The sequence below is a fragment of the Kosakonia sp. H02 genome (assembly GCA_030704225.1).
Lineage (GTDB): Bacteria > Pseudomonadota > Gammaproteobacteria > Enterobacterales > Enterobacteriaceae > Kosakonia.
Genome location: CP131915.1, coordinates 2,763,185 through 3,224,557 on the forward strand (window position 1 = coordinate 2,763,185; position 461,373 = coordinate 3,224,557).

Genomic DNA, 461,373 nt, shown 5'->3' on the forward strand with positions numbered 1-461,373 from the left:
CCATGCTCCCCGGCCTTGCAGCCGGGGACGTTTTATTAGCGAAACCCCTTCTGCTCGCGGATCAGCTCGTACGCTTTTTGAATTTCCTGCGCTTTTTGCTTCGCCATCTCCATCATTTCCGGCGGTAACCCTTTTGCCACCAGTTTGTCCGGGTGATGCTCGCCCATCAACTTACGATAAGCGCGTTTGATGGTGGTGGTGTCGTCCGTTGGTTTCACGCCCAGCACGTTACAGGCATCTTCCAGCGTCGGGCCGCGTTGCGCCTGCTGCCAGCCACCATTATTGCCCGACTGCTGCTGTGACGAGTGATAACCGCCGCCAAATTGCGCCCCGCCCTGCATCATGCGCAGAAACTGATCAAACTGGTTGCGCGAAATCCCCAGCTCTTCGGCAATGACGTACAACACGTCCCGCTCGCTCGGGTGCAAGGAACCATCGGCGAAGGCGGCCTGGATTTGAATTTCCAGAAACATCCTAATCAAATCAAAGCGCCCGAAACAGACGCTACGGAACTGACGCATCTTGTCGCGCAACGGGTAGTTATCCGTTTTGCCGACGCGAAACGCGTGCTGTGCCGCAGTGCGCGACTCGCCGTGCAGGTTCATGCGATCCATAAACAAGCTTGCGACCTGAATGTCGGCTTCGGTCACGCGGCCTTTCGATTTGGTCAGATGGCCCATCACCTCAAAGGTGGTGGCGAAAAAGAGCGTCTGACGTTCGCGCTGGTTCGCGAACCACGCCATTTTACGGCTGCGTGATTTATCGAAAATATGCCCAATGATTAGCCCAAGCACGGCACCCCAGAAGCCACCGCCCATGAAAAGGGCGATGACCACCCCAACCACTTTCCCCCAATACTGCATATACTCCCCAAATCGTCATGCCGTCGGCTAAAATTTGCTTTATCATACCCGTCATTCTATGCCATGCACAGGCGCAGGCTTCTCCTTCTGGCTCGAACGCGGGCAGGATTAAAACTAGCGTTGCAAAGGCGAGTAAGTTAGTCTCAGACCGTTTGCCAGCGTAATGCCACAGATGACGGAACAACAAATACAACGTATGAAAAAACGTATCCCCACCCTCCTGGCCACCATGATTGGCTACGCCCTTTACAGTCAGCAGGGAATGGCAGCCGATCTTGCCTCGCAATGTATGCTTGGCGTACCCAGCTACAACCGCCCGCTGATTAAAGGCGATACCAATGATTTACCGGTGACAATTAACGCCGATCACGCCAAGGGCAATTATCCCGACGACGCCGTTTTTACCGGCAATGTGGATATTAATCAGGGTAATAGCCGCCTACAGGCCGATGAGGTTCAGCTTCATCAGCAGCAACCGGAAGGTCAGACAGCCCCCGTTCGCACGGTGGATGCACTCGGTAATGTGCACTATGACGATAACCAGGTCATCCTGAAAGGTCCGAAAGGTTGGTCGAATCTGAACACCAAAGACACCAATATTTGGGAAGGTGATTATCAGATGGTCGACCGTCAGGGGCGCGGTCAAGCCGATCTGATGAAACAGCGTGGGCAGAACCGCTATACCATTCTGGACAACGGGTCATTTACCTCCTGTCTCCCCGGCTCAAACACCTGGAGCGTGGTGGGGAGCGAAGTGATTCAGGATCGCGAAGAACAAGTCGCTGAAATCTGGAATGCCCGTTTTAAACTCGGCCCGGTGCCGGTGTTCTACAGCCCCTATTTGCAGTTGCCGATTGGTGACAAACGTCGTTCCGGCTTCCTGATCCCGAATGCCAAATACAGCACCAGTAACTATTTTGAATTCTATCTGCCGTACTACTGGAACATCGCACCGAATATGGATGCGACCATCACGCCGCACTACATTCATAAGCGCGGCAATATCCAGTGGCAGAACGAGTTCCGTTATCTGACCCACGCCGGCCAGGGCTTGATTGAGTTTGACTATTTGCCGTCAGATAAAGTCTATGCCGATGAATACCCGACAGAGGGCGATCGCCATCGCTGGCTCTTCTTCTGGCAGCACTCCGGGGTGATGGACAAAGTATGGCGCTTTAACGCCAACTACACCAAAGTCAGCGACCCGCGCTATTTCAACAACTTCTCATCGAAATACGGTTCAAGTACCGACGGTTACGCCACGCAGATTTTGAGCGCTGGCTATGCCGTCGAAAACTTTAACGCCACGGTGTCGACGAAACAGTTCCAGGTGTTTAACCGCCAGAGCAGCAACTCCTATTCTGCGCAGCCGCAGGTGGATGTTAACTGGTATCACAATGACTTGGGGCCGTTTGACTTCCGCGTTTATGGTCAGGCGGTGAATTTTGTGAACACCAACTCGAACAACCCGGAATCCACCCGTCTGCATCTGGAGCCGACCTTAAGCTTGCCGGTATCCAATGAGTGGAGCAGCCTGAATACCGAAGTGAAAATGCTGGCGACCCATTACCAGCAAACCAATCTCGATACCTATAACGAGCGAAACAACACGGACTACCGCTCCTCCGTTAACCGTGTGATGCCGCAGTTTAAAACCGACGGCAGGCTGGTTTTCGAGCGCGATATGAACTGGGCGGAAGGCTATACCCAGACGCTGGAACCGCGCGCGCAGTACCTTTACGTGCCGTATCGCGATCAGAGCCATATCAATAACTATGACTCGTCGCTGTTGCAGTCTGACTACAGCGGTCTGTTCCGCGATCGGACTTATGGCGGTCTTGACCGCATCGCATCTGCAAACCAGGTCACGACCGGCGTCACAACCCGCATTTATGATGACGCGTCGGTTGAACGTTTTAACGTTTCTGTTGGTCAAATCTACTATTTCACCGAGTCCCGTACCGGTGATGACAACATTAACTGGGAGAAAGACAACAAAACGGGCTCGCTGGTGTGGGCGGGCGATACGTACTGGCGCATCTCCGATCGTTGGGGCCTGCGCGGCGGGGTACAGTACGATACGCGTCTGAACAATATTGCTAACAGCAGTTCGGCGCTGGAATACCGCCGCGATCAAGACCGTATGGTGCAATTGAGCTATCGCTACGCCAGCCCGGAATACATCCAGGCGACGCTGCCGAACTTTGCGACTGCCGAGCAGTATAAGAAAGGCATTTCGCAGGTGGGCACTGCGGCAAGCTGGCCGATTAACGATCGCTGGTCGCTTGTGGGCGCGTACTATCTCGATACCAACACCAATAAACCTGCCGACCAGATGGTCGGTCTGCAATACAACTCCTGCTGTTATGCGATTCGCTTCGGCTATGAACGCAAACTTAACGGCTGGGAAGATTCACAAAGCAAGTATGAAAAAGTTATCGGTTTCAACATTGAGCTTCGTGGCCTGAGTTCCAACTACGGTTTAGGAACGCAAGAAATGTTGCGTTCGAACATTCTGCCGTACCGTAGCTCTCTGTGATCTGTTTGATTTGCAACGTAATCCGCATTGCGGTTAATTGAAATGGAAAAGGTATGAAGAACTGGAAAACGCTGCTTCTCGGTATCGCTATGGTTGCGAATACCAGTTTCGCCGCGCCTCAGGTTGTCGATAAAGTCGCCGCCGTGGTTAACAACGGTGTCGTGCTTGAAAGTGATGTTGATGGTTTGATGCAATCCGTGAAGGCTAACGCAGGCCAGGCAGGCCAGCAGTTACCTGATGACGCAACCCTGCGCCATCAGATCCTGGAGCGCCTGATCATGGATCAGATCATTTTGCAGATGGGCACGAAAATGGGCGTCAAAGTGACTGACGAACAGCTCGATGCCGCCATCGCGGATATTGCGAAACAGAACAATATGACGATGGATCAGATGCGCAGCCGCCTGGCCTACGACGGGATGAACTTCAACACCTACCGTAACCAGATCCGCAAAGAGATGATCATCTCCGAAGTGCGCAATAACGAAGTGCGCCGCCGCGTCACCGTGCTGCCGCAGGAAGTGGAATCGCTGGCGCAGCAGGTGGGCAATCAGAACGATGCCAGCACCGAGCTGAACCTGAGCCACATCCTGATCGCGCTGCCGGAAAACCCAACGTCCGATCAGGTCAACGAAGCAGAAGCCCAGGCGCGTTCCATTATCGAGCAAGCCCGTAACGGCGCTGATTTTGGCAAACTGGCTATCACCTACTCTGCCGATCAGCAGGCGCTGAAAGGCGGCCAGATGGGCTGGGGCCGTATCCAGGAACTGCCGAGCGTCTTTGCTCAGGCGCTGAGCACCGCGAAAAAAGGCGATGTGCTTGGCCCGATCCGCTCCGGTGTCGGTTTCCACATTCTGAAAGTGAACGATCTGCGCGGTCAGTCGCAGAGCATCTCCGTCACGGAAGTGCACGCTCGCCACATTTTGCTGAAACCGTCGCCGATCATGAATGATGACCAGGCGCGCACCAAGCTGGAACAAATTGCTGCCGACATTAAGAGTGGTAAAACCACGTTTGCAAACGCCGCGAAAGAGTTCTCTCAGGATCCAGGTTCTGCAAACCAGGGCGGCGATCTGGGCTGGGCGGCGGCGGATATTTACGATCCGGCATTCCGCGATGCGCTGATGAAGCTGAAACGCGGCGAGATGAGCGGCCCGGTTCACTCCTCCTTCGGCTGGCACCTGATTGAAATGCTCGATAGCCGTAACGTCGATAAAACCGATGCCGCACAGAAAGACCGCGCCTACCGTATGTTGATGAACCGCAAGTTCTCTGAAGAGGCGGCAACCTGGATGCAGGAACAACGCGCCAGTGCTTACGTCAAAATTCTGAGCAACTAATGAAAACGCATCGTGTCGTCATCACGCCCGGCGAACCCGCCGGGATTGGCCCGGATCTGGTGGTGCAGCTCGCCCAGCGCGGCTGGCCGGTAGAACTGGTAGTTTGCGCCGATGCGACGCTGTTAACCGACCGGGCAGCCCTGCTCGGTCTGCCACTTCAACTGCGGGAATATGATCCCCTCAGCGAAGCTACCGCGCAGCAGGCCGGAACGCTCACCGTATTGCCCATTTCACTTAATGCGCCGGTTACGCCGGGTCGATTAAACCCACAGAACGGCGCGTACGTCGTTAACACCCTTGCCCGCGCCTGCGATGGCTGCCTGAATGGCGAATTTGCCGCGCTTATCACCGGGCCGGTGCACAAGGGCGTAATTAACGATGCGGGCACGCCGTTTACCGGGCATACGGAGTTTTTCGAGGAGCGCTCGCACGCCGCCAAAGTGGTAATGATGCTGGCAACGGAAGAACTGCGCGTGGCGCTCGCCACCACGCACCTGCCGCTCAAAGCCGTTGCGAACGCCATCACGCCGGCGTTATTGCGTGAGGTGATTAGCATCCTGCACAGCGATTTACAGCAGAAATTTGGTATTCGCCAGCCGCATATCCTCGTTTGCGGTTTGAACCCGCATGCGGGCGAAGGCGGTCATATGGGAACGGAAGAGATCGATACGATCATTCCGGTGCTGGAAGAGATGCGCAAAAAAGGCATGCATTTAAGCGGTCCGCTACCTGCCGATACGCTGTTTCAGCCCAAATATCTCGATAACGCCGACGCCGTACTGGCGATGTACCACGATCAAGGCCTGCCCGTGCTAAAATACCAGGGCTTTGGCCGCGGAGTGAATATCACCCTCGGTTTACCTTTTATTCGCACTTCCGTCGACCACGGTACCGCACTTGAACTTGCGGGCCAGGGCACAGCGGATGTCGGCAGTTTTATTACGGCGCTTAATCTCGCCATCAAAATGATTGTTAATACTCAATGAATACTCGCGTCCATCAGGGCCACTTAGCCCGCAAACGCTTCGGGCAAAACTTTCTCCACGACCAGTTCGTGATCGACAGCATTGTTTCCGCTATCAACCCGCAAAAGGGTCAGGCCATGGTCGAAATCGGCCCAGGGCTTGGCGCATTGACCGAACCGGTTGGCGAACGTCTGGATAAGATGACGGTTATTGAGCTTGACCGCGATCTGGCGGCTCGCCTGCAAACACACCCGTTCCTCGCGCCAAAGCTGACCATTTATCAGCAAGATGCGATGACCATGAACTTTGGCGAGCTGTCACAGACCCTCGGTCAGCCGCTGCGCGTGTTCGGCAATTTGCCTTATAACATCTCCACGCCGTTGATGTTCCATCTGTTTAGCTATACTGATGCCATTGCCGACATGCACTTTATGTTGCAAAAAGAGGTGGTAAACCGCCTGGTTGCAGGACCAAACAGTAAGGCGTATGGTCGATTAAGCGTGATGGCCCAGTACTATTGCCAGATTATCCCGGTGCTGGAAGTGCCGCCAACCGCCTTCGCACCGCCGCCGAAAGTGGATTCCGCTGTGGTTCGTCTGGTGCCGCATGCGACCATGCCGTATCCGGTGAAAGAGATTCGCACGCTGAGCCGCATCACGACCGAAGCGTTCAACCAGCGTCGTAAGACTATCCGTAACAGTCTTGGTAATGTCTTTACCGTTGAGGTACTGACATCGTTGGGTATCGATCCGACGATGCGTGCAGAAAATATCTCTGTCGCGCAATATTGTCAGTTAGCGAATTACCTGACGGATAATGCGCCGCCAAAGGAGAGTTAACTCATGATCAATTCGCCCCGAGTCTCTGTGCAGGTACAAAGCATCTATATCGAGTCCCAGTCGCTTCCCGACAATGAACGCTATGTTTTTGCTTATACCATTACTATCCGGAATCTGGGGCGAACCTCCGTCCAGTTGCTCAAACGCTACTGGCTGATCACCAATGGAAATGGCCGCGAAACGGAAGTTCAGGGTGAAGGGGTGGTCGGTGAACAACCTCATATCGAACCCGGCGGCGAATATCAATATACCAGCGGGGCGGTGATTGAAACGCCGCTGGGCACCATGCAAGGCCACTACGACATGGTCGACGCGCAAGGCAACGCGTTTCGCATCGCCATCCCGGTCTTCCGACTCGCCGTTCCAATAGTGATCCATTAATACAATGTCTACATACCTTATTGGCGATGTTCACGGTTGCTTTGATGAACTGATCGCGCTGTTAAAACAGGTCGAATTTTCGCCGGAACAAGACACTTTATGGCTGACAGGCGACCTCGTTGCCCGTGGGCCAGGCTCGCTGGATGTACTGCGTTACGTCAAATCCCTTGGCGATAGCGTGCGCATCGTGCTGGGCAACCATGACTTACACCTGCTGGCCGTGTTTGCGGGTATCAGCCGTAATAAACCTAAAGATCGCCTTAACCTGCTGCTTGAAGCGCCCGACGCCGATGAGCTGATCAACTGGCTACGCCGCCAGCCGCTGTTGCAAATCGACGAAGAGAAAAAGCTGGTGATGGCTCACGCCGGGATCACGCCGCAGTGGGATATCGACACCGCAAAAAGCTGCGCCCGCGATGCCGAAGCCGTGCTGGCGAGCGATTCGTATCCTTTATTTCTTGATGCGATGTATGGCGATCTGCCAAATCACTGGTCGCCGGAATTAAGCGGTCTTGCGCGCCTGCGTTTTATCACTAACGCGTTTACGCGCATGCGCTACTGCTTCCCGAACGGGCAGCTTGATATGTACTGCAAAGACATCCCGCAGAACGCCCCCGCGCCGCTCAAACCCTGGTTCGCGATCCCGGGGCCGGTGGCGCAGGAGTACAGCATCGTCTTTGGTCACTGGGCTTCGCTGGAAGGCACCGGGACGCCGGAAGGGATTTACGGGCTGGATACCGGATGCTGCTGGGGCGGCGATCTGACCTGCCTGCGCTGGGAAGATAAAAAATACTTCACGCAGCCGTCGAACCGCCAGATGGATTTGGGTGATGACGAGGCGATCGCCTCTTAGAACAGATTCCCCGACGCGGCGGCGTCGGGGAAAGGGATTATCTGCGATTCAGAATTTCGAAGCAGTAGCTGTGCGAGTTCTGCTCGTCAGCGTCGTGGAATTCGCTAAATACCGATTCCCACTCATCCGGATCGTAGTCCGGGAAATGGGTATCGCCTTCCACTTCCGCATCAATATGCGTCAGATAGAGACGCTGCGCTTTCGGCAGGAACTGCTCGTAAACGCGACCGCCGCCGATCACCATGATCTCTTCCGCGTCGCCGCATTGCGCGATGGCTTCATCCACGGATTTCACCCACTGCACGCGATCGTCACTGCCCGGCTGGCTACTGATGACGATATTTTTACGCCCCGGCAGCGGGCGACCGATGGATTCCCACGTCAGGCGGCCCATCACAACAGGTTTGTTTAAGGTGGAGCGCTTAAACCAGGCGAGATCGGCAGGGAGATGCCACGGCATGGCGTTTTCCATACCGATGACGCGATCCACTGCTAACGCCGCAATCAGACTGATCATTGATTCATTCCTGGATGCAAAAAAAATTGTCGCCACTATACGGAAAGCACATTCCTTCGTCGACGGTGAGTAGGGCAAAGAATGAGAAAAATTTCTATTCTGCTGGCGGCGGCGCAACCTGCACCTGCACCGCCAGCTTTCCACGCGCGTGGAATCAAACCGTTAGCCGTAAATTAGCCTGAACACAGCACACTCTCACGCCTGCGGTTTCGCCTCGGGTTCGTCTGCCGGGTCACCGGTATGCCGCCCCTCTTCTGTCCCCTGCCAGCCGTGACGCTGGGTAACCGACAGATGCGCCCGATCTTCGGAAATGATCTCCGTTAGCATCGCACTGGTACGTTTAAACACGGCGGCGCGCGCCTGAGCGTCGTTTTCGACCTGCGCCATCTCTTCAATCATCGTCGTATTAAAACGGCGGAAATGATCGGCACGCTCGCGCGCTTCATACGCGCCAAGCCCCAATCCTTCCAGCGCCAGACGCCCGGTTTTCAGCGCCGCTTCGAAGGTTTCACGCTCGGGTTGCTCCACGCCCGCCTGGCGCAGGCGAATGTAGTGATCGACATCGCGGGCGCGGGCAATAATGCGCAGGTGCGGGAAATGTTCTTTCGCCAGCTCTGTTAATTGTAGGCTAGCCTGCGGATCATCAATGGCATTAATCAACACTTCCGCGCGTCCGGCTCCGGCAGATTCCAGCAGATCGACACGGGTGGCGTCGCCGTAAAACACTTTCATGCCGAACTTGCGCAGGGTTTCAATATGATCGGGATCGTGGTCGAGCACCACCATCCTCACGCCGCTGGAGAGCAACAAACGCCCGGCGATCTGGCCGAAACGCCCAAAGCCCGCGACAATCACCCGCGCTTCTTCTTCATCGATCTCATCGGCTTCGCGTTCCTGCTGCGAGCCGGACGCTTCAAGGCGGGTCAGCAATACCAGCAACACCGGCGTGGCCGCCATCGACAGCGCCACCGTCAGCGTCAGCGCTTTCGCCCATTCGCCATCCAGCACCTGCGCGGTTTGCGCCGCGCCGAACACCACAAAGGCGAATTCACTTCCCTGCCCTAATAGCGCCGCAAACCACCACCGCTGCTTACCGGGGACGTTTAATGGCCGGGCGATCAGCCACAGCACCGCGCTTTTAATCACCAGGAAACCGACCAGCAGCAACAGAATGCGCAGCGGATGCGTCACCAGCGTGCCGAAGTCTATCGACATGCCGACGCCGATAAAAAACAGCCCCAACAGTAACCCTTTAAACGGTTCAATATCGCTTTCCAGCGCGTGACGGTATTCGGAGCTGGCAAGCAACACCCCGGCGAGAAACGCGCCCATCGCCATCGATAACCCGGCTTCTTCGAGCAGCAAACCAAAACCGAAGACGAGGAACAGCGCCACGGCGCAGAACACTTCCCGCAGGCCAGAGCGGGCCACGAACCGCAGCGCCGGACGGGCAACATACCGGCCAATCACAACGACCAGCGTCAGGGAGGCAATCACTTTCAGAGCCGACAGGGTAAAGGCGCTGAGCGTCATCGCGCCGCCGCTGGCGGCCAGCAGCGGGATCATCGCCACCAGCGGAATGGCGGCGATATCCTGAAACAGCAGCACGGAAAAGGCGCTGCGCCCCATTTGCGAGACGGTCAGGTTGCGCTCATTCATCGCCTGCATGGCAATCGCCGTCGACGAGAGCGCCAGCGTCAGACCAATCAGCAAGGCCACCGGCCAGGGCAGGCCGAGCAGCGCGCAAAACCCGCCGAGCAGCACACCGCAACTGATCATCTGTAACGCGCCGCCGCCAAACACCGAGGCGCGTAATTTCCATAGCCGCTGCGGATCCAGCTCAAGGCCGATGATAAACAGCATCAGCACCACGCCAATTTCCGCAAAATGAAGGATAGATTCCGCATCGGTGACCAGCCGCAATCCCCACGGGCCAATAATGCCACCAGCAATCAGATAGCCGAGCACCGATCCCAGCCCGAGGCGTACCGCAATCGGCACCACCAGCGCTGCCGATCCAAGGTAGATAAGCGCCTGAATTAATGAATGACTATCCACGCTGCGCCTCCTGCCACTCCAGCAAACGTTGTTTGTAATGGCGCGCCTGCGCCTGCAAGGTTTCGTCATCGCAGACAAAGGTGCAATGGGCAGCAATTGGCGGCAACCAGTTCAGGCCACAGTAGATTGCGGTGGCTTGTAACGGCTGGGCAAGCACATCAAAACCGGGGTGCGAACCAATATCAAAATGCTGATCGCCACCGCCAGTGGTCACTGCCCACATCACGCTTTTGCCACGCAGCGCCGTGCCGCCGTGGCCGTAAGCCCAGCCGTGCGCTAACACTTTATCGATCCAGAGTTTGAGCAAGGGCGTGATGCTGTACCACTGCATTGGGTGTTGCCAGATGATGAGATCGGCGCGGGAAACCGCGTCCTGCTCGGCAGCGACGTCAATATTGAAGTCAGGATAGAGTTCGTAAAGAGAGCGGATTTCCACCTCTTCCAGCGTCCTGGCCAGTTCAAGCATGCGCTTATTCGCATGCGAGTGCTGCGGATAAGGATGGGCGTAAATAATGAGGATCATCGATTAACCTGTTTTCACTGTATTTTCATGAGAGTGTAGACAGTTAATCGGTTGGCTAACAGCAGCAATCTGTAGGGGAATTCTGAAGAAAGTGCGGCGGCAGGCGCCACCGCATCGCACGCATGGATTAGTTATCCAGTTCGCTCATGTTCTTAACCTGGTCACGGTTAATCTGCTCGGTTTTACCGGTTTCGGCGTTTTTATAGGAAACCATACCGGTGTCATCGTCCACCTGCGGTTTGCCGTCGGTAACAATGGTGCGGCCATCAACGGTGCGTACAGCCTGGTTAGATGTACAACCTGCAACGGTAAACAGTGCAGCGGCAGTCAGAACAGACGTCATCAGAAGTTTGGTTCGCATGGTTATCTCCCTGCTTTTCAGTGAATTTTATACCTCTGTTGAATGATTGTAGGTTAACGCTCTGAGAGGTGGGGGAAATGCAGAACACTCTGAAGGCCTTGCAAGATGTGTGAGAAATTTGTAGGCCGGATAAGGCGTAGCCGCCATCAGGAAATCATGCCTGATGGCGCTTCGCTTATCAGGCCTACGAATCAGGCCTGGATACTGTTACTTACTGATTTGCGCGTGCATCTCCTGCACGGAAATCACTTTCTCGGTGGCATCGGCATTCAGCGCCATCGCGGTGGCAAAGCCGCCGTTCAGCGTGGTGTCGTAATGCACTTTGTATTGCAGGGCGCTGCGGCGAATCAGTTTGGAATCTTCAATCGCCTGGCGGCCAGCCGTGGTGTTGATGATGTAGGTGTACTCGCCATTCTTAATACGATCCTGAATGTGCGGACGCCCTTCATGCACCTTGTTCACCAGGCGCGGGTTGATGCCCGCTTCGCCCAGCACAATCGCCGTGCCGTGAGTGGCATCCAGCTCGAAGCCCTGCTTCAGCAGTTTCGCCGCCAGATCCACCACGCGCTCTTTATCCCCTTCACGCACCGACAGCAGCGCGCGACCACGTTTTTTCATGGTGGAGTTGCTGCCCAGTTGCGCTTTGGCAAAGGCTTCGGCGAAGGTACGACCGACCCCCATCACTTCACCGGTTGAGCGCATTTCCGGCCCTAACAGCGGGTCGACCCCCGGGAACTTGTTAAACGGCAGCACCACTTCTTTCACCGAGTAATACGGCGGAATGATCTCTTTGGTGTAACCCTGTTGAGCCAGCGTTTTGCCGGTCATCACGCGCGCAGCCACTTTCGCCAGTTGCACGCCCGTCGCTTTGGACACAAACGGCACCGTACGCGCCGCGCGTGGGTTAACCTCAATCAGATAGACGTCGTTATCTTTCACCGCAAACTGCACGTTCATCAGGCCGCGAACTTGCAGCTCAAACGCCAGTTTTTGCACCTGCTGGCGCATCACATCCTGAATTTCCTGACTCAGGGTGTAAGCAGGCAGGGAACAGGCCGAGTCGCCGGAGTGCACGCCCGCCTGTTCGATATGCTCCATGATGCCGCCAATCAACACGGTGTCACCGTCGCAAATCGCATCGACGTCCACTTCGACTGCGTCGTCGAGGAATTTATCCAGCAGCACCGGCGCATCGTTAGAAACGCTCACCGCCGTCATAAAGTAGCGGCGCAGATCCACTTCGTCGTAGACGATTTCCATCGCCCGGCCGCCCAGGACATAAGACGGACGCACCACCAGCGGATAGGTGATCTCTTTCGCTTTCTCGACCGCCTGCTCCAGTGCAGTTACCGTGGCGTTAGCCGGTTGCAGCAGCTTCAGGCGCTCAACCGCCTGCTGGAAGCGCTCACGGTCTTCCGCACGGTCAATGGCATCCGGGCTGGTGCCGATAACCGGCACACCCGCGGCTTCCAGCGCGCGCGCCAGTTTCAGCGGCGTCTGGCCACCGTACTGCACGATAACGCCTTTCGGTTTTTCGATGCGCACGATTTCCAGCACATCTTCAAACGTCACCGGCTCGAAGTAGAGACGATCGGAGGTGTCGTAATCTGTCGAGACGGTCTCCGGGTTACAGTTGACCATAATGGTCTCGTAACCATCTTCGCGCAGCGCCAGCGAGGCGTGAACGCAGCAGTAGTCAAACTCAATGCCCTGACCGATACGGTTTGGACCGCCGCCGAGCACCATGATTTTTTCGCGATCCGGGTTCGGGTTGGCTTCGCACTCTTCTTCATAGGTGGAGTACATATACGCGGTGTCGGTGGCGAACTCTGCCGCACAGGTGTCCACGCGTTTGTAAACCGGGTGCAAGTTGTACTGGTCGCGCAGCTTGCGGATTTCCGCTTCGCGCACGCCCACAAGCGTAGCCAGACGCGCATCGGCAAAACCTTTGCGTTTCAACTGGCGCAAGAAATCCGCATCCAGACCGTTGATACCCTGAGCGGCCACCTGCTCTTCCAGACGCACCAGTTCTTCGATTTGCACCAGGAACCAGCGGTCGATATTGGTCAGGTTGAACACGCCGTCAACAGACAAGCCCGCACGGAAAGCATCCGCGATGTACCAGATACGCTCCGCGCCCGCGTCTTTCAGTTCGCGACGGATTTTGGTCAGCGCCTCCGGGTCGTCCAGATGCACTTTCGGGTCGAAGCCGGTTGCGCCCACTTCCAGCCCGCGCAGCGCTTTCTGCATGGATTCCTGCTGGGTGCGGCCAATCGCCATCACTTCGCCGACAGATTTCATCTGCGTGGTCAGGCGATCATTGGAGCCGACAAATTTTTCGAAGTTAAAGCGTGGAATTTTGGTGACAACATAATCGATGGACGGTTCGAAGGAAGCCGGAGTACGCCCGCCGGTGATGTCGTTCATCAGTTCGTCCAGCGTGTAACCGACCGCCAGTTTCGCCGCCACTTTGGCAATCGGGAAACCGGTCGCTTTGGAGGCCAGCGCCGAGGAGCGGGAAACACGCGGGTTCATTTCGATAACAATCAGACGACCATTTTTCGGGTTCACCGCAAACTGCACGTTAGAGCCGCCAGTTTCCACGCCGATTTCACGCAGTACCGCCATCGAGGCGTTACGCATGATTTGGTACTCTTTATCGGTCAGGGTCTGCGCGGGTGCAACGGTGATGGAGTCGCCGGTGTGAATGCCCATCGCGTCGAAGTTTTCAATCGAGCAGACGATGATGCAGTTGTCGTTCTTATCACGCACCACTTCCATTTCATACTCTTTCCAGCCAATCAGCGACTCATCAATCAGCAGCTCATTGGTCGGCGAGAGATCAAGACCGCGGGCGCAAATCTCTTCAAACTCTTCGCGGTTATAGGCGATACCGCCGCCGGTGCCGCCCATGGTAAAGGAAGGACGGATAATGCACGGATAGCCGACGTCAGCCGCCACGGCCAGCGCTTCATCCATGGTGTGAGCAATGCCGGAACGTGCGGTATCAAGACCAATTTTCTTCATCGCGATATCGAAACGGCGGCGATCTTCGGCTTTATCAATCGCATCAGCGGTGGCACCAATCATGGTGACGCCAAACTCTTCCAGTACGCCCTGACGCTCCAGCTCCAGCGCACAGTTCAGTGCGGTCTGGCCGCCCATGGTTGGCAGTACCGCATCCGGGCGCTCTTTTTCGATAATTTTGCGCACCACTTCCCAGTGGATCGGCTCGATATAGGTTGCGTCCGCCATTTCCGGGTCGGTCATGATGGTCGCCGGGTTAGAGTTCACCAGAATAACGCGGTAACCCTCTTCACGTAGCGCTTTGCAGGCTTGCGCGCCGGAGTAGTCGAATTCACATGCCTGGCCGATAACAATCGGGCCAGCGCCAAGGATCAGGATGCTTTTTAGGTCTGTACGTTTTGGCATGGCTCTTTTTCTCCTGATTATTTGGCGGTATTGCGATACTGCTCAATCAATTCAATAAAGTGGTCAAACAGCGGTGCGGCATCGTGCGGGCCAGGGCTCGCTTCCGGGTGGCCCTGGAAGCTGAACGCCGGTTTGTCAGTGCGATGAATGCCCTGCAATGTGCCGTCAAACAGCGACTTATGGGTGACGCGCAGGTTTGCAGGCATGGAGGCTTCGTCCACTGCAAAGCCGTGGTTCTGCGCGGTAATCATCACCGTATTGTTGTCGATATCTTTTACCGGATGGTTGCCGCCGTGGTGACCGAACTTCATCTTCACGGTTTTCGCACCGCTTGCCAGCGCCAGTAACTGGTGCCCCAGGCAGATGCCGAACACCGGAATGTCGGTTTCAAGGAACGCTTTAATCGCCTCGATGGCGTAATCGCACGGGGCCGGGTCGCCAGGACCGTTAGAGAGGAACACGCCGTCCGGGTTGAGTTTCAGGACTTCTTGCGCCGGGGTTTTCGCCGGAACCACCGTCAGGCGGCAGCCGCGATCCACAAGCATTCGCAGAATGTTGCGTTTCGCGCCGTAGTCATACGCCACGACATGGTAAGGCAGCTCGCTCTCTGGCTTCGCCTGCGGCAGCTCACCGGCCAGCGTCCAGCTGCCTTGCGTCCAGCTATAGGTTTCTGCCGTGGTCACTTCTTTTGCCAGATCCATGCCGTTCAGGCCGGGGAAGGCTTTCGCTTTTTCCAGCGCCACGGCGGCGTCAACATTTTCACCCGCGATGATGCAGCCATTTTGCGCGCCTTTTTCACGCAGCAAGCGGGTTAATTTGCGGGTATCAATATCGGCAATCGCCACGATGTTATGGCGCTTGAGGTAAGAAGAGAGGTCTTCGGTGCTGCGGTAGTTACTGGCAATTAGTGGCAGGTCGCGAATGACCAGGCCTTGCGCGTGAACTTGAGAAGATTCTTCGTCAGCGGAGTTGGTGCCGACATTGCCGATATGAGGATAAGTAAGAGTGACGATTTGGCGGGAATAGGAAGGATCAGTGAGGATTTCTTGATAACCGGTCATTGAAGTATTGAAAACGACTTCCCCAACCGCCGTGCCTGTTGCCCCTATGGCCCGACCGTAAAACTGGGTTCCGTCTTCCAGAACCAATAGCGCTGACTTAATCAAAACACCCTCCAGAGAATATTCACTCACTTTATTTGCATATTAATTCATATTGAGATGATGAATCAATGCAAATTTGCTGGCCGTGGATTTTTGGCAAACGGCGGCATTCTGGAGAGATGTCGGCTAAAAGTCAACTTATCCGCCGTATTTTTCTTTGTCTTTTACGCCATTGCCTGGTTTTACTGGGTTTAACAGATAAAAAAGCAACGTTAACCCACCGGGAAAACGCTTGCGCCGCCCTAAAAATTGTTTCTCCAGCCTGATGAATGCTAAAAAGTAGACCAGATGGTCAAAATTTACATTTTTGAAACAGTAAAAGGCAGGATAAAGCAAGATTAGTCGTACTTAGCCGCAAAAACAGGCTGGAAAGGGGAAAATAAAAGGGCAATAAAATATTGCCCTTTGCAATCAATCGATTATGACTGCAACAACCACATCACGAAGGGTAAAAACTTTTACAAATTGTTGAGATCAAGCACATCGCGCATATCAAAAAGGCCTGTTTTCTTTTGCTTCAGCCATAAAGCGGAACGCACCGCGCCATTGGCAAAGGTCATACGGCTTGAAGCTTTATGCGTAATCTCAACGCGTTCGCCGATATCAGCGAACATCGCTGTATGTTCGCCGACAATATCCCCCGCACGAACCGTCGCAAAGCCGATTGTGCCGGGCACACGCTCGCCGGTATGGCCTTCACGTGCATAAACCGCGCACTCTTTTAACTCTTTATTCAATGACGAGGCGATAGCTTCCCCCATCGCCAGCGCAGTTCCCGAGGGCGCATCAACCTTGTAGCGATGGTGCGCTTCGATGATTTCGATATCGGTGTAATCGCCCATGACTTTTGCCGCTTTTTCCAGCAGTTTCAGCATGACGTTAACGCCGACGCTGAAGTTGGCCGCAAAGACAATGGCGATATCCTGTGCCGCATCGCTGATCGCCTGCTTACCCGCATCGTCAAACCCGGTGGTGCCAATCACCATGCCTTTGTGGTGCTGGCGGCAAAAAGCCAGATGATTTAGCGTGCCTTCCGGGCGGGTAAAATCGATAAACACATCGAAGTCGTCTTTTACGGCATCGAGGCTGCTCTGCACAGCGACACCGGTTTTCGCCACACCGGCCAGTTCGCCCGCATCGCTTCCCAATAAAGAGGAGCCTTCGCGCTCCAGCGCTGCGCCAAGCGCAACGCCCTCCATTGCCAGCGCTGCCTGAATCAGTTGACGGCCCATACGTCCGCCAGCGCCCGCGATGGCTACGCGGATTGGTGCATCATGCATAGTTGTGCTCTTTTGTTAATGAAATGCGTAAAAATCGTTTCCAGATTAACCAGCCCGTGTCTGAGCCACCAGCCGAAAACGCCGATAATAAGAAATTAATGATATACAGCCAGAAATATCAGTAAAAGGCATGATCGTCAGGGTGCCAGCGCCAGTACTTCTTCTACCCAGTGGCGGAAACCCTCGACATCGATATCCAGAGCCACCTGCGCGTTCGCGGCCAGACCCAGCTTGCCATCAATATCCACTACTGTGGTTCCGGCGGTAAATTGCCCCTGCGTTTCCACAGCGACAAAACAGGATTTGAGCGTAAATAATTCCGGGCGTACAAGCCAGGCGATGGCGCAAAGATCGTGCATGCGCAGCCCCGTAGACAGGCTGCCGCTGCGATAGTGGCTGAATAATGCATGCAGCATTTTGCCTGTGCGGTTGAGCGTAGGGAGCATCGCCAGAAACTCTGGTGTGAGTGTCGCGCGGTTGGTGACATCCAGGCCGCACATCACAATCTCCAGACCGCTGTTAAACACGCGGGCCGCCGCCTCCGGATCGATAGCGATATTAAATTCGGCATTCGGCGTGAAGTTACCGCGTCCGGCGGAACCGCCCATCATCACCAGCCGGCGGATATTGAACTGACATTCGGGATAGTGGGAGAGCAACAGCGCAATATTGGTCAGCGGGCCGATGGTCACCAGCGTTATCGGCTCCGGTGAAGCCAGCAGCACATCGCGGATCGCCTGAAATGCCGGGATCGCCAAAGGCTGGCACGAATGTTCGATAAAGTCATATCCATCCAGCCCGGATTCGCCGTGGACATCTGCGGCGCTATACAGCGAGCGCAGCAGTGGCGTGGCAGCCCCTTGTGCCAACGGAATATCGGCGCTCCAGAAGTTCAGCAGTTGCAGCGCATTGCGGGTGGTTTTTTCCAGCGAAACGTTGCCGGCAACGGTGGTGATAAGTTTGAGATCGCACTGCGGCGCAAACAGCGCGGCGGCAATCGCCACGGCATCATCAATGCCCGGATCGGTGTCGAGAATCATTGGCAGACGCATAGCTCCTCCACGAAAAATGCCCATAAAAAATGCCAGACTCGGTCTGGCATCTTCGCATAAAGCTTAGTGAAAAAGGTTATTCGACTTCGCGAACATCAACCCGCAGCTCTTTTGGCACTTCGAAGACGATGTTCTCCTCGCGTCCTTCCAGCGGAATGGCGTCGCCGCCGCCCAGCTCTTGCAGGCGGGTAATAACGTTTTGCACGAGGATATCCGGCGCGGATGCCCCGGCGGTCACGCCAACGCAGTTAATCTCTTTTACCCAGCTTTCCTGGATATCGGAAGCGTCATCAATCAGATACGCCGCTTTGCCCATGCGCTGCGCCAGTTCGGCCAGACGATTGGAGTTGGAGGAGTTTTTCGAACCGACCACCAGCACCACTTCTGCCTGTTCTGCCAGGGCACGTACCGCCTCCTGGCGGTTGGTCGTGGCGTAGCAGATGTCATCTTTGCGCGGGCCGACAATTTGCGGGAAACGCGCGCGCAGAGCGTCAATCACATCCGAGGTATCGTCCACGGAAAGCGTCGTCTGGGTCATAAACGATAATTTGTCTGCGTCTTTGATATTCAGCGTGCCGACATCCTCCGGTGATTCCACCAGATACATGCCCCCTTTCGGGTTGCTGTACTGGCCCATCGTGCCTTCCACTTCCGGGTGCCCGGCGTGACCAATCAGGATCGCCTCTTCGCCGCGGCGGCTGGCGCGCGCCACTTCCATATGCACTTTGGTCACCAGCGGACAGGTGGCGTCAAAGACCGTTAAATCACGGCTTTTTGCTTCGTTACGCACCGCCTGGGAGACGCCGTGGGCGGAGAAGATCAGGATCGCGCCGTCCGGCACTTCGCTAATCTGTTCGATGAAGATAGCGCCGCGCTCGCGCAGGCTGTCGACAACGTAACGGTTGTGCACCACTTCGTGACGCACGTAAATGGGTGCGCCGTACAGTTCCAGCGCGTTTTCAACAATGCTGATAGCGCGGTCAACCCCGGCGCAAAAGCCGCGCGGGTTAGCCAACAGGATCTGCATTTGTCTCCTCCAGTGCCGGATCGACTTCCAGCACATCAATATCAAAATGAACGGTTCTGCCCGCCAGCGGATGGTTGAAATCAACGGTGATGGAATCGCCGTTAACTTCGCGGATCACGCCCGGCATTTCGCTGCCATCCATTGCGGTAAAGAGCATTATCGCGCCGATTTCAGGCTCCCCGGCGTCCATAAATTCACGGCGCGAAAAGTACTGAATCAGGTCCGGGCTTGGTATGCCGAATGCGGCATCAGGCTCGAGCGAAAAGACTTTTTTCTCCCCGGCTTTCAGGCCAAGCAGATGTTGTTCCAGTCCTTCGGAGAGTGAACCGTCGCCCAGACGAAACAGCGCCGGTTTGCCGTTATTGCGGGTTGACTCGGCAAGAGAGCCATCTTCGAGCTTAAGCGTGAAGTGCACCAGCACCGCGCTGTCGCTCTGTACGGATTTAGACATGCAGGTTGCTCTTATGTTTTTAGCAAATGTATTGCCCGGTTGCGCATTGATTGCCGGATGGCGCTACGCGTATCCGGCCTACAAACCGGGCCTACAATGCTTTAATGGCTTACGCCTGTTTTTTCACTGCGGCGGAGGGCAAAAAACCTTCCAGCACAATCAGCGCCGCGCCGATACAGATTGCGGTATCAGCAAGGTTAAACGTAGCAAAATGCCAGTCGCCCAGATAAAAATCGATCATATCGACGACAAAGCCATGCCACAGACGGTCGAACAGGTTGCCAAGCGCACCGCCGATAATCAGCGCATAGGCGATGTTATTCAGCTTTTGTGTCGCCCGGCCACGGTACATCAACACCGCCAGCACGACGCAGATACCAATCGCGATACCCGCAAAGAACCAGCGCTGCCAGCCGCCGCTGTCTGCCAGGAAACTGAATGCCGCACCGTAGTTACGCGCGTAGTGCAGGTTAAGCGACGGGAACAGTGACACCGTATCCCCCAGAGCGAAGTTCTGGAGGATCAGGTACTTACTGCCCAGATCGATAATCAGCACCACCACCACCAGCCACAGCCAGCGCAGTCCTGTTGAAAAGATCGGTTTACTCATCAGGCAAACTTACGTTTTTCGCCGTCGCCGGCAACGTTGCTAACACAGCGTCCGCAGATATCTGCGTGTTCCGCCACCTTGCCGACATCGTTGGTGTAGTGCCAGCAGCGCGGGCACTTCTCACCTTCGGCTTTGCTCAGGGACACTTTCAGGCCTTTGAGCAGCTCGCTCTGCTGTGCATCCGCAGAAGCGCTGGCATAATCCGCAACTTTCGCCCCGGAGGTCAACAAGACAAATCGTAATTCGTCGCCCAGTGCGGTCAACTTCGCTGCCAGCTCCGGTTCGGCAAACAGCGTCACCGCCGCTTCCAGCGAGCCGCCCACTTTCTTGTCGGCGCGTGCCTGTTCGATAACCTTGTTCACTTCGCCGCGTACTTTCAGCAGCTCGTCCCAGAAGGCATCGTTCATGGCTTCGGTTTCCGCCAGACCAAACAGCCCTTCGTACCACTCACCGGTGAAGACGTATTTCTCGCGATCGCCCGGCAGATAGCCCCAGATTTCATCGGCGGTGAAGGACATAATCGGTGCCATCCAGCGAACCAGCGCTTCACAGATGTGATACAGCGCCGTCTGGCAGCTACGACGCGCCACGCTATCTGCTTTCGCGGTGTACTGGCGGTCTTTGATGATGTCGAGATAGAACGAGCCCATTTCGATGGAGCAGAAACGCATCAGACGCTGTACCACTTCGTGGAAGTCATAGGATTCGTAGGCTTTCAGGATATCGTCCTGCGCCGCTTTCGCGCAGCCCACCGCCCACCTGTCCAGCACCACCATCTCTTCCGGTTTCACCATGTCTTTTGCCGGATCGAAACCGTTAAGGTTAGCCAGCAGGAAGCGCGCGGTGTTACGGATACGACGATAGCTGTCGGCAGCACGTTTGAGGATCTCGTCAGAAACTGCCATTTCGCCGGTGTAATCGGTAGAAGCCACCCACAGACGCAGAATATCCGCGCCGAGTTTGTTCATTACATCCTGCGGGGAAACGGTGTTACCGATGGATTTGGACATTTTGCGTCCCTGACCATCAACGGTAAAACCGTGCGTCAGCACCTGACGGTACGGCGCTTTGCCTTTCATTGCCGTGGAGATCATCAGCGAGGACATAAACCAGCCGCGATGCTGATCCGAACCTTCCAGATACATATCCGCAGCGTGACCGGCGAATTCCGGGCGCACGTCCACAACGGAAGCGTGAGTTGAACCGGAGTCAAACCAGACGTCCAGCGTATCCGGCACTTTCGTATAATTGTCGGCATCGTCGCCCATGATGTCGCGCGGATCGAGATCCCACCACGCCTGAATACCATCAACTTCGACACGTTTGGCGACTTCTTCCATCAGCTCCAGCGTGCGCGGGTGCAGCTCTTCAGTATCTTTATGCACGAACAGCGACATCGGCACCCCCCACGTACGCTGACGCGAAATACACCAGTCAGGACGGTTAGCGACCATCGATTCGATACGCGCCTGACCCCAGTCCGGGATCCACTGCACGCCTTTGATCTCTTGCAGCGACTGCGCGCGCAGGCCTTTCTGATCCATGCTGACAAACCACTGCGGAGTGGCACGGAAGATGATCGGTGTTTTGTGGCGCCAGCAGCACGGGTAGCTGTGCTGGAGCTTCTCAACATGCAGCAGCGCGCCTTTTTCCGCCAGCAGCGCAACCACAATGTCGTTCGCTTTGAAGACGTTCACGCCATCCAGCGTCGGGTAAGTTCCCGGCAGATACGTACCGTCCGGGCCAACCGGGTTCGCCGTTTCCAGACCGTATTTTTGACCGATAACATAGTCATCCGGGCCGTGACCTGGTGCCGTATGCACCGCACCGGTACCCGCATCCAGCGTCACGTGATCGCCGAGGATCGCCGGTACGTCGAAATCGAGGAACGGATGTTTAAAGCGCGCCAGTTCCATCTCCGCACCATTTACCGTACCCAGCACCGTATAGCCGGTGATACCCGCGCGTTTCATGACGCTATCGACCAGATCTTTTGCCAGGATCAGCGCCTGGCCTTCAACCTGCACCAACGCATACTCGATTTCCGGCGACAGGGAGATCGCGCGGTTAGCAGGCAGTGTCCACGGCGTGGTGGTCCAGATAACCAGGGAGATCGGGCCATTAACGGACGAGACGCCGAATTTGGCTTTAACCGCGTCTTGATCAACGGCGTGGAACGCCACATCAATAGACGGAGAGGTTTTGTCGTAGTATTCAACTTCCGCTTCCGCCAGCGCGGAACGGCAGTCTACGCACCAGTGCACCGGTTTAGCCCCTTTAAGCAGGTGGCCGTTGCCGATGATTTTACCCAGTGCGCGGATGATATTGGCTTCGGTTTTGAAGTCCATGGTCAGATACGGGTGCGACCAGTCGCCCAGTACGCCAAGACGGATAAAGTCTTTGCGCTGCCCGTCAACCTGGGTGGCAGCATATTCACGGCATTTGGCACGGAACTCGGCGGCGGTGAATTTTTCGCCCGGCTTGCCGTACTCCTGCTCGACTTTCAGTTCGATCGGCAGACCGTGGCAATCCCAGCCCGGAACATAAGGCGAGTCAAACCCTGCGAGCCCTTTGGACTTCACAATAATGTCTTTCAGAATCTTGTTAACCGAGTGACCAATATGAATGCTGCCATTCGCATATGGAGGGCCATCATGCAGAATGAAGGTTTTTTTGCCTTTTTTCGCCGCACGGATGATGCCGTACAGGTCATCATCAGTCCAACGCGCCAGCATTCCCGGTTCGCGTTTGGCGAGATCGCCACGCATTGGGAACCCTGTTTCCGGCAAATTCAGGGTAGATTTGTAGTCACTCATTAGATTCTCGGTTCCGTATTTCGGTTTGATTAATACCACCAGGCCTTAAGAAGCCGGTTTAGATAGCCCAAAAAACGCGCGGGCAGCTACCTCATCGCGGGCGATTTGCGCCTTTAGCTCATCAAGGGAGGCAAATCGCTGTTCATTGCGTATTTTTTTACGCAGCACTACATCTATATGGCGACCGTAAAGGTCCATTACAACGTCAAGCAAATGCACTTCCAGTTGCTGACGTACACCAGCGACTGTTGGACGCGTGCCAATATTGGCAACACCGGGAAGCAGCGTATCGCCCAGCCCAGCCACTTCTACCGCATATACCCCTTTAACCGGGGAGACCAGACGACGCAGCGGTATATTCGCCGTCGGGAAACCTATGGTGCGCCCCAGTTCATCGCCGTGGACAACGCGCCCGGAGATACTGAACGGGTGGCCCAGTAAGTTTTCAGCAAGCTCAAGGTTGTCATCCGCAAGAGCCTGGCGAACCGCAGTGCTGCTGACGCGTACGCCACTTTCGCAGAAGGTTTGCGTACTGGTGACGTCAAAGCCATATTTCTGACCGGCCTTCTGTAATAACAAGAAATCCCCCTGGCGACCAGCGCCAAAACGGAAATCGTCACCGACTGCGAGAAATTTCACACCGAGGCGATCGACCAGCAGATCGCTGACAAACGTTTGTGCGGTCAAGGCCGCAAAACGGCGGTCGAAGCGCACGCAGAGCACATAATCAATGCCGCAACCTGCCAACAAGCGCAGCTTTTCGCGCAGGCGGGTCAGACGCGCGGACGCTTTTTCCCCAGCGAACAACTCCAGCGGCTGCGGTTCAAAAATCATTACCATCACCGGCAAGCCACGGGCGCGCCCTTCAGCGCCAAGCCCCTGTAGCAAAGCCTGGTGACCGCGATGCACGCCGTCAAAATTACCAATAGTCAGCACACACCCGTGCGGTGCCTGGCTGAGATTATGTATGCCGCGTATCAGCTTCATGTCTGGCTCAAAACAGTGAAAATCGTCGGATTATACCTTGTACAACGGGCAACGTTAACCGACGATTGCCTTAACACGCCAGAAAGGAGAGGGTTTTCATCAGGCTGCCTTTCGCTTGCATGAAAATCTGCCTCTGAGAGTGATTTTTCTGGTGGAAAAGCTGTATTCGCGGCACGCAAGCTGTTAGAATCCTGCGCCATCACTACGTAACGAGCGCTGTATATTAACGGCGCTTATTTGCACAAATCCATTGACAAAAGAAGGCTAAAAGGGCATATTCCCCGGCCTTTGAATTGTCCATAAAGATCATATTTGGGAGTTGGACCTTGGCTAATATCAAATCAGCTAAGAAGCGCGCCGTTCAGTCTGAAAAGGCTCGCAAGCACAACGCTAGCCGTCGCTCAATGATGCGTACTTTCATCAAGAAAGTATACGCAGCAATTGAAGCTGGCGACAAAGCCGCTGCGCAGAATGCATTTAACGAAATGCAACCGATCGTGGATCGTCAGGCCGCTAAAGGTCTGATCCACAAAAACAAAGCAGCGCGTCATAAAGCAAACCTGGTCGCGCAGATCAACAAACTGGCTTAATCGCTACGTTGTTGGCTTTGTGAAAAAACCCGCTTCGGCGGGTTTTTTTATTTCTGCTCCAGCGCAAACAGCGCCGAGTAATCCCGGTTGCAGATACGCTGCACCGCCGGATGCTGGATCATCCGCTCTGCAAATATCGCGTGATACTCCTCCAGCACATTTTCCACCCGACCGATTTCCACCACGCGATCATCTGCATAAAAATCATCAGCGTAGGATGTCGGTGCAACGAAAATGGCGTTATGCGCCGCGCCAAACGCTTTCATCAGCGCCGCGTCATCGAATTCCCCCAGAATTTCCACCTGCAAGTTTTGCACGTTAAACCAGTTCATCAGCTTACGACCGAGCATCGAACGGCGACCGGGGATTAATAAACGACGCTCTTCCAGGCACGCCGGAAACGGTTTCTGCGGCGGCGGGCTACAGCACCAGAAACTGACGCTGCATTCGCCGATTTTCACTGAAAACAACCCTTCCTGCTGCGCGGAATCAATGGGGCAATCGGAGATGATCATATCGAGTTTGTGCTGGCTTAACTGCTCCAGCAGTAGCTCATGAGTCGATTCGAAACAGCGCAGATGGATTGGCTCCCCTGGCTGCACTGCCGCATCCAGTATCCCACTGACCAGGCGCTTGGAGAGCGCGTCGGCAACACCGACATCAAACAGCAAATTCGCCTCTTTGCGATAGTTGATGATGTCTAGCATCTCCTGGCTCAAGGTGAACATTTTGTCCGCATAGCGAAAAACCAGTTCGCCCAGCTCTGTCGGCTCCAGCCCCCTGCCCTTACGTTTAAAGAGCTTGCCCTGCAACCGCTCTTCCAGCGCTTTGATCTGCCCGGTGATGGTTTGCGGTGTCAGGTAAAGCGCCTCCGCCGCGCCAACGACGGAGCCTTCACGATAGACATGCCAGAAATAATACAAGTGGTTGTAATTGATATACGACATGGCGCTTCGCCCTTTACTTACTGCTACGTGCGGATGATGCGGGTGCGTAACAGGCAGTAACCGGCGACGGCGGAAATAATCGAGCCCGTAAGAATACTCAATTTACTCCAGGCAACCATCTCCGCATGGGCATCGCCAAAGGCCAGCGACGAGATAAAGATAGACATCGTAAAGCCAATACCACACAGCACGCCCACCGCCATAATTTGTTTAAATACCGCGCCTTGTGGCAACCTCGCCAGTTTCAAACGCAGCGCCAGCCAGCAGAAAAGTGAAATGCCAAGCGGTTTACCGATAACCAGGCCAGCGATAATACCTAAAGGCAGCATATCGGCGAGACCTGCGAAGGACATGCCATGCAAAGAAACACCAGCGTTAGCAAAAGCAAAGAGCGGCAGGATCAGCCATGCCACCCACGGGTTAATCGCGTCGGCCAGTTGATGCAATGGTGATACGCCGTTCTTCTCACGTAGCGGGACAAAGAACCCCACAACGACACCTGCAAGCGTTGCATGCACGCCGGATTTCAGTACCGCCGTCCACAATACAACGCCGACCAGCATATAAAGGCCGATGCGTCGAACATTCAGGGCATTCATAATCGCAAGCACGACAATGGCCGCGGCGGCAACGCCCAGCGCCAGCGTGGAGAGATCGTGGGTATAAAACAGCGCGATGATAACAATCGCGCCCAGATCGTCGATGATCGCCAGCGCCATCAGGAACACTTTCAATACGGGCGGTACACGGTTACCCAACAGCGCCAGCACGCCCAGTGCAAAGGCGATATCGGTAGCCGTTGGGATCGCCCAACCGTGGCTCACCAGCGGATTATGGAAATTAAACAACAGGAAGATCAGTGCCGGAGCAACCATACCGCCAAGCGCCGCAATCACCGGGAATACCGCCTGCTGGCGGCTGGCAAGCGTGCCTTCTACCAGTTCATATTTCACTTCCAGGCCGACCATCAGGAAAAATATCGCCATCAACGCATCGTTGATCCACAGCAGCATATCTTTCTTGATCTCAAGCGAACCGACCTTCAGCTCAACGGGGGTTTGCAAAAAGGAATTGTATAAATCCTGCGTTACGCCGAGGTTGGCACACAGCATAGCCAGCGCAGCGGCGATAATAAGCACAACGCCGCCCGCGGCGTCACTGCTAAAAAAACGTTGCAACAACTTCATCTTGTTCTCCCGATCCCTGTTACGTCGTGGCGGCTATCATACGCTGGCCTACACTTCGTTAAAATCAGATTATTATTGCGGATATACTCTCTTTTTCCGAGGGATGGAAAAACGTAAAAAAGAGCCCGGCAAAAGCCGGGCCTGGGTGTGCGTGGTGATATGCGCTTAACGTGTCAAATCATCAAAGAACTTCTTTACACCGTCGAAGAAGCTTTTGGAGCGCGGGCTGTTGTTTTCACCCGTCGGACCACCAAAGCTGTCTTGCAGATCTTTTAGCAGTTGTTTCTGTTTCTCGTTCAGACCGACCGGCGTTTCCACTACAACACGACACAGCAGGTCGCCCTGCGCACCGCCGCGTACGGATTTCACGCCTTTACCGCGCATACGGAACAGTTTTCCGGTCTGGGTTTCGCTCGGCACTTTCAGCTTCACGCGACCGTCCAGCGTCGGGACTTCGATTTCACCGCCCAGCGCCGCCATAGCAAAGTTAATCGGCACTTCACAGTACAGGTTATTGCCTTCACGCTCGAAAATCGGGTGTTGTTTAACCTGCACCTGAACGTACAGATCGCCTGCCGGTGCGCCGTGTTCGCCCGCTTCACCTTCACCACTCAGGCGAATGCGATCGCCGGTATCCACGCCTGCCGGGATTTTAACGGACAGGGTTTTCGATTTCTCAACGCGACCGTGGCCGTGACATTTATTGCACGGATCTTTGATGATACTTCCGCGCCCCTGGCAGTGCGGACAGGTCTGCTGCACGGCAAAGAAGCCCTGGCGCATCTGAACCTGGCCGGAACCGTGACAGGTCGGGCAGGTCTGCGGCTGTGTGCCAGCCTTCGCACCGCTGCCGTGGCAGACATCACACTCTTCCAGCGTAGGAATGCGGATCTCTTTGGTGACGCCACGAACCGCTTCTTCCAGCGTCAATTCCATGTTGTAGCGCAAATCCGCACCGCGCGCCGCGCGCTGACGACCACGGCCACCGCCGAAGATATCGCCAAACACATCGCCGAAAATATCGCTGAAGTCTGCGCCGCCACCAAAGCCACCGCCGCCGAACCCGCCGCCACCCATGCCGCCTTGCTCAAATGCTGCATGACCGTACTGATCGTAAGCCGCACGTTTTTGGGCGTCGGTCAGGACTTCGTAGGCTTCTTTGATCTCTTTAAATTTGCCTTCGGCCTCTTTATCGCCCTGATTGCGGTCCGGGTGATATTTCATGGCCAGGCGTTTGTACGCCTTTTTGATTTCACGCTCTTCCGCTGTTTTCGGAACGCCTAAAATCTCGTAATAATCTTGCTTCGCCATCGGTTTATCTGCCCCTTAACATACGAGCACGGGCGTGGAGAAAACCCCGACGCCCGTGCTGGTTATCTACCCTGCATCAGGGCGATTATTTTTTGTCTTTGACTTCTTCGAACTCGGCGTCAACAACATCGTCGTCTTTCGCGTCGTTCGCAGAAGCATCAGCGCCCGCCTGCTGCTGTGCGTGCTGCTGCTGTGCTATTTCCAGCAGTTTCTGGGAAACCTGCGCCAGGGCCTGCATTTTCGCTTCGATTTCAGCTTTGTCTTCGCCTTTCAGCGCCGTTTCCAGCTCGCTCAGCGCAGACTCGATAGCGGTTTTGTCTTCTGCCGGCAGTTTATCGCCTGCTTCTTCAACCTGCTTACGAGTGCTGTGCAGCAGATGGTCACCCTGGTTACGGGTTTGCACCAGCTCTTCGAACTTACGGTCTGATTCCGCGTTCGCTTCTGCGTCGCGAACCATTTTCTGGATTTCATCCTCGTTCAGACCAGAAGACGCCTTGATGGTGATCTTCTGCTCGCGGTTGGTATTCTTGTCTTTTGCAGACACATGCAGAATACCGTCGGCGTCAATATCGAAGGTTACTTCGATTTGCGGCATACCGCGCGGAGCCGGGTTGATGCCATCCAGGTTGAACTGGCCCAACGATTTGTTATCAGATGCGCGTTTACGCTCACCTTGCAGCACATGGATGGTCACCGCAGACTGGTTGTCTTCCGCAGTAGAGAACACCTGGCTGTGCTTGGTCGGGATGGTGGTGTTTTTGTTGATAAGCGCAGTCATCACGCCACCCATGGTTTCGATACCCAGCGACAGCGGGGTAACGTCCAGCAGCAGAACGTCTTTCACTTCACCCGTCAGCACGCCGCCCTGAACCGCAGCACCGATAGCAACGGCTTCGTCCGGGTTAACGTCTTTACGCGGTTCTTTGCCGAAGAACTCAGCCACTTTTTTCTGCACCATCGGCATACGTGTCTGGCCACCGACCAGAATCACGTCGTTGATGTCAGAAACGGACAGACCCGCATCTTGTAGTGCAACTTTCAGCGGCTCGATAGAACGATTCACCAGGTCTTCTACCAGGCTTTCCAGTTTCGCGCGAGTCACTTTGATGTTCATGTGTTTCGGACCGGTCGCGTCTGCGGTGATGTACGGCAGGTTCACGTCGGTCTGCTGTGCAGAAGAGAGCTCGATTTTCGCTTTCTCTGCCGCTTCTTTCAGACGCTGCATGGCCAGCGGATCGTTACGCAGATCGATACCCTGATCTTTCTTAAACTCTTCCACCAGGTAGTTAATCAGACGGCTGTCGAAGTCTTCACCACCCAGGTGGGTATCACCGTTGGTTGCCAGCACTTCGAAGGTTTTTTCGCCATCAACTTCATCGATTTCGATGATGGAGATATCGAAGGTACCGCCACCCAGGTCGTATACCGCGATAGTGCGGTTGCCGGTTTCTTTATCCAGACCGTAAGCCAGCGCAGCCGCTGTCGGTTCGTTGATAATACGTTTGACTTCAAGACCCGCGATACGGCCCGCATCTTTGGTTGCCTGGCGCTGTGCATCGTTGAAGTAAGCCGGTACGGTAATAACCGCTTCAGTTACCGGTTCGCCCAGGTAATCTTCAGCCGTTTTCTTCATTTTTTTCAGCACTTCAGCAGAGATCTGCGGCGGTGCCATTTTGGTACCTTTTACATCAATCCATGCATCACCGTTGTCGGCAGCAATGATTTTGTAAGGCATGATAGATTCGTCACGCTGGACTTCTTCGTCCTGGAAGCGACGGCCAATCAGGCGTTTGATCGCAAACAGGGTGTTTTGCGGGTTCGTCACTGCCTGACGTTTAGCCGGCTGACCTACCAGAGTTTCGCCATCCTGTGTGTAAGCAATAATAGAAGGCGTGGTGCGGTCACCCTCAGCGTTCTCAAGCACGCGTGCCTGAGTTCCATCCATAATGGCTACACAAGAGTTGGTTGTCCCAAGGTCGATACCAATAATTTTACCCATCTAAACGTCTCCACTAAAAATTCGTCATCATGTGGTTGTGAACCTGTAATAAGGGCGAAACGTGCGGTTTCAACTACCCTGCATTGATTTTTTTCAGACTCACACACTGCGGTTGACTACAAGATGGGGTCGCAACGCGGCTCATCAAGGGGTAAGGATAAAAAATATTTTAAATTAACACCTGTTCAGATCATAGACAGGTTATTTAGCCCTATTTATGATGCCGCGCCCCGCCACTTCTACAGGGAGGCGGTCTTTTATTTATCCTTTTTCATATTGAATTATTTTGAGGAATTATGGGCAACACTAAGTTGGCTAATCCGGCTCCGCTGGGCTTAATGGGCTTCGGCATGACCACTATTTTGCTTAACCTGCACAATATTGGTTTATTCCCGATGGACGGCATTATCCTGGCAATGGGCATTTTTTATGGTGGTATTGCGCAAATTCTCGCAGGCCTGCTTGAGTACAAAAAGGGCAACACCTTTGGCTTAACCGCGTTCACTTCTTACGGTTCTTTCTGGTTGACGTTGGTTGCTATTCTGCTTTTTCCGAAAATGGGGCTTGCGGATGCGGCAAACGGCCATTTCCTCGGCGTTTACTTAGGCATTTGGGGCGTCTTCACACTGTTTATGTTCTTCGGCACCCTGAAAGGCGCGCGCGCTTTGCAGTTTGTGTTCCTGAGCCTGACCGTGCTGTTTGCGCTGCTGGCAGTCGGTCATCTGAATGATAATGAAAGCATTGTGCATATCGCGGGCTGGATTGGCCTGGTGTGTGGTGCCAGCGCCATTTATCTGGCGATGGGCGAAGTGTTGAACGAACAGTTCGCGCGGACCATTTTGCCAATCGGCGAAACGCACTAAGTTCGCTTTATGAATGAATAAAGCGGAGCCATCAGGCTCCGTTTTTTTATAACGATTGCAGCGGACTTTCTGCAATTTTATCGGCGTGATAAATATCCTGTCGCAACCAGATCCCCAACGCCAGACCAATCAGTGACAACGCCAGCACATACCAGGCTGGAGCCATTGGCGATACGCCCATCAACATGGTGACGGCAACAGGCGTCAGCCCACCGAAAATCGCATACGAAACGTTGTAAGAGAAGGAAATGCCGGTAAAGCGCACTTCCGCCGGAAACGCGCGCACCATGACGTACGGCACCGCGCCGACCACGCCGACACACAACCCCACCAGCCCATACAGCATAAACAGCTGTTCAGGATGGCTGCCTGCCAGGTGGTAAAAGAACCAACTGGAACAGGCGAGCAGAATGCTGCCAACAATAAAGGTGCGGCTCGCGCCAAAACGATCCACTAACAGCCCGGCGGCCAGACAACCGAAGCACAGCATAACGGTGGCGATACTATTGGCCTGCAACGTTAGCGCAGGCGCGAAATCGTACTGCTTTTGCAGCCAAACGGGCGACATCAGGATCACCACCACAATGCCTGCGGAGAGTAGCCAGGTTAGCAGCATCGACACCACAACGGCTTTTTTATGTTTCAGCACCACCGATTTGACCGGCAGTTCTTGCGCCAGCGCTTTCCGTTGCTGCATTTCGAGAAAAATCGGCGTCTCCTGCAACCAGCGGCGCAGATACATCGCCACCAGGCCAAAAACCCCGCCCAGCAGAAAAGGAATACGCCAGCCGCCATCGTGGATTCCCTGCGGGGTCATGCTGGTATTCACCAGCGTTGCGACCACGGAACCGAGCAAAATCCCAACCGTCAAACCAGCCGTCAGTGTCCCGCATGCAATGCCGATACGCCGCGCCGGAACGTGCTCGGCGACAAATACCCACGCGCCAGGGACTTCACCGCCAATTGCTGCACCTTGCAGGACGCGCATCAATAACAGCAATAGCGGGGCGACAATGCCCACTGAGGCGTAAGTGGGTAGCAGGCCCATTGCCAGCGTCGGCAACGCCATCAGTAAAATGCTCAGGGTGAACATTTTTTTGCGCCCCACCAGATCGCCAAAGTGCGCCATCACGATGCCACCCAGCGGGCGCGCCAGATAACCGGCGGCAAAGATGCCGAAAGTTTGCACCTGACGCAGCCATTCGGGAATATCGGCGGGGAAGAAAAGTTCACCAACCACGGCAGCGAAAAAAACGAAAATAATGAAGTCATAAAACTCCAGCGCCCCGCCCAGTGCGGCGAGAGTCAGCGTTTTATAATCTTGTCTGTTCAGAGGGCGAGTGCAATTTGACATAGCGAACCGTTTGTAAAGAGGCGTGGAGATTTTATTTTTACGCGACATGTAAAGTAAAAATGACTATACCGTAAAACAATCAACACGCCAGAGGCGGTTCTGCTTATATCAGAAAAGGGCTGCTTTCAGGATAAAGTTTCGCGTCTTGCACTTTTGGGGCGAAAAGATGCTACTACCTGCGGATCGGTTTCCACATAAGGTCCGTCAAGCAGCTGTACACAATACGGTACACTGGCAAAAATACCCGGTACTTTAACCTCGCCGCTGGCGGTTTTCACCCCTTCCAGCGTCTCTTTGATCGATTTAGGCTGGCCGGGAAGATTGAGGATCAGCGCTTGTTTGCGGATCACGCCCACCTGGCGCGAAAGGATCGCTGTAGGGACGAAATTAAGGCTGATCTGGCGCATCTGTTCACCGAAACCCGGCATTTCACGATCGCCAATCGCCAGCGTGGCATCCGGGGTCACATCACGGCGTGCAGGCCCGGTGCCGCCGGTGGTGAGCACCAGATGACAGCTCATTTCATCCACCAGCTCGCACAACGTCTGCTCGATGATGCTTTGCTCATCCGGGATTAATCGGGTTTCGATATGAAAAGGGGTCGTTAATGCGGTTGCCAGCCACTCTTCCAGCGCAGGCAAGCCCTTGTCCAGATAAACGCCGCTGGAAGCGCGATCGGAAACCGAAACCAAACCAATGCGTAGTGTGTCCATAATTATTCCGTTCAAAAAAACCATTTACGGAATGATACACGCTGAGGGGAAAGGCAAACAGAGTGGAGAGAAGAAGCGTGACCGGGAGCCCGGCCACGCCTGATGGTTACAGCAGATCGCCGATCATTTTTTCCAGTTTTTCCTGGTCAACGGCAAACTTGCGGATACCGTCCGCCAGTTTATCTACTGCCATCGGATCCTTGTTGTGCTGCCACAGGAATTCCGCTTCCGTGATGCGTTCCGGACGCGCTTTCACTTCACCGGTGTAAGTCAGTTTGCGCTCAAGAGCGCCTTCGCTTTCAGACAGCTCTTTCAGCAGCGCCGGGGCGATAGTCAGGCGGTCGCAGCCTGCCAGTTCAATGATTTCACCTGTGTTACGGAAGCTTGCGCCCATGACCACGGTTTCATAGCCGTGCTGTTTGTAGTACTGGTAGATTTCGGTCACAGAAACCACACCCGGATCTTCTGTCGGTGCGTACTCTTTCTTATCGGTATTGGCTTTGTACCAGTCGAGGATACGGCCAACAAACGGGGAGATCAGGTAAACGCCCGCTTCGGCACACGCACGCGCCTGCGCGAAGGAGAACAGCAGCGTCAGGTTACAGTTGATGCCCTCTTTTTCCAGCTGTTCAGCCGCGCGAATACCCTGCCAGGTGGAAGCCAGTTTGATCAGGATACGATCGTTGCTGATGCCCGCATCGTTGTACATTTTGATCAGGCGTTTTGCTTTGGCGATGGACGCTTCGGTGTCGTAAGAGAGACGCGCATCCACTTCTGTTGAGATACGGCCCGGGATCAGTTTGAGAATTTCCAGACCGATGTTTACCGCCAGACGGTCAGTTGCATCAACAACTTGCTGCGCGCGGTTGCTGCTCTGGCTGCGAGCCCAGGTCACAGCTTCATCAATCAGTTTACGGTATTCCGGGATTTGGGCAGCGCCAAGGATCAGAGAAGGGTTGGTTGTAGCATCCTGCGGCTGATAGAGCTTCATTGCCGCGATATCTCCGGTATCAGCCACGACTGTTGTGTACTGACGCAGGGAGGTCAATTTATCCGTCATGATAATGTTTCTCTTTAAACGATACCCTGAATAAATCACGCAAGGACCGATGACGCATTTGCGGCTAATCGAGCCCAAACGCTGCCAGCGCACCTGAACGAGAAGTATGACGAGTATACTTGTTAGGGGGATGTAACCGGTCTGCCAAGATGATAACACGACGCCCTGTCAGCGCAACCGCAGACAATGCTGCGAAGATTGTATGGTAAACTTCCTGATTAATTGCCTGCGAAGTGCTGTGCTCATCCCGAAAGCCATTTCTCAGGGTCTCTCTCCCGGCATCGACAAGAGGGTTGTTAATGCCAGAATTTTTTTCATTTATCAGTGAAATCTTATGGGGCTCACTGATGGTATACCTGCTGGCGGCGGCAGGAATCTGGTTCGCCTTTCGCAGCGGGTTTGTCCCTTTTCGTTTTATTGCCGACTTTGGTCAAAGTCTGAAAAGCAGCCGATCCGCACCGCGCGACGCGCTCTCCTCCTGGCAGGCGCTGTGTCTGGGACTTGCCACCCGTTTAGGTAGCGGCAATCTGGCGGGCGTCGCATTTGCCTTAACCACCGGCGGCCCCGGCGCGATTTTCTGGATGTGGATTGCCGCCCTTGTCGGCATGGCAACCAGCTTCGCTGAGTGTTCACTCGCGCAACTCTACAAAGAGCGCGACGGCGAAAACCAGCTGCGCGGCGGCCCGGCGTGGTATATGGAGCGCGGGCTGGGTATGCGCTGGATGGGTGTGCTGTTTTCCATTTTCCTGCTGCTGACTTACGGTCTGGTGTTTAACACCATCCAATCCAGCGTGGTCACACGTGCCGTACATTACGCATGGCAGGTGCCGGGTATCGTCACTGGCGTGGTGCTGGCAACATGTTGCTTTCTATTGATGATCAAAGGGTTGAAGAACGTTGCCCGGCTGCTGCAATGGCTGGTACCGGTTATCGCGTTCATCTGGATTGTGGTGAGTTTTGGCGTCAGCCTCTGGCATGCCAGCCTGCTACCGGATGTATTTGCCACGATTATTAAAAGCGCATTCGGTTGGCAGGAAGCCGCGACAGGCACCATGGCGTACACATTGAGCCAGGCAATGACCAGCGGTTTTCAGCGCAGCATGTTAACCAATGAAGCCGGAATGGGATCGTCCCCCAACGCCGCCGCAATGGCAGCATCATCACCACCGCATCCTGCCGCGCAAGGTATTGTGCAGATGATCGGCGTACTCACTGATACTTTTTTGGTTTGTACCGCCAGTGCGCTGGTACTGCTGCTGGCAGGAAATGCCCCGGCAAATAATGTCTATGTAGGAATTCAATTGATGCAGCAGTCGATGGTGTCACTCACCGGCAACTGGGGCGCAGGGTTTATCGCCTTTATAGTGGTGCTGTTTGCCTTTACGTCGATCGTCGCCAATTACTTGTATGCGGAAAATAACCTGATCTTTTTGCGTCGCAATAGCCCACGAAATGTCTGGCTGCTGCGCAGCGGTGTCCTTGTCATGGTGCTTTTCGGTTCGGTGCTCAGCGTGCCGCTGATTTGGCACATTGCGGATGTGGTGATGGCGCTGATGGCAATGATCAATTTGATCGCCATCCTGCTGCTAACGCCCGTGGTCAGCCTGCTGGCGCGGGACTACTTTCGCCAGCGGAAATTGGGCGTGATACCGGTATTTAACGCGCAGCGTTACCCGGAGATTAAGCGCCAATTGGCACCCGGCACGTGGGATGAGCTCCCCCCTTCATCGCGCTAATCGCAACTATCGATCAAGTCCGTTGCTTTTTTTGCTAAAGTCAGCGGAAATTTCTCGCACAGCAAGGACTGAGTATGCTGATTTTGATTTCACCTGCCAAAACACTCGATTACCAAAGCCCGCTGGCGACCACGCGTTTTACCCAGCCGGAACTGCTGGATTATTCACAGCAACTGATTAAAACCGCCCGCAAACTCTCTGCGCCGCAAATCAAAGCCTTGATGGGCATCAGCGACAAACTTGCCGATCTCAACGCCACCCGTTTTCACGACTGGCAGCCGGATTTCACGCCCGACAACGCGCGCCAGGCGCTTCTGGCTTTTAAAGGCGATGTCTATACCGGTTTGCAGGCAGAAACATTTAGCGAGGCGGATTTTGACTTCTCACAGCAGCATCTGCGCATGTTGTCCGGTCTGTATGGCGTGCTACGACCGCTCGATCTGATGCAGCCTTACCGCCTTGAAATGGGCATCCGTCTTGAGAATGCCAAAGGCAAAGATCTGTATCAGTTCTGGGGCGATACCATCACCAACAAACTCAATGAAGCGCTTGTCGCGCAAGGCGATGAGATCGTGGTGAACCTGGCATCCGATGAATATTTCCGCGCGGTAAAAGCCCAGAAGCTGAACGCGCGCATCATCAAACCGGTGTTCCTGGATGAGAAAAACGGCAAGTTTAAAGTGATCAGCTTCTACGCCAAGAAAGCGCGTGGCCTGATGAGTCGTTACATTATTGAGCAGCGCCTGACCAGGCCGGAGCAGTTAACCGGGTTTGATCGTGAAGGCTATTTCTTCGATGAAGAGACGTCCACGCCGGACGAACTGGTGTTTAAACGCCACGAGCAGTAAAAGTGACGTTCCCCCGCGAGGGCTGCGGGGGAAACTGGACATTATGCTTTGTTCATCATCAACTGGCGTAAAGCCGCAAAATCCGCAGGCAACGAGCGGGAGAGCAACGGCAGATCTGCGCGATCCGCCAGCTCTTTTGGCAGTGGCAGCGTTTCGCCCAAAATCTCTTCCACGCTCTCTTTAAACTTCGCCGGGTGCGCCGTGCCGAGGAACAGACCATATTCGCCCGGATGCAGTTGATCGCGCAGCGCACGGTAAGCAATAGCCGCATGCGGTTCGGAAACATACCCTTTGCCTTTTAGCTCGCGGATCGTCGCTTTCGTGGTTTCGTCGTCCACTGCGGCATAACCCAGCTCGTTCAGACGCCAGATTTTACGACGGAAGATTTCTTCGACGCGCGGCCAGTTATTCGGCTGGCTGACATCCATCGCATTCGACAGCGTGGCCTGAGTGGCTTTTGGTTTCCACTCGCCCTCTTTCAGAAAACGCGGCACGGTGTCGTTAGCGTTCGTCGCGGCGATAAAGCGTTTTACCGGCAGGCCGAGCGACTTCGCCAGCAGGCCGGCGGTCAAGTCACCGAAGTTACCGCTTGGCACCGAAACCACCAGTTGGTTGCGCGCTTCCTGCGGCAGTTGAGCGACGGCTTCGAAGTAGTAGCACACTTGCGCCAGCAGCCGGCTAATATTAATGGAGTTGGCCGAGTTCAGACCGAGCGCGGCTTTCAGTTCTTCATCATCAAAGGCCTGTTTTACCAGCGCCTGGCAGGCGTCAAAATCTGCGTCGATGGCCACGGTTTCGATATTGCCGCCCAGCGTGCAGAATAGTTTTTCCTGCAAGGGGCTGATTTTGCCCTGCGGGTAGAGGATCACCACACGGACGTTTTTCATGCCGTAAAACGCATGGGCCACCGCCGCACCGGTATCGCCAGATGTTGCCGTCAGGATAGTCACCGGTTTGTCGCCGCTGATGGCGCTCAGCATCTGCGCCATAAAGCGCCCGCCGAAGTCTTTAAACGCCAGTGTCGGCCCGTGGAACAGCTCCAGGCAGCCGATATCACTTTCAACCGACTGAACCGGGGCCGGGAAGGCAAAAGCCGCACGTACACGGGCTTCCAGCGCTTCTTGCGGGATCTCATCGCCAATAAAAGCCGCGAGGATCTTCGCACTGCGGGCGACGAAATCCTGATTCAGCATCGCGTCGATTTCGGTGAGGTTAAATTCCGGCAGATCGTGCGGGAAGAACAGCCCCTGATTTTTGCCAAGCCCTTGTGTTACGGCCTGCGCAAAGCTGACCTGCTCATTGTGATCTTTTAAGTTGTAGAGTTTCATTGGTTATCCCACTACGCGTGCGCCCGCCGTGTCCAGCCGGCAAATATGAACGAAGCCTTCCTGATTTTGCAGATAGTGTTTGCCGAGCCAGTCAGCGACCCGCTGCGCGGTATCCAGCTTGTCGCACAGGGCAAACAGCGTTGGCCCGGAACCGGAAATCCCGCAGGCCAGCGCGCCAATATCGGCCACCGCCTGACGCGCTTCACCGAAGCCCGGCAGCAATTTCATGCGATACGGTTCGGCAATCACATCTTTCATTAATTTCGCCGCCAGCGCGGGCTGGCGGGTATAACAGGCATGAATAAAACCTGCCAGATGACGCCCGTGCGCAATGCAGTCCTGGCGGCGATATTGCGCGGGTAAAATCGCGCGCGCTTCCGCCGTTGAGACTTTGATGCCCGGGTAGGCAAGCACCCACAGCCACTCATCAAAGCCTGGCACCTGCTGGCTGATAATGCCGCTTTCCCCGATCATCAATTGCATGCCGCCAAGGAAGCACGGCGCGACGTTATCGTAATGCACGCTGCCGGAAATACGCCCTTCCAGCTCGCCCATCAGCGCCAGCAACCGCGTATCGCCAAGCGGCTTGCCGCAGAACTCATTCATCGCCACCAGCGCAGCCACCACCGAACAGGCACTGGAGCCAAGGCCGGAGCCAATCGGCATGTTTTTTTCCAGCGTCATCGCCACCGGCACCTGTTTGCCAATCTCCTGGCAGAACAATTCCCAGCATTGATAAACAATATTTTCCCGCGGCTCTGTTGGCAATTTGCTGGCGAACCGACCAACGTTTTTCAGGCTGAAGCTCTCTGCGGCTTCCACCGAGACATTATCGCCGAGCAATGTGCCATCGACTGGCGTTACCGCCGCGCCGAGGACATCAAACCCTACGCTCATATTGGCGCTTGAAGCCGGAGCATACACTTTCACCATCTCAGACTCCTAACTTCCAGGACAGGGTACGCAGCAGGTCAGCAAACACGCCCGCTGCGGTTACGTCGTTACCCGCACCGTAACCGCGCAACACCAGCGGCAATGGCTGGTAATAATGGCTGTAAAACGCCAGCGCGTTCTCACCATTTTTTACTTTGAACAATGGATCATTGCCGTCTACTGCGGCGATCTTCACGCGACAGGTACCGTCATCTTCAATATTGCCGACGTAACGCAACACTTTGCCGTCATCACGAGCCTGCGCCACGCGGGAGGCAAACTCATCGTCGAGCGTAGGCAGACGCGCCATGAAACTATCAACATCACCGGAATCATCAAAACTTGCGGGCAGTACCGGTTCAATAACGATATCTGAGAGCTCCAGTTCACGACCGGTTTCACGTGCCAGAATCAGCAGTTTACGGGCAACGTCCATGCCGGAGAGATCGTCGCGTGGATCCGGCTCTGTGTACCCCATCTCACGCGCAACTTTCGTTGCTTCCGACAGGCTCATGCCCTCATCCAGCTTACCGAAAATAAACGATAAGGAGCCGGAAAGAATACCGGAGAAACGTTGTAACTCATCGCCTGCGTTAAGCAAGTTTTGCAGGTTCTCGATAACCGGCAGACCAGCGCCGACGTTGGTGTCATAGAGGAATTTACGGCGGGATTTCTCCGCAGCGCGACGCAGTTGATGGTAGTAATCCATCGACGAGGTGTTGGCTTTTTTGTTCGGCGTAACGACGTGGAAACCTTCGCGCAGGAAATCGGCGTACTGATCGGCCACCACCTGGCTGGAGGTGCAATCGACGATCACCGGGTTTAGCAAGTGATACTCTTTCACCAGACGAATCAGACGCCCTAAATTGAACGGTTCTTTTGCCTCTGCTAATTCCGTCTGCCAGTTATCCAGGTTCAGGCCATGCACGTTCGTCAGCAGCGCTCTGGAATTCGCCACTCCGCAAACGCGCAAATCGATATGCTTGTTCTTCAGCCACGCTTGCTGGCGCTTCAACTGCTCCAGCAATGCGCCGCCCACGCCGCCAACACCAATGACGAAAACTTCGATCACCTGGTCTGTGTTAAACAACATCTGGTGCGTCACGCGCACACCGGTGGTGGCATCGTCATTGCTGACCACGACAGAAATGGAACGTTCGGAGGAACCCTGGGCGATCGCCACGATATTGATATTGGCGCGGGCCAGCGCGGCAAAAAACTTCGCCGAGATACCGCGCAGCGTGCGCATGCCGTCGCCGACAACAGAGATGATTGCCAGACGCTCCATCACCGCCAGCGGCTCCAGCACCCCCTCTTTTAATTCGAGATAGAACTCCTCGCTCATGGCGCGCTGGGCACGGGCACAGTCGGACTGCGGCACACAGAAACTAATGCTGTATTCAGAAGAGGATTGGGTGATTAACACCACGGAAATTCCATTGCGTGACATGGCGGCGAAAACGCGGGCCGCCATGCCGATCATGCCTTTCATCCCCGGGCCTGAGACACTGAACATCGCCATATTATTCAGATTGGAAATGCCTTTTACCGGCAGGCCGTCTTCATCCGACGTCGCGCTAATTAGCGTGCCAGGTGCTTGCGGGTTTCCGGTGTTTTTGATGAGACAAGGAATTTGGAACTGAGCGATGGGGGTAATGGTGCGAGGATGAAGAACTTTAGCGCCGAAGTAGGAGAGCTCCATGGCTTCCTGATACGACATCGATTTCAGCAGCCTGGCGTCCGGTACCTGGCGCGGGTCACAGGTATAAACGCCGTCGACATCTGTCCAAATCTCACAACAGTCGGCGCGTAAACAGGCGGCAAGGACGGCAGCGGAATAGTCGGAACCATTGCGCCCGAGCACGACCAATTCACCTTTTTCATTACCGGCGGTGAAACCGGCCATCAATACCATATGATCCTGCGGAATACGGCTGGCTTCGATGCGGCGGGTGGATTCGGCGATATCGACCGTCGATTCCAGATAGTGGCCGATGGCAAGCAGTTTTTCGACCGGATCGATAACCGTCACTTTATGTCCGCGCGCTTCCAGCAGCCCCGCCATGATGGCAATAGATAACTTTTCACCACGGCAGATAAGCGCGGCGTTGATGCTGTCCGGGCATTGTCCCAGCAGGCTGATACCGTGCAGAACGTGTTTGATTTGTGCGAATTCAAGCTCAACAACGGTTTTTAATTGGGCGAGAGGAAAACCAGGCTGGGCATCAGCCAGGCCTTGCAGAAGCTCGGAGAAAATACGCTCGGCATCGCTGATATTGGGAATGGCATCCTGGCCGCCGATGGTTTTTTCAATCATCGCGACCAGATGGTTGGTAATTTTCGCTGGGGCAGAAAGTACGGTCGCTACCTGCCCCTGCCTGGCATTGCTTTCCAGAATGTCGGCAACGCGCAAAAAACGCTGCGCATTTGCCACTGATGTACCGCCGAACTTCAACACTCGCATGGTTTTACTCCTTGATTTTTGCTCGAAAAAAAAGCCCGCACTGTTCAGGTGCGGGCTTTTTTCTGTATTTCCTGTACGCGTCAGCCCGCACCATTACTTGTGGTAATGGTGGTGGTTGTAATCGTGGTAATGATGCTGATGCGTGTCATGGATGTTGTGTGCTCTGTATTATTATCTGTCTGTGCTGTATGCCTATATTGGTTAAAGTATCTGCCTGGCTAAGTCAATTTATTTTTCATTTCTGCTCTTTTTGTTTAATTCTCATCTGAGCTAAAAGAGGCGTGACATACAACCTGATCCGGATCATTAACATTACCAATCACAGCACGTTTGACTATCAATTAATCTTATCGCAGAGATTTACTCGACGAGTTTTTTTTCAATATCATGTAGCAAACGATGCAACATTGCCGTGTCGCGTTGCTCCAGCAAGCCCAGACGCTGATCTAACCAGTCGGCCATTTTGACATCATCCGCCACGCCTAATTTTTTCAGTAATTCACCTGCCCGCAAACGCAGTGCGCGCAGTTGGTTATCATCGACCTGCGTGACGTCTTTAGGTGCATTTTGCATTAAAGAGGCTAATTGATAGCAGAAAACCATTACCGCCTGACCCAAATTGAGCGAAGGATAATCCGCTGCCATCGGCACGCCGGTTAAAATATCGGCCAGCGCCAGTTCTTCATTGGTCAGGCCGGAGTCTTCGCGGCCAAACACCAGCGCCGCGCCACTCAGCCACGCACTTTTCTCTTGCAGCAGCGGCACCAATTGCGCGGGGGTTGCGTAGTAGTGGAATTTCGCCCGGCTGCGTGCGGTGGTCGCAATAGTAAAAGGGATATCGGCCAGCGCATCGGCAAGGGTTAAAAAAGTTTTGGCATTATCAAGAATATCGCCAGAGCCGTGCGCCACACGCCGTGCGCCTTCTTGCAAATGCGCGTCGCTATCGACAATGCGTAAATCATGAAAACCCATCGTTTTCATGGCTCGTGCGGCCGCGCCGACATTTTCCGCTCTTGCGGGGGAAACAAGGACAACTGCCAGTTGCATCTTAATCTTCTCTATTTCACTGCTCCGCAGAAAATGTGACTGACATCAACATACTACGCGGTGCGAATTTACAATTATGTAACATGAATCACTGATTTTACCCTCGAATACGCTTAAAAAAAGCTAAACTGTTTATCAGTGATATTACCTGCTAAGATGTTAACAAAAGGCGCTTATCCCTCTGTTTATTCATGGCATTTTAATACAGAATTTTCTTTATGTATTGGATTCATCCTTTTTATCAATTAGGGCGCGCAACTAATTGGTTTATTGAAAAATTGTAAGAAAAGCTAGCAGTTGGCTATCAGGATTTCGCCAAACTGTTAACGTGCTACAATTGAACTTGATATATGTCAACGAAGCGTAGTTTTATTGGGTGTCATTTACGTCTTAGCCTGTTATGTTGCTGTTAAAATGGTTAGGATGACAGCCGTTTTTGACACTGTCGGGTTCAGAGGGAAAGTGCCCACGACCAAGCTAATGATGTTGTTGACGTTGATGGAACGTGCATCAAGAACGCAATTACGTACTTTAGTCATGTTATGCCGTCATGTTAATTTTCGACATGCACCAGGCTGGTCAGGGACTTTTGTACTTCCTGTTTCGATTTAGTTGGCAATTTAGGTAGCAAACATGCAGACCCCGCACATTCTTATTGTTGAAGACGAGTTGGTAACACGCAACACGTTAAAAAGCATTTTCGAAGCAGAAGGCTACGATGTCTTTGAAGCGACTGATGGCGCTGAAATGCATCAGATCCTTTCTGAAAATGATGTCAACCTGGTGATCATGGATATCAACCTGCCGGGTAAAAACGGTTTATTACTGGCGCGGGAATTACGCGAACAGGCGAATGTCGCGCTAATGTTCCTGACTGGCCGTGATAATGAAGTTGATAAGATTCTGGGCCTCGAAATTGGCGCTGACGACTATATTACCAAACCGTTTAACCCGCGCGAGCTGACTATTCGCGCGCGTAACTTGCTGTCCCGTACCATGAATCTGGGTACCGTCAGCGAAGAACGCCGCAGCGTTGATAGCTACAAATTCAACGGCTGGGAACTGGACATCAATAGTCGTTCGTTGATTAGTCCGAACGGCGAGCAATATAAACTGCCGCGCAGTGAATTCCGCGCAATGCTGCATTTCTGCGAAAACCCAGGCAAAATTCAGTCTCGTGCAGAGTTGCTGAAAAAAATGACCGGGCGCGAACTGAAGCCGCATGACCGTACTGTGGACGTCACCATCCGTCGTATTCGTAAGCATTTTGAATCCACACCGGATACGCCAGAAATTATCGCCACCATTCACGGTGAAGGTTATCGCTTCTGCGGCGATCTCCAGGAATAAGCGAATCCAGACGAAAAGCGGCGCTCAGCGCCGCTTTTTTATTGCCCATCTCTCCCGATTTCAGAAGAAATAAATTACTTACCCCAGGGGATAATCGGCACCGCGCTCAGGGCGTTTTTCGGCGAACCCTCAACCACTTTGTCGGAATAGGCTAAATAGGCCAGCGTGTTACGTTTCGCGTCATAAAATCGCACGACTTGCAGTTTCTTGAACACCAGCGACGTGCGTTTCTGAAACACAACATCCCCCTGCGCTTTCCCGTTCTTGATCTTATCGCTCAGTTCTACCGGCCCCACCTGCTGGCAGGAAATTGCTGCGTCAGACGTATCCTCTGCTAAGCCCAGCCCGCCTTTGATACCACCGGTTTTTGCACGGCTGATATAACAGGTAACATTCTTCACATCGGGGTCATCAAAAGCCTCAACAACGATTTTGTGATCCGGTCCGAAAATTTTAAATACGGTATCGACCGAGCCTATCTGTTCCGCCTGCGCAGAACCCAGCGTGGCGAAAACCAGCGCAGAAAGGATTAACTTTGTATATTTCATATTGTTACCATTTTTGAATATTACGTTATGCAACTATTCACTTTTTAAATGAGAAACTGTTTGCAGATCACCGATTTACAAAATTCATGATGAAAATCAGGCACAATGCACACTTATGCACAAAAAAAACACTGCATGCTAAAGCCCTAAAAAACCGCTATTATCCCTCTCCTGGTATCAGGCGTTCATCGCTGCCGTTTTAAGGAAGAGGATATTGTATGGATCAGGCTGGGATCATTCGCGACTTACTTGCCTGGCTGGAAAGCCATCTTGATCAGCCGCTGTCGTTAGATAATGTGGCGGCGAAAGCGGGCTATTCCAAGTGGCATCTGCAACGGATGTTTAAGGACGTAACAGGCCACGCCATCGGCGCTTATATCCGTGCCCGTCGCTTGTCAAAATCCGCCGTTGCGCTGCGTCTTACCGCCCGTCCCATTCTGGATATTGCTCTACAGTATCGCTTCGATTCGCAACAAACCTTCACCCGCGCGTTCAAAAAACAGTTCGCTGTCACACCGGCACTTTATCGCCGTTCGCCGGACTGGAGCTCCTTCGGTATTCGCCCGCCGCTGCGGCTGGGTGAGTTTAGGCTACCGAAGCATGAATTTGTCTCGCTGCCGCCGATGCGGCTTATCGGCACGACGCAAAGTTATACCTGCTCTTTGGAAGAAATTTCTGATTTCCGCAATCAGATGCGCATTCAGTTCTGGCGTGAATTTTTAAGCAATGCGCCGACCATTCCGGCTGAGATGTACGGCTTGCACGAGCCGCGTCCGAGCCTGGAAAAAGATGATGAACAGGAAGTGTTTTACACCACTGCGCTGACACCAGAGCTGGCGAATGGCTATTTAAGCAACTCACAGCCAGTAATGCTTGAAGGCGGAGATTATGTTGCATTCTCCTACGACGGGTCGCCGGATGGGCTGCAAGAATTTATCCTGACCGTTTACGGCACCTGCATGCCCATGCTTGAACTGACGCGTCGTAAAGGCCAGGACATCGAGCACTTCTACCCGCAGCGTAACGCTGTAAACGATCGCGAACCGCCATTGCATATCCGCTGCGAGTATCTGATTCCTATCCGCCGCTAACGCTGCAACTCATCCAGCGCGGGAGCGTCAAGATGTGAAACGTCTCCTGCGGTTTCCACTACCCAGCCAGAAGCCAGCCATGGGCTGTGCTGATAATCAATGCGGGAAATGGAACAGTTACGCAGGCGCAGGCGGCGCTCTGCATAAGCGGGAAGACCAAGAATAGTGCTCACCAGGCAGCCCAGCGCCATGCCGTGGCTGACCAGCATCGGGCGGCTACCTTCTGGCAATTGCAGGCAGCTTGCCAGCGCCGCATGCATCCGGTCGCTTAACTCCTGCATCGATTCGCCATCGGGAATGCGGCCGTTGTCAGTACCATTCACCAACTGGCGACGCCAGCCCTCTTCTTCTTCAGTCAGGGAATCAATATGGCGGCGCTCCAGCACGCCCATGTCCAGCTCGCGCAGGCGCGGCTCAAGCATAATATCGCAGCCACATACGTCAGCGATGATCTCCGCTGTCCGCCGGGTACGCCCCAAATCACTGGCGATGATATGGGTGATGCCCAGTGCTTTCGCGCGGTCAGCGACCTGCCTGGCCTGCCTCTCTCCTTTGTCGGTTAACGGACTGTCTGACTGGCCTTGAATACGACGCTCGGCGTTCCACTGCGTTTCACCGTGGCGAACAAGGTATACCTGTAACATGCTTTTTTATCCATTATACTGCGATGAATTTATTATCTGAGGAAGGTCTCTGTCCGGGATCGACAACGCGTCTCATGCCGGACATGCCGTTATTGATTATGCACCATGTTGTCTCAGCTACCACAAATCCCGCCAAAATTCGGGCGATTCTGCACGCTTTTAACCAGATCTTCGGTGAAGGATCCTGCCATATTGACGCCGTTGCCGTCGAGAGTGGCGTACCGGAACAGCCGTTTGGCAGTGAGGAAACGCGGGCTGGCGCACGAAATCGTGTTAATAATGCCCGCAAAGAAAGGCCCAATGCCGATTTTTGGGTCGCTATCGAAGCGGGGATCGACGAAGGCAGCACCTTCAGTTGGGTAGTGATTGAGAGCAATCAGCTAAAAGGCGAAGCCCGTTCAGCAACGCTGCCGCTACCGGAAGTGATTTTGCAAAAAGTTCGCGCCGGAGAAGCGCTCGGCCCGGTGATGTCACGCTATACCGGCATTGACGAGATCGGCCGCAAAGAGGGCGCGATTGGCGTCTTCACCGCCGGGAAGCTGACGCGCGAAAGTGTTTACCACCAGGCCGTCATCCTGGCGCTAAGCCCTTTCCACAACGCCATTTACCGCTGATCGTTCAGTAGCGTTTGCTCCAGCCACAAGCGCAAATCCGCAGGCGCGGCTTTCAGGCTGTTTGATCCCCGCGTGATGGTGGCGATGCCAGCACCGAGCTCATTTTTCAGCTCACGCTGGCTCATTTCACCGCGCAGAAGCTCTTCAATAATCCGCACTCGTGTCCCCAGCGCTTCACGCTCATCCGGCGTAAGCATCAGGTTAAGCAACGGTATATGCAGATCTTTTTCGTAAGATTGCCTGACCAGCTCAACAAAGCGTTGCCACTCCTGTTGGCGCTGTTCGGCCATCGCTGCTGAATAAGGGGATTGCTGAGTCATAGTTTGCCGCCGTTTTGTGGGTTTCTGAGCTGCGTACTCATTCACGAGTACGCAGCATAGCATAAACCACATTAATCAGTAACGGCGCTGCCATTCAGCATTATTAAGCACGGTCGGTTTTTCACCGTTCAGGAAATAACGATAGTAGGCATCATACGCCAGCACGTTTTTCACATAGCCGCGCGTTTCCGAGAAGGGAATGCTCTCGATAAACGCCACCGCATCGAGCTTACCGGCGCTGTTATTCAGCCAGGTTCGCACCCTTCCCGGCCCGGCGTTATAGGCCGCCGATGAGAAAATACGGTTATTACCAAACTGCTGATAAACATATTGCAGGTAGCTGGTGCCGATAGTGATATTCGTTTCCGGGTCAAAAAGCTGGCTGGCGTTGCTATAGCCCGGAATGCCGAACATCTTCACCGTATGCGTGGCGGTCGCCGGCATAATTTGCATCAGGCCGCTCGCACCAACCGGCGATCGCGCCGTCGGGTTCCATGCGCTCTCCTGGCGGGAGATAGCCATCGCATAACTCTGCGAAATGTCTTTCCCATTGGTATAACGCGCATAAAGATCCCGATACGCTGGAGGGAAACGCTCTTCCAGTTGATCCCACAGCTTCCCGGTGATAGTCGCCTGCACACTTAAATCCCACCACTGCTGCTCAAAGGCATAACGCGCCAGTTGCGCCTGCTGCTGTTGGCTGCGGCTGGTCACCAGATTTGCCCATTCGCTACGCGCGGTGTTATCCATTTTCCAGTACATCAACTCGCGCACGCGGGCCATTTCGGCTCCCTGCACCAGCGCCGGATCGACGGTGCCGGAGGCTTTATCAATCTGCAATTGATAATCTTCCCCCAGACGTTGCGCAGCAGCCATCGGGTAGAAGCCTCGCTGCTGCATTAACGCATGCAGAATCTCTTTCGCTTCGTTTTCACGACCACGCTCCAGCAGCAAATCAGCCTGCCAGTAGCGCCATTCATCTTTATCTTTCGCCTCCATCGGCAAACGGGAAAGCCAGGTATTCAGACCACGGCGATCGCCCGTACCGATGGCCATACGCACACGCCGCTCGAGCAGCGAAACAGATTGCGTACGCATGATGGCATCGTCGCGCCAGCGCGCCTGTTCACTGGTCACGTCGTTGCCCATCAAGCGCCACGCAACGGTATCGCGCAGTTGCTGGGTTTGATCTTCATTGAGCTTCTGCGCTTGCGCCAGTGACGGGATCATCAGCCGGGCATTTTCCACATCCTGACGCGCCACACTTTCAAAGGCTTCTGCCGCCATCTGGCGCGTAAAATCCGTTGCGCCGGTTGTCGTGGCAAAGGTCATCACGCTCATCGGATTGTTGGCGAGCGTGATGATTGCCGAGGAGATGGTCTGGTAATCCGCTGGCATTTGCCCGGCCAGCAGTGTCACCAGGCGGGTGTTGCCCGCTTTCATCGCCAGACGGATGCGTTCGAGATACGCCAGTGGATCTTGCTGGCCCGAAGCGCGCCATGCGCCAAACAGTTGATCGCAGGCATTCGGCTGGCTTTTACCACTCAGCCAGAGCTCTTTTGCCCCGGCCCAGGCTTCATCAGCCTGTCCGGTGTTCCATTTCGCGAAGTAATAATTGCACTGCGCTTCCGTAGTGGTGGGTTTGTCCGGGCTGAACGCCAGCAGGCCGCGCCAGTCCTGACGCCGCGCCAGCTCGTTTACAAAGCGGGTTTTCAGCGTACGCGCAGCGGGCAACGTCGGGTATTGCTGCACAAATTGGGTGACGGTTATCGCGGGTTGATTCATCAAATCGTCATTGATCTGACGATATTGCAGGTACGGGTAAAGCGGATAGTTTTGCAACGTAGGCAGCAGTTGCTGCACAACATCCATCTGTTTGTTATCCCACGCATTTTTGATTTGCGCATAGCGGGTACGTTGTTCATCCAGTGAATCTGCTCGCGCCGCATTGCTGAGGGACAGCAAACAAACGCAGGCCGCTGCAAACCGCCAGGCGGCATGTTTAGCTCTCTGCACAGCTCTTTCCTCTTATTTGTCACGTTATTACAGCATCATGCCGCATACTGCGTTAATGCTAACCGGGCATCCCGTAACGCGCCACGTTGTGCACACTTTTTTACCATTCTGGCGTGATTTAACACTGTGAGCGTGGCTGGCTGGGATTAGCCCGCGAAAACGGCTACACTCCGCTGTTAAATACAATGCTCAAACCAAGAGGCGAAGTCCAACGTGGCTCAATTCGTATATACCATGCACCGTGTCGGCAAAGTTGTCCCGCCGAAACGTCATATTCTGAAAAATATCTCCCTCAGCTTCTTCCCTGGCGCAAAAATCGGCGTGCTCGGCCTTAACGGTGCCGGTAAGTCAACTCTGCTGCGCATCATGGCCGGTATTGATACCGACATCGAAGGGGAAGCGCGCGCGCAACCGGGTATCAAGATCGGTTACCTGCCGCAGGAACCGCAGCTCAACCCTGAGCAGACGGTTCGTGAATCCGTTGAAGAAGCCCTTTCTGAAGTGGTAAACGCGCTGAAACGTCTGGATGAAGTCTACGCGCTGTATGCCGATCCCGACGCGGATTTCGACAAACTCGCCGCTGAACAGGGCAAGCTGGAAGAGATTATCCAGGCGCACGACGGCCATAACCTGAACGTGCAGCTTGAGCGTGCAGCCGATGCGCTGCGCCTGCCGGACTGGGATGCGAAAATCGCCACTCTCTCCGGGGGCGAACGCCGCCGTGTCGCGCTGTGCCGTCTGCTGCTGGAAAAGCCGGACATGCTGCTGCTCGACGAACCGACCAACCACCTGGACGCCGAATCGGTCGCCTGGCTGGAACGCTTCCTGCACGACTTCGAAGGAACCGTTGTGGCAATTACCCATGACCGTTACTTCCTCGATAATGTTGCGGGCTGGATCCTCGAACTCGACCGCGGCGAAGGCATTCCGTGGGAAGGCAACTACTCTTCCTGGCTGGAGCAGAAAGATCAACGCCTGGCGCAGGAAGCGTCTCAGGAAGCGGCCCGCCGTAAATCCATCGAGAAAGAACTCGAATGGGTACGCCAGGGCGCTAAAGGCCGTCAATCCAAGGGCAAAGCCCGTCTGGCGCGCTTTGAAGAACTCAACAGCACCGAATACCAGAAACGTAACGAAACCAACGAACTGTTTATTCCACCGGGACCGCGCCTGGGCGACAAAGTGGTGGAAGTCAGCAGCATCAGTAAGTCTTACGGCGATCGCCAGCTGATCGAGAACCTCTCTTTCTCCGTACCGAAAGGGGCGATTGTCGGCATCATCGGCCCGAACGGCGCGGGTAAATCAACGCTGTTCCGCATGATGTCCGGTCAGGAACAGCCAGATGCTGGTACCATCACGCTGGGTGAAACAGTGAAACTGGCCTCCGTTGATCAGTTCCGCGACGCAATGGACAACAGCAAAACCGTGTGGGAAGAAGTTTCCGGCGGGCTGGATATCATGCGTATCGGCAACACAGAAATGCCAAGCCGCGCCTACGTTGGCCGCTTTAACTTTAAAGGGACCGATCAGGGCAAACGCGTGGGCGAACTCTCAGGTGGTGAGCGCGGTCGACTGCATCTGGCGAAGCTGTTGCAGGTTGGCGGCAATATGTTACTGCTCGATGAACCAACCAACGACCTGGATATCGAAACCCTGCGCGCGCTGGAAAACGCCCTGCTGGAATTCCCGGGCTGCGCAATGGTCATCTCGCATGACCGCTGGTTCCTTGACCGTATTGCCACCCACATTCTGGACTACCAGGACGAAGGCAAAGTGGAGTTCTTCGAAGGTAACTTTACCGAATACGAAGAGTACAAAAAACGCACGCTGGGCGCAGATGCGCTGGAGCCGAAGCGTATGAAGTACAAACGTATCACCAAGTAAAACATCAAAGCGGATGGGGCAACCCATTCGCTTTACCCTCCCCTCTCCGCAAACACTCAGTGAATTCCGCTCCTTACCCCCGCTAAAAAAGCGTTTTAGTTTGTATGTTATCTCCAGTGGATAAACAGACACCGTCATATTCGTCGTGGAAATAATATAAAAACAAACATCCTCACAAAGACAAATTTTTGACATAAAAATCTACTACAACCAAAAACAAAGCATGATTTTTTTAGCCTTTGCAAAATAAGCCTGATATTGAATAACGCTACGCCCAACCGTTACCATTCATCTCCCACGCGAGCAGAGCAATGAATGGACAGAGATCATGTATATCATCACGGAGGATCGATTCCTGAAGTGCGGATTAGAGGCGCTAATTGAGCAGCAAGATATTGAACTGGATGACAATGATGTCATTTTAGATTTCGATAACAATTTTATTATTATTACGACGTTATCAATCCTGAAAGAGATAATTACCAGCGACGCGCCGTTCGAGCGTTTTTTATTGCACTCGTTTTTCAAAATAAAAAAAGAGATGACATTAAAAGAGTTGCGGCTCAGGTTGAAATATAAATCATGGCGACATCGTAAGTCTGGCGAATATGCATTGCCGTTGACACGAAAAGAGCGAGCGCTGCTCACTTATGCCATTAACACCGGTAGCCAGAAAGATATTTTTAGCCGCGGCGAACTGGACAGTAAAACCTTAAGCACGCACAAATATAATATGCTACGCAAAATCAATTTGCAGTCTATTGCGACACTCGCTCAGGTTCACCTGCGCTGGAAAAGTTTTCCCCATCAGCTCGAATTCACCGGTTGCTGGCCGGACAGCGCTGGCGCATATCCAGCCAGAGAGCCAGGTCTATGGCCCTATCAACTGTTTCACCAGCTCAACACAGTGTAAAAAGCGCGAATCGTAATCCGCTTCTTCAACGTGAACATACTCAATATTATTTTCTTGCAGCATCGACACCAGTAAATCCTGGAATTCTTTGCGATCGACCGAACTGCCCAGGCTGCGTAAACCGTCATTGATCCACGGGGTATTGTTTTCCAGCAAAATCACCAGGTCGAAGCGATACTCATCAATCAATGCCTGCACAAACGGATGTTCCCGCCCTTCGTATTTCTTACAAAATGCCTGGGTGGTAACAAAATCCGTATCAATAAAGGCAATTTTATTGGCGTATTTCACCGCGAAGTCAATATATTGCGCATGACCGAGAGCAATCTTATCGTAGTCGGAATATTGCAGCGCCATCTCATCGCCACCGAGATGAGAAAAAACGTAATCCCGACCATATTCCCATGCGCTGGTGGTATTAAATATATTGGCGAGCTTATTCACCAGGGTGGATTTACCACTGGATTCACCGCCGAGGACTGCCACCGTGCGCACGAAAAAGGGTTTCACTTCGGTGGGAATATATTCCCAGTAGCGAAACGGGTTCGCGCGAATTTGCGACCCGCTAATATTCATAAACGTCCGCTTCGGATCCACCAGCACCGCTTCAATGCCGAGATGCTGCAAATATTGCGGCGCATCGGCCTCTTCCGAGGTGTAAATCCAGTTGGGCGTAATGCCCTTTTCGGTCATAAACGCTTTGATGCCTTCACTCCACACATCCCAGCCGTGCGGGTAGGGCTCCATGCCCTCTTCGTTAAAGGCATGAATACGAATGTTTTTCTGGTATTTAAACGTCTGCAACAGCCAGCGCAGACGATCGCTGACCGTTGGCTGCTGCGACATGGCGCTGTCTTCAAACAGCTCGCGGTCGCGCGTTTCATCATAGCCAAGAATGATATGCAGCTCGTCAACCTGGCTACAGGCCCGCTGGATCAGATAGATATGACCGGTATGCAACGGGTAAAACTTGCCAAACACCACGCCAATATTTTTCTCACGACGGGGAAACTCAAGGTCGAGGAAGCGGTGCAGCGCCTCCAGCTTTTGCGCGCTGGGGCTTTTAATTTTGGCATTCAACAGCTGGCTCAGATAGCCTTTGGTCATGCCGCTGGCATCCGCGACCTGCTGCAACGTACAGCCCTTCTGACGAATGGCGGTTTTTAAGTAGTCAAATGACGACATGCATGCCTCCTGCAAAAAACATTAGCCAATTATAAGTCGTCAAAGACGTTTAGCGCATCGGTAAGCTTTTTCACGCCAAAGATTTGCATGCCTTCCGGCACTTTCTTCGGCACATTTGCCGCCGGCACGATGGCGCGACGAAAACCGTGCTTCGCAGCTTCAGAAATACGCTCCTGACCACTCGGCACCGGACGGATTTCACCGGCCAGCCCCACTTCGCCGAAAACAACTAAATCCTGCGGTAGCGGGCGGTCACGCAGGCTGGAGACCATTGCCAGCAGCAGCGCGAGGTCGGCACTGGTTTCGGTCACTTTCACACCGCCAACCACATTGACGAATACGTCCTGGTCGGCCATTTGCAAGCCGCCGTGGCGATGCAGTACCGCCAGTAAAATCGCCAGACGGTTTTGCTCAAGCCCCACCGCCACGCGGCGCGGGTTCGCCATCATTGAGTGATCAACCAGCGCCTGAATCTCCACCAGCAGCGGACGCGTTCCTTCCCAGACCACCATCACCGAACTGCCGGAGGTGACTTCATCCCCGCGGCTAAGGAAAATTGCCGACGGGTTGCTGACTTCACGCAGGCCTTGTTCGGTCATGGCAAACACGCCCAGTTCATTGACCGCGCCGAAACGGTTTTTGTGGCTACGCAGAGTACGAAAACGGGAGTCGGCATCGCCGTCGAGCAATACAGAACAGTCAATACAGTGCTCCAGCACTTTTGGCCCCGCAAGCGATCCATCTTTGGTGACATGGCCAACCATGACAATCGCCACGCCGCGGGTTTTGGCGAACCGCGTGAGATAAGCAGCCGTTTCGCGCACCTGCGCAACGCTACCGGGCGACGACTGGATATCGGCCATATGCATCACCTGAATGGAGTCGATAACCATCAGCTTCGGCTGCTCTTCCTCTGCAATCATGCAGATTTGCTCGATGCTGGTTTCCGACAGCATATTCAAATTGCCAGTCGGCAAGCCTAAGCGATGCGCGCGCATTGCTACCTGCTGCAACGACTCTTCGCCGGTGACATACAGGGTTTTCATCTGTTCAGCGAGTTTGCACAGGGTTTGCAACAGCAGCGTGGATTTCCCTGCGCCAGGATTGCCGCCGATGAGAATCGCGCTGCCAGGCACAACGCCACCGCCTAGCACGCGGTCAAACTCTTTAAAACCGGTGGAGAAGCGCGGCAGCGCCTCAAGGCTAATATCGGCAAGCTTTTGCACTTTCGACACGCCCGCACTGCCTGCATAACCGGCCAGGCGTTCATTACGCGCCACAGTTGGCGAAGCGGCAACGCGCACTTCGGTAATGGTGTTCCAGGCATGACAGGCGCTGCATTGCCCCTGCCAGCGCGGATAATCAGCGCCGCACTCATTACAGACAAACGCACGTTTAGGAGCTTTCGCCACAATTACCTCTATTTCTTATTCAAGCTACCGGAAAGGATACAAAATACGCCCATCAGGTCGGCGTGGCGAATCGTCACTTCCGCTTTTTCATTTACCGTCGGTTTCGCGTGGTAGGCAATGCCCAGCCCGGCGGCTTTGATCATCGGTAAGTCGTTCGCACCATCGCCAATTGCCACGGTTTGCTCCGCAGCAATCTCATATTTTTCAGCCAGTTGGTTGAGCGTGTTGGCTTTGTACTGCGCATCAACGATATCGCCCAGCACCAGGCCGGTGAATTTCCCGTCCATGATTTCTAATTCGTTGGCGACCGCCGCCGTCAAATGCAGCTTGTCACGCAGATAATCGGCAAAGAACGTAAAACCACCAGAGGCGATAGCCACTTTCCAGCCAAGGGTTTGCAGTTTTAGCACCAGTTGCACAAGGCCCGGCATCAGCGGCAGTTTTTCACGCACATGCAGCAGGATATTGGCATCCGCACCTTTCAGTGTGGCAACGCGGCTGCGCAGGCTGGCGGTAAAATCGAGCTCGCCGCGCATGGCGCGCTCGGTTACTTCGGCGACCATATCGCCAGTACCCGCCAGTTTGGCGATTTCATCAATGCACTCAATCTGAATAGCGGTGGAGTCCATATCCATAACCAGCAGACCCGGCGAGCGAAGATGCGGGATTTTTCCCAGCGGCGCAACATCCAACCCTTCGTCGTGTGCCAGACGCGTGGCGCGTGGCGTTAACGAACCGGCCAGGCGAATCACCTGATAATCATCCACGCACCAGGCCGAAACGATGACCATCGCGGCACCCAGTTTGCGCTGGTAGGTTGTCAGACACTGCTTATCCAGGCTGCGACCATACAGAAGCCAGCCGCTACGACCAGCGTGATAATCCAGCGGCATGACCTCGTCACCACTTAAAGAGAGCGGCAACCCCGGCCACTGAGAAACATCACCGGGCAGATCGCACCAGGTCAGACTGTTAGGCATTAAAGCTCCTGTAAAAACGTTCGCGCCAGAAAGCATTGGAGGGGAAAATCACGCAAGAGGCTACCTTGTAACCGGCGCTTCTGGCAACATTAAGCCTCAAATTTTCAACAGGTGGAATATGACTCGCGCAAAACTTAAATTTCGGCTGCACCGCGCCGTGATAGTCCTTATCTGCCTGGCACTGCTGGTCGCGCTTATGCAGGGCGCATCCTGGTTCAGCCAGAACCATCAACGCCAGCGAAACCCACAGTTTGAAGAGCTGGCCAGAACGCTGGCGCGCCAGGTGACGCTTAACCTTACACCGCTGATGCGCACCGAAACGCCGGATGAAAAACGCATCAGTGTCGTGCTGCGCCAGCTTACCGAAGAGAGCCGGATTCTGGATGCGGGCGTTTACGATGCACAAGGCGATTTAGTGGCTCGCTCCGGCGAAAGCATTGACGTACGCGACCGGCTGGCGCTGGATGGCAAAAAAGCGGGCGGCTACTTTAACCAGCAAATTGTCGAACCGATCCAGGGGAAAAATGGCCCGCTGGGTTATTTGCGTTTGACGCTCGATACCCACACGCTGGCGACAGAAGCTAAACAGGTGGATAACACCACCAATATTCTGCGCTTGATGCTGCTGTTATCGCTGGCGATTGGCGTGGTGCTGACGCGCACGTTATTGCAGGGTAAACGCACCCGCTGGCAGCAGTCGCCCTTCCTGCTGACCGCCAATAAACCGGTACCGGAAGAAGAAGAACAGGAAAAGAAAGAGTAGCCGCTGCGGCTCCAGGTTCGCTAACTGAATGCTATAGAAAAGGAAATCTGTTATGTCGACGCTTCGCCTTCTTATCTCCGACTCTTACGATCCGTGGTTCAACCTGGCGGTAGAGGAGTGTATTTTCCGCCAGATGCCCGCCACGCAACGTGTCCTGTTTTTGTGGCGCAACGCCGATACGGTGGTGATTGGCCGGGCGCAGAACCCATGGAAAGAGTGCAATACCCGGCGCATGGAAGAAGATAACGTGCGGCTGGCAAGGCGCAGTAGCGGCGGCGGCGCGGTGTTCCACGATCTCGGTAATACCTGTTTTACCTTTATGGCGGGCAAACCGGAGTACGACAAAACCATCTCCACCTCTATTGTTCTCAATGCGCTGAATTCCCTTGGCGTGACCGCCGAAGCCTCCGGGCGTAACGATTTGGTGGTAAAAACGCCCGAGGGCTTCCGCAAAGTCTCGGGCTCGGCGTACCGCGAAACCAAAGATCGCGGCTTTCACCACGGCACTTTACTGCTCAATGCCGATCTCAGCCGCCTGGCGAACTATCTCAATCCGGACAAAAAGAAATTACAGGCCAAAGGCATCACCTCCGTGCGTGGTCGGGTGGCAAATCTGGTCGATCTGCTGCCGGGGATCACCCATGAGCAGGTCTGCAAGGCAGTGACGGAAGCCTTTTTTGCTCACTACGGCGAACGCGTTGAGGCAGAAATTATCTCGCCGGACAAAACACCGGACTTGCCGAATTTCGCCGAAACCTTCGCCCGACAAAGCAGTTGGGAATGGAACTTCGGCCAGGCTCCCGCCTTCAGCCATTTGCTGGATGAACGCTTTACCTGGGGCGGCGTGGAGCTGCATTTCGACGTGGAGAAAGGCCATATCACCCGCACGCAGGTGTTTACCGACAGCCTGAACCCGGCCCCGCTGGAAGCGCTGGCGGCTCGTTTGCAGGGCTGCCTGTACCGGGCAGATATGCTGTCGCAGGAGTGTGATGCTTTATTGGTGGATTTCCCGGAGCAGGAACAGGAACTGCGCGAGCTTTCTGCATGGATTGCTGGCGCGGTGCGTTGATTGATGCGTTGTTGTGCAGGCCGGGTAAGGCGAAGCCGCCACCCGGCACAACAACCAATTACGCGTTATCGCCCAACAGGACAGATTCCAGCGCGATTTTAATCATGTCGTTAAACGTCGTCTGACGTTCAGCAGACGAGGTCTGCTCATGAGTACGGATATGGTCGGAAACGGTACAAATGGTCAACGCTTTCGCGCCGAATTCCGCCGCGACGCCGTAAATACCGGCCGCTTCCATTTCCACGCCCAGAATGCCGTACTTCTCCATCACGTCGAACATTTCGCCGTCCGGAGAGTAGAACAGATCCGCAGAAAAGAGGTTGCCCACGCGCGCGTCTACGCCGAGGGTTTTCGCTGCGTCAACGGCATTACGCACCATGTCGAAATCCGCGATAGCCGCGAAATCATGATCTTTGAAACGCATGCGGTTCACTTTGGAATCCGTGCACGCGCCCATACCGATAACGATGTCACGCAGTTTCACATCCATGCGCACGGCGCCGCAGGAGCCCACGCGAATGATTTTTTTCACGCCGAAATCGGTGATCAGCTCTTTGGTATAGATGGAGCAGGACGGAATGCCCATGCCGTGGCCCATCACAGAAATTTTGCGGCCTTTGTAAGTACCGGTGTAGCCCAACATGCCGCGCACATTGTTCACTTCGCGGTAATCTTCAAGGAAGGTTTCGGCAATGTGTTTAGCGCGCAGCGGATCGCCCGGCATCAGCACTACGTCAGCGAAATCGCCCATTTCGGCATTAATATGTGGGGTAGCCATTGTTGTTAATTCCTTTATGTCGTTTGGACAGAAAGGGCAGGAAAAGCCCCGCCCAAAATCATCAGAACATGGCTTTGCCATAGTCCATATCAGACACGCCGAAGTATTTGGCGATTGTCTGACCAATATCCGCGAAGGTTTCACGGTGGCCCAGCGAGCCCGGTTTCACTTTCGGGCCGTAAACCAGCACCGGAATGTGCTCACGCGTATGATCGGTGCCTTTCCAGGTCGGATCGCAGCCGTGGTCGGCGGTAAGGATCAGAATATCGTCTTCACCTACCAGTTCCATTAGCTCCGGCAGGCGGCGGTCGAACAGCTCCAGCCCACCCGCGTAACCGGCGACATCGCGGCGATGGCCCCATGATGAGTCAAAATCGACGAAGTTGGTAAAGACGATTGTCTTATCACCGGCCTCTTTCATCTCTTTCACGGTCGCATCAAACAGCGCATCCAGGCCGGTGGCTTTCACTTTTTTGGTGATACCGCAGTTAGCGTAGATATCGGCGATTTTGCCAACGGAAACGACGTGACCGTCCTTCTCTTCAACCAGTTTTTGCAACACCGTCGCAGACGGCGGCTCAACGGCCAGGTCATGGCGGTTACCGGTGCGCTGGAAGTTACCGGCTTTGTCGCCAACAAACGGACGCGCAATCACGCGGCCAATGTTGTAGCCGCCTTCGGTCAGCTCTTCACGGGCGATTTCGCACAGTTCATACAGCTTATCCAGGCCAAACGTCTCTTCGTGGCAGGCAATCTGGAACACCGAATCCGCAGAGGTGTAGAAAATCGGCTTGCCGGTTTTCATATGCTCTTCGCCAAGCTGATCGAGGATAACCGTGCCGGAAGAGTGGCAGTTGCCGAGATATCCCGGCAGGTTTGCGCGTTTAACCAGCTTATCCAGCAGTTCCTGCGGGAAGCTGTTTTCTGTATCGCTGAAGTAGCCCCAGTCGAACAGCACGGGCACACCGGCGATTTCCCAGTGGCCAGACGGCGTATCTTTTCCGGAAGAGAGCTCATGCGCCCATGCATAAGCGCCGGTGATTTCAGCATTTGCATCCATTCCGGCAGGAATAAAACCGGTTGCGCCTTCATGGGCTTTTGCCAGACCCAGGCGGGTGAGATTGGGTAAATTCAGCGGGCCTTTACGCCCGGTATCTGCTTCACCTTTTGCACAGGCTTCAGCAATGTGGCCGAGGGTGTCGGAACCCGCGTCGCCAAAGCGCTCCGCGTCTTCAGCCGCGCCGATGCCGAAAGAGTCCAGCACCATAATAAATGCACGTTTCATATGTTCTCCGTACCTTGTGCTTTGAAAAAAAGCGATCAGATCAGTATACCGCTATTCAGTAATGCGGCGATAGACCGTCGGCGTCTCTTTTGGTGCGTTGTCGCTCACAGCACACGCGGCTTTCACCGCCTGCGCGGCGTCCTGCCAACTGGCTTCGTCTTTGGCGTGAATGATCGCCAGCGGACGTTGGCCGTCAACCCGTTCGCCCAGACGCACCATTTCGGTTAAACCGACGCTGTAATCAATGGGATCGGTTGCCTGGCGACGACCGCCGCCCAGCGCCACTACCGCCATCCCCAGCGCGCGGGTATCCATAGCGCTGATAAACCCTTCGTCCTCGGCATACACCGCTTTGCTCAGGGTCGCGGTCGGCAAGTATTTCGCGTAATTTTCGACAAAATCCTGCGGGCCTTTTTGCGCCGCCACCATGCGACCAAAAATCTCGGCCGCTTTGCCGTTATCCAGCACCGCTTGTAACTTCGCTCGCGCGTCGGCGTCATCTTTAGCCAGCTTGCCGGAGATGAGCATCTCCACGCACAGCGCCATCGTCACGTCAAACAGGCGTGGATTGCGGTATTCACCGGTCAGGAACTGCACCGCTTCACGCACTTCTACCGCGTTGCCGGCACTGGAGGCCAGCACCTGGTTCATGTCAGTCAGCAGCGCCGTGGTGCGCACGCCTGCGCCATTCGCCACGCCAACAATCGCTTGTGCCAGTTGTTCAGAGAGCGCGTAGGTTGGCATAAATGCGCCGCTACCGACTTTTACGTCCATCACCAGCGCATCAATGCCTTCTGCCAGTTTCTTGGCGAGGATCGAGGCAGTGATCAGCGGAATGGAGTCCACCGTCGCGGTGATATCGCGGGTGGCATAAAAACGTTTATCCGCCGGAGCCAGCGAGTTGGTCTGGCCGATAATCGCCACGCCAACGTCTTTGATAATCTCGCGAAAACGGTTGTCATCCGGGAAAATGTCAAAACCCGGGATCGCTTCCAGTTTGTCGAGCGTACCGCCCGTGTGACCAAGGCCGCGCCCGGAAATCATCGGAATATAGCCGCCGCAGGCCGCCACCATCGGGCCGAGCATCAGCGATGTCACATCACCGACGCCGCCGGTGGAGTGCTTATCGACGACCGGGCCGTTAAGGTTGAGGCTTTTCCAGTCGAGAACGGTTCCGGAATCCCGCATCGCCATGGTCAGCGACACGCGCTCGGGCATGGTCATATCATGGAAGAAAATGGTCATCGCAAGAGCGGCAATCTGCCCTTCAGAGACGGTGTTGTCGCGAATTCCATTGATAAAGAAGCGGATCTCTTCATCACTCAGCGCGATACCGTCGCGTTTTTTACGAATAATTTCTTGAGCGAGAAACAAGGTAACCCCCTGAGGAATAAAGTCGAAAGGCCGGGCACGCTTCGCGCCACCCGGTAATCACAAATCAGTAACCGCTGGCGCTTTTACCATCGCCATGACCAAGCGCTTTCAGCAAGCTCGCCAGCAGGCTGGACGCACCAAAACGGTAGTGACGGGCATCGGCCCAGTCCGCGCCAAACAGTTCATCGGCAACGGCCAGGTACTGCTGCGCATCTTCCGCCGTGCGCACGCCACCAGCCGGTTTGAAACCAACGGTTTTCTCAACGCCCATATCGCGGATCACTTCCAGCATAATGCGCGCGCTTTCCGGGGTCGCATTCACCGGCACTTTACCGGTAGAGGTTTTAATGAAATCCGCTCCGGCTTTAATGGAAATTTCAGACGCTTTGCGAATCAAGGCTTCTTCTTTCAACTCACCGGTTTCGATGATCACTTTCAGCAGCACGTTGGCCGCCGCGCACGCTTCTTTGCACGCTTTCACTAAATCAAAACCGACCTGCTCGTTACCGGCAATCAGCGCGCGGTACGGGAACACGACGTCCACTTCATCCGCGCCGTAGGCAATCGCTGCGCGAGTTTCTGCCAGCGCGATCTCAATATCATCGTTGCCATGCGGGAAGTTGGTGACGGTGGCAATACGGATTTCCGGCGTGCCCTGCGCTTTCAGCGTCTTGCGCGCAATCGGGATAAAACGCGGGTAAATGCAAATGGCGGCGGTGTTGCCGACCGGGGTTTTCGCCTGATGGCACAGGGTGATGACTTTTTCGTTGGTGTCATCGTCATTCAGGGTGGTCAGATCCATCAGTTTCAGCGCGCGCAGGCTGCTGGCAGTTAAATCAGTCATATTCTCTCCGACGGCGTAGTGCCGGTTTCTGTTCGGGTTTGTGAGTATTTTAACATTCACCCACAATTACACTTCGACACTCATCACAGTTAGCGAAAACTTAATTCACGCTTGCAATACCATAATGAGACCTTGATCAAATTTACTCGCCTGATAAAGGACGCAGTGACCTAAGAGGCTCAGGCACATTTGAATGTTAGAATTCTAACACAAGAGAACATCGCCAGCCGCTGAAAAAACCTTATGGGCGCGATACGGGCAGCGCGAAGAGATGATGGGTGTTGTTAAACAGCGCGTCAGCAATCACATCTGGCGCTTCCGGGCGTAACTCGCATAAGGTTTCAAACACGTTTGCCGCCTGCTCCGGGCGGTTGGGCTGGCCCTGAAAACCGTTGAGCGGCATATCCGGCGCGTCCGTTTCCAGCAACAGCGCGGAAAGCGGCAGACGTGCCATCACATCGCGGGTTTTGCTGGCGCGCGGATACGTAATCGTGCCGCCCACGCCAATGTAATACCCGAGATCGACAAAGCGCTGTGCCTGTTGCAGGCTGCCAGCGAAACCGTGCACCACGCCGGTACGTGGCAGGCTCTGTTTTTTCAAATGCATCGCCAGCTTATCGTGGGTACGGCGTGAATGGAGGATAACCGGCAGTTCAAAGCGCTTTGCCAGTTGCAATTGCGCATCAAGAAGCTGCTGCTGGCGTTCAAATTGCGGGTTATCACGGTAGAGATCGAGGCCAATTTCGCCGATTGCGATCACTTTGTCTGGCTTTGCCGCCAGACACTGTTCCAGGCGCTGAAGGCTCTGTTCGGTGTGCTCTTCCACCACAATGGGATGCAGCCCCAGCGCGGCATACAGCGCCGTGTGCTGGTGGGCTAAATTGCACACGCGTTCGAAATAGCGTGCAGCAATGGCCGGAACAATAATGCGCTCCACACCCGCGTCGGCTGCGCGAGCAATGCTGGCGGCTTCATTACCGGTAAAAGGGTCGAAATCAAAATGACAGTGGGTATCGATAAAGCGGAAATTCACGCCGTATCCTCTTTATTAATGGGGAGATCGTTAGCCTGCGGTGCAATAACCAGCGGCGTGTCCAGCGCATCGTTCGCCACTATGGCCGGCGGAACCACGCGCGTTGCCGGAGGAATAACCGGTGAATGGCGCAGCAGCGGCGGCGTTTCTGCCAGCAGTTTTCCCACCGTTGCCAGAAAATAGCGCCCGCACAAACGCCCGATTTTGTAATCTTCACGTAGCGCCGGTAACCGGCTGCCCAGCGCCATACTGTTAAGCAGCTTCGGCGGATAGATTTCAATAATGCGCAGTTTTCCCGGCGGCGTTTCGATAAAGCGCTGGGTCGCCAGGTAACTTTTCTCGTGATGCTGCACCAGATTCACCAACGGCTTCAGGCTGCTTTCCCCCAGCCAGCGTTCCATACGTTTGAACCACTGTGGCGTGTAATACATCTGCGAAGGCACCGTGCGGATCACGACAATAGTATCCGCCCCGCGTTTTGCCGCTTCCTGCACCGGAATGGCATCGCTCACGCCACCGTCCAGATAATTCACACCGCTTAGCGCCACGCCGGTGCGGTAAAAGCCGGGGATCGCGCTGGATGCGCGGATCAAATCCAGCCACGTCTGGTGCGTCGGTGCAAAATACTCTGCCGTGTAATCATCCTGGCGGCAGGCACACATATAAAAAGCTTTGCCGCCATCAAAGGCGCGCGCCGCATAATCCATCGCCAGCGGCATTTGTGTAGACGTTGATTCTACTAACCAGTCGAGATCGATAAGATTGCCGCCGCGCACAAAGCGCAGCGGATCAAAAAATTCGCGGGTGGTGGTGTAGCGCATAATCACTTTGCGGGCGTAACCCGGTTGGTTACAGACATACGCTGAAAGGTTTTGCGCACCGGCAGAGGTACCGAAATAGAGATCGAAGGGGTTGAATTGCGCGCGCATGAACTCATCCAGCACGCCCGCGGTAAAAATCCCACGTTGACCACCGCCCTCACATACCAGTGCGAGACGGCCTGGACGAAACGGTTTTAATGTCAGCGGCGCAATGTTGCCAAGCGTTATGGGAATATGCTGCCCCACCTTGCTTTCCTTTTAGTCAGTTGTAAAAACAAAGTAGCGCAATTTTTACCCGCCTGAAACAGCAAAGCCAGTCACGTGGACTGGCTTTAATGTAACCGAAGTTTAAGCGTGTTATACGCTATGGACGCCGACGACCCATGAACAGGCTTACCAGGAACAGGATGATACCAACGATGAAGACGATCTTCGCCGCACCTGCCGCTGTCCCCGCTAATCCACCAAAGCCCAGAGCGGCGGCAATTAACGCGATAACCAGAAATATGATGCCCCAACGAAACATAAGACTCTCCTTTACCATAGTTAATGTCGACCGCGTAAGGTGGGCGCTCAGGTTGCCCACCTGCGATATTTCCTGCTACAAATTTGCCGCGCCCGGTAGCTTCCGGGCGCTGGCTTTTTTAGGAACCGTTATTTGACTTTAAGATCGTTCTTCACGCTTTTAACGCCATCAACGGCTTTGGCGATGCTTTCAGCGCGCTCACTTTGAGCCTGTGATTCAACCGTACCGGATAACTGCACTACGCCATCGGTCGTTTCCACTTTCACCATACGGGAAGGGACGATATCGTCGGCCAGCAATTTCGCTTTGATTTCACTGGTTGTTGCGGTATCACCCGCGTAACCTTTCACCGAACCGGATTTCGCGTCGCGAACGTGCAGTTTGTCACTGACAGAAGCAACGCCTTCAACGCCTTTCGCTACGGAAACCGCCTGTTCAGCCTGCTCCTGGCTTTCAACGAAGCCGCTCAGCGTGACCACTTTTTTATCCGTTTTCACGGAAATATCGGTGCTTTTGATGTTTTCATGATCGACCAGCGCCGCTTTTACCTTCGCGGTGATGGTGCTGTCGTCCATGAACCCACCGACTTTATTCATTGAGCTATCAATTTTATCCCCTGTGCTTGATGCCGCGTTTTGCGTTTTGTCGGTGGTTGTTTCTGCCGCAAAGGCAGAACCGCTTACCAGAACAGAACCCAATGCAACAGCCAGCAGAGTTTTTGAAATATTCAGCTTTGTCATAGTCATCGATGTCATTCCTATTAGTTTGCCCACAATTTGGGCCATTGCAGCGACCAGGCTGCGCAACTGCTGTGGTGAAATTCACCAAATCAGCGTTATGGTCACAATCGCATTCCGGCGAATTGCTACGCTGACGCAGTTGTTAATATCATCCTGTGATGTGTTGAGTGGATAAAAGACCATTAAACACGCAATGAACAGGACTTTTAGCCACTCAACTTGTCGAATTGCTACGCTGACGCAGTTGTTAATATCATCCTGTGATGTGTTGAGTGGATAAAAGACCATTAAACACGCAATGAACAGGACTTTTAGCCACTCAACTTGTCATCACTTTGTTAAATATAGATCACTATCGACAAAGATCCTGGCGGAGTGGCTAAAAAGCGGGCAACAGGCAGAAAAATGCAGGGTTTTAAGAACTTTCCGCAAGGGGCTAATAAGACAAGGAAAGTGCAGGAGCGCGGCGGATACCGCGCTCCGTGGGGGATTAGTGTTCGCGGGTTTTATGGAAGGTCACTTCTGGGTAGCGTTCCTGAGTCAGGTTCAGGTTGACCATCGTTGGCGCGATATAGGTCAGATTATCGCCACCGTCGAGCGCCAGTTGCATTTCATTCTTACGCTTGAACTCTTCAAATTTCTTCACGTCGCTGCTTTCCACCCAACGCGCCGTCGCCACGTTGACCGATTCGTACACCGCTTCCACGTTGTACTCGCTTTTCAGACGCGACACGACCACATCAAATTGCAGCACCCCGACCGCGCCAACGATCAGATCGTTGTTGGCAATCGGACGGAACACCTGCACAGCGCCCTCTTCCGAAAGCTGGACCAGGCCTTTCAGTAGCTGCTTCTGTTTCAGCGGATCGCGCAGACGAATGCGGCGGAACAGTTCCGGGGCGAAGTTCGGGATACCGGTGAACTTCATCATTTCGCCCTGGGTGAAGGTATCACCGATCTGAATGGTGCCGTGGTTATGCAGGCCGATGATATCGCCCGGATAGGCTTCTTCAACGTGAGAACGGTCGCCCGCCATAAAGGTCAACGCGTCAGAAATGACCACATCTTTTCCGGTACGCACCTGGCGCAACTTCATGCCTTTTTCATAACGGCCGGAAACTACACGCATAAACGCCACGCGGTCACGGTGTTTCGGATCCATGTTGGCCTGGATCTTAAACACAAAGCCGGTGAACTTCTCATCGTCAGCTTTCACCTCGCGCACATCGGTTTTGCGCGGCATCGGTGCAGGAGCCCACGCCACCAGGCCATCAAGCATATGATCGACGCCAAAGTTCCCCAGCGCCGTGCCGAAGAAGACCGGGGTAAGATCGCCGCTCAGGAACAGCTCTTTGTCGAACTCGTTGGATGCGCCCTGCACCAGTTCCAGCTCATCACGCAACTGCTGCGCCAGATCGTCGCCAACGGCTTTATCGAGATCCGGGTTATTCAGCCCTTTAACAATGCGCACTTCCTGAATGGTGTGGCCCTGACCGGTCTGGTACAGATAAGTTTCATCTTTATAGAGGTGATAAACGCCTTTAAACAGTTTGCCGCAGCCAATCGGCCAGGTAATCGGTGCACAGGCGATTTTCAGCTCATTTTCCACTTCATCCAGCAGCTCCATCGGGTCGCGGATGTCACGGTCAAGTTTGTTCATAAAGGTCAGGATCGGCGTATCGCGCAGACGGGTGACTTCCATCAGCTTGCGGGTCCGGTCCTCAACGCCTTTTGCCGCATCGATAACCATCAGACAGCAGTCCACGGCGGTTAGCGTACGGTAAGTATCTTCGGAGAAGTCTTCGTGCCCTGGGGTATCAAGCAGGTTCACCAGGCTTTCGCGGTACGGGAACTGCATAACAGAGGTGGTGATTGAGATACCACGCTGCTTTTCCATCTCCATCCAGTCGGATTTCGCGTGCTGGTTGGAGCCACGGCCTTTCACCGTACCAGCGGTTTGAATGGCCTGTCCGAACAACAGCACCTTCTCAGTGATGGTGGTTTTACCGGCATCGGGGTGCGAGATGATAGCGAACGTACGGCGCTTCGCCACCTCTTGAAAATAAGGAGACAACGTCATAATAGAAATCTTCTGTGTCATTGCGCGGCCGCAGGCCACGCGAGGGAATACGAAAAATGCGGCTATTGTACTCAACGGCTGAATGCAGACAATCAATGTTTACACAGGAGTTGCTCCAGTTCGTTCAGGGACGTTACGGTCCAGGTCGGATTGATGCCCTCGGGCAATGTGCGGCCATGAGCATTGAGCCAGCATGTCGACAGCCCGGCGTTGATACCGCCTAAAATGTCCGATTCCGCCGTATCGCCCACCATCAGTACGCGCGAGCGATCCGGGTTACCCGCTTGCTGTAGCGCATAATCAAAAATCTTCGCATCGGGTTTGGCGACGCCCACTTCTTCGGAAATGACTAATAAATCAAAGTAGTCGCGAAGCCCGGTACGTTCCAGGCGGATTTGCTGCAACGCGGTGAAACCATTGGTGATAATGCCCAGCTTCGCTTTGCCTTTCAGGCTGTCGAGCAGCGATACGGCGCCCGGCAGCGGCGCGCAGATGGCGGCCATGGCATTCAAAAACGCGTCGTTAAGGGAGCCCGCGGGCACGTTCAGGCGCTCTGACCAGTTTTGAAAACGCTGGTGCTGCAATTGCAGCGCTGTGATGGCTCCGTTTTGGTAATCCACCCAAAGCGGCTTGTTAACAGACTGATATTCCAGAAAATCCTGGTCGGTGAATGTCACGCTATAGTCAAGAAACATCCGTTGTAAGCCGCCGAACGCATCAAAGGTGAACAGCGTTTCGTCAGCATCAAAGAGTATCCAGTCCCATTTCATTACATCACCTTTTATTCAATTACAGAGGGAGGGCCATGATTATCGCGTCCTCACGCCCGTTGGCCGTGGGGTAATAATTACGACGAATGGTCGCCTCGTTAAAACCTAAACTTTCATACAACGCGATAGCGCCGGTGTTAGATGCGCGAACTTCCAGCCACAACGTCAGAACGTCACGCTTTTCCAGCTCGCCAATCAAATGTTCCAGCAACTGTCGACCAAGACCTTTTCGTTGCCAGGCAGGGTCGACGGCGATATTGAACAGCGTGGCTTCATCCAGCACCACCTGCGTGATGGCGAAGGCCACCATGTCGTCTCCCACCATCAGTCGATAGTTGAGGTAGCGTTCTCCCTGATTGCTGGCGAGCGTTTTTTCGCTCCAGGGAAAGGTGTGCGCCCGGGTTTCAATGTGGTATGCGCGGGCTAAGTCAGTCGTGCTGAGGGAAGAAATCGTGTTCATGTTCGCAGATTTGTCGCCATAACGCGGCGCGCGCCGCAGGGTTTGCGCGTAACTCATCAACAGTGGGCGTCGAGACTTGCGCCCCCGGCAGTGCCAGCGGCTCTTCAACGCCGAGCAGCCAGCTATTGCACTGGCTATCCGCCGGTAGCATCGCGACGCGATCGGGCGTGAGTTGCAACACTTGATCCGCCGTCACGGTTAGCGTACGCAGCACATCCGTGATGAGCGGATCGCTCAATGCGGGCAGTGCCGGTGCAACCATCACCAGGCGAATATGCGCAGGCAGCGAAATGGCGATCTCACCCTGCAACGCCGCCGGGCGGCGCAGGGTCCACTGGGTAATGCCCAGTTGTTGTAATTGCCAGTCGCGTCGGGAAGTCATCGTGAAACACTCCTGTATCAGGCGCGCAAATATAACAAACTCGACGAAAATGCGCCATCGACACGCAGCCAACAAAGAGGCAATGCGAAAGCTAACGTGTTACACAAAATCATTCGTGCTGCGTCGAGGCGGCAAGACTGAGTATCCCCGGGAGCTTACACAAGTAAGTGACTGGGGTACGAAGGCGCAGCCAACAAAGAGGCAGCGCGAAGGATAACGTGTATAATCGCCGGCTAAGTTTAACGAGGAACCATCATCCATGTCTGCTTTTACCCCGGCAAGTGAAGTCTTGCTGCGCCACAGTGACGATTTCGAACCCAGCCGCACGCTTTTTGCTGGTGACTTGCAGGATGACCTGCCCGCACGCCTGGACACTGCCGAAAGCCGTGCCTGGACCCAACAGTTCCACCAGTGGCAAACCCTGAGCCAACAGATGGGCGATCGCGCAAGCTACAGCCTGGTTGCCGATAGCGCGACCGTTGGCGACAGTGACACGCTTATCTACTACTGGCCGAAAAACAAACCGGAAGCACTGTTTCAGCTGATGAATCTGCTGTCGCTGCTGCCAGTCGGTAGCGATATTTTTGTCGTGGGTGAAAACCGCAGTGGCGTGCGCAGTGCAGAGCAGATGCTGGCGGAATATTGCCCGCTTAATAAAGTCGACAGCGCCCGTCGCTGTGGCCTGTATCACGGGCGTCTGGAAAAAACGCCTGCCTTTGATGTGAACAGCTTCTGGGGCGAATACGCGCTGGACCCTCTGACCATCAAAACCCTGCCTGGCGTATTTAGCCGCGATGGGCTGGACGTCGGCAGCCATCTGTTGCTGACGACCCTGACGCCGCATACCAAAGGCAAAGTGCTGGATGTCGGCTGCGGCGCGGGCGTGCTCGCCGCTGTTCTGGCAAACCATTCACCGAAAGTGCGTTTGACGCTGTGTGACGTTTCGGCTCCGGCCGTCGAAGCCAGCCGCGCGACGCTTGCGGCCAATGGTTTTGAAGGCGAAGTCTTTGCCAGCAACGTGTTCTCGGAAGTGACCGGTCGTTTCGATATGATCATCTCCAACCCGCCGTTCCATGATGGCCTGCAAACCAGCCTTGAAGCCGCGCAGACATTGATTCGCGGCGCGGTTCGCCATCTCAATAGCGGCGGCGAGTTACGCATTGTTGCCAACGCCTTCCTGCCCTATCCGAAGGTGTTGGATGAAGTCTTTGGCTTCCACGAAGTCCTTGCGCAGACCGGGCGTTTCAAGGTTTACCGCACCGTAATGACGCGTCAGGCGCTGAAATAAGCGCCGTTCCCGGTGGGCATCGCTCACCGGGCCAATTTCCCTCTCGCCACACAGCGCCCGTTTTTGCAGCAATCAGCTTACGCCCATGTAATTAACTATTGACGAAATGTTGAAAACATCTAGAATGCGCCTCCGTGGTAACGATACTTCTTTTGTATCGATGGAATGCGAAGGTGGCGGAATTGGTAGACGCGCTAGCTTCAGGGGTTAGTGTTCTCACGGACGTGGGGGTTCAAGTCCCCCCCCTCGCACCATAAACCACGATTGATATCGCTCGCACTGTGCGAAGGTGGCGGAAGTGGTAGACGCGCTAGCTTCAGGTGTTAGTGTCCTTACGGACGTGGGGGTTCAAGTCCCCCCCCTCGCACCATAAACCACGATTGATATCGCTCGCACTGTGCGAAGGTGGCGGAATTGGTAGACGCGCTAGCTTCAGGGGGTAGTGTCCTTACGGACGTGGGGGTTCAAGTCCCCCCCCTCGCACCATAAACCTCGATTGATATCGCTCGCACTGTGCGAAGGTGGCGGACTTGGTAGACGCGCTAGCTTCAGGTGTTAGTGTCCTAACGGACGTGGGGGTTCAAGTCCCCCCCCTCGCACCATAAACCTCGATTGATATCGCTCGCACTGTGCGAAGGTGGCGGAATTGGTAGACGCGCTAGCTTCAGGTGTTAGTGTTCTCACGGACGTGGGGGTTCAAGTCCCCCCCCTCGCACCAACGAGGCGATATCTAAGTAAGATGTAAAAAGTAAGATGACTGTGCGAAGGTGGCGGAATTGGTAGACGCGCTAGCTTCAGGGGGTAGTGTCCTTACGGACGTGGGGGTTCAAGTCCCCCCCCTCGCACCATAAACCACGTTTGATAGCGCTCGCACTGTGCGAAGGTGGCGGAATTGGTAGACGCGCTAGCTTCAGGGGGTAGTGTCCTTACGGACGTGGGGGTTCAAGTCCCCCCCCTCGCACCAGATATCTTATATCCCTCTTATATGACTCCCCAGTTACACCATCGTCTTCAGATTCAGCAGCATTAGTATCATTCCTCCAACCAATGCAATGCCCGAGGGCAACAAGACAAAATGTCGCAGACGTTTGTGGTAAAGCATCGCTGGCGTTAAGAGTAGACCGAGAAAAATGACCACCCGCCAGGCACTTACCGATAAATCCGCCAGCACTAATGCGGCAACGATCGCGCCCGGTATCGCAAGCCCCCACCAACTTCCCAGCGCCCGCTGTAGCATGGTTTCATCTCTCCAGTTAAGAATGATAACCAATACGATATGATATATTTTCTCATTTGTCAGCAGGCAAGGCAGCATGAAGATTGCTCATCTTCTAATGACAGCCATTCAGTAAGGTGATAAATTAAGCGCTGCTTAAATTAAAATTCAAATCACTAATATTTCGCGATGATTGTTTCATTGCGCAACTTCTTTTTTCAGACTCGTACGCAGTGTTAACTTGCGGATAAAAAACGATTTATAGGTATGACATCACAAACATGGCAATCTCTTTGCAATAAGAGGTATCGGTTGTCCCTACGACTCTTTTTACTGCTTAACGCAATTTCAGCCCTGTTTTCCATGGCGTTGCCGCTCTACAACCAAAGTGCCTTTACGCTTCCGGTTGGTGCTATTTTTGCGCTCAGTATCATCTTACCGGCATGGCACAAATTTCACCCGAAGAGCAAAATTAATATCTCCTTGATTTCTCTACTGTTTGGCTGCCTGTGGGCGTGGCATGTCATCATAAAAGCAAGGCTATTAAGCGAAAATACCTCTGCTTATCTTCTCATCGCTCTGCTCAGCGTCTTATTCATCGGATCAATTGCTTTTTCAAACAACATCATCGCCTTCTTGCTGCATTCGTTACCGGTTTTTGCCGCCTGTCTGTGGCTTAACGCGTCGCATAATGAGATCCGCCTTATCTACAGTTTCGCCTTGCCGGTGATTGGGATTGCTATCCAGCATGCGATTCAAAAACGTAATGATAATTTTGCCCATGCGCTGATGCAGCGCCTGGTGCAGGAGCGAAAAACCCTTAACGACCTGAGCATGCTGGATCCCTTAACCGGTTTGTATAATCGCCGGGGTTTGCAACATAAACTTAATAACCTGCTGGCGCTGGATGACAGTTCCCGTTTTGTCTTACTGCTCGATATCGATCACTTCAAAGCTTATAACGACCATTACGGACATATGATGGGCGATCAGGCGCTGATCCGCGTCTCTGCGGCATTGCGCGATGCGGTACATTCCCGCGATATTGTGGCGCGTTTTGGCGGCGAAGAATTCATGATTTTGCTGAATAATATCGACCAGGAGCAGGCGCGACTGACCGCTGAGCAGATTCGGCAGAAAGTATACGACTTAGAAATTCCGCATATGTTTAATGAAAGCGTGGCGACCAACGTCACGGTGAGCATTGGTATCGCCCCGCTACAGGATCATGATATTGAGACTGCTCTCGCCCGCGCTGACAAAGCACTGTACGAAGCGAAGCATTTAGGCAGAAATAGCATTCTGGTCAGTGGGGACTTACAGCTCGCCTGAGGCGCGCCAGCGCTAACTTTACGATAAAAATCTTGCTATCGATTTTACCTCTGGCTAGGATTGGCAATCATTATCATTTAGATTCCTAATTCAGCTGGCGCTATGACTTACCGTACCGCATCGATCATGCAAGATGTTATCTGGCGAGGCAGCCTCATTGATGAGCGCGACTCGCTGGCGAATGCCATGCGGGAAACCATCACCAGCACTCGCGCGCATCTGCTCGATTTTATCCGCCTGAATGAACCTGCGCCTTACAGTACATTAACCCTGGCAGAGTGGTCACGCCCTGCGGCGCTGCAATCGCTTATCGCGACCTACTCCGATCATATTTACCGTAATCAGCCCATGCAGCCGCGTGAAAACAAACCGCTGCTTTCGCTATGGGCGCAGTGGTATCTCGGGTTGATGGTACCGCCGCTTTTGCTGACGCTATTAACGCAAAAAAGCGCGATTAACCTCGCGCCTGATAACTTCCACGTCGAGTTTCACGAGACGGGTCGTGCCGCCTGTTTCTGGATGGATGTGCACCAGGATCGCCACCTGACATTGCAAACGGACGTTGGGCGTATTGAAGCGCTGACCACTCAAGTCATGGCGCCGGTTGTTCAGGCGCTTGAAGCCACGGGCGATATTAACGGCAGGCTCATCTGGAGCAATACGGGCTATCTGATGAACTGGTACCTGGGCGAGATGATCCCGCTGCTCGGCGAGACGCGTGTTGCCGCCCTGCGTCAGATCTGCTTCTTTGAAAAACAGCTTTCCGACGGCAGTGATAACCCATTATGGCGTACCGTGGTCTTACGCGACGGCGCGCTGGTGCGCCGGACATGCTGCCAGCGCTATCGTCTGCCGGATGTTCAGCAGTGCGGTGACTGCACGCTGAAGTAAATAAGGGGCGATCACCGCCCCTTTTGTTTTATGCAACTTGTTGTTCATCCTCTGCGCGCCGCGCTTCTTCCGCTTCCTGTTCCAGCAGCTGTTTTTCATAGACTTTAAAAAATGGGTAGTAAATCACCGCCGAGATACAGGCCAGCAGCACGACCAGAATCGCCGCGCGGAAATCCCAACCCAGCGCCCAGGCGCCGCCAATTGGCGCGGGCGCAGTCCAGGGAACGACCGAAATAACCCGCCCGATAAGATCCAGTTTCATTGCCGCCCAGGCGATGATCGCATTGATCGTCGGCGCCAGCAGGAACGGAATAAAAAACACCGGATTCATCACGATTGGCGTACCGAAAATGACCGGTTCATTGATATTGAAAATGCTTGGCACAATGCTCAGACGCCCGATCGAACGTAAGTGCACAGAACGGCTGCGTAAGTAACAGAACACCAATCCCATGGTCGCACCTGATCCACCGACCACAATAAAGAACGTCCAGAACGCTTCCATAAAGATGTGCGGCAGCGGCGCGTTTTGCGCCAGGGCGCTCTGGTTAATGCCGAGATTGGTAAGCCAGAACATTTGCAGCATCCCGGAGACAATCGCAGCACCGTGGATGCCCGCAAACCACAGCAGATGACCGATAATCACCGCGAGCAAGATGGCAGGCAAGGAATCTGCCGCCGCGACAAGCGGTTTAAACAGCGCCATGATGGCCTGAGGGATCAACATATTAAATTGCGACTGGATCAACAGACTGAGCGGATAAAGCGTCAGGACGACCACCAGCACAGGGATCAGCAAGTCGAAGGAGTTTTTGATCATGGGTGGAACTTGATCCGGCAGGCGGATGCCAATGTTATGCGCCTTCAAAAAGCGCATCATTTCCACACAGTAAATGGCCACCAGAATCGCCGTGAAAATACCGGTTCCGCCGAGGCTATCGACGGGCAGCGTGCCGCTGGTTTTCGGTGCTGCGATCAATAAAAACGCCATCAGCGACAGCATCGCACACATAAACGGATCTAACTGGTGCGACTTCATATAGTGCTTACCAAGGTTGTAAGCGATCGCCGCGCAAATATAGATAGACATAACGCCCATCGTCATATCGAAAGGCGTAAGGATCCGCCCTTCGTACTGCTTCGCAAGATCCAACCAGCCACGGGCGAAACCCCAGGTTGTATCAGGCGAAAACGGCGGATAAGCAAAAACCAGCAGGAACGATCCAACAATCATAAAGGGCATCGCAGAAATAAAACCGTCGCGGATAGCCATGACATGACGTTGGGAAGAGATTCGCCCGGCAATCGGGCTAACGTAATTTTCGATGAACCGGAAAATGAGATTAAATGCAGCATGGTTGGCAGACATAGCAGATCTCCTATCAGGCTAAAGGGTAATAGCACCAGCAACTGTTCTGCCGCGCAGCGATCTTCTGATATCTGAAACCATGCTGATTGGCGAACCAGCATTACTGCAACGTAGGGTCGGTTTCATAGATGGCTCTTTTAATTTTAGGGGCAGAGGGAAATGACAAAATGAGTATTAACCCGGCTTGTTAGCTGTGCAACCGGTTACTGTAACCGGTTTCCGCGATTGTGAAGGGGATCGTGAAACTTAATGTCAGCGGTTTGTTATGTCGGGATATTTACACGGATAACTGGCTTGTGACAGATTAACGACGGTCTTTCGCTGGAGAACATCATGAGTTTGCAGTCCGTGCGGCAATTTTTTGCCGACAACGCCCCCGACATCGATATTATTGAATTGAATCAAAGCACAGCAACCGTGGCGCTGGCGGCGTCCGCCCACCATGTCGAACCGGGACAAATTGCCAAGACACTTTCGTTGAAAGTGAAAAACGAAGTGATTCTGGTCGTCGCTAAAGGCGATGCCCGCCTTGATAACAAAAAGCTCAAAAGCACTTTTGGAGCCAAAGCACGCATGTTGAGCTGCGATGAAGTCGTCACCATTACCGGACATCCGGTGGGCGGCGTCTGTCCATTTGGGCTGGAAACACCACTGGCTGTTTTTTGCGATGTGTCGTTAAAACAGTATCCGGAAGTGCTACCTGCGGCGGGCGCTATCCACAGCGCGGTGCGCATCTCCCCGGACAGAATGGCGGAGCTTACTCACGCAAAATGGATTGATGTGTGCCTGTAGCGCTGTTGCGCCAGGCGCGACACCTGGCGCTTACGCGTACTAAAGACAGGGGCTACATTAATTCAGACGCCACCCGAACACTGGGTGGGATCCACGTCAGTATATCTGCGGCATCAAGCAAGCCAACGTCGGACGTCACCCCCAGCTTCGTCATGGCATTAAATTTATGCGCGCGAATGGTTTTGACATTCCGGTGCAGCTGCGAGGCGATTTCAGCCACGGAAAAGCCCCGCGTCATATAATTCAGGATCTCCCGCTCTGTCGGACTAAGCATTCGATACTGGCGTACGTACCAATGATTAATCATGTTTTCATTAACGCGCCGGGTCTCTCCAAGCAGCGTCGCGAGCTGCTCCTGTAACACAGGCAACACATAGGATTTACTCAATATCCCATGTAACCGCGAGGGAGAAAGATGCCCCACTAGCCGCGCTTCCCGATCGTCTCCCGCTAACACAATGCGCTGTACGCCCGAATGAGAAAGGGAGAGCAGATGCAGACACATCAAACACTCCCGCCTCTCCTTACGTTGACCAAATAGCGAATAGATGACAGAAAAAAAAGATGTCTGTCTTAACGCCTGACGAAACGCTAAATGATCTTTAAAAAAATGAAAAGAATAGTTACTGAGAGTTGACTCATTGAATAAATTCTGTAGCCCCTCCCGACTCATCATACATTTTTCTATGATGGCAACGTTTCTTGTTTGGCTAATTTTTTCCATTCATTGTGGTCTCCATGTGCTGATCCGAGATTCAGCTCTTTCATTCCCTGGTGGCTATTAATCCATGTATACAAGTCTGCATTACTTCGCAGCGATAATCGTCTCATTGCACTATTTTTTTGTGCGCTGACGGTTTTATTACTTTTTTTAAGCAACATTGCGATTTGATTTATTCCCCATCCTTTTCCGAGTAGGCGTAACACTTTCCTCTCTGAAAAAGTCAGTATTTTGTGCGTTGAAAGTGTTTCTTCTTCCCTGTTCTGCGTTGCAAAAAGCAATGTTTCACTCACCTTTTCCACATCTTCATATCCCTCGCGGACGGCGTTAATCACACCCTCGACAGGCTCTATATGAGACAGCAGTATTGTTTGTGGCTGTAGCAAAAAATCCACCGCATCAGGATAAAGTTCTGGGGAAATAAAAAAGAGCCAGCGTGCTTTATCGTATTGAGAAATCAATGAATAATATTGCTCGCAACGCTTTTGCGCAAAACGCAGCTCGCCAGTTAAATCAATGATAATCAATCTGGCGCACGCTAACTGCGACAGCGCGATCTCCTCGACGGTAGAGTAATACGTTAATTCGTATTCAGGAAAATGACGCTCAAATATGCTGCCTATCCCGGCCCGAAGTACGGGTGCCTGGCTAATAATAATCCCGTGATTGCCGCCTGGTGATAGCATAAAAACCTCCGCTTCCATTTGCGTTTTCAACCAATCCTCGTTATGAGTATTTACTTAATCGGTACCAATAATACGTAGGTTAGCAATAATGTTCCGAAAAGGGTGCTGTAAGAATTGTTGGAATTTATGATTAGCAATTAAATATAACTCTCTAAAATCATAATATTGCCAACTTGCATGACAACATAGCACAACGCATCTTCAAATACTCAGTGCCTGATTAAAAATAAAATAAGAAAGCTCAAATAATCAGGATGCATATAATTGAGAGATAACCAATAACCTTAATAAATATTTAAGCCATCCTGTAAATTAAGAATATTAACGCTTTCAAGTAATATCCGTGGCATGCTTTCTGTATCTGTTTTTTTCCTGCCGATTAACATGCTGCATGGATACTGTGATGAGGTGATTTCATCAATAGTTGTCGCTGTGATTTATTGCACAATTCTTGATCTACTTTAGCGCCACGCTGCCTGTTTCCTGTGCTAAAAATAGTCATTCCGTTCCACCCTTTGCGAACGCCGTTGCAATACGACCAGGGTTAACATGCAAACAGACCAGTCACCACAGCGGGCTATTACGCGGCTGTGTATTCAGTGCGGCCTTTTTTTGTTACAGCACGGCGCAGAGAGTGCGCTGGTTGAGGAGTTATCAACACGCCTGGGGCTGGCGCTCGGCATGGACAGCGTTGAAAGCTTAATTTCCTCCAACGCCATTGTCTTAACCACTATCAAAGATGGGCATTGCCTGACGTCAACCCGCAAAAATAACGATCGCGGAATCAACATGCACGTCGTAACGGAAGTGCAGCACATTGTGATTCTCGCAGAGCATAAGCTGCTGGATCGTGAAGGTGTAGAAAAACGCTTTGCCCAGGTTAAGCCGCTGCGCTACCCGCGCTGGCTGGTCACGCTGATGGTTGGGCTTTCCTGCGCCTGTTTTTGCAAACTGAATAACGGCGGCTGGGATGGCGCACTGGTGACCTTTTGCGCCAGCAGTGTCGCCATGTATGTGCGGCTGGTGCTGGCAGGCAGACATATGCACCCGCAAATTAATTTTTGTATCACCGCCTTTGTTGCCACCACGGTATCGGGTTTGATGTTGACGCTGCCCGCCTTTCTGCACTCATCCACCGTTGCGATGGCCGCCAGTGTGCTGTTGCTGGTGCCGGGTTTTCCCTTAATCAATTCCGTTGCCGATATGTTTAAAGGCCATATCAATACCGGGCTGGCACGTTGGGCAATCGCCAGCTTATTAACGCTGGCCACCTGCATCGGTGTGGTCATGGCAATGACACTGTGGGGGTTACGCGGATGGATATAATCACCTTCATTCTGGCGCTGGCACAAGATATGGCACTGGCGGCAGTTCCGGCCATTGGATTTGCGATGGTCTTTAATGTTCCCCATCGTGCGTTGGGCTGGTGCGCGTTGCTCGGCGCAATCGGTCACGGCTTTCGCTTTGCCATGATGTACTGGGGTTTCAATATTGAATGGTCAACGTTTGTGGCCTCGATGCTGGTAGGGTGTATTGGCATCCGCTGGTCACGCTGGTACCTGGCGCACCCGAAAGTGTTTACCGTGGCGGCCGTCATTCCCATGTTTCCAGGGATTCCCGCCTACATGGCGATGATTTCAGCCGTCAAAATCGGCCATTTTGGCTACAACGAAGAGTTGATGATCCTGCTGCTGACCAACTTCCTGAAAGCGTCATCTATAGTTGGTGCGCTCTCCATCGGCTTGTCGATCCCGGGCCTCTGGATCTACCGCAAACGCCCACGCGTATGATCTGATAAAAATAACTTGCAATTAAATCGTGCGCTATCTATATTCAAAAACATGAAAACATCGACACCGACCGCGACAGAGCAGCTCGCGTTAGATAACCAGTTTTGTTTTGCGCTCTATTCAACAAACCTGGCGCTGCACAAGCTCTATCGGCAGCTACTGACGCCGATGAACCTGACCTATCCGCAATACCTGGTGATGTTGGTACTGTGGGAAAAAGACGATATTACCGTGTCGGAGATTGGCGAGCGCCTGTTTTTAGATTCCGCCACGCTGACACCGCTGTTAAAACGTCTGGAAAGCGCCGGGCTGATTAATCGCCAGCGTTCGCGCCAGGATGAACGCCAGGTGATTATCACCCTCAGCGAAAGCGGGCGCGGCTTGCAGCAGCAAGCGGAAGCTATTCCGCAAGCGATACGCTGTGCCATGGCCTGCGAAGATGCAACGCTGCGCGATCTCAAGCAGCAACTGGAGCAGCTTCGCCAACAGTTTCAACGCGCATAAACTCCCTCATTACGAGTTTATGCCCGAAAATAAGTAGCACGCGATTTTATAGCAAACACTCAAGATAATAAGGAACCTGCCATGTCTTTAGAAAAAGTTGTCTATACCGCCAAAGCCAAAGCAACCGGAGGCCGTGACGGCCGCGCTACCTCATCTGACGGCGTACTGGACGTCAAACTGGGCGTACCGAAAGAGATGGGCGGTGCAGGCGGTGAAGTCACCAACCCGGAGCAACTGTTCGCGGCGGGTTACTCTGCCTGCTTCCTGGGCGCGATGAAATTTGTCGCTGGTCGCGACAAAATCGCGATGCCGAAAGATGCCTTTATCGAAGGTGAAGTCGGTATCGGCCCGCTACCGACTGGTTTTGGTATTGAAGCCAAACTCAATATTCACCTGCCGGAGATGGACGCCGCGGAAGCCAAAAAACTGGTCGACGCCGCGCATATCGTTTGCCCTTATTCCAACGCCACGCGCGGCAATATCGACGTTACGCTCAATATCATCGCGTAACGCGCTCAATTTGCTGACGCTTTTGTGAAAATTAAAAGCCGGGGAAACCCGGCTTTTTGCATGTTCTGCTGCCCTTTTTCTGCACTGTGTTAGTATGTGTTTTTGTCATCGAAAACGCATGACACCCTATCCGTAGCAACCTGTTTGAGAACGCGTTATGTCTTCCAGAATCCTGACGTCGAATGTTATCGGCATTGATGAATTTATGCGCGATCACGCCAACGTACTGGCACGTGCGGAAGGCGGTGCCGTTGCTGTGTTTGCGAATAACAGCCCCGCGTTTTATGCCCTTTCACCGCAGCGCCTGGAGCAACTGCTGGCGCTGGAAGCCAGTCTGGCGCGACCGGCGAGCGATGTCGCCCTTGATGCCCAATTTTATGAAGAACCCACCGCTGCACCGGTCAATGTGCCGATGGGGAAATTTCCTATGTATGCAGGCTGGCAACCGGATGCCGATTTCCAGCGCCTGGCAGCCATGTGGGGCATTGCGCTCGCGCAGCCCGCCACGCCGGAAGAACTGGCGTCTTTTGTTGCGTACTGGCAGGCGGAAGGGAAAGTGTTCCACCACGTGCAATGGCAGCAAAAGCTGGCCCGCAGCCTGCAAATTGGGCGCAGCAACCAGAGCGGCACAGCGAAACGCGATATCAACACACTTTCCGAACCAGACAATCAAATCCCACCAGGCTTTAGAGGTTAACGATGAAAAACGTCGGCGAATTGATGAAGCGGCTGCAAAAGATGATCCCTGCCAACGTCGAGCCCGCGTTTAAAACGGGCGAAGAGTTGATGGCCTGGCAAAAACAACAGGGCGAGCTGCGCTCGGCGGCGCTGGAGCGTGAGAACCGCGCCATGAAAATGCAGCGCACGTTTAATCGCTCCGGCATTCGCCCCCTGCATCAAAACTGCTCCTTCGATAATTATCGCGTCGAGTCAGAAGGCCAAATGCGCGCCCTCAGCCAGGCACGGCAATATGTCGAAGAGTTCGACGGCAATATCGCCAGCTTTATCTTCTCGGGCAAGCCGGGAACCGGTAAGAATCACCTGGCGGCGGCCATTTGCAATGAGTTGCTGTTACGCGGTAAATCGGTGCTGATCATTACCGTTGCCGACATAATGTCGGCCATGAAAGAGACTTTTGGTAACCGGGAAAGCAGCGAAGAGCAGTTGCTGAATGATTTGAGCAGCGTCGATTTGCTGGTGATCGATGAAATCGGTATGCAAACCGAGTCCCGCTACGAAAAAGTGATTATTAATCAGATTGTTGACCGCCGCTCATCCTCTAAGCGTCCAACCGGCATGCTGACCAACAGTAACCTGGAAGAGATGAACAAATTGCTGGGTGAGCGCGTGATGGACAGGATGCGTCTCGGCAACAGTTTGTGGGTGATCTTCAACTGGGACAGTTACCGCAGCCGCGTCACCGGCAAAGAGTATTGAGAGTTTTCCCATCCGTGGCGCGCCCGCGCCCGGGTGTATACTGCCCGCTTTCGTACTCATTCAGGATTTACCCGATGAAATTCGCCCAACGGCTGCTTTTCAGCGCTGCCCTCGGCAGCGCGCTGCTTTCCGGTTTCACCAACGCTGCCTCCTGGCAGGACACCCTTTCCAGCGCCGCCAACCAGTTGAGCCAGAATCAGTCATCTTCTTCACAGCAAGGCGGCTTGTCGCTCTCTTCCTTGAGCGGGCTGCTGAACGGCGGTAATCAGGCGCTCAGCGCCGATACCATGAATAATGCCGCGGGCGTGATGAGCTGGTGCGCCAAAAATAAACTCTCAACCCTCACCAACACCGAGAACGTGAAAAACCAGGTGCTGGAGAAGTTAGGTCTGGGTGCAACGGAGCAAAAAGAGGACACCAACTATCTGGAAGGGATTCAGGGAATGCTGAACACCAAAAACGGTGAGCAGTTGAATCTGAGCAACATCGGCAGCACGCCGCTGGCAGAAAAAGTGAAATCGAAAGCCTGCGATATCGTTCTCAAACAAGGCGTCAACTTCCTCTCCTGATCCCGTGCCGCGTTGCTCCCAACGCGGCTTTTCCCTCAGATGCGACATTGATCACCAATACGCTTTTCTAAACCAATTCTGAATAAACCGCAGATAAGATGACACTACAATTGCAGGTATGTGACATCGCCATTAAATTGTATGCCCTGTTACAAATATTAATGGCCAGTAATATTTCTGGTGTTATTGAGGAATGACGGTTGTCCGAATTGCTCTCTCTTGCCCTGTTTATCGCCTCGGTGGTGATTTACGCCTTCAAAGCGGGTCGTAATACGTGGTGGTTTAGCGCCACGTTGTTCGTTTTGGGCTTATTTGTTCTGTTAAACATTACGCTTTACGCCAGCGACTATTTTACCGGTGATGGCATTAACGATGCGGTGTTATACACCCTCACCAATAGCCTCACAGGCGCGGGCGTCGGTAAATATGTGCTGCCCGGCGCGGGCTTAATTATGGCGCTGGTCGCGGTGTTTTGCGCACTCGGCTGGGTGCTGCGACGCCGCCGTCATTTACCGCATCATTTCGGCTACAGCCTGCTGGCGCTCGCCCTGGCGCTGGGTTCGGTGGACGCCAGCCCGGCGTTTCGCCAGATAACAGAGCTGGTGAAATCCCAGTCGCGCGACGGCGATCCGGATTTTGACGTCTATTACAAAGTGCCTGCCAAACAGATCCCGAATCCCAAACTGAACCTGGTCTATATCTACGGCGAAAGTCTGGAACGCACCTATTTCAACGACGACGCCTTTCCCGGCCTGACGCCGGAACTCGGTGCGCTGAAAGCCGAAAGCATCGATTTTAGCCATACGGAGCAGTTGCCCGGCACCGATTACACCATCGCCGGCATGGTCTCTTCGCAGTGCGGCATTCCGCTGTTCGCACCGTTTGAAGGTAACGCCTCGGCATCCGTTTCCAGCTTTTTCCCGCAGAACCTCTGCCTTGGCGACATTCTGAAAAACTCCGGCTACGAAAACCATTTTATTCAGGGAGCGAACCTGCGTTTTGCCGGTAAAGATGTGTTCCTGAAATCCCACGGTTTTGACCACTTAATCGGGGCTGAAGAACTCAAAACCCAGGTGGCCGATCCCCACTACCGCAATGACTGGGGGTTCTACGACGATACGGTACTGGATACGGTCTGGAAGCAGTACGAGGAACTCTCCCGTTCCGGCAAGCGTTTTTCCCTGTTTGCGCTAACGGTGGACACCCATCACCCGGATGGTTTTATCTCGCGCGGCTGTGAGCGCAAAAGCTACCGTTACGATGGCAAAGCGAACCAGTCTTTTAGCGCCGTCACCTGTAGCCAGCAAAATATTGCGCAGCTGATTAATAAGATCAAAGCCTCGCCGTGGTTTAAAGATACGGTGATTGTGGTGTCGTCGGATCACCTGGCGATGAACAACACCGCGTGGAAATACCTCAACAAACAGGATCGCAGCAATCTGTTCTTTGTCCTGCGTGGCGATGAACCACAACAGGATATTTCCGGTATTAAGCGCAGCACCATGGATAACGGCGCAACCGTGCTTGATATTCTCGGCGGTGATAACTTCCTCGGTCTCGGGCGTAGCAGCATTTCCGGCCAGTCGCTCTCCGGCGTCTTTCTGAACATGAAAGAAAAAGTGCTGGCGTGGAAGCCGGATATCATCCGCCTGTGGAACTTCCCGAAAGAGATGAAGGAATTCACCATCGACCGGGATAAACAGATGATCGCTTTTTCCGGTAGCCAGTTCCGCCTGCCGCTGTTGGTGCGCGTATCCAACAGAGTCGAGCCATTACCCGAAAGTGAATACTCCGCGCCGCTGCGTTTCCAGCTGGCAGATTTCGCCCCGCGCGACAACTTCGTGTGGGTCGATCAGTGCTACAAAATGGCGCGGCTGTGGTCGCCTGAACTGGCGCTTTCCACCGACTGGTGTGTTTCGCAGGGGCAACTGGGCGGCGAACAGCAGGTACAGCGCGTCGATAAAGCGCAGTGGAAAGGTAAAACAGCGTTTAAACAGACGGTTATCAGCACCGACCGCTACCATAAAAATGTCGATACCCTGAAGGTCGTCGACGATAATATCCGTTATAAGGCGGACAGCTTTGTCTTTAACATCGCGGGCGCGCCAGAAGAGGTGAAGCAGTTTAGCGGCATTTCCCGCTCGGAAAGCTGGGGTCGCTGGTCGAATGCGCAGCTGGGCGAGGAAGTCGCCATCGAATATAACCAGCCGCTACCGGAACATTTCGATCTGGTGATCACCGCCAAAGCCTTTGGCCCAAACGCTCATCGCCCGATCCCGGTTCGCGTGGGCAACGAGGAGCAAACGCTGACGCTGGGTAATGATTTGAGCACCACGACGCTGCGCTTTAATAATGCGTCGCGCAGTAACAAACTGGTGATTGTGCCGCCGGATCCGCAGTCAACCAACGAGGGCAATATCCTCGGTCATTCGCCGCGCAAGCTGGGGATTGGGCTGGTCGAGATAAAAGTGGTGAAAAGCGAAGGGTAAAAAAACGCGCCCTGCATCACAGGGCGCATCGGGCGATTAGAAGGTTTCCCAGTTATCGCCCGTATCAGCCGTAGCCACTTTGCGCGCCGTTGCCGGAGCCGCTTTACTTATGCCCGCCGTCTTCGCCGCGGCATTACGTTGCTCGTTCATAATGCGGAACACCGCCACAGCCTGCGTCAGGCGGCTGGCCTGCTCTTCCAGCGCCGCTGCCGCAGCGGCGGACTCTTCCACCAGCGAGGCGTTCTGCTGCGTAACGCGATCCATCTCCGCCACGGCCAGGCCAACCTGGTCAATGCCGCGGCTCTGCTCGTCGGAGGCAGAAGCGATCTCACCCATGATATCGGTGACGCGGGTGACCGCGTTCACGATCTCATCCATGGTCTCACCGGCGCTTTCCACCAGCGTTGAACCGAGTTCGACGCGCCCTACGGAATCTTCAATCAGGCTTTTGATTTCACGCGCTGCCTGGGCACTACGCTGTGCCAGGTTACGGACTTCCCCCGCCACCACGGCAAAACCACGGCCCTGCTCGCCCGCGCGGGCGGCTTCGACCGCCGCGTTCAGCGCCAGGATATTGGTCTGGAAAGCAATGCCGTCGATCACGCTGATAATGTCGGCGATTTTCTGCGAGCTGGCGGTGATGTCACGCATGGTCTGCACCACGTTATCCACCACTTTGCCGCCTTTCTGCGCCGTTTCTGACGCGCTCAGCGCCAGGTTGCTCGCCTGACGGGCGTTTTCGGCGTTCTGTTTCACGGTCGCCGTCAGCTCTTCCATGCTGGCTGCGGTCTCTTCCAGAGACGCCGCCTGCTGCTCAGTACGGGAAGAGAGATCGTTATTGCCGACAGAGATTTCGCTGGCACCGCTGTAAATTGCATTCGCGCCATTACGCACGTCGCTCACGGTACGCACCAGTTCACTCTGCATATGGCGCAGGCTATCGGCCAGCACGCCCATTTCATTGGAGCCCTGCACCTCAATACGCTGCCCCAGATCGCCACCGGCAATATGACGGATGTTATCGATCAGGTGATTAAGTGGCGCAATCAGCGCGCGTTTGATACCGACCCAAACGCAGATGATCACCAGCAGAACCACAATCAGCACGGTGATGATGATCCAGACGGCAGAGCCGTAAGAGCTTTCGCTGTCGGCTACCGCCTGGTCATACAGGCGATCGTTTTGCTGAAGGTAATTCACGTACTGCTTCTCAAAACCGTCCTGATAACCCTGCGTCGGCTGATCAAAGAACTCGTTGATCTTGCCCGCGCCGAGCAACTGGATCAGCTCCGCCAGTGCGTTGTGGTAAATATCATAGTTACGCTTAATTTCCGCCGCCGCGTCGTCGCTCTGACGCGGATCGCGCGGCAATGCCTGGTAAGCATTCCAGTTCACTTCCGCCTGTTTTAACGAGGTGCTGGCAATCTGCATCAGATCGGCAACGGTCGCGCCGCTGCCAATATTGTTCTGATCCATCATGTAGCGGATACCCGCGCGGTTCAGGGTGTTACGCGTTTGCAGCAGTGCGACCCAGCTACCGTTGAGGGTCGATTGCTGCTGACGAATGGTTTGTAAGACGGTGAAGTTTTCTTTGTCTTGTTTCAGCGAGTTGAAGAACAAGCCGCCGGAAGTGAGTTGTAAAAGGCCAAATAATCCGAGCACTAACAACAAGCTGGTAACGATTTTAATACGGGTTAACATGCTTTCTCTTCCCTTATAAATAGATGTTAGATTTTCGGCCTGGAAAGCGAAAACTTTATGGGAGAATGTGCTAATTTACAACGGCCAAAACAGAGCCATTTTCTTTCGCTTTTCCTCTTTTTACATTTCCCGTGGCAGTGATTTTGCGTGATCTCTTTCACATAATTCTTAGACCGCACAAGGCCTTAAAACCGCTTACTGCGCCTCCCTTACCACTCAACCGCTTTTTCTAACCACTCAGTGAAATCATCGCCGTTTCGCGCGCGTAATTTGCCATGATCGACGGCAGCATTCAGCCAGTTCAACACGACACATCCCATTCCCTATATTTTTGATAAAAACCAGGTCTGATATGGATACTAAAAAACTCTTTAAGCACGTACCGTGGGTGATCCTCGGGATTATCGGTGCTTTTTGTCTGTCGGTCGTCGCGTTACGCCGGGGTGAGCACGTCAGCGCCCTGTGGATCGTGGTCGCCTCCGTCTCTGTTTATCTTGTGGCTTACCGCTACTACAGCCTTTACATCGCCCAGAAGGTGATGAAACTCGATCCGACCCGCGCAACACCGGCGGTCATCAATAACGACGGCCTGAACTATGTGCCGACCAACCGCTACGTGCTGTTTGGTCACCACTTTGCCGCTATCGCCGGTGCCGGCCCGCTGGTTGGCCCGGTTCTGGCCGCACAAATGGGCTATTTACCCGGCACGCTGTGGCTGCTGGCGGGCGTGGTACTCGCCGGTGCGGTACAGGATTTTATGGTGCTGTTTATCTCTTCTCGCCGTAACGGCGCCTCTCTGGGTGAGATGGTGAAAGAGGAGATGGGCCGCGTACCGGGCACCATTGCGCTGTTCGGCTGCTTCCTGATCATGATAATTATCCTGGCGGTGCTGGCGCTGATTGTGGTGAAAGCGCTGGCGGAAAGCCCGTGGGGCGTCTTCACCGTTTGCTCCACCGTGCCGATCGCGCTGTTTATGGGTATCTATATGCGCTTCCTGCGCCCTGGCCGCGTCGGTGAAGTGTCGGTTATCGGTATTGTGCTGCTGGTCGCCTCCATCTGGTTTGGTGGCATTATCGCCCACGATCCGTACTGGGGCCCGGCGCTGACCTTTAAAGACACCACCATCACCTTCGCGCTGATTGGTTATGCCTTTGTTTCTGCGCTGCTGCCGGTCTGGCTGATCCTCGCCCCGCGCGACTACCTGGCGACTTTCCTGAAAATCGGCGTGATTGTCGGTCTGGCGCTGGGCATTGTGATCCTCAACCCGGAACTGAAAATGCCTGCGGTGACGCAGTACATTGACGGCACCGGCCCGCTGTGGAAAGGCGCGCTGTTCCCGTTCCTGTTTATCACCATCGCCTGTGGCGCAGTGTCTGGCTTCCATGCGTTGATCGCGTCCGGCACCACGCCGAAACTGCTGGCCAACGAAACCGACGCGCGTTTTATCGGTTACGGCGCAATGCTGATGGAGTCGTTCGTGGCGGTAATGGCTCTGGTTGCGGCGTCCATTATCGAACCGGGTCTTTATTTTGCGATGAACACCCCGCCGGCGGGCCTCGGCATTACCATGCCGAACCTGCATGAGCTGGGCGGCGATAACGCGCCGATGATCATGGCGCAATTGAAAGATGTGACCGCCCATGCGGCAGCCACCGTGAGTTCCTGGGGCTTTGTGATTTCGCCGGAGCAGATCCTGCAAACCGCGAAAGATATTGGTGAGCCGTCTGTCCTGAACCGCGCCGGTGGCGCACCGACGCTGGCTGTCGGTATCGCCCATGTGTTCCATAAAATCATTCCGATGGCGGATATGGGTTTCTGGTACCACTTCGGCATCCTGTTTGAAGCGCTGTTTATCCTCACTGCGCTGGATGCAGGTACCCGTGCGGGCCGCTTTATGTTGCAGGATCTGTTGGGTAACTTCGTGCCGTTCCTGAAGAAAACCGATTCGCTGGTTGCCGGTGTGATTGGTACTGCTGGCTGCGTCGGCCTGTGGGGATACCTGCTGTATCAGGGCGTGGTTGATCCGTTAGGCGGCGTGAAAAGCCTGTGGCCGCTGTTTGGTATCTCGAACCAGATGCTGGCCGCCGTCGCCCTGCTGCTCGGCACCGTGATCCTGGTGAAAATGCAGCGCACCAAATACATTTGGGTAACGGTGCTTCCGGCAATGTGGCTGCTGCTCTGCACCACCTGGGCGCTGGGCCTGAAACTGTTCAGCACCAATCCGCAGCTTGAAGGCTTCCTGTACATGGCTAACCAGTACAAAGAGAAGATTGCCGCCGGTGGTAGCGAACTGACCGCTCAGCAGATTGCCAACATGAATCATATTGTGGTGAATAACTACACTAACGCCGGTTTAAGCATTCTGTTCCTGGTGGTGGTGTACAGCATCATTTTCTACGGCATCAAAACCTGGCTTCAGGTACGTAACAATAAAGTACGTACCGATAAAGAAACCCCGTATGTGCCGGTACCGGAAGGCGGCGTGAAAACCTCCTCTCACCATTAATTCCTGAAAAATTGCCGGGTGGTGTCACCCGGCATTATCGATATCTGGATGAAACAATGTTTGGTAACTTAGGCGAAGCCAAAAAATACCTCGGTCAGGCGGCAAAGATGCTGATTGGTATTCCCGACTATGACAACTATGTTGAACATATGAAGGCCAACCATCCGGATAAACCGTACATGACTTACGAAGAGTTTTTCCGCGAACGCCAGCAAGCGCGTTACGGCGGCGATGGCAAAGGCGGTGTCCGCTGTTGCTAAAGGAGAATGTATGACCCCAATTGCAGTTACCCTGTTGACCGGCTTTCTTGGTGCGGGCAAAACCACCCTCTTACGCCATATCCTCAATGAACAACACGGCTACCAGATTGCGGTAATCGAAAACGAATTCGGCGAAGTCTCCGTGGACGATCAGCTAATTGGCGATCGCGCTACGCAAATCAAAACCCTGACCAACGGCTGTATCTGCTGTAGCCGCTCTAATGAACTGGAAGATGCGCTGCTGGATCTGCTCGACGGCCTTGATCGCGGCGATCTGGTTTTCGACCGGCTGGTTATTGAGTGCACCGGCATGGCGGATCCCGGCCCGATCATTCAAACCTTTTTCGCCCATGAGATCCTCTGCCAGCGCTACTTGCTGGACGGTGTGATCGCGTTAGTCGATGCGGTTCACGCCAATGATCAGATGAACCAGTTCACGCTGGCGCAGTCGCAGGTGGGTTATGCCGATCGGATTCTGCTGACCAAAACCGATGTCGCGCCGGACAATGAAAAACTGCGCGAGCGCTTAAGCCGCATCAATGCCCGCGCACCGATTTACCCCGTGACGCATGGTGATATCGACCTGGAACTGCTGTTTAAGACCAACGGTTTTATGCTCGAAGAGAACGTGGTAGTGGCAAAACCGCGCTTCCACTTTATGGCCGATAAGCAGAACGATATCAGCTCAATTGTGGTGGAACTCGATTACCCGGTCGATATCAGCGAGGTCTCGCGCGTGATGGAAAACCTGCTGCTGAGCTTTGCGGAAAAACTACTGCGTTACAAAGGAATGCTGTGGATCGACGGCGAACCAAACCGCCTGCTGTTCCAGGGTGTTCAGCGCCTCTACAGCGCCGACTGGGATCGCCCGTGGGGCAGTGAGACGCCGCACAGCACGCTGGTGTTTATCGGCGTTCAGTTGCCCGAGGAAGAGATCCGCGCGGCGTTTGCCGGATTACGAAAATAAACGCCGGATGGCGCTCCGCTTGTCTGACCTACAGGGTTCGTAGGCCTGACAAGGCACAGCCGCCATCCGGCGAACCATCTCTACTGACGCACTACCACCAGCTTCTGGTTCACAAACTCTTTAATGCCTAAATCAGAGAGTTCGCGGCCAAAGCCAGAGCGTTTCACCCCACCGAACGGCAGTTCTGCGGCGGTGTCAGTCAGCCAATTGATGTAGACCATACCGGTCTCGATACGTGACGCCAATTTTTTCGCACGCTGAATATTACGGCTGAAGATCGCCCCGCCGAGGCCATAATGCGAGTCGTTAGCCAGACGCACGGCTTCCTCGTCGTTATTGACCACATAAACCTGCGCCACCGGCCCGAAGAACTCTTCAAAGTACGCCGGGTTATCGCGGGTGATATGGGTCAGAATGGTCGGCTCAAAGAAGTTACCCTCGCTTTTCGCCGGTTTGCCGCCGAAATGCAGTTTCGCCCCTTTCTGCACCGCCTCGCTAACCTGCTGGCTCAGGGTTTCCAGCGCATCTTTTGAGGAGAGCGGGCCAAGCGTGGTGCCTTCATCAAGCGGATCGCCCATTTTCACCTGCTGGAATGCCTCGGTGAATTTGCGCAGGAACTGATCGGAAACGTCCTGATGCACAATAAAGCGTTTGGCCGCCGTACAAACCTGGCCTGCGTTCGCTAACCGCGCCTGCACGCCCACCTCGACCGCTTTCTCCAGATCGGCATCATCAAGCACGATAAACACGTCGTTACCGCCCAGTTCCAGCGTGGCTTTCTTGATATGTTTTGCCGCCTGCGCCGCGACCGCGCTACCCGCTTTTTCCGAACCGGTCAGCGCCGCGCCCTGCACACGTGGGTCAGCAATGATCGCCGAGACCTGATCGGACGAGATAAACAGGTTAGTCCACGCCCCTTCCGGCGCACCCGCTTCGCGCACCAGGTGAGCAAAGGATTCGGCGCATTGCGGCACGATACTGGCATGTTTACAAATCACTGGATTACCGGCTGCAAGGTTCGGGGCCAACACACGCATCAACTGGTAATAAGGGAAGTTCCACGGCTCCACCGCCATGATGACGCCGATGGGATGATGCTCAACCCAGGCCTCGCCCAAATCAGAGCCATACTTCACTGGGGCAAGAAATTGTTTTGCATTATCCGCATAGTAACGGGCGATTTGTGCGCAGAGTTTTACCTCACTGCGGCTTTGCTCAATCAATTTACCCATTTCGCGGGTGGCAATTTTCGCCAGCGCTTCCTGTTGACTCTCCAGCAGATCAGCCAGTTTATGCAGCACCGGAAGCCGCTGGTCGATATTGCCCTTTGACCACGACGAGTGGTAAAGCGCATCGGCCTGGCGCAGCGCTGCCTCAATATCGGCATCGCTGTGGTTTGGGTACTCTTTAATGAGCTGATTGTTAAAAGGATTCACTGTCTGGTAAGCCATTTTACGTCTCCTTAATTTACCGCTTAGGATATTAAGGGTAGTAAAAATAAAGAGAGCTGAAAGTAAAGTTGGGTATATGCAGACTGTTCTGATTTTATAAAAAACGTAATGAAACCACTGTATTAATATTATTTACTCGTCATAAAATCCCTGCAAAATAGATATAAAACAAATTAAAACCATAATCGCTTAAATAGTTTTACGAGATTCTTCGCATTTTTATTTGTTATTTTCACTCAATTTACATGTGGACTTAATTGTTATTTGCTGATTATATGTAGGCGTTTTAAGCGCGGTGCGAATGTGTTAGCGCACATCCGCACCGCTAATCACAATCACTATTTAGAAGGAATAGCCATCATGACTGCTGCCAATTCTATTGCAGATCGTTACGATTCTGAAGTGCCTTGTTTTACCACGCGGAATTTAACAGTTAGTTATGTGACCCGCCATCCAAATATGGTGCAATCTCCGGCAATTCGTTTGGCGGGTGACTGGCTGGAAAAATTCGGCTTTAAAATCGGTGCGAAGGTAGATATTAAAGTAATGAACGGCTGCATTATTATCGCGCCAATATAATGCGCCACCCGCCGAATAAAAATAGCGTACGTTGATTCTCTTTCCTTAAATAGATGAGTGATCTCCTTCCGCTGATGGCGACTGGCGGGTGGATAGCCTGGAGCAACCTGCGCAATGTGCTTATGATTTAGCCCGTTGCATGTAAGCGCCGTTGGGTTCTATGCTTAACGCATGGAAAAATTAGCCGAACTTAAGCGCGCCAAACGACTGGCGCTGTCGCTGCTGTTGATTGCCGCCGCGACGTTTGTCACCACGCTGTTCCTGCCGCCCAACTTTTGGGTCAGCGGGATCAAGGCCATTGCCGAAGCGGCGATGGTTGGCGCAATGGCCGACTGGTTCGCGGTGGTGGCGCTGTTCCACCGCGTGCCATTGCCGTTTATCTCCCGCCATACGGCGATTATTCCGCGTAATAAAGACAGGATTGGTGATAACCTTGGCCAGTTCGTGCAGGAAAAATTCCTCGATACCCAATCACTGGTGGCATTGATTCATCGCCATCAACCCGCGCAGATGATTGGCGTCTGGTTCAGCCAGCCCGAGAACGCCCGACGCGTTGGTGTGCATTTGTTGCAGGTAATGAGCGGTTTTCTGGAGATGACCGATGATAGCCGCATTCAGAGGTTAATCCGCCGCGCGGTGCATAAGGCTATCGATAAGGTAGATCTGACGGAAACCAGCGCGCTGATGCTGGAGAGCCTGACGCGTAATAATCGCCACCAGAAGCTGCTGGACACCCTTATTAATCAGTTAATTGCGCTATTGCAGCGGGAAAGCTCGCGCACCTTTATCGCCCGCCAGGTGGTGCACTGGATGGAAACCGACCATCCGATGAAAGCGAAAATCCTGCCGAAAGAATGGCTGGGGGAGCAGAGTGCGGCGCTGGTTTCCGATGCGGTCAATTCCTTGCTGGATGATATCAACGCCGACAGCACGCACCAGATCCGCCAGGCCTTTGATCGCGCCACGCTAAAATTGATCGCCAATCTGAAAAGCGATCCGGAGATGGCCGAACGCGCGGAAAACATCAAAGAGTATCTGAAAAATGATGAAACCTTTAACCGCTATGTCGGCGAAATGTGGGCCGATCTGCGCAACTGGATGAAAGAAGATATGCAGTCTGATGACTCGCGGATGCAAAAGCGCATCAGCGACGCGGGGCTGTGGTTTGGCGAAACGTTGCTGGCCGACGGCGCACTGCGCGCCTCGCTCAACGAACACCTGGAGCAGGCAGCGCATCGCGTGGCTCCTGATTTTGCCGCTTTCCTGACGCGCCATATCAGCGACACGGTAAAAAGCTGGGATGCGCGGGATATGTCGTACCAGGTGGAGCTGAATATCGGCAAAGATCTGCAATTTATTCGTATCAACGGCACACTGGTAGGCGGCACCATCGGTCTGATTTTGTATCTTTTATCGCAGATTCCGGTACTGCTGAATTTTTCCGCCTTCTGACCTGCCTGTTCATCCGGCAAACAAAAGACCTACTCAATCACAAACCGTGTCGCTTCGAAGCGGTTCAAAATCAGGTGTACAAGGTAAACCATCGTCAGCGTTGCCAGCAGGGAAACAGTGACCGAGACGATGCGGTACACATCGCTAAACACCAGATCAGTGTCCGGGTGCAGGTTCTGGCCGAACATAATGCCGATGGTAGTGACGCTGGCGAAACCGACACCCGCGCCGACTTTCTCCATCACATGCAGCCGCGCACTAAACGCCAGACCCAGGCCGATCAGCGGCATCATCAACAGCATATGGTTGCTGTGGTTATAAAGGATCAACTGCACCAGCAGGATATAGAGACAAGAGATCACCACGCCGACCACGCGCCACAGCGAGCTCAATACCGACCCGCGGTAATGCATCGGAAAGAGGATCAAGATCCCCGCCATCAACGCGGAGAGAGAATCACTCAGGTCGCTTATCTGGAAGACGACAAAAATCATTGTCGCCACTGTGCCGGAAAGCAGGGATTCATGGCGCACGCGCGCGGCGTTTTTCTCGATCATCGGCGGGCGGGTACGCGGTTCAACATCCGGGATCAGGTAGTTCATCAGCGCACTGAGGGCGACCGCCATAATGCTGGCTTCAATATTGGAAAACAGCAGCGTGTGCCAGTCGCCGGAGGGGTAACTCATAAAGTTGAGCATCGTGCTCTGACAGACCACACCCGTGGAGCCAAACAGAAACAGCGGGCCTTTGCTCATAAAGCGAAAACGCATCACGTACAGCCCAAAGACCACCAGCGTCATGATCACCGGCCATTGCATCAGATAGCCGATGATAAACACCATTTCGATGCAGTTAATCACCGCGCTGAACACAAACTGTTTGGCGACATGGCGATTAAATACCGGCACCAGCGACAACAGCATCACCGGATAGACCACATAAAATACGCCGTACTGGGTGTTGTAAAAACTCGAAATACTCAGCGCAATCATCCCGGCAAAGACAATGCGCAGCGTCTGGCGGAAGTCATTTGCCGTGTAAACGATATTGCCGTGCGGCGTAAAAACGCGGGCCAGTGTGTTAATAGACATAATGAAGCAGGCTCACCAGGCGAATTTGCAGCCCGGAGAAGACGCGGGCGAAAAAACCTTCGCTGTTATACAACTGCACCGTGGCGCGCGCGCCGGTCGGCAACTGTTTTGGCAGCGGCTCGTCGAGTGCCACGTGAATGCGCATACGCTGCGCATCGCGCACCCAGCGGTTGGACGTTTCCGGTGCGGACAACTCACCGTTGACCGCTTCCTGCCCGGCCAGAATACCCGCATCACTGCTGGTCACGTGTGCGCGAAATACCTGCCCCGGCAAGGCATCAAATACCACCGCCGCATCGGTTCCGGCGTGAGTATGGCGCAGGCTCTTTTCACGGAAATCCGCCACAATATCGGTTTTTTCATGCACCAGCGCCAGCGACGCGCTACCGGCAGAAGCGTAAAAACCGGGGCTTAATTGCAGGTTACTCACTGTGCCATCAATTTCAGCCCGCACCTGCGCCCAGCCAAGATTAAGCTGCGCCTGTTGCAGGGCGTTGCGGTATTTTTGCAGCGTCACGTTGCGGGCATCATCGCGCTCGCCGCGCTGAATGCGCAGTTCTTCAATGCTGGCGTTGAGGTTATTGACCGACTGCACGCTGCTTTGCCAGGTGGTGCGTACCTTATCCAGATCGGACTGCGAAACATTCTGCATTTTGCCGAGGCGCTGGTAGCGCTCAAAAGTGACGCGATCATTTTGCGCGGTAAGCTGCGCCGTCTTAAGACTCGCCTGCGCGGCAACGATCTGCGCATCAAGCTGTTGGTTGGTCAGCCGTGCCTGCGCCAGCGCGATCTCTGCGGCTTCAACCTGGTTTTGAAACGGTGTTGGATCCAGTTCAAACAGCAGATCGCCTTTTTTCACGCGGCTGTTGTTCTGGACATGAACCTGCGCAACATAGCCAGACACGCGCGCGGAAACCGGCGTCACCACGCGCATCACGGTGGAATCTGGCGTCAGCGGGATCCAGATATCTGCGACGATAAAATAGACAAACATCAGCAGGAAAGAGGCAATACTGACCCTTACCCAGCGGGCAAACTTTTGTTCAGGCGTCATCATTTTCTTATTCGGTTTTATTATCTTCTTCGCGCATCACGCGCAGATTACAGGCGAGTTGATTCAGGGTGGTGCTAAACCTTTGCAGATCGTCAGCCGGAATATTTTCTGAAGCCCGCAACTGGCAGGCTTCGATCACTTGCGTGATTTTCTCCAGCAGACGTGTTCCGTCATCGGTTAAGGCCAGCAGACGAATGCGTTTGTCGTACGGCGATGTTGTACGCGCAATCAGGCCGTGGTTTTCCAGCTGTGTAAGCGTTCGCATCAGCGGCGGCAGTTCAATCCCCTGCACTTCCGCCAGTTCGCTGACCGAAACATTGTCGCCAAGCTGGCGCAACTGCATCAGCACAGTCCAGCTCGATTGGGTGATCCCCGTGTCGCTCAGCGCATGATCGATAGTGGCTCGCCATTGACGCACCACCATCGCCATGCGCATTCCCAGCGGCCGACGGGCAAACAATTCATCTTCAGTCATGAAACACACCCCCCTCATTTCACAGGGGGTGCACGATAAAGGTTATCAAGATAAGTATCAAGAAACGGGAGGGCAAAGAGCATGGATTGTGAAAGCACGAATGAACACTACAGCTCCCAAATCTCTCAAAAAAGGAAACTACAGTGTCCAAAAATCACTTCACCTCTTTCACTTTGGCGACAAACTCGGGCAGATCCCAGGTGCCGCCGGCACGGACGTAGCGGCACATTCCGGTGGTGGATTCGCTGCTTTTGCGGAAGGTTTCGCCGTCCCAGACCCACTCGGCGGATGCCCAGCAGTCGCCGATGCCGCGACCGCGCTGACCAAGCGAAATAATGCCATCGCTATAGTCGGATGCGGAGTTGGTGATAAATTGCGGCGTGCCTTTCAGGGCTCTGTCGATAACCCAATAGCCATACCCTTCGTTATACGCCCCGCGCCAGCAAAGGGTGGAAATCAGCGCATGTTTCCTGTCGAGCGGCGTCAGGGTGATGTCGTTATCGCCTTCCATGACCGGTTCTTGCGGGGAAATCAGCCGGTCGCACTCATCATTATTGGTCAGCGTCGCCAGCAGACGTGGCGTGATGGCTTTCACTTCGGCTGCACGTAAAGTGCGATCTTCCCCACCTTCGACGGGCGCGGCCTGAATCACCGGCGCGGTAATCGCTGCGGCTACGGAAGTTTCTGCTTTATCGCCCTTTTTGCTCAGCGCACCCGGTGTGCCGACGCGCCCTTGCACATCATCGAACTTCAGCAGTACGGCAAATGCGCCATCGCCGGAGAGCACAAAAGATTTCGCGCCGCCTTTAAATTCCACTTTGCCGCTGCCTTTTACCGCATCAATCATGCGCTTAGCCTGTTCGTCCGATAAACGCCAGGTGTCGTTATCCTCCGTCGCCAGCGCGCCTTGTGATTTATCGTCAATCCATAGCGTGATTTGCACGTGAGGCACGGTTTCGTCGCCGTCCATTTCGGCCAGCACCACATCCACGGTGACCGGTGTATCCGGCCCCGCTTTTCGGGTGATCAACACCGAACCGCTGGCCTCCTCTTCAACGCTATAGCCCGCAGCGCGGCAGGTCAGGGTGTTATCACACACCACTTCCCAGTCTTTATGGTCGAACGAGACACCGTTTTGTTCCGCCAGCGCAGGCGCACTCAGCGTCGCTGCCATCATCAGCGCCGCGTGGATACAGCTTTTCATGCCATCACTCCGTAATGAGAAATGCGCACAGTGTGCAGAAATTATGGGTTGGGGAGAAGCGGGAAATGAGGCGAGCGTGATACTCGCCTCATGGCAGGCGAATTATTGCAGGTTCAGTTCGTCGTAGGATTTCACCACGCGGGAGACAATGCCGTAATCAATGGCTTCTTTGGTGTTCATCCAGAAATTGCGGTCGGTATCCTGCTTCACTTTTTCAACCGGCTGACCGGTCGCTTCAGCGATCATGCGGTTAACGCGCTCAAGAGTACGGATGATCTCTTTGGCTTCAATCTCAATATCGCTCGCCTGACCACGCACGCCGCCGAGCGGCTGGTGGATCATAAAGCGGGTGTTCGGCAGCGAGTAACGGTGCTCTTTTTTCGCCGCGAGGAAAATGGTGATCCCGGCGCTGGCAACCCAGCCGGTGCCAATAATATGTACTTCCGGGGTGATGAATTTAATCATGTCGTGAATGGTATCCGCCGCTTCGACATGACCACCCTGGCTGTTGAGGTAAATTTTAATCGGCGCATCGCTAATGCCCTGCAACAGCAGCAACTGCGTGACGACTTTTTCCGTCAGCGCCTGGTTGATCTCACCGGAGATGATGATCGAACGCGCATCCAGCAGTTTTTGCTGCATCAACTGCGTGGCCGAGCCGGCATCTTTCTCTTTTTTATCGTCATCATCATTGCTGTTAATAAAGTGCATGTGCTTTCTCCCTTCAGGTTATGGAGCTAAGCATAGCCCAACGCAGAAGGGGCGGGAACAACAAGATTTTCCCGCCCCTTCTGTATCTTCATAACAATTCATCGCGACGTAATCCTAAATCCTTTAATTGATGGTCACTCAGATTGAGCAACAGGAGCCGGGTTTTCCGATTCGCACGCCAGCGCTGCACTTTGCGCCACAGTAAAACGGCTGCGAAAAAGGGGCTGTTGGGTCGATTTTCAAAGACTTGCATGATGCTCTCCTCGTTTGAAAAGAGCCCTATCTTCGCCGTAATCAATCTTAACAATACAGACTCAGAAAACACTTTTATTTAACATACAAAGTGCGTAAAAAAGCATCTGGCTGACGTTTTTTCCCCACATTTGTACTGGTTTTCGGATCTGTATGGCGAACTTGAGGGATACAGCATGACGCGCTATCAACATCTCGCCACGCTGCTGGCGGAACGCATTCAACAAGGTTTATATCGTGAGGGCGAAAAACTGCCTTCAGTGCGTCACCTGAGCCAGGAACATGGCGTCAGTATCAGTACCGTACAGCAGGCGTATCAGGTCCTGGAAAATCAGCAATTAATCACGCCCCAGCCGCGCTCCGGTTATTTTGTCGCACAGCGTAAAGCAAAACCGCCGGTACCAGCGATGTCGCACCCGGTGCAACGCCCTGTAGAAGTCACGCAATGGGATGAAGTACTGACCCTGCTTGAAGCCCGTTCGGATACAGAAATGATCCTTTTTGGCGGCGGCGCACCGGATGTAGGGCAAGCCACGCTCAAGCCGCTATGGCGAGAGATGAGCCGCGTGGCGCAACACCAGATTGTGGAAGCATCGAATTACGACACGCTGCCAGGCCGACGCGAGTTGCGCGAGCAAATTGTCCGCCTGATGCTGGATGGCGGCACCGCGTTAAATCCCCAGGACATTGTTATCACCAACGGCTGCCGCCCGGCGCTGGCACTCGCGCTGCTGGCCGTTTGCCAGCCGGGCGATATCGTCGCCGTTGAATCGCCCTCCTATTACGGCACGATGCAACTGCTGCGCGGTTTTAATATCAAAGCCATTGAGATCCCGACGGATGCCGAAACGGGGATCAGTATTGAAGCGCTGGAACTGGCTCTCGAACAGTGGCCGATCAAAGGCGTGCTGCTGGTGCCTAACTGCAATAATCCGCTCGGATTTATTATGTCGGAAGCGCGCAAAAAGGCGGTGCTGGCGCTGGCACAGCGTCACGACATTGTGATTTTTGAAGATGATATCTACGGCGAACTGGCAGCGGACTACCCACGCCCGCGCACCATCAAATCGTACGATATTGATGGTCGCGTATTGCTCTGTAGCTCGTTTACCAAAACGGTGGCTCCCGGCCTGCGCATCGGCTGGATTGCGCCGGGACGCTATCTGGACAGGGTTATCCATAAAAAATATGCCACCATTGGCACCACGGTTCCCGGCACCCAGTTGGCGCTCGCGGCATTCATTCGCGACGGGCATTATCACCGCCACGTGCGACGCATGCGCCAGATTTATCAGCAGCGGCTGGAAATTTATACCTGCTGGGTGCGCCAGTATTTTCCTTATGACATCTGCCTGACTCGCCCACAAGGTAGCTATTTGCTGTGGGTGGAGTTACCGGAAACCGTGGATATGATCTGCGTGTCGCGCATCCTGGGACGGCTGAAAATCCAGATAGCGCCGGGTTCGCTGTTCTCGGCCTCCGGCAAATATCGCAACTGCCTGCGCCTGAACTGCGCCCTGCCGCCGACCGAAGCCAATCAGGAGATGATCAAACAGCTTGGCAAGGCGATTTACAACGCGCTGGACGCGTAACGTTACAGAATCGCATCTTTCGTCAGAATGCGGCGCGCGCCGAGGTAATGATCCTGCCAGTAATCGGCCATGAAATTACTGATACGGATGTTCAAACCGGTGCGCGGCGCTTCGATAAAGGTATTGTCGCCGAGATAAACGCCGACATGATCCGCTGGTCCCCGGGATTTGCTGCGAAAGAACACCAGATCGCCACGGCGCAGGTTTTCGATTTTTACCCGTTTTAGCCTCTTATCGCGGAACATCGCGCGGGTCGTGCGCGGCAGTTTGCGCTCCAGCACGTTGTTATAGGCGTAAAACACCAGGCCGCTGCAATCGAAGCCGCTTTCCGGTGATATACCGCCGCGAACATAGGGTTTCCCCAGTTGCTTCGTCAAGCGGTGTACCACCGTATGAAGCGAAGCCTTAACGCGGGATTTACCGTTGCTTGCCTGAGCGCGCGCGCTATCAGAAAGTGCGCTGTTTGTGGGCGGTTTTAATGCCTGCGAAGCAGTATCACGGGTTGTTTGCGCACACCCGGTGGCGAGCACAAGCATAAGAATGAGAAAAAAAGGCCCCAAAAACCCTCGGAGTAAACTCCGATTGGGGGCTACGATGGATGACAAAATCAAAACTTTCACGAGGGCAACACAACTAAAAATCGGTAAATTTAAGCGCCGGGGTTTACATCACCCCACGCGCCGGTGAAGACGTTCATTCACGCCAGAAGCATTCGATCTTTTGCGCTATCGCCTTGTTGAGTTGGCAAACGCGCGCTTCCGACACGCCAAGCACTAACGCTATCTCGCGCAAGCTCATTTCATGCTGGTAATAGAGCGTCAGGATCAGCTGCTCACGCTTATCGAGGCGTTCAACTGCGCTGCGCAGCGTATAAGCAGGCAGCAACTCCTCTTCCAGCGGGCGGCTAAAGAGCGCACTGGTGTGCACATCGCTCTCCAGCAAGTTATCGAGGCTCTCCAGCGCGCTGGCGGAATTGAGCAACAGATACTGTTGATAAGCCTCTGCCGTTACCGAAAGACGCTTGCTCAATTCCTCGAAACGCGGTTCATAGCCCAGTTCGCGCGTTATCTCGCGAATAGCATCCGTGAGTTTGTGCGTTTGCTGTCGCAGGCGGCGCGGACGCCAGTCTTGCTGGCGCAACTCGTCCAGTACTGCGCCACGAATACGCTGTACTGCATACCCCGCAAACTGCGCATCCGGAGGACCATACCGGCGCAAAGAACTCAGCAGCCCCATCAGGGCAATTTGCCGCATATCTTCTTTGTCCATCACGCTACTGGTCTGCCAGCCAAACTGTTTGATGACTTTATTTACCAGCGGTAAATAATCGCTGAGATAACGCGCTTCATCGGCGGGGGTTAGCGTTTTAGTGGCAATCAGATTCATCATTTACATTACGCATGAGGAACAGCGGATAAAACAATTAATAAAAAGATTCGGCAACACTTAATTAACATTAAGTATTTTAAAGAGCGCGATATCAACGAACAGCACATCTCACTGGGGTAAAACAATACACCACAACCGCTTTTTTTAATCCTTTGAAAAGCGGCAACAAATGAATTTCCGTGTAATTCACTTGCATGAATCCGTATTATTAAATTCGCAAAACGGCGAATTAATGATATTTAAATAGTTATTTATCTGATTTAAGAATGGTCATTATTTCTGCGGGATGGAGCCTGGCCGGATGAACATGGATCGTTAAATCGCAATGAATATACAACCTTGTGCCATTAATAAGTGGTTCATCGATCGCCCCTCAGGATCGATTCAACATATCGTCACCGGTGAACGAAGACGGTTGGGCGCTTATCAGCTCAAACTTTTCGACATTTTTCAGCAAAATCCGGGGAAAATTTTTACCCGTGAAGAGTTGACCAACCTAATCTGGCAACGACGAGTAGTCGGCAGCAACAGCCTGCCCAACATCATTCACACCCTGCGCGTCGCGCTTGAAGATGACGGCAAGCAACAGCGAATCATTCGCACCCTTCCTAAACAGGGTTATATGCTGGATGCAACATATTGCCAGCCCCTGCTGCAACCAGAGCCGCATGGCGAAGCAGACACCGCCGCATTTCCCCCACCTTCGTTGCCCATGCCGCAGGGGAAAGAGGGGTTGTCACCCGGCAAAATGGCGATGTTCGCCCTTGCTATGGTGTTCAGTATGGTCTGCACCTGGTATCTGGCGGTCAGTCGCAGCAACATTGCAGTGCCGAAAGAGATGGCGAAAAATGTTTACCGCCATCTGCGTATTTTCACCCTGCTTGAGCCGGGGGAAACCCTCAAAGAGCAGACTGCTATTGTCGACAGGCTTACAGAAAGTTATGGCCTTCTTAATCAGGAACTTCATAAAAAAAGCCTGCGTATGAGTATTTACTACCATAGTGAAAATCAAATTTTGAACTACACCTTGCGCTTGCATAATACCTGCGAGCAAAAAGTTCTGATCATGCAAATTGACCACTGGCGCGCTGACACAGCGTTATTGAATAAGCTTATCCTGAGTGAAACACGGAGGAAAATCGATGAAATGGCACCCTGCAATACCCAATAAACGTTCGTTTTTCCTGCTGCTTTCCGCCCTCATTGCGCTGGCTTTCGGCTATGTTTTGCATTCGGCGCAAGCAACGTTAAAACAGACGGGGGAAACCAGCCAGCAGTTCGGTTTTTATGATTTACTGCTGCAAAAAAACGAACTGTATGACTCACGCATGAGCACCGTGGGAAATATGATAGTCAGCACTATCAGCAACCCAGCCCATCCTGAATTTACATTGAAGAGTAATTTCATACAGTCGCGCCAGCAGCGCGGAAACACTATTTCGCCTACGCGCCGGTTTATTTTAACCCCACGCAAGATAGCCGCCTGATAACCGGCAGTGTTGATTTACTGGTGAATTCAGAACCCTGGATGGAACAAATTGAAGCCGATGGCGTTCCGCTGGTGCATATGCAAAACGGCATGATTTTTATCTATGCGCTGGAGAGTAAGCAAGCGGTGGCAGACGGATTTTAAGTTTGCTACGTTAGCGGTCGTTTTAGTTATAGCGATAACGCTAACAATGATAACAACACCACAGTGAGACGCACCCGATGAAAGCGCCGCCGACACCAGAAATGACGTCCTCTCTACTCAAACAAGCACAAGCCGCACTGGATGCGTTACCGGAAGTTGATCTGCAAAAGGTCGAGGCTATTCGCGCGGCGCTCAATAACGGTGAAATCACTGTTGATATTGATGCGCTTGTCCACGCCATGCGTACATTCCACCAGCGTTAACCGCTCCGCATAAATCCGCCTACCCACACCATGAGCAACATCACACTCTCGCCACTTGCTGCATGAAAGAATAAATTATTCTTATTTCAAATTTTGCGAATAATATATTATTCCTGAATGAACACAGCTAAGCGAGACGTTGATGAACATTGATCTATCCAGACTGACCACTGAAGGTCGCAACAGCGCCAGTGCCGATATCGACATGCTCGATACCGAAGCGATGCTGCGGGTGATTAACCGCGAAGACCAGAAAGTGGCGTTAGCGGTGGAAAAGGTCATCCCGGCGATTACCGAGGCGGTGGACGCCATTGTAAGCGCGTTCAAAAAAGGCGGCAGGTTGATTTACTGCGGTGCAGGCACCTCCGGCCGTTTGGGCATTCTTGATGCCAGCGAATGCCCGCCAACCTTCGGTACGCCGCGCGAACAGGTGGTCGGCCTGATTGCGGGCGGCCACCGCGCCATTTTGCAGGCGGTAGAAAACGCCGAAGACAGCCTGACGCTAGGCGTTGAGGATCTCAAGGCTCTCGATTTTAACGCCAGTGACGTGCTGGTGGGTATTGCCGCCAGCGGGCGCACACCGTATGTGATTGCCGCCATGCAGTACGCGAAAAGCGTGCATGCCACCACCGTGGCGCTGACCTGCAATGAAGGCAGCGAAATGACGCGCATTGCCGATATCGCCATTGTGCCGGTGGTCGGTGCGGAAGTGGTCACCGGCTCATCACGCATGAAAGCGGGCACTGCGCAAAAGCTGGTGCTGAATATGCTCACCACCGGGGCGATGATCCGCAGCGGCAAAGTCTACGGCAATTTGATGGTCGATGTGGAAGCCACTAACCAGAAGCTGGTGCAGCGGCAAATCAACATCGTCATGGAAGCCACTGACTGTGACAGCGCCACCGCTTCGCAAGCGCTTAACGCCTGCAACGGCCACTGCAAAACCGCCATCGTCATGGTGCTCGGCCAGATTAGCGCTGAACAGGCCGCGCGGTTGCTGGAAGATAACGGCGGGTTTATCCGCCAGGCGCTGGTCAACGCGGGAGTGCAGTGATGGCCAAAATCACCGGGCAACTTATCGCCGCGATCCTGCAAATGGTCGGCGGTGAGGAGAACATTAAAAGCTGCGGCAATTGCATGACGCGCCTGCGCCTGACGCTGCACAACGACGCGCTGGTTGATAGCGCAGGTATCAAAGCGCTGCCTGGCGTCCTTGGCGTGATCAACAGCGACGATCAGTTACAAATCATTGTCGGCCCCGGTAAAGCGCAAACGGCGGCAGAAATGATGAATGCATTGATCGGCGGCGGTAATGCGCCCTCACTGAAAAGTATCGCCAGCGATACCAAACAGCAGATGAAGGCGAAGCAGACCAGCGGCCTGCATCAGTTTCTGGCGAAATTCGCCACCATCTTCACGCCACTTATCCCCGGTTTTATCGCCGCCGGGATGCTGCTCGGCTTCGCCACGCTGATTGAGCAAAGCCTGCTTGCCGATGCCGCCACCAAAAACAGTGCGCTGGCGCATACCGTGGGTTATATGAAAGTATTCGGCAAAGGGCTGTTCACTTTCCTGCCGATACTCATCGGCTACAACGCGCAAAAAGCCTTTGGCGGTAGCGGTGTCAACGGCGCGATTATCGCCGCGCTGTTTGTCCTCGGTTACGATCCTGACGCCACCGTCGGTTATTTCTCTGGCATCAATAATTTCTTCGGCATGAATATCGATCCGCGCGGCAACATTATTGGCGTGCTGATCGCCACGATCCTCGGCGCGTGGATAGAGCGCCAGATCCGCAAATGGGTGCCGGACAACCTCGATATGATCCTGACCTCCCTGCTGACGCTGCTCATTACCGGCGCACTGACCTTTACGGTGATCATGCCCATCGGCGGCGAGTTATTTAAAGGCATGTCGTGGCTGTTTTTGCATCTTAACGGCAACCCGTTCGGCTGCGCGGTGCTGGCCGGTCTGTTCCTGATTGCGGTGGTGTTTGGCGTCCATCAGGGCTTTATTCCGGTCTACTTCGCACTAATGGATGCGCAGGGCTTTAACTCACTGTTCCCGATCCTGGCGATGGCAGGCGGTGGTCAGGTGGGTGCGGCGCTGGCGCTCTATTTCCGCGCGGCGCACGACTCGGTGATTCGTAATCAGATCCGCGGCGCGATTATTCCCGGCCTGCTGGGCGTCGGTGAACCGCTGATTTACGCCGTCACCCTGCCGCGCGTCAAACCTTTCGTCACCGCCTGTATCGGCGGTGCCTGCGGCGGGTTTTTCATTGGCGCTGTGGCGTGGTTCGGTTTACCGGTGGGTTTGAATACGGTATTTGGCCCGTCCGGGCTGGTCGCCCTGCCGCTAATGACCTCCGGCGAGGGGATTTATGCCGGAATGGCGGTGTACGCCGCCGGTGTGGTTGTCGCTTATCTTTGCGGCTTTATCGCCACCTGGTTCTTCGGCCACAAGAACATCGATCTCAGCTAGGCAGAAAAAACCCGGCGCGCACAGGCCGGGTGGTTGTTTATCAGAAGCGGTATGAAAGGCTGCCGACAATGCTGCGCTCCGCGCCAAAGTAGCAGTAAGAGAGCGAGTTACAGGCAGCGACATAGCGTTTGTCGGTCAGGTTGTTAACGTTCACCTGCGCGCTCAGCCCTGTCAAACCGACGTTGGTCAGGTCATAACCTACCGCCAGATCCACCAACGTGTAAGAGGGCAGCGTGTGCGTGTTTTGCCTGTCCGATGTGATGCCATTCACGTAACGCACGCCGGAGCCGACGGTCAGGCCATTTAGCGCACCGGCTTTCACGTCATAACTCAGCCAGGCGCTGGCCTGGTTACGCGGCGCGTAAACGGCGCGTTTCCCCTGCTCGTCCGCACTGCTTTTCTTGTAGCGGATATCGTTGTAGGTGTACGCGGCCTGCAAACGCAGGTTCTCCGTAAGCTGGCCGACCGCTTCCAGTTCCACCCCTTCTGATTCGATTTCACCGATAGAACGGTACGGATCAGTGGGTTCCACTTTGGTGGCGATATTTTCCTGGTTGATACGATAGACCGACGCGCTGTACATGGTCTGCGACCCTTCCGGCTGAAATTTCAGCCCCGCTTCCCACTGTTTGCCTTTCATCGGCTTGAGGATCTTACCCGCTTCATCGGTAAAGCTGGTCGGCGTAAAGGCGGTGGAGTAGCTGACATACGGCGCAAAACCACTGTCGAAGAGATACATCAGCGCCGCGCGGCTGCTGAAGTGGTTTTGCTCCAGCGTATCGTGGGTATCGCCAATCTTATTGTCGTTGGTGATTTTCACCTGATCGTGGCGACCGCCAAGTGTCAAACGCCAGCGATCCAGCGACATCTGATCCTGTAAGTAGATCCCAGTCTGCTCCAGCTTATGCTTTTCGCGGCTGTAGACCGAAATAGAGAGCGGATCGGCACCGTAAACCGGGTTAAACGCATCAATGGCCGGGAAGCTGCCGTAAGAGGCGGTCACATTGTTATTGCGGCGCTGGTAATCGACGCCAAACAGCAGGCGGTGGTTGACGATACCGGTATCGATGCTGCCATCAATCTGGTTATCGAGCGTTATCGCAGAAAGGGATTCATCAGAACCGGAGTAACCGCGGTTGAGTTCGGTGTCGTTCAGCCAGCCTGCGGCATACACCTGATTAAGATCGACTTTGGTGCGCAAGTAACGCACTTTCTGGCGCACCGACCAGCCGCTCTCGAACGCGTGTTCAAAATTATAGCCGACCATGTTTTCGCGGCGATCGTACTTGTCATACTGGTCTTCACCTTCAAAAAAGGTGTTGGAGATTTTGCCCCCGGCGTGCGGGATCACCGTGCCTTCATAAGGCAGGCCGGAATGGCTGCCGCCTTCGGGATCGCGGTGCAGATAGGCCATTAATTCAAGGCGCGTGCGATCGGTAATGCGCCAGGTGAGGCTCGGCGCAATGGCGTAACGCTGCTCTTTCAGGTGATCAAACTGGGAATCCGCATAGCGGGTCATGCCAGTTAAGCGCACCGCCACGCGATCGTTATCATCCACCGGGCCGGTGACATCAAACGCCGCGCCGCGCTGGTTATTGTTACCGGCGAACAGCTTCACTTCGCCACCGGGATCAAACGACGGTTTACGGGAATTAAGCGCCACAATGCCGCCCGGCGACGAGCGGCCATATAGCACTGAGGCCGGGCCGCGCACCACTTCGACGCTGTCTAAAAACCACGGATCGATAACCAGCGAGCTGTGGGAGTTGGTATCGCCCATCATTTTCAGGCCGTCGAGATAGACATTATCCAGGCTGCCGTCGGAAAACCCGCGCAGCACGATGTAATCAAAGCGGTTCGAGGCGCCAATCTGGTTGCTGTAAACACCCGGCGTATAGCTCACCGCCTGGCGTACGCTGGTCGCGCCCTGCTCCTCATACTGCTGGCGCGTCACAATCGATACCGCCTGCGGCGTTTCGATATCCGGCGTTTCCAGTTTGGTCGCGCCGCTCTGCATTTGCGAGGTGACGACGACCGTATCATTCGTACTTTCCTGAGCCAGCGCCGATACGCTTATCCCTGCGGTGATGCAGCTAATCATCAATGCCAGTCGCGTTTTTGCGAACATGAAAATCTCCAGAAGCGGTTATTATTGTAAATAAGAATTATTACCCTTTTGGATTCACCAATAGCTATGCGCAATGACGATTCGCATATGCGCGGTGACAAAACACTCTTCAGGCGGGGAACTTTGGTCTACAGGAGGAATTCAGGAAGCGCGCACTTCGCTGGGTGCCACGCCGTAACGGCGGCGAAAGGCGGTAGAAAAGTTGGTGGCGTGCTGGTAACCCGACATCCAGGCAGCCTGCTGAACGCTGTAACCCTGCGCCAGGTAACGCCGCGCCAGTTCGAGTCGGCAATCGCGCAGATAATCAAAAACCGAGTGGCCATAAGCCTGGCGAAACTTGACGCGCAGGCTGCTGGTGCTCATTGCCGCCAGTTGCGCCAGTGTTGTCAGTGTGTACTCTTTTTCCGGCTGCTGCTCCAGCATTCGGCGCACGGATTCCAGCCGGTGACGCTCGCCGCCGGGCGCGGACTGGCGTTTATCGTTTCCTGGGATGCGGTGCGACAGCGCATGGCCGAGCAGTTGCAGCATCACGCCTTCGACAATCAACTCACGCGAGAGCGCAGGCAGCGCCGTTTGTTGGGTTTGTTGTAGGCCAGAGAGCAGAAAAGCGGGCACCTGCCATAAAAACGTCGGCGCGCCGTGGGCTTCCCACTGTTGTAACAGCGCGGTGAGCAGCGGCGATTTCCAGCAATTTTCCGCATCAACACCCAGCGACAGCGTACGCAACTGGTGATCCGCCAGATGGCTGGCGTTCATCACCTGCTGCTCGCTCAGGCGCGAAGTAAACGCCATGCCGGCGCGCACGATAAACTCTTCGCCGTTCAGGCGCAGCATCACGCTGCCTTCCAGCACCACCAACATATAGAGCGGGCAACTGTGTAACGACGTGGTTTCATAAGGTTGCAGAACGCGAACATCGGAACAGGTCAGATTAAGGCCGGATGAAAGCGTCATTTCCTGCACATCGCCCTGAATCACAATGTTTTTCTCTTTGCTCAACGCGCGGCAGGACGCCAGCGCCGGAAAGCGATAATCAATGCCGTAGCGCTCGCCAAAACCGATAAAGTCTTCAACGCAGAAGTGTCTATTTTGCATAGCCGGCAGCCATTTCGTTATCTGTCGAACCCGCGCCCGGAGCCGGGCGAAACGGCTTACACCTTATCATTCGCGCCTGGCCGCTTCAATGGTATTGAGAACTATTCTCATAAAACACGCTTTAACCGGCATCTTGCACAAAATTCATTTTTATCTGTTTGCAACCTCTCACATTGCCTTCAAATTAATCCCTCATTCCCTCGCTATTATTTTCTCTGGCTTTTTCTTCATGCTTTTCCTTTATTTCTCCACATTATGAATTTTTGTAAAACGCACCGATTTACCAAGAAAATATTTACCCAAATCACATAATTTCAATTAATCTATTTTCACATGAGAACGGTCGTTCTCAATGATTATTTAACCGGGGAGTCGCTATGCCGCCAAAAATCTCGCAGGAACAACGCCACCAGCAGCGTAAAGACGAGATTATCGCGGCGGCGCGCCGACGTTTTCGCGTCAGCGGTTTTCATGCGGCGAGCATGTCGCAAATCGCCCTCGAAGCGCAGCTTAGCGTCGGGCAGATTTACCGCTACTTCACCAGTAAAGACGCGATCATCGAAGAGATGATCCGCCGCATTATCGACTACCGCATCGCCGAAATGGAGAGCAAAACCGAGACCACGCATCTGCCGGAAGTGCTGGCCTGGCGGCAAACCCTCAGCCCGGACGACGACGCGTTAATGCTGGAAATGGCCGCCGAAGCCACGCGCAACCCGCAGGTGCAAACGATGATGATCGACGCTGATGCCCGCATGTTCGACACCGCCTGTAATCACTTGCACAGCAGGCACCCTCACTTAACGGCCGAACGCGTACGCTGCTGCGTGGAATTATTGGCAGCGCTAATGGAAGGCACCACATTCCGCCGCCTCACGCCGCAAAAATGCGACCCGGCACAATTACAACAGCTGTATCAGGAAATCACCGCGATGTTATTTGCTGAGAAATAAATACCCGCTCACTAAAAAGACCAGGCTCTATTTTTGCCGCCGCAGAAATAAAGCAATTACACGCCTGCGCCAGGTTCCTGTTGATAAAAACGGGCAGGCTTCGCTCATGCCAGGAATACCGAAATGACGTTCATAAAAACAACTTTGATGGCCGCGCTCGCCCTTGTCGGCTGCGATAACGCCACACCACCTGCACAACAAGCTCCCCAGGAAGTGGGGATCGTCACCTTAAAAAGCCAGCCGCTGGAGGTGACCAGCCAGTTGACCGGGCGCATATCCGCCGCGCTGTCGGCAGAGGTTCGCCCGCAGGTTGGCGGCATCATTCAAAAACGCCTGTTTACGGAAGGCGATACGGTAAAGGCCGGGCAGGCGCTTTACCAGATCGACCCTTCCAGCTACCGCGCAGCGTTTGATGAAGCCGATGCGGCACTGAAACAAGCGCAGGCGCTGGTCGTTTCCGACTGCCAGAAAGCCACGCGCTATGCGCAGCTGGTGAAAGAAGACGGCGTCTCGCGCCAGGATGCGGAAGATGCGCAATCGACCTGCGCCCAGGACAAAGCCAGCGTTGCCTCGAAAAAAGCCGCGCTGGAAAGCGCGCGCATCAATCTGAACTGGACAACCATTACCGCGCCAATTGCCGGGCGCATTGGTATCTCTTCCGTCACGCCTGGCGCGCTGGTCACGGCAGAGCAAACCACGGCGCTCGCCACTATCCGCGGGCTGGACAGCATGTATGTCGATCTCACCCGCTCCAGCGTCGATCTCCTGCGCCTGCGTAAACAAGCGCTCGCCAGCGACAGCAATACGCTGGGGGTGACGTTAACCCTGGAAGATGGCAGCACCTACAGCGAAAAAGGTCGCCTGGCGCTGACCGAAGTCGCCGTTGATGAGTCCACCGGGTCTGTCACGCTGCGCGCAGTATTCCCGAACCCGCAGCACCAGTTGTTGCCGGGCATGTTTGTGCGCGCCCGCGTCGAGGAAGGGGTGATGTCTAACGCCATTCTAGCGCCGCAGCAGGGCATTACGCGCGATGCGAAAGGCGACGCCACGGCACTGGTGGTGAATGCGCAGAACAAAGTGGAGCAGCGCGCGGTTGAAACCAGCGACACCTACGGCGACAAATGGCTGGTGGTAAAAGGCCTCGCCAACGGCGATAAGCTGATCGTTGAAGGCACCGACAAAGTGAGCGCTGGCGCAACGGTGAAAGCCGTTGACGTGCAAGAAGCCGACGGAGGAAAAGCCTGATGTTCTCCAGCTTCTTCGTGCGTCGCCCGGTGTTTGCCTGGGTAATCGCCATTCTTATCATGATGGCCGGTATCCTGGCGATCCGCTCACTGCCCATTGCGCAGTACCCGGATGTCGCCCCGCCTGCCGTCAAAATCACCGCCACCTATACCGGCGCATCGGCGCAGACGCTGGAAAACAGCGTCACTCAGGTGATTGAACAGCAGCTCACCGGGCTGGATAACCTGCTCTATTTCACCTCCACCAGCAGTTCCGACGGCCAGGCGACCATCACCGTCACCTTTGAGCAGGGCACTGACCCGGATACCGCGCAAGTACAGGTGCAGAATAAAGTCCAGCAGGCAGAGTCGCGCCTGCCGACAGAAGTGACACAATCCGGCGTCACGGTGGTGAAATCCCAAAGCAACTTCTTGTTGATTATGGGCTTGTATGACAAAACCGACCGCGCCAGCAGCTCCGATATTGCCGACTGGCTGGTAAGCAACATGCAGGATCCGCTGGCGCGCGTGAACGGCGTTGGTAGCCTGCAAGTGTTCGGCGGTGAATATGCGATGCGCATCTGGCTCGATGCAGACAAGCTCAAATCCTTCTCGCTGATGCCGTCTGATGTGGAATCGGCCATCGAAGCGCAGAATATCCAGGTTTCCGCCGGTAAAATCGGTGCTCTGCCCTCGTCAAATAAACAGCAGTTAACCGCCACCGTGCGCGCCCAGTCGCGTCTGCAAACCGTGGCGCAATTTCGCGACATCATCGTCAAAAGCGAAACCGACGGTTCAGTGGTGCGCATCAAAGATGTGGCGCGCGTGGAGATGGGCAGCGAAGATTACAGCGCTCAGGCAAAACTGAACGGCCACCCGGCTGCGGGCCTGGCGGTGATGCTGGCACCCGGCGCGAACGCGCTGGATACCGCCACACTGGTCAAAAACAAGATCAACGAATACCGCCACAGCATGCCGCAGGGCTACGATGTGGCCTATCCGAAAGACAGCACCGATTTTATTAAGATCTCCATTGAAGATGTGGTGAAGACGCTGATCGAAGCCATCATTCTGGTGGTCTGCGTCATGTACCTGTTTTTGCAAAATATCCGCGCGACGCTGATCCCGGCGCTGGCGGTGCCGGTGGTGCTGCTCGGCACCTTCGGCGTGCTGGCGCTGTTTGGTTACTCCATCAATACCTTAACGTTGTTTGCCATGGTGCTGGCGATAGGGCTGCTGGTGGATGACGCGATAGTGGTGGTGGAAAACGTCGAGCGCATCATGCGCGACGAAGGCCTGCCCGCCCGCGAAGCGACGGAAAAATCGATGGGCGAAATCTCCGGCGCGCTGGTGGCGATTGCGCTGGTGTTATCCGCCGTGTTTCTGCCGATGGCCTTCTTTGGCGGCTCGACCGGGGTGATTTACCGCCAGTTCTCGGTGACCATCATCTCGGCGATGGTGCTATCGGTGGTGGTTGCGCTGACGCTGACCCCGGCGCTGTGTGGCGCGATTCTGCAACACAGTGCGCCGCATAAAAAAGGCTTCTTCGGCGCATTCAACCGCTTTTACAACAACACCGAACATAAATATCAGCACGGCGTGTTACGAGTGCTACGCCGCGCGGTAGCGGTGCTGGGTATTTATACGGTGCTGTGCGGCGCAATGGCGCTGGTGATGTGGCGCTTGCCCGGCAGTTTTCTGCCGACGGAAGATCAGGGCTCGATTATGGTGCAGTTCACCCTGCCCGCCGGGGCAACGGCAACGCGTACCGATGCGGTGGCAAAACAGGTCACCGACTGGTTCCTCAATAATGAGAAGGCCAATACCGACGCCATCTTTACCGTTACCGGCTTTAGCTTTAGCGGCAGCGGACAGAACGCCGGGATGGCCTTCGTCTCATTGAAAAACTGGTCTGAACGCAACGGTTCGGAAAATACTGCCCAGGCGATTGCCCTGCGCGCCAGTCAGCAGTTAGGCACTATTCGTGACGCCAGTATCTTCGCTATGACGCCGCCGTCGGTTGATGGCCTGGGCCAGAGCAACGGCTTTACCTTTGAGCTGCTCGCCAGCGGCAGCACCGATCGCGATCAACTCCTGAAATTCCGTAACCAGTTGCTGGCGAATGCGAATCAGCGTTCAGAATTGCAGGCGGTTCGCGCCAACGATCTGCCGCAGATGCCGCAGTTGCAGGTAGATATCGACAGCAACAAAGCTGTGGCGCTGGGGCTTTCTCTGAGTGATGTGAGCGATACGCTTTCCAGCGCCTGGGGCGGCACCTACGTGAATGACTTTACCGATCGCGGCCGCGTGAAAAAGGTCTATATCCAGGGCGACAGCGACTTCCGTTCGTCGCCATCCGACCTGCAAAAATGGTATGTGCGCGGCAGCGACGACAGCATGACGCCGTTCTCCGCCTTTGCTACCACCCGTTGGGAATATGGCCCGGAAAGCCTGGTGCGCTACAACGGCTCGGCGGCCTACGAAATTCAGGGAGAGAATGCCAGCGGCTTTAGCTCCGGCGCGGCGATGACGCAAATGGAAAACCTCGCCGACAATCTGCCCGCCGGAACCACCTGGGCGTGGAGCGGCCTGTCGTTGCAGGAAAAACTCGCCAGCGGCCAGGCAATGAGCCTTTACGCCATCTCGATCATGGTGGTGTTCTTGTGCCTCGCGGCGCTGTATGAAAGCTGGTCGGTGCCGATCTCGGTGATTTTAGTGATCCCGCTCGGCCTGCTCGGTGCGGCGCTGGCGGCATGGATGCGCGGGCTAAGTAATGACGTTTACTTCCAGGTCGCGCTGCTCACCACCATCGGTTTGTCGTCGAAAAATGCCATTTTGATTGTTGAATTCGCCGAAGCGGCGGTGCAGGAAGGCCACTCGCTTTCCCGCGCGGCCCTGCGTGCTGCGCGTACCCGTTTGCGCCCAATCATGATGACGTCGCTGGCATTTATTGCCGGGGTCGCACCGCTGGCGATTGCCACGGGAGCCGGGGCGAACAGCCGCATCGCCATCGGTACGGGCATTATCGGCGGTACGCTAACGGCAACCCTGCTGGCAATTTTCTTTGTTCCCCTTTTCTTTGTGCTGGTGAAAAAACTGTTCACCGATAAACGCGCGCGTCAGGAGTAATTATGTTGCGTATGAGTGTTTTATTTCTTGCCCTGCTGAGCGCCGGTTGTGTCTCTCTCGACCCCACTTATCAGCGCCCGCAGGCACCGGTTCCGGCAACCTTGCCAGGCACCAGCGGCCAGGCGCAAGCCGTCGCCGCAGACTGGCAGCACATTGTGAATGATGGCCGCCTGAAACAGGTGGTCAGCAATGCGCTGACGCAAAACCGCGATGTGCAAAAAGCGATTGCCGACATCGACGCGGCGCGCGCGTTATACGCCGAAGATCGCGCCGCGCTGTTCCCGACGGTCAATGCTGAACTGAGCAACACCCGCAGCCGGACTGTGGCGAGCGGGATAACCAGCAGCGCCGAAGCCGAGGGCGCGGTCTCCAGTTTCGAACTCGATCTGTTTGGCCGTAATCAGAGCCTCGCCCGCGCCGAGCGCGAAACCTGGCTTGCCAGCGAATACACCGCGCAAAATACTCGTTTGAGCCTGGTGGGTGAAATCACCACCGCCTGGGTGACACTGGCGGCGGACAACAGCAATCTGGCCCTTGCCAGACAGACGATGGAAAGCGCGCAAAATTCGCTGAACATTGCCAAACGCAGGCAGGCAATCGGCGTGGCGGCGGCGGGTGATACCGCCGAAGCAATGGCGGTGTTCCAGCAGGCGCGCGCCAGCGTTGCCAGCTACCAGACGCAAGTGGTGCAGGATAAAAACGCGCTCAACTTGCTGGCGGGCGACACGGTGCCGGAATCGCTGTTGCCGGGCACGCTGGAGAGCCTGGCGGACAATAGCATCACGCTGACGCCTGCGGGCGTCTCCTCTTCCGTGCTGCTGCGTCGCCCGGATATTCAGGAAGCGGAGCATAATCTGAAAAGCGCCAACGCCAATATCGGCGCGGCGCGGGCGAATTTTTTCCCGACGATTTCACTCACCGCCAGCGCGGGCGTTGGCAGTAGTTCGCTCTCGTCACTGTTCAGCCACGGCATGAAAGTGTGGTCGTTTGCACCGTCTATCACGCTGCCGCTGTTTACCGGCGGGGAAAATGTGGCGCAACTGCGTTACGCCGAAGCAGAGAAAAAAGGGCTGATTGCCACCTACGAGAAGACGATCCAAAGCGCGTTTAAAGATGTTGCCGATGCGCTGGCGCGCCGCGAAACGCTGACAGAGCAGCTCGATGCCCAGCGTGAATATGTCGCCGCCGAGCAAAAAACGCTGGATATCGCCCAGCGCCAGTACAAGGCGGGAACCGGCGATTATCTCTCGGTGCTGACTGCGCAACGCTCGCTGTGGTCGGCGCAGGAATCGCTGATTTCCCTGCAACAAACCGACCTGGAAAACCGCATCACGCTCTGGCAATCGCTCGGCGGTGGTGTGAGTTAATCTTTTCGCGTCCAGTTTTAACCCTCGGTTAAGATGGATTTCTGAATTTTTGCCCGATGGCGCTGTGCTTATCGGGCCTTCCCTCAACCGACTCCCGTTCATTAAACAGTCACCTGCGCGCCATCCTTTTGCAGCATTTTTTTCACACAATCCCCGCTTTCGAAACCCGTAAATTGTTTTCAGGCACTTATGAAAAAGTACTGGCTTCCCTGGCTTATCCTGTCGCCTTCGCTGCTGTTTCTGGCGCTTTTTACTTACTTTCCGCTGCTGCGTTCGGTGTATGACAGCCTGTTCGACACGCGCATGGCGAGCGACAATCCGCCGTTTGTAGGGTTAAGTAACTTCGCGCGCTTGCTGGAAGACAGCGTGTTCTGGCAATCGCTGTTCAATAATCTGGTTTATCTCCTGCTGACGGTGATCCCGGGCGTCACGCTGGCACTGCTACTGGCGGTCGCGCTGTGGGAAAACCATCGCATTAACCGCTGGCTGCGCACCGCCTTTTTCTTCCCGATGATTATCCCGATGGTCAGCGCCGCCGCGCTGTGGCTGTTCATTTTTATGCCCGGCCTCGGCATGCTCGACCATTACCTGGCGCAACTTTTCGGCCCGATGAACAACAACTGGCTGGGCCGCAGCAACAGCGCGCTGTTTGCACTGGCGCTGATTGGCGTGTGGAAATTCGCTGGCTATTACATGCTGTTCTTTCTTGCCGGTTTGCAGGGCATCCCGGCTTCCACTCGCGAAGCAGCGGTGATGGAAGGCGCGACATCAACCCAGGTCTTCTTCCGGGTGACGCTGCCGCTGCTGCGCCCGACCATCAGCTTTGTTGTCACCACGGCGCTGATCTATTCGATTACCCAAATTGATCATGTGGCGGTAATGACGCGCGGCGGGCCGGATAACGCCACTACCGTGCTGCTCTATTACATCCAGAACCTTGCCTGGGACACCCACGATCTCGGCAAAGCGTCTGCCGCCACCTTCCTGACGCTGGTCGGGCTGTTTGTCTTTTCGTTGGTTAACCTGAAATTACTCGAAAGAGGTGCGCACTATGAGCGTTGAGGTTTCACCCGCCATTACCCGCACTACATCTGTGCCGCGCCCGCTGTGGCTGCGCCTGCGCCAGTCGCGCCCGGTTACCCTTGCGGTATTGATGAGCTGCATGGCGCTGCTGTGGATTAGCCCGTTTATCTGGATGCTTTCGTCTGCTTTCAGCGCCACCACCTTTGGCGAAGAGATGGCTTCGATTTTGCCGCGCTTCCCGCTGACGCTGGATAACTTCCGCGATGCATGGCAGAGCGCCAACTGGCTGAGCCTGTACGCCAACACGCTGATTTTCTCGTTCGGCACCTTCCTCGTGCAGCTTTTCACCATCACCACCGCCGGGTATGTCTTCGCCTGCCACGAATTTCGCGGCAAACAGACGCTGTTCATCCTGTTTCTGGTGCAGCTAATGATCATGCCGGTGGTGATGATGATCCCCAACATGCTGACACTGAAAACCTTCGGCCTGCTCAACACATTAACCGGCGTGATGATGCCCTATTTCACCTCGGCATTCGGCGTGTTCCTGATGCGCCAGGCCTTTCTCGCCATTCCGAAAGAGATTGAAGAAGCGGCGCTGATGGAGGGTTGCCGCTGGTGGCAGGTGCTGTTCCGCGTGATGTTGCCGATGTCCTGGCCGTCAGTACTGGCCTTCGCCACTGTCAGTATTACCTACCACTGGAACGAGTATTTATGGCCGCTGATGATGCTCAACGATCCGGACAAACAGGTGCTGACGGTCGGGCTGGTCTCCTTCGCCATGGGCGCGGAATCCGGCGGTCAGTGGGGAATGATCAGCGCCGGGACGCTGATGGTCTGCCTGCCATTGATGATCGCGTTTATCGCTTTCCAGAAACAGTTTCTTCGAAGCTTTGGCTTCTCCGGCATTAAATAAGGAGGCAGTAATGTTTTTAGCGCAAATTTCCGATACCCATTTCCGCAGCCAGAACGAGAAGCTGTACGGTTTTATTGATATTAACGCTGGTAATGCCGACGTGGTGTGCCAGCTAAACGCCCTGCGTGAACGCCCGGATGCAGTGGTGGTGAGCGGTGATATCGTCAACTGCGGCCGCCCGGAAGAGTACCGCGTGGCGCGCCAGATCCTCGGTAGTCTCGACTACCCGCTGTTTGTTATTCCCGGCAACCACGACGACAAAGCCCATTTTCTGGAGTACTTGCACCCGCTCTGCCCGCAGCTTGGCAGCGATCCGCAGAACATGCGCTATGCCATTGATGACTTTGCCACCCGCCTGCTGTTTATCGACTCAAGCCTTGCCGGGGAATCCAAAGGCTGGCTGACCCGCGAGACGCTGGCCTGGCTGGAAGCGCAACTGACAGCCAGCAAAGACAAACCGACTGCCCTCTTTATGCACCACCCGCCGCTGCCGCTCGGTAACGCGCAGATGGATCGCATCGCCTGTGAAAACGGTCATCTGCTGTTAAGCCTGGTTGAGCGTTTCCCGGCGCTGACGCGTATTTTCTGCGGCCATAACCATAGCCTGACTATGACCCAGTACCGCCAGGCGACGATTGCGACGATCCCGGCGACCGTCCATCAGGTGCCGTATTTTCATGAAGACAAGCGCCCTTATTACGACATGTCGCCGCCGTCGTGCCTGATGCACCGCCAGGTGGGCGAACAGTGGGTGAGCTATCTGCATCCGCTCTCCCATTACGCCGGCCCGTGGCTTTACAACGAGAACATCAGTTGCCCGGTGGATGAGCGCTAAGACAATGTTAAGACTGAATAAGATAAGCAAAGTGTTCGACGGCAAAGCGGCGCTCAGCGCGCTGTCGCTGGATATTCGCGACGGCGAGTTTGTGGTGCTGGTTGGTCCGTCCGGCTGCGGCAAAAGCACCCTGCTGCGCCTGATTGCAGGGCTGGAGAGCGCAAGCGAAGGCGAGATTTGGCTTGATAACGACGAGATCACCGCCCGTTCGCCGCGCGAGCGCAACTTCGCGATGATCTTCCAGAACTACGCGCTGTTTCCGCACCTTTCCGTGCGCGACAACATCACTTTCGGCATGAAAGTGCGCAACGAAGAGAAATCAAGCTGGCAGCCGCGGCTGGAAAGCGTGGCGCAGATGTTGCAACTCGACACCTTGCTGGACCGCAAACCGGCGAAGCTTTCCGGCGGCCAGCGCCAGCGCGTGGCAATGGCGCGCGCCATTGTGCGTAACCCGAAGCTGTTTTTGATGGATGAACCGCTCTCCAACCTTGACGCGCGCCTGCGCACTGAAGTGCGCGACAGCATTATGGCGATGCATCAACAACTGAAGACCAGCACTATTTACGTTACTCATGACCAGACCGAAGCGATGTCGATGGCCGACCGTATTGTGGTGATGAATGGCGGCCATGTGCAGCAAGTTGGCCGACCGGAGCATCTGTACGCGCACCCGGCCAACCTGTTTGTCGCAGGCTTTATTGGCTCCCCGGCCATGAACTTGCTGCTGTTACCGTGTGCGGAGGGTGAAGTGCAATTGGGCGAGCAATGCCTGCCGTTGCCTGCTCACGCCAGCCATCTGCAAGAGGTATGGCTGGGCATTCGCCCGGAGCACATTACTGATACACCCGAAGCAGGCCAGTTGATGTTGCCCGCCACCGTGACCCAGCGGGAACTGATGGGCGCGGATTACCAGCTTCATGTCAGCACGCCAATTGGCAACCTGCGCTATATCCGCCGACACCGGGGCGATGTGCCCAATAAAGGGGACACACTCAGCGTCGGTTTTTCACCCCTTGATTGCCATCTTTTTGCTGCCCAGACGCAGCTTAACTTACACCAGGAGACAGACCATGCATAAGCCTCTGCCAAATACGTTGCGAGCGCTTACTTACGGCATCACCCTTGCGATAAGCGGCACTGCTGTTGCGCAGGAGAAAATCGACTTTATGTTTCCCGCCCCGGTCGATGGCAAATTGACGATGGAGATGACACGCGTGATCAAAGCGTTTAATGATTCCCAAAAGGACGTGGAAGTGCGCGGGATTTTTACCGGCAGCTACGACACCACCAAGATGAAAGCCGAGTCTGCGCAGAAAGCGGGCCAGCCACCTGCGCTGGTGATTATGTCCGCCAACTTCACTACCGATCTGGCGCTGAAAGATGAAATCCTGCCGATGGACGAACTGTTCAAATATGGCGATAAAAAAGCGGGTGATTTCCTGCAAAGCGAGTTCTGGCCAGCGATGCGCAAAAACGCGCAGGTGACGGGTGTGACTTACGCCATTCCGTTCCATAACTCAACGCCGATCCTTTATTACAACAAAACGCTGTTCGATCAGGCGGGTATCAAGCAGCCGCCGCAGAACTGGAAAGAGTTGCTAGAAGACGCGAAAAAGCTGACCGACCAGAGCAAAGGCCAGTGGGGCATTATGCTGCCTTCAACCAACGACGATTACGGCGGCTGGATTTTCTCGTCGCTGGTGCGCGCCAACGGCGGTAATTATTTTAATGAAAACTACCCCGGCGAGGTTTATTACAACGCGCCAACCACCATTGGCGCGCTGCGTTTCTGGCAGGAGATGATCTACAAAGACAAAGTGATGCCCTCCGGCGTGCTGAACTCTAAGCAGATCAGCGCAGCGTTTTTCTCCGGCAAAGTGGGCATGGCAATGCTGAGCACCGGCGCGCTGGGCTTTATGCGTGAAAACACCAAAGATTTCGAACTGGGTGTGGCGATGATGCCCGCGCAGGAGCAGCGCGCGGTGCCAATTGGTGGTGCCAGCCTGGTGAGTTTTAAAGGCATATCGGACGCGCAGAAAAAAGCGGCGTACCAGTTCCTGACCTACCTGGTTAGCCCAGAAGTTAACGGCGCCTGGAGCCGCTTCACTGGGTACTTCTCGCCGCGCAAAGCCTCGTACGATACGCCAGAGATGAAGGAATACCTGAAGCAAGATCCGCGCGCGGCGATTGCACTGGAACAGTTGCAGTATGCGCACCCGTGGTACTCCACTTACGAAACTGTCGCCGTACGCAAAGCAATGGAAAACCAGCTCGCCGCCGTGGTGAATGACGAAAAAGTCACCCCGGAAGCCGCCGCCGAAGCGGCACAGAAAGAGGCGGACACGCTGATGAAACCGTACGTTGAAAAAACCGCGTTGCAGGCGGTGAAATAATCTATGGTTGTGCCCCGCAGGGAAGCGGGGGTTGTAGCACTCGCCTTCCAGCAAATAACGATATCCAACTTTTCAGATTCTTCCGGACATCTGCGTCGAGACCCTGCCGTTTTTACAGGTATATGATGACGCAGCGAAAGACCTGGCGGAAGCGATTACGCTTATTGGTATTAATACCGTCTTTGCTCTTCTTTTGCGTAGGAAACCAGATGACGTTTTTAATACTCACTATAGAGGGTTTAAAGTTCCACCTTTCACCCGCAAACGTGCGACAGCAATGAATTTACCGAGGAATACCCACCCTGGATGGCGTTATCGCCCCAGGCTGATATTCACCAACAAATACCCCGCAGGCGATGCTATGACATATCCTTCTGGGGATATCGTTATCGGCAGAAACTTTAATCGGGCAGAGAAAACGGCAAAAGAAGCAGCACATGATGTTCTGGAAGCTATTTACCATGAAAAAGTGCATCAGTTTATCGCACCAAAATTTTACCTATTAAGGGAAGCCAGAGTAGCTCTTCGTAGTGGCGGTTATACCAAATCTTATATCCTTCGCTACCTTGAAGAAGCACTCGCTGAAACCATCGCATTATTACGGGCAAATGGCGTTTCCCCACGGTATGTTTTGCAAGGTTTTCGGTTCCCTCTTGGCAATGCATACCAAATAACATACACAGCACTACGGCACGAAGCCGCAGGTATCTTGCTGGGTCCGGTCACAGTCAGTGGATCGATGTATAACGTTTACTATGGTATTCAACAATGATCGATGAACAAAAAGCATTAGCGGCAGCCAAAGCCTATGCAGATAAAAACTTCGAAAATTGCTGGGACGAGGCATACCATGAGGCTTCGCTTGTGGAAATCGACAATGTGCAATACTGGGAAATCGATACCAATATTGCACCGCCACTTGATGCACCATTCAATGAGCAATTCTTCCCGTCACCGATTAAATACTACGTTAATCCTGAAACCGGGGAGTGCATTGGTTACAAAGGCCACCGACATAAAAAAATTTATACTCGCGGACGCTAACTCTCAGTAAGCACTCACCAACTTAACAAAGTCATTCTTAACGTTGCTTGCCGGATTTTAGGGTCATAGTAGAGCGAAAACGAATCTGCACCTGGCTCATTCGCTTTAACCCACTCTTCCGCGCCCGTTCCTGGGCGCGGGTCTCGTTGGTAACCTATGCTTTTCAGGTATTCCCGCAGCGCGTCCACATTGCTGGCATTGTCAAAGATGATGCTATTGGTTGAGGGGTAGCCGTCGCCGTTGTGGAATTCAAAATGATAATTTGCGGTGATGCGCGGCGCTTGCGCAATCGCCTTTTGCGTCAGTGAATGGTAATTCCACAGATTTTGCTCGGTATAAACCGTGGTTTCGCCAAGGCCGGAGAGCGTCAGCCAAAGCAAAAAGAACAGTACCAGACCTAAGGAGACGATAAATACTATTCCCCACTTCAGCACGCTGAATATGAACGCCGCCGATTTGCTGATGTTGCGCATGAGCCACTCCCTTTCATCCTTGAGCGTTATTGCACCTTTAACTATGCATTAAACCTTTAATGCCTGCTTTCAGGTGCAACAATTAAACACGCGCTCCCCGCATCATTAGCTCCAGCCCCTGCCAACGGTCATGACGATACTGCGGGCGTATAAAACACCATCGCCCCCGCCAGCAAAGAGAAGGTAATCAGCGCCAGCGCGGCTCCGGCTTGCGCATAAAGCACGCCAAAAAGCATGGAGCCAGCGACCTGCCCGGCGGCCAGCATAAAAAAGACCACGCCAACGCCGGAAGCCGGGGCGGCAGGCGTGGCCCCGGCACCGCCCACCAACAACACGCCGGAGAGCGTGATATAGCCAATGCCGCACAGCGCAACGGCCGGGAAAAGCCACCAGGAAAACGCATGGCTGACGGCTATCAATACCAGTGGAGCGGCCATAAAGAGCAGCGAAAGGCGGTAAACCTGCCGCATGCCGATATAACGCGCAACGGGACCGGTGAGCGCACCGAGGATCCCCGCCCCGCCGCAGACCAGCCATAAGATGCTGATAAGCTTATCTGTCACATGAGCATGCTGGCTCAACACATCCGGGCCAAAACTCCACCATGCCGCGCTGGCCATTCCACTAATAAAGGCGATGATCGCCAGGCGAATGACCCGACGCTGAAACACGCTTTCATGCCGCTGGGTTTGCTTACTGGTTTCCTGCGGCAGATAACGCCACACCGGCACCAGGCTCAGCAGCGCGATAACGGCGAAAACAATACAAGCGGTGCGCCAGGGCAAAAACAGCAGCAGCGGCACGGAGAGAATGATCCCTGCCCCGGTACCGGCGTTAATGATGGTGTTCACCTGCGTCTGACGCTGCGCGGTAATCGCCTGGCTGACCGCGTCAGCGAGAGAAGGCGAAGCAAGCCCGGCGCTTAGCCCGGCGATAAACAACCCGACGGCCAGGAACAGAGGGGATGCGGCAACGGCGAGCACCAGCAGGCCAGCCATGGCACAGAGCGCGGAAACCGTGGCCGGGAGTCGGGGGCCGTAGCGTTTGCTGAGCAGGGAGGCGAGCGTTACCGACAGGCAATAGGCGGCAAAACTACAGGCCGAAAGCATGCCTGCCAGACGCGAGCTGAACGGCACATCCTGTGAAACGGCGGGCAGCATTAATCCCCACGAGAAACGCGCCAGGCCGTAGGAAACCGCAATCAGCGAGAAGCCTGTAACAGCAAGCGAGAAGGATGTTTTCATCGCGCCTCCTGGCGGGCAATTAACATTGCCGCAGCTTCACCGGCACGATGGGCAGATTGCGGGCCGACAATCAGCGCGGAGGTAATAGCGCCTTCGAACAACATCCAGACCGCATCTGCCAGTGCGGCGTTGTTAACGCAGGCGGCGATGTATTCGCGCAGCGCATAGCGAAAACCGAGCGCCAGCGCCGACAGCCGAACGTTTTCCTGGGCGTATTCGCCCCAGGCTTTGAGAAAGAAGCAACCGTCCGTCCCGTACTCTTCCATCCATTTGCCCAGTACGGTGAAAAGCGTATCGATAGCCTGCGGGTGATCCGGCTTTTGCAGATCGGCAAAAAACCGCTGCTGGCGCGCCTGCATCACTGCCTCGGTGAGCTGCTCTCGGGACGGAAAGTGACGATAAAGCGTGCGCGTTGAAACGCCCGCCTCACGACAGATGCGGTCAGTGCTAGTGGCGTGAAAGCCGTTGCTATAGAACAGCCGCTCGGCGGCCTGAATGATATCTTGTCGTTTTTGCATAGTTAAAAAGTAAACCGATCGTTTTACTTATGCAAAAAAATGCGTGAAGTTTTTGTGCGGGCAAGGCATACCGGCATTACGGAGCAAGCGTGAGGTTCCCCTGAGCATCGGCTGCCAGCGTGAATCGGGTGGTGATCAAATAGGCATCGCCTTTAACGGGCACGACGTTCCAATAAAAAGCGTATTTTTCCCCTGCATTGAAGGTTGTGCTAAATACCGGCAGACACCCACCCGCAGGGATATAGCGTGGTTTATCCGGAAAGACCTCGAAACGCGTTCTTTCGTCACTGGAATGGATTTCAACCGAGACCATTTTTTCACCGGGTTTCATGATAGAGACTGCGCATATGTCGTTGTTTTTCACAAATGCCGATGTCGCGATATGAGGTGTCATTTTGTCAAGAAAACCAATACAGCCCGTTAACATAAAGATTACTGTAAATAACGCGCCTGTTCTCATTATGCTTACCTTCTGCCTGTCACAATTTTTTGGTAGAGAAATGGAATATCACGTATATCATCTTTCCCGCGATATTTTCCTGGCTGATTCTCGTTCTGATACAACTGCCAAAGATCGATACCATAAATCAGAAGTAACCAGTAATCCGCCAAAATGGATGCCTGTTGCTCAAGGGAGTAATCCGTAAGTTTTTCCCGGTCGAGTTGGTAGAAATAATTCGCCGCCCAGCTAAAAAATCCACGCGTCCGCACCCATTGCCCGTGCTGATGCTGCCATACATGACCTAACTCATGAATGAAAGTATGTTTATCCTGGAGTGTTGCATCTGGTTGTGAAAAATCATCCTGGTAGCGTTCTTTTCTGAACCAAATCTCCCCATTGGGCGCCATTACATAATCCGGGTGTTGCAAACCAAAGGGTAAATAACTATCGCAATGGATCCAGACGCGGCTGTAAACAATGGCATCCCCGTAAAAGCGACGCGCCATGGCTATTTCACCCAGCGTCATAAGCCGCAGAGTCCCTTCTTTACGTTCAGTAGCCATTCCATGCTCCTTATATTTCTCAGGGTTCCTTCCCTGACCGCGCGCAATTATTACTACTTTGCGGCGGGATAAATCGGAGCGTGCACGTATTACCGAATGAATCGGAATTTATTTAGTCAGGCCTGTAAAAATTTACGCCAAACGCATTCGGTTCTGGTGTTATTTCCCCCACTTTTCACAAAACGCCTCGATATTTTCACCTTGAAAATCCGCCAGCCGTTCAATGAGGGTTTCCAGCGGCCAGTCCCACCAGGCGATCTGCTGCAATTGACGCCCAATTTGCGACGAGAAGCGCAGGCGGATAGTTTTGGCGGGTACGCCACCGACGATGGTATAGGGTGCGACATCTTTACTGACCACGGCTCCGGCGGCGATCACCGCGCCATCGCCAACCGTGACGCCGGGTAGCACGATTGCGGCATGACCAATCCATACATCATTGCCGATGGTGACGCTGTCTTCGCGGCGGCGGGCAAAAAAGTCGTGATCGCGCACGGCATCGGCAGAGTAGTATTCAGGGCAATAAGTGATGCGATGCTGGGACGGGCGCTCCATTGGGTGATTGGGCGCACCAATGCGGACATGGTTGGCAATCGCCACGAATTTACCGATCTTCGCATCGGCAATGGTGCAATATTCGCCAAGGTAGGAGAAATCTCCCAGCGAGCTGTATTCCATCAGGCTATTTGCCAGGACTTCGCACTGCTGCCCAATTTCGCATTCACGCATGCGCACGCTGGGGTCGACCCAGGTTTCAGCTAATTTCACGAGCTTCATCAGTTATCTCCACCTCACAGGTAGCGCTACTTTATGACGCCTGTGTGTAGGGAAAATGACGAGGCGGGAATTATTTTGCTGTCTGGTGCATGGAAAAGATCCCTGTTTTTTTATTTTTCCCGGCACAATAAAAAGGCAGGCCGAAGCCTGCCAAAACTCGCTAACGGATTAACATCAGCTCAGCTTAAACACCGCAACCGCGTCTTTCAGTATCTGTGACTGCTGCTGGAGCGAGTAAGCCGCAGTCGACGCTTCCCCTACCAGCGTGGCGTTCTGCTGCGTGACGGTATCCATCTGCGCAACCGCAATGTTGATTTGATCGATGCCGCGGCTCTGTTCACCGGTCGACATGGCGATTTCTGACATCAGTTCTGAGACTTGCTTAACGGCGCTGATAATGCGCTGCATGCTTGCGCCCGCACTGGTTACACGCTCGCTGCCTACCAGCACTTGTCGGCCAGACAGCTCAATAAGCTCTTTGATCTCTTTTGCCGCAACGGATGAGCGCTGCGCCAGGTTACGAACTTCCGTCGCGACGACGGCGAAACCGCGCCCCTGCTCGCCTGCGCGGGCCGCTTCGACCGCTGCGTTGAGCGCCAGGATATTGGTCTGGAAGGCAATGTCTTCAATAATCCCGATAATGGTGCCGATTTTGCTGGAGCTGGATTCGATCTCTTTCATTGAGACAACCGCTTCTTCAACAATGGCATTCCCTTCCTGCGCGGCGTTGCGCATATTGCCTGCAAGGTTGTTTGCTTGCTGGGTGTTTTCTGAGGTCTGTTTCACCGTAGAGGTAAGCTGTTCCATGCTGGCTGCGGTCTGCCCCAGCGAAGCCGCCTGCTCCTCAGTACGTGAGGAGAGATCGGTGTTACCCTCGGCTATCTCTTCCGCTGCGTATGCCACGCTTTGGCTGGAAGCCCGCACCTGGGAGATTATCTGCATCAGAGAAAGTCGCATCTGCTCCAGAGCACCAAGCATGTCACCCATTTCATCTTTCGAACCGCAAACGATCGGTGTATGCAACTCACCTTCCGCCATTCTGTGGCAGTGCAAACGCGCCATATCCAGCGGCGTCAGCACACGACGGCGGAGCAGAACACAGATGGCGACAATAATCAGCGTAAACAGCAGCGAGAAGATACCGAGGGTCAGCATGCTGTTAACGAAACGGTTCTGCGCGTCAATGTTCAGATGCTGGGCATGTTTTTCGCGAAACGCCAGCAGGTTATCAAGCGCGATTTCAAATTGACGTTCGAGTTGGGGGATCGTCGTGCTGACAAGCTGATTGAAGCGCGCAGCGTCGTTGCTTCGCACTGCATCCATTAAGGGGTGCAGACCGTTATCGACATAGTCTTGCCAGGCGCGAGCGTAAGGGGTTGCAAGTTCACCTTCACCCGCCAGGCGCGGCGAAGCCCGGTAATTATCAAAAGCCACTATCGCTTTTTTCAGTACCTCATTTGCCCCCTCAAGCGACGCCTGCACTTTCTGGTTATCACCCAGCGAGGCGTTAATCATTGCCTCCATCAGACGCACCCGCAGTGTGCGGCTGTGGTTAATCGGGTCGATGACCGACAGCACCACGTGAATTTCTTTGTTCACATTATCCAGCGATTCATTGCTGCGGGTCAGTGACCAAAGGTTAGAAGCCGAACTGATCAGAAAGATACAGAGTAAAAGAGTAAAAACGAGAAATGAAAAACGCCTGACTGACATAGTGGTCCCTTGGATGATAAAGCAACATAACGATCCGGCACCTCACACAATGAGGACTGCCATAAGTTAGTAATCGACCAAAAGGACGGGAAATTTAATTTAAATAAGCGTATTTACACTTGTGAGGGGTATTCCGGGGTTTAAAAACGCATTCGATCATGCGCTTCCAGCCCGCCGGCACCTGTATCTGGCGCAGTGCGGGCTGAGCTGTGAAGAGATTAAAGGCCGAAACCGCCCTTATTGCCCTTCGAAGCCATAGTACTGAACTGGATAGCGCTGGCCATTGATTTCCAGATCGCGCCAGGGTTTTGTGACCGTTTTGAACGAGCCTTCGCGGATGGTTTTGTCAGCACTTTGCGACAGCGTTACGTTGCCAATCTGACGCCATTCTATGCCTTGCCGGGCATAGACGACGATCCCGGACTGATTGCGACTATAGAGCAGCACTTCCGCCGAGCCATCATTATTGAGATCCTGCATCCAGACCAGGCAGGAACCGGCATCTACAAGGCATGTGCTAAGTGATTGATCAACATACTCTGTCTGAGCCTGCCACCAGCTTTCAGGCGGCGCTTCGCTGCCGGCGCGCAGCGGGATGCTTTGCTGTAGGTCGTTGATACCATGCCTTACGCTGTCGGTATATTGCCCTGCCAGGATTTGCATCAGCATGGCTTTTTGCTCGACAGGATCGGCGAGCCATTGAGGATGTTTGTTCAGCATCGTCAATGCCTGTTTCCCCCGGCGGCCCGCGTCGCTGAATGTGTAGAGATCCATCGCATCCGCTTTTGATTTACCCTGCGCATAACGCGTCAGCTGATTTTTCACGGTAATGCGCCACGGGTCGATCGTGGGCGTATGCAGCAAAAACCAGCCGCCGGCCGTTAAAGCCAGCATTAACGCGGTGAATGTGTTCATACTGCCGGCACCCTGTGACCAGGCCCGCCGTTGAAACCATAACAGCAGTAGCGAGCCGGTAACGGCGAGAAGCGCGATGGCAGCACCGTAAACCCGCTCCACCGTCCAGCCATATTCAGCGACGCGCAACCACAGCGCCCAGACAGCCAGCGCCGCCAACAGCGGTGTCAGGCCTTGTGCAACCAGCACCAGACGCGCAATCCCACGCTGCCAGCGTGATTCAGCAGGTGCCCTTTCGCCAACGATGGCGCTGAATGCCAGCATCAGCAGTGTCATGGTCAGCAGCAGCGTCGCGGCTGAAAAATCTTTCGGGATAATATCCAGGCCGGTAAAAGGCAAACAGGCCAGGAACAGCAAAGAAGTCAGGGCATGTAATGGCAACAGCACGCTGACCGCAAGCGTAATCAAATGGCGGTACAGCCCGGCCGCACCCGGCAGACGTCGGCAAAACACAATGCCTGCGGCGATGACCGCGCCGGTCGCCATCGGCGGGAAAAAAGGATTATCAAAAAAGAGGCGTTCAAACAGCACGATGCCGATCATGCTGAAAAGTTTGCTCCACAGCATCAGCACCAGCCAGAACAGCCCGGTCATAATGCCGGTGACGCCAAGGGTGAAGGTGTTGCGCCACAGCGCATGGGTTATGCATGAGGTTTTACCTTCCTTCTGCGGCGATGCATTGCAGAAAGCGACCCAAAACGGCATCACCAGGCTGAGCATAACGATGACGGCGCAACTATTTCTAAAGTGAAACTCACCAGGCGGTAATTCGGGAAAGTTCCAGCGCTGCCAGGCTGTCATCAACGCGATAAACGGCATCGTCAGAAGTGCACAGATCCAGGGTCTGACGGCGCTGAGACGGTAAAGCGTGAATGCGAGTACGCTGGTTGCACTCAATGAAAGCGGCAGCAGATAAAGCGAGTAGCGATCATGCAGGTTAAGGCCGTCCGGCAAAGCCCAAAGCAGCCCGGCGATTATACCGATTGCGATGATTGCCCATTTGGTCGTGGTGGGGAAAACGTCTTTTTGCAACATAGCGATTCCTTGCTGTTTAACGGAAGGGGGGGAACTCTTATTCATAAGCGGAAATGACTATCCAGGCGATACAGGGAACGATGATAAAAGCGCAATACATGCTTAAGCATTGTCCACGCGACGAACATAAGCGCAATAACTTGTTTTGGTTGAGTGGAGGCATAGGACCAATCCATATTAGCTGGAAAATACAACAGTAGTGATTTCTTCATTCTAAGTTTCATATGGCGATAATTTGTTGATACAGGTGTGTGATTTTCAGAAAACAACTATCACCGTTAATGAGCCTGCACCATTCAGGAAAGGAGTTTCGGTGTGATAAATTTAACGCCATCACTGCTTGTAATAAATAGCAGTGATTTTTCCACAAGGATATGTGCGGGAATTAAAGTGAGTACACGTGAAGAAATTTTGGATCCTTCCAAATACTGGTCTGAATCAGGCATTAAGGGTGGGCTTTTATACTCTGAAGTTCTGGGGTGGCTTGATATGGGGCATGCCCGTGGCGATGATATTCAGCAATTAATGGCCCGTTTTGCTGCTGGAGAAGCAAGCGGCAAAAATTATTATGAGGTCGAATATCAACGATTGATGACACCAAAGCCAAAACAATAACGACAGCCAAGAGAAGCGCCAAGTATCAATGCAAAGTGCTTTAACAGTGGAGATTCAGGAGTGATTTAGCGTTTAAAGAGAAGAGTAACCCTAACCCACAGCCTCACGGTCAGAACGCGAAACAGGGTCATAAACGCCACAGAGGAAGGCAAATCGATATACAGCCCGCCCAGCCTTCAGCTGGGAGAGGCGCACGGGGGAAGTTGAAGCCTTAATCGTTGAGGGAGGGGCAACCATAAACGTGCAATTTTTCAAGCCGGGGATTCCGCTATTAGCTAACGGTAGAATGCGGCTTACAGAGGATTGTGGACACCCCTTAAAAAACAATGCCGGTCACCTTAAGTGACCGGCATTAGGCCGGAGCCTCCTTCTGGTCGCTACTGAGAGATTACACTTCGAGATAGTTCAGGATGCCATCCGCCGCTTTACGGCCTTCGGCAATCGCAGTCACCACCAAATCGGAACCGCGAACGATATCGCCACCGGCAAAGATTTTCGGGTTGCTGGTCTGGAATGCGTTGTCGCTGCCTTCCGGGGCGATAACGCGGCCCTGAGAATCCAGCTCAACGCTGTGTTTTGCCAGCCACTCCATGCTGTGCGGGCGGAAACCAAACGCCATCACTACGGCATCGGCCGCAACCACATGTTCGGAGCCTGCGATAATTTCCGCGCGGCGACGGCCTTTCTCATCCGGCGCGCCCATTTCGGTACGCGCCATCTTCACGCCGCACACTTTACCGTTGGCATTCACTTCAATGCCCAGCGGCTGCACGTTGAACTGAAACTCCACGCCCTCTTCACGCGCGTTTTTCACTTCGCGTCGTGAGCCCGGCATGTTCTCTTCGTCACGGCGATAAGCACAAACCACGTGGGTTGCGCCCTGGCGCACAGAAGTCCGCACGCAGTCCATGGCGGTATCACCCCCGCCAAGCACCACCACACGTTTGCCTTCCATGCTGATATACGGTTCTGCTGGCGTTTCGCCATAGCCCATAATCTGCCTGGTGTTGGCGATGAGGAACGGCAGCGCGTCGAACACGCCCTGCGCGTCTTCGTTTTCCAGACCACCACGCATCGACTGATAAGTGCCCACGCCGAGGAACACTGCATCGTACTCTTGCAGCAGATCGTCAACCTGCACATCGCGGCCCACTTCGGTATTGAGTTTGAATTCAATCCCCATGCCGGTGAAGATTTCACGGCGGCGGGTCATCACCTCTTTTTCCAGCTTGAAGGCCGGAATACCGAAGGTCAGCAGGCCGCCGATTTCCGGGTGACGGTCGAAAACGACCGCTTTCACGCCGTTGCGGGTCAGCACGTCAGCACATGCCAGACCGGCCGGGCCCGCGCCGATAATCGCCACGCGTTTGTCGGTCTGCTTCACGCCGGTCAAATCCGGACGCCAGCCCATCTCAAACGCTTTATCGTTGATATAGCGCTCGATATTGCCGATGGTGACCGCGCCGAACTCATCGTTCAGGGTACAGGAACCTTCACACAGACGGTCTTGCGGGCAGACGCGACCGCATACTTCCGGCAGGGTATTGGTCTGGTGCGACAGCTCCGCCGCTTCAAAAATACGCCCTTCGTTAGCCAGCTTCAGCCAGTTCGGAATGTAGTTATGAACCGGGCATTTCCACTCGCAATAGGGGTTACCGCACGCGAGGCAGCGGTCTGCCTGCGCTTTGGCCTGGCCTTCAGAGAAGGGCTCGTAAATCTCAACAAATTCAATCTTACGCAGCTTCAGCGGTTTCTTTGCCGGATCAACGCGCTGTAAGTCGATAAATTGGTAAACGTTCTGACTCATCTAAATTCCTTACTGCGCCTGCACGCGCAACTCTGCCGCGCTACGACTACGGTGACCCAACAGCGCTTTTACATCGCTGGACTTCGGCTTAACCAGGGCGAACTTCGCGGAGAACGCCGGCCAGTTCGCCAGCATCTCTTCGCCGCGCTGCGAACCGGTATGCTGCACATGCTCGGTGATTAAACCGCGCAGATGCTCTTCGTGGATGGCGAGGTCATCGACGCTCAGCACTTCCACCAGCTCCGGGTTTACGCGTTTGCGGAACTCGCCGTTTTCATCCAGCACGTAGGCGAAGCCGCCAGTCATCCCTGCGCCAAAGTTAACGCCGGTTTTGCCGAGGATGCAGACAATGCCGCCGGTCATGTATTCACAGCCGTTGTCACCAATACCTTCAACTACAGTGATAGCACCGGAGTTACGCACGGCGAAACGCTCACCCGCGCGGCCAGCGGCATACAAACGACCGCCGGTTGCGCCGTACAGACAGGTGTTGCCGATAATGGTCGCTTCGTGGCTGCGGAAAGCGGAACCCACCGGCGGGCGAATCGCCAGCAAACCGCCCGCCATGCCTTTACCGACATAGTCGTTGGCATCGCCGGTCAGATACAACTCGACGCCGCCTGCGTTCCACACGCCGAAGCTCTGGCCTGCGGTGCCGCTGAAGTGCGCTTTAATCGGATCCGACGCCAGACCCTGATCGCCGTGCGTCTGGGCGATATAGCCCGATAGCAGTGCACCCACGGAGCGGTCGGTATTGCGGATATCAAACCAGAAAGTTTTGCTCTGCTTCGCATCGACAAACGGTTTCGCCTGTTGCAGCAACTGCGCGTTCAGCACGCCATTATCAAACGGCGGGTTATTTTCTGTGCAGTACAGCGCTTTGCCCGCATGCGGCTCTGCCGTTTCCAGCAGTTTCGCCAGATCCAGTTTTTGCTGCCTGGCGGTAAAGCCTTCCAGCTCTTTGAGCAGGTCGGTGCGGCCAATCAGGTCCACCAGGCGTTTCACGCCCAGTTGCGCCATCAGTTCGCGCGTTTCACGGGCGATAAAGTCAAAGTAGTTGGTTACTTTGAACGGCAGGCCGTGATAGTGGTTTTTACGCAGTTTTTCGTCCTGAGTCGCCACACCGGTCGCGCAGTTGTTCAGGTGACAAATGCGCAGGTATTTACAGCCCAGCGCCACCATCGGGCCAGTGCCGAAGCCAAAGCTTTCCGCACCCAGGATCGCCGCTTTGATGATGTCCTGGCCGGTTTTCAGACCGCCATCGACCTGCAAACGGATTTTATGACGCAGACCGTTCGCCACCAGCGCCTGCTGGGTTTCCACCAGGCCAAGCTCCCACGGACAACCGGCGTATTTCACCGAAGAGAGCGGGCTTGCACCGGTGCCGCCATCGTAACCGGCAATGGTGATCAGGTCGGCATAAGCTTTCGCTACGCCCGTAGCAATAGTCCCGACGCCCGGTTCAGAAACCAGCTTCACGGAGATCATCGCTTTCGGGTTGACCTGTTTCAGGTCGAAAATCAGCTGCGCCAGATCCTCGATAGAGTAAATATCGTGGTGCGGCGGCGGGGAAATCAGCGTCACGCCCGGTACGGAATAACGCAGTTTGGCGATGTACGGCGTGACTTTATCACCCGGTAACTGACCGCCTTCACCCGGTTTTGCACCCTGAGCAACTTTGATCTGAATAACATCGGCGTTCACCAGGTACGCCGGAGTCACGCCGAAGCGACCGGAAGCGACCTGTTTGATGCGCGACACTTTGTTGGTGCCGTAACGCGCTGGATCTTCGCCGCCTTCGCCGGAGTTCGAGAAACCGCCGAGGCTGTTCATCGCTTCGGCCAGCGCTTCATGCGCTTCCGGGCTGAGTGCGCCAATTGACATCGCGGCGGTATCGAAGCGTTTAAAAAGCTCGGTTGCCGGTTCAACATCTTTCAGGTTGACGGCATCGCCGTTCGGCGTAATGGCCAGTAGATCGCGCAGCGTTGCCGCCGGACGTTCGTTCACCAGCTTCGCGTATTGCTGATAGTCGCTGTACTCGCCGCTCTGCACTGCTTGTTGCAGCGTACGCACTACGTCCGGGTTGTAAGCGTGATATTCACCGCCGTGGACATATTTCAGCAAACCGCCTTGCTCCAGCGGTTTGCGCGCCAGCCAGGCACGCCTGGACAGGTTCAGCAGATCTTGCTGGAAGTCCGGGAAGCTTGCGCCACCAATACGGCTGATAACGCCCTGGAAGCACAGGTCGGCGACATCATCATGCAGGCCAACCGCTTCAAACAGTTTGGAGCAACGGTAAGAGGCGACAGTCGAGATGCCCATTTTGGACATGATCTTGTATAGCCCTTTGTTGATGCCGTTACGGTAGTTCAGCATTACCGTGCGGTAGTTTTTCTCAATGGCTTTGTTATCCACCAGTTTCGCCAGCGTTTCATACGCCAGGTACGGGTAGATAGCCGTCGCGCCAAAGCCCAGCAGCACGGCGAAGTGGTGCGGGTCACGGGCGCTTGCGGTTTCAACAATAATGTTGGCATCGCAGCGCAGGCTCTTATCGACCAGACGTGTCTGGATTGCGCCCACCGCCATTGGCGCCGGAACCGGCAGACGATTTTTGGCGATATTACGATCCGAAAGCACCAGCAGAACCGTACCGTCGCGCACCATCTGTTCGGCTTTGTCACACAGCGCTTTAATGGTCTCTTCCAGCGTGGTCTGCGTCACATCAAACGTGATATCCAGCGTGTCGGCGCGGTAGTGCTCTTCTTTAATCGTCGTCAGTTGCTTGAAATCAGAGTAAAGCAGGATCGGCGATTTAAAGCTCAGGCGGTGCGCCTGGCCTTCCGCTTCGCAGAAGACGTTCATTTCACGCCCGATGCTGGTCGCCAGCGACATCACGTGGGCCTCACGCAGCGGATCGATTGGCGGGTTGGTCACCTGCGCAAACTGCTGGCGGAAGTAGTCATAAATGATACGCGGCTGGCTGGAGAGCACGGCAAACGGCGTGTCATCGCCCATCGAACCGACCGCTTCCTGGCCGTTTTCGCCCAGCACGCGGATAACCGAATCCAGCTCTTCGAAGCTGTAGTTAAACTGTTTCTGGTAGCTTGCCAGCAGATCGTCATCCATTTCGCGGATGCCGACTTCTTCGTCCGGCAAATCTTCAAACGGCACCAGACGGCGGACGTTTCTCTCCATCCACTCTTTATACGGATGGCGGCTTTTCAGATCGTCATCGGTTTCCGCAGAGTGCAGAATGCGCCCATCACGGGTATCGATAACCATCAGTTCGCCCGGCCCAACGCGGCCTTTTTCAACTACTTCATCCGGCTGATAATCCCAGATGCCCACTTCGGAAGCGCAGGTGATCAGCTTGTCTTTGGTGATGACATAACGCGCCGGACGCAAACCGTTACGGTCGAGGTTACAGGCGGCGAAGCGACCATCGGACATCACGATGCCCGCCGGGCCGTCCCACGGCTCCATATGCATGGAGTTAAAGTCGAAGAAGCTGCGTAGATCCGGATCCATCTCCGGGTTGTTCTGCCAGGCGGGCGGCACCAGCAAACGCATGGCGCGCACGATATCCATCCCGCCGGCCAGCAGCAGTTCCAGCATGTTATCCAGCGAACTGGAGTCAGATCCGGTTTCGTTGACGAACGGTGCGGCATCCTGCAAATCCGGGATCAGCGGGGTTTTGAATTTATAAGTACGCGCGCGCGCCCACTGACGGTTACCGGTAATGGTGTTGATTTCACCGTTGTGCGCCAGGTAGCGGAACGGCTGCGCCAGCGGCCAGCGCGGCACGGTATTGGTGGAGAAGCGCTGGTGGAACAGGCAAATGGCCGATTCCAGACGCAGATCCGCCAGGTCCAGGTAGAAGCGCGGCAGATCCGCCGGCATACAGAGACCTTTATAGATGTTCACCAGATTAGAGAGGCTACAGACGTAGAACTCTTTATCTTCTTGCAAACGCTTTTCAATGCGGCGACGGGCGATAAACAGACGGCGTTCCATATCGCGCGGACGCCAGCCGGCAGGGGCGTTAACAAAAATTTGCTCAATACGGGGCAGTGAGGAGAGGGCGATTTCACCGAGCACCCCTTCGTTGGTTGGCACATCGCGCCAGCCGACGATAGACAGGGTTTCTTGCTGAAGCTCTTCTTCAACAATACGACGCGAGGCGCTGGCTTTTTCCGGATCCTGGTTCAGGAACAGCATGCCGACGGCGTAATTTTTGGCTAAGCGCCAGCCGCGCTCTTCGGCAACGATACGGAAAAAGCGGTCAGGCTTTTGCAGCAACAGGCCGCAGCCGTCACCGGTTTTGCCATCGGCGAGGATTGCACCACGGTGCTGCATTCGGGCCAGTGCGTGAATAGCGGTACGCACTACCTTGTGGCTAGGTTCGCCTTCTATGTGGGCGATCAGGCCGAAACCACAGTTATCTCTCTCAAGAGATTTATCGTACAACATATCAGTGAACCTCCCCAGGCTCTGCGAGAGCCCTCCTGATCGTTACGCACAGGCGCAAAAAGAGCATGGCGACGGGGCAATTGCCTCGCATGTCGCCCTCTTTAATATCCTTTTCGCATCGATTCACAAGTGTTGAGGACTTGCTTAAGAGGGAATCTCAATTACTGCATAAATATGATGAGCAGACTGCTCATCCAGAAAGCTTCCAGCGGATTCCCAACTTATCGGGAATCCGTACACAGGTCAAATGGCGAGCTTATTTATCCAAAAATGTGCTAAGTGTTATTTAAATACATGATTTATATGAATGTTTAATGATTTTTACATTCAAGGGAGGCGGCGGAGTGCGACTACAGAGTGTGATCTGTCTCACTATGTAAAAGCGCTGTTTCTGATGTTCTATTCTGAGTGCTGAATCAATGGTAGAGGATTATCCTGCTTTAGATGCAGGGGGTGCATAAAGCCACTGTTTTTCACTTCCAATACTATTTCTGCAAATTAAGGGCGGAACATAAGCAAAAGTAATCGACCCGGCAGTGAATGAAATTTCGATTATATTGACTGGTTATGCATTGGATAAAAGCCTTCCCGAGCGATTGATCCAGGTCATCGCTGATGAAAGCTAAAAGTGGCAGGCTACGCCCTTTGATTTGGGCGGCCTTTCAGATTATGCAGTTACAAAAATTAGTCAATATGTTTGGTGGGGATCTGGCCCGCCGCTATGGCGAAAAAGTACATAAATTGACACTGCATGGCGGGTTTAGCTGCCCAAATCGTGATGGCACGATTGGCCGCGGCGGCTGTACCTTTTGCAATGTCGCCTCCTTTGCCGATGAGGCGCAGCAGCACCAATCTATTGCCGCACAACTTGCTCACCAGGCGCAGCTCGTCAACCGCGCCCGTCGTTATCTCGCCTATTTTCAGGCCTATACCAGCACCTGGGCAGAAGTGCAGGTGCTGCGCTCCATGTACCAGCAAGCAGTAAGCCAGGCCAGCATTGTAGGATTGTGCGTGGGTACGCGCCCGGATTGCGTGCCGCCAGCGGTGCTCGATTTACTGTGCGAATACCATCAGCAGGGCTATGAAGTCTGGCTTGAACTGGGCTTGCAAACGGCGTGCGATAAAACGCTGCATCGCATTAACCGCGGGCACGATTTCGCCTGTTATCAGAAAACGACACGGCTGGCGCGTGAACGCGGCTTGAAAGTCTGTACGCATCTGATTGTGGGGCTGCCCGGCGAAGGCCAGCAGGACGGACTGGAGACGATTGCGCGCGTGGTCGACACGGGTGTTGACGGCATCAAACTGCATCCGCTGCATATTGTTAAAGGCAGCATTATGGCGAAAGCGTGGGAAGCGGGCAGGCTGAACGGTATCGGTCTTGAAGAATATACCGTCATTGCCGGGGAGATGATCCGCCATACGCCGCCAGAGGTGATTTATCACCGGGTTTCCGCCAGCGCTCGCCGCCCGACGCTGCTGGCTCCGCTGTGGTGTGAAAACCGCTGGACCGGCATGGTCGAGCTGGACAGGTATTTAACCGTGCAGGGCGGGCAGGGTTCTGCGCTGGGTCACTGCTGGAAAATACCTACCTGATTGCACAGTAATGCAGAATTGTCGCAGCATTTTTCGCACAAGCTTCAACGCCTTGCCCAGAATTGAGTATTATTGACGGAATTGTTCGAGGAAATCTCTATGAAGCAAATCCGTTTACTGGCGCAATATTACGTCGATTTAATGATGAAGCTCGGTCTGGTCCGCTTTTCGATGCTGTTGGCGTTGGCGCTGGTAGTGTTGGCTATCGTGGTGCAAATGGCCGTCACCATGGTGTTGCAAGGGCAGGTTGAAAGCATCGATGTTATTCGCTCTATCTTTTTTGGTCTGCTGATTACCCCCTGGGCGGTCTATTTTTTATCGGTGGTGGTCGAGCAGCTTGAGGAGTCGCGCCAGCGTTTATCGCGGCTGGTTGAAAAGCTCGAAGAGATGCGCGAGCGCGATCTGAAGCTGAATGTGCAGCTAAAAGACAATATTGCGCAGCTTAATCAGGAAATCAGCGATCGCGAGAAGGCCGAAGCCGAGCGCCAGTCTACCTTTGAACGGTTGAAAATAGAGATGCAGGAGCGCGAGCAGACGCAAATCCAGCTCGAACAACAATCCTCCTTCCTGCGTTCATTCCTCGATGCTTCCCCGGATTTGGTCTTTTATCGCAATGAAGACAAAGAGTTTTCCGGCTGCAACCGGGCGATGGAGCTGCTGACCGGCAAAAGCGAGAAGCAGCTTATTAACCTGAAACCGCAGGATGTTTATGCGCCAGAGGCGGCACGGAAAGTTATCGAAACCGATGAGAAAGTCTTTCGCCATAACGTATCGCTGACTTACGAGCAGTGGCTGGATTACCCGGACGGGCGCAAAGCCTGCTTTGAAATCCGCAAAGTGCCCTATTATGACCGCGTAGGTAAACGCCACGGGCTGATGGGCTTTGGCCGCGATATTACCGAGCGTAAGCGCTACCAGGATGCGCTGGAGCGCGCCAGCCGGGACAAGACCACCTTTATCTCTACCATCAGCCACGAGCTGCGTACGCCGCTTAATGGCATCGTTGGCTTAAGCCGCATTCTGCTTGATACCGAACTGACGCAAGAACAAGAGAAATACCTCAAAACTATCCATGTCTCTGCCGTGACGCTGGGCAATATCTTCAACGATATTATTGACATGGATAAGATGGAGCGGCGCAAAGTGCAACTGGATAACCAGCCGCTCGACTTCACCAGCTTCCTGGCGGATCTGGAAAACCTTTCAGGTTTGCAGGCGCATCAAAAAGGGCTGCGTTTCGAGCTGGAACCGACCATCCCACTGCCGCACCAGGTTATTACCGACGGTACGCGTCTGCGGCAAATCCTGTGGAATCTTATCAGCAACGCCGTCAAGTTTACCCCCGAAGGCGGGCAGGTCACGGTGCGTGTTCGCTACGATGAAGGAGACATGCTGCATTTTGACGTGCAGGACTCCGGCATCGGTATTCCGCGCGACGAGCAGGACAAAATCTTCGCCATGTATTACCAGGTCAAAGACAGTCACGGCGGTAAACCGGCGACCGGAACCGGCATCGGCCTTGCGGTGTCGCGTCGGCTGGCAAAAAATATGGGCGGCGATATCACTGTCAGTAGCCAGCCAGGTAATGGCTCCCTCTTTACGCTGACTGTGCATGCCCCGGCGGTAGCAGAAGAAGTGGATGATGCGTTTAAAGAGGACGATATGCCGTTACCGGCACTGCATGTGCTGCTGGTCGAAGATATCGAACTGAACGTGATTGTGGCCCGCTCGGTGCTGGAAAAACTCGGCAGCAGCGTGGATGTGGCCATGACCGGTACTGCCGCGCTGGAGATGTTTACCCCCGGCGAATACGACCTTGTGCTGCTGGATATTCAGTTGCCGGACATGACCGGGCTGGATATCTCCCGGGCGCTAACCAGCCGTTACGCCCGCGAAGATCTGCCGCCGCTGGTGGCGCTGACCGCCAACGTGCTGAAAGATAAGCAGGAGTATCTTGATGCTGGCATGGATGATGTCTTAAGCAAACCGCTGGCAGTCCCGGCGTTAACTGCCATGATTAAGAAGTTTTGGGATGCCAGTAACGACGAGGAGGAGCACGTGGCAACAGTCGATAACGATAAGACGAACGCACTGCTGGATACCGCCATGCTTGAGCAGTATATCGAGCTGGTTGGGCCGAAGTTAATTACCGATGGGCTGGATGTTTTCGAGAAAATGATGCCGGGTTATTTGGCCGTGCTGGAGTCGAATCTGACGGCACGCGACCAGAAAGGGATCGTTGAAGAAGGCCATAAGATCAAAGGCGCTGCGGGTTCGGTGGGCTTGCGTCATTTACAACAGTTGGGGCAGCAGATCCAGTCGCCCGATCTTCCCGCCTGGTGGGACAATGTTGGCGAATGGGTAGAGGAAATGAAGCAGGAGTGGCGCAACGATGTCGCTATTCTGAAAGCCTGGGTGGCTGACGCTGCAAAAAAATGACCCCGGATTAACCGGGGTGCGCGAATACTGCGCCAACACCAGGGAAACCGTGGCTGCGCCGTAATTTTTGGTTTTTTTACAAGGGCGCAGACTAGAAAAATTCGACTGCACGCACATAAGATAGCAAATCTTAAATGATTTGTTACATCAATCAGTGAAATGTGTGAAGCAAGGCTCCCTTATCAAAATTTTTAATTGTCATCAGCAACTTGCATAAAGGGTTTTTCGCATGAAAAAAATCGGCGTTGTTCTCAGTGGCGCAGGTGTTTATGACGGTTCAGAGATCCACGAAGCAGTGATCACGCTGCTGGCGATCGCGCGCAATGGTGCAGAAGCCGTCTGTTTCGCTCCCGATAAATGGCAAAGCGACGTGGTCAATCATCTGACGGGCGAAACCATGACCGAAAGCCGCAATGTGCTGATTGAAGCCGCGCGTATCGCCCGCGGAAAGATACAACCGCTGGCCCTGGCATCGGCACAGGATCTGGATGCGTTGATTGTGCCCGGCGGTTTTGGCGCGGCGAAAAACCTGAGTAATTTCGCAAGCCAGGGCAGCGAATGCGTGGTCAACGAGGCCTTAAGAAACCTGGTGGAGCAGATGCACGAGGCCGGTAAACCGCTGGGGTTTATGTGTATTGCGCCGGCGATGCTACCGAAGATTTTCGACTTCCCGCTGCGCTTAACCATCGGCACGGATGTCGACACCGCTGAAGTGCTGGAAGAGATGGGGGCGGAACATGTGCCGTGCCCGGTGGACGATATTGTTATCGATGAAGAGAACAAAGTGGTGACCACTCCAGCTTATATGCTGGCTGAGGACATTGCTCAGGCGGCTGTGGGAATCGAAAAGCTGGTGGCGCGCGTGCTGGTGCTGAGCGAATGAAGAAGGGGTTTCGCGGTACATTGAAAGTCACGCTTAAACGTCTTCTCCTGCGGGTTTTACTGGTTCTGGCTATCTTTTGGGGCGGCGGGATTGTGCTGTTTAGCTTCCTGCCTGTACCGTTTTCTGCGGTGATGGTGGAGCGCCAACTGGGGGCCTGGCTGAGCGGTGATTTCGGTTATGTCGCGCACTCTGATTGGGTGGGGATGGACGATATTTCCCCGTGGATGGCGCTGGCGGTGGTGGCCGCAGAAGATCAGCGTTTCCCCGATCATTGGGGGTTAGATATTGAAGCTATCCAGAAAGCACTTTCCCATAACGAACGTCATGAGAATCGCATTCGCGGCGCATCAACTCTTTCCCAGCAGACGGTCAAAAACCTGTTCCTGTGGGACGGAAAAAGCTGGCTACGCAAAGGGCTGGAAGCCGGGCTGACGCTGGGGATGGAAACGGTGTGGACGAAGCGGCGTATCCTGACGGTTTATCTTAATATCGCCGAATTTGGTGACGGGGTATTTGGTGTCGAAGAGGCGTCTCAGCGCTATTTCCATAAGCCCGCAAGCCGGTTGACGATGGCGGAAGCCGCGCTGCTGGCGGCGGTGTTGCCAAACCCGATACGTTATCAGGCGGCGGCGCCATCGGGCTATGTGCGCAGCCGCCAGGCGTGGATCATGCGCCAGATGCGCCAGCTAGGCGGGGAAACGTTTTTGCAGCGTCACAAGCTGCATTAATTAGTCTTCGTCAAAGCCAGCGATAAACAGCGCGATAACCGCTGCCAGCGCTTCTTTTTCCTGCGGACCGCTGGCTTCTACTTCAATCTGCCGACCTTTTGCGGAATCCAGCATCAGCAACGCAATCACGCTGCTGGCTTCCGCTTCCGTTCCTTCGTCGTTGCGCAGCAGCACTTCTGCATCAAATCCCTGTACCAGTTCAAACAATTTCATGGCCGGGCGCGCGTGCATCCCCAGCTTATTGGTTATCTCAACGGTTTGCTTTACGGTCATGTTTTGCGTTTTTCCAGCGTGCGGTGACGGGATTGAACGTTCTTGCCACGCGAGCGGAAATAATCCGCTAACTGTTCGGCGATATAGACGGAGCGGTGTTTCCCGCCGGTACAACCGATAGCGACTGTCAAATAGCTGCGGTTATTGGTCTCCAGCATCGGCAGCCACAATTCAAGGTAGCTGCGCGTCTGGTAGATAAAATTGTGCACTTCGGTGTGCCTGTCGAGGAACGCGGCGACGGGTTTGTCGAGGCCAGTCATCGGGCGTAGTTTCGGGTCCCAGTGCGGGTTAGGCAGGAAGCGAACGTCAAAAACGTAATCGGCATCAATTGGAATGCCGTGCTTAAAGCCAAAAGACTCAAAGACCATGGTCAGCTCGCGCTCACGTTTGCCCAGCAGGCGCGTACGCAGCATTTCTGCCAGTTCATGCACCGACATTTCCGAGGTATCAACAATCAGGTCTGCACGGGAGCGCAGCGGCTCCAGCAGATTACTCTCTTCATCGATAGCACTCTCCAGCGACAGATTTTTACTGGAAAGCGGGTGCAGGCGGCGCGTATCGCTATAACGGCGGATCAGCGTGTTGCGGTCGGCATCAAGGAACAGGAGCTGCGGGGAGAACGCGTCCGGCAGATTGCTCATTGCCTGTTCAAAAATTTCCGGTGATTCCGGCATATTACGCACATCGATACTGACGGCGGCTGAAATCTGGCGGTCGGCGAGCGTCTGCGCCAGCTCCGGCAGCAGCACAACCGGCAGGTTATCGACACAGTAGAAACCCATGTCTTCCAGGGCGCGTAGCGCCACGGACTTACCTGAACCCGAACGACCACTGACGATCATCAGGACCATGGGCCAATTCTCCTCAGAACGACTGATAAAGTGAGTCTTACCCCGTTACGCATCGTCACTCTCGCCTTCTGTCTGCGTGATTATCTGATACAGCTCTTCGTCACTTTGCGCACTGCGCAGGCGTCGACAAATGGTTTTATCCGCCAGCCGCTTGGCGACCAGGGAGAGCGTATGCAGGTGCGTTTTGGTTTGATCTGCGGGCACCAACAGGGCAAACAGCAGATCGACGGGTTGATTATCGATAGCGTCGAAGGCAATGGGCGTTTCGAGTTGCACAAAAACACCCACGGCGCGCAGCGTGTCTTCCTCGAGCTTACCGTGCGGAATGGCGATACCGTTACCAATACCGGTACTGCCCATTTTTTCACGCGTCAGGATCGCCTCGAAGACGACCTGCGGCGGCAGGCCTAACTGTTTTGCCGCCAGTTCACTGATGATTTCCAGAGCACGTTTTTTACTCTGGCAGTGAACGCCGCTACGGGTACATTCCTGGTTAAGGACAGTGCTCAATTGAAGAGCGGAATCGTTATTCATCATAATTTCACCTAAGCGGCGTCAGAGCCAGCACCCCTACCGGGTTGCGGTGGGGTGCAACGCGCCAGACGGACGCCCGGACAATTAGTGTTGTTTCAGTTTGTCTTTATGTTTCGTAAGCTGCCGCGACAGTTTATCAATTAAACCGTCGATAGCAGCATACATATCCTGCCCTTCCGCACTGGCATGCAATTCGCCTCCATTCACATGCAAGGTGGCGTCCGAGATGTGAGTCACTTTCTCCACTTTCAACACAACATAGACCTGATTAATCCTTTCGAAATACTGTTCGAGTTTGGTGAATTTATTGTTCACAAATTCACGCAGAGCATCGGTGATTTCGACGTTTTGTCCTGTGATGTTAAGCTGCATAGTGTCTTCCTTATCGGTTGGGTCAAACCAGCTGTTTGCGCTGGTTAGACGGCGGAATGGATAAAGATTCTCGATACTTCGCAACGGTACGCCGTGCCACCATAATCCCCTGATCGGAAAGCAGGGTGGTCAGCTTACTGTCGCTCAGTGGTTTTGCAGGGTTTTCTGCGGCGATCAATTTCTTCACCAGCGCGCGAATGGCCGTCGACGAGGCTTCGCCGCCGCCTTCGGTATTCACATGGCTGGAGAAGAAATACTTCAATTCGAAAATGCCGCGCGGACTGTGCAGGTACTTCTGGGTCGTCACACGAGAAATCGTGGACTCGTGCATCTCGACGGCCTGAGCGATATCCGCCAGCACCATCGGTTTCATAAATTCTTCGCCCTGATCAAAGAACGCCTGTTGCTGCTCAACAATGCAGCGGCTGACGCGCAGCAGGGTATCGTTTCGGCTCTCCAGACTTTTAATCAACCATTTCGCTTCCTGCAAATTGCTGCGGATAAATTGGTTATCGGCGTCATTACGCGCGCCGCCGCCCATTGCCGCATAGTGTTGGTTGATTTGCAGACGCGGAATGCTGTCGGAATTGAGCTCTACGGTCCAGCGCCCGTTGTGCTTACGCACCAGCACATCAGGAATGACATACTCCGGTTCGCCGGTCTGGATCGACTGACCGGGGCGCGGATCGAGCGACTGGATCAGATTCACCGCTTCTTTCAGCACATCTTCTTTCAGACGTGTTACGCGCATCAACGTGCGGAAATCGTGGTTGGCGAGCAGATCCAGATGATCGCAGATGATAAGCCGGGCTTCTTCGCACCACGGCGTATTTTTGGCGAACTGGGAAAGCTGAACCAGCAGGCAGTCGCGCAGATCCCGCGCCGCCACGCCAACCGGATCGAAGCGTTGAATGCGTTTAAGCACCGCTTCGACTTCATCAAGACCGATCTCTTCGTTGCCCATACTTTCCAGGATCTCTTCGAGTGAGACCGTGAGATAACCGGTATCATCAACGGCATCGACGATGGAGGTCGCAATAGCCCGGTCAGTATCAGAGAAAGGCGTCAGCTCCACCTGCCACATCAAATAGTCTTGCAGCGACTGCGTGGTTTCGCCCTGATAAATGGGCAGCTCATCATCAATGTAATCATTGCTGCTGCCGGAGGGCGTTCCGGCGGTGTAAAGTTCGTCCCAGCTTGCGTCCAACGGTAGCTCATCGGGCATCTCTTTTTGTTCGAGCGCATCGACGGTATCCAGCCCTTCGTTTTCCTGAGCTTGTTGGCTATCCACTTCTTCGTGAAGATCGGTTTGTTCCAGCAGGGGGTTGCTCTCCAGCGCCTGCTGAAGTTCCTGCTGAAGTTCCAACGTGGACAACTGCAATAGACGAATAGCCTGTTGCAGTTGCGGCGTCATGGCTAGCTGTTGGCTAAGCCTTAGTTGCAAACCTTGCTTCATATTCAGAGCAGCACTCTCCGACAAAAAACGTCAATAAACCTTACCCTATCAGAGTCTGAAGTCTTCCCCAAGATATACGCGCTTAACGTGTTCGTCTTCAAGGATTTGCTGCGGTGTGCCGTGGGCAATTAAATGCCCCTGGCTGACGATATAAGCACGCTCACACACCGCCAGCGTTTCGCGGACGTTATGGTCGGTGATCAACACACCCAGGCCGCTATCGCGCAGGTGTTCAATGATACGTTTAATATCGATAACTGAAATCGGGTCAACGCCCGCAAACGGCTCATCAAGCAGAATAAATTTCGGGTTTGCCGCCAGCGCGCGGGCAATTTCCACACGGCGACGTTCACCACCGGACAGGGATTGCCCCATATTGTCGCGCAGATGCTCAATATGGAACTCTTCCATCAGCTCTTTGGCGCGATCTTCGCGCTGCTCAGCGGTGAGATCGTCACGAATTTGCAGGACAGCCATCAGGTTGTCATAGACGCTCAGACGGCGGAATATTGATGCTTCCTGCGGCAAGTAGCCGATGCCGCGACGCGCGCGTGCATGGAGCGGCAGCAGGCTGATGTCTTCATCGTCGATGACGATGTTGCCGGCGTCACGCGACACAATCCCGACAACCATATAGAAAGTGGTGGTTTTCCCTGCGCCGTTAGGGCCAAGCAGCCCGACGATTTCGCCAGAGTTGACGGTCAGACTGACGTCCTCAACCACGCGACGACCTTTGTAAGCCTTAGCGAGATTCTTTGCAGTTAATGTTGCCATAACGTATTAGTTACTCTTTTTTTGCGCCGGGGCGGCGTTATTGCTCTTGTCCTGCAACTGCGACGGTACCAGCACGGTGGTCACGCGTTTGCCTTTGTCGCTGAACGCTTGCATCTTCTGCTCTTTCACCAGATAGGTGATTTTGTCGCCGGTGATATTGCTATCCAGTTGTTCGAGATAGGCTTTCCCGGTCAGCACGACGAAATCTTTTTCCAGTTCGTAATGCATCTGCGAGGCGTGGCCTTTCACCGGCTTGCCGTTGTCCTGCATTTGATAGAAGGTGGCCGGGTTGCCGTAACCGTCGATAATTTCTTTACCTTGCTGGCCGCCAGGGCGAGTTACCACGACCTTATCGGCATTGATTTTAATCGTCCCCTGCGTCACCACGACATTACCGGTAAAGGTAACCACGTTGCCTTGCATATCCAGCGACTGTTGATCGGAGTCGATATGGATAGGCTGGTCGGTATCGCCGGTCACGGCCAGTGCCGGAAGCGCGACAGCGAAAAGCGTACTCGCCAGGAGTAGATTAAGGCTGCGTTTGTTTGTTTTGAATTTCATAGGAGCTTCTAACCTTTTCAATCAGCTCGGCGTTTTTGCTGCGTAAATTGCCGCGCATTTTCAGGCCGGTGGAATTAAACGTTGTACCGTATAACGTGACCTGATCATCGGAGGTAACATCCTGCGTTACCAGGTTAATCTGGGCGTTATCCGTGGTGATTTTTCGTAATTGAGCATCCGCAGTCAGCGCGTTGACCTCAACATGTCCATAAAGATAAAGCATACGGTCTTCCGTCAGCTTTGCTTTATCCGATTTGATAGACCAGGTCGGTACTTTGTCCTGATCGAAGGTGGTTAATACGGGCTGGGCGAACCAGCTAATGCCATCGGTGGAAAAATACTCGACATTCTGCGCGATCAGGCGATAGTTCAGCGCGCCTTCCGGACTGTAAACGACGGTATCCGTGTGTTTGCTCGTATAAGTTGGATCCGAATCACTCGTGGCGGCTTGTTCCGGCTCATCCTGAGCGGTGAGGTTAATACCAATCAGAACCAGTGCGGCCAGCGCCAGCAGAATAATAACCCAACGTCTGGTTTTACTCATATTGATTGCCCTTTGGCCTCTTCCAGTTTGCCCTGCGCCAGCAGCAGTAAATCGCAAACTTCACGCACCGCACCGCGACCGCCATTAATGTGCGTGACGTAATCCGCGCGCGGGGTAAGTAGCGGGTGCGCATCGGCGACGGCGACACTTAAACCAATCTCCGCCATCACCGGCCAGTCGATCAAATCATCGCCCACATAGGCCACCTGCTCGGGCGTCAGCGCCAGTTTGGTCAGTAACTCGCGGTACGCGATAAGTTTATCTGACTGACCCTGGTACAAATGCGTGATCCCCAGAGTCTCGCAGCGATCTTCTACCAGTTTAGCTTTACGCCCGGTAATGATCGCAATCTCAATGCCGGAAGTGAGCGCACTGCGGATGCCATAACCATCACGGACGTTAAAGGCTTTCAACTCTTCGCCATTATTGCCCATATAGATGAGTCCATCGGACAGCACGCCATCCACATCCAGGATCAGCAGACGAATTTTCTTTGCTTTCTCCATGACTTGCGTGCTTACCGGCCCATAACAGGTCGCAAGCGACGCACCAGCATTACTCATTGTTCTGTCCTTCTTTACACTACGCCCGCGCGCAGCAAATCATGCATATGTAACACACCCAGTAACTGGTCGCCATCGGCAACCAGCACGGAGGTAATGTGCCGGGATTGCATCAGGTTCAATGCATCTACCGCCAGCGTGTTGGGACGCACACGCACGCCGCCTGGCGTCATCACGTCAGCAATGCCCATGTGGCGGACATCGCCACCCATATCAAACACGCGGCGCAGGTCACCATCGGTGAAAATGCCTTCGATCTTCATCAGGTCGTCGCAGATAACCGTCATGCCTAAATTTTTCCGCGTGATCTCCAGCAAAGCGTCGCGCAGCGTCGCCTCTTTGCTGACATGCGGGATCTCATCGCCGGTGTGCATAATGTCATTTACCCGCAGCAGCAGCTTGCGACCCAGCGCGCCACCGGGATGAGAGAGCGCAAAATCCTCTGCGGTAAAACCGCGTGCTTTTAATAATGCGACGGCCAGCGCATCGCCCATCACCAGTGCGGCAGTGGTGCTTGATGTTGGCGCAAGACCCAGTGGGCACGCTTCTTTCGGCACTTTCACACACAGATGAATATCGGCGGCGCGCGCCATGCTACTTTCGGGGCGGCTGGTGATGCAAATCAGGGAGACTTTCAGCCTTTTTAGTACCGGGATTAGCGCGAGGATCTCATTTGACTCGCCGGAATTGGATAACGCAATGACCACATCCTGGGGGCTGACCATTCCCAAATCGCCGTGCGCGGCCTCGCCAGGATGCACGAAGAACGAAGGGGTACCGGTGCTGGCAAAGGTCGCTGCCATCTTTCTGCCGATATGACCGGATTTGCCCATTCCCATCACGACCACTTTTCCGGCGCAGTAAAACATCTTTTCGCACGCCAGAGTGAAGTCCTGATTGATGTATTGATCCAGCTGTGCGAGGCCTTCACGTTCAATTGCCAGCACGTCTTTGCCTGCTTGTTGAAAGTCAAAACCCGGCTGCAAATCTATTTGCGACATAGTGCGTTTCCGATTATTCAGTCAAAAGCGGCGACAGCCAGTAAAGCATCGCCAACCATATGATAAAACCGCCGAACAACAGTGCGCCGACGCCTTTGCTGATTTGCTTACGCCGCCAGCAGATAAGGGCAAAAAGGGCGCTGACCAGCAACATCACCCCGTAATCACGCGTGAACGCTATCGGGTTAAAGCCGCCTGGCGCAATCAATGCGGGCAAGCCCAGCACGATGGCGATGTTGAATATGTTGGAGCCAATGATATTGCCAATGGCGATATCGTCTTCACCTTTGCGTGCGCCCGCGATAGCCGTTGCCAGTTCGGGGAGCCCGGTTCCGATGGCGATCACCGTCAGGCCAATGGTGAGCTCGCTGATGCCGAAAAAGTTGGCGACCACGGTGGCGTTATCCACCACCATACGCGTTGCCATCGGCATGATAATTAATGCAACGCCCAACCACAGGCAGGCGACGGACAGGCTGCCTTCGCGCGGCAATTCCGCTAACTGCTCCCGGGTCAGGCTATCGTTGCCCTGGCGTTCGGCCAGGCGGGCGATTTTAACAATGAACACCAGCCATAGCACGGCTAATAACAGTAAAAAGATGCCGTCAAAACGGGTGAGCTGCCCATCATACAGCACCGCGCCCGCCAGCAGACTGGCTATTAAGGTTAGCGGCAATTCGCGGCGCAGAATATCGGAATGGACGGTAAAAGGGTGCAACAGGGCAGCAACGCCGAGGATCAGCAAGATATTGGTGATGTTAGAACCAATGGCGGTGCCGATAGCCAGATCCAGTTGACCATGCATTGAGGCGGCAACGGACGTAATGATTTCAGGCAGCGACGTGCCTATGCTCACAACGGTCATACCGATGATCAGCGGCGGAACACCTAAAGCACGACAGAGAATAGAAGCAGCAAATACCAGACGATCGGCACTGTAGACCACCAGGAGCAAACCAATTATCAATAGCGCCGTCGCTAAGAGCATCTAACGTCCTTTCTTCAGGTATAATTTTGCCGGTTCGCAGGCTGCCATGCCGGGTCAAAACCGGGAGTTCCGCGTAGCGTAATGATTCCTAATTTTGACTTTATGCGGCTCAAAAGTAAAACAAATGCCAGCTTTCGCTAACCTGGGCAGGTAATATTCTGTAAAAATGTTGGGTTCGTGATGGTATCAGGCATCATGCTTGCAGCCCACAGGGCATATAAGGAAGAGGAAATGAGCCAGACAGTGGCGAATTTGGTCGACGTTCGTGGTGTCAGCTTCTCCCGTGGCAGCCGCCCAATCTTCGACAATATTTCACTGACGGTACCGCGCGGGAAAATCACCGCCATTATGGGGCCGTCGGGGATCGGTAAAACCACCTTGCTGCGCCTGATTGGCGGCCAGATCCCGCCTGACAGCGGCGAAATCTTATTTGATGGCGAAAACGTGCCGGAGATGACGCGTTCGCGTCTTTTCACCGTGCGCAAAAGAATGAGCATGCTCTTTCAGTCCGGTGCGCTGTTTACCGACATGAATGTGTTCGATAACGTCGCCTATCCTTTGCGGGAACACACGACGTTACCGCCGGCGTTATTGCACAGCACGGTGATGATGAAACTCGAAGCGGTCGGGTTACGCGGCGCGGCGAAGTTGATGCCATCGGAGCTATCTGGTGGTATGGCGCGGCGTGCTGCGCTGGCACGCGCCATTGCGCTGGAGCCGGACCTGATCATGTTTGATGAGCCGTTTGTGGGCCAGGATCCCATCACCATGGGCGTATTGGTGAAATTGATTTCGGAGTTGAACAGCGCGTTGGGCGTGACCTGTATCGTTGTTTCCCACGATGTGCCGGAAGTCTTGAGCATCGCGGATTACGCCTATATCGTGGCGGACCGGAAAATTGTCGCCCATGGCAGTGCGCAAGGGCTACAAGAAAATAACGACCCTCGCGTGCGCCAGTTCCTGGATGGCATTGCTGATGGGCCGGTTCCGTTCCGCTATCCCGCTGGCGACTACCAGCACGATTTATTAGAGACAGGGAGTTAACACACTCATGCTGTTAAATGCACTGGCAGCGCTTGGACATCGCGGGATCAAAACGATCGCAACGTTTGGGCGCGCTGGTTTGATGCTTTTCAACGCTATCGTTGGCAAGCCGGAGTTCCGCAAGCATGCACCGCTGTTGGTTCGCCAGCTCTACAACGTCGGCGTGTTGTCGATGCTTATTATCATCGTTTCTGGTGTATTTATCGGCATGGTGCTTGGCTTGCAGGGCTACCTTGTATTGACCACCTACAGTGCGGAAACGAGCCTCGGTATGCTGGTGGCGCTGTCGCTGCTGCGTGAACTCGGGCCGGTGGTTGCCGCGCTGCTGTTTGCCGGACGAGCGGGCTCGGCGCTGACCGCCGAGATTGGTTTGATGCGCGCGACCGAGCAGCTTTCCAGCCTTGAAATGATGGCGGTCGATCCGTTACGCCGCGTGATTTCGCCGCGCTTCTGGGCGGGCGTTATCTCCCTGCCGCTGCTGACAATCATCTTTGTCGCGGTGGGGATCTGGGGCGGTTCGCTGGTTGGCGTTAACTGGAAAGGAATTGATACAGGCTTTTTCTGGACCGCGATGCAAAGCGCCGTCGACTTACGTAAGGATTTGGTTAACTGCCTGATTAAAAGCGTGGTTTTTGCCATCACCGTGACCTGGATTGCGCTGTTTAACGGTTACGATGCGATCCCGACTTCGGCCGGGATCAGCCGCGCGACAACACGCACCGTTGTGCACTCCTCGCTGGCCGTACTCGGCCTTGATTTCGTGCTCACCGCATTGATGTTTGGGAATTGAGTTCATGCAAACGAAAAAAAGTGAAATTTGGGTCGGCATTTTTCTCGTGCTGGCATTGTTGGCCGCGCTGTTTATCTGCCTGAAAGCGGCTGATATCACCACAATTCGTACAGAGCCGACTTACCGTGTCTACGCGACGTTTGACAACATCGGTGGGTTGAAAGCGAACTCGCCGGTGCGCATTGGCGGGGTAGTTATTGGCCGTGTTGCCGATATCTCGCTTGATCCTAAAACCTATCTGCCGCGCGTCACGCTGGATATTGAAGAGCGCTACAACCAGATCCCGGATACCAGTTCGCTGGCGATCCGTACTTCGGGCTTGTTGGGCGAACAATATCTGGCGCTGAATGTCGGGTTTGACGATCCTGAGATGGGAACATCTATGCTTAAAGAAGGCAGCACTATTCAGGATACCAAGTCCGCGATGGTGCTTGAGGATCTGATAGGGCAATTCCTTTACAACAGTAAAGGCGGTGACAATAAGAATTCAGGCGATGCGGCCACGCACGATGAAGGGAATACTCAAGCCGCACCGTCTGCTGGTCAGACGAATTAACGAGGAGAACTGACGCATGTTTAAACGTCTATTAATGGTCGCTCTGCTGGTGGTCGCACCGTTGAGCACAGCTTTGGCGGCCGACCAAAGTAACCCTTACGCTGCTATGCAGGGTGCTGCGAAGAAAACTTTTGATCGCCTGAAAAATGAGCAGCCGCAGATCCGGGCAAATCCGGATTATCTGCGTGATGTGGTCGATCAGGAGCTGCTGCCGTATGTGCAGGTGAAATACGCCGGTGCGCTGGTTCTGGGTCGTTATTACAAAGAAGCAACACCCGCGCAGCGAGAGGCCTACTTCAAGGCGTTCCGTGAGTACCTGAAACAGGCTTACGGCCAGGCGCTGGCAATGTATCACGGCCAGACTTACCAGATTGCGCCAGAACAGCCGCTTGGCGATGCCACCATCGTGCCGATTCGCGTCACCATTATCGATCCAAATGGCCGCCCGCCGGTGCGTCTGGACTTCCAGTGGCGTAAAAATACCCAGACGGGTAACTGGCAGGCTTACGACATGATCGCTGAAGGGGTGAGTATGATCACCACGAAACAGAATGAGTGGAGCGATCTGCTGCGTACCAAAGGCATTGATGGTCTGACCGCAGAGTTGCAGTCGATTTCTCATCAGAAAATCTCCCTGGATGAGAAAAAACAATGACCCCGCAGTTAAGCTGGTCGCGTGACGGTGAACGCCTGGCGCTGCTGGGCGAGCTGGATCAGGATGTGTTAAATCCCTTATGGGATGCGCGTGTTGAAGCGATGAACGGGGTGACCTGTATTGATTTACACGGCGTAACACGTGTTGATACGGCGGGTGTCGCGCTACTGGTACACCTTGTTGCACAGGGGAAAAAGCAGGGCATTGATGTCTCACTCGCGGGCGTAAGCGAAAATGTCAGCACGCTCGCCGCGCTGTACAATTTGCCGCAGAGTGCATTGCCTCGCTAATTTTTTCAATGCGTTACTCACCAAAGCCCCATCCATTATGTTGACGGGGCTTTTTGCTTATTTCAGACGACGTCACTTTCCTCTAAGATGTGTGACTGTTTTCACTTTTAGATGATATTTACACCCATGGAAAATCATGAAATCCAGACCGTGCTGATGGAAGCACTCTCCCTCCAGGAAGCCCACGTCACTGGCGATGGCAGTCACTTTCAGGTTATTGCTGTGGGTGAAGTCTTTGACGGCATGAGCCGGGTCAAGAAGCAACAGACGATTTATGGTCCGCTGATGGAATACATCGCAGACAACCGTATTCATGCCCTGTCGATCAAAGCCTATACGCCGCAGGAATGGGCACGCGATCGCAAACTTAACGGTTTTTGAGCGCAGGTGGGGCAAACCCGCCGCGCGTGTGAATTCTTAACAGAGATCAGATGAATGGATAAGTTTCGTGTACAGGGGCCAACGCGTCTCCAGGGCGAAGTGACAATTTCAGGTGCCAAAAACGCTGCACTGCCGATCCTTTTTGCCGCCCTGCTGGCGGAGGAGCCGGTTGAAATCCGTAACGTTCCGAAACTGAAAGATATCGACACCACCATGAAGCTGCTGAGCCAGCTCGGAACAAAAGTGGAGCGTAATGGTTCCGTGTGGATCGATGCCAGTCAGGTAAATGTATTCTGTGCGCCGTACGAACTGGTGAAAACCATGCGCGCATCGATTTGGGCGCTTGGGCCGCTGGTTGCCCGTTTCGGCCAGGGGCAGGTTTCGCTGCCCGGCGGCTGTGCCATTGGTGCTCGTCCGGTTGATTTGCATATCACCGGCCTGGAGCAACTGGGTGCGGAGATCAAACTGGAAGAAGGTTACGTCAAAGCTTCCGTCAATGGCCGCCTGAAAGGGGCGCATATTGTGATGGATAAAGTGAGCGTTGGCGCGACGGTAACTATTATGACCGCCGCAACCCTTGCCGAAGGCACCACCATCATCGAAAACGCTGCGCGCGAGCCGGAAATCGTCGATACTGCCAACTTCCTCAACACGCTCGGTGCGAAAATCACCGGCATGGGAACCGATCGCATCACCATCGAAGGTGTGGAACGTCTGGGTGGTGGTGTTTACCGCGTTCTGCCGGACCGTATTGAAACTGGCACTTTCCTTGTCGCTGCGGCGATCTCCGGCGGCAAAATCGTTTGCCGCAACGCTCAGCCGGATACGCTGGATGCCGTGCTGGCAAAACTGCGTGATGCAGGCGCGGATATCGAAGTGGGTGAAGACTGGATTAGCCTGGATATGCACGGTAAACGTCCGAAAGCGGTTAACGTCCGTACCGCGCCGCACCCGGGGTTCCCGACCGATATGCAGGCACAGTTCACGCTGCTGAACCTGGTTGCCGAAGGGACTGGCGTAATCACCGAAACGATTTTTGAAAACCGTTTTATGCACATTCCTGAGCTCATCCGTATGGGCGCGCACGCGGAAATCGAAAGTAATACCGCGATTTGCTACGGTGTAGAAACCCTTTCCGGCGCGCAGGTGATGGCGACCGATTTACGTGCGTCAGCAAGCCTGGTGCTGGCGGGTTGTATTGCGGAAGGTACGACTGTTGTTGACCGCATCTACCACATCGATCGTGGTTACGAACGTATTGAAGATAAGCTCAGTGCGCTGGGCGCACACATTGAGCGCGTTAAAGGCGAATAACGCTTTTACCTCATGAAAAGGGAGCGCAGGCTCCCTTTTTTATTTCCGGCAGCGTTACGCTTCGGTTCTTTTCTTTCTGATGAGCTTCGTTTTGTCGAGAAAATCATGCGTGACAGGATCGTGATAGCGTGACGGCCAGATAATCCACGGGTCAGTTCCCAGCGCCCGGGCAATAATCAGCTCCCCTTTGGGCCAGGGGCGAGTCAGTGCGTTGGCGAGGGTGGATGAACTTAACCCATTTTTGCGTGATTCCGCCGCCAGCGAGGTACCTTTCTTTCGCAGTCCGGCAATAATATCGGCCTGATGCCAGTCGATAAACTTTGTTTCCATAATATCTCCCTGATAAAAAATAGGTGTCAATCATCGTGCGCCAACAACGCTGATTACTATACGCACACCAAAACATTTGTTCTAAAAAGTTCATGTAATGTGTAGTGTTTTAGGATTATGACAAGGCCGTATATCAAGGGATTGCGTTGAGCTGGAAACGTTTATTAAAGCTTATTGGAACTTTCCCGCGATAATTCGCGGGAGGCTGGAAGGATTAACGATCGCGCTGAACGGCGATGTGGGCTAAACCAATCAGAGCATCGCGCCACTGAGTATCTGGCAGAATTTGCAGGGCAGCGATAGCTTTATCGGCTTCTTCTTCGGCGCGACGGCGCGTCCACTCCAGTGAACCGCATTGAGCCATTGCTTCCAGAACAGGCTCCAGTAGATGTCGGCCATTTCCTTGCTCGATTGCTTCACGAATCATCTGCGCCTGTGCAGGCGTGCCATGATGCATCGCATGCAGCAGAGGAAGGGTTGGTTTGCCTTCGTTAAGATCGTCACCCGTATTTTTGCCCAGCGTCTCGCCGTCAGCGCTGTAATCAAGCAGATCATCAATCAGCTGGAATGCCGTACCCAGATAACGGCCATAATCCTGGAGGCCTTTTTCCTCAGCCTCTGTACACCCTGCCAGCAAACCTGAGCACTGTGCAGCCGCTTCAAACAAACGTGCGGTCTTGCTGTAAATCACGCGCATGTAGTTTTCTTCGGTGATGTTTGGGTCGTTGACGTTCATCAATTGCAGCACTTCGCCTTCTGCAATGACGTTTACGGCTTCTGACATGACTTCCAGCACTTTCAGCGAGCCGAGGCTGGTCATCATCTGAAACGCGCGCGTATAAATAAAATCGCCCACCAAAACGCTCGCGGCGTTGCCAAATGCGGCGTTGGCGGTCGCTTTACCCCGGCGCATATCTGACTCATCCACAACATCATCGTGGAGAAGGGTCGCAGTGTGGATAAATTCGATTAATGCAGCGATGGCGACATGCGAATTGCCTTCATAGCCAACGGCGCGTGCTGCCAGTACGGCAATCATCGGACGGATGCGTTTGCCGCCGCCGCTTACGATGTAATAACCCAACTGGTTGATCAACTGAACATCCGAGTTGAGTTGTTGCAGAATCGTCGCGTTCACACCCGCCATGTCCTGCGCGGTTAACTCATTGATTTTTTCTAAATTCATCGCAAAAGCCGGGCTTTCAGTCCTGTTTACCACATATCAAAATGGGATAACAAAGGGTTACGGGTTAGAATAGTATTGTTGATTGTACTGAAAAAATGCGCCAGATAAACGTTACCTTACATGTTGTGTTTTTTTTCTGCATGGAGTGACGATCACACTTGTCAACGGCTCGCAATTTGCGTAATATTCGCGCCCTATTGTGAATATTTATAGCGCACTCTGAATTAATCAGGATAGGTGCGCGAAAGCGGAGTTTTATATGTACGCGGTTTTCCAAAGTGGTGGTAAACAACACCGAGTAAGCGAAGGTCAGACCGTTCGCCTGGAAAAGCTGGACATCGCAACTGGCGAATCTGTTGAATTCGCTGAAGTTCTGATGATCGCAAACGGTGAAGAAGTCAAAATCGGCGTTCCTTTCGTTGATGGCGGCGTAATCAAAGCTGAAGTTGTTGCTCACGGTCGTGGCGAGAAAGTTAAAATCGTTAAGTTTCGTCGTCGTAAACACTACCGTAAGCAGCAGGGCCATCGTCAGTGGTTCACTGATGTGAAAATTACTGGCATCAGCGCCTAAGACCTGAGGAGAGATTTAAATGGCACATAAAAAGGCTGGCGGCTCAACTCGTAACGGTCGCGATTCAGAAGCTAAACGTCTGGGCGTAAAACGTTTCGGCGGTGAAGCAGTTCTGGCAGGTAGCATCATCGTTCGTCAACGTGGTACCAAATTCCACGCTGGTTCTAACGTAGGTTGCGGCCGTGACCACACTCTGTTCGCTTTGACTGACGGTAAAGTTAAGTTCGAAGTTAAAGGCCCGAAAAATCGTAAATTCATCAGCATCGTTGCTGAATAAGTTTTTCGCGTCCCGGTAACGGAAGAAAGCCCCGCAACACGTTGCGGGGCTTTTTACATTAGAAGTCCGGCAAAATTCTGGCAGGAAAACGGGCATGAAACAGCAGGCGGGCATTGGTATTATCCTGGCGCTTACAACAGCGATGTGCTGGGGAGCGCTCCCAATTGCGATGAAGCAGGTGCTGGAAGTGATGGAACCACCTACGGTGGTGTTTTATCGCTTTTTGATGGCGGGGATCGGCCTTGGTTTGATTCTCACCTGGAAGAAAAAACTTCCGCCGTTGCATGTTTTCCGCAAGCCTCGTTGGCTAATCCTGCTGGCGATTGCCACAGGCGGGCTGTTCGGGAACTTTATTCTGTTCAGTTCTTCCCTGCAATATGTTAGCCCGACAGCATCGCAGGTAATAGGGCAGCTTTCACCCGTGGGCATGATGGTTGCCAGCGTCTTTATCCTGAAAGAGAAGATGCGGGTAACGCAGGTTATCGGCGCGCTGATGCTGATTAGCGGTCTGGTGATGTTTTTTAATACCAGCCTGGTAGAAATTTTCACCCGGCTGACGGATTACACCTGGGGCGTGATTTTCGGTGTTGGTGCTGCAACGGTATGGGTGAGCTACGGCGTTGCGCAAAAAGTATTATTGCGTCGCCTGGCATCTCAGCAGATCCTCTTTTTGCTGTACACTTTATGTACTATCGCGTTGCTGCCATTGGCGAAGCCCGCCGTGCTGCTCCAGTTGAGCGACTGGCAATTAGCCTGCCTGATTTTTTGCGGGTTAAATACGCTGGTAGGATACGGCGCGCTGGCAGAAGCAATGGCGCGTTGGCAGGCGGCGCAGGTCAGCGCATTAATCACGCTGACACCCCTGTTTACGCTGTTTTTTTCAGATCTATTATCAATGGCCTGGCCCGATGTTTTCGCCAGACCGATGTTAAACCTTGTCGGTTATCTCGGTGCGTTTGTCGTGGTTGCGGGCGCGATGTTTTCCGCTATTGGCCACCGTCTGTTGGGACGCTGGCGCAGGCGTGAAGTGGTCGTCACTGTGCCCCGCTCAGGCGAATGAGTTACGGAGAGTAAAATGAAGTTTGTTGATGAAGCTACGATTCTGGTCGTGGCGGGTGATGGCGGTAACGGCTGTGTAAGCTTCCGTCGCGAGAAATACATTCCAAAAGGCGGCCCTGACGGCGGCGATGGCGGCGACGGCGGTGATGTCTGGCTGGAAGCGGACGAAAATCTGAACACCCTGATCGACTACCGTTTCGAAAAATCTTTCCGTGCTGAACGGGGTCAGAATGGCCAGAGCCGTGATTGCACTGGGAAACGCGGAAAAGATATTACGGTAAAAGTTCCGGTCGGAACGCGCGTTATCGATCAGGGCACCGGTGAAACTATGGGCGATATGACCAAACATGGTCAGCGCCTGATGGTAGCAAAAGGCGGCTGGCACGGTCTTGGCAACACCCGTTTCAAATCCTCGGTTAACCGTACGCCGCGCCAGAAAACGATGGGTACGCCCGGCGATAAGCGCGATCTGCAACTGGAACTGATGCTACTGGCTGATGTCGGGATGCTGGGTATGCCGAACGCAGGTAAATCGACCTTTATTCGCGCGGTCTCGGCGGCGAAACCGAAAGTGGCGGATTATCCGTTCACCACCCTGGTACCCAGTCTCGGCGTTGTTCGTATGGATAACGAAAAGAGCTTTGTGGTTGCTGATATTCCGGGGCTGATTGAAGGTGCAGCCGATGGCGCGGGTCTTGGCATCCGTTTCCTGAAGCACCTTGAGCGCTGTCGCGTGCTGTTGCACCTGATTGATCTCGATCCGATTGACGGTTCCGATCCGGCTGAAAACGCCCGCATTATTGTCGGCGAGCTGGAGAAATATAGCGAGAAGCTGGCGGCTAAGCCGCGTTGGTTAGTGTTCAACAAGATTGACTTGATGGACAAAGCCGAAGCAGAAGCCAAAGCGAAAGCGATTGCCGACGCGCTGGGCTGGGAAGATAAGTTCTACTTGATCTCCGCAGCCAGCCAGCAGGGCGTTAAAGACCTGTGTTGGGATGTGATGACCTTTATCATCGAAAACCCTGTTACACAGGCGCAGGAAGAGCAGCAGCCAGAGAAAGTCGAGTTTATGTGGGATGATTATCATCGCCAGCAACTCGAAGGCACCGAAGAGGATGCTGAGGACGACGAAGAGTGGGATGACGACTGGGACGAAGACGACGAAGAAGGCGTTGAATTCATCTATAAACGTTAATTCCTGCGTTTCCCCGCTCTGCCGGGGAAATTCAAGTCAAAAAATGCCGGGCCAGCCAACTTGCTCCCCGGCATTTTTTATTAGTTGTTTTGATAAATATCTTTGTACAACCGGCTCTCAAAACGCACCAGCGGAATGCGGCGATTACGCTGATCCGCCGGTTCCACGGCGTAACCTGAAAGATATTGCACAAAAGCCATCCGTTGACCGCTGGCAGTGGTGATAAACCCGGCCAGGTTATAAACCCCCTGCAACGAGCCGGTTTTCGCCGACACTTTGCCGTCCACGCCTGCCTCATGTAAACCTGCGCGATACTGCAACGAACCATCATAGCCCGCCAGGGGCAGCATCGAGATAAAATTGAGTTCAGTATCATGCAGGGCGATGTATTGCAGCACCTGCATCATCGTTGCGGGCGCCAGCAGATTATGGCGTGAAAGACCGGAGCCATCAGCGATGATGGTGTTGCCGAGGTCAACACCCGCCTGTTGGCGCAGGATCTGGCGCACAGCATCGGATCCTGCCCGCCAGGTCCCCGGTACGCCAAAGCGCGCATGACCAATCATGCGAAACACGGTATCCGCAATCATGTTGTCCGATTTTTTCAGCATTTGTTTCAGCAGATCGTGCAACGGGGCAGATTGCTTAGTAGCGATAATCGTACCCGGCTGATTTTCTAACGTCTGACGCAGCAGTGTGCCGGTATAAGCGATACCCGCGTCTTTTAGCTCATCTTTGAGGATTGCACCGGCATAACTGGCCCCGTCCTGAACCGCGAAGGCCAGCGGCAGAGGATCCGCACGCTGCGGCAAGCACCCTGTCAGCGTAAAACGGTTGAGATCGCCCGGGACAACATCCAGCTCGCAATATTGCGCTTCGGAGGAGCCACGTGCCAGCGTGCGCACCTGGCTGAACATATTGACCGGGTAGTAAGACGCCACGCGAATATAGGCTAAATCGCCTGCTTTTGGTGCGCTGTAGAGGGAAACAGAGAAACAGTTGCGATCGACAATGGCGGCAGCTGGCGGCGCGCTAAAGCACTGTGTCATATCGTTCCACGGCCAGCCTGGCGCTTTGTCATGGCTGGCGAAAATGGACGTATCAATCAGCACATTACCGTCGATTTTTTGCACGCCTGACTTTTTCAGCGCGGCAACCATATTGCGAATATCCTGACGTTTTAATGTCGGATCGCCGCCAAAGCGGGCAATTAAATCGCCTTTGAGGGTACCGCCGTCAACAGAACCTTTGCTTTCCAGCGTGGTTGTAAAGCGAAAGTCCGGCCCGAGCTGCAACAGTGCCGCCAGCGCGGTGATCACTTTTTGCGTACTTGCAGGCAGCGCCATCTGTTTACCGTGATAATCCACCTCGGGTGCCTGGGCTCCCACCTTCTGCACCATCAGGGCTAAGTTGGCTCCGTCGGGAAGCTGGTTGATGTACTCTTCGACATTCGCGGCCTGAACATTCAGGGCTATACTTGTGGTCAATCCGATGATAAAGCTGGGAAATCGCATAATCTCGCGCTAACAAGCTGGAAACAAGCCGTCATACTACGGCGCATCGACCCGGAAAGTAAACGATGACCCACAGTGAACTTCCGGGTAAAATGCATATCAAATTGAAAAAATGCTGCTGGCCTGGGGCTTTGTCCCCGGGTCAGTTTTCTTTTGCTCCTGCCCGGCTGTTTACGCCTGAATGCAGGGAGGTAGAGCAGACGGGGCGGGGAATTGCTCCTTACAGGAATGTTTAAGAGGTATAACAAATGCAAGCTATTCCGATGACCTTACGTGGTGCCGAAAAGTTGCGCGAAGAACTGGAGTTTTTGAAAACCGTTCGTCGCCCTGAAATCATCGCCGCTATTGCGGAAGCCCGCGAGCATGGCGATCTTAAAGAAAACGCTGAATATCATGCGGCGCGTGAGCAGCAGGGTTTCTGTGAAGGTCGCATCAAAGATATCGAAGCTAAGCTGTCCAATGCGCAGGTTATCGATATTTCAAAAATGCCGAAAAACGGCCGCGTCATTTTTGGTTCCACAGTCACTGTGTTGAACCTGGATAATGACGAAGAGCAAACCTACCGTATCGTTGGTGATGACGAAGCCGATTTTAAGCAAAATCTTATCTCGGTAAATTCGCCAATCGCGCGTGGCCTGGTGGGTAAAGAGCAGGATGACGTTGTTGTCATTCGCACTCCCGGCGGCGAAGTCGAATACGAAATTATCAAAGTGGAATATCTTTGATTGCGCCGTTAGCTCGAATTGTTGACGGATTGTAAAGAAAAGAAAAAGGCCGCATTGCGGCCTTTTATGAACTCCGGGAGCGTGGCATTTTGCACGTCTGCTGGTGGAAACCCCGCGTTTTACACAGATTTTGTGTTCAACTCAGGATATCCTTAGCGTGGCAGCGAAATTTTACGCTCTGCGGTTGGGCGATAAAGCACCAGCGTTTTACCGATGACCTGTACGTTACTGGCACCGGTTTCGCGAACGATAGCTTCCACGATCAAGGATTTAGTTTCTCTGTCTTCAGAGGCAATCTTCACCTTGATAAGTTCATGGTGCTCTAGCGCTTGTTCAATCTCGGCCAGTACCCCTTCGGTCAAACCATTATTGCCAAGCATAACTACCGGCTTGAGCGGATGTGCCAGACCTTTCAGGTGCTGTTTTTGTTTAGTACTCAGATTCATCGTATATTTTGCTTACGTTGGGATTGAAAACGGGTCATTCTACCGCCATCTCCTCTGTATCGCCAAATTGCACGTCGAAAATTTATCGATGTCGACGATGAACCAAGGTGGAAAGTTAAATGACAGGTAAAAAGCGTTCTGCCAGCTCAAGCCGTTGGCTTCAGGAACACTTTAGCGATAAATATGTTCAACAGGCGCAGAAAAAAGGGTTGCGTTCGCGAGCCTGGTTTAAACTTGATGAAATACAGCAAAGTGACAAGCTTTTTAAGCCGGGTATGACGGTTGTTGACCTGGGTGCTGCACCTGGTGGATGGTCGCAATACGCGGTCACACAAATCGGTGGTAATGGTCGTATTATCGCGTGCGATCTTTTACCGATGGATCCAATCGTTGGGGTGGACTTCCTTCAGGGCGATTTTCGTGATGAATTAGTACTGAAAGCCTTACTGGATCGCGTAGGTGACAGTAAAGTTCAGGTTGTCATGTCAGATATGGCACCCAACATGAGCGGAACCCCAGCTGTCGATATTCCCCGTTCCATGTATCTTGTGGAACTGGCGCTGGAAATGTGCCGCGATGTGTTGGCTCCAGGCGGTAATTTTTTAGTGAAGGTGTTCCAGGGCGAAGGTTTCGATGAGTATCTCACGGAAATTCGCTCCCTGTTTACGAAGGTTAAAGTGCGTAAACCGGACTCTTCGCGTGCTCGTTCGCGCGAAGTGTATATTGTAGCGACCGGGCGAAAATGATACCCCGTGGATTTCGGCCTTTGGTTTGAATGAAACGGGATATGTTGTATCCTGACGCTGTTTTTAACACAGTTGTAATATGAGGTTAATCCCTTGAGTGACATGGCGAAAAACCTAATACTCTGGCTGGTCATTGCCGTCGTGCTGATGTCAGTATTCCAGAGCTTTGGGCCCAGCGAGTCTAATGGCCGCAAGGTGGATTATTCTACCTTCCTGCAAGAGGTCAATCAGGACCAGGTTCGCGAAGCGCGTATCAACGGACGTGAGATCAACGTTACCAAGAAAGATAGTAACCGTTACACGACTTACATCCCGGTCAACGATCCTAAACTGCTCGACAACCTGCTGACCAAAAACGTCAAGGTTGTGGGTGAACCGCCTGAAGAGCCGAGCCTGCTGGCTAACATCTTCATTTCCTGGTTCCCGATGCTGTTGCTGATAGGGGTATGGATTTTCTTCATGCGCCAGATGCAGGGCGGCGGTGGCAAAGGTGCCATGTCGTTCGGCAAGAGCAAGGCGCGTATGCTTACGGAAGACCAGATCAAAACCACTTTTGCTGATGTTGCGGGCTGCGACGAAGCAAAAGAAGAAGTTGCCGAGCTGGTTGAATATCTGCGTGAGCCGAGCCGTTTCCAGAAACTGGGCGGTAAAATCCCGAAAGGCGTCCTGATGGTCGGCCCTCCGGGTACCGGTAAAACGCTGCTGGCGAAAGCTATCGCCGGTGAAGCGAAAGTGCCGTTCTTCACGATTTCCGGTTCTGACTTTGTTGAAATGTTTGTCGGTGTTGGTGCATCTCGTGTCCGTGACATGTTCGAACAGGCCAAGAAAGCCGCGCCGTGCATTATCTTCATTGATGAAATCGACGCCGTAGGTCGCCAGCGTGGCGCTGGTCTGGGTGGCGGTCACGATGAACGTGAACAGACGCTGAACCAGATGCTGGTTGAAATGGACGGTTTCGAAGGTAACGAAGGTATTATCGTTATCGCTGCAACCAACCGTCCGGATGTTCTGGACCCTGCGCTGCTGCGTCCGGGCCGCTTTGACCGCCAGGTCGTTGTTGGTCTGCCGGATGTCCGTGGTCGTGAGCAGATCCTGAAAGTCCATATGCGCCGTGTACCGCTGTCACCGGATATCGACGCCGCAATTATTGCGCGTGGTACCCCGGGCTTCTCCGGTGCCGATCTGGCGAACCTGGTCAACGAAGCTGCGCTGTTTGCCGCTCGTGGTAACAAACGTGTTGTTTCGATGGTTGAGTTCGAAAAAGCGAAAGACAAAATCATGATGGGTGCGGAACGTCGCTCCATGGTGATGACGGAAGCGCAGAAAGAGTCTACCGCGTACCACGAAGCAGGCCATGCAATTATTGGACGTCTGGTTCCTGAACACGATCCGGTGCATAAAGTCACGATTATTCCGCGCGGCCGTGCGCTGGGTGTGACGTTCTTCCTGCCGGAAGGTGATGCAATCAGCGCCAGCCGTCAGAAACTGGAAAGCCAGATTTCAACTCTGTACGGCGGTCGCCTGGCAGAAGAGATTATCTACGGTGTGGAACATGTCTCCACCGGTGCGTCGAACGACATCAAAGTTGCGACAAACCTGGCGCGCAACATGGTCACGCAGTGGGGTTTCTCTGACAAACTCGGTCCGCTTCTGTATGCCGAAGAAGAGGGAGAAGTGTTCCTCGGTCGCTCGGTAGCGAAAGCGAAACATATGTCCGATGAGACGGCTCGTATCATCGACCAGGAAGTGAAAGCGCTGATTGAACGTAACTACAATCGCGCACGTCAGATCCTGAACGACAACATGGACATTCTGCATGCCATGAAAGATGCTCTGATGAAATATGAGACCATCGATGCACCGCAGATTGATGACCTGATGTCCCGTCGTGATGTTCGTCCGCCGGCTGGCTGGGAAGATCCGGGTACGAACAACTCTGACAACAACGGTACCCCGCGCGCGCCGCGTCCGGTTGATGAACCGCGTACGCCGAACCCGGGCAACACCATGTCAGAACAGTTGGGCGACAAGTAAGTTCTCGGCTGTTGATGAACTGTTTTTAACGAAAACCCCGGGGCGTGCTCCGGGGTTTTTCTTTATCGTATAATCGCAATACTTTCAGGGACTTTAGTCATGAAACTTCATGCCCAGGGCTCCACGCTTGAGCTGTCTCATCCTCACGTCATGGGGATCCTCAACGTTACGCCGGACTCTTTTTCCGATGGCGGCGCGCATAACACACTGATTGAGGCGGTCAAACACGCAAATCTAATGATTAACGCGGGCGCGACAATTGTGGATATCGGGGGAGAATCCACCCGTCCCGGCGCGGCTGAAGTCAGCGTGGAAGAGGAGCTTGAACGGGTTATTCCGGTGGTAGAAGCGATTGCGCAGCGTTTCGAGGTCTGGATTTCCGTAGACACCTCTAAGCCAGAAGTGATTCGCGCTGCCGCACATGCAGGTGCACATATCATCAATGACATTCGCTCTCTGACAGAACCCGGCGCGCTGGAAGCCGCAGCACAAACGGGGCTGCCGGTCTGTCTGATGCACATGCAAGGGCAGCCGAAAACCATGCAGGAAGCGCCGAAATATGACGATGTTTTTGCCGACGTGAACCAATTCTTTGTCGAGAATATTGCGCGTTGCGAACGTGCCGGTATCGCAAAAGAGAAATTGTTGCTCGACCCGGGATTCGGTTTCGGTAAGAATCTCTCCCACAATTATGCGCTGCTTGCCCGGTTATCAGAATTTCACCATTTCGGCTTACCGCTGTTAGTCGGAATGTCCCGTAAGTCGATGGTCGGCCAGTTGTTAAACGTCGGTCCTTCCGAGCGTTTAAGCGGCAGCCTGGCGTGTGCGGTTATTGCCGGGATGCAGGGCGCGCAGATTATTCGTGTTCACGATGTAAAAGAAACGGTTGAAGCTATGCGGGTGGTGGAAGCCACACTGTCAGCGAAGGAAAATAAACGCTATGAGTAATCGTAAATATTTTGGCACTGATGGCATTCGTGGCCGCGTTGGCGACGCACCAATCACCCCTGATTTCGTACTGAAACTGGGCTGGGCCGCAGGGAAAGTTCTCGCGCGCCACGGCTCACGTAAAATTATCATTGGCAAAGATACCCGTATTTCTGGTTATATGCTGGAATCGGCTCTCGAAGCGGGGCTGGCAGCCGCCGGGCTTTCTGCCTCATTTACCGGACCAATGCCTACGCCAGCGGTGGCCTACCTGACCCGCACATTCCGCGCGGAAGCTGGCATTGTCATTTCCGCGTCGCATAACCCTTTCTATGACAACGGCATCAAATTCTTCTCTATCGATGGCACCAAACTGCCGGACGCGGTTGAAGAAGCAATTGAAGCGGAGATGGAAAAAGAGCTGACCTGCGTGGATTCCGCCGAGCTTGGCAAAGCCAGCCGCATTGTCGACGCCGCAGGCCGTTACATTGAATTTTGCAAAGCTACTTTCCCTAATGAACTCAGCCTTAATGGCCTGAGAGTCGTTGTCGATTGTGCCAATGGCGCGACCTACCATATTGCACCGAACGTTTTCCGCGAGCTGGGTGCAAAAGTGATTGCGATGGGCTGCGAGCCAGATGGCGTAAACATCAACGAAAAATGCGGTGCGACAGATGTCAACGCGCTGCAACAACGTGTGCAAGCGGAGAAAGCGGACCTGGGTATTGCCTTTGACGGCGATGGTGACCGCGTCATCATGGTTGACCATGAAGGTAACAAAGTTGATGGCGATCAGATCATGTATATCATTGCGCGTGAAGGTTTGCGCCAGGGGCAATTGCGCGGCGGTGCGGTAGGAACGCTAATGAGCAATATGGGCCTGGAGCTGGCGCTGAAGCAACTGGGTATTCCTTTTGCCCGGGCGAAAGTGGGTGACCGCTACGTACTGGAAAAAATGCAGGAAAAAGGCTGGCGCATCGGTGCGGAAAATTCCGGTCATGTGATTCTGCTGGATAAAACCACCACCGGCGATGGCATTGTTGCTGGTTTACAGGTTGTCGCGGCGATGGTGCGTAACCATATGTCTTTGCACGATCTGTGCAGCGGTATGAAAATGTTCCCGCAGGTGCTGGTTAATGTGCGCTTTACAGCAGGGAAGGGCGATCCGCTCGAAGATGAGACGGTAAAAGCCGTAATGGCGGACGTCGAAGCCACGCTGGGCAATCGCGGGCGCGTACTGTTGCGTAAGTCCGGTACTGAGCCGTTAATTCGCGTGATGGTTGAAGGCGAAGACGAGGCACAAGTGACTGCGCTGGCGCATCGCATTGCTGATGCGGTGAAAGCCGTATAATTGCGTGATAAGTGACTAAAAAGGCAGCTATTGCTGCCTCTTAATTAGCGAAGGTTCGCAGTTTTGCTGTTTTTTTCCGCACTTGATAAAATGCACTGAAATTGCCCTTGCGAAGGTCATTCGCTTTGGTTAGTATTCACACCCGCTTCAGTGGGAAAGCAAGAAACCTCCCACTTTTATTGGTTTGAAGCATTGGCTGCGGCAACCCCGCAAGGAACAGGTTGATTATGTACGAAGCTCTTTTAGTAGTTTTCCTTATTGTGGCACTGGCTCTCGTAGCCCTGATTATGCTGCAACAAGGTAAAGGCGCTGACATGGGAGCCTCCTTTGGCGCTGGCGCGTCCGGTACGCTGTTCGGTTCAAGTGGTTCTGGTAACTTCATGACTCGTGCAACTGCTGTGCTGGCAACTCTGTTCTTTATTATTAGCCTTGTGCTGGGCAACATTAACAGCAACAAAACCAATAAAGGAAGCGAGTGGGAAAATCTGAGCGCACCGGCAAAGACTGAGCAAACTCAGCCTGTAGCGCCGGCGCAGCCGACCAGCGATATCCCGCACTAAGTAAGTCGTGCCGAGGTGGTGGAATTGGTAGACACGCTACCTTGAGGTGGTAGTGCCCGATTGGGCTTACGGGTTCAAGTCCCGTCCTCGGTACCAACATTCCGAAAGAAAGACATCGCAAGATGTCTTTTTTTTCGTCTGTACATTTTCAGTCGCCATTAAAAAAGCGCCCCAAGGCGCTTTTTGTATTTCTGTCGCAGCGATTACTTCTTGTCGCTGTGCTCCAGGTTTTCAACCTGCGGCAGGCCGTTACCCGAAGTCGTAGTCAGCAAACCCGTTTGCACATAATTGATCAGTTTCTCGCGCGTATCGGTAATATCCAGATTACGCATGGTCAACTGACCAATACGGTCATCTGGCGAAAACACGGAATCACCTTTTTCCATGGTCAGGCGCTCTGCCTGGTAAGTCAGATTGTCAGAAACCGTGTTCAGAATCGAATAGTCATTACCACGGCGCAGCTCCAGCGTGACTTCACCGGTGATTGCACTTGCTACCCAGCGTTGCAGAGAATCGCGCAGCATCAGTGCTTGCGGATCAAACCAGCGGCCCTGATACAGCAGACGCCCCAACTGACGACCATGAGCATGGTATTGCTCGATGGTATCTTCGTTATGAATACCGGTTAACAAACGCTCGTAAGCGATGTGCAATAGCGCCATCCCCGGAGCTTCGTAAATGCCACGGCTTTTTGCTTCGATAATACGGTTTTCAATCTGATCGCTCATCCCCAGGCCATGACGGCCGCCGATGCGGTTGGCTTCCAGCATCAACTCCACGTCATCGGCAAAGGTTTTTCCATTCAGCGCGACCGGGTGACCACGTTCAAACCGTACGGTTACTTCTTCCGCCTGGATTTTAACGCTCTCATCCCAGAACTTAACACCCATGATCGGATTAACGATTTTCACACTTGAATTGAGGAATTCGAGATCTTTCGCTTCGTGCGTTGCCCCCAACATATTGGAATCGGTTGAGTACGCTTTTTCTGCCGACATCTTATAATCGAAACCAGATGCGGTCATAAATTCAGACATTTCCTGACGGCCACCCAGCTCATCAATAAAGTCGGTATCAAGCCAGGGTTTGTAGATTTTCAGTTCAGCATTAGTCAGCAGACCGTAACGGTAGAAACGCTCAATATCGTTACCTTTATAGGTGCTGCCGTCACCCCAGATATTCACGCCATCTTCTTTCATCGCTGCAACCAGCATGGTGCCTGTCACCGCGCGGCCCAGCGGGGTGGTATTAAAGTAGGTCAAACCGCCGGTAGTATTGTGGAAAGCGCCACACTGAATGGCGGCAATGCCTTCAGAGACCAACTGTTTGCGGCAGTCGATCAGGCGCGCATTTTCCGCACCGTATTCTTTCGCGCGACGAGGGATTGCCTCATAGTCATCCTCATCAGGCTGGCCCAGGTTTGCAGTATATGCATACGGAACCGCGCCTTTCTGGCGCATCCACAACAGCGCTGCGCTGGTGTCCAGACCGCCGGAGAAAGCGATACCAATACGTTGACCTGTGGGAAGATGCTTGAGAATCGTTGTCATAAAAAAATCCCTGCTTGATAGACCGATGGTGAGAGACTTAATAGCCACGCCATGAAATTTGTGCATTCGTTCGAATTAACGAGTGAATGATTATGCAAAATAAATGAGTTTTCATTTAATCATCTTTTGACAAAGACCGGAAGAGAAGAGTGCAATTTTCATCGCGATAGTGAAGGGCGCTCAGGTTCGCCAACTTAAAAACGCGCTTAAGAATATGCACAAGCCGCGGCGCACGGCATGGTAAATTTGGGCGGTTGACAGATAGTTAAGTTTATCAATATACTACAGGCCGGTTTTACGTCCCGTCTTCGGTACCAAATCCCAGCATTATTTGCAAATTCACGCTCAATCGAGTAGAATTTGCCACGTTTCAGGCGCGGGGTGGAGCAGCCTGGTAGCTCGTCGGGCTCATAACCCGAAGGTCGTCGGTTCAAATCCGGCCCCCGCAACCACTTTCCCTTAGTGTTCTTTTTCAAATATACTGTGAAGACTTAACGCCTTCGTAGCTGGATTTGAAAAAAATACTCACGGAAGGCTTTCCCTTAGTGTTCTTTTTCAAATATACTGTGAAGACTTAACGCCTTCGTAGCTGGATTTGAAAAAAATACTCACGGAAGGTTCTCCAGGTCGCATTTGCGGCTATAGGGTTCAGTTATTTAAAGCCCCGATTTATCGGGGTTTTTTGTTATCTGAGTACGAAATAACTGGGCTATACGCCCTTTTTTTATGTCTTGGGGGTGGACTTGTCCACATTAGAGCAAAAATTAACAGAGATGATTACGGCACCGGTTGAAGCACTGGGCTACGAACTGGTCGGTATCGAATTTGTGCGTGGTCGCACATCTACGCTGCGCATCTATATTGATAGTGAAGATGGCATCAATGTTGATGATTGCGCTGATGTCAGCCACCAGGTAAGCGCGGTACTGGATGTTGAAGATCCGATTACTGTTGCTTACAACCTGGAAGTTTCCTCACCAGGTCTCGAGCGTCCTTTGTTTACGGCTGAGCATTATGCGCGCTTTAAGGGCGACGAAGTCTCGCTGGTGCTGCGTATGGCGGTTCAGAACCGTCGTAAATGGCAGGGCATCATTAAAGATGTCGATGGCGAGATGATCACCGTTACGGTCGAAGGTAAAGATGAAGTGTTCGCATTGAGTAATATTCAAAAAGCGAACCTGGTCCCCCACTTTTAACAGTCTGGATTGAGGTGAAAGGCCCCCAATGAACAAAGAAATTTTGGCTGTTGTTGAAGCTGTTTCTAACGAAAAGTCGCTTCCGCGTGAAAAAATCTTTGAAGCGCTGGAAAGTGCTCTGGCTACAGCAACCAAGAAAAAATACGAACAAGAGATTGATGTGCGTGTAAGCATCGATCGTAAAAGCGGTGATTTTGACACTTTCCGTCGTTGGCTTATTGTCGAAGAAGTTACTCAACCGACGCGCGAAATCACTCTCGAAGCGGCACGTTATGAAGATGAAAGCCTGAATCTTGACGATTACGTTGAAGATCAGATCGAATCCGTGACGTTTGACCGCATCACCACACAAACCGCTAAGCAAGTTATCGTACAGAAAGTACGCGAAGCTGAACGCGCAATGGTTGTTGATCAGTTCCGCGAACATGAAGGTGAAATCATCACCGGCGTGGTCAAAAAAGTGAACCGCGATAACATTACGCTCGACCTTGGCAACAACGCTGAAGCCGTGATCCTGCGTGAAGATATGCTGCCGCGCGAGAACTTCCGTCCGGGCGACCGCATCCGCGGTGTGCTGTATGCCGTACGTCCTGAAGCACGCGGCGCGCAACTGTTCGTGACGCGTTCTAAGCCGGAAATGCTGGTCGAACTGTTCCGCATTGAAGTACCGGAAATTGGCGAAGAAGTTATCGAGATTAAAGCCGCAGCCCGCGATCCGGGTTCTCGCGCCAAAATCGCGGTGAAAACCAACGACAAACGTATCGACCCGGTTGGTGCATGCGTTGGTATGCGCGGTGCCCGCGTTCAGGCAGTTTCTACTGAGCTCGGTGGTGAGCGCATTGATATCGTACTGTGGGATGATAACCCGGCTCAGTTCGTTATCAACGCCATGGCACCGGCTGACGTTGCCTCTATCGTGGTTGATGAAGATAAACACACGATGGATATCGCGGTCGAAGCGGGCAACCTGGCGCAGGCTATTGGCCGTAACGGTCAGAACGTGCGCCTCGCGTCTCAACTGAGCGGCTGGGAACTCAACGTAATGACCGTTGAAGATCTCCAGTCCAAGCATCAGGCTGAGGCTCATGCAGCGATTGATACCTTCACTCGTTACCTGGATATTGACGAAGAGTTTGCCACTGTCCTGGTTGAAGAAGGTTTCTCAACGCTGGAAGAACTGGCCTATGTGCCAATCAAAGAGCTGCTGGAAATCGATGGTCTGGATGAAGACACCGTCGAAGCCCTGCGTGATCGTGCGAAAAACGCACTGACCACTCTGGCGCTGGCGCAGGAAGAAAGTCTTGGTAATAAAGAACCGGCTGAAGACCTGCTTAACCTGGAAGGTCTGGATCGTGCATTGGCTTTCAAACTGGCTGCTCGTGGTGTTTGTACGCTGGAAGACCTCGCTGAGCAAGGTGTGGATGACCTGAGCGATATTGAAGGGTTAACCGCCGAAAAAGCAGGTGAGCTCATCATGGCCGCACGTAATATTTGCTGGTTTGGTGACGAAGCGTAATAAACTGTAGCAGGAAGGAACAGCATGACAGATGTAACCGTAAAAACGCTGGCCGCTGAGATTCAAACCTCTGTGGACCGCCTGGTACAGCAATTTGCTGATGCAGGGATCCGCAAGTCCGCTGAAGATTCAGTGACGGCACAAGAAAAGCAGACGCTATTAGCGCACCTGAACCGTGAACACGGTTCCTCGCCTGATAAGCTGACGTTACAGCGCAAGACGCGCAGCACATTAAACATTCAGGGCACCGGTGGTAAAAGTAAATCGGTGCAGATCGAAGTCCGTAAAAAGCGCACCTTTGTAAAACGCGATCCTCAAGAGGCTGAACGTCTTGCAGCGGAAGAAGAAGCGATGCGTGAAGCGGAAGAGAAGGCCCGTCGTGAAGCAGAGGAAGCCGCTGAGCGCGAAGCCGGGGAAAAAGCCAAACGTGAGGCGGAAATGCGCCTGAAACGTGAAGCTGAAGAAAAGGCTAAACGCGAAAATGCTGAGAATGCAAAACGCGAGGCTGCGGAAAATAGCAAAGTGAGCAACCAACAATCTGACGAAATGACCAGGGCAGCCCAGACGGAAAAAGCCCGTCGTGAATCCGAAGCGCAAGAACTCAAGCGCAAAGCGGAAGAAGAGGCTCGCCGTAAACTGGAAGAAAACGCGCGTCGCGTAGCGGAAGAAGCTCGTCGTATGGCAGAACAAAATGCAGAGACCTGGGCAGCAGCAGCTGCCAGCGAGGAAGAAGAGACTACCGGCGATTATCACGTAACCACTTCGCAGCATGCGCGTCAGGCGGAAGATGATAACGACCGTGAAGTTGAAGGTGGTCGTGGTCGTACTCGCACTGCGAAAGCGCCGCGTCCGAAGAAAGGTAACAAACACGCTGAAAGCAAAGCTGACCGTGAAGAAGCGCGTGCAGCGGTTCGCGGTGGTAAAGGCGGCCGTCAGCGTAAAGGTTCTGCTTTGCAGCAGGGCTTCCAGAAACCGGCTCAGGCCGTTAACCGTGACGTTGTGATCGGTGAAACCCTGACTGTTGGCGAGCTGGCTAACAAAATGGCAGTCAAAGGCTCTCAGGTCATCAAAGCGATGATGAAACTGGGCGCAATGGCAACCATCAACCAGGTCATTGACCAGGAAACCGCACAGCTGGTTGCGGAAGAGATGGGCCACAAAGTCATCCTGCGTCGTGAAAACGAACTGGAAGAAGCGGTAATGAGCGACCGTGATACCGGTGCTGCGGCAGAACCGCGCGCGCCAGTCGTGACCATCATGGGGCACGTTGACCACGGTAAAACCTCGCTGCTGGACTACATTCGTTCAACGAAAGTGGCATCCGGCGAAGCGGGCGGCATTACTCAGCACATTGGTGCTTACCACGTTGAAACCGACAACGGCATGATCACCTTCCTGGATACCCCAGGCCACGCCGCGTTTACCGCAATGCGTGCCCGTGGTGCTCAGGCAACGGATATCGTTGTTCTGGTTGTGGCGGCAGACGACGGCGTGATGCCGCAGACCATCGAAGCTATCCAGCACGCGAAAGCGGCGCAGGTGCCGGTTGTGGTTGCTGTAAACAAAATTGATAAGCCGGAAGCCGATCCGGATCGCGTTAAGAACGAACTCTCTCAGTACGGCATTATTCCGGAAGAGTGGGGCGGCGAAAGCCAGTTCGTTCACGTCTCTGCGAAAGCGGGTACCGGTATTGACGAACTGCTGGATGCCATCTTGTTGCAGGCTGAAGTACTGGAACTGAACGCTGTGCGTAACGGTATGGCGAGCGGTGTGGTTATCGAATCCTTCCTGGATAAAGGTCGTGGTCCGGTTGCCTCCGTGCTGGTTCGTGAAGGTACGCTGCACAAAGGCGATATCGTGCTGTGTGGCTTCGAATATGGCCGCGTGCGTGCGATGCGTGACGAGCTGGGTCGCGAAGTGTCTGAAGCAGGTCCGTCCATTCCGGTGGAAATCCTCGGTCTGTCCGGTGTTCCGGCGGCGGGTGATGAAGCGACCGTGGTACGTGACGAGAAGAAAGCGCGTGAAGTGGCGCTGCACCGCCAGGGCAAATTCCGCGAAGTCAAACTGGCGCGTCAGCAGAAATCCAAACTGGAAAACATGTTTGCCAACATGACCGAAGGCGAAGTTCACGAAGTGAACATCGTACTGAAGGCCGACGTTCAGGGTTCTGTGGAAGCGATCTCCGACTCGTTGCTGAAACTGTCTACCGACGAAGTGAAAGTGAAGATCGTGGGCTCCGGCGTAGGTGGTATCACCGAAACCGACGCGACTCTCGCCGCTGCGTCCAACGCGATTCTGGTTGGCTTCAACGTTCGTGCCGATGCCTCTGCGCGTCGCGTGATCGAAGCGGAAGGTCTGGATCTGCGTTACTACTCCGTCATCTATAACCTGATCGACGAAGTGAAAGCGGCAATGAGCGGTATGCTCTCTCCGGAACTGAAACAGCAGATCATCGGTCTGGCCGAAGTTCGCGATGTGTTCAAATCGCCGAAATTCGGTGCGATCGCAGGCTGTATGGTTACCGAAGGCGTTGTCAAACGTCACAACCCAATCCGCGTTCTGCGCGACAACGTGGTTATCTATGAAGGCGAGCTGGAATCCCTGCGCCGCTTCAAAGATGACGTTAACGAAGTCCGTAACGGCATGGAATGTGGTATCGGCGTGAAGAACTACAACGACGTGCGTACTGGCGATATGATCGAAGTGTTCGAAATTATCGAAATCCAGCGCACCATCGAATAATCCACGCGATTACGCAATGTAGGCCGGGTAAGCGAAGCGCCACCCGGCAAAAATATCTAAAGGGGCTACGGCCCCTTTTTAGTCTGGAGAATTATTATGGCGAAAGAATTTGGTCGCCCGCAGCGCGTCGCTCAGGAACTGCAAAAAGAGATTGCGATTATCCTGCAACGTGAAATTAAAGATCCGCGTCTGGGGATGATGACCACCGTTTCCGGGGTCGAAGTTTCCCGCGATCTGGCTTATGCCAAAGTGTTTGTGACTTTTTTGAATGACAAAGATGAAGAGTCGATAAAAGCGGGCATCAAAGCGCTGCATGATGCATCCGGCTTTATCCGCTCGTTGCTGGGTAAAGCGATGCGTTTGCGTATCGTGCCGGAACTGACTTTCTTCTACGACAACTCGCTGGTAGAAGGGATGCGCATGTCCAACCTGGTGACCAGCGTGGTGAAGCACGATGATGAGCGTCGTGTGAACCCGGATGACAGCAAGGAGGACTGATGAGTCGTCCTCGTCGTCGCGGCCGCGACGTGCATGGCGTGCTGCTGCTGGATAAACAGCAGGGCGCGTCCAGCAATGATGTCCTGCAAAAAGTAAAACGCCTTTATAACGCCAACCGCGCCGGACACACCGGTGCGTTGGATCCGCTGGCTACCGGCATGCTGCCGATTTGCCTCGGCGAGGCGACGAAGTTTTCCCAGTATCTGCTTGATTCCGATAAACGCTATCGGGTGATTGCCCGCCTTGGGCAGCGCACCGATACCTCGGATGCAGACGGGCAAATTGTTGAAGAGCGTCCGGTTACCTTCAGCGCGGAGCAACTGGCTGCTGCGCTGGAAAGTTTTCGCGGTGATACGCAACAAGTGCCGTCGATGTATTCGGCTCTGAAATATCAGGGAAAGAAGCTCTACGAATATGCACGCCAGGGCATTGACGTTCCGCGTGAAGCCCGGCCCATCACCGTTTACGAACTGCTGTTTATTCGCCACGAAGGCAACGAACTGGAGCTGGAAATTCACTGCTCAAAAGGCACTTACATTCGCACGATTATTGACGATCTGGGCGAGAAGCTAGGTTGCGGCGCGCATGTGATTTATCTGCGTCGTCTGGCGGTAAGTAAATATCCTGTTGAGCGCATGGTTACGCTTGAACAACTGCGTGAGCTGGTTGAACAGGCTGAACAGCAGGAGATCCCTGCGGCGCAGTTACTGGATCCGTTACTGATGCCTATGGACAGCCCGGCATCGGATTTTCCGGTGGTGAATATTCCTTCTGTGGCGGCGGCGTACTTCAAAAATGGTCAGCCGGTGCGCGCATCGGGTGCGCCTGGTGAGGGGCTGGTACGCGTCACGGAAGGCGATGAAGCAAAATTTATCGGCATGGGCGAAATGGATGGCGGTGGCCGCGTTGCGCCGCGTCGTCTGGTCGTGGAGTACCCAGTAGTGTAACGGGCTTACCTTGCGGGAAGTCCTGACTACGAGTAGAATATTGCCGCTTAACTCTGGGCTATGTATTTAACATGTCCGGCGTTAAACCTGGGGGAGCTGAATTAGAGATCGGCACCCTGTCATTTTTATATCACTGGAGTTCAAAATGTCTCTAAGCGTTGAAGCTAAAGCAAAAATCGTTTCCGAGTTTGGTCGTGGTTCTAACGACAGCGGTTCTACTGAAGTGCAGGTTGCACTGTTGACTGCTCAGATTAACCACCTGCAGGGTCACTTTGCAGAGCACAAAAAAGATCACCACAGCCGTCGTGGTCTGCTGCGCATGGTTTCTCAGCGTCGTAAACTGCTCGACTACCTGAAACGTAAAGACGTTGCACGCTACACCGCGCTGATCGAGCGTCTGGGTCTGCGTCGCTAAGTCTGGCGAGTTTCAAGAAGGGGCCTTAAAGGCCCCTTTTTTCAACCAGGCGGCAGCAATTGGCAGTAAACGGCAGTAAACTAATGTATTGTTGCCAGGTATGATCTTCATTGCAGAGGTTCGCGCGGCTAATGAGAGGCTTTATCCGCAGAGGGCGGGTTAAGATTGTCATTAGTCGCGAGGATGCAAGAAGGTCCGGTTTAATTGTCAGCACGCCCTGGGTGTGCTGATGTTCATTAAGAAAGGATAGAATTTTGCTGAATCCGATCGTTCGTAAATTCCAATATGGTCAACATACCGTCACGCTGGAAACCGGCATGATGGCACGTCAGGCCACTGCTGCCGTTATGGTCAGCATGGATGACACCGCGGTATTCGTGACCGTTGTTGGGCAGAAAAAAGCAAAACCGGGACAAGACTTTTTCCCGCTGACTGTTAACTATCAGGAGCGTACTTACGCTGCTGGTAAAATCCCGGGTGGTTTCTTCCGTCGTGAAGGCCGTCCAAGCGAAGGCGAAACGCTGATTGCGCGTCTGATTGACCGCCCGGTTCGCCCGCTGTTTCCGGAAGGTTTCGTTAACGAAGTTCAGGTTATCGCGACCGTTGTTTCTGTTAACCCGCAGGTTAACCCGGATATCGTCGCGATGATCGGTGCATCTGCTGCACTGTCTCTGTCTGGTATCCCGTTCAATGGCCCGATTGGTGCGGCTCGCGTGGGTTACATCAATGACCAGTACGTGCTGAACCCAACGCAGGAAGAGCTGAAAGAAAGTAAGCTGGACCTGGTTGTTGCGGGTACTGAAGCCGCCGTGCTGATGGTGGAATCCGAAGCTGCGCTGCTGAGCGAAGATCAAATGCTGGGCGCAGTGGTCTATGGCCACGAACAACAACAAGTTGTTATCCAGAACATTAACGATCTGGTGAAAGAAGCGGGTAAACCGCGTTGGGACTGGCAGCCGGAAGCAGTGAACGAAGCGCTGAACGCGCGCGTTGCTGCGCTGGCAGAATCACGTCTGAGCGATGCTTATCGCATCACCGACAAACAGGAGCGTTACGCTCAGGTTGACGTGATTAAATCCGAAACCATCGCCACGCTGGTTGCTGAAGATGAAACCCTGGACGCTAACGAACTGGGTGAAATCCTGCACGCTATCGAGAAAAACGTCGTTCGTAGCCGCGTACTGGCTGGCGAACCGCGCATCGATGGTCGTGAAAAAGACATGATCCGTGGTCTGGACGTTCGTACCGGTGTACTGCCGCGTACTCACGGTTCCGCACTGTTCACCCGTGGCGAAACTCAGGCGCTGGTCACGGCGACGCTGGGTACGGCGCGTGATGCACAGAACATCGACGAACTGATGGGTGAACGCACTGACAGCTTCCTGTTCCATTACAACTTCCCTCCGTACTCCGTAGGTGAAACCGGGATGGTAGGTTCGCCGAAACGTCGTGAAATCGGTCATGGTCGTCTGGCTAAGCGTGGTGTGCTGGCAGTGATGCCGGACGCAGATAAATTCCCGTACACCGTGCGTGTAGTATCTGAAATCACCGAATCAAATGGTTCTTCTTCCATGGCTTCCGTTTGTGGCGCATCTCTGGCGCTGATGGATGCAGGCGTACCGGTGAAAGCTGCTGTTGCAGGTATCGCGATGGGCCTGGTGAAAGAAGGCGACAACTTCGTTGTTCTTTCTGACATCCTGGGCGATGAAGACCACCTGGGCGATATGGACTTCAAAGTAGCGGGTTCCCGCGAGGGTATCTCTGCGCTGCAAATGGATATCAAAATTGAAGGTATCACCAAAGAGATCATGCAGGTTGCGCTGAACCAGGCGAAAGGCGCTCGTCTGCATATTCTGGGTGTTATGGAGCAAGCGATTAACGCGCCGCGCGGCGATATCTCTGAATTCGCACCGCGTATCCACACCATCAAGATCAACCCGGACAAGATCAAAGACGTTATCGGTAAAGGCGGCTCCGTTATTCGTGCGCTGACCGAAGAAACCGGCACCACTATTGAAATCGAAGATGACGGTACCGTGAAAATCGCGGCAACCGACGGCGATAAAGCGAAATTCGCGATTCGCCGTATCGAAGAGATCACTGCTGAGATCGAAGTGGGCCGCATCTACAACGGTAAAGTGACCCGTATCGTCGACTTTGGTGCGTTTGTTGCCATCGGTGGCGGTAAAGAAGGCCTGGTGCACATTTCCCAGATCGCTGATAAGCGTGTTGAGAAAGTGACCGATTATCTGCAAATGGGTCAGGAAGTGCCGGTAAAAGTTCTGGAAGTTGACCGCCAGGGCCGTATTCGTCTAAGCATTAAAGAAGCGACTGAACAAACTCAGCCTGCTGAAGCGTCAGAAGCGCCGCAAGCAGAGCAGGGCGAGTAAGGTTGCCTTTGCCCTCCGCGCACGCGGGGGGCTTATTCGCAGGCAGGACGCCATGTTTGCAGCCGGGGGACAGGACGTTCATCCAATTGTTGTCTTCGGGAGTGGGAAATGAAGCCTTTTTTGCGCTGGTGTTTCGTTGCGACAGCTTTAACGCTGGCAGGATGCAGCAACTCTGCCTGGCGTAAGAGCGAAGTCCTCGCGGTGCCATTGCAACCGACTTTACAGCAAGAAGTGATTCTGGCACGCATGGAACAAATTCTTGCCAGTCGGGCTTTATCCGATGACGAGCGCGCACAGCTTTTATATGAGCGCGGAGTATTGTATGATAGTCTCGGTTTGAGGGCATTAGCGCGGAATGATTTTTCACAAGCGCTGGCAATCCGACCCGATATGCCGGAAGTATTCAATTACTTAGGCATTTATTTAACGCAGGCAGGCAATTTTGATGCTGCCTATGAAGCGTTTGATTCTGTACTTGAGCTTGATCCAACTTATAACTACGCGCACTTAAATCGCGGTATCGCATTGCATTACGGCGGTCGTGATAAGTTAGCGCAAGATGATCTGCTGGCGTTTTATCAAGACGATCCTAATGATCCTTTCCGTAGCCTGTGGCTTTACATCGTTGAGCGGAAGCTCGATGAGAACAAGGCGAAAGAAGCACTGAAACAGCGCTTCGAAAAATCGGACAAGGAACAATGGGGATGGAATATTGTCGAGTTCTACCTCGGTGACATTAGCGAACCAACGCTGATGGATCGCCTGAAGGCGGACGCAACGGATAACACCTCGCTCGCTGAGCATCTCAGTGAAACCAACTTCTATTTAGGTAAGTACTACCTAAGTCTGGGGGATAAGGACAGCGCTACGGCACTGTTCAAATTAGCGGTTGCTAACAACGTACACAACTTCGTTGAGCACCGTTATGCATTGTTGGAATTATCGCTCTTGGGCCAGGAGCAAGATGACCTGGCAGAATCGGACCAGCAATAGCTGACGACATAAACATCAGCCCGTAATCTCTTTTGATTGCCATCACCTTTACTGGTGAGGGCGTTGTTGTTCGTCAATACACCTACTTTGAGCCGGTTCACACTTTTCAATGAAAATTGCCAAATATTTTCACGATGAGTTATGTAGACTGGCCGCCAATGACATAGAGGCACTTGTACTACATGGCTGAATTCGAAACCACTTTTGCAGATCTGGGCCTGAAGGCTCCTATCCTTGAAGCCCTTAACGATCTCGGTTACGAAAAACCATCTCCGATCCAGGCTGAGTGCATTCCGCACCTGCTGAACGGTCGTGACGTGCTGGGCATGGCCCAGACTGGTAGCGGTAAAACCGCAGCGTTTTCTCTTCCGCTGCTCCATAACATCGATCCGGACCTGCGTGCGCCGCAGATCCTCGTGCTCGCTCCGACCCGCGAACTGGCGGTTCAGGTAGCTGAAGCAATGACCGATTTTTCTAAACATATGCATGGTGTAAACGTGGTTGCTCTGTATGGCGGCCAACGTTATGACGTGCAATTACGCGCCCTGCGCCAGGGGCCGCAGATCGTCGTCGGTACGCCGGGACGCCTGCTGGATCACCTGAAACGCGGCACGCTGGATCTCTCTAAACTGAGCGGTCTGGTGCTGGATGAAGCCGACGAAATGCTGCGCATGGGCTTTATCGAAGACGTAGAAACCATCATGGCGCAGATCCCGGAAGGTCATCAGACCGCACTGTTCTCTGCCACCATGCCGGAAGCTATTCGTCGCATTACCCGCCGCTTTATGAAAGAGCCGCAGGAAGTGCGCATTCAGTCCAGCGTGACGACCCGCCCGGACATCAGCCAGAGCTACTGGACTGTGTACGGCATGCGCAAAAACGAAGCGCTGGTTCGCTTCCTGGAAGCGGAAGATTTTGATGCGGCGATCATCTTCGTGCGTACCAAAAACGCCACGCTGGAAGTGGCCGAAGCGCTGGAGCGCAACGGTTACAACAGCGCCGCGCTGAACGGTGACATGAACCAGGCACTGCGTGAGCAGACGCTGGAACGCCTGAAAGACGGTCGTCTGGATATCCTGATTGCAACCGACGTTGCGGCCCGTGGCCTGGACGTTGAGCGTATCAGCCTGGTTGTTAACTACGACATCCCGATGGATTCTGAATCCTACGTTCACCGTATTGGTCGTACTGGCCGTGCGGGTCGTGCTGGCCGCGCGCTGCTGTTCGTTGAGAACCGCGAGCGTCGTCTGCTGCGCAACATTGAACGCACCATGAAGCTGACCATTCCGGAAGTTGAACTGCCGAACGCAGAGCTGCTGGGCAAACGTCGTCTGGAAAAATTCGCCGCGAAAGTTCAGCAGCAGCTGGAAAGCAGCGATCTGGATCAGTACCGCGCGCTGCTGGCGAAAATCCAGCCCTCTTCTGAAGAAGAGATGGATATCGAAACGCTGGCCGCGGCACTGCTGAAAATGGCCCAGGGCGAACGTACCCTGATCGTTCCGCCGGATGCGCCGATGCGTCCTAAGCGTGAATTCCGTGAGCGCGATGAGCGTTTCGAACGTCGTGGCGATCGTAACGATCGTGGTCCTCGTTCCGATCGCGGTGGTGAAGATCGTCCGCGTCGCGAACGTCGTGATGTTGGCGACATGGAACTGTACCGCATTGAAGTGGGCCGTGATGACGGTGTTGAAGTGCGTCATATCGTTGGTGCTATCGCTAACGAAGGTGATATCAGCAGCCGTTACATTGGTAACATCAAGCTGTTTGGTTCTCACTCGACTATCGAGCTGCCGAAAGGTATGCCGGGCGACGTTCTGCAACACTTCACCCGCACGCGTATTCTGAACAAACCGATGAATATGCAGTTGCTGGGCGATGCACAGCCGCGTGAGCGTAACGAACGTCGTGGCGGCGATCGCCCTGCTGGCGAACGTCGTAGCTTCGGCGGTGGTGAGCGTCGTGAAGGCGGTCGTGGTCCTCGTCGTGATGGCGCAGCACCAGCCGGTGCAGGTCGTTTCAGCGGCGAGCGTCGTGAAAACCGCGGCCCGCGCCGCGAAGAAGGTTCTTCCCGTCGTCGTGACGCGTAAACCTTACGCTGCAAACGTAAAGTAATAGATACAGCCCCAGTCAAAACGATTGGGGCTTTTTTTATCTGTTTTGTACTCCTGTACTGGTACAATGCAGCGTTTTTTCATTCCGGCATTGGACCATCACAGGAGAATTATTCAGATGTCGACACTGACAACCACTCAGGCTTCCCCTTCGCTGTTCGGCGGGGTGGTGATTATCGGCGGCACCATCATAGGCGCAGGTATGTTTTCCCTGCCGGTGGTCATGTCCGGCGCGTGGTTCTTCTGGTCACTTCTGGCGCTGCTGGTTACCTGGTTTTGCATGCTGCACTCCGGGTTGATGATCCTTGAAGCCAACCTCAACTACCGCAGCGGCGCGAGTTTCGACACCATCACCAAAGATCTGCTGGGCAAAGGCTGGAACCTGGTAAATGGCGTCTCTATCGCCTTTGTGCTCTATATTCTGACCTACGCTTACATCTCGGCGAGCGGGTCGATTTTGCATCATACCTTTGCGGAAATGTCGCTGAATGTGCCACCGCGCCTGGCGGGATTCGTCTTTGCTTTGGCGGTCGCGTTTATCGTCTGGCTCTCCACCCACGCGGTCAGCCGCATGACGGCAATCGTACTGGGCGCGAAAGTGATCACTTTCTTTCTCACCTTCGGTAGCCTGCTCGGCCATGTGCAACCGGCGACGCTTTTTAACGTCGCGCAAAGCGAAGCTTCTTACACACCTTATTTACTGATGACGCTGCCATTCTGCCTGGCCTCGTTTGGCTACCACGGTAACGTCCCCAGCCTGATGAAATACTACGGCAAAGATCCGCGCACCATTACGCGTTGCCTGGTGTACGGCACGCTGCTGGCGTTGGGGCTGTACGTGGTCTGGCTGCTGGTAACGATGGGCAATATTCCGCGCCCGGCGTTTATCGATATCGCAGCAAAAGGCGGCAATATTGATGTGCTGGTACAGGCATTGAGCGGGGTGCTGAATAGCCGCAGTCTGGATCTGCTGTTGGTGATTTTCTCGAACTTTGCCGTTGCCAGTTCTTTCCTCGGTGTGACGCTGGGGCTGTTTGATTATCTGGCGGACTTGTTCAAATTTGATGATTCCCCGCTGGGGCGTTTTAAAACCGCACTGCTGACATTTGTGCCGCCGATTGTTGGTGGCTTGCTGTGGCCGAATGGCTTTTTGTACGCCATTGGTTATGCAGGTTTAGCGGCGACGGTGTGGGCGGCCATTGTGCCGGCGCTGCTGGCGAAGGCTTCCCGTAAACGCTTTGGCAGCCCGGCGTTCCGCGTCTGGGGCGGTAAACCAATGATTGTGCTTATCCTGCTGTTTGGCGCAGGCAACGCCGTGGTTCATTTGTTATCCAGCTTTAATCTGTTGCCGGTTTATCAATAGTAAATCGCCGGGTGGCGCTGTGCGTACCCGGCAAAAAACTACCCGAGTAATTCCTCTTTCACCTGCATCGCCAGCTCAAATGAGTAGAGCCGCGCCTGGTGATCGAAAATCTGCCCGTTAACCATAATCTCATCCGCATCTGTTTCGCGCAGAATCGACTCCAGCCCGTGGCGCACCTTCGCTTTATCTCCCACCAGCGACATACTCAATGCCTGCTGCACACCGTACTGCTCAGATGGCGACCAGAACTGATCGATATTGGGAATAGGCGGCGGCAACTGCCCGGTTTCGCCACGACGCAGTTTCACAAACGCCTGCTGCATAGAGGTAAACAGGAACTCCGCATCGCGGTTGCTATCGGCGGCCACAATATTGATACACACCATCGCGTACGGTTTTTCCAGCCGCGCAGATGGTTTGAAGTTGGTGCGATAGAGATGCAGCGCCTGGAACAGCATATCCGGCGCGAAATGCGAGGCAAACGCAAACGGCAGGCCAAGCTGCGCGGCCAGTTGCGCGCTATACAGGCTGGAGCCTAACAGCCAGACCGGGATTTTTTCGCCGTAGCCCGGAACCGGGCGGACATGCGGGTTCGGATCGCGGGCATCAAACCAGTCCACCAGCTCTGCCACGTCGCGGGGAAAGTTATCGACATCCCCGCTCATATGGCGGCGTAATGCCATCATTGTGCGCTGATCGCTGCCCGGCGCACGGCCCAGACCCAGATCGATGCGCCCCGGATAGAGCGTATTCAGCGTACCGAACTGCTCAGCAATCACCAGCGGCGAGTGGTTGGGTAGCATTACGCCGCCGGAGCCGAGATGCAGGGTTTGCGTATTGGCGGCAAGATAGCCAATCAGCACCGACGTCGCCGCGCTGGCAATACCGGTCATATTGTGGTGCTCAGCCAGCCAGAAGCGGTGATAACCGCGTTTCTCGGCGAGCTTTGCCAAATCCAGTGAATGGGCAAACGCCTCGCGGGCACTCGAGTTTTGCGGGATCGGTGCCAAATCAAGCACGGAAAACGGAACGGTTTTATCAGACATAAATACTCACTTTGCTACAGCATCGTCATCAGATTGAAGGTCTTCTTCCAGCCTGGCGCAATGTATCGCGTCAGGCCAGAAAAGCTGCAACTTTCATACTGCATTAACTTGTGACAATTCTTGTTAACAAAGTGAGCTTTTTTACGGCTGTAGCACCAGGCCTGGCAGCCTGCGCCAGTAGCCATTACAGTCGCTGTTCGACGCCAGCGCTAACGGCGCATTGCCCATTTCGTTAGCTTTAAACGCCTCCAGCATGGCAAACGTCTCTGTCCCCATCGGTGACAGACGCACAATATCGACAACTCCCTGCATGGAAGCCAGTTCATTGCCGAGGTTATAGACATAGCCACTCATCGTCTGGATGCCGTTGAGCACAAACACCTGCTGGTTTTCCTGCGACAGCACGCTGCGCCCGGTCGGGTATTTAATGCAGCACGTTTCGCACTCATCTTTTGGCCGGTCTTCCGAGCGTGCGGTAAAGCAACGCGCAGAGTAGGCCAGCGGCAGATGACCGTAGCTCAGCACTTCCACTTCAAACTGCTGGCGAATACCGAGCGTTTCGCATTGATCGAGCAAATTAATCAGCCAGTCGCGGGAAAGCTCCACCGGCATGCACCAGCGCACCATGCCTTGTTTGAGCAGCAAGCGTAAGGCGACCGCGTTATAACAATTGAGTGCATGCCCGGCGACAAACGGCAGTTTGCGCCCGGCGCATATATTCACCACGCCCAGATCGCTCGCTTCCAGCAGGAAGTCACCGTTATCGACATAGCGCTTAAGCTCGTTAAGCTCCGACGAAGCCTGCACCAGCGCGAGCGTGGAGATAACCACCTGTTTGCCGCTACCGGCAAGCTGTTTCGCCATCTCCAGCCAGTCGCCCACTTTTGTGGCGCGACGCTTGCTGCACACCGCTTCGCCAAGATAAATCACATCGGCGCTGCTGTTTGCCGCTTGCAGGTAAAAATCTTCCAGCGTCTCTTTTGGCCAGTAGTAAAGCACCGGCCCTAATGAATATTTCATCTTCTACCTACTGCCATTTGCGGTGATACGCGCCGAGGGTGGTTTGTGTGCCTTCTGACATTGCGCCGAGGGTCTCCATCCACGCCGATTGCGGGACAAAATCCTGCGGTGACGCCATGCAGCGATCGATTGCCTGACGCCACACTTTTGCTACCTGGCTTACATAGGCCGGGCTGCGCTGACGTCCTTCGATTTTCACTGAAGCGATATTTGCCGCCAGCAATTCCGGCAACAGTTCCAGCGTATTCAGGCTGGTGGGCTCTTCCAGCGCGTGATAACGCTCGCCGTCAACCAGATAGCGCCCTTTGCACAGCGTCGGGTATCCGGCATTTTCACCATCCTGATAACGGTCAATCAGCACATCATTCAGGCGTGACTCCAGCCCCTGCGGGGTTTGCTGCCAGCGTACAAAACGCGCCGGTGAGCAGGCTCCCACGGTATTCGGCGATTCCCCGGTCAGGTAAGAGGAGAGGTAACAACGCCCTTCGGCCATGATGCACAGGCTGCCGAAGGCGAACACTTCCAGCGGTACCGGCGTGACGCGGGCAAGTTGTTTGACCTGATGAATCGACAGCACGCGCGGTAACACCACGCGGGCGACGTCAAAATGTCGATGATAAAAGCGGATCGCTTCTTCATTGGTCGCAGAAGCCTGCACGGAAACGTGGCGCTCAATATGCGGGTAACGTTCGGCGGCATACTCCAGCATCGCCAGATCCGCCAGAATCAGGGCGTCGGCACCGATCTGCGCCGCCATATCGACAGCACGTTCCCAGCGTTGATAACCGTCGGGGTGCGCAAACGTGTTGATGGCGATATGCAACTTACGGCGATGCTGGTGAACAAAGTTTACCGCTTCCTGAAGCTTCTTCTCCGTAAAGTTGAGTCCGGCGAAATGGCGGGCATTCGTATCATCTTTCAGGCCGATATACACAGCATCAGCACCGTTTTCGATGGCCGCCTTCAGTGCCGGAAGGTTTCCGGCGGGGCAGAGCAACTCCATAGTGTATCCTGCAATCAGGGGCGCTGTGGCCCGGACGTACCCCGTAGGGTCACTGAATTGTTAATGAACTGGGATTCTAGTTAACCTGTCGGCGACAATTTTTGATTTGAGGCAGTTAAATGCGTATTGATACTGCCAATAATCCTTGCCTATTTATTACGTAATTGTTGATGTGCGCCGCTATGCCGATTCTGGATTGTGGCAAAATAGCAGTCATTATCATTTCAGGGAGTCATCGCTCGTGTTGGAAAAATTGCGCTCACGTCTTGTTCATATTGGCCCGTCGTTGCTTAGTGTGCCGGTTAAGCTCACGCCGTTTTCCCTCAAACGTCAGGTGCTGGAGCAGGTGCTGCGTTGGCAATTCCAACAGGCGCTGGCGGATGGAGAGCTTGAGTTTCTCGAAGGCCGCTGGTTAAGTATTCAGGTTCGAGATATTGGCCTGACGTGGTATACCTCTGTTGAGGACGGGCAGATGATCGTGCGTGAATCTGCCGACGCGGATGTCAGTTTCAGTGCCGATGCCAGTGATTTGCTGATGATTGCCGCACGTAAACAAGATCCGGATACGCTTTTCTTCCAGCGTCGGCTGGTTATTGAAGGGGATACGGAACTTGGGCTGTATGTCAAAAACCTGATGGACGCCATTGAACTGGAGCAGATGCCAAAACCCCTGCGGGTGATGCTGCTGCAACTGGCGGGATTTGTTGAGGCTGGCCTGCAAACGCCGCCTGCAACGACACAACCTTCTGTAGGTGAGCCATGCTGATTAGAGTTGAAATTCCCATTGATGCACCCGGCATTGATGCCCTGCTGCGCCGCAGCTTTGGCGGCGAGGCCGAAGCCTCACTGGTGCACGATCTGCGCGAAGACGGTTTGATCACGCTGGGATGTGTTGCGACCGACGATGAAGGACAAGTGATTGGTTATGTTGCTTTCAGCCCCGTCACCGTCGCGGGTGAAGAGTTACAGTGGGTCGGGCTGGCACCCCTGGCGGTAGACGAGCCGTATCGCGGGCAGGGCATTGCCCGCCAGCTGGTGTACGAAGGGCTGGATTCACTCAATGAATTTGGCTATGCCGCAGCGGTCACGCTGGGCGACCCGGCATTTTACAGCCGTCTGGGGTTTGAAAAGGCCACAAAATATGATTTACGCTGCCGCTGGCCGCAAAGCGAAGAGGCCTTTTTAGTGCATCGCCTCGCGGACGACGCCTTCAACGGCGTAAGCGGTCAGGTGGAATATAGCGATCACTTCAATCGCCTTTAACCGCAGGCGTTAACAGGCTTTCCCGCAGCGCTTCGAAAGAGCCATCTCCGGCGACGAGGCGCTCTTTCTGGCGCTTGGTGAGCTGCTTAATGCGATATTCCAGCCGCAGTGCCAGCGACCTTTCGCCGATTTGCGCCTCAAAGACCAGTTCCAGCGCGCCTTTCCCCCGTAACGCTTTTGCCCCTTTTCCCGTTTGATGTTGCGTAAAACGACGCGGTACATCGGTGGTAATACCGGTGTAGAGCATGTTGTCGTGCGTGCGAATGAGATAGAGAAACCAGGGCGTCATGGCGATGTTCGGTATGTTAAGGTGAACGAAAAATAGCACGGAGAAGAGAAAAAATGGAGACTCTTGCGGCCATTAACCACTGGCTGGCGAAACAGCACGTTGTCACCTGGTGTGTGGCGAAGGGCGGAGAGTTATGGTGTGCCAACGCCTTTTATTTTTACGATCCGCAAGCTGTCGCCTTTTATGTGCTGAGTGAAGAGAGCACTCGTCACGCGCAAATGACCGGACAGAAAGCAAATGTTGCAGGCACGGTCAACGGCCAGCCAAAAACGGTGGCGCTGATCCGCGGCATCCAGTTTGCAGGCGAAATTCGTCGCCTGGAAGAGGCGGAAAGCGCGGCGCTGCGGGCGCAGTACAACCGGCGCTTTCCGGTGGCTCGCGCGTTGTCAGCCCCGATGTGGGAGATTCGCCTGAGCGAAATCAAGTTCACCGACAACACGCTGGGGTTTGGCAAAAAACTTCACTGGCGTCGCGGCTCAGGCGCCGAGTAAGCGCAGCGCTTCGCGGTTAAATGCCGGTAAATCATCGGGAGTGCGGCTGGTGACCAGTTGATCTTTATCGACCACCACTTCCTGGTCGAAGAACTCTGCCCCGGCATTTTTCACATCGATCACTATCGGTTTCACCGCCGTCAGTTTACGCCCGCGAATCACATCCGCGCTGATTAACAGCTGCGGGCCGTGGCAAATAGCGAAAACGGGTTTACCGGTGTTAATAAAGTCGCGTGTGAATGTCACAAAACGATCATCCCCGCGCAGCGAATCCGGCGAGTGTCCACCCGGTAGCAGCAGCGCGTCAAAATCAGCCGGACGGACTTCATCAATGGCTTTATCAATAGGCACTTCGGCTTCGCCTTTCTTGCCTTTAACGGTTTTCCCGGCTTGCTTCTCAATGGTGATAACCTCATGCCCGGCTTTACGAAACGCCTCTGCCGGAGAGGTGAATTCTGAATCTTCAAACTCGTCGGTGATCAAGACCGCAATTTTCTTGCTCATACTTCCTCCGTTGTTTTTGCTTCAGAAAGAGAGTTATCCATACTTAACTCACAACTAACAGTAAGCCTGGTTCACAAGGCTGACATTGCAAGGCGGATTCGTCTGCAAAGGAGACGAGATGCAACGAGTATTAATCACCGGCGCGACCGGTTTAGTGGGCGGGCACTTATTACGGCTGTTAATTAATGAGCCGCGAGTGAGCGCCATTGCCGCGCCCACACGCCGCCCATTACAGGGATTTCCCGGTGTCGATAACCCGCACGACCCGCAATTAAGTGATGCGCTGGCACTGGTCACCGATCCCGTGGATACGGTTTTTTGCTGCCTGGGAACCACGCGGCGGGAAGCGGGCAGTAAAGAAGCGTTCGTGCATGCGGATTATACGCTGGTGGTGGATACGGCATTAACCGGGCAGCGGTTGGGTGCAAAACAGATGCTGGTGGTCAGTTCGATGGGAGCTAACGCCCGTTCTCCCTTTTTCTACAACCGGGTGAAAGGGGAGATGGAAAACGCGCTGATTGCGCAAGGGTGGCCATCACTGACGATTGTTCGCCCGTCGATGTTGCTGGGCGATCGGGAAAAAAAGCGTGTTAATGAATCCCTGCTTGCGCCGATTTTTCGCCTGCTGCCCGGCAACTGGAAGTCAATTTCTGCGCAGGATGTCGCGCGTGCGCTGCTGGCCTCGGCATTTTCTGCCTCCGACCGCGGTGTTCAGGTGATTGAATCCGCGCAGTTGCGCGAGATTGCGGCAGAGAGCCCGTTTGCAAAATAAGAATTCAGGCGTACTATTCCTGGGCTTAAAACCACAACATCCCCGGGGAATGCTATGACTGGTCAGTCTTCACCTCAGGCGGCAACACCGATTCAGTGGTGGAAACCCGCACTGTTCTTTCTTGTTGTTATCGTTGGTCTTTGGTACGTGAAATGGCAGCCGTATTACGGTAAAGCCTTTACCGCCGCCGAGACACACAGCATTGGTAAATCAATTCTTGCTCAGGCCGATTCCAGCCCGTTTCAGGCGGCACTGGACTACGCCATGGTCTATTTTCTTGCCGTCTGGAAAGCGGCGGTTCTTGGCGTACTGCTGGGCTCGCTTATCCAGGTGCTGATCCCGCGCGACTGGCTGTTGCGCACACTCGGTCAGCAGCGCTTTCGCGGCACGCTATTAGGTACGTTGTTCTCCTTGCCGGGCATGATGTGCTCATGCTGCGCCGCGCCGGTTGCCGCCGGTATGCGTCGCCAGCGTGTGTCGATGGGCGGTGCGCTCGCGTTCTGGATGGGCAACCCGCTATTAAACCCGGCGACGCTGGTGTTTATGGGCTTTGTGCTTGGCTGGCATTTCGCTGCTATCCGCCTGGTCGCCGGGCTGGTGACGGTGCTGGGTGTGGCGATGCTGGTACAGACGCTGGTGAAAGAGAGCCCGCAGCAGGCGGACGCGGTGGATATCACGTTGCCGGAACCGCAGGGGAGCTTTATGGCGCGCTGGGGCAGGGCGCTGTGGCAACTCTTCTGGAGCACCATCCCGGTCTATATTCTTGCCGTGCTGGTGCTCGGTGCCGCGCGCGTCTGGTTATTTCCGCATGCGGATGGCGCAGTAGATAACACCGTGCTGTGGGTGATTGCGATGGCGATTGTCGGCTGCCTGTTTGTTATCCCAACGGCGGCGGAAATCCCGATTGTGCAAACCATGATGCTGGCGGGCATGGGTATGGCTCCTGCGCTGGCGCTGCTGATCACGCTGCCTGCGGTGAGCCTGCCGTCACTTATCATGTTGCGTAAGTCTTTCCCGGCAAAAGCGCTGTGGATGACTGGCGGACTGGTCGCGCTGTGCGGCATGTTAACCGGGTTTATCGCGCTGGTGTAAGGTTTGACAGTGATAAAAAAACCCGGTTATGAACCGGGCTTTTTTACTATTTGAGGAGGGTGAACGCGGTAGTGACGTGTTTCACCCCGCTGACGCGGCTGGCGATATCTGCCGCCGCCTGGCCTTCACGTTGGGTAACGAGGCCCATCAGGAACACTTCGCCATTTTCCGTGGTCACTTTCACATTGGATGATTTCACCTGATCGCTGCCCAGCAATTGCGAGCGGACTTTGGTGGTTATCCAGGTGTCGGAAGAGGCGGTTCCCAGGCCAATCGGCTGACCCTGGCGGATCTCGTTAAAGACTTCGGTTGCGCCTTCAACGCCAATGGCAATCTGTTTTGCCCGGGAAGAGAGATCGGTCGTCGGAGCCTGACCGGTCAACAGCACTTTCCCCTGGTACGCCGTAACGTTAACCCGCGCTTCTTTCTTAATTTGCTCATCTTTTGACAGGGCGCTGTTCACACGCAGTTCCAGAGTGCTGTCATCAACCTGGGTTCCTACGGTACGTGGATCCGTTGCCGCTTTCGTGCCGACGGCGGCAGAACCGACCACCACTGCGCCAACACAACCCTGTAGCAGCAGTGCGGAAATAAGGACTGCGAGGGGCGTAAATGCCTTCATGTGTACTCCTTAATCATCCTGGTGAGGAAAAAGCGTGTTATCAATCAGATCGCATAAGCAATTCACCGTCAGCATGTGCATTTCCTGGATGCGTGCACTGCGGTGGGAAGGAATACGAATTTCCACGTCCTGCGGCCCCAGTAAACCTGCCAGCTCACCGCCGTCATAGCCGGTCAGTGCGATGATGGACATATCGCGCGTCACTGCCGCTTCCACGGCTTTAACGATATCGCGACTGTTTCCCCGCGTTGAGATCGCCAGCAGGATATCGCCGTTATGGCCGAGCGCGCGCACCTGCTTGGCGTAAATCTCATCATGTAAGCGGTCGTTTGCTATCGCGGTTAAGACCACATTATCGGTATTAAGTGCAATGGCGGGTAAACTGGGACGCTCCGTTTCAAAACGGTTGATCATGCTGGCAGCAAAATGCTGTGCGTTGGCGGCGGAAGTGCCGTTGCCACAACAGAGGATTTTGTTGCCGTTAAGCAGGGAGTGAACCATCGTCATGGCTGCGCGGGAAATAGCATCTGGCAACGCTTCCGCCGCCGCAATTTGGGTTTGAATGCTTTCCGTAAAGCAGACTTTAATTCGTTCGAGCACGGTAATCCCTATAATTCAGCAATTATGAGTGGTCGTTAAACGCGTTTTGTATCCACTCAACGTCATTTCCGGTGAAGGCTACCACATCAAACCGGCAATCCACAGTATCAAAACTCCCATTGTGCCGGGCAAGCCACAAACGGGCGGTGTGCAGCAGTTTGCGCTGTTTGGCGAGCGTAATGCTGCTCGCTGCGCCGCCAAAACGCGCCGATTTGCGATAGCGAACTTCGACAAAAACGGTGGCGTTGCCGTGGCGCATTATCAGGTCGATTTCGCCGCCGCGCTCGCGCGCATTGGCGGCGATAAACCGCAGTCCTTTGCCTTCCAGCCAGCGACGCGCCTGCATTTCCCACGCGTCGCCAGTTTGTTTCCGAGTTAGTTCGCCGGGACGATTTGTCCCTGTTGGTATTTTAGCCATGACAACTTCCTGTTGATCACGCAGTCCTGAGTGGCGGTCAGATCGCCGGTATTGCCATTCAGCTCAAAGCCCGGCACCTGACGCATTTGCGAGAAATTATTCGCCAGCGACCAGGCATCCGCGCCCATCGCATACAGACGCGCCAGCGAATAATCGTTGTTGACGCTTCTGAGCGCCTGCTGCATCAGCGACGGGTTCGCGCCAGCCAGCATCGGAATTTCGTTAAACTGCAAACCGTCCATTTCGAGGCGGAAGTCCGGGCCTGCGCCGCCCTGAGCGCTGCGCGAGCTGGCATAGAGCATCACGCCGCTCTGGCTGCCGGTACGCAGGGTGATCATCGGTTTAATAAGCGCAATCTCATCCTGGGTTGCCAGGATGTAAACCGCATCAATACTGCCGCTACCGCTGATTTGCGCCTCGGTCGGCGGTGCCGGAATATTCAGGCCGCCAATGGTCACGCCTTGCTGCTGTGGCAGGCTGGATGTTACCGGGCTGCCGGTCATGGCGATGCCAGAGCCGCCGTTCAGGCCCATACGTAATTCGGCGGTCGAACCGAATTTTTGCGCCAGCACCACGCTGCCGCCGAGGTTTTTCCACTCATCCGCAAATGCGTTGCTGACGCGCTCGCCCAGAGCGCTGCGCGGAACCAGCAGCAGGGGCGCATGGCGACCCTGATCGTGGATATGGCGCGCGGCATCGCGGGCTTCATCTTCCGGCGAGAGGGCGAAATAACAGATATTCGGGCGGTTTTCGATTTGCTCCGGCTGGTTGAGGGCCAGCACATTCAGCGCCGTATGGCTGCGCATCAACTCTTCAACATGATTTTTCAGCAACGGGCCGACCACGATGCTGGCTCCGTCTTGCTGAACCTGGTTGAGGATCTGATCCATCGGCTGCGCGCTGGTGTCGTAGATTTTCAGTTCCGCACCAGGGTTCGCAGGTGTGGCGGCTGTGGTGGCCGGTTGCGTGGCGTTGGGGTCTGTCGTTGCCGGTGCAGGCTCCTGTTCTGAAGGTGTGGCAGCTGCGTCGTTTGTGGTATCCGTGGCACTCTGCGCTGGGCTGTCCGGAGCCTGAACCTGTTGAGCATCCGGTGCGGCAACGTTCTGCTGCGCCTGGGCGTCGGTCAGATCGGCAACATTGGCCTGAGAAGGGCTGACGACATCCGTCGATGCAGACTGCGCCACCTGCTGCGGGACGGCCGGGCCGGAAACCGGAGATGCGCCGTTTTTCGCCGCTTCAAAACCTTGTTGGATCGCGCGGCCAAACACCGCAGCCTGGCCATTTAACGGTAGCAACAGGGCAATTTTATTGGTCGACGCGGGTTTGAAGTTTTGCAGATTCGAGAGCTGGCTCGGCAACATTTTCGCCGCCGGATTTTGCGGGTAGCGGGTCTGCCAGTCGGTAATGCCGGCTTTCAGCATGTTGGGATCGTTGCGGTTATCAAACCACATACGTTGCAAATCGAGCCAGCCTTGCAAGGTCACTTCATCGGCGTTGATTACCAGCGATCTCGCCTGATCCTGCGTCATGGACGCCAGCGCTTGCCAGGTGGCATCAATATTTTTCTGTTGATCTTCCGGCTTGCTTAGCAGCGGTTGCTGGGCAATCAGGGCGCGCAGCAGGGTTAATGACGGTTTGCCCTGGGCGGCGGTAATGCCGATTTGCCAGTAACGCGCCTGTTGGTTTTGTTCAAGTGTGGCGGGATCGATTTTATCGAGTAACGTCTGTGCTCCGGCAAAATCCCGTTGCGCCAGTTTCATCTCGGCGGAGAGCAGCGAGTATTCTTTACGCTGACTATCGTTCAGATCCTGTGGCAACTGACCATATAACTCGCTTGCCTGCTGGGTTTTGCCTTCTTTGAGCAGTGCACGAATGGCGAGTAATTGCCAGTTGGTCTTGCTATCATCTGTGCTTTGCTGCATTTGATGCAGGTAATAGCCAGAATCAGCCTGCGCTGAACCCTCCATATGCGAGGTGCTCTGGTCTGTCGATTGCGTGCCGCAACCTGCAAATAGCAGGGCGGCCAGCACCACAGGCAGGCAGCGCGTGGCTTTCGAACGTAGTAATTTTGACGGTAGCATTCTGTATCCAGTGAAATTTTTACGCAGTGCTCAATATTAAATCGGCAATACGGATGAAACAATGAAACAACACGAATCGGCGGAGAATTCTCAAGGTCAGCTTTATATTGTACCTACTCCCATCGGGAATTTGGCTGATATTACTCAACGCGCATTAACCGTGTTGCAAGCCGTTGATTTAATTGCCGCTGAGGATACCCGCCACACCGGTTTACTGCTTCAGCACTTTGCCATTAATGCCCGGATGTTTGCGCTGCATGACCATAACGAGCAGCAAAAAGCAGAGTCGTTGGTGGCGAAGCTAAAAGAAGGGCAGAACATTGCGCTGGTTTCCGATGCCGGCACGCCACTGATTAACGATCCGGGTTATCACCTGGTGCGTATCTGCCGCGAAGCCGGTATTCGCGTTGTCCCGCTGCCTGGCCCCTGCGCGGCAATTGCGGCACTCAGCGCTGCCGGTTTGCCCTCCGATCGTTTTTGTTACGAAGGATTTCTGCCCGCCAAATCTAAAGGGCGGCGCGATACGTTAAAAGCGCTGGAAACCGAAAGCCGCACGCTCATTTTCTATGAATCAACCCATCGTCTGCTGGAAAGCCTGGAAGATATGGTTACGGTGTGGGGCGAATCCCGCTACGTTGTGCTGGCCCGCGAGCTGACCAAAACCTGGGAAACCATTCAGGGCGCACCGGTCGGTGAGCTGTTGGCCTGGGTTAAAGAGGATGAAAACCGCCGCAAAGGCGAGATGGTGCTGATTGTCGAAGGCCACAAAGCCCAGGAAGACGAACTGCCCGCCGACGCCCTGCGTACGTTGGCACTGCTGCAAGCCGAGTTACCTCTGAAGAAAGCTGCTGCACTGGCCGCCGAAATCCACGGCGTGAAGAAAAATGCGCTGTATAAGTACGCGCTGGAACAGCAAGGGTAAGCCGCATGATGACCGGGGCGCAGCAACCGCGCGCCCCGACCCTGTCAGAGAATACCCAACGCGGATGCAAGAATTGACAACACAAATGTCACCGCAATCAGCACCACCGGGTGAGTCTTTTTCGCTCGCAGCAGGTAATACATCAGCAGCGTATAACCCATTGGCAAAATGTTTGGGAATACCTTGTCAAAAAAGTCTTTTTGTAGCGCTACGCTGTGTGTTTCATCAATGGGAAAGGTGGTTACCACATTGATATGCACATACGAGGCAATCAGACCCCCGATAACGGTAATCCCGAGGATCGTCGCCGATCTCGCGATCATTTGTGAGTTTTCACGAACTTTATCAATGGCTTTGACGCCCACTGAGTAACCGACGTGGGTCCAGCCTACGCGCAAAAAGAAAATCGCCAGGTAGACCGCAAAGAAAAGTATCGGGCCAAGCAGGTTGCCCTGGCTGGCAAAGGATGAACAGATACCTGCCATAATCGGTAACAAGGTGAACCAAAAGATGGCATCGCCAATCCCCGCAATAGGGCCAAACAACGCAACTTTTAGCCCCTTAATGGTGCTGCGGTTTTCTCCTTTCTCTTCCATTGAGATAAGCAGCCCCATCAAAAAACCAACCAGGTTGGGGTGGGTGTTAATAAACTCCAGATGGTCTTTCATTGCCGCGCTTAAGCCGTCTTTATCGTCCTTATAAATCTTTTTCAAAAGCGGCAGCATCGCCCAGGTAAAACCGCCAGCCTGCATCCTTTCATAGTTAAAACTGGCTTGCAGCACGGACGAACGGAAACCTAAACGGGTGATATCTTTCTTACTGATTTCAGATGCCATTGCTGTAATCCTCTTTATCGCTGGGGTTGCCTTCTACCTGCGGCTGAGACTGGTTTTTCGCCCGCGCATTGAAGAATTCATAAACTGCGAAACCGGCACCTAAAACGGCAACCGGCAGCAGGTTGCTGACCTGGATATAACAGACGAACAGAAACCCGGCGATCAGGTAGGGAATGTATTGCGCTTTGAACATGACACGTAAGAGCAGGCCGAAACCGACCGCCGGTAAAATGCCGCCCGCAACTTCAAAGCCATGTGTCAGCCAGCCAGGCATGGCCTTCACCAGCGCCTGCATTGCGCCCTGGGCCATGTAGGTACACAGAAACGCGATAATGGCGTATGAACAGGCGACAATCAGCGTGGTGAGCCAGTTAAGGCGTGCAAAGGCCGCGGTATCGCCCGTTTTGGCGTAGTTATCCGCTTTCGACATAAATAACGAGAAGGCGGAGTAGAAGAACAGAATGATGTACTGCATTAACAGGCTAAACGGCAGCCCCAGGCCGATTGCCGTTTTGGCGTCGACACCGGTGGACCAGGCAATGACCGTCGTCATCACGCCCGCCATAATCGGGTTCGGGGGTTGTACACCGCCCGCCGGGGTTAAGCCTGCAAAGGCGAGTTCGGTTAAGCCGCCGGTTATTAACCCGATATGAATGTCCCCGAGGATCGCGCCTGTCAGGGTACAAACAATAATCGGTCTGAACAGGAATAGTGCTTCCAGCCAGAAATCAATACCGAGGATAAAAACCAGAGCTGCCAGGGATAATCCCTGTATTAGCGTTATTTCATGCATTTTTCAGCCTCATCAGAGAGCGTTGCTTACCATCGTTTGCCGACAAAAAGCTCAGTCGGGAATATAGGTTTTTGTATCGCCGGGAACATCCTGAATAAAAATATGGGCCCCGTGATGTTTAATAAAACGCAGATCGTCCAGGTCCTGTTCATTGACATAGACTTTGCTGCTTATCTGTTTTTTCCCCGCCGAAAAATGCATGTTGCCGACGTTGACTTCGTGCAGTTTCACGCCGCCTTCAATCAATTTTCGTACCGTTGCTGGCGTGCGACAGATAAGGAAAATCTTTTGATGAGGCGCAGCTTTATCGAGAATATTTATCGTTTTTTCCAGTGAAAAGAAGCGGATGCCAAAGCCATAGGTCTCTGCTGTTATGCCCATCAGTTTTTGCTGCAATGTGTCTTTTGCGACGTCATCGTCAACGACGACAAGCAAATTGGCACCGATAGCCGACGTCCAGGTAACGCCCACCTGCCCATGGACGAGACGGTTATCGATACGCGTTAATAAAATATTGGGTGAGCTCATATTATTGTCCTGTCATTAACGATTACGGATAAGTTCCTTTCTAATATTTATTCCAGCCACGCTTCAAAATTAATTGCTTAAAAGCACCGTCATTGCGCCCGAACAGTGTCTTCTTTCTCCAGCCTGTCGGCAGAACCGCAGACCGTGATCTTACTTCTCACAACCTCTTTCATCGCATCCATGCCGACCCGCATGTAGTAACGCGGATCGTTACCGTCAGGGTTTTCGTCAAACCATTTTCTCACCGCCGCAGCGAACGCAATTTTCAGTTCCGTCGCGACGTTGACCTTACATATGCCTAATTCAATTGCCCGGCGGACAAATTCGTCGGGCACATCGCTGGCACCGTGCAAAACCAGAGGAACATCCACGACGTTACGGATTGCCTCAAGCCGCTGAAAGTCGAGCTTCGGCGGCTTCGTATACAGGCCGTGCGCCGTACCAATGGCGACGGCGAGGCTGTCAACGCCGGTTAAGTCGATAAAACGCCGGGCATCCTGCGGTGACGTCAGAAAAGCGCTTTCCTCATCAACATCCATGTCATCTTCTACGCCACCCAGCCGTCCGAGCTCCGCTTCGACGCTGCAATCCTGGCTATGGCAGAAATCAACAACGGATTTAACCAGCCGGACATTTTCGTCGAAAGGGAGATGGCTGCCGTCGATCATGGCGCTGCGTACGCCGATATTGACCTTCCGGCGGATATCCTCCAGCGATTCGTGATGATCAAGATGCAGCGCCACAGGCATGTGGTAACTGGCAGAGTAGGCGTCGCACAGTGCGTAGATCTCTTCTATGGCGATGTGTTTGTAAGTGCCCGGTGTGCCGGCAAGGATCACCGGTGAACGCATCTCCTGGCAAACTTCAAGGATGGCCTGAATGGTCTCTGCATTATGGATATTGAACGCCGGGATGGCGTAGCCTTTCGCCTGCGCGTCCTGCAAAAGATATTTGGTTGAGATAATGCTCATTATGCCTCCTGCCACGGATGAATGACGACGCCTTGCACCACCCGGTTAACAGTACCGCTCTGGGACGGGGTATCCGGGGCGATCCCAGCCTTTATTGATTGGGCGAGCGCAAATACCTGTGCGTACATCAGGAAACAAAATGCCTGCTCCACATCCAGAAAATCGCGGGCGGGGGGCAGCGTAATATGCGTTCCGACGGTGATGGCGTGCTCTTGCGATGCGGAGACAGAGACAATACGCAGTGCCTGGTTCTCGCGGCGAAGTTCTGCCAACAGATCGAGATCGTACAGGCGCGTGTAAGGGTGGCTCGAGATAAACACGACAACCAGCGTTTCGTTATCAATCAGCGATTTGGGGCCGTGGCGAAAGCCAACTGGGGAATCGTAGAAGGCGGCCAGTTTGCCAGCGGTTAATTCCAGCACTTTGAGCGCCGACTCCCTTGCCACTCCCTGCAAGCCACCGCTACCGAGATAGACAATGCGTTTGAAGGGGAAATCACCGAATACACTGGCGGAGAAATCCCCGAGCGAGTGGATGATTTGCTGGCAGCGTGAGGCAACATCACGAAAACGCGTTGTGCTAATGACGTCGGGTGCGAAGAGAGCAAGGCAGCTTGCCATCATGGTGGTGATGCTGCTGGTCATGGCGAAACCACGATCGTGTGTTTCGGCAGGTGTTAACAGAGCCCAGGCGTGGCGGCTGGCCGCGGCATTCTGGTACAGCGCTCCGGCTTCGTTGCAGGTGATCACGAGGTGATAGCACTGTTTGACGAGTTGGTCTGCCAGGTCCACGGCCGCGACGCTTTCCGGGCTGTTGCCAGAGCGTCCGAAGGACACCAGCAGAGTCGGTTGCGTTGCCTGGAGGTAGTCCATGGGATTCGTGACCAGGTCGGTAGTCGGTACTGCGGTAATGTTTTTCCCGGTGTGGCGCGCAAGCCAGGGACCAACAATGTCGCCAATAAAGGCGGAAGTCCCTGCGCCAGTAAGAATAATTTTAAGATTTTGTATTGATAAAACGGGCTGCAAAAACGCATCAATCTCATCACGCTGGCGATCGATATTTTCAAGCGAGGCAATCCAGCACGCCGGTTGTTGACGAATTTCTTGTTCGGTCCAGGTTGACGTGTTTGATCGCCCGGAAAGCATTTCACTCATAGCGTATTCCTTAGTCATGCACGGTCACGAAAGTGAGCAGAAAGGGAACCTTTCATTTCGTTTCATTAAAATTGATTTTGCGTTAAATGAAATCTAACGAAAGCAAAATGAAAGATCAATGCAAAAATAGCAATAAATCGAAAAGTGTGATCGTTAAAACAAAGGAAGTGAAATTTCATTCATAAGAAAAAGGAATGGCGCGAAAGCGAAAGAAAAGGCATGGCGTAATAACAGCGCCATGCCCAAACAACAGACAAGAAAAAGGACTACAAGGGGGAGTAGTCAGGTTATTGCGTTAATCGTAATGCCATCTGTCAGATCCCTTCTTCGATCTGTTTTTCATCGCGGCAGCGCCCCAGTTCATCGGCAAGGCTTGTCAGGCCGCGATGGCCGCATTCAAGCGCCTGTGAGCGAAACGCTTCACAGCTTAATTCATCCCGTTCAAGTGCCATCTCCAGCAGCAGTTGCAGGTTGGTGCCGGTAATGACTTCGCGGTTCGGCTGCTGCATCGCAAGAGTGGACGCGACACGAAATGGTGTGCCGCCCAGCAGATCGGTGAGAAACACCAGCCCCTCGTTGCCACTCAGCGTGTTGACCGCCTCTTCCAGTTGTTCTGTCAGCAAGGCGGTCGTTGAGGTTTCTGGAAAATCGATAGCGATAAATTGCGCCTGCTTACCCAGAATTTGCGTCATTGCTCTTGCCATTCCACTGGCGAAACCACCGTGTCCACAAAGAATAATTCCCAGCATCGTGACTCCTTAATTCAGAGGAAGTGTGCAAATTTACCAATAATACCCAGCGCGACCGTCACGCCTATCAGGCGTAATGGGCTCCATCCCCGGCGTACCAGCCAGAACATTCCCAGCGTGTATAGCAGCGGCAGAAAGGCAGGCATCAGCTTATCGAAAACATCGCTTTGCAGTTTAACCACCGCATCGCCCGCTTTTACCTCAAGCGTTGTGGAAAACCGCACGTAGGTAGCCACCAGCGCACCAATCACCGTCATACCGATAATAGAAGCCGCGTGACCGACCTTTTTCGTATTGGCTTTGATAAGGGGGATCGCGGCTACCCCCATCCGGTAAGCATAGTGCGCCAGGCCAAAGCGCAGACTGAAATGCACTACGTTAAACAGCAGCAGAAAGATAACGGCGCCCAGTATTGATCCCTGCAACGCCAGGCTGGCACCAATACCGCCGCAAATGGGTAGCAGCGTAAGCCAGAACATGGCGTCGCCAATACCGCCAAGCGGTGCGCCGACGGCAATCTTGGTGCTCTGAATACTGTTAACGTCCTGTTTAGAGCGCTCCATCGCCAGAATGATGCCGATGACAAAAGTCACCAGGAAAGGGTGGGTATTAAAAAAGCCCATATGACCTTTCATGGCCCGTGCTAAATCACGCTTGTTGGTATGAATTTTCTTCAGTGCGGGCAGCAGACCGTAGAGCCAGCCGGAGGCCTGCATGCGCTCATAGTTAAACGAGGCCTGGAGCAGCATCGAACGCCACGCCACGCGGTTGATATCCTGCCGGGTTAGCGGCGCGCCAATCGTCTGGTCTTCATAGCTATTTTCGTTGCTGCCAGCCAGCAAAGTTTGCTCGGTTTTCTCCACGTCTGGCAGAACAGTTTGGTTAGATGCCATCTTCAGACTCCTTTTGCTGAGGATTCGACATGTTTTCTGTCGGGGGTTTACGCAACAGATCGATTAAGGCCATCGCCAGTGCGGCGGCGGCAATCGCCAGTACCGGGAGTTTCAGCCAGGCGGCGGCAACGAAACCAATAATGAAGTAGGGGATGTAAGCGTTCTTCATCATTATTTTCAACAGCACGGCGAAACCGATAGCGGGCATGATCCCGCCTGCTACGCCGAGGCCGTCAATAAGGCGCGCCGGGAGCAGGTCAATGGCGGTTTTTGCATGTTCCGCGCCGAAGAAAATCGGCAGGAATGCACAAAGAAAATAGAACACGCCCAGAACCAGCATCGCCAGGTAATTGACGCGCTCGATTCCTTTGGTGTCGGCATTTGCCGCCATGCGGTCACAGCGCGACATGACGCCGGACATCACTGAGAACAGGAAGGTAATCCCCATCTGCACCGCGACGGCAAAAGGCACTGCAACGCCGACGGCTACATCAGGTTTCACACCGGTGGTAATGGCAAATGTGGTGCCCACGATAGTACCGATAATCACGTTCGGGGGCTGAGCGCCCGCCAGCGGAGCCAGGCCCATCCACACCAGCTCCAGTGTGCCGCCAGTAAGAATGCCGGTATGCAGATCGCCAAGAATGAACCCAACCAGCGGGCCGAGCACCACCGGGCGGTGCAGGTGTGTCAGGCCGTTAAACATATCCAGGCCAGCGATAAAGGCGAGAATGCCCAGCGCGATAGACTGTAGCAAGCTGATTTCCATAAGAGTGCCTCAAAGTAGTTTGAAGATATCCAGTGCGGGCTCTGTCGGCACACCTTGCACTACGCACTCCACGCCGTTGGCTTTCAACGCATTGAACGCTGCAATGTCGCGGGCGTCGACAGAGACAGTTTTGGCGATCTGCTTTTTGCCATCGGCATAGTGCATATTCCCGACGTTAATACGGCTAACCGGGACGCCGCCTTTTACCAGGGTCAAAAAGTCAGCGGGGGTTTTACAAACCAGCAGGATCTTTTGCCGGTCAGCGGCGCGATGGATGTTGTCGATCACTTTTTGCAGCGACCAGAAGCGCACGGCGATCCCTTCCGCCAGCACCATTTCCATCAGATTTTGTTGTACCGGATCGTCGGCAACCTCATCGTTGGCCACCAGCACCAGGTTCGCCCCGGCAAACCCAACCCATTGCACCCCTACCTGACCGTGGATTAAGCGTTCATCAATACGGCTTAATACGATGTTTGGCATAACGTTTTCCTTTTAATTGTTATCAGACGAAACGCCCTGACAGGCGGCGTGGTACTGACGCAGCACGTCCTGAATGTGATCAATAATCAGCGCGTTAGGCGTTGCGCTCAGCCTGTGCTCGCGCACTCTGGCGTACTGAAGCGGCAGGTACTGGCTGATAAGCGGAAGGGGAATGGGCTGGTCGGCCAGGTTACGCACCAGTCGTGCGTAGGATTCATCAATCTGGCTATCCGGCCAGTAATAACGCACGCGGTCTGAATAGCTAAAGTCGCGCGCCAGGCGGCGGGCGTGGCTGTCACCGTGATAATGGCTTTGCCAGTACTCAGGACGGTCGAGCATGACATTTTCCAGCACGTGACGAAGATCGGAACAGGCGCGGGCGGGAAGCAGTTCCTCTTCGATCGCCGCCAGAGCGAACAGCGCCTCACGCAGGGCAAAAGTAAGCGCCGGGCCGACTTTCAAAATAGCAAAGTGATCGTGAACCAACTGGCGCAGCGCCTGAGGTGTCTGATAATCCGTGGAGTGGGCTTCAAACACCAGTGTCGGCTGATCCTCCACCATTTTGCTCAGGGCGCTGGCTTTTTGTGCCTGGTAATCCACGACATGGGTGTGATCGAATTCAACACCGGGCTGAACTACCAGCGCGATGATGCGTGGCCAGATGTTGCTTAGCCCCTGGCGTTCAAAGGCGGCGCGATGCGCCTGTAACGTGGCGCGCGCGGCATCGGGGGAGGTAACGGCAAGCTCGGTCAGCGTTTCGTGGGCACCGCCAGGGACGGGAACTTCAGTGCCGATGACGTAGACCAGATCGGCCTCACCCCATTGCGCCATGCAGGCCACTTCAGCCACTTGTGCCAGCCTTGCGGCGCGTGCCGCTACGATCTCATCGGTAAGCGGTGTAGGATCGTCGGCGCACGACATGCTGCAATCGAGATGGATTTTTTTGAAACCCGCCGTGACGTAATGCTTAATCAGCTCTTCAGCATGGGACATGGCCTCGGATGCGGGTAATGTTTGCCAGCGATTTGGGCCAAGATGATCGCCACCCAAAATCAACTGTGAGCGCGGGAAGCTCAGCTTATCGGCAAGCTGGCAAACGAAAGCGTGAAATTGCGCCGGTGTCATGCCGGTATAGCCGCCGAATTGATCAACCTGATTCGATGTCGCTTCAATAAGTAACGGGTGATGATGAGCGGCGGCAAATCGGATTGCGGCTTCAAGCACCAGGGGATGGGCAGAACAAACGGCGTAGATCCCTTTCTTGTCGCCCTCTTTGTGATGCTTTATCAGCGCGGTAAGGTGTTTCACTTTCCTCTCCCTCTTTAGCGTTATCGGGTTTGTTTCTTTCGTTTCGTTTTCTTTTATCCTGATTCATGTTGTCGTAAAAATAAAATGAAAGATAATGCTTTTCCGATCTGTTTCACAAAACAAACATAACGAAAGTTACTTGCATACACTTTCTGCGAGCAGCTTTCCATCTCGCGCTTGCATTCCTTACGAAGTCAGGTTTAATAAGTAAATCGAAATGAAACGAAAGTTCAGTTAAAGGATTTCTTATGGCCAGCACCAGTTCCTCACCCGAAAAGCGCACTCTCGGTACGAGCGAAAGGCGTGAGCAGATTATCCAGCGGCTACGCCAGCAAGGAAGCGTCCAGGTTAATGATTTATCTCTTTTTTTTGGTGTCTCCACCGTCACAATTCGCAACGATCTCGCCTTCCTGGAAAAACAGGGAATTGCCGTACGCGCTTATGGCGGGGCACTTATCTGTGACGGCAACGCACCGGCATCCGAACCTTCCGTGGAAGATAAAAGCGCGTTAAATACCGGGCTGAAGCGGGGGATTGCGCTTGCGGCGGCTGAAATGATCAAGCCGGGACACCGCGTTATTCTCGACTCGGGAACCACGACGTATGAAATTGCGCGCATGATGAAGCAACACCAGGACGTGATCGCGATGACGAATGGTATGAATGTCGCGAATGCATTGCTTGATGCCGAAGGGGTAGAGTTGCTGATGACCGGAGGGCACCTGCGCCGTCAGTCGCAGTCTTTCTATGGCGATCAGGCGGAACAATCGCTACAGAACTACCATTTCGACATCCTTTTTCTCGGCGTTGATGCCATCGATCTTGAACGCGGCGTTAGTACGCATAACGAAGATGAGGCGCGGCTGAACCGACGCATGTGTGAAGTGGCGGAGCGCATTATTGTCGTGACGGATTCCAGCAAATTTAACCGGTTGAGTTTGCACAAAATTATCGATACGCAGCGTATTGATATGGTCATTACGGACGAAGGGATCCCGGCGGAGAGCCTGCATGGATTGCAGAAAAGCGGTATCGACGTGCTGCTGGTGAAGCAATAAAAAAGAAGCATGGCCGAAGCCATGCTTAAAAGTGAGGTTTACGCTTTTTTTATGAATCAGGTCACCGGAGCCGGGTTGAACACCGCCAGCTGGTTGTGCAGCCCCCATTGATCCGAAAAGGTTTTCTTACGGCCACTGGCGACATCAAGAATAAAGTGGAACAGCTTCCAGCCCACATCCTCGATGCTCTCTTCGCCGGTGGCGATGGTCCCCGCGTTGATGTCCATTAAGTCGTACCAGCGATTTGCCAGCTCGGTACGCGTTGCCATTTTAATCACCGGCACGGCGACCAGGCCGTACGGCGTACCGCGACCGGTGGTGAACACCTGCACGGTGATGCCGGAAGCCACCTGCTGTGTGCCGCAAACGAAGTCGCTCGCCGGTGTTGCCGCGTAAATCAGGCCGCGTTTGGTCGGGCGCTGGCCCGGCGACAGCACTTCGGAAATGGCACTCTTGCCGGATTTTGCAATCGAGCCGAGCGCTTTTTCCACGACGTTTGCCAGACCGCCTTTTTTGTTCCCCGGAGAGGGGTTGGCGCTGCGGTCGGTTTTACCCATGTCCAGATAGTTATCGTACCAGGCCATTTCTTCCAGCAGGCGTTTACCCACTTCTTCATTAATGGCGCGCGGCGTCAACAGATGGATGGCATCGCGCACTTCGGTTACTTCCGAGAACATCACCGTGCCGCCGCAGCGAATAAGCAGGTCAGAGGCGTAACCGACCGCCGGGTTGGCCGTGACGCCGGAGAAAGCATCGCTGCCGCCGCACTGCATGCCGACTACCAGTTCAGAGGCCGGGCAGGTTTCGCGTTTACGCTGGTTCAGTTTCGCCAGGTGACGCTCTGCGACTTGCAGAATATCGTCCACCATCGAACGGAAACCAACGTGGTGTTCATCCTGCAAACGCACAATGCTGGCACCGTCAGCCGGAATCGCTTTCACATCTTCCGTGCCTTCCAGCAGCCGTTCCGGTTGCAGTTTTTCACAGCCGAGACCAATCACCATCACTTCACCGCCGAAGTTCGGGTTCAGCGAAATGTTGTGGATCGTACGAATCGGAATAACTGCCGCCGGTGCGTTAATCGCCACGCCGCAGCCGTATAAATGGTTGAGGCCGACCACGCCATCGACGTTCGGGTATTTCGGCAGCAGGTCGCGTTCGATGATCTTCACCACATAATCCACCACGCCCGCCACGCAATGTACGCTGGTGGTCAGGCCGAGCAGGTTTTTGGTGCCGACGCTGCCGTCTGCATTGCGGTAACCTTCAAAGGTGTAGCCTTCCAGCGGGGGCAGCGGTTCGGGGACTTTGGTCGCCAGTGGAAGAGTGTTCAGCGGCGGCGCTTTTGGCAACTCGACCAGGGATTCATCAATCCAGCTTCCGCGCGGAATGTTGCGCACGGCGTAGCCAATCACTTCGCCATAACGCACGATTTCGCCATGTTGAGGGATATCGACCAGCGCAACTTTATGACCCTGCGGGATATGCTCAATCAGCTCAAGGCCGTCCGGGAATCGGGTGCCCGCTTTTAAGCCGTTGTCGTTAACGATAATCGCGACATTATCGGTGTCGTGAACCTTAATATAAAACGCCCCAGGCGATTGCTGTCTTATTTCAATGTCGGACATTGTTAAGTAATCTCCAGCTAACTGTACGATGCATTACTCAAAATAGAGGAACCATTCTTTATTCTGTAATTAATATCAGAAAGAAAAATCTTGTATGCTGGAAATAAGAATGTCAGGAGTTCAAATATTAAAATGTGATCCACATCACTTATTATCGCCATCCCCCATCTGGCAAGGCTGCATAATGCAAGATCTGTGCATCAGCGCCCAGGCTTATGTGCATATGCTCAAAATAATCTTTTGATTAAATGTGAAAATTGAGCAGCTCACCAATGTATGACTTCCTGTCGCTGATTATACTGAAGGCTAATAAAATCGAAGTGCCCAATATCTGTATTAAGTATCACTATTTAAATTCATCAGATAAAAACACACACAAATAATTATATTTAGAAGTTAGCGGTGCCCGAGGAAATTAAAAATGACTATTGAACAAACCGTCGAAACAAAACGGGCGTTTCCTACCCGTTATTTAATTCTGCTCATTATATTTATTGTTACCGCAGTTAACTACGCCGACCGTGCAACGCTTTCTATTGCCGGGACCGATGTCGCGAAAGAGCTGCAACTTGATTCTGTATCGATGGGGTACATCTTTTCCGCATTCGGCTGGGCTTACCTGCTGATGCAAATCCCTGGCGGCTGGCTGCTCGACCGCTTCGGATCGAAAAAAGTCTACACCTACAGCCTGTTTTTCTGGTCGCTCTTTACCTTTCTGCAAGGTTTTGTCGACTTCTTCCCGATAGCGTATGCCGGGATCTCCATGTTTTTTATGCGCTTTATGTTGGGCTTCTCTGAAGCACCTTCATTCCCGGCGAACGCCCGTATTGTGGCGGCGTGGTTCCCGGCGAAAGAGCGCGGTACCGCGTCAGCGATTTTTAACTCTGCGCAGTACTTCTCGTTGGCGCTGTTCTCACCGTTGCTGGGCTGGTTGACCTACGCCTGGGGCTGGGAACATGTCTTTACTGTGATGGGCGTGATTGGCTTTGTGTTGACCTTCGCCTGGGTGAAATTTGTTCACAACCCAACCGATCATCCGCGTATGACCCGCGAAGAGCTGGAGTACATTGAGAAGAACGGCGCGGTTGTTGATATGGACCACAAAAAAGCCGACGACGGCAAAAGTGCGGGTCCAAAAATGGATTACATCAAGCAGTTGCTGTGCAACCGCATGATGCTCGGCGTGTTCTTCGGTCAATACTTCCTGAACACCATTACGTGGTTCTTCCTGACCTGGTTCCCTATTTACCTGGTGCAGGAAAAGGGCATGTCGATTCTGAAAGTGGGGTTTGTCGCCTCGATTCCGGCACTGTGCGGTTTTGCCGGTGGCGTGCTGGGCGGCCTGTTCTCTGATTATCTGATTAAACGTGGCTCCACCCTGACCGTGGCGCGTAAAGTGCCTATTGTGTTGGGGATGTTACTGGCGTCCAGCATCATTCTGTGTAACTACACCGATAGCACCCCACTGGTGGTGGCGCTGATGGCGCTGGCCTTCTTCGGTAAAGGGTTTGGTGCGCTGGGTTGGCCGGTTATCTCCGACGTTGCGCCAAAAGAGATTGTTGGCCTGTGCGGTGGAGTGTTCAACGTATTTGGTAACGTGGCTTCTATCGCGACGCCGCTGGTCATCGGATACATGGTTAAAGAGTTGCATTCTTTCAACGGTGCGTTGGTATTCGTCGGCTGTTCAGCGCTGATGATGATGATCTGCTACCTGTTCGTGGTCGGCGATATCAAACGTATGGAACTGAAGAAATAAGCAACAACTCATTTAAGGTACAAAAGATGAATAACGATATCTTCCCAAACAAATTCAAAGCCGCGCTGGCGGCTCAACAGATTCAAATCGGTTGTTGGTCTGCGCTGGGTAGCCATATCAGCACGGAAGTTCTGGGCCTGGCAGGCTTTGACTGGCTGCTTATGGATGGCGAACACGCCCCTAACGACGTGCTCACTTTTGTACCGCAATTGATGGCGCTGAAAGGCAGTGTTAGCGCACCAGTCGTGCGCGTGCCGACCAACGACCCGGTTGTTATTAAGCGCCTGCTGGATATTGGTTTCTATAACTTCCTGATCCCGTTTGTCGAAACCGAAGAAGAAGCAGTGAACGCTGTAGCCGCGACGCGTTATCCGCCAGAAGGCATTCGCGGTGTTTCTGTTTCCCACCGTGCCAATATGTTTGGCACCGTGCCGGATTACTTCCGCCAGTCCAACGCCAATATCACCATTCTGGTACAGATCGAAAGCCAGGCGGGTGTCGATAATCTTGACGCGATCCTCGCAACCGACGGCGTAGACGGCGTGTTTGTTGGCCCGAGCGATCTCGCGGCAACGCTGGGATACATCGGTAACGCGGCGCACCCGGAAGTTCAGCGCACCATTCAGCATATTTTTGCCCGCGCCAAAGCGCACAACAAACCGAGCGGTATTCTGGCACCGGTTGAAGCGGACGCGCGTCGCTACCTCGAATGGGGCGCGACGGTGGTTGCGGTTGGCAGCGATTTGGGCGTGTTCCGTTCGGCGACGCAGAAACTGGCCGACACCTTTAAAAAATAAACAAACCACCATTACAGAGAGAGACGCAATTATGACGATGAAAGTTGGTTTCATTGGCCTGGGTATTATGGGTAAACCAATGAGTAAAAACCTCATTAAAGCAGGTTACTCACTGGTGGTCGTGGACCGTAACCAGGACTCGGTTGCTGAAGTGATTGCCGCAGGCGCTGAAACCGCGAGCAGCGCGAAAGCCGTTGCCGAGCAGTGCGATGTCATCATCACCATGCTGCCAAACTCCCCGCACGTCAAAGAAGTCGCGCTGGGCGAAGGCGGCATTATCGAAGGGGCGAAAGCCGGTACGGTGCTGATCGACATGAGTTCTATTGCGCCGCTGGCCAGCCGTGAAATCAGCGAAGCGCTGAAAGCGAAAGGCGTGGAAATGCTGGACGCGCCGGTGAGCGGCGGTGAACCGAAAGCCATCGACGGCACGTTGTCGGTGATGGTGGGCGGCGACAAAGCGATATTCGATAAATATTACGATTTGCTGAAAGCGATGGCTGGTTCTGTGGTGCACACCGGTGATATCGGCGCGGGTAACGTGACCAAGCTGGCAAACCAGGTGATCGTGGCGCTGAATATCGCTGCCATGTCTGAAGCGCTGACGCTGGCGACGAAAGCCGGTGTGAACCCGGATCTGGTATTCCAGGCGATCCGTGGTGGTCTGGCGGGCAGCACCGTGCTGGAAGCGAAAGCGCCAATGGTGATGGATCGCAACTTCAAACCGGGTTTCCGTATTGATCTGCATATCAAAGATCTGGCGAACGCGCTGGATACCTCTCACGGCGTGGGCGCGCAACTGCCGCTGACTGCCGCAGTGATGGAGATGATGCAGGCGCTGCGTGCTGACGGCCTGGGTACGGCCGACCACAGCGCGCTGGCGTGCTACTACGAGAAACTGGCGAAAATCGAAGTCACTCGTTAATAAGAAAGGGCGTTAACGCGCCCATGACGTTTTAGACATCCACCTCTTCAGGCCGCGAGTGGCCTGAAGGGTGACGTGCGCGGCTTGGTCAGGCTCACAACTATGAAAATCGTAATCGCCCCAGACTCTTACAAAGAAAGCCTGTCTGCGACAGAAGTTGCGCAGGCAATAGAAAAAGGATTTCGGGAAATTTTCCCCGATGCTCACTACGTTTCAGTTCCGGTCGCGGACGGCGGTGAAGGTACAGTTGAAGCCATGATAGCCGCCACGAAAGGAACCGTGCATTCCGCCAGGGTTATTGGCCCGCTGGGCGAACATGTCGACGCTTGCTGGGGAATGTCTGGTGACGGTAACACAGCCTTTATTGAAATGGCGGCGGCTAGCGGGCTGGCGCTGGTCCCTCCTGAATTACGCAACCCTTTGACTACCACTTCGCGCGGCACCGGGGAACTTATTCTGCACGCGCTGGAACAGGGGGCAACCAACATTATTATCGGTATCGGCGGTAGCGCAACGAATGACGGCGGCGCAGGCATGGTGCAGGCGTTGGGCGCCAGGCTGACCGATGCCAACGGCACAGAGATCGCCTACGGCGGCGGTCATCTGATGAGCCTGAACAATATTGATATTTCCGGGTTGGATCCGCGTCTGAAAAATTGCGCCATTCGCGTGGCCTGCGACGTCACTAACCCGCTGACGGGTGAGAAAGGCGCATCGCGCATTTTTGGCCCGCAGAAAGGCGCGACCGAAGCGATGATCGTCGAACTGGATCGTAACCTCAGCCATTTTGCGCAGGTGATCAAAAAAGATCTGCATGTCGATGTGCAAAACGTGCCGGGATCCGGTGCGGCAGGTGGCATGGGCGCGGCGCTGATGGCGTTTCTCGGCGCAGAGTTGCGCAGCGGCATTGAGATTGTCACCCAGGCACTGAACCTCGAAGAGCATATTCACGATTGCACGCTGGTGGTGACGGGCGAAGGCCGCATCGACAGCCAGAGTATTCACGGCAAAGTGCCGGTCGGCGTGGCGCACGTCGCCAAAAAATACCACAAGCCGGTGATCGGCATTGCGGGCAGTTTGACCACTGATGTTGGCGTAGTGCATCAGTATGGTATCGATGCGGTGTTCAGTGTGCTGACCAGCATCGGCACGCTGGAAGAGGCCTTTCGCGGGGCGTTTGACAATATTTACCGCGCGTCCCGCAATATCGCCGCCACCTTGCAGGTGGGAATGTTGACGGAAGGGTGACAGGCGCGTGCAAACCCACTATACTGCGCGCCGAAGCTGACCAGACAGTCGCCGCTTCGTCGTCGTCCTCTTCGGGGGAGACGGGCGGAGGGGAGGAAAGTCCGGGCTCCATAGGGCAGGGTGCCAGGTAACGCCTGGGAGGCGCAAGCCTACGACCAGTGCAACAGAGAGCAAACCGCCGATGGCCCGCGCAAGCGGGATCAGGTAAGGGTGAAAGGGTGCGGTAAGAGCGCACCGCGCGGCTGGCAACAGTTCGTGGCACGGTAAACTCCACCCGGAGCAAGGCCAAATAGGGGTTCACAAGGTACGGCCCGTACTGAACCCGGGTAGGCTGCTTGAGCCAGTGAGCGATTGCTGGCCTAGATGAATGACTGTCCAAGACAGAACCCGGCTTATCGGTCAGTTTCACTTTTTCAGGCAAAAACCCGCTTCGGCGGGTTTTTGCGTTTCTGCATCGCATGTCTGTCTTGTCTAATTTATAAACAATTAACCCATCACCCGGCTGGCGAAACGCGCTACCCTGTAAAACAGGTTTTGTCATCATCGCTACGGGAGTTGTTGCCGTCATGGAACAAAAATCAATCATTATTATCCAGGTGGGGAATGCCCCGGAGTCTATGCGCGAGGCGCATGGCGACATTCCACTCTGGTTTTGCCAGGTGCTCGGTTGCGAGCTGGATGACGTTGAAGTGGTTCGCGTTTTTGAAGGCGAAACGCTGCCTGCGCCGGATGCCCGCCGGGCGGCGATCATTACCGGCTCCTGGGCAATGGTTTCAGACAGGCTGCCGTGGAGCGAAAAAACCGCGGCGTGGATACGCGATGCGATGGCGATTGCGATGCCGCTGTTTGGCGTATGCTACGGCCACCAACTGATGTCCTGGGCGCTGGGCGGCGATGTGCAATACCACGAAAAAGGGCGCGAAGCCGGAACCCAAACCGTCTATTTAAATCCGGCCGCCGCCAGAGATCCGTTGCTTATGCATCTGAAAGAGAGCTTCCCCGCGCATCTGACCCACCGGCAAACCGTTACCCGCTTACCCATCGGCGCAACCGTGCTCGCTGCGTCGGTGCACGATCCCCACCAGATTGTGCGTTACGGGCCGCGTGCAGTCTCTGTGCAGTTCCACCCGGAAATGACGCCGGACATCGCCACCGATCTGTTAAGGCTTAATCGCCCACACATTGAAAAAGAAGGGGGTGATACCGACAGCCTGGTCGCCGGCGTGCTGCCCGCGCCAGGTGCGGCGGAAATCTTGCGGCGGTTTATGCAGGGGGTTTTCGAACAAAAAAGGGCTGTCGCTTCATTTGACGCAGGGCAGTAATATTGCCCCGGCGTATACCGGGGCGGCGGGTCAGGCGGCGGCTTCTTCCTCCGCCAGACGAATAACGGCTTCTGCGACAATAACTTCCAGTTCTGTCAGCATCTCTTCAAATCCGAACGACAAAGATGTCGCGTCGGGTACATCGTTGCTCGCTATGCGATCAAACGGGCTATGCATTGTGCGGATACTCATTTACTTCACCTGATAAAAAAATGACCCATCACACCGGTAAATCTATCAGCAAAGCACGCAGCGGCGTGTCGGCAACCAGTGTTATGTTAGCTTCATCACGAATAAAAGCGCCGTCACCGCAGGTAAGGGCTTCTTTCGCTTCGCAATGAGAGACGGCATGCACCGTCCCGTGAATGGACTGCAAGTAAGCTCGCGGCCCATGTATTTGAATTTGCAGCTCTTCGCCTTTATCCAGCTCGACATGATGCAGCCACACCTGCTGGCGCAGTTGCAAGCTGCCTTCGCTGCCATCGGGCGAGGCTAACAGTTGTTGGGACGCATCGGCAATCGTCATTTTCTGCACTAAAGGGTTTTCCCGCTCCGGGCAGGCATCCAGCCATAACTGCATGCGCGTTAACGGCTTGTCTTTGCTCAGATTATGCTCGCTGTAGCTGATACCTGGCTGGGTAGCAATTAACAACGCTTCGCCCGCTTTTGCCTGAACATGGTGCCCTTCACTGTCGCGATATTCCGCTTCGCCTTCCAGAATCAGATTCAGGATATCCACTTTCGGGTAGGTACGCGGCTGGAAGGAAGCCCCTGGCGCGAGCACTTCCTGGTTTAATACGCGCAGTGAGGCATAGCCCAGCAGGTTCGGGTCAAAGTAATGTCCAAAGGAAAAAGTGTAGCGGGCCTGAAGCCAGCCGAAGTCAGCTTGTCCGCATTGTTTCGCAGTACGGGTAGTAATCATAGTTGTTGACCTCTCTTTACTTAAAACAATGTTAAAGGGATGGACGCTGCATTGTTAGCCAGATATTCTGCCCGGTATGTTCAAATTTCCTGAATGAGAACAATCATGGCCAAAGAACGGGCGCTTACGCTGGAAGCACTGCGGGTGATGGATGCGATAGACCGGCGCGGCAGCTTTGCCGCCGCCGCAGATGAACTGGGGCGCGTACCTTCTGCCCTCAGCTACACCATGCAAAAACTTGAAGAAGAGCTGGATGTGGTGCTGTTTGACCGCTCTGGCCACCGGACGAAATTTACCAACGTCGGGCGCATGTTACTGGAGCGCGGCCGCGTGCTGCTGGAAGCCGCAGATAAACTGACGACGGATGCCGAAGCGCTGGCGCGCGGTTGGGAAACCCACCTGACGCTGGTCACCGAAGCACTGGTTCCCACGGTAGCGCTGTTTCCGCTGGTGGACAGGCTGGCAGCGAAGGCCACCACGCAATTGTCGATTATTACCGAAGTGCTGGCGGGAGCCTGGGAACGGCTCGAGCAGGGGCGGGCAGACATTGTCATCGCGCCGGATATGCATTTTCGTTCTTCTTCAGAAATTAACTCCCGCAAACTCTATTCGGTGATGAATGTCTACGTCGCCGCGCCGCAGCACCCTATTCACCAGGAGCCGGAACCGCTCTCGGAAGTGACGCGCGTGAAATATCGCGGTGTGGCGGTTGCTGATACTGCCCGCGAGCGCCCGGTGCTGACGGTGCAGTTGCTGGATAAGCAGCCAAGGCTGACGGTGAGCACCATTGAAGATAAACGTCAGGCATTGCTGGCGGGGTTAGGGGTGGCAACCATGCCTTACCCGCTGGTCGAGCAGGATATTGCCGACGGTCTCCTGCGCGTGGTGAGCCCGGAATATACCAGCCAGGTGGACATTATTATGGCCTGGCGTCGCGACAGCATGGGCGAAGGGAAATCATGGTGTTTGCGGGAAATTCCCAAACTGTTTGCCGGTAAATAAGATTCTGCTTCAGGGGAAGGTTTTCGGCTCCACGCCAAAGCAGTTCTCCTGCGGCGTTCCGCGCTGGCTATAAAACGCCAGCAATGCCAGCCAGCCAAACAGCGGGATGAACATCAGCAGCAGCCAGCGCCAGCTACGATTGGTGTCGTGCAGGCGACGCACCTGTACCGCCAGCGAAGGAACCAGCACCAGCAACGCATAAATCAGGCCGAAGATGTGCCAGACGATGATCCTGTCGATAACAGACAGCACACCGAAGAGAATGATGTTGACCAGGGTGAACATCCAGAACTCGCGGCGATGCGCGCGCCCCTTGAAGGTGGCGTAATTGCGCAGTACCTTAAAATACCAGTCCATTCTCAGCCTCGCTCAACGGTCAATCCGTTGTTTTCTAAACGATAACAGTAAGAATAGACGGCAAATTTACAAAGGGATAAATCAGGCGGGAAATTATTTGGGCGCGCTGTGACGCGCCCGAAAGATCAGGCAAAACGGCTATCGCGCCCGTGAGGCTCATCCAGATCCTGCCACGGCCCGATGGAGATAATCCCGGTCGGATTGATGGTTTTGTGGCTGCGGTAGTAGTGAGTGCGGATATGGGCGAAATCAACGGTTTCTGCAATTCCCGGCATCTGGTAGATGTCGCGCAGGAAGCCGTGCAGATTGAGATAGTCACTAATGCGATGCTTATCGCATTTGAAATGCGTTACGTACACCGGGTCAAAACGTACCAGCGTCGTCCATAAACGGATATCGGCCTCGGTCAGGCGATCGCCAGTCAGGTAACGGTGCCGGCCGAGGATCTGCTCAAGGCGCTCCAGCGACGTAAACACGTTGGTAACGGCTTCGTCGTAAGCCTGCTGGCTGGTGGCAAAACCGGCTTTATAGACGCCATTGTTCACGTTGTCGTAGATCCAGCTATTCAGCTCATCGATTTTTGCCCGCAGTTCCGACGGGTAGTAATCCCCGGCTTTTGCGCCCAGCCCGTCAAAGGCGGTGTTGAACATGCGGATAATCTCCGCCGATTCATTACTGACGATGGTGTGATTTTTTTTGTCCCACAGCACGGGAACGGTGACGCGGCCGGTATAGTGCGGGTCGGCGTGCAGATAAAGCTGGTAGAGAAATTCGTGTTGGTACAGCGTATCGCCCGTTGCCGCCGGGAAATCATCAGCAAATGTCCAGCCGTTTTCCAGCATCAGCGGGTTGACCACGGAGACCGGGATAAACGGCTCCAGGCCTTTCAGTTTTCGCAGGATCAGCGTGCGGTGCGCCCACGGGCAGGCGAGTGAAATATAAAGGTGGTATCTGTCCTTTTCGGCGGCAAATCCGCTTTCGCCAGAAGGACCGGGCGCGCCATCGGCAGTGAGCCAGTTGCGAAACGCGGATTCTGAACGTTTAAAGCGCCCACCGGTGGATTTGGTGTCATACCAGGTGTCGTGCCAGACGCCGTCAATTAATTGTCCCATTTTTGCTTTCTCCTTCTGAATAGCAAAAGCGAGGAGTAAAAACCCCTCGCTTTGGTGTCTTCAATCAGTATAGAGCGCTTACCATTTTTTATTCAGTACACGGTCGATGCTGAATGCGCCCGGACCGGTGATGCCCAGCAGCAGGTAGCCGCCAGCGATGGTCAGGTTTTTCATGAACATGATGGAGTTCGCGCCTTCCGCAAAGTTGTGGTGGAAGATAAACGCGGTCAGCAATGTAAAGCCCGCGGTGAACAGCGCTGTGGTGCGGGTCAGGAAACCGAAGAGGATCGCCAGACCGCCGCCAAACTCAAGCAGGATGGTCAGTGGCAGCATGAAGCCCGGCACGCCCATCGCTTCCATGTATTGCTGCGTTCCGGCATACGCGGTGATTTTGCCCCAGCCCGCTACGATAAACAGGATTGGCATCAGAATACGGGCAACCAGAAAACCAACATCTTCTAATTTTTTCATCTTTTTCTCCAGGGAACCACATTAGCGGTATTCAGTAAAATGTGTGCATAAACGGGCATATGCCGCGTGTCTGCTGTCGATGGAGAGGATAGTAATCGGGGCGAGAAAAGATTGTAAGCTAGGAAAACTGTCGAAATCTTTCAAAAAAACTGGGGAAGTGAAATGCAAACGGGCAACCCGAAAGGATTGCCCGTCTAAGCAAGCAGGTGACGCTTTAGCGTTGCGAATTCAGCGTGGTTTTGACCAGCCGCCACATGCTCCAGGTTGCGAAGCCGCGTTTGGCCCAGCGCACCAGCATGTTGGGATGGCGCACAGACCAGATAGCCATCGCGCTGCTGCCCACCAGCGCCCACGAGCGCAGGCTTAACAGGGTATTCCAGCCGCGATCATAGGCACCTGTGGCTTCGAGCCAGTCACGGCGTCCTGCGGTGAGATCCAGCCGCTGTTGCTGGATCTCGCTGAGCAAATGCGCTTTACGCTTCAGACGTTCCGCTTTGTTGCTCACGATTTATCATCCTCCAGCAAGGCGCGGTCATTCGTCAGCTCCTGACGAGTATGACGCAGCAGCGTAGATGCCCGCGCTTTTCGCAGTGTCGATATGCCGCTTATCAATGCCAGCACTAACAACACTACGGTGGTTGCAATCATCGCGTTCAGGCGATATTGCGGATCGATGGCCCAGATTATCAGCACCATCAGACTCATCAGGCCAAATGCGGCAAAAAGCATGGTCAGCCCCACCATCAGGAGCAGCTGGAATAAGTTGGCTTTCTCTTCTTCCAGCTCAACAACCGCCAGCCGCAGGCGGGTCTCAACCATTTCTACCAGGATGGTCAGAATACGCTGACCGATCCCCAGCGCGCTTTTGCCAGGCCCCTGCGCGTGTCGTGAATCTGCCATCTTAGCGACGCGACAACAGAACGCCTAACATCACGCCAAGCGCAGCACCAATGCCGACGCTGGCCCACGGGTTCTCGCGCACGTACTCATCAGTACGGGCCGCCGCTTCGCGGGTTTGACGGGCGAGGGCGTCGCCGGTTTCCCCAAGGCGATGACGGCTGTCGCGCAGCGCCTGCTCGGCTTTGGTGCGCAACTTGCTCAGCTCTTCTTTCGATTTTTCACCAGAATTACCCAGCACTTCTTCCAGGGTGTCCGCCAGGGATTTCAACTCAGCGCGCAGATGGTCAGCATTATCTTTCGACATAGTTCTCTCCAGGTGAGTGAGTGGTCATTTCCATTAAATCAGTAGTCACGAGCCTCGAGCGCTTTCAGCTCCTGCTGGGCTTCTTTCAGCTTGTGTTCACGCTTGCTTATCTTATCCGCATCGCCTTTTTGCTTTGCTTCGGCCAGGTCATGGCGGCGCTCGGCAATCTCTTCTTTCTGCTCGGCGATTTTTTTCTGATGAGCGGCACGCAGCTTGCTGTCAGAGCAGTTAGCGCGCACTTCGCGCAAAGCTTTGTTCAGACCCTCAATGCGGCTTTGATTGTTATGCTTTTCGGCATAGCTAATCTCCCGCTGGATCTCATGCTCTTTTTCCTGACAAAGCGTAGCAGCATGAGAGACAGCGCTGAGAGAAAAAAGGGCCAGCGCCAGTGCGATGCGGTTTTTCATAATCGATAACCTTCCGTTGTTGGCCAGCGAAACGGTGGTTACGCCAGCATCCAGTTACATAAAGTGAACCCTGGTTCCGTTACTCAAGCATAGTTAAGTAACGGATAAACACCAAAGTGAGTGAAAAGATTCAGAATCCAGGAAGGATTAGCCGAATCGATGCGTGCTGTTACGCAGGCGTGTCAGCCACGCGGAGGTTTGGTTGTCATCATCATCCTGGGCGGCAATGATATAACCGTGAGGCAAGGTTCGATCCAGCACGACTTTCGCCGCGGCGCTCTGCGCGCTGGATTCGAATTTAATCAGTAACGTATCGTTTTGCGGTGTAATGCTTTTAAAGTGAATGCCGTTGGCATCCAGATGATGCCAGATGGAGAAACCATCCGGCACGCTGACATTCTGGCTAAGGGGGCGAATAGCAAGGGTTGATTCGCGGTTTTGCAGGGTCGTCCAGGTAAAAAGCATCACGCTGAAAAAAGCCATCGCAGCGATGCCCATCAGTAACCAGCGCAGTAAAGGACGATGCAACTCCATGGTCTTAACCTCGATTGCTCTGTTTTTTCTTCCACAGCACCACCAGTGAGCCAACCAGGCCAATCACCAGCAGCACCACCGGAAGCAGCATCAGGCATGACATCAGGGCATCTTCATATTTCAGAAATACCGGTGTCTTACCCAACAGATAGCCCAGCGTGGTCAGAATCACTACCCACAGCAGGCCGCTCATCCAGTTGAAAAACTGGAAACGTGTATTACTGAGACCTGAAAGCCCGGCAATCGTTGGCAGCAAGGTACGAACGAAAGCAATAAAACGACCAATCAACAGTGCCGACAGCCCATGTTTATGAAACAGGTGGTGCGCACGTTGGTGATAATGAGCCGGCAGATGCGACAGCCATTTCTGTACCAGCCGCGTATTGCCCAGCCATCGCCCCTGGATGTAACTCAGCCAGCAACCCGTGCTTGCCGCGACAGTGAGCAAAATAATGGTCTGCGGATAGCCCAGCGCGCCTTTGGCAATCAACACACCAACCAGCACCAACAGGCTATCGCCGGGGAGAAACGCCGCCGGGAGCAGGCCGTTTTCCAGAAATAAAATGACAAACAAAACAAAATAAAGCATGCCGATCATGCCGGGATGGGCCAGCGTCTCAAAGTCCTGGCTCCAGAGGGCGTGAAGTAATTGGCTTAAAAGTTCCATTCGGTGTTCCTGGTACATCGGTTTACGTCACGTCTGCTACGTACAGAACAGCACGGCGATAAGTTCTCATACATTATGGTCGCTCGTGGCACATCCGGGTGCAGCGGTAATCCTGGTTAGAGACGCTGTGAGCAAGCGCTAACTCACACAGTAGCGAAATGCATCCAATTGTAACAAAGGCTGAGGTTATACGTCAGTCAGAAAAGCGCTAAGAAGTGATTTTGCTTGTCGGAAGAAAGGGTGGCGAGGGTATTTACACAGGCTGACATTTTATACTATTCACTGACCCAATATTGAGACAGGCGCAGCGTAAGTGTGCGCCTTATGAAGCTTTTTACTTGGTGCCGGTTGCGGCTGTATCAAGATGAACGACCGGGTTCTCCGCAAACAAATAGCGATCGGCGTTGAATTCAAAGTCATCGCTGGTTTCGTTAAATAACATCTGTTTGGTATTTTCCAGATGTTGCCACATCGCCACTTTAGCGGCGTGGGGATCTTTACGAATTAAGGCCTTGAGGATCTGGTCGTGATCGTCACACCAGTTGTCGACGGTACGTAAATCAATATGGTCGTGCAGTTTTTTCCAGTACGGGTTGTGCACGCGCTGTGTCCACATCTTCTCGACAATAGCCGCCAGGGCGGTGTTTTGCGTAGCCAGCGCGACCTGCACGTGGAACTGCAAATCCCATTCAGAATCGCGGAAGCACTTCTCTTTGCGGGCGTTATCCTGAATCTCCATCAACTTCATGATGTCCTGCTTCGTCACCTGCGTGGCGGCGAATTCGGCGATATTACTTTCGATAAGCTGACGCGCCTGCAACAGTTCGAACGGGCCGTAATTGGCGAATTCAAGGTTTTCATCCGGGACCTGAGTGTGCCGCGCCTGACTGGAAATCACATGGATGCCGGAACCTTTGCGAACTTCCACATACCCTTCCACTTCAAGCATGATGATGGCTTCACGAACCACAGTCCGGCTGACGCTTTTTTCATCGGCGATAAAGCGCTCGGCGGGCAGCTTGTCCCCGACAAGATAGACGCCTTGCTCAATTCGGCTTTTAAGCTCGGCGGCAAGTTGCTGATACAAACGTCGTGTCTCGGAGATTTCCATATGTGAGCTCCAGGAAGAGAAAGGCAATAATAGATTTGTTATACCACTTTTACCGCGATCCCACCATCTTCGGGTATGAAAAAGCCGCCCTGAGGCGGCTTTAAATAGTTATAAAATCGTGGCCTAGCTTTGCGCGGCCGGGTCGCCCACCGAGTGACTGACCACCTCTTCGGCCGTCTGGTTTTTCAGTACTGTCCAGATCAGCACTGCGCCCATCAGGTCAAACAGCGCCAGTACGGCGAACAGCGGGCTGAAGCCGATAGTGTCAGCCAGCGCACCGACAACCAGTGCAAACATGGTACTTGCCATCCACGCGGCCATACCGGTCAGACCGTTTGCCGTTGCCACTTCGTTACGACCAAATACGTCCGAAGAGAGAGTAATCAGCGCACCGGACAGAGACTGGTGAGCAAAACCACCGATGCACAGCAGACCAATTGCCACATACGGGCTGGTGAACAGACCAATCATGCCTGGGCCAATCATCAGCAGCGCACCCATGGTCACCACCATTTTACGGGAGACAATCAGGTTGACGCCGAAGACGCGCTGGAATAGCGGCGGCAGGTAACCGCCGACGATGCAACCCAGGTCTGCGAACAGCATCGGCATCCAGGCAAACATCGCAATTTCTTTCAGGTTAAAGCCGTAAACCTTGAACATAAACAGCGGGATCCAGGCGTTAAACGTACCCCAGGCCGGTTCTGCCAGGAAACGCGGCAGCGCGATACCCCAGAACTGACGGGTGCCCAGGATCTGCCAGACCGACATTTTTTTACCGTTGTTAGTCTGGTGCTGTGATTCCTGACCACCAATGATGTACTCGCGCTCTTCTTCGCTTAATTTTTTCTGATCGCGCGGGTGTTTATAGAAGTACAACCATGCCATTGCCCAAATAAAGCTCAGCACACCGGAAATAATGAAAGCCATTTCCCAGCTATGCATCACGATTGCCCACACCACCAACGGCGGCGCAATCATCGCACCAATAGAGGAACCGACGTTGAAATAGCCTACAGCGATGGAACGTTCTTTCGCCGGGAACCATTCGGAAGCCGCTTTCAGGCCCGCCGGGATCATCGCAGCTTCAGCTGCACCGACCGCACCACGCGCCAGTGCCAGGCCACCCCAGCTGCCTGCCAGCGCCGTTGCGCCACAGAACACTGCCCAGGTGATGGCGAAGAACGCATAGCCAATTTTGGTACCCAGAATATCCAGAACGTAGCCTGCAACAGGCTGCATGATGGTATAAGCCGCGGAATAGGCTGCAATAATGTACGAATATTGCTGAGTGGAGATGTGCAGCTCTTCCATCAACGTTGGAGCGGCTGCCGCTACGGTGTTACGTGTCAGGTAACCGAGCACGGTGCCGACCGTCACCAGTGCTATCATGTACCAACGTAATCCTTTGATTTTACGCATGTAAACCTCATCGTTTGTGTTATTACCGCTTGCGCGGTCACCCTTCGAGCGTGTCGGAGGATGAAAACGGGAGGGCGCAGCCGGAAGAGGAGTTCCGGTACGGCCCAAACCTGCCATCAGTAAGCGTTTTTAAGTCGGCATCCGTACCGTAAAGTCCGATCAACGAGTTATCGGGAATGCATTCCGTCGGCCTATGTATTCGACGGCAGAAAGATAACTTGTCATACAACTTGAAAAGGTGAGTGACATCACAAAAGTGTTTTTCTTTGTGTGGTCTTTAGCTTTGGCGGGACAAGCCAGATATGGCGCGGCCTGGCGGGGTGTTTGCGAGAATAAAGTGTAAATTTTTGTCTGCTTTTATTGATCCAACTCACGAAAATATCTTCGGACTATAGAAATTGGTGTGATAACTTTGACAGCATGAAGGTAAAACATCAGACGCACTCGTTGAGAGGAAGACGATAATGACCCCGTTTATGACTGAAGATTTTCTGTTAGATACCGAATTTGCTCGCCGCCTGTACCACGACTACGCAAAAGACCAGCCAATTTTTGACTATCACTGCCACTTGCCGCCGCAGCAGATAGCCGAGAACTACCGTTTTAAAAACTTGTATGACATCTGGTTAAAAGGTGATCACTACAAATGGCGCGCGATGCGTACCAACGGCGTGCCGGAGCGCCTGTGTACCGGCGATGCTTCCGACCGTGAGAAGTATGACGCCTGGGCTGCGACCGTACCGCACACTATTGGCAACCCGTTATACCACTGGACGCATCTTGAACTGCGTCGCCCGTTTGGTATTACAGGTAAGCTGTTTTCACCGTCGACTGCTGACGAAATCTGGCACATCGGTAACGAACTGCTGGCGCAGGACACATTCTCCGCTCGCGGCATCATGCAACAGATGAACGTGAAAATGGTCGGTACGACCGACGATCCGATTGATTCGCTGGAACACCACGCGGCGATTGCCAAAATCCCTTCCTTTGGCGCTAAAGTGCTGCCGAGCTGGCGTCCGGATAAAGCGTTCAATATTGAACAGGCAACCTTTAACGATTACATGGCGAAACTCGGTGAAGTCTCTGATACCGACATTCGTCGCTTTACGGATCTGCAAACCGCACTGACCAAACGTCTGGATCACTTCGAAGCCCACGGCTGTAAAGTGTCCGACCATGCGCTGGACGTAGTGCTGTTCGCTGAAGCCAGCGAAGCCGAACTGGATAGCATCCTCGCTCGCCGCCTGGCCGGTGAAACCCTGAGTGAAAAAGACGTCGCGCAGTTCAAAACGGCGGTGCTGGTCTGGCTGGGTGCGGAATACGCCCGTCGCGGTTGGGTACAGCAGTACCACATCGGCGCGCTGCGTAATAACAACCAGCGCCAGTTCAAACTGCTGGGGGCGGATGTGGGTTTCGACTCCATTAATGACCGCCCGCTGGCTGAAGAACTTTCCAGGCTGCTGAGCAAGCAGAATGAAGAGAACCTGCTGCCGAAAACCATTCTGTACTGCCTGAACCCGCGCGATAACGAAGTGCTGGGCACCATGATCGGTAACTTCCAGGGTGAAGGTATGCCGGGCAAAATGCAGTTCGGCTCCGGCTGGTGGTTCAACGACCAGAAAGATGGCATGGAACGTCAGATGACCCAGCTCGCACAGCTTGGTCTGCTGAGCCGCTTCGTCGGTATGCTGACCGACAGCCGCAGCTTCCTGTCTTACACCCGTCATGAATACTTCCGCCGCATCCTGTGCCAGATGATTGGTCGCTGGGTCGAAGCGGGCGAAGCGCCGGCAGATATTCAACTGCTGGGCGAAATGGTGAAAAACATCTGCTTTAACAATGCACGTGATTACTTCGCGATTGAACTGAACTAAGGCCGTTTGAGGTTGATATGCAATACATCAAGATCCATTCGCTGGATAACGTTGCGGTAGCACTGGCCGATCTTGCCGAAGGCGCGGAAGTCGTTGTCGACAACCAGACCGTTCGGCTGCGCCAGGCGGTGGTGCGCGGGCATAAATTTGCCCTGCAACCCATTGCCGAGGGTGAGAATGTTGTCAAGTATGGTCTGCCAATTGGTCATGCGACATCAGATATCGCGCCGGGTGAGCACATCCATTCCCATAACGCGCGTACTAATCTGGGCGATTTGGACGAGTATAGCTATCAACCTGATTTTCAGGATGAAGGCAGCCAGGCGGGCGATCGGGATGTCCAGATCTACCGCCGTGCTAATGGCGAAGTGGGGATCCGCAATGAATTGTGGATCCTGCCAACGGTCGGCTGTGTGAACGGCATTGCGCGCCAGATCCAGAACCGTTTCCTGAAAGAGACCGGTGACGCCGAAGGTATCGACGGCGTCTACCTGTTCAGCCACACCTATGGTTGCTCACAGTTGGGCGACGATCACATCAACACCCGCACCATGCTGCAAAACATGGTGCGTCATCCAAACGCCGGTGCGGTGCTGGTTATTGGCCTTGGCTGTGAAAACAACCAGGTTGATGCCTTCCGCCAGACGCTCGGTGAGTTTGACCCACAACGCGTCCACTTTATGGTCTGCCAACACCAGGACGACGAAGTGGAGGCCGGGCTTGAGCACCTGCACGAGCTCTATCAGGCAATGCGCAACGATAAGCGTGAGCCGGGTAAACTGAGCGAGCTGAAATTTGGTCTCGAATGCGGCGGCTCTGACGGCCTGTCCGGGATCACCGCGAACCCGATGCTCGGTCGTTTCTCGGATTATGTGATTGGCAACGGCGGCACCACTGTGCTGACCGAAGTGCCGGAAATGTTTGGCGCAGAACGCATTCTGATGAGTCATTGCCGCGACGAAAGCACATTTGAGAAGACCGTTACCATGGTCAACGACTTCAAACAGTACTTTATCGCCCACAATCAGCCGATTTATGAGAACCCATCGCCGGGTAACAAAGCGGGCGGCATCACCACGCTGGAAGAGAAATCGCTGGGCTGCACGCAGAAAGCCGGTGCCAGCCAGGTGGTGGACGTGCTGCGCTACGGCGAACGCCTGAAAACCCACGGCCTGAATCTGTTGAGCGCGCCGGGTAACGACGCGGTGGCCACCAGTGCTTTAGCCGGTGCGGGCTGTCATATGGTGCTATTCAGCACCGGTCGCGGGACGCCGTACGGTGGTTTTGTACCGACGGTAAAAATCGCGACGAACAGTGAACTGGCGGCGAAGAAAAAACACTGGATCGACTTCGATGCGGGGCAATTGATTCACGGCAAAGCAATGCCGCAACTGCTGAACGAGTTTGTCGATGTGATTGTTGATATCGCCAACGGCAAGCAGACCTGCAATGAGAAAAACGATTTCCGCGAACTGGCGATATTTAAAAGTGGTGTGACTTTGTAAGTTGCTCTGACGTGGAATAAAGTAAAGCGGCGTTTCAGCATCTGGAACGCCGTTTCTTTTTATCTACCCTAAGGAATTTCCATGACTGCGTATTGGCTTGCCCAGGGCGTTGGGGTGCTTGCCTTTCTGATTGGTATTACAACCTTCATCAACCGCGATGAGCGTCGTTTCAAGAAGCAGCTTTCGCTGTATAGCGCGATTATCGGCGTACATTTCTTCCTGATGGGCGCATTTCCTGCCGGTTCGAGCGCCATACTTAATGCCATCCGCACGCTGATTACCCTGCGAACCCGCAGCCTGTGGATCATGGCGCTGTTTATTGTGCTGACTGGCGGGCTTGGGCTGGCAAAATACCATCACCCTGTTGAACTGCTGCCGGTCGCCGGGACGATTGTTAGCACCTGGGCACTGTTTCGTTTTAGAGGCCTGCCGATGCGCTGTGTGCTCTGGTGTTCCACCGGCTGCTGGGTGATCCACAACTTCTGGCTCGGATCGATTGGCGGCACGCTGATCGAGGGCAGCTTTCTCATCATGAACGGGCTGAACATCATTCGTTTCTGGCGCATGCAAAAACGCGGCATCGACCCATTTAAAGTCGAAACCGCGCAGCAAGAGACACGTTGATAAAAGATGACGAGGTTAGTTACGCAGAGGGTTATTTACCAGACGTTCGTCTTCCGCCTGGCAAACTGCCGCGGTAAATAACACATCGGTGGAAGAGTTGAGGGCGGTTTCACAGGAGTCCTGCAACACGCCAATAATAAAGCCGACGGCTACTACCTGCATGGCGACATCGTTTGAAATCCCAAACATATTACAGGCCAGCGGGATCAGCAGCAGAGAACCGCCCGCCACGCCGGACGCGCCACAGGCACAAAGTGAAGCCACCACGCTTAACAGCAGCGCCGTGGGCAGATCGACCGTAATGCCCAGCGTATGCACCGCCGCCAGCGCCAGCACGGTAATCGTAATTGCCGCACCTGCCATATTGATGGTTGCGCCCAGCGGGATAGAGACAGAATAGGTATCGCGATCCAGGTTGAGCTTCTCACACAGCGCCATATTCACCGGAATATTGGCCGCTGAACTGCGGGTGAAAAACGCGGTGACGCCGCTTTCGCGCAGGCAGGCAAAGACCAGCGGGAATGGATTACGGCGGATCTTCCAGTACACCAGCAGCGGGTTAACCACCAGCGCGACAAACACCATGCAGCCAATCAGCACCACCAGCAGTTGCGCATAGCCTAATAGCGCACCAAAGCCTGATGTGGCAAGCGTGGAAGAGACCAGGCCAAAAATACCAATCGGCGCGCAGCGAATCACCATTTTCACCATAAAGGTGACGGCGCTTGCCATATCCTGCACCAGGTTCTTTGTGGTCTCGTTGCTGTGACGCAGCGCAAAGCCCAACCCCACAGCCCACACCAGAATGCCGATATAGTTAGCGTCCATGATCGCCGTAACCGGGTTGGCAATCATGCTGGTGAGTAACCCGCGCAGCACTTCCACAATGCCGGAAGGCGGGGTGACATCACTGGCTCCCGGCACAAGCTGGAGTGTGGAAGGGAACAAAAAGCTGGCCAGCACAGCGGTAAGCGCGGCGGTGAACGTGCCTAACAGGTAAAGCACCAGCACCGGACGCAGGCGCGTCTTTTGTCCTTGTTGATGACCGGCGATGGACGCCATCACCAGCATTAACACCAGCACTGGCGCAACAGCCTTTAGCGCACCAACAAAAAGCGTACCCAAAATACCGGTCGCGATAGCGGCGGGTTCGGAAATCCACGCCAGTAAAATACCCAGAATTAAGCCAATAAGAATCTGTTTCACCAGGCTGCCATCAATAAAGCGTTGCAGTAACCCGGTGGAGCGGTGCGTTGTCATGCCATGTTTTCCTTTCGTGTTGTGGCGTTGCATCCTGCATGTCTTTAGGGTGACATTTATCAGGATGTAACAATTGTTTGCAGAAGGAAGTATATGGACTCTGTGACAACAAGGAAGAGGGGAAAGAGAACTTTTACAGTCGGCTTCGGCTTTTTGATTTTTCGTTTCGGTGTTTTGTGACAGAAACGACAAGGCTGATGAAATAGCTGCCCTGGCGACTGGCAGAGCAGCTATTTACGGCTTACGCCTTACTTTTCTTGTCGTTCTGATGGTTGACCCAGGCATTGATCAACAGCGTCAACACCAGGATGCTGCCCACCACACCAAGGGAAATCGCAATCGGAATATGGAAGAAATCAACAATCAGCATCTTGATACCGATAAACACCAGGATCACCGACAGGCCATATTTCAGCATTGAGAAGCGTTCCGCCACGCCTGCCAGCAGGAAGTACATGGCGCGCAGACCGAGGATCGCAAACAGGTTCGAGGTCAGCACGATAAACGGATCGGTGGTGACGGCGAAAATAGCCGGGATGCTGTCGACGGCAAAAATCACGTCGCTCAGCTCCACCAGAATCAGCACCAGTAACAGCGGCGTGGCGAACAGCAGGCCATTTTTACGCACGAAGAAGTGTTCGTTTTCGATGGTGTCCGTCATGCGCAGATGCCCGCGCAGCCAGCGCACCAGCGGCTTATCACCGATCCCGGTTTCATCCTCTTTCGCCAGCGCCATCTTCACACCGGTAAACAGCAGGAATGCGCCGAAGACATACAACAGCCACGAGAATTGCGTGATCAGCCAGCTACCGGCGAAAATCATGATAGTACGCAGCACGATCGCCCCAAGCACGCCGTAGATCAGCACCCGGCGCTGTAACGCAGCAGGAATGGCGAAGTAGCTAAACAGCATCAGCCAGACGAAAACGTTGTCCACCGCCAGCGCTTTTTCAATCAGGTAACCGGTCAGAAACGCCAGAGCTTGTGTATCCGCCACCGCGCGCCCTTCGGTTTGTGTCAGATACCACCAGAAGGCGGCGTTAAACAGTAACGACAGGCTTACCCAAACTACCGACCAGACGGCCGCCTGCTTCATGGTCATCGTATGGACGCCGCGACGCCCCTGAAGCAGAAGGTCGATCGCCAGCATGATAACCACAACGATGGCGAACCCACCCCATAACATCGGTGTGCCAACACTATTCATCAACAGATCCTCATCAAAACAAAAACGGCTAACGTCAGAAGACGTCAGCCGCTTGCTTTAGATGCAGGGAGACTCGCCTTCCGGCAAGGTCTCACTTACGTCAATGAAGACGCCCGGCGACCGGATGCGTTACGCATCGTAATGACGATCCACCGGCGATAAAGTTACTCCCCTTTGCAGGTAACAAAATATGTCAACATATTGATGGCGTCAATGTTACCCGATCCGCCCTTACGAACCTTTACGCGGTGAGTTGCTGGCTAACGTCATCCGCCGGGAACACCACGCCCGTTTGTCGGCGGATCTCCGTTTGCAATTTCGCCGTAATACGGCTGACCGCCAGGCCCGGATGGTTGATTTCGTTCTCTTCCACCAGACGGGCAAACGTCTCTGCTTCATACAGCATGGTGTTGATATGCTGCGGCTGTGTCAGCTCCTGCGCTTTTCCGCCGCGCGGCACAAACGACACTTTCTGGCACTCAGAGATTTTTTCGATAACCAGGGCACCAGCTTCGCCCTGAATTTCACTCGGCAGCACGGAATCGCTGACTTTTGAGTGTTGCAGCGTGACGCTGAAATTGCCGTAATCCATCACCACTACGCCGTGCGCATCCACGCCGCTTTCCAGCAGGCTTGCCGAGGCCTGTACGCCGTGCGGTTCGCCCCACAGCGCCACCGCAGAAGCAAGGCAATAAAAGCCGATATCCATAATTGAGCCATTGGAAAACGCCGGGTTAAAAGTGTTCGGGTTCTCGCCATCCAGATAGCGCTGATAGCGCGACGAGTACTGGCAATAGTTGATAAAGGCTTTGCGCAGCTTGCCCGCTTTCGCAAGCGATTGTTTCAGCAGTACGAAATTCGGCAGGCTGGCGGTTTTAAAGGCTTCAAACAGCACCACCTGATTTTCGCGAGCGCAGGCGATGGCGGCTTCCACTTCACGCAGGTTAGAGGCCAGCGGTTTTTCGCAGATCACATGCTTTTTATGGCTGAGAAAGAGTTGGGTCTGCGGGAAGTGCAGGGAGTTGGGGCTGGCAATATACACCGCGTCAATCGCATCGCTTTGCGCCATCTCTTCAAGGGAAGTAAAGAGATGTTCAACGGGGTAGTCGTTGGCAAAAGTTTGCGCCTGTTCAAGGCGGCGGGAGTAAACGGCGGTGAGTTTATATTTGCCCGTTTCATGGGCGGCATCGACAAACTGGCGGGTGATCCAGTTTGTGCCTATGACAGCGAAACGTATCATAAAGGCGCTACTTCTCCGTAAAAGGGTTTTGCTGCCACTCTACCACGGCAAAATGACAAAACCAGTGCACTGGCGCGCACTCTTATTTCAACGCCAGATGCGTCAACCACAGTCGGGTATCAAACTCCAGCTGGTGGTATTGCGGCTCCATATGGCAGCACAGTTGATAAAACGCTTTGTTGTGATCTTTCTCTTTCAGATGCGCCAGTTCGTGCACCACAATCATGCGCAGAAAGGCTTCCGGTGCGTCGCGAAATACCGTGGCGACACGGATTTCCGCTTTGGCTTTAAGCTTGCCGCCCTGCACGCGAGAAACGGCGGTATGCAGGCCGAGCGCATTGTTCAGCACATGAATTTTGCTGTCATACATCACTTTATTTATCGGCGAGGCATTACGCAGGAACTGGTTTTTCATCTCTTGCGTGTATTGATACAGCGCCTTATCGGTGGTGATGTCGTGGCTGTCGGGATAGCGTTTTTCCAGCACTTCGCCCAGACGGTTCTGTTCAATGAGCGTGGTAACCTGCGCCAGCAGCGATTCAGGATAGCCCTGAAGGTAGGTGAGTGTCTTCATGGTGAAATGTGTTTACTTCCTCACTTAATTAAGCGATAAAACGCGCGAATTTTAGCACTGCGGAGGGGCGATGAGCCAGGTTGAGTTAAACGGACAATCATTCACTTTAGACAGATTCCCTGTCGGCGTGGAAGAGGCGTCGCTACAGGCGTGGGATGCAGCGGATGAATATTTGCTGCAACAGGTGAGTGAGGTCGATGGCCCGGTGCTGATTTTCAACGATAGCTTCGGCGCGCTGGCCTGTGCACTGGCGCAGCATCGCCCGGTATCGGTTAACGACTCTTACATTGCCGAACTGGCAACCCAGCACAACCTGCGCATTAACGATCTCGATGAAAGCGCCGTGACGCTCCAGGACAGCTTAAGCCCGCTGCCGGAAAACCCTGCGCTGGTGCTGATTAAAGTGCCGAAACAGCTCGCGTTGCTGGAGCAGCAACTGCGCGCGCTGCGTGAAGTGGTGACGCCGCAAACGCGGATTGTCGCAGGTGCGAAAGCGCGTGATATCCACAATTCAACCCTCGCCCTGTTCGAAAAAATCCTTGGCCCAACCACCACCACGCTGGCGTGGAAAAAAGCGCGCTTGATTAATTGCACCTTTAACGCGCCTGCGCTTACCGACGGTTTACAGCTTGCAAGCTGGACACTGGACGGCACCGACTGGACCATCCATAACCACGCGAATGTTTTTTCGCGCAGCGGGCTGGATATTGGTGCACGTTTCTTCCTGCAACATTTGCCGGAAAACGTCGAAGGGGAGATGGTCGATCTGGGCTGCGGCAACGGCGTGATTGGCCTGCAATTGCTGGCGCAAAACCCGCAAAGCCGCGTGCTGTTTGTTGATGAGTCGGCGATGGCCGTGGCCTCTTCGCGTATTAATGTGGAAAGCAACCTGCCGGATGCGGTCGATCGCAGTGAATTTATGATCAATAACGCGCTCTCTGGCGTCGAGGCGGATCGCTTTGCTGCGGTGCTGTGTAACCCGCCGTTCCATCAGCAGAGTGCAATCACCGATCATATTGCCTGGCAGATGTTTAACGATGCGCGCCGTTGCCTGCAATACGGCGGTGAACTGCGCATTGTTGGCAACCGCCATCTCGACTATTTCCGTAAACTTAAACGTGTTTTCGGCAACTGCGAAACCGTGGCGACCAACAATAAGTTCGTCATCCTTAAGTCGGTTAAAACACGTAAAAAACGATAAACGAAGCGCAGCACCCGTAGGCCGGATAAGGCGTTAGCCGCCATCCGGCAACAACATCAAATCTCCAGCGCCAGCTTTGTCCCCTGCGCAATCGCCCGGCGTGCATCCAGCTCCAGCGCCACATCGCAGCCGCCAATCAAATGCACTGGTTTACCCGCTTCGCGCAGCGGTTCGGCCAGCGCGCGTCGCGGCTCCTGGCCTGCGCAGACCACCACATTGTCCACCGCCAGCAACTGCGGTTCGCCGCCGACCATAATGTGTAAACCGGCATCATCAATCTTTTGATAGCTTACCGCCGGGATCATCTTCACCCCGCGCGATAACAGCGTTGCCCGGTGGATCCAGCCGGTGGTTTTACCTAACCCTTCGCCCGGTTTACTGGCTTTACGCTGCAACATCACAATACGTCGCGGGCTTTTCGGCAATTGCGGTCCTTCCGGGCGCAGGCCGCCTACCTCATTCAGGCTGGTATCGATACCCCATTCCACGCAAAACTCGGCGATATTCTGGCTGGTGGGTTCGCCCGGCTGGCTTAAATACATCGCCGTATCAAAGCCGATCCCGCCGCAGCCAATGATCGCCACACTTTCCCCGACCGGGGCTTTATCGCGCAGCACATCAAGATAACTCAGCACTTTCGGGTGATTGATGCCCTCAATCAGCGGCATACGGGGTTCAATACCGCAGGCCAGCACCACCTCGTCGAACAGCGTCAACATTGAGGGTTCAACATGCTGATTCAGACACAAAGCGACGCCGGTTAGCTCGATCATCCGTCGGTAGTAGCGCAGCGTCTCGTAGAACTCCTCTTTGCCAGGGATCTGTTTGGCGATATTAAACTGCCCGCCGATCTCCGCCTGCGCATCAAACAGCGTCACGCTGTGCCCGCGCGCCGCCGCATTGACCGCAAACGCCAGACCTGCCGGGCCGGCACCAATAACGGCAAGGTTTTTCTTGCGCCGCGCCGGGAGAATGGGCATGTACGTTTCATGGCAAGCGCGAGGATTAACAAGGCAGGAAGTCACTTTGCCAGCGAAGATCTGATCCAGGCACGCCTGATTGCAGCCAATACACGTGTTGATCTCATCGGCGCGGCCACTTTGCGCTTTCGACAGCAACCCGGCATCGGCGAGAAACGGGCGCGCCATCGACACCATATCCGCATCGCCACGCGCCAGGATCGTTTCCGCCACCTGCGGATCGTTAATGCGGTTGGTGGTGATCAGCGGCACGCGCACTTTGCCTTTCAGTTTGCGCGTAACCCAACTAAACGCCCCGCGCGGCACCGGTGTGGCGATGGTCGGGATCCGTGCTTCATGCCAGCCAATGCCGGTGTTAATCAGCGTCGCCCCCGCCGCTTCAACGGCCTGTGCCAGCGCGATAGTCTCTTCCAGCGTGCCGCCGCCCTCCACCAGATCCAGCATCGACAGGCGGTAAATGATGATGAATTCGCGGCCGACGCGTTCGCGGATCTGGCGCACGACTTCCAGCGCAAAGCGCATACGCCGGGGGTAATCGCCACCCCATTCGTCTTCGCGGTGGTTAGTACGCGCGGCGAGAAATTCGTTAATTAAATAGCCTTCCGAACCCATCACTTCCACGCCGTCATAACCGGCCCGTTGCGCCAGTTGTGCACAGCGGGCGAAGTCGTCGATCAGTGTGAGAATTTCATCATGGCTAAGTTCATGAGGGGTAAAGCGGTTGATCGGAGCCTGAATGGCCGATGGCGCAACCAGGTGCGGCTGGTAGCTATAGCGCCCGGTATGCAGGATTTGCAGCGCGATTTTGCCGCCTTCCCGGTGCACCGCATCGGTAATTTGTCGATGGTGGGGAAGCTGGCTGTCATCATTTAACACCGCGCCGCCTTCCATCGTGACGCCGGAAAACACAGGCGCAACGCCGCCGGTAACGATCAGTGAGACGCCATGACGGGCGCGTTCAGCATAGAAGGCCGCCAGCCGCTCTGCGCCATCCGGGCGCTCCTCCAGCCCGGTATGCATTGAGCCCATCAGCACACGGTTTTTAAGCTGGGTAAAACCCAGATCGAGCGGGGTAAATAGCGACGGGTAATGGCTCATGCTCTCTTCCAATGTAAAATAATTGTTATGTGGTCGGATGAGTTCTACTGTAGCCGTCACGACTTAAGAAGGGAAAAGCGGGAGCGAATAATTGCGATGAGATTCAAAAAAGCGCCGGATGGCGGCTACCGACTTACCGGGCCTACACACACGTTATAGGCCCGGTAAGCGGCGTTTTGTTATACCGGCTCGACTGCCACCCGCAAGGCTGCCAGCGCATTACCTGCCGCTTTCAGCACTTGCTCGCACTGCTCAATGGTCAGCGTCAGTGGCGGTTCGATACGGATAGTCTTCGCGTTATTGAGCGTGCCGGCAACCAGCACGCGCTGGCGGAACATCTCACTGGCAAAGTTGTAACCCGTTTCGTTATCGACAAACTCGATAGCCATCAGCATCCCGCGTCCGCGCGCGTCCTGCACCAGGTCAGGATACTCACGCGCCAGCGCCCGGAAGCCATCCAGCAGCATGTCGCCTTTCTGCTCAGCCTGCGCCGGCAGGTTCTCTTCCAGCAGCACATTGATGGTGGCCAGCGCCGCCGCACAGGCCAGCGGGTTACCGCCGAATGTGGTGGTGTGCAGGAAAGGGTTATCGAACAGCACCGAGAAAACCTCTTCCGTGGCGATGGTCGCACCAATCGGCATTACGCCGCCGCCCAGCGCTTTGGCAAGACACAGAATGTCCGGCTGCACGTTTTCATGTTCGCAGGCGAACATTTTGCCCGTACGCCCCATACCGGTTTGCACTTCGTCGAAAATCAGCAGCGCGCCAAACTCATCACACAGCTTACGCACCGCAGGCAGGTAGCCCTGTGGCGGCAGGATCACCCCGCCTTCGCCCTGAATCGGCTCAAGGATCACCGCCGCCACATCGTCGCCGGTTTTATGGCATTCACTCAGCAGCGTGCGCATCGCCTCGATATCGCCAAACGGCACATGGCGAAAGCCTGGCAGCAGCGGCATAAAGGGTTTGCGGAAGGTGGATTTTGCCGTCGCTGACAATGCGCCGAGGGATTTCCCGTGGAACGCGCCGCTGGTGGCAACAAAGGTGAATTTGCCGCGCGGCGACTGGTATGCTTTCGCCAGTTTTAGCGCTGCCTCAACGGACTCTGTCCCGCTATTGCTAAAGAAGCTGTACTTGAGTTTGCCGGGCGCCAGTGTCGCCAGCGTTTTTGCCAGCATCGCCCGCAGTGGGTCGAGAAGCTCCTGGCTGTGCAGAGGTTGTTTAGCGAGTTGATTCTGTACGGCGGAAACCACAACTGGATTACGGTGCCCCACATTGAAAATTCCAAATCCACCCAGGCAATCTAAAAATTCCTGCCCCTGGGTGTCGACAAGCGTATTCAGACTGCCTGCTTGCCACTCTACGGCTCCGTAATCCCCGCCAGCGGTCACAGATTTGCGATACTCTAAAAACCCCGGATTTACATGTTCTTTAAAGTAGTCCACCACCTCTCGGTTTAAGGCTTTCATCTCCTCATGATCAAGCGTTCGCTTCTCAATGAGATTCAGGGCGTGAGCGCTGCACGCTAAAGCTGATGCGCTGGAAGGTAACCTGTTCAAAATAAGCTCCAGGAGTCGCGTATCACACGATACTGAGCTAAGTATTGCAGGGTTTACGCCACTTCGGCGTGCATTGCGCAAATCGGGATAAACACCAGGCAAAAAGGTGAGCGTACAAAATTTAATCATGCCGTCAGGTTAATACGCTGTATGCATCATGTTGAAAACCATAAGAGTGAGCGCTGGGAAAGTACGCTATTTGCGCCAATAAGGTGCGGTAAGCGCCCGAAAAGGGTGCATACCCGGCATAGTTTCCTGATGAAACTATTAAAATCAGCATATTAACAAGCCTGTAAAATGCAGGGTTTTAGTGCGAATTGCGATCAAAATCAAATTTAACAACTAAAGATAAATTCATTAGCGCCGAAATAACATTCGCAATAATTATTTCACGGCAATATAACCTGCACAGGACGCAACCATGTCTTCTCCTCTTTATGTCAGCCAGCGGGCCTTCTTGCTGGACGATGACGCCACTCTTATGTCAACGACGGACCAGCAAAGCTACATCACTCACGCCAATGATGCTTTTATCCACGCCAGTGGTTACCGCCTGGACGAGTTGCTCGGTCAACCTCACAACATTGTTCGCCACCCGGATATGCCAAAAGCGGCGTTTGCCGATATGTGGTTCACCCTGAAACAGGGCGAACCGTGGAGCGGCATTGTTAAAAACCGCCGTAAAAATGGCGATCACTACTGGGTGCGAGCCAATGCGATCCCAATGGTGCGTAATGGCCAGGTGACGGGATATATGTCGATTCGTACCCGCGCCACGGAGCAGGAGATCGCGGCCGTTGAGCCGCTCTATAGCGCATTAAATGAAGGCCGCAGCAACAAACGTCTCTATAAAGGGCTGGTGCTCGGCAAAAGCGCGTGGGGCAAACTGGCCTGCATTCCGCTACGCTGGCGCGCGCGTGGCGTGATGTCGCTGCTGTGGGGGGCGCAGTTGTTGGGGCTGTGGTTTACCGGCGCGCACCCGCTGACGATGATCATCAGCACGCTGATGATGCTGCTCGGTTGCCTGGCGTTTGAGTGGCAGATTGTCCGCCCGGTGGAGAACGTGGCGCGTCAGGCGCTGAGCGTGGCGACAGGCGAAAGGAACAGTGTCGAGTTCCTCAACCGCAGTGATGAACTGGGGCTCACACTGCGCGCGGTCGGGCAACTGGGGTTGATGTGCCGCTGGTTAATCAACGACGTTTCCGGCCAGGTCAATAGTGTGCTTAACGGCAGCGAAACGCTGGCGAAAGGGAACGATGACCTGAACGAGCGCACTCGCCAGACGGTGGTGAATGTGCAGCAAACGGTGGCGACCATGAGCCAGATGGCGGCGTCGGTACAGAGCAACTCGGAAACGGCGTCGGCGGCGGACAAGCTTTCCAGCTCCGCCAGTAGCGCCGCCGCTCACGGCGGTAAGGCGATGGAAACAGTGGTCAAAACCATGGATGAAATTGCCAACAGTACCCAGCGGATCGGCTCCATCACGACGCTTATCAACGACATCGCCTTCCAGACCAACATCCTGGCACTGAACGCGGCGGTGGAAGCTGCGCGGGCAGGGGAGCAGGGCAAAGGTTTCGCGGTGGTGGCGGGTGAAGTACGTCATCTGGCAAGCCGCAGTGCCAGCGCGGCTAATGACATTCGCAAACTGATTGACGCCAGCGCCAGCAAAGTGCAATCCGGCTACGATCAGGTCCATGCGGCAGGCCGCACAATGGACGATATTGTCAAACAGGTGCAAAACGTCACCGCGCTGATTGGTCAGATCAGTAATGCCACTTCCGAGCAGGCCACGGGCCTTGCGGATCTGACGCGCGCGGTGGCGGAGCTGGATGCCATTACCCAGAAAAATGCCGGTCTGGTCGAGCAGAGCGCGGAAGTGTCGTCGATGGTGAAACAGCGTGCGGGCCGCTTGCAGGATGCGGTTTCCGTATTGCATTAAACGCCATTTATCATGCGAAAAACCGCCAGGCCTGCCCGGCGGTTTTTTTATGGGCACACAGGCGCGTTTCATTGAAGATGTAATGATAATATTTTTATTTTGTTAATTTATTATTAATAACGCCGTATATTGCACCGGGATAATATATTTTCTTGTTTAAGAGTTAATTTCCAATTAACTCCAATTAAGCACGATTAATATCTTTTCGTAACTTTAAAAACCCTGCACATATAACGATCGATAAAGGGTAATTAATAGCCTTTAACTATCGGATCTTTCAATGGCTAATTAAAAAAACGATCAAAGTCATAAAGTTAGCGTTAGGGTTACCGATAACGTCTACTGGTGGCTGGCTTTTAATGCGCGCCGGGGACTTAAGCAAGCCTTTAGGGTTAGGGGCTTGTTGCTTATGTCAGCAAGTTAATCAAACCCATGGAGAAAATATGTTTTTACATGACGTAAAAATCGGCACGAAATTATTTCTGGCATTCGGATTCTTTATTGCGTTGATGGTGGTGAGTTCCTGTTTCTCACTCTTCAGCCTGAATCGCGCAAATAATGGCATGCAAGAGATTGTGCATAACGCTTATCCCACTACCGTCAAAGCCAATCAGCTCATTGATAATTTCCAGACCTTTGTCAGCACCCAGCAATTGATGCTGCTGGATAGTGACGGCAAATGGTCTGCTGAATCACAGAAACAACTTAACGAAATCAGCGCGCATATCTCTGTGTTGCTGGAGGATTTGTCGAAAAACCTGCGCGATGAACCCTCACAGAAAATCCTCGCCGATATCCGTACCGTTCGTCAGCAGTACCTTGATTCCCGTTTCCGTATCCTCGAAGCCGTGAAGAACAACGATCGCGGCGCGGCGATTCAGGAGATGATGACCAACACGGTAAATATCCAGAATGCCTATAAAGAGAAAGTGCTGGCGCTGATTGCCATTCAGGATGAGCAAATGCGCGCATCGGGCAAGCAGGTACAGAATGATTTTGGCGCTAACCGCCTGCTGCTGATTGTGCTTGCGATTATCAGCATTGGCCTTGGTAGCCTGATCGGCCTTGTTATTGTTCGTATGATCACGCGTCCACTGAGCGAAGCGGTGGAGTTTGCCAAAGCGATTGCCGATGGCGATTTAACCCGCACGATCGATTCCCGTCACCGTGATGAAACCGGCATTCTGCTGCGTGCGTTGATGGAGATGAAAAACCGCCTGGTTGAGATTGTCCATCAGGTGCAAAACGGTTCGGAGAGCATCTCCAGTGCGGCGGCGCAGATTGTCGCCGGTAACCAGGATCTGGCGGCGCGTACGGAAGAGCAGGCCAGTTCCGTTGAGCAGACCGCAGCATCGATGGAACAAATTACCGCGACCGTGAAAAACACCGCGCAGCATACTTCTGAAGCGACACATCTCTCGGCGGATGCGGCAACGGGCGTGAAAAACAACGGCGAGATGATGAAACAGGTGACAGAGAAGATGCGCGTGATTAACGACACGTCTAATCGTATGTCTGACATTATCAACCTGATTGACGCCATTGCGTTTCAGACCAATATTCTGGCGCTCAACGCGGCAGTTGAAGCGGCACGCGCCGGGGAACACGGGCGTGGATTTGCAGTGGTCGCCGGTGAAGTGCGCCAGTTGGCGCAAAAAAGCGCCTCGTCGGCGAACGATATTCGCCATCTGATCGAAAGCTCGACCAGCCAGACCCGCGAAGGCATGGCGCTGGTGGAGAAAGCCAGCGCGCTGATTAACGGCATGGTGAATAACGTCGAAGAGATGGATGTGATCCTGCGCGAGATTGGCCAGGCGAGCCGTGAGCAGACCGACGGTATTTCGCAGATAAACAGCGCTATTGGCCTGATTGACTCCACGACGCAGCAAAACTCCAGCCTTGTGGAGGAGTCCGTTGCGGCGGCGGCAGCGCTAAACGATCAGGCGCTGCATCTGCGTGAGCTGGTGAAAGTATTCCGCCTGCGCGAAACGCCGATGCCCGCTTAATCGAGCTGGGAAATCTCCAGCGCCGCGCGGTCGATAATGCCAATTATCTTTTTAAGCTGCGTGGCGCTGACGTCCCCCTGATTCACCCGTAAATCCAGCACCGCTTTGAAGTTCTCCAGCGCCCGTTTCATTTGCGGGTTCTTTCGTAACTGGTAACCGACGTTGCGTGCTTTGACCCGATCCTGAATTTGCGCCAACTGTTGCTGGCTCTCTTCCAGCCACTGCTGGCCGTGTCGGGTGATCGTAATCATCCTGCGGCCGTTCTCCTCATCTCTAATGGCAATAAGCTGCTGATCGCGCAGTAAATCGAGGGTCGGGTAAATGACACCGGGACTGGGTGTGTAGTTGCCCTGCGTCAGCGTTTCGATGGCTTTAATAATTTCGTAGCCGTGGCTGGGGTTGTTGCTCAGCAGATGCAGGATCACCAGCCGCAATTCGCCGTGGCCGAAAAAGCGCTGGCGGCGTCCTCCGCCGTGGCCGTGGTGGCGTTCGCTGTCGTTGCTATCGTGAGGGTGGCGCATGGTGCTCTCCGGTGGTAATTTGATATATCTAATTTATATCTAAACTATTAATTACGACAATAAAAAACTATCTTATAAATTTAATATTTTGATAAATAAGCCATTTATTTAATCATTTGGCAAGCCGTGCGCTTAACCTTGTCTATATCATAAAAAGATCTTGCCTTCTGTCTAATCAGCAATCATTATCATTTGCACAACTTTTAGATATATCTTTTTCACGTTTACGAAGGCCGATTATGACCACCACTCCTCAACGTTATCCTCAGCGCGTCCGTAACGAACTGCGCTTTCGCGAGTTAACCGTGTTGCGCGCTGAACGCGCGGGCAGCGGCTTCCAGCGTATTGTGCTCGGCGGTGAGCAGCTGGAGGGCTTCTCCTCTCGCGGGTTTGACGATCACACCAAAGTTTTCTTTCCCGCGCCGGGCATACACTTTGTGCCGCCGGTCGTTACGGATGAAGGCATTGCCTGGGGCGACGGGCCGCGCCCGGCCTCGCGCGACTATACACCGCTGTATGATGCCAACTGCCAGGAACTGATACTGGATTTCTATATTCACGACGGCGGCGTGGCGAGCAACTGGGCGGTCAATGCGCAGGCTGGCGATAAACTGACGATTGGCGGCCCGCGCGGCTCGCTGGTGGTGCCGGAAGATTACGCCTGGCAGCTTTATGTTTGCGACGAATCTGGCATGCCCGCATTGCGCCGTCGTCTGGAAGGGTTAAGTCAGTTGCCGGTGCGCCCGCACGTAACGGCGGTGGTCACCATTGCCGACGCTGCGTACCAGGATTATCTCGCTCACCTGAGCGGGTTTGATATTCAGTATGTTATCGGCCATAACCCGCAGGCGGTGGCGGACAAACTGGCGGTTATCACCGTGCCGGATGAGGACTACTTTATCTGGCTGACCGGGGAAGGGGAGGTGGTGAAATCCTTAATGCAGCGCTATGAGACGGCCACCATCGATCAACAACGGGTGCGTGCGCAAGCGTACTGGCACAACAAGTAATGCACAGGCCCGGCGTTAACCGGGCCTTTTCGTTCAGGCAACTTCGTCGTATTCGGCTTCGCTGACCTGCTGTTCCAGCGACTGGCGAATCTCTGCCAGCGCTTTTTCCTGCTGGCGGAAGTAGGTTTCTTTATCACCCAGGGAAGAAACCAGTTGCCAGGTCTCCTCTTTTTCCAGCGCCGCCAGTTCGTCAATCAGGCTGGCGATATGCTGTTTCACTTCCAGAATGCGCTGGCGCAGGCGCTGCAAATCGTTTAAACGATCGCTTGCCATTAATGGCTCCAGCCCTTTTTGCAGACGAGTCAGAATCGAGCGAATCGCGCTGAGATCGCCGCGCTGGCGAGCCTGGTTAAGCTGCACCATCATGCCGTGGGCATCGTTTTTTAACTCGTTATCCACCAAATCAGGGTGGCAAAGTTTGCTGGCCTGACGCCACAGGCGCTTCAGCTCGTGGCGCTCGTCTTCAGTCATTTTCTGCTCAAAACTGAACCGTTTTTCGGCGTCGTGCTGCTGTTCCTGATGGCTTTCGTACTCCTGGCGCGCCTCGTCACGTGCCTGGCGTGCCGGTTCCTCTTCGCGCGTCAGACCGCGTTCCAGCTCCTGCGCTTCGGCGAGCAGGGAGGCGATCAGTTCGCTTTGCTGTTGCAGATGTTTGCGCGCTTCTGCCGCCTGCATGGAGTGCGGCGGCATGCTTTGCCAGCGCTGCGTTAATGTCACCAGCACGTCCACCGCCTGCGACAGGTATTTCTGGCAGCGCAGATAATCCGCTTCACGGCGACGGGCTTCCGCTTCCTGGCGGCGAACCGCCGCTTCGGCAAGGGTTTTGCGTAACCGCAGGATGTGCGACATCAGCGGCCCGAGACGGGTTAAATAGAGATCGTTGAACTCATCCAGCGATTGAATGCGTGCGTTGCGTTTATCGATAAGTTCCCGCAACTGCTCTTCAAGGGCTTTCAGTTCCAGCTTGCTGGCGGCCACTTGCGGATCCTGCCAGCTCACCACCGAGCGCTGGTTTTGTAGCCAGGCGGTAATAGCGCGTATCGCATCGCTGTAGTTCTTTTCTTCAAGGGCGTGAACGATAAACGCTAACTCCGGGTCCGTAACTTCATTTTTAAGTGACGGAAGTTGGCTAAGGATGATGCCGTCATCCTCCAGTTCAATGGCGTATTTGATGATTTCAAGCCGTTTTATAGGTTTGTTCATGGCGTTTCGTCAAAGCGCTTAATGAGTCTGTTAAGGGGAGTAATTATTCATCAAATTTGGACCATGAATGCGAAACTCGCAACAGTCCGGCCTCATCTTACATGGGACATATTTCAATGCGTTAGTGTTTCTATGAAAATTGCGCTTATGGCGGGGTAATTCAGCGAAATGCGAGCGAAAGTGCGCGCAAGAGAGCGGGTAGCGTCAGTAAAGGCCGCCAGCAACAGCGCCAGGCGGCCCGGTCTGCTATACCAGACCTGTTACGTAGTAAACGCCGATAATGAAGAACGCGCCGAGCACTTTAAACAGCGTGATGCCGAGGATCGGTTTATACGCCTGGCGGTGAGTAAGACCTGTAACAGCAAGCAGCGTGATAATCGCCCCGTTATGCGGCAAGGTATCCATCCCGCCTGCGGCCATTGACGCGACACGGTGCATCACTTCCAGTGGGATCCCCGCCGCATGCGCCGACTCAATAAAACGATCGGCCATTGCCGCCAGCGCAATACTCATTCCTCCCGACGAAGAACCGGTGATCCCGGAAAGAATATTGATAGTAATGGCCTGATTAAGCAGCGGATTGGGGATAACTTTTAACGCGTCGGCCACCTGCACAAACCCCGGCAGGGCCGCAATCACACCACCGAAGCCATATTCCGATGCGGTGTTTAGCGAGGCGAGCATCGCCCCACCAACCGCCACTTTACTGCCGTCCGCCAGCTTGCCTTTCAGGTTACGCCAGGCAAACAGAAAGATAGTGACGATGCCGCACAGCAGCGCGGCCATCACCGCCCAGATGGCGACCATCTTTTGCACATCGCTTTCCAGCGGCGCTTTCAGCCCCGGCAGGTCAATCATAAAATTGTTGCCGTAGGCCTGCGGGATAAACCAGGTGAACAGCAAATTGGCAACGCCAACGACGATGAGCGGCAGGAGGGCGATAAACGGATGCGGCAAATCCAGATCTTCCGGCGTTTCCGGTTCATTGACCAGATTAGTGCCGTAACCTTCGCCGTTACGCTGTGCTTTGCGGCGCAGCGCGTCGAGATAGAGCCAACCGCCTATCGCCACAAATGCAGAGCCGAGAATGCCCAGCCAGGGCGCAGCCCACGAGGTTGTGCCGTAAAACGTCGTCGGGATGATGTTCTGGATCTGTGGTGAGCCGGGTAGCGCATCCATGGTGAACGTAAAGGCCCCCAGCGCGATTGTTGCCGGCATCAGGCGTTTCGGGATCTTGCTCTGGCGGAACATTTCTGCGGCAAAGGGGTAAACAGCAAATACCACCACGAACAGTGACACGCCGCCGAAAGTAAGCAGGGCGCACACCAGAATTATCACCGGCATTGCTTTGTTATGGCCCATCAGGCGGGTGACGGCACTGACAATCGAACGGGAAAAACCGGCAAACTCAATCAGTTTTCCAAACACGGCCCCGAGTAAAAAGACCGGGAAATAGAGTCTTACAAAACCAACCAGCTTATCCATAAAGATATCGCTGAAAACAGGCGCGACCGCCGCAGGTTGAGTCAACAGAACCGCACCGAGCGCGACCAGGGGGGCAAAGAGGATCACGCTATAGCCACGATAGGCGGCTAACATCAGCAATCCCAACGCCAGTAAGGCAATTAAGACGTCCATAAGACTATCCGTCAGCATGGCTGCCCCTTTTTATCCTTGTAATAAGGCAGCCGATGTTATTCAGGGTTGCTTATCCTGCCCCCCGCTGCAAAAGGTGGTGATTACTCAGGAATGCCCGCATAGGGCACATCTTTATGGCCGTAGCGGCGCACGCGGATATTGGCCTGTTCTCCGTGCCCGGCGAAACCCTCCAGCGCGCACAGGCGGGAGCAATACTCGCCAATCTGCGCAGATGCGCTGTCGGTAAGAACTTTTTGGTAAGTGCAGGTTTTGATGAATTTGCCGACCCACAGACCGCCGGTGTAGCGCGCCGCTTTACGCGTCGGCAGCGTGTGGTTCGTGCCAATCACTTTGTCGCCGTAGGCCACGTTGGTGCGCGGGCCGAGGAAGAGCGCGCCGAAGTTCTGCATATTGGCGAGGAACCAGTCGGGATCTTCTGTCATCACCTGAACATGTTCGAATGCCAGGTCATTGGCGATTTTCAGCAACTCTTCTTTGTCCTGCGCGACAATCACCTCGCCAAATTTTCCCCATGACTGGCGAGCGATATCGGCGGTCGGCAATATGTCCAGCAAGCGGTCAATTTCTGCCAGCGTCTGACGTGCCAGCGCCTCAGAGGTGGTGAGCAAAATGGCGGGTGAGTCCGGACCGTGTTCTGCCTGACCCAGCAAATCGGTGGCGCACAGTTCACCGTCCACGCTCTCATCGGCGATGATCAGCGTTTCGGTGGGGCCAGCAAACAGATCGATACCCACACGGCCAAACAGCTGGCGTTTTGCTTCTGCGACAAAGGCATTTCCCGGCCCGACCAACATATCGACCGGAGCAATGCTTTCCGTACCGATTGCCATCGCCGCGACAGCCTGGATCCCGCCCAGACAGTAAATTTCATCTGCGCCAGCCATATGCTGCGCGACTACGATTGCCGGAGCCGGTTTACCATTAAACGGCGGCGCACAGGTCACGATACGCGGTACATCAGCCACTTTAGCGGTAATAATCGACATATGTGCCGAGGCTAAAAGTGGATATTTGCCGCCCGGAACATAGCAACCCGCAGCGCTGACCGGAATGTGTTTATGGCCCAGAACGACGCCCGGTAAGGTTTCTACTTCAATATCTTTCAGGCTGTCGCGCTGGTGCTGTGCAAAGTTACGCACCTGTTCTTGTGCAAAGCGGATATCGGCGATATCACGCTCAGAGAGTTGGGCATAGCAATCATCAATTTCCTGCTGCGATAGCCGAAAATCTGCTCTGTCGAGCTTGTCGAATTTAATCGAAAGCTCGCGAACCGCCGCATCGCCGCGTTCTTCGATATCCGCCAGGATTTTCTCAACTGCTTCACGAACGGCACGATCGTGCGTTTTTACCGCTTCAGATTCAGCACCGCGCTTGAGCCAGATAGCCATAATTCGCCTCACTATTATGTTAATAAAATGCTAATGCATTCGAATTCACTTGCATCCTGGCGTGAATGAAATGTTATGAAAAGTAGCAATGCATTCGAATGCAACACAGATCGCAAAATTAGTGACACCCGGGGAGATTCACGCATAATGACGAGGCATTCGTTGGGGGAGACAAAGGAATGGCGGGTTTACATAAACGTGCGGTAACAAGTTATGACGTGGCGAAAGCTGCGGGCGTTTCGCAATCTGCGGTTTCCAGGGCCTTTACCGACGGGGCAAAAATATCGCCCGCGACGAAAGAGAAAGTTCGTAAAGTGGCTGCTGAGCTGGGCTATCGCCCCAGTTTTATTGCCCAGTCGCTCATTACCCGGCGTTCAACGCTGATTGGCATTGTGGTGCCAGGCCTGGTAAACCCGTTTTATTCCGCCGTTCTTGATGAACTTTCTCACCGGCTCAACCTGATGGGCTATCGCGTCCTGCTGTTTTCGATGTATCGCGATGACGATACCACGCCGATTATGGAAGAGATCCTGCGCCATCGTGTTGAAGCGCTGGTGCTGGTTTCCAGTAGCCTCTCCTCGCATTTTGCCCAGGAGTGCCAGCAGATGGATCTCCCCGTTTTACTGCTCAACCGTAAAATCGACAGCCAGTCTGTTTCCAGTGTCACCAGTGATAATTTGGGCGGCGGGGCGGCAATCGCCGATTTCTTGTTAGATATTGGTCACCAGCAACTGGCGTTTATTGCTGGCAGAGATACATCATCCACCAGCTTTGACCGGGAAGTGGGGTTTCGTCGACGGCTGGAAGAGCGTGGTGCCAGGCCGCCGCTGCGCGATAGCGGAATGTGGTCGATAGAGGAGGCGATGAACGCTACCCGTCGATTGATGGCTTTGCCGACGCCGCCGGATGCGCTGTTTTGCGCCAATGACATGATGGCTATCGCGGCGCTAAACGTGGTCGTGGGCGAACTGGGGATGCAGGCAGGGCGCGATATCTCTGTTGTCGGCTTTGACGATATCGCAATGGCTAGCTGGCCACTTATCAATCTCACGACCTGGGTTCAGCCGTTGTCCGCGATGGTGGGATCCGCCATCGAGGTATTAAAAACGCAACTGGAAAACGCAGAAGCGGCCCCCGTACAGCATGTACTGAAAGGGGAGCTTATTATTCGGGGAAGCACCCGACCGCTGCGCGGTTAAAAAATCTACAAGAAAGGCGCTTAAAACGCCTGAATTTTTGTGCAGATGCGCGGGACAAGTTTATTTGTGATCGCGTTTTGTCACTTCGACGCGAATGCATTCTTTTATAAATTCAATATTCATTTGACCAGAGAAATAATGTTAACGAGGCTTACACCTCCCTGAGCACCTGGACCGTCTCTTTTTTTGTGTAATACACACAATTGTCCGGTATGTCTTTGTTAACAAGCGTCATAGCGCCAATTTGCACGTTATTTCCGATGCGAATTCCATCGGAGATGATGCAGCAATTTGCGCCAAGTACGACATTATCGCCGATGATTATTCTATATTCATCATCCTTTTTCCCTGGCGTTTTTATACCAATGGTCGTGTTTTGCCTGATTAGAAAGTTTTTGCCAATGTCGCAATATAAAGAAACGACAATGCCATTATAATGCGCAACAATTAACCCAGGTTGAATCTTTGCGCCAAGCCCAATTTCCGTATTGTATTTTTTCATCAGGCGGCGATTCAAAAAATGAGCGATCTTCTTTCCTTTTTTCCCTTTTGTTTCATTAAGATACGAGGCTATTCGCCACCAAAAGAGAAAGCGACGCTTTGGTTGCCGCCATGCATGACGTAACGTTCTGCCCCATGAGAATTTCTTATCTTTTCCGCCAATCACTTCTACTCGTAGACACTCTTTTAGAAATGCCACATTCATATCGCTGTTCATAATAATCATTCCAAATAACTGCAAATTTTTTGCAGGAAAAAACTAAATTTTCATTATTTATCGCAAATTGATATTGCTATGAAATATTTTTGTAACGTATTTGAGGAATTAAAGTTAAATTAATTTAACCTATGCCATAGTTATGACGGGTAATTTGAGTTAAGTGTTTTTAAAATCGACTTTTCAATGATTGCCAGGATCTTTGGGTTTCTGAGTATTATTTTTGACCGGAAAAATCTATCTCCTGCGCTACCCATTGTCAATGCAAACGTGACAAATTGTTACTTGTTCTGTGGCGCAGATTCAAGAGCCATTGTGCGCCATTTTTGCGACAACGAAGGATAGGTAAATAAAAAGCCACTTCTCATGGAGTGGCTTAATCTACTGATTTTAAAGCTAAAATTTGGTGGCCCCTGTTGGGTTTGAACCAACGACCAAGCGATTATGAGTCGCCTGCTCTAACCACTGAGCTAAGGGGCCGTGGCGGGGGATTATAAAGTAACTTACCCCTGCAATCCAGCACGAATCGCCTGGCTGATGTTTTTATAAACAATGCATTTTCAATCTCTTATACTTGAGATTATTGTTTTTGATCGGGAGTTAAGCATGATCCACGATATTCTGGCACCGGGGTTGCGGGTGGTGTTTTGTGGCATTAATCCGGGAAAATCCTCTGCCCACACGGGTTTTCACTTTGCTCATCCGGGAAATCGCTTCTGGAAAGTGATCCATCAGGCCGGTTTTACCGACCAACAATTGCGCCCGGAAGAGGAGCTGCACCTGCTGGATACGCGCTGCGGCATCACCATGCTGGTGGAGCGCCCGACGGTGCAGGCCTCGGAAGTTGGATTGCATGAACTACGCACCGGCGGCAGGGAGTTAGTGAAAAAGATAGAAGAGTATCAGCCCGCTGCATTGGCAATTCTCGGCAAGCAAGCTTTTGAACAGGCATTCAGCGTGCGCGGAGCAAGCTGGGGGAAGCAGAATATGACCATTGGCGTAACGCAAATTTGGGTACTGCCCAATCCCAGTGGCCTGAATCGTGCCTCGCTGGATAAGCTGGTTGAAGCTTATCGGGAACTGGATGAGGCGCTGGTCACGCGCGGTCTGTAGATAGCGGCCAAAAAAAAGCTCCCGGGTTGGGAGCTTTTCGGTTTCATGCGTGACGATTAATCGTCAAGGAAGCTACGCAGCACTTCAGAACGGCTCGGATGGCGCAGTTTACGCAGCGCCTTCGCTTCAATCTGACGGATACGTTCGCGGGTAACGTCGAACTGTTTACCCACTTCTTCCAGCGTATGGTCGGTGTTCATATCAATACCGAAACGCATACGCAGCACTTTCGCTTCACGCGCGGTCAGACCAGCCAGAACGTCGTGCGTCGCAGCACGCAGGCTCTCGGTGGTTGCAGAGTCCAACGGCAGTTCGAGGGTAGTATCCTCAATAAAATCACCCAGATGCGAATCTTCATCATCACCAATCGGTGTTTCCATGGAGATCGGCTCTTTGGCAATTTTCAGCACCTTACGGATTTTATCTTCCGGCATCAGCATACGTTCAGCCAGCTCTTCCGGCGTCGGCTCGCGCCCCATTTCCTGAAGCATCTGGCGAGAAATACGGTTGAGCTTGTTGATAGTCTCAATCATATGCACCGGAATACGGATGGTGCGCGCCTGATCCGCGATGGAGCGGGTAATGGCCTGACGGATCCACCAGGTTGCATAGGTGGAGAATTTGTAACCACGGCGATATTCGAACTTATCTACCGCTTTCATCAGGCCGATGTTGCCTTCCTGAATCAGATCGAGGAATTGCAGACCACGGTTGGTATATTTCTTGGCGATAGAAATAACCAGACGCAAGTTCGCTTCCACCATCTCTTTCTTCGCACGACGCGCTTTCGCTTCGCCGATAGACATACGACGGTTGATGTCTTTAACCTGCTCAATGGTCAGGCCAGTTTCTTCTTCGATCTGCTGTAGCTTCGCCAGGCCGCGTTGAACGTCGTCTGCCACTTCGTTCAGCTTTTCTGACCACGGTTTGTTCATGGCCAGCGCGGCGTTGAACCAAGTTTCGCTGGTTTCATTGCCGGTAAACAGCGTGATGAAGTTTTTCTTCGGCATTTTGCACTGTTCAACGCACAGCTTCATGATTATGCGTTCCTGGGTGCGCACGCGATCCATCATGACGCGCATGCTGTTTACCAGGTAATCGAACTGCTTCGGTACCAGGCGGAACTGCTTGAAGACTTCAGACAGCTTGAGGATCTCTTCCTGGGCGGCAGCGTGGCTGCGTCCTTTGGCTTTAATCGTGTCGCGAGTCAGTTCGTACTGCGTGCGCAGTTCGGCAAATTTCTCACGTGCCAGCTCAGGATCGATGCTGTTGTCATCGTCGCTGTCATCATCGTCTTCTTCTTCTTCATCTTCGTCATCATCCATCTCTTCGCTGGAGAGCTCAGAACCGACGTGGGTGGCAGTCGGTGCCATATCTTCTTCAGCGTTAGGATCGACAAAGCCAGTGATCAAGTCGGAAAGGCGAGCTTGTTCAGCTTCAACGCGGTCGTATTGTTCCAGCAAATAGGTGATCGCTTCCGGGTACTCGGCAACGGAGCACTGAACCTGGTTAATCCCGTCTTCGATACGTTTGGCGATGTCGATTTCGCCTTCACGGGTCAGCAGTTCAACGGTGCCCATTTCGCGCATGTACATACGCACCGGGTCGGTAGTTCGTCCGATTTCAGACTCAACGCTGGAAAGCACCTGCGCAGCAGCTTCTTCCGCATCTTCGTCTGTGTTGTTGGAGTTTTCGGCCAGCAAAAGATCATCGGCATCCGGTGCTTCTTCCATCACCTGGATGCCCATATCGTTGATCATTTGGATGATGTCTTCGATCTGATCGGAGTCGACGATATCTTCCGGCAGATGGTCATTGACCTCGGCATAGGTCAGATAGCCTTGCTCCTTACCACGGGTGACAAGAAGCTTCAGCTGTGACTGCGGGTTTTGCTCCATAAGACGGTATCCACACTTAATTCATGAGGGTTGGTGTCGGTTAGCGAAATAAACCGCCAACATTAAACGTGAGGGAGTATTTATATTTTTGCCGCTGGCCCTCATCGCGGCTGTCGGGATCTACCCGATCGATTATCGGCACTTAAGCCGTTGAGTTTACTTTTTCGCCAGTTCCTGGTTTAACTGCCAGAGTTCCCGGCGTTCTTCGCTGCTTAAACCGTGTGTGCGATCGCGAGCTATCAACTCCTCTTGTCGCCGTTCAAGCATCGAATCAAACATATGATTGAGCGCGTCGGTAAACGTTTTCTCAGCGATGTCCTTATCTGCTATATCGTCCCATGTCGACAGTTTTTCAAGGGTTGCGGCCTCATTTGTGCCGCGATAGTGTTCCAAAAGTTGGCCAGTTGTCAGACCAGGCTGTGACAAACAAGTGTTGACCAGTTCTGAAAATAAGCCAAGCCCCGGTAGTCTGGATTTATCCAGGCCCGCCAACGGCGGAACCTTAGGCGCCAGATCCGGGTTCTGTATCAATAACCCTATCAGTATACGCATGGTTGTGCGTTTTAGCTGCGGAGCGGGGCGCGTCGGAACGCTTTCCACCTGCTTTGGCATTAAACGATCAAGTTGCGCATCGTCGAAAATACCGATCTTGTTGCCCAATAGCTGGCGTAGCTGGATACGCAGCGTCTCACCCGGCACCTGATTGATTAACGGCAGCGCCAGCGCGGCAAGCTGCGTTGTACCATCCGGCGTGGATAAATCCGCCTGCGGCAACAGGCTGTTAAACAAAAACGTGGAGAGCGGCTGAGCCTGCTCCATCCGCGCTTCGAACGCCTCTTTACCCTCTTTACGCACCAGCGTATCCGGATCTTCGCCATCCGGCAGGAACATAAAGCGCAGCTGACGACCATCGCTCATATACGGCAGCGCAGTTTCCAGCGCTCGCCATGCGGCTTCACGGCCTGCACGGTCGCCGTCATAACAGCAGATGACATTTTTCGTCACCCTGAACAGCAACTGTATATGATCCGCCGTGGTGGATGTCCCCAGCGACGCAACCGCATAATTGATGCCGTATTGCGCCAGCGCGACGACGTCCATATAGCCTTCGACGACTAACAGCCGCTGCGGCTCGTCATTGTCCTGCTGCGCTTCATAAAGGCCATACAGCTGGCGGCCTTTATGGAAAATATCGGTTTCCGGGGAGTTAAGATATTTAGGCGTATCGTTGCCGAGCACACGACCACCAAAACCAATCACTCGCCCCCGCTTATCGCGAATTGGGAACATCACCCGCTCGCGAAAGCGGTCGTAACTGCGTCCTTGATCGTTTGTGACCAGCATGCCTGCATCGATCAGCGACTTGCGGTTTTCACTGTTATCGCCAAAACGCTTTAACACGTTGTCCCAGCCGGGAGGGGCGTAACCAATGGCAAATCGCGTAATGACGTCACTGCTTAAACCGCGCCTGGACAGATACTGACGAGCAGGCTCTGCGGCAGCGTTTTTCAGAGATTGCTGATAAAAAGCGTTCAGCCCGTCCATTAATTGATAGAGAGTTTGCCGTTGATGGCGCTCTATCAGGCTGGGCCCGCTACCTGCTTCGAACGGCACTTCCAGGTTATGCATCGCGGCCAGCTCTTCGACACTTTCCACGAACTCGAGTTTGTCGTAGTTCATTAAAAAGTCGAGGGCGTTGCCGTGCGCGCCACAACCAAAGCAGTGGTAAAACTGTTTTTCACCGTTCACGGTGAAAGAGGGGGTTTTTTCGTTATGGAATGGACAGCACGCGTGGTAGTTCTTGCCCTGCTTTTTCAGCTTTACACGCGCGTCGATGAGATCGACGATGTCGGTGCGCGCCAGCAGGTCATTGATAAAAACGCGTGGGATTCGTCCAGCCATAAGCCCCGTTTTGATCTTTTATAGCCGTCGTTTTTCAGGCCAGTAAAAAGTGGCGTAAAATCCGAAAGTTATATCAGCTTATAAACGAAAATAAGCCGCGCATTCCTTTCGGAAGCACGGCCTTACAACTACAACTCGGTCTACTCTAAAGGGCTCGTGCCCTGAAGAGATTAGTACAGACGAGTACGGCGTGCGTTTTCGCGAGCCAGTTTCTTCGCGTGACGTTTCACTGCGGATGCTTTAGCGCGTTTACGTTCGGTAGTCGGTTTTTCATAGAACTCACGACGACGAACTTCCGCCAGAACACCTGCTTTTTCGCAGGAACGCTTGAAGCGACGCAGAGCTACGTCGAACGGCTCGTTTTCACGTACTTTAATTACCGGCATGTGCCTCTCACCTTTGATTAATTCGGTTTGCCGCTGACGTTCACGTCAGCTTATTTCAAAATGGTGCGGAATTTTACTGCAAGTGCTGCCTCTTTGTAAAGCACCGCTGCCCTTTTTGAAAGGGGACTTTTGTAAGGGTGAGGAGTATACACGAACTCTGCTTGAGGAGTGAGCAAAGTTTTACATCGCCCCGCATTCGCCCTACACTGCGCGCTATTGCAAAGAGGTAGAAAGAGCCATGCGCGTACTGGGTATTGAAACATCCTGCGATGAAACCGGCATCGCAATTTATGACGATCAAAACGGGCTTCTCGCCAACCAACTGTATAGCCAGGTAAAACTGCACGCCGATTACGGCGGAGTGGTACCCGAACTGGCCTCCCGCGATCACGTGCGTAAAACCGTGCCGCTGATTCAGGCCGCATTGAAAGAGGCCGGATTAACGGCAAAAGAAATTGATGCAGTGGCCTATACCGCGGGTCCAGGCCTTGTCGGTGCGCTGCTGGTCGGGGCAACAGTCGGGCGTGCGCTGGCATTTGCCTGGGATGTTCCGGCAATTCCGGTTCACCATATGGAAGGGCACTTACTGGCACCGATGCTGGAAGCGAATCCGCCTGCGTTTCCGTTTGTCGCGCTGCTGGTTTCCGGCGGGCACACGCAGCTCATCAGCGTGACCGGTATTGGGCATTATGAATTGCTCGGCGAATCGATTGACGATGCTGCCGGTGAGGCTTTTGATAAGACCGCTAAACTGTTAGGTCTTGATTATCCTGGCGGGCCGATGCTGTCGAAAATGGCATCGCAGGGGACAGAAGGGCGGTTTGTGTTCCCGCGTCCGATGACCGACAGGCCAGGGCTGGATTTTAGTTTTTCCGGGCTAAAAACTTTTGCCGCCAATACCATTCGCAATAATGGCAATGACGATCAAACCCGCGCAGATATCGCCCGGGCGTTTGAAGACGCGGTCGTCGATACGCTGATGATCAAATGCAAGCGCGCGCTGGATCAGACCGGTTTTACACGTCTGGTGATGGCTGGCGGCGTAAGTGCTAACCGTACCCTGCGTGCGAAACTGGCGCAGATGATGGAAAAACGCCGCGGCGAAGTGTTCTATGCGCGCCCGGAGTTTTGCACCGATAACGGTGCGATGATTGCGTATGCGGGAATGGTGCGTCTGAAAGCAGGAAACGATGCCGGGCTTGGCGTCACGGTTCGTCCGCGCTGGCCGCTGGCGGAACTGCCTGCGGCATAAACAGCTTTTGCCCGGTGTCACACGGCACCGGGCAATCCTTTTATATCTCGTCCTGCCGTTTTTTCTTTTTTAGCTTCGACCAGATTTTGGTTTCCTGGTGACGCCACAGGCGCTGAATATTATCGTGATGACGCAGCAGGATCAGGCATGACAACATCGCGACCGGGAACGTGAACTGCGGTTTGAACCACCAGACATAAAACGGTGCAATCAATGCGCTGACAATCGCGCCCAGCGAGGAGTAACCGCTCAGCAGCACCGTCAGTAACCAGGTTCCTGCCATCACACCCGTTAAATCCCAGCCGATCGGCGCAATCGCGCCAAATGCCGTCGCAACGCCTTTACCGCCATGAAATTTAAAGAAAACCGGCCAGATATGACCAAGGCAGGCGGCAATAGCAATCAGGCCCAGCCAGAACGGCGTGACGCCAAGCGCGTACGCGCCCCAGACCGGCAGCATGCCTTTCAAAACATCAAAAATCAGTACCGTTACGGCTGCGCCCTTGCCGCCAATGCGTAAAACGTTAGTGGCGCCGGGATTGCCGGAACCACTTGCGCGCGGGTCGGGTAAACCCGCGATGCGGCAGACCAGAATGGCGCTGGAGATTGAGCCACAAAGGTACGCGAGGAGGATCATCCCAGGCGCGATTGCACTCATAACGCTGTTCCGTTTTGAAAATGTCGTTTTATTCTCTGCATCCGTGGATAATACGCATAAATTATGGAAAGTGGTATCCAGGTTTTGCGCAAAATCTGACAGATAACCACTAAAGATGCGGCCTTGCGACAGTGGCGCAGGCGCAATGAGCAGGCGGGGTGTAATGGATATTGTCTTTATCGAGCAGCTGTCGGTCATCACGACAATTGGTGTTTACGACTGGGAACAGACCATCGAGCAGAAATTGGTGTTCGATATCGAAATGGCGTGGGATAACCGCCTGGCGGCCAAAAGTGACGATGTTAAGGATTGTCTGAGCTATGCGGATATTGCCGATGCGGTGGTCGGGCATGTCGAAGGCGGGCGTTTTGCGCTGGTAGAGCGTGTCGCAGAAGAGGTCGCCGATCTGCTGTTGGCCCGGTTTAATTCCCCGTGGGTGCGCATCAAACTGAGCAAGCCTGGCGCGGTGGCGCGGGCGCTTAACGTGGGCGTTGTCATCGAGCGTGGCCTAAATCCTAAAAAAACTTTTTAAATTCATCATCGTTAAACCAAACGCTAGTATTCAGGTCATAGAATACGGCTTTTCGCGGCTTCTCCTGTGGATTGGCCGCTTTTTATATCTTTTTAGGGGTTTATTTGATGAGCGATATGCATTCGCTTTTGGTGGCAGCCATCCTGGGTGTCGTCGAAGGCCTCACCGAGTTTCTGCCTGTTTCCAGCACGGGCCACATGATTATTGTCGGGCACTTACTGGGGTTTGAAGGCGATACTGCAAAAACATTCGAGGTGGTGATTCAGTTAGGCTCAATTCTGGCGGTGGTCGTGATGTTCTGGCGACGCCTGTTTGGCCTTATCGGCATTCATTTTGGTAAACCTCGCCATGAAGGCATCGGTACAGGCCGCCTGACGCTGGTTCATATTCTGTTAGGCATGATCCCGGCGGTGGTTATCGGGCTGATATTCCATGACACCATCAAATCGTTATTTAACCCACGTAATGTAGCCTATGCGCTGGTGGTCGGTGGTTTACTGCTGATCGCAGCGGAAGTGCTGAAACCGAAAGTGCCGCGCGCGCAGGGCATCGATGATATGACGTATCGCCAGGCATTTATCATTGGCTGCTTTCAGTGTCTGGCGCTGTGGCCGGGCTTTTCCCGCTCCGGGGCAACCATTTGCGGTGGGATGCTGATGGGCGTAAGCCGCTACGCGGCGTCTGAGTTCTCTTTCCTGCTGGCAGTGCCGATGATGCTGGGCGCAACCGGGCTGGATCTCTATAAAAGCATCGATTTCCTGACAACGGGTGATATTCCAATGTTCGCCGTCGGGTTTGCGATGGCGTTTATCGTGGCGCTTATCGCGATTAAAACCTTCCTGGAACTGATTAAACACATCTCCTTTATTCCGTTCGCGATTTACCGTTTTATCGTCGCCGCAGCGGTTTACGTGGTCTTTTTCTAAGGCTTCGCCCTCACGCTTTCGGCTGAGGGCAACGCTGCTCCTTCCAGTGCGCAACCGCCGCAATGCGTCGGCGGGTTAACTCTTCGCGCACTGCCGCACCTTTAAACCCCGCCTCGATCACCGCTTTGGTCGGTACGGCTCGCGCCACTTCCCAGGCTTCACGCAGTAACCGCCCTTGTGAATAGTCGCAGGCTTCAAACCCGGTACGCCCGCGCACATCGGCTTCGCTGGTGAGCGCGATTTGCTCCACGCGCTGCGGTTTGCGCCACGCATCGATGGAATCGAACAGCTTGATGATGGTTTTTGGCTGTAAGATGGGGAAGGTGTGGATCAGATCGTGAAACTCCGCCACCAGCTTCGCCAAATCGCGGATCTCATTTTGCACCCGCAGGCGCTGGCACAATCCTTCCACCAGCTTGACGCCCGCCGGCCCATGGCCGTGGTGGCGCGGCCACAGCTCTTTCGGCGTCAGCCCTTTGCCCAGGTCGTGGCACAGCGTCGCGAAGCGCACATCCACCTCCGGGCTGAGCATCGCTGCCATCGTCAGGGTCATTAATGTGTGTACGCCGGTGTCGATTTCCGGATGCCATTTCGCCGGAGCCGGAACGCCAAACAGCGCGTCGATTTCCGGGAACAGCACCTTCAGCGCGCCGCAGTCGCGCAGCACCTGGAAATAAACCTGAGGATTACGGGTGCGCAGGGCGTTTTCCGTCTCTTTCCACACGCGCTCGGTAGTGAGATGTGCCAGTTCACCGGCGTCGGTCATCTCGTGCATCAGCGCCATCGTTTCATCAGCGATACGGAAGCTGAGATGGGCATAGCGGGCAGCGAAACGCGCCACGCGCAGTACGCGCAGCGGATCTTCATTAAACGCGGGGGAGACGTGACGCAGAATGCGGTCGCGCAGATCCTGCTGGCCATTAAACGGGTCGATGATATCGCCGTTTTCATCCTGCGCCAGCGCGTTCACCGTTAAATCGCGGCGCAGCAGGTCTTGCTCAAGGGTGACATCGGGTGCGGCATAGCAGGTAAAACCGGTGTACCCGGAGCCGGATTTACGCTCGGTCCGCGCCAGTGCATACTCTTCACGGCTTTGCGGGTGCAGGAACACAGGGAAATCGCGGCCTACCTGCTGGTAACCCGCATCGAGCATCTCTTGCGGCGTTGCGCCGACTACCACCCAATCTTTGTCTTTGACCGGCAGGCCCAACAACGTATCCCGTACTGCACCACCGACCAGATAACTCTTCACGCCGCCACTCTCCTCTACACATTTGCCGACAGATAATACGTAAGTGTAGAGAAGATGGCGAATATGCTTAGTTCATCCAGCGATCTTTGCGTTTACGGCTGGGGATCATATGCGGCAGTAACAGGCCGAGGATCAGACCCGCGCCCAGCACGCCACCGCCATACATAAACCACTGCATAATAATGGTGCGCTGTTTGTCATCCAGTTGCAGATTCGCGGCGCTAACCTTTTTCTGCGCCACGATTAACTCATTTCTGAGCTTCTGATTCTCATCTTTCAGACCGTTGATCACCCCATCACTCTGGGCAACTTTCTGCTGCATCTCTGCGGTACGCTGATTCCAGGTGTTATCGATATTGGTCAGTTTATCGGTCAGGGTTTTCACCTGGTTTTCCAGGTCCGGCACGCGCGTACGCAGGCTGGGTTGCGTGTTGAGCTGTTTCAGCGGGATCCACGAAGTTCGGCCGCTGCTGTCGCGCACCTGAGCGTAATCATTATTTTCTTGCAGCAGGGCGACTTCTTCGCCGGCATTCACCGTGCCGACAAGGCGATAGTTATCGCCCGGGCCGCTACGCACCCAGGTACTCAGTTCGTCGGAGACATAACGTTTTTCTTCGGCATGGATGCCGACAGAGACGCTAAGCGCAAAAAGGGTAAATCCTATCAGGCGTAATTTTGGCATCAGGCAATCATTATTTTCATTGAACGTGAATGGTAAACAGTGGCAACAGTCTGACGACACCGGGCAGGCACCATCAATCGGAATCTTCCAGGTCAAACTGCGCACTTATGCGAACATTTGCACCCGCCAGATTGCGCATTGCATGGCAATTTGGCACAAAATACTATCTACTGACAAACCCAGGGCGCGTTAGTTCGCCACAATTTTCACCGATGTGACACAACCATAAGTGCAAGGCCATGGCTCAGGAAATCGAATTAAAGTTTATCGTGAAGAGCGACTGCGTGGAAACGCTTCGTCAACACCTCCATACGCTGACCGACGAACACATCGCGTCCAGCCAGTTACTCAACGTCTATTACGAAACGCCTGATAACTGGCTTCGCGGCCATGATATGGGGCTGCGCATCCGCGGGGTAAACGGTCAATATGAGATGACAATGAAAACCACCGGACGCGTGATTGGCGGTTTGCATCAGCGCCCGGAATACAATATTTCGCTCGACAACGCCGAGCTTGACCTTTCGCGCTTTCCCGCCGAGGTATGGCCCGAAGGTGTTTTGCCGTCTGATTTACAGTCGCGTACGCAGCCGCTGTTCAGCACCGATTTTCACCGCGAAAAATGGCTGATCAACGTCGGCGAGAGCCGTATAGAGATTGGCCTCGACTTAGGTGAAGTCAAAGCCGGAGAGTTTGCCGAGCCAATTTGTGAACTGGAGCTGGAACTGCTGAGCGGCGATGCGGCAGATATTCTCAAACTGGCCCGCCAGTTGGTGGCAATCTCCGGCCTGCGTCAGGGGAGCCTGAGCAAAGCGGCGCGCGGTTATCATCTGGCGCAGGGCAATGCGCCGCGCGAACCGCGTCCGACAACGTTTTTGCAAACCGCGCCTAAAGCCACGGTTGAGCAGGCCTTTGCCGCCGCGCTGGAACTGGCGCTGTCGCAATGGCAATACCATGAAGAGCTGTGGGTGCGCGGTAACGACGCCGCACGCCTTGAGGTGTTGCGCGCCATTGCGCTGCTGCGCCATACGCTGACGCTGTTTGGCGGCATTGTGCCGCGTAAAGCGAGCGCTCACTTACGTGACCTGCTGACCCAAGTGGAAGCTACGCTGACCTCTGCGGTTTCTGCTGCGACGGCGGCATGGGACATGCAATCGGCAATGGCGAAACTGATCCTCACCGAATGGCTTGTCACCAATGCCTGGCGTGCCTTCCTTGATGATAAAGCACTGGCGAAATTTGCCGACTCTTTTAAACGCTTCGCCGATATTCATCTCTCGCGCACCGCGTCTGAATTGAAAAAAACCTTTGCCCATCCGCTGGGCGACAGCTACCGCGATCAGTTGCCGCGCCTGGCGCGGGATATCGACAGCACCTTGCTGCTGGCGGGCCATTACGACCGGGCGCTGGCGACCGAATGGCTGGATAACTGGCAAGGGTTGCAGCATGCCATCGAAACGCGCCAGAGAATCGAAATTGAGCATTTTCGTAATACCGCCATTACCCAGGAGCCGTTCTGGCTGCACAGCGGGAAACGCTAACTAAAGGATCTTTCGAATGCCGCACGCATCCCTGTTATCGCAGCACTGGCAAACTGTGCTTTCCCGCCTGCCGGAAGCGCTGACCGCGCAGCCAGTGAGTACGCAGGCGCAGTCAGTGCTCACTTTTAGTGATTTCGTTCAGGACAGCATCATTGCGAATCCTGACTGGCTGGCTGAGCTGGAAAGTGCGCCGCCCACGTCCGATGAGTGGCAGCACTACGCCGGGTGGCTGCAAACCGGGCTGCAAGGGGTAGCGGATGAAGCCTCGCTGATGCGCGCGCTCAGGCAGTTTCGCCGCCGCGTGATGGTGCGTATTGCCTGGGCGCAGGCGCTGCGGCAAATCTCCGATGAAGCCGTGCTGCAACAGCTAAGCGTGCTGGCGGAAACCTTGATTGTTGCTGCGCGTGACTGGCTGTATGACGCCTGCTGCCGCGAATGGGGCACGCCGTGTAATCAGGATGGCGTGGAACAGCCGATGCTGGTGCTCGGCATGGGCAAACTCGGCGGCGGCGAGCTGAATTTCTCTTCTGATATCGATTTGATCTTCGCCTGGCCGGAAAACGGTGCAACGCGTGGCGGCCGACGCGAGCTGGATAATGCCCAGTTTTTCACCCGCCTTGGCCAGCGGTTAATCAAAGTGCTCGATCAGCCGACGCAGGACGGTTTCGTTTATCGCGTCGATATGCGCCTGCGCCCGTTTGGCGACAGCGGCCCGCTGGTGCTGAGCTTTGCCGCGCTGGAGGATTACTACCAGGAACAAGGGCGCGACTGGGAGCGCTACGCGATGGTGAAAGCGCGCATTATGGGCGATAACGACGGCGTCCATGCGCGTGAATTACGGGCGATGCTGCGCCCGTTTGTTTTCCGCCGCTATATCGATTTCAGCGTTATCCAGTCGCTGCGCAATATGAAAGGGATGATTGCCCGAGAAGTGCGCCGCCGTGGTCTGAAAGACAACATCAAGCTGGGCGCGGGCGGTATCCGCGAAATCGAATTTATCGTGCAGGTCTTTCAGTTGATTCGCGGCGGGCGCGAACCGGCGCTGCAATCCCGCTCGCTGCTGCCCACGTTAGCGGCTATCGATCAGTTGCATCTGTTAGCAGAAGGTGATGCTCCACAACTTCGCGACGCGTATTTGTGGTTGCGGCGCCTGGAGAACTTACTGCAAAGCATTAATGACGAGCAGACGCAGACGCTGCCGGGCGATGAGCTGAACCGCGCTCGCCTTGCCTGGGGAATGGGCGTGGAAAGCTGGGAGGCGCTGAGCCGCCAGCTTGAGGCGCATATGGCCGCTGTGCGGCGTATCTTCAACGAACTTATCGGCGATGATGAAACGGACACATCTGATGATGCGCTCTCCGAGCACTGGCGCGAGCTGTGGCAGGACGCCTTGCAGGAGGAAGACACCACGCCGGTGCTGGCGCATCTTTCCGATGACGATCGCCGTCGCGTTGTCGCGCTGATTGCCGATTTCCGCAACGAGCTGGATAAGCGCACCATTGGCCCGCGCGGTCGCCAGGTGCTGGATCATCTGATGCCGCATCTGCTGAACGATGTCTGCTCCCGTGACGACGCGCCGGTGCCGTTGTCGCGCCTGACACCGCTGCTGACCGGCATTATCACCCGCACCACGTATCTTGAACTGTTGAGCGAATTCCCTGGCGCGCTGAAACACTTAATTTCGCTCTGCGCGGCGTCGCCGATGGTCGCCAGCCAACTGGCGCGTTACCCGATCCTGCTTGATGAGTTGCTCGACCCGAACACTCTTTATCAGCCGACGGCGATGAATGCCTATCGCGATGAGCTACGCCAGTACTTGCTGCGTGTACCGGAGGAGGATGAAGAGCAGCAACTGGAGGCGTTGCGCCAGTTCAAACAGGCGCAGTTGCTGCGCGTGGCGGCGGCGGATCTTGCTGGCACCTTGCCGGTAATGAAAGTGAGCGATCATCTCACCTGGCTTGCGGAAGCGATTATCGATGCCGTGGTGCAGCAAGCCTGGGGACAGATGGTGACGCGTTACGGTCAGCCGACGCACCTGCACGATCGTGAAGGGCGCGGTTTCGCCGTGGTCGGCTACGGCAAACTCGGCGGCTGGGAGTTGGGTTACAGTTCCGATCTCGATCTGGTGTTCCTGCATGATTGCCCGATGGATGTGATGACCGACGGCGAGCGGGAAATCGACGGTCGCCAGTTTTACCTGCGCCTGGCGCAGCGCATTATGCACCTATTCAGCACTCGCACCTCGTCCGGCATTCTTTACGAAGTGGATGCACGCCTGCGCCCGTCCGGTGCCGCGGGCATGCTGGTGACCACCACCGAATCTTTCGCTGATTACCAGAAAAACGAAGCCTGGACATGGGAACATCAGGCGCTGGCGCGCGCCCGCGTGGTGTACGGCGATCCGCAATTAACCGCCGGGTTTGACGCGATTCGCCGCGATATTCTGATGACGCAGCGCGATGGCGAGACGCTGCAAACGGAAGTGCGCGAAATGCGCGAGAAGATGCGCGCCCATCTGGGTAACAAGCATAAAGACCGTTTTGATTTGAAAGCCGATGAAGGCGGGATCACCGACATTGAGTTTATCGCGCAATATCTGGTGCTGCGCTACGCCCACGATAAGCCGAAGCTGACGCGCTGGTCTGATAATGTACGCATTCTGGAAGGGCTGGCGCAAAACGGCATTATGGATGAGCAGGAAGCACTGGCGCTGACCCACGCCTACACTACGCTTCGCGATGAGTTGCACCATCTGGCGTTGCAGGAGTTGCCGGGAAATGTGCCGCTCTCCTGCTTTGTTGCTGAGCGCCAGCTTATCAAAACCAGTTGGGACAAGTGGCTGGTGGAACCGTGCGCCCCGGCGTAAGTGTGGTATCATCGCGCGCAAATTTTGTATCTCTCAGGAGACAGGAATGAAAGTTACGCTGCCAGAGTTTAAACAAGCCGGTGTGATGGTAGTGGGCGATGTGATGCTGGATCGTTACTGGTACGGGCCAACCAGCCGCATCTCCCCGGAAGCGCCGGTGCCGGTCGTCAAAGTCGATACGATTGAAGAGCGCCCGGGCGGCGCGGCGAACGTGGCGATGAACATTGCTTCACTGGGCGCATCTGCGCGTCTGGTCGGCCTGACGGGCATTGACGATGCGGCACGCGCGCTGAGCAAAGCGCTGGCGGATGTTAACGTTAATTGTGACTTCGTTTCTGTTCCCACTCACCCGACCATCACCAAGCTGCGCGTGCTGTCACGCAACCAACAGCTGATCCGCCTGGACTTTGAAGAAGGTTTTGAAGGCGTTGATCCGCAGCCGCTGCATGAGCGCATTAATCAGGCGCTGGGATCGATTGGCGCGCTGGTGCTCTCTGATTACGCCAAAGGCGCGCTGAACAGCGTGCAGCAGATGATTGCGCTGGCGCGCAAAGCGGGCGTACCGGTGCTTATCGACCCGAAAGGCACTGACTTTGAACGCTATCGCGGCGCAACGCTGCTGACGCCGAACTTGTCCGAATTCGAAGCCGTGGCCGGGAAATGCAAAAGCGAAGAGGAAATCGTTGAGCGCGGCATGAAAGTGATCGCCGATTACGAACTCTCTGCGCTGCTGGTGACCCGCTCCGAACAAGGTATGACGCTGCTGCAACCGGGCAAAGCGCCGCTGCATATGCCAACGCAGGCGCAGGAAGTCTATGACGTGACCGGCGCGGGCGATACGGTGATTGGCGTGCTGGCGGCGACGCTGGCGGCGGGCAATTCGCTGGAAGAAGCCTGTTACTTCGCCAACGCGGCCGCGGGCGTGGTGGTCGGTAAACTCGGGACCTCTACCGTGTCGCCGATCGAGCTGGAAAACGCCGTGCGTGGTCGTTCTGAAACCGGCTTCGGTGTGATGACCGAAGAAGCGCTAAAAGTGGCCGTTGCCGCCGCGCGTAAACGTGGTGAAAAAGTGGTGATGACCAACGGCGTGTTCGACATTCTGCATGCCGGGCACGTTTCCTACCTGGCGAATGCGCGTAAGCTCGGCGATCGTCTGATTGTGGCGGTGAACAGCGACGCGTCGACCAAACGCCTGAAAGGTGAAACCCGCCCGGTGAATCCGCTGGAGCAACGCATGATTGTGCTGAGCGCGCTGGAAGCGGTGGATTGGGTGGTGTCGTTTGAAGAAGATACGCCGCAGCGCCTGATTGCCGGTATTCTGCCGGACTTGCTGGTGAAAGGCGGCGATTATAAGCCAGAACAGATTGCGGGCAGCGAAGAGGTCTGGGCTAACGGCGGCGAAGTGCTGGTGCTCAACTTTGAAGATGGCTGTTCAACCACCAACATCATCAAAAAGATCCAGAAAGATAGCCACTAAAACACAACGGGCCTTGCGGCCCGTTTTCATTATGGCTGTTCGTCAACCGGCGGAATGGCCGGTGCGGGTTTCACTTCATCCACAGTTGCTGGCGCGGGGTTAACATTCGCCGCCGCAGGGCTGCGGTTTTCCAGTTCGTTCAGGCGCTGTTCAAGTAACGCCAGTTTTTCGCGGGTGCGCAGCAGCACTTGCGTCTGCACATCAAACTCTTCACGGCTGACCAAATCGAGGCGGGTTAACTGCGCCTGCAAGGCCTGGCGAATTTTCTTCTCGACGTCTTCACCAAGCTCACGGATCCCTTTCGGCATGGATTCGTGAACCTGTCGCGCAATCTGTTCAATTTTCTTCGGATCAATCATTTTGGGTTCCCTGCTCGGATGGGCTCAGCTAATTATTGTAGTGTGATAAATCCTGGTGATAAACCAGAATTGTTTGAAGCTTACGCATTGCCGACAGTTATCAATGGCGTTATAGTTACGGCGCTTATTCTCAGGGCGGGGCGAAATTCCCCACCGGCGGTAAATCAGCGAACGCTGAAAGCCCGCGAGCGCTTCAGAGTCCACCTCTGAAGGTCAGCAGATCCGGTGTAATTCCGGGGCCGACGGTTAAAGTCCGGATGGGAGAGAGTAACGAATCTGTCGGGCAATAGTGCCCGCTCGCGTTATTTTTTTGTTGCTTCGCGACACTCCTAAGACTGCCCTGATTCTGGTAACCATAACTTTATTGAGGTCTTTTACCATGAATCAGACGCTGCTTTCTTCTTTTGGCACGCCTTTCCAACGTGTAGAACACGCGCTCGCCGCTTTGCGCGAAGGCCGTGGTGTGATGGTGCTCGATGACGAGGACCGTGAAAACGAAGGCGATATGATTTTCGCTGCCGAAACCATGACAGTTGAGCAAATGGCGCTGACCATTCGCCACGGGAGCGGGATTGTGTGCCTGTGCCTGACTGACGAACGTCGTAAACAGCTCGACCTGCCGATGATGGTGGAAAACAACACCAGCGCTTACGGCACCGGTTTTACTGTCACCATCGAAGCGGCACACGGCGTCACCACCGGCGTTTCCGCCGCTGACCGCCTGACCACCGTTCGTGCAGCTATTGCCGACGGCGCTAAACCGTCCGATCTGAACCGTCCTGGCCACGTTTTCCCGCTGCGTGCGCAGCAGGGCGGCGTGCTGACCCGTGGCGGTCATACCGAAGCGACGATTGATTTGGTCACCCTGGCAGGGTTTAAACCGGTCGGTGTGCTGTGCGAATTAACCAATGACGATGGATCCATGGCGCGCGCGCCAGAGTGCATTGCGTTTGCTAAGCAGCACAACATGGCGGTTGTGACGATCGAAGACCTGGTGGCATACCGCCAGGAGCACGAGCGCAAAGCCAGCTAACGCTTCTCGTTAAGAACACAAAATCCGATGCCTTTGGCGTCGGATTTTTTTTATCTGTGCCAGGTCAAAGTTTGTTGCGCTTCCCGGATCCACACATTGATATTCCTTCCTGCTACTTATAAAGTGGTAGGCGCTGCGGCGCAGACTGGTTGCCGCTAACTCATTCAATTTGCGAAGATTTCTATCCGGAGGCAATGTGTTCATTTCATGGTATTGGCTTCTGGCGGCAGTATTGCTGGTTGCCGGGTATATCCACGGCCTCAGACGCAGCTACAAAGCGTGCCGCCACGACAGAGAAGCAATCTATAAAGGCTATCAACGCGTGCAGGAAGAGTTGAATAAACGCCAGCGCGTTGGGCAGAAGGAGTAAAGCGCGGCTGCTTTACAGCCGCGTTTGTTAACCGCCGAAGCCCATCGCCTGGAGCGCGACCAGACTTAAGCCCATCACTGACATACCGCACAGCACGCCGTAGCTGGGGTTGTTATGCGGATCGATCTCTTTTGCCAGCGGCATTAATTCATCGACCGACAGCGCCACCATAATGCCTGCGACAGCCGCCATAATCGCCGCCATCACCACCGGTGAAACCAGGCTGCCCAGAATTAACCACGCCAGCACACCGCCAAGAATTTCTGCCAGCCCGGAAACGCCAGCCCACAATACGGCGCTGCGCCTGGATCCGGTGGCGGCATACACCGGCCCGGCGACAGCAAGTCCTTCAGGAATATTGTGCAAGGCCACGGCGAAGGCAATACCGAAGCCGAGTTCCAGATCGTTGCTGGCGGTGACATAGGTGGCGATCCCTTCCGGGAAATTATGCAGGCTGATGCCGAGCGTCAGCAGGATCGCCGTACGGCGAATGCCGCGCGGAAAGGTGCGCTGCGTTCCCTGCATCAAATCCTGAGCATGGGCGTGCGGCAGCATACGATCCAGCGCGAAGTAGCCCAGTAATCCCACAACAAACATGCCGTAACCCAACATCGGCGACATATTCTCTGTTGCCAGTGCGGCGGGCAGCATCTCCATCAATGAGATAAGCAGCATGATCCCGGCGGCAAAGCCGAGCGAAAACGCCAGTACGCGGTTTGAAGGTTTCTGGCCGATGACGCCCAGAATCGCGCCGATAAACGTGGCGGCACCCGCCAGGATGGTCAGAATCAAGGGTACTGACATGCATCGCTCCTGTATGATAATCATTCTCATTAATGTAAGTTTTTACCGCTTTAAAAGCGAGACAGTAACAAGATTTTTACGTATTCCTTACATTCAAAATTCCTGATGATCTTCATCATGGTTATCAGCGTTCTTCGCCTGGAGAAACAGCGTAACCTGTTTTTAGCAAATTGACACATTTCGTAAGGATTTCCCCATGCCTGCACCGCGTATGCCAGCACTGTTTTTGGGCCATGGCAGCCCAATGAATGTCCTGGAAGATAATGTTTATACCCGCGCCTGGCGCGAGTTGGGCGAGACGCTGCCGCGCCCGAAAGCGATTGTGGTGGTCTCTGCGCACTGGTTTACCCGTGGCACGGGCGTAACGGCAATGGAAGCACCGCAGACCATCCATGATTTCGGTGGATTTCCGCAGGCGTTGTACGACACCCATTACCCGGCACCGGGTTCGCCCGCACTGGCGCAGCGCCTGGTTGAACTGCTGGCGCCGGTTCCGGTCACGCTCGATAAAGAAGCCTGGGGTTTTGACCACGGCTCCTGGGGCGTGCTGATTAAGATGTACCCGAACGCTGATATCCCGATGGTGCAGCTCAGTATCGACAGCGGTAAACCGGCGGCCTGGCATCTTGAAATGGGGCGCAAACTGGCGTCGCTGCGTGATGAAGGGGTGATGCTAGTCGCCAGCGGTAATGTGGTGCACAACCTGCGTACGGCGCGCTGGCATGGCGATAACACGCCCTATCCGTGGGCGGCCTCTTTCAATGATTTCGTTAAGCAGAATCTCACCTGGCAGGGGCCGGATGAGCTACATCCGCTGGTTAATTACCTCGACCACGAAGGCGGTTCGCTCTCTAATCCAACGGCGGAACACTTCCTGCCGCTGCTCTATGTGCTTGGCGCGTGGGATGGTAAAGAGCCGGTGTCAATTCCGGTTGATGGCATCGAAATGGGATCGATAAGTATGCTCTCGGTACAGATTGGTTAACGCTATGGCGCACACGATGCGCCATTTTTTATGGAAATAGAAAACCGGGAGGGAGATCTCAAAAAAATAGGTCTGAAATGGCGTTTTTTTGAAAATAAAAAGAGCTTCGCTGCAAAAATGAAACGCCGTGCTGAATTTAGCTACTTTTTGTGAACATCATCGTCGCGCAAACGCTCGCGAGTGACTACTCTTCTCTTGTCTTGTTCTCAGACATGCCCATAACAACTATCCGCTGTTAAGCCACGAGCGTTCTGCTCGCGGTTGGTCTTATTTTGCTAAAAATTAAACCTCTGGAGACCCGGAAATATGAACTCAGCAAAATCCTTACTGAAAGTCTGTATTAGTTCCGCTCTGCTGTTTATTTCCCACGCCACTCTCGCCCAAACGTTTCGCGCCGCGGATGTTCACCCCGCCGACTATCCCAATGTTGTGGCCGTAAAACATATGGGGGAGAAGTTAAGTCAGGCAACGGATGGACGCCTCGAAATTAAAACCTTTCCCGGCGGCGTATTAGGTGATGAGAAGCAAGTCATTGAGCAGGCGCAAATTGGCGCTATCGATATTATCCGCGTCTCGATGACGCCTGTGGCGGCAATATTGCCCGAAATCGATGTCTTTACGCTGCCCTATATTTTCCGCGACGAAGATCACATGCACAAAGTGCTGGACGGCATGATTGGTCAGGAGATCGGTAACCGCCTGTCTGAAAGCAGCAAATCGCGGCTGATTTTTCTCGGCTGGATGGATGCCGGCACGCGTAACCTGATAACCAAAGCGCCGGTAACGAAAGCGGAAGATCTGAAGGGCATGAAAATCCGTGTCCAGGGCAGCCCAATTGCGCTGGATACCCTGAAAGCGATGGGCGCTAACTCGGTAGCGATGGGCGTCAGCGAAGTGTTCAGCGGTATGCAGACCGGCGTCATTGACGGCACGGAAAATAACCCGCCGACATTTGTTGCGCATAACTATTTGCCGGTGGTGAAGAACTACACCTGGAGCAAACACTTTATTATTCCCGAGCTGTTTTTATTCTCGAAAGCGAAATGGGACAAGCTGAAAAAAGAGGATCAGGAACTGATCCTGAAACTGGCGAAAGAGGCGCAGGTTGAGCAGCGAGAACTGTGGAAAGCCTACAATGAAAAATCGCTGGCGACGATGAAAGCGGGTGGCGTGCAGTTCCACGATATCGACACCAAAGTCTTTTATGAGGCCACGCAATCGGTTCGCGATAAATACGGTAAAGAGCACCAGGACTTGATTAAACGTATTCAGGACGTGCAATAACCTGGCCGGGCAGGTTTTCCTGCCCCTTTGCTACTTTTACCGGGAAAACTGCTATGGCAGAACGCTATTCGTCGTTGATGGATATTCTGTACAGAATATCGATGTGGATTGCCGGTCTGGCGCTGTTAGTGATGGTGGCGATTATTCCCGTGGGGATTTTCGCCCGTTATGTCATGAACAGCGCCTTATCCTGGCCGGAACCGGTCGCCATTATTTGCATGGTGACGTTTACCTTTATTGGTGCCGCCGTGAGCTACCGCGCCGGTTCTCATATTGCGGTCAGCATGGTGACGGACCGTTTAAGCGAGCCGCTTCGTAAAATCTGTTTCGTGTTGGCGGATCTGATGCTGATGGCAATCAGCGTGTTTATCCTCTGGTACAGCGCTGTGCTGTGCGCCGAATTGTGGGAGCAGCCGGTTGCAGAGTTCCCATTCTTCACTGCCGGGGAGAGCTATTTGCCGCTGCCGATCGGTTCAGCCATCACCATCTTGTTCATTATCGAAAAAATGATTTTTGGCGCGCAATACCACCGCCCGGTGGTGATGCTGGGCTCGTCGAGCTGATTCCAGTAAGGAACCTCTATGGATGCATTTATTCTGGTCTTTACGTTAGCCATTATGCTGGCGGTAGGTGTGCCGGTTGCTTACGCGGTGGGTATCAGCGCGGTGCTGGGCGCGTGGTATATCGATATTCCGCTGGAAGCGGTGATGATTCAATTGACCAATGGCGTTAATAAATTCTCGTTGTTGGCGATCCCGTTTTTTATTCTCGCCGGGGCGATTATGGCCGAGGGCGGCATTGCCCGCAGGCTGGTTAACTTCGCCTATATCTTTGTCGGCTTTATTCGCGGTGGCCTGTCGCTGGTTAATATTGTTGCCTCAACTTTTTTTGGCGCGATTTCGGGATCGTCGGTGGCTGATACCGCCTCGATCGGTTCGGTGATGATCCCGGAGATGGACAAAAAAGGTTACCCGCGCGATTTCGCCGCTGCGGTCACCGCCAGCGGTTCGGTGCAGGCGATCCTGACGCCACCGAGCCATAACTCGGTGATCTACTCGCTGGCGACCGGCGGTACGGTGTCGATCGCGGCGCTGTTTATCGCCGGGATCCTGCCAGGATTGCTGCTCAGTTTCTCGCTGATGGTGATGTGCGTGGCATTTGCCCATAAGCGCGGTTACCCGAAAGGCGAGCGCGTGCCGTTTCGCCAGGCGCTGAAAATTTTCGCCGATACGCTGTGGGGATTGATGACCGTGGTGATCATCATGGGCGGCATCCTCTCCGGTATTTTCACCGCCACGGAATCGGCAGCAATCGCCTGTCTGTGGGCCTTTTTCGTCACCATGTTTATCTATCGTGATTACAAATGGTCGGAACTGCCGAAGCTGATGTACCGCACGGTGAAAACGGTGACCATCGTGATGATCCTGATTGGTTTTGCCGCCGCGTTCGGGGCCGTGATGACCTATATGCAGTTGCCTTCACGCATCACAGAGGCGTTCACCAGCCTTTCGGATAACAAATACGTTATTTTGATGTGCATTAACATCATGCTGCTGTTGCTCGGCACGCTGATGGATATGGCTCCGCTTATCTTGATCCTGACGCCGGTGCTGCTGCCGGTGACCAATGCGCTGGGCATAGATCCGGTGCATTTCGGCATGATTATGCTGGTGAATCTGGGGATTGGGTTGATCACGCCGCCCGTGGGATCGGTGCTGTTTGTTGCCAGTGCGGTCAGTAAGCAGAAGATCGAGCAGGTGGTAAAAGCGATGCTGCCGTTTTACGCGATCCTGTTTGTGGTGCTGATACTGGTGACCTATATTCCAGCGATCTCGCTGTTTTTGCCGAAGCTGTTTGGCGTGCTTTGAGGAGAGTTGCTGGCTGGCGACTGCACCTCATCCGGCCAGGAAAAAGAGAAAACCCGGCGCTAATTTTGGCCGGGTTTTGTTTTATTCAACAAAGACGTGCGGGTAGAAGCGGGAGAGATCTTGCGTTATCAGCGCCCGGTCTTCGCGAATGCCGATCCCGGCAGGCTGATCGTTGATGAGCCAACTGCCAATCAACGTGTAGCTGTCGCCGAATTTCGGCAGCGGGCAGAACTGCTGCACAATCATCCCCTCTTCACCGTATGGCCCTTCGACGGCTTCAACGGTTTTACCGTTCTCAATGATCGACACGTTCGCGCCTTCATGGGAGAAAATCGGTTTCACCACGTATTTTTCCATCGCCGGATGGTCATCTTCGGCAAAATAAGCGGGAAGCAAATTCGGGTGATCCGGGAACATTTTCCATAGCATTGGCAGCAGCGCTTTGTTGGAGATAATGCTCTTCCAGGCTGGCTCCAGCCAGCGAACACCGGCATCTTCCAGTTTGGTTGAGAACATCTCACGCAGCATGTATTCCCACGGATAAAGCTTGAACAGATTACTAATGACCTGATCCTGCATATCCGTAAACTGGCCTTTTTCCCCCAGACCGATGTCTTCGATATAGAGAAATTCAGAAGCTAGTTCGCCTTCCGCTGCGCAATCTTGCAGATACTGCACGGTTCCACGATCTTCGACCGTGTCGCGACAGCAGGTGAAATGCAGCAACTGGAAGCCGTGCTGCTCGCGCAGTTCGGCGAAGCGCTCAATCAGCTTCTCTTGCAGGCTGTTGAACTGATCGCTGCCCTGCGGCAGGTTGCCGGCGTTGAGCTGATCTTCCAGCCAGATCCACTGAAAGAAAGCGGCTTCATACAGCGAGGTGGGCGTATCGGCGTTATTTTCCAGAAGTTTAGGTTCACCCACGCCATCCCAGGCGAGATCGAGGCGTGAATAAAGCGAAGGTTGGTGCGTGGCCCATGACTGGCGGACAAAATTCCAGGTATGTTTCGGAATGCGAAACTTCGCCATTAACTCATCGCTGGCGACCACTTTCTCAACCACTTGCAGGCACATCTGGTGCAGTTCGGCGGTAACGTCTTCCAGCTTTTCAACCTGTGCGAGCGTCAGCTTGTAATATGCGTCTTCACACCAGTAAGGCTCGCCGTACATGGTGTGAAAATTGAAACCATACTCCGTGGCTTTTTCGCGCCAGTCCGGGCGCTCGGTAATGCTGATTCTTTCCATGGAAATTAGCCACCCATCGAGCGGGTAGTGGTGCCGGTCGCGCGGCGCTGCATGCTGGTCTGCTTCGCCACAGATTCACCAAAGCCGCCACGCGTCACTGTCGTCGTGGTCGCCGGTTTAGGTGCCATGGCGGTTTTCGGTACTGTGGCCGTACGGCCAGGTTGCGCTGCGCCGTAGCCTTTGCCGGAAGCATCGGTGTACTGGCCGTAAGCGGGGCTTGCCGGGTTACGCGAGGTAAACAGCGGCTGCTGCGCAAAGCCCGCGCCGCCGCCCATCAAACGGCCCATCATGTAACCTGCCATCAGCGGCATCCAGAAACTGCCGCCGGACTGCGCCTGAGCCTGGTTTTCCGGCGCTACGCCCGCTTGCGCAGGGGCTTGCTGGCACTGGCCTTCGCCAAACTCGGCCACGCAATCTTCGCGCGAGGCGTATTTCGGCGCGGTACGTTCCGCTTCTTTCAGGGCGTTGTTGTAGGCGGCGCTACACTCCGCGCTTTTGCCCGGATTCGCCGATGAACAATCGTCGGCGTTCTGGTACATGGAAACTGTTTCGTCGTTTTGTTCGCAACCTGCCAGCATAAACACGGCGGTAACGGCCAGCGCGACAGGTGTCAGGTGACGCGCGCTCCAGCTTTTGCGGAACGTCGCATGTTTAATATTTTTTGTCCGTTTCATTTTTATCTTCCTGGACCCCAAAGGCATGAATAGACGATCAGGATAGAGGATGGGTGGTTGAAATTAAAGCGAGGAGAGAAGGCCTTTACGTTGCCTTACGTAAAAACGGGGGCTGGATGCCCCCGTTGCAGATAAGTACAGATTAACGCGTTACGCTGGTGCGTTCTGCGGCAGGCTGCGCGCTGGCGCTGAAGTTATCAACGTTCGCTTGCTGCTGCGGGTTTTCGGGTGCCACGTTTTCCGGCGCGGTAGAGATGGATTTGCCCAGCGCGCTGTTCAGCGCCAGCAGATCCTGCTCGTTAAGCGTACCTAACGCTTGCTTGATATTTAACTGATTAATCAGGTAGTTATAACGCGCGCTGGAGAGCTGTTGTTTCGCGTTGTACAGCGTGGTCGTCGCATCCAGCACATCAACAATGGTACGCGTACCGACGGAGTAACCCGCTTCCATCGCATCCAGTGAGCTTTGCGCAGACACTACGGCCTGTTTGTAAGCATTGATGCTGCTGATCGACGCGTTCACGTTATTAAAGGAAGAACGGACGTTTTGTACTACGCTGCGGTGCGCGCTTTCCAGCTGTTCGCTCGCGCCAACAAAGTTGAACTGCGCCTGTTTCACCTGCGAGTTGACCTGACCACCCTGATACAGCGGCAGAGAGAAGCTCAGGCCAACTTGATTCTGACCGACGTCGGAATCGCCAAATTGTGAGTTATTACGTGTTCTTGAACCGCTATAGGAGGTGTTCGACACACCGGTAGACGCGGTTAAGTCCAGTGTTGGCAGATGACCATCCTGAGCCTGGCGAATTTGCTCGCGCGCCAGATCCTGGTTCAGACGCGCCTGCAACAGTGTCAGGTTGCGGCTTTCCGCTTCCTTCAGCAGGCTATTTACCGGCTGCGGTTTATCGGTTTTGAAGCTGTCGACGTTCAGGGATGACAGCTCCGGGTAGTAATTACCGGTCACCTGGCGCAGGGATTCCACTGCATTGTCCAGCGCGTTACGTGCCGTGACTTCATTTGCCAGCACGGTATCGTATTGCGAACGGGCATTCTGTACGTCAGTAATGGCAACCAGACCCACGTTAAAACGCTGCGTGGTTTGATCCAACTGGCGATAAATCGACTGTTTCTGTGCTTCGGTGTAGGAGAGCGTATCAATGGCGCTCAACACGTTGAAGTAGGCGGTCGCCGTGTTCAGCATCAACGTTTGCTGGTCGGTCTGCCAGGTCACATCCTGAATACCAGCCGATTTTTCCTGCAATGTCAGTGCACGCCATTTCGACATATCAAAAATAGTTTGCGTCAATTGCAGGGAACCACTGGTCACGTTTGAGTCCACGCCCTGGCTATCACGAAAGCCGTTGGTATAGGTGTAATCTGCCCCCAAACCGAGCTGCGGCAGTAACGGGCTGCGCGCTTCATTGATCTTTTCGAAAGCGGCATCGCGGTCGGCGGCGGATTTACGCAGATCGGGGTTGCTTAAACGCGCCTGCTGATAAACCTGTAACAGATTTTCTGCCTGGCTCATAGCACTGAAACCTGTCAGGCTCAGTCCGATAAGGAGGGGGAGCAATTTCTTCATTTGCATTCCTTGTTGTGAAGCAGTATTAGCGCTGGTCTAAATTGGAAAAAATAATCGCAGATTCTACCAGAAGTACGCGCCGCTAAAGCTTGGCGTTACGTGCCATCGGCATAAATTTGCATCAATCTATCACATAGAGCTTGAAACGGCAGTTAGTCAGGCTTGAAATCCAGAGTTTTATCATTATTTAAGATGAGATGTCGCCAATGAATAAGCCAGAAACATCCGCAGTGACTTTCACAAAAAACGATGTAGAAATTATTGCACGTGAAACGCTCTACAACGGTTTTTTTTCGCTCGATCTCTATCGATTCCGCCATCGCCTGTTTAACGGTGAAATGAGCGGTGAAGTGCGCCGTGAAATTTTTGAACGCGGGCACGCCGCAGTCTTGCTACCCTATGACCCAGTGCGCGACGAAGTTGTGCTGATTGAACAGATCCGCATTGCGGCTTTCGATACCAGTGAAACGCCGTGGTTGCTGGAGATGGTGGCTGGCATGATTGAAGAGGGCGAATCCGACGAGGACGTGGTGCGTCGGGAAGCCATAGAAGAAGCCGGTTTGACCGTCGGGCGCGTGAAAAGAGTGTTGAGCTATCTGGCAAGCCCTGGCGGCACCAGCGAGCGCTCTGCCGTATTGGTTGGCGAAGTGGATGCCACTCAGGCCTCAGGTATTCATGGTCTGGTGGATGAAAACGAAGATATTCGTGTTCATGTGGTGAGCCGGGAACAGGCTTATCAGTGGGTAGAAGAGGGGAAAATCGACAACGCAGCGTCTGTCATCGCCTTGCAATGGCTGCAACTGCATTATGAGAGCTTAAGAAACGAGTGGAAAAAATGAAGCGTTACACACCTGACTTCCCTGAAATGATGCGCCTGTGCGAAACCAATTTCGCCCAGTTGCGCCGCCTGTTACCGCGTAATGATGCGGCGGGCGAAGCGGTGAGTTATCAGGTGACCAATGCGCAATACCGATTAACGATTGTTGAATCCACCCGCTACACTACGCTTGTGGAAATCGAACAGACCGCGCCTGCCGTCAGTTACTGGAGCTTGCCGTCTATGACGGTGCGCCTGTATCACGATGCGATGGTAGCCGAAGTGTGTTCGAGCCAGCAGATCTTTCGTTTTAAAGCGCGTTATGATTACCCCAATAAAAAGTTGCATCAACGCGACGAAAAGCATCAAATTAATCAGTTTCTGGCCGACTGGCTACGTTACTGTTTAGCACATGGAGCAATGGCGATTCCGGTTTGTTAGCGTCGTGAAACCTAAGGACACCATTTGGAAAGCCTGTTAAACCTGCCTCTGGTTGGTGAGTCCAGAGTCAGGGTATTACAAATAACTGATTCTCACCTGTTTGCCGAAAAGCATGAAACGCTGTTAGGGGTAAATACCTGGGAAAGCTATCAGGCGGTACTGGAGGCGATCCGGTCCCAGCAGCGCGTATGCGATCTGATCGTTGCTACCGGCGATTTGGCGCAGGATCACACCGCTGCGGCTTATCAGCTTTTTGCTGAAGGCATCGCAAGCTTCGACGCGCCTTGCGTCTGGCTGCCGGGTAATCACGATTTCCAGCCTGCTATGTACAGCGCACTCCAGGATGCGGGTATCTCTCCCGCGAAGCGCGTTTTTGTGGGCGAGCACTGGCAAATTCTGCTGCTGGACAGCCAGGTATTTGGCGTCCCGCACGGCGAGTTGAGCGAGTATCAACTCGACTGGCTGGAGAAAAAACTCGCCGACAGCCCGCAACGGCACACCTTATTGCTGCTCCATCATCATCCGTTGCCGTCGGGTTGCAGCTGGCTTGATCAGCACAGCCTGCGCAACGCCGCTGAATTAGATAATGTGCTGCAACGTTTTCCGCAGGTGCGCAACCTGCTGTGCGGTCATATTCATCAGGAGTTGGATCTCGACTGGAACGGCCGCCGCCTGCTGGCCACGCCGTCGACCTGTGTGCAGTTTAAACCGCACTGCGCCAACTTCACGCTTGACACTATCGCGCCGGGATGGCGCTGGCTGGATTTGTACCCTGACGGAACGCTGCATACTGAAGTTTGCCGTCTGCAAAGTACAAAATTTAGCCCGGATACCGCGTCAGAAGGCTACTGATGTCCACACTTCTTTATCTGCATGGTTTTAACAGTTCTCCGCTTTCCGGCAAAGCGACGCAGCTTTCGCAGTGGATGGCGCAAAACCACCCGGAGATCAATGTGCTGATACCGCAGTTACCGCCTTATCCGGCTCAGGCCGCAGAACTGCTGGAATCGCTGGTGCTGGAGCAGGGTGGAAAACAGCTTGGCTTAGTCGGTTCGTCGTTGGGCGGTTATCTGGCGACCTGGCTTTCGCAATGTTTTATGTTGCCCGCAGTGGTGGTGAATCCCGCGGTGCGGCCGTTTGAATTGCTGGCAGATTATCTTGGCAATAACGAGAATCCCTACACAGGGCAGCAATATGTGCTAGAGTCTCGCCATATTTACGAGCTCAAAGTGATGCAAGTTGACCCGCTTGAAGCACCGGATTTAATCTGGCTGCTGCAACAAACCGGGGACGAAGTGCTGGATTACCGCCAGGCGGTGGCATATTACGATGCCTGCCGTCAGACAGTTGAAGAGGGTGGGAATCATGCCTTTATCGGCTTTGAGAATCATTTCACACAGATTATCGATTTCCTTGGGCTGCATTGAGCCAACCGGGAAACGATGCGGTCACTATCTACGAACACACCATGACGCAATCCTATAACGCTGATGCCATAGAGGTACTCACCGGGCTTGAGCCGGTTCGCCGCCGTCCGGGGATGTACACCGATACCACGCGCCCTAACCATTTAGGCCAGGAAGTTATTGATAACAGCGTCGATGAGGCGCTGGCGGGTCACGCAAAACGCGTAGACGTCATTTTGCACGCGGACCAGTCGCTGGAAGTTATCGACGACGGGCGCGGCATGCCGGTGGATATCCACCCGGAAGAGGGCGTACCGGCTGTTGAGCTGATCCTCTGCCGTCTGCATGCGGGCGGTAAATTCTCCAACAAAAACTACCAGTTCTCCGGCGGCCTGCACGGCGTGGGGATTTCGGTGGTTAACGCCTTGTCCCGCCGCGTGGAAGTGACCGTCAAACGTGACGGCCAGGTTTACAGCATCGCGTTTGAAAACGGCGAAAAAGTGCAGGATTTGCACGTGATCGGCACCTGCGGTAAACGCAATACCGGCACCAGCGTCCATTTCTGGCCGGATGTCTCCTTCTTCGACAGCCCGCGTTTCTCGGTTTCCCGCCTGACCCACCTGCTGAAAGCCAAAGCGGTGCTGTGTCCGGGTGTTGAAATCACTTTTAAAGATGAAGTGAATAACGCCGAGCAGCGCTGGTGTTACGAGGATGGCCTGAACGATTACCTGAGCGAAGCGGTGAACGGCCTGCCGACGCTGCCGGAAAAACCGTTTATCGGTAATTTCTCCGCTGAAACCGAAGCGGTGGACTGGGCGTTGCTGTGGCTACCGGAAGGCGGCGAGCTGCTGACGGAAAGCTACGTTAACCTTATTCCGACCATGCAGGGCGGTACGCACGTTAACGGCTTGCGTCAGGGTTTGCTTGATGCGATGCGTGAATTCTGCGAATACCGCAACATTTTGCCGCGCGGCGTGAAGCTCTCAGCGGAAGATATCTGGGATCGCTGCGCGTATGTGCTGTCGGTGAAAATGCAGGATCCGCAATTCGCCGGGCAGACCAAAGAGCGTTTGTCGTCCCGTCAGTGCGCCGCGTTTGTTTCTGGCGTGGTGAAAGATGCGTTCAGCCTGTGGCTGAATCAGAATATTCAAACCGCCGAGCTGCTGGCGGAAATGGCGATTTCCAGCGCTCAGCGCCGTATGCGCGCCGCCAAAAAAGTGGTGCGTAAAAAGCTGACCAGCGGCCCGGCGCTGCCTGGTAAGCTGGCGGATTGTACCGCTCAGGATTTATCCCGCACCGAACTGTTCCTCGTGGAAGGTGACTCGGCAGGCGGTTCGGCCAAACAGGCGCGCGACCGCGAATATCAGGCGATCATGCCGCTTAAGGGCAAGATCCTGAATACGTGGGAAGTCTCTTCCGATGAAGTGCTGGCCTCGCAGGAAGTGCACGATATTTCGGTGGCGATCGGTATCGATCCGGACAGTGATGATCTGAGCCAGCTGCGTTACGGCAAGATCTGTATTCTTGCGGATGCGGATTCCGATGGGCTGCACATCGCCACGCTTCTGTGTGCGCTGTTTGTGAAGCACTTCCGTGCGCTGGTGAAAAACGGTCACGTTCATGTGGCGCTGCCGCCGCTGTACCGTATCGATCTCGGCAAAGAGGTCTATTACGCGCTGACGGAAGAAGAGAAAACCGGTGTGCTCGAGCAGTTGAAACGCAAGAAGGGCAAACCGAACGTGCAGCGCTTTAAAGGGCTGGGCGAGATGAACCCGATGCAACTGCGTGAAACGACGCTCGATCCGAACACCCGCCGCCTGGTGCAGCTGATCATTAATGATGAAGATGAGCAGCAAACCGACGCCACAATGGATATGCTGCTGGCCAAGAAACGTTCAGAAGACAGGCGCAACTGGCTGCAAGAAAAAGGCGATAAAGCGGAAATCGAAGCGTAATTTATGTTTGATTACCCGGCTCAACTCCTGAGCCGGGTAGCTGTGTAGATGTCATCATTTTCGCGTTTGCCAACGCCGATGACAGTCACGGTAATAATGTCATCTTCAACTTTGTATACCAGTCGGTATCCCGCGCCGCGTAACTTAATTTTGTACTGATCTTTGCGCCCATGGAGTTGTGAGGCGGGGACGCGTGGATTTTCGAGGCGTTCTTGAAGCTTCTTTTTGAATTGCTCCCGGATTGTGCTCCCCAGCTTCTTCCATTCCTTTAATGCCGATTCATTGAATGCCAGTTTATAGGTCATCAAGTTTGACCTCGATGACAGGTTCATCCGCACGCTCATCAGCCATCCGCCCCAACTCTTCGTCTTCCAGTAGCTCCATAAGCTGAGCATATAAAGCCGGTGGAACACAGTAAAAAGCAGGCTCGTTGCGATTCAGGATGGCGACAGGCGCGCCTTCACCTGCATTAAAGGTCCCCATCGGATCACGTTTCAGTTCGGTAATACTTGCAGCGGTCGTGGTTAATATCTGGAATGGCATAATGTATCTCCTTTCAAATAACGCTCATTATGGTGCATTGAAAGGTGCTTTTAAAAGTGCTTTATGGAGATCATTGTTCAGACTGATGATTCTTCCGATATTGCAGCGGCGTTTCCCCAATGCCGCGTTTAAACGCGCTGATAAAATACGTCACGTCAGAAAATCCCACCTCGCTTGCGATATCGCGAACGCTGCGCGGGCTGTGTAGCAGGTAGTCACAAGCTTTGCGCAAGCGCAGGGTGTTGAGATACTGATGTATGGGTTCGCCGGTCTCAAAATGAAAACGGCGCGAGACATAACTGCGGGATTTGCCTAACTCCTGCGCCAGCCGCTCAAGGCTAAATTTCTGGCGATAATTTTCCTCCAACCAGAACATCACCGGCGTGGCAATGCCGCTGCGCTCTTCCGGTAATTTCTCGTTATCTTCTGGCAACATACCCAACAGATTCAGCAACAGGCAGGCGACCTGCTCAACGTTCAGGCGGCGGCTTTCAGCAAGCTTTGCATAACAGCTAAACAGGTGATCGAGATGCGGGTGAATATCGGCTGCGTCCATCACCACTGCCGCGCCGCCGCGTAACGAAAGGTGCTGCAAACGGTGGTGATTGTGCGGGAAATCGCGCAGATGTTTAAGCACGGCGTGGTGATCGACATGAATAATGGTGCGCCGGTAACAATCCTGCGCCTGCTCATCGACCATCACCCGATGAAGCGTGAAGGGCGGAAAGAAAAAGAGCCGTCCGGGGCGCATGGTGTACTGGCAATTATCGACAATCACCACGCCAAATCCCTCTTCGACATAGAGCACTTCCAGGCACTGATGCCAGTGGTGATAGCGCACGGTATTGGCGAAAAGCCGGCTAAACGACACGACCGCATCGTTTAAGGTAATAAGCTCCAGTCGCTCGGTCTGTAGGGTAGAGGTCATAGTGCAACCATTTTCAATTTTTCCTTCGCTGAAGGCATTTATAAACCACGGTTTTAAATTTCCTCAATTATTGGTTCAGGCAACTTCCAGCGGTGTGACAAAGGTAACATTTCCCGTTCTTGTTCATTAACTATCCTTCTGCCACACCATTCAGGAGGAAACGCTATGCTGGCTGCGCACGAGAAAACATCAAATCCATTGTCATCCCGTAACGATGTGGTCGACGCATTGACGACGATGCTCGGCGCGCTCGACAAGCAGTTTCCTGACGGAGCCTCGCAATTTTCCCTGGGGGCGACCAGCGCGCATTACAGCGATGACATTGCCGAAATGGAAGGCTTATCCCGCGCCTTATGGGGGCTGTTTCCGCTGATGGCAGGCGGCGACCCCGAAGTGTTCAGCCCTAAATACCTGGCGGCCATCAAACGCGGCACCGATCTGCAAGACAGCGGTTATTGGGGAGATACCGGCCCCTACGATCAGCGGCTGGTGGAGATGGCGGCCTATGGCCTCGGGTTGGCGTTACTGGGCGATAAATTGACGGCGAGCTTCACCGAACGTGAAACGCAGAACCTGCATCAGTGGCTCAATCAAATTACCGATGCGCAGATGCCCGACAGCAACTGGAACTTTTTCGCCATCATGGTGCAGTTAGGTTTTAAACGCGCCGGATTACCCTGGGATGCCACCGCGATTGAACGCCGCTTTATGATGATGGATGCCTACTATCTGGGCGACGGCTGGTATTCAGACGGCCCTGCGCGGCCAAAAGATTACTACATCTCGATGGCGTTTCATTTTTACGGCCTGATCTACGCCACGCTGAACGGTGAGGATACCGAACGCGCGGCGATTATTCGTGAACGGGCAAGCCTGTTTGCGCAGGACTTTATCTATATGTCGGCGGCGGAGGGCGAATCCGTGCCGTTTGGCCGCAGCCTGACGTACCGCTTCGCGATGGTTGCTTTCTGGAGCGCCGTGGCCTTTGCTGGCCTGCCGGTGTTCTCATCGGGCGTCGTGAAAGGCATTGTCCTGCGCCATCTGCGTTGGTGGTTGCAACAGCCGATTTTCGATCGCGACGGCATCCTGACGCTCGGCTTTGCCTATCCGAACCTGGCGATGTGCGAAGACTACAACTCGCCTGGCTCGCCGTACTGGGCGCTAAAAGTCTTTTTGATCCTCGCATTGCCGGAAACCGATGCGTTCTGGCAGGCAAAAGAGTTGCCATTGCCCGCGCTGGCCGCGCAGCGGGTCATTCCGCCCGCCGGGCAAATTATCGTGCACAGCGATGAATCACGGCATGTCTGGATGCTCACGTCCGGTCAGCTTGAGCTGAATAACTACGTTAATACCGAGGCGAAATACACCAAATTTGCTTACTCCAGCCGGTTTGGTTTCACCATTGAGCGCGGGCGTTACGGGATTAAACATGCTGCCTGTGATTCGATGCTGCTACTCAGCGAGGGCGATAACTACTTTCGTGGCCGCCGGGAGTGTGAGGACGTGGTGGTCAGCGAGCAGGCGATTTTCTCTCGCTGGTCGCCGTGGCATGACGTGCATATCGCCACCTGGCTTATTCCTTGCGGTGAGTGGCATCTGCGTGTGCATTGCATTGATTCCGCCCGTCATTTGCAGAGCGTCGAAGGCGGTTTCGCCGTGCTGAAAGCGCCGCATCGTGTGGCATCAGGCGGTAGCGTGGTAGTGGCGGAAAACGGCGTCAGCGCCATTTTCAACCTGCTTTCTGACGCGCCGCGTGAAGCAGACAGCGTGGTCACTCCACCCAACAGCAGCATCATGTTTTCCCCGTGCGCCTCCATTCCGCTGCTGCGTGGGGAGATTGCCCCCGGCAGGCAGTGGCTGGCGTGTGCGGTGCAGGCCGCCGTCAGCGAACGCGCATTTAATCCGTTATTACCTGAATTGCAAATAGAAGACCACGCGCTGGTGATTTCTCAACCGGGGCAGAAAAACAACATCCTTATTGCCTTTTGATCCCCGGCTCTGGCCGGGCAATACACTCTGAACCCTACATGCTTTCGTCGAGGATAGTATGGAAAAGACAGCCATCAATAATAAAACTGAGTATTACAAAATAAGCACCTTTATCTTCCTCTACTTTTTCACCTGGTCTGCGAGTATTGGTTTGCTGGCTATTTGGCTGGGGCAAAAAGCCAACCTCAGTGGGGCCGTTATTGGTACGGTATTTGCGGTGAACGGGATATTCTCGGTGATCCTCAAACCTGTCTATGGCTATATTCTGGACAAAATCGGCATGAGCAAATATTTGCTCTACTTTGTCGTCATCATGTCCGCATTAATGGCACCGTTCTTTATTTATGTTTATCAACCCTTATTAATTTCCAATACCCTGGCCGGCATCATTGTTGGGGCTATCTATTTAAGTTTCGCCTGGTATGCAGGCGTGGCGGCGTGCGAATCCTACAGCGATCGTTACAGCCGTTTAAACGGCATGGAATTCGGCCAAATCCGCATGTGGGGATCGCTGGGGTGGGCGGTTGCCTCGTCATTTTCGGGCCTGCTGTTTAATCTCTCCCCGGCGTACAACTTTATTATGGGTTCCGTGGCGTCGCTCATCATGCTGGTGGTGCTGATGAGCCTGAAAGTAAACGTTAACTCCGCCCATGCCGGTGAAGTCTTAACGAAGGAGAAAATCGTCCCGGCGGATGTTTACGCGCTGCTACGTAACCGTAAATTCTGGGCTTTCTGCCTGTATGTCGCCGGTGTAGCGTGGATGATGTTTATCGCCGAACAGCAATTCTCGCGCTACTTCGTCACCTTCTTTGATGATGTTCACCAGGGCAACGCCGTGTTTGGTTATCTCGGCACGGTACAATCCGGCATGGAATTTGTCATGTATATGGTGATCCCGCTGTTTGTGAATTTTATCGGTGCGAAGCGCGGGTTATTAATTGTCGGGCTGGTGGTTGGCGCGCGGTTAATTATTTCCGGCCTGTGCGACTCGCATCTGCTTATTTCGGTGTTAAAACCCCTTTACGGTCTGGAGATTTGTCTGCTGCTGGTGTCGGTATTTAAATATATTGCCGAGCATTTCGATAAACGCGTTAACGCCACCATGTATTTATTAGGCTATCAGGCGATGCTGTATGTCGGTAATGTGGTGGTTTCTTCTCCGGCCGGGATTTTGTATGACCGCATCGGTTTCGAAAATACCTACATTATTATGGGCACCATTGCGCTGACCTTTACTTTTATCTCTCTGTTTACCTTATCGGCCTGTCAGAGCAAATGGCGGCAAACCAGGGCGCTGGATATTGCGACGCGTTAGTGACACTTTATTTTCTGTAAAAGAAGGAACCGACATATGTTAAGTAAAATCGTTGAGGAAACGTTACGTGAATGCCCCGGTGCGCCGATTGATGCACAGGCGTTTAACGATGAGCTGGATTCTGCGCGTAACCATACCCTCGAACTGATTCGCCGTCATTTAACGGAGTTCGGTGAACAATTTCCGGCGGAAACTTGCGTAAAAGGGTTTTACCCGCTCACCGGGAATGTCGAATGGACGACCAGTTTCTGGACCGGGCAGCTATGGCTGGCGTGGGAAATGAGCGGAGATGAACAATTTCGCGCGCTGGCCGAGCGCCATGTACGGTCGTTTGGCCTGCGTATTGCCGGGCGTGAAGACACCAATACACACGATCTCGGCTTTTTATACACGCTCTCCTGCGTAGCAGCCTGGCGTCTGACCGGCAATCGCGAAGCGCGCGGTTTCGCGCTGTTGGCGGCAGAAGCGTTACTGGAACGCTTTCATGAAAAAGCGCGGATCATCCAGGCGTGGGGCGATCTGCACGATCCCGGACAGGCCGGGCGTATGATTATCGACTGCAATATGAACCTGCCGCTGCTCTACTGGGCAACAGAACAAACGGGCGATCGGCGCTTTGCCGACGCCGCCGAAGCGCATGTCCGCCAGGCGGCGAAATACCTGATTCGTGAAGATGCCTCGACGTTTCACACCTACTATATGGATGTGCAAACCGGTGCGCCGCGCTACGGCAATACGCAGCAGGGTTACGCCGATGACTCTTGCTGGTCGCGCGGCCAGGCGTGGGGAATTTACGGTTTCCTGTTGAGCTATATCTACACCGGCGACAAAGAGATGGTGGCGCTGTCCAAACGGCTGGCGAACTACTTTCTCAACCGCCTGCCGGAAGATGCGGTGTGTCACTGGGATCTGGCGCTGGTAGGAACCGATGCGCTGCGGGATTCATCCTCTGCGGCGATTGCGGTGTGTGGTTTGCTGGAGCTGGTGAAACACCTGCCGGTGACTGACCCGGACAGGGCGCACTATCAGCAGTGGGCAATGCGCATTATGTCATCGCTGGGTAAGCACTATCTGGCGGGCAAACAGGACGCGACAAACGGGCTGCTCAAACATTCGGTTTATCACCTGTCGAGTAATAAAGGTGTGGATGAGTGCAGTAGCTGGGGGGATTATTTTTACGTCGAGGCGCTGGCGCGCTTTTCGCAAAGTTGGAAGTTGTACTGGTAAAGCGTTTTTCCCTCTCCTTTAGAGGAGAGGGATATTTACTCAGAGACCCGCTTCCAGGATGCGGATATGTGTCTCCAGTACGTCGCCTTTTACTGCTTCGCTCCACGCTTTCATGTGCGGAGTTTGCAGGTGCGCTTCAAGATGCGCCACGCTTTCCCAGCGCTCCACCATGGTGATGGAATCGGGTGCGGTGGTCTGGAAGCTCACGCCCGCGGCGTTGTCTACCAGTGGCTCATAGCCGTGGCAGCCTTCCTCTTGCAGCACAACGGGGACAATTTTCGCGAATTCATCAAGCACGGCCTGGCGATGGTGCTGCCCCGGACGCGTGCGGATTTCTGCTACTACTGTAATCATGATTTACTCCTCCTAAGTCCTGCTACAGTTAAGCAAAAATTTCCGCCAGATGCTTGCGATATTCCGCAATATAACGCGGCACGTCCGGCATTTTGATGACGTCATTAACGATAAATGTCGGCAATGCTTCCATGCCCAGGAACTGGTTAGCCTTATGGAATGGCAGGTAAACCCCGTCAACGCCGACGCCGTGGAAGAACTGATCTTTATCGGTGAAGGCGTCCATCGGCGCGTTCCAGGTCAGCGACAGCATATAGGTTTTGCCCTGAATCAGGCCGCCAGAACCGTATTTTTTCGCGGCGTCAGAACGGGTGCGACCGTCGCTGGCATACAGGGAACCGTGACCTTCGGTAAACACATCATCCATATACTTTTTCACCGTCCACGGCGCGCCCATCCACCAGCCCGGCATCTGCCAGATAATGGTGTCAGCCCACAGGAAGTTTTCAACTTCCGCTTTGATGTCGTAATCACCGTCGGTACGCACGGTTTTAACATCATGTCCGGCGTCGCGCAGGAAACTTTCCGCGACCTCGGTCAGGGTGTCATTCAGTTGGCCATTGGAGTGGGCGAATTTTTTCGCACCGTTGATAATCAGAATGTTGCTCATAATTTGTCCTCAGATAAAAGCGTTTGGCAGCGATTCTATCCATATCAGCGGTGCGATGAAATTGGCAAAACGTGCAAAGACTTTTGCGATAAAAGCAATAATCCTCGTTACCAGCTCAGGCGAGCGATAAATCCGCCCTGCGGATGATTGGCAAAAGTCGCTGTCATCTGGTGCAGCGCGGCGATGCGTTGCACAATCGACAGCCCCAGCCCGCTGCCGGTTTCCGTTTGCCCCGGCGGGCGATAGAAACGCTCGCCAATGCGCGTCAACGCCTCGCTGCTTACGCCCGGGCCGTTATCCCGCACGCTAAAGGAATGTGCTTCCAGCGTGACATCCACAACGCTGCCCGGCGGGCTATAGCGAATGGCGTTATCCAGCAGATTACGTACTAACAGGCTGAGTAACAGCGGTTGCCCCTGGCGGCTGACAGACTGCGCATGAAGGTGCAGACGAACGTCGATACCCGCTTGCTGAGCACAATGGTAGATATCCATCACGGCGGATTGCAGCAGGGAATCGAGGGAAAAGGTTTCGATGCCGTCAACGTTGTCCAGCGAATCGAGCCTGGAGAGCGTCAGCAGTTGATCCACCAGCCGGGTGGCGCGATCGATGCCGACATGCAACTGCGCCAGCGCTTTTTCACGCGCAGCGGGATCGTCATCGGAAAGTTGCGCCACTTCCGTTTGCACTTTCAGCGCCGCCAGCGGGCTGCGCAGTTCATGAGCGGCATCGGACGTAAAGCGCCGTTCACGCAACATCATGGTGTGCGTACGCGTAAAAAGCTGATTCAGCGCATCCACCAACGGGCGCACTTCGCTGGGCACGCCTTGCGTATTCAGCGGCCCGGCGTCATCGGGCGCACGTGAACGCAATGCCAGCGCCAGCTTTTTCAACGGACGTAGCTCAAAAGTGAGCAGTACGATCAACAAGATAAGCATTAATGGCAGGGCGACCAGCCACGGCGTGAGCTGCGAGGTGATAATCTCCAGCGCCATTTCCTGGCGATACTCCCACTCCTGGCCCACGACAATACGGTATTTCCCGCCCGGTGCTGTGAGCCATAGAAAGCGCCATTTATCATCATCGCCCTGCAAATGGCCGTCTTCAAAGCCGTCCCGACGATACGTATACGGAATATCCCGCCCGTTCTCGCCATCGTGCAGTAACAATTTGCCGTCGACAGAATAGATAGCGAACGCCAGCGCATCGTCATCCAGATGCCCGTGCTTAATCTTCTTTTTGCCCATTTGCGGCGCGGCGCTTTGTAACTGATTGAGTTCCATCACGCTGAGCCGTTTGGCGAACAGCATTTGTTGGGTATCAAATAGCTTGTCGAGTTTATCGCGCGTCTCTTGCCAGGCAACGAGGCTGGCGCACAGCCAGGCTGCTGTTGCGAGCAACAGAAACAGCAGCGTAAGCCGCAGCCGCAGGCTCAGCGGGAAGGTAAGTTTCATGGTTCTCCCAGGGTGTAACCGATGCCGTGGACGGTGCGGATAAACTCGCTGCCAAGTTTGCGCCGCAAATGATGCACATGCACTTCCACTGCGTTGCTGGAGACATCCCCGTCCCAGTTATAGAGTTTCTCTTCGATAAGTTTACGCGGCAGCACGCGCCCGACATTGCGCAGCAGTAGCTCCAGCAGGGCGAACTCTTTCGGCTTCAGGGTTAGCGTTTCATTATTGAAGGTGGCAACAAGGCTTACGGGGTCAAGCGTCACCCGGCCGTGGCGTAACAGACTTTGCGCCTGGCCGTGCGTGCGGCGAATCAGTACTTCCAGCCGGGCAGCCACTTCAATCAGGGCAAACGGTTTACACAGGTAATCATCCGCTCCGAGGCGCAACCCTTCAACGCGTTGATCAATGGCGTCGCGCGCGGTGAGGATCAACACCGGCTCGGTGCGCTTCTCTTCGCGCCAGCCGCGCAGAATGTCCAGCCCATCAATGCCCGGCAGCGTTAAGTCGAGGATCACAGCGTCATAAGGTGCGGCAAACAGCGCTGCCTTGCCGAGTTTGCCGTCGGTAAACCAGTCAACGCAGAACCCCTTTTTACTCAGCCCGGCTTTAATACCGTCGCCGATTAAGGGGTCATCTTCTACCAGCAGAATACGCATATCGCCTCCTTTCACCGTAGTTTGCTGGCAGTTAACCCGCTCGCATAAGGCCTTGTACAGCGAAAAATTATCTTTTTTCCCCTTAAGAAGTTGTTAAGAAATGCCAGGCTTAATAGAAACTCACCACAGGAAAGGGAGAGAAAAGATGAAAAAATTCGCTGCGATTACCGCTGTTATTGCACTCTGCTCCGCGCCGGCGTTTGCCGCGAATCAGGGCGGGTTCACCGGGCCGGGTGCCACGCAACATAGTGCGTCCCAGCAGAGCGGGGGTTTTACCGGGCCGAACGGCAGTAAAGCCACCGTCGAAAGTGCAAAATCCTTGCGCGATGATGCCTGGGTGTCACTGAGCGGCAACATTGTTGAACGCATCTCCGACGATACCTATTTATTCAAAGATGCGACCGGCACCATCAATGTTGAAATCGACCAGAAACGCTGGAAAGGCTTGTCCGTTGGGCCGCAGGATAAGGTGGAGATCCAGGGCGAAGTGGATAAAGACTGGAACTCGGTAGAAATCGACGTTAAAGAGATCCGTAAAGTCGGCCAGTAACCCCGTACCTGCGTGAAAAAATCGCTCATCGCTATGACTCCTCGCCGCAGATAAGGTAGTATCTGCGGCAATATTGCCGCCGCAAAGGTGGGCGCATACGTTGAGGAATCACGATTAATGAGCGATATGGCAGAGCGCCTTGCGCTGCATGAATTTACGGAAAACGCATACCTGAACTACTCCATGTACGTCATCATGGATCGTGCGTTGCCGTTTATCGGTGATGGCCTGAAACCCGTTCAGCGTCGCATCGTTTACGCAATGTCTGAACTGGGGCTGAACGCCAGCGCGAAGTTCAAAAAATCCGCCCGTACCGTGGGCGACGTGCTGGGTAAATACCACCCGCACGGCGACAGCGCATGTTACGAAGCGATGGTGTTAATGGCCCAGCCCTTCTCCTACCGTTACCCGCTGGTTGATGGTCAGGGAAACTGGGGCGCGCCGGACGATCCGAAGTCCTTCGCCGCCATGCGTTATACCGAATCCCGCTTGTCCAAATACGCCGAATTACTGCTGAGCGAACTGGGCCAGGGCACTGTTGATTGGGTGCCTAACTTCGACGGGACAATGCAGGAGCCGAAAATGCTGCCTGCGCGCCTGCCGAATATCCTGCTGAACGGCACCACCGGTATTGCGGTCGGCATGGCAACGGATATTCCGCCGCATAACCTGCGCGAAGTGGCGAACGCCGCCATCACCCTGATTGAACAGCCGAAAACCACCCTCGACCAGTTGCTGGATATCGTACAAGGGCCGGATTATCCCACCGAAGCGGAAATCATTACCTCCCGCGCGGAAATCCGCAAAATCTACCAGAACGGTCGCGGTTCGGTGCGTATGCGCGCGGTGTGGAAAAAAGAGGACGGTGCCGTGGTGATTACTGCGCTGCCGCACCAGGTTTCCGGTGCGCGCGTGCTGGAGCAAATCGCCAGCCAGATGCGCAATAAAAAATTGCCGATGGTGGATGATCTGCGCGACGAATCGGATCATGAAAACCCGACCCGCCTGGTGATCGTGCCGCGATCCAATCGCGTGGATATGGATCAGGTGATGAACCACCTGTTCGCCACCACCGATCTGGAAAAGAGCTACCGCATTAACCTGAATATGATCGGTCTGGACGGTCGCCCGGCGGTGAAAAACCTGCTGGAGATCCTCACCGAATGGCTGGCGTTCCGTCGTGATACAGTGCGCCGCCGTCTCAATCACCGGCTGGAGAAAGTGCTTAAGCGCCTGCATATCCTTGAAGGTTTGCTGGTGGCGTTTCTCAATATTGACGAAGTGATTGAAATCATCCGCACCGAGGACGAACCGAAGCCCGCGCTGATGTCGCGTTTTGGCATCAGTGAAACCCAGGCGGAAGCGATCCTCGAATTAAAACTGCGCCACCTCGCCAAACTCGAAGAGGTGAAGATTCGCGGTGAGCAACACGATCTGGAAAAAGAGCGCGACCAGTTGCAGGCGATCCTGGCTTCTGAGCGCAAGATGAACACCCTGCTGAAGAAAGAGTTGCAGGCCGATGCCGACGCGTTTGGCGACGATCGCCGTTCACCGCTCCACGAGCGCGAAGAAGCGAAAGCGATGAACGAGCACGATATGCTGCCGTCTGAACCGGTCACCATCGTATTGTCACAAATGGGCTGGGTGCGTAGCGCCAAAGGTCACGACATTGACGCGCAGGGTCTGAGCTATAAAGCCGGTGATAGCTGGAAATCCTCGGCCAAAGGCAAGAGCAATCAGCCGGTGGTGTTTATCGATACCACCGGGCGCAGCTACGCCGTTGATCCGAGTTCGCTGCCATCCGCGCGCGGGCAGGGCGAGCCGTTAACCGGCAAGCTGACGCTGCCGCCGGGTGCCACGGTTGAGCATATGGTGATGAGCAATGAAGATCAGAAGCTGCTGATGGCCTCCGATGCGGGTTACGGCTTTGTCTGCACCTTCAATGACTTAGTGGCGCGTAACCGTGCCGGTAAGACGCTTATCAGCCTGCCGGAAAATTCCCGCGTGATGCCGCCGCTGGAGATTGAAAACGACAACGATATGCTGCTGGCGATCACCGCTGCGGGCCGCATGTTGATGTTCCCGGTCAGCGATCTGCCGCAGTTATCGAAAGGTAAAGGCAACAAGATCATCGGCATTTCGTCTGCCGATGCGGCGAAGGGCACCGATGCGCTGGCTCATCTCTATCTCCTGCCGCCGCAAAGCACGCTGACCTTGCACGTCGGCAAACGCAAAATCAAACTGCGTCCGGAAGAGCTGCAAAAAGTGCAGGGCGAGCGCGGACGCCGCGGTACGCTGATGCGGGGCTTGCAGAAAATCGACCGCGTGGAGATAGACTCGCCTTCCCGTCCGGGTGCGGGCGATAGCGAAGAGTAATCTTCATTACCCTCTCCCCACCCCTCTGGTGGGGAGATATTTCTTAGAAATTTCCCGTAAAGGCGTTGTTTATTCGCGAATTGCGATTAACAATACGTTCTTTTTAAAGGCCGCATAACATAAAGCCCGGACCGGATAATGGTCATTGGTGGCGCAGCCAGCTTCAGCGTATTTACGCTGGCGTGTATATAATGCTCAGGGTATGGGCTTCAGAGGTCGCTATGCTATTTATTGTTCGCGCAATCATCATTGTTATTTATTCCATTCTGGTCAGCGTATTCGGATCTATTTACTGCCTGTTCAGCCCACGAAATCCAAAACATGTTGCCACCTTCGGCCATCTGTTTGGCCGCCTCTCAACGGTGATGGGCCTGAAAGTAGAAACCCGCCTGCCGCCGGGTGCCGACCAGTTCGGCAATGCCATTTATATTGCTAACCACCAGAACAACTACGACATGGTCACCGCGTCTAAAATCGTGTTGCCGCCTACGGTCACCGTCGGTAAAAAAAGCCTGCTGTGGATCCCCTTTTTCGGACAGCTTTACTGGCTGGCCGGTAACTTGCTGATTGATCGGGATAACCGCGCCAAAGCGCACGGCACCATCGCCCAGGTCGTCAAGCAGATTCAGAAACGCAATATCTCTGTCTGGATGTTCCCGGAAGGTACCCGCAGCCGTGGTCGCGGCCTGCTGCCGTTTAAAACCGGCGCGTTCCATGCGGCGATTGCCGCCGGGGTGCCAATTATTCCGGTGTGTGTCTCCTCAACCTCCAACAAAATCAATCTCAACCGCCTGAACAATGGGCTGGTGATTGTCGAAATGCTGCCGCCGGTAGATATCTCGCAGTTTGGTAAAGACCAGGTTCGCCAACTGGCGACTCATTGCCGCGAGATCATGGCGGCGAAAATTGAGGAACTCGACAAAGAAGTTGCGCAGCGTGAAGCAGCAGGTCGGGTTTAACCTTTTGTTAGTGAGCAAACCCGGAGGCGAGAACACCTTCGGCGGATTTAGTCAGCGTTACACGGAGCAAATATGTCACTCAGTCGGCGTCAGTTTCTTCAGGCATCCGGGGTTGCGCTTTGTGCCAGTGCGGTGCCGCTGAGGGCAAATGCTGCCGGGCAGCAACCGCCGCTGCCCATTCCTCCGCTGCTTGAGTCCCGACGCGGGCAGCCGCTCTTTTTGACATTACAACGTGCTCACTGGTCCTTTGCCCCCGGCACGCGCGCGCAAATTTCAGGCATTAACGGGCGTTACCTCGGGCCGACGATCCGCGTCTGGAATGGCGACGATGTGAAGCTGATTTACAGCAACCGGCTGGCAGAAAACGTGGCGATGACCGTCAGTGGTTTGCAGGTGCCCGGCCCGCTGATGGGCGGCGCGGCGCGCATGATGACAGCGAATAACGACTGGGCGCCGGTGCTGCCTATTCGCCAGAGCGCCAGCACGCTGTGGTATCACGCCAATACGCCGAACCGCACCGCACAGCAGGTCTATAGCGGGCTGGCGGGAATGTGGCTGGTGGAAGATGAGATAAGCAAATCACTGCCGATCCCGAACCATTACGGTGTCGATGACTTCCCGGTCATTATTCAGGATAAACGGCTGGATAATTTCGGCACGCCGGAATACAGCGAGCCGGGTAGCGGCGGGTTTGTCGGAGATACCTTGATGGTTAACGGCGCGCAAAGTCCCTTTGTGGAGGTTTCTCGCGGCTGGGTGCGCCTGCGCCTGCTGAATGCCTCCAACTCCCGCCGTTATCTGCTGCAAGTGAGCGATGGCCGCGCCCTGCATGTGATTGCGGGCGATCAGGGCTTCTTGCCTGCACCGGTTTCGGTGAAACAGCTCTCGCTGGCACCCGGCGAGCGCCGCGAAGTGCTGGTGGATATGACCAACGGCGATGAAGTGTCGATCACCTGCGGGGAAGCGGCGGGTATTATGGACCGGCTGCGCGGCCTCTTCGAGCCGTCGAGCATATTGATCTCCACGCTGGTATTGACCCTGCGTCCCACCGGGTTGCTGCCGCTGGTAACAGATACGTTGCCGATGCGCTTGCTGCCGTCTGAGATTATGGCCGGTTCGCCAACGCGCAGCCGCGATATCACGCTGGGCAGCGATCCGGGCATTAACGGTCAGTTGTGGGATACGCAGCGCATTGACATCACCGCGCAGCAGGGGACCTGGGAGCGCTGGACGGTGCGCGCCGAGATGCCGCAGTCGTTTCATATCGAAGGCGTGATGTTTATGATCCGCAACGTTAACGGTGCGCTGCCGTTCCCGGAAGATCGGGGCTGGAAAGATACCGTGTGGATTGACGGGCAGGTTGAGCTTCTGGTGTGGTTTGGTCAGCCGTCATGGGCGCATTTCCCGTTTCAGTACCAAAGCCAGACGCTGGAGATGGCCGACCGCGGATCGGTGGGTCAATTGCTGGTCAATCCGGCGCCTTAACTCGCCTGTGCCTGGTGGCGTTTCGCTTGCCAGGCCTGGGCAAAATCCTCCTGTATTTCCATTCAGGTTACGGCGTATAATCGCCGCCCTTTGATTACTTTTTTAGCAATTCTGGATGCAAGATGAGCGCAATATCCCTGATCCAACCGGATCGTGACCTTTTCTCCTGGCCCCAATACTGGGCGGCCTGCTTCGGCCCCGCGCCATTTTTGCCGATGTCGCGCGAAGAGATGGATCAACTTGGCTGGGATAGCTGCGACATTATTCTGGTTACCGGCGACGCTTACGTTGACCACCCGAGTTTCGGTATGGCCATTTGCGGGCGCATGCTGGAAGCGCAGGGCTTTCGCGTCGGTATCATTTCTCAGCCGGACTGGAACAGCAAAGACGACTTTATGCGCCTTGGCAAACCGAACCTGTTTTTCGGCGTGACCGCCGGGAATATGGATTCGATGATCAACCGCTACACCGCCGACCGTAAGCTGCGCCATGACGATGCCTACACGGCGGATAACGTCGCCGGGAAACGCCCGGATCGCGCCACGCTGGTCTATACCCAGCGCTGTAAAGAGGCATGGAAAGAGGTGCCGGTGATCCTCGGCGGGATTGAAGCCAGCCTGCGCCGCACCGCCCATTACGATTACTGGTCTGACACCGTGCGCCGCTCGGTGCTGATTGATGCCAAAGCCGACATGCTGATGTTCGGCAACGGTGAGCGCCCGCTGGTGGAAGTGGCGCACCGTCTTGCCGCTGGTGAGCCGATCGCGCAGATTCGCGATGTGCGCAACACGGCGATCATCGTAAAAGAAGCCTTGCCGGGCTGGAGCGGTGTCGATTCCACCCGCCTCGACACGCCGGGCAAAATCGACCCGATTCCCCATCCTTACGGCGAAGATCTGCCGTGCGCGGATAACAAGCCGGTAGAGCCGCAAGCGCAGGAAGCCAAACGCGTTACGGTTCAGCCGCCGCGCCCGAAACCGTGGGAAAAAACCTATATTCTGCTGCCGTCTTACGAGAAGGTGAAAGCCGACAAAGTGCTGTATGCCCACGCGTCGCGTATTTTGCACCATGAAACCAACCCAGGCTGCGCCCGTGCGCTGCTGCAAAAGCATGGCGATCGTTACATCTGGATCAACCCGCCAGCCATTCCGCTATCAACGGAAGAGATGGACAGCGTGTTTGCGCTGCCTTACAAACGCGTGCCGCACCCGGCGTATGGCAACAGCCGTATCCCGGCCTACGAGATGATCCGCTTTTCGATTAACATCATGCGCGGCTGCTTTGGCGGCTGCTCTTTCTGCTCGATTACCGAGCATGAAGGGCGCATTATTCAGAGCCGCTCGGAAGATTCGATCATCAACGAGATCGAAGCGATTCGCGACACGGTACCGGGTTTTACCGGCGTAATTTCCGATCTGGGTGGGCCGACGGCCAATATGTATATGCTGCGCTGCAAATCGCCACGCGCCGAGCAAACCTGCCGCCGTCTTTCCTGTGTCTACCCGGATATCTGCCCGCATATGGATACCAACCATCAGCCGACCATCGATCTTTATCGCCGCGCCCGCGATTTGAAAGGCATTAAGAAAATCTTGATTGCCTCCGGTGTGCGTTACGATCTGGCGGTAGAAGATCCGCGTTATGTGAAAGAGCTGGCGACGCACCACGTCGGCGGTTATCTGAAGATTGCCCCGGAACATACCGAAGAAGGGCCGCTGTCGAAGATGATGAAACCCGGCATGGGCAGCTACGATCGCTTTAAACAACTGTTCGATACCTATTCGAAACAGGCGGGCAAAGAGCAGTACCTGATCCCGTACTTTATCTCCGCGCACCCCGGTACGCGTGATGAAGATATGGTGAACCTGGCGCTGTGGCTGAAACGCCACCGTTTCCGCCTCGATCAGGTGCAGAACTTCTATCCGTCGCCGCTAGCTAACTCGACGACGATGTATTACACCGGCAAAAACCCGCTGTCGAAAATAGATTACAAGAGCGAAGAGGTGGTGGTGCCGAAAGGGGACAAACAGCGCCGTCTGCATAAAGCGCTGCTGCGTTACCACGATCCGGCGAACTGGCCGATGCTGCGCCAGGCGCTGGAAGCGATGGGTAAAAAACACCTGATTGGTTCACGCCGCGAATGCCTGGTGCCGGCCCCAACGATGGAAGAGATGCGCGAAGCGCGTCGCCAGAGCCGCCATGCGCAGCCTGCGTTGACCAAACATACGCCGATTGTGCATCAGCGCAGCAATGGTAAAAACGCCGCGCCCGCGAAGAAAAAACCCGCCCGCGTACGCTAAATAGACCGCAATTGTAGGCCGGATAAGCGTCAGCGCCATCCGGCGGTGTTTAGCCACTTCATGCCGGATGGCGGCGTCCCGCCTTATCCGGCCTACGATTATATCCGGCCTTTAGCCGCTGAACTGGTCCGGGTCTGGCCCCAGGCGTTTACCCTGATCCAGTTTGGCGATTTCACCCAGCTCATCTTTATCGAGGCGGAAATCCCAAACGTCGAAGTTCTCGACGATACGCGCAGGCGTGACCGATTTCGGGATCACCACCAGGCCGCTATCCAGATGCCAGCGAATAACAATTTGCGCTGGCGTTTTGCCATATTTATCTGCCAGTTCACGAATAATTTTCTGATCAAAAACGCCTTCGCCACCCTGCGCCAGCGGGCTCCAGGACTCGGTCTGGATCTTGTGCGTCGCGTTCCAGGCATGTAACTGACGCTGTTGCAGCAACGGATGCAGCTCAATCTGGTTGATAACCGGGATCACGCCGGTCTCATCGATGATCTTTTGCAGATGATGAGTCTGGAAATTACACACGCCGATACTTTTTATCAGCCCCTGTTTTTGCAACTCGATCATGCCTTTCCAGGCTTCAACGTAATGATCCATCGCCGGGACCGGCCAGTGCATCAAATAGAGATCGACATAATCGAGTTGTAACTTTTCGAGGCTCTCTTTCAATGCTTCAGCCGGGCGTTTCTGATCGCCATTCCATAATTTCGTGGTAATGAACAACTCTTCACGCGGCACGCCCGCGCTGGCTAATGCTTTACCAACACCGTCTTCGTTCTTGTAGGCTGCGGCGGTATCGATGGAGCGATACCCAACTTCCAGCGCCTTATGGATGGCGGTAACCACTTCCTCGTTGCTCGCTTTCCACACGCCAAGACCCAGTTGCGGCATCAGGTTGCCGTCAGAGAGTTTAATCACGGTTGGATGTGTCATGCATTTCTCCTTTGAATAGGCTTACCGGGACGAGCCCGGTAAGGTGGTTTGCATTAAGTGTGGTCGAAAAACCCAAAAACGGAAGCTGTGCTGTGTAAGACCTTAGCGAGCGGCTTCGTAAATGCGGCGGCTCACATCCAGCGTAATGTCTTGATGTTCGCCCAGTTTCGTCATGCCGTGCTCTTCCAGTTTCGCCAGCAATGCCGGAATAGAACTGCCATCCAGGCCGTAACCGGAAAGATACGTCGGCACGCCCATACGCTCGAAGAAATTGCGCGTAGCGGCAATCGCAGCATCAATGCGTTCGCTTTCGGAGCCTTCAGTGATATTCCACACGCGCTCTGCGTATTGCAGCAGTTTTTCGCGTTTGGTATCGCGTTTCTCATTCCACAGCGCAGGCAGCACAACGGCCAGGGTTTGCGCATGATCAAGACCGTGCATCGCCGTCAGTTCGTGGCCCAGCATATGGGTTGCCCAATCCTGCGGCACGCCCGCGCCAATTAAACCGTTCAGCGCCTGCGTCGCCGCCCACATTACATTGGCGCGCACGTTGTAGTTTTCCGGCTCCTGCAACGCTTTCGGGCCTTCTTCAACCAGCGTCAGCAGAATGCCTTCGGCGAAACGATCCTGGATTTTGCCATCGACCGGGTACGTTACGTACTGCTCTACAGTATGGACAAAGGCGTCAACAACGCCATTCGCCACCTGACGCGGGGGCAGGGTGTAGGTGTAAACCGGATCGAGCACCGCGAAAACCGGCTGCACGAACGCGGAGTGGAAGGCCTGTTTATCACCGGTAGCTTTACGGGAAACCACCGCACCGGCGTTGGACTCAGAGCCAGTGGCTGGCAGCGTCAGGACGGAGCCCATCGGAATGGCGCTTTTGATTTCGCTGCCGCGGGTTTGCAGAATGTGCCATGGATCAACGCCGTCTGCGTAATGCGCCGCAGCGGCGATAAATTTGGTGCCGTCCAGCACGGAACCGCCGCCGACCGCCAGCAGGAACGTAATGTTGTCATCGCGGACAATTTGCACCGCTTTCATCAGCGTTTCATACGTCGGGTTGGGTTCGATGCCGCTGAACTCGCGCACATCCAGCCCTTGCAGCGCGCTGTAAACCTGGTCGAGAACACCGTTTTTCTTCACGCTGCCGCCGCCGTAGGTGATCAGCACGCGGGCGTTAGCAGGGATTTGCGCACGCAGGTCGGCAATGGCGCCTTTGCCAAATAAAATGCGCGTCGGGGTATGCAGATTAAAGTTATTCATTGCTCGTTCCCTTCTGAATGGGTGAAAAAATCCCGTGGCGGAAGTCCGCCAGATGAAGGTTATTGTGGGCGCGGGCAGGGACACGCTCAATGCACATTCCTGCCGATGTCTTGCCTTTTTCTCCGCGCTGCTGGAGAAAATGCACAAAACTTTGCACACTGTAGCGGTCGAAATCGCTTGCCGGAGTGGCAATAAATGAACCGTGATGAGATTTGCCTTCACCTGACCAGAAAGGTTAAGCAGCTGAAAGATAATGAAAATAGATTAAGTGCGCTGTTGCCGGATATCCGCCTGCTGTACGGTACGCAGCCCGGTACTCGTACCCCGGTGATGTATCAACCAGGGATCGTTTTTCTCTTCTCCGGCCATAAAATTGGCTATATCAACGAGCGCGTTTTTCGCTACGACACTAATGAATATCTGCTGCTGACGGTTCCGCTGCCGTTCGAGTGTGAAACCTTTGCCACGCCGGACGTGCCGCTGGCGGGTATTCGCCTGAATGTCGACATCCTGCAATTGCAGGAGCTGCTGATGGATATTGGCGAAGACGAACATTTTCACCCCGATGTTGCCGCCAGCGGCATTAACTCGGCGGTGTTATCGGAAGAGATCCTCTGCGCGGCGGAGCGGTTGCTGGATGTGATGGAGCGCCCGCTGGATGCGCGTATTCTGGGTAAACAGATTATTCGCGAGATGCTTTACCACGTGCTCACCGGGCCGCGCGGCGGTGCGCTGCTGGCGCTCGTCAGCCGCCAGACCCATTTCAGCTTAATCAGCCGGGTGCTGAAACGCATTGAAAGCCAGTACACGGAAAACCTCAGCGTTGACCAACTGGCGGCGGAGGCCAACATGAGTGTCTCGGCGTTTCACCATAACTTCAAATCGGTGACCAGCACCTCGCCGCTGCAATACCTGAAAAGCTACCGCCTGCATAAAGCACGGATGCTGATGGTGCATGACGGAATGAAAGCTGGTGCAGCGGCGATGCGTGTGGGATACGAAAGCCCGTCGCAGTTCAGCCGGGAGTTTAAGCGCTACTTCGGCCTGACGCCGGGGGAAGATTTGGCGAGAATTCGCACCATGCAGGGAATGTAGGAGAGACCCTCTTCCGCCGGGAAGAGGGAACAGATTCAGGCGTTACAGTACTTTTTCTTCACAATCACGGCGACCGCGCCGATAAGGCCGACCACCAGCAGGAAAACCGGCAGCAGCATCAGAAAGGTCATCACCTGATCTTCATGACGTTTGACGAACGGGATCATGCTGATGGCATAACCGAGCGAGGTCACCACGCAAACCCACAGCAGCGCGCTCAGCCAGTTAAAGAACTGAAAACGGCGATTCGACAAGCCGGAAATGCCCGCCATGGTCGGCAGCAGGGTGCGGATAAAGGCGAGAAAACGCCCTGCCAGCAGCGCCAGCAAACCGTGACGATCAAACATATAGGTGGCGCGCTCGTGGTATTTCATTGGCAACTGTGACAGCCAACTTTTCACCAGCCGCGTATTGCCAAGCCAGCGGCCCTGGATGTAGCTCAGCCAGCAGCCCAGGCTGGCGGCGGAGGTGAGGATCGCAATCGTCGAGACGAAGTCCATGCAGCCGCGCGCAATCAGTGCGCCAGCCAGTAACAACAAGCTGTCACCGGGTAAAAATGAGGCAGGAAGCAAGCCGTTTTCTAAAAAGAGCGTGGCAAACATCACTAAATAAACAACGCCCACAACATGCGGGTTCGCCAGCGCAGCAAAGTCGTGATGCCAGAGCGCAGCAATAATATCTTGAATAACAGCCATGGACTTTCCTGTGGTACCGCGTAGAGGAGGCTATTGTACTCCAGTTCGCCAAAAACACCTTGATCCGGGGCGCAACAAACGGAGAATTTTCTTAAATGCAGCCCCGGTCACTCAGGTTTACACGATGCGCTGAAAGCCTGCCACTAAATCCTCTATCAGATCGTCAACGTTCTCTAAACCAATGTGCAATCGGATTAATGTGCCGTCGAAATCAACTTCGCCTTCCGGGCGAATGGCAGCAATATGTTCCGGTTGGTTTGCCAGGATTAACGATTCATAGCCGCCCCACGAGTAAGCCATGCTGAACAGCGAGAAATGGTCGAGATAATTCGCCAGCTCTTCATTATTTAGCCGCTTGTCCAGCACAAACGAGAACAGGCCGCTGCTGCCGGTAAAATCCCGCTTCCAGAACTCGTGACCTTTGCTGCCTGGCAATGCTGGATGATTCACCCGCGCGACCTGCGGATGCGCGGCCAGCCATTGGGCAATTTTCAGGCTGCTTTCATGGTGCTGGCGCAAACGCACACCCAGCGTGCGCAGCCCGCGGCTGGTCATATACGCGGTGTCGGCATCGAGCATTTGCCCCATTAAGTAAGCGTTTTCGCGCAGTTGTTCCCAACAGCGAGCGTTGGACACGGCGGTGCCGACCATCGCATCGGAATGACCAATCAAATACTTGGTGCCCGCCTGAATCGAGATATCGATATCGAATTCCAGCGCTTTGAACAGAATGCCCGCCGCCCAGGTATTGTCGATCATGATGATCGCGTCCGGCGCGACACTGCGTACCGCCTGGACAATCGCCGGAACGTCATGCACTTCCATGGTGATAGATCCGGGAGATTCCAGGAACACAACTTTGGTGTTGGGCTGGACCAGCCGGACAATGCTTGCACCGATCATCGGATCAAACCAACTGGTGGTGACGCCGAGTTTGGCGAGAATTTTAGTACTGAAATCCTGGGTGGGTTCGTAGGCGGTGTTGGTCATCAACACATGATCGCCTTGTTCGACAAACGCCAGAATGGTATTCGCCACTGCCGCCGCGCCGCAAGGGAACAATGCGCAGCCCGCGCCGCCTTCCAGTTCGCACATCGCTTCCTGTAATGAGAAATGCGTTAACGTGCCGCGACGACCATAAAAAAGCTCGCCGTTGGCGCGGTTGCGCGTGGCGTGTTTTTTGGCTTCGACCGTTTCAAATACCAAAGAAGAGGCGCGCTGGATAACGCTGTTCACCGACCCCAGTGAGTATTTTTTGCTGCGCCCTGCGTTCACCAGAGCGGTATCAAGATGCTTTGCCGTCATGTTTGCTTAACCTGGTTTTATACGTCTGGATGTCCAGACTACCATGATTGCGCAGCGATGCATCAGGTGAGGTGAATTATTCTAAAAAACGACCAGTGGGCTGTGTTTACTGCGTCAACGCAAAGAAAAAGTGCTTTGTTTTGTGCACTATGTAAATACTAATGAGAACTACTATCAATTCGACGCCTTTTTGATATTATGGCGCATAGTTTTTTATGAACAGTTTTTTGTGACTTGCATCCCGGAGAAACAGAGTGGGTAATAATTTGATGCAGACGGATCTATCCGTATGGGGTATGTATCAGCACGCTGACATCGTCGTTAAGATCGTGATGATCGGCCTGATTCTGGCGTCAGTTGTGACGTGGGCGCTCTTCTTCAGTAAAAGTGTTGAGATGATTTCACTCAAGCGTCGCCTTAAGCGTGAACAGCAATTGCTGGCGGAGGCCCGCTCGCTGGATCAGGCAACAGAGATTGCCTCTACGTTCCACGCCAGAAGTCTGAGCTCACTGTTGATCAATGAAGCCCAGAACGAACTGGAGTTATCCGCAGGTAGCGAAGACAACGAAGGGATTAAAGAGCGTACCGGGTTCCGCCTTGAGCGTCGCGTGGCCGCAACCGGTCGTTATATGGGGCGTGGGAATGGTTTTCTCGCCACCATCGGTGCGATTTCCCCGTTTATCGGTCTGTTTGGCACCGTCTGGGGCATCATGAATAGCTTTATTGGTATTGCACAGACGCAAACCACCAACCTCGCGGTTGTCGCACCAGGGATTGCAGAAGCGCTGCTGGCGACGGCGATTGGCCTGGTCGCTGCAATTCCGGCGGTGGTGATTTACAACATTTTCGCCCGCATGATTGGCAGCTATAAAGCGACCCTCGGCGACGTTGCCGCGCAGGTTCTGCTGCTGCAAAGCCGCGATCTTGACCTGGCCGCCAGCAATGCGCAGCCGGTTCGTACCGCTCAGAAATTACGGGTAGGTTGATACGCCATGGCAATGCGTCTTAATGAAAACCTGGACGATAACGGCGAAATGCACGAAATCAACGTCACGCCATTTATCGACGTGATGTTAGTGCTGCTGATTATCTTTATGGTGGCCGCGCCGCTTGCCACGGTTGATGTAAAAGTGAATCTGCCTGCATCTTCCAGCCAGCCGCAGCCGCGCCCGGAAAAGCCGATTTACCTGTCGGTAAAAGCGGATAACACCATGTTCATCGGTAACGATCAGGTCACGGATGAAACGATGGTTAACCAGCTCAATGCGTTAACCGAAGGGAAAAAAGATACCACCATCTTCTTTCGCGCGGACAAAACCGTGGACTACGAAACAATGATGAAGGTGATGGATACCCTGCACCAGGCGGGCTATCTGAAGATCGGTCTGGTGGGCGAAGAGGTCGCGGCAGCGAAATAGCCCGACGCGGACGAAAAGTAAAAAGCTGGCGATAACCGCCAGCTTTTTTTATGCCTGTTTATCCCAGATGTTCGCCGCCGGTCACACCATGCACCTCGGCGGTGACATAGCTCGACTCCTGGCTCGCCAGGTAAACGTAGATGGGAGCCAGCTCAGCCGGTTGCCCGGCACGTTTGATCGGCGTTTGCTGACCAAACTGCGGCAGTTTCTCCTGCGGCTGACCGCCGGAAATCTGCAACGCGGTCCAGATAGGCCCCGGTGCCACGATATTCACGCGGATGCCTTTTTCTGCCACCTGTTTTGCCAGCCCACGGCTGTAGTTCAGAATGGCCGCCTTGGTAGAGGCGTAATCCAACAGGTGTGTGCTTGGCTGATAAGCCTGGATTGACGACGTGGTGATGATGCTACCGCCGCGCGGCAATAACGGAATGGCTTCCTGCGTTAGCCAGAACAGCGCAAACACGTTCAGCGTGTAGGTCTGCGTGAATTGTTCTGTGGTCAGGTTCGCAATCTCTTCAACCGCGGTTTGTCTGCCGGCGACCAGCGCCAGAACATCCAGACCGCCAAGCTGCTCTTTGGCTTTGTGCGGCAGCGAGCGGGCAAAAGATTCATCGCTCAGATCGCCTGGGATCAGCACGGCTTTGCGTCCGGCTGCCTCGATCTGCTCTTTCACCTGCTGGGCATCTTCCTCTTCCGCGGGCAGATAGTTGATGGCGACATCCGCACCTTCACGGGCGTAGGCAATCGCCGCTGCGCGGCCAATGCCGGAATCCCCACCAGTTACCAGCGCTTTGCGCCCTTCCAGCCTTCCGCTACCGACGTAGCTGTTTTCGCCACAATCCGGTACGGGATCCATTTTTGCCTGTACGCCCGGATAAGGCTGCTTCTGCTTCGGGTATTCACCGGTGTAGTACTGCGTGGTGGGATCCTGAATTTTTGTCTGGTTAGTTGCCATTAAGTACCCTCCTTATCGGTTGTCAGTACTTAAGGATAGAAGTTAACGCTGAGTTCGCAGGGCAATTCAGGATTTTCTTGCCAGGGAAAGGTTATTTCGCTTTTGGTTTCTCCGTTGCGCTCTTCTCTTCGAGCGCAACAGTGGTGACCGTCGACGTGCGGTATTCGCCATCGCTCAATTTGCGGCTCAGGCGCAGCGTTGCCGCTTCCCGTCCAAGTAGATATTGATAATGGGCTTCCAGCCGCCCGAGGATTTTATCGCGCAATTCAGGCTGTTGTTCGATGATGGCGGCAATGGTCGCGCCGTAAATCTCTTCTTTCACTTGCAGCGGGTAAATTTCGCGGCGATTTTGCCATTTCAGACGTACCAGCGCAGCCGGAATAGAGACCAGCTCCTGAGCTATTCGCTCAATGGTGGCGTTTTTATTTTGTACCAGCGCGTCGATATTTTGCTTTAAGATAAATTCGTCGCTTTTACTCTCATCATAATTGATATAGACATTATTATTTTCGACATCAGCCACGTTATTCATCCCCAAGTTTATAAAACATTGGTGCGTCTTTTTCCCCGGTAACCAGATTAAGCCAAATCTCATTCCCTGCTTCATTAATGTGCTGAGTTTTATCGGCAATTATTTTGCTCAAGGTCTGAGCATCGATCTCGCCTTCGGCTTGTAAATCATTAAGTAAACGCGCAAAGGACTCAATTTTCACGACTCGGAATAGTCGATCTTTAATATGACGATCGCGTTCTTCGAGCAGCATATTGCGTGATTGGCCAGTGTTGCTGGCGTTGGCTAATATATTATTCGCATGGTCGGAGAGGGTTCTTTTACCCTGAGTTAAATTAGGCTCTTTTGCTTCGTTTCCTGGCCGGGTTTCAGCGGCAGAAAGGTGAAATCGTGCCGGGACAAGATTGTCGGGAAGCATTTTTATTATCCTTTAATATCAACAAGGAAGAGAATATTTAGCGGGTGAGGTTCGTTGACAATATCATGGTGCACTTTTAAAATCAAAAAAAAGGAGTCTGCTCATGAACAGTATTTTTTATTCTGTTATTGCTTTATTGCTGCTGACGGGCGGCGTTTTATTATTGATGCGTGAGTACAATAAGAAGAATCCCCTGAGTGAAATTGATAATCAGCTGCCACAGTTACAGCCATTGACAAAAGAGGAGGGCGAAGATCATTTTTCAGTGTTAATGAACGCGATTACGCCAGTGTGGTACTGGCGCGTTAACCATGAATATATTGATTTTCTTCACGCCACTATTAAACGTATGAACATGGTGGAAATAAATAACACACCAGGTTTATTTGAAGCACAGCGTCGGTGCAGCGATCTGAATTCCGCAGTGTATAAGTATTATGACAATATAAAAAAACGCTGCGTGAATGGCGAAAAAGTCTCCGCCGCCGATCTGGACGTACTTAACCTGCGCCAGTGCTTTCGCGAATTCAGCATGGAAGCTTACCCCGCGCTGGTGGTACTGGTTTGGCCGGAGTATCAGCGGCCATGGGTGAACCCAGAAGAGGTGTAATTTTTGTGTTGTTCCGCTGTTGCAAAAGGCTCACCGGGCTGGGCTATACTGTGCGCCGGTTTTAGCTATTTGACGAGACACGACAGAACATGGAACGCTTTCTGGAAAACGCAATGTACGCTTCGCGCTGGTTGCTCGCCCCGGTCTATTTTGGCCTCTCCCTTGCCCTTCTGGCACTGACGGTAAAATTCTTCCAGGAGATTTTTCACGTTATCCCGAACATCTTTTCGCTGGCAGAGTCGGATCTGATCCTGACACTGCTGTCGCTGGTGGATATGACGCTGGTCGGCGGGCTGCTGGTGATGGTGATGTTTTCCGGTTATGAGAATTTTGTCTCACAACTGGACATCGCCGAGCATAAAGAGAAGCTGAGCTGGCTGGGTAAAATGGATGCCACCTCGTTAAAAAACAAAGTGGCGGCGTCGATAGTCGCCATCTCCTCGATTCATCTGCTGCGTGTATTTATGGATGCGAAGAACGTCCCGGACAACAAACTGATGTGGTATGTGATTATCCACCTGACGTTTGTGCTTTCCGCGTTTGTGATGGGGTATCTGGATCGTTTAACCCGCGGCAAGCATTAATCAGCGCTTGATGGGGTTTCGTAAGCCGGGTAAGCGAAACGCCACCCGGCAATACGGTTTTACTTATCCGACGACGCCTGCCACAAATTCAATTCACCATCGGCAACATGCTTATCAATTTGCGCCAGCTCCTCGGCGCTGAACGTCAGGTTATTCAACGCCTGCACATTCTCCTCAATCTGCTCTGGTCGGCTGGCACCAATCAACACTGACGTCACTCGCGCATCTTTCAACAACCAGCTCAGCGCCATCTGCGCCATCGACTGGCCGCGACGCTGCGCCATTTCATTCAGCAGACGCAGGCTAGTAAGATTGGCTTCGGTCAGCATTTTCTCTGTCAGGCCACGCGCTTTCTTCCCTTCACGCTCCATCCTCGAACCTTGCGGAATACCGTTCAGGTATTTACCGGTCAGCAACCCTTGCGCCAGCGGCGTAAAGGCAATGCAGCCGACGCCATTGTCTTCCAGCGTATCCAGCAGGCCGGTTTTATCCACCCAACGGTTCAGTAAGTTGTATGAAGGTTGATGGATAAGCAGAGGGATCTTCCACTCTTTTAACAGCGCCACCATCTGTTGCGTGCGTTCGGTGGAATAAGAGGAGATGCCCACATACAGCGCTTTACCGCTTTGCACTGCCTGTGCGAGCGCGGCGGCGGTCTCTTCCATCGGTGTTTTTTCATCCACACGGTGTGAATAGAAAATATCGACATACTCCACGCCCATGCGCTTCAGGCTCTGATCGAGGCTGGCAAGCAGGTATTTACGCGAGCCGCCAGAGCCGTATGGGCCGGGCCACATATCGTAACCAGCCTTGGTGGAAATAATAATTTCATCGCGATATTGGGCGAAATCATCACGTAATAAACGGCCAAAATTCACTTCCGCGCTGCCCGCCGGCGGCCCGTAGTTATTGGCTAAATCAAAGTGGGTAATACCCAGATCAAATGCTTTACGCACCAGGGCACGCTGTGAATCAAGGGTATTTGCGTGTCCAAAACTGTGCCACAAACCGAGCGAAAGCGCAGGCAGTTGCAGGCCGCTTTTGCCGCAGTAACGATACTGCATCTGTTCGTAGCGCTGGGGGTTGGCGAAGCCAGGCATGATGTCTCCTTTCTTATCTATCTTGTAGAGGTAAATTCGAAACAACGTTTCTATCTTACGTCTGATTTCAGAACATCAAAAGGCCAGGGTTGTATCAGAGTATTTTTACCAAAAAACAGCGGCAAATAAGGGTAAGTGGATAAGCTTAATGCGGCGTTTAATTTCCTTTAGGAAGGGCTTAAAGCTACGAAAATTCCTGGGAGAATGGGATAAAAACCAGGCAGAGTGAATCTCTTTTGCACGCCGGAAAATAAGCATTCCCTGTGCCAATATAAGCAGATGTGATTGCTGCCGTGACGCAACGATCATCACGATCACCGCTGTAGCGCGCATAGTTACTGCCTTTTTCGTCTTCCTTACACGCCTGGAATCTCTTAAATGCGTGTGAAAAAGCATCTGTTTTAACAATGCTTAACTCTTAATTAAATGCAGCTAAATATAGCTGGCTATATAATTTTAGCGCCCTTTTAAAACATGGTGAATATAAACCAGACGATATGGATTGACTTAATTGTGTGGTGTGAAATGGCTCTTTTAAATAACAGGCAGAAAACTCATTTGTATTTTTTTTCAAACTTAAGTGTTTTATTTTTTATAAATGAAAAGCAGTTGTTATGCGAGATCTTGAAAATATATTTATATTTAATATCAATAGCTTAAAATAATTTTATGGTGCTTATTGGTGCATCAAAACGTTAGCAGAATAACAATTTCCAGCGCCACGATTTTCGCTATATACGTAAAAAAACAGGGTTCTTTTTTTTATCAAAAATTTTATGTCGGGCATACATATTCCCTAAAACGTGCCGATAAAGGTGATAACTCTCGCCCGCAGGCGAGAAGGTACCTTCACCGCAAGGATAATATTATGAATATGCTTCGCAATTTTACGATACGCGCCGTGATGCTGGTGATCCTTGGGATCTTCGGTGTGCTGTGGTCGGGCGTCGGTCTGTATAGCGTTTTTTCACTGTCAAAAGTGGCTGACGGCAATGAAGTCGATCGCCAGTTAGTGACACAAATGACGCTTCTTAGCCAGGGGAATGATCAGTACTTTCGGTTTGTAACGCGTCTTAGTCGCGCAATGGAAGCCAGGGCTGCGGGCGGCACACCGGATTTAGCACAGGTTCAACAGGCGCTGGATAACATGGCCCGTCGTCTGACGGACTTCAAAGCCGCCTCGCCAGGCCCGATGGATCCGAAAGTCTCCGAACAGGTGATCTCGGGCTGGCAGGCGCTGCTGGACCAGGGCATTGCCCCGCAAATGCAACTGGCACAGCAAGGTTCACCGGAGGCGTACCGCAAACAGGCCAACGATGTCACGCCAGCGCTGAGCCGCAATTTTGGCAGCGCGACGGAAAGTTTTAACAAAGCTGCCAGCGTGATGCTGGATGAAACCCGCGTGATGGTTGATCACCAGACCACCACCACCCGTGCGGCGATCATTATCGCGATGGTGATTGGCCTGCTGATCCTGCTGTTCACGGATCGTTATCTGGTCACCATGCTGGTAAAACCGCTGAACCGCATTCGCGCCCATTTCAAATTGATGGCGCAGGGCGATCTCAGCCATCCGCTGGAAGATATGGGGCGTAACTGCGTCGGCCAGGTGATCCCGCTGCTATTAGCCATGCAGGACAGCCTGCGTGAAGCGGTGAGCAGTATTCGCAGCGGCAGCGAAAATATCTGGCGTGGCGCATCTGAAATCTCAACCGGCAATAACGACCTCTCTTCGCGTACTGAAGAGCAGGCCGCCGCGCTGGAAGAGACCGCTGCCAGCATGGAAGAGTTGACCTCCACAGTTAAACTGAACGCCGATAACGCTAACCAGGCCAGTGAACTGGCAGAAGTGGCCTCCGTCACCGCCAGCAAAGGCGGGGCGCTGGTGAAAGAAGTTATCAGCACGATGGATGGCATCTCCGCGAGCTCGAAGAAAATTGCGGAAATCACCAACGTTATCAACAGCATTGCTTTCCAGACCAATATTCTGGCGCTCAACGCCGCCGTTGAAGCGGCGCGCGCCGGTGAACAAGGCCGCGGCTTTGCGGTTGTCGCTGGCGAAGTGCGTAACCTTGCCAGCCGCAGTGCGGACGCGGCGAAAGAGATCGAAACGCTGATCGCAGACTCCGTAAACCGCGTGGACAAAGGGGCAAAACTGGTTAACGACACCGGCACAACCATGGAAGGCATCCTGCGTGCGGTTAAAGAAGTGACCACCATCATGAAAGAGATTGCTTCCGCTTCTGTTGAACAAAGCAAAGGCATCTCGCAGGTGGGCGTGGCGATTAGCCAGATGGACAGCGTAACGCAGCAGAACGCCTCGCTGGTGGAGGAAATTTCCGCTGCCGCCGCGGCGCTGGAGCGCCAGACTGAAGAGTTGCAACGTTCCGTTCAGCAGTTCCGTCTTTCCAGTGAAGATCAGCACAAACCCGCTGCGTCTGCGCTGCTTAAACCGGATCTGTCCCGTGGGAATGTGCGCAAATCTGCTGCGTCGACGGATGAATGGGTGGCGTTTTAAATCGTACAACCCTGTGAATTAGCACGTTTTGCTCATGGTGGTGTTTTCGTTTGTGAAGGTCACTTATGTCGGAAGTGACCTTCTTTTTTTAATTTCATAAAACCCAAAAACCCTTTTTTAAGTATGCCTACTTTCGCCTCCCGTCGTTTTTTGCATAATGACCCTGTTTTTTATGTGATTAATTGTCGGGGCGATCGCAGCATTCCCCTACCAAATGGGAGGAGAATATTCTTAGTCCGGGCTAAGGGAAAACCAACACATGGCAGGAGAAAACCAGGCTTTCGCCTCTTCAGGTGTCAGTCGTCGTGATTTTATGAAGTTGTGTGCCGCACTGGCGGCCACTATGGGGCTAAGCAGCAAAGCGGCAGCAGAAATGGTCGACGCCGTCAGCCATCCGCAGCGTCCACCGGTTATCTGGATTGGCGCGCAGGAGTGCACTGGCTGTACGGAATCTCTGCTTCGCGCCACCCATCCCACCGTCGAAAATCTCGTGCTGGAAACCATTTCACTCGAATACCACGAAGTGCTTTCCGCCGCTTTTGGTCATCAGGCCGAAGAGAACAAACACCGCGCGCTGGAGCAGTACAAAGGTCAGTACGTGCTGGTGGTCGACGGCTCGATCCCGATGAAAGACGGTGGCATTTACTGCATGGTGGCCGGGGAACCGATCGTTGAGCATATTCGCAAAGCGGCGGAAAACGCGGCAGCGATAATTGCCATCGGCTCTTGTGCCGCCTGGGGCGGTGTTGCAGCGGCGGGCGTCAACCCCACCGGTGCGGTCAGCCTGCAACAGGTGCTGCCCGGCAAAACCGTGATTAACATTCCCGGCTGTCCGCCGAACCCGCAAAACTTTCTTGCCACCGTGGCGCATATCATCACCTTCGGCAAACCCCCGGCGCTGGATACGAAAAACCGCCCCAGCTTTGCTTACGGTCGGCTGATCCATGAACACTGCGAGCGCCGCCCGCATTTCGACGCCGGTCGTTTCGCCAAAGCCTTTGGCGATCAGGGTCATCGTGAAGGCTGGTGTCTCTATCACTTAGGCTGCAAAGGCCCGGAAACCTGGGGTAACTGCTCCACGCTGCAATTTTGCGATGTCGGCGGTGCCTGGCCTGTCGCCATCGGCCACCCGTGTTATGGCTGCAACGAAGAAGGTGTCGGTTTCCATAAAGGCATTTCCCAGCTTGCCCATGTGGAGAACCCGACACCGCGCGTCGACAAACCGGACGTCAGGATGAAAGAGGGCGGGGCAGTTTCAGCCACCGCTGTCGGGCTACTTGGCGGCGTGGTCGGCCTGGTCGGCGGTGTGGGTGTGATGACCGTGCGCGAGCTTGGTCGCCAGCAGAAGAAAAACGACGCGGATTCGCAGGGAGACTAGCCGTGAACAGACGTGATTTTCTCAAAGTAGCGTCCGGCGGGGCGCTGCTGCTGGGGGGATCGTCCGCGAGTTGTGCCGCGGCGCTTAACCGCCCGCCGATCCCCGGCGCGCTGGGTATGCTCTACGACTCCACACTCTGCGTCGGTTGCCAGGCCTGCGTCACGCGCTGCCAGGATATCAACACGCCGCAGCGCAACCCGCAAGGCGAACAAACCTGGTCGAATAACGACAAACTCTCGCCTTACACCAACAACATCATTCAGGTCTGGCACAGCGGCAACGGCCAGAATAAAGACCAACTGCAAGACGGCTACGCCTATATCAAAAAGCAGTGCATGCACTGTGTCGATGCCAACTGTGTTTCCGTCTGCCCGGTGCAGGCGCTGAAAAAAGACGGCAAAACCGGCATCGTCCATTACGACGCCAGCGTCTGTACCGGCTGTCGTTACTGCATGGTGGCCTGTCCGTTCGACGTACCGAAGTATGACTACAACAACCCCTTCGGCGCGCTGCACAAGTGTGAACTCTGCAACCAGAAAGGCGTTGAACGGCTGGATAACGGCGAACTGCCCGGCTGTGTTGAAGTCTGCCCGGCGGGCGCGGTGATCTTCGGCACCCGCGAAGAACTGCTGGACGAGGCGAAAAAGCGCCTCGCGCTGAAACCCGGCTCTCAGTACGCCTACCCGCGTCAAACCCTGCAAACCGGGGATGCTTATCGGCACACTGTCGCCAGCTACTACCCGCATCTTTATGGTGAAAACGAGGGCGGCGGTACGCAGGTGCTGGTGCTTTCCGGCGTGCCGTATGAAGCGTTGGGCCTGCCAGTGCTGGACGATTTAGCCACCGGCGCGCGTTCTGAACACGTTCAGCACACGGTCTACAAAGGCATGATGTTGCCGCTTGCCGTGCTGGTCGGGTTGACCGCGCTGGTGCGGCGCAACACGAAAAATGATCATCACGATGGAGGTGACCATGAGTCATGATCCACAAGCGATGGGCGGCAAGCTGCTCAGCAAACCGGTGCTGCTGTTTGCCCCGCTGATCGTGCTGTGCGGGATCTTTATCCTCAAGCGTTTGATCTTCGGTCTCGGATCGGTCTCCGATCTTAACGGCGGTTATCCGTGGGGGATATGGATCGCCTTCGATTTGCTGATCGGCACCGGGTTTGCCTGCGGCGGCTGGGCGCTGGCCTGGGCGGTGTATGTCTTCAACCGTGGCGAATATCACCCGCTGGTACGCCCGGCATTGCTTTGCAGCCTGTTCGGTTACTCCCTCGGCGGTTTATCCATCACTATTGATGTTGGTCGCTACTGGAACCTGCCTTACTTCTATATTCCTGGCCATTTCAACGTGAATTCGGTGCTGTTCGAAACCGCCGTCTGCATGACGATTTACATCGGCGTGATGGCGCTGGAGTTCGCCCCGGCGCTGCTGGAGCGCCTCGGCTGGAAAGTCTCTTTGCGCCGCCTGAACAAGGTGATGTTTTTCATTATTGCCCTCGGCGCGCTGCTGCCGACCATGCACCAGTCGTCGATGGGATCGCTGATGATTGCTGCCGGATACAAGGTTTACCCCTTGTGGCAAAGCTATGAAATGCTGCCGGTTTTCTCGCTGCTCACCGCGTTCATTATGGGTTTCTCGATTGTGATCTTCGAAGGCTCATTAATGCAGGCTAGCCTGCGCGGTTCCGGGCCAAACGAAAAACGGCTGTTCAGCAAACTGACGAGTATTCTGAGCGTACTGCTGGCGCTGTTTTTACTGCTGCGCGTTGGCGAAATAAGCTGGCGGGAAAAATGGCACTACGCCTTCGAAGGCGATGGCTATAGCCTGCTGTTCTGGCTGGAACTGGCGCTGTTGGCGTTCCCGCTGCTTATCCTGCGCGTGCCGCGTTTGCGTCACGATTCGCGCTTTTTGTTCCTCGGCGCGTTAAGCATGCTGCTCGGCTGCGCTCTGTGGCGGCTCTCCTATTCGCTGTTGGCCTTTAACCCCGGCAACGGCTACCACTACTTCCCGACGGGGGAAGAGTTATTGATTTCTATTGGTTTTGTGGCAATTGAAGTGTGTGCGTACATCTTACTGATACGTCTGTTGCCGATTATTCCACCGTTAAAAACACCTGCGCGACATGAGGCGAGTGAAGCATGAGCCAACGTATCACCATTGATCCGGTGACCCGCATTGAGGGTCATTTACGCATTGATTGCGAAATTGAAAACGGCGTGGTCACCAAAGCCTGGTCGTCAGGAACCATGTGGCGCGGCATGGAAGAGATAGTCAAAAGCAGCGACCCGCGCGATGCGTGGATAATCATGCAGCGTATCTGTGGCGTCTGCACCACCATTCACGCCATCGCGTCGGTGCGGGCAGTGGAAAGCGCGGTGCAGGCGAAGGTGCCGCTTAACGCTCAGTACATCCGCAATATCATTCTCGCGGCGCACTCGATTCACGATCATATCGTCCATTTCTATCAGCTTTCGGCGCTGGACTGGGTCGATATCACGTCGGCGATTAATGCCAGCCCGGCCAAAGCCGCCGCGCTGCTGCAAGGCATTTCTGACTGGCCGCAAAACAGCGAAAACGAATTTAAAGCGGTGCAGGAGAAGATCAAAGCGCTGGTCGCCAGCGGGCAGTTGGGTATTTTCGCCAACGGCTATTGGGGCCATCCGGCAATGCAACTGCCGCCGGAAGTGAACCTGATTGCGGTGGCGCACTATCTCCAGGCGCTGGAGTGCCAGCGCGACGCCAACCGCATTGTGGCGCTGCTTGGCGGTAAGTCGCCGCATATTCAGAACCTTGCGGTCGGCGGCGTGGCGAACCCGATCAATCTGGACGCCATTGAAGTACTGAATCTTGAACGGCTGATGTACCTCAAGTCGTTTATCGACAAGCTGCACGGCTTTATTGAACAGGTTTATAAAGTCGATACGGCGGTGATCGCGGCGTTTTACCCGCAGTGGCTGACGCACGGCAAAGGCGCGGTGAATTATCTCAGTACGCCGGAGTTTCCAACCGACGCGAGTAACGGCAGCTTCTTGTTTGCGGGCGGCTATATCGAAAATGCCGATCTCACTACCTACCGCGAGATCAACAGCTATAACGATCCGTTTCTTATCAAAGGCATTCAGGAGAGCGCCAAACACGCCTGGTATCAGGACGATGCGCCGCAAGCGCCGTGGCAGGGCACGACGCTGCCGAACTACACTGGCTGGCAGGAAGAGGGCAAATATTCGTGGGTGAAATCGCCGACCTTCTACGGCAAAACGGTGGAAGTGGGGCCGCTGGCGAACCTGTTCTGCAAGCTGGCGGCAAAACACCCCACCACCACGGAGAAACTGCACGATATCACCGCCATTTACCAAAAACTCACCGGTAAAACGCTGGGCATAGAACAACTGCACTCGACGCTCGGGCGCATTATCGGGCGCACGGTTCACGCTTGCGAACTGCACGGCGTATTACAGAACCAGTACCAGGCGCTGATCGACAATATTGGCAAAGGCGATGTAGAGACCTTTATCAAAGCGGACATTCCCGCCAGCGGCGAGTTTAAAGGCGTCGGGTTTCTCGAAGCGCCGCGCGGCATGCTCTCCCACTGGATTGTCATCAAGGATGGCAAGATCGACAACTACCAGGCGGTCGTGCCCTCAACGTGGAACGCCGGGCCGCGTAATGCGAATGATGACGCCGGGCCTTACGAACTGTCGCTGGTCGGCACGCCGATTGCCGATCCGCAAAAGCCGCTGGAAGTGGTGCGCACTATTCACTCGTTCGACCCGTGCATGTCCTGCGCGGTGCACGTGCTGGACGCCGACGGTAACGATGTGGTGTCGGTGAAGGTGTTGTGATGTCAATTTTAGTGCTCGGTGTCGGCAATATTTTACTCACCGATGAGGCGATCGGCGTTCGCATCGTGGAAGCGCTGGAGCAGCGTTACAGCCTGCCGGAAAACGTCGAGGTGCTGGACGGCGGCACCGCGGGAATGGAGCTGCTGGGTGCGATGGCGAACCGCGATCACCTGATTATTGCCGACGCGATTGTCAGCCGTAAAAATGCGCCGGGCACCGTGCTGTGCCTGCGCGATGACGAGGTACCGACGCTGTTTCGCAATAAAATTTCGCCCCATCAACTGGGGCTGTCGGATGTGCTGTCGGCCCTGCGTTTTACCGACGAGTTCCCGAAAAAACTGACATTGATTGGCGTTATCCCGGATTCGCTGGAGCCGCATATCGGGATGACGCCGGTGGTACAGGCGAGCCTTGAAACCGCGCTTGAGTGCGTGCTCTACGCGCTGCGCGAATCCGGCGTGCAGCCCCGGCTGCGGGAGGCAAAAAATGCAGGATGACGTGCCAGGGTTTGACGCTTCACCGCACGAAAAAGTGCAGGCCGCGTTTGCGACCATTTCAGCTAACGAAATGTGTGATTTGCCCTTTCTCAACCGACAAGTACCGGTTTACGTTACGCCGTTTACCCTGTTTGAAGGCCAGTGGCTCGGCTGTGTGCTGATGCCGTGGATGCTGAGTCTGCAACTTTTTCCTGGCCCGCAGCAAAACTGGACGCGGCGCAATGTGGGTCAACGCCTCGGGCTGCAACTGCCCTACGGCGCGATGACCTTTACCGTCGGCGAACTGCCCGCGTTGGGTCAGTACCTGAGTTGTTCGTTAATGTCACCGCTGGCGCGGGATTTGACCGCTGAACAAGGCACTGGACTTGCCGATAATTGCCTGAAAATGGCGCTTTCGCTGCCGGTCACCGATGCCGCCGTCAGCCGCCGCGCGTTGCTATTTGGTCAGCGAGGCGAACAGCATGCATGAGTTATCCCTGTGCCAGAACGCGGTCGAAATCATCACGCAGCAGGCGCAGCAAAACGGCGCACGGCGCGTAACCGGCGTCTGGCTGGAGATTGGCGCACTGGCCTGTGTCGAAGAGAGCGCGCTGCGCTTTGGCTTTGATATCGCCTGTCGGGAGACGCTGGCGCAGGGCTGCACACTGCATATTATTCACACGCCCGCGCAGGCCTGGTGCTGGAACTGCTGCCAGAGCGTGGAAATCACCCGGCATGACGAATGCCCGCTCTGCCACTGCCCGTCGCTACACATTGAGCACAGCGGCGGCGTGCAGATCAAAAGTATTGAAGTGGAGTAACCCAAAATGTGTATAGGCGTGCCCGGCCAGATAGTGGCAACAGGTGACGATTTTCATCAACTGGCGCAGGTCGATATTTGCGGCGTGCGCCGTGAGGTAAATATTGCGCTCATTTGCGAAGAGAGCCCGCAAACGCTGGTGGGGCAGTGGGTGCTGGTGCATGTTGGCTTCGCCATGAGCGTGATTGATGAACAAGAAGCGCTGGCGACGCTGGAGGCGCTCAGAAACCTGGATATCGACGAAACGGCGCCTCAGGGCTGAGGCGCGTCGGTGATCATCTGTGTGACCAGCGACAGATTACCGATTTTTACTTCGCTGGCGCGGTAAAACTTACTCTTATCAATCAACAGCAACGACTGCTGCGAACGGCGCAGCAACAGCGATTTAAACGCCGCGTTATGGCGCGTCGAATCCCACATTTCACCGCTTCCATCAATCCCTTCGCAGGAGAAGATGAACAGGTCAATCTCCAGCGATTTAAGCAGGCTGGCGAGCGCCGGGTTGACGTAACAGCGTTCAGTTCGCGCCAGCCGACCGCCGGAGCAGATCAACTCAATATTTGGCCGTCGCGCCATCGCCTCACACACCGGCAGGCTGTTGGTAAACACTGTTAACGGTATGTCCGGCAGTTGCCGCGCGAGGTGAAAACAGGTGGAGCTGGCATCGAGCGCCAGCGTCATCCCGGCGTCTATCCAGTTCAATGCATGGCGAGCGATATCGGCTTTATCGGCATAGTGGCTTTTGAGCCTGGCGTGAAACGGCTCGCTGCCATCCTGCTCTGGCGTATGCAGCGTGCGGGCGCGACCGTGACGGCGCACGATTTTGCCCTGCGTTTGCAGGGCATTAAGATCGCGGCGAATGGTTTCAACGCTGACGGCCAACTGCGCGGCGAGCGCGGCGGTGGTCACGGACTCGTGACCCGTCAGAAGCTGTAAAATCGCCTGCTGGCGCGCGGTTTTCATCGCTTATAACGTTACGCGCCGCGTTTATCTTCGGTATTGGTCTCGAAGTCGCTGGCGTCATGGCGTTCATGCAGTTGCTCGTTCGGCTCACCGTGGGTGCGGTTGACGATGCGCCCGCGTTTCACTGCCGGACGTTCAGAGATCTCTTTCGCCCAGCGCTGCACGTTTTTGTAACTGCCAACATCAAGGAATTCCGCTGCGCCGTAGACCGAGCCCAGCGCAATGCTGCCAAACCACGGCCAGACGGCCATATCGGCAATGGTGTACTCATCGCCTGCCACAAACTTATGCTTCGCCAGTTGTTTATCCAGCACGTCGAGCAGACGCTTGGCTTCCATGGTGTAGCGATTGATGGCGTACTCGATTTTCACCGGGGCGTAAGCGTAGAAGTGACCAAAACCGCCGCCGAGGAATGGTGCTGCGCCTTGCAGCCAGAATAACCAGTTCAGCGTTTCTGTCCGTCCGGCGAGATCTTTTGGCAGAAAATGACCGAATTTATCTGCCAGATAAAGTAAAATCGCGCCTGATTCAAACACGCGGGTCGGCGGCGTGGTGCTGTGGTCGCGCAGCGCCGGGATTTTTGAGTTTGGGTTAACGTCGACAAAACCGCTGGAGAACTGATCTCCTTCACCGATGCGAATCAGCCATGCATCGTACTCCGCCTCGCTGACCCCTTTTGCCAGCAGCTCTTCGAGCATAATCGTCACTTTCTGGCCGTTCGGCGTGCCCAGCGAGTAGAGTTGCAGCGGGTGTTTGCCCACCGGCAGCGTTTTGTCATGGGTCGGGCCGGAAACCGGGCGGTTGATATTGGCAAACGCGCCGCCGCCGGATTTATCCCACGTCCAGACCTTCGGGGGTTGGTAGTTATCTGACATATTGGCCTACCTTTTCATTGATATGTTGAATGTTGTTGGAGCGACCTGCCATGCAGTGTAGCAGTTGGCGCTAATGAGGATACAACACATTCCGTGGCGAAAAGAGTGGCCATTCGGGCGCATTATTTTTATCCCGCCTACACTGAGATGACTATTTAAAATACGCTGACTTAAAATAGATTTTTATTTATCACATCGTTTTAAGTGGAATTATTGTTTTATTTATTTGCCACTGGCTTATTTTAAATACACTCGGTTTAACGGCTTATTAACCATTATTTGTTATTAATATGTTTCATGTGATTGTCGATAATCGTTATGAGGGTATTTTTTTTGACTCAGTCTGGAGGAGTCGTTAGCTAATTATCTGGTCATCAATAGCGGAGATAATGATGCAGGAAATTCAGGCGATTCAGGCAAGCCCACCGCTTGCCACCACACAAGAAAACACCACGTATAAATCGGCGTTAGCAACCAGCGCAGACAATAGCGTATCTCAGGATGACAGCATTAAAGTGACACTCTCCAGCCGGGCGGAAAGTCACAAAGACATACAGGCGATAAAAGCCGGGCAGCAGGCGCAGGAAAATAAAAGGGTACAAGATCATGAAATTGATTACTCCCTGGCGATGTCCGGGATCCCGCAATACGGCGGAAAACTGGTCACCGTTATTAAACATCCTGACGGCAGAACAGAAATGATTGATACCTTTTCCGGTAAAAAGGTGACGCAGGAAGCGTTAGCACAGGCACAGAGGCTGGAAGAAAATAGCGAAACCGGGCAGTCGCAGGAGAATCAGCCAGGGCAAACCTTAACGCCCGGAGATGATATTTAGCAGACGTTAATGAAATATATTTTATATTTCAGGCGGGGCGCTTTGGTAAGAGAAAGGGTAATGACTTAACCGCCTGAAGTTCAGGCGGTTAAGAAAAGTATTATTGGCACTGAATTATGGTTTCTTTCGGTATAATGAGTTTGCTAATGTTTCCCGTTTCATGCTGGTCTGCCGCGCAGAAAAGGGCCACGGAAAGCAGCGTTGCGGGCTCCTCAGCGCTTCGTCTTGTTATGCTTTTCTTTATACTCTGCAATCGCCTGGTTGACGTTATCCGTTTCGAGGCTATCGACTTTTTCGCCGTCTAAAAACACGTCGTAATGACCGGATACATATTTGAACGTAAAAATCTTATCCTGGTAACGAACACGTTTCTCTTTTACCGATAGGCCCCTGCTGCGCATAGCCACGCGAGCCATCGTATCTATCTTTATATTTTTCATGATGATTTTACTTACCGTTGCAGGTTGTTTGCGATGTGAAGTAGTGCACCTGGCCGGAGAATGTTAATTTTGCCTCTTATCCAAGAGAAGTAGAGGTTGCCAGAAAAACACCACCAAGACCAGGTGAAATTGCGGTGTTGGGCCGTTACAGGGGCGGATATTTATTTTTCTCAGCAAGTTAGTTCGTTAAAAAATAACACTTAATAAGTACTAGCAAACGTTACTAATACGTTTTTTCCGAATGTGCGCTAATGGGGAAATACCCCTAAAAAGAGCAGGCTACAAATCCTGAAACAGGTATATGCTATGCAACATATAATTTTCCCCGCCTGTTCGCTGAGAAAAGAAGAGGATGAAACATGCAACGTATTGCTATACCCGCGAACTATGTTCACACCCGTACCACGCCGTTCTGGACAAAAGAAACCGCTCCGGCGTCCATCTGGAAACGCCATCTTGATGCCGGCACCCGCCAGGGCGTTTACCCGCGTTTGAGCGTGTATCGCGGCGCGATCCGTTATTACGGTTACGCCGATGAAACCAGCCCGCAACCCGTTGAAACGCTGACGATTAATGCCGGAGAGTTCGGTGTCTTTCCGCCGGAAAAATGGCATAACATTGAAGCGCTCACCGATGACACGCTATTCAATGTTGATTTCTATGTTGACCCAAAAATTTTGCTTGAAGGCTGAGGTATTCACCATGACCACTGACAATAAAGGCTATTCGCTGGCGGTTGCAAACCGGAGTAATAATCAAAGCGCAGAAAAAGTTTATCTCAAACCGATGGCGTTATATCTCCCGGATATTGCCGCCCAGGCCGTATCTGAACTGGTTTCCCGGCTCCCAGGTGCCACTGAGAATAGCGCGGAATATGTGCTGACGGTGACCAATAACAATAATGGTGTTTCGGTAGATAAAGACTTTACCCGCCTGGCTGAATTACACGATCCGCTTATTGCCGCCGACGCGGTAAAGGATCTGATTAATATCGTTCGCGGTTATGAATCGGATGAAGAAACCAATGTCTGCGGCTGGTAAGCGCAGGCTGGTTCGCTTCGCGCCCGGTTCACATCGGGCGTTTTTCTAGAAGTTATCAATAAACCGCTTCACCGCAGGCGATCGTTCAAACTTCCGCCAGGCCAGCGCCACATCGGTTTTCAGCGTGCTTTGCGCCACCGAGTGAAAGGTCACCATCGGGTGGCTGAAACAGGCCATCGATTGCGGAATAATGGCAAACCCGAAACCGGCGGCCACCATACTGAGCGACGATGAGAACTGCGACGCTTGTTGCTGGTTTTCCATCTCGATACCCGCGCGTAAACAGGCGTTATACACCAGTTCATAAAGCCCCGGCGCAACCTCTTGCGGAAAGATAACCAACGGCGTGTGCTGCAATTCAGAAAGGGCGATTTCAGCTCTGGCCGAGAGCGGATGCGTCCGGTGCAGCGCTATCAGCATCGGCTCTTCATCAATAAATTTTAGTTTGAACATCTTGCTGTTTTCGCACGGCAGACGCACGAAGGCGACGTCGATTATTCCCTCATCCAGCTCCTGCATCAGCGTCGCCATATTGTCCTCTTTCTGATGCAGCACCACCTGCGGATAAGCATGCTGGAACTGGCGCAGCACCGAGAAAAAGTGCGTGTGAAAGGCGTTAGAGCTAGTAACGCCGAGATAGAGCTTACCGTTAATTCCCCGCGCTATCCCTTTCGCTTTTTCCAGCGCCGCATCGCTCATGGCGATTATCTGGCAGGCATCTTCATAGAACGCCTCCCCGGCGTCGGTCAGCGTGACGCCACGTGTCTGGCGATGAAACAGCGGCGTGCCCACTTCTTGTTCCAGCCGACGGATTTGCTGGCTAAGGGGAGGCTGCGACATGCCCAGCATTTCTGCGGCGCGGGTGAAATGTTGCGTCTGCGCAACAGCGACAAAATAGCGTAGATAACGAAGTTCCATATCGAAAGCATCTCAAACCCTGATGCTTTGTATATTGGAATCCCTTGCTGAAACGAGTCAATATTTAATCAGCTTTTCTAATCATCTACACAGTGAGGATAATGATGGTGGGTCAAGTAACTGATTGTTCTTGCGAGGGAAATATTCAGGAAACAATTCGTGCTTTTTCAGAAAGCAAGCCAAATAGCGTGATATATCAAACATCGCTAATGAGTGCGCTACTGAGTGGCGTTTACGAAGGGAACCGGACTATCAAAGATCTGCTCTCTCACGGCGATTTTGGGCTTGGCACGTTTAATGAACTGGATGGCGAGCTCATCGCGTTTAATAGCGAAGTCTATCAATTACGCGCCGACGGCAGCGCCAGGGAAGCACAACCGCAGCAGAAAACACCCTTTGCGGTGATGACCTGGTTTACGCCGCAGTATCGCCACGTCTTCGACCAACCTGTCAGCCGCCAGGCGCTGCATGAGGTGATTGATAAGCAGATCCCCTCCGATAACCTGTTTTGCGCCCTGCGTATTGATGGTCATTTCCGCCACGCCCATACCCGCACCGTACCGCGCCAGACGCCGCCTTACCGCGCCATGACCGATGTACTCGACGACCAACCGGTGTTTCGCTTTAACGGCCGCGATGGCGTGCTGGTTGGCTTTCGCACCCCTCAGCATATGCAGGGGATCAACGTTGCGGGCTACCACGAACACTTTATTACCGACGATCGCCACGGCGGCGGTCACCTGCTCGATTATCAGCTTGACCACGGCACGCTGACCTTCGGCGAAATCCATCAATTGATGATTGATCTCCCGGCGGATGCCGCGTTTCTCAACGCGGATTTGCACCCGGACAACCTGGATGCCGCTATTCGTTCGGTAGAGAGTTAAGACACATTTAAGGAGTAAGTCATGAGCAATGAACGCCATACCCAACAGTGGGCACACGGTGCCGACATGGTGGTGGGCCAACTGGAAGCTCAGGGCGTCAAACAGGTTTTCGGCATTCCCGGTGCCAAAATCGACAAAGTGTTTGATTCCCTTCTCGATTCAACGATTCAAATTATTCCGGTGCGCCACGAAGCCAACGCCGCATTTATGGCGGCGGCCGTCGGGCGCATCACCGGCAAAGCGGGCGTTGCGCTGGTAACCTCCGGCCCGGGTTGTTCCAATTTGATAACCGGCATGGCGACTGCCAATAGCGAAGGCGACCCGGTAGTGGCGCTGGGCGGGGCGGTAAAACGCGCCGATAAAGCCAAGCTGGTGCACCAGAGCATGGACACCGTGGCGATGTTCAGCCCGGTAACCAAATACGCGGTGGAAATCTCATCGTCAGATGCGATTGGCGAAGTGGTTTCGAACGCCTTTCGCGCCGCCGAGCAAGGGCGGCCGGGCAGCGCGTTCGTCAGCATTCCGCAGGATATCTCTGATCAACCCGCCAGTGGCAATATCTTGCCTTCATGCGCCGTTCCGCAACTCGGCTCTGCACCGGATGTGATGATCGACGACGTGGCAAAATTGATTACCAGTGCGAAAAACCCGGTGTTCCTGCTCGGGCTGATGGCCAGCCGTCAGGAAAATATCGCCGCGCTGCATCAACTGCTGGAAAAAAGCCATATCCCGGTGACCAGCACCTACCAGGCCGCAGGCGCGATAAACCAGCAACATTTCACCCGTTTTGCCGGGCGCGTGGGCTTGTTTAACAACCAGGCAGGCGACAGGTTGCTGCATCTGGCGGATCTGATTATCTGTATTGGTTACAGCCCGGTGGAATATGAACCGGCGATGTGGAACACCGGCGAGGCGAGGCTGGTGCATATCGACGTGCTGCCTGCGTATGAAGAACGGAATTACGCTCCGGATGTTGAGCTGATTGGCGATATCGCCAGTACGCTTGGCAAGCTGGCGACGAAAATCGAGCAACCGCTGGTGCTTTCGCCGCACGCGTCGGAAATCTTGATTGATCGGCGCAATCAACGTGAATTACTCAGCCGCAAAGGGGCGCAACTCAGCCAGTTCGCCATCCACCCGCTGCGTATCGTGCGGGCGATGCAGGACATTGTGAATAACGATGTCACCCTGACGGTGGATATGGGCAGCTTCCATATCTGGATTGCCCGCTATCTCTATAGCTTCCGCGCCCGCCAGATGATGATCTCCAACGGCCAGCAGACGATGGGCGTTGCCCTGCCGTGGGCGATAGGCGCCTGGCTGGTCAATCCGGGGCGCAAAGTAGTCTCTGTTTCCGGCGATGGCGGGTTTTTGCAATCCAGCATGGAGCTGGAAACCGCCGTGCGGTTAAAGGCAAATATTCTGCACATCATCTGGGTTGATAACGCCTACAACATGGTGGCTATCCAGGAAGAGAAAAAATACCAGCGCCTCTCCGGCGTGAACTTTGGCGCGGTGGATTTTAAAGCCTATGCAGAGTCCTTTGGCGCGAAAGGTTTTGCCGTGGAGAGTACGGCAGCGCTGGAGCCAACACTACGCGCGGCGATGGATACGCAAGGCCCGGCAGTGGTCGCGATCCCGGTGGATTACAGCGATAACCCGCTGTTGATGGGGCAGCTTAATCTCAGCCAGATTCTTTAACCCTAAGGAGTTCGGCGTGCGCGGCTTAACGCAGACCGCCGCGCGAGTTCTCGCCCCGCCAGACATTACCGTTAACGGCTATTGCCCTGGGATCGTGAAAATGCCGGTGGGCGGAAATCGATCGCCAGGAGTCAGAAGCGGCGGGAAAACATGAGCGATTTCACCTGGTAATGCGCAACAGCTACTGGAATGAACTGTGCGCTCTGGATTAAAACCCGCCTGAACCCCGGCGGGTTTTTTATATCGTGCCGCCATATTTATAAAATAAATTAAAAACGCTATTGCTATGCCATCGGCGAATATACTGTATTTCTTCGATCCCACTATTTCGCAATAAAACCAGTTCCATCTCTCATTTCTTACTTTTTTAAGCAGTTGCCTGGCTGATTTTTCTCGGCTTATGCCAAAGCTCACAAATCCAGTACGTAAACTTGTATGGTAGTAGACTCCAAATTATGAAGAGGGATAACGTGAACGCCGTGACGTTTTTGTCGTAAACAGATTCCAGAAAAAACTGGACAGCGTTTAACGAAACAATCCTCTGATGGAGTTTTATGTCTATGATAAATAAACTCATTAACCAGGCTGTGAGCCTGAGCGGCTACGGGGAAAAATGATGACCCCTAAAAACCGTAAAGTCACCATTCCCGTCAGTATTGGCTACGGTATGACGGATATTATGGGCGGCGGCGCGTTTACCGTTATTGGCGCGTGGCTGCTCTTCTACTACACCACTTTTGTGGGCCTATCCCCCCTGGAGGCTGCATCCATTGTCGCCATTGCCCGTATTGTTGACGCCATCGTTAGCTTGTTTATGGGCAGCTTTACCGATCATTTCTATAAAAACTATTTCGGCAAAAAATTTGGTCGACGCCGTTTCTTCTTATTGATCGGCGCGCCGCTGATGCTGGTCTATATCCTGCTGTGGCTGAATGGGATGAACTTCTGGTTTTATCTCGCCGTTTATCTGGCCTTTGAGATTATCGCCGCGATGGTGCTGATCCCATGGGAAACGCTGCCGTCAGAAATGACCAAAGATTTCAACGACCGCACCAAACTCTCGACCTGCCGTATGTTTCTTTCCGCTTCCGGTACTTTCCTCGCCACCTTTATTCCGGGTTTGCTGATTGGCTGGCTGGGCGAAAAAAATGCCGATGCCTATCTGATCAACGGTATTGTTTTTGCGGTGCTGTTTATGTTCTGCGTTTTCCTCTCCTGGAAAGTGACCTGGGAACGGGAATTAACGCCGGAAATGCTGGCCGAAATGGAAAAAGCGGATCAGCCGCGCAGCATGGCGCAAAAACTCTCGGGTATTGGCAAGCTGTTTAAAGATTATGCCTCCACGCTGAAAATACGCGCGTTTCGCAAACATCTGGCTATCTACCTTTTTTCATTTACCGGAAAAGACGTTTACAACACCGTGTTCGTTTTCTTCTGCGTCTACTGCCTGAATGTTTCTTCTTCGCTGGCGGGAACGCTGCTGTCGATGAGTATTGTCGGTTTGCCGGTCACGCTGGCGGCGGGTGTGGCGATCATTAAATATGGCCCATCGCGGCTGTATGTTTTTGCCTACAGCCTGATGATATTGTGTCTCGGCGGTTTTTTCCTCGTCTATCAATTCCCGACAGAAAATAAAGTGATGCTGCTGGTGATCCTCGCCGGGGTGTATCAGGTCGGGCGTTGTGTGCTGGAGTTCACACCGTGGAATGTCTTCCCGTTTATCCCGGATATTGACGAAATGGTCACGCGCCAGCGCCGTGAAGGGTTGTTTGCTGCGGTGATGACGTTCTCACGCAAAACTACGGTCGCCATCGCTACCTTTGCGGTCGGGCTATTGCTGCAAAGCGGCGGCTTTGTCAAAGGCAGCCAGGTGCAGCCGCAGGAAGCGATCGACACCATTGTGCTGCTGCTGTTTGTCGGGACTGTGGGTTTACTGCTGGTCGCTTTATGGCAAGCATTAACCTTCCATCTGAACAAACGCACGCACCGGATTTTTGTCGACGAGCTTGAACGTCTGAAAGCGAATGGCCTGAAGCAAAATGTGACGCCAGAAGCACGTCATATTGTGGAGGACCTCACAGGCTACCGCTATGATGACCTCTGGTCCGACGCACCGGCAAAAGAGATGAAGTCCGCAGCGCCGTCGTTAAGCTAAGAAAACCACTCCAGGCCATGCCGTTGTGCATGGCCTAAAAAACACTTCACTCTCCAGGCTTGTCGCCACTGTACCGGTCAATGTTACCTCTTCTTTATCTGAATCATCCATTTAACCCCACAATATTGTTATATTTCGTTAAATATATAGAAATTTATTTTATTACCGGTTGTTGTATAACGAATGAATATTAATTTGTTGATTTAATCTGATAAATATCACGCAAGCGTCTTTTTTGGATGAAAGTGTAATAACAAAGCCCTATATTTGCTGTCCGATATAAGAATATTTTTCCACACCAAGGATTTTTATTTCGATGTAGCCTTTTAATAAGGAAGGCTTCGGTCAACTATTTGTAGGAGATAATGTATGACCTCAGGTGAAAATGCACCGTTATTTTCGCGCGTTATGTTATGGGTAAATGAACGATTTCCTTTATCTAATGCCCCACTTTTTATTCTTGTTTATATTCTGACGATGGCTGTTGTTTCGACAGTCTATAAAGATGTGACCATCGCGCATATTATTATCGGTAGCCTGTTATCCTTTTCTTTTTTTTTACTGCTGAGAGTGCTCGATGAGCATAAAGATTATAAGGATGACTGCGTTCAGCACCCAGAAAGGGTGTTGCAACGGGGAATAATTCGGCTGGTGCACTTAAAATTTATTGGTCTTATTTGCATCCTGATACAACTGGGCGGCATGGTACTGCTGGCGCCAGGTCTGAAGCCAATGCTGATGAGTTGGGGGCTGATGCTGTTGTGGACGCTATTAATGACCAAAGAATTCTTTGTGGCCGAGTGGTTAAAACAACACTTTTTCCTGTATGCCTTTTCCCACACGCTTATCATGCCTTTCGTTATTTGGTGGCTGGCGACGCTCACTTTCCCAGAGATAACACTCAACACATCGATGGTTTTATTAATGGCGTTATCATTTTTTTCTGGGTTGAGCTTCGAAATAACCCGTAAATGCAAAGGCCCGGATGAAGACAGGCCTGATGTGACAACCTACTCCCAGTTATATGGTCGACCACTTTCCATCGTGTTAATTATTTTGTTATTGGCCGCAATGATATTGGCGCAATATTCGCTTATTTTAACGGCTCGCGGCGAAATACCATTCTGGTTTTATATTGTTAGCGCTCTGATAAATGTTCTTACTGTTGGGCAATTGTTTCGTTTTCTGTTGAAAGCTAATAAATCCAACAGAAAGAAGAATGAGGCTATGGTCGGTCTGGCGATGTTGACAGGATATTCGCTTTGTATCGCTGCAATGTATTTTTAAGTGAAAGGGAGTTGTAATAATTATGGATGATGTAATAACCGCCACGATTGTTGATGTACAACACAGTGAATTTACCTTGCAGCTCGAAACGGAGGCGCGGTGTGATTCTCTGAATTCATTATTAGGCCAGACCCTATCTTTATATGGAAAGCACCTTCGTTTACCCGCAACGAAAGTTTTACGTAAAGAACGCCATCAGGGCGGTGGCTGGCTAGTGACATTAACCTGTCGCTCTGCCCAGGAAAATAAAGAGTGCTACTGGCAATTGAAACTTTGCCAGCCGCCAAAAGAAACGCCGCGCCTTACACCTGCTTTGCCCAGACGTCATTTCTATTCATGGAGTGAAGGCGATAGACAAAAAAGATTGGCATATCTGCGAAAGCATACCGGACATCATCTGGAGCAGCTTGCCAATACCCGTTTGCAGGCGGAAAAACTCACCAAAAATCTGGAAGGATTTATTGGTTCCGTAGAAATTCCTGTAGGCATCGCCGGGCCGCTGCTTATCAACGGACAATATGCCAGAGAAACATTTTACGCGCCGATGGCGACCAGCGAAGGTGCGCTGGTTGCCTCTGTGTCCCGCGGTGCCAGCGCGATTACACAGAGTGGCGGTGCCACTGCGCAGGTCATCGGTCAGAGAATGATGCGGGTGCCGCGTTTTGAATTCCGCTCCGTGCTTGACTGCCGCGCTTTTTGCGCGTGGGCAGAGGACTATTTTGCGGAAATCAGTACCGTCGTAAGCCTTCACTCCCGCTTTGCGCGCCTTACGCAACTTAGCCCCCGCGTTATCGGTAATGCCGTCCATTTAGCGTTTATTTATCACACAGCAGATGCGGCCGGGCAAAATATGACCACCACCTGCACCTGGCAGGCCTGCCAGTGGATGCTGGCGCATCTTCCGGCATCGCTCGCACCGCAGCGGTACATTCTGGAAAGCAATCTCTCCAGTGATAAAAAAACCTCCTGGGGGAGCTTTGCACAGGGCCGGGGAACGCAGGTCATTGCGGAAGCCACGCTTACGGAAGAGGCGTGCCGGTCACAATTACGGATCGCGCCAGCACAACTGGTCGAGGCTTTTCATGGCTTTTGTGAAGGCTCCGTTGCGGTGGGCATGACCGGCCTGAACATCAACACCGCCAATGCCATTGCGGCGATGTTCACCGCACTTGGCCAGGACATTGCCTGTAGCCATGAGTCTTCGCTTTCACAGCTACAGATGCGCCTGACCCCCGAAGGCGGTGTCTATTGCAGTATCACGCTGCCCGCGTTGGTCATCGGCACGGTTGGCGGGGGGACAGCACTTCCAGACCAGGCGGAATGCTTGGCAATGCTTGGTTGCCAGGGGACAAATGGCAGCCAGAGGCTGGCGGAAATTATTGCGGCTTTTTGCCTGGCGCTGGACATTTCAACGCTCAGTGCGCTCGCCAGCGATGAATTTGCGAAATCCCATGAAACGCTTGGCCGTCAGCGCGGAAAAGGGCATACCGGCAAAGGCATCAGCGATCCGTTGATCCACTGCTTTCGCCACGCAAGTTATACCCCGGCCTGGGGTTCCCGTCCCCCTGTCGATATTCATCCGGCACGCTGGCAGGGCAACCAGAACAGCATCCTGACCACATTAAGTCATCATGAGGAGATGTTGCCCGTCGGGATTTTTGCCTATCGTCTGCAACGCGATGAGGGCTCCATCGTTGACGCTGTCTTAAAACATAAACCGCAAAACCACGCTATTGCGAACCTGCTGCACTCCCTTGCCGCCGGGTGTACACAGAGCATTGCCGAACAACTGGCTCGTTGGCTTCCCCACAGCGAATTCTGTCATGCGCGGGAAAGAGAGATGGCGATCATTGCGCAAACAGATCCTGCTTTCACCCGGCATGCGCCGACGCTGTATGGCACCTACGAAGACGGTAAGCACAGCGTCATTATTGAGGAGTTACTTCACCATGAGCTGATGCTGAACAGCATTTCCAGCGGTGCTCGCTGGCAGCCTGAACACATCAATGCTGCCCTGCAAGGCATCGCCCATATTCATGCGCTGTGGTACCGCCAGCAGGATGACCTGCAAAAACGTTTTCAGCACATTGTAATTCCCGATGAACAGCAGATCGCCGAGATGGCTCCGCTTTGGCAAGAGATCGCCGAATTTAGCCACCGCACCAATCCGCAACTCTTCACCACCGAGTTGTTGCATCACTGGCTGACATGTGCAGAAACCAGTGCCGCCGCCTGGCGTGAACTGGAATCCATGCCACGCACGCTGGTTCATAACGATTTTAATATCCGCAATATCGCGTTACGCCAGGAGAGCCTGCGGCTGTGCTGCTGGGACTGGGAACTCGCGACATTGCACGTTCCGCAGCGCGATCTCGCCGAACTGTTAACCAGCACCCTGACGGAAAACACCACGCAACAAGAGGTTTCAGGACATGTGGAATACCACCGCCAACAGCTGGAGAACCTGCTCGGTTCGCCAGTTGATGCCGGGGAGTGGTATCGCGGTTATTGCCTGGCGCTGCGCGATTTTGGCATGAGAAGACTGTCGTTTTACTTAATGCTCCAGCATGTGAAACCGCAACCGTGGTTCCCTGCCATCCTGAAAACATGGGCGCGGCTGGTCGCGCTATCTCAATAAAGACGTAAGTAAAAGGAGTTACTGTGAAATATCTTTTTTCTGCCGCAGAGGCGGTTGCTCTCGATGACAGCCAGTTGGGTGGCAAAGCAGCCAACTTATTATGGCTAACGGCACATGCTTATCCTGTCCCTGGCTGGTGGGTGGTTCCCGCCAGCGCCATGGAGGAGATGCTGCGAGGCGACGAAACGGCGTCGCAACTGATCTCACAATTATCAACCACGATAACGGAGCCACAAATCGAGGCGATTGCCGGGAAAATCCGCGCGCGCATCGCGGAGCTTACGCTGCCTGATGCGTTGATGACAGCGCTGGCATCGCTCGATGGAGAACTCTTCTGGGCAGTGCGATCGTCATGTAGCGATGAAGATGCGGCTCAGGCCTCTTTCGCCGGGCAAATGGACAGCTTCCTGTTCCAGCGTGGTGTTGAACAACTGGCCGATGCTGTCCGGCGGGTGATGGTTTCCGCGTGGAGTCCCCGTGCAGTGGTGTATCGCCTGCAAAAAGGCCTGTCGTTACACGCGGTTCGCTGTTCGGTCATTGTTCAGGAGATGGTGAAAGGCCAGACCTCCGGCGTGATGTTTACCGCGCATCCGGTGACCGGCTCACGCCAGACGATGCTGATTTCAGCAGCGTGGGGCACCGGCGAAGGCGTCGTGTCGGGCCAGTGCAGCACGGATGAATTCACCGTGCCGCTGCATGGCGACCAAATTACTCAGACGCTTAGCTCAAAAACGACCGCCGTGGTCTTTGATCATCATCGCGGGCAGGGCACAACGGAAATCACACTTGATGAAGGTAAGGCGGACGTCGCGTCACTCACGGCGCAGCAAATTCTGGCACTGCGCGAGATAGGGGCGGGCATCGCAAAACAGCTTCGCGCCCCGCAGGATATCGAATGGACCCTCAAAGATAACCACATCTATCTTCTGCAAACGCGTCCAATAACGCATCTGCCAAAAGACCCTGGCTGCGTACGCGATACGCTGATTTGCGACAATGCCAACATTCAGGAGTCCTATTGCGGCATTACCACGCCGCTAACGTTCTCTTTCGCCCGCGCCGCTTATGCGACCGTTTATGAACAGACATTGCGGCTGGTTGGCTGCCCTGCGAAAGAGAGTGATGCGCGCAAACCTATCACCGACAATATGCTCAGCCTTGTTCGCGGGCGGGTTTATTACAACATTCAGAACTGGTATCGCGCGCTATTACTCCTGCCGCTGTTCAATATGAACAAAAGCGATATGGAAGCCATGATGGGGCTGGAGGAACCCGTTGATATTGTTGAGGACAAAAAGCTTTCCCGGCGCGAAAAGTTAGTGGCGCTGCCCGCGATGCTGAATATGACCGTGCGCCTCTCTTATGCGCAACTTACGCTGGAGCCGAGGATCCGTGCTTTTCTGCAACAGTATGAAACGGCGCAGGCCTACATTGATCGCGATAACCTGCATACTTTATCGCCCGGCGAACTTATCGAACGACTGAAATACCTTGATGAGCATCTTTTGACTCGCTGGACTGCGCCGATCATCAATGACTTTTACGTGGCGCGTTACAACGGCAAGGTGCAGCGCGTGCTGCAAGCGCTGTGGCCGGAAGATAGCGCGCGCATCAGCGGTGATCTACTGGCCGACGATGGCAATCTCATCAGCACCGAGCCGACCAAAAAACTGCTGGCGATGAGCATGTACGTGCGCCAGCATCCCTCTCTTGCCGCGATGATCCTTAACGATCAAGGTGCGCATCTGCTTCCTCGCATCAGGCAGCTCGATCCGCGCTTTTATCAGCAGTGTATTGACTACATTGAGCATTATGGCGATCGCACAATGGGTGAGCTTAAGCTTGAAACCCTCACTCTCCGACAAGATCCCAGCTTTCTGTTTACCGTGCTGCGTAATTACCTGAACACGGACATATTGCCGGTAAATCAGACGGGCAAGTTAAAAGCCGAAGCCGAAGAACAGGTCTTTGAGCGCCTGCTTCAGTTACGCGGTAAATCCGCGCTCGCACGGTTTAAACATCACCTCAGTAAACTGCGCAGGGCAATTCGTAACCGTGAAACGATGCGCTTTACCCGCACCAAAATGTTTGCCCTTTATCGCGATATCTATCTACAACTCGGGCAGCAGTTCGCGCTGGAGGGCGTGATTGCGCAGGCACGGGATATTTTCTGGCTGACACGTGAAGAAATTTACCAGGGTAAAGAGGGCACGGCGGTACAAACGGGCTTAGGCTCACTCATTGAGCAGCGGCGCGCCGAATATGACCGCTATCAGAAGCAGGATGAACCGGCGAACCGCTTTTCCCTCACCCAAACCCTGTATCAACAGCAGACGCTGCACGCTCCCGCGCGCCAGGACGCAGTGGCGGACAGTACGGATCTGCGCGGCACCGGGTGCTATCCCGGCCTTGTGCAAGCGCCGGTCAGCCTGGTCTTTACCCCGGAAAATGCGACCAGTCTCGCCGGGACAATACTCTGTACCGTGCGCACGGATCCCGGCTGGGCACCCCTGTTCCCCGGTCTGAGCGGGCTTATTGTCGAACGCGGTTCGATGTTGTCGCACTCTGCGATTGTTGCAAGAGAGATGGGGATCCCGGCGATCGTCGGCGTACCGGGCATTACCGGTCTGCTTCAGGATGGTGAAACAGTGAGTATGGACGGTGGCAGCGGGCTGATCGTGCGCTGTGATCAACCGGCGGAGAAGCGCGTATGACGCAGCCTCTCATTGAGCGGGAATGGCTGCCGGGGGATTCGCTTGACGATGAATTTCTGGCTATCCCGCGGCAGGTTTATGCCGACGATCCCTGGTGGCCCGGTGAAGATAGCGATGCGCTGGCGCGACAGTTTAGCGATGCCAATCCGTTTATGCAGCAAGGAAAAGTTTGGATCGGATATATTGCTGACGAAGCGCGTTTAGCTGGATTCTCGTCAAAGTCTGCCACCGGCGAAACGGTGGTGAACTTTGGGTTCTGGGAAACCATTAATGCGCTCGCGCCCAATCAACGTCTGTTCGCCGGGTTGGCGCGCTGGGCGAAAGAGCAGGGCGCGACGCGCCTTGCTGGTCCCATCAACTTTTGCACGCTGGGTAAGTTTCGCCTGCGGCTGGATACGCCCTCTTGCCCGCCCTTTTCCGGGGAACCTTATAACCCACCGTGGTATCAGGCGCTGTTAAAAAAAATGGGCTTTCTGGCCCAGGCGAAGTACTTCTCTTTGTTTGACGATGCTGAGGTGATGCGCAAGCTCCCGCTGCCCGATACGAGCACTGGGCGCTGGAAAAACGGCGACATTACAATAAAGCCGCTGACGGCTGAGTTGTGGGATAAACATCAGGATGCACTTTACCTGGTTATCACCCAAAACTTTGCCAAAAACGTCGGCTGGACGGCCTGTAACCGGGCGCTCTTCGACTGGCATTTTAATGCACGCACCATCCAACCTTATTGCGACTCTCCAGGTTCCTGCCTTGCCTTCGGTCCGCAGGGCGAGGTTGCCGGCTTGCTGTTCAACCTCGTCGATCCGCTTAACCAGAGGGGATTGTTTAAAACCATCATGATTGCCCCTCGCTATCGTCGGTCGCTGCTTTACGCCACGTTAGTGCGGCGCTTTCTGTTCGGCTTCGGTAGCGAGTATTCACACCTCGGTGTGACGCTACTTAACTGGCGCGGGCCGACGACGGCTACCGCGCTGCGAAGCTGCTGTAGCCCCAATAGAATTTTTCACGATTACGCACTTTTTCACCGGGAGATAGCGCATGAATTTTTGTGAATGTCTGTTCGTGCATCAACAGCGCACCCCTGATTTGCCTGCGCTTCGCTATACCCGCCCTGATGGTGAGCTGGCAGCGATAAGCTACGCGCAGCTCTTTTCCCGGGCTGGCGTTTATCAACGCTGGATGGAGAATGCCGGGCTGAAAGCCGGGGATCGCGTACTGTTACTGATGAAGCCTGACGTTGATTTTTACGTGATGTTCTACGCCATGCTCGGATCGGGAATTGTCCCGGTATTGGTTGAAAGCTCGATGCCTGCCAGACAACTGCGTAGCTGCCTGAGACAGGCACGTCTTAACGCAATGTTAGTTTCGCAGGGCATCGGCACAAAATGGTTTTTGCTGCCGGAGTTATGGTTTATCCGCCGCTTCACGTTCGACAACAAAAGGCGCTTTATGGCCCATTTGCCGGATTTTTTGTGCAAGGAGACCGCTACATTTCATAGTGTTCCCGTTGATGATGATGCAGCAGCATTGATTACATTTACCTCGGGTTCAACGGGGCTGCCCAAAGGTGTGCGGCGCTCCCATCGCTCGTTACTGGCGCAAAGCCACGCGTTTAGCCACTTTTTCCCCCAGACTGGCCAGCACGATATCAGCACATTTCCGGTACTGGCGCTGTTCAGCCATTTTCACGCAGGTTGCAGTTACCCCGGCCTGGGATTCGACACAGACGGCACCATCCCCGCACAGAGGATTGCGCAACAGATTCACCATCATGCCATTACCCGCTTGAGCGTCTCGCCCGCATGGATGACCCAGTTACTGAATTATGCCCGTGAGCAGCAGGCTATTTTCCCCTCGGTTAAGCATCTGATTATTGGCGGCGCGCCCGTTAACAAAGCCTTGCTGCTGGCCTGCCTGCGCCATTTTCCGCTGGCGAAATGCGGTGTGGTGTATGGCGCAACGGAAGCAGATCCGATCAGTTACATCGATATGGCGGAGTTGCTCAACGAGTGGGATAAGCAGCCGGGTTACCTCGTCGGTACGCCTGGCGACAACATGGAAATCATCATTCGCCGCCTGCCGTGCGCTTCTCCACAGGAGATGGTGCCTGAGCGAACAGAGGTGGAAGGAGAAATTTTGGTGAGTGGGCCGCAGGTGCTGGCGGGTTATCTCGACAATCCATTTGCCGAGCATCAAAACAAGATCCGGGATAGCGAAGGTCGGATATGGCACTGCACAGGCGATAGCGGCTTTCTGGATGCACAACAGCGCATCTGGCTGACGGGCAGAATAAAAGATCAACTGCAAACCCGCTCCGGTTTGTCGGTCTCGCCCTTTACCGTCGAAAAGCATCTCAATGGCTTACCGGGGATCGACATAAGCGCAGTGGTGCAAGGCGCGCAGGGCGAAATCGGCGTCGTGCTGCAAAGTGCAGAGTGTTGTCGTGTTGCGGCTCCATTACTGGAAAAAATATTCCCGGATGAGCCGGTCAGCTTTTATGTGCTGAGTACGTTTCCTGTAGATGCGCGCCATCACAGCCGCGTCGATCGTGCGTTTCTGCGCCAGAAAGTAAAGCTGGGCAAACTTAAGCCCATTATGCTGGGGGAACCATTATGAGATACCCGTTTATTATTCGTCTTGCACCGCCTGATTACATCACGCTGACAGGCATGGTTATTGCGTTATGCGCGCTTTACGCCGCGCTAGTCGGGCACAGTTGGCTTAGCCTTAGCCTGCTTTATATGGCGATGCTGGCGGATGCGCTGGATGGTAAACTTGCGCGCTTTTTGGGGATCAGTCGGCCATTTGGTCGCTATCTGGATGGATTTTGTGATGTGCTTATTTACCTCGTTACGCCCGCGCTGCTGTTTTATCTCAACGGCTTTGATGGGCGTTGGTCGCTATTTAACGCACTGATGGTTATTTGCGGCTGTCTGCGCCTTTCTCATTTCAATGAGTCTGGCAATATCACCCACAATGACACACTGGCCTATCGGGGGATGCCGGTCTTCTGGAGCGTGTTTATCCTCAGTGGTTGGAAGCTTTTGCAACTGCTTCTTCCAACCGCGTTCAGTGCAATGTTGCTGGGTCTGACACTGCTCATCTTTAGCGTGGCAATGGTTATTGACCGGCCGTTTTTCAAGTTCTCCTCGCTCACGACCATCGTTTTACTGTGCCTTGGGGGCACGATGCTGTTTGGCCTGCTGCACCTCGGAGGCGTAGATGGGTAGTTCTCTGTTCGCGCTGTGGTTACTCTTGCTGCCCGTGTTTATTGCGGGCTGTTTTCATATGCTGGTAGTTAGCCGGGGCTGGCTGCCCTGGCTGGCGGTTCCGCTCAGTACGCGTCTGTTTGGCGGCAATAAAACCTGGCGCGGGTTTGCCGTCGTTCCGCTGGTAAGCGCGCTGGTCGCCCCGCTGTGCCTGGGCGGGGAGATTAAAAACGCCTTGTTATTGGGGGTGGTGACCGGCCTTGGGTATATGCTTGGCGAACTGCCCAATTCAATGTTGAAACGTTGGTTGAAGATCTCGCCGGGTCAGTTACCTCCGCGCCACCGGGGCGTGTTTATCTTTCTCGACCAGGCCGATTCAGCCCTGGGTGTGGCGCTGGGCTGTATGTGGTTGCTGGCACTGGATCTGGTGCAGACATTGACACTCATGGCGCTGTTTATCGTCAGCGTACCGGTGATCAAAAATGTGCTTTACGTGTGCTCATTAAAAGAGAGCCGCTTTTAAATCAGGCGATAAGCGTAATGACTTTGTCGCCCGCAAGGGTGTAATACCCCGTGAGCTGGCTTCCCTGTGTTCGTCCCGCAGCCAGGGTTTGCGTCAGTGTCAGGGTAATGCGTTGTGCTGAGGTATCAATATGGCAAACCCGTGCGGCATCAAAGTCAAAGTAGCGTCCCACTTCGGGATACAGCGCTTTGTACACGCTCTCTTTGGCGGAAAAGGCGACCAGTAACGCGGTTTCATAAGGCAGAGCACAGTCAGCGAGCAGCGCCTGCTCTTGCGGACAGGTGAACATATCGGCGGTTTCGCGCATGGTTTCTGGTGCCAGCATTTCAATATCAATGCCCACCGCCAGGCCTGCGTGACGCCGCGCGATAATGGCAATCGCGTGGTTATGGGTATGCGAAAGGCTGCCGCACCAGCCCGCAGGCCAGACGGGCGCCCGATCTGTCGTGGTTCCTACATTCGCATCGCATCCCTGGCTTTGGAGTAACAGTTTTGCGCCATAGCGCGCCGCAAGGTATTCCGCCCGTCGCTTAATGCTGGCTGCATGCAGGTTTGGTGGACACGGGATAGCGTACCGGGCGAACAACTCATCCTGAAAAACGTGCCGATCAAAGACTACCTGGCAGTAGTAAATCTCAGGAACGGGCGTTATCGATCCCATCTCAAGGTGGGGCAAGAACGGCGCAAGTGCGCAGTGGGTTAACGAAGTAAACATGGCGCTATTCATCATTAAGTGAAAAGAAAAACCGCCATTACAGCGGTTTTATCATTCGTGCTAACCCCTCGCTCAGGGGATGTCTATCCAGTGTTGGAGAACCGGGCCGATCGTTTTCAGGGCTTCTGCGCTGAACATACTGTCATGGGTGGAAGAGACAGTATGGGCGATGATATTGCCATTGATATAGTTTGCCCAGAGTTGTGGATCGTAATCGTCTTCATCAACGTGTCGATATTCGGCTTTAAAGAACAAGACGTCACCGTCATAACGCCCCGGAGTGAACGCCGCCAGCAAAGCGGGCGCATCGCGAAACTCTGCGAGAATACGCGCGTAAACAACGGGTTCCATATCAGCCAGCGGGTGCTCCATCGTGCTCAAATGCCGTTGCAGTTCGTCAACCGTAAGCATTTGCGCATCCTGCGGCACTGCACCAGTCAGTGCTTCAAACAGCGCGCGCAGGCTCTCTTCATCGCTACGCACCGTCTGGCGATAGAGCGCGCCAAGCGGATAGCCATCCACCAGGATGAGCGTGCTGACCTCCTTCTTCTCTTTTTGCAATAACGTGGCGATTTCATGGGCCAGATGGCAGCCAAACGACCATCCGAGCAAGGCATATGGGCCTTCGGGCTGAACTTTGTAGATTTCCGCCAGATAGGCTTTCGCTATGTCGTGAATCGAAGACTGTGCCTGCCCGCTGCTGAGCCTGCTTGCTTGCAGACCATAAATCGGTTGTTGCTCGCCAAGGTAGGGGATCAGACCCGCGTAAGACCAGCTCAACCCACCGCCGGGAGGCAGGCAGAATAACGGCAATTTATTCCCCATCGGTTGCAGGGGCAGCATCACATCCAGCACGCTGCTGCGCTGGTTGCTCTCCAGCCGTTTCGCCAGCAGCGCAACAGTAGGGTGCTCAAACAGATCGCGAATGGTCAGCTTCACCTGCAATACTCTGTCAATCTGCGTTATCAAACGCGCCGCCAGCAGAGAATGACCGCCCATGGCGAAAAAGCTACTGTCGATGCTGAGGCTTTCCACCTTCAGCAGTTCGCTGAATTTTTCCGCCAGCCACTTTTCCCGCTCGGTTTGCGGCTGGCGTCCCACCTGGGCCCTGAAATCAGGTTTCGGCAGCATCGGGATCGCCAGTTTACCGTTGGCGTTTAGCGGTAGCGCGGGCAGCAAAACGATCGCCGCGGGCACCATAAAGTCCGGCAGATGTTCACGGGCAAACTGTTGCAGCGCGTCGCACAGCGCCTCTTCCTGCATGGTTGGCACCACATACGCGACAAGGTGTTTATTGCCACCGGCATCTTGATGAGGAATGACGGCAATTTGCTGTACGGCGGCATGGCGTTTCAGCACGATTTCGATTTCGCCAGGCTCGATACGGAAACCGCGAATTTTCACCTGCTGGTCGCCACGGCTGACAAAATTCAACGCACCGTCGCGCCGACGTTTCACAATATCGCCGGTACGGTACATGCGGCTTCCCGCCGGGCCAAAGGGGTCCGCAGTAAAATGGGCAGCGCTTAAGCCTCGATGGTTAGCATAGCCGCGCGCCAGCCCGCGCCCGGCAACGTACAACTCTCCCGGGACGCCTTCTGGTACCGGCTGTAAAAAGTTATCCAGTACATAAAGCTGGGTGTTATCAAGTTCCCTGCCAATAGGGACATCGAGGTAAGGAAAATCAGCCTGCGTGACGGGGTAATCCGCCACAAACGTGGTGGTTTCCGTTGGACCATAGCCATTTACCACTTCAAGATCCGGCCAGTGCGCCCGTACCGATTGCACCGCACTTGCGGAGATCTTATCCCCACCGGTATAGACGACGCGTAGCTGCCCCAGACACTGCCACGCTTCTTCCGCCATCAGGCAGAACAACCCGGAGGTTAAAAATGCGGCGCTAACCTGCCGGTCAATAATCGTTGAGGTGATGAGGGAGAGATCCAGCGCGTCGCCCGGCACAATCACCGCCTGATGACCATTGAGTAGTGCAGACCACAACTCATAGGTTGAGGCGTCAAAGGCATACGCGGAGTGCAGCAAGATGCGCTGGTGCTGGCTGCCTCGCCAGCGGCGGTCGCGCGCGAATACCAGCACGTTATCTTGCGTAATGGCGATCCCTTTCGGTTGCCCGGTAGAGCCAGAGGTAAACATCACATAGGCAAGATGATGCGGCGTAACGGCTGTCGCGATCATTGGGGCGTCTGCCTGCGTTGTGGCGTTATTGACGGTAAGCGCTTGTACTCCCGCCGGAAGCGCCGTATCGCTGTGGCGCTCATCAACGAGCGCAACGCGGACATCCATCGCATGGGTAATATGCTGCCAGCGCTCAAAAGGATCGCTGGTACGCAGCGGCACATAGAACCCACCGGCTTTCACCACCGCGAGGATGCCAATCACCAGCGATAATGAGCGCTCCATCAATACCGCCACGCCGTGTTCCATTTTCACACCGCGTTGTTGCAGGCTGTGTGCTAAGGCGTTCGCGCACGCATCCAACTCTTGATAGGTGAGTTGCTCGTCACCGCAACTGATGGCGATACGCTGCGGCGTTTCCGCTACCTGCTGTGCAAACCGTTGTGCCAACGTCATTGGCGGCACATCAAAGAAAGTGTCATTTCCAATATGGAGCAGGTGGGCGCGCTGTTCGCTGCTTAACAGCGGGATGTTCATCACGGGCGTATCCGGGGCGTCGACAGCGGCATTCAGCAGGTGCTCGAAATAGCCAGCCAGCGCAATAACGGTATCGTGGTCAAACAGTTCGACAGGGTAGTCAATTTGCGCCTCAAGGGCGCACACTTCGCCGTTATCGCCGATGATTTCATCAAAATTGAACGTTAAGTCAAACTTGGTGGTAACCAGCCCCACGGGCTGCGGCGCAACCTGCATATCGGCGAGCTGTGGCGGCGTACTGGCGTTGTTTTGCAGCACCATCATCACCTGGAAAAGCGGATGTCTGGCTGATGAGCGCGCAGGGTTTAATGCTTTCACCACCCAGTCGAACGGTACGTCCTGGTTCACATACGCCGACAGCATGTATTCACGAACACTGGCAAGCGTGCTGCGAACGCTGGGGTTATCGGCCAGCTCCACGCGCAACACCAGCGTATTCACAAAGAAGCCAATCAAATTGCTTATCGCTTCATCGCTGCGCCCGGCAACAGCGGTACCCAACGTGATATCGTCGCCCGCGCCCATTCTGCTGAATAAAATAGCGGCGGTGGCCTGGAGCAACATAAAGGGCGTGACGCCCTCATTGCGCGTCAGGTGTTTAATGCGCTGGTAGAGCGGCTCGTCGATGCGGAAATTAACCCGTCTCCCTTCATAGCCTGGAGTGGCGGAGTGCGGGCGATCAACGGGCAGTTGCATCTCTTCTGGCGCGCCCGCCAGTGCCTTTCGCCAGAATGCAATTTGCTGCGCGCAAGTGTCGGTGTTCTCGTCCATATCGCCGAGAAGCTTGCGCTGCCAAAGCGCGTAATCGGCATATTGCACCGGCAACGGCGACCACGCCGGTGCCTGCATGGCGCAGCGCGCAGTGTAGGCGCAGGAGAGATCGTGAAATAGCGGTGCCAGCGAACCGCCGTCGCAGGCGATATGGTGAATCACCAGCAGCAACACCTGCTCATCCGCTTGCGGCAAAGTAAACAACGTGCCGCGCAGCGGTATTTCCCGCGCCAGGTCGAACGGGTACGCCGCCGCCTGGTCAATCGCGGATGCCAGGGTTTCGTCGCTAACCGGGATGATATTCAGGGCGATATCGACGGAATCAGGCGAGAGAATATGCTGATAAGGCTGCTCCTGATGGAGCGGATAACACGTGCGAAGAACTTCGTGACGCTGCACCACATCGCGCAGTGCCTGACGTAACGCCTCTTTATTCAGCGGCCCGCTTAACCGCACGGCCAGCGGCATATTATAGGCGGCGTGATTGGTGTCGAGATTCTTTAACAGCCACATGCGCTGCTGGGCAAAAGAGAGCGGCAGATGCTCGCTGCGGGTCTGCGGGCAAAGCGTCTCTTTCGGGCCGCTGGTGGTTTGCGCCAGTTGGCTGGCAAGCTGCGCCACGGTTGGGTAATCAAACAGCGTGCGGATGGGCACATGAATGCCCAGCACGCTGCTTATCCGGCTTATCAGACGCATCGCTAACAGCGAATGGCCGCCCAGCGCAAAAAAGTTGTCGTCAATGCCCGGCGCGTCCAGTTGCAGCACTTCAGCGAACAGGCCCGCTAAAATTTCCTCCTGCGCCGTGCGCGGCTGGCGGCGGCTGCTGTTTTCAGCGAAATCCGGTTTTGGCAAGGCGCGTTTATCCAGCTTGCCGTTGATCGTCAACGGGAATTTTTCAAGCTGCACAATGGCTGCCGGGACCATGTATTCCGGCAGTTTGCCCGCCGCATGGTTGCGCAGTGCGGCCGTGTCGATGGGTAAATGATTGTCGCTGGTGATATACGCCACCAGTTGTGGGTTCTCAGGGTTATCGTTTTGCAGGATAACTTCGGCCTGGGTTATCTGCGGATAACTGGCGAGCGCGGCGGCAATCTCTCCCAGTTCAATGCGAAAACCGCGTAATTTCACCTGCTGATCGGCGCGGCCTAAATAGTTAAGCCCGCCCTCCCGGGTGCGGATGGCTAAATCGCCAGAGCGATACATGCGCGCGCCCGGTTCGCCATACGGGTCGGCAACAAAGCGTTCGCTGCTTAACGCCACGCGGTTTAAGTAGCCGCGCGCAAGGCCAGCACCGCTGATGTACATTTCGCCTTCCACGCCTGCGGGAACAGGGCGCAGCGCATCATCTAATACATGGATGTGCAAATCGGGGATCGCCACTCCAATAGGGCTACCGGAAGCGTTGCGTGCGCTGTCTGCCGTCAACGGCTGATAGCTGACGTGAACGGTGGTTTCGGTAATGCCGTACATGTTGATGAGTTCCGGCGCGGCGTCGTGGTGACGCTGATACCAGCGCTCAAGCTGGCTGAGATCCAGCGCTTCACCGCCGAAAACAACTTTGCGCAGCGCTAACGGACATGCCTCTGGCGCATTCTGTTGTTCCGCTTCAATCAATTGATAAAAAGCGGACGGCGTCTGGTTCAGAATGGTGACCTGCTTTTTACTCAATAGTCTGAGAAACGCCTGCGGATCGCGGCTGACGTTAAACGGCACCACCACTAATTCGCCGCCATACAGCAGCGGGCCCCAGATCTCCCAGACGGAAAAATCAAACGAGCAGGAGTGAAACAGCGTCCAGATGTCTGTGCGGTCAAAATCAAACCAGCCTTGCGTGGCGGCAAAGAGACGCAGCACATTGTTGTGGGGGATCATCACGCCTTTCGGGTTGCCGGTCGAACCCGAGGTGTAAATGATGTACGCCAGGCTTGCCGGGCTGACGGGCCGGAGCCGTTCATCGGCCTGCAAATTTTCGCCACTCAGTTGCGCCAGTTGCTGCTGGCATTGCGCCGTATCGACAAGCAGTTCGGGGAGCGTTTGGCTCAATATTCCGGCATGTTCCGCCAGGGTGATAATCAGTGCCGGTTTGGCATCCGCAACGATATACGCAAGGCGGTCTGCCGGGTTATGCACATCCAGCGGCAGGTAAGCTGCGCCCGCTTTGACAATGGCAAGCAACGCCACCAGCGTCTCCATGGTGCGCGGCAAGGCCAGCGCGACATTGTCTTCCGTGCCAATACCGCAACTCACCAGGTGACGCGCCAGTTGGTTGGCGCGCTGGTTGAGCTCGCGGTAGCTCATGCAGGCATCATCAAGACTCAGCGCGATTGCGTCCGGCGTCTCACTGGCGCGTTGTTCGAACACGCCGTGCAGTGTTTCGCTCTCCCATTGGCTAAACGGCGTGCAGGCGGGGGTGAACGCCTGGGTTTCTGCGGGCAATAACAGCGGAATACTGCCAATGACTGTTTGCGGATCATGAATAATGGCATTCAGAATCAATAAGAAACGTTCAGCCAGTTCCCGTACTGTCTCGTCATCAAACAGATTCGGTAATGAGCTAAAACGCAGCGCCAGCGACTCGCCAGGCACGGCCACCAAACCGATGGGGTAGTGCGAGGCATCCCCGCCGCGATGCGTCGCAAATGTGATGCGCAACGCGTCGGTGGCAACGCCGTTATCATCATCGGTATGCGGGTAGTTTTCGAAAACCATCAGGGTATCAAACAGCGCCTCGCCACCGGCGTCGGCCTGGATGGTGGTTAAATCAAGATATTGATTGTCCAGCAGGCGGGTTTGTTCCGCTTGCAGACGTTGCAGCATCGTCCCAACGTTTTCTGCCAGGCTGAAGGTCAGGCGTAGCGGGACCGTATTGATCAATAACCCGACCATATTTTCGATTCCGGTAAGTTCCCCCGGCCTGCCGGACACGGTGATGCCGAACACCACATCGCTGCGCCCGGTCATCGCCCCCAATAACACACCCCAGGCGCCCTGTAACAACGTATTGACCGTCACGCCAAGCTGTTTGGCGCGCTGGTTAAGCTGTTGCGTAAGCGCACTATCCAGGCGTTTATGCAACAGATGCGGTTGCATGTTTTCCGTAGTACGCCCGTTGGCGAGGGTGGTCGGGGCTTCCAGTCCGCTGAGGGTTTCGCGCCAGACGGCCCGCATCTCGTCGACATTGCGCGCGGCAATCCACTGCAAATAGTCGCGATAAGGTACTACCGGCGGCAACTGATCGCCGGTATAGAGCGTGAAAAGTTCATGTAACAAAACCGGAACTGACCAACCGTCCAGCAACAAATGGTGATTGGTAAAGACCAGGTCATGCTGGTGCTCAGCCCGTTTTACCAGCGTGAAACGCAGTAACGGTGGGGAATGCGGGTCGAAACGTTGATCGTAATCGGCCTGTAACAGGGCGGCGAAGTCCGCCTCTTGCTGATCTGGCGCGATACCGCTCAGATCCACCTCATGCCAGGGCAGCGGCAAGCCGGATAAAATAAGCTGGACCGGCGTTTCCACCTCTTCGTACTCAAACCCCGCACACAAATGCGGGTGGCGTGCCAGCACCGTTTCGACGGCCTGTTTTAACTTCAACGTATTAAGCGTGCCCGTCAGACGATAAACCTGCTGCACCTGGTAGGCATCGCTGCCCTGACTGTCGTAGAGCATATGGAACAGCAACCCCTTCTGTAGGGGCGATAACGGCAGTATGTCTTTAATTTCCATATTCATTTTTTATTCTTCCATTTAGCCTGAAGTTTTGACAAACCCTCTTGTTGCAGTGAAACCAGAGGAATATCTGACGGGGTAAATCCACCCGCATCAGGCACGCTGGAGAGCTGCGAAAGGGCTTTTAGCCAACGAAACCAATATTTACCCAGCACGCTGACCGTCTCTTCGCTGTGCAGCGCCGTGGCCCAGGACCAGTTGGCGACCAATACGGGGCCAGTCGGGCGCTCTTCGACAACGGCATTCAGCGACAGCGCATGCGGTAAGGCGAAGCTGGCATCGGCGCGGGTATCAAGCAAGCTCGCTTCCTTCGCCACGTGCCACTCTCGCTCTTCGCCGGCGGTCATGCGCCCCAGATAGTTAAAGCCCATCTGCGCCTGTGGCAGTTGTGCAAGCACGGGTCGTGTCTGGCTGTTCACATAACGCAGCAAGCCGTAACCGAGACCATTACCTGGCAACTGGCGCAACTGCTCTTTGACCCGTTTTAGCGCATTGCCCAAAGACCGGGGATCGCCAGGCTGTGCGGCTCCCGGCGCAAGACGCACCGGATACATGCAAGTAAACCAGCCGACGGTCTGCGACAAGTCCGTGTTGGGTAACTCTTCGCGGCCATGCCCTTCCACATCCAGCAGCACATCGTTTTGCGAACCTTGTCGCCACTCGTTAACCGCCAGCGCGAATGCGCACAGCAGCACATCGTTGATCCCCGCATGGAACAGCGTCGGCACGCTGCCCAGCAAAGGTTGGGTATACTCCGCTGGCAGTTCCACCTGGAGTGAATCGCTGGTGGCTATCTGGTCTGTTACGCCATCCAGCGGGCGCGATGTCAGTAATCTGTCCGGCTTATTCAACACCGCTTGCCAGTGCGCCAGCTCACTTGCCCGGCTGAGGGCTTCTTGCGAAAGCGCACAGGCCCAGGCACGGAACGACGTGCCTGCGCTCAGCGGCTGCGGTGAAGTTCCGGCAACAATGTTGCGCCAAAGCGTGTGTAAATCTGCCGCCAGCAGACGCCAGGAGACGCCGTCTACCACCAGGTGATGCAGCATCAGCATCAGCCGCCCCGGTTGCCCTGGCGAGGTACGGAACCAGACGGCCTGCACCATTTTCCCGCTTGCCGGGTCGAGCCGTTGCTTAGCAAACTGGCTTTCAGCCTGAATGCGTTGCGAAAGCGCTTCGGCGGTCAATGTCTGGCAATCGACAATGTGCACGAAATCCTCATCAATGAGGGCGGGGGGGATCGTCAGCGTGATTTCGCCGTGCGCTGACCGGCTGGCGGTTAAGCGCAGGGCATCATGCTGCTCCATAAGCCATGTCAGCATTTGCCTTAATGTCGCCTCATCCAACTGTTCCGGCGTTTGCAGTAACGTGGCCTGGCAGAAACTATTGATCTCGCCGGGGTTCTCCATCAGCCAGTGGATAATCGGCGTGGCAGGCAGTTCGCCAACAGAATCAATCTGCGGGGTAACCTCAGCGACAGTCGTCGCCTTCATCACCTTCGCCAGCCCGCTGACGGTTTTATGTTCAAAAACCTCGCGCGGGGTGATAACCCAACCCGCCTGGCGAGCGCGGGCAACCAACTGGATGGCGGTGATGCTGTCGCCGCCCATCTCAAAGAAACTGGCCTGACTATCCACCTGCGGTACATTCAGCAACTCGGCGAACAGGGTGCAGAGCAACTGCTCCTGCGCATTGGTGGGTTCAGAATGGGATACCGGGGTAAAACTCGGCGCAGGCAGTGCGCGGCGGTCGATTTTACCGTTTGGCGTGACGGGAATTGCCGCAAGCAGGACGATGGCAATCGGCACCATATAGTCAGGCAGGTAATCACGCAGATAGTCGCGCAGCTGCGCGGCATCAGCGTTTTCATCATTTGCCACGGCGTAGCCCACCAGTTGACGCAAGCCTGGCTTATCTTCCCGCACGATAACCGTCGCCTGTTCCAGTTGCGGATGTTGCAACAACCGCGACTCAATTTCGCCCAACTCAATACGAAAACCGCGGATCTTAACCTGGTGGTCGACGCGCCCGGCGAACATCAGTTCACCGTGACTGTTCCAGCTTGCCAGATCGCCGGTGCGATACATCCGGCCTCCTGGTGCGCCGAACGGGTTGGCGACGAAGCGTTCTGCCGTTAAATCAGGCCGCTTTAGGTAGCCACGCGCCAGGCTTTCACCGGCTATGTACAGTTCGCCTTTCACGCCCGGCGCCACCGGTTGCAGATACGCATCCAGCACATAGGCCTGCATATTGAGAATAGGCGTACCGATTGGCGGCACCTGATTCGCCTGTAAAGGCTGGCTGATGGTGGCGCAAACGGTGGATTCGCTCGGCCCATAGGCGTTGATCATCCGCCGTCCTGTTCCCCAGAAGGCAATCAGTTCCGGCGGGCAGGCTTCCCCGGCCACGACCAGCGTTTCTAACATCGGCAACGGCTCGCGCGGCATTACCGCCAGGCCAACCGGGGGAAGCGTGGCATGGGTAATGTGTTGATCGCGCATTAGCTCATACAGCGGTCTGCCCGGCGATAACGCCTCCCGGTCTGCCACCACCAATGATGCTCCGCTCAGCAGGGCCATGCTGATATCCCAGAACGAGGCATCGAAACTGGGGGAGGCGAATTGCAGTACGCGGCTTTGTGCTGTGATGTGCAAACGCTCAATCTGACTTGCCACCAGATGGCTGATGCCTCTGTGCGTGACCAGCACCCCTTTCGGCATCCCCGTGGAACCGGAGGTATAGATAATGTAGGCCGCTTTATCGAGCTCAAGCGTGCGGGGCAACGTAATGCTCTCGGCGCAGAAATCCGCTAATTGCCCGCGCATTGCTGGGTGATCGAGTCGCAGGCAGGCATATTGCGCGCCCAGCTTGTCGGCAAACGTTGAATGGGTAATCACCAGCGCGGGACGGGCGTGCTCTAACATGTAATTGAGGCGTTCTGGCGGATAATCAGGGTCGAGCGGTAAGTAGGCTGCGCCCGTTTTCAGAGTCGCCACCAGCGCGACAATCAGCGAAACCGAGCGCGGCAGGGCGATAGCAACAATATCTTCCGCGCCGACGCCTTTCTCCATCATCAGGTTCGCCAGGCGGTTCGCCCGCAGGTTTAACTGCGCGTAGGTCAGTTGCTCGCCGTCACCTGACAGCGCCAGCGCGTCCGGTGTCGCAAGGGCTACGGCCTCAAACTGCCCGGCAAAAGTCATTGCCGGAAGTTCGCGCGCGGTATTATTCCATTCTTCAAGGATTTGCCGCCGTTCATCCTCGCGAAACAGCGCCAGTTCACTGACCGGAACATCGACATCGATGCTGATGGCGATCAACAGATTGGTGAAATAGCTCGCCAGGCGTTGTGCGGTGGCCTCATCAAACAGATCGATGGCGTATTCCAGGATCCCTTTTAATGCCGTTGGCGTCTCTTCGATATTAAAGGTCAAATCAAACTTCGCCACCGGCAGTAGCGGCGTGGCAACGTGCGTCTCCAGCTTGTCGAAGCGGGCTTCGCCCTGCGCCATGTTTTGCAGCACCAGCATCACCTGGAACAGAGGATGACGCGCCAGTGAACGCTCAGGGTTTAGCGCTTCGACCAGGTTCTCAAAGGGGAGATCCTGATGCTCATAGGCTTGCAGTGCGCGATCGCGAACCCGTGCCAGCAGTTCGCCGAACGTGGGGTTACCGCAAAGATCGGTGCGTAATACCAACGTATTGATAAAAAAGCCGACCAGCGGTTCGAGCGCATCATCGGTACGACCGGCAATCACCGTGCCGAGCGGGATGTCGTTACCCGCGCCTGAGCGGCCGAGCAGCACCGCCAGCGCGGCCTGAAGTACCATAAACAGGCTGGCGTTGCGTTGTTTAGCGACCTCAAGTAAACGCGCATAAACCGCAGTGTCTACTTCAAAATGCCATTGTTTGCCCCGGTAGCTTGAACGCTGCGGGCGTGGGCGATCGGTTGGCAACGGCAACTCTTCAGGAAGATCCTGAAGGGTTTCGCGCCACCAGGCCAACTGGCGGCTGTGCAGGCTCTGTGCATCATTTGCCTGACCCAGTAATTCCCGCTGCCACAGCGCATAATCGGCATATTGCACGGGCAGGGGAGCCAGCGCTGGCGCATGGCCTTCCGTGCGGGCGTTATACGCTGCGGCCAAATCGCTTAATAACGGGGAAAGCGAGCCGCCGTCGCTGGCGATGTGATGCATCAAAAACAGCAACACATGGCGCTGCGCTGAGACGTTAAACAACCAGGCGCGGCAGGGATCTTCACTTTCCAAATCAAAAGCGTATTGCGCCGCGGCCAGCACCTCTTTTTCCAGATCCTCTGGCAAAACATTCCGTGAGGTCAGTGCGCAGCGCGCCGCTTTACCGTCAGTGATGTGCTGGTAAACGGAACCATCGGGTTGTTGCTTAAAGCGCGTGCGTAGGCTTTCATGACGCTGTTTCACATCGTTCAGCGCCGCCACCAGCGCAGGCACGTTCAATTCACCTTCCAGCTCAAGCGTCAACGGCATGTTGTAGGTGGCTTTTTTGCCCTCGATGCGATCAATCATCCACAGCCGACGCTGCGCTGCCGATAGCGACAGATAAGCGGGTTTTTCCCGTGTTTGTAACGCCGGGCGCAGAGTGCTCCCGCCGGTTAAACGCTGCGCAAACTGCGCAACCGTGGGGGCTTCAAAGAGATCGCGAATGGCCGGGTTCACCTGCATCACCCGGCGAACTTTACTGACCAGACGTGAAGCCATTAATGAATGGCCGCCCAGCGCAAAGAAGTTATCGTCGATGCCGATTTCATTTAAGCCGAGGATCTCAGCGAACAGCGTGCAGAGCGTGCTTTCCTGTTCATTACGTGCACTCCTGCGCTGTGCGGTATTGAACACCGCCGCTGGTAGCGCGCGCATATCCACTTTGCCATTGGCATTCAGGGGGAATTTATCCACCGGGATAATCATCGCCGGGACCATAAAATCCGGTAACTGAGCGCTCAGCGCCTGACGTAATGACGCGGGATCGCAGGGGGCGTTTTTCCGCGCAATAACATACGCGATAAGCTGTTTATTACCGGGATTGGGTTCCACAGCGCAGACCAGCGCCTGCGCCACGTCTGCGTGTTTTTGCAGGGCCGTTTCCACTTCGGCAAGCTCAATACGAAAACCGCGAATTTTGACCTGCTGATCGCCACGGTTCAGGTATTCGAGCACGCCATCTTCGCGCCAGCGAACCCAGTCGCCTGAGCGATACATGCGTTCACCGCGGTTGCTGAAGGGGTTGGCGACAAAATGCGCCGCCGTCAGTACCGGTTGATTCTGGTAACCGCGCGCCAGTCCAAGCCCGGCGATATACAGTTCGCCAGGCACGCCGACGGGCACCGGGTTCAGGTAACTATCAAGCACATAAACCTGCATATTATCGACAGGCGCACCGATCGGTACGCTAACGTCTGTCGGAATGCGAGGCATAAGATAGCTGGTGGCGAACGTGGTCGTTTCCGTGGGCCCATAGCCATTCATCATGACCAGTGTCGGGCACTGCTCCATGACGCTTCTGATAGCCGCAACTGGCAGCACATCACCGCCAGCAACGAGCAGACGTACGTCTTTCAGGGCGCTGGCATGCTCTTCTGCCATCAGCCGGAACAGGCCAGCAGTCAGCCACAGCGCCGTCACTTTTTCATGGATGATGACTTGCGCCAACGCATCAATATCCAGTTCACCTGTCGGCGCGACGATTAACTGGCCGCCGCACAATAACGGCACCCAGAACTCATAGGTTGAAGCATCGAATGCCGCAGGCGAGTGCAGCAGCACGCGCTGGTGATCCTCTGGCGACCAGCGGCGATCGAGCGCGAGCGCGACCACGCTCTGTTGATTCACTGCGATACCTTTGGGTTTACCCGTCGAGCCGGAGGTGTACATGATGTAGGCCAGGCTTTGCGGCGTGGTGCCTGGTTCTGGGTTCGTCTGGGTCGGCGCGAGTTGCGATTCGTCCGTCGCGTGAATCACAAACTCTGCCGTGGGAAGCGGCAGACCCGCGTCGGCGATTAACAGCGTTGCGCCAGCGTCATCCATCATCATTTGCTGGCGTTCCAGCGGATCGGTGGTGCGTAGCGGCAAATAAGCGCCACCGGCTTTAATCACCGCCAGCGTGGCGATGACCGCCTCGACAGAGTGCTTCATCAGCAGCCCGGCGCAGAACGTTTTCCCCTGGGCGAGTTCAATAAGCCGGTGCGCCAGGCGGTTGGCTGCCTGATTCAACTGGTGATAGGTAAGTGTTTTGCTGCCTTCTTTGACCGCCACTGCATTGGGCGAGCACAAGACCTGGCGTTCAAACAGCCCGGCTAATGAAGGCTCAGGCAGCGCGACGGTTGTCGCGTTCCACGTGTTGAGCAGGGTTTCGCGCTGGGCGGCATTCAACAACGCCAGTTCGCCGATGCGGGTTGCCGGATGGCTTGCCATGATGTCTATGACCTGGACTAACCGCTCAGCAAAGCCGCTCACGGTGCCCGCATCATAAAGATCGGTGGCGTATTCGATATGCCCGCTTAAACGCGCGTGCTGTTCATCGACGTTAAAATTGAACAGCAGGTCGAATTTAGCCGTGGTAGTGGGTAAATCGAGCTGCTCAACCTGTAATTGCGGGAAGGTAACCGCTTGTGGCCACGGTGTGTCGACCGCCAGCATGACCTGGAACAGCGGGTGTTTCGCGAGCGAGCGGTCCGGGGCAAGTTCCTCAACGATCCGCTCAAAAGGCACATCCTGGTGTTCATTGGCTTCCAGCACGGCATTGCGCGCCAGTTCGATAAGGGTGGTCAGCTCAGGGTTACCGGCGGCCTGCGTGCGCAGTACGGCAGTGTTGGCGAAATAACCGATCATCGGGATTTGTGCGACATCGGTACGGCCGAAGATCGGCGTGCCAATTACAATGTCGTCACCGGCACCCATACGGTGTAGCAACGCCACCAGCGCGGCGTGGAGTAGCATAAACAGGCTCGCGCCCGTTGTCGTGCTCAGGGACGTTAAACGCTGGAAAACGTCGGTCGGAAGCGTGAACGCCACGCGATCGCCAGCATAACGGGCGCGCGCCGGACGTGGGCGATCCCCGGCCAGCGTCACCTCTTCCGGTAAGCCCTGCAATTGCGTGCGCCAGTAGTCCATTTGCTGTGCGAACAGTGAACCTGCGCCTTGCGCTTCGCTAAGCAGCGCGCGTTGCCACAGCGCATAATCCGCATATTGCACCGGCAGCGCTGCGAGTTGCGGTGTTTTGCCCATCTGCCGGGCCTGCCAGCAGAGGCTCAAATCCTGCAACAGCGGGAAGAGGGAACCCCCATCACCAGCCGTGTGATGGATAACCAGCAGCAGGACGTGCTGCTCTGGCGCAAGCTGGTACAACCAGGCTTTGATGGGCAGTTCCTGATCGAGCGCGAAAACATGCCCGCAATGTTGCCTCAACTGTTCGGTGAGTTGCTCCGCCGCAATCGCCTGTTGATGCAAGGTAAACGCCACGTCTTGCGGCGCAATAATCTGCTGGCAAGGCGTGTCGTCCTGCTGTGTCAAACGCGTGCGCAAACTTTCATGGCGGGCGATGACATCAGAGAGGGCTTGTGCCAGCACGGCCGCATCCAGTTTGCCGTTAAGCTGCACCGCCAGCGGCATATTGTAGGCGCTGCCGGGTGTTATCTGCTCCTGTAACCACAAACGTTGCTGGGCAAATGACATGGGCAGCAGGGCAGGGCGCGGTTGCTCAACCAGCGCAGGCCGCACTGTGGCGGTAGTGCCAGCCTCAATAAGGGCGCTCAGTTCGGCGACGGTCGGTGTATCAAAAATAGCCTTCAGCGATATTTCACAATTGAAAACCTCACGCACGCGGCTCAGTAACTTCAGGGCCAGCAGCGAGTGTCCGCCAAGACTAAAGAAGCTGTCGTCGATCCCTGGAGGCGCAATATCCAGGCATTCCGCAAAGAGCTGACACAGCTTTTCTTGTTGTGGCGTCGAGGGCAGAACCCGGTCGGGCGTAGTGAATGCCGGGATAGGTAACGCCCGACGGTCAATTTTGCCATTCGCCGTGAGCGGGAAGCGCTCCAGCAGCATAATGACTGCTGGCACCATATAATCCGGCACCTGTTGGCTTAATCCGGCCCGTAGCGCTTCCGGTGAACAGGTTTCGCCTTCGTGCAGGATGACATATGCAATCAGCCGTTTCTGGCCAGAGGATTTTTCGTCGTGGGCGAGCACCAGCGCCTGTTTTACTGCCGGGAAGGTGTGCAGCGCATTTTCAATGTCGCCTGGCTCAATACGGTAACCGCGGATTTTGACCTGATTATCCGCGCGCCCCAGAAAGCCTATCTGCATATCCTGATCCCAGCAGGCGATATCGCCCGTGCGATACATACGTTTACCAGGGTCACCAAAAGGGTTAGCCACAAAACGTTCGCTGGTTAAATCCGCGCGCTGCAAATAGCCAAACGCCAGGCCATCACCGGCGATATAGAGTTCGCCTGTCTGCCCTGGCGGTACCGGCTGAAGGGCGCTATCAAGGATATAAACCTGGGTATTGTGGATCGGCAGGCCAATGGTGGAGGGCGAGACGTGCGCGGCGGTAAGTTCGCGTGCCGTTGACCAGATGGTCGTTTCTGTTGGCCCGTAGACCTGGATCACCCGGGACGCCAGCGCGACCATGCGTTCAGCGAGCGTAGCGGGCAGGGAGTCGCCGCCAACCAACGCCGTCAGATTCGCCATCGACTGGGGTTGATACTCGACTAACCCCTGCCACAAAGCCGGGGTGCCTTGCAGGTGGGAAATTTGCCGCTGCTCGATTTCTGCGGCCAATAAGTGCGGGTCGCGCGCCGCATCACGCGAAGCAATCACCACAGAAGCCCCGTTCACCAGCGGCAGGAAAAGTTCCAGCGCAGCGATATCAAAGCCGATGGTGGTGACGGCCAGCAAACGATGCTGCGCTGAAAGCTGTACGTACTGCTGCATCGCCACCATAAAATTAGCTAATGCGTAATGGGGGATCAGCACGCCTTTCGGTGCGCCGGTGGAGCCTGAAGTAAATAAGACATACGCTGCCTGCTTGAGCAGCGCAGGCGGGTTAACAGGATCATTTTCTGGTTGTGAATTAATGGCGGTGAGTACTTCCTCATCGTCTATTTGACATTGACGGAATTCCGGAACCAGATGCGATGTCACAGCGGACGTTAATATTAATTTCGGTGTGGCGGTAGCAAGAATATGTTTAATACGTTCGGCGGGATGATCGGGATCTAACGGCAGGTAAATTGCCCCGGCTTTCATTATTGCCAATATCGTTATTACAATATTTTCTGTGCGCGGTAAAAGTAATGCAATAATTTCACCGGAGCGAACACCTTGCCCCAGTAAATAATGACTCATTTGGTTAATTCGATCATTTAACTGGGAGTAGGTCAGTACGCTGTTCTGGTAATAGAGCGCAGGTGCTTGCGGTGTTATCCTGACCTGCTTTTCAAAGCGTTCGGTTAATGTAAGTGTGGCGGCAGGGTGAAACGTTTTTTTATTTATTTGAGTGAGTTGCTGGTATTCATTGTCGTTTAATAATGAAGGTGCGCCAATTGCAGTGCCTGGATTTTTCAGTAGCGCAGAAAATAACGCCGTCATTCTCTCATGATGCGCCAGAAGTTGTTGTTCATTATAAAGTGCGCTATTGGCATCGAGGCCGAGCACTAATGTATGTTCTTCACCGTAGCCAAAAAAGAAAATACTTAAATCTTCTACCGGGCCATTCGCTGTATTGACAGGTAATGTTTTTGCACCGTTGAAGGTTAAGTCATCACCAAATAATTCAACGTTAATTGCCGTGTTGAATAAGGGCCGCGTTAGATTCAAAGAACGCAGTAATTCTTCATGGCGATATTGCTGGTGGCGTAAGGATGTCAGCATCTCTTTCGTCGATAATGTCACGACATCGTTAAGCGAAAGCGCCGGCGATAAAGTAAAGCGCATTGGCATAATATTGGACATTAATCCGGGGATATTACGCTGTTCCCGCCCTACGCGTGCCGTCATTGGAAAACCAATGACCAGATCCTCGTTGCCCGTCATGCGGTAAAGGTAAATAGAACTTAATGTCGTGAGCAATTGTGGAAGCGTGTACCCCGAGGCATTCGCCTGCGTGACAATGGCGTCATGAAGCGTTTTATCCAGGCTAATACGCTGGCGGATGATATGTTCGGACGGTGCGGAGCGTCCAGCGAGGCTTGCTGCTTCTGGCGCGTCGCTAAAGCGCGATATCCAGTAATCGCGGTCTCGCGCAAACCGGTTCGAACGCCGGTATTCAGCATCATCTGCAATGAGTTTTTTTAAACTGCCAAAAGGAGGGGAAGAAACAGGCTTTCCAGTAATTAAGCTGTTGTAAATATCAATTGCCCGACGGAGAATCAGCGAGGCGCCAAATCCGTCCAGAAGAATATGGTGGCAGCAGTGGTAATAAACATATTTATCTTCTGCTAATTTAATCAGGGAAAAGGTAAAAGCATAGCCCTCAGAGAGGGAAAATAAAGTATTACTATGCGCCGTCATATGTTCAACAGCGGTGGCCCACGGATCGGCCATCATGCTGAAATCGTAGAATTGTGCCTCATAATCATCGACTGGAGATAATAATTGTTTGACTTCGTTGTTGCTGTAATAAAAGCGACTATGCATTGAGTCGGCTTCAGAAATCATTCTCTTTATTGCGGCTTTAAATATTGATGGTTCTATAACGCCATCAATTATTAAATACTCGCTAATATTATTATTTCCCGGATTCAGTGCGACTTCATTCGCTAACCACATGCCCATTTGAGCTGAAGTTAAAGCGAGATATTCCATGTCATCTGGTGCAGACATATAAGTACCTCAATAATAAAGCAAAAAATGAAAGCTGGAAGGCAATTCGCTATTATTTTGTTTGTAAGCTCTTTGGCTTAATGTCTTTCCAGTTTTCTTCAATGTATTGAATGCATGAACTGCGGTTTGCAGGCCCAAAAACAGTATCCCATCCGTCCGGGATCTTTATGAATTCAGGCCACAGAGAGTGTTGATTCTCGTCATTTACCAATACCAAAAAAATAAGGTTTTCATTTTCGAATGGGTTGCTCATTTACTTGTCCTTGTGGAGGGAGAATTGAAGCTATTGTTTATAGAATAACAATCGGGAAGGCAATCAATAAATTATTGGTAATCATGGCGATAATTCTTCATTGCGATCTAAATCACGTTTTTTGGAAATAAATAATAATACGCACAAATAAGGTTTTTGGTTTATTTTTAATGATTAAATACTATAGGCTAAAAAAATATATTTTAAGAGGATAAATATTATCTACATTAATAATGTATTGATGATTGCCATAAATAAAAATATTGAGTAAATAACAGAAAAGGGACGGTGTTTGATGGGGAGTTCATACCCTGGTAATGAAACATCCCCGAAGCCGCAGAGGCCGTAATTGCGTGTCATCTTGTTCTGTATTCAACGTTCGCAGTGCCGTTTGCAGCGCCATGATGGTCTGGTGCGAAATCTGGCCCCATAATGCCACTCGCTGGTTTACCCGCCTCCGCTCCCCGATTAAAGACAAGTATCACTTTTATGCTGTCCGCAGGAAGCGTTGAGCAGGCCAGGTGCTGACAGAATTAATCGATAATGATCACTTCTGTCAGGTTTTCCATTTTCTTCAGTTCATCTTCGGGGATACCAGCATCGGTTATGAAGTAATCAATATCTGACCAGTCGCAGAACTGGAACAGGCCCGAACTGCTGAATTTGGTGCTGTCACTGACCACTACGCGCAGGCGGGCACTTTTCACCATCGCTGATTTAACTTCTGCTTCTTCATACGACGCTGTGCAAGGGCCATTGCGGTGCTTCAGCCCGTCGCTGCCTAAAAAGACAATGTCAGCGTTGATCGACTGGAAGGCATTGACTCCCCACATGCCGACGGTCGCCAGGCTGCTTGGCCTGAATTTGCCGCCCACCAGAAAAATATCATTGTCCGTGCCGCTTAGCGGCTGAACGATATTAATCGCATTGGAAATAATGGTCAGACGACTTTTCAGTACCAGCGCTTTAGCCACACACTGGACGGTGCTACCCGTATCGAGAATGACCACCCCTTTTTCCGGGATGAGCTGCGCCGCTACATGGGCAATTTTGTCTTTGGTCTCAAGATGCTCGGTATTCTTTCTGGCCAGAGGTTGCTCAATCGCCAGAATATTACCGGAAGCGATAGCCCCGCCGTGTCCTTTGGTTGCGATCCCTTTCTTATCCAGATAAATCAGGTCTTTACGGATCGTCTCAGTAGAAACCGCAAACATTTCCGCAATTTTCCCAACCTTAACGCTGCCTTCGGATATCAATATCTGCGCAAGTTTGTTGCGCCTTTCAATCGTCAAAGAGTTAGCCATGCTAGCTACCTTTTTAAGTTTCTGACAAAGAGGTAAATATAAAGCCAATTTCTTCAATTCGTTGTTATTTTTCGGCTTTTCATTTTCCTTAGAAAAAGCATTCGCCAGTAATTGAGCGATTTTTTGCCCCTGAAATGGTCCCTGAACACTCTACATCATGGCCCCACAATCATACAGATCCTGCGGGAAAATTGTGATTGATCTCCTGTTTTGACATTTATTTGCTTGATAAGTGAACCGTCAGTTATGAATATTGCGATTGTTGTTGCGATAATTGGGTTTTAAGTTGTGAATTGATGCGCTTTAATGTTGTGAGTAATTGGGTTTTACAACGGTAACGACCAGTAGAAGGAGTCAAAATGAGCCGCATTCTGCATGCAGACAGCATCCTGTTAGGCGCTGCATTTACCGACAAGTTTGATGCCATCCGCAAAGCGGGAGAGGTGCTGGTGGCCTCAGGCTACGTCAGCGAAAAATATGTGGATCTGATGGTCAAGCGCGAGGCGCTGGCATCAACCTACATGGGGAATCACTTAGCGATTCCTCACGGCGTCGATGGCTCAGAAAGCGAGATTATCCGCTCCGGTATTTCAGTCATTCAGGTCCCCGACGGGGTTAACTACGGCGACGGCACCACGGCTTATGTGGTGATTGGGATTGCCGGTAAAGATGGCGCTCATCTGGATATTTTGAATCAGATTGCTATTGCCTGCATGGAAGAAGAGAACATCGAAAAGATCCGCTACGCGACGGATAAACAGCAGGTACTTGAAGTGCTTGGTGTCTGATACGGATGGTATTAACCATCAATAACTAAGGAAATTGAAATGGAAAGGAAAATAGTACTTTCTCCCTCAATAATGTGTGCCGATTTATTGAACCTGGAAAGATCTATCAAAGAGCTGGAGACCATTGGTATTGACGCATTACATATCGATATTATTGATGGCGCCTTTAGCCCCAGTATGCCGCTAGGTATTGATACCGTTAAAAAATTAAGAGATGTCACCGATCTGGCTTTCGATGTGCACATTATGTCGCGTAATAATGACTGGTTTGTCGAGCAAATATTAGCGATTGGCGTACAACAAATTTCTTTTCATATTGAAACCAGCCTACACGCCGACAGATTAGTGAATCTGATTAAAAATAGCGGTGTTAAAGCCGGTTTGGCGCTAAATCCCGGCACGCCATTATCCAGCCTGGATTATCTCTTGCCCCAGATTGATAACGTATTGCTGATGCTGATTAATCCAGGATTTGCGGGTGATAAAAGTGAAAAGCAAGCGGTCTATTCGGCAGAGAAAGTCCGGGATTTAACACACTTAATTGCCCATCGCCAGGCCGATTGTGAAATTCAGGTCGACGGGCGCGTCTCCTTAGATTCTATCCCGGAGCTCATTGCTGCTGGCGCGGATAACTTAGTCCTCGGCAGCACCAGCCTTTATATTGCAGGCAAGACGCTGGCACAAAATAAAGCGCTTTTAGATATCGCGGTAAGCAGCGGTTTATCTCAACGATAAACCATCGACCTGATTTTTGTGGCACAGGTCTTCAGCGTAATACGAGGTTTGAATTATGGATTACAGCAAAGCGCGAGAAAAAATAGTCCGCGAGCTGGATACCACGCTCAGCAGTATTTCAGCGCAAAGTGTTCTGGCGCTGGTGGATAAGATTGAAAAAGCGGACAAGGTATTCTTTGTCGGCGTAGGGCGAGTGCTGCTCTCTTTAGAGGCGATTGCCAAGCGGCTGGCCCATTTGGGTGTAAAAACTTATGTAGTAGGTCAAATCACCGAGCCTGCTATCACCAGCAACGACCTGCTGATTGTTGGCTCCGGCAGCGGTGAAAGTATGTTCCCGCTGGGCATTGCGCGTAAGGCAAAAACCTTTAATGCGACGGTGGCACATATTGGTGCTAACCCTGACAGCTCAATGGGTGAATTTACCGATCTTTTTATTCGTATTCCGGTGCAGACCAAACTGCACCTGCCCGGTGAGATCCCATCGGTTCAACCGATGACCAGTCTTTTTGAACAATCCTTACTTATTCTCGGCGATACCATTGCGTTAATGATCGTCGAAGAAAAGCACATTGATATGCACAGCTTATGGCAATTACACGCCAATCTTGAATAGGGGAAAAATCATGGGTAACGGCTGGATTGATTTGGATAAAAAAGTGGTTATCGTCACCGGCGGTGCATCGGGCATTGGTGCCAAAATTGCCGAAAACCTGCATAACAATAACAGTATTGTAGCGATCGGCGATCTGCATGAGAGTGAAGAGTCGAAAGCCCATGCCGACCTCTTTGTTGAATGCGATATCACCAATAAAAATAGCGTCGAAAAGATGGTGCAAGCGGTGATTAATAAGTACGGGCGCATTGATGGTCTGATTAATAATGCCGGTGTTAACCGCCCTCGTCTGTTAGTGGATTTTTATAAAAAGAATAATGCCTATGAAGCCACCGAAGAGGACTTTGATTTTATTGTCAACGTTAACCAAAAGGGGCCATTTTTATGTGCACAGGCCGTTGCGCGCCATATGATTGAAAATAAAGCCGGTATTATTGTTAACGTCTCTTCGGAAGCCGGTACAGAAGGATCGGCCGGACAAAGTATTTATTCAGCAACGAAAGGAGCTTTAAATAGTTTTACTCGTTCATGGGCTAAAGAGCTGGGCCGATTTAATATCCGCGTTATCGGCATTGCCCCTGGTATTAATAAAAGAACCAATATGAACAACGATGATAATTATCGGGCATTGGCTTATACGCGCGGCCTTGATCCGAATAATATTGATAACGACTATACGGGGTCTATCCCTCTGGGCCGGGCAGGAGAACATCATGAGATAGCCGATTTAGTGACTTATTTGGTATCCGAGCACTCAAGCTATATTAGCGGAACGACGATAAATATTTCCGGAGGGAAATCCCGGTAAGGACAGTCAATAACAGGACAGTATTTATTTCGCTTTACGTTTCCCCGTAACCCTACAATGGGAAAGATGAAAAATGCTTACTATAAAAAATGAACGTAAAACAAAAGACAAAACAGTACTGGTAAAAGTACAGCGGTTCGGGAATTTCCTGAGCGGCATGGTAATGCCCAACCTCGGCGTGTTTGTGGCATGGGGTTTAATTACCGCGCTGTTTATCCCAACCGGCTGGATCCCTAACGAGCACCTGGGTGCCCTGGTTGGCCCGATCCTGACCTATCTTTTACCGCTGCTGGTTGGATTCACCGGCGGATTTATCGTTCACGGGCAGCGAGGTGGCGCGATCGGCGCGCTAGCCACCATGGGACTGATCGTCGGTTCTGACGTCACCATGCTCAGCGGCGCGATGATTATCGGGCCATTCGCAGCCTGGATAATGAAAAAGACGGACCAATTCCTCGACGGTAAATTCCGCGCGGGTTTTGAGATGCTGATCAGTAATTTCAGTATGGGGATTGTCGGCCTGGTTATTACATTAGCCGGATACATCATCATCGGCCCAATCATTGAGAGCTTGATCCATCTGCTCTCGGCAGGGGTAAACTGGACTATCTCCCACGAACTGCTGCCTTTCATTTCTGTTTTTGTTGCGCCAGCCCAGGTACTTTTTTTAAACAACGCTATTAACCACGGCATCATGGCTCCGCTGGGGCTACAGCAGGTTGTCGAACATGGGAAATCGATTCTATTCCTGGTCGATGCCAACTGCGGGCCGTCGGTAGGAACGCTGTTAGCTATCTCTTTCTTCGGCAAAGGGATGGCTAAGAAAACCGCACCAACGGCGGCGCTGATTGCCGGCGTAGGCGGCATCGGTGAGGTTTACTTCCCGTTCGTGTTGATGAAACCGGTACTGGTTTTCGCCACCATGGGCGGTATTACGACCTCGCTGACCTGCTTTATGCTGCTGGGCGGCGGCACGGTAGCCACCCCTTCACCGGGTAGCTTCTTTGCAATGCTAATACTGACGCCGAAAGGGGCGATGCTGGGTAATTTGGTCGGTTTCTTTGCCGGTATGGCGGTAGCCTTTACTATCGCCTCGGTGCTGTTGAAGCTTGACCGCTCGCCGGAAGAAACGGCATCTGACGAGCCGTCCAGCACCGATACTACCGATGCCAGGCGCAGCGTGCCCATCAGCAGCAATAGCGAAGCATTACAGCGAATTGCAGCTAAACGTATCGATAAAATCATTGTCGCCTGTGACGCCGGGATGGGATCGAGCGCGATGGGGGCATCGGTACTCAAAAGTAAACTGAAGAAGGCGATGATCGACATCCAGGTGGCCAACTCAAAAATTGAGGAGATCCCCGGCGATACTGATTTAGTTATTACCCATATCCAGCTCCTCGATCGCGCGAAGAAACTTCACGCCGATAAGGGATTTGAATTTATGTCGATTAGCAACTTTATCGAAGGCAGCCAGTACGATGAGATCGTGGAATATATCAAGACGAATCAAAACCACGATTAAGCAGCGATAGCCAGAAACGCCGCACCGTAGCCATGTGGTGCGGCGTTTTTATTTATTTCAGATGAGAGTCCGTATCCCAGAAAGCAAAAAACCGCCTTTTGTGAAGTGAACTCCTAAACCGAAAGACGGAACAGGCGGCATAACCTGACCTGACGGCATTCGTCGTCATTATCCCCTGACGGCATCTCCTCAGGGAGATTTTCCTGGCCGCGTGTTGCATACGTTTGCCCATTATCAAGGGAACTGGTCCTGCCGTTTACGCTCTGAACAGAGTCAGGCCGCCTGAATCGATGCTGAAGCTCCCTGCGGGGTAATGCCGATCGTTTAAGGATCGGTTGACCGATCCGGTGGCTAAAGGCGCTTTTTTGCTATCTGCGATCTGGAAAGATTCGAACCTGCGGCAGGTTCGAGTCGAACGAAGTGAGACAACGGAGCCGCTTGCGGCGACGGCCCGGAGGGCGAGCGAAGCGAGTCATCCTGCACGACCCACCAATGTAAAAAAGCGCCCTAAAGGCGCTTTTTTGCTATCTGCGATCTGGAAAGATTCGACAAAATTGTCGGGAACAATTTTGAACAACGCGAAGCGTTGGCCCGAAGGGTGAGTCTCAGGATGAGACGAATATACCTGTGGCAGGCTCGAGTCACATGAACCTCATCCCCGTAGGCCTGCTAAGCGCAGCGCCAAAATTGTCGGGAACAATTTTGAACAACGCGAAGCGTTGGCCCGAAGGGTGAGTCTCAGGATGAGACGAATATACCTGTGGCAGGCTCGAGTCACATGAACCTCATCCCCGTAGGCCTGCTAAGCGCAGCGCCAGCAGGCGTTTTGCCGTAATTGCGCCTAAGACAACTTTTAAACCTGACTTAGCTGAAATAGCTAACATAACAAAAGTGTTTGTTTTTCAACGGATAACCTGGTTACTTTTATCCATAATTTATCCTTAATGTCTGGCTATGATGCAGATCTTGCAGCCGAACCCTGGCCGCAACTCAAGTACGTCATGATTACGCCGATAATGATGTTTTATGGCAAGAAGGAGAGTTCAATGACAACAATTTCAGCATCCACAGCATCAATCCAGACCAGCGGCACCGGCGGTTCATCGTCGGCCAGCAGCGATGTTTCCTCACAGATTAGCCGCATCACACAGCAAATCACTAAGCTTACACAGCAGCTTAAAGATGTTGCTAACGGCGATGGCACCACGGAAGAGAAACAGAAACAGCAAGAACAGATCCAGCAGCAGATCCAGCTTTTGCAAACCCAGCTTCAGCAGTTACAGCGCAAGCAGGCTGAACAGGCAGAGCAGAAACAGGAGCAGAGCCAGCCGCAAGGCAAAGTCGAAGGCGTGAATACCCCTTCCGACGAGCACCAGATCGATATTTACGTTTGAGTAAATAGCGGATCGTTCTCACGGGCCTGGTTCAAACACCGGGCCTGTTCTTTTACCACTTCCCACAACGCCTGCGCAGCGCCCGACAATGAGCGATTTTTTCGCCGCACCAGCATAATTTTGCGCTGCATATTTGGTACCAGCCGTTTCACCGTCAACTGGCTTCCCTGCGGCAAAGGCAGCGCCAGCGCGGGCAGGATACTGATACCAATCCCCGCTTCCACCATTGGAAACAGCGTTGCCGGGTGACCAATCTCCTGCACAATCTTTGCCTGAACGGTGAAATGGCGCAGCGCCGCATCAATGAGCAGGCGGCTGCCGGAAGCATAATCCTGCACCACTAACTGCGCGCCATCTAATGCCGACCACGGCACGCTCGCCCGTTTTGCCCATGGATGATCGTTGCGGCATAACAGAAAGAACGGCTCCTCCAGAATCTCTTCGCTTTCAAAATCGCTCACCGGGCCAGGATCGATAACAATGCCAAAATCCACCTCGCCCTGACGAATACTCTCCAGCACCCACTGCTGCGGCCGGTCATGCAGCACGAAATCAATTTCCGGGTAGAGCACCTGGCTTTGGGCAATACATTGCGGGATCAAATGCGCCGAGATGGTCTGGCTGGCCGCCACGCGCACGGTACCGGTTAATTGCTGCCCTACACGCCCGGCTTCCCGCAGTGTGCTGCTAAGCTCATCTAACAGCCGTTCAAGACGTCCGGCCAGTTGCTGCCCGGCTTCCGTCAATACCACTTCACGGGTGGTGCGGTCCAGCAAGCGGACGCCGGTTTGCAGCTCCAGCTCTTTCACGCTGTGGCTCACCGCCGACTGGCTGAGACCAATGATGTCCCCTGCCCGGCTGAAACTTTTGGCCTGTGCCACCGTGACGAAAACGCGTAACTGACGTAAGGAATAATTCATCGGATAAATTCATGAATGGATGCAATAAATCAATTTTATTTCTCAAAGCAGAAAAAGCACAATAGCGGCATCGACTTTCAGGAGTGCACATGAAAATTTTTCGTATCCTTGATCCTTTTACGCTCACGCTGGTGTGTGTCGTTCTGCTGGCCTCTTTCTTCCCGGCGCGCGGCGGCTTTGTACCGTTTTTTGAATGGCTGACCACCGCCGCCATTGCGCTGCTGTTTTTTATGCATGGTGCAAAACTGTCACGCGAGGCGATTATCGCCGGCGGTAGCCACTGGCGTTTACACCTGTGGGTCATGTGCAGCACCTTTGTGCTCTTTCCGGCGCTCGGCGTACTGTTTGTCTGGTGGTCGCCGGTCAATATCAGCCAGGAGTTGTACACCGGTTTCCTCTATTTATGCATTCTGCCCGCAACGGTGCAGTCGGCCATTGCCTTTACCTCGCTGGCAGGCGGCAATGTTGCGGCTGCGGTCTGTTCTGCTTCCGCATCCAGTTTATTAGGGATTTTCCTGTCGCCGCTGTTAGTCGGCCTGCTGATGAACCTGCACGGTGCGCAAGGCAGCCTTGAGCAGGTCGGCAGAATTATGCTGCAACTGCTGCTGCCGTTTGTGCTTGGCCACCTGTCACGTCCGTGGACCGGAGCCTTTGTGGCGAAGCATAAAAAGTGGATTTCAAAGACCGACCAGTCGTCAATTCTGCTGGTGGTTTACTCCGCCTTTAGTGAAGCGGTGGTGAATGGGATCTGGCACAAAGTCGGCCTCGGTTCCCTGCTGTTTATCGTCGCGGCAAGCCTGGTGCTGTTGGCGATTGTGATTACGGTGAATATCGTGGTGGCGCGCAAATGCGGCTTTAACAAAGCGGATGAAATTACCATTGTCTTTTGCGGCTCGAAAAAGAGCCTCGCCAATGGGATCCCGATGGCCAATATTCTCTTTCCGACATCGGTTATTGGCATGATGGTGCTGCCGCTGATGATCTTCCACCAGATCCAGTTGATGGTCTGCGCCGTGCTGGCCCGCCGTTACAAACGTCAGACGGAGCAGCGACAGGCGCAGGAAGCGGCAAAAGCCTAACCGCGTTTCAGGGGCTGAACCAGATGGCTCAGCCCTTCGGTTTTAATCAGTAAAGTAATCTGCATTAATTCGCCCAACCGCCCGGCGGGAAATTCATCTTTACGGGCAAACCACAACAGATACTCTTCCGGTAAATCGATGAGGCGACGCCCCTGGTATTTACCAAAGGGCATTACCGTATTGGCGATGTCGACCAGCTGTTCTTTTTCCATTTACTCCCCCAGCAAGCGGATCATTTCGGCTTCATCAATCACGTCAATCCCCAGCTCCTGCGCTTTCGCCAGTTTCGAACCGGCGGCTTCCCCGGCGATCACCAGATCGGTTTTCTTCGACACGCTGCCAGCCACTTTTGCCCCCAGCGCCGTCAAACGGGCTTTGGCATCGTCGCGCGAAAGCTGGCTCAGACTGCCGGTCAGCACCACGGTTTTGCCAGCGAATGGGCTGTCTATCTCTTCGGCTTTGACCACCACCGGCGCAGGCCAGTGAATACCCACTTCCTCTGTAAGCTGGCGAATCACATCGCGATTACTCTCTTCGCTAAAGAAATTATGCACATGTTTTGCCACCACCACGCCGACATCCGGCACCTTCTGGAGTTCATCGACAGACGCAGCCATCAGCGCGTCCAGGGTGCCGAAATACGCCGCCAGCCCAGCTGCCGTCGCTTCGCCTACTTCGCGAATACCGAGCGCGTAGAGGAAGCGGGCGAAAGTCGTACTCTTTGCCTTTTCCAGCGCATTAACCACGTTTTGCGCTGATTTCGGCCCCATACGATCGAGGCCAGTCAGCTTGCCAGCGGTCAAACGGAACAGATCTGCCGGCGTGTGGACGTACTCTTTTTCAACCAGTTGGTCGATGATTTTGTCGCCCATCCCGTCGACATCCATCGCCCGACGTGAAACGAAATGCTTGAGAGATTCCTTACGCTGGGCGCCGCAAATCAACCCCCCGGTGCAGCGGGCAACGGCTTCACCTTCAACGCGTTCCACATCCGAACCGCACACCGGGCAGTGAGCCGGAAAAACGATTTCGCGCGTCTCGGGCGGGCGCTCGGAAAGCACCACATTGACCACCTGCGGGATCACGTCCCCGGCGCGGCGAATCACTACTTGATCGCCAATGCGCAGGCCCAGACGGTCAATCTCGTCGGCATTGTGTAGTGTCGCGTTACTGACCAGCACCCCGGCAACGTGTACTGGCTCAAGCCGTGCGACAGGCGTGATCGCGCCCGTGCGCCCTACCTGGAACTCCACATCACGCACGAAGGTAAGCTGTTCCTGCGCCGGGAATTTAAAGGCTACCGCCCAGCGCGGCGCACGTGCAACAAACCCTAACTGCTCTTGCAGCGCCAGCGAATCAACCTTGATAACCACGCCGTCAATATCAAAGCCCAGCGTCGGCCGGTCTTCTTCAACTTTATGGTAGAAAGCCAGCACCTCTTCCGGCGTGCCGCACAGACGTATGCGCTCACTCACCGGCAAGCCCCAGTCCTTGAACTGCTGTAAACGTGCCAGATGGCTGCCCGGCAGTTCGCCGCCTTCCAGGATACCAACGCCATAGCAGAAGAACGTGAGCGGACGCTTCGCGGTGATACGCGGATCAAGCTGGCGCAGCGAACCGGCAGCGGCGTTGCGCGGGTTAGCAAACACTTTCCCACCGGTGCGGCGCGCGTCTTCATTGATTTTTTCAAAACCGGACTGCGGTAAAAAGACCTCGCCGCGCACTTCCAGACGAGCAGGAATGTTGTCGCCGCGAAGCTTAAGCGGAATGGCGCGAATGGTGCGCACGTTAGCGGTGATATCTTCCCCGGTTGTGCCATCGCCGCGCGTCGCTGCGCGTACTAATAGCCCGTTTTCATACAGCAGGCTTACCGCCAGACCGTCGAGTTTCAGTTCGCAACAGTAAATCAGCGCATCCGTGCTTTTGAGCCTGTCCTGCACGCGTTTGTTGAACGCCAGGAAGCTCTCTTCGTCAAAAACGTTGTCCAGCGACAGCATCGGCACTTCATGGCGCACCTGAGTGAAGGCGGTGAGCGGCGCGGCACCGACGCGCTGGGTCGGTGAGTCCGGCGTGATAAGTTCCGGGTGCTGCGCTTCAAGCTCGCGCAGCTCGCGCATCAGGCGGTCATACTCCGCATCCGGGATCTCCGGCGCGTCCATAACGTGGTACAGATGTTCATGATGGCGAAGGGTAGTTCGCAGTTCTGTCAGTTGTTGTTCAATTGATTCCATATCGCACCATCAATGATAAAAAACCCCCGACAGGCGGGGGTTCTGGAAGGGAATGTATGCGTAATTCCGTTACGCGTTGGCGTCTTTGACTTCGCGAATACGATCCTGGTATTCACGTAATTTTTGCGGCGTCATCATCCGGCGTTGATCGTCGAGCACCACACCGCCCACTTCATCAGCGATGTGCTGCGCGGATTGCAGCATCAGTTTGAAGTTCTGCAACTCGTCGCCATACGACGGAACCTGCATAAAGATGGTTACGCCAGGCGTTGCCATCTCGCCCATGGTTTCAACATCAAATGTGCCCGGATTGACCATGTTCGCCAGACTGAAGAGCGCCGGGCCGCTGCCGTCCGGACTGAGGTGGCGATGGAAGATATTCATATCGCCGAATTTAAACCCGGCCTGCAAGATGCTGTTGAGCAGCACTTCACCATTCAGTGCGCTGCCATGGTGCGCCGCGACGTTCATGATAATAACAGTCTCTTTGCGCTGCGGTTTTTCAACCGGCGCTTCAACTACCGGCTCGGGTTCTGGCTGCGCAGGCGGTTCAACGATCTGCGGTTGGTGCTGCATTTGCGGCTGCGGTTGCTGCACAGGTGCTGTGGGTTGAGCGGCAGGCCGTACCGGCTGAGTTTCATACGCGGGCGCTTGCACAGGCGGGCGTTCCGGCTGCTGTGGCTGAGAATAAGACTGTGGCGCGTGGTGCTGTGGCTCTGCGGGTTGAACCGGCTGAGCCGTTGGGCGCGGTTGAGCCGACGCATAAGGCGGCTGGTATTGATGCTGCGAATGCTGACGCGGCGCGTCTTGATCTGCACCGGCCTTTGGTGCGCTGTTCACTTTATGAACGCGAACTTCACCCACGCCTTCGTCGTCTTCAACATCTTCGTCATCAAACTCGTCGTCGTCACGTCTCGACTTCATACGTTTCAGTGGGCGATCGCGGAACATCGATGAACGTTCTTTACGACTGGTCCAGAAACCGTGAACCAGTAAAGCGATTATGGCGATCGCGCCAACAATGATTAATATCAGACGCAAATCCTGCATCATTATATTCTCTGTTGTTCTAACACCTTGCCACCACGGCAAACATTTACTCACTAAGAGTATTTGCGCATTAGGCCAAGTGCAAGTGTATGGGAAGCATTCACCGCATAAAGATGAATTAAATCGTGCTTTTTGCTGTTTTTTCGAACATTTCCGAACAGGTTTCCCCCGTCCGGCGAATATTATAAGCTTCAGTTTTTTCGTATGTCTTAAAAAGGAGTCCAGTCAGAATATGATTTCATCATCGCCAGACGCTGCTCGCAGTGGCCTCTACTACTTTTCCCAGGGCTGGAAACTGGTCACGCTGCCAGGCATTCGCCGGTTTGTGATCCTGCCGTTGCTGGTGAACATTGTCCTGATGGGCGGCGCTTTCTGGTGGTTGTTTACCCGCCTCGATAGCTGGATCCCTTCATTAATGAGCCATGTTCCGGACTGGCTGCAATGGCTCAGCTATTTATTATGGCCGATTATCGTTATCTCGGTTCTGCTGGTGTTTGGCTATTTCTTTTCGACTATCGCTAACTGGATTGCCGCACCTTTTAATGGCCTGCTGGCAGAACAGCTGGAAGCGCGCCTGACCGGAGCCGTTCCGCCGGATGTCGGTGTATTCGGGCTGATGAAAGATGTGCCGCGCATTATGAAGCGCGAATGGCAAAAACTGGCCTGGTACCTGCCCCGCGCCGCCATCTTACTTATCCTCTATTTTATTCCCGGGATCGGGCAGACCGTCGCGCCGGTGTTATGGTTCCTTTTTAGCGCCTGGATGTTGGCTATTCAGTATTGCGACTATCCATTTGACAACCACAAAGTGCCTTTTAAGGCCATGCGTGTGTCCTTACGTTCACAAAAGGTCATGAATATGCAATTCGGCGCGCTCACCAGTCTGTTTACGCTGGTTCCGGTGCTGAATCTGGTTGTGATGCCCGTAGCCGTATGCGGCGCGACGGCAATGTGGGTCGATTGTTACCGTGAAAAGCATGCAACATGGCGTTGAGGAATTATTCCTTTTCTTATTCCATACTGAAAATCATTATTTCACCTCAGCATATAGATATGCGATTTCCTTACTTCCGCATCAACGGTAAGTGGGTATGCTGGGCTGGTTTCTCAATTTCATACAGTTAAGGACGGGCTATGAGTAAGATTTTTGAAGACAACTCGTTGACTATTGGTCATACGCCGCTGGTTCGACTGAACCGCATCGGTAACGGACGTATTCTGGCGAAGGTCGAGTCCCGCAACCCAAGCTTCAGCGTAAAATGCCGTATCGGTGCCAATATGATTTGGGATGCCGAAAAACGCGGTGTGCTGAAGCCGGGTGTGGAACTGGTTGAGCCGACCAGTGGTAACACCGGTATCGCACTGGCTTACGTAGCGGCAGCGCGCGGCTACAAGCTGACGCTGACCATGCCGGAAACCATGAGTATCGAACGCCGTAAGCTACTGAAAGCGCTGGGCGCGAACCTGGTGCTGACCGAAGGTGCGAAAGGCATGAAAGGCGCTATCCAAAAAGCTGAAGAGATTGTTGCCAGCGATCCGGAAAAATATCTGCTGCTTCAGCAGTTCAGCAACCCGGCAAACCCGGAAATCCACGAAAAAACAACAGGTCCGGAGATCTGGGAAGATACAGACGGCCAGGTTGATGTGTTTATCTCCGGCGTGGGTACGGGCGGTACGCTGACGGGTGTCACGCGCTTTATCAAAAATACCAAAGGCAAAACCGATCTGATTACCGTTGCGGTTGAACCAACCGATTCTCCGGTGATTTCGCAGGCGCTGGCCGGTGAAGAACTGAAACCAGGTCCGCATAAAATTCAGGGTATTGGTGCAGGTTTTATCCCGGCCAACCTGGATTTAAAACTGATCGACAAAGTGGTTAAAATCACCAACGAAGAAGCCATCAGCACCGCGCGTCGCCTGATGGAAGAAGAAGGTATTCTGGCCGGTATCTCTTCCGGTGCAGCCGTAGCGGCCGCATTGAAACTTCAGGAAGACGAATCCTTTACCAATAAGAATATTGTGGTTATTCTGCCTTCTTCCGGCGAGCGTTATTTGAGCACCGCTTTGTTTGCCGATCTGTTCACTGAAAAAGAACTGCAACAGTGATGCCAGATTGTTAAATTAGCGCAAAAAAGCACCTATTGAGGTGCTTTTTTGTGGCGTACGTCAAATTTTTGTCCCGCCTGGCATTGCCTGAATCCTTCTGGTCTGGTATTTAACCATCACATTTATTTTGAAGCGCGAAATTAATCGGGGGCATAATTTCCCTAAGCTGAATCGATTTTATGATTTGGTTCAATTCTCGCTTTCGCGGCATAATGTTTAATGACGTACGAAACATCGGCGACCAGAAGCGTCTGCACGGGATCGTGCCATTAAGACATCTGTACCCTGGCTCGTTACGCCAGCGCTAACTATACAGGCTAAAGTCGTGCCGCCAGGCTAGACTTTAGTTCCACAACACTAAACCTATAAGTTGGGGAAATACAATGTTCCAGCAAGAAGTTACCATTACAGCTCCGAACGGTCTGCACACTCGCCCTGCTGCTCAGTTTGTTAAAGAAGCGAAAGGCTTCTCTTCTGAAATCACTGTGACTTCCAACGGCAAAAGCGCCAGCGCGAAAAGCCTGTTCAAACTGCAAACTCTGGGCCTGACTCAAGGTACTGTTGTGACTCTGACCGCTGAAGGCGAAGACGAACAAAAAGCAGTAGAACATCTGGTTAAACTGATGGCAGAGCTCGAGTAAGTTTTTTACGAGTTCGTTTAAAGATCAGTCACAAGTAAAGGTAGGGTTATGATTTCAGGCATTTTAGCATCCCCGGGTATCGCTTTCGGCAAAGCACTGCTGCTGAAAGAAGACGAGATCGTCATCGACCGGAAGAAAGTTTCTGCCGACAAGGTTGACCAGGAAGTTGAGCGTTTCCTGAGCGGCCGTGCCAAGGCATCGGCACAGCTGGAAGCGATCAAAACGAAAGCAGGTGAAACTTTCGGTGAAGAAAAAGAAGCCATCTTCGAAGGCCATATTATGTTGCTCGAAGATGAGGAGCTGGAGCAGGAAATCATAGCCCTGATTAAAGATAAGAGCATGACTGCCGACGCGGCAGCCCATGAAGTTATCGAAGGTCAGGCAACGGCCCTGGAAGAGCTGGACGACGAATACCTGAAAGAGCGCGCGGCTGACGTGCGTGACATCGGTAAGCGCCTGCTTCGCAACATACTTGGTATGCCGATTATCGATCTGAGCGCCATTCAGGACGAAGTTATCCTGGTTGCTGCGGATCTGACCCCGTCAGAAACCGCCCAGTTGAACCTCAAAAAAGTGCTTGGTTTTATCACCGATATCGGTGGCCGCACCTCCCACACGTCTATCATGGCGCGCTCGCTTGAACTGCCGGCGATTGTGGGTACCGGTAGCGTCACCACGCAAGTGAAAAACGGCGATTATCTGATCCTCGATGCGGTTAACAACAAAGTGTACGTTAACCCAAGCGAAGAAGAGATCGAAACTCTGCGCGCCGCTCAGGCTCAGGTCGCGGAAGAGAAAGCCGAACTGGCGAAATTGAAAGACTTGCCGGCGATCACCCTTGATGGCCACCAGGTTGAAGTCTGTGCCAACATCGGTACCGTTCGCGATGTCGCGGGCGCAGAGCGCAATGGCGCTGAAGGTGTTGGCCTGTACCGTACCGAATTCCTGTTTATGGACCGCGACGCGCTGCCGACTGAAGAAGAGCAGTTCGAAGCCTACAAAGCGGTGGCGGAAGCCTGTGGCTCTCAGGCCGTTATTGTACGTACCATGGACATTGGCGGCGACAAAGAGCTGCCGTACATGAATTTCCCGAAAGAAGAGAACCCGTTCCTGGGCTGGCGCGCCGTGCGTATCGCCATGGATCGCAAAGAGATCCTGCGCGATCAGGTTCGCGCTATCCTGCGCGCTTCTGCTTTCGGCAAACTGCGCATTATGTTCCCGATGATCATCTCTGTTGAAGAAGTGCGTGCACTGAAAAAAGAGATTGAGATCTACAAACAGGAACTGCGTGACGAAGGTAAAGCCTTTGACGAAACCATCGAAATTGGCGTGATGGTAGAAACCCCTGCCGCTGCGACCATTGCTCGTCATCTGGCCAAAGAAGTCGATTTCTTTAGTATCGGTACCAATGATTTAACGCAGTACACCCTGGCAGTTGACCGTGGTAATGATATGATTTCACATCTTTACCAGCCGATGTCACCGTCCGTACTCACTTTGATCAAGCAAGTTATTGATGCTTCTCACGCAGAAGGCAAATGGACTGGCATGTGTGGTGAGCTTGCTGGCGACGAACGTGCTACACTTCTGTTGCTGGGGATGGGTCTGGATGAATTCAGTATGAGTGCCATTTCTATCCCGCGTATCAAGAAGATCATTCGTAACACGAACTTCGAAGATGCGAAGGTGTTAGCAGAGCAGGCTCTTGCTCAACCGACAACGGACGAGTTAATGACGCTGGTTAACAAGTTCATTGAAGAAAAAACAATCTGCTAATCCACGAGATGCGGCCCAAATTACTGCTTAGGAGAAGATCATGGGTTTGTTCGATAAACTGAAATCTCTGGTTTCTGATGATAAAAAAGACACCGGAACCATTGAGATTGTTGCCCCGCTTTCTGGCGAAATCGTCAACATTGAAGATGTACCAGATGTTGTTTTCGCTGAGAAAATCGTTGGTGATGGCATTGCTATCAAACCGACCGGCAACAAAATGGTAGCTCCGGTTGATGGTACTATCGGCAAAATCTTTGAAACCAACCATGCCTTCTCTATCGAATCCGATAGCGGCATTGAGCTTTTCGTGCACTTCGGTATCGACACCGTTGAACTGAAAGGTGAAGGTTTCAAACGCATCGCGGAAGAAGGCCAGCGTGTAAAAGTTGGCGATCCAGTAATCGAATTCGATCTGCCGCTGCTGGAAGAGAAAGCCAAGTCAACGCTGACGCCGGTTGTGATCTCCAACATGGACGAGATCAAAGAGCTTATCAAACTGTCTGGTAGCGTAACCGTGGGTGAAACCCCGGTGATCCGCATCAAGAAGTAAGCTCAACAGATATGAAAATGGCACCGCAAGGTGCCATTTTTGTTTTAACGCGCCGGTAAAATCAGCTCGTCATAACCTTTTTCCAGCGTGTAGCCCATCACTTCAACCACCCGCTCGCCTGCCGCCTGTACGGCCATATCCAGCGTCTTACCCTCAATAATGCTGCTCACCAGCTCGGAACAAAACAGGTCGCCTGTGCCTTTCAAATCCGTTGCCACTCGCGGATAACTACTGACATTCACCGCATCGGCAGTGACCACCACCACATGAATATGGCCATCATCAAGCTCTACGGGCGCACTGGTGATCGCCACCCAATGCAGCGTGTCGGATAACAACCCTTTTGCCGCATCAATCGCGCTTTGCTGGTCGCGGCACGACTTGCCACTGAGCACTTCCAGCTCAAAGACGTTCGGCGTAATGCCCTGCGCCAGCGGCAACAGATATTCGCGATACGCCTGTGGAATTTCCGCTTTCACATAAATGCCGCTGTCGATATCACCAATCACCGGATCGACCAGAATCAGTAGTTCAGGACGGTTTTCCCGCAGCGCCGCGAGCCACTTAGCCAGCAACTTTATCTGGCTGGCGCTGCCCATATAGCCGGTCGTCACCGCTTTCAGCCCACGCAGAACATCGCGCTCTTCCAGCGCCTGCAAATAGCCGCTGAACCACTCATCCGGGATCACGCCACCATAAAAAGTGTCATAGTGCGGCGTATTGCTGAACAGCACCGTTGGCACAGCCAGCACATTCAACTGATGCTGGCGAATATTAGGCACGGCGATACTGTTACCGACGCTGCCATACACCACCTGCGACTGGACCGCGACAATATCGGCCTGCTGCGCCCGGGTTTTATCCCTGAACAGGATCATCTCCATTTTGTCTCCTTTAGGGGTTAAATCCCCGCGCCCTGCGAATAACTCTCTTCACCAAATACGCCCGTCGAGAGGTAGCGATCGCCGCGATCGCAAATGATGGCGACGATCACCGCGCCCGGGTTTGCTTTCGCTACCCGTATCGCCCCTGCTACCGCGCCGCCAGAACTGACACCGCAGAAAATGCCTTCCTGCACGGCTAACGCGCGCATGGTATTTTCCGCTTCACGCTGATGGATATCCAGCACCTCATCGACCAGCGCGGCGTTAAAAATGCCCGGCATATACTCGGCAGGCCAGCGGCGAATACCGGGAATACTGCTCCCCTCTTCCGGCTGTAGGCCAACAATAGTGACTTTTTTCGCCTGCTCGCGCAGAAAACGCGACACGCCGGTAATGGTGCCGGTGGTGCCCATACTGGAGACAAAGTGGCTCATACGCCCGTGCGTTTGCTGCCAGATTTCCGGGCCAGTGGAGGTGTAATGGGCGTAGGGATTATCCGGGTTATTAAACTGGTCGAGCAGCTTACCTTCGCCGCGACGTGCCATCTCAAGAGCCAGATCGCGCGCGCCTTCCATGCCCTGCTCTTTGCTGACCAGGATCAGCTCCGCGCCGTAAGCGCGCATCGCGGCGCGGCGCTCCTGGCTCATATTGTCCGGCATCAGCAATTTCATGCGATAGCCTTTCAGGGCTGCAATCATCGCCAGCGCGATGCCAGTATTGCCGCTGGTGGCTTCAATCAGCACGTCGCCGGGTTTAATCTCCCCGCGTTTTTCCGCCTGCACAATCATTGAGAGCGCAGCGCGATCTTTTACCGATCCGGCAGGGTTATTGCCTTCCAGTTTGACCCAAATTTCGCTGCCGTTATCCGGCGTCAGGCGTTGCAGTTTGACCAGCGGCGTATTGCCGATGGTGTGTTCAAGTGTGTTCACGAGCGTTGTCCAATAAAAAACCCGGTCGCATTACGCATACCGGGCTTGTAGGCCGGAAAGCACTGCGCCATCCGGCAAAACCACGTTTGATTAACCTATCAGGCCGTTTGGGCCAGAGCAAGTTCTGCACCGGCATCAATGCGCTCATTGCCGTTATACAACCGCGCATGCTGCAAGCCGACATACAGACGCTCGCCGCGCTGCGGCGGCCGCTCATCGCGCATCACCACCGTTAACGGATCCGGGTTCCAGCCGAGCGGCTGCACCACCAGTTGCGTGTAATGGCCTTTCGGGCTGGCTTCCAGCACCTGCACCGGCAGTGGGGAATCGAGGCTGGTATGGCGGCTGACATCCACTTCCCACGGGCGCAGGAACAGATCGACATCGCCCTGGTAAGCGGGCGTATGGTCAAGCGGCCAACGATGTGCGCCCACATGGAACTGCCCGCCGCGAATGGTCCCTTGCAGGCGGTTAACCTCGCCCATAAACTCCAGCACAAAGCGGGTAGCCGGTTCGCGCCAGACCTGATCCGGCGCATCGGCCTGTTCAATATTCCCCTGGCTCATCACCACCACGCGGTCGGCCACTTCCGTCGCCTCTTCCTGGTCGTGAGTCACAAAGACGCTGGTGAATTTCAGCTCTTCATGCAGTTGACGCAGCCAGCGGCGCAGCTCTTTACGCACCTGCGCATCCAGCGCGCCGAAAGGCTCATCAAGCAGCAGAATTTGCGGTTCAACGGCCAGCGCGCGCGCCAGCGCGACACGCTGCTTCTGCCCACCAGACAACTGCGCCGGGTAGCGATCCGCCAGATGTGCCAGTTGCACCATCTCCAGCAGTTGCGTCACTTTTGTTTTGATTGCCGCCGCGCTTGGTCGTTCGCGACGCGGCAGCACTGTCAGGCCAAAGGCAATGTTGTCGAACACCGTCATATGGCGGAACAGCGCATAGTGCTGAAACACAAACCCGACGCGGCGTTCACGCGCATGTAAACGGCTTACGTCGGTGCCGTGAAAACGAATCCGCCCGCTGGTCTGGTTCTCAAGCCCGGCGATAATACGCAGCAACGTTGTTTTACCGGAACCGGATGGCCCCAACAGCGCCACCATTTGCCCGGAAGGGATATCCAGCGAGATATCATTCAGCACCTGGGTGCGACCAAAGGACTTCTTAATATTGGCAATCTCAATGCTCATGATTTCCCTCCTGTTGCAGACGTTTTTCCTGGTTTTCCAGGCGCCACTGCACCGCACTCTTCAAAAACAACGTCAAAATAGCCATCAATGTCAGCAGGGCCGCGGCGGTAAAGGAACCGACCGTGTTGTAATCCTGCTCCAGTAATTCAATTTGCAGCGGCAGCGACAAGGTTTCCCCACGAATGGATCCAGACACCACCGACACCGCGCCAAACTCGCCAATCGCACGGGCGTTAGTCAGCACCACGCCGTACAGCAGCGCCCAGCGGATGTTTGGCAACGTCACACGCTTGAACATCTGCCAACCGGACGCGCCAAGCAAAATCGCCGCCTCATCTTCCTGGCTCCCCTGGCTTAACATCACCGGCACCAGTTCACGCACCACAAACGGGCAGGTCACGAACACGGTCACCAGCACCATGCCCGGCCAGGCAAACATAATTTGCAGGTTATGCTCATCGAGCCAGCCGCCAAGCGGGCCGTTCGAGCCGTAAAACAGCAGATAAATCAGACCGGCAACCACCGGCGATACGGCAAACGGAATATCCAGCAACGTCAACAGCAACTGGCGGCCAGGAAAGTTAAAGCGCGTCACCAGCCAGGCGAGCAGCGTACCGAACACCAGATTCAGCGGGACCGAGATCAACGCAATCAGCACCGTCAGCCAGATAGCATGCAGCATGTCGGCATCGGCCAGGTTTTGCAGCACCGGTGCCAGCCCTTTGCTGAATGCCTGCACAAAGATGTAGATCATCGGTACCACGAGGATAAACGCCGAGACGACCATGCCCGTGCCAATCAAAAACCATTTGCCCCAGTTCACCCGGGGTTTGTCGTAGCGTTTCAATTCAGTTATTTCCGCCATTAATGACCTACCACACGCTGGCCAAAGCGACTTTGCAGGGTATTGATGGAAAAGAGCAGCAGCAGCGAGGCCGCAAGGATAACCGAGGCAATCGCGCTCGCCGCCGGGTAATCAAACTCCTGCAAGCGCACAAAAATCATCAGCGAGGTCACTTCCGTTTTCCAGGCGATGTTACCGGCGATAAAAATCACCGCGCCAAACTCGCCGAGGCTACGGGTAAACGACAGCGCCACACCGGCCATCAATGCCGGTGATAGCTCCGGCAACACCACTTTTCGAAAACTCTGCCAACGGGTTGCGCCGAGGGTTTCTGCCGCTTCTTCATATTCCGGCCCCAGCTCTTCCAGCACCGGCTGAATAGTGCGCACCACAAACGGGATGCTGGTAAACGCCATTGCTACCGCAATGCCAAGCCAGGTATAGGTCACTTTGATATCAAACTTCGCCAGCCACTCGCCGTAAAAGCCGTTTACGGAAAAGAGCGAAGCCAGCGTTAAGCCCGCCACCGCCGTCGGCAGCGCAAAGGGCAAATCCATCAGCGCGTCGAGTAATGTGCGCCCAGGAAAACGGTAACGGGTGAGGATCCACGCCATCAGCATGCCGAACACACCGTTAAACACCGAAGCGACAAACGCGGCGATCAGCGTCACTTTATAGGCGGCCACCACCTGCGGGTTGGTGACCACCTCCCAATATTGCGCCCAACTCATCTGCGCCAGTTGCATCACCAGCGCGCTCAGGGGTAATAACAAAATCAGACAGACAAAAAACAGGCTGCTGCCGAGGCTTAAACCAAACCCCGGCAACACGCGTTTCGATCCTGCAAACATCAGTTACGCCCCGCCGCCAGTAACTTATCCAGCTCACCGCCGCTGGCGAAATGGGTTTTCATAACCTCAGGCCAGGCACCAAACTTATCTTCCACGCGAAACAGCGCGGTCTGCGGGAATTTATCGCTCAGTTTTTTCATCACTTCCGGGTTATTCACGCGGTAGTAGTAATCGGTGATGATGGTTTGCGCCTGCGGGCTGTAAAGCCAGGTCAGATACGCTTTCGCCGCCTTTTCTGTACCGTTGGCCTTCACGTTTTTATCCACCCAGGCCACCGGGAATTCCGCCAGGATATTCACCTTCGGCACCACCACTTCAAAGCCCTGCGCTTCGTACTGTTTGCAGATGTTGTTCACTTCCGATTCAAACGTGATCAGCACATCGCCCAGGCCGCGTTCGACAAATGTTGTGGTTGCGCCGCGACCGCCAGTATCAAACACTTCGACGTTTTTCAAAAACTGGGTCATAAACTGCGTGGTTTTGGCGTTATCGCCGCCGTCAGCCTGATCCGCTGCGCCCCACGCCGCCAGGTAGGTGTAACGGGCGTTGCCGGAAGTTTTCGGGTTCGGGAAAATCAGCTTCACGTCAGAACGCACCAGATCGTTCCAGTCGTGGATATTCTTCGGGTTACCTTTGCGCACCAGAAACGCCATCGTCGAGTAGAATGGCGAGCTGTTATTCGGCAGACGGCTCTGCCAGTCGGCCGGGATCAGGTTGCCTTTATCGTGCAGGATCTGCACATCGGTCACCTGGTTGTAAGTCACCACATCTGCCTTTAACCCTTGCAGAATGGCCAGCGCCTGTTTCGACGAACCGGCGTGGGATTGTTTGATGGTCAGCTTATCGCCGCCGTTCTCTTTCGCCCACTGCTGTTCGAACGGCGTATTCAGGGCCGCAAAGAGCTCGCGTGAAACATCATAAGAGCTGTTGAGCAGTTCCGTCGCCTGTGCCTGAGCCGCCCACAGCGTGATTGCTGCCAGCGCCAGATATCCTTTTTTCAATACGTTAACGGCCATTGCGCACCCTTATAAGCTGAAAACTCGACAGACTTAAGTTTATTTATAACGAGTGTGAAACCAGTAACGGTTTTATATACCAATTGGTGATTTGGAATCAGAAAAGGATATAAGCGGAAGGAAGAATAGCCGGGTTTCCCCGGCTCAGGAAAGGTGCGCTTTACAGCGCGAGCAGCCGATCGAGAGACGGCGCAAAGTAGTAACCGCCGGTTACCGGGCGGGTAAAGCGCAACATCGCGTCGCGTTTGCCGTCGGTATCGCCAAACATACTCAGCAGTTGCTGTTCGATGTTATACAGGCGCGCGCAGTAGGTGCAGAAATAGAGGCCGTGAATGCCGCTGGCGGTGCCGTAAGGCAGGCTCTGGCGCACGATTTTCAGCCCTTTGCCATCCTCTTTCAAATCAACACGGGTCAGATGGGACGTCACCGGGCGCGCATCGCCATCAATCTCTTCATTGGCAACTTTGGTGCGGCCGATCATCATCTCCTGATCGCCCACGCTCATGCGGTCAAGCTGCTTCAGATTGTGCTCCCAGCGCTGCACCATCACGTAGCTGCCGCCCGCGTCGATACCGTCCTGAATAATGGCCACTTCGCGGCGTGTCTCATCGCCCGCCGGGTTTTCTGTGCCATCAACAAAACCGCTGAGATCGCGGTCTTCCACCCAACGAAAACCGTGCGTCTCCTCTTTCACTTCCAGCACATCGCCAAAGGCGGCCAGCGCGGCCTGGGCGACAGAGAAGTTCACATCGTGACGCAGCGAGAGAATATGGATAAGCACATCATGTTGCGTTGCCGGTGCCAGACCTTTGCCGTAAGACGGAAAATCTTTTAGCTCCTGCGCGCCCTGATCGCCGCTTAATGTGCGCCAGACGCGGTTGCCGAAGGCCACCACCGCGCCGAGCGCGGCATCCGGGAACTGCGCATGAAAGGTGGCGAGCTTATCAGCGAACACCCGGCTGGCCGCGCGAAGGGCATCTGTGTCCCCTTTTACGCGGGCTTCCATCCAAATCGCCGCACGGCAATGCTCCGGCAAAATGCCGCTTTGAACCTGGGACATCACTCCTCCTGAAAACTGACCGCAAAAACCTTGCGGCATTGTACCTGTTTTCAGTCGGCATCAGAATGTTCCGATCACATTAACGTCGCCAAATCAGCTTGCTGACTTTCCAGTTTTTGAGGGTGTCATCGGCAGGCATCAACCCTTCCGGGCCGCTCCACTCGCCGCTGAACAGAAAACTAATATGCTGGCTGCCGGGCGCTTTACACTCGACGCCGGAAATATCCGCTTCGGAGGCCTTCACGCAGTTGCCAAAGGCTTTGTCATACAGCGTATTAAACGGCGTGCCAATTTTTACCCCGTTGTTGGTAGCAATTTCCGGGTCCAGCACATCAATACGGCTGACGGTGCCGTTTTCGCCGTTCACCACCAGCGCCAGTTGTTTCTCTTTCAGCGCTTCGAAATAGCGCACAATATTGCCTTTGTCACTCTTCATCCCGCTGCGCAGATGGTAATCGCCGCCTAACGCCTCGTTAATCGCTTCCTCATTAAGCGGTGTGCTGGCGGTAATGTTGCCGACACCGTTTTCACTGACTTCAAGGGAGGAGCCAAACCAGTTCCACGGATACGCAGACGACCAGTTAACGGAAGCGAGAGTTGAGCAGCCGGTAAGCGCCAGCGGCAGAATGCAAACAAATGTACGCAGAGATTTCATGCACAATTCCTTAATTTCATTTAACGCCTCTTGGAGTACCGAAAGCGAAAAAAGTGCCGTCATGGCGCGGGTTAATACTCTTCATCTTCAATTAAGCGCTTACCAAGATTGACGGTATCGGTGTGTTCATACCCCAGGCGCTCATACATGCCGATCACCATTTCGTTGTCTTCGCGCACCATTAAATTGATTTTCGGGCAGCCACGGGCGATCAGTTTTTTCTCCAGACGACTGAGCAAAGCGTTAGCAATACCGCGACCGCGAAATTCCGGGTGCACGCCCAGGTAATAGGCCGAACCGCGATGGCCGTCATAACCGCCCATCACCGTGCCGACCACTTCTCCCCCCACTTCCGCCACCAGAAACAGGCTGACGTCGTGGTTCACTTTGCGTTCGATATCCATTTCAGGATCGTTCCACGGGCGCAGTAATTCACAACGCTCCCACAAGGTGATCACTTCTTCGAAATCCTCCTGGCGAAAAACGCGTATCTCCATGGTATTCCCCTTATTTTCAGCTGTGTAAACGGTGATTATGGCCTCTGGTATCGCCTTAGCCAATATCCAGCATCCCCACCGCTGAAAAATGGCATAATGGCACTCTGTCACGTATTGAAATGAAAAGTAAAACAATTGTTCCTACGGACTGTCGTCACGGCAAACTCGATACGATATAACACCAGCCACCACGGATAACCCATTTTCAGGCTATGAGCACCTTTAAACCATTAAAAATACTCACCTCGCGTCGCCAGATCCTGAAAGCAGGTCTGGCAGCCCTGACACTGTCGGGCATGTCTCGTGCTATCGCTAAGGACGAGACACCACTGAAAACCACCAACAGCCACAGCAAGCCAAAAGCGAAAAAAGCGGGGGCAAAGCGCATTGTGATGCTCGACCCCGGCCACGGCGGTATTGATACCGGCGCTATCGGTCATAACGGCTCGAAAGAGAAACATGTGGTACTGGCAATCGCCAAAAATGTCCGCGCGCAGCTGCGGGCGAAAGGCATTGACGCACGTCTGACACGCACCGGCGATACGTTTATTCCTCTCTACGATCGCGTGGAGATCGCTCACCAGCACGGCGCCGATCTGTTTATGTCGATTCACGCCGACGGTTTTACCAACCCAAGCGCGGCGGGCGCGTCGGTCTTTGCGCTCTCCAATCGCGGCGCGAGTAGCGCAATGGCGAAATACCTTTCTGATAAAGAGAACGCCGCCGACGATCTGGCCGGGAAAAAAGCCCGCGATAAAGATCATCTGCTGCAACAGGTGCTGTTTGATTTAGTTCAGACCGATACCATCAAAAACAGTCTGACGCTTGGCTCACATATCTTAAAACAGATAAAACCGGTGCACCGCCTGCACAGCCGCAATACCGAACAGGCAGCGTTTGTGGTGCTAAAATCTCCGTCTATTCCCTCAGTGCTGGTGGAAACCTCATTTATCACCAACCCGGCGGAAGAGAAACTGCTCGGCACCGCCGCGTTCCGGCAAAAAATCGCCAACGCCATTACCGACGGTGTGCTGAGTTACTTTAGCTGGTTCGATAATCATAAAGCCCATACGAAGAGACGCGGATGAGTACGCCTGCAATAGAACCGGTAAAAAAAGCCCTGCTCGCGTTGCAGGATAAAATCTGTCACCAGCTTAGCGCCATCGACGGCGCTGCGTTTATCGAAGATAACTGGCAGCGCGCTGCGGGCGGCGGCGGGCGCAGCCGTGTGCTGCGTGATGGCCGCGTGTTTGAACAGGCGGGGGTGAACTTTTCCCATGTTCACGGCGATGCAATGCCCGCGTCTGCCACCGCTCACCGCCCGGAACTGGCGGGTCGCAGTTTTGAGGCAATGGGCGTGTCGCTGGTGGTGCATCCGCGCAATCCGTATGTACCGACCAGCCATGCGAACGTGCGCTTCTTTATCGCGCAAAAACCGGGCGCAGAACCGGTATGGTGGTTCGGCGGCGGTTTTGATTTGACACCCTTCTACGGTTTTGAAGAGGACGCGATTCACTGGCACCGCACCGCACGCGATCTTTGCCTGCCTTTCGGTGACGACGTTTACCCACGCTACAAGAAGTGGTGCGACGACTATTTCTATCTCAAACATCGTGATGAGCAGCGCGGTATCGGCGGGCTGTTTTTCGACGATCTCAACACGCCGGATTTTGACCACTGTTTCGCCTTTATGCAGGCGGTGGGACACGGTTTTACCGACGCCTACTTGCCGATTGTTGAACGCCGCAAAGAGACGCCCTGGGGCGAGCACGAACGGGATTTCCAGCTTTACCGACGCGGGCGCTATGTGGAGTTTAATCTGGTATGGGATCGCGGCACGCTGTTTGGTCTGCAAACCGGCGGGCGTACAGAGTCAATTTTGATGTCGATGCCGCCGCTGGTGCGCTGGGAATACAATTATCAACCCACCGAGGGCAGCCCGGAAGCCGCCCTGAGTGAGTTTATAAAAGTACGCGAGTGGGTGTGATTTCATCCCTCCGGCGAAACGCCCGGTGGTGCTAACGCTTACCGGGCTTACATTACAGCGGCTCTGTTTGCGCCTCGGCCACGGCCAACGCCACCATATTGACGATACGGCGCACGGAGGCAATCGGCGTCAATACATGCACCGGTTTTGCCACCCCCATTAACACCGGCCCGACGGTGACGCCTTCAGCACTGGAAACACGCAGCAGGTTATAGCTGATTCGCGCGGCTTCCACGTTCGGCATAATCAGGATATTCGCCGTCCCTTTCAGCGGGCTGTCCGGCATCCGATCGTGGCGAATATGCTCATCCAGCGCGGCATCGCCGTGCATTTCTCCGTCGATCATCAACTCCGGCGCGCGTTCGCGCACCAGCGCCAGCGTCTCGCGCATTTTCACCGCAGCCGGTGCGTTCGACGAGCCGTACTGCGAGTGAGAAAGCAGCGCCACGCGCGGCTCAATGCCGAAACGGCGCACCGTTTCCGCCGCCAGCAGGGTAATTTCTGCCAGTTGTTCCGCGCTCGGATCTTCATTCACGTAGGTATCGGCAATAAACGTGTTCCCGCTCGGCAACAGCAGCGCGTTCATCGCCCCCGCCGCATGCACATTATCGCGATAACCGAAGATCTCGCGCACCACGCTGAAGTGCTCATGGTATTCGCCGATAGTGCCGCAAATCATGGCGTCGGCTTCACCGCGATGCACCATGATCGCGCCAATCACCGTGCTGTTGGCAATCACCGCGCGCTGCGCCTGTTCCTGGGTCACGCCCCGGCGTTTCATGATGTTGAAGTATTCCGTCCAGTACTCTTTAAAGCGCGGATCGGATTCGTTATTGACGATTTCAAAATCGGCGTCCGGGCGGATTTGCAAACCCAGTTTCTGAATGCGCATCTCAATCACGCTCGGTCGGCCAATGAGGATCGGTTTTGCCAGCCCCAGCGTCACCAGTTCCTGCGTGGCATGCAGCACGCGCGGCTCTTCCCCTTCCGTCAGCACTACGCGTTTCGGCGCACTGCGGGCCTGGGAGAAAATCGGCTTCATAAACAGGTTGGTTTTGTACACAAACTCGGTGAGCTTATCGACATAGGCATCAAAATCACTAATTGGCCGTTTAGCCACGCCAGATTCCATCGCCGCTTTCGCCACCGCCGGTGCGATTTTCACAATCAAACGCGGGTCGAAGGGTTTCGGGATCAGGTAATCGGGGCCAAAGCTTAAATCCTGATCGCCATAGGCTGAGGCGACCACTTCGCTCTGTTCGGCGTGCGCCAGTTCGGCAATCGCCTGCACCGCCGCCAGCTTCATCTCTTCGTTAATCGCCGTTGCGCCGACATCCAGCGCGCCACGAAAGATAAACGGGAAGCACAGCACGTTGTTGACCTGGTTGGGGTAATCAGAGCGGCCAGTGCAGATAATCGCATCCGGGCGCACCGATTTCGCCAGATCCGGCAGGATCTCCGGCTCCGGGTTAGCAAGTGCGAGGATCAGCGGCTGGCGCGCCATCTCTTTGACCATCTCCGGGGTCAGCACTTTCGGCCCGGAGCAGCCCAGGAAGATATCCGCCCCGGCCACCACGTCTGCCAGCGTGCGTTTGCCGTCGTCGTTCACCGCATAAGCGGCTTTGGTTTCCGCCATGTTCGGCTCGCGGCCTTTATAGATAACGCCTTTCGAATCGCAGACCACAATATTGTGTTTCTGCATCCCCAGCGCCACCAGCAGGTTCATACAGGCAATCGCCGCCGCACCTGCGCCGGAAACCACCATGCGCACATCAGAGAGGTTCTTTTCTACCACGCGCAGGCCATTGAGGATGGCGGCGGTACTGATAATCGCCGTGCCGTGTTGATCATCGTGAAACACAGGAATGTTCATGCGCTCGCGGAGTTTAGCTTCAATGTAGAAACACTCCGGCGCTTTGATATCTTCCAGGTTGATGCCGCCAAACGTCGGCTCCAGCGCCGCCACGACATCAATCAGTTTGTCGGGATCTTGCTCATCGACTTCGATATCGAACACATCGATACCGGCAAATTTTTTAAACAGTACGCCTTTGCCTTCCATCACCGGCTTACCGGCGAGCGCGCCGATATTGCCAAGACCCAGTACGGCGGTTCCGTTCGAGATAACGGCCACCAGGTTTCCGCGGGCGGTATATTTGTAGGCAGCCAGCGGATCTTTTTCGATTTCAAGGCACGGTGCGGCGACGCCCGGCGAGTAGGCCAGCGCTAAGTCGCGCTGGGTGGCCAGCGGTTTGGTCGGGGAGACCTGAATTTTCCCCGGGCGGGGAAATTCATGAAAATCGAGGGCACTTTGTTTTAGTTGGTCGTCCATTTGATGTTCCTTTCACGTTGCTTTCAGCTTTAAGAGTGATAATGCGTGATGACTATCCAATGCGCCGCTCAGTATGGCCGCTATCAGACGCATAAACTTTGAACATAGCCAAAATCTCGCCACGACATAAACAAAAGCTTTACGAATTTCTCCCATCTTTGTTACGTACCGCAAAACACCCTTAAGGGGTTCATCTGCTATGCTTTTTTGTTATGCAGCTCTCATCCTCACAAAAGCGCGCAGCGAAGCGCTTCAATAACACATTGCTTTTAAAGGAGTTATCTTCATGAACTATTTAGACGGCCTGAAACAGTTCACCACGGTCGTGGCAGACAGCGGCGATATCGAGTCCATTCGTCATTACCAGCCCGAAGATGCCACTACCAACCCTTCCCTGCTGTTAAAGGCAGCCGGGCTGGGGCACTTCTCCCATCTGGTTGACGACGCCATTGAATACGGTAAAGCCCGCGGCAAAACTCAGGAGCAGCAGGTTGCAGAAGCCAGCGACAAACTGGCGGTGAATATCGGTGCGGAAATTCTGAAAAGCATACCGGGACGCGTCTCTACCGAAGTGGACGCCCGTCTCTCCTACGACAAAGAAAAAAGCATCGCCAAAGCGCGCCGCATCATGGAGCTGTACCAGGATCAGGGCATCGATAAATCGCGCATTTTGATCAAACTGGCGTCGACCTGGGAAGGGATCCGCGCGGCGGAAGAGCTGCAAAAAGAGGGAATCGACTGTAACCTCACCCTGCTGTTCTCTTTTGCGCAAGCGCGCGCCTGCGCCGAAGCCGGGGTTTATCTGATTTCGCCGTTCGTGGGCCGTATTTATGATTGGTACAACGACCGCAAACCGCTTGATCCGTACGTGGTGGATGAAGATCCAGGCGTCAAATCCGTACGCAATATCTATGACTATTACAAACAGCACCGCTACGAAACCATCGTCATGGGCGCCAGCTTCCGCCGCACCGAGCAGATCCTCGCGCTGGCAGGCTGCGATCGTCTGACCATCTCCCCGGCGCTGCTGAAAGAGTTGCAGGGCCAGGAAGGGCTGGTGGAGCGCAAACTGGTGCCGTCTTCACAAACCTTCCCGCGCCCGCAACCGCTGACCGAAGCGGAGTTCCGCTGGGAGCACAACCTTGACCCGATGGCTGTCGATAAACTGTCCGACGGTATTCGCCAGTTCGCTGTTGACCAACGCAAACTTGAAGATCTGCTCGCTGCCAAACTTTAACCTTTTGCCACGGAGTGAACTATGTCCCGTAAAGAGCTTGCTAACGCCATTCGCGCCCTGAGTATGGATGCGGTGCAAAAAGCCAATTCCGGCCACCCTGGCGCGCCCATGGGCATGGCCGATATCGCAGAAGTGCTGTGGAATGATTTTCTGCAACACAACCCGGCGGACCCGACCTGGTACAACCGCGACCGTTTTATTCTCTCTAACGGTCACGCTTCCATGCTGCTCTACAGCCTGCTGCATTTAAGCGGCTATGACCTGCCACTCGAAGAGTTGAAAAACTTCCGTCAATTGCATTCCAAAACCCCGGGTCATCCGGAAATTGGCTACACGCCAGGCGTGGAAACCACCACCGGCCCGCTCGGCCAGGGGCTGGCAAACGCCGTCGGTCTGGCGATTGCAGAACGGACGCTGGCCGCGCAATTTAACCGCCCAGGACATGACATTGTTGACCATTACACTTACGTGTTTATGGGCGATGGCTGCCTGATGGAAGGGATTTCCCATGAAGTCAGCTCGCTGGCTGGCACGCTGGGGCTTGGCAAACTGATCGGTTTTTACGATCACAACGGCATCTCCATTGACGGGGAAACTGAAGGCTGGTTTACCGATGACACCGCTAAACGCTTTGAAGCCTATAACTGGCATGTGGTTGGCGAAATCGACGGCCACTCACCGGAGGCGGTGAAAAACGCCATCCTCGAAGCGCAGAGCGTGAAAGATAAACCGTCGCTGATTATCTGCCGCACGGTGATTGGCTTTGGTTCGCCAAACAAAGCCGGTAAAGAAGAGTCTCACGGCGCGGCACTGGGCGAAGAAGAAGTGGCCCTGACCCGTCAGAAACTGGGCTGGAAATACCCGCCATTCGAGGTGCCAAAAGAGATTTATCAGGCATGGGATGCCCACGAGCGCGGCGCAAAAGCCCAGCAGTCGTGGAATGAAAAACTGGCGGCCTGGGAGAAAGAATTCCCGGACCTGGCAGCCGAGTTCAAACGCCGGATGAGCGGTGGCTTGCCGGAAAGCTGGGAAAAAACCACCACCGAGTGGATCAACAACTTGCAGGCTAATCCGGCGAAAATCGCCACCCGTAAGGCGTCGCAAAACACCTTAAATACCTATGGCCCGGCGCTGCCGGAGCTGCTTGGCGGTTCCGCTGACCTGGCGCCCAGTAACCTGACCATCTGGTCGGGTTCGACGTCGCTGAAAGAGGATCCCGCCGGGAACTACATTCACTACGGCGTGCGCGAGTTTGGTATGACGGCGATTGCCAACGGCATTGCCCATCACGGCGGCTTTGTGCCCTACACCGCCACCTTCCTGATGTTCGTTGAATATGCCCGCAACGCGGCGCGTATGGCGGCATTAATGAAAGCGCGGCAAATCATGGTCTATACCCACGACTCGATTGGTCTGGGGGAAGATGGCCCGACGCACCAGGCCGTTGAGCAGCTTGCCAGCCTGCGCCTGACGCCGAACTTCAGCACCTGGCGTCCGTGTGACCAGGTCGAAGCCGCTGTCGGCTGGAAACTGGCGATCGAGCGCCATAATGGCCCGACGGCGCTGATCCTCTCGCGTCAGAATTTGACGCAGATGGAGCGTACACCCGAACAGGTGCAGGCCATCAGCCGCGGTGGTTATATTCTGAAAGAGAGCGACGGCAAGCCGGATATCATCCTGATTGCCACCGGTTCTGAGATGGAGATCACCGTCAAAGCCGCCGAGCAACTGACCAGCGAAGGCGTCAAAGTGCGCGTGGTGTCACTGCCTTCTACCGATATCTTTGATGCGCAGGATGAAGCCTGGCGTGAATCGGTACTGCCGTCGGATATTAGCGCACGCGTCGCGGTGGAAGCCGGGATTGCCGACTACTGGTACAAATATGTCGGTCTGAAAGGGGCGATTGTCGGCATGACGGGCTACGGCGAATCCGCTCCGGCGGAAAAACTGTTCCCCTACTTCGGCTTTACTGTCGAAAACGTGGTGGCGAAAGCCAAAGCTGTCCTGAAGAAATAAGCATAAGGCGCGCCCGCACCCGGCAGGCGCGCCGTTTTTATTCCTTCACCCGCTTATCGTGTCACCCAAAGCGTTGGCCACGCATCCGGGCCGTGCCAGCTATCGCAGGTGGGCTCCTGGGCGTAACGCACCAGGCGAAAGCGCTGCCCGTCGAAACGCCAGCGGCTCGACACGCCGCAATCCCCCAGCCCGCGCCCTTTCGCCAGCGTGGTCAGCTCACGGCTTTTCTCATCAAACGCTGCGTTCATCAGCTCCATCTCATTATTGCCGTTATCCGGGGTGAACGGCAGGCGCAGGCGCACCGGTCGGGTAGAAAAGGGTTTTTGACGCGAAACCACCCAGGCGAGGTCGACCACGTTATAGGCGCCGGCTTCGCAGTCGATTATCAGCAGCGCTTTATCATCGGTCAGGGCAGCAACGCGCACCTGGCGGCGCATAGGGTCCAGCGAACACTGGATGTTATTCATGCGCCAGGTGCCATAATCCAGCAGATCGTTGAGTTGTTGGTGAGTTAATGGGGTCGGCGCAACGTCAAGCTGGGCAACCTCTTTTAACGCGGGCGCAGGCGGGACGCTTAACGGCGGGCCGTCGCCTTTTTTGATCCACGCGGTTTCACTGCCGACGCGCTTTTGCTGCCCATCAATAAACAGCAATGCCGCTTTCAGCCCCGTCAGCGAAATCGTGCCTTTGCCGTCCTGCAAGGTGATCGCCTGCCCATCCTGGATGCTTTCTAATAAACCGTTGACGGTTCGCGCCTTGTCGGTCATCAGATGCCACGGTGTGATTTTCCACTGATCGTTGCGCATTTTTAGCGGCTGCCCGTCGAGCAATAAACGCCCCGCGACAGGAGGCTCTTTGGCAGGGGGCGCGCTGATGCCGCCAAAATCGATGCGTAATGACGCATCAGCGCGGGCGCCTGCGCTGCGGTCGAGGGACATCACCAGGCCGCCATGTTCGCCAATATTGCGCGCCACACAAAAGTTCTGGTTATTGCAGGTTACTTGCCAGTCGGAAAAGGTTTGTTGCGCGGGCGCAGCCCACAGCAACGGCGCGGTGCCAAGCCCGGCCAGCAAAGTTAAAACGCTGCGATAACGCATGGATGGAGTAACCCCGGAAGTAAAGATGCATAACTGGCGTATCTTTACTCTCCGGGTTGGGCTTGCTCAATCGGATTTATCGGATAGCTTCATCCGAAAGCTGGTAGTTGCAATCGGTTTAAATTCAGTTCATTAGGCCGCACGTTTGCAGATATTGCAGCAAAATAACCGCTTTACCATCACGGATCTCGCCGTTTGCCACCATCGTGAGTGCCTGCTGGAAGGGAAGTTCGAGGACTTCAATATCTTCATCTTCTACGCCACCACCATTATTGGCGCGTTGCGCGTCGTTATATTCCGCCACGAAAAAGTGGACGATTTCCGTGACGCCGCCCGGGGACATATACAGCTCGAATACTTTGCGCACTTCGCCGATCTGAAAGCCAGTCTCTTCAATCGCCTCTTTGCGAATGCACACTTCCGGTTCGTCGTCGTCCAGCAACCCGGCGCAGGTTTCAATTAAAAGACCGTCTTCGTTACCGTTCACCCAACTGGCAATACGGAACTGGCGGATCAGCACGACGCTCTGTTTTTCGCGGTTATAAAGCAGGATGGTTGCGCCATTGCCGCGGTCGTAGACTTCACGTTTATGACGAATGACTTCGCCATTCTGGCGGGTTAAATCGTAGGTGATATTGCGCAGCACAAAGTAATTTTCAGAGAGGATTTTGTCTTTGATAACTTCAATTTTTAGCGACATTACAGGCTCCGGAACGCTAACAGAATGCCGTTATACTACGCGCCCGAGCCTGTTTTGTCGCCGTGCCGTTAATGCTTACCCGGCGTTTTCACCCCCAGCCACGCCATCATGCCCTGCGCCGCGTGGCGTCCTTCCGCCATTGCGGTGACCACCAGATCGGCGCCGCGCACCGCATCGCCCCCGGCGAAAATTTTCGGGTTGCTGGTTTGATAGCGAAACGCGCTGTCAACGCTTGCCGCGATGCGTCCCCAGTCATCCACCTGCACGCCGTGACGCTCCAGCCACGGCATCGAATGCGGGTTAAAACCAAACGCCATGATCACGGCGTCGGCAGGCATCACAAACTCGCTGCCGTCAATCGGCACCGGGCGGCGGCGGCCTTTGGCATCCGGCTCGCCCAGTTGCGTGCGCAGTAAGCGAATGCCGCACACGTTACCGCTGCTATCCACTTCGATGTTTACCGGCTGGACGTTGAATTCAAAATTCGCGCCTTCATCGCGGGCGTTTTTCACCTCTTTTTTCGAGCCGGGCATATTGGCTTCGTCGCGACGATACGCGCATGTGACCTTCCCCGCGCCATGTCGCAGCGCGGTGCGCACGCAGTCCATCGCCGTATCCCCGCCGCCGAGCACCACCACATTCAGCCCTTCGGTATTGATAAACGGCTCATCGGCGCTCTCTGCCAGGCCCATTACCTGTTTGGTATTGGCAATCAGGAACGGCAGCGCGTCATACACGCCGGGCGCATCTTCATTTGGCAAACCGGCTTTCATTGAGCGGTAGGTGCCGACGCCCACAAACACCGCGTCATACTCCGCCAGCAGCGTATTCAGCGCGATATCTTTGCCAATCTCGCAATTGAGTTCAAAACGGATGCCCATGGCGCTGAAGATTTCGCGCCGACGTGTGAGCAGGGATTTATCGAGCTTGAAAGAGGGGATGCCGAAAGTGAGCAAGCCGCCGATTTCCGGGTGCCGGTCAAACACCGTCGCGCTGACGCCGTGGCGGGCAAGCACATCGGCACAGGCAAGGCCGGCAGGCCCCGCACCGATAATCGCCACGCGTTTATCCACTGCGGTGACCTGTTTTAAATCAGGCCGCCAGCCCTGCGCCAGCGCCTGGTCGGAGATATAGCGCTCAATATTGCCGATGGTGACCGCGCCATACTCATCGCGTACCGTGCAAGCGCCTTCGCACAACCGGTCCTGCGGGCAGACGCGTCCGGTAATTTCCGGCAGGCAATTGGTCTGGTGAGAAAGTTCGACCGCCGCCGCAATATCCCCCGCTTTCACCTGTTCTATCCATTGGGGAATATGGTTATGCAGCGGGCAGTTCCATTCGCAAATGCTGTGCTCGCCGCACGTCAGGCAGCGCTGCGCTTCGCGCTGGGCCTGGTCGGCGCGAAACGGCAGATAGATTTCGTCGAACCCGGTTTTGCGCGCCGCAAGGGGCAGTTTATCCGGCTCGCCGCGCGGTGGCGTTTTATGCATCTGCCGCACTTTACGATTGTTACATGCCGGAGCCAGCGCCGCGACGCTGTGCCACGGCTGCGCTTCATGGCTGGCGGTGCGCAACCGCCGCGCTTTCGCTATTCCCGCCAGCGCATTGCTGTTTATCAGTTGCAGCGCATCGGCCGGGCAGTTTTCCACGCAGGCCGGGCCTTCAGGTCGGTCATGGCAAAGATCGCATTTGTTCGCGGTGGCTTTCACCTGCCCTTCGCCCACGGGCGTCACCAGCACCTGCATGGTGCCGAACGGGCACGCGACAACGCAGGATTTACAACCAATGCATTTTTGCTGATTGACCTGCACCGCATCATCGACGCGGGCGATCGCGCCATTCGGGCAGCTGCGCGCGCACGGCGCGGCTTCGCAGTGGTGGCAGGTGACCGCGCTGTTTTGTTGCGGCTGTTTGACCACCGTAATGCGCGGGTGAAACTGCGCAGAACTTAAGACATGTTGCTCATTGTTATGAGCCATTACGCAGGCGACTTCGCAGGCACGACACCCTATACATTGCTGGCTGTTCGCCATAATAAAACGGTTCATGGCATCCTTCTTTTTTGGTTTAATAAACCCTGTTTTTTGTATGAAGATTGTATTTACCGGGGCGCAACCCGTCAGGCAATGTCCATTTGCCCAGAAAGGTTATCTATTTTTCACGAACATGTAGCAGATCAATTTATTCCAGAATTTCTAAAAAATAATTTCATTCGATGGGCGTGCGTGCCGATGTTTACCGTACGTCACATCTGGGATCAGGAAGCGCTACAGTGATAGTCAAAAGACCCGTTTCAGCCAGTCTCGCCAGAGCATTTTTCTCGATTGTATTGCTGTCGCTGCTCTCCACCGGCGTGGCGCTGATTACCCTTGCCAGCAGCTTGCGCGACGCGGAAGCGATTAATATTGCCGGGTCGCTGCGCATGCAGAGTTACCGTATCGGTTACTCTCTGCAACACACATCTGGCGAGCTGGCAGCCCTCCGCCAGACCTACCAACACACCCTCAATTCCCCGGTGTTACAGACGCTAAACCGCTGGTACGTACCGCAAGAAGTGCAGCAGCGCTACAGGCAATTGCACGAAAGCTGGCGGGAGATGGAAAACCATCTCAGTCAGGGCGATATGGCGTGGTATCAGCAGAATATTCAGCGCTACGTCGGCAATATCGACGCGTTTGTGCTGGCGCTACAACACTACGCCGAACGCAAAATGATGCTGGTGGTGACGATCTCGCTGCTGGGTGCGGTGGGGATTTTTACCCTTGTTTTCTTTACCCTGCGCCGCATCCGCCATCAGGTGGTGAAACCCCTTGAACGGTTAATGGCCGCCTGCCAGCGCATCCAGCAGGGGCAGTTCTCTATTTTGCCGCTTAACAGCACGCTGGATAACGAACTCGGTTTACTGGCTTCCACTTTTGATCGCATGTCCAGCCAACTCTTTAAGCTCTACCGTTCGCTGGAGACGTCCGTTGAGGAGAAAACCCGCGATCTGCATGAAGCCCACCGCCGCCTGGAAGTGATGTATCAATGTTCCCAGGCTCTGAACACCAGCCAGATTGATGCGCTCTGCCTGCGCCATGTGCTGCAAATTGTTCATAAGCATGAAGCGGCCTGCTTTCTGGAACTGGTGGTGGATGACAACTGGCGCATTCAGCAAGGTGAAGCGGACCCAGGGCTGCCGATAATCAGCCTGCCGGTGAATATGCAAGATAGCGTGCTGGGTGAATTGCGCTGGCAGAGTAAGCAGCAGCACCTGTTTGCACCGCTGATGAACAATATTGCGACCATTCTCGGGCGCGGCCTTTTTATCAACCAGGCACAGAAGCACTATCAGCAATTAATGTTGATGGAAGAGCGCGCCACCATTGCGCGGGAACTGCACGACTCGCTGGCGCAAATGCTCTCTTATTTACGCATTCAGTTGGCGCTATTGAAACGCGCGGTGCCGGAAGATAACGCACCCGCGCACGTTATCATCGATGACTTTTCTCGCGGGCTGAATAACGCCTGGCAACAGTTGCGGGAATTGCTCACCACCTTTCGCCTGTCGTTGCAGCAAAGCTCGCTGCCCGCCGCCCTTCGCGAAGCGATGGATGTGTTGCAAGGACAAACCCAGGCGCATCTGACGCTTGATTGTCGTCTGCCGACCCAGGCGCTGGACGCCCAGCAGCAAATTAACGTGTTGCAGATTGTGCGTGAAGCGGTGATCAACGCCATCAAACATGCCGGGGCGACGGAAATCACCGTTAGCTGCGTAACCGACCCGGATGGTCTACATTCGGTCTATATTCGCGATAACGGCAAAGGAATGCTGTCGACGGTTGAACCAGAAGGCCATTACGGATTGACGATTATGCGTGAACGCGCAGAGCGCCTTGGCGGCCGGCTGGACATTGATTCCCCGCCGGGCGGCGGTACGCAGATACGGTTTCGTTTTCCACGACAGATAAACGTCGAGCGTCAATAAGTGTAAAGAATCTCAAGTAAAATGGTTTGGTGACAGGAGAAAATTTGGCTTAAAGCGCCTTATGCATAGTTATGCCTTAATCCGGCATGATAATTTACATTTTCTCCTTTTTTTCTCCACGATTGGTTTCTCCATTGCCGCTACATTGATGCGGTCAATGTCACAATAACGATGCGCAGCGATATGAGGTCTTTTTTCTGATGGCGAACTTTTTTATTGATCGCCCCATTTTTGCGTGGGTGCTGGCGATCCTGATCTGTCTTACGGGGACACTTGCCATTATTTCTTTACCCGTCGAGCAATATCCCGATTTAGCCCCGCCCAATGTGCGTATTACCGCTAATTATCCTGGCGCATCGGCACAAACTCTTGAAAATACCGTGACGCAAGTTATCGAGCAGAATATGACCGGGCTGGATAATTTGATGTACATGTCTTCGCAAAGCAGCGCCACGGGCCAGGCAACCATCACCCTGAACTTTAGCGCCGGTACTGATCCGGACGAAGCGGTGCAACAGGTGCAAAACCAGTTGCAGTCAGCAATGCGTAAACTGCCGCAAACCGTGCAAAACCAGGGCGTCACGGTACGCAAAACGGGCGATACCAATATTTTGACCATCGCGTTTGTCTCCACCGACGGTTCGATGGATAAACAAGATATTGCTGACTATGTGGCGAGTAATATTCAGGATCCCCTAAGCCGCGTGAATGGCGTCGGCGATATCGATGCCTACGGCTCGCAATATTCGATGCGCATCTGGCTCGACCCGTCCAGACTCACCAGCTACCAGCTCACCACCGCGGATGTGACCAACGCTATTTCGTCGCAAAATGCGCAGATTGCCGTCGGCCAGCTTGGCGGCACGCCGTCCGTAGACAGGCAGGCGCTGAATGCCACCATTAACGCGCAATCCTTGTTACAAACGCCGGAACAGTTTCGCGATATAACCCTGCGCGTCAATCAGGATGGCTCCGAAGTGCGCCTCGGCGATGTAGCCACCGTCGAACTGGGTGCAGAAAAGTATGATTATCTGAGCCGCTATAACAGCAAAGCCGCCTCCGGGCTGGGGGTGAAACTGGCCTCCGGGGCGAATGAAATGGAGACCGCCGAACTGGTGCTCCAGCGGCTGGATGAGCTGTCGCAGTACTTCCCGCACGGTCTGGAGTACAAAGTCGCCTATGAAACCACCTCGTTTGTGAAAGCATCGATTATTGATGTGGTGAAAACCTTGCTCGAAGCGATCGCACTGGTGTTCCTGGTGATGTACCTGTTTTTGCAAAACTTCCGCGCGACGCTTATCCCGACCATTGCGGTGCCGGTGGTGTTGCTCGGCACGTTCGCGGTGCTGTACGCGTTTGGCTACAGCATAAATACCCTGACCATGTTCGCGATGGTGCTGGCTATCGGCCTTCTGGTGGATGACGCCATCGTGGTGGTGGAGAATGTCGAGCGCATCATGACTGAAGAGGGTCTCACGCCGCGGGAAGCGACGCGAAAATCGATGGGGCAAATTCAGGGCGCGCTGGTGGGGATTGCAATGGTGCTGTCGGCGGTATTTGTGCCGATGGCCTTCTTCGGCGGCACTACCGGCGCCATTTATCGCCAGTTTTCCATCACCATTGTCTCGGCGATGGTGCTGTCGGTGCTGGTGGCGATGATCCTCACACCCGCGCTCTGCGCCACGCTGCTCAAACCGCTGCATAAAGGCGAGCAGCACGGGCAGAGAGGCTTTTTCGGCGCGTTTAACCGCGTCTTTAATCGCAATGCTGACCGCTATGAAACAGCGGTAGGTAAAATTTTGCACCGCAGCCTGCGCTGGATCCTGCTCTATATGCTGCTGATTGCCGGCATGGTGCTGATGTTCCTGCGTCTGCCGACATCGTTCCTGCCGCTGGAAGATCGCGGCATGTTCACCACCTCCGTCCAGTTGCCGAGCGGCGCGACGCAACAGCAGACGCTGAAAGTGGTGCAAAAAGTTGAAGACTATTTCTTCACCCATGAAAAAGAGAATGTCGACTCGGTGTTTGCCACCGTCGGCTCTGGCCCTGGCGGTAACGGGCAAAACGTCGCGCGGTTGTTTATCCGCCTGAAAGACTGGGACGCCCGCGATCCGACAAACGGCAGCGCGTTTGCCATTATCGAACGCGCCACCAAAGCCTTTAACCACATTAAAGAAGCGCGCGTGTTTGCCAGCAGCCCACCGGCGATTAGCGGTATGGGGAGTTCGGCCGGTTTCGATATGGAATTACAAGATCACGCCGGAGCCGGACACGATGCGCTGATGGCGGCCCGTAACAGTTTAATCGAGATGGCGGCGAACGATCCCGCCCTCACCCGCGTTCGCCATAACGGGCTGGATGACAGCGCGCAGTTGCAGATTGATATCGATCAGCGCAAAGCGCAGGCGCTGGGAGTGTCGATTGATGATATCAACGACACGCTGCAAACGGCCTGGGGCTCCAGCTATGTGAATGACTTTATGGATCGCGGCCGCGTGAAAAAAGTCTATGTCCAGGCGGCGGCGAAATACCGCATGCTGCCGGACGATATCAATCTCTGGTATGTGCGTAACAGCAACGGCGGCATGGTGCCTTTTTCCTCGTTTGCTACCTCGCGCTGGGAAACGGGTTCACCGCGCCTGGAGCGCTACAACGGCTATGCGGCGGTGGAAATTGTTGGCGAAGCCGCGCCCGGTATCAGTACCGGTACGGCGATGGATGTGATGGAAAAACTGGTTAGCCAGTTACCGACCGGCTTTGGGCTTGAGTGGACCGCCATGTCCTACCAGGAGCGGCTCTCTGGTGCGCAGGCTCCGGCGCTGTATGCGGTGTCGCTGCTGGTGGTGTTCCTGTGCCTTGCCGCGCTGTATGAAAGCTGGTCGGTGCCGTTCTCAGTAATGCTGGTGGTGCCGCTTGGCGTGATCGGCGCGCTGCTGGCGACGTGGATGCGCGGGCTGGAAAATGATGTCTATTTCCAGGTCGGGTTATTAACGGTCATTGGGCTTTCGGCGAAGAACGCCATTCTGATTGTGGAGTTTGCCAACGATATGAATGCCAAAGGCGAGGATCTGCTGGTTTCCACGCTGCATGCCTGCCGCCAGCGCCTGCGCCCGATTCTGATGACCTCGCTGGCGTTTGTCTTCGGCGTTCTGCCAATGGCAACCAGCACCGGCGCGGGCTCCAGCAGCCAGCACGCCGTCGGCACCGGGGTGATGGGCGGGATGATTTCCGCCACCGTGCTGGCAATCTTCTTTGTGCCGCTGTTCTTTGTGCTGGTGCGCCGCCGCTTCCCGCTGAAAGAGCGTGCGCAGTAATTACCGGGCAACAAAAAGGCGACCGCTTCAGGGTCGCCTTTTTTATCTGTTTATTATTTTTAAGCCGTCACTGCTTACTTGTTTGTCTGGAAATTATTTACGAAGCATGTCTTCGATAAAATCTTTCCAGTTCCCCAGTTCGTGTTCAATCATAACTACCTCTCTTATTATTGCGGCCATTCTACTCAAATACCCGGATGCCTGTGAAGCTATTCCAGCCAATCGGTGTCATCGCTGATGGCGGGGCATTTAACTGTGGCTCGGGATAACTATGCGCCGATAGCGGGCGTCTTACTGTGATTAACGGCAATATTTCCCAAAAACTTAAGGGTTAAATGAAATGACGATCACATTGTAAGATAAATCTACAATCCACTTATTCAGCAGCACGCTATTCATGACCAAAAGTTATTTAACTAAAATTAAACAGATCGTTATTTCCTGAATTATTATTAACACGCGAATGATATCCAAATTAAATTCCGTTATTCTAATTTCTTGTACAAATAATCAAAAAAGCGACAAAAGGATTCACCATGATCACGATGTACGGCATCAAAAATTGCGACACCATTAAGAAAGCCCGCCGCTGGCTGGAGGCGCAGCAGGTTGACTACCGCTTTCATGATTACCGCGTCGACGGCGTTGACGCGCAATTGCTGCGTACATTTATCGATGAACTTGGCTGGGAAGCGCTGCTCAATACGCGCGGCACCACCTGGCGCAAGCTGGATGAAGCCCGGCGTGAACGCATTACCGATGCTGACGCCGCGCTGGCCTTAATGCTTGAGATGCCAGCAATTATTAAACGCCCATTGCTCTGCGCGCCCGGTAAGCCTATGCTGCTGGGTTTTAATGAATCCAGTTATGGGACGTTTATCAACGAGGTGTAGTGTATGTCGTGCCCGGTTATTGAGCTGACGCAGCAGCTTATTCGTCGCCCTTCTCTTAGCCCCAATGATGCAGGATGCCAGGCGCTTATGATTGAACGCCTGCGCGCCATCGGTTTCACCGTTGAGCCGATGGATTTTGGCGACACGCAAAACTTCTGGGCATGGCGCGGTCAGGGCGAAACCCTGGCTTTCGCCGGTCACACCGATGTGGTGCCGGCGGGCGATGCCGACCGCTGGATCAATCCCCCCTTTGAACCCACCATTCGCGACGGCATGCTGTTTGGTCGCGGCGCAGCCGACATGAAAGGTTCGCTGGCGGCGATGGTGGTTGCCGCAGAACGTTTTGTTGCCCAGCACCCGCAGCATAAAGGCCGTCTGGCGTTTCTCATCACTTCTGATGAAGAAGCCAGCGCCACCCACGGCACAGTAAAAGTGGTTGAAGCGCTGATGGCGCGCCATGAACGATTGGATTACTGCCTGGTGGGCGAGCCATCGAGCACCGAAGTGGTCGGTGATGTGGTGAAAAATGGCCGTCGCGGCTCGATGAGCTGCAACCTGACCATTCATGGCGTGCAGGGCCACGTTGCCTACCCGCATCTGGCGGATAACCCGGTGCACCGCGCCGCGCCAATGTTGAATGAGCTGGTGGCTATCGAGTGGGATCACGGTAACGAGTACTTCCCGCCGACCAGCATGCAAATTGCCAATATTAAAGCCGGGACCGGCAGCAATAATGTCATCCCCGGCGATCTGTTTGTGCAGTTCAACTTCCGCTTCAGCACTGAGCTTACGGACGAGATGATCAAAGCGAAGGTGCTGGCGCTGCTGGAGAAACATCAACTGCGTTATTCCGTTGACTGGTGGGTTTCCGGGCAGCCTTTCCTGACCGGGCGCGGCAAGCTGGTGGATGCGGTGGTCAACGCCATTGAGCACTATAATGAGATTAAACCGCAGTTATTAACCACCGGCGGCACGTCCGATGGACGTTTTATCGCGCGGATGGGTGCACAAGTGGTTGAGCTCGGGCCGGTGAACGCGACCATTCACAAAATTAACGAGTGCGTGAACGCGGCGGATTTGCAACTGCTGGCGCGTATGTATCAACGCATTATGGAACAACTCATCGCCTGACGGGTCTGGAGGATTGCATGGATTGGCTGGCTAAATATTGGTGGATTCTGGTGCTGGTGTTTTTACTTGGCGTGGTGCTGAACGTGATTAAAGATCTCAAACGCGTCGATCATAAAAAATTCCTCGCAAACAAGCCGGATCTGCCGCCGCACCGTGATTTCAACGATAAGTGGGATGACGAAGACGACTGGCCGAAAAAGGATCAGCCGAAGAAATAACGCCTTCACCCCCATTCGGGGGTGACGTTTTTTACAGCAACTCGATAATATCGTCATCATTCGGCTTACCGCCGCTCAACGCCTCATCGAAATAGTGCTTCGGCACCGTATAACGCAAGTGATTCAGCGCCAGCGCCATACTGCGATCATCAATGGCATGCCCCAAATCCTCGACAATATCGAGTGTAATATCGCCGCCTAAGCTGCTCACTGCGTCCTGCGCCTGCACCGCCCAGGCCAGATCAATCACCCGGTCTTCGCCACCGTGGATCAGGTGAATCGTATTCGTACTGGAAATGGTCTGCGGCAGGCTGGCGTAGCGGCCATTAAACGCAATCACCCGTGAAGCGAGATCCGGCTGCGCTTTTACCCCTTCAAGGGCCATAATTGCCCCCTGCGAGAAGCCGATCAGCGCCGTGGCAAGCGGGCTGACGCCGCTTTGCTGCTGCCAGTAACGCACAACATCAATAAACTGTGGCATCACCGCATCCACGCGCTGCTGGCGGTTCTCTTCGCTGATATTACCGACGGAAAACCACTGACGACCCGGTGCCGCACCGCTCGCCTCAATACCGCCAATGCTGACAATCAGCGCCTCGGGAAACTCGGGCGCAAAGAGGCGGCCAATCTGCCCCATGGAGACAGGATTATCGCCCACGCCATGAAACAGCAGCAGCAACTGTTTTGCCGGGTTTTGCGGGCTTTGCACAACAAAATGGTCATGTTTCATGGTGGTCTCCTTCATTCAGTGGGTGCAGTGTACGCCGGGGAGCAATAATGACCATGCCATTTAACTGATGGAGTTCGTTAAAAAAACTGGCTTTTCTGCACCTGAATTTTCAGCATTTCCGTGCGTTTATCATCCATTGAAGAGAGCGCCTGCGCGGCTTCCACGCGCTGCTGCGCCAGTAACGCTTTGCGACCCGCGAGCGCTAAACGCGGGCACAATTGCGCCTCACTTTCGCCGCCGGTAAGTTGCCCGCGCAGCGCCGGCAGCGGCAAATCGCTCTGTTTCAACAGGCGCGATAATGCGCCCGTGGCGGCAGAAAGCGGGCGATGGGCGAACGCAAACCCCGCCAGTTCCAGCCAGTCTTCTTCATTAAGGGTAGACGCCTGTACAACCGGTAGCGGCAACTTTTCCGCCTGCCAGTGGTCAAGATACGGTAAATCTCGCGCCAGCCGCTGCTGCTCACGCGCCACCAGCGCACGCCCGGCGTCGGTCAGGGGTAACAGCGCCATGGCGGTGAAACAGCCGCTGCTGGCCTCGCGATGGCTACCCAGGCGCACCAGCCTGAAACCGCAGCGCTGCCAGAAGCGCCATAACACCCGCGTATAGCCAAAGCTGACCGAAAGATAATCGCAGTCAGCATGTTGTGCCTGGGCGATAAGCGCACTGCCAATGCCTTCGCGCTGGCAATGGGGATGCACGGCGATACGGCTGATGCGCCGCCCTCTAAGGGTCGCCGCAAGTGGGCTGCCGCCGTGCGCGGCCAGCGATTGCGCCACCAGGTTACCGCGCGGGCGACGAAAACCCGCCCACACCGCCTGGCTCAGCGCCGGGGCTAACCCCCCCTCTTCCACCAGCCAGAGCGCAGCCACCGCCGTTTGCCCTTTACTCGCCAGCCAGAAATGCTGGCCTGGCGCATCCATCATGCGGCGTAAATCGAGCGGCGAGGTGCGATAGTGGGCGCTCGCCAGCAGGCGATAAAGCGCCGCAGGTAGCGCCGGGGTTTCCTGCCAGGTTCGGGGTTTCAGGGGCTGCATCAAAAGCTCGCCGGTTGGAAAATCGCTGGCGGCGGCATCATCGAGCAATAACAGCTCCGCAATAGCCTTCTCCAGCGGGCAGCCTTTAGCCCAGCGCAATGGTGTATTTAAGGTGCGGTGGCTCAAATCGGGAAAACCCGCGCAGAACTTCAGCAAAAACCCCTGTCCGGTGCCTTCGTAACCCTGCACGGTAGTGGTTAATAACACATGGCTGAAGGCGGCGGCCAGGGTATGCAGCAGCGGGCCGGGAATGGCGGCGGCCTCATCGACAATCAACCAGCCGGGTTGCGCGCCCTGCTCGCTAATCTGTGCCGCCAGCGCATCCGGGGCAATAAAGGTAAAGCGATCGCCCGCGTACGCTTTCAGTACATCGGTGGCGGCGCGTGTCGGGGCAGTGACCACGGCAGGCGCCGCAAGCTGCGCGAGATGCATCCCGGCGAGCGCCGATTTTCCGCGCCCGCGCGGTGCCGTCACCACCATCACGCCAGGCGGCATAATGCGCAGTTGCGCGAGGATTTCAGCCTGCTCGCGTTCTGGCGCGCCGGTGGCGGCATGCCAGCGAGATCGCGGGGCAAAATCAGCAATAAGTAGCGGCTTTTCTTCGCGCCAGACAAGGGTGTCGGCATCCGTCAGCACAGTGCGACAGAAATGTTCAACAAAAACGGGGGTTGGGATTGGCTCGGCGGTGTCACTCCAGCGGCAGCTATCCGCATCCGGCTGTTGCGGCCACGCCGGGAGCGGCGGCGTCAGTAATACCAGCCAGCTTCCGGCTTTTAGCGTACCGCCGAGAGCGGCAAACGCCGCCACGTCAAAACCTGCGCGCGCATCAAACACCGCATGGCTGAATTCGCGCCCCAGCAGCGTGGTCAGGGCGCGCGGCGAACTGTGCAGCGGCCAGTCGTTCTGAGCACCGACCCATAACCAGTCGCCGGGAAGCGTATCGCGAAGCAGAGTGGCCTGCGTTTCGCACCACTCTGGCGTGCCGGAAACCACCAACAGGCGACGGATCCCTTCCTGCGCCATCTGCGCGCTCAGTTTAAGTAACGGTTGCATGTTCGCGGCTTACAGACGCCCGCTAAAGGTATCGCACTGCGCCGGGTTGCCGCTGTCCATTCCGCGTTTAAACCAGCTATAGCGCTGCGCCGATGTGCCGTGGGTAAAGCTGTCCGGGATCACGCGCCCCTGGCTGCGCTGCTGCAAACGGTCATCGCCGATGGCCTGCGCCGCATTCAGCGCCTCTTCCAGATCGCCCTCTTCCAGCACGCCCTGCTGCTCCATGCTGTGGCCCCAGACGCCCGCGTAGCAATCCGCCTGCAATTCAAGGCGAACAGAGAGTTCGTTAACCTGTTTTTCGCTGGCGTTCTGCTGTAACTGCCGGACTTTCGCCTCGGTGCCGAGCAGTTTTTGTACGTGGTGCCCCACTTCATGGGCAATGACGTAGCCCTGGGCAAAATCGCCCCCGGCGCCGAGCTTGTTTTTCATCTCGTCGTAGAAAGAGAGATCGATATAGACCTTGCTGTCCGCCGGGCAGTAAAACGGCCCCATGATCGACTGCCCCATGCCGCAGCCGGTATTGAAATGATTACGGTAGAGCACCAGTTTGGGTTGCTGGTATTGCCGCCCCATCTGCTGGAATAGCTGCGCCCAGGTATCTTCGGTGGAAGCAAAAATCACGCTGGAGAAGCGTGCAGCTTCGTCATCCTGCGGGCTGATGGTCGCTTGTTGTGAAGTGGGTGCGCTGACGGGTTGCCCGGTCAACAGGCCGGTCAGATCAACGCCGTAATAACTTGCCACCACCACAATGACCAGCAGCACCAGGCCACCTTTCCCGCGCGGCAGGCGGAAACCCGACCCACCCATCGATGGCCCACCCGACTCATTGCGCCGGTCTTCTACATTGTTACTTTCTCGTCGCCCTTGCCAGCGCATAACGCCTCCCTATGCCAATGATGGACTCTGTGTATATATGATCGTAGGCGGTTAAGGAAGGATTACCACAGGAAAAAAGGTGCAAAAATCCAGAGGATGCGTCCATCCTCTGGTTGGCAGGCGGCGCTGGAGAGTTAGTCTAACTTCACGCCCAGGCGGTGCGCGACGGCTTCATAGGCTTCAATCAGGCCGCCGAGGCTCTGGCGGAAACGGTCTTTGTCCATTTTATCCAGCGTCTCTTTGTCCCACAGGCGGCTGCCGTCCGGCGAGAATTCATCGCCCAGTACCACTTCACCGTTAAACAGGCCGAACTCGAGTTTGAAGTCGACCAGGATCAGACCGGCATCATCAAACAGTTTTTTCAGCACATCGTTGGCTTTGTAGGTCAGCTCTTTCATGCGCGCCAGGTTCTCTTTGTTGACCCAGCCGAAAGTTTCGCAGTAGGACTCGTTGACCATCGGATCGTGCATGGCGTCGTTTTTCAGGAACATATCGAACAGCGGCGGATTGAGTTCAATACCTTCTTCAATGCCCAGACGTTTAACCAGCGAGCCTGCCGCACGGTTACGGATCACACACTCGACCGGCACCATCTCCAGTTTTTTCACCAGGCATTCGGTGTCAGAAAGCAGCGCTTCCATCTGGGTCGGGATGCCCGCTTCTTCCAGTTTGCTCATAATGAAATGGTTGAATTTGTTGTTCACCATGCCCTTACGGTCGAACTGTTCAATGCGCGCGCCGTCCCCTGCTGACGTATCGTTACGGAATTCGAGCACCAACAGGTCCGGGTTTTCCGTACTGTAGACGGTCTTCGCTTTGCCGCGATACAACTCAGCTTGCTTTTGCATTTTCTTACTCCAGGTATGATTACAAGGCTAATTTCACTATCTTACGGCGACGCACACGTTTGCGTCACCCTAATAAAAAAAGGCCGGAAGCGTTCCGGCCCTGAGATTTATCGGTTAAACGCTGCCTGGAAAGCGGCGACTAACGCGTCGTTCTGCGATTGCGTCAGCGTATGCCCTTTCGGATCGATAAACTGGAGGCTGCTGCGGTTATCTAAATCACCAACCTGCAATTTATAGTCACCGGAAGCCAGACCCGGATCGCGCGCGCCCAGTTCCTGCCAGTTGCTGTCAGAGAGCGGCTTGTAGGTCACAGCCATGCTGCCGGTGGAGCGGGTGCTGTCGGTCACTTTCATGCCCACTTTTTCCAGCACTGTCGGCAGACGCTGCCACACCACGTTAAACGGACCGCGAACCACCAGCATCGGCAGACCGGTATCATCCGCGCCGCTTTGCACGTCCAGCGTCGACACGCTGCGGTTTTCTGCGGCGTTCTGCGCGTCGGTCGCGGTTTTATCCAGACCGGCAGAGATAACGTTCAACATTTCGGTGCTGTAGCGCTGCAATGAAGCGGTATCGGCAACCGGTTTGCCCGCTTGTTCCAGATTGATCAGCTTAACGACGACCGCCTGCTGATAACCCTGCGGTTTCACCGAGATTTGATAACGACCGCGGTACTGCTCGTCTTCATCCAGGCGGTTCCAGTCAACCCAATCGGTCGTCAGGGTTTGCGCGGCATCGTCACGTTTGTCGATGCTGTAATTTTTGCCCTGAAGGATGCTCACCACCTGCGGCCAGAGCGTATTGTTACGCCCATTTTCCACCATCAGCGTGGCGGTATCGCCGGTGAACTGGGTACGCGCACCGGTGACCAGCGCCAGCGGCTGTGCCGGTGGGCGGATATCCAGCGCTTTGCCAACGGCACCGCTGCCATTGGCGACAGGGATGTTGTAATCACCGTTCTGTACCGGCAGGATAAGCCCGGCGGGTGCATGAAGTTCAGCAAGCGGAGCGGCATCCAGATAGGATTCGTCACCGCTAACCTGACGCTTGTAACGTGAATCGGAATTACAGGCGGCGAGCAACATCACAAGTGAAACACCCGCTACCTTCGCCAGGCGCGACTTCTGTACTGAGTAAGCCATCAAATCTCCCTAAACTTTACAGCAGACCGGCATGCTTAAGCGCCGCACGAACCACCTCACGACCGTGGTCGGTTATCGGTGTCATCGGCAAACGCAGCGTATCGGTTGCCACAAGCCCCAACTCCTTACATGCCCATTTGACCGGGATCGGATTGGGTTCGACAAATAGTTTGTTGTGTAACGGCATCAGACGCTGGTTGATCACGCGAGCTTCGGCATAATGCCCATCGGCCGCCAGTTTGCACATATCAGCCATATCGCGCGCCGCCACGTTAGTGGTAACGGAAATCACACCGTGACCGCCGAGCTGCATGAAATCCATTGCAGTGGCATCGTCGCCGCTCAGCAGGATAAAGTCGTCTGAAACCAGCTCTTTGATCTGATGAACACGACTTAAGTTCCCGGTCGCTTCTTTAATACCGACAATATTTTTAATTTTCGCCAGACGACCCACGGTTTCCGGCAGCATATCGCAGCCGGTACGCGACGGCACATTATACAGAATTTGCGGCAGGTCAGTATGTTCGGCGATGGCTCTAAAGTGTTGGAACAACCCTTCCTGCGTCGGACGGTTGTAATACGGGATAACGGTCAGACAGCCAACGATACCGCTGTTGTTGAAACGCTGGGTCAGGCTGATGGCTTCTGCGGTGGCATTGGCACCCGTTCCGGCAATAACAGGAATGCGCCCGTCAGCCAGTTCAACCGTCAACTCCACCACCTCGGCATGTTCGTCGTGGCTAAGGGTTGCGGATTCACCGGTAGTCCCTACCGAAACAATCGCCGACGTTCCATTGGCGACGTGATAATCAATCAGTTTCTTCAGGCTTGACCGGCAGACTTTACCTTGCGAATCCATCGGTGTAATAAGCGCGACAATACTTCCCGTGAACATGGGCCATCCTCTGTGCAAACAAGATTCTCAATGGTACGTGCGGTGCTGTAAGAAAAGCAAGAGACCTGACGGCCTGTGGCGGTTGTATGCCGGTTTTTTTTATGCTTTCCTTATGATTACCTCACGTTTGACAGGAAGCACAGGTTTGACAACCTCATCACAACACTTTTTGGTTATCACTGCGCTGGGGGCCGACCGGCCTGGCATTGTGAACGCGATCACACGCCATGTCAGTAGCTGCGACTGTAATATCGAAGACAGTCGCCTGGCTATGCTGGGAGAAGAGTTCACGTTTATCATGCTGCTTTCCGGGTCCTGGAACGCCATTACGCTGATTGAATCCACGCTGCCACTGAAAGGTGCCGAGCTGGATTTGTTGATTGTGATGAAGCGCACCGATGCCCGACCACGTCCTGATATGCCCGCCACCGTTTGGGTGCAGGTTGAGGTCCCCGACTCACCGCATTTAATTGAACGCTTTACGGCACTATTTGACGCTCACCAGATGAATATCGCCGAGTTAGTGTCCCGCACGCAGCCTGCCAGCGCCTCTGACGTCCCGCAATTGTTTATCCAGATAACGGCGCACAGCCCCGCCTCGCAGGACGCGTCAAATATTGAGCAGGCGTTTCGGGCACTCTGTACAGAATTGAATGCGCAAGGCAGTATAAACGTCGTCAACTATTCTCAGCATGATGAACAGGATGGAGTTTAAGTAATGAATCCACTGAAAGCCGGTGATATCGCACCGAAATTTAGCTTGCCCGATCAAGACGGTGAACAAGTAAATTTGGCCGACTTCCAGGGACAGCGTGTTCTGGTCTATTTCTACCCGAAAGCCATGACACCGGGTTGTACCGTTCAGGCCTGCGGCCTGCGCGATAACATGGATGAGTTAAAGAAAGCAGGCGTGGAAGTTCTCGGTATCAGCACTGACAAACCCGAAAAACTCTCCCGTTTTGCCGAAAAAGAGCTCCTCAACTTTACCCTGCTGTCCGATGAAAACCACGAAGTCTGCGAGCAGTTTGGCGTCTGGGGTGAAAAGTCCTTTATGGGCAAAACCTACGACGGCATCCATCGCATAAGCTTCCTGGTGGATGCCGATGGCAAAGTCGAACATGTGTTTGATGATTTCAAAACCAGCAACCACCACGACATCGTGGTTAACTGGCTGAAAGCGAACGCCTGATTCGCCCTCCATCTTCTGAGGGCAGCCCGTCCGGGTTCGCCCTTTGCTTCCGCCTGCGTTATTTGATCTCCATCACACTTTCTCCCACACGCTCGACACTTGTGCCGACGGGCTATTTTTCACACGCCTATAAACATCACTTTTGTTCACCCCATTTTTCACCATCAATTCAACCTATTGAAATTTAACGCTTACTAAAATTGGCACACCTTGTGCTTAGGCAGGCCCAACGTTTTGCCTTTAGATCAAGGAGCCGTCATGAACCGCTTTGTGATTGCCGATCCCGAGTGGTGTATAGGATGCAATACCTGTCTTGCTGCCTGTTCGGACGTACATAAAACCCAGGGGTTGCAACATCATCCCCGGCTTACGCTTGTGCGCACGCCGAACAAAACCGCGCCGATCCTGTGCCGTCACTGCGACGACGCGCCCTGCAAGCAAGTTTGCCCGGTCAATGCCATTTCTTTTCAGGAAGATACGGTATATCTCAACGAAACCCTGTGCATTGGCTGCAAGCTGTGCGGGCTGGTGTGCCCGTTTGGCGCCATTACTCCGTCCGGCAGTCGGCCGCTGAATATTCCCGCCCGCTACGAACACTTTATCCCGGAAGAGCAACTGCGCGATGTGCCCGGCAGCGCGCCCGGCGATCACCCATTTTTACGCTGGAACGCCGGGGTGCAGGCCATCGCGGTGAAATGCGATCTCTGCCACTTCCTGCCAGAAGGCCCTTCCTGCGTGCGGGCGTGCCCGACCAATGCGCTGCACCTGGTCACCGACGCGGCAATGCATAAACAGTTAAAAGCCCGCCGCGAACTGGCGGCGCTCAGTTCAACGGAGATGACCTTCCCGTCCGTTTCACCTTCGCCGGAGCAACGCTAATGGATGCCCTGCAATTATTACTTTGGTCAATCGCGCTGTACGTTGCCGGTAGCGTGGCGTCGCTGCTGCTCGCCCACAAGCCAATAATGGCGATTAACATCGCCGGTCTGTCGGCAACGCTCGGCGGCATATTGGGCGTGATTAGCGCACTTACGGCGCTGAACGCGGGCCAAGTGCTGATTTGGCAAGCCGCTGGCCCGTTTGATTTCGCCCATTTCGTGGTGCGCATGGACAGCCTGAGCGCCTTTATGCTGCTGGTGATTTCGCTACTGGTCACGCTGTGCGGGCTTTATTCCCTCGCCTACGCGCGGGAATATCTCAGCAAAGGGCCCGGCGCAATGGGCTTTTTTATGAACCTGTTTATCGCCTCGATGGCAGGCCTGGTGGTGATGGACAACGCTTTCTGGTTCATCGTGCTGTTTGAAATGATGTCCCTCGCCTCGTGGTTCCTGGTGATAACGGACCAGGATGACGAATCGATCCGCGCCGGGATGCTCTACTTCTTTATCGCCCACGCCGGATCGGTGTTGATCATGGTGGCGTTCTTCCTGATGTGGCGGCAAAGCGGCAGCCTCGATTTCGCCAGCTTCCGCACCCTGTCGCTTGCGCCCGGCACGGCCTCGGCAGTGTTCCTGCTGGCCTTTTTTGGTTTCGGCGCGAAAGCCGGGATGCTGCCGCTGCACAGTTGGCTACCGCGCGCGCACCCGGCCGCGCCGTCGCACGCCTCGGCATTAATGTCTGGCGTGATGGTGAAAATCGGCATCTTCGGCATCATCAAAGTCGGCATCGATTTGCTCGGCCATAGCGGCATTCCGCTGTGGTGGGGCGTGGTGGTGCTGGCGTTCGGTGCCGTCTCCTCGGTGCTCGGCGTGCTGTACGCGCTGGCAGAGCACGATATCAAACGCCTGCTGGCGTGGCACACGGTAGAGAACATCGGCATCATTTTGATGGGCGTTGGCGTCGGCATGGCCGGAATTGCGCTGCACCAGCCGGTGATTGCTGCCGTCGGCCTGCTCGGCGCACTGTTTCACCTGCTCAATCACGCGCTGTTTAAAGGCCTGCTGTTTCTCGGTGCCGGGGCGATTATCTACCGCCTGCACACCCGGGATATGGAAAAAATGGGCGCGCTCGGCAAACGGATGCCGTGGACGGCGGGCGCATTTTTAGTGGGCTGCCTGGCAATTTCCGCCATGCCACCGCTGAATGGCTTTATCAGCGAGTGGTACACCTACCAGTCGTTATTTTCTCTTACACGCATCGACGCGATTATCCCGCGCCTTGCCGGGCCGGTTGCCATTGTGATGCTGGCGATCACCGGTGCGCTGGCGGCGATGTGTTTTGTCAAAGTTTACGGCGTCAGTTTTTGCGGCAATGCGCGCAGTGAAAAAGCCGACCAGGCGCGGGAAGTGCCGTGGCCGATGGTGGCCGCGATGTGCGCCCTGGCGCTGCTGTGTGTACTGGCGGGCGTCGGTGCCAGCGCTATTGCGCCCCATCTGATGCAGATCGCCCTCTCCTTAACGCCGCCCACGACACTTGCCGTCACCCAGGGCGCAACGCTGATTCCTGGCGATGCGCAGCAAGCGCTGCTTACCCCGTCCACCGTGTTCTTGTTGTTGCTGGTGTTGCCGCTACTGCCCGGCCTGTTCTGGTACTTCACGCGCCAGAGCCGGGGCGCGTTTCGTCGCAGCGGCGAAGCCTGGGCCTGCGGTTATGCGTGGGAAAAAGGCATGGCACCGTCGGCAGGCAGCTTTACCCAGCCGCTGCGCGTGATGTTTGGCCCACTGTATCGGCTACGTCAACAACTTGATCCCACAGCATCGCTACAACGCAGCCTTGGCGGTATTACGCAGGCGGCAACGCGGACCGAACCGTTCTGGGATGAGCGCATTATTCGCCCGTTGGTAAGCGCCACGCAGCGCACTGCCCGCGTGGTTCAGGCTCTGCAAAGCGGGGATTTCCGGCTCTATTGCCTGTATGTGATTGCCGCGCTGGTGGTCCTGCTGCTGACGATTGCGCTATGAGGAGGGAATAACCATGTTCGAACAGACTTCTGCGTGGTCGCTTGGGCTGTTTGCCCTCTGCCAGGCAATGCTGCTGCTGGCACTCACCCCGCTGTTTACCGGCATCTCCAGGCAAATCCGCGCCCGCATGCACTCGCGGCGCGGGCCGGGGATTTGGCAGGATTATCGCGACTTACAAAAGCTGCTGAAACGCCAGGCGGTCGCGCCCGCGTCGTCCGGGCTGATGTTTCGCGCCATGCCGTGGGTGCTGCTGAGCAGCATGTTGCTGGTGGCGATGACGCTGCCGCTGTTTATCCGCACCTCGCCGTTTACCGGCGCGGGCGATCTGATCACCCTGATTTATCTCTTCGCCCTGTTTCGTTTCTTCTTTGCCCTTTCCGGGCTGGATACCGGCAGCCCCTTTTCCGGGCTTGGCGCCAGCCGCGAATTAACGCTGGGGATCCTGGTTGAGCCGATGCTGATCCTCTCGCTGCTGGTGCTGGCTCTGCTGGCGGGTTCCACCAATATCAGCGCCATCAGCAACACACTCTCCGCTGGCTGGATTTCGCCGGTGGCAACGCTGCTGGCGTTGCTGGCCTGCGGTTTCGCCTGTTTTATCGAGATGGGCAAAGTCCCGTTTGATGTGGCAGAAGCCGAGCAGGAGTTGCAGGAAGGCCCGCTGACAGAATATTCCGGCGCGGGTTTGGCGCTGGTGAAATGGGGGGTTGGCCTGAAGCAGGTGGTGATGGCCTCGCTGTTTCTGGCGCTGTTCTTCCCCTTTGGCAACGCCGCCACGCTCACGCCTGGCGCAATGGCGCTGTCGCTCATTATCACTCTGCTCAAGCTGCTGGTGGTGTTTGCGCTGGCATCGCTGGTGGAAAACTCGTTGGCGCGCGGGCGTTTTTTACTGACGCACCACCTGACCTGGCTCGGCTTTAGTCTGGCTGCGCTGTCGTATGTTCTCTGGCTAACCGGTTTGTAAGGAGCACTGGCACATTATGGAAACTCTTGCTCTGACGACGCTGCTGCTGCCCTTTATTGGCGCGCTGGTCGTCTCCCTCACTCCCCGGCGAACCGCCCCGCAGCTTGCCACGCTGTTTGCCCTGCTGGCAACGGTGGCAACGGCGTCGCTGGCGTTCAGCTTTTACACCGCCGGGCGCGAAACAGTGGATATCCCGCTGCTGGCGGCAGGCCAGGTGGCGCTGTTCGGTATGCTGGTGGACAGCATCAGTACGCTGATCCTGTTTGTGGTGGTGTTTCTTGGCCTGCTGGTGGTCTTTTACTCCACCGGTTATCTGACCCGCGCGAACCGCGAACATCCCCATGACGGCAGCAACCGCTACTACGCTTTTATGCTGATTTTTATCGGCGCAATGTCCGGGCTGGTGCTCTCTTCCACGCTGCTCGGGCAACTGCTGTTTTTCGAAATCACCGGCGGCTGTTCGTGGGCGCTGATTAGCTACTACCAGAGCGAAAAATCCCAGCGTTCCGCAATGAAAGCGCTGCTTATCACCCATGTCGGTTCGCTGGGTTTGTATCTGGCAGCAGCGACCTTGTTCCTCAATACCGGCACGTTTGCGCTCAGCGCCATCAGCCAGTTGCAGGGCACAGCGACGTATCTGGTCTATGGCGGCATTCTGTTTGCCGCATGGGGCAAATCGGCGCAGTTGCCGTTACAGGCCTGGCTGCCGGATGCGATGGAAGCGCCCACGCCAGTGAGTGCGTACTTACACGCCGCCTCAATGGTGAAAGTGGGGGTGTATATTTTCGCCCGGTCGATTGCCGCAGGCGGTGACGTGCCACACGTGATTGGCTGGGTCGGCGTGACGATGGCAACGCTGACGCTGGTGTACGGTTTTTTGATGTACCTGCCGCAAAAAGACATGAAACGGCTGCTGGCGTGGTCGACCATCTCGCAACTGGCGTGGATTTTCCTTGCGCTGTCGCTCTCCATCTTCGGCTCGCCGCTCGCCTTCAAAGCCGGGATTGTTTACATCTTCAACCACGCGTTTGCCAAAAGTCTGTTCTTCCTCGTGGCGGGCGCGCTCAGCTACAGCTGCGGCACCCGCATGCTGCCGCGCCTGCGCGGGGTAATGCGCACCCTGCCGCTGGCGGGGATCGGCTTTTGTGTCGCTGCGCTTGCCATCACCGGCGTACCGCCGTTTAACGGCTTCTTCAGCAAATTCCCGCTGTTCGCCGCCGGGTTTGCGCTTACCAACCACTACCCGATTTTGCTGGCGGTGATGATTCTGGCGCTGGTGGAGTCCGTCGCCAGCTTCGGCTGGTTTATCTACTGGTTCGGGCGCGTGGTGCCGGGTGAGCCGAGCGAAGAGGTAGCCAACGCCGCGCCGCTGCCTTATGCGATGAAACTGGTGCTGGTCATTCTTGTTGTGATGTCGCTGTGCTCAAGCGTGATTGCTGCGGCGTGGCTTGGATAAGGAATCGATGATGACGGGAACCTTGATCGTTAACAATCTGGCGGGGCTGATGATGTTCACCTCGCTGCTGGTCACCTGCGCCAGACGCTACTCCGTCTCCTGCTGGTTGTACGCCCTACAATCGCTGGTGCTGGTTTCTATTTTCTTCACCCTGTCGCAGTTGCTGGAGGCTGAACAACTGCTGATGTGGTCGTTCAGCGCCTTCTTTACCAAGGTGCTGCTGGTGCCGCTGATTATGGGTTATGCGTTTCGCAAAATGGCCCCGGACGGTGCAGGCGAACGGCTGTTCGGCCCGGCGACACTGGTGCTGATGGCAGCGGGCATTGTGCTGCTGTGCTGGTTTGTGGTGCGCCCGGTGCAGTTGCCGATGGTCTCGCAACTCAAACCGGCGCTTGCCGTCGCGCTCGGGCACTTCCTGCTCGGGCTGCTGTGCATCATCAGCCAGCGTAATATTTTGCGCCAGGTGTTCGGCTACTGCCTGATGGAGAACGGCTCGCATCTGGTGCTGGCGCTGCTGGCCTGGCGCGCGCCAGAGCTGGTGGAGATAGGCATTGCCACCGACGCCATTTTTGCGGTGATTGTGATGGTGCTGCTGGCGCGAAAAATCTGGCGCACCCACGGCACGCTGGACGTTAACAACCTGACGGCGCTGAAGGGGTAACACCATGAGTCATGCATTGATGTTTACGTTGTTACTGCTGACGCCGCTGGTGGTCTCGGTGCTGTGTTTCGCCTGCCGCCTGCGCGGCAACGCGGCGCGCGGGCTGGTGACCGTCGTGCATACGATTGGCATTACGCTGCTGCTGGTTATCGCCCTGTGGACGGTGACCGACGCGGTGCGCGAAGGGGAAATCTTCGCCGCAGGCCGCTGGCTACACATTGATAGCCTGAGCGGTCTGTTTCTGTCGCTGCTGGGGATTATCGGTTTTCTCACCGGGCTTTATTCGATTGGCTATATGCGCCATGAAGTGGATCACGGCGAAATCAGCGTGCCGACGCTCTGTTACTACTATGGTTTCTTCCACCTGTTCCTTTTCACCATGCTGTTGGTGGTGACCAGTAATAACCTGATTGTGATGTGGGCAGCGATTGAAGCCACCACATTGAGTTCGGCGTTTCTGGTGGGCATCTACGGCCAGCGCTCATCGCTGGAAGCGGCCTGGAAGTACATCATCATTTGTACCGTGGGCGTCGCCTTTGGCCTGTTCGGCACGGTGCTGGTCTACGCCAACGCCGCCAGCTTTATGGCTGAGCCAGACCACGCCATTTTCTGGACCGAAGTGCTGAAAGAGAGCAGCAAACTCGACCCGACGCTGATGGTGCTGGCGTTTGTCTTTGTGCTGATTGGCTTTGGCACCAAAACCGGGCTGTTTCCGATGCACGCCTGGCTGCCGGATGCGCACAGCGAAGCGCCCAGCCCGGTCAGCGCCTTGCTTTCAGCGGTGCTGCTCAACTGCGCCCTGCTGGTGTTGATTCGCTACTACATCATTATTTGTCACGCCATTGGCGACACCTTCCCGAACCGGCTGCTGCTGATTTTTGGCCTGCTGTCCGTCGGCGTGGCGGCGTTCTTTATTCTGGTGCAACAGGATATGAAACGGCTGCTGGCCTACTCCAGCGTGGAAAACATGGGGCTGGTGGCCGTAGCCCTCGGTATTGGCGGCCCGCTCGGCATTCTGGCGGCGCTGCTGCATACGCTCAATCACAGCCTCGCGAAAACCCTGCTGTTTTGCGGCTCCGGCAACGTGCTGCTCAAGTACGGCACCCGCAATATTGATGTGGTATGCGGCATGTTGAAAGTGATGCCGTTTACCGCCGTGCTGCTCGGCGGCGGCGCATTAGCCCTTGGCGGTATGCCGCCGTTCAATATCTTTCTCAGTGAATTTATGACCGTCACCGCCGGGCTGGCGGCGGAGCATCTCGCCGTTACGCTGTTGTTATTGTTGCTGCTGACGCTGGTGCTCGGCGGGCTGGTGCGCATGGTGGCGAAAGTGCTGTTTGCCGCCCCGCCGCAACAGGTTGCCCGCGGTGAATTAGGCTGGCTCACCACCGCACCGATGGTGATTTTACTGGTGATGATGCTGGTGATGGGCACGCATATTCCGCAGCCGGTCAGCCGCTTGCTGGCGGGCGCGTCAAGCATTGTGCTCGCGGGCAATGATGAACACCCCACCCAGATGAGCTGGTTGTGGGCCTCTTTTGAAACCACCGCCGCTTCGGCTGCGCCATCGCATGAGCAGGGAGAGTTAAAGTGAGTTATTTAGCCAGCGTCAATCTCCAGCAACCTCGCGGCATCGCCGCGCTTGCTGCGCTCAGAAAACAGTTTCCCGGTGCGGTGCTGGATGAGGAGCGGCAAACCTTCGAGCAGGTCACCATTACGGTGAAACTCAATCTGTTGCCAGATGTTGTCCACTATCTCTATTACCAGCATGACGGCTGGCTGCCGGTGCTGTTTGGCAATGACGAACGCACGCTCAACGGCCATTACGCGGTCTATTACGCGCTGTCGATGGAAGGCGCAGAAAAGTGCTGGATCGTGGTAAAAGCGCTGGTCGATGCTGACACGCGCGAGTTCCCGTCTGTAACGCCGCGCGTACCGGCGGCGGTATGGGGCGAACGTGAGATCCGCGATATGTACGGGCTTATCCCGGTCGGCTTGCCGGATCAACGCCGGCTGGTGTTGCCGGACGACTGGCCGGACGATCTGCATCCGCTGCGTAAAGACACCATGGATTACCGCCTGCGCCCGGAGCCGACCAGCGATACAGAGAACTACTCGTTCATTAACGATGGCGGCAGTTCCGCGCGCATTGTGCCCATCGGCCCGCTGCATATCACCTCTGACGAACCGGGGCATTTCCGCCTGTTTGTCGACGGCGAACGGATTGTCGATGCCGATTACCGCCTGTTTTATGTCCACCGCGGCATGGAAAAACTCGCGGAAACGCGCATGGGCTATAACGAAGTCACTTTCCTGTCGGATCGCGTCTGCGGCATTTGCGGTTTTGCCCACAGCGTCGCCTACACCACCTCGGTGGAAAACGCGCTGGGCATTGTGGTGCCGCAGCGGGCGCACACCATTCGCTCGGTGCTGCTGGAAGTGGAGCGGCTGCACAGCCATCTGCTGAACATTGGACTTTCCAGCCACTTTGTCGGCTTCGATACCGGCTTTATGCAGTTTTTCCGCATCCGTGAAAAATCGATGACCATGGCTGAATTGCTCACCGGCTCGCGCAAAACCTACGGCCTCAATCTGATTGGCGGCATTCGCCGCGACATCCTGAAAGAACAACGCGTGAAAACCATTCAACTGGTGAAAGAGATGCGCGCCGAGGTGTCGCAACTGGTGGAGATGCTGCTCTCCACGCCGAATATGGCGCAGCGCACGCAGGGGGTGGGCATTCTTGACCGCCAAATCGCGCGGGATTACAGCCCGGTGGGGCCACTGATTCGTGGCAGTGGTTTCGCCCGCGATTTGCGCTTCGATCACCCCTACGCCGATTACGGCAATCTACCGAAAACCCTCTTCACCTGGCCGGATGGCGATGTCTTCTCTCGCGTGATGGTGCGGGTGAAAGAGGTGTTCGACTCGCTGGCGATGATTGAATTTGCCCTTGATAACCTGCCAGATACGCCGCTGCTGACGGAAGGGTTTCGCTACCAGCCGCATAAATTCGCCCTCGGCTATGTCGAAGCGCCGCGCGGGGAGGATGTGCACTGGAGCATGCTGGGCGATAACCAGAAGCTCTATCGCTGGCGCTGCCGGGCGGCGACCTACGCTAACTGGCCGGTGCTGCGCTATATGTTGCGCGGCAATACCGTTTCCGATGCGCCGCTGATTATCGGCAGCCTTGATCCCTGTTACTCCTGTACCGACCGCGTGACGCTGGTGGATGTGCGCAAACGTAAATCGACGACCGTGCCCTACAAAGAGATCGAACGTTACGGCATTGAACGTCGCCATTCGCCGCTGAAGTAAGGAGAGAAACGATGCTGAAATTGTTGAAAACCATCCTCAGAGCGGGCGAACCCACGGTGAAATACCCCTTCGCACCGCTGGAGGTGTGCCCGGGGTTTCGCGGCAAACCGGAACTCGATCCGTTGCAGTGCATTGCCTGCGGAGCCTGTACCAACGCCTGTCCGGCGAATGCGCTGACGATGGAAACCGATGCGGCAACCAATAGCCGCGTCTGGCAGTTGTTTATTGGCCGCTGCATTTACTGCGGGCGCTGCGAAGAAGTGTGTCCGACGCGGGCCATTCACCTGTCGGAGGAGTTTGAACTGGCGGTGACCCACAAAGCGGATCTCTATGTGCGGGCGACTTTCCGTTTACAGCACTGCCGCGAGTGCGGCGTGGCTTTTGCCGCCGAAAAATCCATTGCGCTGGCGGTGGAACTGCTGGCCTTAAACCAGAGCGCCCCCGAACAGCGTGAGAACCTGCGCGCGCAAGCCTGCCTCTGCCCGGCCTGTCGCCGCCGTGCGGCGCTGGAGCACCGGGGCAGCGATAACGTTCATTACTATCTTGAGGAGCGAGCCTGAGTATGGAATCGAAAGTGCTTAGCCAGCATGTCAGCCAGCCGGTGCAGCTTGACGACGCGGCGCAAAACATCAAACAACGGCTGCTGCGCGATATCCAGCGCTCCGCCTATGTCTACCGCGTGGATTGCGGCGGCTGTAACGGCTGTGAAATTGAGATTTTCGCCGCCATTACGCCGCTGTTTGATGCCGAACGGTTCGGTATCAAAGTGGTCGCGTCGCCGCGCCATGCTGACATTTTGCTCTTTACCGGCGCGGTGACCCGCGCGATGCGTATGCCCGCCCTGCGTGCCTGGGAGTCGGCTCCCGATCATAAAATCGCCATCTCTTATGGCGCCTGTGGCGTCGGCGGCGGCATTTTCCACGATCTCTACTGCGTGTGGGGCGGCAGCGACACCATTGTGCCGATTGATGTCTGGATCCCCGGCTGCCCGCCAACGCCTGCGGCCACCATTCACGGTTTTGCCGTGGCGCTTGGGCTGCTGGAGCAAAAACTGCACGCCGTTGACCACCAGCAAGCGGTTAATGAAACCGCCAGCGTGCGCTGGCCTGCCTTACCGCTGGCACTGCGCGTCACCCTTGAACGGCAGGCGCGACAACTGGCGGGTTATCGCCAGGGGCGCGAAATCACCGACCAGTTATTTGCCCTGCTCACCGAAGGCGAGGCCAGCCAGCGCATGCAGCGCGTCGATGCCTGGCTGCAACAGGCGGCAGACCCGCGTCTGACGGCGATTGTGCAGCAATTAATGGGCGAACTGGAGCGCAGCCATGTCTGAAAACGAGGGGAAAGTGATGTTCTGGACCCTGCGGCAAAAGTTTGTCGATGACAGCGTCGAGCTGGAAGAGAAAAGCCGCCAGGTGATGTATTACTCGCTGGCGATTGGTCATCACGTGGGGGTGATCGATTGCCTCAACGTGGCGCTGGAATGCCCGCTTGCCCAGTATCAGCACTGGCTGACCTTGATCGACGAACCCGAAGCCCGGCGCAAAATGCAGGGGCTATTAACCTTCGGCGAAATTGTCATTGATGCCAGCCATATCAACACGCTGGCACCGGCGTTTGCGCGCTTATCCGCCACAGCGGCAGAACCCTGGCGGGGCTGGAGCCGCCAGCTATTGCAGCATGTGCAGGATATGGCCCATGAACCGGCACTCTACTTAATGGTGCGGTTATTACGTTAAGCCATTTATCAGGCAAATACAGGGGTATGTTCTTATACGTGAAGCACATAACACTACCAAAAAGAGGGATATTGTACTCTTCACCTTCACATCGAAGGATGACGGGTAAATCTGGAAGGGTGGCGTATCCATGATCTTACAAAATAATTTTCAGGCTTCACTGCTTCGGGCATTTATCCCCCTTCCGCCACCTTTCAGCCCTGTCCAGTTTATTGAATTACGCCTCAACAACGGCCACTTCTGGCGCTGCTTCGACGATGGCAGCGTGGCGCAAGGCGATGAGGAATATCCTGCGCCTGGCAGCGACAGTTCCCGGCATATGGTGCTGCTCAATAGCGGCGAGATGGCGGAGCTGCGGTTTGTGCGCACCGACAACGGCACCTTCAGCGAGAAAGATAATGCCCTGTTTGCCTGGCTGGCGCGGCTGGCGGCGCAGGCGCTGGAAGGCGATGCCGCTCGCGAAGCGTTGAGCCAGTCCGTGGACGTGCTGCGTGAAGAGCGCGATCACCATCGGGTGCTGGTGGATATCACCAACTCGGTGCTGTCGCATCTCGATCTCGACGAGCTGATAGCCGATGTCTCGCGGGAAATTCACCGCTTTTTCGGCATTGATAATATTCGCTTCGTGCTGCGCGATACCTTGCACGCGCGACAGCTTATTTGCCACACCACCCACTTTCCCAGTTGCCCGCCAGAGACGGAACGTTTCCCGCTGCGCAGCGACAGCCCGTTGCTGTTGGCGGCGCTGAACGAGAACCACAGCGCACTGCTGCAACAGGCAGACGATGAAGCGTTGTGGCACAGCGATCCGGTGTTGCAACAACTGGCGATGCAGGAGCTGAACACGGTGTTTATTCTGCCGCTGGCCTACAGCCGCCAGTCCACCGGCGTGTTGCTGCTGGCGCACCGCGACAACACCATTTTCAACGAGCAAAACTGTCGACTGTTACAGCAAATCGCCGACAGAATTGGCATCGCCGTCGATAATGCCGATGCCTGGCGCAACGTCATTGAGATGAAAGAGAGCCTGCGCAGCGAAAACCGCACGCTGAACGAACAGATCACCTCCAACCAGACCTTCGGCGACATTATTTACCAGAGCGATGCCATGCGCGATGTGCTTCAGCAGGTGAATATTGTTGCCCTCAGCGACAGCACGGTGCTGATCCTCGGGGAAACCGGCACCGGCAAAGAGATCATCGCCCGCGCCCTCCACCAAATGAGCCCGCGCAAAGACAAACCGCTGGTGAAAATTAACTGCGCCGCGATCCCTGCAAGCCTGCTGGAGAGCGAGCTATTTGGTCACGACAAAGGGGCGTTTACCGGGGCTATTAATACCCACCGAGGGCGCTTTGAAATGGCCGACGAAGGGACGCTGTTTCTTGATGAAATTGGCGATATGCCCATTGAACTGCAACCGAAACTGCTGCGCGTATTGCAGGAGCGGGAGATCGAGCGCATCGGCGGCACGAAAACCATTCCGGTGAATGTGCGGGTGATTGCCGCTACCAACCGCGACCTGCGCCAGATGGTGATCGACCGCGAATTTCGCAACGATCTCTTTTATCGCCTGAACGTCTTTCCGTTGGTACTGCCGCCGCTGCGCGAGCGCCCGGAAGATATTCCGTTGCTGGCGCGTTATTTCACGAAAAAGCTGGCGCGCCGCCTGAATCGCACCATCGATACCATTCCCGCTGAGACGCTTCACCAACTGATGCGCTATGAGTGGCCGGGCAACGTGCGCGAACTGGAAAACGTGATTGAACGCGCGGTGCTGCTGTCGCGGGATAACACGCTGCATCTGCATCTTCATGCCCAGCCGGTCAGCATGGTGCAACCGGTCACCCACGATCCCTTTCCGTTTACGCTGCCAAAAGTGGTGGAAATGATGCACCCCGAACCGCCGGAAAATGATGAAGAGGAGCGCCAGCGCATCATTCAGGTGCTGCGTGAAACCAACGGCATTGTCGCCGGGACGCGCGGCGCAGCGGCGAAACTGGGGATGAAGCGCACCACGCTGTTGTCACGGATGCAGCGCCTCGGGATTGCGGTGCGCGAAGTCCTGTAATTATGTGAACCACCTAACGCTCTGCGCGTTGTTGCTGGTATGCCCTATGCATATGACGGCGGGTAAGGATAAGGCTTTGGCTCTATCCGACTCGCTTATGGCATATCAGGAGGATCCTATGGATTTCGGCAACGCGTTTGACCTGCGACTTCCGGCAGAAATGGCAAAAGTCGCCGAGCAGTCAGGCTTATATAAAGTCAGTAAAAAGAAAGAGCTGTCGTTTTTTCTTGCGGTAACGGCAGGCGTTTTTATCTCGATTGCGTTTGTGTTTTATATCACCGTGACCGCAGGCCCTGCCCCGGCAACGGCGCTGGCAAAACTGGCGGGCGGTGTCTGCTTTTCTCTCGGCCTGATTCTGGTGGTGGTGTGCGGCGCGGATCTCTTTACCTCCACGGTATTAACGGTGATGGCGAAAGCCAGCGGGCTGATTAGCTGGCGGCAGTTGATCGTCAACTGGCTGATTGTCTATCTCGGTAACCTGGTTGGGGCGCTCTTTTTCGTCGCGCTGATTTGGTTTGCCGGCCAGGCGATGAGCAGCAACGGCTTGTGGGGGCTGAACGTGCTGCAAACCGCCGATCACAAAATGCATCACACCTTTATTGAAGCGGTGTGCCTCGGCACGCTGTGCAATTTAATGGTCTGCCTGGCGGTGTGGATGAGTTATTCCGGCCATACGCTGACCGATAAAATCATGGCGATGCTGTTGCCGATCGGCATGTTTGTCGCCAGCGGGTTTGAGCACAGTATCGCCAATATGTTTTTGCTGCCGCTGGCGGTGATTATTCGCGACTTCGCTCCACAAAGTTTCTGGACGGCGGTGCACACCTCGCCGGAGAACTTCCCGGCGCTGACCTTCAGCAATATGATCACCGCCAACCTGATCCCGGTGACTATCGGTAATATTATTGGCGGCGGCTTACTGGTGGGCGTGACGTACTGGATTATCTACCTGCGCAATACCCCCAACGGGCATTGACAGACGCACCGGGCGACACAATTTTTGCCGCCCGGTGGCGTTACTCTTCGACAATCGGCGGGGAATCCGGCCAGGCGTGGATCACCGCCTGAATCAGCGTGGCAAGCGGGATGGCGAAAAACACGCCCCAGAAACCCCACAGTCCGCCAAAGATAACCACCGAGAGGATAATCACCAGCGGATGCAGGTTGACCGCTTCAGAGAACAGCACCGGCACCAGCAGGTTGCCATCCAGCCCCTGAATAATCAGATAGACCGCGAAGCAGCTCCAGAACTCTGTTCCCAGCCCGAACTGGAACAGCGCCACGCCGATAACCGGAATGGTCACCACAAACGCGCCGATGTAGGGAATCAATACCGAGAAGCCCACCAGCACCGCCAGCAGCAGCGAATAGTTGAGGCCAAAGAGGATAAACCCAATCCATGTCGCAACGCCGACAACAATCATCTCCAGCACTTTGCCGCGAATATAGTTGGTGATTTGCTGGTTCATCTCCTTCCACACCTGGCCTGCAAGGCCGCGATTGCGCGGCAGCACGCGGCGCACGGCGTTGAGCATCTGCTCTTTATCTTTCACAAGGAAGAAGACCATCAGCGGAACCAGTACCAGATAGACCGCCAGCGTCAGCAGCCCGACCAGCGAGGCGAGCGAATACTTCACCACCGAGTCGCCCATGGTCAGCATGCGCGAGCGCATGTTTTCCGCCATCGCATCAATAATGCCAGCGTCCATCAATGCCGGGTAACGGCGCGGCAGCGTGGCGGCAAAATCCGACAGTTTGTTTAACATGCCGGGCATATCGCGGATCAGGTAAATGCCCTGCTGCCAGGCGATGGGCATCACCACAAAGGCCATCACCAGCAGGATGCCGACGAACAGCACCAGCACCATGCTCGCCGCCCAGGTTCGGGAACAGCCGATGCGTTGCAGGCGGGCCGTGGGCCACTCAAGGAGATAAGCGATAACCAGCGCGACCAGTAACGGTGCGAGAAGGCCGCTAAAAAAGAAGAGAATACAGAAACCCGCAAGCAGGATGACCAGCAGCGCAATCGCCTCCGGGTCGCTGAAGCGACGGCGATACCACTGCATCAACATTTCGAGCATAACGTTCCTTACTGAGCCTCACAGGCTGGGCTTAAGAGTGGGAAGTGTATCGAAATGTCACAAAAAAGACTTCGCTTTTCGTCGTCTTTCCGGGAAACATAACATTCCGGTGAATGGGATGTTCAATGAATAAGAAGGCGGCTACACTCTCAGGGCTGGAAAACCGGAATGCAGCCCAGCAAACCCGGCTATCGGTGTGTCACGTCCAATACAGGAAAGAGGTTATGTTCAGGCAGTTGAAACGAACGCTGGTCGCAACCCTTATTGCTGCGCTTTGTGCGGGCCAGGTTGCCCCGGCTTTTGCGGATTCGGCAGACAGCCTGCCGGATATGGGAACCTCGGCAGGAAGCACGCTCTCCATCGCCCAGGAGATGCAGATGGGCGACTATTATGTTCGCCAGCTTCGCGGCAGCGCACCGTTGATTAACGATCCGCTGCTGGTGCAATACATTAATTCACTCGGCATGCGGCTGGTCTCCCATGCGTATTCGGTGAAAACCCCTTTCCACTTCTATCTTGTCAATAATGACGAAATCAACGCTTTCGCCTTTTTTGGCGGCAACGTGGTGCTGCACTCGGCGCTTTTCCGCTATACGGATAACGAGAGTCAGCTCGCCTCGGTAATGGCCCATGAAATCTCTCACGTTACTCAGCGCCATCTGGCGCGGGCAATGGAAGATCAAAAAAGCAGTGCGCCGCTGACCTGGGCCGGGGCGCTGGGGTCTATTTTGCTGGCGATGGCTAGCCCGCAGGCGGGGATGGCGGCGCTGACCGGCACGCTGGCGGGCACGCGGCAAGGGATGATCAGCTTCACCCAGCAGAACGAGCAGGAAGCGGATCGCATCGGCATTCAGGTGCTGCAACGTTCCGGTTTTGATCCGCAGGCGATGCCCACTTTCCTCGAAAAACTGCTCGATCAGTCGCGCTACTCCAGTCGCCCGCCGGAAATTTTGCTCACTCACCCGTTGCCAGAAAGCCGTCTGTCAGATGCGCGCAACCGCGCCAACCAGATGCCCCCGATTGTCGTCCAGTCCTCCGAAGAGTTTTACATGGCGAAAGCCCGCACGCTGGGGATGTACAACTCCGGGCGTAACCAGTTAACGGATGACTTGCTCGATAGCTGGGCGAAAGGCAATGTTCGCGAGCAGCGCGCAGCGCAATATGGCCGCGCGTTGCAGGCAATGGACGCGAAAAAGTTTGCCGAAGCGCAAAAGCTGTTGCAGCCGCTGCTGAGCAATGATGCGAATAACGCCTGGTATCTTGACCTGGCGACGGATATTGATTTGGGGCTGAATAAAAGTGGCGATGCGATTAAACGCCTGAATGCCGCCAGCGGGCTGAAGACGAATCCGGTGCTGCAACTTAACCTCGCGAATGCCTATCTCGAAGGCGGCCAGCCTGCGCAAGCGGCGCAGATCCTCAATCGCTATACCTTCAGCAATAAAGATGATGTTAACGGCTGGGATTTGCTGGCGCAGGCCGAAGCCGCGCTGGGCAATCGCGATCAGGAGCTTGCGGCGCGCGCCGAAGGCCAGGCGCTGACAGGAAAGCTGGACCAGGCGATTACGCTACTGAGTAGCGCCAGCTCGCAGGTGAAACTCGGGAGCCTGCAACAAGCGCGTTATGATGCGCGCATTGATCAGTTGCGCCAGATGCAGCAGCGTTTCCGCCCGTACGAGAAGATGTAATTTAAGGAGAGAAGATGTCAGACGCGGTAAAAATCTACCATAACCCTCGCTGCTCTAAGAGCCGCGATACCCTGAGCCTGCTGAAAGCCAACGGCATTGAGCCGGAGATTGTGCTCTATCTGGACACGCCGCCGGATGCGGCAACCATCAAACAGCTTATGCAGATGCTGGGTATGTCCAGCGCGCGGGAATTGATGCGCACCAAAGAGGAGCTGTATAAATCCCTGAACCTCGCCGACAGCCATTTGACAGAAGCGGAACTGGTGCAGGCGCTGGTGGAGAATCCAAAATTGATTGAACGCCCGATTGTGGTCGCCAACGGCCAGGCGCGAATCGGTCGCCCGCCGGAAAAAGTGTTGGAAATAATGGGGTAAGTTTGATCGTAGGCCGGATAAAGCGAAACGCCGCCATCCGGCATGCGTTATAGCGTGAGAATGTCTTTCACAAACGGGATGGTGAGCTTGCGCTGGGCGGTAATCGAGGCGCGATCAAGCTGATCCAGAGTATCAAACAGGGTGCGCATTTCGCGATCCAGACGTTTAAGCAGAAAACGTCCGACATCTTCCGGCAGTTCAAAACCCCGAATGCGCGCACGCAGTTGCAACGCCAGAAGTTTGTCTTCGTCCGACAACGGTTGCAGCTTGTAGATTTGCCCCCAGTCGAGGCGCGACGCGAGATCCGGCAAGCCCAGATTCAACTGGCGCGGCGGCCGGTCACCGGTTATCAGTAAGCGGGTTTTCCCCTGCTCCAGAATGCGGTTATAGAGATCGAAAATCGCCATTTCCCACGGCTCATCACCGGCAATGCATTCGATGTTATCGATACAGACCAGCGAGAGTTGCTCCATGCCATCCAGCACTTCCGGCACAAACCAGGTGCGCTTATCCAGCGGCACATAGCCCACGGCATCACCGCGCTGAGAGAGTTCGGCACAGGCGGCATGCAGCAAATGACTGCGACCCGCGCCTTCACGCGACCAGAAATAGATATAGCCACTGTGCGACTGGCGTAACACATTTTGCAGCGCCGCCAGTAAAGAGGGGTTATCACCCGGCCAGAAACTCGCGAAGGTTTCATCATCGGGTAAATATAATGGCAGGGAGAGCTGTGCCGGCGTGTTCAGACGTACCTCAACAGGGCTTACAAAAAACGCAGTGAGTTTATCATAAAAATGCGCGAGGTTTGAACCGGGCGCGAAGCCCGGCTCAATTCTGCGCGGTGCTTACGGTTTTGCGTCTTCGCTGTCTGGCGCATCCAGCACCACTTCTTCCGGGCGCAGTACGCTTATCAGCTTAAAGATCAGGCTCAGACCGACACCGACAATGGTCGCCAGCGCCATGCCTTTCAGTTCGGCTGCGCCAATATGCACTTTCGCGCCGCTGACGCCGATAATCAGGATAACCGAGGTCAAAATCAGGTTTTGCGCTTTGCTGTAATCCACTTTGGATTCAATCAGCACGCGGATACCGGACGCGCCAATTACCCCGTACAGCAGCAGCGAAACGCCGCCCATCACCGGCACCGGGATTATCTGGATTGCCGCCGCCAGCTTACCGACGCAGGAGAGCAGAATGGCGATAATCGCCGCGCCGCCAATCACCCAGGTGCTGTAGACGCGGGTAATTGCCATCACGCCGATATTTTCACCGTAGGTGGTGTTCGGCGTGGAGCCAAAGAAACCGGAAATGATCGTCGACAGACCGTTAGCAAACATCGAGCGGTGCAGACCCGGATCGCGGATCAGATCTTTTTTGACAATGTTCGCTGTCACCACCAGGTGACCGATATGCTCGGCAATCACCACCAGTGCGGCGGGCAGAATGGTGAAGATCGCAAACCACTCAAAACGCGGAGTGTAGAAGGTCGGCAGCGCGAACCAGTGCGCCTGGGCAATCGGTGTGGTATCAACAACGCCCATTACGAAAGAGAGCGCATAACCGGCCAGCACGCCGATAAGGATCGGGATAATCGCCATAAAACCGCGAAACAGCACCGAGCCAAACACGGTTACAGCGAGGGTCACCAGCGAAATAATCACGGTTTTAGAATCGGCACTTTGCCCTTCTGCGGGCAGCAATCCGGCCATATTCGCCGCAACGCCTGCCAGCTCCAGACCGATAACGGCAACGATTGCGCCCATTGCCGCTGGCGGGAACATCACATTCAGCCAGCCAGTGCCTGCTTTTTGCACGATAAAAGAGACGATGCAGAACAGCACGCCACACATGATAAAACCACCGAGCGCCACTTCGTAGCCCAGCGGTAACAGCAACAATACCGGCGAAATAAAGGCAAAGCTGGAGCCGAGATAAGCCGGGATTTTCCCTTTGCAAATAAAGATATAGAGCAGTGTCCCGATACCGTTGAACAGCAGCACGGTGGCCGGGTTAATGTGAAACAGGATTGGCACCAGCACGGTTGCGCCAAACATGGCGAACAGGTGCTGCAAACTAAGCGGGATGGTCTGCAAAAGCGGCGGTCTTTCACTTACCCCGATAGCACGGCGCGTCATAGTGTTTTCCTCTGAGTGTTGTTGTTTGTCTCCCCGTCCAGGTTGGCGGGCAGTGTTATGAATCCAAAAAAAAGCCGACTATCAAAGTCGGCTTTCGATTTGTTATCAGTTATTTCGTACCAAAGATTTTGTCGCCGGCATCGCCGAGGCCAGGGATGATGTACCCGTGCTCGTTAAGGCCTTTGTCAATCGACGCGGTGTAGAGCTCCACGTCCGGGTGCGCTTTCTCCAGCGCGGCAACGCCTTCCGGCGCGGCGACCAGCACCAGTACCTTGATGCTGTGGCAGCCTGCGTTTTTCAGCAGGTCGATGGTAGCGATCATTGAACCACCGGTTGCCAGCATCGGGTCAACCACCAGCGCCATGCGCTCGTCGATATTGGACACCAGTTTCTGGAAGTACGGCACCGGCTCCAGGGTTTCTTCATTACGGTAGATGCCGACCACGCTGATACGCGCACTTGGGACGTGCTCCAGCACCCCTTCCATCATGCCCAGACCGGCACGCAGGATCGGCACAACGGTGATTTTTTTGCCTTTGATCTGTTCGATCTCCACCGGGCCGTTCCAGCCTTCGATGGTGACTTTTTCCGTTTCCAGATCCGCGGTGGCTTCATAGGTCAGCAGGCTGCCAACTTCCGAGGCGAGTTCACGAAAGCGTTTGGTGCTGATGTCGTTCTCTCGCATCAGGCCCAGCTTGTGTTTGACGAGTGGGTGTTTTACTTCCACGACCTTCATACTCTTCTCCTTCCCCTGACAGGTGGCAACCACAAAAAAAATCGCCGGATTATACCGCTTTTTTTCCGTTGCGCTATAGACAGACGCTTGATCGCGATCAATCAGACTGGAAAAGAGTATATCGTAAGAATCCTCCGCGCCCTGAAATAATGGACTCGCAAACGTTTGCCCTGACTGTTAGAATTGCGCCGAATTTTTTTTCTACCGCTAGAAAACGCGTGGGGACTGAAGCAGTGACCGATAAAACCTCTCTCAGCTATAAAGATGCCGGTGTTGATATCGACGCGGGCAATGCTCTGGTAGACCGAATCAAAGGCGTGGTGAAGAAGACCCGCCGTCCGGAAGTGATGGGCGGTCTGGGCGGCTTCGGCGCGCTGTGCGCATTGCCGCAAAAATATCGCGAGCCAGTACTGGTTTCCGGCACTGACGGCGTAGGCACAAAACTGCGTCTGGCAATGGATCTGAAACGCCACGACACCATCGGTATCGACCTGGTGGCAATGTGCGTCAACGATCTGGTGGTGCAAGGCGCTGAACCGCTGTTCTTCCTCGACTATTACGCAACCGGCAAGCTGGACGTGGATACCGCAGCCAGCGTGATTAACGGTATCGCCGAAGGGTGTCTGCAATCTGGCTGTGCGCTGGTTGGCGGTGAAACCGCGGAAATGCCGGGCATGTACCACGGCGACGATTACGACGTGGCCGGTTTCTGCGTGGGCGTGGTAGAAAAATCAGAAATCATCGATGGCAGCAAAGTGGCCGGCGGTGATGTGCTGGTGGCGCTGGCCTCCAGCGGCCCGCACTCCAACGGCTACTCGCTGGTGCGCAAAGTGCTCGAAGTGAGCGGCGCCGATCCGCTGACTACCCAGCTTGAAGGCAAAACGCTGGCCGATCATCTGCTCGAACCCACGCGTATCTACGTGAAATCCGTGCTTGAGCTGATTGAAAAAATTGATGTTCACGCCATCGCCCACCTGACCGGCGGCGGTTTCTGGGAGAACATTCCACGCGTATTGCCGGATAACACCCAGGCGGTGATTGATGAGTCCTCCTGGCAGTGGCCAGCGGTGTTCGACTGGCTGCAAAGCGCCGGTAACGTTAGCCGCCATGAAATGTACCGCACCTTCAACTGCGGCGTCGGCATGGTTATCGCCCTGCCTGCACAGGAAGCGGATAAAGCCATTGATTTGCTGAATGCCAAAGGTGAAAACGCATGGAAAATCGGTATCATCAAAGCATCCGATTCCAGTGAGCGTGTGGTTATTGAATGAAAAACATTGTGGTGCTGATTTCCGGTAATGGCAGTAATTTGCAGGCGATTATTGATGCCTGCAAACAGAAGAGAATCAACGGCACCCTGCGGGCAGTTTTCAGTAACAAGGCCGATGCATTCGGCCTTGAGCGTGCGCGGGAAGCGAATATTCCCGCCCATGCCCTGAGTGCAGATCAGTTTGCCAGCCGCGATGCGTTCGATCGTGAATTGATGCAGGAAATTGACGCCTACGCACCGGATCTGGTGGTGCTGGCGGGTTATATGCGCATCCTCAGCCCGGCGTTTGTTTCCCACTATGCCGGTCGCCTGTTGAATATCCACCCTTCCCTGTTACCGAAATATCCCGGTTTGCATACTCACCGCCAGGTGCTGGAAAACGGCGATGCGGTACACGGCACCAGCGTGCATTTTGTTACCGATGAACTGGATGGCGGCCCGGTGATTTTGCAGGCCAAAGTGCCGGTGTTTGAGGGGGATACGGAAGAGGATGTGACCGCGCGCGTGCAGGCGCAGGAACATGCTATTTACCCGCTGGTGGTGAGCTGGTTTGTTGAAGGTCGGCTGACCATGAAAGAGAACAGCGCCTGGCTTGATGGCGTCTGTTTACCGCCAGAAGGTTATGCGGCTGACGAATAATCGCTCTTTTCGCCGGACGGCGGCTGTGAACTGCGCCCGATCCGGCAAACAATCTTCCTTCACTACTCCGCAATATTTTCATCACGTTAGGCAATAAAACTGATTACTGTCATACTTTTTTGCCACAGTTGGACATCTTACGGCTAAGCTCGCCATAATAAGTTGTGTTATACGAAGGAACGCCAGCAACGTTCACCTGTAAGTCGGAGCACTGCCAGCGCGAGAAGGATTCGCCGTGCCCGAGAAAGAACCGGAGTGTAAACAGGAATGGGTCAGGAAAAGTTATATCTCGAAAAAGAACTAAGCTGGTTGTGCTTCAACGAACGCGTGCTCCAGGAAGCCGCAGACAAGAGTAACCCCCTTATCGAACGTATGCGTTTTTTGGGGATCTATTCCAATAACCTTGATGAATTCTACAAAGTTCGCTTCGCGGAACTTAAACGCCGGCTGCTCATCAGCGAAGAACAAGGCGTTGCCACCAATTCACGTCATCTGCTGGGGAAAATTCAGTCTCGCGTACTGAAAGCCGACCAGGAGTTTGACGGCCTGTATAACGACTTACTGCTGGAGATGGCGCGTAATCAAATCTTTCTGATTAACGAACGTCAGCTTTCGCAGAACCAACAAAGCTGGCTCAGGAGCTACTTCAAGCAGTATCTGCGCCAGCACATTACGCCGACGCTTATCAACCGTGAAACCAACCTGGTGCGCTTTTTAAAAGATGATTACACCTATCTGGCGGTGGAAATTATTCGTGGCGATGATATTCGCTACGCCCTGCTGGAAATCCCGTCGGATAAAGTCCCGCGTTTCGTCAACCTGCCGCCGGAAACCCCGCGCCGCCGCAAGCCGATGATCCTGCTGGATAACATTTTGCGCTACTGCCTGGATGATATCTTCAAAGGCTTCTTTGATTACGACACGCTGAACGCCTACTCGATGAAAATGACCCGTGACGCCGAATATGATCTGGTGCATGAGATGGAATCGAGCCTGATGGAGCTGATGTCGTCGAGCCTGAAACAGCGTCTGACCGCCGAACCGGTGCGTTTTGTTTACCAGCGCGACATGCCAGATGCGATGGTGGAAATGCTGCGCGAGAAGCTGACCATTTCCCGCTACGATTCCATCATTCCCGGTGGGCGTTACCACAACTTTAAAGACTTTATTAGCTTCCCGAACGTCGGCAAAGCCAATCTGGTCAACAAACCGCTGCCGCGCCTGCGCCACCTTTGGTTTGATAAATTCCGCAACGGGTTTGATGCCATTCGCGAACGCGATGTGCTGCTCTATTACCCCTACCACACGTTTGAGCACGTGCTGGAGCTGCTGCGCCAGGCGTCGTTCGACCCCAATGTGCTGGCAATCAAAATCAATATTTATCGCGTGGCGAAAGATTCGCGCATTATCGACTCGATGATCCATGCCGCGCACAACGGCAAAAAAGTCACCGTGGTGGTGGAGTTGCAGGCGCGTTTCGATGAAGAGGCCAATATTCACTGGGCCAAACGTCTGACAGAAGCGGGCGCACAGGTTATCTTCTCAGCGCCGGGGTTAAAAATTCACGCCAAGCTGTTCCTCATCTCCCGTATGGAAGGCGAGGAAATTGTGCGCTATGCCCATATTGGTACCGGCAACTTTAATGAGAAGACCGCGCGGACTTATACCGACTATTCGCTTCTGACCGCCGATGCGCGCATTACCAATGAAGTGCGCCGGGTGTTTAACTTTATTGAAAACCCCTATCGCCCGGTAAACTTCGATTACCTGCTGGTGTCGCCGCAAAACTCGCGCCGCCTGCTGTATGACATGATCGATGCGGAAATTGCCAATGCGCAGAACGGGCAGCCGTCCGGCATTACCCTGAAGCTGAATAACCTGGTGGATAAAGGGCTGGTGGATCGCCTGTATGCGGCGTCCAGTTCCGGCGTGCCGGTGAATTTGCTGGTGCGCGGCATGTGTTCGCTGATCCCGGATCTGGAAGGCATCAGTGAAAATATTCGCGTGATTAGCATCGTTGACCGCTATCTGGAGCACGATCGCATCTATATTTTTGAGAACGGCGGCGACAAGCGAGTCTGGCTCTCTTCCGCTGACTGGATGACGCGCAATATTGATTACCGTATCGAGGTGGCAGCGCCGTTGCTTGATCCGCGCCTTAAACAGCGCGTTCTGGATATCATCGAGCTGCTTTTCAGTGATACCGTGAAAGCCCGCTACATTGATAAAGAACTGAGCAATCGCTATGTGCCGCGCGGCAACCGCCGAAAAGTGCGTGCGCAATTGGCGATTTACGATTACATCAAATCACTCGAACAGCCCGACTAATCTATGCCGATACAAGAGAAGATGCCACGACCGGAGGAGTTCGCCGCGGTCGACCTGGGTTCCAATAGTTTCCACATGGTGATTGCCCGTGTGGTGGACGGCGCGATGCAGATCATCGGCCGCCTCAAGCAGCGCGTCCATCTGGCCGATGGGCTGGACAACAACAATATGCTGAGTGAAGAGGCGATCGAGCGCGGGCTGGCCTGCCTGTCGCTGTTCGCCGAGCGATTGCAGGGCTTTGACCCGTCAAGCGTTTGTATTGTCGGTACGCACACCCTGCGCCAGGCACTGAACGCCAGTGAGTTTCTCAAACGCGCGGAAAAAGTGATCCCCTACCCGATTGAAATAATTCCGGGCAATGAAGAAGCGCGCCTGATTTTTATGGGCGTGGAGCACACGCAGCCGGAAAAAGGCCGCAAGCTGGTGATTGATATCGGCGGCGGCTCGACGGAACTGGTGATCGGCGAAGATTTCGAGCCAAAACTGGTGGAAAGCCGCCGCATGGGCTGCGTCAGCTTCGCACAGTTGTATTTCGCGGGCGACACCATCAACGGCGAAAACTTCCGCCGCGCGCGCATGGCGGCGACGCAAAAACTGGAATCGCTGGCCTGGCAGTTCCGTATTCAGGGCTGGAACGTAGCGCTTGGCGCGTCCGGCAGTATCAAAGCGGTGCATGAAGTGCTGGTCGCCTCGGGTGAGAAAGACGGCATTATTACGCCTGAGCGTCTGGAATATCTGGTGGCGGAAGTATTGAAGTATAAAAGCTTCAGCGAAATCAGCCTGCCGGGGCTTTCCGAAGAGCGCAAAGCGGTGTTTGTGCCGGGGCTGGCTATTCTGTGCGGCGTGTTTGATGCGCTGGCGATCCGCGAGCTGCGTCTTTCCGACGGCGCACTGCGCGAAGGCGTGCTGTATGAAATGGAGGGCCGTTTCCGCCACCAGGACATTCGCAGCCGTACCGCGCAAAGCCTTGCCAGCCAGTACAACATTGACCGCGAGCAGGCGCGTCGCGTGCTGGAAACCACGACGCTTATGTACGATCAGTGGCAGGCGCAAAACCCTAAGCTGAGCAACCCGCAACTGGCGGCGCTACTCAAGTGGGCGGTGATGCTGCACGAAGTGGGGCTGAACATTAACCACAGCGGTATGCATCGCCATTCGGCCTATATACTGCAAAACAGCGACCTGCCCGGTTTTAACCAGGAGCAACAGCTGATGATGGCGACGCTGGTGCGCTGCCACCGTAAGGCTATCAAGCTTGATGAGATCCCGCGCTTTACGCTGTTTAAGAAGAAGCAGTTTTTGCCGCTGGTGCAAATCTTACGCCTCGGCGTGTTATTGAATAACCAGCGCCAGGCGACCACCACGCCGCCAACGCTGCGCCTGAAAACCGATGACAATCACTGGACGCTCAGTTTCCCCCATGACTGGTTCAGCCAGAACGCGCTGGTGTTGCTGGATCTGGAAAAAGAGCAGGAGTACTGGGAAGCGGTCACCGGTTGGCGTTTGAAAATCGAAGAAGAGCAATCCCCGGACGTGGCGGCCTGAGCCGCCAGCCCGTTATTTTTCCACCAGCGTGTCTAACAGCGCTGGCCTGCCAATCAGATAACCTTGCAGATAATCGATACCCAGCGCGATCGCCGCGCTGCGTACCTCTTCGCTTTCGACATACTCCGCCACCACCTGCATTTTCTTCATCCTCGCCAGATGGCAAATCGACGCCACAATCTGGTAATCGAGACTGTTAGCAACAATATTGCGGATAAAGCTGCCGTCAATTTTCAGCAGATCGGCACTCACCGTTTTCAGCCGCGCATAGCTGGCATAGCCGGTGCCAAAATCGTCAATCGCGACCCGGCAACCCATCTGTTGCAGTTGCGCCAGCGTGTGCGTGGCCTGCGGCAAATTCGGCATGAAATTGCTGTCGGTGATTTCAAAAATCACTTGCCAGGCTTCGATGGCATGCTTCTCCAGCAAGTGCCACACCTCCTGGGCGAATTGCGTACGGCAGACTGATGCCGGAGAGAGATTGATGGCGAAACGCTGGGCAGGCAGTGCCTCGCGGTGCCGGGCCATAAAGCGTAAGACATGCTCAATCACCCATAAATCAATGCGCGATGAGAGGCCGAATTCATACGCTAACGGGAGGAATTCATCCGGGCTGATACTGCCGCCATTCTCTTCGCGCATGCGCAGCAGGATTTCGTAGTAATCATCGCCGCGCACGCCGCAAACCCGTTGCGCCATCAGTACAAAATGATCCTGCTCCAGCGCCAGTTGCAGGCGGTTCATCATGTCCACTTTGCTTTTCAGGCCGCGTTGTAAGTTCGCCGCGCCGCGATTTTGTAGGTTTTCCGGGTGGTTAGTCGCCAGCGAAAGATCGGCAATGGTGCTCATCTCGCCCAGCAACATATAGAGGTGTTTTACCGGAGAACGTACATAGCAATAACTCAAGCCCACCTGCGGTTGCAGCGGCATTTCATCCCAGATAAAGCGGAACTGTTTGACGCGCGCGTCCAGCTCTTCAATACGCGTCTGGTGCGACTGGGTATTAAGTCGAATAACCAGGTCGTGGCCGGAAAGCTGATGCACATCTTCCTCAGGTGTTAACAGGGGCTTGAGCCAGTCCGCCATGCGCTGCTTGTACTGGATGCGCAGTAATACGCCGTAGTTGCGGCCCAATAATTCCAGCTCTGGTACGCGTAGAAAACAGAGCACAGACCAGGGAGTATTTGCCAGCGCACGGCTGAGCGCGCGCAGGTTGGGCATGTTGGTGACAGGATCAATATAGGCCAGCCGACGTGCGCGATCGTGTATCCGGCGCTGTCGGGTCGCCATTAATGCCATCGCCAGAATAATAAACGAGAACACCAGATAGCTTGAGGAGGCTATCGCCAGTTGAACATGCCAGGAGGGCGAAAACGGCAGGTAATGGTAATAAAAGTGAATAGAGATAATCAGTAACGGCGTCCAGATAAAGGACATAAAACGAAAGCCGAAACGCATCGAGCCCCACAGCATCACCGGCAGCAGCAGCGAAAGCGTGTAGTTGGTGCTGAAGATGGAGCTGTTCTCATTCAGCGGGCGCAGCAGGAGCAGCAAAATAGTGACGACAGTGCCCAGCCACAGTATCAACTCTACGCGCGTAACTTTGCGGTCAAACTCCCGGCGCAGTTGTGAAAACCATGAAATCACATAGCGTGGGTGATGGATAATGCGGATTAAAAGATAGCTAAACGGCACGCCGGTGATTGAGCCGACCAGCAGCGCCTGGTAGTTAATGAGCAATGGCACATTGTGCGTCAACTCGCTGCTTTCTCTTATCACCCGATCGCTCAGGTTCAGCCAGGCACCCAGTTCAAAGAGGATCAGGTAGAGTGAGGCCGGACAGAGTATTTGCCAAAAGACGCGTTGGGAAACCAGTCGCGTTGTCCCATAGGCAACCCGGTACCGGCGCGTAACAAAAATGCGATAACCCAGCCAGCTTAACAGCACAGGGATCAGCAGATGTATGCTTTCTAACACCACGGTCAGCGGCCCGGATGAGGCGTAATGGCAGACGAGCGCTATCACAATGCCCGGCAGCGCGGCCCAGCCATAAAACATCATCATGGCGATAAGTAACGCCATTGGCAGGTAATAAAGAATGACGTCTTGCCCGGAAATGACGGTGAATGTATTAGCCAGGCTGAATAATGGATACAAAATGGGCGTAACGATGAGCGGTAAAGCCCACCATCTGTCTTTATAAGCGTTGTAGGTTTTTATCAATGGCATAGGTGCTCGACAAACATAGCCAGATCCCGAAACGTTTTTCAGGCAGGCATCGGATCTGACTGCGCGGGGCACGATTAACGTGCCACTACGCGGGCGAAGCCAAAATTCTAGAGGTGAACAATATCTGAGAATTGACTTAGATCAAAAAACCTACGTCGACGCTTTTTTATTTTCCTGATTTTATCGGACACCGGTGTTTTTATTCATATTCTAAATATTTAATTAATCTTATATAAACCGCACTGATATTTTAATCCGTGCTTTTTTGCGGCAGGCTTAATTGATCTTAGGGAAAGAGTGTGCCTTAATGTCCAGGTCGCCCGTAAATCGGGTTTTCCTAAAGGAACCATTGTGAGTCAGGCACCCAGTATGCGAAAACGACATCGATTTGACAGTCGCATGACCCGTATCGTACTTCTTATCAGCTTCCTCTTTTTCTTCGGCCGTTTCGTCTATTCCTCTATTGGTGCCTGGTATCATCACCAGGAAAAAACCCAGTTGCAGCCTGTCAGCCAGACTATCGACCCCACTTCACAACGCTAAGATTTCATTCGATTTTTATACACGTGAAAAAGCGTGGATTTTTGCATGTCTTACGTGCGGCTTTGCGCACCTTAAATATTTAAGGCTGAAATTGGCGCAGAAACTCATCGGCGTGCTGTGATTTGGCCTCAAGGTTAAAGCGTTTCAGGACGATGTCGTCCATCGGACTGAAAGACGGTCGCACATAGATCCCCCGTCTGGATAACCCTGTTGCGTTAAGAGCCTTGATCACATGAGCATCACGCAATCCATGACCTACAATAACCACGTTGCGATCGACCACGCTTTGCTCAATTAGTGCATAAAATTCATGATCATCAATGACATCACCAAGCTCGCTCGACGTCAGCTTGAGGCTGGACAGGTCGGAAATCGTACCGCTCATTTTAATAATGGTGAGCTTATCCTTTTCTGCCGGCTTCGGTTGTGTTGGCGTTGTCACGACATAAGGAATACCGCTTGTCAGACAAGCCATTTCAAATAATTCGTCATAGTTGGTAGTGATAATAGTTTTAAACTTTTTCACCGCTTCGAAGTGTGCTTCGGTAGGCAAGACTCGCTGGGGCGTGTCTAATAACGCTTTGATCGCTTCCAGAAGAGCATCGTGTCCCCACAGGCTTTCGTAATAACCTGCAACTTCATCAAAGGAGTAGCGAGTGAAGACCTCACTGGCAGTAATCTCAGGCCAAAGACGTGCCGCAAGGCTACTGATAATTAAGTTAGCGGTTGGATAACCCGCAGAAACCGAAAGCCCTGCCCCCGCGATTAATACCCATCGATCATTGGCTTGTACATGAATCGCGTCTTTCGCCACCGCAACCGTCCCTTGCTGTGCGGTTAGCTGGGCGTCACGTCGTCGTAACAGCTCTTTCGATGCGCTTTCCATAAGCACTTCTGTCACTGCACGAGCGACCTTATCGGCGAGATCGGTCGCCAGCTCAAATTCACCGCGAAAATGGCCCTTATCCCATCCAGCCACTTCATTACGAAAATCGTCGCGCAACTTTTCGGCTTCAGCACCATATTCCAGCCGTTTCATAAAAGGCAGTACAGGGATATTGAGTTTGCGTGCTGCGTCATATTCAAGATGAGTAACAGATTTGTTTTGCTCACCACCATATCCGCTATTGGGTACCCAGCCGTAGCTCTCCCCCAGAATCAAAACAAAAAGATGGCAGCCCTGGAGTTTCGGGTCGATAACCTCCCAGCTGGTGCCGCCATCAGGACTAAAAGCTTCAGCATAAACGGGTTCCAGCCCGAGGAACGTTAACCGGTCAATAACTTGTTGCCGCTCGTTACGCAGATCTTTCATCGTGCTGCTAATGAACACACGCAGTTTGTTGGTCATTCATTGCCTCGTTAATTTTATGTCTTCCTGCCTGATATGGCCGAATCATCCGGCAAATCAATTAATAACACCAACAAATTTATCTCAGGCATCGAGTAAATCATGGCCTTTCGCCGTTACTTCTGCGCTACGCGCGCCAGCCACGCAATAAGCATTCTGCGGACGGGATTAGGTCAAAAGGCGGGTCGTCATCTGTAACCCCCAGATATGACACATGACTTTATCAAAAATATGAATGCCACCACCGCCAGGTGTATAGTCAGCCAATCATCGCCGTTAAAAAATGCTCTTTTTAACAAGGAACCTGGATGAACATTTTCGATTTGGATAAAGATGCTTTGCTAAAGCTAACCGATGTGCAGCTTGAAGAACTGATCGCGCGTCTGGCGGAAGCAGAATTAGCATCTGTCGGAGAAAGCCCTGCACAGGTTTTTTGGGGAGGCTCAATTACTGCGCCAGACGATGGAATTGATGTTGCGGTACATGTTACTAACAACGAGTTCAAATCGGGTTTTATCGTCAGGCCACATACCGTCTTTCAAGCCAAAAAGCATTCGATGAAAGCGTCATCCATCAAAAATGAAATGCGCCCCAAAGGAACGTTATCACCCGCAATATCCCGACTCGCCGCATGCGGTGGAGGCTACATCATCGTAAGTCTTGAAGATGATTGCTCTCCACCTATGAGAGGAACCCGCCTTCAGGCGATGCGTAAAGTGGTGGAAGATGATCCCAACCAGCATAATCTTCATATAGATTTCTTTGACCGCTCGAAGCTACATCAGTGGTTGCGGCAACATCCCGCAGTGCTGTTATGGGTGCGTAGCGTGCTGGGGTTGAGCCACTCTGGCTGGAGGCCATTCGAAAAATGGAGTAATCCTCCCGCCGGCTCTGACGATACATTAATTCTCGCGCCAGGCGTTTCAGTCATCATGCCTTCGGGTACCAAACTCGAACTTAGAGATGCCATCGCACAAATTCGCGAGCTCGTCCGATCGACCAGCAAAGCAATCCGTATCGCAGGGTTATCCGGTGTAGGAAAAACACGGATAGTCCAGTCACTGTTCGAAGAGGGGTTGGGAACAGATGCGCTCGACAGAACTGTCGCGGTTTATGCAGATGTCGGTGAAGGACCGTCACCTTCGGCGAGGGCTATGCTGGACACGCTTTTGACTGAAAACAGGCGCGCCATTATGGTGCTCGATAACTGTCCTTCTGACCTTCACTCTCAGCTTGCTTCATATTTGGTCTCACAGGGATCACAGATTTCCTTGATTACTGTCGAATATGACATTAGAGATGATAAACCTCAGCAGACTGACGTGATTCATATCGAAGCAGCACATGCTGGTATGGCTGAAGCGCTACTACTGCGCCGCTTTACGAAAATAGGCCAGGCGAATGCAAAAAGAATAGCGGCTTTCGCGGAGGGAAATGCCAGAATCTCTCTTGCTGTGGCCGAAAGAGTTGAGGCAGGAGAATCGCTCGCTCGCCTTTCGGATAACCAGTTGTTTGATCGCTTGTTTGAACAAAGAAACCAACCTGATGAAAATCTGCGAGCCAACGCAGAAGTGCTTTCACTCATCTATTCGTTTTCCAGTGATCCCTCCAAAACAGATAGTGATGAATTAGAGGTTCTCGCCTCTCTGTGTGAGATCTCACGAATTCAGTTATTCCGTTCCGTTGGCAAGCTTATGGAACGGCACATTGTCCAGAAACGCGCACATTGGCGAGCGATTCTTCCTCATGCAATAGCCAACAAACTGGCCAGTGGGGCGCTGGATAACATACCGCCTGAAACGTTACGCACCACTTTCGAAGCTACGGGACGAGAAAGACTACTTATGTCGTTTGCTCACCGACTGAGTTATTTGCATGAACATCCTGTGGCGCAAAAACTTGCCGAAGAATGGCTTAGTACAAAAGGCTTCCTCTATAACCTTTTCAAACTTGATGATCGAGAACTTCGTATTCTTGAATACATTGCTCCCGTAGTACCCGATGCGGTTCTTAAAAGGATTGATGAGGAAATAAATTCTGAAGCATTTTGCGGCATTAAACCGGCCTACAATCCATGCAGACTGACAATACTCAATCTGCTTAAATCCATCGCTTACGAACCAGATGCATTTGATAAATGTGTTTCTCTTCTTCTCAGAATGGCTGATTTCGAGGATGAATCGAATAACTTCAACTCATCTCATAACGAAATAGTTATCTTTTTCCAACCTTATTTATCCGGTACACACGCTTCGCTGAGCCAGCGGATAACCATTGTTCAGGACACATTGTCATCGGAGAACCCCAAAAGACGATCTCTCGGTTTACGGATGCTTTCTGCCGCATTAGATGGGCCACCATGGCATGGGGCCGGAATATATGATTTCGGCGCACATCCGCGAGATTTTGGTTATGAACCGAGCAGTGATGAGTTAGTGAATTGGCGGCACCAGTTTATCGATCTCGTTGTCACCATCGGGCTCAATAGCAATATTGAACTGGCAAATAGCGCGAGGTCTGTTTTTGCTAAAAAGTTTCGATCGTTATGGTTTCACCAGGCAATCCAGAAGAAATTAGTCGAAGCAGCAAGAGCCTTAAATAGCAGCCAAACGTGGATTGAAGGGTGGAATGCAGTGCGTTCAATTATCCACTTTGACTATAAAAATAAGCAGAGCGATGGGCGCGCACTGCAACTTCCAGCCGATTTAGTTGCGCTTGAAGCCGAACTGGCTCCAGCCGAACTTATGGATGACGTGAAAACATATGTTCTGGGAGATGGACATGCTCATTGGGTATTAGAAGAACAGTTAGATGGCAATGCCGGGGAAAAGCTGCGCCTCTCAGAAAAGTTGTTAGCAGCAAAAGCTGAAGAAATTGGTGAAGCTTACGCACACTCCGGTAAACCTTTATCAATGCTGGGCGCAGACCTATTTTCAATGACGAAGTGGATGCCATATCGGGAAGCTTTTGGTAAGGGCTTAGCGAAAGCCTGCCATGATCCCCTGGAGACCTGGGCGGAATTGGTTCAATTACTGCGTATTTTTGACTACTCTCATTTTAACTTCAGCGTATTGAGCGGGTTCATCGGGCAAATAAACAATATGAATCGCCCGTTGGCGCAGGCAATACTCGATCAGTGTCTGGAAAACAGCCAATTGCGGGCTGTTCTGGTCGGACTGCAACCGGAAGACGATTTTGATAATAAAGATTTCGAACGATGTATGCGGGCATTGGATCAGGACGATGTCAGCGGCTGGTTGTATGAAAAGATGCTCTGGAGAGAAACGTATTCACTCGCGAAAGCGCAAATAATTAAGCTTGCCGCGCGATTGCTTGAAAAGGATTTAGGGGCAAGCATCGTTTTAGATGGGCTCGCGATGAAACTTTATAATACGAACCCGCAAATGGATGTCCTTGGGCCAGAATTACGCCGCATTGGCTTATTAGCCGCAACTAAGCGTTTACAGCAGGAAGGACGAGATCAAGATCACAACATCGAAATAGTCATTAAAGCAGCACTCGCCTTCAAGGGTAATAAAAAAGAAAAGACTGCCTGGCTTGATGGCGTTTTCTCTTATATAGACCAACATTACGGCTACGTGCATGACTTCGAAGATGCCTTCCGGACAACAGCAGCAAAAATGCCGGAAGAATTCTTGCAACGGATATTCTCTGGCAACGAGAAGTCATCCCATACAAGAAAACATTTTCTTCAAAAAGAAACGAGGGAAAGGCTGCCTCTGGCAGCAATAGATGTAGAGGTCCTTATTAATTGGTGCCAAAAACAACAGATACCTGAAGTCTGGCAAGTCATAGCCAGCGGCATTTCTTTATGGGTAAAAGTACCAGATGAGGACGATCTGTCATTAAACCCAAAAGCGTTGCGTTTCCTGGAGAAAGCCCCGGACGCAGAGCAAATTTTACAAGTATATGCACAACAAATTGGCCCTATGTCATGGTCTGGCTCTCGCACTGAAATAATGCAAGCGCGGGTACAAATCTTCAAAATCTTAACAGGGCATAGTGATGAACGAATTGCCAAAGCAGCAGCTAAAGTCATGCCGACGATTTTACAATGGATAGAACATGAGCACGATCAAGAAAGAAAACGTGATGATGAAAATGAACTGAGATTCGAATAATGCAGGGACACCACAGCTACACATGCATTGTTAGGATGGCAAAAAGCCCGTGATTAAGCGGGCTAAATGTTGCTATGAATTGAAGGTCCTCTATAACCTTTCAGCCATATGATGTGCAGGAATACGGCTTTGATGCAGTACAGCCATAACCGTAATCCCTTCATAGGTAGAAACGTAATAGATCATATGGCTGACACAAGGAAAGCTGTGAACGCCCGCGCCCAGTTCAGCTTCTCTCTTTTGTCCCATAGCAGGCATTTCCGCCAACTTTTCGAGCGTCTGGCGCAAACGAACCAAATAATTACGCGACTGTTGCGCGCCGAAATTTTTTAGCGTGTAGCTGCGAATCTCTCGCAGGTCGCGCTGCGCCTCCTCCGTGAGTGTGTATGCCGCCATTTATTCTTTATCCGCATCCAGCAGTTGAGAGAAAAATGCATCGCCATCAACGATGTTACCGATGGTCATATCGTTACGGGCACGCTGAATCTTCGCCTGCAAAAAATGAAGTTTCATCGCTTCAATTTCTTGATAGTCCTCAGCAGATACAACCACAGCCACGGGTTTACCATTGCGGCTGATTTGGACCGGCTCACGCTGCACTTTTAGCAGCATGTCACCAAACTGGGTTTTCGCTTCGTTGGCTGTCAGGGAATACATAGAGTCGTCCTTTTCGCATGAATCGTTCGATTCGTCCATTATAGTTATCGCGCGTTAAATCGCCATTTATTAAATCAGCTCCGTCCCTAAGCCTTTAATAGCACCTCAACAAAAGCCGCAAACTGGCGGGCTTTGGCTGTTGCCATGCGCCCGGCGGGAAAAACGGCCCACAAATCAATATTGGGTAGCGTCCAGTCCGTGACTAACCGCTCAACCGTGCCCGCAGCAATCTCTTGTAAAAACATCCAGTCTGAAGCAAGGGTAATTCCCATATTTGCCAATACCGCCGCCCGGACGCCTTCCGCTGCGCTTAAATGAAGCCGGCCTCTGAGCACGACATTTTCCACTTCATCACCCCGACTGAACTGCCACGTATCATTGACCTGGCTGAAAACCAGCGCCTCATGCTGGCTAAGCTCGCTGGGGTGTTCTGGATAACCGAAACGGGATAAATACTCCCCCGTTGCCAGCACAGAACGTCGTGAGGTTGCCAGTTTACGAGCCACGGCACCTGAATCCTGAAGAGTTCCCATGCGCAGGCAGATATCCACACCTTCGGCAATCAGATCGATTGGACGATCGTCGAGCCTGATATCCACCTTAAGCTGTGGGTGCTGCTTCATAAATTGCGTCAGATAAGGAATGACGTGTAACCTGGCAAAGGTGGGTGGCGCTGCGACTCTCAGGATCCCCGACAGCCCCTTATCTGTGTTTCGTGCGGCGATTTCCGCCTCTTCCGCCTGCTGTAAGGCGATCCTTACGCGCTCATAGAAACGCTGACCCGCTTCCGTTGGCGTCAGCCCATGCGTTGTACGCAGTAACAACCGCACATCAAGGTGCTTTTCCAGTTGTGCGATGGTCTTTGACACGGCTGGCTGACCGATATTGAGAATACGCGCCGCTGCGGAAAACGAGCCTGCATCAACCACCTGAACAAACATCTGCATCGCCTGAAAGCGGTCCATCTTATTCCTCCCGGGAATAGCCATTATGGCTTTTAGCTGTCTGCCATTACCCCCGGACATTAGCAGATACTCCAACTCAACGACAGCGGGCAGGCATTGCCCCTCCCGTTGCAAAACCGAATGCCTTAGCCGAACCCTGATAACCCAAAAGGAAAATGATAATGTCCCGTTTCGAAAATTACCGTCACAGCTTTAACAACGCGCGCCTCACCCGCTCCACCAGCGGCGTGCTTGAAGTTACGCTCCATACAGAAGGCGGCGCTTTGCTGTTTAATGGCCACACCCACGAAGAATTTGTCGACCTGTTTCACCAAATCGGTGCCGACCCGGATAACCGCGTGGTTATCCTGACTGGCGCAGGTGACGCCTTTATGGAGAACATCAGCCCCGAAGGTTTCGATTTCTTCACGCCGCGCGGCTACGACAAAATTTATCGCGAAGGCAAAAAGGTGCTGATGAACCTGCTGGATATTGAAGTGCCTGTGATATCGGCACTCAACGGCCCGGTCCGTCTGCATTCAGAATACGTTTTATTGTCTGACATCGTGCTGGCAACGCCTGATACGGTCTTTCAGGACAAGCCTCATTTCGAATTCGGCATCGTGCCGGGAGACGGCGTTAATCTCTTGTGGCCGGAAGTCATCGGCAGCGTGCGCGGCCGTTATTTTCTGCTGACGCGTCAGGAGCTGGATGCTGCAACCGCTAAAGAGTGGGGTGTGGTGAATGAAATCCTGCCGCGCGACACGTTACTGGCGCGCGCCCATGAGCTGGCAGAATCCCTCGCCGCGTTGCCACCGCTGACGAGCCGTTACACACGCATCGCGCTTACGCAAAAACTTCGACGCATTATTGATGAAGGCGCCGGTTACGGTCTGGCGCTGGAAGGCATTAGTGCTGCGGATGTCGCGTTGCAGGCGGCCACTGTGGCTTAATCTGTCTCTCAACAATGGCTACCTGGCCGGCGCGGTGAACGGTGCCGGTTTTTATCGTTGCGTATGCTGGAGGAGTAGATGAATAAGCAAAGAACATTTCTTATTACCGGAGCCAGTAAAGGCATTGGATTTGCCTTATCTGAACGTCTGGCCGCCGCCGGGCATCAGGTCATCGGTATTGCCCGCCACGCGCCGGAACAGGGTTATCCGGGGCACTTTGTTACGCTCGACCTTGCCGATACCCCGGCGGTACAGCAAAAACTGCGCGACATCAACGCAGAGTTCACCGTAGATGGGGTGATCAATAATGTGGGTCTGGTACGCCCGCAGTGGTTGCCAGAGGTCACGACAGACGCGCTTGACGAGGTAATGCGTGTTAACCTGCATCCTGCGCTGCTGGCGGCTCAGGCGGCATTACCGGGTATGCAAACCCGTGGATGGGGCCGGATAGTCAACATTGCCAGCCTGACTGTGCTCGGCGTGCCTCAGCGTACTTCATACGCGGCAGCAAAAGCGGCTTTAGTGAGCTTTACCCGCAGTTGGGCACTGGAGCTGGCTACGCAGGGGATCACGGTGAATGCGGTGGCGCCGGGGCCAACAGAAACCGAACTGTTTCGGGCCAGCAATGCCCCCGGCAGCGAAAGCGAGCAGCGCTACCTTGCCAGCGTGCCGATGAAACGCTTCGGAAAACCGCAAGAAATTGCCGCCGCCATTCAGTTCTTGCTCAGTGAGGACGCGGGATTTATTACCGGTCAGACACTTTACGTTGATGGCGGAGCGTCAGTCGGGGTCTCACAGATTTAAAACTTCTGCTGAGGCCCGCGAAAGTTGGCCTCAGCAAATATCCCTTGGTCGTATGGCGTATTAAAAAAGGGCACATCATCGATTTTCGAAATAGCCAGAACAGGCGCTATTCATTGCCCCATTCATTCAGAAAGGTCGCAATCTCGTCAATACGACGCGCATCGATGCCCGCTTCAGTAGCCATCTCTTTCTGCGCATCCTCACTGATTTCTTCGTTATTCATTAAGCGGGTGATCAGCAGTTGAAAGTAGTGCGCCAGAGCGTCACGTTCCGGTTCGCTCACCGGCGTTGCTGTTTCCGTCGAGTACTCATCGACGATGTCATAAAATTTAAGCGGTACGTCTTTGCTCATACGTTGTCCTCAAAAAGGCGCTGGTCGGTTCGAATAATTTTAGACCTTGAGCAGTTTCACCGTCGCATCAATGTCTATCTCATCTTCCGAGAAGATTAACGTCGTTCCCTGAAAGGTGGTGATCGCCAGCTTTTTCAGCGAGCGCATTTCACCAGGCTTAGCGGCGGATTTCGGCCGGATACTGCTCATCAGTACTCCCACCGACAGCACCGCATTTTCTTTATCAATGCGCGTTTCGGCAGGCACTTCTTCGCTATACACCAGGTAAGACTTAATCGACGTGAGCTTCAGGCGCTCGCCTGCGATATAGATGTATTTGCTTTCCGGTACAACTTTTACAGCGTACGCGGACAAGCCTTTGTTATTCGTGGTGGGTTCGAAGGTCACCGCCGCGTCTTTTTTAATCAGTTCCGGGTTGGCGACCTTAATCACGTGAAAATAGCGGTTTTCGCCATTTTCATCTTTGATAAATCCAAAGCCTTTATCTTGAAACCAGGTTGTGATCGTTCCGTTCATCGCCATTACCGCCTGTTTAATCGTTTATCTACTCAGTTTTTGCAGCGCGCAGTGTAAAGCACAATACCCGTGCAGACCATGCCTTTGGGTGTTACCACATCAAATCATCAGGCACTTTGAAATCGGCATACGGATCGTCTTCATCCTGCGCTTCCTGACTAAGCGCACTGTTTAGCACAATACTGTTCGCATCGCGCTGCGCGATTTTATCGGCCACGCTCGCCGGAATAATGGCGTATTCACTCTCGCCACGGTTATTAATATCCAGACGCGCAATGGCGAGACGCCCGTTAATGAGCTGCGCCTGAGTCAGCTTATCGACGGAGATTTTTTTGATGAGGTTATTGTCTGTGAAGTTGAAACTGATATCGCCTCTTGCAATAACAATTCTGTTCATTTCAATAAGTTGCTTCACCTGCGCTTTATATTCCTTAGACAACGCAGCCTGTTTTTGCTGCTCGCTGAGCTGCTTATCGCGCTCAAGCTGCGCTTTTTTATTCTCTTCCACCGCTTCTCTTGCCTCACGCGCCTGAACGCGTGATTTTTTAGCCGTTCGCTGGACCTTAGCCATTTTTTTGCTGGTCACTAACCCGGCTTGTAGCATCTGCTCTTGTAAAGTGAGTTTTGTCATCGTCGTTTCTGAACCCTTTGGGAAATTTCCGGGATTATAGCGTTAATTCACCGCAGGGTGTCTGAACGACGCGCAACAGATCAGAATTTGCCTTAAAATATGGTTGTACTGTACAACTTTATTCGAAGGTAAAAGTCAATGAACACCGAATCACAACGTATTGAAGATATCCGCGTTGCTTCACGGCTGATGGTGCGCGAACTCGGTTTTATGAACAACACGCTGGCAGCTACCGACTTTTCCCCTTCCGGTGTACACACGTTACTGGAAATTGAGCATCGGGGTTCCATGACAGCGGCGCAGTTAGTGCAGGTCTTAGGGCTTGAGAAATCCAGCGTCAGCCGTATGTTAGCCAAACTCGTCAGCGCCGGTGAGCTGGAAGAAACGCCATCGGGTGAAGATGCGCGGATCAAGCCGCTCAGCCTGACTGCTCAGGGCAGAGACACAGTGGCACGAATTAATCATTACGCTAACGCACGCGTCATCTCTGCGCTTGAAAAAATGCTGCCTTATCAACAGCAGGTCGTCTCACAAGGGCTTACTTTTTATGCCAATGCCCTGCACGCTTGTCGGAAAGGCAGCGATCTCAGCAGGCAGAGCAACCTGCAAATCGTCACCGGATATCACGCGGGAATGATTGGCCGCATCACTGAAATGCACGGAAGTTATTACGCCCGTGAACATCATTTCGGCAGCTTTTTTGAAGGGAAAGTGGCCTCGGGCCTGGCGGATTTTTCCAGCCGTCTGGATAAGGCGTGTAATCAAATCTGGCTGGCTATGCTTGACGGGCGCATTGTCGGCTCTGTCGCCATTGACGGTGAAGACCTCGGAAACAATGAGGCGCATTTACGCTGGTTTATCCTCGATGACGGTTGTCGTGGCAGCGGAGCGGGTAGAAAGCTGATGGCCGAAGCGATGCAATTTTGCGCTGACAGGCAGTTTTCAGCCGTTCAGCTATGGACGTTCAATAAACTGGTGGCAGCAAGGCGGTTGTACGAATCCTTCGGTTTTGAACTGGCTAAAGAGTGGCAAGGCGATCAGTGGGGGATTAGCATTACCGAGCAGCAGTTTACCCGCACGCTCAGGTAATCGCCCCCGATCGCCTGGAGCCACATTGTCGTGTTACGGCTGACATAAAAATTTGCACCCTTTCATGTCAGCCTTTTTGTTCAAAGACCAGGCTGGGTTTTTGCCGCGTGATGCCCATCGGGACGGATTCGGAACCAGATGGCATACATGGCAGGCAGGAACACCAGCGTAATAATCGTCCCACCAAATGTCCCACCAATCAGGGTATAAGCCAGCGTCCCCCAGAACACCGAATGTGTGAGCGGGATAAAGGCCAGAATAGCCGCCATCGCGGTGAGCAGCACCGGCCTGGATCGCTGAACCGTGGCCTCAATTACCGCATGAAATGGCTCAAGCCCTTGCTGCTCATTATGGTGAATCTGCCCGATAAGGATCAGCGTGTTACGCATCAGGATCCCTGACAAGGCAATCAAACCCACCAGCGCATTGATACCAAACGGTTGATTGAAGAGCAGCAACGTTGGCACCACCCCGACCAGCCCCAACGGCGCCGTCATAAACACCATCACCATCGCCGACATGGAACGCACCTGAAGGATAATGATCAGTAGCGTCACGGCAATCATTATCGGGAATAACGGCACCATTGCTTTGGTGGCTTTCCCTGACTCCTCAATCGAACCCGCCTGCTCAATACGGTATCCCTCCGGTAACGTCGTAATGATGGACTGAAGTTGCTGCATAATCGCAGTGGACACATCCGGCGGCTGGAGAGATTCAGCGATATCGCCCCGCACGGTAATGGTTGGCGTACGGTCACGACGACGCAGAACAGGATCCTCCATGCGAACTTCAACCTCACCCACCTGCGAAAGGGGAATGCGCTGCCCCGTGGAACCGACCAGCGAAAAGCCCGCTATTTTTGCCGGATCGAGCCTGATTTTCCCGGCAGCACGCCCCATAACCTGTACCGAACGAATATCTTCTCGCACAGCGGTGATCGGGATGCCCGAGAGCAGGAACTGAAGCTGCTGTGCAACGGCGTTTGATGTCAGCCCTACCGCCTGCAAGCGATCCTGATTGAGGGTGAAATGCAGTGTCGGCACCCGCGATCCCCAGTCAGTATTGACCGTTCGCATCAGCGGGCTGGCCTGCATCAGCGTTTTCACTTTCTCCGCAATGTCACGCAATACGGTCGGATCCGGCCCCGTCACACGGAACGCAACCGGATAAGGCGAAAACGGGCCAAACACCAGTTGTGTCACGCGAACACGCGCCTCGGGCGCCAGGCCGTCGGCCACCGCCTGGCGAAAGCGAAACTTGAGCGCCTCACGCGCTTGCGGGTTGTCCGTCAGGATAACAATTTTCGCAAAAGAGGGATCGGGCAACTCGGGCGCCATCGCCAGGTAAAAACGTGGTGCCCCCTGGCCGATATAAGAGGTCACGATGGTGGCTTCTTTCTGGTCCTTCAACCACGCTTCGAGCTTCGTCACGGCGGCGCGGGTTTGTTCAATGGAGGTGCCATACGGCATCTGGACTTCCACAAGGACTTCCGGGCGGTCAGACGTCGGGAAAAACTGTTTTTTCACTACAGACATGCCGAGAATGGCGACGGTGAATAACGCGATGACAGAAGCGGCGACCAGCCATTTGCGCGCGATAACCTGCGTCAACAACTGACGAAAACGGTTGTAGCGTCGGGTGTTGTAGATAGCATCGTGCCCCCCTGCAACCGTTTTGATCGCGGGCAGCATTTTCACGCCAAGGTAAGGCGTAAACACCACCGCCACCACCCAGGAAGCAATCAAGGCGATCCCCACAATCCAGAACATATTGCTGGTGTACTCACCTGCCGTGGACTGCGCAAAACCGTTGGGCATGAAGCCGACGGCCGTCACCAGCGTACCGGCCAGCATAGGCGCGGCGGTGTGGCTCCAGGCATAGGCTGAGGCTTTAATTCGGTCGTAGCCCTCCTCCATTTTCACCACCATCATTTCAATGGCAATGATGGCGTCATCCACCAGCAAACCGAGCGCCAGGATAAGCGAGCCCAGGGTAATGCGGTCGAAGTTTTTGCCGGAAGCTTCCATCACCACAAAGACAACCGCCAGCGTCAGTGGTACAGCAGCAGCCACCACCACCCCAACACGCCAGCCCATACTGAGAAAGCAGACCACCATCACCACAAGCAGTGCCACAAAAAACTTGATCATGAATTCGTCTACGGCGGAACTGATGTTAACTGACTGATCGGTGACTTTGGTAAATGTCATGCCGAGCGGCATGTCCGCGTTGATTTTGGCGGCTTCCTTATCCAGGGCTTTACCCAGCTCCAGACCATTCCAGCCATCGCGCATCACGATACCCAGCAGGAGCGCAGGTTCGCCCTGATTGCGAACCTGGAAGGTAGCCGGATCCTCATAACCGCGCTCGACTGTCGCCACATCAGAAAGCTTCAGGGTTCTTCCCTGCGCCACCACCGGCGTTTCACGAATTTTCTCGAGCTTATCAAACGCACCATCCAGACGGATAAACACCTGCGGCCCGCGGGTATCGATTGAACCGGCAGGCGTCAGCACATTCTGGCTGTTCAGCGCCGAGAAAATATCCTGCGGAGAGATGCCAAGCGTTGCCAGGCGATCGTGGGAGAACGAGACAAATATCCGCTCAGCCTGTTCACCGATAATGTTGACCTTTTTCACGCCCGGCACGTGGAGAAGACGCTGGCGTAACGACTCGGCATCCCGAACCAGTAACCGTTGCGGCTCTCCTTTTGCTTTCAGTGCAAAAAGGGCAAAGGTGACATCGGAGTATTCATCGTTGACCATCGGGCCGATAACGCCTGCCGGCAGGTTGTTGGCCTCGTCATTAAGCTTTTTGCGCGCCTGATAAAACTCCTCCTGCACCTGCGAGGGCGGCGTACTGTCCATTAAAGAGAGCATGGTAAAAGCCAGCCCGGCACGCGTGTAGGTCTCTGTACGGTCGTACCACTTGAGTTCCTGGAGGCGTTTTTCCAGCGGTTCAGCCACCTGGTCCTGCATCTCCTGAGCGGTCGCACCAGGCCAGGCAGAAATAATCGTCATCTGCTTGACCGTAAAGGGCGGGTCTTCAGCGCGCCCCAGTTCAAAGAACGAGAGAATACCGGCGACGGTGATAAGGATAATAAGAAACAGGGTGATTGAACGCTCGCGTACGGCGAGAGCCGAGAGATTAAAACGCCCGCGACTCATGGGCGGCTCCCGGCGACACCAGCATTGCGCTGTTTAGCCAGCCGGATAACTTCACCGTCATGCAGCAGATGCGCGCCCAGCGCCACCACCTGTTCGCCGGGTTTAAGGCTACCGGTTACGCTTGCCGCATCGTCCCCCAGGCCAACCACCTGAATGGGCCGCCATGTCACTTTGGCGGGTTTGCCTGAAATGCCCCACACCCCTGGCCCTTTACCCGCGTCATACACGGCCGCCAAAGGCACCTGCAACATCGTTTGAGATAACTTATTTTCCGCAATATGGATGGTGACAGTGGATCCCAGCGGTGCGCCTGATAGTTGACCTTCGAGTACGTACCGCGCCTCGAAAGTGCGCGTCAACGGGTCGGCTGCATTAGAGAGCAACCGCAGTTTCGCCGGAACGGGCTGTTTATCGCTGCCGTACAGCGCGGCCTGCGCCTCGCTCCCCACAGTTGGCCGCAGCGTTTCTGGCAACTGAACGACAGCTTCGCGCTGCCCCGCTCTGGCGAGCCGGATAACAGGCTGCCCGGCACTGACAACCTGACCGGGCTCCGCCAGCGTATCCATCACCACCCCGTCGGCATCGGCTGCCAGCACCGCGTAGCTCATGGCGTTTTGCGCCACATTCGCCTGCGCCAGGGCGGCACTGAGTTCAGCCCTGGCGGTATCCGCAGCAGCTTTTATCTGATCGTAAGCGGATGCCGATACCGCACCTGTCTTGACCAGACCGCGATAGCGCGCTTCATCATCCGCTGTCTGTCGGGCGCGTGCTTTTGCGGCGGCGACCGCCTGCTGCTGAGCCTGAGCCTGCAAGCTCAGATCAACAGGATCCAGACGCATCAACGGCTGACCCCGTTTCACGGTCTGACCGGTATCAACGAGACGCTCAAGGATTTTGCCTTGCACCCTGAAACCCAGATCGCTCTGAATTCGTGCCACAACAACCCCGGTAAAGGCACGGGAGAAATCGGTCGCGCTAACCACCGTTGCAGACCTGACCAGCGGGGGCTGGCTACGTGGATCGTCGCTATCGGAAGCCTCACCGCAGGCCACAAGTGCAAACGGCAACAGGCAAACAGCAAAGGTGACAGGTTTTAGCCCGATCATGGGTTCCCTTATTCAATAAACAGGAGAGGAACCACATACTCTAGCTAGTGACCAATTTTGTCAATAGTCACAAACTCAGGGCGACAAACTTCTCAGGATCAGAGATGACAGCAACACAGCAGCTTGCGGGGCAGTATCCAGATTGTCTTGCAGTTGAACAGGGCTGATATAAGGTCGCATTATAAGAAAAACCGCATACGCAGCCTCGTCCAGCGGGGTTTTTCTTTCGAATTCTCCCGCCTGGCGCCCTTCAACAATGATCTGCTCAATGAGCTGTCGCAGACGTTGCTCATACGCTTCTGTTGAAGGCCATTTGTCTCGTGCAGCGACCGCAGCAATGTCGTAAAGCTTGCGATCGTGGAAAAAAAGATCGCTGCCAGATTCAACTAGCGCTTTGAATAATAACCTTATTTTTCCGGAAGCAGTGGAGGCATCCGCAATCGCCGAATCGACAATCTCCATGATCATCGCCAGGCGATTAGCGCAAATCACCGCGCCAATCGCCTGTTTGGAATCAAAAAATTTATAGATATAAGCCTTTGAAAAACCAATCGCTTTGGCGAGATCGGAGACCGTGGTTTTTTCGTAACCATAGTGGCCGAAATGCTCTGTTGCTGCCTCAACAATCTGATCGCGGACGCTGTGATCCGAGGGTCCCCTTAACGGGTTTTCATTTATGTTTTTAGTCATTTTCCCAGCTTAACTCACTGCGCCCTGATTGACAACGAGTGACCATTTGGTAATGTAGTCACAACTGTGATTCGCCTCAAGGAATTCCGCCAGGCGGAGGATTTATGGCAAAAATAGGTATTCTTGATGTGGACGCGTTAACCGAAACGCTGCTCCGGGGTCTGCTCCACGCCATTCCTGATCTAGAGGTATTTATTTCGCCGGGACATTGCGAACGCGCACAAACGCTGGCCCGGGAATTCCCCTGCTGGACCATGGATACAAATCAGGAAGTGGTTGATGAAGCCGACATCATTATCATCAGTGTCGCCGCCGATACCCTGGATAATCTCGCAGAGAGTGTACAACTGCGCAGTTCACAGACGCTGATTTCTCTGATACCCGGCATTCAAATTCAGACATTACGCGAGAAGTTCAAACACTCGCAATGCGTCAGCTTATGTGGCACGTGACCCCGCTCCGATAAACAACGTTTGTCTTCACGGGGTCACGCCATGTCGTCGGCTTCGTTTTATTCAACCGATCGGGAAATTATTCCCATTCGATCGTCGCTGGTGGCTTCCCGCTGATGTCATAGACTACACGCGATATCCCATTGACTTCATTGATTATTTTGTTAGATACACGGCCGAGGAAATCGTACGGCAGGTGCGCCCAGTGTGCGGTCATAAAGTCGATGGTTTCCACAGCACGCAGGGAGACAACCCAGTCGTATTTACGGCCATCGCCCATCACGCCGACAGAACGCACTGGCAGGAATACGGTGAAAGCCTGGCTCACTTTGTTGTAGAGGTCTGCTTTATGCAGCTCTTCAATAAAGATAGCGTCGGCGCGGCGCAGCAGGTCGCAGTACTCTTTCTTCACTTCGCCCAGCACGCGAACACCTAAGCCCGGCCCCGGGAACGGATGGCGGTAAAGCATATCGTACGGCAGGCCGAGTTCCAGACCAATTTTGCGCACTTCATCTTTGAACAGCTCTTTCAGCGGTTCAACCAGACCCATCTTCATCTCTTTCGGCAGGCCGCCCACGTTATGGTGAGATTTGATAACGTGCGCTTTGCCGGTCGCTGACGCGGCGGATTCGATAACGTCCGGGTAGATGGTGCCCTGCGCCAGCCACTTCACGTCTTCCAGTTTCAGCGCTTCTTCATCGAACACTTCCACGAACACGCGGCCGATGATTTTACGTTTCGCCTCAGGATCGTTCTCGCCCGCCAGCGCGCTCAGGAAGCGCTCTTCTGCCGGAACGTGAACAATGTTCAGACCGAAATGATCGCCAAACATGTCCATTACCTGCCCGGCTTCGTTCAGACGCAGCAGGCCATTATCGACGAAGACACAGGTCAGGTTCTTGCCGATAGCGCGGTGCAACAGCATCGCGGTCACGGAGGAATCCACGCCGCCGGAAAGACCGAGGATCACTTTGTCATCGCCCACCTGCTGGCGGATGCGCTCAACGGCGTCATCAATGATTTTTGCTGGCGTCCACAGCGCTTCGCACTGGCAGATATCACGCACAAAACGCTCCAGCAGACGCAGACCCTGGCGGGTATGGGTCACTTCCGGGTGGAACTGCACGCCGTAGAAGCGTTTTTCTTCATTCGCCATAATCGCGAACGGGCAGGTTTCGGTGCTGGCGACGGTCACAAAGTCAGACGGGATCGCCGTCACTTTATCGCCGTGGCTCATCCACACGTCCAGCAATGCTTTGCCATCGGCGGTCAGGGAATCTTCAATACCGCGGACCAGCGCGCTGTCGGTCTGTACTTCAACCTGCGCATAGCCAAATTCACGCTCGTTAGAGCCTTCAACATGGCCGCCCAGTTGCATCGCCATGGTCTGCATGCCGTAGCAGACGCCGAGAACCGGAACACCGGCGTCGAAAACGTATTGCGGCGCGCGCGGGCTGTTATCTTCTGTAGTGCTTTCCGGGCCGCCGGAAAGAATAATGCCGCTTGGATTGAAGCCGCGGATCTGCGCTTCGGTGACATCCCACGCCCACAGTTCACAGTAGACGCCCAGTTCACGCACGCGACGCGCTACCAGCTGTGTGTATTGCGAGCCAAAGTCGAGGATAAGAATACGATGTTTATGAATGTTGTCCGTCATTGACGTTAGTTCCGAGGCAAGTAGCGAGATGTAAAAGTCAGCGCCCGGTAAAGACCGGGCGCGAAAATCATTAAGAACCCATGCGGTAGTTCGGGGATTCCTTGGTGATGGTCACGTCGTGAACGTGACTTTCCTGGATACCCGCACCGCTGATGCGCACAAATTCCGCTTTGGTGCGCAGGGCGTCGATAGTACCACAGCCGGTCAGACCCATACAGGAACGCAGGCCGCCCATCTGCTGGTGAATAATCTCTTTCAGACGGCCTTTATACGCCACGCGGCCTTCGATACCTTCCGGCACCAGTTTGTCGGCAGCGTTATCGGTCTGGAAGTAGCGGTCAGAAGAGCCTTTGGACATCGCACCCAGCGAGCCCATGCCGCGATACGATTTGTAAGAACGGCCCTGGAAAAGTTCGATTTCACCCGGGGATTCTTCGGTGCCTGCCAGCATAGAGCCAACCATCACCGCGCTTGCGCCAGCAGCGATGGCTTTGGCGATATCACCGGAGAAACGGATACCGCCATCAGCGATAACCGGAATATCCAGCCCTTCCAGCGCTTCAACGGCGTCAGAGACCGCGGTGATCTGCGGAACGCCAACACCGGTCACGATACGGGTGGTACAGATGGAGCCAGGGCCGATACCGACTTTCACCGCGCTGACGCCTGCTTCTGCCAGTGCGCGAGCACCTGCGCCAGTCGCAACGTTGCCGCCGATGATTTGCAGATCCGGGTATTTGGCACGCGTTTCGCGAATACGCTGCAACACGCCTTCGGAGTGGCCATGGGAGGAGTCAATCAGCAGCACGTCAACGCCTGCGGCAACCAGCGCATCAACACGCTCTTCGTTGCCCGCGCCCGCACCGACTGCCGCGCCAACGCGCAGGCGACCCTGCTCATCTTTACAGGCGTTCGGTTTACGTTCTGCTTTCTGGAAATCTTTTACGGTGATCATGCCGAGCAGGTGGAAGCTGTCATCAACTACCAGCGCTTTTTCGACGCGTTTTTCGTGCATTTTTGCGAAAACGACTTCGCGGGATTCACCTTCACGCACTGTCACCAGACGCTCTTTCGGCGTCATATAAACGCTGACCGGCTGGTTCAAATCCGTCACGAAGCGCACGTCACGACCGGTGATGATACCGACCAGTTCGTTATCAGTGTTAACAACCGGGTAACCGGCAAAGCCGTTACGCTCGGTCAGCTCTTTCACTTCGCGCAGGGTGGTGGTCGGCAAAACGGTTTGTGGGTCTTTCACCACGCCAGATTCATGTTTCTTCACGCGGCGAACTTCTTCTGCCTGGCGCTCAATCGACATGTTTTTGTGAATAAAGCCAATGCCGCCTTCTTGTGCCAGAGCAATCGCCAGGCGCGCTTCCGTCACGGTATCCATCGCCGCAGAGAGCATAGGAATGTTCAGGCGAATGGTTTTGGTGAGCTGAGTGCTCAAATCGGCAGTATTCGGCAGAACGGTAGAATGGGCGGGAACGAGGAGGACGTCGTCAAACGTCAGGGCTTCTTTAGCGATACGTAGCATGGGCAATATCTCTGACCTGGGTGGTTAAATATTGCCGTGGCATTATACAGAGCGTAACCGATTGCATCCACACTTTTTTAGAAAAATACTTGCCATCCCCCGTCATCCAGTTACTATCGACTGAATAACTTGCTGATTTAGAATTTGATCTGGCTCACATGTCTTCGTTGCAAACCCCTTCCATTTTTACGGTCAGCCGCCTCAATCAGACGGTGCGTTTACTGCTGGAACGCGAAATGGGGCAAGTCTGGATCAGCGGCGAAATCTCCAATTTTACCCAGCCTGCATCCGGCCACTGGTACTTCACCTTAAAAGATGACACCGCCCAGGTGCGCTGCGCGATGTTTCGCAACAGCAACCGCCGCGTCACTTTTCGCCCGCAGCACGGTCAGCAAGTGCTGGTTCGCGCCAATATCACGATGTACGAGCCGCGCGGCGAATACCAGATTATTGTCGAAAGCATGCAGCCAGCGGGCGAAGGCCTGCTGCAACAGAAGTACGAGCAGCTCAAAAGCAAACTCGCCGCCGAAGGGCTGTTCGATCAGCAATTCAAGCAGCCCCTGCCCTCGCCTGCGCACCGCGTGGGGGTCATAACGTCAAAAACCGGTGCTGCGCTGCACGATATTCTCCACGTTCTGAAACGCCGCGATCCCTCTTTACCGGTGGTGATTTATCCCACGGCGGTACAGGGTGACGATGCGCCCGCACAAATTGTCCGCGCAATTGCCCTTGCCAACAGCCGCCAGGAGTGCGACGTGTTAATTGTCGGGCGCGGCGGTGGCTCGCTGGAAGATTTGTGGAGCTTTAACGACGAGCGCGTCGCGCGCGCCATTTTCGCAAGTCGAATTCCGGTGGTGAGCGCCGTCGGCCATGAAACAGACGTGACGATTGCCGATTTTGTTGCCGACCTGCGTGCGCCGACGCCGTCCGCTGCGGCGGAGATTGTCAGCCGCAACCAGCTTGAACTGCTGCGCCAGGTGCAGGCAATGCAGCAACGCCTGGAAATGGCGATGGATTATTACCTGGCAGGCGGCAACCGCCGCTTTGCGCAGCTTAACCATCGCCTGCAACAACAGCACCCTCAGCTTCGCCTGGCGCGCCAGCAAACGGTGCTCGACAGGCTACAACAGCGGATGCATAACGCGCTGGATAACCAATTAAAGCGCACGTCTGTACGCCAGCAGCGCATTATGCAACGCCTGAATCAGCAAAACCCGCAGCCGCGCATTCACCGGGCGCAAACGCGGGTACAGCAGCTTGAATATCGCCTGAGCCAGACCATCCGCGATCGTCTGAGCAGCACGCGCGAGCGTTTTGGCACCGCATTAACCCACCTGGAAGCCGTCAGTCCGCTGGCGACGCTGGCGCGCGGTTATAGCGTGACCACCGCAACGGATGGCAAAGTGCTGAAACAGACGAAACAAGTCAAAGCAGGCGATAAACTCACCACCAGGCTGAACGATGGCTGGGTGGAGAGCGAAGTCAGCGGCATTATCCCGGCGAAAAAGCCGCGCAAACGCAAAACCCCGTAATTTGTACGATCACTATTCTTAACAGACCTATACTTTTTGTTGTTCCTTTTTGATTTATCAAGGAGATCAACATGACCGCACGCCACCCCCATTGCGTTATTCCTCCGTACATTCTTCGCCGCATTATTGACCAGGGCTCCGAAGTCCAGAAGCGCTGCGCGCAGCAAACCTTAACCCATGTGCAAACGCTGATGGCGCACAGCCACGGCAAACCGAGTGCGCCACTGGCGACCACGCCTGGCGAACTGGTGCGCGATATTTACGATGCGCAGCATAAAGAGAGCCTGCCCGGCAAACAGGTGCGTTATGAAGGCCAGCCGTCGAATGGCGATATCGCCGTTGATGAAGCCTATGAATATCTCGGCGTCACGCACGATTTTTTCTGGAAGGAGTGGAAACGTAACTCGCTGGATAACCAGGGACTGGTGCTGAGCGGCACGGTCCATTACGGCCAGGAATATCAGAACGCCTTCTGGAATGGTCAGCAGATGGTGTTTGGCGATGGCGACGGCGAAATTTTTAATCGCTTTACAATCGCCATTGATGTGGTGGCGCATGAACTGAGCCACGGCGTTACAGAATCCGAAGCCGCGCTGATCTACTTTGAGCAATCCGGCGCACTGAATGAGTCGCTATCGGATGTGTTCGGTTCGCTGGTGAAGCAGTACCACAAACAGCAGACCGCAGATCAGGCGGACTGGATCATCGGAGAAGGATTGCTGACAAACGAGATCAACGGCAAAGGCTTGCGCTCCATGTCGGAACCCGGCACCGCCTACGATGACCCGCTGCTCGGCAAAGATCCGCAGCCCGCGCATATGGATGACTTTATAAAAACCCGTGAAGATAACGGCGGTGTACACCTTAATTCCGGTATTCCCAACCGCGCCTTTTATCTGGCAGCAACCGCGATTGGCGGCCATGCATGGGAGAAAGCCGGTTATGCCTGGTACGATACCGTGTGTGATAAGTCGCTGGCGCAAAACGCCGATTTCGCTGCGTTTGCGAAGCTGACCATTAAGCACGGCAAGAAACGCTCCGGTAACGAAGTGGCGGCGGCTATCGAACAGGCGTGGAAAGATGTCGGAGTATTATGATGAACGAACCCGAATTGACCGACGATGCGGTGGTCGAACTGGCCCGTGAAGGCGGCGTGGCGTTTATGCCGAAACTTGCGGGCACACGGCGTATTGTGATTGCTCGCCTCAGCCCGGAACAGCGCCAGCGCCTTATCGAAATCCTGCATCAGGCGCTGCCGCTCGGGCAGCCGCCTGGTAAGCCGGATTCGCCGGGACGCGGCGATCAGCGCTTTTATCGCGTGCAGATAACCTGGACTACGCAGCAGAGCGACATGCTGTTGCTGATCCCGGAAAGCAAAGCGCCACCGTCGTTTGTTGAACTGTGGCGCGAAGGTGAAGGCTGTATCTGCAAGCCTTAACGCGGCGTAAACTCGACGCGCTTTTTCGAAATCAGCCCGTGACCGTGCTGGCAGAAGTAGTCCACCGCGCCACAGGCTTTTAATACCTCCAGAGGCTGATGGCACTCCGGGCAGAACGCCTGCACTTCAATATCTTTATCGCAGCCGTAGCAGTGAGCATGTGTGCCCACCAGTTCCAGCGGGTTGTGACATGTCGGGCATTTAAGATCCATAACGCACTCCTTATTTATTCGCTGGGGTAATCATACGCCTCTGACCGCAAAAAACCCGCCAGCGGCGGGTTAAGTGAACGGTTACTTACTTTTCTTGATGTGCTTGATCAGACGCTTACGCTTACGTAACTGGTTCGGCGTCAGGGTATTACGTTTGTCAGCAAACGGGTTTTCCCCTTCTTTGAACTGGATACGGATTGGCGTACCCATAACATCCAGCGATTTACGGAAGTAGTTCATCAGATAGCGTTTATAAGAATCCGGCAGGTCTTTCACCTGGTTGCCGTGGATCACCACAATCGGCGGGTTATAACCCCCGGCGTGGGCATATTTCAGCTTCACGCGACGACCCCGCACCAGCGGTGGCTGATGATCTTCTGCCGCCATATTCATAATGCGGGTCAGGAGCGCAGTGCTCACGCGGCGAGTCGAGCTATCGTAAGCTTCGCGTATGGATTCAAACAAGTTGCCAACGCCGCTACCGTGCAGCGCAGAGATAAAGTGCACGCGGGCAAAGTCGATAAAGCCCAGGCGGTAGTCGAGCGTCTCTTTGACCTGCTCTTTCACTTCCTGGCTCAGGCCGTCCCACTTGTTAACCACAATCACCAGCGAACGGCCGCTGTTGAGGATAAAGCCGAGCAGGGAGAGATCCTGATCGGAAATCCCTTCGCGGGCATCGATGACCAGCATGACCACGTTGGCGTCTTCAATAGCCTGCAATGTCTTGATAACGGAGAACTTCTCCACCACGTCGGTGATTTTGCCGCGCTTACGCACGCCTGCGGTGTCAATAAGTACATACTCACGTTCATCGCGCTGCATCGGAATGTAGATGCTGTCGCGCGTGGTGCCCGGCATGTCGTACACCACCACGCGGTCTTCGCCGAGAATGCGGTTAGTGAGTGTCGACTTACCCACGTTCGGACGCCCGACAATTGCCAGTTTGATCGGCAGATCCTGCGGGTTGAAATCGTCTTCCGGCTCTTCTTCGCCGTTTTCTTTCGCTTCGAATTGCGCCCAGTATTCCGCTTCTTCATCCACCTCTTCCGGCGGGTTCAGCTCATCCATCCACGGCATCAGCACATGTTCCAGCAGGCTGGTGACACCGCGACCGTGAGACGCGGCGATAGCATGAATCTCGCCCAGGCCGAGGGAGTAGAAATCAGACACCGCCTGATCCTCATCCAGCCCGTCAGTTTTGTTTGCTACGAGGAAGGTTGGTTTTTCACGGGAACGCAGATGTTTGGCGATGGCGATATCCGCCGGCATCAGGCCTGCGCGGGCATCGACCATAAACAGCACCACATCGGCTTCTTCAATCGCCAGCAGCGACTGTTCCGCCATGCGCGTTTCCACGCCGTCTTCAGTGCCATCAATACCGCCGGTATCGATACAGATAAATTCGCGGCCTTCTACTTCAGCACGACCGTACTTACGGTCACGAGTCAGACCCGGAAAATCCGCGACCAGCGCATCCCGGGTGCGTGTTAAGCGGTTAAAAAGCGTGGATTTCCCAACGTTAGGGCGACCGACAAGCGCGACCACAGGTACCATTTTTAAAGCCTCATTACAGATAATTCATTAGCAAAACGTCGCGATTTACGCAGCGTTTTAAAAACAGGAAAACGGCCCCTGCAACAGGAGCCGTCTTTCAGAAACGACAACCTCCGCGCGCTTAGCGCGAGAGAGCGTACAGCGTGCCGTCTTTCGCCTGGATAAGCAGTTTGCCGTTGGCAACCACCGGCTCCGTCAGGAAGCCAGAGCTGTCGACTTTCTGCTGCGCCACAAAGCGCCCGTCTTCGACATTAATCCAGTGTACATAGCCTTCGCTATCGCCTGTCACAATGTAACCATTATAGAGCGCCGGAGCGGTCAGGTTACGATGCAGCAGATCGCTTTGCGTCCACAGCGTCACACCGCCGTCATTGGAGAGTGCCAGCACGCGATCGTTCTGATCGATGATATAGATACGGTTACCGTCGACTACAAAATCGCTCACTGAACCCAGCTCGCGTTTCCACATGATCTGGCCGCTGCGCAGATCAAGCGCCGTCATATTACCGTTATAAGCCAGCGCATACACCACGTTATTTGCCACAACCGGTGTGGTATCTACGTCGCTCAGACGGTCAATTTCGGTCGGACCGTTCGCCTGGGAGATACGCTGCTGCCAGATCAACTGACCCTGCTGCAACAACACCGCGCTGACGCGACCGTTATCACCGCCGACAATGGCCGCGCCAAAGGCGGTGGTCGGGGCGGATTCGCCGCGCAGAGAGAGCGAAGGCATATCCAGGTTGACGGTCCATTTCACTGCACCGTCGGTTTCATTCAGCGCCTGCAACTGGCCGTTGCTGGTATGGATCAGCACCAGGCCATCGCTCACGACCGGACGAGAGAGCGCTTCACCGGCAACTTTCGTCTGCCACGCCTGCGTTCCATCACTGGTGTTCAGGGCATAAACCTGCGCTTTTTCGCTACCGATGTAGACATGACCGCCGGAAACGGTAACGCCGCCGGAAAGCTGTGCCGCGCGGGAAGAGAACCAACCGTCTTTCTCCGCCAGATTGACCGACCAGATTTCACGGCCATCGTCGATGCTGACCGCTTTCACCGCGCCATGACGATCCGCAGCATAAACTACGCCATCGGCAAAGGCCGGATGAAGATTAGAGTAGAAGTCGCCAATACCGTTACCCACGGAGGTGCTCCACGACGTTGTCGGCGTGAACTGGTTTTCCACCGTCGGCAGCGGAGACATTTTGACAACGTCTTCTTCGCTATTGAAGAGGGAACAGCCGCTCAATAACGTCACAGAAAGCAGCCCTGGCAGGAGTAATTTACGCAATTGCATCGGGTCCCTCTTAGATGGACAAATTATTAATTTTCATCTGCATCATTTCACTCAACGCAGGAGAAGCATTGTTTTTGATGCCGTTTTCCCATGCGGTGCGCGCACCTTGTTTGTCGCCTTTACTCAGCAACGCTTCGCCGCGCAGATCCGCGACGATGGCTGACCAGCTTTCACCTTTCACGGCATCCAGCGTTTTCAGCGCCGCATCTTGCTGCTTCAGTTGCACCTGAATACGCGCCAGACGTACGTTAATCATCGACTTGAGATTTTCATCAGATGTTGCGGCCAGCCCCTGCTGTAACTGGGCGGCAGCTTTGTCTAAATCGTTCTTCTCAACGTACTGCTGCGCCAGCTCCAGCGAAGCCAGCGCACCATAGGTGTTTTTGTTGTCGGCCGCGAATTTTTCCGCCGCCGTGAACGATTCTGGTTTACCTGCCTGAAGCGCGGAGACCGCGTTTTCATAAGCTTGCGAAGTGGCTTTTGAGGTATCCGCCTGATGGCTGCTCCAGTAGCGCCAGCCAACCAGCGCACCGATACCCAGAACAACCCCAACGGCCAGCGCTTTGCCATTTTCGGCAAAGAAGCGCTTAATCGCGTCTACCTGGTCGTTTTCGTTTTCGTAAATTTCCACGCAGTCCTTCTCCTTAACGATAATTCACCGGGGAGATTAGCCCAGTAGTGTGCGCAAATGCGCCGCAACGCTATCCTGCGTTACCGTACTCTGCTCACCAGAGCGTAAATCCTTCACCACAACATTACCGTCGGCAATTTCAGACTCACCGAGCACCAGTGCGACACGAGCGCCCCACTTATCTGCACGCGCAAATTGCTTTTTAAAATTGCCGCCGCCGTGGTTCATCATCAGCCGTACGCCAGGCAGCGCATCGCGCACCTGTTCACCCAACAGCATGGCTGCGGATTGCGTATTGGCACCAGACGCCACCAGGTATATATCGACAACGGATTCTGCTTTAAATTCCGGATTAACTGCCTGAACTAACAAAACAAGTCTTTCGAGGCCCATCGCGAAGCCAACCGCGGGCGTTGCGCGACCGCCTAACTGCTCAACCAGCCCATCGTAACGACCGCCCGCACAAACGGTTCCCTGCGCGCCGAGGCTGCTGGTGACCCATTCGAAAA

At 54.3% G+C, this 461,373-nt stretch carries 416 protein-coding genes, 10 tRNA genes, 2 other RNA genes, 4 pseudogenes, 1 riboswitch and 1 other annotated feature (1 of these 434 running past the window's edge); of the genes and pseudogenes, 219 read left to right on the forward strand and 213 right to left on the reverse strand.

Features of this window, described 5'->3' with window-relative positions; genetic code table 11:
* Window positions 1-35: 35 nt before the first annotated feature.
* The gene (gene djlA / locus Q5705_12940) at window positions 36-863 is read right to left on the reverse strand and encodes a co-chaperone DjlA (GenBank protein ID WLI75505.1); all 828 of its coding nucleotides are present in this window, start codon (window positions 861-863) and stop codon (window positions 36-38) included.
* Between the two features lie 196 nt (window positions 864-1,059).
* Between djlA and lptD the strand changes: the two genes are divergently transcribed.
* From lptD to apaH, 6 genes are read left to right on the forward strand one after another with little or no spacing between them, the layout of a single operon-like run.
* Window positions 1,060-3,402, forward strand: a complete 2,343-nt coding sequence (gene lptD, locus Q5705_12945) for an LPS assembly protein LptD (protein ID WLI75506.1) — start codon at window positions 1,060-1,062, stop codon at window positions 3,400-3,402.
* A gap of 53 nt (window positions 3,403-3,455) precedes the next feature.
* Complete coding sequence (surA, locus tag Q5705_12950; GenBank protein WLI75507.1) at window positions 3,456-4,742, forward strand: peptidylprolyl isomerase SurA; 1,287 nt, start codon at window positions 3,456-3,458, stop codon at window positions 4,740-4,742.
* On the forward strand, window positions 4,742-5,728 hold the full coding sequence (gene pdxA, locus Q5705_12955) for a 4-hydroxythreonine-4-phosphate dehydrogenase PdxA (protein ID WLI75508.1): 987 nt from the start codon (window positions 4,742-4,744) through the stop codon (window positions 5,726-5,728). The genes surA and pdxA overlap by 1 nt, the downstream gene beginning before the upstream one ends.
* Window positions 5,725-6,546, forward strand: a complete 822-nt coding sequence (rsmA, locus tag Q5705_12960; GenBank protein WLI75509.1) for a 16S rRNA (adenine(1518)-N(6)/adenine(1519)-N(6))-dimethyltransferase RsmA — start codon at window positions 5,725-5,727, stop codon at window positions 6,544-6,546. Before pdxA ends, rsmA begins: the two co-directional genes overlap by 4 nt.
* 3 nt (window positions 6,547-6,549) lie before the next feature.
* Window positions 6,550-6,927, forward strand: coding sequence for a Co2+/Mg2+ efflux protein ApaG (gene apaG, locus Q5705_12965; GenBank protein WLI75510.1), 378 nt, complete (start codon window positions 6,550-6,552; stop codon window positions 6,925-6,927).
* A gap of 4 nt (window positions 6,928-6,931) precedes the next feature.
* Window positions 6,932-7,780 carry a bis(5'-nucleosyl)-tetraphosphatase (symmetrical) ApaH gene (gene apaH, locus Q5705_12970; GenBank protein WLI75511.1) on the forward strand — a complete coding sequence of 283 codons (849 nt, stop codon included), beginning with the start codon at window positions 6,932-6,934 and terminating at the stop codon, window positions 7,778-7,780.
* A gap of 37 nt (window positions 7,781-7,817) precedes the next feature.
* On the opposite strand, the gene folA is transcribed toward apaH, so the two are convergent.
* The 13 genes from folA to ribF form a co-directional block, all read right to left on the reverse strand.
* Entirely contained in the window at window positions 7,818-8,297 is a 480-nt protein-coding gene (gene folA, locus Q5705_12975; GenBank protein ID WLI75512.1) for a type 3 dihydrofolate reductase, read from the reverse strand.
* Between the two features lie 195 nt (window positions 8,298-8,492).
* Window positions 8,493-10,355, reverse strand: coding sequence for a glutathione-regulated potassium-efflux system protein KefC (kefC, locus tag Q5705_12980; GenBank protein ID WLI75513.1), 1,863 nt, complete (start codon window positions 10,353-10,355; stop codon window positions 8,493-8,495).
* Entirely contained in the window at window positions 10,348-10,878 is a 531-nt protein-coding gene (gene kefF / locus Q5705_12985; protein ID WLI75514.1) for a glutathione-regulated potassium-efflux system oxidoreductase KefF, read from the reverse strand. Before kefF ends, kefC begins: the two co-directional genes overlap by 8 nt.
* Before the next feature lie 127 nt (window positions 10,879-11,005).
* Window positions 11,006-11,239 carry a YgdI/YgdR family lipoprotein gene (locus tag Q5705_12990; protein ID WLI75515.1) on the reverse strand — a complete coding sequence of 78 codons (234 nt, stop codon included), beginning with the start codon at window positions 11,237-11,239 and terminating at the stop codon, window positions 11,006-11,008.
* Window positions 11,240-11,446: 207 nt separating this feature from the next.
* The gene (gene carB / locus Q5705_12995) at window positions 11,447-14,671 is read right to left on the reverse strand and encodes a carbamoyl-phosphate synthase large subunit (GenBank protein WLI75516.1); all 3,225 of its coding nucleotides are present in this window, start codon (window positions 14,669-14,671) and stop codon (window positions 11,447-11,449) included.
* A 17-nt stretch (window positions 14,672-14,688) separates the two neighbouring features.
* Window positions 14,689-15,837, reverse strand: a complete 1,149-nt coding sequence (gene carA / locus Q5705_13000; protein ID WLI75517.1) for a glutamine-hydrolyzing carbamoyl-phosphate synthase small subunit — start codon at window positions 15,835-15,837, stop codon at window positions 14,689-14,691.
* A gap of 455 nt (window positions 15,838-16,292) precedes the next feature.
* Complete coding sequence (dapB, locus tag Q5705_13005) at window positions 16,293-17,114, reverse strand: 4-hydroxy-tetrahydrodipicolinate reductase (GenBank protein WLI75518.1); 822 nt, start codon at window positions 17,112-17,114, stop codon at window positions 16,293-16,295.
* A 137-nt stretch (window positions 17,115-17,251) separates the two neighbouring features.
* Window positions 17,252-18,166: a ribonucleoside hydrolase RihC gene (gene rihC / locus Q5705_13010; GenBank protein ID WLI75519.1), complete on the reverse strand. Its 915-nt coding sequence runs from the start codon at window positions 18,164-18,166 to the stop codon at window positions 17,252-17,254.
* 76 nt (window positions 18,167-18,242) lie between these two features.
* Window positions 18,243-19,193, reverse strand: a complete 951-nt coding sequence (gene ispH, locus Q5705_13015) for a 4-hydroxy-3-methylbut-2-enyl diphosphate reductase (GenBank protein ID WLI75520.1) — start codon at window positions 19,191-19,193, stop codon at window positions 18,243-18,245.
* The gene (gene fkpB, locus Q5705_13020) at window positions 19,174-19,644 is read right to left on the reverse strand and encodes an FKBP-type peptidyl-prolyl cis-trans isomerase (GenBank protein ID WLI75521.1); all 471 of its coding nucleotides are present in this window, start codon (window positions 19,642-19,644) and stop codon (window positions 19,174-19,176) included. Before fkpB ends, ispH begins: the two co-directional genes overlap by 20 nt.
* A gap of 109 nt (window positions 19,645-19,753) precedes the next feature.
* Window positions 19,754-20,254 carry a signal peptidase II gene (gene lspA / locus Q5705_13025; protein ID WLI75522.1) on the reverse strand — a complete coding sequence of 167 codons (501 nt, stop codon included), beginning with the start codon at window positions 20,252-20,254 and terminating at the stop codon, window positions 19,754-19,756.
* Window positions 20,254-23,070, reverse strand: a complete 2,817-nt coding sequence (gene ileS, locus Q5705_13030; protein ID WLI75523.1) for an isoleucine--tRNA ligase — start codon at window positions 23,068-23,070, stop codon at window positions 20,254-20,256. Before ileS ends, lspA begins: the two co-directional genes overlap by 1 nt.
* Before the next feature lie 45 nt (window positions 23,071-23,115).
* On the reverse strand, window positions 23,116-24,057 hold the full coding sequence (gene ribF, locus Q5705_13035) for a bifunctional riboflavin kinase/FAD synthetase (protein ID WLI75524.1): 942 nt from the start codon (window positions 24,055-24,057) through the stop codon (window positions 23,116-23,118).
* A 326-nt stretch (window positions 24,058-24,383) separates the two neighbouring features.
* Here ribF and rpsT point away from each other — a divergent pair, with 326 nt between their 5' ends.
* Window positions 24,384-24,647, forward strand: coding sequence for a 30S ribosomal protein S20 (gene rpsT / locus Q5705_13040; protein WLI75525.1), 264 nt, complete (start codon window positions 24,384-24,386; stop codon window positions 24,645-24,647).
* 47 nt (window positions 24,648-24,694) lie between these two features.
* Here the strand turns inward: rpsT and nhaR are convergent, their stop codons facing one another.
* From nhaR to dnaK, 4 genes are all read right to left on the reverse strand, one after another.
* Entirely contained in the window at window positions 24,695-25,594 is a 900-nt protein-coding gene (gene nhaR, locus Q5705_13045; protein WLI75526.1) for a transcriptional activator NhaR, read from the reverse strand.
* Between the two features lie 23 nt (window positions 25,595-25,617).
* Window positions 25,618-26,781 (reverse strand): Na+/H+ antiporter NhaA, encoded by a 1,164-nt coding sequence (nhaA, locus tag Q5705_13050; GenBank protein WLI75527.1) that lies wholly within the window; start codon window positions 26,779-26,781, stop codon window positions 25,618-25,620.
* A 165-nt stretch (window positions 26,782-26,946) separates the two neighbouring features.
* A complete protein-coding gene (gene dnaJ / locus Q5705_13055) occupies window positions 26,947-28,092 on the reverse strand; it encodes a molecular chaperone DnaJ (GenBank protein WLI75528.1) in 1,146 nt (381 codons plus the stop codon).
* 85 nt (window positions 28,093-28,177) lie between these two features.
* Complete coding sequence (dnaK, locus tag Q5705_13060; protein WLI75529.1) at window positions 28,178-30,091, reverse strand: molecular chaperone DnaK; 1,914 nt, start codon at window positions 30,089-30,091, stop codon at window positions 28,178-28,180.
* A gap of 296 nt (window positions 30,092-30,387) precedes the next feature.
* On the opposite strand from dnaK, the gene satP reads away from it, so the two are divergent.
* Complete coding sequence (satP, locus tag Q5705_13065) at window positions 30,388-30,954, forward strand: acetate uptake transporter (protein ID WLI75530.1); 567 nt, start codon at window positions 30,388-30,390, stop codon at window positions 30,952-30,954.
* 46 nt (window positions 30,955-31,000) lie between these two features.
* Here satP and Q5705_13070 read toward each other — a convergent pair whose 3' ends face one another.
* The 3 genes from Q5705_13070 to tal (Q5705_13080) all read right to left on the reverse strand — a co-directional run bounded on the left by Q5705_13070 (window position 31,001) and on the right by tal (Q5705_13080) (window position 34,081).
* Window positions 31,001-32,308: an MFS transporter gene (locus Q5705_13070; GenBank protein WLI75531.1), complete on the reverse strand. Its 1,308-nt coding sequence runs from the start codon at window positions 32,306-32,308 to the stop codon at window positions 31,001-31,003.
* A gap of 125 nt (window positions 32,309-32,433) precedes the next feature.
* Entirely contained in the window at window positions 32,434-33,021 is a 588-nt protein-coding gene (gene mog, locus Q5705_13075; protein ID WLI75532.1) for a molybdopterin adenylyltransferase, read from the reverse strand.
* A 106-nt stretch (window positions 33,022-33,127) separates the two neighbouring features.
* Entirely contained in the window at window positions 33,128-34,081 is a 954-nt protein-coding gene (gene tal, locus Q5705_13080; protein ID WLI75533.1) for a transaldolase, read from the reverse strand.
* Between the two features lie 299 nt (window positions 34,082-34,380).
* Between tal (Q5705_13080) and Q5705_13085 the strand changes: the two genes are divergently transcribed.
* Window positions 34,381-35,817, forward strand: coding sequence for a sodium:alanine symporter family protein (locus Q5705_13085; protein ID WLI75534.1), 1,437 nt, complete (start codon window positions 34,381-34,383; stop codon window positions 35,815-35,817).
* Window positions 35,818-35,891: 74 nt separating this feature from the next.
* Entirely contained in the window at window positions 35,892-36,665 is a 774-nt protein-coding gene (yaaA, locus tag Q5705_13090; protein WLI75535.1) for a peroxide stress protein YaaA, read from the forward strand.
* 41 nt (window positions 36,666-36,706) lie between these two features.
* On the opposite strand, the gene thrC is transcribed toward yaaA, so the two are convergent.
* From thrC to yjjY, 5 genes are all read right to left on the reverse strand, one after another.
* The gene (gene thrC, locus Q5705_13095; protein WLI75536.1) at window positions 36,707-37,993 is read right to left on the reverse strand and encodes a threonine synthase; all 1,287 of its coding nucleotides are present in this window, start codon (window positions 37,991-37,993) and stop codon (window positions 36,707-36,709) included.
* 3 nt (window positions 37,994-37,996) lie between these two features.
* Window positions 37,997-38,926 carry a homoserine kinase gene (gene thrB / locus Q5705_13100; GenBank protein WLI75537.1) on the reverse strand — a complete coding sequence of 310 codons (930 nt, stop codon included), beginning with the start codon at window positions 38,924-38,926 and terminating at the stop codon, window positions 37,997-37,999.
* Between the two features lies 1 nt (window position 38,927).
* Window positions 38,928-41,390: a bifunctional aspartate kinase/homoserine dehydrogenase I gene (gene thrA / locus Q5705_13105; protein WLI75538.1), complete on the reverse strand. Its 2,463-nt coding sequence runs from the start codon at window positions 41,388-41,390 to the stop codon at window positions 38,928-38,930.
* A gap of 24 nt (window positions 41,391-41,414) precedes the next feature.
* Window positions 41,415-41,532, reverse strand: a sequence feature (Thr leader region).
* Between the two features lie 218 nt (window positions 41,533-41,750).
* Window positions 41,751-42,437, reverse strand: coding sequence for a tRNA/rRNA methyltransferase (locus tag Q5705_13110; GenBank protein WLI75539.1), 687 nt, complete (start codon window positions 42,435-42,437; stop codon window positions 41,751-41,753).
* A 398-nt stretch (window positions 42,438-42,835) separates the two neighbouring features.
* Entirely contained in the window at window positions 42,836-42,976 is a 141-nt protein-coding gene (gene yjjY / locus Q5705_13115) for a protein YjjY (protein WLI75540.1), read from the reverse strand.
* Between the two features lie 94 nt (window positions 42,977-43,070).
* Between yjjY and arcA the strand changes: the two genes are divergently transcribed.
* Complete coding sequence (gene arcA / locus Q5705_13120) at window positions 43,071-43,787, forward strand: two-component system response regulator ArcA (protein ID WLI75541.1); 717 nt, start codon at window positions 43,071-43,073, stop codon at window positions 43,785-43,787.
* Between the two features lie 74 nt (window positions 43,788-43,861).
* Here the strand turns inward: arcA and creA are convergent, their stop codons facing one another.
* A complete protein-coding gene (creA, locus tag Q5705_13125; GenBank protein WLI75542.1) occupies window positions 43,862-44,335 on the reverse strand; it encodes a protein CreA in 474 nt (157 codons plus the stop codon).
* Window positions 44,336-44,553: 218 nt separating this feature from the next.
* On the opposite strand from creA, the gene robA reads away from it, so the two are divergent.
* Entirely contained in the window at window positions 44,554-45,426 is an 873-nt protein-coding gene (gene robA / locus Q5705_13130; protein WLI75543.1) for an MDR efflux pump AcrAB transcriptional activator RobA, read from the forward strand.
* On the opposite strand, the gene gpmB is transcribed toward robA, so the two are convergent.
* Window positions 45,423-46,070: a 2,3-diphosphoglycerate-dependent phosphoglycerate mutase GpmB gene (gpmB, locus tag Q5705_13135; protein WLI75544.1), complete on the reverse strand. Its 648-nt coding sequence runs from the start codon at window positions 46,068-46,070 to the stop codon at window positions 45,423-45,425. The two genes, robA and gpmB, sit on opposite strands and share 4 nt — an antisense overlap.
* 98 nt (window positions 46,071-46,168) lie before the next feature.
* Here gpmB and yjjX point away from each other — a divergent pair, with 98 nt between their 5' ends.
* Complete coding sequence (yjjX, locus tag Q5705_13140; protein WLI79026.1) at window positions 46,169-46,684, forward strand: inosine/xanthosine triphosphatase; 516 nt, start codon at window positions 46,169-46,171, stop codon at window positions 46,682-46,684.
* Here yjjX and trpR read toward each other — a convergent pair.
* Together trpR and sltY are read right to left on the reverse strand one after the other, a co-directional pair.
* A complete protein-coding gene (gene trpR / locus Q5705_13145; protein WLI75545.1) occupies window positions 46,675-47,004 on the reverse strand; it encodes a trp operon repressor in 330 nt (109 codons plus the stop codon). The two genes, yjjX and trpR, sit on opposite strands and share 10 nt — an antisense overlap.
* 75 nt (window positions 47,005-47,079) lie before the next feature.
* Window positions 47,080-49,020, reverse strand: coding sequence for a murein transglycosylase (gene sltY, locus Q5705_13150; GenBank protein ID WLI75546.1), 1,941 nt, complete (start codon window positions 49,018-49,020; stop codon window positions 47,080-47,082).
* A 213-nt stretch (window positions 49,021-49,233) separates the two neighbouring features.
* On the opposite strand from sltY, the gene ettA reads away from it, so the two are divergent.
* Window positions 49,234-50,901, forward strand: coding sequence for an energy-dependent translational throttle protein EttA (gene ettA, locus Q5705_13155; protein ID WLI75547.1), 1,668 nt, complete (start codon window positions 49,234-49,236; stop codon window positions 50,899-50,901).
* A 328-nt stretch (window positions 50,902-51,229) separates the two neighbouring features.
* Complete coding sequence (locus Q5705_13160) at window positions 51,230-51,814, forward strand: LuxR C-terminal-related transcriptional regulator (GenBank protein WLI75548.1); 585 nt, start codon at window positions 51,230-51,232, stop codon at window positions 51,812-51,814.
* Here Q5705_13160 and nadR read toward each other — a convergent pair.
* From nadR to serB, 3 genes are read right to left on the reverse strand one after another with little or no spacing between them, the layout of a single operon-like run.
* Window positions 51,773-52,999 (reverse strand): multifunctional transcriptional regulator/nicotinamide-nucleotide adenylyltransferase/ribosylnicotinamide kinase NadR, encoded by a 1,227-nt coding sequence (gene nadR, locus Q5705_13165; GenBank protein ID WLI75549.1) that lies wholly within the window; start codon window positions 52,997-52,999, stop codon window positions 51,773-51,775. The two genes, Q5705_13160 and nadR, sit on opposite strands and share 42 nt — an antisense overlap.
* 29 nt (window positions 53,000-53,028) lie before the next feature.
* Window positions 53,029-54,411, reverse strand: a complete 1,383-nt coding sequence (gene radA / locus Q5705_13170; protein ID WLI75550.1) for a DNA repair protein RadA — start codon at window positions 54,409-54,411, stop codon at window positions 53,029-53,031.
* An 8-nt stretch (window positions 54,412-54,419) separates the two neighbouring features.
* Window positions 54,420-55,391 (reverse strand): phosphoserine phosphatase, encoded by a 972-nt coding sequence (gene serB, locus Q5705_13175; GenBank protein WLI75551.1) that lies wholly within the window; start codon window positions 55,389-55,391, stop codon window positions 54,420-54,422.
* A 118-nt stretch (window positions 55,392-55,509) separates the two neighbouring features.
* On the opposite strand from serB, the gene Q5705_13180 reads away from it, so the two are divergent.
* Window positions 55,510-56,154, forward strand: a complete 645-nt coding sequence (locus tag Q5705_13180; protein ID WLI75552.1) for a YtjB family periplasmic protein — start codon at window positions 55,510-55,512, stop codon at window positions 56,152-56,154.
* A 52-nt stretch (window positions 56,155-56,206) separates the two neighbouring features.
* Window positions 56,207-57,223, forward strand: coding sequence for a lipoate--protein ligase LplA (gene lplA / locus Q5705_13185; protein ID WLI75553.1), 1,017 nt, complete (start codon window positions 56,207-56,209; stop codon window positions 57,221-57,223).
* Window positions 57,224-57,281: 58 nt separating this feature from the next.
* On the opposite strand, the gene deoD is transcribed toward lplA, so the two are convergent.
* From deoD to Q5705_13245, 12 genes are all read right to left on the reverse strand, one after another.
* The gene (gene deoD / locus Q5705_13190) at window positions 57,282-58,001 is read right to left on the reverse strand and encodes a purine-nucleoside phosphorylase (protein WLI75554.1); all 720 of its coding nucleotides are present in this window, start codon (window positions 57,999-58,001) and stop codon (window positions 57,282-57,284) included.
* Window positions 58,002-58,062: 61 nt separating this feature from the next.
* The gene (gene deoB, locus Q5705_13195; protein WLI75555.1) at window positions 58,063-59,286 is read right to left on the reverse strand and encodes a phosphopentomutase; all 1,224 of its coding nucleotides are present in this window, start codon (window positions 59,284-59,286) and stop codon (window positions 58,063-58,065) included.
* Window positions 59,287-59,337: 51 nt separating this feature from the next.
* Complete coding sequence (gene deoA, locus Q5705_13200; GenBank protein WLI75556.1) at window positions 59,338-60,660, reverse strand: thymidine phosphorylase; 1,323 nt, start codon at window positions 60,658-60,660, stop codon at window positions 59,338-59,340.
* A gap of 64 nt (window positions 60,661-60,724) precedes the next feature.
* On the reverse strand, window positions 60,725-61,504 hold the full coding sequence (gene deoC, locus Q5705_13205; protein WLI75557.1) for a deoxyribose-phosphate aldolase: 780 nt from the start codon (window positions 61,502-61,504) through the stop codon (window positions 60,725-60,727).
* A 241-nt stretch (window positions 61,505-61,745) separates the two neighbouring features.
* Window positions 61,746-62,537 carry a TatD family hydrolase gene (locus tag Q5705_13210; GenBank protein WLI75558.1) on the reverse strand — a complete coding sequence of 264 codons (792 nt, stop codon included), beginning with the start codon at window positions 62,535-62,537 and terminating at the stop codon, window positions 61,746-61,748.
* Window positions 62,534-63,604, reverse strand: a complete 1,071-nt coding sequence (locus tag Q5705_13215; protein WLI75559.1) for a patatin family protein — start codon at window positions 63,602-63,604, stop codon at window positions 62,534-62,536. Before Q5705_13215 ends, Q5705_13210 begins: the two co-directional genes overlap by 4 nt.
* Before the next feature lie 118 nt (window positions 63,605-63,722).
* Complete coding sequence (locus tag Q5705_13220; GenBank protein ID WLI75560.1) at window positions 63,723-63,884, reverse strand: DUF1328 family protein; 162 nt, start codon at window positions 63,882-63,884, stop codon at window positions 63,723-63,725.
* Window positions 63,885-64,012: 128 nt separating this feature from the next.
* A complete protein-coding gene (gene osmY, locus Q5705_13225) occupies window positions 64,013-64,630 on the reverse strand; it encodes a molecular chaperone OsmY (protein WLI75561.1) in 618 nt (205 codons plus the stop codon).
* A 484-nt stretch (window positions 64,631-65,114) separates the two neighbouring features.
* Entirely contained in the window at window positions 65,115-66,704 is a 1,590-nt protein-coding gene (gene prfC, locus Q5705_13230) for a peptide chain release factor 3 (protein ID WLI75562.1), read from the reverse strand.
* Window positions 66,705-66,796: 92 nt separating this feature from the next.
* Window positions 66,797-67,474 (reverse strand): pyrimidine 5'-nucleotidase, encoded by a 678-nt coding sequence (gene yjjG, locus Q5705_13235; GenBank protein ID WLI75563.1) that lies wholly within the window; start codon window positions 67,472-67,474, stop codon window positions 66,797-66,799.
* Window positions 67,475-67,493: 19 nt separating this feature from the next.
* Window positions 67,494-67,934 carry a ribosomal protein S18-alanine N-acetyltransferase gene (gene rimI / locus Q5705_13240; GenBank protein WLI75564.1) on the reverse strand — a complete coding sequence of 147 codons (441 nt, stop codon included), beginning with the start codon at window positions 67,932-67,934 and terminating at the stop codon, window positions 67,494-67,496.
* Window positions 67,903-68,316 carry a DNA polymerase III subunit psi gene (locus tag Q5705_13245; protein WLI75565.1) on the reverse strand — a complete coding sequence of 138 codons (414 nt, stop codon included), beginning with the start codon at window positions 68,314-68,316 and terminating at the stop codon, window positions 67,903-67,905. The genes rimI and Q5705_13245 overlap by 32 nt, the downstream gene beginning before the upstream one ends.
* A gap of 259 nt (window positions 68,317-68,575) precedes the next feature.
* Between Q5705_13245 and rsmC the strand changes: the two genes are divergently transcribed.
* The 8 genes from rsmC to Q5705_13285 all read left to right on the forward strand — a co-directional run bounded on the left by rsmC (window position 68,576) and on the right by Q5705_13285 (window position 70,568).
* Complete coding sequence (gene rsmC, locus Q5705_13250; GenBank protein WLI75566.1) at window positions 68,576-69,604, forward strand: 16S rRNA (guanine(1207)-N(2))-methyltransferase RsmC; 1,029 nt, start codon at window positions 68,576-68,578, stop codon at window positions 69,602-69,604.
* Between the two features lie 167 nt (window positions 69,605-69,771).
* Window positions 69,772-69,858: transfer RNA gene (locus tag Q5705_13255), tRNA-Leu, on the forward strand.
* A 29-nt stretch (window positions 69,859-69,887) separates the two neighbouring features.
* Window positions 69,888-69,974, forward strand: a tRNA-Leu gene (locus Q5705_13260).
* A gap of 29 nt (window positions 69,975-70,003) precedes the next feature.
* A tRNA-Leu gene (locus tag Q5705_13265) sits at window positions 70,004-70,090 on the forward strand.
* Between the two features lie 29 nt (window positions 70,091-70,119).
* Window positions 70,120-70,206, forward strand: a tRNA-Leu gene (locus Q5705_13270).
* A 29-nt stretch (window positions 70,207-70,235) separates the two neighbouring features.
* Window positions 70,236-70,322, forward strand: a tRNA-Leu gene (locus Q5705_13275).
* A 43-nt stretch (window positions 70,323-70,365) separates the two neighbouring features.
* Window positions 70,366-70,452: transfer RNA gene (locus Q5705_13280), tRNA-Leu, on the forward strand.
* Between the two features lie 29 nt (window positions 70,453-70,481).
* Window positions 70,482-70,568 (forward strand) — tRNA-Leu (locus Q5705_13285).
* Window positions 70,569-70,601: 33 nt separating this feature from the next.
* On the opposite strand, the gene Q5705_13290 is transcribed toward Q5705_13285, so the two are convergent.
* Window positions 70,602-70,841, reverse strand: a complete 240-nt coding sequence (locus tag Q5705_13290) for a DUF1435 domain-containing protein (protein WLI79027.1) — start codon at window positions 70,839-70,841, stop codon at window positions 70,602-70,604.
* Window positions 70,842-71,087: 246 nt separating this feature from the next.
* Between Q5705_13290 and Q5705_13295 the strand changes: the two genes are divergently transcribed.
* A complete protein-coding gene (locus Q5705_13295) occupies window positions 71,088-72,152 on the forward strand; it encodes a GGDEF domain-containing protein (GenBank protein WLI75567.1) in 1,065 nt (354 codons plus the stop codon).
* A 102-nt stretch (window positions 72,153-72,254) separates the two neighbouring features.
* Window positions 72,255-73,043: a siderophore-iron reductase FhuF gene (fhuF, locus tag Q5705_13300; protein ID WLI75568.1), complete on the forward strand. Its 789-nt coding sequence runs from the start codon at window positions 72,255-72,257 to the stop codon at window positions 73,041-73,043.
* 28 nt (window positions 73,044-73,071) lie between these two features.
* Here the strand turns inward: fhuF and Q5705_13305 are convergent, their stop codons facing one another.
* Window positions 73,072-74,412, reverse strand: a complete 1,341-nt coding sequence (locus Q5705_13305; GenBank protein WLI75569.1) for a PTS sugar transporter subunit IIC — start codon at window positions 74,410-74,412, stop codon at window positions 73,072-73,074.
* A gap of 333 nt (window positions 74,413-74,745) precedes the next feature.
* Between Q5705_13305 and Q5705_13310 the strand changes: the two genes are divergently transcribed.
* Complete coding sequence (locus Q5705_13310) at window positions 74,746-75,204, forward strand: YbaK/EbsC family protein (GenBank protein ID WLI75570.1); 459 nt, start codon at window positions 74,746-74,748, stop codon at window positions 75,202-75,204.
* Between the two features lie 52 nt (window positions 75,205-75,256).
* On the opposite strand, the gene bglJ is transcribed toward Q5705_13310, so the two are convergent.
* Window positions 75,257-75,877, reverse strand: a complete 621-nt coding sequence (gene bglJ / locus Q5705_13315; GenBank protein ID WLI79028.1) for a DNA-binding transcriptional activator BglJ — start codon at window positions 75,875-75,877, stop codon at window positions 75,257-75,259.
* Between the two features lie 11 nt (window positions 75,878-75,888).
* Window positions 75,889-76,611 carry a LuxR C-terminal-related transcriptional regulator gene (locus tag Q5705_13320; protein WLI79029.1) on the reverse strand — a complete coding sequence of 241 codons (723 nt, stop codon included), beginning with the start codon at window positions 76,609-76,611 and terminating at the stop codon, window positions 75,889-75,891.
* Between the two features lie 549 nt (window positions 76,612-77,160).
* Here Q5705_13320 and Q5705_13325 point away from each other — a divergent pair.
* From Q5705_13325 to opgB, 8 genes are all read left to right on the forward strand, one after another.
* A complete protein-coding gene (locus Q5705_13325) occupies window positions 77,161-77,937 on the forward strand; it encodes a threonine/serine exporter ThrE family protein (GenBank protein ID WLI75571.1) in 777 nt (258 codons plus the stop codon).
* Window positions 77,928-78,401 carry a threonine/serine exporter gene (locus Q5705_13330; GenBank protein ID WLI75572.1) on the forward strand — a complete coding sequence of 158 codons (474 nt, stop codon included), beginning with the start codon at window positions 77,928-77,930 and terminating at the stop codon, window positions 78,399-78,401. The genes Q5705_13325 and Q5705_13330 overlap by 10 nt, the downstream gene beginning before the upstream one ends.
* Window positions 78,402-78,452: 51 nt before the next feature.
* Window positions 78,453-78,905 carry a MarR family transcriptional regulator gene (locus Q5705_13335; protein ID WLI75573.1) on the forward strand — a complete coding sequence of 151 codons (453 nt, stop codon included), beginning with the start codon at window positions 78,453-78,455 and terminating at the stop codon, window positions 78,903-78,905.
* Between the two features lie 81 nt (window positions 78,906-78,986).
* Window positions 78,987-79,415 carry an organic hydroperoxide resistance protein gene (locus Q5705_13340; protein WLI75574.1) on the forward strand — a complete coding sequence of 143 codons (429 nt, stop codon included), beginning with the start codon at window positions 78,987-78,989 and terminating at the stop codon, window positions 79,413-79,415.
* 157 nt (window positions 79,416-79,572) lie between these two features.
* The gene (dnaT, locus tag Q5705_13345; GenBank protein ID WLI75575.1) at window positions 79,573-80,112 is read left to right on the forward strand and encodes a primosomal protein DnaT; all 540 of its coding nucleotides are present in this window, start codon (window positions 79,573-79,575) and stop codon (window positions 80,110-80,112) included.
* 2 nt (window positions 80,113-80,114) lie between these two features.
* Window positions 80,115-80,852 (forward strand): DNA replication protein DnaC, encoded by a 738-nt coding sequence (dnaC, locus tag Q5705_13350; protein WLI75576.1) that lies wholly within the window; start codon window positions 80,115-80,117, stop codon window positions 80,850-80,852.
* 74 nt (window positions 80,853-80,926) lie between these two features.
* Window positions 80,927-81,421 carry a DUF2501 domain-containing protein gene (locus Q5705_13355; protein WLI75577.1) on the forward strand — a complete coding sequence of 165 codons (495 nt, stop codon included), beginning with the start codon at window positions 80,927-80,929 and terminating at the stop codon, window positions 81,419-81,421.
* Window positions 81,422-81,621: 200 nt separating this feature from the next.
* Entirely contained in the window at window positions 81,622-83,910 is a 2,289-nt protein-coding gene (opgB, locus tag Q5705_13360; protein WLI75578.1) for a phosphatidylglycerol--membrane-oligosaccharide glycerophosphotransferase, read from the forward strand.
* A gap of 36 nt (window positions 83,911-83,946) precedes the next feature.
* On the opposite strand, the gene tsr is transcribed toward opgB, so the two are convergent.
* Window positions 83,947-85,611 (reverse strand): methyl-accepting chemotaxis protein, encoded by a 1,665-nt coding sequence (tsr, locus tag Q5705_13365; protein WLI75579.1) that lies wholly within the window; start codon window positions 85,609-85,611, stop codon window positions 83,947-83,949.
* 352 nt (window positions 85,612-85,963) lie between these two features.
* Between tsr and Q5705_13370 the strand changes: the two genes are divergently transcribed.
* The 3 genes from Q5705_13370 to yjiA are packed head-to-tail and all read left to right on the forward strand — an operon-like array spanning window position 85,964 to window position 89,344.
* Window positions 85,964-88,117: a carbon starvation CstA family protein gene (locus Q5705_13370; protein ID WLI75580.1), complete on the forward strand. Its 2,154-nt coding sequence runs from the start codon at window positions 85,964-85,966 to the stop codon at window positions 88,115-88,117.
* A 56-nt stretch (window positions 88,118-88,173) separates the two neighbouring features.
* Window positions 88,174-88,377, forward strand: coding sequence for a YbdD/YjiX family protein (locus tag Q5705_13375; GenBank protein WLI75581.1), 204 nt, complete (start codon window positions 88,174-88,176; stop codon window positions 88,375-88,377).
* A gap of 10 nt (window positions 88,378-88,387) precedes the next feature.
* Window positions 88,388-89,344 (forward strand): GTPase, encoded by a 957-nt coding sequence (yjiA, locus tag Q5705_13380; protein WLI75582.1) that lies wholly within the window; start codon window positions 88,388-88,390, stop codon window positions 89,342-89,344.
* Between the two features lie 80 nt (window positions 89,345-89,424).
* Here the strand turns inward: yjiA and Q5705_13385 are convergent, their stop codons facing one another.
* On the reverse strand, window positions 89,425-90,795 hold the full coding sequence (locus Q5705_13385; GenBank protein ID WLI75583.1) for an NAD-dependent succinate-semialdehyde dehydrogenase: 1,371 nt from the start codon (window positions 90,793-90,795) through the stop codon (window positions 89,425-89,427).
* 360 nt (window positions 90,796-91,155) lie between these two features.
* On the opposite strand from Q5705_13385, the gene Q5705_13390 reads away from it, so the two are divergent.
* Both Q5705_13390 and Q5705_13395 read left to right on the forward strand, forming a co-directional pair.
* On the forward strand, window positions 91,156-91,374 hold the full coding sequence (locus Q5705_13390; protein ID WLI75584.1) for a SymE family type I addiction module toxin: 219 nt from the start codon (window positions 91,156-91,158) through the stop codon (window positions 91,372-91,374).
* Window positions 91,375-91,545: 171 nt separating this feature from the next.
* Complete coding sequence (locus Q5705_13395; GenBank protein ID WLI75585.1) at window positions 91,546-92,826, forward strand: DUF445 domain-containing protein; 1,281 nt, start codon at window positions 91,546-91,548, stop codon at window positions 92,824-92,826.
* A gap of 29 nt (window positions 92,827-92,855) precedes the next feature.
* Here the strand turns inward: Q5705_13395 and Q5705_13400 are convergent, their stop codons facing one another.
* The 6 genes from Q5705_13400 to Q5705_13425 form a co-directional block, all read right to left on the reverse strand.
* Window positions 92,856-93,917, reverse strand: a complete 1,062-nt coding sequence (locus Q5705_13400) for a DUF2955 domain-containing protein (GenBank protein ID WLI75586.1) — start codon at window positions 93,915-93,917, stop codon at window positions 92,856-92,858.
* Window positions 93,907-94,974 carry an HlyD family secretion protein gene (locus tag Q5705_13405; protein WLI75587.1) on the reverse strand — a complete coding sequence of 356 codons (1,068 nt, stop codon included), beginning with the start codon at window positions 94,972-94,974 and terminating at the stop codon, window positions 93,907-93,909. Before Q5705_13405 ends, Q5705_13400 begins: the two co-directional genes overlap by 11 nt.
* A 4-nt stretch (window positions 94,975-94,978) precedes the next feature.
* On the reverse strand, window positions 94,979-95,446 hold the full coding sequence (locus Q5705_13410; GenBank protein ID WLI75588.1) for a MarR family transcriptional regulator: 468 nt from the start codon (window positions 95,444-95,446) through the stop codon (window positions 94,979-94,981).
* 154 nt (window positions 95,447-95,600) lie between these two features.
* Window positions 95,601-96,650, reverse strand: a complete 1,050-nt coding sequence (locus Q5705_13415; GenBank protein ID WLI75589.1) for a DUF1176 domain-containing protein — start codon at window positions 96,648-96,650, stop codon at window positions 95,601-95,603.
* Window positions 96,651-96,752: 102 nt separating this feature from the next.
* On the reverse strand, window positions 96,753-97,361 hold the full coding sequence (locus Q5705_13420; protein ID WLI75590.1) for an ATP-dependent Clp protease proteolytic subunit: 609 nt from the start codon (window positions 97,359-97,361) through the stop codon (window positions 96,753-96,755).
* A gap of 88 nt (window positions 97,362-97,449) precedes the next feature.
* A complete protein-coding gene (locus tag Q5705_13425) occupies window positions 97,450-97,614 on the reverse strand; it encodes a DUF1127 domain-containing protein (protein WLI75591.1) in 165 nt (54 codons plus the stop codon).
* Window positions 97,615-97,789: 175 nt separating this feature from the next.
* Here Q5705_13425 and Q5705_13430 point away from each other — a divergent pair, with 175 nt between their 5' ends.
* A complete protein-coding gene (locus tag Q5705_13430; GenBank protein WLI75592.1) occupies window positions 97,790-99,205 on the forward strand; it encodes a PLP-dependent aminotransferase family protein in 1,416 nt (471 codons plus the stop codon).
* Window positions 99,206-99,207: 2 nt separating this feature from the next.
* On the opposite strand, the pseudogene Q5705_13435 reads toward Q5705_13430, so the two are convergent.
* A pseudogene (locus Q5705_13435) lies at window positions 99,208-99,591 on the reverse strand (C40 family peptidase).
* 307 nt (window positions 99,592-99,898) lie between these two features.
* Window positions 99,899-100,594, reverse strand: a complete 696-nt coding sequence (locus tag Q5705_13440) for a FliA/WhiG family RNA polymerase sigma factor (GenBank protein WLI75593.1) — start codon at window positions 100,592-100,594, stop codon at window positions 99,899-99,901.
* A 325-nt stretch (window positions 100,595-100,919) separates the two neighbouring features.
* Between Q5705_13440 and Q5705_13445 the strand changes: the two genes are divergently transcribed.
* The 5 genes from Q5705_13445 to murP all read left to right on the forward strand — a co-directional run bounded on the left by Q5705_13445 (window position 100,920) and on the right by murP (window position 104,971).
* A complete protein-coding gene (locus Q5705_13445; GenBank protein WLI75594.1) occupies window positions 100,920-101,765 on the forward strand; it encodes a winged helix-turn-helix domain-containing protein in 846 nt (281 codons plus the stop codon).
* Complete coding sequence (locus Q5705_13450) at window positions 101,737-102,081, forward strand: hypothetical protein (protein WLI75595.1); 345 nt, start codon at window positions 101,737-101,739, stop codon at window positions 102,079-102,081. Before Q5705_13445 ends, Q5705_13450 begins: the two co-directional genes overlap by 29 nt.
* A gap of 247 nt (window positions 102,082-102,328) precedes the next feature.
* Window positions 102,329-102,490, forward strand: coding sequence for a flagellar biosynthesis anti-sigma factor FlgM (gene flgM / locus Q5705_13455; protein WLI75596.1), 162 nt, complete (start codon window positions 102,329-102,331; stop codon window positions 102,488-102,490).
* A gap of 142 nt (window positions 102,491-102,632) precedes the next feature.
* The gene (gene murQ, locus Q5705_13460; protein ID WLI75597.1) at window positions 102,633-103,544 is read left to right on the forward strand and encodes an N-acetylmuramic acid 6-phosphate etherase; all 912 of its coding nucleotides are present in this window, start codon (window positions 102,633-102,635) and stop codon (window positions 103,542-103,544) included.
* A complete protein-coding gene (gene murP, locus Q5705_13465; GenBank protein ID WLI75598.1) occupies window positions 103,544-104,971 on the forward strand; it encodes a PTS N-acetylmuramic acid transporter subunit IIBC in 1,428 nt (475 codons plus the stop codon). The genes murQ and murP overlap by 1 nt, the downstream gene beginning before the upstream one ends.
* Window positions 104,972-105,011: 40 nt before the next feature.
* Here murP and Q5705_13470 read toward each other — a convergent pair whose 3' ends face one another.
* The gene (locus Q5705_13470) at window positions 105,012-107,099 is read right to left on the reverse strand and encodes a TonB-dependent siderophore receptor (GenBank protein ID WLI75599.1); all 2,088 of its coding nucleotides are present in this window, start codon (window positions 107,097-107,099) and stop codon (window positions 105,012-105,014) included.
* Between the two features lie 141 nt (window positions 107,100-107,240).
* The gene (locus Q5705_13475; protein WLI75600.1) at window positions 107,241-108,194 is read right to left on the reverse strand and encodes an AraC family transcriptional regulator; all 954 of its coding nucleotides are present in this window, start codon (window positions 108,192-108,194) and stop codon (window positions 107,241-107,243) included.
* Window positions 108,195-108,571: 377 nt separating this feature from the next.
* On the opposite strand from Q5705_13475, the gene Q5705_13480 reads away from it, so the two are divergent.
* The 11 genes from Q5705_13480 to Q5705_13530 all read left to right on the forward strand — a co-directional run bounded on the left by Q5705_13480 (window position 108,572) and on the right by Q5705_13530 (window position 121,077).
* Window positions 108,572-109,147, forward strand: a complete 576-nt coding sequence (locus Q5705_13480) for a helix-turn-helix domain-containing protein (protein ID WLI75601.1) — start codon at window positions 108,572-108,574, stop codon at window positions 109,145-109,147.
* 123 nt (window positions 109,148-109,270) lie between these two features.
* A complete protein-coding gene (locus tag Q5705_13485; protein WLI75602.1) occupies window positions 109,271-110,392 on the forward strand; it encodes an efflux RND transporter periplasmic adaptor subunit in 1,122 nt (373 codons plus the stop codon).
* Window positions 110,392-113,499 carry an efflux RND transporter permease subunit gene (locus Q5705_13490; protein ID WLI75603.1) on the forward strand — a complete coding sequence of 1,036 codons (3,108 nt, stop codon included), beginning with the start codon at window positions 110,392-110,394 and terminating at the stop codon, window positions 113,497-113,499. The genes Q5705_13485 and Q5705_13490 overlap by 1 nt, the downstream gene beginning before the upstream one ends.
* A 2-nt stretch (window positions 113,500-113,501) precedes the next feature.
* Window positions 113,502-114,866 carry an efflux transporter outer membrane subunit gene (locus tag Q5705_13495; GenBank protein WLI75604.1) on the forward strand — a complete coding sequence of 455 codons (1,365 nt, stop codon included), beginning with the start codon at window positions 113,502-113,504 and terminating at the stop codon, window positions 114,864-114,866.
* Window positions 114,867-115,055: 189 nt separating this feature from the next.
* Window positions 115,056-115,928, forward strand: coding sequence for a sugar ABC transporter permease (locus Q5705_13500; protein ID WLI75605.1), 873 nt, complete (start codon window positions 115,056-115,058; stop codon window positions 115,926-115,928).
* Complete coding sequence (locus Q5705_13505) at window positions 115,918-116,805, forward strand: carbohydrate ABC transporter permease (protein ID WLI75606.1); 888 nt, start codon at window positions 115,918-115,920, stop codon at window positions 116,803-116,805. Before Q5705_13500 ends, Q5705_13505 begins: the two co-directional genes overlap by 11 nt.
* A gap of 10 nt (window positions 116,806-116,815) precedes the next feature.
* Window positions 116,816-117,640, forward strand: a complete 825-nt coding sequence (locus tag Q5705_13510) for a phosphodiesterase (protein ID WLI75607.1) — start codon at window positions 116,816-116,818, stop codon at window positions 117,638-117,640.
* Between the two features lie 4 nt (window positions 117,641-117,644).
* On the forward strand, window positions 117,645-118,718 hold the full coding sequence (locus Q5705_13515; protein WLI75608.1) for an ABC transporter ATP-binding protein: 1,074 nt from the start codon (window positions 117,645-117,647) through the stop codon (window positions 118,716-118,718).
* Window positions 118,711-120,033 (forward strand): ABC transporter substrate-binding protein, encoded by a 1,323-nt coding sequence (locus Q5705_13520; protein WLI75609.1) that lies wholly within the window; start codon window positions 118,711-118,713, stop codon window positions 120,031-120,033. Before Q5705_13515 ends, Q5705_13520 begins: the two co-directional genes overlap by 8 nt.
* 361 nt (window positions 120,034-120,394) lie before the next feature.
* On the forward strand, window positions 120,395-120,805 hold the full coding sequence (locus Q5705_13525; protein WLI75610.1) for a hypothetical protein: 411 nt from the start codon (window positions 120,395-120,397) through the stop codon (window positions 120,803-120,805).
* Window positions 120,802-121,077: a hypothetical protein gene (locus Q5705_13530; GenBank protein ID WLI75611.1), complete on the forward strand. Its 276-nt coding sequence runs from the start codon at window positions 120,802-120,804 to the stop codon at window positions 121,075-121,077. The genes Q5705_13525 and Q5705_13530 overlap by 4 nt, the downstream gene beginning before the upstream one ends.
* Before the next feature lie 14 nt (window positions 121,078-121,091).
* On the opposite strand, the gene Q5705_13535 is transcribed toward Q5705_13530, so the two are convergent.
* From Q5705_13535 to Q5705_13570, 8 genes are all read right to left on the reverse strand, one after another.
* Window positions 121,092-121,550, reverse strand: a complete 459-nt coding sequence (locus Q5705_13535; GenBank protein ID WLI75612.1) for a hypothetical protein — start codon at window positions 121,548-121,550, stop codon at window positions 121,092-121,094.
* A 128-nt stretch (window positions 121,551-121,678) separates the two neighbouring features.
* Window positions 121,679-122,794 (reverse strand): MFS transporter, encoded by a 1,116-nt coding sequence (locus Q5705_13540; GenBank protein WLI75613.1) that lies wholly within the window; start codon window positions 122,792-122,794, stop codon window positions 121,679-121,681.
* Window positions 122,791-123,312 (reverse strand): TetR/AcrR family transcriptional regulator, encoded by a 522-nt coding sequence (locus Q5705_13545; GenBank protein WLI75614.1) that lies wholly within the window; start codon window positions 123,310-123,312, stop codon window positions 122,791-122,793. The genes Q5705_13540 and Q5705_13545 overlap by 4 nt, the downstream gene beginning before the upstream one ends.
* A gap of 76 nt (window positions 123,313-123,388) precedes the next feature.
* On the reverse strand, window positions 123,389-123,772 hold the full coding sequence (locus tag Q5705_13550; GenBank protein WLI75615.1) for a hypothetical protein: 384 nt from the start codon (window positions 123,770-123,772) through the stop codon (window positions 123,389-123,391).
* Window positions 123,773-123,777: 5 nt separating this feature from the next.
* Entirely contained in the window at window positions 123,778-124,317 is a 540-nt protein-coding gene (locus Q5705_13555) for a type IV secretion protein Rhs (GenBank protein WLI75616.1), read from the reverse strand.
* A gap of 159 nt (window positions 124,318-124,476) precedes the next feature.
* Window positions 124,477-125,094 carry a DapH/DapD/GlmU-related protein gene (locus Q5705_13560; protein ID WLI75617.1) on the reverse strand — a complete coding sequence of 206 codons (618 nt, stop codon included), beginning with the start codon at window positions 125,092-125,094 and terminating at the stop codon, window positions 124,477-124,479.
* A gap of 174 nt (window positions 125,095-125,268) precedes the next feature.
* Window positions 125,269-126,807 carry a methyl-accepting chemotaxis protein gene (locus Q5705_13565; protein WLI75618.1) on the reverse strand — a complete coding sequence of 513 codons (1,539 nt, stop codon included), beginning with the start codon at window positions 126,805-126,807 and terminating at the stop codon, window positions 125,269-125,271.
* Between the two features lie 237 nt (window positions 126,808-127,044).
* Window positions 127,045-128,757 (reverse strand): DUF4153 domain-containing protein, encoded by a 1,713-nt coding sequence (locus tag Q5705_13570; protein ID WLI75619.1) that lies wholly within the window; start codon window positions 128,755-128,757, stop codon window positions 127,045-127,047.
* Window positions 128,758-129,072: 315 nt separating this feature from the next.
* On the opposite strand from Q5705_13570, the gene Q5705_13575 reads away from it, so the two are divergent.
* Window positions 129,073-129,372 carry a hypothetical protein gene (locus Q5705_13575; GenBank protein WLI75620.1) on the forward strand — a complete coding sequence of 100 codons (300 nt, stop codon included), beginning with the start codon at window positions 129,073-129,075 and terminating at the stop codon, window positions 129,370-129,372.
* 388 nt (window positions 129,373-129,760) lie between these two features.
* Here Q5705_13575 and Q5705_13580 read toward each other — a convergent pair whose 3' ends face one another.
* Entirely contained in the window at window positions 129,761-131,179 is a 1,419-nt protein-coding gene (locus tag Q5705_13580; protein WLI75621.1) for a glutamate synthase small subunit, read from the reverse strand.
* Between the two features lie 9 nt (window positions 131,180-131,188).
* A complete protein-coding gene (gene gltB, locus Q5705_13585; protein WLI75622.1) occupies window positions 131,189-135,649 on the reverse strand; it encodes a glutamate synthase large subunit in 4,461 nt (1,486 codons plus the stop codon).
* Between the two features lie 669 nt (window positions 135,650-136,318).
* On the opposite strand from gltB, the gene Q5705_13590 reads away from it, so the two are divergent.
* From Q5705_13590 to mtgA, 4 genes are all read left to right on the forward strand, one after another.
* Entirely contained in the window at window positions 136,319-137,245 is a 927-nt protein-coding gene (locus tag Q5705_13590; protein WLI79030.1) for a TIGR01212 family radical SAM protein, read from the forward strand.
* Between the two features lie 99 nt (window positions 137,246-137,344).
* Window positions 137,345-139,684: an aerobic respiration two-component sensor histidine kinase ArcB gene (gene arcB, locus Q5705_13595; protein ID WLI75623.1), complete on the forward strand. Its 2,340-nt coding sequence runs from the start codon at window positions 137,345-137,347 to the stop codon at window positions 139,682-139,684.
* A 229-nt stretch (window positions 139,685-139,913) separates the two neighbouring features.
* Window positions 139,914-140,567: an isoprenoid biosynthesis glyoxalase ElbB gene (gene elbB / locus Q5705_13600; protein WLI75624.1), complete on the forward strand. Its 654-nt coding sequence runs from the start codon at window positions 139,914-139,916 to the stop codon at window positions 140,565-140,567.
* The gene (gene mtgA, locus Q5705_13605; GenBank protein WLI75625.1) at window positions 140,564-141,295 is read left to right on the forward strand and encodes a monofunctional biosynthetic peptidoglycan transglycosylase; all 732 of its coding nucleotides are present in this window, start codon (window positions 140,564-140,566) and stop codon (window positions 141,293-141,295) included. Before elbB ends, mtgA begins: the two co-directional genes overlap by 4 nt.
* Here the strand turns inward: mtgA and npr are convergent, their stop codons facing one another.
* The 11 genes from npr to Q5705_13660 all read right to left on the reverse strand — a co-directional run bounded on the left by npr (window position 141,296) and on the right by Q5705_13660 (window position 149,212).
* Window positions 141,296-141,568 carry a PTS phosphocarrier protein NPr gene (npr, locus tag Q5705_13610; protein ID WLI75626.1) on the reverse strand — a complete coding sequence of 91 codons (273 nt, stop codon included), beginning with the start codon at window positions 141,566-141,568 and terminating at the stop codon, window positions 141,296-141,298.
* On the reverse strand, window positions 141,565-142,419 hold the full coding sequence (gene rapZ / locus Q5705_13615) for an RNase adapter RapZ (protein WLI75627.1): 855 nt from the start codon (window positions 142,417-142,419) through the stop codon (window positions 141,565-141,567). The genes npr and rapZ overlap by 4 nt, the downstream gene beginning before the upstream one ends.
* 45 nt (window positions 142,420-142,464) lie before the next feature.
* On the reverse strand, window positions 142,465-142,956 hold the full coding sequence (ptsN, locus tag Q5705_13620) for a PTS IIA-like nitrogen regulatory protein PtsN (protein WLI75628.1): 492 nt from the start codon (window positions 142,954-142,956) through the stop codon (window positions 142,465-142,467).
* Between the two features lie 81 nt (window positions 142,957-143,037).
* Window positions 143,038-143,325 (reverse strand): ribosome hibernation promoting factor, encoded by a 288-nt coding sequence (hpf, locus tag Q5705_13625; protein WLI75629.1) that lies wholly within the window; start codon window positions 143,323-143,325, stop codon window positions 143,038-143,040.
* A 22-nt stretch (window positions 143,326-143,347) separates the two neighbouring features.
* Window positions 143,348-144,781, reverse strand: coding sequence for an RNA polymerase factor sigma-54 (gene rpoN, locus Q5705_13630; protein WLI75630.1), 1,434 nt, complete (start codon window positions 144,779-144,781; stop codon window positions 143,348-143,350).
* Window positions 144,782-144,829: 48 nt separating this feature from the next.
* Window positions 144,830-145,555 (reverse strand): LPS export ABC transporter ATP-binding protein, encoded by a 726-nt coding sequence (lptB, locus tag Q5705_13635; GenBank protein ID WLI75631.1) that lies wholly within the window; start codon window positions 145,553-145,555, stop codon window positions 144,830-144,832.
* Between the two features lie 6 nt (window positions 145,556-145,561).
* Complete coding sequence (gene lptA / locus Q5705_13640; GenBank protein ID WLI75632.1) at window positions 145,562-146,116, reverse strand: lipopolysaccharide ABC transporter substrate-binding protein LptA; 555 nt, start codon at window positions 146,114-146,116, stop codon at window positions 145,562-145,564.
* Entirely contained in the window at window positions 146,085-146,660 is a 576-nt protein-coding gene (gene lptC / locus Q5705_13645; GenBank protein WLI75633.1) for an LPS export ABC transporter periplasmic protein LptC, read from the reverse strand. Before lptC ends, lptA begins: the two co-directional genes overlap by 32 nt.
* The gene (gene kdsC, locus Q5705_13650; protein WLI75634.1) at window positions 146,657-147,223 is read right to left on the reverse strand and encodes a 3-deoxy-manno-octulosonate-8-phosphatase KdsC; all 567 of its coding nucleotides are present in this window, start codon (window positions 147,221-147,223) and stop codon (window positions 146,657-146,659) included. The genes lptC and kdsC overlap by 4 nt, the downstream gene beginning before the upstream one ends.
* Window positions 147,224-147,237: 14 nt before the next feature.
* Window positions 147,238-148,224, reverse strand: a complete 987-nt coding sequence (gene kdsD, locus Q5705_13655) for an arabinose-5-phosphate isomerase KdsD (GenBank protein ID WLI75635.1) — start codon at window positions 148,222-148,224, stop codon at window positions 147,238-147,240.
* A gap of 13 nt (window positions 148,225-148,237) precedes the next feature.
* Entirely contained in the window at window positions 148,238-149,212 is a 975-nt protein-coding gene (locus Q5705_13660) for a calcium/sodium antiporter (protein ID WLI75636.1), read from the reverse strand.
* Between the two features lie 231 nt (window positions 149,213-149,443).
* On the opposite strand from Q5705_13660, the gene mlaF reads away from it, so the two are divergent.
* The 7 genes from mlaF to murA all read left to right on the forward strand — a co-directional run bounded on the left by mlaF (window position 149,444) and on the right by murA (window position 154,242).
* Window positions 149,444-150,256, forward strand: a complete 813-nt coding sequence (mlaF, locus tag Q5705_13665; GenBank protein ID WLI75637.1) for a phospholipid ABC transporter ATP-binding protein MlaF — start codon at window positions 149,444-149,446, stop codon at window positions 150,254-150,256.
* A gap of 7 nt (window positions 150,257-150,263) precedes the next feature.
* On the forward strand, window positions 150,264-151,046 hold the full coding sequence (gene mlaE / locus Q5705_13670; protein WLI75638.1) for a lipid asymmetry maintenance ABC transporter permease subunit MlaE: 783 nt from the start codon (window positions 150,264-150,266) through the stop codon (window positions 151,044-151,046).
* A 4-nt stretch (window positions 151,047-151,050) separates the two neighbouring features.
* Window positions 151,051-151,602 (forward strand): outer membrane lipid asymmetry maintenance protein MlaD, encoded by a 552-nt coding sequence (gene mlaD / locus Q5705_13675; GenBank protein WLI75639.1) that lies wholly within the window; start codon window positions 151,051-151,053, stop codon window positions 151,600-151,602.
* A gap of 16 nt (window positions 151,603-151,618) precedes the next feature.
* Window positions 151,619-152,257 (forward strand): phospholipid-binding protein MlaC, encoded by a 639-nt coding sequence (mlaC, locus tag Q5705_13680; GenBank protein ID WLI75640.1) that lies wholly within the window; start codon window positions 151,619-151,621, stop codon window positions 152,255-152,257.
* Entirely contained in the window at window positions 152,254-152,547 is a 294-nt protein-coding gene (mlaB, locus tag Q5705_13685) for a lipid asymmetry maintenance protein MlaB (GenBank protein WLI75641.1), read from the forward strand. The genes mlaC and mlaB overlap by 4 nt, the downstream gene beginning before the upstream one ends.
* Before the next feature lie 126 nt (window positions 152,548-152,673).
* Entirely contained in the window at window positions 152,674-152,928 is a 255-nt protein-coding gene (gene ibaG / locus Q5705_13690) for a BolA family iron metabolism protein IbaG (protein WLI75642.1), read from the forward strand.
* A gap of 54 nt (window positions 152,929-152,982) precedes the next feature.
* Complete coding sequence (murA, locus tag Q5705_13695; protein WLI75643.1) at window positions 152,983-154,242, forward strand: UDP-N-acetylglucosamine 1-carboxyvinyltransferase; 1,260 nt, start codon at window positions 152,983-152,985, stop codon at window positions 154,240-154,242.
* Window positions 154,243-154,296: 54 nt separating this feature from the next.
* Here the strand turns inward: murA and sfsB are convergent, their stop codons facing one another.
* Entirely contained in the window at window positions 154,297-154,572 is a 276-nt protein-coding gene (gene sfsB / locus Q5705_13700; GenBank protein WLI75644.1) for a DNA-binding transcriptional regulator SfsB, read from the reverse strand.
* A 214-nt stretch (window positions 154,573-154,786) separates the two neighbouring features.
* A complete protein-coding gene (gene ispB / locus Q5705_13705; protein WLI75645.1) occupies window positions 154,787-155,758 on the reverse strand; it encodes an octaprenyl diphosphate synthase in 972 nt (323 codons plus the stop codon).
* Between the two features lie 259 nt (window positions 155,759-156,017).
* Here ispB and rplU point away from each other — a divergent pair, with 259 nt between their 5' ends.
* From rplU to cgtA, 4 genes are all read left to right on the forward strand, one after another.
* Window positions 156,018-156,329 carry a 50S ribosomal protein L21 gene (gene rplU / locus Q5705_13710; protein WLI75646.1) on the forward strand — a complete coding sequence of 104 codons (312 nt, stop codon included), beginning with the start codon at window positions 156,018-156,020 and terminating at the stop codon, window positions 156,327-156,329.
* A gap of 19 nt (window positions 156,330-156,348) precedes the next feature.
* Window positions 156,349-156,606 (forward strand): 50S ribosomal protein L27, encoded by a 258-nt coding sequence (gene rpmA, locus Q5705_13715; protein WLI75647.1) that lies wholly within the window; start codon window positions 156,349-156,351, stop codon window positions 156,604-156,606.
* Between the two features lie 94 nt (window positions 156,607-156,700).
* Window positions 156,701-157,666 carry a DMT family transporter gene (locus tag Q5705_13720; GenBank protein WLI75648.1) on the forward strand — a complete coding sequence of 322 codons (966 nt, stop codon included), beginning with the start codon at window positions 156,701-156,703 and terminating at the stop codon, window positions 157,664-157,666.
* A gap of 15 nt (window positions 157,667-157,681) precedes the next feature.
* Window positions 157,682-158,860, forward strand: a complete 1,179-nt coding sequence (gene cgtA / locus Q5705_13725; GenBank protein WLI75649.1) for an Obg family GTPase CgtA — start codon at window positions 157,682-157,684, stop codon at window positions 158,858-158,860.
* A gap of 80 nt (window positions 158,861-158,940) precedes the next feature.
* Here the strand turns inward: cgtA and dacB are convergent, their stop codons facing one another.
* Complete coding sequence (dacB, locus tag Q5705_13730) at window positions 158,941-160,374, reverse strand: serine-type D-Ala-D-Ala carboxypeptidase (GenBank protein ID WLI75650.1); 1,434 nt, start codon at window positions 160,372-160,374, stop codon at window positions 158,941-158,943.
* A gap of 248 nt (window positions 160,375-160,622) precedes the next feature.
* Here dacB and greA point away from each other — a divergent pair, with 248 nt between their 5' ends.
* Window positions 160,623-161,099, forward strand: a complete 477-nt coding sequence (greA, locus tag Q5705_13735) for a transcription elongation factor GreA (protein ID WLI75651.1) — start codon at window positions 160,623-160,625, stop codon at window positions 161,097-161,099.
* Between the two features lie 152 nt (window positions 161,100-161,251).
* Here greA and yhbY read toward each other — a convergent pair whose 3' ends face one another.
* A complete protein-coding gene (gene yhbY / locus Q5705_13740; protein WLI75652.1) occupies window positions 161,252-161,545 on the reverse strand; it encodes a ribosome assembly RNA-binding protein YhbY in 294 nt (97 codons plus the stop codon).
* Window positions 161,546-161,664: 119 nt separating this feature from the next.
* Between yhbY and rlmE the strand changes: the two genes are divergently transcribed.
* From rlmE to Q5705_13770, 6 genes are all read left to right on the forward strand, one after another.
* On the forward strand, window positions 161,665-162,291 hold the full coding sequence (gene rlmE, locus Q5705_13745) for a 23S rRNA (uridine(2552)-2'-O)-methyltransferase RlmE (GenBank protein ID WLI75653.1): 627 nt from the start codon (window positions 161,665-161,667) through the stop codon (window positions 162,289-162,291).
* Between the two features lie 102 nt (window positions 162,292-162,393).
* Window positions 162,394-164,325, forward strand: a complete 1,932-nt coding sequence (ftsH, locus tag Q5705_13750; GenBank protein WLI75654.1) for an ATP-dependent zinc metalloprotease FtsH — start codon at window positions 162,394-162,396, stop codon at window positions 164,323-164,325.
* Between the two features lie 99 nt (window positions 164,326-164,424).
* The gene (gene folP / locus Q5705_13755) at window positions 164,425-165,273 is read left to right on the forward strand and encodes a dihydropteroate synthase (protein ID WLI75655.1); all 849 of its coding nucleotides are present in this window, start codon (window positions 164,425-164,427) and stop codon (window positions 165,271-165,273) included.
* Window positions 165,266-166,603, forward strand: coding sequence for a phosphoglucosamine mutase (gene glmM / locus Q5705_13760; protein ID WLI75656.1), 1,338 nt, complete (start codon window positions 165,266-165,268; stop codon window positions 166,601-166,603). The genes folP and glmM overlap by 8 nt, the downstream gene beginning before the upstream one ends.
* Before the next feature lie 227 nt (window positions 166,604-166,830).
* Window positions 166,831-167,163, forward strand: coding sequence for a preprotein translocase subunit SecG (gene secG, locus Q5705_13765; GenBank protein WLI75657.1), 333 nt, complete (start codon window positions 166,831-166,833; stop codon window positions 167,161-167,163).
* A 9-nt stretch (window positions 167,164-167,172) separates the two neighbouring features.
* Window positions 167,173-167,259 (forward strand) — tRNA-Leu (locus tag Q5705_13770).
* A gap of 107 nt (window positions 167,260-167,366) precedes the next feature.
* Here the strand turns inward: Q5705_13770 and argG are convergent.
* The gene (argG, locus tag Q5705_13775; GenBank protein WLI75658.1) at window positions 167,367-168,713 is read right to left on the reverse strand and encodes an argininosuccinate synthase; all 1,347 of its coding nucleotides are present in this window, start codon (window positions 168,711-168,713) and stop codon (window positions 167,367-167,369) included.
* 375 nt (window positions 168,714-169,088) lie between these two features.
* Between argG and Q5705_13780 the strand changes: the two genes are divergently transcribed.
* From Q5705_13780 to mtr, 11 genes and pseudogenes are all read left to right on the forward strand, one after another.
* A tRNA-Met gene (locus Q5705_13780) sits at window positions 169,089-169,165 on the forward strand.
* Window positions 169,166-169,456: 291 nt separating this feature from the next.
* Window positions 169,457-169,909, forward strand: coding sequence for a ribosome maturation factor RimP (gene rimP / locus Q5705_13785; protein ID WLI75659.1), 453 nt, complete (start codon window positions 169,457-169,459; stop codon window positions 169,907-169,909).
* A 28-nt stretch (window positions 169,910-169,937) separates the two neighbouring features.
* Entirely contained in the window at window positions 169,938-171,425 is a 1,488-nt protein-coding gene (nusA, locus tag Q5705_13790; GenBank protein ID WLI75660.1) for a transcription termination factor NusA, read from the forward strand.
* A 24-nt stretch (window positions 171,426-171,449) separates the two neighbouring features.
* Complete coding sequence (infB, locus tag Q5705_13795) at window positions 171,450-174,167, forward strand: translation initiation factor IF-2 (GenBank protein ID WLI75661.1); 2,718 nt, start codon at window positions 171,450-171,452, stop codon at window positions 174,165-174,167.
* 96 nt (window positions 174,168-174,263) lie between these two features.
* Window positions 174,264-174,665 (forward strand): 30S ribosome-binding factor RbfA, encoded by a 402-nt coding sequence (gene rbfA / locus Q5705_13800; protein WLI75662.1) that lies wholly within the window; start codon window positions 174,264-174,266, stop codon window positions 174,663-174,665.
* Window positions 174,665-175,612 (forward strand): tRNA pseudouridine(55) synthase TruB, encoded by a 948-nt coding sequence (truB, locus tag Q5705_13805; protein WLI75663.1) that lies wholly within the window; start codon window positions 174,665-174,667, stop codon window positions 175,610-175,612. The genes rbfA and truB overlap by 1 nt, the downstream gene beginning before the upstream one ends.
* Before the next feature lie 145 nt (window positions 175,613-175,757).
* Window positions 175,758-176,027 (forward strand): 30S ribosomal protein S15, encoded by a 270-nt coding sequence (gene rpsO / locus Q5705_13810; protein ID WLI75664.1) that lies wholly within the window; start codon window positions 175,758-175,760, stop codon window positions 176,025-176,027.
* 254 nt (window positions 176,028-176,281) lie between these two features.
* Window positions 176,282-178,529 (forward strand): annotated as a pseudogene (gene pnp, locus Q5705_13815) (polyribonucleotide nucleotidyltransferase).
* Window positions 178,526-179,410: a lipoprotein NlpI gene (gene nlpI, locus Q5705_13820; protein WLI75665.1), complete on the forward strand. Its 885-nt coding sequence runs from the start codon at window positions 178,526-178,528 to the stop codon at window positions 179,408-179,410. Before pnp ends, nlpI begins: the two are co-directional and overlap by 4 nt.
* A gap of 182 nt (window positions 179,411-179,592) precedes the next feature.
* Window positions 179,593-181,497 (forward strand): DEAD/DEAH family ATP-dependent RNA helicase, encoded by a 1,905-nt coding sequence (locus Q5705_13825; protein WLI75666.1) that lies wholly within the window; start codon window positions 179,593-179,595, stop codon window positions 181,495-181,497.
* A gap of 142 nt (window positions 181,498-181,639) precedes the next feature.
* Entirely contained in the window at window positions 181,640-182,884 is a 1,245-nt protein-coding gene (mtr, locus tag Q5705_13830; protein WLI75667.1) for a tryptophan permease, read from the forward strand.
* 38 nt (window positions 182,885-182,922) lie between these two features.
* Here mtr and Q5705_13835 read toward each other — a convergent pair whose 3' ends face one another.
* The 3 genes from Q5705_13835 to Q5705_13845 all read right to left on the reverse strand — a co-directional run bounded on the left by Q5705_13835 (window position 182,923) and on the right by Q5705_13845 (window position 185,953).
* Entirely contained in the window at window positions 182,923-183,930 is a 1,008-nt protein-coding gene (locus Q5705_13835; protein ID WLI75668.1) for a luciferase-like monooxygenase, read from the reverse strand.
* Window positions 183,931-184,071: 141 nt separating this feature from the next.
* Entirely contained in the window at window positions 184,072-184,950 is an 879-nt protein-coding gene (locus Q5705_13840; GenBank protein ID WLI75669.1) for a U32 family peptidase, read from the reverse strand.
* A 7-nt stretch (window positions 184,951-184,957) separates the two neighbouring features.
* The gene (locus Q5705_13845) at window positions 184,958-185,953 is read right to left on the reverse strand and encodes a peptidase U32 family protein (GenBank protein WLI75670.1); all 996 of its coding nucleotides are present in this window, start codon (window positions 185,951-185,953) and stop codon (window positions 184,958-184,960) included.
* A gap of 241 nt (window positions 185,954-186,194) precedes the next feature.
* Between Q5705_13845 and Q5705_13850 the strand changes: the two genes are divergently transcribed.
* Both Q5705_13850 and Q5705_13855 read left to right on the forward strand, forming a co-directional pair.
* Entirely contained in the window at window positions 186,195-186,719 is a 525-nt protein-coding gene (locus tag Q5705_13850; GenBank protein ID WLI75671.1) for an SCP2 domain-containing protein, read from the forward strand.
* The gene (locus Q5705_13855) at window positions 186,713-187,216 is read left to right on the forward strand and encodes an N-acetyltransferase (GenBank protein ID WLI75672.1); all 504 of its coding nucleotides are present in this window, start codon (window positions 186,713-186,715) and stop codon (window positions 187,214-187,216) included. Before Q5705_13850 ends, Q5705_13855 begins: the two co-directional genes overlap by 7 nt.
* Here the strand turns inward: Q5705_13855 and Q5705_13860 are convergent.
* Window positions 187,203-187,505, reverse strand: coding sequence for a GIY-YIG nuclease family protein (locus Q5705_13860; protein WLI75673.1), 303 nt, complete (start codon window positions 187,503-187,505; stop codon window positions 187,203-187,205). The two genes, Q5705_13855 and Q5705_13860, sit on opposite strands and share 14 nt — an antisense overlap.
* A 53-nt stretch (window positions 187,506-187,558) precedes the next feature.
* On the opposite strand from Q5705_13860, the gene Q5705_13865 reads away from it, so the two are divergent.
* On the forward strand, window positions 187,559-187,996 hold the full coding sequence (locus Q5705_13865; GenBank protein ID WLI75674.1) for a YhbP family protein: 438 nt from the start codon (window positions 187,559-187,561) through the stop codon (window positions 187,994-187,996).
* Here the strand turns inward: Q5705_13865 and Q5705_13870 are convergent.
* Window positions 187,982-188,500 (reverse strand): type 1 glutamine amidotransferase domain-containing protein, encoded by a 519-nt coding sequence (locus Q5705_13870; protein WLI75675.1) that lies wholly within the window; start codon window positions 188,498-188,500, stop codon window positions 187,982-187,984. The two genes, Q5705_13865 and Q5705_13870, sit on opposite strands and share 15 nt — an antisense overlap.
* Window positions 188,501-188,618: 118 nt before the next feature.
* Between Q5705_13870 and Q5705_13875 the strand changes: the two genes are divergently transcribed.
* Both Q5705_13875 and Q5705_13880 read left to right on the forward strand, forming a co-directional pair.
* The gene (locus tag Q5705_13875) at window positions 188,619-189,272 is read left to right on the forward strand and encodes an NAD(P)H-binding protein (GenBank protein WLI75676.1); all 654 of its coding nucleotides are present in this window, start codon (window positions 188,619-188,621) and stop codon (window positions 189,270-189,272) included.
* A 54-nt stretch (window positions 189,273-189,326) separates the two neighbouring features.
* On the forward strand, window positions 189,327-190,364 hold the full coding sequence (locus Q5705_13880) for a permease (GenBank protein WLI75677.1): 1,038 nt from the start codon (window positions 189,327-189,329) through the stop codon (window positions 190,362-190,364).
* 46 nt (window positions 190,365-190,410) lie between these two features.
* On the opposite strand, the gene dolP is transcribed toward Q5705_13880, so the two are convergent.
* Genes dolP through Q5705_13900 form a run of 4 tightly spaced genes read right to left on the reverse strand, consistent with a single transcriptional unit; the run spans window position 190,411 to window position 194,085 of the window.
* Window positions 190,411-190,986: a division/outer membrane stress-associated lipid-binding lipoprotein gene (dolP, locus tag Q5705_13885; protein WLI75678.1), complete on the reverse strand. Its 576-nt coding sequence runs from the start codon at window positions 190,984-190,986 to the stop codon at window positions 190,411-190,413.
* Window positions 190,987-190,995: 9 nt separating this feature from the next.
* Window positions 190,996-191,586 carry a DnaA initiator-associating protein DiaA gene (gene diaA / locus Q5705_13890; protein WLI75679.1) on the reverse strand — a complete coding sequence of 197 codons (591 nt, stop codon included), beginning with the start codon at window positions 191,584-191,586 and terminating at the stop codon, window positions 190,996-190,998.
* 22 nt (window positions 191,587-191,608) lie between these two features.
* Window positions 191,609-192,004, reverse strand: coding sequence for a YraN family protein (locus Q5705_13895; GenBank protein WLI75680.1), 396 nt, complete (start codon window positions 192,002-192,004; stop codon window positions 191,609-191,611).
* Window positions 191,962-194,085 (reverse strand): penicillin-binding protein activator, encoded by a 2,124-nt coding sequence (locus tag Q5705_13900; GenBank protein ID WLI75681.1) that lies wholly within the window; start codon window positions 194,083-194,085, stop codon window positions 191,962-191,964. Before Q5705_13900 ends, Q5705_13895 begins: the two co-directional genes overlap by 43 nt.
* Before the next feature lie 61 nt (window positions 194,086-194,146).
* On the opposite strand from Q5705_13900, the gene rsmI reads away from it, so the two are divergent.
* Window positions 194,147-195,007, forward strand: coding sequence for a 16S rRNA (cytidine(1402)-2'-O)-methyltransferase (rsmI, locus tag Q5705_13905; GenBank protein ID WLI75682.1), 861 nt, complete (start codon window positions 194,147-194,149; stop codon window positions 195,005-195,007).
* A gap of 44 nt (window positions 195,008-195,051) precedes the next feature.
* Here rsmI and agaD read toward each other — a convergent pair whose 3' ends face one another.
* From agaD to kbaZ, 10 genes are all read right to left on the reverse strand, one after another.
* Complete coding sequence (gene agaD, locus Q5705_13910) at window positions 195,052-195,843, reverse strand: PTS galactosamine transporter subunit IID (GenBank protein WLI75683.1); 792 nt, start codon at window positions 195,841-195,843, stop codon at window positions 195,052-195,054.
* A complete protein-coding gene (gene agaC, locus Q5705_13915) occupies window positions 195,833-196,636 on the reverse strand; it encodes a PTS galactosamine transporter subunit IIC (protein ID WLI75684.1) in 804 nt (267 codons plus the stop codon). The genes agaD and agaC overlap by 11 nt, the downstream gene beginning before the upstream one ends.
* 51 nt (window positions 196,637-196,687) lie before the next feature.
* Window positions 196,688-197,164 (reverse strand): PTS galactosamine transporter subunit IIB, encoded by a 477-nt coding sequence (agaB, locus tag Q5705_13920; protein ID WLI75685.1) that lies wholly within the window; start codon window positions 197,162-197,164, stop codon window positions 196,688-196,690.
* Window positions 197,165-197,253: 89 nt separating this feature from the next.
* Entirely contained in the window at window positions 197,254-198,135 is an 882-nt protein-coding gene (kbaY, locus tag Q5705_13925) for a tagatose-bisphosphate aldolase subunit KbaY (protein ID WLI75686.1), read from the reverse strand.
* Entirely contained in the window at window positions 198,135-199,289 is a 1,155-nt protein-coding gene (locus Q5705_13930; protein WLI75687.1) for an SIS domain-containing protein, read from the reverse strand. Before Q5705_13930 ends, kbaY begins: the two co-directional genes overlap by 1 nt.
* A gap of 314 nt (window positions 199,290-199,603) precedes the next feature.
* A complete protein-coding gene (gene agaF / locus Q5705_13935) occupies window positions 199,604-200,038 on the reverse strand; it encodes a PTS galactosamine/N-acetylgalactosamine transporter subunit IIA (protein WLI75688.1) in 435 nt (144 codons plus the stop codon).
* A gap of 14 nt (window positions 200,039-200,052) precedes the next feature.
* Window positions 200,053-200,931 carry a PTS N-acetylgalactosamine transporter subunit IID gene (gene agaE, locus Q5705_13940; GenBank protein ID WLI75689.1) on the reverse strand — a complete coding sequence of 293 codons (879 nt, stop codon included), beginning with the start codon at window positions 200,929-200,931 and terminating at the stop codon, window positions 200,053-200,055.
* Window positions 200,921-201,700 carry a PTS N-acetylgalactosamine transporter subunit IIC gene (agaW, locus tag Q5705_13945; GenBank protein WLI75690.1) on the reverse strand — a complete coding sequence of 260 codons (780 nt, stop codon included), beginning with the start codon at window positions 201,698-201,700 and terminating at the stop codon, window positions 200,921-200,923. The genes agaE and agaW overlap by 11 nt, the downstream gene beginning before the upstream one ends.
* 9 nt (window positions 201,701-201,709) lie before the next feature.
* Window positions 201,710-202,183 carry a PTS N-acetylgalactosamine transporter subunit IIB gene (agaV, locus tag Q5705_13950; protein ID WLI75691.1) on the reverse strand — a complete coding sequence of 158 codons (474 nt, stop codon included), beginning with the start codon at window positions 202,181-202,183 and terminating at the stop codon, window positions 201,710-201,712.
* A gap of 12 nt (window positions 202,184-202,195) precedes the next feature.
* Window positions 202,196-203,491 (reverse strand): tagatose-bisphosphate aldolase subunit KbaZ, encoded by a 1,296-nt coding sequence (gene kbaZ, locus Q5705_13955; GenBank protein WLI75692.1) that lies wholly within the window; start codon window positions 203,489-203,491, stop codon window positions 202,196-202,198.
* A 248-nt stretch (window positions 203,492-203,739) separates the two neighbouring features.
* Here kbaZ and Q5705_13960 point away from each other — a divergent pair, with 248 nt between their 5' ends.
* On the forward strand, window positions 203,740-204,549 hold the full coding sequence (locus tag Q5705_13960) for a DeoR family transcriptional regulator (protein WLI75693.1): 810 nt from the start codon (window positions 203,740-203,742) through the stop codon (window positions 204,547-204,549).
* A 56-nt stretch (window positions 204,550-204,605) separates the two neighbouring features.
* Here the strand turns inward: Q5705_13960 and garD are convergent, their stop codons facing one another.
* Window positions 204,606-206,177 carry a galactarate dehydratase gene (gene garD / locus Q5705_13965; GenBank protein ID WLI75694.1) on the reverse strand — a complete coding sequence of 524 codons (1,572 nt, stop codon included), beginning with the start codon at window positions 206,175-206,177 and terminating at the stop codon, window positions 204,606-204,608.
* Between the two features lie 421 nt (window positions 206,178-206,598).
* On the opposite strand from garD, the gene Q5705_13970 reads away from it, so the two are divergent.
* The 6 genes from Q5705_13970 to Q5705_13995 all read left to right on the forward strand — a co-directional run bounded on the left by Q5705_13970 (window position 206,599) and on the right by Q5705_13995 (window position 212,222).
* Window positions 206,599-207,933 (forward strand): MFS transporter, encoded by a 1,335-nt coding sequence (locus Q5705_13970; protein ID WLI75695.1) that lies wholly within the window; start codon window positions 206,599-206,601, stop codon window positions 207,931-207,933.
* A 26-nt stretch (window positions 207,934-207,959) separates the two neighbouring features.
* Window positions 207,960-208,730: a 2-dehydro-3-deoxyglucarate aldolase gene (garL, locus tag Q5705_13975; GenBank protein ID WLI75696.1), complete on the forward strand. Its 771-nt coding sequence runs from the start codon at window positions 207,960-207,962 to the stop codon at window positions 208,728-208,730.
* A gap of 31 nt (window positions 208,731-208,761) precedes the next feature.
* On the forward strand, window positions 208,762-209,652 hold the full coding sequence (gene garR / locus Q5705_13980) for a 2-hydroxy-3-oxopropionate reductase (protein WLI75697.1): 891 nt from the start codon (window positions 208,762-208,764) through the stop codon (window positions 209,650-209,652).
* A 102-nt stretch (window positions 209,653-209,754) separates the two neighbouring features.
* Entirely contained in the window at window positions 209,755-210,900 is a 1,146-nt protein-coding gene (gene garK, locus Q5705_13985) for a glycerate 2-kinase (GenBank protein ID WLI75698.1), read from the forward strand.
* 32 nt (window positions 210,901-210,932) lie between these two features.
* Window positions 210,933-211,311, forward strand: an RNA gene (gene rnpB, locus Q5705_13990) — RNase P RNA component class A.
* Window positions 211,312-211,466: 155 nt separating this feature from the next.
* The gene (locus Q5705_13995; GenBank protein ID WLI75699.1) at window positions 211,467-212,222 is read left to right on the forward strand and encodes a glutamine amidotransferase; all 756 of its coding nucleotides are present in this window, start codon (window positions 211,467-211,469) and stop codon (window positions 212,220-212,222) included.
* A gap of 30 nt (window positions 212,223-212,252) precedes the next feature.
* Here Q5705_13995 and Q5705_14000 read toward each other — a convergent pair whose 3' ends face one another.
* Both Q5705_14000 and Q5705_14005 read right to left on the reverse strand, forming a co-directional pair.
* Window positions 212,253-212,399 (reverse strand): hypothetical protein, encoded by a 147-nt coding sequence (locus Q5705_14000; GenBank protein ID WLI79031.1) that lies wholly within the window; start codon window positions 212,397-212,399, stop codon window positions 212,253-212,255.
* Between the two features lie 43 nt (window positions 212,400-212,442).
* A complete protein-coding gene (locus Q5705_14005) occupies window positions 212,443-213,144 on the reverse strand; it encodes a pirin family protein (protein ID WLI75700.1) in 702 nt (233 codons plus the stop codon).
* 105 nt (window positions 213,145-213,249) lie between these two features.
* Between Q5705_14005 and Q5705_14010 the strand changes: the two genes are divergently transcribed.
* Window positions 213,250-214,146 (forward strand): LysR family transcriptional regulator, encoded by an 897-nt coding sequence (locus Q5705_14010; GenBank protein WLI75701.1) that lies wholly within the window; start codon window positions 213,250-213,252, stop codon window positions 214,144-214,146.
* Between the two features lie 9 nt (window positions 214,147-214,155).
* Here Q5705_14010 and Q5705_14015 read toward each other — a convergent pair whose 3' ends face one another.
* The 11 genes from Q5705_14015 to Q5705_14065 form a co-directional block, all read right to left on the reverse strand.
* Window positions 214,156-214,503, reverse strand: a complete 348-nt coding sequence (locus Q5705_14015) for a DUF805 domain-containing protein (protein WLI75702.1) — start codon at window positions 214,501-214,503, stop codon at window positions 214,156-214,158.
* Window positions 214,504-214,628: 125 nt separating this feature from the next.
* The gene (locus tag Q5705_14020; GenBank protein WLI75703.1) at window positions 214,629-215,615 is read right to left on the reverse strand and encodes a glutathione S-transferase family protein; all 987 of its coding nucleotides are present in this window, start codon (window positions 215,613-215,615) and stop codon (window positions 214,629-214,631) included.
* 78 nt (window positions 215,616-215,693) lie between these two features.
* Complete coding sequence (locus tag Q5705_14025; GenBank protein WLI75704.1) at window positions 215,694-216,086, reverse strand: DoxX family protein; 393 nt, start codon at window positions 216,084-216,086, stop codon at window positions 215,694-215,696.
* Between the two features lie 214 nt (window positions 216,087-216,300).
* Entirely contained in the window at window positions 216,301-216,591 is a 291-nt protein-coding gene (locus Q5705_14030) for a YqjK-like family protein (GenBank protein WLI75705.1), read from the reverse strand.
* Window positions 216,588-216,986 (reverse strand): phage holin family protein, encoded by a 399-nt coding sequence (locus Q5705_14035; protein WLI75706.1) that lies wholly within the window; start codon window positions 216,984-216,986, stop codon window positions 216,588-216,590. The genes Q5705_14030 and Q5705_14035 overlap by 4 nt, the downstream gene beginning before the upstream one ends.
* Before the next feature lies 1 nt (window position 216,987).
* Complete coding sequence (locus tag Q5705_14040; GenBank protein WLI75707.1) at window positions 216,988-217,290, reverse strand: YqjD family protein; 303 nt, start codon at window positions 217,288-217,290, stop codon at window positions 216,988-216,990.
* Between the two features lie 38 nt (window positions 217,291-217,328).
* Window positions 217,329-217,697 carry a DUF1090 domain-containing protein gene (locus Q5705_14045; protein ID WLI75708.1) on the reverse strand — a complete coding sequence of 123 codons (369 nt, stop codon included), beginning with the start codon at window positions 217,695-217,697 and terminating at the stop codon, window positions 217,329-217,331.
* A 147-nt stretch (window positions 217,698-217,844) separates the two neighbouring features.
* Entirely contained in the window at window positions 217,845-218,231 is a 387-nt protein-coding gene (mzrA, locus tag Q5705_14050) for an EnvZ/OmpR regulon moderator MzrA (GenBank protein ID WLI75709.1), read from the reverse strand.
* A 4-nt stretch (window positions 218,232-218,235) separates the two neighbouring features.
* Entirely contained in the window at window positions 218,236-218,898 is a 663-nt protein-coding gene (yqjA, locus tag Q5705_14055) for a DedA family general envelope maintenance protein YqjA (protein WLI75710.1), read from the reverse strand.
* A gap of 334 nt (window positions 218,899-219,232) precedes the next feature.
* A complete protein-coding gene (exuR, locus tag Q5705_14060; GenBank protein WLI75711.1) occupies window positions 219,233-220,009 on the reverse strand; it encodes a transcriptional regulator ExuR in 777 nt (258 codons plus the stop codon).
* Window positions 220,010-220,132: 123 nt separating this feature from the next.
* On the reverse strand, window positions 220,133-221,431 hold the full coding sequence (locus tag Q5705_14065; protein ID WLI75712.1) for an MFS transporter: 1,299 nt from the start codon (window positions 221,429-221,431) through the stop codon (window positions 220,133-220,135).
* Window positions 221,432-221,895: 464 nt separating this feature from the next.
* Here Q5705_14065 and uxaC point away from each other — a divergent pair, with 464 nt between their 5' ends.
* From uxaC to Q5705_14080, 3 genes are all read left to right on the forward strand, one after another.
* Window positions 221,896-223,308, forward strand: a complete 1,413-nt coding sequence (gene uxaC / locus Q5705_14070; GenBank protein WLI75713.1) for a glucuronate isomerase — start codon at window positions 221,896-221,898, stop codon at window positions 223,306-223,308.
* Between the two features lie 17 nt (window positions 223,309-223,325).
* Entirely contained in the window at window positions 223,326-224,813 is a 1,488-nt protein-coding gene (locus tag Q5705_14075; protein WLI75714.1) for an altronate dehydratase family protein, read from the forward strand.
* Window positions 224,814-224,894: 81 nt separating this feature from the next.
* Window positions 224,895-225,437: a YgjV family protein gene (locus Q5705_14080; GenBank protein WLI75715.1), complete on the forward strand. Its 543-nt coding sequence runs from the start codon at window positions 224,895-224,897 to the stop codon at window positions 225,435-225,437.
* A gap of 15 nt (window positions 225,438-225,452) precedes the next feature.
* On the opposite strand, the gene sstT is transcribed toward Q5705_14080, so the two are convergent.
* From sstT to Q5705_14100, 4 genes are all read right to left on the reverse strand, one after another.
* Window positions 225,453-226,697 (reverse strand): serine/threonine transporter SstT, encoded by a 1,245-nt coding sequence (gene sstT, locus Q5705_14085; GenBank protein ID WLI75716.1) that lies wholly within the window; start codon window positions 226,695-226,697, stop codon window positions 225,453-225,455.
* 241 nt (window positions 226,698-226,938) lie between these two features.
* Entirely contained in the window at window positions 226,939-227,904 is a 966-nt protein-coding gene (locus Q5705_14090; GenBank protein ID WLI75717.1) for a TerC family protein, read from the reverse strand.
* 241 nt (window positions 227,905-228,145) lie between these two features.
* On the reverse strand, window positions 228,146-229,144 hold the full coding sequence (locus Q5705_14095) for a Gfo/Idh/MocA family oxidoreductase (GenBank protein WLI75718.1): 999 nt from the start codon (window positions 229,142-229,144) through the stop codon (window positions 228,146-228,148).
* 82 nt (window positions 229,145-229,226) lie between these two features.
* On the reverse strand, window positions 229,227-229,718 hold the full coding sequence (locus Q5705_14100) for a M48 family metallopeptidase (GenBank protein WLI75719.1): 492 nt from the start codon (window positions 229,716-229,718) through the stop codon (window positions 229,227-229,229).
* Window positions 229,719-229,788: 70 nt separating this feature from the next.
* On the opposite strand from Q5705_14100, the gene rlmG reads away from it, so the two are divergent.
* On the forward strand, window positions 229,789-230,919 hold the full coding sequence (gene rlmG / locus Q5705_14105; protein ID WLI75720.1) for a 23S rRNA (guanine(1835)-N(2))-methyltransferase RlmG: 1,131 nt from the start codon (window positions 229,789-229,791) through the stop codon (window positions 230,917-230,919).
* 56 nt (window positions 230,920-230,975) lie between these two features.
* Here the strand turns inward: rlmG and Q5705_14110 are convergent, their stop codons facing one another.
* Together Q5705_14110 and ygjG are read right to left on the reverse strand one after the other, a co-directional pair.
* A complete protein-coding gene (locus tag Q5705_14110; protein ID WLI75721.1) occupies window positions 230,976-232,997 on the reverse strand; it encodes an NADPH-dependent 2,4-dienoyl-CoA reductase in 2,022 nt (673 codons plus the stop codon).
* Between the two features lie 179 nt (window positions 232,998-233,176).
* A complete protein-coding gene (gene ygjG / locus Q5705_14115; protein ID WLI75722.1) occupies window positions 233,177-234,556 on the reverse strand; it encodes a putrescine aminotransferase in 1,380 nt (459 codons plus the stop codon).
* A 421-nt stretch (window positions 234,557-234,977) separates the two neighbouring features.
* Here ygjG and Q5705_14120 point away from each other — a divergent pair, with 421 nt between their 5' ends.
* Together Q5705_14120 and Q5705_14125 are read left to right on the forward strand one after the other, a co-directional pair.
* On the forward strand, window positions 234,978-236,498 hold the full coding sequence (locus Q5705_14120; protein WLI75723.1) for a methyl-accepting chemotaxis protein: 1,521 nt from the start codon (window positions 234,978-234,980) through the stop codon (window positions 236,496-236,498).
* Between the two features lie 443 nt (window positions 236,499-236,941).
* Window positions 236,942-238,504 (forward strand): methyl-accepting chemotaxis protein, encoded by a 1,563-nt coding sequence (locus tag Q5705_14125; protein WLI75724.1) that lies wholly within the window; start codon window positions 236,942-236,944, stop codon window positions 238,502-238,504.
* Here the strand turns inward: Q5705_14125 and Q5705_14130 are convergent.
* A complete protein-coding gene (locus Q5705_14130) occupies window positions 238,501-239,025 on the reverse strand; it encodes a PadR family transcriptional regulator (protein ID WLI75725.1) in 525 nt (174 codons plus the stop codon). The two genes, Q5705_14125 and Q5705_14130, sit on opposite strands and share 4 nt — an antisense overlap.
* A 236-nt stretch (window positions 239,026-239,261) precedes the next feature.
* Here Q5705_14130 and Q5705_14135 point away from each other — a divergent pair, with 236 nt between their 5' ends.
* Window positions 239,262-240,035, forward strand: a complete 774-nt coding sequence (locus Q5705_14135; GenBank protein ID WLI79032.1) for a siderophore-interacting protein — start codon at window positions 239,262-239,264, stop codon at window positions 240,033-240,035.
* Window positions 240,036-240,068: 33 nt separating this feature from the next.
* On the opposite strand, the gene Q5705_14140 is transcribed toward Q5705_14135, so the two are convergent.
* From Q5705_14140 to hisD, 3 genes are all read right to left on the reverse strand, one after another.
* Window positions 240,069-241,238 (reverse strand): DNA repair protein, encoded by a 1,170-nt coding sequence (locus Q5705_14140; protein WLI75726.1) that lies wholly within the window; start codon window positions 241,236-241,238, stop codon window positions 240,069-240,071.
* A 246-nt stretch (window positions 241,239-241,484) separates the two neighbouring features.
* Entirely contained in the window at window positions 241,485-242,876 is a 1,392-nt protein-coding gene (locus Q5705_14145; protein ID WLI75727.1) for a GntP family permease, read from the reverse strand.
* A gap of 101 nt (window positions 242,877-242,977) precedes the next feature.
* Complete coding sequence (gene hisD / locus Q5705_14150; protein WLI75728.1) at window positions 242,978-244,285, reverse strand: histidinol dehydrogenase; 1,308 nt, start codon at window positions 244,283-244,285, stop codon at window positions 242,978-242,980.
* Between the two features lie 179 nt (window positions 244,286-244,464).
* Here hisD and Q5705_14155 point away from each other — a divergent pair, with 179 nt between their 5' ends.
* Window positions 244,465-245,484: a LacI family DNA-binding transcriptional regulator gene (locus Q5705_14155; protein ID WLI75729.1), complete on the forward strand. Its 1,020-nt coding sequence runs from the start codon at window positions 244,465-244,467 to the stop codon at window positions 245,482-245,484.
* Between the two features lie 151 nt (window positions 245,485-245,635).
* Here the strand turns inward: Q5705_14155 and Q5705_14160 are convergent, their stop codons facing one another.
* Together Q5705_14160 and Q5705_14165 are read right to left on the reverse strand one after the other, a co-directional pair.
* On the reverse strand, window positions 245,636-246,202 hold the full coding sequence (locus tag Q5705_14160) for a DapH/DapD/GlmU-related protein (protein WLI75730.1): 567 nt from the start codon (window positions 246,200-246,202) through the stop codon (window positions 245,636-245,638).
* Between the two features lie 404 nt (window positions 246,203-246,606).
* Window positions 246,607-246,682, reverse strand: a tRNA-Ile gene (locus Q5705_14165).
* 126 nt (window positions 246,683-246,808) lie between these two features.
* Here Q5705_14165 and mug point away from each other — a divergent pair.
* Window positions 246,809-247,315, forward strand: a complete 507-nt coding sequence (gene mug, locus Q5705_14170; GenBank protein WLI75731.1) for a G/U mismatch-specific DNA glycosylase — start codon at window positions 246,809-246,811, stop codon at window positions 247,313-247,315.
* Between the two features lie 56 nt (window positions 247,316-247,371).
* On the opposite strand, the gene rpoD is transcribed toward mug, so the two are convergent.
* The 3 genes from rpoD to rpsU all read right to left on the reverse strand — a co-directional run bounded on the left by rpoD (window position 247,372) and on the right by rpsU (window position 251,501).
* The gene (gene rpoD, locus Q5705_14175) at window positions 247,372-249,213 is read right to left on the reverse strand and encodes an RNA polymerase sigma factor RpoD (protein WLI75732.1); all 1,842 of its coding nucleotides are present in this window, start codon (window positions 249,211-249,213) and stop codon (window positions 247,372-247,374) included.
* A gap of 156 nt (window positions 249,214-249,369) precedes the next feature.
* Window positions 249,370-251,115, reverse strand: coding sequence for a DNA primase (dnaG, locus tag Q5705_14180; GenBank protein WLI75733.1), 1,746 nt, complete (start codon window positions 251,113-251,115; stop codon window positions 249,370-249,372).
* Window positions 251,116-251,285: 170 nt separating this feature from the next.
* Window positions 251,286-251,501, reverse strand: a complete 216-nt coding sequence (gene rpsU, locus Q5705_14185) for a 30S ribosomal protein S21 (GenBank protein WLI75734.1) — start codon at window positions 251,499-251,501, stop codon at window positions 251,286-251,288.
* Window positions 251,502-251,739: 238 nt separating this feature from the next.
* Between rpsU and tsaD the strand changes: the two genes are divergently transcribed.
* Window positions 251,740-252,753: a tRNA (adenosine(37)-N6)-threonylcarbamoyltransferase complex transferase subunit TsaD gene (tsaD, locus tag Q5705_14190; GenBank protein WLI75735.1), complete on the forward strand. Its 1,014-nt coding sequence runs from the start codon at window positions 251,740-251,742 to the stop codon at window positions 252,751-252,753.
* A 40-nt stretch (window positions 252,754-252,793) separates the two neighbouring features.
* On the opposite strand, the gene plsY is transcribed toward tsaD, so the two are convergent.
* Entirely contained in the window at window positions 252,794-253,411 is a 618-nt protein-coding gene (gene plsY / locus Q5705_14195) for a glycerol-3-phosphate 1-O-acyltransferase PlsY (protein ID WLI75736.1), read from the reverse strand.
* Between the two features lie 163 nt (window positions 253,412-253,574).
* Here plsY and folB point away from each other — a divergent pair, with 163 nt between their 5' ends.
* Both folB and bacA read left to right on the forward strand, forming a co-directional pair.
* Entirely contained in the window at window positions 253,575-253,943 is a 369-nt protein-coding gene (gene folB, locus Q5705_14200; GenBank protein WLI75737.1) for a bifunctional dihydroneopterin aldolase/7,8-dihydroneopterin epimerase, read from the forward strand.
* A gap of 107 nt (window positions 253,944-254,050) precedes the next feature.
* Complete coding sequence (gene bacA, locus Q5705_14205) at window positions 254,051-254,869, forward strand: undecaprenyl-diphosphate phosphatase (protein WLI75738.1); 819 nt, start codon at window positions 254,051-254,053, stop codon at window positions 254,867-254,869.
* Between the two features lie 10 nt (window positions 254,870-254,879).
* Here the strand turns inward: bacA and Q5705_14210 are convergent, their stop codons facing one another.
* The gene (locus Q5705_14210) at window positions 254,880-256,121 is read right to left on the reverse strand and encodes a multifunctional CCA addition/repair protein (protein ID WLI75739.1); all 1,242 of its coding nucleotides are present in this window, start codon (window positions 256,119-256,121) and stop codon (window positions 254,880-254,882) included.
* 67 nt (window positions 256,122-256,188) lie between these two features.
* Window positions 256,189-256,803, reverse strand: coding sequence for a TIGR04211 family SH3 domain-containing protein (locus tag Q5705_14215; protein WLI75740.1), 615 nt, complete (start codon window positions 256,801-256,803; stop codon window positions 256,189-256,191).
* Window positions 256,804-257,042: 239 nt separating this feature from the next.
* On the opposite strand from Q5705_14215, the gene Q5705_14220 reads away from it, so the two are divergent.
* Genes Q5705_14220 through hldE form a run of 3 tightly spaced genes read left to right on the forward strand, consistent with a single transcriptional unit; the run spans window position 257,043 to window position 262,687 of the window.
* Window positions 257,043-258,344: an inorganic triphosphatase gene (locus tag Q5705_14220; protein ID WLI75741.1), complete on the forward strand. Its 1,302-nt coding sequence runs from the start codon at window positions 257,043-257,045 to the stop codon at window positions 258,342-258,344.
* Between the two features lie 16 nt (window positions 258,345-258,360).
* Window positions 258,361-261,210, forward strand: a complete 2,850-nt coding sequence (glnE, locus tag Q5705_14225; GenBank protein ID WLI75742.1) for a bifunctional [glutamate--ammonia ligase]-adenylyl-L-tyrosine phosphorylase/[glutamate--ammonia-ligase] adenylyltransferase — start codon at window positions 258,361-258,363, stop codon at window positions 261,208-261,210.
* 46 nt (window positions 261,211-261,256) lie between these two features.
* Complete coding sequence (gene hldE, locus Q5705_14230; protein ID WLI75743.1) at window positions 261,257-262,687, forward strand: bifunctional D-glycero-beta-D-manno-heptose-7-phosphate kinase/D-glycero-beta-D-manno-heptose 1-phosphate adenylyltransferase HldE; 1,431 nt, start codon at window positions 261,257-261,259, stop codon at window positions 262,685-262,687.
* 29 nt (window positions 262,688-262,716) lie between these two features.
* Here hldE and ubiK read toward each other — a convergent pair whose 3' ends face one another.
* A complete protein-coding gene (ubiK, locus tag Q5705_14235) occupies window positions 262,717-263,046 on the reverse strand; it encodes a ubiquinone biosynthesis accessory factor UbiK (protein ID WLI75744.1) in 330 nt (109 codons plus the stop codon).
* A 122-nt stretch (window positions 263,047-263,168) separates the two neighbouring features.
* Window positions 263,169-263,319, forward strand: a riboswitch (FMN riboswitch).
* A gap of 106 nt (window positions 263,320-263,425) precedes the next feature.
* On the opposite strand from ubiK, the gene ribB reads away from it, so the two are divergent.
* Both ribB and Q5705_14245 read left to right on the forward strand, forming a co-directional pair.
* Window positions 263,426-264,079 (forward strand): 3,4-dihydroxy-2-butanone-4-phosphate synthase, encoded by a 654-nt coding sequence (gene ribB, locus Q5705_14240; protein ID WLI75745.1) that lies wholly within the window; start codon window positions 263,426-263,428, stop codon window positions 264,077-264,079.
* 196 nt (window positions 264,080-264,275) lie between these two features.
* Entirely contained in the window at window positions 264,276-264,449 is a 174-nt protein-coding gene (locus tag Q5705_14245; GenBank protein WLI75746.1) for a hypothetical protein, read from the forward strand.
* 27 nt (window positions 264,450-264,476) lie between these two features.
* Here Q5705_14245 and zupT read toward each other — a convergent pair whose 3' ends face one another.
* A complete protein-coding gene (zupT, locus tag Q5705_14250; protein ID WLI75747.1) occupies window positions 264,477-265,253 on the reverse strand; it encodes a zinc transporter ZupT in 777 nt (258 codons plus the stop codon).
* Window positions 265,254-265,449: 196 nt separating this feature from the next.
* On the opposite strand from zupT, the gene ygiD reads away from it, so the two are divergent.
* From ygiD to Q5705_14270, 4 genes are all read left to right on the forward strand, one after another.
* Window positions 265,450-266,238: a 4,5-DOPA dioxygenase extradiol gene (gene ygiD, locus Q5705_14255; GenBank protein ID WLI75748.1), complete on the forward strand. Its 789-nt coding sequence runs from the start codon at window positions 265,450-265,452 to the stop codon at window positions 266,236-266,238.
* 306 nt (window positions 266,239-266,544) lie between these two features.
* Window positions 266,545-267,522 (forward strand): TRAP transporter substrate-binding protein, encoded by a 978-nt coding sequence (locus tag Q5705_14260; GenBank protein ID WLI75749.1) that lies wholly within the window; start codon window positions 266,545-266,547, stop codon window positions 267,520-267,522.
* 53 nt (window positions 267,523-267,575) lie between these two features.
* On the forward strand, window positions 267,576-268,085 hold the full coding sequence (locus Q5705_14265; GenBank protein ID WLI75750.1) for a TRAP transporter small permease: 510 nt from the start codon (window positions 267,576-267,578) through the stop codon (window positions 268,083-268,085).
* Between the two features lie 18 nt (window positions 268,086-268,103).
* Window positions 268,104-269,390: a TRAP transporter large permease gene (locus Q5705_14270; GenBank protein WLI75751.1), complete on the forward strand. Its 1,287-nt coding sequence runs from the start codon at window positions 268,104-268,106 to the stop codon at window positions 269,388-269,390.
* A gap of 81 nt (window positions 269,391-269,471) precedes the next feature.
* Here Q5705_14270 and Q5705_14275 read toward each other — a convergent pair whose 3' ends face one another.
* From Q5705_14275 to tolC, 3 genes are all read right to left on the reverse strand, one after another.
* Complete coding sequence (locus tag Q5705_14275; GenBank protein ID WLI75752.1) at window positions 269,472-270,632, reverse strand: glutathionylspermidine synthase family protein; 1,161 nt, start codon at window positions 270,630-270,632, stop codon at window positions 269,472-269,474.
* Between the two features lie 5 nt (window positions 270,633-270,637).
* Window positions 270,638-271,306, reverse strand: a complete 669-nt coding sequence (locus Q5705_14280) for a DUF1190 family protein (protein WLI75753.1) — start codon at window positions 271,304-271,306, stop codon at window positions 270,638-270,640.
* A 142-nt stretch (window positions 271,307-271,448) separates the two neighbouring features.
* Window positions 271,449-272,888, reverse strand: coding sequence for an outer membrane channel protein TolC (gene tolC / locus Q5705_14285; GenBank protein WLI75754.1), 1,440 nt, complete (start codon window positions 272,886-272,888; stop codon window positions 271,449-271,451).
* Window positions 272,889-273,094: 206 nt separating this feature from the next.
* Between tolC and nudF the strand changes: the two genes are divergently transcribed.
* From nudF to parE, 5 genes are read left to right on the forward strand one after another with little or no spacing between them, the layout of a single operon-like run.
* A complete protein-coding gene (gene nudF, locus Q5705_14290) occupies window positions 273,095-273,727 on the forward strand; it encodes an ADP-ribose diphosphatase (GenBank protein WLI75755.1) in 633 nt (210 codons plus the stop codon).
* Window positions 273,724-274,146: a DUF1249 family protein gene (locus tag Q5705_14295; GenBank protein ID WLI75756.1), complete on the forward strand. Its 423-nt coding sequence runs from the start codon at window positions 273,724-273,726 to the stop codon at window positions 274,144-274,146. Before nudF ends, Q5705_14295 begins: the two co-directional genes overlap by 4 nt.
* A 24-nt stretch (window positions 274,147-274,170) precedes the next feature.
* Window positions 274,171-274,998 (forward strand): 3',5'-cyclic-AMP phosphodiesterase, encoded by an 828-nt coding sequence (gene cpdA / locus Q5705_14300; GenBank protein ID WLI75757.1) that lies wholly within the window; start codon window positions 274,171-274,173, stop codon window positions 274,996-274,998.
* Window positions 274,998-275,573, forward strand: coding sequence for an esterase YqiA (yqiA, locus tag Q5705_14305; GenBank protein ID WLI75758.1), 576 nt, complete (start codon window positions 274,998-275,000; stop codon window positions 275,571-275,573). Before cpdA ends, yqiA begins: the two co-directional genes overlap by 1 nt.
* A 41-nt stretch (window positions 275,574-275,614) precedes the next feature.
* On the forward strand, window positions 275,615-277,507 hold the full coding sequence (gene parE, locus Q5705_14310) for a DNA topoisomerase IV subunit B (protein ID WLI79033.1): 1,893 nt from the start codon (window positions 275,615-275,617) through the stop codon (window positions 277,505-277,507).
* A 20-nt stretch (window positions 277,508-277,527) separates the two neighbouring features.
* Here parE and Q5705_14315 read toward each other — a convergent pair whose 3' ends face one another.
* The 3 genes from Q5705_14315 to Q5705_14325 form a co-directional block, all read right to left on the reverse strand.
* On the reverse strand, window positions 277,528-277,812 hold the full coding sequence (locus Q5705_14315; protein ID WLI75759.1) for a type II toxin-antitoxin system RelE/ParE family toxin: 285 nt from the start codon (window positions 277,810-277,812) through the stop codon (window positions 277,528-277,530).
* Entirely contained in the window at window positions 277,802-278,050 is a 249-nt protein-coding gene (locus tag Q5705_14320; protein ID WLI75760.1) for a type II toxin-antitoxin system Phd/YefM family antitoxin, read from the reverse strand. Before Q5705_14320 ends, Q5705_14315 begins: the two co-directional genes overlap by 11 nt.
* A gap of 70 nt (window positions 278,051-278,120) precedes the next feature.
* Entirely contained in the window at window positions 278,121-279,020 is a 900-nt protein-coding gene (locus Q5705_14325; protein ID WLI79034.1) for an AraC family transcriptional regulator, read from the reverse strand.
* Between the two features lie 123 nt (window positions 279,021-279,143).
* Between Q5705_14325 and Q5705_14330 the strand changes: the two genes are divergently transcribed.
* The 3 genes from Q5705_14330 to Q5705_14340 are packed head-to-tail and all read left to right on the forward strand — an operon-like array spanning window position 279,144 to window position 283,509.
* Window positions 279,144-280,967: a DUF2264 domain-containing protein gene (locus Q5705_14330; GenBank protein WLI75761.1), complete on the forward strand. Its 1,824-nt coding sequence runs from the start codon at window positions 279,144-279,146 to the stop codon at window positions 280,965-280,967.
* Window positions 280,968-281,025: 58 nt separating this feature from the next.
* Window positions 281,026-282,282, forward strand: coding sequence for an oligosaccharide MFS transporter (locus Q5705_14335; protein ID WLI75762.1), 1,257 nt, complete (start codon window positions 281,026-281,028; stop codon window positions 282,280-282,282).
* 36 nt (window positions 282,283-282,318) lie between these two features.
* The gene (locus tag Q5705_14340) at window positions 282,319-283,509 is read left to right on the forward strand and encodes a glycoside hydrolase family 88 protein (protein WLI75763.1); all 1,191 of its coding nucleotides are present in this window, start codon (window positions 282,319-282,321) and stop codon (window positions 283,507-283,509) included.
* Window positions 283,510-283,548: 39 nt separating this feature from the next.
* Here Q5705_14340 and Q5705_14345 read toward each other — a convergent pair whose 3' ends face one another.
* From Q5705_14345 to qseB, 4 genes are all read right to left on the reverse strand, one after another.
* Entirely contained in the window at window positions 283,549-283,863 is a 315-nt protein-coding gene (locus Q5705_14345) for a putative quinol monooxygenase (GenBank protein ID WLI75764.1), read from the reverse strand.
* 28 nt (window positions 283,864-283,891) lie between these two features.
* The gene (locus Q5705_14350) at window positions 283,892-284,473 is read right to left on the reverse strand and encodes an NAD(P)H-dependent oxidoreductase (GenBank protein WLI75765.1); all 582 of its coding nucleotides are present in this window, start codon (window positions 284,471-284,473) and stop codon (window positions 283,892-283,894) included.
* A 107-nt stretch (window positions 284,474-284,580) separates the two neighbouring features.
* A complete protein-coding gene (qseC, locus tag Q5705_14355; protein WLI75766.1) occupies window positions 284,581-285,927 on the reverse strand; it encodes a quorum sensing histidine kinase QseC in 1,347 nt (448 codons plus the stop codon).
* A complete protein-coding gene (qseB, locus tag Q5705_14360; protein WLI75767.1) occupies window positions 285,924-286,583 on the reverse strand; it encodes a quorum sensing response regulator transcription factor QseB in 660 nt (219 codons plus the stop codon). The genes qseC and qseB overlap by 4 nt, the downstream gene beginning before the upstream one ends.
* A gap of 145 nt (window positions 286,584-286,728) precedes the next feature.
* On the opposite strand from qseB, the gene Q5705_14365 reads away from it, so the two are divergent.
* From Q5705_14365 to Q5705_14385, 5 genes and pseudogenes are all read left to right on the forward strand, one after another.
* A complete protein-coding gene (locus tag Q5705_14365; protein WLI75768.1) occupies window positions 286,729-287,133 on the forward strand; it encodes a YgiW/YdeI family stress tolerance OB fold protein in 405 nt (134 codons plus the stop codon).
* A gap of 117 nt (window positions 287,134-287,250) precedes the next feature.
* A complete protein-coding gene (gene parC, locus Q5705_14370) occupies window positions 287,251-289,509 on the forward strand; it encodes a DNA topoisomerase IV subunit A (protein ID WLI75769.1) in 2,259 nt (752 codons plus the stop codon).
* A gap of 221 nt (window positions 289,510-289,730) precedes the next feature.
* On the forward strand, window positions 289,731-290,468 hold the full coding sequence (locus Q5705_14375) for a 1-acylglycerol-3-phosphate O-acyltransferase (GenBank protein WLI75770.1): 738 nt from the start codon (window positions 289,731-289,733) through the stop codon (window positions 290,466-290,468).
* A 72-nt stretch (window positions 290,469-290,540) separates the two neighbouring features.
* The gene (gene ftsP / locus Q5705_14380) at window positions 290,541-291,953 is read left to right on the forward strand and encodes a cell division protein FtsP (GenBank protein ID WLI75771.1); all 1,413 of its coding nucleotides are present in this window, start codon (window positions 290,541-290,543) and stop codon (window positions 291,951-291,953) included.
* A gap of 54 nt (window positions 291,954-292,007) precedes the next feature.
* A pseudogene (locus tag Q5705_14385) lies at window positions 292,008-294,199 on the forward strand (YgiQ family radical SAM protein).
* A 165-nt stretch (window positions 294,200-294,364) separates the two neighbouring features.
* On the opposite strand, the gene dkgA reads toward Q5705_14385, so the two are convergent.
* Both dkgA and yqhD read right to left on the reverse strand, forming a co-directional pair.
* A complete protein-coding gene (gene dkgA / locus Q5705_14390) occupies window positions 294,365-295,192 on the reverse strand; it encodes a 2,5-didehydrogluconate reductase DkgA (protein WLI75772.1) in 828 nt (275 codons plus the stop codon).
* Between the two features lie 102 nt (window positions 295,193-295,294).
* Entirely contained in the window at window positions 295,295-296,458 is a 1,164-nt protein-coding gene (yqhD, locus tag Q5705_14395; GenBank protein WLI75773.1) for an alcohol dehydrogenase, read from the reverse strand.
* A gap of 195 nt (window positions 296,459-296,653) precedes the next feature.
* Here yqhD and Q5705_14400 point away from each other — a divergent pair, with 195 nt between their 5' ends.
* Window positions 296,654-297,553 (forward strand): AraC family transcriptional regulator, encoded by a 900-nt coding sequence (locus tag Q5705_14400; protein WLI75774.1) that lies wholly within the window; start codon window positions 296,654-296,656, stop codon window positions 297,551-297,553.
* Window positions 297,554-297,588: 35 nt separating this feature from the next.
* On the opposite strand, the gene Q5705_14405 is transcribed toward Q5705_14400, so the two are convergent.
* The gene (locus Q5705_14405; GenBank protein ID WLI75775.1) at window positions 297,589-298,248 is read right to left on the reverse strand and encodes a DedA family protein; all 660 of its coding nucleotides are present in this window, start codon (window positions 298,246-298,248) and stop codon (window positions 297,589-297,591) included.
* Window positions 298,249-298,365: 117 nt separating this feature from the next.
* The gene (gene metC, locus Q5705_14410) at window positions 298,366-299,553 is read right to left on the reverse strand and encodes a cystathionine beta-lyase (protein WLI75776.1); all 1,188 of its coding nucleotides are present in this window, start codon (window positions 299,551-299,553) and stop codon (window positions 298,366-298,368) included.
* A gap of 254 nt (window positions 299,554-299,807) precedes the next feature.
* On the opposite strand from metC, the gene exbB reads away from it, so the two are divergent.
* On the forward strand, window positions 299,808-300,539 hold the full coding sequence (gene exbB / locus Q5705_14415; protein ID WLI75777.1) for a tol-pal system-associated acyl-CoA thioesterase: 732 nt from the start codon (window positions 299,808-299,810) through the stop codon (window positions 300,537-300,539).
* 6 nt (window positions 300,540-300,545) lie between these two features.
* A complete protein-coding gene (gene exbD, locus Q5705_14420) occupies window positions 300,546-300,971 on the forward strand; it encodes a TonB system transport protein ExbD (GenBank protein ID WLI75778.1) in 426 nt (141 codons plus the stop codon).
* A 58-nt stretch (window positions 300,972-301,029) separates the two neighbouring features.
* On the opposite strand, the gene Q5705_14425 is transcribed toward exbD, so the two are convergent.
* From Q5705_14425 to Q5705_14435, 3 genes are all read right to left on the reverse strand, one after another.
* Window positions 301,030-301,926 (reverse strand): SDR family oxidoreductase, encoded by an 897-nt coding sequence (locus tag Q5705_14425; GenBank protein ID WLI75779.1) that lies wholly within the window; start codon window positions 301,924-301,926, stop codon window positions 301,030-301,032.
* Between the two features lie 91 nt (window positions 301,927-302,017).
* Window positions 302,018-302,449: a cytoplasmic protein gene (locus tag Q5705_14430; GenBank protein WLI75780.1), complete on the reverse strand. Its 432-nt coding sequence runs from the start codon at window positions 302,447-302,449 to the stop codon at window positions 302,018-302,020.
* Window position 302,450: 1 nt separating this feature from the next.
* On the reverse strand, window positions 302,451-302,855 hold the full coding sequence (locus tag Q5705_14435) for a hypothetical protein (GenBank protein ID WLI75781.1): 405 nt from the start codon (window positions 302,853-302,855) through the stop codon (window positions 302,451-302,453).
* A gap of 103 nt (window positions 302,856-302,958) precedes the next feature.
* Between Q5705_14435 and Q5705_14440 the strand changes: the two genes are divergently transcribed.
* Together Q5705_14440 and Q5705_14445 are read left to right on the forward strand one after the other, a co-directional pair.
* Window positions 302,959-303,465 (forward strand): RNA helicase, encoded by a 507-nt coding sequence (locus Q5705_14440; GenBank protein WLI75782.1) that lies wholly within the window; start codon window positions 302,959-302,961, stop codon window positions 303,463-303,465.
* A gap of 89 nt (window positions 303,466-303,554) precedes the next feature.
* The gene (locus Q5705_14445; GenBank protein ID WLI75783.1) at window positions 303,555-304,049 is read left to right on the forward strand and encodes a TIGR00645 family protein; all 495 of its coding nucleotides are present in this window, start codon (window positions 303,555-303,557) and stop codon (window positions 304,047-304,049) included.
* A gap of 59 nt (window positions 304,050-304,108) precedes the next feature.
* On the opposite strand, the gene Q5705_14450 is transcribed toward Q5705_14445, so the two are convergent.
* On the reverse strand, window positions 304,109-305,149 hold the full coding sequence (locus Q5705_14450) for an aldo/keto reductase (GenBank protein WLI75784.1): 1,041 nt from the start codon (window positions 305,147-305,149) through the stop codon (window positions 304,109-304,111).
* An 868-nt stretch (window positions 305,150-306,017) separates the two neighbouring features.
* Here Q5705_14450 and Q5705_14455 point away from each other — a divergent pair.
* The 9 genes from Q5705_14455 (at window position 306,018) to hybG (ending at window position 314,448) form a co-directional block, all read left to right on the forward strand.
* Complete coding sequence (locus tag Q5705_14455; GenBank protein ID WLI75785.1) at window positions 306,018-307,667, forward strand: methyl-accepting chemotaxis protein; 1,650 nt, start codon at window positions 306,018-306,020, stop codon at window positions 307,665-307,667.
* A 259-nt stretch (window positions 307,668-307,926) separates the two neighbouring features.
* Complete coding sequence (gene hybO / locus Q5705_14460; protein WLI75786.1) at window positions 307,927-309,045, forward strand: hydrogenase 2 small subunit; 1,119 nt, start codon at window positions 307,927-307,929, stop codon at window positions 309,043-309,045.
* 2 nt (window positions 309,046-309,047) lie between these two features.
* Entirely contained in the window at window positions 309,048-310,028 is a 981-nt protein-coding gene (gene hybA, locus Q5705_14465; protein WLI75787.1) for a hydrogenase 2 operon protein HybA, read from the forward strand.
* Window positions 310,018-311,190: a Ni/Fe-hydrogenase cytochrome b subunit gene (hybB, locus tag Q5705_14470; GenBank protein ID WLI75788.1), complete on the forward strand. Its 1,173-nt coding sequence runs from the start codon at window positions 310,018-310,020 to the stop codon at window positions 311,188-311,190. The genes hybA and hybB overlap by 11 nt, the downstream gene beginning before the upstream one ends.
* Window positions 311,187-312,890 carry a hydrogenase 2 large subunit gene (gene hybC / locus Q5705_14475; protein WLI75789.1) on the forward strand — a complete coding sequence of 568 codons (1,704 nt, stop codon included), beginning with the start codon at window positions 311,187-311,189 and terminating at the stop codon, window positions 312,888-312,890. Before hybB ends, hybC begins: the two co-directional genes overlap by 4 nt.
* The gene (locus Q5705_14480) at window positions 312,890-313,387 is read left to right on the forward strand and encodes a HyaD/HybD family hydrogenase maturation endopeptidase (GenBank protein ID WLI75790.1); all 498 of its coding nucleotides are present in this window, start codon (window positions 312,890-312,892) and stop codon (window positions 313,385-313,387) included. Before hybC ends, Q5705_14480 begins: the two co-directional genes overlap by 1 nt.
* Entirely contained in the window at window positions 313,377-313,856 is a 480-nt protein-coding gene (gene hybE, locus Q5705_14485) for a hydrogenase-2 assembly chaperone (protein WLI75791.1), read from the forward strand. The genes Q5705_14480 and hybE overlap by 11 nt, the downstream gene beginning before the upstream one ends.
* Window positions 313,849-314,187: a hydrogenase maturation nickel metallochaperone HypA gene (gene hypA, locus Q5705_14490; GenBank protein ID WLI75792.1), complete on the forward strand. Its 339-nt coding sequence runs from the start codon at window positions 313,849-313,851 to the stop codon at window positions 314,185-314,187. Before hybE ends, hypA begins: the two co-directional genes overlap by 8 nt.
* Before the next feature lie 6 nt (window positions 314,188-314,193).
* Entirely contained in the window at window positions 314,194-314,448 is a 255-nt protein-coding gene (hybG, locus tag Q5705_14495) for a hydrogenase maturation factor HybG (protein ID WLI75793.1), read from the forward strand.
* Here hybG and fucR read toward each other — a convergent pair.
* Together fucR and yghU are read right to left on the reverse strand one after the other, a co-directional pair.
* Window positions 314,439-315,149: an L-fucose operon activator gene (fucR, locus tag Q5705_14500; protein WLI75794.1), complete on the reverse strand. Its 711-nt coding sequence runs from the start codon at window positions 315,147-315,149 to the stop codon at window positions 314,439-314,441. The two genes, hybG and fucR, sit on opposite strands and share 10 nt — an antisense overlap.
* 11 nt (window positions 315,150-315,160) lie before the next feature.
* The gene (gene yghU, locus Q5705_14505) at window positions 315,161-316,024 is read right to left on the reverse strand and encodes a glutathione-dependent disulfide-bond oxidoreductase (protein WLI75795.1); all 864 of its coding nucleotides are present in this window, start codon (window positions 316,022-316,024) and stop codon (window positions 315,161-315,163) included.
* A 389-nt stretch (window positions 316,025-316,413) separates the two neighbouring features.
* Here yghU and Q5705_14510 point away from each other — a divergent pair, with 389 nt between their 5' ends.
* Window positions 316,414-316,860, forward strand: coding sequence for a hypothetical protein (locus tag Q5705_14510; GenBank protein ID WLI75796.1), 447 nt, complete (start codon window positions 316,414-316,416; stop codon window positions 316,858-316,860).
* A gap of 212 nt (window positions 316,861-317,072) precedes the next feature.
* On the opposite strand, the gene Q5705_14515 is transcribed toward Q5705_14510, so the two are convergent.
* Window positions 317,073-317,300, reverse strand: coding sequence for a hypothetical protein (locus Q5705_14515; GenBank protein WLI75797.1), 228 nt, complete (start codon window positions 317,298-317,300; stop codon window positions 317,073-317,075).
* 359 nt (window positions 317,301-317,659) lie between these two features.
* Between Q5705_14515 and Q5705_14520 the strand changes: the two genes are divergently transcribed.
* Together Q5705_14520 and Q5705_14525 are read left to right on the forward strand one after the other, a co-directional pair.
* Entirely contained in the window at window positions 317,660-317,992 is a 333-nt protein-coding gene (locus Q5705_14520) for a DUF1971 domain-containing protein (GenBank protein WLI75798.1), read from the forward strand.
* 10 nt (window positions 317,993-318,002) lie between these two features.
* Window positions 318,003-318,341, forward strand: a complete 339-nt coding sequence (locus tag Q5705_14525; protein ID WLI75799.1) for a DUF1869 domain-containing protein — start codon at window positions 318,003-318,005, stop codon at window positions 318,339-318,341.
* Between the two features lie 45 nt (window positions 318,342-318,386).
* On the opposite strand, the gene Q5705_14530 is transcribed toward Q5705_14525, so the two are convergent.
* Window positions 318,387-319,259 (reverse strand): LysR family transcriptional regulator, encoded by an 873-nt coding sequence (locus Q5705_14530; protein ID WLI75800.1) that lies wholly within the window; start codon window positions 319,257-319,259, stop codon window positions 318,387-318,389.
* A gap of 104 nt (window positions 319,260-319,363) precedes the next feature.
* Here Q5705_14530 and budA point away from each other — a divergent pair, with 104 nt between their 5' ends.
* From budA to Q5705_14585, 11 genes and pseudogenes are all read left to right on the forward strand, one after another.
* Window positions 319,364-320,146 (forward strand): acetolactate decarboxylase, encoded by a 783-nt coding sequence (gene budA, locus Q5705_14535; GenBank protein WLI75801.1) that lies wholly within the window; start codon window positions 319,364-319,366, stop codon window positions 320,144-320,146.
* Window positions 320,147-320,167: 21 nt separating this feature from the next.
* Window positions 320,168-321,847 (forward strand): acetolactate synthase AlsS, encoded by a 1,680-nt coding sequence (gene alsS / locus Q5705_14540; GenBank protein WLI75802.1) that lies wholly within the window; start codon window positions 320,168-320,170, stop codon window positions 321,845-321,847.
* Window positions 321,843-321,996 (forward strand): annotated as a pseudogene (locus tag Q5705_14545) ((S)-acetoin forming diacetyl reductase). The gene alsS and the pseudogene Q5705_14545 overlap by 5 nt, the downstream one beginning before the upstream one ends.
* Before the next feature lie 467 nt (window positions 321,997-322,463).
* Window positions 322,464-324,002, forward strand: a complete 1,539-nt coding sequence (locus Q5705_14550; protein ID WLI79035.1) for an MFS transporter — start codon at window positions 322,464-322,466, stop codon at window positions 324,000-324,002.
* A 369-nt stretch (window positions 324,003-324,371) separates the two neighbouring features.
* A complete protein-coding gene (locus tag Q5705_14555; protein ID WLI75803.1) occupies window positions 324,372-325,289 on the forward strand; it encodes a UbiA family prenyltransferase in 918 nt (305 codons plus the stop codon).
* Window positions 325,290-325,653: 364 nt separating this feature from the next.
* Window positions 325,654-327,927 (forward strand): phosphotransferase, encoded by a 2,274-nt coding sequence (locus Q5705_14560; protein ID WLI75804.1) that lies wholly within the window; start codon window positions 325,654-325,656, stop codon window positions 327,925-327,927.
* 23 nt (window positions 327,928-327,950) lie between these two features.
* Window positions 327,951-330,641: a phosphoenolpyruvate synthase gene (locus Q5705_14565; GenBank protein ID WLI75805.1), complete on the forward strand. Its 2,691-nt coding sequence runs from the start codon at window positions 327,951-327,953 to the stop codon at window positions 330,639-330,641.
* Window positions 330,638-331,693, forward strand: a complete 1,056-nt coding sequence (locus Q5705_14570) for a hypothetical protein (protein WLI75806.1) — start codon at window positions 330,638-330,640, stop codon at window positions 331,691-331,693. The genes Q5705_14565 and Q5705_14570 overlap by 4 nt, the downstream gene beginning before the upstream one ends.
* Window positions 331,680-333,257 carry an AMP-binding protein gene (locus tag Q5705_14575; GenBank protein WLI75807.1) on the forward strand — a complete coding sequence of 526 codons (1,578 nt, stop codon included), beginning with the start codon at window positions 331,680-331,682 and terminating at the stop codon, window positions 333,255-333,257. Before Q5705_14570 ends, Q5705_14575 begins: the two co-directional genes overlap by 14 nt.
* Window positions 333,254-333,871: a CDP-alcohol phosphatidyltransferase family protein gene (locus tag Q5705_14580; GenBank protein ID WLI75808.1), complete on the forward strand. Its 618-nt coding sequence runs from the start codon at window positions 333,254-333,256 to the stop codon at window positions 333,869-333,871. Before Q5705_14575 ends, Q5705_14580 begins: the two co-directional genes overlap by 4 nt.
* Entirely contained in the window at window positions 333,864-334,373 is a 510-nt protein-coding gene (locus tag Q5705_14585; protein ID WLI75809.1) for a CDP-archaeol synthase, read from the forward strand. The genes Q5705_14580 and Q5705_14585 overlap by 8 nt, the downstream gene beginning before the upstream one ends.
* A gap of 1 nt (window position 334,374) precedes the next feature.
* On the opposite strand, the gene Q5705_14590 is transcribed toward Q5705_14585, so the two are convergent.
* From Q5705_14590 to Q5705_14610, 5 genes are all read right to left on the reverse strand, one after another.
* Window positions 334,375-335,088: a 4'-phosphopantetheinyl transferase superfamily protein gene (locus Q5705_14590; protein WLI75810.1), complete on the reverse strand. Its 714-nt coding sequence runs from the start codon at window positions 335,086-335,088 to the stop codon at window positions 334,375-334,377.
* Between the two features lie 72 nt (window positions 335,089-335,160).
* Entirely contained in the window at window positions 335,161-342,264 is a 7,104-nt protein-coding gene (locus tag Q5705_14595) for an amino acid adenylation domain-containing protein (protein ID WLI75811.1), read from the reverse strand.
* Complete coding sequence (locus Q5705_14600) at window positions 342,261-353,096, reverse strand: amino acid adenylation domain-containing protein (GenBank protein ID WLI79036.1); 10,836 nt, start codon at window positions 353,094-353,096, stop codon at window positions 342,261-342,263. The genes Q5705_14595 and Q5705_14600 overlap by 4 nt, the downstream gene beginning before the upstream one ends.
* A gap of 70 nt (window positions 353,097-353,166) precedes the next feature.
* The gene (locus tag Q5705_14605) at window positions 353,167-353,367 is read right to left on the reverse strand and encodes an MbtH family protein (protein ID WLI75812.1); all 201 of its coding nucleotides are present in this window, start codon (window positions 353,365-353,367) and stop codon (window positions 353,167-353,169) included.
* 533 nt (window positions 353,368-353,900) lie between these two features.
* Window positions 353,901-354,671 (reverse strand): DeoR/GlpR family DNA-binding transcription regulator, encoded by a 771-nt coding sequence (locus Q5705_14610; GenBank protein ID WLI75813.1) that lies wholly within the window; start codon window positions 354,669-354,671, stop codon window positions 353,901-353,903.
* 359 nt (window positions 354,672-355,030) lie between these two features.
* Here Q5705_14610 and Q5705_14615 point away from each other — a divergent pair, with 359 nt between their 5' ends.
* From Q5705_14615 to Q5705_14645, 7 genes are all read left to right on the forward strand, one after another.
* Window positions 355,031-355,459, forward strand: coding sequence for a PTS sugar transporter subunit IIA (locus tag Q5705_14615; GenBank protein WLI75814.1), 429 nt, complete (start codon window positions 355,031-355,033; stop codon window positions 355,457-355,459).
* 39 nt (window positions 355,460-355,498) lie between these two features.
* On the forward strand, window positions 355,499-356,194 hold the full coding sequence (locus Q5705_14620; protein WLI75815.1) for a ribulose-phosphate 3-epimerase: 696 nt from the start codon (window positions 355,499-355,501) through the stop codon (window positions 356,192-356,194).
* Window positions 356,195-356,249: 55 nt separating this feature from the next.
* A complete protein-coding gene (hxlB, locus tag Q5705_14625; GenBank protein WLI75816.1) occupies window positions 356,250-356,807 on the forward strand; it encodes a 6-phospho-3-hexuloisomerase in 558 nt (185 codons plus the stop codon).
* 10 nt (window positions 356,808-356,817) lie between these two features.
* On the forward strand, window positions 356,818-357,615 hold the full coding sequence (locus Q5705_14630; GenBank protein ID WLI75817.1) for a sorbitol-6-phosphate dehydrogenase subunit: 798 nt from the start codon (window positions 356,818-356,820) through the stop codon (window positions 357,613-357,615).
* Window positions 357,616-357,688: 73 nt separating this feature from the next.
* Window positions 357,689-359,140: a PTS mannitol transporter subunit IICB gene (locus Q5705_14635; GenBank protein ID WLI75818.1), complete on the forward strand. Its 1,452-nt coding sequence runs from the start codon at window positions 357,689-357,691 to the stop codon at window positions 359,138-359,140.
* A 367-nt stretch (window positions 359,141-359,507) separates the two neighbouring features.
* Window positions 359,508-359,632, forward strand: a non-coding RNA gene (locus tag Q5705_14640) — RtT sRNA.
* A 554-nt stretch (window positions 359,633-360,186) separates the two neighbouring features.
* On the forward strand, window positions 360,187-360,534 hold the full coding sequence (locus Q5705_14645) for a FlxA-like family protein (protein WLI75819.1): 348 nt from the start codon (window positions 360,187-360,189) through the stop codon (window positions 360,532-360,534).
* Here Q5705_14645 and Q5705_14650 read toward each other — a convergent pair.
* The gene (locus Q5705_14650) at window positions 360,525-361,454 is read right to left on the reverse strand and encodes a LysR family transcriptional regulator (protein ID WLI75820.1); all 930 of its coding nucleotides are present in this window, start codon (window positions 361,452-361,454) and stop codon (window positions 360,525-360,527) included. The genes Q5705_14645 and Q5705_14650 overlap by 10 nt on opposite strands.
* A gap of 89 nt (window positions 361,455-361,543) precedes the next feature.
* On the opposite strand from Q5705_14650, the gene Q5705_14655 reads away from it, so the two are divergent.
* Window positions 361,544-362,533, forward strand: coding sequence for a bile acid:sodium symporter family protein (locus Q5705_14655; protein WLI75821.1), 990 nt, complete (start codon window positions 361,544-361,546; stop codon window positions 362,531-362,533).
* Here Q5705_14655 and Q5705_14660 read toward each other — a convergent pair.
* From Q5705_14660 to zipA, 3 genes are all read right to left on the reverse strand, one after another.
* Window positions 362,530-362,745, reverse strand: coding sequence for a DUF3820 family protein (locus tag Q5705_14660; protein ID WLI75822.1), 216 nt, complete (start codon window positions 362,743-362,745; stop codon window positions 362,530-362,532). The genes Q5705_14655 and Q5705_14660 overlap by 4 nt on opposite strands.
* Complete coding sequence (gene ligA / locus Q5705_14665) at window positions 362,746-364,764, reverse strand: NAD-dependent DNA ligase LigA (GenBank protein WLI75823.1); 2,019 nt, start codon at window positions 364,762-364,764, stop codon at window positions 362,746-362,748. It abuts the gene before it with no gap.
* A gap of 69 nt (window positions 364,765-364,833) precedes the next feature.
* A complete protein-coding gene (zipA, locus tag Q5705_14670; GenBank protein WLI75824.1) occupies window positions 364,834-365,817 on the reverse strand; it encodes a cell division protein ZipA in 984 nt (327 codons plus the stop codon).
* Window positions 365,818-366,046: 229 nt separating this feature from the next.
* Here zipA and cysZ point away from each other — a divergent pair, with 229 nt between their 5' ends.
* The 5 genes from cysZ to crr all read left to right on the forward strand — a co-directional run bounded on the left by cysZ (window position 366,047) and on the right by crr (window position 370,887).
* A complete protein-coding gene (cysZ, locus tag Q5705_14675; GenBank protein ID WLI75825.1) occupies window positions 366,047-366,808 on the forward strand; it encodes a sulfate transporter CysZ in 762 nt (253 codons plus the stop codon).
* Between the two features lie 140 nt (window positions 366,809-366,948).
* On the forward strand, window positions 366,949-367,920 hold the full coding sequence (cysK, locus tag Q5705_14680; protein WLI75826.1) for a cysteine synthase A: 972 nt from the start codon (window positions 366,949-366,951) through the stop codon (window positions 367,918-367,920).
* A gap of 383 nt (window positions 367,921-368,303) precedes the next feature.
* Window positions 368,304-368,561 carry a phosphocarrier protein Hpr gene (ptsH, locus tag Q5705_14685; protein WLI75827.1) on the forward strand — a complete coding sequence of 86 codons (258 nt, stop codon included), beginning with the start codon at window positions 368,304-368,306 and terminating at the stop codon, window positions 368,559-368,561.
* A 48-nt stretch (window positions 368,562-368,609) separates the two neighbouring features.
* A complete protein-coding gene (gene ptsI / locus Q5705_14690; protein ID WLI75828.1) occupies window positions 368,610-370,337 on the forward strand; it encodes a phosphoenolpyruvate-protein phosphotransferase PtsI in 1,728 nt (575 codons plus the stop codon).
* Between the two features lie 40 nt (window positions 370,338-370,377).
* Window positions 370,378-370,887, forward strand: a complete 510-nt coding sequence (gene crr, locus Q5705_14695; protein ID WLI75829.1) for a PTS glucose transporter subunit IIA — start codon at window positions 370,378-370,380, stop codon at window positions 370,885-370,887.
* Window positions 370,888-370,931: 44 nt separating this feature from the next.
* Here crr and pdxK read toward each other — a convergent pair whose 3' ends face one another.
* The 9 genes from pdxK to Q5705_14740 form a co-directional block, all read right to left on the reverse strand.
* Window positions 370,932-371,771 carry a pyridoxine/pyridoxal/pyridoxamine kinase gene (gene pdxK, locus Q5705_14700; protein WLI75830.1) on the reverse strand — a complete coding sequence of 280 codons (840 nt, stop codon included), beginning with the start codon at window positions 371,769-371,771 and terminating at the stop codon, window positions 370,932-370,934.
* 17 nt (window positions 371,772-371,788) lie between these two features.
* Window positions 371,789-372,700: a cysteine synthase CysM gene (cysM, locus tag Q5705_14705; protein WLI75831.1), complete on the reverse strand. Its 912-nt coding sequence runs from the start codon at window positions 372,698-372,700 to the stop codon at window positions 371,789-371,791.
* A gap of 98 nt (window positions 372,701-372,798) precedes the next feature.
* The gene (gene cysA / locus Q5705_14710; GenBank protein ID WLI75832.1) at window positions 372,799-373,893 is read right to left on the reverse strand and encodes a sulfate/thiosulfate ABC transporter ATP-binding protein CysA; all 1,095 of its coding nucleotides are present in this window, start codon (window positions 373,891-373,893) and stop codon (window positions 372,799-372,801) included.
* On the reverse strand, window positions 373,883-374,758 hold the full coding sequence (gene cysW / locus Q5705_14715; protein WLI75833.1) for a sulfate/thiosulfate ABC transporter permease CysW: 876 nt from the start codon (window positions 374,756-374,758) through the stop codon (window positions 373,883-373,885). Before cysW ends, cysA begins: the two co-directional genes overlap by 11 nt.
* Window positions 374,758-375,588 carry a sulfate/thiosulfate ABC transporter permease CysT gene (gene cysT / locus Q5705_14720; GenBank protein ID WLI75834.1) on the reverse strand — a complete coding sequence of 277 codons (831 nt, stop codon included), beginning with the start codon at window positions 375,586-375,588 and terminating at the stop codon, window positions 374,758-374,760. The genes cysW and cysT overlap by 1 nt, the downstream gene beginning before the upstream one ends.
* Window positions 375,588-376,604, reverse strand: a complete 1,017-nt coding sequence (locus Q5705_14725) for a sulfate ABC transporter substrate-binding protein (GenBank protein ID WLI75835.1) — start codon at window positions 376,602-376,604, stop codon at window positions 375,588-375,590. Before Q5705_14725 ends, cysT begins: the two co-directional genes overlap by 1 nt.
* A gap of 160 nt (window positions 376,605-376,764) precedes the next feature.
* Window positions 376,765-377,664 carry a Dyp-type peroxidase gene (locus Q5705_14730; protein ID WLI75836.1) on the reverse strand — a complete coding sequence of 300 codons (900 nt, stop codon included), beginning with the start codon at window positions 377,662-377,664 and terminating at the stop codon, window positions 376,765-376,767.
* A 79-nt stretch (window positions 377,665-377,743) separates the two neighbouring features.
* Window positions 377,744-378,319, reverse strand: a complete 576-nt coding sequence (locus Q5705_14735; protein ID WLI75837.1) for an RpoE-regulated lipoprotein — start codon at window positions 378,317-378,319, stop codon at window positions 377,744-377,746.
* 71 nt (window positions 378,320-378,390) lie between these two features.
* Window positions 378,391-378,816: a GNAT family acetyltransferase gene (locus tag Q5705_14740; protein ID WLI75838.1), complete on the reverse strand. Its 426-nt coding sequence runs from the start codon at window positions 378,814-378,816 to the stop codon at window positions 378,391-378,393.
* 212 nt (window positions 378,817-379,028) lie between these two features.
* On the opposite strand from Q5705_14740, the gene amiA reads away from it, so the two are divergent.
* Together amiA and hemF are read left to right on the forward strand one after the other, a co-directional pair.
* Window positions 379,029-379,904 carry an N-acetylmuramoyl-L-alanine amidase AmiA gene (amiA, locus tag Q5705_14745; protein WLI75839.1) on the forward strand — a complete coding sequence of 292 codons (876 nt, stop codon included), beginning with the start codon at window positions 379,029-379,031 and terminating at the stop codon, window positions 379,902-379,904.
* Window positions 379,901-380,803 (forward strand): oxygen-dependent coproporphyrinogen oxidase, encoded by a 903-nt coding sequence (gene hemF / locus Q5705_14750; protein ID WLI75840.1) that lies wholly within the window; start codon window positions 379,901-379,903, stop codon window positions 380,801-380,803. The genes amiA and hemF overlap by 4 nt, the downstream gene beginning before the upstream one ends.
* Window positions 380,804-380,855: 52 nt before the next feature.
* Here the strand turns inward: hemF and maeB are convergent, their stop codons facing one another.
* On the reverse strand, window positions 380,856-383,135 hold the full coding sequence (gene maeB / locus Q5705_14755; GenBank protein ID WLI75841.1) for an NADP-dependent oxaloacetate-decarboxylating malate dehydrogenase: 2,280 nt from the start codon (window positions 383,133-383,135) through the stop codon (window positions 380,856-380,858).
* 286 nt (window positions 383,136-383,421) lie between these two features.
* On the opposite strand from maeB, the gene tal (Q5705_14760) reads away from it, so the two are divergent.
* Window positions 383,422-384,372, forward strand: a complete 951-nt coding sequence (tal, locus tag Q5705_14760; GenBank protein WLI75842.1) for a transaldolase — start codon at window positions 383,422-383,424, stop codon at window positions 384,370-384,372.
* Window positions 384,373-384,393: 21 nt separating this feature from the next.
* Entirely contained in the window at window positions 384,394-386,388 is a 1,995-nt protein-coding gene (tkt, locus tag Q5705_14765) for a transketolase (GenBank protein WLI75843.1), read from the forward strand.
* Between the two features lie 53 nt (window positions 386,389-386,441).
* Here tkt and Q5705_14770 read toward each other — a convergent pair whose 3' ends face one another.
* From Q5705_14770 to aegA, 3 genes are all read right to left on the reverse strand, one after another.
* Window positions 386,442-387,485, reverse strand: a complete 1,044-nt coding sequence (locus Q5705_14770; GenBank protein ID WLI75844.1) for a DUF1176 domain-containing protein — start codon at window positions 387,483-387,485, stop codon at window positions 386,442-386,444.
* Between the two features lie 124 nt (window positions 387,486-387,609).
* On the reverse strand, window positions 387,610-388,185 hold the full coding sequence (gene nudK, locus Q5705_14775) for a GDP-mannose pyrophosphatase NudK (protein ID WLI75845.1): 576 nt from the start codon (window positions 388,183-388,185) through the stop codon (window positions 387,610-387,612).
* Window positions 388,186-388,253: 68 nt separating this feature from the next.
* Window positions 388,254-390,233, reverse strand: a complete 1,980-nt coding sequence (gene aegA, locus Q5705_14780; protein ID WLI75846.1) for a formate-dependent uric acid utilization protein AegA — start codon at window positions 390,231-390,233, stop codon at window positions 388,254-388,256.
* 224 nt (window positions 390,234-390,457) lie between these two features.
* Here aegA and narQ point away from each other — a divergent pair, with 224 nt between their 5' ends.
* Both narQ and acrD read left to right on the forward strand, forming a co-directional pair.
* Complete coding sequence (gene narQ, locus Q5705_14785) at window positions 390,458-392,152, forward strand: nitrate/nitrite two-component system sensor histidine kinase NarQ (GenBank protein ID WLI75847.1); 1,695 nt, start codon at window positions 390,458-390,460, stop codon at window positions 392,150-392,152.
* A 200-nt stretch (window positions 392,153-392,352) separates the two neighbouring features.
* Complete coding sequence (gene acrD, locus Q5705_14790; protein WLI75848.1) at window positions 392,353-395,466, forward strand: multidrug efflux RND transporter permease AcrD; 3,114 nt, start codon at window positions 392,353-392,355, stop codon at window positions 395,464-395,466.
* Between the two features lie 93 nt (window positions 395,467-395,559).
* Here acrD and ypfM read toward each other — a convergent pair whose 3' ends face one another.
* On the reverse strand, window positions 395,560-395,619 hold the full coding sequence (gene ypfM, locus Q5705_14795) for a protein YpfM (GenBank protein WLI79037.1): 60 nt from the start codon (window positions 395,617-395,619) through the stop codon (window positions 395,560-395,562).
* A gap of 383 nt (window positions 395,620-396,002) precedes the next feature.
* On the opposite strand from ypfM, the gene Q5705_14800 reads away from it, so the two are divergent.
* Genes Q5705_14800 through Q5705_14810 form a run of 3 tightly spaced genes read left to right on the forward strand, consistent with a single transcriptional unit; the run spans window position 396,003 to window position 397,708 of the window.
* Window positions 396,003-396,359 carry an ArsC family reductase gene (locus Q5705_14800; GenBank protein ID WLI75849.1) on the forward strand — a complete coding sequence of 119 codons (357 nt, stop codon included), beginning with the start codon at window positions 396,003-396,005 and terminating at the stop codon, window positions 396,357-396,359.
* Window positions 396,360-396,362: 3 nt separating this feature from the next.
* Window positions 396,363-397,490, forward strand: a complete 1,128-nt coding sequence (dapE, locus tag Q5705_14805; GenBank protein WLI75850.1) for a succinyl-diaminopimelate desuccinylase — start codon at window positions 396,363-396,365, stop codon at window positions 397,488-397,490.
* A gap of 17 nt (window positions 397,491-397,507) precedes the next feature.
* Complete coding sequence (locus tag Q5705_14810) at window positions 397,508-397,708, forward strand: YpfN family protein (GenBank protein ID WLI75851.1); 201 nt, start codon at window positions 397,508-397,510, stop codon at window positions 397,706-397,708.
* Between the two features lie 31 nt (window positions 397,709-397,739).
* Here the strand turns inward: Q5705_14810 and ypfH are convergent, their stop codons facing one another.
* The 6 genes from ypfH to dapA all read right to left on the reverse strand — a co-directional run bounded on the left by ypfH (window position 397,740) and on the right by dapA (window position 404,286).
* Window positions 397,740-398,438 (reverse strand): esterase, encoded by a 699-nt coding sequence (gene ypfH / locus Q5705_14815; protein WLI75852.1) that lies wholly within the window; start codon window positions 398,436-398,438, stop codon window positions 397,740-397,742.
* 77 nt (window positions 398,439-398,515) lie between these two features.
* On the reverse strand, window positions 398,516-400,525 hold the full coding sequence (locus tag Q5705_14820) for a GNAT family N-acetyltransferase (GenBank protein WLI75853.1): 2,010 nt from the start codon (window positions 400,523-400,525) through the stop codon (window positions 398,516-398,518).
* A gap of 9 nt (window positions 400,526-400,534) precedes the next feature.
* On the reverse strand, window positions 400,535-401,401 hold the full coding sequence (locus tag Q5705_14825) for a neutral zinc metallopeptidase (protein WLI75854.1): 867 nt from the start codon (window positions 401,399-401,401) through the stop codon (window positions 400,535-400,537).
* 134 nt (window positions 401,402-401,535) lie between these two features.
* Window positions 401,536-402,249 (reverse strand): phosphoribosylaminoimidazolesuccinocarboxamide synthase, encoded by a 714-nt coding sequence (locus Q5705_14830; protein WLI75855.1) that lies wholly within the window; start codon window positions 402,247-402,249, stop codon window positions 401,536-401,538.
* A 107-nt stretch (window positions 402,250-402,356) separates the two neighbouring features.
* Entirely contained in the window at window positions 402,357-403,391 is a 1,035-nt protein-coding gene (gene bamC / locus Q5705_14835; GenBank protein ID WLI75856.1) for an outer membrane protein assembly factor BamC, read from the reverse strand.
* Between the two features lie 16 nt (window positions 403,392-403,407).
* A complete protein-coding gene (gene dapA, locus Q5705_14840) occupies window positions 403,408-404,286 on the reverse strand; it encodes a 4-hydroxy-tetrahydrodipicolinate synthase (GenBank protein ID WLI75857.1) in 879 nt (292 codons plus the stop codon).
* A 145-nt stretch (window positions 404,287-404,431) separates the two neighbouring features.
* Here dapA and Q5705_14845 point away from each other — a divergent pair, with 145 nt between their 5' ends.
* From Q5705_14845 to focA, 14 genes are all read left to right on the forward strand, one after another.
* Complete coding sequence (locus Q5705_14845) at window positions 404,432-405,001, forward strand: glycine cleavage system transcriptional repressor (GenBank protein ID WLI75858.1); 570 nt, start codon at window positions 404,432-404,434, stop codon at window positions 404,999-405,001.
* Between the two features lie 3 nt (window positions 405,002-405,004).
* The gene (gene bcp / locus Q5705_14850; protein WLI75859.1) at window positions 405,005-405,475 is read left to right on the forward strand and encodes a thioredoxin-dependent thiol peroxidase; all 471 of its coding nucleotides are present in this window, start codon (window positions 405,005-405,007) and stop codon (window positions 405,473-405,475) included.
* A gap of 258 nt (window positions 405,476-405,733) precedes the next feature.
* Complete coding sequence (locus tag Q5705_14855; GenBank protein WLI75860.1) at window positions 405,734-406,354, forward strand: 4Fe-4S dicluster domain-containing protein; 621 nt, start codon at window positions 405,734-405,736, stop codon at window positions 406,352-406,354.
* Window positions 406,354-408,375, forward strand: a complete 2,022-nt coding sequence (gene hyfB, locus Q5705_14860; protein WLI75861.1) for a hydrogenase 4 subunit B — start codon at window positions 406,354-406,356, stop codon at window positions 408,373-408,375. The genes Q5705_14855 and hyfB overlap by 1 nt, the downstream gene beginning before the upstream one ends.
* A gap of 13 nt (window positions 408,376-408,388) precedes the next feature.
* Window positions 408,389-409,336 (forward strand): respiratory chain complex I subunit 1 family protein, encoded by a 948-nt coding sequence (locus Q5705_14865; GenBank protein WLI75862.1) that lies wholly within the window; start codon window positions 408,389-408,391, stop codon window positions 409,334-409,336.
* A gap of 16 nt (window positions 409,337-409,352) precedes the next feature.
* Complete coding sequence (locus Q5705_14870) at window positions 409,353-410,792, forward strand: hydrogenase 4 subunit D (protein WLI75863.1); 1,440 nt, start codon at window positions 409,353-409,355, stop codon at window positions 410,790-410,792.
* Window positions 410,793-410,802: 10 nt separating this feature from the next.
* Complete coding sequence (hyfE, locus tag Q5705_14875) at window positions 410,803-411,453, forward strand: hydrogenase 4 membrane subunit (GenBank protein WLI75864.1); 651 nt, start codon at window positions 410,803-410,805, stop codon at window positions 411,451-411,453.
* 4 nt (window positions 411,454-411,457) lie between these two features.
* Entirely contained in the window at window positions 411,458-413,047 is a 1,590-nt protein-coding gene (hyfF, locus tag Q5705_14880) for a hydrogenase 4 subunit F (protein WLI75865.1), read from the forward strand.
* Window positions 413,044-414,771, forward strand: coding sequence for a hydrogenase large subunit (locus Q5705_14885; GenBank protein WLI75866.1), 1,728 nt, complete (start codon window positions 413,044-413,046; stop codon window positions 414,769-414,771). Before hyfF ends, Q5705_14885 begins: the two co-directional genes overlap by 4 nt.
* An 11-nt stretch (window positions 414,772-414,782) precedes the next feature.
* Complete coding sequence (hyfH, locus tag Q5705_14890; GenBank protein WLI75867.1) at window positions 414,783-415,331, forward strand: hydrogenase 4 subunit H; 549 nt, start codon at window positions 414,783-414,785, stop codon at window positions 415,329-415,331.
* Between the two features lie 2 nt (window positions 415,332-415,333).
* Window positions 415,334-416,104 carry an NADH-quinone oxidoreductase subunit B family protein gene (locus tag Q5705_14895; GenBank protein ID WLI75868.1) on the forward strand — a complete coding sequence of 257 codons (771 nt, stop codon included), beginning with the start codon at window positions 415,334-415,336 and terminating at the stop codon, window positions 416,102-416,104.
* On the forward strand, window positions 416,097-416,510 hold the full coding sequence (locus Q5705_14900; protein ID WLI75869.1) for a formate hydrogenlyase maturation HycH family protein: 414 nt from the start codon (window positions 416,097-416,099) through the stop codon (window positions 416,508-416,510). The genes Q5705_14895 and Q5705_14900 overlap by 8 nt, the downstream gene beginning before the upstream one ends.
* Window positions 416,511-416,640: 130 nt before the next feature.
* Complete coding sequence (locus Q5705_14905) at window positions 416,641-418,578, forward strand: sigma 54-interacting transcriptional regulator (GenBank protein ID WLI75870.1); 1,938 nt, start codon at window positions 416,641-416,643, stop codon at window positions 418,576-418,578.
* Window positions 418,579-418,696: 118 nt separating this feature from the next.
* Entirely contained in the window at window positions 418,697-419,554 is an 858-nt protein-coding gene (gene focA / locus Q5705_14910) for a formate transporter FocA (protein WLI75871.1), read from the forward strand.
* A gap of 40 nt (window positions 419,555-419,594) precedes the next feature.
* On the opposite strand, the gene Q5705_14915 is transcribed toward focA, so the two are convergent.
* Window positions 419,595-420,659 carry an AI-2E family transporter gene (locus Q5705_14915; protein ID WLI75872.1) on the reverse strand — a complete coding sequence of 355 codons (1,065 nt, stop codon included), beginning with the start codon at window positions 420,657-420,659 and terminating at the stop codon, window positions 419,595-419,597.
* Between the two features lie 224 nt (window positions 420,660-420,883).
* On the opposite strand from Q5705_14915, the gene bepA reads away from it, so the two are divergent.
* A complete protein-coding gene (gene bepA / locus Q5705_14920) occupies window positions 420,884-422,347 on the forward strand; it encodes a beta-barrel assembly-enhancing protease (GenBank protein ID WLI75873.1) in 1,464 nt (487 codons plus the stop codon).
* A 14-nt stretch (window positions 422,348-422,361) separates the two neighbouring features.
* Window positions 422,362-422,721, forward strand: coding sequence for an arsenate reductase (glutaredoxin) (gene arsC, locus Q5705_14925; protein WLI75874.1), 360 nt, complete (start codon window positions 422,362-422,364; stop codon window positions 422,719-422,721).
* 47 nt (window positions 422,722-422,768) lie between these two features.
* Here arsC and Q5705_14930 read toward each other — a convergent pair whose 3' ends face one another.
* The 3 genes from Q5705_14930 to upp form a co-directional block, all read right to left on the reverse strand.
* Window positions 422,769-423,470 carry a DnaA inactivator Hda gene (locus Q5705_14930; GenBank protein WLI79038.1) on the reverse strand — a complete coding sequence of 234 codons (702 nt, stop codon included), beginning with the start codon at window positions 423,468-423,470 and terminating at the stop codon, window positions 422,769-422,771.
* Window positions 423,471-423,569: 99 nt separating this feature from the next.
* Window positions 423,570-424,859, reverse strand: a complete 1,290-nt coding sequence (gene uraA / locus Q5705_14935; protein WLI75875.1) for a uracil permease — start codon at window positions 424,857-424,859, stop codon at window positions 423,570-423,572.
* 109 nt (window positions 424,860-424,968) lie between these two features.
* Window positions 424,969-425,595, reverse strand: coding sequence for a uracil phosphoribosyltransferase (gene upp / locus Q5705_14940; GenBank protein ID WLI75876.1), 627 nt, complete (start codon window positions 425,593-425,595; stop codon window positions 424,969-424,971).
* 233 nt (window positions 425,596-425,828) lie between these two features.
* On the opposite strand from upp, the gene purM reads away from it, so the two are divergent.
* The 4 genes from purM to ppx all read left to right on the forward strand — a co-directional run bounded on the left by purM (window position 425,829) and on the right by ppx (window position 431,377).
* Entirely contained in the window at window positions 425,829-426,866 is a 1,038-nt protein-coding gene (gene purM, locus Q5705_14945; protein ID WLI75877.1) for a phosphoribosylformylglycinamidine cyclo-ligase, read from the forward strand.
* Window positions 426,863-427,504, forward strand: coding sequence for a phosphoribosylglycinamide formyltransferase (gene purN, locus Q5705_14950; protein ID WLI75878.1), 642 nt, complete (start codon window positions 426,863-426,865; stop codon window positions 427,502-427,504). Before purM ends, purN begins: the two co-directional genes overlap by 4 nt.
* Window positions 427,505-427,771: 267 nt before the next feature.
* Window positions 427,772-429,832, forward strand: coding sequence for a polyphosphate kinase 1 (gene ppk1, locus Q5705_14955; GenBank protein ID WLI75879.1), 2,061 nt, complete (start codon window positions 427,772-427,774; stop codon window positions 429,830-429,832).
* A 3-nt stretch (window positions 429,833-429,835) separates the two neighbouring features.
* Window positions 429,836-431,377, forward strand: a complete 1,542-nt coding sequence (gene ppx / locus Q5705_14960; GenBank protein ID WLI75880.1) for an exopolyphosphatase — start codon at window positions 429,836-429,838, stop codon at window positions 431,375-431,377.
* A 12-nt stretch (window positions 431,378-431,389) separates the two neighbouring features.
* Here the strand turns inward: ppx and Q5705_14965 are convergent, their stop codons facing one another.
* On the reverse strand, window positions 431,390-433,606 hold the full coding sequence (locus Q5705_14965; protein WLI75881.1) for an EAL domain-containing protein: 2,217 nt from the start codon (window positions 433,604-433,606) through the stop codon (window positions 431,390-431,392).
* Between the two features lie 351 nt (window positions 433,607-433,957).
* Between Q5705_14965 and Q5705_14970 the strand changes: the two genes are divergently transcribed.
* Window positions 433,958-434,149, forward strand: coding sequence for a YfgG family protein (locus tag Q5705_14970; protein WLI75882.1), 192 nt, complete (start codon window positions 433,958-433,960; stop codon window positions 434,147-434,149).
* A gap of 79 nt (window positions 434,150-434,228) precedes the next feature.
* On the opposite strand, the gene Q5705_14975 is transcribed toward Q5705_14970, so the two are convergent.
* Window positions 434,229-435,497 (reverse strand): DUF4062 domain-containing protein, encoded by a 1,269-nt coding sequence (locus tag Q5705_14975; protein ID WLI75883.1) that lies wholly within the window; start codon window positions 435,495-435,497, stop codon window positions 434,229-434,231.
* Between the two features lie 308 nt (window positions 435,498-435,805).
* On the opposite strand from Q5705_14975, the gene Q5705_14980 reads away from it, so the two are divergent.
* Complete coding sequence (locus Q5705_14980) at window positions 435,806-439,639, forward strand: hypothetical protein (protein ID WLI75884.1); 3,834 nt, start codon at window positions 435,806-435,808, stop codon at window positions 439,637-439,639.
* Between the two features lie 90 nt (window positions 439,640-439,729).
* Here the strand turns inward: Q5705_14980 and Q5705_14985 are convergent, their stop codons facing one another.
* The 3 genes from Q5705_14985 to Q5705_14995 all read right to left on the reverse strand — a co-directional run bounded on the left by Q5705_14985 (window position 439,730) and on the right by Q5705_14995 (window position 441,261).
* Window positions 439,730-440,035: a type II toxin-antitoxin system RelE/ParE family toxin gene (locus Q5705_14985; GenBank protein WLI75885.1), complete on the reverse strand. Its 306-nt coding sequence runs from the start codon at window positions 440,033-440,035 to the stop codon at window positions 439,730-439,732.
* Window positions 440,036-440,296: a type II toxin-antitoxin system Phd/YefM family antitoxin gene (locus tag Q5705_14990; protein ID WLI75886.1), complete on the reverse strand. Its 261-nt coding sequence runs from the start codon at window positions 440,294-440,296 to the stop codon at window positions 440,036-440,038. It abuts the gene before it with no gap.
* Between the two features lie 86 nt (window positions 440,297-440,382).
* A complete protein-coding gene (locus Q5705_14995) occupies window positions 440,383-441,261 on the reverse strand; it encodes a LysR substrate-binding domain-containing protein (GenBank protein WLI75887.1) in 879 nt (292 codons plus the stop codon).
* 161 nt (window positions 441,262-441,422) lie between these two features.
* On the opposite strand from Q5705_14995, the gene Q5705_15000 reads away from it, so the two are divergent.
* Complete coding sequence (locus Q5705_15000; GenBank protein WLI75888.1) at window positions 441,423-442,193, forward strand: enoyl-CoA hydratase/isomerase family protein; 771 nt, start codon at window positions 441,423-441,425, stop codon at window positions 442,191-442,193.
* A gap of 78 nt (window positions 442,194-442,271) precedes the next feature.
* Window positions 442,272-442,997: an SDR family oxidoreductase gene (locus tag Q5705_15005; GenBank protein WLI75889.1), complete on the forward strand. Its 726-nt coding sequence runs from the start codon at window positions 442,272-442,274 to the stop codon at window positions 442,995-442,997.
* Between the two features lie 106 nt (window positions 442,998-443,103).
* Here the strand turns inward: Q5705_15005 and Q5705_15010 are convergent, their stop codons facing one another.
* The 3 genes from Q5705_15010 to Q5705_15020 all read right to left on the reverse strand — a co-directional run bounded on the left by Q5705_15010 (window position 443,104) and on the right by Q5705_15020 (window position 444,496).
* Entirely contained in the window at window positions 443,104-443,349 is a 246-nt protein-coding gene (locus tag Q5705_15010) for a YmjA family protein (protein ID WLI75890.1), read from the reverse strand.
* A 39-nt stretch (window positions 443,350-443,388) separates the two neighbouring features.
* On the reverse strand, window positions 443,389-443,871 hold the full coding sequence (locus tag Q5705_15015; GenBank protein WLI75891.1) for a cold shock domain-containing protein: 483 nt from the start codon (window positions 443,869-443,871) through the stop codon (window positions 443,389-443,391).
* An 85-nt stretch (window positions 443,872-443,956) separates the two neighbouring features.
* Window positions 443,957-444,496: a DUF2058 domain-containing protein gene (locus Q5705_15020; GenBank protein ID WLI75892.1), complete on the reverse strand. Its 540-nt coding sequence runs from the start codon at window positions 444,494-444,496 to the stop codon at window positions 443,957-443,959.
* A gap of 138 nt (window positions 444,497-444,634) precedes the next feature.
* Here Q5705_15020 and Q5705_15025 point away from each other — a divergent pair, with 138 nt between their 5' ends.
* A complete protein-coding gene (locus tag Q5705_15025) occupies window positions 444,635-445,585 on the forward strand; it encodes a helix-turn-helix domain-containing GNAT family N-acetyltransferase (GenBank protein ID WLI75893.1) in 951 nt (316 codons plus the stop codon).
* Between the two features lie 80 nt (window positions 445,586-445,665).
* Here the strand turns inward: Q5705_15025 and Q5705_15030 are convergent, their stop codons facing one another.
* From Q5705_15030 to Q5705_15040, 3 genes are all read right to left on the reverse strand, one after another.
* Window positions 445,666-448,755, reverse strand: coding sequence for an efflux RND transporter permease subunit (locus Q5705_15030; GenBank protein ID WLI75894.1), 3,090 nt, complete (start codon window positions 448,753-448,755; stop codon window positions 445,666-445,668).
* Window positions 448,752-449,861 carry an efflux RND transporter periplasmic adaptor subunit gene (locus tag Q5705_15035; protein WLI75895.1) on the reverse strand — a complete coding sequence of 370 codons (1,110 nt, stop codon included), beginning with the start codon at window positions 449,859-449,861 and terminating at the stop codon, window positions 448,752-448,754. The genes Q5705_15030 and Q5705_15035 overlap by 4 nt, the downstream gene beginning before the upstream one ends.
* A gap of 75 nt (window positions 449,862-449,936) precedes the next feature.
* On the reverse strand, window positions 449,937-450,551 hold the full coding sequence (locus tag Q5705_15040; GenBank protein WLI75896.1) for a TetR/AcrR family transcriptional regulator: 615 nt from the start codon (window positions 450,549-450,551) through the stop codon (window positions 449,937-449,939).
* Window positions 450,552-450,655: 104 nt separating this feature from the next.
* Between Q5705_15040 and Q5705_15045 the strand changes: the two genes are divergently transcribed.
* Window positions 450,656-451,003 (forward strand): NAD(P)-binding domain-containing protein, encoded by a 348-nt coding sequence (locus tag Q5705_15045; protein ID WLI75897.1) that lies wholly within the window; start codon window positions 450,656-450,658, stop codon window positions 451,001-451,003.
* 79 nt (window positions 451,004-451,082) lie between these two features.
* On the opposite strand, the gene guaA is transcribed toward Q5705_15045, so the two are convergent.
* Entirely contained in the window at window positions 451,083-452,660 is a 1,578-nt protein-coding gene (guaA, locus tag Q5705_15050; protein WLI75898.1) for a glutamine-hydrolyzing GMP synthase, read from the reverse strand.
* 70 nt (window positions 452,661-452,730) lie between these two features.
* Window positions 452,731-454,197 carry an IMP dehydrogenase gene (gene guaB, locus Q5705_15055; protein WLI75899.1) on the reverse strand — a complete coding sequence of 489 codons (1,467 nt, stop codon included), beginning with the start codon at window positions 454,195-454,197 and terminating at the stop codon, window positions 452,731-452,733.
* A gap of 158 nt (window positions 454,198-454,355) precedes the next feature.
* Between guaB and xseA the strand changes: the two genes are divergently transcribed.
* The 3 genes from xseA to Q5705_15070 all read left to right on the forward strand — a co-directional run bounded on the left by xseA (window position 454,356) and on the right by Q5705_15070 (window position 457,167).
* Complete coding sequence (gene xseA, locus Q5705_15060; protein WLI75900.1) at window positions 454,356-455,729, forward strand: exodeoxyribonuclease VII large subunit; 1,374 nt, start codon at window positions 454,356-454,358, stop codon at window positions 455,727-455,729.
* A 71-nt stretch (window positions 455,730-455,800) separates the two neighbouring features.
* Entirely contained in the window at window positions 455,801-456,826 is a 1,026-nt protein-coding gene (locus tag Q5705_15065) for a M4 family metallopeptidase (protein WLI75901.1), read from the forward strand.
* Window positions 456,826-457,167, forward strand: coding sequence for a hypothetical protein (locus tag Q5705_15070; GenBank protein WLI79039.1), 342 nt, complete (start codon window positions 456,826-456,828; stop codon window positions 457,165-457,167). The genes Q5705_15065 and Q5705_15070 overlap by 1 nt, the downstream gene beginning before the upstream one ends.
* Here the strand turns inward: Q5705_15070 and Q5705_15075 are convergent.
* The 5 genes from Q5705_15075 to hisS form a co-directional block, all read right to left on the reverse strand.
* Complete coding sequence (locus tag Q5705_15075; protein ID WLI75902.1) at window positions 457,164-457,379, reverse strand: zinc ribbon domain-containing protein; 216 nt, start codon at window positions 457,377-457,379, stop codon at window positions 457,164-457,166. The genes Q5705_15070 and Q5705_15075 overlap by 4 nt on opposite strands.
* Window positions 457,380-457,460: 81 nt before the next feature.
* Window positions 457,461-458,933 carry a ribosome biogenesis GTPase Der gene (der, locus tag Q5705_15080; GenBank protein WLI75903.1) on the reverse strand — a complete coding sequence of 491 codons (1,473 nt, stop codon included), beginning with the start codon at window positions 458,931-458,933 and terminating at the stop codon, window positions 457,461-457,463.
* A gap of 121 nt (window positions 458,934-459,054) precedes the next feature.
* A complete protein-coding gene (bamB, locus tag Q5705_15085; protein ID WLI75904.1) occupies window positions 459,055-460,233 on the reverse strand; it encodes an outer membrane protein assembly factor BamB in 1,179 nt (392 codons plus the stop codon).
* Window positions 460,234-460,243: 10 nt separating this feature from the next.
* Window positions 460,244-460,864: a YfgM family protein gene (locus tag Q5705_15090; protein ID WLI75905.1), complete on the reverse strand. Its 621-nt coding sequence runs from the start codon at window positions 460,862-460,864 to the stop codon at window positions 460,244-460,246.
* Window positions 460,865-460,900: 36 nt separating this feature from the next.
* Window positions 460,901-461,373, reverse strand: partial view of a histidine--tRNA ligase gene (gene hisS / locus Q5705_15095; protein ID WLI75906.1) — the final stretch only. The gene runs 802 nt beyond the window's last position; 473 of the gene's 1,275 nt are visible here — the last part of the coding sequence; the start codon falls outside the window, past its right edge; its stop codon occupies window positions 460,901-460,903.

Excerpts from the sequence above, each read along its gene's own strand:
- Q5705_13425 (WLI75591.1), bottom strand. The coding sequence starts at position 97,614 with ATGCAAGTCTTTGAAAATCGACCCAACAGCCCCTTTTTCGCAGCCGTT.
- garK (WLI75698.1), top strand. The coding sequence starts at position 209,755 with ATGAAAATCGTAATCGCCCCAGACTCTTACAAAGAAAGCCTGTCTGCG.
- rsmI (WLI75682.1), top strand. The coding sequence starts at position 194,147 with ATGAAACAACACGAATCGGCGGAGAATTCTCAAGGTCAGCTTTATATT.
- murQ (WLI75597.1), top strand. The coding sequence starts at position 102,633 with ATGAACATTGATCTATCCAGACTGACCACTGAAGGTCGCAACAGCGCC.
- Q5705_15075 (WLI75902.1), bottom strand. The coding sequence starts at position 457,379 with ATGGATCTTAAATGCCCGACATGTCACAACCCGCTGGAACTGGTGGGC.
- Q5705_14735 (WLI75837.1), bottom strand. The coding sequence starts at position 378,319 with ATGAAATCTCTGCGTACATTTGTTTGCATTCTGCCGCTGGCGCTTACC.
- bamB (WLI75904.1), bottom strand. The coding sequence starts at position 460,233 with ATGCAATTGCGTAAATTACTCCTGCCAGGGCTGCTTTCTGTGACGTTA.
- sstT (WLI75716.1), bottom strand. The coding sequence starts at position 226,697 with ATGACAACGCACCGCTCCACCGGGTTACTGCAACGCTTTATTGATGGC.
- kdsD (WLI75635.1), bottom strand. The coding sequence starts at position 148,224 with ATGTCGCAAATAGATTTGCAGCCGGGTTTTGACTTTCAACAAGCAGGC.
- Q5705_14110 (WLI75721.1), bottom strand. The coding sequence starts at position 232,997 with ATGAGCCATTACCCGTCGCTATTTACCCCGCTCGATCTGGGTTTTACC.
- garL (WLI75696.1), top strand. The coding sequence starts at position 207,960 with ATGAATAACGATATCTTCCCAAACAAATTCAAAGCCGCGCTGGCGGCT.
- Q5705_14595 (WLI75811.1), bottom strand. The coding sequence starts at position 342,264 with ATGAATATGGAAATTAAAGACATACTGCCGTTATCGCCCCTACAGAAG.
- sfsB (WLI75644.1), bottom strand. The coding sequence starts at position 154,572 with ATGGAAACAAAGTTTATCGACTGGCATCAGGCCGATATTATTGCCGGA.
- Q5705_14045 (WLI75708.1), bottom strand. The coding sequence starts at position 217,697 with ATGAAAAACCGCATCGCACTGGCGCTGGCCCTTTTTTCTCTCAGCGCT.
- Q5705_14315 (WLI75759.1), bottom strand. The coding sequence starts at position 277,812 with ATGACCTATAAACTGGCATTCAATGAATCGGCATTAAAGGAATGGAAG.
- agaF (WLI75688.1), bottom strand. The coding sequence starts at position 200,038 with ATGCTGGGAATTATTCTTTGTGGACACGGTGGTTTCGCCAGTGGAATG.
- Q5705_14570 (WLI75806.1), top strand. The coding sequence starts at position 330,638 with ATGACGCAGCCTCTCATTGAGCGGGAATGGCTGCCGGGGGATTCGCTT.
- agaC (WLI75684.1), bottom strand. The coding sequence starts at position 196,636 with ATGCATGAAATAACGCTAATACAGGGATTATCCCTGGCAGCTCTGGTT.
- mlaE (WLI75638.1), top strand. The coding sequence starts at position 150,264 with ATGCTGTTAAATGCACTGGCAGCGCTTGGACATCGCGGGATCAAAACG.
- Q5705_13870 (WLI75675.1), bottom strand. The coding sequence starts at position 188,500 with ATGAGCAAGAAAATTGCGGTCTTGATCACCGACGAGTTTGAAGATTCA.
- agaB (WLI75685.1), bottom strand. The coding sequence starts at position 197,164 with ATGAGCTCACCCAATATTTTATTAACGCGTATCGATAACCGTCTCGTC.
- Q5705_15010 (WLI75890.1), bottom strand. The coding sequence starts at position 443,349 with ATGAGCAAAGACGTACCGCTTAAATTTTATGACATCGTCGATGAGTAC.
- nhaR (WLI75526.1), bottom strand. The coding sequence starts at position 25,594 with ATGTCGTATATCAATTACAACCACTTGTATTATTTCTGGCATGTCTAT.
- Q5705_15005 (WLI75889.1), top strand. The coding sequence starts at position 442,272 with ATGAATAAGCAAAGAACATTTCTTATTACCGGAGCCAGTAAAGGCATT.
- hldE (WLI75743.1), top strand. The coding sequence starts at position 261,257 with ATGAAAGTTACGCTGCCAGAGTTTAAACAAGCCGGTGTGATGGTAGTG.
- qseC (WLI75766.1), bottom strand. The coding sequence starts at position 285,927 with ATGAAACTTACCTTCCCGCTGAGCCTGCGGCTGCGGCTTACGCTGCTG.
- Q5705_13505 (WLI75606.1), top strand. The coding sequence starts at position 115,918 with ATGAGCGTTGAGGTTTCACCCGCCATTACCCGCACTACATCTGTGCCG.
- Q5705_13995 (WLI75699.1), top strand. The coding sequence starts at position 211,467 with ATGGAACAAAAATCAATCATTATTATCCAGGTGGGGAATGCCCCGGAG.
- Q5705_13570 (WLI75619.1), bottom strand. The coding sequence starts at position 128,757 with ATGTTGCAAAAAGACGTTTTCCCCACCACGACCAAATGGGCAATCATC.
- rpoN (WLI75630.1), bottom strand. The coding sequence starts at position 144,781 with ATGAAGCAAGGTTTGCAACTAAGGCTTAGCCAACAGCTAGCCATGACG.
- glmM (WLI75656.1), top strand. The coding sequence starts at position 165,266 with ATGAGTAATCGTAAATATTTTGGCACTGATGGCATTCGTGGCCGCGTT.
- Q5705_14425 (WLI75779.1), bottom strand. The coding sequence starts at position 301,926 with ATGGCAACTAACCAGACAAAAATTCAGGATCCCACCACGCAGTACTAC.
- hybG (WLI75793.1), top strand. The coding sequence starts at position 314,194 with ATGTGTATAGGCGTGCCCGGCCAGATAGTGGCAACAGGTGACGATTTT.
- exuR (WLI75711.1), bottom strand. The coding sequence starts at position 220,009 with ATGGAAATCTCCGAGACACGACGTTTGTATCAGCAACTTGCCGCCGAG.
- ftsP (WLI75771.1), top strand. The coding sequence starts at position 290,541 with ATGTCACTCAGTCGGCGTCAGTTTCTTCAGGCATCCGGGGTTGCGCTT.
- Q5705_14650 (WLI75820.1), bottom strand. The coding sequence starts at position 361,454 with ATGAATTATTCCTTACGTCAGTTACGCGTTTTCGTCACGGTGGCACAG.
- Q5705_14825 (WLI75854.1), bottom strand. The coding sequence starts at position 401,401 with ATGCGCTGGCAAGGGCGACGAGAAAGTAACAATGTAGAAGACCGGCGC.
- Q5705_14130 (WLI75725.1), bottom strand. The coding sequence starts at position 239,025 with ATGCGCCACCCTCACGATAGCAACGACAGCGAACGCCACCACGGCCAC.
- Q5705_14215 (WLI75740.1), bottom strand. The coding sequence starts at position 256,803 with ATGCCAAAATTACGCCTGATAGGATTTACCCTTTTTGCGCTTAGCGTC.
- Q5705_13510 (WLI75607.1), top strand. The coding sequence starts at position 116,816 with ATGTTTTTAGCGCAAATTTCCGATACCCATTTCCGCAGCCAGAACGAG.
- Q5705_13340 (WLI75574.1), top strand. The coding sequence starts at position 78,987 with ATGTCTTTAGAAAAAGTTGTCTATACCGCCAAAGCCAAAGCAACCGGA.
- alsS (WLI75802.1), top strand. The coding sequence starts at position 320,168 with ATGAGCAATGAACGCCATACCCAACAGTGGGCACACGGTGCCGACATG.
- garR (WLI75697.1), top strand. The coding sequence starts at position 208,762 with ATGACGATGAAAGTTGGTTTCATTGGCCTGGGTATTATGGGTAAACCA.
- arsC (WLI75874.1), top strand. The coding sequence starts at position 422,362 with ATGTCAGACGCGGTAAAAATCTACCATAACCCTCGCTGCTCTAAGAGC.
- Q5705_13070 (WLI75531.1), bottom strand. The coding sequence starts at position 32,308 with ATGTCAAATTGCACTCGCCCTCTGAACAGACAAGATTATAAAACGCTG.
- Q5705_14065 (WLI75712.1), bottom strand. The coding sequence starts at position 221,431 with ATGCGTAAAATCAAAGGATTACGTTGGTACATGATAGCACTGGTGACG.
- ligA (WLI75823.1), bottom strand. The coding sequence starts at position 364,764 with ATGGAATCAATTGAACAACAACTGACAGAACTGCGAACTACCCTTCGC.
- amiA (WLI75839.1), top strand. The coding sequence starts at position 379,029 with ATGAGCACCTTTAAACCATTAAAAATACTCACCTCGCGTCGCCAGATC.
- folP (WLI75655.1), top strand. The coding sequence starts at position 164,425 with ATGAAACTTCATGCCCAGGGCTCCACGCTTGAGCTGTCTCATCCTCAC.
- carB (WLI75516.1), bottom strand. The coding sequence starts at position 14,671 with ATGCCAAAACGTACAGACCTAAAAAGCATCCTGATCCTTGGCGCTGGC.
- rapZ (WLI75627.1), bottom strand. The coding sequence starts at position 142,419 with ATGGTCCTGATGATCGTCAGTGGTCGTTCGGGTTCAGGTAAGTCCGTG.
- Q5705_13480 (WLI75601.1), top strand. The coding sequence starts at position 108,572 with ATGCCGCCAAAAATCTCGCAGGAACAACGCCACCAGCAGCGTAAAGAC.
- Q5705_14580 (WLI75808.1), top strand. The coding sequence starts at position 333,254 with ATGAGATACCCGTTTATTATTCGTCTTGCACCGCCTGATTACATCACG.
- rsmA (WLI75509.1), top strand. The coding sequence starts at position 5,725 with ATGAATACTCGCGTCCATCAGGGCCACTTAGCCCGCAAACGCTTCGGG.
- Q5705_14855 (WLI75860.1), top strand. The coding sequence starts at position 405,734 with ATGAACCGCTTTGTGATTGCCGATCCCGAGTGGTGTATAGGATGCAAT.
- Q5705_14445 (WLI75783.1), top strand. The coding sequence starts at position 303,555 with ATGGAACGCTTTCTGGAAAACGCAATGTACGCTTCGCGCTGGTTGCTC.
- Q5705_14525 (WLI75799.1), top strand. The coding sequence starts at position 318,003 with ATGACCACTGACAATAAAGGCTATTCGCTGGCGGTTGCAAACCGGAGT.
- dnaT (WLI75575.1), top strand. The coding sequence starts at position 79,573 with ATGTCTTCCAGAATCCTGACGTCGAATGTTATCGGCATTGATGAATTT.
- Q5705_14400 (WLI75774.1), top strand. The coding sequence starts at position 296,654 with ATGAACCGTGATGAGATTTGCCTTCACCTGACCAGAAAGGTTAAGCAG.
- Q5705_15000 (WLI75888.1), top strand. The coding sequence starts at position 441,423 with ATGTCCCGTTTCGAAAATTACCGTCACAGCTTTAACAACGCGCGCCTC.
- rpsO (WLI75664.1), top strand. The coding sequence starts at position 175,758 with ATGTCTCTAAGCGTTGAAGCTAAAGCAAAAATCGTTTCCGAGTTTGGT.
- ppk1 (WLI75879.1), top strand. The coding sequence starts at position 427,772 with ATGGGTCAGGAAAAGTTATATCTCGAAAAAGAACTAAGCTGGTTGTGC.
- Q5705_14405 (WLI75775.1), bottom strand. The coding sequence starts at position 298,248 with ATGGCTGTTATTCAAGATATTATTGCTGCGCTCTGGCATCACGACTTT.
- thrB (WLI75537.1), bottom strand. The coding sequence starts at position 38,926 with ATGGTGAAAGTGTATGCTCCGGCTTCAAGCGCCAATATGAGCGTAGGG.
- kdsC (WLI75634.1), bottom strand. The coding sequence starts at position 147,223 with ATGAGTAATGCTGGTGCGTCGCTTGCGACCTGTTATGGGCCGGTAAGC.
- glnE (WLI75742.1), top strand. The coding sequence starts at position 258,361 with ATGCCGCACGCATCCCTGTTATCGCAGCACTGGCAAACTGTGCTTTCC.
- yghU (WLI75795.1), bottom strand. The coding sequence starts at position 316,024 with ATGTCAGATAACTACCAACCCCCGAAGGTCTGGACGTGGGATAAATCC.
- Q5705_13835 (WLI75668.1), bottom strand. The coding sequence starts at position 183,930 with ATGTCTGATAAAACCGTTCCGTTTTCCGTGCTTGATTTGGCACCGATC.
- Q5705_14810 (WLI75851.1), top strand. The coding sequence starts at position 397,508 with ATGGATTGGCTGGCTAAATATTGGTGGATTCTGGTGCTGGTGTTTTTA.
- Q5705_14635 (WLI75818.1), top strand. The coding sequence starts at position 357,689 with ATGCTTACTATAAAAAATGAACGTAAAACAAAAGACAAAACAGTACTG.
- Q5705_14865 (WLI75862.1), top strand. The coding sequence starts at position 408,389 with ATGTTCGAACAGACTTCTGCGTGGTCGCTTGGGCTGTTTGCCCTCTGC.
- Q5705_14610 (WLI75813.1), bottom strand. The coding sequence starts at position 354,671 with ATGGCTAACTCTTTGACGATTGAAAGGCGCAACAAACTTGCGCAGATA.
- fhuF (WLI75568.1), top strand. The coding sequence starts at position 72,255 with ATGACTTACCGTACCGCATCGATCATGCAAGATGTTATCTGGCGAGGC.
- fkpB (WLI75521.1), bottom strand. The coding sequence starts at position 19,644 with ATGTCTAAATCCGTACAGAGCGACAGCGCGGTGCTGGTGCACTTCACG.
- ypfH (WLI75852.1), bottom strand. The coding sequence starts at position 398,438 with ATGAAACATGACCATTTTGTTGTGCAAAGCCCGCAAAACCCGGCAAAA.
- ygiD (WLI75748.1), top strand. The coding sequence starts at position 265,450 with ATGCCTGCACCGCGTATGCCAGCACTGTTTTTGGGCCATGGCAGCCCA.
- Q5705_13330 (WLI75572.1), top strand. The coding sequence starts at position 77,928 with ATGGATATAATCACCTTCATTCTGGCGCTGGCACAAGATATGGCACTG.
- yaaA (WLI75535.1), top strand. The coding sequence starts at position 35,892 with ATGCTGATTTTGATTTCACCTGCCAAAACACTCGATTACCAAAGCCCG.
- aegA (WLI75846.1), bottom strand. The coding sequence starts at position 390,233 with ATGAACCGTTTTATTATGGCGAACAGCCAGCAATGTATAGGGTGTCGT.
- murA (WLI75643.1), top strand. The coding sequence starts at position 152,983 with ATGGATAAGTTTCGTGTACAGGGGCCAACGCGTCTCCAGGGCGAAGTG.
- hybO (WLI75786.1), top strand. The coding sequence starts at position 307,927 with ATGGCAGGAGAAAACCAGGCTTTCGCCTCTTCAGGTGTCAGTCGTCGT.
- folA (WLI75512.1), bottom strand. The coding sequence starts at position 8,297 with ATGATCAGTCTGATTGCGGCGTTAGCAGTGGATCGCGTCATCGGTATG.
- dolP (WLI75678.1), bottom strand. The coding sequence starts at position 190,986 with ATGAAGGCATTTACGCCCCTCGCAGTCCTTATTTCCGCACTGCTGCTA.
- yjjG (WLI75563.1), bottom strand. The coding sequence starts at position 67,474 with ATGAAATGGGACTGGATACTCTTTGATGCTGACGAAACGCTGTTCACC.
- Q5705_14630 (WLI75817.1), top strand. The coding sequence starts at position 356,818 with ATGGGTAACGGCTGGATTGATTTGGATAAAAAAGTGGTTATCGTCACC.
- Q5705_14620 (WLI75815.1), top strand. The coding sequence starts at position 355,499 with ATGGAAAGGAAAATAGTACTTTCTCCCTCAATAATGTGTGCCGATTTA.
- hisD (WLI75728.1), bottom strand. The coding sequence starts at position 244,285 with ATGGCTATCTGGCTCAAGCGCGGTGCTGAATCTGAAGCGGTAAAAACG.
- zupT (WLI75747.1), bottom strand. The coding sequence starts at position 265,253 with ATGTCAGTACCCTTGATTCTGACCATCCTGGCGGGTGCCGCCACGTTT.
- lspA (WLI75522.1), bottom strand. The coding sequence starts at position 20,254 with ATGAGTAAACCGATCTTTTCAACAGGACTGCGCTGGCTGTGGCTGGTG.
- Q5705_13295 (WLI75567.1), top strand. The coding sequence starts at position 71,088 with ATGACATCACAAACATGGCAATCTCTTTGCAATAAGAGGTATCGGTTG.
- Q5705_13320 (WLI79029.1), bottom strand. The coding sequence starts at position 76,611 with ATGCTATCACCAGGCGGCAATCACGGGATTATTATTAGCCAGGCACCC.
- Q5705_13845 (WLI75670.1), bottom strand. The coding sequence starts at position 185,953 with ATGGAGTTGCTCTGCCCCGCCGGAAACCTTCCGGCACTGAAGGCGGCC.
- Q5705_13310 (WLI75570.1), top strand. The coding sequence starts at position 74,746 with ATGAGTTTGCAGTCCGTGCGGCAATTTTTTGCCGACAACGCCCCCGAC.
- hyfB (WLI75861.1), top strand. The coding sequence starts at position 406,354 with ATGGATGCCCTGCAATTATTACTTTGGTCAATCGCGCTGTACGTTGCC.
- Q5705_14010 (WLI75701.1), top strand. The coding sequence starts at position 213,250 with ATGGCCAAAGAACGGGCGCTTACGCTGGAAGCACTGCGGGTGATGGAT.
- Q5705_14100 (WLI75719.1), bottom strand. The coding sequence starts at position 229,718 with ATGAAGACACTCACCTACCTTCAGGGCTATCCTGAATCGCTGCTGGCG.
- Q5705_13110 (WLI75539.1), bottom strand. The coding sequence starts at position 42,437 with ATGCAACTGGCAGTTGTCCTTGTTTCCCCCGCAAGAGCGGAAAATGTC.
- Q5705_14455 (WLI75785.1), top strand. The coding sequence starts at position 306,018 with ATGAATATGCTTCGCAATTTTACGATACGCGCCGTGATGCTGGTGATC.
- rpmA (WLI75647.1), top strand. The coding sequence starts at position 156,349 with ATGGCACATAAAAAGGCTGGCGGCTCAACTCGTAACGGTCGCGATTCA.
- Q5705_13405 (WLI75587.1), bottom strand. The coding sequence starts at position 94,974 with ATGATGACGCCTGAACAAAAGTTTGCCCGCTGGGTAAGGGTCAGTATT.
- Q5705_13860 (WLI75673.1), bottom strand. The coding sequence starts at position 187,505 with ATGACGCCCTGGTTTCTCTATCTCATTCGCACGCACGACAACATGCTC.
- Q5705_14895 (WLI75868.1), top strand. The coding sequence starts at position 415,334 with ATGGAATCGAAAGTGCTTAGCCAGCATGTCAGCCAGCCGGTGCAGCTT.
- rlmE (WLI75653.1), top strand. The coding sequence starts at position 161,665 with ATGACAGGTAAAAAGCGTTCTGCCAGCTCAAGCCGTTGGCTTCAGGAA.
- bacA (WLI75738.1), top strand. The coding sequence starts at position 254,051 with ATGAGCGATATGCATTCGCTTTTGGTGGCAGCCATCCTGGGTGTCGTC.
- garD (WLI75694.1), bottom strand. The coding sequence starts at position 206,177 with ATGTCCGACATTGAAATAAGACAGCAATCGCCTGGGGCGTTTTATATT.
- guaB (WLI75899.1), bottom strand. The coding sequence starts at position 454,197 with ATGCTACGTATCGCTAAAGAAGCCCTGACGTTTGACGACGTCCTCCTC.
- dapB (WLI75518.1), bottom strand. The coding sequence starts at position 17,114 with ATGCATGATGCACCAATCCGCGTAGCCATCGCGGGCGCTGGCGGACGT.
- mtr (WLI75667.1), top strand. The coding sequence starts at position 181,640 with ATGTCGACACTGACAACCACTCAGGCTTCCCCTTCGCTGTTCGGCGGG.
- thrC (WLI75536.1), bottom strand. The coding sequence starts at position 37,993 with ATGAAACTCTACAACTTAAAAGATCACAATGAGCAGGTCAGCTTTGCG.
- qseB (WLI75767.1), bottom strand. The coding sequence starts at position 286,583 with ATGCGTATTCTGCTGGTAGAAGATGACCCCTTAATCGGCGACGGTATT.
- Q5705_14295 (WLI75756.1), top strand. The coding sequence starts at position 273,724 with ATGAAGCGTTACACACCTGACTTCCCTGAAATGATGCGCCTGTGCGAA.
- ibaG (WLI75642.1), top strand. The coding sequence starts at position 152,674 with ATGGAAAATCATGAAATCCAGACCGTGCTGATGGAAGCACTCTCCCTC.
- Q5705_13895 (WLI75680.1), bottom strand. The coding sequence starts at position 192,004 with ATGGCTAAAATACCAACAGGGACAAATCGTCCCGGCGAACTAACTCGG.
- purN (WLI75878.1), top strand. The coding sequence starts at position 426,863 with ATGAAAAACATTGTGGTGCTGATTTCCGGTAATGGCAGTAATTTGCAG.
- Q5705_13220 (WLI75560.1), bottom strand. The coding sequence starts at position 63,884 with ATGTTTCGTTGGGGCATCATATTTCTGGTTATCGCGTTAATTGCCGCC.
- Q5705_14350 (WLI75765.1), bottom strand. The coding sequence starts at position 284,473 with ATGAGCAACATTCTGATTATCAACGGTGCGAAAAAATTCGCCCACTCC.
- cysK (WLI75826.1), top strand. The coding sequence starts at position 366,949 with ATGAGTAAGATTTTTGAAGACAACTCGTTGACTATTGGTCATACGCCG.
- Q5705_13660 (WLI75636.1), bottom strand. The coding sequence starts at position 149,212 with ATGCTCTTAGCGACGGCGCTATTGATAATTGGTTTGCTCCTGGTGGTC.
- Q5705_13560 (WLI75617.1), bottom strand. The coding sequence starts at position 125,094 with ATGAAGCTCGTGAAATTAGCTGAAACCTGGGTCGACCCCAGCGTGCGC.
- fucR (WLI75794.1), bottom strand. The coding sequence starts at position 315,149 with ATGAAAACCGCGCGCCAGCAGGCGATTTTACAGCTTCTGACGGGTCAC.
- Q5705_13900 (WLI75681.1), bottom strand. The coding sequence starts at position 194,085 with ATGCTACCGTCAAAATTACTACGTTCGAAAGCCACGCGCTGCCTGCCT.
- djlA (WLI75505.1), bottom strand. The coding sequence starts at position 863 with ATGCAGTATTGGGGGAAAGTGGTTGGGGTGGTCATCGCCCTTTTCATG.
- Q5705_13410 (WLI75588.1), bottom strand. The coding sequence starts at position 95,446 with ATGACTGAAGATGAATTGTTTGCCCGTCGGCCGCTGGGAATGCGCATG.
- tolC (WLI75754.1), bottom strand. The coding sequence starts at position 272,888 with ATGAAGAAATTGCTCCCCCTCCTTATCGGACTGAGCCTGACAGGTTTC.
- tsr (WLI75579.1), bottom strand. The coding sequence starts at position 85,611 with ATGTTAACCCGTATTAAAATCGTTACCAGCTTGTTGTTAGTGCTCGGA.
- Q5705_13490 (WLI75603.1), top strand. The coding sequence starts at position 110,392 with ATGTTCTCCAGCTTCTTCGTGCGTCGCCCGGTGTTTGCCTGGGTAATC.
- Q5705_14730 (WLI75836.1), bottom strand. The coding sequence starts at position 377,664 with ATGTCCCAGGTTCAAAGCGGCATTTTGCCGGAGCATTGCCGTGCGGCG.
- Q5705_13515 (WLI75608.1), top strand. The coding sequence starts at position 117,645 with ATGTTAAGACTGAATAAGATAAGCAAAGTGTTCGACGGCAAAGCGGCG.
- cysT (WLI75834.1), bottom strand. The coding sequence starts at position 375,588 with ATGTTTGCAGGATCGAAACGCGTGTTGCCGGGGTTTGGTTTAAGCCTC.
- pdxK (WLI75830.1), bottom strand. The coding sequence starts at position 371,771 with ATGGAGATGATCCTGTTCAGGGATAAAACCCGGGCGCAGCAGGCCGAT.
- Q5705_13500 (WLI75605.1), top strand. The coding sequence starts at position 115,056 with ATGAAAAAGTACTGGCTTCCCTGGCTTATCCTGTCGCCTTCGCTGCTG.
- Q5705_14830 (WLI75855.1), bottom strand. The coding sequence starts at position 402,249 with ATGCAAAAGCAAGCTGAGTTGTATCGCGGCAAAGCGAAGACCGTCTAC.
- Q5705_13440 (WLI75593.1), bottom strand. The coding sequence starts at position 100,594 with ATGATGAATCTGATTGCCACTAAAACGCTAACCCCCGCCGATGAAGCG.
- Q5705_14515 (WLI75797.1), bottom strand. The coding sequence starts at position 317,300 with ATGAAAAATATAAAGATAGATACGATGGCTCGCGTGGCTATGCGCAGC.
- agaV (WLI75691.1), bottom strand. The coding sequence starts at position 202,183 with ATGCCAAACATCGTATTAAGCCGTATTGATGAACGCTTAATCCACGGT.
- hemF (WLI75840.1), top strand. The coding sequence starts at position 379,901 with ATGAGTACGCCTGCAATAGAACCGGTAAAAAAAGCCCTGCTCGCGTTG.
- hybE (WLI75791.1), top strand. The coding sequence starts at position 313,377 with ATGCAGGATGACGTGCCAGGGTTTGACGCTTCACCGCACGAAAAAGTG.
- dnaC (WLI75576.1), top strand. The coding sequence starts at position 80,115 with ATGAAAAACGTCGGCGAATTGATGAAGCGGCTGCAAAAGATGATCCCT.
- Q5705_14140 (WLI75726.1), bottom strand. The coding sequence starts at position 241,238 with ATGAACAAACCTATAAAACGGCTTGAAATCATCAAATACGCCATTGAA.
- Q5705_14900 (WLI75869.1), top strand. The coding sequence starts at position 416,097 with ATGTCTGAAAACGAGGGGAAAGTGATGTTCTGGACCCTGCGGCAAAAG.
- Q5705_13525 (WLI75610.1), top strand. The coding sequence starts at position 120,395 with ATGACATATCCTTCTGGGGATATCGTTATCGGCAGAAACTTTAATCGG.
- gltB (WLI75622.1), bottom strand. The coding sequence starts at position 135,649 with ATGTTGTACGATAAATCTCTTGAGAGAGATAACTGTGGTTTCGGCCTG.
- Q5705_14005 (WLI75700.1), bottom strand. The coding sequence starts at position 213,144 with ATGATTACTACCCGTACTGCGAAACAATGCGGACAAGCTGACTTCGGC.
- Q5705_14800 (WLI75849.1), top strand. The coding sequence starts at position 396,003 with ATGATCACGATGTACGGCATCAAAAATTGCGACACCATTAAGAAAGCC.
- rimI (WLI75564.1), bottom strand. The coding sequence starts at position 67,934 with ATGAACACGATTTCTTCCCTCAGCACGACTGACTTAGCCCGCGCATAC.
- yjjY (WLI75540.1), bottom strand. The coding sequence starts at position 42,976 with ATGACTAAAGTACGTAATTGCGTTCTTGATGCACGTTCCATCAACGTC.
- yjiA (WLI75582.1), top strand. The coding sequence starts at position 88,388 with ATGACCCCAATTGCAGTTACCCTGTTGACCGGCTTTCTTGGTGCGGGC.
- Q5705_13395 (WLI75585.1), top strand. The coding sequence starts at position 91,546 with ATGGAAAAATTAGCCGAACTTAAGCGCGCCAAACGACTGGCGCTGTCG.
- ispB (WLI75645.1), bottom strand. The coding sequence starts at position 155,758 with ATGAATTTAGAAAAAATCAATGAGTTAACCGCGCAGGACATGGCGGGT.
- greA (WLI75651.1), top strand. The coding sequence starts at position 160,623 with ATGCAAGCTATTCCGATGACCTTACGTGGTGCCGAAAAGTTGCGCGAA.
- Q5705_14530 (WLI75800.1), bottom strand. The coding sequence starts at position 319,259 with ATGGAACTTCGTTATCTACGCTATTTTGTCGCTGTTGCGCAGACGCAA.
- Q5705_13420 (WLI75590.1), bottom strand. The coding sequence starts at position 97,361 with ATGCACTTTATTAACAGCAATGATGATGACGATAAAAAAGAGAAAGAT.
- exbD (WLI75778.1), top strand. The coding sequence starts at position 300,546 with ATGGCAATGCGTCTTAATGAAAACCTGGACGATAACGGCGAAATGCAC.
- mtgA (WLI75625.1), top strand. The coding sequence starts at position 140,564 with ATGAAGAAGGGGTTTCGCGGTACATTGAAAGTCACGCTTAAACGTCTT.
- Q5705_13390 (WLI75584.1), top strand. The coding sequence starts at position 91,156 with ATGACTGCTGCCAATTCTATTGCAGATCGTTACGATTCTGAAGTGCCT.
- Q5705_13825 (WLI75666.1), top strand. The coding sequence starts at position 179,593 with ATGGCTGAATTCGAAACCACTTTTGCAGATCTGGGCCTGAAGGCTCCT.
- parE (WLI79033.1), top strand. The coding sequence starts at position 275,615 with ATGACGCAATCCTATAACGCTGATGCCATAGAGGTACTCACCGGGCTT.
- kbaY (WLI75686.1), bottom strand. The coding sequence starts at position 198,135 with ATGAGCATTATCTCAACCAAATATCTTTTGCAGGACGCGCAGGCGAAA.
- Q5705_14040 (WLI75707.1), bottom strand. The coding sequence starts at position 217,290 with ATGTCGAAAGATAATGCTGACCATCTGCGCGCTGAGTTGAAATCCCTG.
- yqhD (WLI75773.1), bottom strand. The coding sequence starts at position 296,458 with ATGAATAACTTTAATCTGCATACCCCGACGCGCATTTTATTTGGCAAA.
- elbB (WLI75624.1), top strand. The coding sequence starts at position 139,914 with ATGAAAAAAATCGGCGTTGTTCTCAGTGGCGCAGGTGTTTATGACGGT.
- Q5705_13495 (WLI75604.1), top strand. The coding sequence starts at position 113,502 with ATGTTGCGTATGAGTGTTTTATTTCTTGCCCTGCTGAGCGCCGGTTGT.
- Q5705_14450 (WLI75784.1), bottom strand. The coding sequence starts at position 305,149 with ATGCCTGGCTTCGCCAACCCCCAGCGCTACGAACAGATGCAGTATCGT.
- hxlB (WLI75816.1), top strand. The coding sequence starts at position 356,250 with ATGGATTACAGCAAAGCGCGAGAAAAAATAGTCCGCGAGCTGGATACC.
- der (WLI75903.1), bottom strand. The coding sequence starts at position 458,933 with ATGGTACCTGTGGTCGCGCTTGTCGGTCGCCCTAACGTTGGGAAATCC.
- Q5705_14260 (WLI75749.1), top strand. The coding sequence starts at position 266,545 with ATGAACTCAGCAAAATCCTTACTGAAAGTCTGTATTAGTTCCGCTCTG.
- Q5705_15045 (WLI75897.1), top strand. The coding sequence starts at position 450,656 with ATGGCAAAAATAGGTATTCTTGATGTGGACGCGTTAACCGAAACGCTG.
- Q5705_13470 (WLI75599.1), bottom strand. The coding sequence starts at position 107,099 with ATGTTCGCAAAAACGCGACTGGCATTGATGATTAGCTGCATCACCGCA.
- Q5705_14915 (WLI75872.1), bottom strand. The coding sequence starts at position 420,659 with ATGCTCGAAATGTTGATGCAGTGGTATCGCCGTCGCTTCAGCGACCCG.
- dnaG (WLI75733.1), bottom strand. The coding sequence starts at position 251,115 with ATGGCTGGACGAATCCCACGCGTTTTTATCAATGACCTGCTGGCGCGC.
- agaE (WLI75689.1), bottom strand. The coding sequence starts at position 200,931 with ATGGCATCTAACCAAACTGTTCTGCCAGACGTGGAGAAAACCGAGCAA.
- yjjX (WLI79026.1), top strand. The coding sequence starts at position 46,169 with ATGCACCATGTTGTCTCAGCTACCACAAATCCCGCCAAAATTCGGGCG.
- Q5705_13875 (WLI75676.1), top strand. The coding sequence starts at position 188,619 with ATGCAACGAGTATTAATCACCGGCGCGACCGGTTTAGTGGGCGGGCAC.
- satP (WLI75530.1), top strand. The coding sequence starts at position 30,388 with ATGGGCAACACTAAGTTGGCTAATCCGGCTCCGCTGGGCTTAATGGGC.
- apaG (WLI75510.1), top strand. The coding sequence starts at position 6,550 with ATGATCAATTCGCCCCGAGTCTCTGTGCAGGTACAAAGCATCTATATC.
- Q5705_15015 (WLI75891.1), bottom strand. The coding sequence starts at position 443,871 with ATGGCGATGAACGGAACGATCACAACCTGGTTTCAAGATAAAGGCTTT.
- ptsN (WLI75628.1), bottom strand. The coding sequence starts at position 142,956 with ATGATGAATAACGATTCCGCTCTTCAATTGAGCACTGTCCTTAACCAG.
- tkt (WLI75843.1), top strand. The coding sequence starts at position 384,394 with ATGTCCCGTAAAGAGCTTGCTAACGCCATTCGCGCCCTGAGTATGGAT.
- yqiA (WLI75758.1), top strand. The coding sequence starts at position 274,998 with ATGTCCACACTTCTTTATCTGCATGGTTTTAACAGTTCTCCGCTTTCC.
- metC (WLI75776.1), bottom strand. The coding sequence starts at position 299,553 with ATGACGGCAAAGCATCTTGATACCGCTCTGGTGAACGCAGGGCGCAGC.
- Q5705_14575 (WLI75807.1), top strand. The coding sequence starts at position 331,680 with ATGAATTTTTGTGAATGTCTGTTCGTGCATCAACAGCGCACCCCTGAT.
- lptB (WLI75631.1), bottom strand. The coding sequence starts at position 145,555 with ATGGCAACATTAACTGCAAAGAATCTCGCTAAGGCTTACAAAGGTCGT.
- Q5705_13555 (WLI75616.1), bottom strand. The coding sequence starts at position 124,317 with ATGGCTACTGAACGTAAAGAAGGGACTCTGCGGCTTATGACGCTGGGT.
- serB (WLI75551.1), bottom strand. The coding sequence starts at position 55,391 with ATGCCTAACAGTCTGACCTGGTGCGATCTGCCCGGTGATGTTTCTCAG.
- Q5705_13530 (WLI75611.1), top strand. The coding sequence starts at position 120,802 with ATGATCGATGAACAAAAAGCATTAGCGGCAGCCAAAGCCTATGCAGAT.
- Q5705_15040 (WLI75896.1), bottom strand. The coding sequence starts at position 450,551 with ATGACTAAAAACATAAATGAAAACCCGTTAAGGGGACCCTCGGATCAC.
- flgM (WLI75596.1), top strand. The coding sequence starts at position 102,329 with ATGACGTCCTCTCTACTCAAACAAGCACAAGCCGCACTGGATGCGTTA.
- Q5705_13580 (WLI75621.1), bottom strand. The coding sequence starts at position 131,179 with ATGAGTCAGAACGTTTACCAATTTATCGACTTACAGCGCGTTGATCCG.
- Q5705_14125 (WLI75724.1), top strand. The coding sequence starts at position 236,942 with ATGTTTTTACATGACGTAAAAATCGGCACGAAATTATTTCTGGCATTC.
- robA (WLI75543.1), top strand. The coding sequence starts at position 44,554 with ATGGATCAGGCTGGGATCATTCGCGACTTACTTGCCTGGCTGGAAAGC.
- lplA (WLI75553.1), top strand. The coding sequence starts at position 56,207 with ATGTCGACGCTTCGCCTTCTTATCTCCGACTCTTACGATCCGTGGTTC.
- Q5705_14660 (WLI75822.1), bottom strand. The coding sequence starts at position 362,745 with ATGGAAAAAGAACAGCTGGTCGACATCGCCAATACGGTAATGCCCTTT.
- Q5705_14155 (WLI75729.1), top strand. The coding sequence starts at position 244,465 with ATGGCGGGTTTACATAAACGTGCGGTAACAAGTTATGACGTGGCGAAA.
- Q5705_13855 (WLI75672.1), top strand. The coding sequence starts at position 186,713 with ATGCTGATTAGAGTTGAAATTCCCATTGATGCACCCGGCATTGATGCC.
- yqjA (WLI75710.1), bottom strand. The coding sequence starts at position 218,898 with ATGGAACTTTTAAGCCAATTACTTCACGCCCTCTGGAGCCAGGACTTT.
- Q5705_14345 (WLI75764.1), bottom strand. The coding sequence starts at position 283,863 with ATGATTACAGTAGTAGCAGAAATCCGCACGCGTCCGGGGCAGCACCAT.
- folB (WLI75737.1), top strand. The coding sequence starts at position 253,575 with ATGGATATTGTCTTTATCGAGCAGCTGTCGGTCATCACGACAATTGGT.
- Q5705_13370 (WLI75580.1), top strand. The coding sequence starts at position 85,964 with ATGGATACTAAAAAACTCTTTAAGCACGTACCGTGGGTGATCCTCGGG.
- guaA (WLI75898.1), bottom strand. The coding sequence starts at position 452,660 with ATGACGGACAACATTCATAAACATCGTATTCTTATCCTCGACTTTGGC.
- secG (WLI75657.1), top strand. The coding sequence starts at position 166,831 with ATGTACGAAGCTCTTTTAGTAGTTTTCCTTATTGTGGCACTGGCTCTC.
- Q5705_14550 (WLI79035.1), top strand. The coding sequence starts at position 322,464 with ATGACCCCTAAAAACCGTAAAGTCACCATTCCCGTCAGTATTGGCTAC.
- Q5705_14020 (WLI75703.1), bottom strand. The coding sequence starts at position 215,615 with ATGGGACAATTAATTGACGGCGTCTGGCACGACACCTGGTATGACACC.
- Q5705_14000 (WLI79031.1), bottom strand. The coding sequence starts at position 212,399 with ATGCATAGCCCGTTTGATCGCATAGCGAGCAACGATGTACCCGACGCG.
- xseA (WLI75900.1), top strand. The coding sequence starts at position 454,356 with ATGTCTTCGTTGCAAACCCCTTCCATTTTTACGGTCAGCCGCCTCAAT.
- agaW (WLI75690.1), bottom strand. The coding sequence starts at position 201,700 with ATGGAAATCAGCTTGCTACAGTCTATCGCGCTGGGCATTCTCGCCTTT.
- hypA (WLI75792.1), top strand. The coding sequence starts at position 313,849 with ATGCATGAGTTATCCCTGTGCCAGAACGCGGTCGAAATCATCACGCAG.
- cysA (WLI75832.1), bottom strand. The coding sequence starts at position 373,893 with ATGAGCATTGAGATTGCCAATATTAAGAAGTCCTTTGGTCGCACCCAG.
- cysZ (WLI75825.1), top strand. The coding sequence starts at position 366,047 with ATGATTTCATCATCGCCAGACGCTGCTCGCAGTGGCCTCTACTACTTT.
- uxaC (WLI75713.1), top strand. The coding sequence starts at position 221,896 with ATGACCCCGTTTATGACTGAAGATTTTCTGTTAGATACCGAATTTGCT.
- dnaK (WLI75529.1), bottom strand. The coding sequence starts at position 30,091 with ATGGGTAAAATTATTGGTATCGACCTTGGGACAACCAACTCTTGTGTA.
- ftsH (WLI75654.1), top strand. The coding sequence starts at position 162,394 with ATGGCGAAAAACCTAATACTCTGGCTGGTCATTGCCGTCGTGCTGATG.
- cysW (WLI75833.1), bottom strand. The coding sequence starts at position 374,758 with ATGGCGGAAATAACTGAATTGAAACGCTACGACAAACCCCGGGTGAAC.
- hyfH (WLI75867.1), top strand. The coding sequence starts at position 414,783 with ATGCTGAAATTGTTGAAAACCATCCTCAGAGCGGGCGAACCCACGGTG.
- Q5705_13445 (WLI75594.1), top strand. The coding sequence starts at position 100,920 with ATGAATATACAACCTTGTGCCATTAATAAGTGGTTCATCGATCGCCCC.
- Q5705_13180 (WLI75552.1), top strand. The coding sequence starts at position 55,510 with ATGACTCGCGCAAAACTTAAATTTCGGCTGCACCGCGCCGTGATAGTC.
- prfC (WLI75562.1), bottom strand. The coding sequence starts at position 66,704 with ATGACGTTGTCTCCTTATTTTCAAGAGGTGGCGAAGCGCCGTACGTTC.
- trpR (WLI75545.1), bottom strand. The coding sequence starts at position 47,004 with ATGACTCAGCAATCCCCTTATTCAGCAGCGATGGCCGAACAGCGCCAA.
- tal (WLI75842.1), top strand. The coding sequence starts at position 383,422 with ATGAACTATTTAGACGGCCTGAAACAGTTCACCACGGTCGTGGCAGAC.
- Q5705_13430 (WLI75592.1), top strand. The coding sequence starts at position 97,790 with ATGACGCGCTATCAACATCTCGCCACGCTGCTGGCGGAACGCATTCAA.
- Q5705_12990 (WLI75515.1), bottom strand. The coding sequence starts at position 11,239 with ATGCGAACCAAACTTCTGATGACGTCTGTTCTGACTGCCGCTGCACTG.
- acrD (WLI75848.1), top strand. The coding sequence starts at position 392,353 with ATGGCGAACTTTTTTATTGATCGCCCCATTTTTGCGTGGGTGCTGGCG.
- gpmB (WLI75544.1), bottom strand. The coding sequence starts at position 46,070 with ATGTTACAGGTATACCTTGTTCGCCACGGTGAAACGCAGTGGAACGCC.
- Q5705_13375 (WLI75581.1), top strand. The coding sequence starts at position 88,174 with ATGTTTGGTAACTTAGGCGAAGCCAAAAAATACCTCGGTCAGGCGGCA.
- arcB (WLI75623.1), top strand. The coding sequence starts at position 137,345 with ATGAAGCAAATCCGTTTACTGGCGCAATATTACGTCGATTTAATGATG.
- Q5705_14590 (WLI75810.1), bottom strand. The coding sequence starts at position 335,088 with ATGTTTACTTCGTTAACCCACTGCGCACTTGCGCCGTTCTTGCCCCAC.
- yhbY (WLI75652.1), bottom strand. The coding sequence starts at position 161,545 with ATGAATCTGAGTACTAAACAAAAACAGCACCTGAAAGGTCTGGCACAT.
- infB (WLI75661.1), top strand. The coding sequence starts at position 171,450 with ATGACAGATGTAACCGTAAAAACGCTGGCCGCTGAGATTCAAACCTCT.
- bcp (WLI75859.1), top strand. The coding sequence starts at position 405,005 with ATGAATCCACTGAAAGCCGGTGATATCGCACCGAAATTTAGCTTGCCC.
- ispH (WLI75520.1), bottom strand. The coding sequence starts at position 19,193 with ATGCAGATCCTGTTGGCTAACCCGCGCGGCTTTTGCGCCGGGGTTGAC.
- mlaD (WLI75639.1), top strand. The coding sequence starts at position 151,051 with ATGCAAACGAAAAAAAGTGAAATTTGGGTCGGCATTTTTCTCGTGCTG.
- maeB (WLI75841.1), bottom strand. The coding sequence starts at position 383,135 with ATGGACGACCAACTAAAACAAAGTGCCCTCGATTTTCATGAATTTCCC.
- Q5705_14770 (WLI75844.1), bottom strand. The coding sequence starts at position 387,485 with ATGCGTTATCGCAGCGTTTTAACTTTGCTGGCCGGGCTTGGCACCGCG.
- Q5705_14320 (WLI75760.1), bottom strand. The coding sequence starts at position 278,050 with ATGCCATTCCAGATATTAACCACGACCGCTGCAAGTATTACCGAACTG.
- dkgA (WLI75772.1), bottom strand. The coding sequence starts at position 295,192 with ATGACACATCCAACCGTGATTAAACTCTCTGACGGCAACCTGATGCCG.
- dnaJ (WLI75528.1), bottom strand. The coding sequence starts at position 28,092 with ATGGCGAAGCAAGATTATTACGAGATTTTAGGCGTTCCGAAAACAGCG.
- bglJ (WLI79028.1), bottom strand. The coding sequence starts at position 75,877 with ATGAGTCGGGAGGGGCTACAGAATTTATTCAATGAGTCAACTCTCAGT.
- mlaF (WLI75637.1), top strand. The coding sequence starts at position 149,444 with ATGAGCCAGACAGTGGCGAATTTGGTCGACGTTCGTGGTGTCAGCTTC.
- Q5705_13540 (WLI75613.1), bottom strand. The coding sequence starts at position 122,794 with ATGAAAACATCCTTCTCGCTTGCTGTTACAGGCTTCTCGCTGATTGCG.
- ppx (WLI75880.1), top strand. The coding sequence starts at position 429,836 with ATGCCGATACAAGAGAAGATGCCACGACCGGAGGAGTTCGCCGCGGTC.
- Q5705_14980 (WLI75884.1), top strand. The coding sequence starts at position 435,806 with ATGAACATTTTCGATTTGGATAAAGATGCTTTGCTAAAGCTAACCGAT.
- Q5705_14015 (WLI75702.1), bottom strand. The coding sequence starts at position 214,503 with ATGGACTGGTATTTTAAGGTACTGCGCAATTACGCCACCTTCAAGGGG.
- Q5705_14035 (WLI75706.1), bottom strand. The coding sequence starts at position 216,986 with ATGGCAGATTCACGACACGCGCAGGGGCCTGGCAAAAGCGCGCTGGGG.
- Q5705_13415 (WLI75589.1), bottom strand. The coding sequence starts at position 96,650 with ATGAAAAGCTGTATCCACGCGGCGCTGATGATGGCAGCGACGCTGAGT.
- zipA (WLI75824.1), bottom strand. The coding sequence starts at position 365,817 with ATGATGCAGGATTTGCGTCTGATATTAATCATTGTTGGCGCGATCGCC.
- Q5705_14615 (WLI75814.1), top strand. The coding sequence starts at position 355,031 with ATGAGCCGCATTCTGCATGCAGACAGCATCCTGTTAGGCGCTGCATTT.
- Q5705_14275 (WLI75752.1), bottom strand. The coding sequence starts at position 270,632 with ATGGAAAGAATCAGCATTACCGAGCGCCCGGACTGGCGCGAAAAAGCC.
- npr (WLI75626.1), bottom strand. The coding sequence starts at position 141,568 with ATGACCGTAAAGCAAACCGTTGAGATAACCAATAAGCTGGGGATGCAC.
- Q5705_14990 (WLI75886.1), bottom strand. The coding sequence starts at position 440,296 with ATGTATTCCCTGACAGCCAACGAAGCGAAAACCCAGTTTGGTGACATG.
- Q5705_13865 (WLI75674.1), top strand. The coding sequence starts at position 187,559 with ATGGAGACTCTTGCGGCCATTAACCACTGGCTGGCGAAACAGCACGTT.
- Q5705_13245 (WLI75565.1), bottom strand. The coding sequence starts at position 68,316 with ATGACTTCCCGACGCGACTGGCAATTACAACAACTGGGCATTACCCAG.
- cgtA (WLI75649.1), top strand. The coding sequence starts at position 157,682 with ATGAAGTTTGTTGATGAAGCTACGATTCTGGTCGTGGCGGGTGATGGC.
- Q5705_14655 (WLI75821.1), top strand. The coding sequence starts at position 361,544 with ATGAAAATTTTTCGTATCCTTGATCCTTTTACGCTCACGCTGGTGTGT.
- ptsI (WLI75828.1), top strand. The coding sequence starts at position 368,610 with ATGATTTCAGGCATTTTAGCATCCCCGGGTATCGCTTTCGGCAAAGCA.
- Q5705_13160 (WLI75548.1), top strand. The coding sequence starts at position 51,230 with ATGTATATCATCACGGAGGATCGATTCCTGAAGTGCGGATTAGAGGCG.
- rlmG (WLI75720.1), top strand. The coding sequence starts at position 229,789 with ATGAGCCAGGTTGAGTTAAACGGACAATCATTCACTTTAGACAGATTC.
- Q5705_13305 (WLI75569.1), bottom strand. The coding sequence starts at position 74,412 with ATGTCTGCCAACCATGCTGCATTTAATCTCATTTTCCGGTTCATCGAA.
- bepA (WLI75873.1), top strand. The coding sequence starts at position 420,884 with ATGTTCAGGCAGTTGAAACGAACGCTGGTCGCAACCCTTATTGCTGCG.
- argG (WLI75658.1), bottom strand. The coding sequence starts at position 168,713 with ATGACAACGATTCTCAAGCATCTTCCCACAGGTCAACGTATTGGTATC.
- ribF (WLI75524.1), bottom strand. The coding sequence starts at position 24,057 with ATGAAGCTGATACGCGGCATACATAATCTCAGCCAGGCACCGCACGGG.
- Q5705_14645 (WLI75819.1), top strand. The coding sequence starts at position 360,187 with ATGACAACAATTTCAGCATCCACAGCATCAATCCAGACCAGCGGCACC.
- Q5705_14375 (WLI75770.1), top strand. The coding sequence starts at position 289,731 with ATGCTATTTATTGTTCGCGCAATCATCATTGTTATTTATTCCATTCTG.
- Q5705_14340 (WLI75763.1), top strand. The coding sequence starts at position 282,319 with ATGTTAAGTAAAATCGTTGAGGAAACGTTACGTGAATGCCCCGGTGCG.
- Q5705_14265 (WLI75750.1), top strand. The coding sequence starts at position 267,576 with ATGGCAGAACGCTATTCGTCGTTGATGGATATTCTGTACAGAATATCG.
- Q5705_13335 (WLI75573.1), top strand. The coding sequence starts at position 78,453 with ATGAAAACATCGACACCGACCGCGACAGAGCAGCTCGCGTTAGATAAC.
- Q5705_13960 (WLI75693.1), top strand. The coding sequence starts at position 203,740 with ATGGCCAGCACCAGTTCCTCACCCGAAAAGCGCACTCTCGGTACGAGC.
- Q5705_14330 (WLI75761.1), top strand. The coding sequence starts at position 279,144 with ATGCTGGCTGCGCACGAGAAAACATCAAATCCATTGTCATCCCGTAAC.
- Q5705_14365 (WLI75768.1), top strand. The coding sequence starts at position 286,729 with ATGAAAAAATTCGCTGCGATTACCGCTGTTATTGCACTCTGCTCCGCG.
- Q5705_15020 (WLI75892.1), bottom strand. The coding sequence starts at position 444,496 with ATGACAAAACTCACTTTACAAGAGCAGATGCTACAAGCCGGGTTAGTG.
- apaH (WLI75511.1), top strand. The coding sequence starts at position 6,932 with ATGTCTACATACCTTATTGGCGATGTTCACGGTTGCTTTGATGAACTG.
- mlaB (WLI75641.1), top strand. The coding sequence starts at position 152,254 with ATGACCCCGCAGTTAAGCTGGTCGCGTGACGGTGAACGCCTGGCGCTG.
- arcA (WLI75541.1), top strand. The coding sequence starts at position 43,071 with ATGCAGACCCCGCACATTCTTATTGTTGAAGACGAGTTGGTAACACGC.
- rsmC (WLI75566.1), top strand. The coding sequence starts at position 68,576 with ATGTCTGCTTTTACCCCGGCAAGTGAAGTCTTGCTGCGCCACAGTGAC.
- thrA (WLI75538.1), bottom strand. The coding sequence starts at position 41,390 with ATGCGAGTGTTGAAGTTCGGCGGTACATCAGTGGCAAATGCGCAGCGT.
- Q5705_13485 (WLI75602.1), top strand. The coding sequence starts at position 109,271 with ATGACGTTCATAAAAACAACTTTGATGGCCGCGCTCGCCCTTGTCGGC.
- Q5705_14440 (WLI75782.1), top strand. The coding sequence starts at position 302,959 with ATGAACAGTATTTTTTATTCTGTTATTGCTTTATTGCTGCTGACGGGC.
- surA (WLI75507.1), top strand. The coding sequence starts at position 3,456 with ATGAAGAACTGGAAAACGCTGCTTCTCGGTATCGCTATGGTTGCGAAT.
- Q5705_13970 (WLI75695.1), top strand. The coding sequence starts at position 206,599 with ATGACTATTGAACAAACCGTCGAAACAAAACGGGCGTTTCCTACCCGT.
- hyfE (WLI75864.1), top strand. The coding sequence starts at position 410,803 with ATGACGGGAACCTTGATCGTTAACAATCTGGCGGGGCTGATGATGTTC.
- crr (WLI75829.1), top strand. The coding sequence starts at position 370,378 with ATGGGTTTGTTCGATAAACTGAAATCTCTGGTTTCTGATGATAAAAAA.
- ubiK (WLI75744.1), bottom strand. The coding sequence starts at position 263,046 with ATGATTGATCCGAAGAAAATTGAACAGATTGCGCGACAGGTTCACGAA.
- Q5705_14090 (WLI75717.1), bottom strand. The coding sequence starts at position 227,904 with ATGAATAGTGTTGGCACACCGATGTTATGGGGTGGGTTCGCCATCGTT.
- mug (WLI75731.1), top strand. The coding sequence starts at position 246,809 with ATGATCCACGATATTCTGGCACCGGGGTTGCGGGTGGTGTTTTGTGGC.
- rihC (WLI75519.1), bottom strand. The coding sequence starts at position 18,166 with ATGCGTCTGCCAATGATTCTCGACACCGATCCGGGCATTGATGATGCC.
- ptsH (WLI75827.1), top strand. The coding sequence starts at position 368,304 with ATGTTCCAGCAAGAAGTTACCATTACAGCTCCGAACGGTCTGCACACT.
- focA (WLI75871.1), top strand. The coding sequence starts at position 418,697 with ATGGATTTCGGCAACGCGTTTGACCTGCGACTTCCGGCAGAAATGGCA.
- murP (WLI75598.1), top strand. The coding sequence starts at position 103,544 with ATGGCCAAAATCACCGGGCAACTTATCGCCGCGATCCTGCAAATGGTC.
- Q5705_14145 (WLI75727.1), bottom strand. The coding sequence starts at position 242,876 with ATGGACGTCTTAATTGCCTTACTGGCGTTGGGATTGCTGATGTTAGCC.
- truB (WLI75663.1), top strand. The coding sequence starts at position 174,665 with ATGAGTCGTCCTCGTCGTCGCGGCCGCGACGTGCATGGCGTGCTGCTG.
- Q5705_14120 (WLI75723.1), top strand. The coding sequence starts at position 234,978 with ATGTCTTCTCCTCTTTATGTCAGCCAGCGGGCCTTCTTGCTGGACGAT.
- dapA (WLI75857.1), bottom strand. The coding sequence starts at position 404,286 with ATGTTCACGGGAAGTATTGTCGCGCTTATTACACCGATGGATTCGCAA.
- ribB (WLI75745.1), top strand. The coding sequence starts at position 263,426 with ATGAATCAGACGCTGCTTTCTTCTTTTGGCACGCCTTTCCAACGTGTA.
- Q5705_14600 (WLI79036.1), bottom strand. The coding sequence starts at position 353,096 with ATGGAATATCTCGCTTTAACTTCAGCTCAAATGGGCATGTGGTTAGCG.
- Q5705_14080 (WLI75715.1), top strand. The coding sequence starts at position 224,895 with ATGACTGCGTATTGGCTTGCCCAGGGCGTTGGGGTGCTTGCCTTTCTG.
- Q5705_14510 (WLI75796.1), top strand. The coding sequence starts at position 316,414 with ATGATGCAGGAAATTCAGGCGATTCAGGCAAGCCCACCGCTTGCCACC.
- deoB (WLI75555.1), bottom strand. The coding sequence starts at position 59,286 with ATGAAACGTGCATTTATTATGGTGCTGGACTCTTTCGGCATCGGCGCG.
- Q5705_13840 (WLI75669.1), bottom strand. The coding sequence starts at position 184,950 with ATGAAATATTCATTAGGGCCGGTGCTTTACTACTGGCCAAAAGAGACG.
- Q5705_13545 (WLI75614.1), bottom strand. The coding sequence starts at position 123,312 with ATGCAAAAACGACAAGATATCATTCAGGCCGCCGAGCGGCTGTTCTAT.
- Q5705_15035 (WLI75895.1), bottom strand. The coding sequence starts at position 449,861 with ATGATCGGGCTAAAACCTGTCACCTTTGCTGTTTGCCTGTTGCCGTTT.
- Q5705_14965 (WLI75881.1), bottom strand. The coding sequence starts at position 433,606 with ATGCCATTGATAAAAACCTACAACGCTTATAAAGACAGATGGTGGGCT.
- bamC (WLI75856.1), bottom strand. The coding sequence starts at position 403,391 with ATGGCTTACTCAGTACAGAAGTCGCGCCTGGCGAAGGTAGCGGGTGTT.
- Q5705_13475 (WLI75600.1), bottom strand. The coding sequence starts at position 108,194 with ATGCAAAATAGACACTTCTGCGTTGAAGACTTTATCGGTTTTGGCGAG.
- rplU (WLI75646.1), top strand. The coding sequence starts at position 156,018 with ATGTACGCGGTTTTCCAAAGTGGTGGTAAACAACACCGAGTAAGCGAA.
- Q5705_14995 (WLI75887.1), bottom strand. The coding sequence starts at position 441,261 with ATGGACCGCTTTCAGGCGATGCAGATGTTTGTTCAGGTGGTTGATGCA.
- plsY (WLI75736.1), bottom strand. The coding sequence starts at position 253,411 with ATGAGTGCAATCGCGCCTGGGATGATCCTCCTCGCGTACCTTTGTGGC.
- Q5705_15070 (WLI79039.1), top strand. The coding sequence starts at position 456,826 with ATGAACGAACCCGAATTGACCGACGATGCGGTGGTCGAACTGGCCCGT.
- mog (WLI75532.1), bottom strand. The coding sequence starts at position 33,021 with ATGGACACACTACGCATTGGTTTGGTTTCGGTTTCCGATCGCGCTTCC.
- Q5705_14160 (WLI75730.1), bottom strand. The coding sequence starts at position 246,202 with ATGAACAGCGATATGAATGTGGCATTTCTAAAAGAGTGTCTACGAGTA.
- osmY (WLI75561.1), bottom strand. The coding sequence starts at position 64,630 with ATGACTATGACAAAGCTGAATATTTCAAAAACTCTGCTGGCTGTTGCA.
- Q5705_13290 (WLI79027.1), bottom strand. The coding sequence starts at position 70,841 with ATGCTACAGCGGGCGCTGGGAAGTTGGTGGGGGCTTGCGATACCGGGC.
- Q5705_13085 (WLI75534.1), top strand. The coding sequence starts at position 34,381 with ATGCCAGAATTTTTTTCATTTATCAGTGAAATCTTATGGGGCTCACTG.
- lptA (WLI75632.1), bottom strand. The coding sequence starts at position 146,116 with ATGAAATTCAAAACAAACAAACGCAGCCTTAATCTACTCCTGGCGAGT.
- mzrA (WLI75709.1), bottom strand. The coding sequence starts at position 218,231 with ATGGAGTTGCATCGTCCTTTACTGCGCTGGTTACTGATGGGCATCGCT.
- Q5705_14870 (WLI75863.1), top strand. The coding sequence starts at position 409,353 with ATGGAAACTCTTGCTCTGACGACGCTGCTGCTGCCCTTTATTGGCGCG.
- Q5705_14725 (WLI75835.1), bottom strand. The coding sequence starts at position 376,604 with ATGGCCGTTAACGTATTGAAAAAAGGATATCTGGCGCTGGCAGCAATC.
- Q5705_13535 (WLI75612.1), bottom strand. The coding sequence starts at position 121,550 with ATGCGCAACATCAGCAAATCGGCGGCGTTCATATTCAGCGTGCTGAAG.
- hpf (WLI75629.1), bottom strand. The coding sequence starts at position 143,325 with ATGCAGCTTAACATCACAGGACAAAACGTCGAAATCACCGATGCTCTG.
- agaD (WLI75683.1), bottom strand. The coding sequence starts at position 195,843 with ATGGCATCTGAAATCAGTAAGAAAGATATCACCCGTTTAGGTTTCCGT.
- ileS (WLI75523.1), bottom strand. The coding sequence starts at position 23,070 with ATGAGTGACTACAAATCTACCCTGAATTTGCCGGAAACAGGGTTCCCA.
- hyfF (WLI75865.1), top strand. The coding sequence starts at position 411,458 with ATGAGTCATGCATTGATGTTTACGTTGTTACTGCTGACGCCGCTGGTG.
- lptC (WLI75633.1), bottom strand. The coding sequence starts at position 146,660 with ATGAGTAAAACCAGACGTTGGGTTATTATTCTGCTGGCGCTGGCCGCA.
- Q5705_14605 (WLI75812.1), bottom strand. The coding sequence starts at position 353,367 with ATGAGCAACCCATTCGAAAATGAAAACCTTATTTTTTTGGTATTGGTA.
- hybC (WLI75789.1), top strand. The coding sequence starts at position 311,187 with ATGAGCCAACGTATCACCATTGATCCGGTGACCCGCATTGAGGGTCAT.
- nhaA (WLI75527.1), bottom strand. The coding sequence starts at position 26,781 with ATGAAGTTGTTGCAACGTTTTTTTAGCAGTGACGCCGCGGGCGGCGTT.
- Q5705_14220 (WLI75741.1), top strand. The coding sequence starts at position 257,043 with ATGGCTCAGGAAATCGAATTAAAGTTTATCGTGAAGAGCGACTGCGTG.
- Q5705_14555 (WLI75803.1), top strand. The coding sequence starts at position 324,372 with ATGACCTCAGGTGAAAATGCACCGTTATTTTCGCGCGTTATGTTATGG.
- Q5705_14280 (WLI75753.1), bottom strand. The coding sequence starts at position 271,306 with ATGAAACGGACAAAAAATATTAAACATGCGACGTTCCGCAAAAGCTGG.
- rbfA (WLI75662.1), top strand. The coding sequence starts at position 174,264 with ATGGCGAAAGAATTTGGTCGCCCGCAGCGCGTCGCTCAGGAACTGCAA.
- nudK (WLI75845.1), bottom strand. The coding sequence starts at position 388,185 with ATGTCGCTAAAAATTGAAGTTATCAAAGACAAAATCCTCTCTGAAAAT.
- deoC (WLI75557.1), bottom strand. The coding sequence starts at position 61,504 with ATGACTGATTTAACTGCCAGCAGCCTGCGCGCGCTGAAACTGATGGAT.
- mlaC (WLI75640.1), top strand. The coding sequence starts at position 151,619 with ATGTTTAAACGTCTATTAATGGTCGCTCTGCTGGTGGTCGCACCGTTG.
- Q5705_13880 (WLI75677.1), top strand. The coding sequence starts at position 189,327 with ATGACTGGTCAGTCTTCACCTCAGGCGGCAACACCGATTCAGTGGTGG.
- Q5705_14985 (WLI75885.1), bottom strand. The coding sequence starts at position 440,035 with ATGGCGGCATACACACTCACGGAGGAGGCGCAGCGCGACCTGCGAGAG.
- uraA (WLI75875.1), bottom strand. The coding sequence starts at position 424,859 with ATGACGCGCCGTGCTATCGGGGTAAGTGAAAGACCGCCGCTTTTGCAG.
- Q5705_13550 (WLI75615.1), bottom strand. The coding sequence starts at position 123,772 with ATGAGAACAGGCGCGTTATTTACAGTAATCTTTATGTTAACGGGCTGT.
- Q5705_13565 (WLI75618.1), bottom strand. The coding sequence starts at position 126,807 with ATGTCAGTCAGGCGTTTTTCATTTCTCGTTTTTACTCTTTTACTCTGT.
- Q5705_14025 (WLI75704.1), bottom strand. The coding sequence starts at position 216,086 with ATGAAAAAATTAGAAGATGTTGGTTTTCTGGTTGCCCGTATTCTGATG.
- nlpI (WLI75665.1), top strand. The coding sequence starts at position 178,526 with ATGAAGCCTTTTTTGCGCTGGTGTTTCGTTGCGACAGCTTTAACGCTG.
- Q5705_13720 (WLI75648.1), top strand. The coding sequence starts at position 156,701 with ATGAAACAGCAGGCGGGCATTGGTATTATCCTGGCGCTTACAACAGCG.
- nusA (WLI75660.1), top strand. The coding sequence starts at position 169,938 with ATGAACAAAGAAATTTTGGCTGTTGTTGAAGCTGTTTCTAACGAAAAG.
- Q5705_14585 (WLI75809.1), top strand. The coding sequence starts at position 333,864 with ATGGGTAGTTCTCTGTTCGCGCTGTGGTTACTCTTGCTGCCCGTGTTT.
- Q5705_14820 (WLI75853.1), bottom strand. The coding sequence starts at position 400,525 with ATGCAACCGTTACTTAAACTGAGCGCGCAGATGGCGCAGGAAGGGATC.
- Q5705_14435 (WLI75781.1), bottom strand. The coding sequence starts at position 302,855 with ATGCTTCCCGACAATCTTGTCCCGGCACGATTTCACCTTTCTGCCGCT.
- creA (WLI75542.1), bottom strand. The coding sequence starts at position 44,335 with ATGAAATATACAAAGTTAATCCTTTCTGCGCTGGTTTTCGCCACGCTG.
- Q5705_14270 (WLI75751.1), top strand. The coding sequence starts at position 268,104 with ATGGATGCATTTATTCTGGTCTTTACGTTAGCCATTATGCTGGCGGTA.
- nadR (WLI75549.1), bottom strand. The coding sequence starts at position 52,999 with ATGTCGTCATTTGACTACTTAAAAACCGCCATTCGTCAGAAGGGCTGT.
- rpoD (WLI75732.1), bottom strand. The coding sequence starts at position 249,213 with ATGGAGCAAAACCCGCAGTCACAGCTGAAGCTTCTTGTCACCCGTGGT.
- Q5705_14905 (WLI75870.1), top strand. The coding sequence starts at position 416,641 with ATGATCTTACAAAATAATTTTCAGGCTTCACTGCTTCGGGCATTTATC.
- nudF (WLI75755.1), top strand. The coding sequence starts at position 273,095 with ATGAATAAGCCAGAAACATCCGCAGTGACTTTCACAAAAAACGATGTA.
- Q5705_13520 (WLI75609.1), top strand. The coding sequence starts at position 118,711 with ATGCATAAGCCTCTGCCAAATACGTTGCGAGCGCTTACTTACGGCATC.
- deoD (WLI75554.1), bottom strand. The coding sequence starts at position 58,001 with ATGGCTACCCCACATATTAATGCCGAAATGGGCGATTTCGCTGACGTA.
- Q5705_14095 (WLI75718.1), bottom strand. The coding sequence starts at position 229,144 with ATGATACGTTTCGCTGTCATAGGCACAAACTGGATCACCCGCCAGTTT.
- Q5705_13930 (WLI75687.1), bottom strand. The coding sequence starts at position 199,289 with ATGAGTGAAATGCTTTCCGGGCGATCAAACACGTCAACCTGGACCGAA.
- dapE (WLI75850.1), top strand. The coding sequence starts at position 396,363 with ATGTCGTGCCCGGTTATTGAGCTGACGCAGCAGCTTATTCGTCGCCCT.
- Q5705_14480 (WLI75790.1), top strand. The coding sequence starts at position 312,890 with ATGTCAATTTTAGTGCTCGGTGTCGGCAATATTTTACTCACCGATGAG.
- Q5705_13400 (WLI75586.1), bottom strand. The coding sequence starts at position 93,917 with ATGTCTATTAACACACTGGCCCGCGTTTTTACGCCGCACGGCAATATC.
- tal (WLI75533.1), bottom strand. The coding sequence starts at position 34,081 with ATGACGGATAAATTGACCTCCCTGCGTCAGTACACAACAGTCGTGGCT.
- upp (WLI75876.1), bottom strand. The coding sequence starts at position 425,595 with ATGAAGGTCGTGGAAGTAAAACACCCACTCGTCAAACACAAGCTGGGC.
- Q5705_14740 (WLI75838.1), bottom strand. The coding sequence starts at position 378,816 with ATGGAGATACGCGTTTTTCGCCAGGAGGATTTCGAAGAAGTGATCACC.
- dacB (WLI75650.1), bottom strand. The coding sequence starts at position 160,374 with ATGCGATTTCCCAGCTTTATCATCGGATTGACCACAAGTATAGCCCTG.
- Q5705_14335 (WLI75762.1), top strand. The coding sequence starts at position 281,026 with ATGGAAAAGACAGCCATCAATAATAAAACTGAGTATTACAAAATAAGC.
- Q5705_14520 (WLI75798.1), top strand. The coding sequence starts at position 317,660 with ATGCAACGTATTGCTATACCCGCGAACTATGTTCACACCCGTACCACG.
- Q5705_13355 (WLI75577.1), top strand. The coding sequence starts at position 80,927 with ATGAAATTCGCCCAACGGCTGCTTTTCAGCGCTGCCCTCGGCAGCGCG.
- hybB (WLI75788.1), top strand. The coding sequence starts at position 310,018 with ATGAGTCATGATCCACAAGCGATGGGCGGCAAGCTGCTCAGCAAACCG.
- Q5705_15065 (WLI75901.1), top strand. The coding sequence starts at position 455,801 with ATGACCGCACGCCACCCCCATTGCGTTATTCCTCCGTACATTCTTCGC.
- kefF (WLI75514.1), bottom strand. The coding sequence starts at position 10,878 with ATGATCCTCATTATTTACGCCCATCCTTATCCGCAGCACTCGCATGCG.
- Q5705_13385 (WLI75583.1), bottom strand. The coding sequence starts at position 90,795 with ATGGCTTACCAGACAGTGAATCCTTTTAACAATCAGCTCATTAAAGAG.
- budA (WLI75801.1), top strand. The coding sequence starts at position 319,364 with ATGGTGGGTCAAGTAACTGATTGTTCTTGCGAGGGAAATATTCAGGAA.
- rpsU (WLI75734.1), bottom strand. The coding sequence starts at position 251,501 with ATGCCGGTAATTAAAGTACGTGAAAACGAGCCGTTCGACGTAGCTCTG.
- Q5705_14975 (WLI75883.1), bottom strand. The coding sequence starts at position 435,497 with ATGACCAACAAACTGCGTGTGTTCATTAGCAGCACGATGAAAGATCTG.
- pdxA (WLI75508.1), top strand. The coding sequence starts at position 4,742 with ATGAAAACGCATCGTGTCGTCATCACGCCCGGCGAACCCGCCGGGATT.
- Q5705_15030 (WLI75894.1), bottom strand. The coding sequence starts at position 448,755 with ATGAGTCGCGGGCGTTTTAATCTCTCGGCTCTCGCCGTACGCGAGCGT.
- parC (WLI75769.1), top strand. The coding sequence starts at position 287,251 with ATGAGCGATATGGCAGAGCGCCTTGCGCTGCATGAATTTACGGAAAAC.
- Q5705_13325 (WLI75571.1), top strand. The coding sequence starts at position 77,161 with ATGCAAACAGACCAGTCACCACAGCGGGCTATTACGCGGCTGTGTATT.
- tsaD (WLI75735.1), top strand. The coding sequence starts at position 251,740 with ATGCGCGTACTGGGTATTGAAACATCCTGCGATGAAACCGGCATCGCA.
- Q5705_15025 (WLI75893.1), top strand. The coding sequence starts at position 444,635 with ATGAACACCGAATCACAACGTATTGAAGATATCCGCGTTGCTTCACGG.
- Q5705_14075 (WLI75714.1), top strand. The coding sequence starts at position 223,326 with ATGCAATACATCAAGATCCATTCGCTGGATAACGTTGCGGTAGCACTG.
- lptD (WLI75506.1), top strand. The coding sequence starts at position 1,060 with ATGAAAAAACGTATCCCCACCCTCCTGGCCACCATGATTGGCTACGCC.
- Q5705_13590 (WLI79030.1), top strand. The coding sequence starts at position 136,319 with ATGCAGTTACAAAAATTAGTCAATATGTTTGGTGGGGATCTGGCCCGC.
- Q5705_13450 (WLI75595.1), top strand. The coding sequence starts at position 101,737 with ATGAAATGGCACCCTGCAATACCCAATAAACGTTCGTTTTTCCTGCTG.